Raw genomic sequence first — 335,319 nt, 5'->3', positions numbered from 1 at the left:
AATAGCGTTTTGGACCCACCTGATCCCATGCCGAACTCAGTAGTGAAACGAAACAGCGCCGATGATAGTGTAGCATTTGTTATGTGAAAGTAGGTCATCGCCAGGCTCCAAATAAGAGAAACCCGTTGCAGCAATGCAGCGGGTTTTTTGTTGTCTGAAATAAAATGAATTAGTTCGCGAGTTAGCGAGCGTAAAGCGTAGGGCTTAACGTGTTGCGCGCTGTCAAAGCTATTGTAGAAGGAGGCTTCAGCCCCGATTTAAAGCTAGAAGCTCTCAAATTTTATCTACAAATGGCATCAACTGATCCCAAATATCATGTTAGAATTTTGTTTTTATCAACATAGAGAGTGAGAACAATATTGGCTAACTCTGATTACCAACAAGTGTTAAATGAGATTGCGGCAGAAGTGCAGCCATTACTTTCTCAAGGTAAGGTGGCTGATTACATTCCTGCACTGGCAGAAGTTGATGCAGACCAATTTTCAATTGCGATATATACCACTGATGGTCAGACTTTCTGTGCGGGCGATTGCTCTAAGCGCTTTACGATACAATCTGTATCTAAAGTAATGACACTAACACTTGCACTACAACGTTATGGTGATGAGCTGTGGCATCGTGTAGGTAAAGAGCCATCAGGTACTGCTTTTAACTCTCTTACGCAGCTTGAGTTTGAAAAAGGCTTACCACGTAACCCATTTATAAATGCGGGCGCTATTGTTACTTGTGATGCTTTATATAGCCGTTTATCAGCACCTATGCATTCTATGCTTGAAACTTTTCGTGCTTTGTCAGGAAATGAAACTATTGTTATTGATAAGAAAGTTGCTAATTCAGAATATGAGTTTCGCCACCGCAATGCTGCTATGGCACATTTAATGAAATCGTTTGGTAATTTTCATAATGAAGTGGACGATGTGTTATGGGCTTATTTTAATTTCTGTGCGATTGAACTTAACTGTGTGGAACTTGCAAAAGCTTATAACTTTCTTGCAAATAAAGGAGTTGATAATATCTCAGGCAAGGAAGTACTTTCTAGTCTGCAAAATAAACAGTTGAATTCGCTGCTTTTCACCAGTGGTTTATATGATGCAGCGGGTGATTTTGGTTATCGGGTTGGTATGCCGGGCAAGTCGGGCGTATCAGGCACAATTTTAGCCGTTTTACCAAATAAGTTTACTGTTGCGGTTTGGTCGCCTGGGTTAAATTCATTTGGTAACTCAGTGGCAGGAATAGCAGCTCTGGAGCTGCTATCTAAAAAGCTCGATATTTCTATTTTTTAGCAAGTTTACTGTTCCCAATAAACTTGCTCAAGGCAATCTTCTCGCTCAGGCAAGCCGCGTGACAAGCGAGGAGAGTGCTGTACTAATACTTCATAGCTTGCACGGTTAGCATATTTGCTAATTTGCGCCAGTGATGAATAGGTCATCGCGGGTTGTTGGTGTTTAGCTGAGTTACCCACATTAAGCTTATGATAAACATTTGCTGATAAGTCGTGAAGCACGGCAGCAAGCGCGCAATCACCCGCACCATTGGTATTTTTAATGCTATCAGGACCACCCATAAATGGGGCTGTGTGGCTATAAGCTCGAATCGGATTTTCGCAATCAACTTTACGCATGGCACGGGAGAATTCATAACGATTAAAGTCTGCTATTGCACCTGGCAGTAATGGATATTCAGTTTGTCTTTTAAACTTGTCATCAACGTGGCCAGCCATAAAGAGGCCTTTTTCACCTGCGGTACAAATAACCAGATCTACCCAATCAAGGGCTTTATCGGCGGCAAGAAGAGGATCTTCAAAGCCAGTGATTGCAAAGCCTTCTTCTTCGTTCATTGCAAGAATATCAACGTGCTCTGCAACAAAATTAGCCCACCAGGTCGGATCTTGTTCAATTAAGAATTTTGTTCCAAGTGTTAGCACCACCGGTACACCAGCATCATTCGCGTATTTTACCGCTTGCATGGTTGCTTCCGTCATTGTTTCATCACCTTGTGTGCGCATTAGGTAGGCACTTATAACAAGGGCTGACGAGTTTTCGATTAAATTTTTATCGATTGATTCCGGTCGCAGGTGATTCATTAAGCCGGCACTGATAGCAAATGTACGCTCGCCGCTGTCATCAATTAAGGTGAAACAGCGACCGATAGGCCCGTCAACAGGTTGTAGGTAATCTAGATCAACGCGGCTAGAGGTGTTGCATAGAAAACGATAGGCGTAGCTGCCTATTTTAATGTTTTCGCTCATTACCCCTAATAATACTGAACGATCGTCAGCGAGCACAGAGTAATTGTGCATCGTGTTACCGATTGTTCCACCGGCAAACTCATAATCGATCATGTCGTTGAGCTTCAAGCGATCATAAAGTGCGTTAGTGATATCATTATCTATTACTTGCGACATTCCTCGGCGCAGATGAAACTCGTCGAGGAAAGCCTGATCAACCTTTGCTTCGATATCAACTACAATTTGATCGATACCTGTGATGTAGCTGCGCTGCAACTTATCACTGGCGTTGAGTTGATTCGTTAGTGGATCTTTGGCTTCCACCGGAAAATAATGTTTATGCCTGCGGCGTCCAGGAAATTTCATTTGCTACCCGTGTGTTGTGAGCTAAATAAAAAAAGCGGGAGATTATAGCGCAAATCATACTCGCTGAGCCATGGTAAAGCGGTTTTAATTTGTTTTATTTTTGTCATTAATCAACTTGATAGTCATATTTATGTTCTAAGTAAGTATAATAAAACAATAATTAGTGAAAGATTGAATAAAATGAACGAGCAATTTAATGATCAATATTGGATGGAAAAAGCGTTAGAGTACGCGAAAGAGGCTGAGAAGCTCAATGAAATTCCCGTGGGAGCTGTGCTTGTAAAAGGTAATGAGCTTATTGCTGCGGGATATAACCGTTCAATTACTGATAATGATCCCTCCGCGCATGCTGAAATGATCGCAATACGTGAAGCGGGTAAAGCGCTACAGAACTATCGCTTAATAGATTGCACTTTGTATGTAACCTTAGAGCCTTGCTCTATGTGTGCAGGGCTTTTGGTGCATAGTCGTATAAAGCGATTAGTGTTTGGTGCTTTTGATGCAAAAACAGGTTCGGCAGGCTCAATTATGAACTTATTACAAGAGCCAAAATTAAATCATCAGGTAGAAATTACTGCGGCAGTATTAGCTGATAAATGTGGAGAAAATATCTCCGCGTTTTTTAAACGTCGTCGCCAAGAAATAAAAGCTTTAAAGCAAGCTAAGCGTGAACAACAACCTTAGTTTGTTGGTGTTGAATCGCTCAGCTCAGACATTTGCTGCATTGCAAACATGCGGCGGCGCCAAATCACTTTTTTATGCAGGTTACGCAACATAATACGACGGCGAGTCGCGGTTGAAAAAATAACGTTACGTTTAAATGAATGTGTACGTCTGCGTTTAAGCATGGTTTCTCCTAAATAGGTGAGAGTGAGAAATAGTTAATTTAGATAACGTGTTGATAGCACACATTAGTGATCAATTGATGACAAGTAAATAGATATTTTACCTGTTTTAGAGTTGCGGCTCGCTCGTTTTATTCTGTGCCTCTGTTTTATCGATTAAATTAGTGTCAGGGCTTATTAATGGTTGCTGAGCTTTTTTTGCCGACGATTCTATCTCGTTACTTGTTTTAGGTAATTCTTTGTCATTGCTCATTTTGACTGGTTGTTCTTCGTTATTAGCTTTGGCAGGCTCTTTTACGTTATCTGTTTTAGGTTGTTCAGGCTCACTAACCGCATTATTTTCATCTAGCCATACTAGTGCATCATAGTAACGACGAATGTTATCGACGTATTTCACAGCGACATCTCCGCGAGAATAGCCATATTTAGTTTTCCGGTAATAACGTTTTTTGATTAACAGCGGTAATCTTTTTTTCACATCAGCCCATTTATCAGGGCTGGCACCTTGTTGCTCTGTAATAATTCGGGCATCGTTAACATGACCCCAACCAATGTTGTAAGAGGCTAGTGCAAGCCAAGTTCTATCTGGTTGCGGAATACGTTCAGGGATACGCTTAACCAGCTTTTCCAAATACTCAGCCCCCCCTTTTATATTCTGCTCTGGTTCTAGGCGGTTAGTTACCCCAACTTGTTTTGCAGTAGCACGGGTAAGCATCATAATACCGCGTACTCCTGTAGGCGATTTTGCTCTAGGGTTCCACATAGATTCTTGGTAACTTAATGCCGCGAGTAAGCGCCAGTCTAAGCTACCGGCATACTGCTCAAACCAAGGTTGATAGGTAGGTAGGGTATCTTTAATTGCTTCTATGTAAGCAAGGGTGTTCACATAATTGAATTGACGAACGTGGCCGAAGTATTTCTCTTCAAGTACATAAAGTTGATTATTTTGTTTAACTTCGCCAAAAAAAGGCACCATGAGAGCGTAAAGAGAATCGTCATTATCTTTTCGCATTAGCCAAGCGATGGGGTCGTTGCGTGTGACCGAAAAACCAATACTTAAATTTGGGTGGTAGCGACGAAATAGCGACAGTGTATGGGAGTCTGCGAGCGTATAATCTATTTCACCATCTATGACGGCTTGTAATAGTTCTTCTTCATCAAGATCTTCGGTTTCTTGCCAAGTTAGGTTTGGATGTGTTTGCTTTATTTGTTGTAATGCCAGTGAGTGGCTGCTTTTAGATAGAACCGTTAAATTACCTGTTAAATCATCAAAGTCTCGTGGTCGTACGCGGCCTTGTTTGTAAACAAGTTTTTGGCTGATAGTGCGATAAGTTGGTCCGAATCGGTAGCTTTGAGCACGGACTTTGTCATAAGTTAAGCCTGAAGCAATTAAGTCTAGATCACCGTTATCTAGGCGAGAAAACATATCGGATAAATTAAAAAATGGCACCATTTCAAGTTCAACGCCAAGGTGATCGGCAAACTCTTGTGCTAACTCATATTCAAAGCCTTGCTCACCTTGTACGGCTTGATAGTAGTTACTTGCCCCAGCTAAGGTTCCGACTCTTATTTTATTATGTGTTTTTATTTGGCTAAGTTGAGATTCTTGCTGTTGCATATCACAGGCACACAAAAGCATTACTAACGTAATGATTGTTATTAGCTTTTGTTTAATCATAATGCGCCCCTTATATCCAATAGTACTCTTATAACAAAACTTTAACCGGTCGTCACTTGGCGATTAGTTTTATTGTGTTTATTCATGTTCATAGATACAAGAAAAGATAATTTTACGAAAAGCGTAATTTTGAGTTAAATCTAAGCGCTATTTGCACTATAATAGCCACCTAAAATATCGTTCAATCCCTAACCCCGGATGAAAATACCTATGTTGATCCTTCGTGGTGCACCAGCACTTTCCGATTTTAGAGTTCAGAAAATTTTAGCCCGTTGCCAACAGGCGCAACTTCCAGTCACCAACGTGTACGCCGAGTATGCGCACTTTGCCGATTTAACAGCAGAGCTTTCAAGTGACGAGAAAATTAAGCTTGAGAAGTTACTTACTTACGGCCCAACGATTGCAGAACATACACCAGCAGGCACTTTAGTGTTAGTAACGCCACGCCCTGGTACTATCTCGCCATGGGCTTCAAAAGCAACGGATATTGCACACAACTGTGGTTTAACTCAAGTTCACCGCGTAGAGCGTGGTATCGCTTACTATGTTGAAGGTGAGTTGAACGCTGAGCAAATCAGTCAGGTTGCCGCGTTATTACACGACCGTATGACAGAGGCGACGCATAACTCGCTTGATGCTGCGGCTCAATTATTCCGCACCGATGCCCCTAGTGAAATGTCATCTGTTGACATTTTAGGTGGCGGCCGCGAGGCCCTTGCAAAGGCTAACGTTGAGCAAGGTTTTGCATTAGCTGATGACGAAATTGACTACTTGGTAGAAAACTTCCAAAAGTTAGGGCGTAACCCGAACGACATCGAATTATTTATGTTTGCACAAGCAAACTCTGAGCATTGTCGTCATAAAATATTTAATGCTGATTGGACAATTGATGGCGTAGAACAGCCTAAGTCATTGTTTAAAATGATTAAAAATACCTACGAGAAAAACCCTGAAAACGTACTGTCTGCTTACAAAGATAACGCAGCTGTAATGACGGGCTCAAAAGCAGGGCGTTTCTTCCCCAATGCTGAAGGTGAATACGCTTACCATCAAGAAAACATTGAAATTCTGATGAAGGTTGAAACCCATAACCACCCAACTGCAATTGCGCCATTCTCTGGTGCAGCAACAGGCTCTGGTGGTGAAATTCGTGATGAAGGTGCTACAGGTCGTGGTTCTAAGCCAAAGGCCGGTTTAGTTGGTTTTACCGTATCTAACTTACGTATTCCTGGGTATGAACAACCATGGGAAACTGATTTTGGTAAGCCAGCTCGTATTGTTAATGCCCTTGATATTATGACTGAAGGCCCATTAGGTGGTGCTGCATTTAATAACGAATTTGGTCGTCCAAACTTGGTTGGTTATTTCCGTACTTATGAAGAGCAAGTCACCAGCCATAATGGTTTTGAAGTACGTGGTTACCACAAGCCAATTATGCTTGCCGGTGGTTTAGGTAATATTCGTACCGACCATGTGCAAAAAGGGGATATTCCAGTAGGTGCTAAGTTAATCGCTTTAGGTGGCCCTGCAATGAACATTGGGTTAGGTGGCGGTGCTGCTTCATCAATGGCATCAGGTCAATCAAACGAAGATTTAGACTTTGCATCAGTACAACGTGAAAACCCAGAAATGGAACGTCGTTGTCAGGAAGTAATCGATAAATGTTGGCAGTTAGGGGATGCAAATCCAATCGCCTTCATCCACGATGTGGGCGCAGGTGGTTTATCTAACGCCTTCCCTGAGCTTGTTGATGATGGTGGTCGTGGCGGTAAATTCCAGCTACGTGATATTCCTAATGATGAACCAGGTATGGCACCACATGAAATTTGGTGTAATGAATCACAAGAGCGTTATGTGCTTGCTGTAGCTGTTGAAGATTTTGACCGTTTTGAAGCGATTTGTAAGCGTGAACGTGCCCAGTACGCTGTAATCGGTGAAGCGACAGAAGAGCGTCACTTAACGGTTGCTGATAGCCACTTTGATAACAACCCGGTTGATTTACCGCTAGATGTATTATTAGGTAAAGCGCCAAAAATGCACCGTGAAGCGCAATCGCTCAAAGCGAGTAGTGCTGCACTTGATACGGCAAAAATTGATATCGCTGAAGCAGCTACTCGTTTATTACGTTTACCAACAATCGCAGAAAAAACCTTCTTGATTACCATTGGTGACCGCTCGGTAACCGGCCTTGTTGCCCGCGACCAAATGGTTGGCCCTTGGCAGGTACCCGTTGCTAACTGTGCAGTTACAGCAGCAACTTACGATACTTACCACGGTGAAGCAATGTCTCTCGGTGAGCGTACACCTGCAGCGCTTCTAAACTATGGTGCATCGGCACGTTTGGCTGTGGCTGAGTCATTAACTAATATTGCATGTGCAAATATTGGTGGTCTTGAGAATATTAAGTTATCTGCAAACTGGATGGCTGCAGCAGGTCACCCAGGTGAAGATGCCGGCCTTTATGAAGCAGTTAAAGCTGTTGGTGAAGAGCTTTGTCCTGCGTTGGGCTTAACGATTCCAGTGGGTAAAGACTCAATGTCGATGAAAACTCAGTGGGATGAAAATGGCGAGCAAAAATCAGTCACTGCGCCGTTATCATTAATCATCACTGCATTTGGTCGTGTTGATGATGTACGTAAAACTGTGACTCCACAATTACGTACAGACAAAGGTGAAACATCACTTATCTTAGTTGACTTAGGTGCTGGTAAAAACCGCATGGGCGCATCAAGCTTAGCGCAAGTTTATAAGCAACTTGGTGATGTAACCCCAGATGTTGACAGCCCTGAGTTATTAAAAGGCTTCTACAATGCAATGCAAGCACTTGTCGCTGACAATAAGCTACTTGCTTATCATGACCGATCAGACGGTGGTTTATTTACCACAGTAGCTGAAATGGCATTTGCGGGTCATACCGGTGTAACTGTTGATCTTGATGGTTTAACAGGTTCAGACATCGAAGCACTTTACAACGAAGAGCTCGGTGCTGTTATCCAAGTTGCTAATAGCGATTTAGAGGCTGTGAATGCGGTATTTGCTGAGCACGGTATTGCTGCTATTAGCCATGCAATTGGTACATTAAACAGCGATGATGCGGTGGTATTTAATCGCGCAGGTAACACAGTGCTGAGTAATACACGCACTGAGCTTCGTACTATTTGGGCGGAAACTACATATCAAATGCAAGCGCGTCGTGATAACCCAGACTGTGCTAAGCAAGAGTTTGATGCCAAATTTGATGCAAAAGATCCTGGTCTGAACGTTAAACTAAACTTTGACTTAAACGAAGATGTAGCTGCACCATACATTGCCACAGGCGCTAAGCCTAAAATGGCTATCTTGCGTGAGCAAGGTGTTAACTCGCACCTAGAAATGGCTGCGGCGTTTAACCGTGCAGGTTTTGCAGCGGTTGATGTACACATGAGCGATATTCTTGAAGGGCGCTTAAGCCTTGAGGAATTTAAAGGCTTAGTAGCATGTGGTGGCTTCTCTTACGGTGACGTATTAGGTGCAGGTGAAGGCTGGGCTAAGTCAATCTTGTTCAATGATATGGCTCGTGACCAATTCCAAAGCTTCTTTGAACGTCAAGATTCATTTAGTTTAGGTGTATGTAATGGTTGTCAGATGTTATCAACATTGAAAGAGTTGATCCCTGGTACTGAGCATTGGCCACGTTTTGTGACCAATAAATCAGAGCGCTTTGAAGCACGCTTTAGCTTAGTTGAAGTACAAGAGAGTCCATCTGTATTCTTCAAAGGCATGGCGGGTTCTCGTATGCCTATCGCGGTTTCTCACGGTGAAGGCCATGCAGAGTTTGCCAATGATGCAGCTGTTAAAGCAGCGCTTGATTCAGGCACTGTGGCGGTTAAGTTTGTAGATAACCACGGTAACCCAACAACGCAATACCCTAATAACCCGAATGGCTCGCCTGAAGGTATTACCGGTATTACATCAGCAGATGGTCGTGCAACAGTTATGATGCCACACCCTGAGCGTGTATTCCGTGCTGTTGCTAACTCTTGGCACCCAGATGAGTGGAAAGAGGATAGCCCATGGATGCGTATGTTCCGTAACGCACGAAAAAATGTAGGTTAATATACACATTAGATTCAGAATCTAGTTGTAAAATAAAAGGCTGCATTGTGCAGCCTTTTTTGTCTACACTGTTCAAGGTTCAAGGTTCAAGGTTCAAGGTTCAAGGTTCAAGGTTCAAGGTTCAAGGTTCAAGGTTCAAGGTTCAAGGTTCAAGTTAAGGATAGTATGATCAAACGCATCGCATGGGGAATCGTGTTTTTATTGCTGAGTGTTTTAACACTGGGTTATGTATTTCGTATGCCTATCACTCAATGGGCTATAGCCCCGTCTTTGAGCCAATCAGGCGCTGAATTACATTGTTTAGATTGGTCACTAAATTCAAATATTAGCTTAGATGTAAGCCGATTATGTCTGACTTATCAAGGTCATCAAATTGAGCTTGGCGGCATAGTAGCTGATACCCAAAAAATAACTGTAGGCCGCGCTAATCTTCGCTTAAATGATAGCGAGAGTGACTCATCAAGTAATGACCCCTTCAAAAAGCTGGCACTTAACTTACCCAAGCAGCGCCCGAAAATTGAGATCAAAAGGCTGCTAATTACCCACCCGCAACTTCATGATGAACTGGCGGTTAGCATTGTTGAAGAAAAGCTAAATACATTGGTGATTTCAGGTGATGTTACAGCCAAGGTAGCAGTCAAAAATCATAAAGTTACAGGCCGTTTTAATCTAGCTGATGGGTTACTAAAAAAGATAAAGCCGATACCCGCGCTTACACTAAGCAGTGAGCATGAGTTCACCTTTGACGGATTATCCGTTGATATAAAGTCAAATATAGACGCTAAGTTTACTCAACAATTAAGTCAATGCTTTGTGACGGTAAATGCTTTCGGTGATGTAAATACTTACTACCATTTAAACGATAGAAAAGCGTCGTTAAATGCGCAGCAATTAACGAGTTTGGTAATGTTTGACAGTGACTGTTTGGCGCTAGTAAATAATCCAGCACAGCGTGAATTTATAGCTAAGCAACTGCCTTTAAAGTGGCAACTGGTGCTGAGCGATACGCTAGAGTTTGAAAACGAAAAACTCGTTATGCCGTCAATGTTATTAAACGCTAAAAATAGTGAAACGAAGCTCAGCCTGACTAACCTAGCAATCAATATTCAGCAGCCATTAGAGCAAGTCAAAGGTGATATTAAGCTGTTGTTTATCAGTGAAGACATTGAACATATAGCAGTAAATGCAGCTTTAAATAATTTGGCTATGAATGGGGATTACCAATTAATCTTTGATGAACTGCCTGATTTTTTACCCGCATCAGCTCAAAAGTTAACAAGCACGGGTCAATTTAAAATAGCGAATGTTTTACAACTTCAGCAAAATGCGAATATAACCAGCGAGATTGCTTTTGCTGAGCTTAAGTTTGATAAATTAACTGTAAAGGATTACAAGGCACAGTTCACGACTGAACTTGATGATAAACAAAATATAAACGCAAGTTTAAATAGCCAATTACGCTCAGTTACTTATGATCAATATCAAGTGCTTGGGGTAAACAATCAATTATCAGCATCTTCTAGTTTGGCTGTTGGCGAATTATTTGTGGATTTAAACAGTGAAACTAAACTTACTCAATTTAACAGTGATTTTTTAAACCTGAGTAATATTCGCATAAGCTCAAAAGGGCTGCAAAGCCGGGCGTTGCAAGCCTCACATCATGTATTTATTGATGGTATCGAATTGGTAGCTAGTCACAATGTATCTGCTGTGGAGCATCCATTTGAGATAACAATTGCAGAGCAAGCGGTGACTAAACTTAACCCTGTTTTACAGCAGTTTGAGCCACTAGCAACGCTGACCGACGGTAGCTTTAATGGCGTTGTTCGCGGAGATGTGAATTTACAGCAGGCAGACTTTACATTACAAGTAGAGCAGCTAAGTGGCTTATATAACGATTATTTAGCGAAGCATTTTAGCAGCCACCTAACCGGTAGTTATGATTCAGGTCAGCTTAATGTGGCTCCCACTACATTTGAACTAAATGAGTTACGTGCAGGTGCTGTTGTGAGTAACATGACAGGTAATTTAAGCGTTGATAACTCTGTTGCACGCATTTATCAATTAACCGGTGATGTGTTAGGTGGTCGCTTCGCTTTGGATAGCTACAAAGTGACCAAAGAGGCTCAGCAGTCTCTGGTCACATTTGAAAACATTGATGCCAGTAAATTAATTACCTTAGATGATAAATCAGGAATCACATTAACTGGTCGAGTGAATGGCCGTTTGCCTGTTTACTTTGATCAACAAGGTGTTTCAGTAAAGTCGGGTGAGTTATCAAACCAAGGAACAGGTAAACTAATTATTGCTGATAATGCTGCTTTTGATGCAGTTAAAGCACAGCAACAAGAGCTGAGCCCTATTTTAAGCTTATTGGAAGACTTAGACATTCAAGGTTTAAAAAGTAGTGTCGATTTAAAGCCAGATGGTTGGCTATATTTAGGTGTTAACCTAGAAGGTTACAATGAGGCGCAAGCGCAGCAAGTTAATTTTAATTACAACCATGAAGAAAATGTGTTTACATTATTGAGAGCGCTGCGGTTAAGTGACGAAATCACTCAAAAAGTTGAACAAGAGTATTCAACAAAAGGAACTGAAAATGACTAAATGGCTGGTAATACTTACAGCGCTGGGTTTACTTAGTGCATGTACGCACCGTGTTGAAGTGGCGGCGAAAGAGCCGATCACTATTAACCTGAATGTTAAAGTTGATCATGAAATTCGTGTAAAAGTTGATAAAGAACTTGATGATTTATTTGGCGATGACAGTGAATTATTCTAAGGAGCAATGATGAGTTTATTTAATAATAAAAAGTTAAACGTGATCACGTTTTTAACCGTACTGTGTTTTTCTTTTTCTGCGTGGGCAATCACGTTAGATGATGCTAAAAAACAAGGACTTGTTGGTGAAGATAGTTCAGGTTATTTAGGTTTAGTGGTACAAAATGCAGACGCTAAATCCATTGTTGATAAAATAAACGCTAAACGTAAAGCGCAGTATTTAAAATTGGCGAAAAAGAACAATTTGTCGCTTGCTCAAGTAGAGGCATTGGCAGCAGCAAAAACCATTGAAAAAACCCAAGCTGGGCACTTTGTTGAAGTAAATGGTGAGTGGGTTAAAAAATAGACTCAGTGTATTACTTAAGGACATTAAAAACCGAGCTTACATGCTCGGTTTTTTACAGTTCTCTAATAAGGCTTGCCAGAAATCGATGCCTTTACGGCGCGCTAAATTGATATTGTGTTCAGGGATTGACTCTGGCTCATTATATTCATCTAACGCTGCGCTCATACTGGCTTCACGTATTAAATGCAAAGTGGGGAAAGGCGACCTATTTGTGTAATTTGCCGCATCGCTTTCATCGCTATCAGCAAATACATAATCAGGATGAAAGTTCGCTATTTGGTACTTTCCTTCAAACCCCTGTGCGACTAGCAGTGCATTTGCTAAATCAACTAAATCTAAAAACTCCTCAAAATCAATAAAGCCTTGCTCAAACATGATAAGTGTTGTTTCGCGCTCAGCTAAGGAATTAAGTTGATTACACTGTTCAAGCATTTCCATCACCGCATCATCGATGCTGACACTTTGGCTGGTATAGTAATGAATACAATTGTTTTCAACTTCTTTTCGTGCAAATGGGCAAAAGTTATATTTTACTATCACATTTGACACCCATTGACGAGTTTGTAACTCAGCTACTGAGACGGTTTGATTATTCATAATTTAATATACTGATTAATGATAGAAATTGTTCGCGCAATAGCGCCTTGGTTGTGGAGTAGGCATTTATTGGCTTGTATGCCTAGTGCTTTACATAATTCTGGTTCGTTTTCATATAGGCAAAGTTGTTTGTAGAGTTCGTCGCTATTTTTAACTTGCTTACAGCCCCCAAGCGCTACTAGTTCTGGGTAAACATGATTAAAATTATAGGTGTGCGGACCGGTTAATGCCCCTACAGAAAATGCAGCTGCTTCGAGTGGGTTATGACCACCACGTTCAATTAAACTGCCTCCGATATAACTCACATTAGCCATACCATAGAGGCACTGTAATTCTCCTAGGGTATCAGCTAACAATACTTGCTCAGTAGTATAATTATCTTCGCTCCTGCGGCTAAATGTTAGAGCTGAATCAGTGAGTAGGTCGGCAACGTTATTAAATTGTTCTGGGTGGCGGGGAGCTATAACAAGTAATGCATCCGGCACTTTTTTCAGTAAACGTTGGTGAACATTTAAAATAAGTTCATGTTCAATAGGGTGTGTAGACCCCGCGACCCAAATAAAGCGCTGCTGATTATATTGAGTCTTCAACCTGCTCACTTTATCTTGCTGGGCTGTATTGGGTTGAATATCAAATTTAATCGATCCCGTCACATTTACTTTTTCAGTTGCAAGCCCTAGCTCAATAAAACGTTGGGCATCTTGTTGGTTGTGGCTGGCAAGGCTGGTAATTGAACTCATAATGACATTCGTTAAAGGTTTTACTTTGTTATACCCTTGTTGTGATTTAGCTGATAAACGCGCATTTAATACAAGTACAGGAATGTTTCTGTTATGGCACTGTGCCATTAAGTTTGGCCAAAGTTCAGTTTCTAAAATACACAGTGCTTGTGGTTTTATACGCTTTAAAAAGCGGGCCGTTGCCAATGGAAAATCGAGCGGCAAGTAAAGTGCTTGCACCGAATTCTTAAAGTTATTGATAATTTGTTCGCGACCTGTTGGCGTGTTGCAAGTGACAGTAATTGCTAAATTTGGATGCTTTAATTGTAGTTGTTTTATTAATGGCGTAGCAGCAAGTACCTCACCCACTGAGGCGCAATGTATAAGTAATGGAGAGATCCCTTGCGTTGCCACTAAGCCAAAACGCTCAGCAAAGTGATGACGATACGCAGGATTTTTTTTACCCCTTATTCCATACAGGTAAAAAACAATCAGTGGGCTTAATAAATAAAGAATAAGCGAATAACAAAAACGTGCCATTTTTAAGCCTCAATTAATAAAGGGTAATAATAACGTGGATATCTAATAAGCTAAATATGAAATTGTTAAAAAGCGTTATTAGAGAGAGTTTTCAGTGTTTAGTTTGCCCTTATTTGGTAATATTTGGCCACTTATTAGAAAACTTGTGATGTTATGGAATTCAAATTTATAAAAGCAGCGCTAGTAGCCAGTTTTTTAACGGGCACATTTCCCGCTCTTGCAAGCCCCACCGCATATTTACCAATAGGCATGGATGCACAACTTGATCACCAACTTGATACCTTATTTGCGCTTACATCGGGTACGCCGATGGCAAAGCCTTACCGTCTCACTGAGGTAAATGCGGCACTTAATCAGTTACAAAGTACCGAGCCTGCTCTAGTAAGTGCAATACGTGCAAAAATAAAACCTTACCAAGGCACTGATAATATCACCCGCGTTGGTGTTAAGTTACGGGTTGATGGTGATAAAAGTGTAAAGCTTGCCAATCAACGTGGAGTTAGCTCTGATGAATGGGGGCAGGTGTTTTTTGAAGGTATTTGGCGACCGAACGATTATATGTTGATGCAAGTTGGCGCTGATTACCGCGCTAATCAAAATAAATTTACCAACTATAATAGTTTTATTAGTTTTGCCGGTGACGACCTACAGCTAAATATTGGCTATAAAGAACATTGGTTTTCGCCTTTTAAGCAATCAGCACAAATTATTTCAACAAATGCGCGTACCTCGCCATCTATTTCGTTAGGTATGGTGGCACCAGCACATAACTGGTGGAACTTTGATTTTGAGCTTTATTACTCTGAGCTTGAACATGTAGAAAAAGGCATTTTATATCAAGATGAATTGCATGATGGAACGCCAAAACTCGCAGGAACACATATTAGTATCGAGCCAGTAACAGGCTGGAAAATTGGCTTAAACCGTATGATGCAGTTTGGTGGTGGCCCCCGTGAAGTTGACTTTTCTGATGTTGTTAAAGCGTTTTTTGATCCTGCAGGCAACGATAACGCAGCCATGGTTGAAGGTGGTAGGGATAATGAGTTAGGTGATCAATATGTCACTATCACAAATAGCATAAACTTTAATTGGGGGATGCCTGCGGAGTTTTACTTCGAGTATGGCGGAGAAGATACTAAAAATCATAAGAATTATCAGTTTGGGAATACGGTCGCGAATGTAGGCTTATTTTTACCTCAATTGACCAAAGCATTATCATTTAGGTATGAATATACCAATATGCATAGCCTTTGGTATGTAAATGCAGTTTACCCTGTTTACGGGAATACTAAAGATGGGTTTAGTACGGGTCATTTTGCCGCTGATCAACGTTATTTGGAACAGCATGCTGACAGTGTTTCGAGTGTGTATGCAGATGCGCCTCCTACACAAGTACACTCTGTTGAACTTGTGTATAATGATAATTACAGTTCTCTTTGGCGCGCAAAAATAACCAGCATTGAAAATGAAAGTAATTATTTAAATGAACTTGGTCAAACGACGGCGAATTATGAAAAAGCCATAGAGCTACAAATTAGTAATAACCGCCAATGGCAAGATTACAATATTGAAACCACACTGACTTACGGTAAAGATGTATTCGGTGATGATTATACTTGGTTATCCGTAGCACTTTTTTGGTAATTAATGGTCTTAAATATCTTTAAGTAATTAAAATACCGTAACAAATTTGAGAGAAACAATTATGTCTAACACTGACTCAGTAGCAGATAGCTACCTTGAAAGCTTAACACGTCATCAAGCTTTGTTTGAAGCAATGGAAACGTATCACCCACAAGTGATGCAGTTACTTGAAGTGTGTCATAGCGTATTGCAAGCCGGTGGTAAAGTCGTGTGGTTTGGTAATGGGGGAAGTGCAGCTGATGCTCAGCATTTAGCTGCAGAGTTTGTTGTGCGTTATAAATTAGAGCGTGGCCCTTTGGCATCCATTGCACTGACAACAGACACTTCGATTTTGACGGCGCATAGCAATGACTATCATTTTGATACTGTGTTTGAGCGTCAAGTGCAGGCGTTATGTAAACCAGAAGATTTAGTGATTGGCTTAACGACATCAGGTACCAGCGCTAATATTAACTTGGCATTGGCAGCTGCAAATGAAATAGGTGCTTACACTGTTGCTTTAACAGGTCGTGATGGTGGTAAAGTAAAAGATATTGCGAAATTACCCATTATTATTAAAGATAATGAAACTGCACGTATCCAAGAGGCGCACATGTTTATTGGCCATTGGTTATGCGAAGCCATTGATATGGTTGTAGCGGAGCAAGAATAATGGATCTAGGGCTACTTAAAAATCTATCTAACGCGAAGATACTCGTTGTTGGCGATGTTATGCTGGATAGGTACTGGCATGGCGATTCAGGGCGTATATCGCCAGAAGCGCCGGTGCCAATTGTGAAAGTGAGCAAATTTGAAGACAAAGCCGGTGGCGCTGCAAATGTAGCTAAAAATATAGCCCGATTAGATGGTAAGGTTGGTCTACTGGGTTTAATTGGTGAAGATGAAAGCGGGCAAATTCTCGAAAATATCTTAAATGATGAGAGTATAGATTCACAGCTTGTTAGTGTGTGTGACTTACCTACGATTTCAAAAATGCGTGTTATTAGTCGACACCAGCAAGTTGTGCGATTAGATTTAGAAGAAAAGTTTACATCGCAACATAGTCAGCTGCTATTAAACCGCTTAGAGCTTGTATTAGAGCAATATGATTTTGTGTTGTTTTCTGATTATGATAAAGGCTCGTTGAGCCTGATTCAAAAAATGATACAAGTCGTAAAAGCTGCGGGCAAGACGGTACTAATTGACCCTAAATCATCAGATTTAAGTCAGTATCGTGGTGCTGATTATATTACCCCTAACTTAAACGAGTTTAAACTTGCTGGTGGTCAAACCGATTCAGAGCAAAGTCTAACGGATAGTGCTAGACAACTAATTAAAGATGCGGGTATAGCGGCAATGCTATTGACTCGCTCTGAGCAAGGTATGTCTTTGATAAGTGTCGATGAAAAATATGACTACTCTGCACAGCAACTTGAAGTAAGCGATGTCACAGGCGCGGGCGATACTGTTATTGCAACGTTAGCAGTAATGCTTGGAGCCGGTATGCAGCCAAAAGATGCGGTAGAAATTGCAAATCTTGCTGCTGGCATTGCGGTTAGTAAGCTTGGCGCTGCAACCGTGTCACCAGAAGAATTAAGTCGTAAGTTGGGTCAATATTTACAAAAAAATGGCGAGCATTATCAAACACCATTTGATGATGTATTGCAGCATATAGAGTTTGCAAAACAAAATGGTGAAACAATTGTATTCACTAATGGTTGTTTTGATATTTTACATGCTGGTCATGTCCGTTACTTAGCGCAAGCAAAAGCTCGGGGCGACCGTTTAGTTGTTGGTTTAAATAATGACGAGTCTATTGCGCGTTTGAAAGGTCCAGAAAGACCTATTAACCCACTTGATGAGCGTGCAATGGTATTGAGTGCATTAGCTTCTGTCGATTGGGTTATTCCGTTTGGCAGCATTGATGAAAATGACACGCCGGCAAAATTAATTGAAAAGATCAGCCCTGATATTTTGGTTAAAGGCGGGGATTACACCGTTGAGCAAATCGCGGGTGCTGAACACGTATTACGCCACGGTGGTAAGGTCGAAGTGCTGGAGTTTTTAGACGGTTGTTCAACTTCTAAAGTGATCAGCAAAATTAAAGCTTAACTATACCTTTAGAGCTGACTGGTAAGTTGCGTGTAGCTGCTGCCAGTCACTTTTCTGCCAATGCATTACTGGGTTGCGATCAAGCTCTTTTTCAAATGAGCGTAGTAAGCGCGATATATTCGCTTGCTGCCATTGCTCTTGAACGGGTTTTATTTCACCTCTATCGAAATCAATAATATACACAGCGCCTGTGCTGTCGAATAATATGTTATTTATATTCAAATCTGCATGATAAACACCACTGCTGTGGAACTGCGCTATAGTGTTACCTATTTTTATTAACTCATCAGCTGTTAAAGCGCGTTTTTTCAGTACATCAAGTAAACTTTGTGCACCCTCTATTGCTTGAGTGATAATATCTCCGCGGTAGATTAAACCGTGTTTTGTCACCTTTGCGGTTATAGGTTTGGGCACGTTTAGACCCATTTCACAAAGCTGCATCATTAAAGCAAACTCTTGGAAAACGCGAGTTTTTTCAAGGCCAATGTATAAGTACTGATCGCTTAAAAATTTACCTACTAAGCCGCCACGCCAATAATGTCTGAGCACTGCCGTTAACTCGTTATGACAAAAAAACCATGCGGTAGCTCGGCCTTTTTTACTACCGACTATTTTTTTTTGCTGTTGCCAATATTCAGCATCAAACCAATTTAAGCTAATTTGAGCACTGTACTCTGGGTGGCTCAATATGATGTGTTGATTGATTGTTTGTTGATTAAACATGGCTTATTTACTTTATTGCAAGTGATATCGCTATCTTAACGTGTTTTAAAGGTAAGCATAAGTACTTGCAATAGTGGGAGGTTGATTTAAGATCACACTAACTAGTTAATAAAGTGAATAATGCCTGTGAGCCAGACTGCAAACTATTCAGATATCTGTATTTTACGACTTTCAGCAATTGGAGATGTATGTCATGCAGTTTCCGCGGTACAAGCAATTCAAAAAGCACAACCAAACGCTAAGATTACATGGGTTATAGGAAAGGTAGAGGCTATGTTGCTTGCTGACCTGCCAGGTGTAGAGCTGGTTGTTTTTGATAAAAAGCAGGGCAAGCAAGCATTTGAACAACTAAAACAACAATTTAAAGGTCGCAAGTTTGATGTGCTCTTACACATGCAAGTCGCTTTACGCGCGAATCTTGTGGCACGCTGTATTCCAGCAAAGGTTAAAGTCGGGTTTGATTGGGCGCGCGCTAAAGAATTTCACAGCCTATTTATCAATAAGCGCATCGCGGCACAGACGCAAGCACATGTGCTTGAAGGTTTTAAAGGGTTTGCAAAAGCGATAGGTGTACCTGACTATGAACCTAGTTGGGCTATGCCGGTGACAGAACAAGATCAAACCGTAGCTGATGAGTTACTCGGGGCTGAACGTCTTGCCAGTCCTATTTTTGTGATATCGCCAGCTGCGAGTAAAAAAGAGCGCAATTGGTTACCTGAGCGATATGCTGCCCTTGCAGAACATGCTCATAGCCAAGGATTTCGAGTTGTGATTACTGGTGGTCCAACTGAACTTGAAATTGAGCTGAGTGAGCAAATTATTAGCTACGCTAACGCACCTATCTTAAACTTAGTTGGAAAAACAAAACTTAAAGAATTGTTGTGCGTTCTTAATCGGGCTTCATTGGTTTTAGCACCTGATACGGGACCTGCTCATATGGCGGTAACCGTTGGCACACCGGTTTTAGGTTTATATGCTCATTCAAACCCAAAACGCACAGGGCCTTACTTGTATCAAGATTATGTGGTTGAGGTTTATCACCAAAACTTACTCAAGCAAACCGGAAAAACAGCAGAGCAAGTAGCTTGGGGGACACGGATTAAGGGGGGGGATTTAATGAGTCAAATAACGGTTACAGACGTCACTTTAATGTTTGATTTGGTTGTTAAAAAAGAGCAACTGCTGACAGGTAAGGTTAGTTAATGTCAAATAAAGCGCTGTTTTTAGACCGTGATGGTGTTGTTAATGTTGATCATGGTTATGTCTATGAACCTGAGAAGTTTGAATTTGTCGACGGCGTATTTTCTGCCTGTAAGGCGTTTGTCGATGCGGGCTATAAACTCATTATTGTGACAAACCAATCTGGCATTGGGCGAGGTTATTACACTGAGGCTGATTTTCATGCACTTACAGATTGGCTTATAGGGCAGTTTGACAAGCGTGATGTTACCGTCAGTGGGGTTTACTTTTGCCCTCACCACCCGAAAAAAGCATTACCTAGATATTTAAAAGAGTGCGATTGTCGTAAACCTGCCCCCGGAATGCTGCTACAAGGTATTTATGAGCACCATATAGATGCTTCGCAAAGCATTATGGTGGGAGATAAGCTCAGTGATATGCAAGCTGCGAGTAACGCGAATATTGCAACTAAAGTGCTTGTACGCTCAGGACAAGCGTTTGATAGCCAAGCTATCGATGCGGCAGATCATATTTGTGACTCGTTAGCGGCTTTACCCGCCATACTTTTATAACTAGGATAATGTGTAAATAGGCAACATAAGTTGTCACCCCCAATATGTGCGATGAACTACAAACAGTGCATTTAGTTGGCTAAACTTTTACAATAGTCCCAATATGTGATCAGCGATAAAACTAACGCTTGATTACCCGTTCAATTATTTGGAGATTTCAGATGAGAGCATCTGCGTTTTTTAGCCAGCTTCAGCAGCAAATTGATGAAGTAAAAGCCGAAGGCCTATATAAAAGTGAGCGAGTGATCACCTCGCAACAACAAGCACAAATTCAAGTTGCCTCTGGTGACAAAGTTATTAACTTTTGTGCCAATAACTACTTAGGCTTAGCTAACAGCCCTGAGCTAATTGCTGCCGCACAACATGGTCTTGATGAGCATGGTTTTGGAGTTGCATCAGTACGTTTTATCTGTGGTACGCAAGACATTCATAAAACACTTGAACAAAAAATTAGTGAGTTTCTTGAAACCGAAGACACGATTTTATATTCATCTTGTTTTGATGCCAATGCAGGCTTATTTGAAACTATCTTAGGCCCAGAAGACGCTATCATCTCAGATTCTTTAAACCATGCTTCAATCATTGATGGTGTGCGTTTATGTAAAGCCAAACGTTTCCGTTATGCTAACAACGATATGGCAGATCTTGAAAAGCAATTAATTGCAGCGGATGAGGCGGGTGTTAAAACTAAGCTCATCGCAACAGATGGCGTGTTCTCAATGGATGGAGTCATTTGTAATTTAGAAGCGCTTTGTGATTTAGCAGATAAATATGATGCATTAGTGATGGTTGATGACTCGCACGCTGTGGGTTTTGTCGGCGAAAACGGCAAAGGCACACCAGAGTACTGCGGTGTGTTAGATCGCGTTGATATAATTACAGGTACTTTAGGTAAAGCATTGGGTGGTGCATCCGGTGGTTATACTTCAGGTAAAAAAGAAATTGTTGAATGGTTACGTCAACGCTCGCGTCCTTATTTATTCTCAAATTCACTTGCTCCTTCAATTGTTACAGCCTCAATTAAAGTGCTTGAAATGCTAGCTGATGGCAGTGAGCTGCGTGCTAAATTGTGGTCAAATGCTAAGTATTTCCGTGAGCAAATGGAAGCCGTTGGTTTTACCTGTGCAGGTAAAGACCACGCGATCATCCCTGTTATGCTAGGAGACGCAAAAGTTGCCTCAGCTATGGCTGACAAACTCCTTGCTGAAGGTATTTATGTCACGGGGTTCTCTTTTCCGGTTGTACCAAAAGGCCAAGCTCGTATCCGTACACAAATCTCAGCGGCGCATAGTATTGAACAACTAGATACTGCAATTGCTGCCTTTACCCGCATTGGTAAAGAAATGGGTGTTATCTAATTAATTATTTTAAAGCCGTGATGTTATCGCGGTTTTTATTGAGTGTGTGATCATGAAAGCATTATCAAAATTAAAAGCAGAACCGGGCATTTGGATGACAGATGCACCTAAGCCTGAAGTAGGCCATAACGATTTATTAATCAAAATTCGTAAAACGGCTATTTGTGGTACCGACGTACATATTTATAAATGGGATGAGTGGGCAAAAAACACTATCCCAACCCCTATGGTTGTGGGTCATGAGTATGTCGGCGAAGTAGTCGATATGGGCCAAGAAGTACGCGGCTTTAATGTCGGTGATCGCGTTTCTGGTGAGGGTCATATTACCTGTGGTCATTGTCGTAACTGTCGAGCTGGACGTGTACATTTATGCCGTAATACCACAGGTGTCGGTGTAAATAGAGAAGGCGCATTCGCTGAGTATTTAGTGATCCCTGCTTTTAATGCATTTAAAATTCCTGATAATATTAGCGACGAGTTGGCATCAATTTTCGACCCGTTTGGTAACGCTGTTCATACTGCGTTGTCGTTCGATTTAGTGGGTGAAGACGTGCTAATCACTGGTGCAGGTCCAATTGGTATCATGGCTGCAGCAGTTGCTAAGCACGTAGGTGCTCGCCACGTAGTAATCACTGATGTAAATGAGTATCGCTTGGAGTTAGCCCGCAAAATGGGTGCTACTCGCGCTGTAAATGTTGCCAACGAAAAGCTAGAAGATGTAATGACCGACCTTGGTATGACCGAAGGGTTTGATATTGGTCTTGAAATGTCAGGCGTGCCATCGGCATTTAATGCCATGCTAAATAATATGAACCATGGTGGTAAAATTGCCATGCTCGGTATTCCACCATCAGATATGGCGGTTGATTGGAACCAAGTTATTTTTAAAGGTTTAGTGATCAAAGGTATTTACGGTCGTGAAATGTTTGAGACCTGGTATAAAATGGCCAGTCTTATTCAATCAGGGTTAGATTTAGACCCAATCATTACTCATCAGTATTCAGTGGATGACTTCCAAGCAGGCTTTGATATGATGATTTCAGGCCAATCAGGTAAAGTTATCCTTAATTGGGACTAACTTTTCTAATATGGAAGAAGGCGGCCTTATAGCCGCCTTTTTTATCAGTTAAAAAGTATTATTTTAAGAGGCAGCAATGGCATTTAAACATATTTCAATCGCCCAAACTCAAGAGTTACTTAATAAAGAAGACGTGGTGATTGCAGATATTCGTGATCCTAATTCATATCAAGCAGGCCACATTCCCGGCTCTGAGCACTTGTCGAATACGAATATTGGCGAATTTATGATGAATAAAGAGTTTGATCAGCCAATCATTATTGTTTGCTATCACGGAATGAGCTCCCAAGGTGCTGCTAACTACTTATCAGAGCAGGGGTTTGAAGACGTGTATAGCATGGATGGTGGTTTTACACAGTGGGAAGTGCAATTACCGGAGCTAGTTGAAAAATGATAGAGCTTGGCAGTATTAATAATCCACGTGCGGCGCAAGGTTTTATCGACTACATAAAAAGCCAAGGGCTAAGTGGTGAGTTACGCTCAAGTGACGGTCAAAATGTGATTATTTGTATTGCCCCTGAGCATTTTCACCAAGCTCAACCTTTGTGGCAAGCGTTTGTTGAAAACCCCAATCATGCACGCTATCAAGATGCATCATGGCAAGTTGGTAACACGCAATCTGCTCTTAGTTACCAAGGTCAGTCACTTAATTTAAAAGAGCGATTTAAGGCTCTCAGCTGGCTCAATCAAACCGTCACCTTATTATGTATAGGAATTTATGTTGCCTTTTTACTCGGTGGTTTTGAGTCAATTTATGGTGTATTACAATTTAATCCTAATCAACCCCTCACGTGGTTGACGCCTGCGATAGTGCACTTTAGTGCGATTCATTTAATTTTTAATATTATCTGGTGGATTTCGTTAGGTGATGGTATTGAAAAGCTTGCTGGTAAAAGCACTTTAATTGGGTTGTTTATAGTAACGGCTTTGTTTAGTAATTGGGGTGAGTATTTAATGATAGGCCCTAATTTTGGTGGTTTGAGTGGCGTAGTTTATGGTTTGCTGGGTTACTGTTGGATTTACAGAGCGCTCAATCCGCAACAGCCTGCTTTGGTGAGTAACGCAGTCATTGGTTTTATGCTTATTTGGGTTATATTAGGGTTTGCCAATATGCTACCTGTGAATATGGCTAATTGGGCGCATCTAGGTGGTTTACTTAGCGGCATGGCTTATGCCTATACCGCGCAGCTTTTTAAAACTAGTGATAAAGGTATTTAGTAAATAATACTTCGCGAATGATTTCTTGCCCTGTTTCTTGTTTAAGCAGGGTTTTTAATCGCTCTGCACAGCGTTTACGAATTTCTTCTCGACCTGTTAGTGACTTGATATTTTCTTCAGGCTCTTTTGATAAAATTTCTACTAAGGCATCGCGTAATAGCGGAGTGTGGTGCTCTACTACGGCAATATTAGCCATATCGGTAAGCATTAAATCTACAGTCACGCGAACATATCCTAATTTCTTATTATTCTGCGCGATGTAATTTGCAATGATGTCAGGCTCAAAGCCAAAGTAACCCACGGTAGATTCTGCACGGCTGGTAAAGCTGGCTAGTAAGCTAAATGATAATGTAATTATTAAAATGCCTGAGTAAAGCGTTTTTTTCATATTGAGTAGAGTAATTCATATTTCATGCTACCAGTTTATACGTAATACTGATTAATATACAGGCTGAAAGGGCTATTTGTTATTGAATATCTTCAATTACTTTTTCCATAGCTTAGGCAGTGTTATCATTTGCACGGTTTTTATTAAATAGAGCTATTGTGATTACATTTCCTCTCTCCCTGACAGCTAGCTGGCAACGTGGTAACACAGTTACAACACTTTCACAGCAAGAGCAAAATTGGTTGCTTGAACCAAACTCTCTTACGGCTAAGTTAAAGCGCCATGGTCGTGATTTCTCAGTTCAAGTATTGAGTGAAAAGCGTTTCAATTTAAGCCCACAGCAGCAGCAATTACTTGATTGCCATTTATCGGAAGGTATTAACCGTGAAGTGTTACTTTGGTGTAATGGTGAACCTATGGTTTATGCGCAAAGCTGGTTACCGGTAACGCAAAACATGCAACAGCAGAAGTTGCTTGAACTCGGTGATAAACCATTAGGAGATGTGATTTTTCAGCACCCTGAATTAAAGCGTACAGAGATAGAAATTGCGCGTTTTGACTGTCATCATGCAGTGCAACAGCTAATTGAGCAACCTGCACAAAGTATTAAACCTTTATGGGCTCGCCGTAGTGTGTTTTCATTAGCACACAGCCGTTTTCTAGTATGTGAAGTATTTTTACCTAAGGCATTTATATACCAATGAGATTAGCCGCGTTAAAGACTGTCAACATCCCATATTACAAACAATTAATGCGTACCGATAAACCAATTGGCACGCTTCTCTTGTTATGGCCAACATATTGGGCTCTATGGCTGGCCAGTGACGGCATACCAAGCTTATTAAACTTTATTGTGTTTAGTTTGGGTGTGTTTGTTATGCGCAGTGCAGGCTGTGTGATCAATGACTACGCTGATCGTAACATCGACGGCTCTGTAAAACGAACAGCGCAGCGCCCATTGGCTGCTGGGCTTGTCAGCAGTGGCGAAGCGCTTAGCTTGTTTGTACTATTAATAGCCATAGCATTTATATTGGTATTGTTACTCAGCGGGCAAACAATATTACTCTCTGTTGGCGCGTTAATACTTGCGTTTAGTTATCCGTTTATGAAGCGCTATACAAATTTACCGCAAGTAGTTTTAGGTGCTGCATTTAGCTGGGCTATTCCAATGGCGTTCATGGCGGCAAGCGGCCAGGTGCCTTTAACTGCTTGGTTATTGTTTACGGCAAATGTTATTTGGACAGTCGCATACGATACAATGTATGCCATGGTAGATAGGGATGATGATTTAAAAATAGGCGTAAAATCGACGGCAATTTTGTTTGGTCGCGCAGATAGAGCAATCATATTGTGTTTAAATAGCTGTTTTATAGCATTGCTTTGCTATATTGGCCTAAGTGAACAACTTGATACACCGTATTGGCTTAGCATAGTGGTCGCATCTGGGTTTTTAGCTTATCAGCAGGTTTTGATTCATTCTCGTGAACGTGCTAGATGCTTTAAGGCATTTTTAAATAACCATTACGTTGGTTTAGTCATTTTCGTTGGTTTAGTGGCGTCCTTACCCCTAAACTTGTAAATTTCATCGCTTGTGTTTAGTTTACTAGCGCGGCGGATCAATTACGCCGCTAATAGAGGCATTCATCCTGAACCATCCGGCTATGGAGTAGCGCTCATCACCTGCAGGTAATACTTCATGCATAAAGCGCTCGCTTTCAAACATAACCAAAGTGCCAGCCTGTGGCTTTATGCATACTTCGACTTGCTTTGTTTTTGGCTTATAGATGACTAATTCGCCACCAGCTTGCGGAGTGTTTAAATAAAGCACAGTAGTAAAAACGCGATTAGAGCGACCTTTAAATGCATCATAGTGCTTTTTGTAAAAGTCACCTGTAAGGTACTTTGCATAGTGGCATTCATAATCAAATAATCCTAAAAAGAAATTACGATTAAGTACCACCCTCATTTCTGCCATTAATGCTAAATAATCCAGTTGGGCTTGGCTACTACCATCAAACCAGTATGTTTTATCTTTACGGATATTTTTATTAACCTGCAAATCGTTTTTGCGGCCAATACCTGCGATGCTAAACTCGGGATTAATGCGGTAGCAATCAAGCATTAAGCTTGCGATTAAACTTTTAGTAATTGCATTATGAATAATTGTGTAGCCACGGCTTTCAATATCATCTAAATAGATTTCAGAAATGAAATGAGCGTTCATTTTATATACTAAATACGAGAAGGTGCGCCAGTTTAGCGTAAAAGAAGATTAAAGCGAGTTTTTTATAGTTTAATGTAAAAAAAGCCTGAATGAATCAGGCTTCTAAATATACTATTCGCTAGCAGAGGACAGCGCTGTCTTTTCTATTAGTGATAGAAGTTGATTAATGTGCTCACCAGGAGAGATCTGCTGGCTGGTTTTCACAACTAATTGCTCGTGAGCCAAGTCTTTATTTGTTTTCAACTGGACTAATTCTGGGTGCTCTGCCACTGAGTTGGCATGTTCAATACTTGCAATCGCAAAGTGGTTAGATTTACATAGACCGTCCATTACTTGCTCGATACTGCCGACTTTGATGCTTGATGCTTTACTTAGACTGTCTATGGCTTCATTGAGCATGGTTTGAACTTGTTTGGATTGAGAAAAACAACCATACATAGGGTAATCGATAAGGTCTTGCTTACTGATATCACTTTTTTCAGCTAATGGGTGATGTTTAGATACAAACAGAATGAGCTGATCAGGTAAGTGGATATCCGTACCTATACTGTTTACAGCTTGCGAGCAAACACTTATATCAATTTCACCCAACTGTAGTTTACGAACGAGTTCACTTTGCTCTTGTAGTTGCATTTCTATCTTAACATGTGGGTATTGTGCTAAAAACTGACCACACGATACAGGAACAATAGCACTTGCTTTAGTCGTATACCCAATTATTAACTTCTCACTTGAGCAGCCATTGAATGATTGAAATAAGCTTTTTTTGGTCGTTTCTAAAGCCGTTAGGGTATTTTGTGCATAGTCTAAAAATAGCTCCCCTTCGGCAGTGAGCTTAACTGAGCGTGTTGAGCGTTTAACTAGCTCATAACCAACTTCATCTTCAAGGGTTTGAATGCTTCGTGTTAACGCAGAGGTACTAATTTTAGTGGTTTCAGCAGCCTGACGAAAGTGCCTTAGCTGACCTAATGCAACAAACTGTTCTAATTGTTCAAATCTCACTTTTATAGTCCTTTGTATAAGTAAGCCGCTCGATGGCGAACATAATCATTGAATTAATTTTAACAGATAGTAATGCATTGTACCTAATTTGAAAAGTCTATTTTTACACTAATGTTACAACTTTTAGTCAGGGTAGCGTTTATTTATCTCCAGAAAAAGTGCTAAGTTATTGATGAATATATCAACAAGTTGAGGGTCGAACTGTTTACCTCGTTGCTCTTTTATCAATGCTAGTACGTCTTCAATAGGCCAAGCCTTTTTATAACAACGATCACTGCCCAGCGCATCAAACACATCTGCAAGGGCTGTAATGCGTCCAACAATATGAATATCTTCTCCTGCGAGTTTATTGGGGTAACCGGTGCCGTCCCACTTCTCATGATGTAAATGAGCAATCATAGCGCCACATTTGAGTATTTCGTTGTTAGAATTTTTTAGGATCTCATAACCTATTTGTGCATGTGTTTGCATTATCTCCCATTCTTGGGCATCGAGCTTTCCGGGCTTATTTAAAATTTGATCAGGAATGCTGATTTTGCCTATATCATGAAGTGGGGAAGCGAGTTTGATAATCTCGCATTCAAAGCTTTTTAAACCCGAAAGTTTAGCGAGTAATTCACTATATAGCGCGACCCTTTTTACATGGGAGCCGGTTTCTTTTGAGCGTTTTTCAACAGCCTCACCCAATATATAAGACAGCTCTTTTTGCGACTCTTTTACAATTTCTCTTAATTTTAAATTATCGTAAGCAAGGGCTATGTGGTTGGCAAAAAATTCTAATAGTTGATGTTCAGTAGGTTCAAGCTGTGAACCCTTTCGAACGTAGAGCATGGTTTCTAAGCCAGCTTGAGTTGGAAAGTAACCAATATAGTCATGTTTAGTTTTACGAGACACCTTTTGGTTGTGGGTGTCGACAAGTAAGCTGTGTACATCATCGGGTAGTATATGGTTACTTGGCTCGGGTTCAACACCCGATGCGGCGAGCAACTTAAAGTCAGAGGCTGGAGAGGATTGATTATTTACCGCTGCAACACAATAAATTTCAGTCCCATCTAAGCCTGTAACATTGGAAACTTGAGATAAAATCGACGAGGCAAATTCTTGTATACTTTCGCACATCAAAAATGAGCTTGAAGCATTAATAATTTTTTCTAGGCCTTTTTTGTGGCGTTCAATAATTTGAATATCTCGATGGGCGCGAAGAGCTGAATACAACAAGGTTTTCATTTTTATTGCGGTAAGTTCTGTCTTGTTTTTATAGTCATTAATGTCGTAATCACGAATTACTGCTTCTTCAGGGGCCTCGCCCGGTTGCCCAGTCCTTAAAATTAAACGAATGTCATGATTGTTTAATTCATCTCGAATAAATTTAATAAGATCAAGACCTGCATGATTAGTTTCCATGACTACATCAATTAAACCAACAGAAAACGTAGTATTTTGTTGGAGCAGTGCTTTGGCTTCTTGTGCAGAATAGGCGTGATGAAAACGCAGGGGTCTATCTTCAAACTTAAAACCCGATAACACAAGTTTTGTTACCTGGTGGATATCCTCTTCATCATCAACAACAAGTATATCCCAAAATGATTGTTTTGATTGCGGTTGTGATTCGTTTGTGGTGTCACCTGAAAATAAAAAATCTGTCACATATAGCCCCTTAATTTAATACTTCATTTAAAGAGTATAGTGGCTGTTAATTAGTCTGTGTTGTCACTTAATGGTTTTTTTTCAATATTTTTTAGCTCTATTTCAATTGCATCACACGAAATATGTATTTCATAAAGTGATGTTAACAGTGACAAAGCTAAGCAGCCTAAGCTGATGCCAAATAAAATGATACCGGTGGTTTTAAACTCAATAAAAACCGCAAACATTGAAATTGTGCACAGTAAAAAGGATGCTACGCCATAAACTTGCATGGTTCTGATGAGTTTTATGCGTTTTCTTAAATTTGCGATTTGTGCAACTACGAGAGGTCGAATGGTTTCACCTTCTCGCGCATTTAATTCTCGTATTAATTGTGCTAATACTAAAAATCGATTGGTATAGGCTAACAGTAGTAATGATATGGCGGGGAAAAGTAAGCCTGGCGTGGTAAGTGTCATGATTATTCCTAAAAACAAATGCTTCTCTTAGAGTAGCTTAGGGGAATTTAGTAACAAAGTAAAAGCACCCGTAAAGATAAATAATATAAGCAGGAATTAATCTTATGAACAATGAACCATTTCGCTGGGTAACAGTATATAGCGCGGCAGATGCAGTTGAGGCGAATATTGTAAAAGGCTTGCTGTTAGGAAACGAGATAGATTGTCAGTTACTTGGGGAGTCATTGCAAAGTGCTGTAGGTGAAATTCCCTTTGCTCAAACTGAGGTGCGAGTACAGGTTTATGCGATAAAAGAGCGCCATGCGCGAGAATTATTGGTAAACTATAGTCAAGAACAGCAATCAGCTCTAGATTGGGTATGTCCCAACTGTAATGAGCATAATGGGTCAACATTTGAAATTTGTTGGTCCTGTAGGACTCCTAGGAATGACTAAAGCGAATAATTTTCAGCGAATTCGAGAGCTTAATTATTTACAACAAGCTGTATTAGCGGCTGCATTGATTGAGCGTATGCTACCTAATTATGGCTTGTTTAGTGAAGCTACAGGGTTTGGTGATGAAACAACGCTTCGCAGTGCACTGAATGTATGCTGGGAAAAAATCTTGCTCCCTAAAAGTAAAATTGATTTAGAGAAGCAAATTGAAAAAATTGAGCCTAATGTGCCTGAATTAGCCGACTTTGATATGTTTGGTACGTACCCTGCGATTGATGCAGCAACGGCTTTACTTGGTTTAATGCACGGCTTAATTACACAAGATGAAAGTGAATTTGTCAGTATTAGTAAGATATCACAAGCTACGGTTGCTCGTTTTATCGAATATCAATTAACTGTTGAAGGTGAAATTGCAGACAATAAAACGGTTCGTGAGCATCCGTTAATGCAATATGAAATTGAAGTACTCAGTGAAATGATTGATTTTGTTGAGCAAATGGGACGTGTAACGTCACAGAGCGTAAAAGCGCTGAAACAACATGCTATAGCCGACGGGCAAACCAACATCGGTTTAGCCTTGTAACACTTTTTCGTAGGAGAAAACAGCAGTGCGAATTTTAGGCATTGAGTCATCGTGTGATGAAACCGGTATTGCAATCTATGACGATGAGAAAGGGTTGTTAGCACATCAATTGTATAGCCAAGTAAAAGTGCATGCTGATTACGGCGGTGTAGTTCCTGAATTAGCCTCACGAGACCATGTACGTAAAACCTTGCCTTTGATTGATGCAGCGTTTGCCCAAGCAGGTTGTACTGCTGAGGATATTGATGGTATTGCATATACGGCAGGGCCAGGGCTTGTCGGAGCGCTGTTGGTAGGCACATCAATAGGACGCTCGTTAGCCTATGGCTGGAATATCCCCGCCGTTGCTGTGCATCATATGGAAGGGCATTTATTGGCACCTATGCTTGAAGATGATGTGCCTGAGTTTCCGTTTATTGCTTTGTTAGTATCAGGCGGCCATACCATGATGGTGAAGGTTGAAGGTATTGGCCAATATGAAGTGCTAGGCGAGTCGGTAGATGATGCAGCAGGTGAGGCGTTTGATAAAACAGCCAAGTTACTTGGCCTTGATTATCCAGGCGGTCCTCGTTTAGCTAAACTTGCCGAGCAAGGCGAGGCAAAGCGTTTTATTTTTCCTCGTCCTATGACAGATAAACCGGGGCTTGATTTTAGCTTTAGCGGCTTGAAAACGGCTGCAGCAATCACAATTCGTGATAACAATGATGATGAGCAAACCAAGGCCGATATTGCTCATGCATTTCAAACGGCAGTGATTGATACCTTAGTTATAAAGTGTAAGCGGGCATTAAAACAAACCGGAATTAAGCGCCTTGTAATAGCTGGTGGCGTAAGTGCAAATGTACAGTTGCGAGCGCAACTTGAACGAGTAATGCAGGGTATGAAGGGACAGGTCTACTATCCGCGTACTGAATTTTGTACAGATAATGGTGCTATGATTGCTTATGCGGGTATGCAGCGTTTAAAAGCAGGGCAATTTGCCAGCCTTGATATGAAAACGAAGCCACGCTGGCCAATTGATAGTTTAGAAGCTATTTAGGCTGCTCTTTGGTTGGTGGCTTTTTTTTGTCACCAACTTTAGGTTCTTCGCCGCTAAAAAGACGTTTTATATTACCATGGTGACGAATAATAATGAGCACAGTTAAAAATGTAACGGGCAAAGTGTAAAGCGGTTTAATCCACCAAGTATATATGGGAGCTAACGCTACGGCAGTGAGTGCCCCTAAAGATGAGTAGCGGGTGATAGCAACAACGGCAACCCAAGTCGATATTAACAACCCACCTAAAGTAAGACCAATAGGTAATAATGTACCAAATGCTGTGGCGACAGCTTTACCGCCTTTAAAGCGGAAAAATATTGGAAACATATGGCCTAAGCAAGCTGCCACTCCTATTAAGCCAAGCATCAGTGGATCAAGCTTTAAAAAGTAAGCTCCCCAGACTGGGATTGTGCCCTTAAGAATGTCAAATACCAAAACTAAACAAGCAGGAAAGCTACCACCTAAGCGATAAACATTTGTAGCACCAGGGTTATTTGAACCGTGAGAGCGAGGATCGGGTAGTTTGAATAGCCGCGACACTAGGATAGCCGATGAAATCGACCCTAGTAAGTAGGCTAAAACTAACATTAAAACGGCTATCACACGCTTCCTTATTTTTTAATCGCGCTTTTTCAGCTATCATTGGCCACAACTCAGGCCTAACATAAGCCGCAAAATAACATTGCATATATGTATGTTCAACAATGCAGCAATTATTTGCTGTACCCCTATGCCATTGTATGGGTAATTTTTACATAATAAAACACAGTTAAAGTATTAAAATGTTATAAACATTAATTATAGCGTGTGAAAACTCGGTAATTGAGTTTAAATTTTTCAATTGGAGCAGTTATGGATAAAGTTTTTATATCGCAACTACATGTTGACACTATCATAGGCGTGTATGATTTTGAAAAAGAAAGTAAACAGAGTTTATATTTCGATATAGAGATGCTTTGCGATATAAAACCAGCAGCCGAAACTGACGATATCAATTTGGCGTTAGATTACGCAAAAGTTAGTGAACGGATCATTGAACACAGCACAGCACAGCCTGTTGAACTACTAGAAACTTTAGTTGAACAGCTCGCGGTAATTATCCTAAATGAGTTTAATACTCAACAGGTTACCATAAAGGTGAGTAAGCCCGCAGCCGTTGCTCAAGCACAAACTGTTGGCGTACAAATTACGCGAATGAAGGCCACTAACTAGCTATGGCGAAAATTTATATCAGCCTTGGATCGAATGTGAACAAAGCGTACTATATTCGTCAAGCATTAGTAACGTTGAAAAAATATTTTGCCAGCCTTGAGCACTCAAGTGTGTTTGAAAGTGAAGCTGTTGGTTTCTCTGGCAACAATTTTTATAACTCAGTAGTAGGTGCAGATACGGATATTCCACTTGAGCAGTTATGCATGCTATTAAAAAATATTGAACGAGATAATGGCCGTACAGCAAGCGATAAAAAATTTAGCCCGCGGACACTCGATTTAGATTTACTGTTTTATGATGACCTTATTTGCGACACGCCCGCGCAATTACCACGAGATGAAATAACAAAAAATGCATTTGTGTTGCAACCATTGGCACAAATAGCCCCCGATTTTTATCACCCAGTTGCCAAGCAAACGATTGCCCAGCTATGGCGTGATTACAATAACCCGAATCAGAAACTATGGAAGGTGGAGTTTACTAACCCATGAGTATTATAGAAATTATCGTTTTAGCCCTGATCCAAGGATTGACTGAGTTTTTACCTATTTCAAGCTCAGCTCATTTGATTCTACCTTCACAACTTTTAGGCTGGCAAGATCAAGGCTTAGCATTTGATGTCGCAGTACATGTTGGTACATTAATCGCTGTTGTCATTTATTTTAGAAAAGAAGTTGTGGATATACTTGGTGCGTGGTTTAAATCGTTTGGCGCACAAGGTGCAACAGATGACAGTAAACTAGGCTGGTGGATTATTTTAGGTACTATTCCAGCAGCTGTACTTGGATTAATTTTTAAAGATTTGATTGAGCTTTATTTACGCAGTGCATGGGTCATTGCTGTAACAACAATTCTTTTTGGCCTTTTGCTTTGGTATGCCGATGTAAAAGGTAAACAAACTAAAACTATCTATCAATTAAACTGGAAATCAGCATTAATGATTGGCATGGCACAGGCAATGGCAATGATCCCTGGTACATCGCGCTCTGGTATCACCATGACGGCAGGTTTAATGCTGGGTATGAATAAGCAAAGCGCCGCACGTTTTTCATTTTTACTGGCCATTCCTGTTATTTCTATGATGGGTCTTTATTACACTATTGAACTTGCATTGGGCGATCATATTGTTGATTGGACTACGTTAATTCTAGGTGCAGGTTTATCTTTTATTTCGGCTTATGCCTGTATCTTCTTCTTCTTGAAAATCATTGAACGTATGGGCATGATGCCATTCGTTATTTATCGTTTATTACTAGGTATTGGTTTAATTGTATTTTTAATGATTTAGGCAGTTATGCAATACAAATAAAAACGCCTTAGCTTACTGAACTAAGGCGTTTTTTTGTTATTAGCTAACTACAAATTTAGAAAGTGTATTTAGCGCATAACGATAAGAGGCGGCCTTTTAGAACAAAAACTGACCTTCATTGTAAGAATGGATACTTGGTAGCTTATTGTTGCATGTGTTATGAATAACAGCTTGACGCGAGAACACCATTATAAAATAGTTTTTATCTATTAAATCAACTATAAAAGTTAATGTCGTTTATTTGAGTGGGCGTTAATTTTATACAAAAAACGATGCTAGTTTTTTATCATCAAAACAAATGCGCTGGAACTTTTTGCAATTAGTAACTTAATTAGCTGCTTTTTAGCAAAACTGTAATGCGATATGGCAATGGTAACTAGGGGCTAATTTTGGCATTATGGCGGGTAATAAAAACAATGCTGCTTTTAACTCACGCAGCAAAGGAATAAACATGCATATTCATATTTTGGGTATTTGCGGTACCTTTATGGGAGGGATTGCCGCAATAGCTAAATCATTAGGTCACACCGTTACAGGATCTGATCAACACGTATACCCACCAATGAGTACCCAACTTGAAGAGCTTGGTATCACACTTACTCAAGGTTATGAGGTTTCTCAACTAGAGCCTGCGCCAGATATGGTGGTCATTGGGAATGCAATGAGCAGAGGAAACCCGTGTGTAGAGTATGTATTAGATAAAGGTTTGCCTTATACCTCTGGCCCTGAATGGTTAAAGCATAACTTACTACAGGATTCTTGGGTGCTAGCTGTTGCGGGCACTCATGGTAAAACCACCACTGCAAGTATGCTTGCTTGGATACTTGAATACGCAGGTCTAAAACCAGGATTTTTAATTGGTGGTATTGTACAAAACTTTGGTTTATCCGCCCGTGTAGGGGAAACCCCTTTTTTTGTTATTGAGGCCGATGAATACGACACTGCTTTTTTTGATAAACGCAGTAAGTTTGTTCATTACCTCCCGCGTACGTTAATTTTAAATAACTTAGAATTTGATCACGCAGATATTTTTGACGATTTAAATGCGATAAAAAAACAATTTCATCATTTGATGCGTACACTGCCAAGTACTGGCAAAGTAATATGGCCATCAGATGAGAAGGCATTAAATGAGGTCATTGAACAAGGCTGTTGGAGTGAAAGCGAAACACTAGGCGGTGATTGGGGTTATAACTTACTTAAGCCTGACGGCAGTGAATTTAGTGTTTTGCTTAATGGCGAGTCGATAGGTACGGTTCAGTGGCAAGCAATTGGTGTACATAATGTTAAAAATGCGCTTATGGCAATTGCTGCAGCGCGTCACGTGGGTATTGCTATAGAGCATAGTATTGCTGCATTGGCTGAGTTTATCAGCCCAAAAAGACGAATGGAGCTTAAAGCTGATATTGCCAATATTAAGGTGTATGATGATTTTGCTCACCACCCCACGGCTATTAAAACAACCCTTGCTGGCTTGCGCGCGAAAGTAGGGAATGAAAAAATTATCGCCATTTTAGAGCCTCGTTCTAATACCATGAAAATGGGAGTTCATCAGCATACCTTACTCGCTTCATTAGCCGATGCAGATGAAGTCTATTTATTTGAACCTGCAAACTTAAGTTGGTCTTTGCGCGAGCAAGCCCAGCAAGCGGGCATGAATTGTTTAACCAGTACTGACGAAATACTGACTAAAGTAATAAATCAAGTTCAGCCGCAACAACATATTTTAATTATGAGTAATGGCGGCTTTAATGGGTTACATGAACAATTAATTAGCGCATTAAGTAACAAATTTCATTAATTTAAAAGTGAGAGCGCACGTGCAATATAAAGATACTATCACCCTCGCATTTAGCGGGGCGTCCGGTGCACCCTATGGCTTACGATTGTTAGAAGTACTGCTAGCACAGCAGTTTAAAGTATTTGTGTTAATTTCTAGCGCAGCCAGAGTCGTGCTTGATACTGAATCAAACATTAAACTCTCCGCGAATGAAGATAAAGCCACCGAGCAGCTATGTGGGCTTTTTAATGCCTCACCTGAGCAGCTTCAAGTTTTTGGTAAAGATAACTGGTTTAGTCCGGTTGCGTCAGGCTCAGCGGCGCCGAAAAAAATGATTGTTTGCCCATGTAGCGCAGGCTCTGTTTCTGCAATTGCTGTGGGTGCGTCTGATAACCTATTAGAGCGAGCAGCTGACGTCGTTATTAAAGAGCGCGGGCAGCTTATTTTAGTACCTCGAGAAACACCATTTAGCGAAATTCATCTTGAGAATATGCTAAAGCTAGCCCGCCTTGGTGTCACTATTATGCCAGCCGCACCAGGGTTTTATCATCAGCCAGAGTCTATTCGTGATTTAGTCGACTTTATGGTGGCCCGCATTTTAGATCATTTAAACATTGAGCATACCCTCACTAAACGCTGGGGCTATGGGGAAGGTAAACAGTGAGCGAACAAACAATAGCTTTAGATATCAAAGGCCTGAAAAAGGTTTATAAAAATGGCGTTGAAGCCGTTAAAAATATTGATTTACAAGTACAAAAAGGTGATTTCTTTGCCTTACTTGGGCCTAATGGGGCTGGTAAATCAACAACAATAGGGGTGATTTCTTCACTCGTAAATAAAACAGCAGGTCAGGTAGAGGTATTTGGCCATAATATTGATACCCATTTAGAAGCGGCTAAATCTGAGCTTGGCTTAGTTCCGCAAGAGTTTAACTTTAGCCAATTTGAAACTTTGACTCAGATACTAGTAAATCAAGCCGGTTATTATGGCGTACCTCGTAAATTAGCTCATCAGCGTGCTGATAAGTACCTGACTCAGCTTGGCTTACTTGAGAAAAAAGATAAACAAGCACGTACTTTATCGGGTGGTATGAAGCGTCGTTTGATGATCGCCCGCGCATTGATGCATGAACCTAAATTACTTATTTTAGATGAACCCACAGCAGGAGTTGATATTGAACTTCGTCGTTCAATGTGGGAGTTTTTAAGGCAAATAAACAATCAAGGTGTGACGATTATTCTCACCACTCACTACCTTGAAGAGGCCGAGTTACTGTGTAAAAACATCGCGATTATTGATTCGGGTATTATCGTTGAAAACACCACAATAAAAGCTTTATTGGCAAAGCTTGATAAAGAAACTTTTATTCTAGATTTAAAACAGCCAGTGCAACCGGTAACGCTTGAAGGTTATCAATTTTCAATGGTGGATGATCATACCATTGAGGTTGAAGTCGCTAAAGCGCAAGGGTTGAATGCAGTATTTACAGCACTCACAGAACAAGGTAATACAGTTTTGAGTATGCGTAATAAGGCTAACCGTTTAGAAGAGTTATTTGTAGGTTTACTAGAGCAAGGGCGGGACAAGTAGATGTTTAAATACGGCGTAGCCTTAAAAAGTTTATGGATAAAAGAATGTATTCGTTTTTTACGTATTTGGGTGCAAACCTTAGTACCGCCGGCGATAACAATGAGTTTGTATTTCGTTATTTTTGGTAATTTAATCGGTTCCCGCATTGGAGAAATGGGGGGCTTTAGTTATATGGAGTTCATAGTTCCAGGTTTGATTATGATGTCGGTTATAACTAATTCATATTCCAATGTGGCATCAAGCTTTTACTCTACAAAATTCCAAAAGAGTATTGAAGAGCTCCTCGTTGCGCCTGTACCAAACTATATTATTGTACTTGGCTACATGGGTGGCGGGATGACGCGCGGCATGATGGTTGGTTTAATTGTGACGTGCGTATCCTTGTTATTTGTTGATATTCAAATTCATAATATTTTTGTTATTATCGCCACCGTTATTTTAACCTCAGCAGTATTTGCGCTAGGTGGCTTAATAAACGCAATTTATGCCAATAGCTTTGATGATATAAGTATTATCCCTACGTTTGTTTTAACGCCACTAACATATTTAGGTGGGGTGTTTTACTCAATCACCTTGTTGCCTGATTTTTGGCAAGGAGTGTCGCAGGTTAATCCAATTATTTATATGGTTAATGCGTTTAGGTATGGCTTTTTAGGTGTGTCAGATGTCGATTTATCCGTTGCATTTGGTGTGTTGTTTTTATTTATTACGGCTTTGTTTACATTAGCACTGACGCTAATTAAAAAAGGTGTGGGGCTTAGACACTGATGAGTGATGCAAATTCACGTAGTATTGTATCAAACCAAACTGGTTTACATGAAAAGCTGGATGAAATAGTTGGTAAGCATTTAACTGCTGAGTTTAAAAAGCCGATTGCAGCACATACGCAAACAGCTTTCGATCAAGTTAACGAAAAAGTACAGGCCTTTAACGGGCCGCTTATTCTTGATTCATGTTGTGGTGTAGGCGAAAGTACCGCTAACTTAGCTAAGCGCTACCCTGATGCACTTGTGATTGGCATCGATAAGTCATCGCATCGCTTGGATAAACATGACGTTGAGTACAAACAAACAGATTTGGGTCAGTATATGTTGGTGCAGGCCGATTTAAATGACTTTTGGCGTTTAGCTGTGGCGGCTAACTGGCAGCCAACACACCATTATTTACTTTACCCCAACCCTTGGCCTAAAGCTAAGCATATTCAACGGCGTTGGCATGGTGCAGCGATATTCCCTTTTATTGTTAAATTAGGGGGGCGCTTAGAGGTACGCAGTAATTGGGATATTTATGTAAAGGAGTTTGCCCAAGCATTGCAATTAGCTGGGCATACAACGGAGGTTCAATTGTTTGAAAGCGATGAAGCGATTACTCCGTTCGAACGTAAATATTGGGCAAGTGGTCAACAGAGTCACCGACTAGTGATTGACTTGCTTTAAGAAGTTGCTGGTGAGTTGATACGTGAGGAGCTGCACTGGCAAAGTAGTTGCCTTGCATTAAACTCACCTTTGCTTTTATAAGTGCGTTCACGACAGGTTTACTTTCAACGCATTCTGCAATTACCTGCAAATTTAATTGTTTAGCAAAACTAGCGATATGTTCAATATAAAGATATATATCTTTATCATTAATTACTTGGCGTATTAGTGAGCCATCTAATTTAATACCATCGACATCTAATTTTAAGACATTAGAGATATTCGAGTAACCAGTACCAAAATCATCAATAAACACCTTGACGCCACGTTGCTTAACCATATTAATAAATGTTTTTACTTCGGAGAAGTTAGCAATAGCTTCAGTTTCTAAAAGCTCTAGGGTAATGTTACTCGGTTGCGGATAACGTTTTAGTTCGTCGGCTAAAAACTCTGTTAAGCTAGGATCAAGCATGTCCTGTGCTGTGATATTGATACTCCAACAGGTGCTGGTTTTTCTAAATCGTGCAAAGCATTGGCTCAGCATTGCTCTTGTTAACATACCATCCATGCGAGAACGGTTCACGACATTAATAAAGGCATCAGGTAGAAGTATTTCACCTTGCGCTGTGATCATCCGCGCTAAGCACTCATATTGAGTGATAGTGTTGCTACTGTAGTCATAAACTGGCTGAAAGTACGGAACTATACGATTATTTTCAAATGCTTCGCGAACATCTTTGGCCATTTCAACATTGTATTGGTATTGGTTTTTAACATCATGTAGTGCCACAGAGTAGTTTACAACATTAAAGCGCCCTTGCTTTGCTTGCAATGCCGCGATATGGGCGTTCTCAAGTAACACCGCTTTATTACCATTTGCTATACCTGCGCAGAGTGTTATGTAGATAAAAGGGTCTGTGAGTAGGGGAGTACTGCAATTGTAGTTTTGAATAAGCTCACTAAAGCCGGTATGTTCTTCTTCGAAGGGGCCGATCAAGACTATTTTATTGGTTGCTAAGCGAAAAACATCACTGGCAACTGGGCGACGTGAAGCAAAGTGTTCAAGCAGGCTTTTCATCACTTTATCGCCTACTTCAGTGCCGTAGAAACTGTTAATGTCTTCAATTTCATTAACCCAAACCACGGCAACTTGCATATAGTAGGTTGATGCTTTTTTTATGTAATAATCAAGAGCTATATGATTAGCATAACCGCTACTACTATCAGTCGATAAAGCGCGTTTAAGTAAATAGATATAAATGCCTGCTACTAGCAATGCAATAAAAAAGAAAAAGCTCGCTAGCACCGCTGCTTTAGATACGCTTTCGTTAAGTTGCTGATTTAAATCGTAGATGGTGATATCAGCACCGGTTAAATAAGTATTGCCGTTTTTATCTATATAAGGCACAAATATACTTTTGAAGTGTCCCCATTGATCTTTTGATATTTCAAATACTGGTTCGGTAGAGTAAAAGGCACTGACATTAGCTTTAGTCGCTTCAGGATATAAATCAAGAAATTGGGTCACTTTACCGGTGTTTTGGTCATCTTGAGTATAGCTAGATGAACTAAAGTGGACGCTACCTTCTTTTAGCACCATTGAATACACATAAGCAATATTCAGTGCATTGGCAAATTCAGATAATTGGCGACTTTTTTGTTGATAGGTCGTGCGCGTTACAGAGACTCCCGCATTGATTTTATCGTGATAGTCATTGCCCAAAATGTGTTTAACACCCACTGCGGCATTGAGTAAGCGGGCATCGACCTGATGCATAATATCTGCGCGAGTACTGTGATATGTGTAATAAACGTAGCTAGATAAACTAATTAGGAATACCAAAAAACCTGTAATTATCCAGTTTGTCCTTAAACGTGCACTTATCATTTTAGTCCCTTATATATTAACATCGATATTATACAAAAAAACTTGGCAACCACTATAAATATTTAATATGTATGTAAGGTAAAAAATTAATCAATTTATCATTAATTTGTCATGCAATTGTTGGCTTTTATGGCTTAATACGAGACATTTATACTATATTGCAGTAAAGTTAGCGCATTTCGTAGCAACACTGCAGTTTGCTTTATTGATCGAAAGCTATTTTATTTAGGTGTTTGATTGTGAAAAGCTGCATTTACTGGGTATTAAGATGGATCAAAAGCGTTGTGCCGTCGCCTCTAAAGAAACTCTGATGCGTATATTTACTGTGCCAGAAGCACCTGACTCAACCTTGAGTAAAATAGAACTTGAGATTTCGAGTAATTTGGCAGGTTTTTTAAATGAGAATATAGCGGCAATTGAAAAGCCACTGCATGAAATTGAAAAAGACTTTCAATCAGCGGTGATCCCAGAAGATCCAACGTTTGTATCTGCTTATGCGCAAGATATTATGGAGCAATTAGTTGCTCATTCAGTACATACGGCTGCACCGAGTTTTATTGGTCACATGACGTCGGCTTTACCACACTTTGTTTTGCCTTTATCAAAGTTGATGGTGGGGCTTAATCAAAACCTCGTTAAAATTGAAACTTCAAAAGCTTTTACTCCATTAGAACGTCAAGTGCTGGGTATGATGCATCATTTAGCTTATGGCCAAAATGATGCGTTTTATAGTAAGTGGATGCACAGTGCAAAAACGTCTTTAGGTGCATTTTGCTCTGGTGGCACTGTGGCTAATATTACCGCTTTGTGGATAGCTCGAAACCGATTACTAAAAGCTGACGGTGAGTTTAAAGGTATTGGTGCGCAAGGTTTAATAAGTGCCATGCTTCATTATGGATATAAAGGCCTTGCTGTACTGGTTTCTGAGCGTGGCCATTATTCGTTAGGTAAATCAGCCGATTTATTGGGGATTGGTCGTGACAATTTTATTGCTATTAAAACAGCCAATAATAATAAAGTTGATATTGCAGCAATGCGCGACAAAGCTAATGAGCTTGAAGCACAAGGCATTAAAGTGATGGCAATTGTAGGGGTCGCTGGTACCACCGAGACTGGCAGTATTGATCCCCTTGATGAAATGGCTGACTTAAGCCAAGAGCTGGGTTGTCATTTTCATGTCGATGCTGCATGGGGCGGAGCCACCTTATTATCAGATACATACCGTGCATTACTTAAAGGTATTGAGCGTGCAGATTCAATCACCATCGATGCCCATAAACAAATGTATGTACCAATGGGGGCGGGGTTGGTGTTATTTAAAGACCCTGCGGCTACGGATGCAATTGAACATCATGCAGAATACATTTTGCGAAAAGGATCAAAAGACTTAGGCAGTCATACGCTTGAGGGAAGCCGTCCTGGTATGGCTATGTTAGTGCATGCTTGCTTACGGGTAATTGGCCGTAAAGGTTATGAAATTTTAATTGATAAAGGGATTGAAAAAGCTCGCTTCTTTGCTGAGCTAATTAAAGCCGATGAAGATTTTGAGCTGATCACTGAGCCTGAGCTATGTTTACTGACATACCGTTATGTACCTAAACAAATCCAGCAAAAAATAGCACAAGCAGACGAACAAACCCGCTTAGATATATACGCATCATTAAACCGTTTCACCGCGAGTATGCAAAAACGGCAACGTGAAGCTGGGCGCTCTTTTGTATCACGTACTCGTCTTACACCGGCAAAGTATGATCACCAACCAACGGTTGTATTTCGAGTGGTACTTGCAAACCCATTGACCTCAGAAGCGATTTTAAAAGATATTTTGGCTGAACAAAGAGAGCTTGCGAAAACGGATCCGCTATTTAAAAAGTTTCTTTCTAAATATATGGGTTAGAGTGGGGCTAGCAGTGCTGGCTCCCACTTTCGTTTTTTAATTAAAACAGCTCGTTTTAATCATTTCACTAATGATTTTTTGTGACGGTTTAATTTTCTCCATTGCTAAAAACTCATCTGGCTGGTGGGCTTGATTAATTGAGCCCGGTCCCATTACGATCGTTTCACAGCCTAGCTGTTGAATAAATGGTGCTTCAGTACAATAATTTACTGCCACCGCCTGCTCCCCTGAAATTTTTTCGGCTAACTTTACTAATGCAGAATCCGTGCTGCCAGTAAATGCTGGGATAGGTTCATGCATGTCTACAACACTGACGGCATCAGGATACTGATTGTTTATATCAGCGGCTATGGCTAACAACATGGCTTGTAGCTCTTGCACACTTAAACCGGGTAGCGGGCGCATATCGATATGCATTTCGCAGCACCCACAAATGCGATTGGCATTGTCGCCACCATGGATATGTCCAAGGTTAAGGGTAGGGTAAGGGATAACAAAATGCTCAACTGAATATTTATTCTTTAATTCTTGCTTTAATACTAAGAGCCTTGAAGTGACTTTGTGCATGACCTCAATAGCGTTTAAACCACGCTCAGGATCAGAGCTGTGGCCTGAACGACCTATTACTCTAATGGCTGTACTCATATGTCCTTTATGAGTAAATACCGGGGTCATATCCGTAGGTTCACCAATAATACAGCGCGCAGGCTTTAAGTTTGGGTGTTGGCAAATTTGTTGTGCCCCGGCCATGGTTGTTTCTTCATCAGCGGTCGCTAAAATTAATATAGGTTGGTTTTGCTCACTATCATCCAGCTCGCTAATCGCTTGCAAAACGAAGGCAAAAAAACCTTTCATATCAATACTACCTAAACCAAAAAGTTTATTGTCATGTTCGCTTAACTTAAACGGATCATAATTCCAACGGCTATCATCAAAAGGGACCGTATCTGTGTGGCCGGCAAGCATTAAACCGCCATCGCCTTTGCCACGCTTTGCTAATAAGTTAAAGCGACCTTTTGGTCCTGAAAGTTCGGTTATTTCACAGTCAAACCCAAGCTCTTTGCACCAATTAGCAAGCAAGTCGATAACGCCCTTATTACTCATAGATAGCGACTCGTCCATGGCACTGATAGAAGGCGCAGCAATTAATTGCTGGTACATAGATAAAAAAGACGGTAAAGGCATAAAAAAATCCAAAATAATTATTCATTCTAATTGCATAACAATATAAAAGTATTTATGATGAATATCAATTCACTTTTTAAGCATAAATATATTTAAGTAGAGCTATGTTCATTATACGACGATAACTAAATTTCATTCCTAAATATAGTGCTCCTGCTGGCACTTAAAACCTATATGTATAACAGTATTAATGATTAAAAGAGTATCGAATGAAAGTAGTAATTATTGGCGCAAGTGGTTATAGCGGTGCTGAGTTAGCCAGCTTAATAGTTAAGCACCCAGAATTAACTTTAACGGGTTGTTATATCTCTGAGCAAAGCTTAGATAAAGGTAAATTGTTAAGTGAGTTATACCCAGAGCATTTAGGGCTTCTAGATACTCCTTTATTACCTCTTAGTGAAAGTGCTTATAAAGATATTGGCAACAGTGCTGACTTTGTTTGTTTATGTACAGATCACAAGGTCAGTGTTGACTTAGCGCCGCGCTTTTTAGCTATGGGCAAAAAGGTATTTGATTTATCCGGTGGTTACCGTTTAAGTAGTAATGAAGATTACCAAACCTATTATGGCTTCGAACACCAGCACACAGACTTATTAGCCCAAGCAGCTTATGGCTTAGCTGAATGGAATGGCGAAGCAATTAAAGCGGCGCAACTTGTTGCGGTTGCGGGTTGTTACCCCACGGCAGCATTGAATGCATTAAAGCCATTACAGCAAGCCAATCTATTAGCAGAGCAACCCGTCATTATAAATGCTGTATCAGGTGTAACAGGCGCTGGGCGTAAAGCAAGTGTCGGCACGCATTTTTGTGAGGTATCGCTAGCTCCTTATGGCTTATTTACTCACAGGCACAGCCCCGAAATAGAACAGCATTTAGGCCATAAAGTATTATTTACACCGCACTTGGGCAATTTTCCCCGCGGTATTTTAGAAACTATCTATGTGCAGTTAAAAGTAGGTGTAACACCAGAACAAGTAACTCAAGCTTACCAGGTACTTGCTGATGAGCCCCTGATTCGGTTACTAGGCAATAAAATTCCGTCTATCAAAGGCGTTGCTAAGCAGCCGTATGTTGATATTGCATGGCAACAACAAGGTGAGCAACTGATAGTTATGGCTGCTATTGATAACTTATTAAAAGGTGCTGCTGGTCAAGCGTTGCAATGTATTAATTTAGTTATGGGGTTACCTCATAGCACTGGTTTAAAAGGGTAGTTGAGTAATGCAAACATGGGTTATTAAGTTAGGTGGTGCGGTACTTAATACTGAAGATGCCGCAAAAGCGTTGTTTGCTGCGCTTGCATCACAAACTCAAGCGCAATACGTGATTGTGCACGGTGGTGGTGCACTAGTAGATAGTTGGTTAAAAGAAGCTGGTTTTGCCAGTGCTAAACACCAAGGGTTGCGTATTAGCCCGAAAGAACAAATGCCGTATATTGTCGGTGCACTCGCCGGTTGTGCTAATAAACAGTTAATGAGTCAAGCAATTGTTGCAGGGCATAAGCCTGTGGGCCTTAGTTTATATGAAGCCGGTATTATTTCTTCTCAGAAATTAAAAGCATTGGGTCAAGTTGGCCAATGTGAAAGTGGTGTGCCAAGCGTTTTACCTGAGTTACTAAAATTGGGCCGTTTACCACTTGTCAGTTCGATTGGATTTGGCGAAGACGGCCTTTGGTATAACGTAAATGCAGATGAAGCGGCTGCTGCAATAGCAAAAGAGCTTGATGCTGAAATTATTTTTATGACTGATGTTGAAGCGGTGCTTGATGCAAATAAGCAACCGTTACATCAACTTGACACAAATCAGATCAATACTTTAATTACAGAAGGAGTCATTGTGGGCGGGATGGAGGTCAAAGTTAAGACCAGTCTTCACGCTGCCCAACATTTACGACGAGGTGTGTATATTTCGAGCTGGCAAAAGCCAGATAATTTAATTGCTTTACTTAACGGTGAGCACGTCGGAACAAAAATTACACCATAGGTATACTATGTTTAATCATTTTTTATCGGGTCTTGAATTAGACCAAAAAGGCGCACTTAAGTTACTTAATTTAGCGCAAAAAATTAAAGCAAACCCTGCTGATTTTAGCCAAGCGCTCGCAGGGAAATCCGTTGTTACATTATTTGAAAAGCCTAGCTTACGAACGCGTTTATCGTTCGATATTGGCATTAACAAGCTAGGTGGTCACGCGGTTTATCTTGATTCACAAAATGGGGCCATGGGCGCCCGTGAATCAGTAAAAGACTTTGCTTTAAATATTGCCAGCTGGGCGGATGGAATTGTGGCTCGTGTTTATCAGCACAAAACTCTAACAACACTGGCTGAATTTTCCAGTGTACCAGTGGTCAACAGCTTGTGTGATTTATATCACCCATGCCAAGCCTTGGCTGACTTTTTAACCTTACAAGAAGTGTATGGTGATGTTAGTCAATTAAAATTAGCGTATTTAGGTGAAGGTAACAATGTTACACATTCACTCATGTTGCTTGCAGCAACATTGGGTACTGACTTTGTTGCGGTTTGTCCGAAAGGAAGTTCACCTGACTCTCAAATATTAAAGCAAGCAGAGCAAATTGCTGCTATGAATGGTGCTTCTGTGATGGTCAGTGACCGTGTTGAAGCTGCTGTGGGTGCGAATGTTGTTTATGCCGATACCTGGGTATCAATGGGCGATGACACTCCGCTTGAACAAGTTAAAGAAAAGTATATGCCGTATCAGTTAAATGCCGCATTACTGGAGCAAACAGGAGCAGATACTGTATTGCACTGTCAGCCTGCGCACCGTGAGTTTGAAATTACCTCAGAGGTAATGGATGGCCCAGCATCAAAAATTATACAGCAAGCAGAAAACCGTATGCATGCGCAAAACGCACTGCTTGTTACATTATTAAATCCAAATTTTGTTTAAGGAATACCTGTGAGTTCAATTAAAAAAGTCGTATTAGCTTATTCTGGTGGTTTAGATACATCGGCTATCGTGCCATGGTTAAAAGAAAACTACGGTTGTGAAGTTATCGCGTTCGTGGCTGATGTAGGTCAAGGCGCTGAGGAACTTGAAGGCGTAGAAGAAAAAGCTATCGCATCAGGCGCATCAGAGTGTTATGTGGTTGACTTAAAAGATGAGATGGTAAGTGATTACATTTACCCGACGCTGAAAACCGGTTCAATCTACGAAGGCACTTATTTACTCGGTACTTCAATGGCACGTCCGATTATCGCTAAAGCACAGGTTGAAATTGCCCGTAAAGTAGGTGCTGATGCATTGTCTCATGGTTGTACAGGTAAAGGTAATGACCAAGTTCGTTTTGAGTCGTGCTTTGCAGCCCTTGCACCTGATTTAAAAGTCATAGCGCCTTGGCGTGAATGGGACTTATCAAGCCGTGAATCGCTATTAGATTACTTAGCTGAGCGTGATATCCCATGCTCAGCATCAGCAACTAAAATTTACAGTCGTGATGCAAACGCATGGCATATTTCTCATGAAGGTGGTGAGCTTGAAGATCCATGGTGTCAACCAAGTGATCAAGTTTGGACCTGGACTAATTCGCCTGAGCAAGCACCGAATGAGCCAGAGTTAGTGACGTTAAATGTTGTTGAAGGTGAAGTTGTTTCGGTTAATGGCGAGCAACTAAAACCTTACGACTGTTTAGTTAAATTAAATGATATTGCTGCACCACACGGTGTTGGGCGGGTTGATATTGTTGAAAATCGTTTAGTAGGTATGAAGTCACGTGGCTGTTATGAAACACCAGGTGGCACCGTGATCATGGCTGCACTACAAGCAATTGATGAGTTAGTGCTTGATAAATCAAGCCGTAAATGGAAAGAAGTTCTGGGCGGTGAGTTTTCACACCTAGTTTATGATGGTCGTTGGTTCACACCGCTTAAAGACTCAATCTTAGCGGGCGCCGAAGCGTTATCAACACTGGCTACGGGTGAAGTTGTTCTTAAGCTTTATAAAGGGCAAGTCACTGCGGTTCAGAAGAAGTCACCAAATAGTTTATATAGCGAAGACTTCGCAACCTTTGGTGAAGATGATGTGTATGACCAATCGCATGCTGAAGGGTTTATTCGTTTGTTCTCGCTTTCAAGCAGAATTTCGGCATTAGCGAAGAAGTAATTTAATACGCCCCGTTACCGCGGGGCAGTTTCAGGGTTTGGAGATATTTCATGGCATTATGGGGCGGACGTTTTTCTACGGGTCCAGATGAAGCGTTTAAACAATTTAACGATTCACTTCCCTTCGATTATCAATTAGCAGAGCAAGACATTATTGGCTCTGTGGCGTGGGCTGGTGCCCTTAAGCAAGTTGATGTACTAACGAGTAGCGAGTATGAATCGCTTGTTGCAGCATTATATGAATTACTCGATGAAGTAAAAGCGGACCCACAAGCTGTGGCGACGTCGGGCGCTGAAGATATTCATTCACATGTTGAAGCAGCACTGATTGAAAAAGTCGGTGATTTAGCTAAAAAACTACATACAGGACGTAGCCGTAACGACCAAGTAGCGACTGACTTTAGATTATGGTGCCGTGATACTGCCGATCACTTACTTGAAGCATTAGGGCAACTTAAAGCTGAGTTTATTGCTCTAGCAGAGCGTGAACTAGGTACTATTTTACCTGGTTACACACATTTGCAGCGTGCTCAACCCCTGTTATTTAGCCATTGGTGTATGGCGTATGTGGAAATGCTGGAACGTGATGAGAGTCGTTTAAGTGACGCTAAAGCACGAATGAATTTTTGTCCATTAGGCAGTGGTGCACTTGCAGGGACTGCGTACCCAATAGATAGGCAAGCCCTTGCCGCGGGGTTAGGTTTTACCGCTGCGACTAAAAATAGCTTAGATTCGGTATCGGATCGCGATTTTGTTGTAGAGCTATTAAGTTGCGCTTCGATTTCAATGATTCACTTATCGCGTATGGCAGAAGACTTGATCTTTTATAACTCAGGTGAAGCTGGGTTTATTGAGTTGGCTGACAACGTGACATCTGGCTCATCTTTAATGCCACAAAAGAAAAACCCTGATGCACTTGAGCTTATTCGTGGTAAAACTGGCCGTGTGTTTGGCTCGTTCAGTGCAATGATGATGACCCTTAAAGCCTTGCCACTTGCTTATAATAAAGATATGCAAGAAGACAAAGAAGGCTTGTTTGATGCAATGCCTACTTGGCTTGCCTGCATTCATATGGCACAAGCATGTATTAAAGGTGTGAAGGTCAATGCTGAGCGCACATTAGCAGCAGCTAAAGGCGGACACTCAAATGCGACTGAATTAGCCGATTACTTAGTTGCCAAAGGTATCCCATTTAGAGAAGGTCACCACATTGTGGGTGTGCTAGTACAAATGGCTATTGCACAAGGTAATAACTTAGAAGATTTAAGTTTAGAACAATTTAAGTCTGTGCATAGTATTTTTGAACAAGATGTATATCCTGTATTAGAAATAGACGCATGTCTCAAAGCGCGTCAAGCACTCGGCGGTACATCTTTAGAGCAAGTGACTAACGCTGTTAAAGATGCGAAAAAAAAACAGCAAATAACAGTACGTGATGCAAATTTAGATGATGTTGAGTCTATTGCTAAGCTTATTCAGCACTGGGCAACCGTAGGTGAAAACTTACCGCGTGCAAAAAGTGATATGGTGCACTCAATTAATGAGTTCGCAGTAACAGAAGTCAACTCTACTGTTGCAGGCTGCGCCTCTTTGTATATTTATGACACCGGCCTAGCTGAAATACGCTCTTTGGGTATCGACCCTGAAACGGGCGTTACAGGGCAAGGTCGACAGTTAGTTGAGCACTTGCTCGCAAAAGCCAAAAAATTGGCGCTCAATCGCATCATTGTATTGACGCGTGTACCAGATTTTTTTGAAAAACAAGGTTTTACATTCTGTACTAAAGAAAGCTTACCGGAAAAGGTAATGAAAGACTGTGAACTTTGTTTACGCAAAGACAATTGTGACGAAGTCGCAATGGAATTTATTTTGAAGCCAAGTCGGAATACGGAGATCCCGTGTAAAAACGTAGCTTAAAATCCCTGGATGTAAAAGACGTACGGTTACCCCTGTGCGTTTTTTTATGGTCTTTTCAACTGGTATGACCTCAACCTTAATTACCTGTAGGAAATAAATAATAGCTCACAAAAGATCGGTGTTTGTTAAAAGTTGGATCATTAATTGCTTTATATTTAACAGATAACTCAGTAAGAGTTTATCTTTGTAATACGCCAAAAAAATATCATAGCGTTATGCAATAAGCACTTAAATAGCTTAAGTAAAATTCAACAATTAATGAAAGGAACACTCTCATGCAAGTTACAGGTAACAGCCAACTGCAAATGCAAGCATACAACTCTATGCAACAATCAAAGCCAGCTTTAGAACAAAGCACTAGCAATAAAACACTACAATCTGATACAGTGTCTATATCTAATGAGGCCTTATTAGCAGCAAGTGGTGAAGCAGAGATTCAGCGTGGTGGCGGTGGCTTATCTACCGATCCTGATCGCCGTAAACCTGCATAAACTGCTAAGTAAGGCTTAGCAAAACGAGATGGTGTATGTATTTTGATTTAACGTCTTTAGGAATCCACTTTGATACGATTATCATATGGGGTTTTCTAATGGCTTGCTTGTACAATTTGTTGCTCAAGTTTACAGTAGAAGACAGAAGTAGTTCACCTCTCGTTATATCTATAATAATGCTGCTCTCTTATGGCTTGAGCTATGAGTTTGTTGATCTAAATGCGGGCATGTATGTTTACCTCATTTGGGTTAAATATGACGTTATTACAATAATTACTCTTCTTGCATCACATAAACTTCTAAAGTTACAATTTACCGCTACCTTAAAATATATATTAGTAGGTTTAACAATAAATACTCTTATATTTTTTGGGATACATGTTGATATTGTTTATCTTAGTAACGCTGAATATTGGTGGTTTTGGAGTTTTTATTCAGTTGGAATAAATGCCGTTGACTTCTTCATGGTCGTGACTCTTATTTTTGGAAAAGATTGGTTGCGAATTGGTAAGTTGTTTTCTAAAAGGAATGAGAAAAAACAAATCAGTAGCTTGAAAAACTGTTAAAGCAGTTTCTGATCTGAATGCAATTCTTCCAAGAGTTTTCTGCAATGTATTTAGCTTCACTGGTTATGTGGAGCTTTCTAATGGCATTTCTTTATAACCTAGTAAAAAAATCGGCGACACCAAATGGTGATAAAACCTTAATGTGGATTTCGCTAACAATCTTTTTTTCCTACTTTTGTTCTGATCCTCTAATGATATTAAGCCTTGGGCTTGATCTCGTTCATAGTCAGGTTACCTATTTGCTTTGGTTTTTCTTTGATTTAATTTGTTTATTGACAATTTTACTTATTTCTAACCGAGCGAGTGTATCTGAGGTACCGGCGAAGCTCTACGTTATGATTGGTTTAACAGTAAATATGCTGTTATTTCTGGGCATGCATATCGACCTCAATTACTTACATCATTATGAACAGTGGTGGTTCTGGAGCTTTTACTCTGTGACTGTCAATTTAATGGATGTGATGATGGTTTTAGCTTTGCTTACTAATAAAGATTTTTTAGGGTTATTGCGAGGCTATGAACATTATACAAGATCAAACAAGCAGTCTAACCTTGTATAATACGATGCTAATAAACGCTAGAAGCGGTATTCCCAGCTGGTTTTAACCGCCGTGTTTGTATCTGAGTCAGTATTTAACTCATCTTTAAACACTGAGCCACTTACCTTCCAAAGTCCGCTAAATATCGCTTGTTGATAGCCAGCCTCAAGTTGTACTCGTTTAAACGAGCCGATTTCTGTTGCCGGAGCTGTAATAAGTGAGTCGCCCTCTAACCAACGTATTTTAGCAAAGCCTGCGTAACCATTCATTGTGTGGTATTGCGCGCCTATAACTGCAGATTTACTGTTATAAGGTGTTGAGCTGCCTATTAAACGGTCTTTATGAGTGTAGCCTGCGCTAAGACTGGTTAGCGTATCGTTGCCGTATGTGCAATCGATAGCTGTAACGCACTCTTGCTGAGTATTGGTATACTCAAAATAGGTTTTAAGTAAACGCTTTTGGTCGCCAAAAAAGCTTTCAATGCCCACAGTATAAAATGGGTCACTCGGGGTAAAGCCGCTGTCATTACGGCCCATTACCTCAGCATAAAACCCAACGGGCTGCCCTGCTATTTGCGTAGAATATTTGGCATCTAGGCTAGTCAGTTGCTGCTTTTTAGTCTCAGTTTCTAGGGTCGTAGGCTCAACAAATGAACTAGTTAAGAAATCTGACCCCGATGTACTGAACGCAATCTCAAATCCAGGTAATGGTGTGCTGGCAAAACGCATTGCCCAATAATCACCTTCATCATTAGTGGTAAGAGTCGGTTTTTGTTTCGCGTAAATACCGGTAAGTTGCCAGTTACCAATAAATGAAAAAAAGCTCGGTCCATCGTATTGCGTATTAGCACGGTTAACTCTCACACCTTTCATTGGTGCAGCGTTATTTGATAGCAGTAGGGCATTATCATTACTTGGTCCCCACCAATGGCTTATTTGCTCTGCGCTAATTGACCAATCGGCAAGCAGTACCGCTAAGTAACTGCCCTGATAATTTGTGTATTTACCATCTAGGGCTTCATCCGCATAGTTAACGCTGACTTTAGCACTGACTCTATTGCCAGTGATCGAGCCATAGCTGTTTACTCCGCTTTTTTGTTGGTCACGGCTGCCAAAACTCTGTTGCAAGCTTGTATCACTATTGTAGTTTACTCTCATGCCAGAGCTGGTCGTTTGTTTGGCATTTGCCAAAGCATGTTTTACATGTTGATAAGCGAATTGACTTTGGCTAGATAACTTAGTTGCATCTAGGTTATTAAGATCGCGAGCTATTCCTTGCCACATCAAGGGGTAGCTATTAATTGGCTGCTTAATAATGCCTTGATTGAAGAGCATTTCAATTGAAGCACGTAAAAGCGGATCATCACTATCAATCCAAGGACCTGCTATGCCGGGGGCAGAAAGCGAGAGTAATGCGGCAAAGCTCGCAAGCTTAGTTAACTTCATCCGTGTAATTTATCCTCTAAAGCTTTAACAACAATTGGGCTGACAAATTCGCTGACATCACCTTTGTGGCGGGCTACTTCCTTAACTAAAGTTGAGGAAATAAATGAATTTTTTTCCGCTGGTGTTAAAAATACACTCTCTAAATCGGGATTTAAACGTCGGTTCATATTAGCCAATTGAAACTCATAATCAAAATCAGAGACCGCACGAATACCTCGAATTAATACATTGGCTTTATGCTCACGAGCTAGATCCGCAAGTAAGCCAGAAAAACCTATAACACTGACATTTTCTATATGATTTAATAGCTTATTTGCAATATCTACACGTTCACCTAAGCTAAAACAAGGCTTTTTACTCGGGTTATGGGCAATAGCGACGATTACCGTATCAAACATTTTCGCTGCACGCTGGATCAGATCTGTGTGCCCGTTAGTGAGTGGATCAAAGGTGCCCGGATAGATTGCTGTAACTTTCATATGCTTTAGCTTCGTGTTATTTTTGCCGCTATATTATCAGTGTTTGCCTTACAGATCAGCCTTCTTAAAGTAATCACTTGTTATTGTTTAACGTTAGTATTATTCAAGGTCGACATTGAATCACTGAGATTTAAGATAGAAATTTTCAAGGTGGTATTTTATTAGATTGGATTTGTATATACTCGGCGGCTAATATAATTTGCATAAACTTTGAGCATTTACTTTAATAACAACCTAGAGTAGCTGAATATATGAGTACCAAGGATAAAATAATTAAGACCAGCATTGAGCTGTTTAACCAGCACGGGGAACGTGCGATCACGACTAACCATATTGCTTCTCATATGGGGATCAGCCCTGGCAACCTGTATTATCACTTTAAAAATAAAGAAGACATAATTCGCCATATATTTGCACTTTATAGTGAGCATTTACATACGCAGTTTACTCCTGTCAGTGGGCATAGTGATGGCTTTGTTCAACTCAGTGGTTATCTTGATGCGTTGTTTGAATTGATGTGGCGTTTTCACTTTTTTTACGACAACTTAGGTGATATTTTATCTCGAGATGAAGTGCTAAAAAAAGACTATATAGAGTTTCAATCAGCCTTACTCACGCAAGTGAGGGGGATTATTATCAGTTTACGTGACAGTGGCTTAATGGAACTTGATGACGATGATGCAACAGAGCTGGCGCACATGTTAAAGCTGACGGTTAGTTTTTGGACTCCTTATATAAAAGCGCGGCGTTTAAGCGGTGAGCTATTACAGCAAGATATTTATAAAGGAATTTTAAAAGTGTTGGCTTTATTTAAAGCTTATGCTGCAGAGCAAAGTCTATCTAAACTCGCCGAGTTAAAAGAAAAGTACACACAATTATCGCTACAGGTTGAGCCCGCTTAAACGGTAATAGATTTTAGCTAAATTTGTTTATTTCCTAGACGTTAGATTTTTTGCTATAATCGCGCGCCCACCGTATGTGGGCGCGTGAATTCTTAAACTGTCAAATGAGTAAACTATGCTTAAATTTATCGTCAAACTTCACCCTGAAATAGCTATTAAAAGCCGTTCAGTACGTAAACGTTTTACTAAAGTGTTAGAAAATAACATTAAAATTGTACTGCGTAAGCTAGACGAAAAAGTACAAGTTAAAAATAATTGGGATAATATCTCGGTTGTTACACTTAGTGATGATCCGCAAGTACGACTCGATTTTATTGATGGTCTGCAGCGTATTCCTGGCATTGTACAATTCATTGAAGTAACAGAAACCAACTATGAAAACCTTCACGACATTTATGAAATCGCTTTAGATCTTATTGGTCACACCATTGCGGGTAAAACGTTTTGTGTGCGTTGTAAACGCCAAGGTAAGCATGATTTTACCTCGACAGATGTAGAGCGTTATGTTGGTGGCGGCTTGAATCAGCATATTGAAGGGGCTCGGGTACAGCTTAGTCGCCCTGAAGTTACTATTCGTATCGAAATTAAAGATGATAAGGCCTATATCGTTACGCAGACTCACCTAGGTATGGCAGGCTTCCCGTTACCAACTCAAGAAGATGTTCTCTCGTTAATGTCAGGTGGCTTTGACTCAGGCGTTGCCAGCTATCAAATGATCCGTAAAGGTGCGCGTACTCACTTTTTATTCTTTAATCTTGGGGGCGCTGCGCACGAGATCGGTGTCAAGCAAGCCAGCTATTATATTTGGAAGCAATTTAGTTCCACCCATAAAGTTAAGTTTATTAGTGTTGATTTCGAACCTGTTGTTGCTGAAATACTAGAAAATGTAGAAAACAGCCAAATGGGCGTGGTGCTTAAACGCATGATGATGCGAGCAGGCAGTCAAATAGCTGAAAAAATGGGGGTTCAAGCTCTCGTTACCGGTGAAAGTATTGGGCAAGTATCAAGCCAGACGCTGGCTAACTTAAGCGTGATCGACCGTGTAACCGAAACCTTAATATTGCGCCCATTAATTCAACACGATAAACAAGAAATTATTAATATCGCTCGTAAAATTGGCACTGCAGAAATGGCTGAGACTATGCCCGAATACTGTGGTGTGATATCTAAAAAGCCAACCGTAAAGGCTAAAATCCAAGTAATAGAAGCTGAAGAGCAAAAGTTCGATTTTGATGTGCTTAATACAGTCGTTTCGAATGCCCGTATGATGGACATTCGCGATATTGACGTAGAAGCAAAACAAGAGCTAAAAGAGGCGGAAGCAGTTACAGACTTACCTGCTGGTGCCGTAGTTGTTGATATTCGCTCTCCAGAAGAAGAAGATGCCAACCCATTAGATATTGCCGATGTTGAGGTTGTACATTTACCTTTCTTCCGCTTAGCGACTAAATTTGGTGATTTACCACAGGATAAAGATTACTACTTGTATTGTGCAAAAGGCGTTATGAGTCAATTACAGGCATTGATACTTCATGAAAATGGTTTTGCCAATGTGAAAGTGTATCGCCCATAACGGTCTAGTAAAGAGCAAGAAAGCGCGATTAATTCGCGCTTTTTTTATCTGTGAGCCTATCTAGGGACAATTGATTGTAAGGTGTCTTAATACCCAGCTTCGCTGCCTGTTGGCAAATATAACCGCACATAGCATCGATTTCTGTGGGGCGCGTGTGAGTGATATCTTGTTGCATCGAAGAATAGTTTTGTGCTGTCGCCGTCATGACCTGGTATGCCCTTGCTAAGGCATCGCAAAGCTTAATATTAATCCCTTGCGCATTAGCCACCATACAAGCTTCAGTTAGTAAGTTTAAAACCTCACTACTGTATTTAGGAGCTGCGAGCTCACCATTCTTAATATTATAGTGGGCGGTTAAAGGGTTTATAGCGATATTAATTAATAACTTTTTCCAGCGTATCAGGTTAATTTGCCCTGTGTAGCTAATCTGCGGTATTGCTGATAACTGTTGCAGCAGTGTGTCAGCTTTTTTTTCCGCGGTGTTATTGCAGCTACCTAAAATACTTTGGCCATTACCAGTATGAATCACTGTCGTTGATGCTATTTTGAATCCAGCTAGCTGAGTAATTAAAAAGAATAGTGCTTGTTGGCTGTGTAACTTACTTAAAATAGGCTGTAAATCACTCATACCATTGTGAGACAGAATAAGCTTACACGATGAACTTAAATAAGGTATTAACTGAGCTACAGCATCGTTAACTTGGTAGGCTTTTACGGCAAATATGACAGTTTCTATTGCCGTTAATTGGTCTAAGTTAGCGCTGTTTAAAACCTCCACGTTGATCGCCTGCTTTAGCTCACCCCTTTGATAATAATATTGGGTTTTAGGCTTGGCGTTACGCGTAATTAAAGTGACTTGATTATCTGTACTTAAAAGCTGGCTATACAGTAAACCAATGGCGCCATCACCAACAATTGCAATATTACTCATGGCTTGATTTTTTACCTAAATGGAAAGCCAGCTTGATGACGAAGTAACTGACAGCACCTGCAAAGTCAGCAATAAAGTCACCTATTGAGGCTTGGCGGTATGGGAGCATATCCTGCATTACCTCTATTGCTGCGCCGTAACCTGCCAGCATTAAAATTTGCACCCATAGTGGGATTTTAAATGCTTTGTCCATGACCACCGCAAGAATAAAAAATATACCGAAATGGGCAACCTTATCAATATGGGGAAATAGGTTAGCAGCGCCTTTAACTTCCTTGGCAAATAAAACTGTGAAAGCCACTATGCTAACTAAAAAAAGAGCTTGGTATACGCGCCGGGTCACGATAAATCCTAAATCGTCTAAAAATAGACCCGTAGTATATCAAACAAATTTCTTATCGCACCTGAACGAAACGCAGAAAAATGTAAAGATTTATAAAATAGGCGTTATAATCACCCCATATTTATTTAAAAAATCTTGCTAGGAGAGACTAATGCCTTCTTTCGATATCGTATCTGAAGTAGAAATGAATGAAGCACAAAATGCGGTTGATAATGCCAAACGTGAACTAGAAACGCGTTTTGACTTTAGAGGCGTTGATGCATCAATTGAGCTAAACGATAAAACCATAAAACTTAAAGCAGAAGCTGACGCCCAAGTCATGCAATTGTTTGATATCTTAGCAAATAAAATATCAAAGCGTGGCATGGATGTATCTAGCCTTGAGTTGCAAGATATCTCTCGCGCCGGAAAAAACGTATTTAGAAATGTTGCGCTTAAACAAGGTATTGAAAAAGACGTTGCTAAAAAGCTAGTTAAAGCAATTAAAGATTCAAAAGTAAAAGTACAAGCAGCGATTCAAGGTGAAGAAGTGCGTGTAACGGGCAAAAAGCGTGATGATTTACAAGAAGCAATGCAAATAGTGCGTACTGCTGAATTAGGTCAGCCATTCCAATTTAAAAACTTTAGAGATTAATCTTAAGCCTGTTTTGATAGGCCTTTGCTAAAGAAAAAAGCCCAGCTAAGTATTTGCTGGGCTTTTTAATGGTTTTTTAACGCTCTTATACTTTAAATTCATCGACTGATAAGCGTAACTCTTCTGCAAGCTTAGCAACCTCTGAGCTTGAAATATTGGTTTGGTTCGCGCCCTCAGCCGTTTGTTCTGCAATGGCTACAATAGACTCTAGGCGTTCACTTATCTCTTGTGATACTTGCTGTTGCTCTTGTGCTGCGGTTGAAATCTCTTCACTCACATCATGCGCTTGTGCGACAGCTGCGGTAATCGAGTCAAGTGCAGTATTAGCTAGATCTGATTGCTCAACGCATGACTCTGCTTGTTGCTTGCCTTTTGACATAGCAGATACAGCAGCTTCTGCACCACTTTGTAGTGATTCAATCATAGCTTGAATTTCTTGGGTTGACTCTTGGGTTTTGCTGGCAAGCGAACGTACTTCATCTGCTACAACGGCAAAACCACGACCTTGCTCACCGGCACGGGCTGCTTCAATAGCGGCGTTTAGAGCAAGTAAGTTGGTTTGATCAGCGATACCACGAATAACATCAAGGATACTGCCTATAGAAGCACTGTCTTGATGTAGCTTGTTGATCACTTGCGATGCATCATCAACTTCGCGAGCGAGTTGTTCTATGGTTGCTTTATTTTGGCTTGAGATTCCTTTAACACGATCGGCTTCTTTATCAGCATTCTTTATTTCTTTCAATGCTTGTTGTGCACTGTTACTTACTGTTTGCGATGTGCTGCTCATTTCTGTGGTTGCTGTAGCGGCTTGTTCCACCTGAGCTTGTTGGTTACGAATGGCTTGGCTAGATTCACCAGTGATAGCTGATGTTTGCTCGGAAGCGGCCGCAAGTTGTGTCGAGCGTGAAATAATCCCTTGAATTAGGCTTCTTAAGCTGTCTATTAGAGTATTACAACTACGAGATAGTTCACCAAACTCATCTTTAGCTGAGTCATCTAAGCGTTGTGTCATATCACCGCTGGCTACGATATCTAAAATGCGGTTAACTTCAGCAAGTGGTGTGGTAATGCGGTTAACAGTAATAAAGGCAACAACAATAGCTAGTAAAGTCGCAGTAATCATACCAATCCATGTCCATAAATTGGCCGAGTTTACATCATTACTCACACCTTTTTGCAGTTCAAAAGCCACATTACTTGCTTGGTCAACGAGTTCATTAAGTTGTTTTAATGCGGTTGTCGTGGCCGCATCAGCTTGAGCAAGCTCTGACTTTGTCATTGCAATTACATCAATTAGACGCTTTTTATTAGCAGATAGACTATTGGCGCCTTGGATATTATCGCGAATAACGACTAAATAATTATTTAAATCGGCAAATAAATCAGGATTATCCGCTTCAACAGCTGGCTTTAATAAGTTAACGCTACGCTCTACTTCTTCTAAATAATATAGTTGTTCATTTTTTACGATATCTAGGGTATTTTGAGTGCGCACCGTTAGCATATCGGTACTGTTGGTCACTAAAGACAAAAAGTTATTTTCAAGCATATTAGCAGCTTGGTAGGCGCGCGCATCGTTTTCTTCAAGGCCATCTATATCGATAATATCTAATACCACTGAATTGGCGTCTTCAGCAGCAAGCTCAATATTCTCTAATTGGTTACGTAGCTTTTTGTTAAGTTCAAGTTCAGTCGCTTTATCGCTTAATAGGCTATCAACAGCTTTAATAAAACTATCGTATGTTTGCTGAACCTCTTGGCTGCTTTGATTTAGCTGTGGGTGGTCGCCAACAATGCTTTGTAATTGTGTTTTTGATTTGGCAAAGGCTTGTTTGCGTTGCTCAATAGCTGTTTTTACCGGCGCAAGTTCTGCAGCTGACGTGGTGTAAAAACTTGCCTGCGCGGCTTTACTCATTAATATGAACTCAACTTGAAGATCTGAACTTTCCTCTAATGCAGGTAGTGATAGTTGATTAACCTGTTGCGAAGAATTGTTTATATTTGCAATTCTGAACAGTGAGTTACCCCCAATTAAAAGAAGCAATAAGGTGATACAAATGAATCCACCCCAAATACGCTGGCTAACAGTTAAGTTCATATGAATTTCCATAAAAGAGTAGTAATTAGACTTTATCGGCATAGTTGCAGATAAGTTAAGTAATTAAATTTCATTACTTTTAACAATTATTATACTAAATCTAACAGAAGAACGCTTTTTTTTCAGTTAAATTAGTTAGAATGCCTCGAAATAACACTAAAGCATTGCTTATTGTTTAGTTCCATTAAAGTCATCGCACCGCCCCACACACAGCCTGTATCAAGGGCGTGAATATTTGTGTGGTTTGTTTTCCCTTCTAAAGCAGCCCAATGACCAAATACGATATGTTTTTTAAAATCCTCAAAGCGCGGATGTGAAAACCAAGGGATTATTGTATTTGAGTCAGCAATCGCTCCCTTACATTTAAGGTCTAACTGGCCATCGACAGTTAGGTATCGCATTCGGGTAAAGTAATTAATAATATAGCGAAACTGCTCATAGTCAGTTAATTGCTCATGCCAAAGAGTCGGGTGCTGATCATACATGCGCTGGAAAAATACCGTAGCCTGATCACCTTGATAACATTTTTGTGCAAATTGAGCGTGTTCGAGTGCTTTGTTTATTGACCAATCTGGGTTTAGCCCTGCATGAGACATAAACACATTTTCGTGTTCAAGCCATAAGGCTAAAGGTTGTTTTAATAATAAGTCGATATAAGCGGGGAGTGCAGCTGAGGCAAAGACCTCGTGTAGTTTATCTTTGGGGTTTATTGGTTTATGCAACAGGTAACAAGCAATCAGGTGTAGGTCATGATTACCCAGTGTCACTGTGATGCTATCTTGGTTTTGATATAGATACTCTAAACATGCAAGCGAGTTTGGACCTCGCGCCACAATATCGCCTACCAAGTATAGGTGATCTTTACTCGGATTAAAGTCAACCTGTTGTAACAGGGCTTGAAACTCATCAAAACAGCCCTGTAAATCACCTATCGCATAGTTAGCCATAGTAAATTAATGCAAAATGTTTGGCTGAGCTAATCTAAACACATTAATAGGGGCATCAAACTCAGTGCCAAACTCATTTTTTAACGTGTAGTAACCTTGCATAGTGCCTACTGGTGTATCGAGTACGGCACCGCTGGTGTATTTGTAGCTCTCACCAGGACCAATAGTTGGCTTTTCACCCACTACGCCTTCGCCTTGTACTTCTACTTCTTTACCATTTGCATCCGTTATCAACCAGTAGCGGCTAACCAACTTTGCACTACATAAACTGTGGTTTTTAATGGTAATAGAATACGCAAAAACGTATTTATCAAGTTCAGGTTGCGACTGACCTTCTACATAAAACGTTTCAACCGATACTTTAATGGGCGAGCCCAAATTACTGCTTGTTGTCATAAATCCAATTAGCTATATCTATAAATTGTTGTAATGAAAGGCTCTCAGCACGAAGTGTAATATCAATACCAATACTTGTCAGTTCATCTGCTGTTAGTAGGTTACCTAGGCTATTGCGCAGTGTTTTACGGCGCTGGTTAAAGGCTTCTAAGCATACCGTGTTTAATATTTTTACGCTTTTAGCTGTGCGTTGCTCTGGCTTTTTCGGAATTAAACGAATAACCGCAGAGTCAACTTTAGGGGCTGGCTTAAAGCACTCAGGTGGAACTTCTACCACTGGCATTGCATGACAGTAATATTGAGTCATCACGCTTAAACGGCCAAATGTTTTGCTGCCTGGGCCTGCAACCATGCGCTTTACAACTTCTTTTTGTAGCATGAAATGCATGTGTTCAACATTATCTGCAAATTCAAAAAGGTGGAACAACAGTGGTGTTGAAATGTTGTATGGCAAGTTACCAAACACTTTTAATTTTTTGTCATCGCGTACTAAGCTGGCAAAATCAAACTTCATTGCATCACCTTGATGCACGGTCAGTTTTGGGCCTAAAAATGGGTGTTCTGTTAAGCGCTGGGCAAGATCTTTATCTAGTTCAACAACGGTTAAATGACCGCTTAATTCAGTTACAGGCTCAGTGATAGCACCAAGACCAGGGCCAATTTCTACTAGGTTATCTTCAGGTTTTGGGTCGATAGCGGTAACGATTTTATCGATGATCGATTCATCGAATAAAAAGTTCTGGCCAAAACGTTTACGGGCGCGGTGTCCTAAATGTACTTTATCTGTCATTGATTCTGTGCTTTTTCATGGGCGAGCTTAATTGCTTCGCGGATCGCTAGTTCAAAACTACCCACTTCAGCATGGCCAGTACCAGCTAAATCTAATGCTGTACCATGGTCAACTGAGGTGCGAATAAAAGGTAAACCTAAAGTGATGTTCACTGACTTACCAAATCCTTTGTATTTTAGCACAGGTAAACCTTGATCGTGATACATTGCAAGTACAGCGTCTGCTTGTGCAAGGTATTTATCTTGAAACAATGTATCAGCAGGCAATGGACCAATGAGATTCATTCCCTGATTATTTAATAGCTCAAGAGTAGGCGTAATAGTTTCAATTTCTTCACGGCCTAGATGACCATCTTCACCAGCGTGCGGATTTAAGCCACACACTAGGATCCGTGGCTTTTCAATACCAAACTTAGTTTGTAAATCGTGATTTAAAATGCCCGCTACTTTCGATAAGCGCTCAACGGTAATAGCTCGAGATACATATGCCAGAGGAATGTGTGTTGTCACTAGGGCGACACGTAAGCCTTCGGTCGCTAACATCATTACTACGTCAGCGGTATTCGACTGCTGAGCAAAGTATTCAGTATGGCCACTGAACGAAATGCCGGCTTTATTTATGATGCCCTTATGTACAGGACCAGTTACCACTGCATCAAAAGTACCATCCATGTTTTTCTCTGATGCAATCCTAAGCGTATCAAGTACATATTGACCATTAGCATCATCAAGTACACCTAATTGTACTTGTGCGCCTAAATCTACTTGATGCAGGTATACGCTGCCAGCAGGGCTCGTGGCTGCAGGAGCTGACTCATCAAAGGGAATTAATGTAATGTCTAAGCCAAGTTGTTCAGCACGCTGTTTTAATAATTGACCATCGGCTATCACCACAAGTTGGGCAGGCCAGTCATGCTGGGCTAACTTAAGTAATAAATCTGGGCCAATCCCGGCGGGTTCGCCGGGCGTTATTGCAATACGTAACGTCATTAGTTACTCATCAATTGGGAAAATTTCAACATGGGCTTGTTCACGCATTTCTTGCTGCCAGTTAAAACTTTCTTCTTTAAACTTACGGTTAAACAACATGCCATGTGCACGGTTTCGTTTAGCTATTTCTGTTTTATCTGCAACTCGTTTATCAAGTAGTTGCACAATATGCCAGCCAAAAGTTGTTCTAAACGGATCGCTTATTTCGTTTTTATCAAGCGATAATAAAGTATCTCTAAAGGCAGGAACGTAAGTTGTAGGGTCTGTCCAATCGTACTCCCCCCCTTTAAGCGCTGAACCAGGGTCTTCAGAGTACTCTTTGGCTAACTCGCCAAAATCGGCAGTACCGGCGCGTAATTCTTTAGCGAAACCATTTAGCATGGTACGGGCTTTTTCTTCACTTAAAATAATCGATGGCTTAATTAAAATATGACGCGAACGCACTTCAGTTGTTTCAACAACTTGGCGACCACGAATATCTTGTACTTTTACAATATGAAAACCAGCGCCAGAACGAAGAGGGCCGATAATAGCCTCTTTTTTTGCGCCTTTTACGGCTTCTGCAAATAAAGAGGGCATTTCATTAATACTCATCCAGCCAAGCTGACCACCTTCAAGGGCCTTTGAACCACTTGAAGACGAAATTGCGATACGTTTAAATTCTTTGCCGTCTTGCAAAAACTCAATTACTTTATCAGCACGGGTTTTAGCACTGGCTATTTCATCAGCAGTGGCATTGTTTGGAATGTCTATTAGGATATGACCAATATCGTACTCTTCGGTGTTTTGTCCTTGGCTTTCCATAATCTTGAGTAAGTTATCAACCTCTTGAGGACTGATATAAATACGACGATCAACATTTGCACGCATTACTTGCTGCGTGGTGATCTCTTTACGAATTTCTTCGCGGTAAGATTGAAAGCTCTCGCCTGATGCTTCGATAGTACGGCGTAAGTCAGCAATAGTACCGCCTTGCTCTTTTGCCATGCCGACTAGAGTTTGATCAAGTTGACTATCTGAGATTTCAAGGCCCATACGTTCAGCCAATTGCATCATCAGGGTCTGGTTAACCAAGCGTTCCATTGCTTGAATGCGCAAGGTTTCATCAGATGGTAACTCTTGACCTTGCTCTTTTGCTTGTGCTTTAACACGGTTAACTATGGTGTCTACTTCACTTTGTAAAATTACACCCTGGTTAACGATGCCTACCACTTTGTCTATTTCTACTGGGGCTGCGAAAACACTTTGACATAAGCCAAAGCTTAATAAAGCTGATGCTAATAATTTTTTTAAATTCATACTTTTTCTAATACTCTTGCTAATAGTACGGTAATACTAGTTATTAAGAAAATACGGTCTACGATAGCCAAAAATACCTTGTTGTAATAATTTTTGTGCATCATAACGGCTTTTACTACCTAATCCTTTCAAGACAATATTAAAGCCTATACTTGAATCAAATGTAGCTTGTTCTTGGCCTATAGCCTGGTTTAAATCGGTTTCAATTTGGCGACTAGCTGTTAATTGGAACGCCCAACAGCATGATTCATATTGCAATCCAGTAAACATTTCTATGCTACGTCCAGTTTCTAAATCTCGGTGGTAGCTGTTTACGAACTGCCATTGTTCACTAATCGGAAAACTAGTAAAAAAACCAACTTGTTCGATTGTATTGCCTGAGACATCATTTGCATAGCGATGGTTCAATTGCACAAGCTGATTATTGTCACCTTTATAGTCTAACGTAACGTTAGATTGGATAACTTGTTTACCATCGGTGTCATATTGGATACCTCCAGATAAATACCAACGACGGTGCCAATGTATCATGCTTTGTGCTGCAAACAAGGCATTATAGTTGGTGTCGGAGTTCAAACCTTGCTCCGTTGGTTTAGCTGAGTCAGTTAAATAAAAGATTTGCCCGGCACTAAAGTTAAATAATTCTTCACTATTATCATTAAATAGCCGGGTTGTGGCACCGAGTGTAAATTGATTGGCCGTTGCAATACGGTCAATACTTGAAAATCGGCTATCGCGAAACAAACCAAAAAAGTCATCTTGTAGTTTGGTGGTATCGTATAAACCTATATCAGACTGATCTTCATCAGGTGTGTAAAGGTATTGCACTTGAGGCTCAAGTGTTTGAATACCGTTCTCGACCAATTTAGTATCACGCTCAAAATTTAGCTGGCTGTATAAACGAACTTTAGGCAGGGTTCGAGATACTGTATCAGAGAAGCCGCTGCCCGCTAAATCACCTTCTTGCTTGTATCTTGTGTGAAGTACACTAAATTCAGATAAAAACGACCATGCATATTCTTGATAGCCATAACTAGCCTTTGGTTCAAGGTGTAACCGTGTGGCTCTGTCAATAACAGCTGAACTATTAGTAAAATGGCTTAACTCACCGTCTAACGTTAAATCAATATCACTAAAGCGAAAAGGTGCGGTTTGAGAGAAGCTAATTTGCGGCCAAGCAGCATAGGATTCAACGTGATTACCCAATACCTCAAAGTTTTGCACTTTTATATCGGTGCGCCAGCGTTCGCCAAGGTACGATAGAGCCCCTGTACGGTAAAGTTGAGTATCTGTTCTGGTGGCATAATCCGAACCTAAATCAGTCAGGTAGTTATCGTCACTGACATTGGTTATATCTATGCTGGCACGCCAATTATCACCAAAGTAACTTTGTTGCTGCCAGTGAAAAAGGTAGCGTTCATCTAGCTCAGGCTCTGAATCATCTTTATTTAAATATTCTAAGCCTAATAAACCTTCACTGCTTTCACTCAAATAACGAAACTCGGTAATTAATTGCAGTCCTTTTTTAGACATATACCTGGGTGTTATCGTAGCATCGTAATTGGGCGCAATGTTCCAGTAATAAGGAGTAACTGACTCGATACCATAACGATCGGAAGCTGAAAAGTTCGGTGTTAGTAGGCCAGACTTTCGACGGTCATCAATGGGAAATGTAAAATAAGGTAAGTACAACACGGGGGTATCCATGATGCGCAACACCATATCATGCGTTTCACCCCAGCCCTCTTCACGAGATAAATCAATTTCATCCGCTTCAATCGCCCACAAAGGAACATCCCCAGGGCAAGTAGTAAAGCTTGCGTTCAGCAGGTTTAAGCCAGACTCGTTCACTGTGAGCTTTTCAGCCCCACCGTGACCTTGTTGCTCTGTTAATTTGTAATCAGCACCAAGTAAACTTATTTGTGAATTATTTAAATCAGCGTTTAATCCGGCGCTGTTTATTTCACTCACAGCGTCACGGTAAGTAATTGGGCCTGTGGCATTAAGTAACCCACGCTGTTTGTCAATTAGTGCACTTTGTGCGGACAAAGTCATAGTAAGGGTGTTAATATCAACGTTGCCGGTAAATTCTGCGCTTTGGGTACCAAGCAGTTCAATATCATCTGAACGGATATCGACCATGCCCAAGTCAAGGCCAGCAAGCGGTTGCCAAGCTCTGGTTTGCATTGAATTGCCACAAAAGTTGTGTGTCAGCTCAGTTTCGGCAAGCGATGGTGCGCTAATTACGCTTAGCATCATTATGCCCCAGGTTTTGCTCATTTATTAACCTTAATATGCTGTCATTGAATATAGGCCTGACATAATAAAGGAAAACAATGGCAAATACAGTATTTGACTTAGTGAAAAATAGATATCGAGTGTAATGAATCGTTTTAAAAGTTTACAACAGTTTTTAACCCCGCACTTTAATGATGACGAATATCAGTTAGCTGCGATCACGGGAGATGCCAGTTTTCGTCGCTATTTTCGCTTAAATAGAGGCCAAGATAGCTATATTGTAATGGATTCCGATCCGCAAGTTCTCGATAACACTCCGTATATCGAACTTAATAAAGTATTTTCAGAGCATGGTTTTACCCTACCTAAAATTCTCCACGCTGACGAAAAACAAGGTTTTTTCTTATTAAGTGATCTGGGTAACACTCACCTTGCTGACTTACTCGGTGATAAAGAGCGCACTAATCATTACAAACATCTCATCAATCTAAGTGCGCAGTGGGCAAAGATGCCGCCAGTCGAGCATATGAAAGATTTTGACCGCAACTTTTTAGAATTTGAATTGAGTATATTCTTAGAGTGGCTAGTAGAAGGTTTTTTAGCTTTAGAATTAAACGATGCAACAAAAGCTACTTGGCAAAGTAGCTGCGAAGTATTGATAGAAAATATTTTGGCACAACCGACGGTGACTGTTCACCGTGATTTCCATAGCCGGAATATTATGCGTAGCAATCAACAATGGGCCATTATTGATTATCAAGACGCCGTACAAGGTCCTGTGTGTTATGACTTGGTGTCGCTACTGCGTGATTGCTATTTTAAATTACCCCATGATGAGCTTGAATACTTGCTTAAGCATGCATTTGCAGAGTTTAAGCAGCAAGGCCTGATCAAAGATGTGGACTTCTCCGAATTTACCCAATGGTTTGATTTAACCGGTGTCCAACGCCATTTAAAGGCGGCAGGTATATTTTGCCGATTAAACTTGCGTGATGGCAAGCTGGGCTATATGAATAACGTATTACCCACCCTTCGTTATATTGTTGATGTTTCAAAAGAGCATAGAGCTTTAGCTGAGCTAGGTAGTTGGATAGAGCAAGAGATTATTCCTGCTACACAGATTGCTATAATTGAGCGGGTAGGTAGTTAGTATGAAAGCAATCATTTTAGCGGCTGGACGCGGTAAACGTATGATGCCTTTGACTGCGTCAATGCCAAAACCTATGTTAAAAATACTGGCTAAACCATTGATTGAATATCATATTGAGCGACTAAAAACGGCGGGAATTACGGATATCGTTATAAATCTTGCTTGGCAGGGAGATAAAATTACAGAGTACTTTGCTGATGGTCAGTCTTTCGGTGTTAATATTCAATATAGCCAAGAGCCCGAACACGGCCTGGAAACGGCCGGTGGGATAGTTCGTGCGTTACCACTTTTAGGTGATGATTTTATTGTTATTAATGGTGATGTATTTACCGATTATGATGTGAGTACTTTAAAAGAGCTGCATTTAGATGATGGTGAAGGGCATATTGTTTTAGTTGAAAACCCGCCACATAATCCAATGGGGGATTTCTCTTTGCGCCATCTAGGGCCACAAAGCCAAAAGTATACGTTTTCTGGTATTAGCCGGTTTAAAGCGTCTTTTTTTCAAGGTATACCAGATGGTGTATTACCGTTGGGACCGCTATTACGCGAGCGGTTAGCTTCAGCTGATGTATCAACAGAGCTTTATATTGGCATCTGGAATGATATTGGAACGCCTGAGCGTTTAACACAGTTAAATGGGCAATTAACCGAAACACTAAAAGGAGTGCCTCATGTGGGGTAAGATTTTAGGGGCCTGTTTTGGCTTTATGTTTGGCCGCATAATAGGTTTATTCATCGGCCTTTATTTAGGTCATATGTTTGATAAAAGCCTCAAGCAAAATTTTGATAAAGCAGGTGGCTTTTCAAGTTTGTTTAATGGTGATGATGATATTGATCAGCGCCAAGCATTATTTTTTACCAGCTGTTTTGCGGTAATGGGGCATATTGCGAAATCAAATGGCCGTGTGAGTGAAACGCATATCCGTGCTGCTAGTTTGTTTATGGATGAGATGGGGTTAACGGGTGAAAACCGTAAAGAAGCCCAAGATGCTTTTAAAGCAGGTAAAGAAGCCGATTTTTCTCTAAAAGAAACGGTGTACGATTTTAAAGAGCGGTTTGCACGTCGTCATGATTTGATTCAACTATTTTTAGAGATTCAAATTCAAATGGCGTTTTCAGACGGGGTCTTAGCCGCTCAAGAAAAAGAGCTATTGCAAGAAGTGAGTAAGCAGTTAGGGATTTCTAAAACCCACTTTGCATTTGTATTAAAACGTTATCAGGCAGAATTTAATTTTCGTCAGCAACAACAACGTTACCACCAACAACAACAGCGCCAACAAGGACAAAGTAGTAGCTATCGAGAAGGGTCAGGCCATCATGTTCCCCCTAATAATAATGGCATGAATCGTACTCAAGCACTGGCATTATTAGGACTTAATAACGAAGCCAGCGCACGGGATATTAAAGTGGCGTACCGCAAGCTTATGGCCCAGCATCACCCGGATAAACTGGTTTCTCAAGGTTTGCCAAAGCACATGATGGAGCTGGCAGTTAAAAAGAGCCAAGATATTCAATCTGCCTATGAATTTCTAAAAAAGACGGCGTAAAAAACCGTCAATTTCTTTGCTTAAACGCTCATGTTGCTGAGGCTCTGAGCGTAGGCCAAATAATTCGCGCTGGCGGTAATCATATTTACTGTGGCGCTTAACCCAACGTTTTCTATCTGCCACACTAAGTAACAAATCAGGATTATCATTACTGTAAAAAACATCTAATAGCGGCGGGCTAATGGTCGAGACTAAGGTGTTTAATTGCTGGTTGCGTTCATGGTTTGGTAAATAACTACTCAAGCTAATAAAGGCATCGATATTAGTGTTTGGAAAGCTGGCGTAGTGTTCCAGTAGTACGCCTGCACTGGCTCCTTGAGCAATAACCACAATTTTACCACCTTCATCCAGGGCACTTTGGTAAAGGGCTTCAAAGCGGGCAATTAAGCTTTCTTTATAGTTATCAATTACATCATTATTAATATATGCAAGCGCATCAACGTGCTTTGGCGTAACTATGTTTTCGCTAGCATCAGTTTGTTTATCAGTTTCAGAATTTGAATCGGTGGCTACCTCTTTTTTCTCAACTGTAGCCTCTTCAGTGTTATTACCGTCTTCAGCTGTGCTTTGTTCTGCACTTGCCTGCCAATTGATATCAGGCACTGTCATCGCGATAGTTGTGTAACCAAAATCAGTTAAATGAGTGCGTAAAAAGTTAATTCCAGCGTTATTCGTTGGTAAATGTTGCCAATCTGGAATAATTAAAACTACGCCACGCTGCTCGGCGCTCATATACTCGCGGTATAGGCTAATAAACTCATCTTCACCGACTTGCAGCGGTTTTATTTCTCCATGGGGGATTAGACGAGATATGTCGCTACTTGTAATTGTTGACCAAGGAGTCGGTGCTATATGCTCAGCCGCACGCGCTTGCTGGCTAATGAGTAAAACAGCCAATAAGCTGATTGATAAAGCTAAGCGTGTTCGTTGCTTAATTAAAGCAGCTGAAACCATAAACAATAACACCGATAAAAACTAATAATTAGTTATCGGCGATATGAGCTAAAAGTTTAATGTATTTTGCAGGGCCTAAAAATCTGGCTCTGCTTCAAAGGTCATTGATTGCTCGCTGCTAGGGTGTGTCAGCTTTAGCATTTGTGCATGCAGTTGTAAGCGAGGTGCTGCGGCTAACGCCTCTGGGTGAGCATAAAGGCGGTCGCCCAATATTGGGTGGCCTAACGACAACATATGCACTCTTAACTGATGAGAGCGCCCTGTAATCGGTGTCAGCTCTACACGAGTGGCGTGTTGTTCATGTTCAAGCACTTGAAAATGGGTCAAAGAAGGCTTGCCGTTTTCGTGATCCACCATTTGCTTTGGTCTATTCGGCCAATCACAAATTAGCGGTAAATCAACAGACCCTGTTGTTTGTGCTAATTTGCCATAAACGCGGGCAATGTAGCGTTTTGCAGTTTGACGCTCCTGAAACTGCATACTCAAATGACGGTGTGCGGCTTTATTCATGGCTAAGCAAATAATTCCCGAGGTTGCCATATCTAAACGGTGAACAATTTTAGCGGTTGGGAATACACGGTTCACACGTGCAATTAAACAATCTGCATGTTTAGGGTCTTTGCCAGGAACGGTTAATAATTCACTGGGCTTATTTACAATCAGTAAATCGTCATCTTGATATAAAATAGTCAAATACGGATCGAGCGGGGGATTGTAATTAATTAACACGGTTAGCCTCAGCAATTGGTAAGGGGTTATTTTAAAGAAGTCATTGGCATTACACAATCACCAAACTTGATCCCTTATTTGCTATATTTTATGTTGAACGATAATAAGTAAAAATAGAGAACTGCGATGTTACAGCCAATACAGAGTGAGCCGTGCCCACGTTGCGGTTTAGAGGTTAATGTTCGCCAATCCTATTGCCATCACTGCAAAGAGGTCTCTAACTTAGAATCTGTGTTTTTAAGAAGAAATTATAAAAGACAAATTTATAAATTAAATAGAAGGTTAAGGCGAATATTTATGATATTGACGCTGTTAGTTGGGGCAATTGTTGTTTGGCTATTTATAAGATAAAAAGCGCGGTGTTTATACCGCGCTTTTTGAAATGGTGTTTTTTAATAATATCTAACTAACGGCTGAAAGCTACACCCCTAGTGTGATACCACAATCAAGCGAATCGCATCGAGTTTTAACTGGGCTTTTTCAATATGCGTGGTTAATTCACTACGTTGCTTATCGTAAAAAGTGAGCTCTTCTTCACGAATATTAGGGTTAATTTGCTTCAAGGCTGCTAAGCGGGCTTGCTCTTGTGCTAACGACTGTTGCATTTGCTCAAGGACTTCGGTGCGAATAACTTCTAATTTAGCCTGCGCCATCTCTTGTGCTGATTTAATCATTGGGTGAATCGCGCTTTGCAGTGCACCCGCAAGTTTGCTCGCTGTTTGACGACCGACTGCGGACAACTGCTGATTAAAGCCATCAAAGCCGACATTATCACCTAGGTTATTGCTCGCTTTATCAAGCAAGATGCGGATCGGGGTAGGAGGCAAGAAACGGCCAATCTGTAAAGATTTAGGCGCCATCGCTTCAGCTACGAAAATAAGCTCAACAAAGAAAGTACCTGCAGGTAGTTTTTTGTTTTTCAACAGTGCCACAGAGGCGGTACCAAAGTCATCATCGCAAATCATATCGAGCGTGCCTTGCACCATTGGGTGATCCCAGCTGATAAAGTGCACGTCTTCTTGTGAAAGTGCGGTGTCACGGTCAAAAGTAACGGTGATGCCATCATCTTTTAAACTTGGGAACGATGGGTTTAGCATGTGCTCTGTAGGCTTTAAGATAATAGTGTTTTCACCTTTATCTTCTTGGCTTACACCGAATGTATCGAATACGTTGATCATGTAGCTTGGTAATTCGAACTGGTTGTCGAGCTTTTCAATATCAGTGACTAACGAATCTGCAGCCCCTTGGCCTGATGAGTGTAGTTCTAATAGGCGGTCACGACCGTTTTCCATTTGCTTACGCAATGTAGCATTTTGACTGGCAACTTGCTCAAGCAGTGGATCTAGCTCATCTTCATCACAGTTATGAGCGGCAATAAATTCAAGCAAGTCTTCACTGAACTCTTTATACAGTAATTGACCTGTGGTTGAGGTGGTTTCAAACGCATCTAAGCCTTCATTGTACCAACGCAGTAGCACTTCTTGTGCTGTGTCTTCAAAGTATGGCACATGAATGTTCACATCTTGAGTTTGGCCAATGCGGTCTAAGCGTCCAATACGTTGCTCTAATAAGTCAGGGTTAAGTGGTAAATCAAATAATACTAAGTGGTGAGCAAACTGGAAGTTACGGCCTTCTGAGCCAATTTCAGAGCAAAGTAGAATTTGAGCGTTGTCATATTCGTCGGCAAAGAATGCAGCTGCGCGGTCGCGTTCAATAATTGACATGCCTTCGTGGAATACAGAGGCTTTAATCGCTTCACGCTCGCGCAGGATTTGCTCAAGACTAATCGCAGTTTCTGCTTTAGCACAGATTAATAGTACTTTTTCATGTTTAAGCGTTTTAAGTGTTTCAATTAGCCAATCAACACGCGGGTCAAACGCGCCCCAGCTGGCACTTTCGCCTTCGAACTCTTGGAATATTTTTTCTGGGAATAAAGCGCGTTGTGCGCTTAATTCAGCACTTTGAATCCCGCTCATATTACCCAGTACCGAGATTGCCGTTTTATATTGTTTTGGCATAGTCATCGGGTAGGCGTGTAATTTTCTACTTGGGTAACCATCTATGCCGCTGCGGCTATTTCTAAATAAAATACGCCCCGTACCATGACGATCAAGCAGCATAGACAAAATTTCTTTGCGGGCAGCGTCATCACCATTTTGAGCTTGCTCAAGCACAGTGGTGATATCTGTTTCTTTTAGTAACTCAATAAGGGTTGCTTTGGCACTGTCATCAAGTGCTTGATGTTGCAATAACTGGTTAGCAGCTTCAGCCACCTGTTTATAATTACTTTCTTCTTCAACAAATGCATCGTAATCATAAAAACGATCAGGGTCGAGTAATTGTAAGCGAGCAAAATGGCTACGATGACCGAGTTGATCTGGCGTTGCTGTTAATAAAATAAGCCCTGGAATATCTTGGCTAAGCTCAGCCATACGTTGGTATTCAGTACTTGGTTTACCATTATTGATACTTAAATGGTGCGCTTCATCTACGATTAATAAGTCCCAATCGGCAAGTGTTGCTTGTTCAAACCAGCGTTTTTTCTTGGTAATAAACTCAAGACTGGTCAGCACTAACTGCTCTGTTTCAAATACGTTTGGTGAGTCTGCAAAGGCTTCGTCACAACGCTCTTCATCAAAAATAGAAAAATGTAAATTAAAGCGGCGTAGCATTTCAACTAACCACTGATGTTGCAGGTTTTCAGGCACAACAATTAAAACACGGCTGGCACGGCCGCTGATAATTTGTTGGTGCAAGATCATACCCGCTTCGATGGTTTTACCTAAGCCAACCTCATCAGAAAGCAAAACGCGAGGGGCAAAACGTTTACCCACTTCTTGAGCTATGTATAACTGATGAGGAATAAGGCTAGCACGTTGACCAATTAAGCCTTTAATAGGTGATTGTTGGCGTTCAAACTGATGTTGCCACGTTTGGTAACGTAATGTGTACCGATCAAAACGGTCAACTTGACCAGCAAAAAGGCGGTCTTGTGGTTTATTAAACTTGATAAAGTGATCAAGAAAGGTTTCTTTTAATTGTGCTTGTTCACCGTTATCAACACGGGTGCCGTGATAACACAGTAATTCACCTTGTACTTCAATAGATTCGACTTCAAGTTCCCATTCTTCAACGCTTTTGATCACATCGCCAGGATTAAATGCCACGCGAGTAACCGGCGCTTCAGTCATTGAGTAAACGCGGTTTTCGCCACTGGCGGGAAATAATATGCTGACCTGACGGCCTTCAAGGGCAACGACTGTGCCTAATCCTAAATCTGACTCTGTATCACTGATCCAACGCTGACCTAAGGAAAAATTCATGTATGTCTCGTCTATGAAGAAAAAGGCGGCTATGTTACCTGTAACCTAACACCACTGCAAGGCGCTAACTAGCTCACTTTTAATTAATTTTATAACTGTGAATTATTCTTATTAAAGGCTGTGCTTTACAGACTAATTCAAAACAAAAAAAGGTTTGTCATAAAACAGACTTTTACGACATCTAAGCTAAACTTAGATTATACCTTAACAATCAAATTTTACAGGGTGAGTGATCAGCCCGTTTTATTTGATTAGTTTGGTATAGCATAAAAATCATAAAACGTAAGGAAAGTGCTATGGAAAAAGCTTCGAACCTTGATAGTAAAATGTATGTGCTAGATACCAATGTATTACTCCACGAGCCCCTCGCTTATTTATCTTTTCAAGAACATGACGTTGTTATCCCAATGACGGTGTTAGAAGAATTAGACCATATTAAAGACCGTAAACACGACGTTAGCCGTGATGCACGAGTTGCTATACGTGGATTAGATGAGGTACTAAAAGACGCAACCCCAGAGCAAATGTTACAAGGAGTCGCGTTACCGAGTAATAAAAAAGCCAAGGCATCTTCGACAGGTACGTTAATTATTGTAAATGATCATTTATTTGCCGATTCCATCTCTGGTTTACCAGGTAATGAAAATGACCACCGGATCATCAACTGCGCCGTACATTTACAAAAGCAGCATAGTGAAGCCAAAGTCGTTTTGGTGACCAAAGATATCAACATGCGCTTAAAAGCAAAGGGCGCGGGTCTTAAGTTTGTTGAAGACTATCGGACTGACCAACTAATCGATGATATCGCTTTACTGAGTAGCGGTTATAAAAAAATCGAAGGGGATTTTTGGCAACATGTCGGTGAATGTGAAACACAGCAGCAAGGCCGAGATACGTTTCACAAAGTAGCAAAGAGCTTAATACCAGATGTATTTTGTAATGAGTACCTGCTAGATGGTAGTGGTCATTTTGCTGCACGTGTTAAATCTTATGATGATGATAACATTATGCTAAAAGACATGGGGGTTGAACGCTTAATGCATCAATCTGCTTGGGGAGTAAAACCCAAGAATATTTATCAAGGCATGGCGCTTGACGCATTACTTGACCCAAGTATCGAGCTAGTTATTTTAACAGGCCCAGCTGGGTGCGGTAAAACTTTACTTGCACTGGCCAGTGCTCTTGAAATGATCATAGAAAAAGGCATTTACGATAAGGTCATAGTGACCCGTAATACACCTGAAATAGCCGAATCCATAGGTTTTCTTCCTGGCACTGAAGAAGAAAAAATGGCGCCATGGCTTGCTGCAATAACGGATACATTAGAAGTCTTACACAAAGGTGATGAAAACCCAGTATCTAGCCGTAATTATATTATGGAAAAGGCCAATGTGCAGTTTAAGTCAGTTAACTTTATGCGAGGCCGAAGCATTCAAAATGCGGTGGTCATTCTCGATGAAAGCCAGAACTTAACAGCGTCACAGTTAAAAACCATCATCACCCGTTGCGGTGAAGGCACTAAACTTATTTGCTCAGGTAACTTGGCGCAAATAGACAGTAACTACTTAACTCCTGTGACTTCAGGTTTAACCTATATTGTTGAGCGTTTTAAAGATTTTGAAGGCAGTGCAACAGTAAACTTAAACGGCGTGGTGCGCAGTCGTTTAGCCTCCTTTGCCGAGGAAAATTTATAACTTGCGTCAATTTACATGGCTCGATAGTCTAACCCTAGATTATTGAGCCATACAACGGAACATAGGTTGGACTTTTTACCTTTAAAGCATTATTACCGCTCCCTAACGGTTGCACTGATAGTTCCCTTATTAGTTGCTTTTGTGCTTTGCTTGCACCTGTATAATATTAAACTAGAGCGCACAATTACCAAGCATCATGCTGATTTTGATAATCTAGCCGCACAACTGAGTTTTCGAATGGAGGCTGCTGAAAGCTTAGTAAAAACGCTGTTAGCACAGTACGAACAACCTTTGTATTATCACTTTGACCAACAATGGCTGAAGGATGTTAATCAATTTAATGACTATTACTATCGTAAAATCCCTCAGCAAGGGGGGGAGATAGTAGGACAGGGGCGATTTTCTTCTACTCCACAAGCTATTGCTCAATGGCAGCAAGTCATTGCATTAGGGCCTGCTTTTAATACTGCGCTTTCGTTAATCAAATCGCTATCAGCGGTCGCTTACGTTAATGAGCAAGGTTTTGCTTATGTTAAACGCCGCGATGAGACCGCAAGCTTGTTTCTTACGCAAATTTTGGATAATCGGTTCGAACCTAAATTTAGAGGCGACATGCTTGCTTCTAGTAACGTAGTGAAGCTCGAAGGAAAAGATTATTTAGCTCTCGGTCAGCGTCGAAGTGTTACCAGTCGAGATTATGTGATTTTGATTTATGATTTGCAGGCGGTGTCTGCTTGGTTAGAAAAAATATCTTTAGATAGTGGAGAGTATATTTTTGTCACCGATTCACAGCAAGTCATTGCCAGCTCTTCTAGAGCGATTAAAAAATATGCTCAACTCGAACAATACTGGCCCATGTCTATCACAGGTAATACGGGCTTGGATGATGATAGCTTAGTGATTTTTCAATCCCCTGAACGTCAACCTGTGTATGCCGGTTTTTATGAGCCTCAGCAACAGTTGGTATCTCCCATTCGCTATGAAGCTTTTATTGAATTTATTTTTTTAAGCGTATTTTTAATTATGATGTTTAGCGGCGTTTTTTGGTTAAGCCGCCGCATTTTTGTCAAACCTATCACTCACTTAATGGCGTACCTAGAACAGAACGATGAGCAATACTCAGACTCTTTTGATTATCGGATCCCCGTTAATTGGCAGCCTTGGTTTAGTAAAATAAAAAAAGTTTTCAATAAAAATAAAGAGCTAGTAGATTCATTACAGCAGTCTAATCTAGCATTAGATAACCAAGTTAAAGCTAAAACGCGAGAATTAGCACGAAGCTACGAAGCGAAAGAGCGTCATTTAGCTTTGTTAAATACCATGCTAAACAGTGTGCCTGATTTAATATATTTTAAAAATATTGATGGTTCATTTTTAGGTTGTAATCGCGCATTCGAGCAATATATCGGGGTTGAACAAGGTCAATTAGTTGGCTTGCAGTTATGTGATATTAGTGAGGATAGCAGCCATATTGCTGAACTTGAGCGTCAAGTATTGAAAACTCGGACAAAAACTGAGTTGCGAGTAGAAAGGCATGAAAAAATATACCGTCTGACAATTGCGCCATTTTATAATGAGCAAAATCACCTACTCGGTACTATGGGGGTCGGTCGTGATATTACTGTACAGCAAGGTGCTTTAACGGCGTTAAAAGCATCCGAGTCAAAGTTTCGTAGCGCAATAGAATATGCTGCAAACGCAGTTGTACTATTATCGTTAGAGCACACTATTTTGCAGTTAAACAAAGCTGCACGGCATTTGTTCAATATTAATAAGCATGATCACTCGCAGTTATTGAGTTCGTTTTTTTCTATCGCGCAATGGCAAGAAATAGAGTCACTACTTAGCCTATTACTAACAGAAAAAAAGAAGGTATATCATTTAACCTTAGCTCAGCACGAAGCAAGTCGCTGGTGGCAGTTAAGTGTGTCGTTAGTATGGGATGAGCAACAAGCGCCCTATTACTATGTTTTCCACATTCAAGATGTAAGTGCGCTAACTCAAGCTAAACAAAATGCTGAGCGGGCAACACAAGCAAAAAGTCGTTTTATCGCTAACTTAAGCCATGAAATTCGCACACCACTTAACGCGGTAACAGGCTTAATAGATATGATAGCGCAGCAAGGCTTGTCGCCTCAGCAAACGCTTCATGCAGCTCAAGCGAAAGATTCAGCGCAAAATTTATTAACCATGCTTAATCGAATGCTGGATTTTGCTCGTGTAGAGAATAATCAAGTTCAGCTTGAGCTTGTTGACTTTAATATAGTGGAATTGGTTGATAGTTGCGAAAGTCTCTTACTTGGCTTATGCCAACCAAAGGGATTGGCGTTTAATATAGAGGTTGAACCTACAATTTCTTCCTATCTTGTTGGCGACTATATCCGTTTACAGCAGGTGATTGGCAACTTGCTAACTAATGCAGTGAAGTTTACAGAGCGAGGAAGCGTGACACTTAAGCTTGAAAAAGCTTTGCTTGATGACAACGCCTTTCAAACCATTACTTTTCGTATCAAAGATACTGGTGTTGGTATCGAGAAGGCACAGCAGAAACGGTTATTTGACGCTTTCACTCAAGGTGATGAATCATTGACCCGTAAACACCAAGGTGTCGGGTTAGGCTTAGCCATTGTTAAGCATGAACTAAGCTTAATGGGATCTGAAATAAAGCTTAACAGTGGTAAAAATATAGGCAGTGAGTTTTATTTTGATATCACATTTAATACAGCTAGTTACGAAAAAAGAAATGATTTCAGCTGGCAAAATACGCTGGTTGTAACCACTGCGACTGAACAAACACAGCTTATCGACACGATACTTATGGCTGTAGAAAGCCCGCAATTTAAGAGCTTGACCCAGTTAAGTGAGTGCATAGAGAAAGTCGCTGGCTATAATTTAATTGTTAATTATGCTGAACTTGAACAGCTGCTTGCAAGTCAAACCAACAAAGAAGTTTTAGTAAAGCAGCAAACTAAACTTTTTGTTATTAAGGATCGCGATGTCACAGTGACTGAGCACTGCCGTGATTTAAATATTACCTATTTAAAAACGTTTGCTTTGGCGCAGCGGCTATTGAATGAAACAAGCGCTACCAATAAGCAGAACCAGATTATCGACACTCAGCAACCAGCAACCGATTTGAATGGCCTGTTAGTATTAGTCGTTGATGATAATCAGCTTAATTTAGATATTATGACTAATGTGCTAACTCAAGCAGGCATTAACGTGTTAGTTGCTAATGATGCTTTAGCAGGCATAAACTTAGTTGAAAAAATAAAGCCTGACTTGATATTAATGGATATTCAAATGCCAGAAGTTGATGGCCTGCAAGCGGCTCGAATGTTGAGGGAGAAATACACTTCACAACAACTGCCCATTTTTGCTTTAACCGCCCATTGTGAAAAAGAAGATGAGGATCGTTCGTTCGCAGCGGGAATGAATAAGCACCTGACCAAGCCAATTGTTGCGCATATATTATTGCAAGCAATAAGCGAAGCTGAAATTGATGGTTCGGCTTTCTTTGATCAAACTTTTGCATTATCTCAGTTTGCAGGTGATAATGATTTACTGCTAGGTATGCTAAATAAGTTTACTGAAGTATGCGAAACACAGCTTAAACAATTGCAACAAGAGCAACGGCCAGAAAATTTGGAACGCTTAGTGCATAGTATAAAAGGTGTGTCAGGAAACCTTGGTTTTATTAGGCTATCCTTAATTGCACAGCAACTTGAAACTATTTTGCGCAGTTCAGAAAATATAGAGCAGCAACTATTTAACCAGCTTATAATTGAATTAGAGCAAGTCATGGCTTTTATTCAAATACAAGGAACAGCAGATGTTGAAAAAAGCAAAAGTACTGATAGTCGATGATGATCCATTGAATCGACTGGTACTTGAAAAAACGCTAGCCGATGAGCATGACGTTTTTTTAGTCGAAAACGGTGAAAAAGCACTCACGTTTTTAAAAACAACAACCGTTGATTTAATCATCCTTGATATAGTTATGCCTGGCATAAATGGTTACGAAGTATTAGTGCAACTGAAAGAAAACCCAGTAACGCAAACGATCCCAGTTATTTTTATTTCGGCAAACACCAGTCACGATGACGAAGCCAAAGGGTTTGAATTAGGCGCGATGGATTACATCGCTAAGCCATTTAGCACTGTTATTGTAAGAGCTCGGGTTCGCAATCAACTACTAATTAAGCAAAAGAATGATTTGCTTGAAATGCTTGCTTCAATTGATGGCTTGACCGAAATACCGAATAGACGCTACCTTGACGAAAACCTGTCTAGAGAGTGGCGTCGAAGCCGCCGCAGTGGGACTCCATTATCCGTTATTTTAATGGATATAGACCATTTTAAGCGTTACAACGATTGCTATGGCCATCGAGCTGGCGATGACTGTTTAAAACGCGTGGCTCATGCCCTAGTTGGCGCCTGCCAGCGGGGTTGCGATTTTGTTGCCCGTTATGGTGGAGAAGAGTTTGCTGCTGTACTACCTGGTATGGATAAGCAAGAAGCATTGGTGTTTGCCAATAAGCTGCGTGATGCCGTCAACGCGTTAAATATCCCTCATAAAGCGTCACTTAATGCTGAACATGTCACTATTAGCTTAGGTATCGCCACTAGTGAAACCGGTCAAGTATATGCTGAGCAAGTTCTGCTTGAAGAAGCTGATTTAGGTTTGTATCAAGCTAAAGATTCAGGGCGAGATCAAATCGTCGCCCGGACTGTATCTGTATCAAGGTAATTGACTTTATTCACCACTAAGTGATTGATAAATAGTATCGCCAACACCAATTAATTTATCATTTTCAAACACTAAAGGGGTGCATTCATCCTTGGTCATCTTACCATCTGAATGAATACTGTGAGTCGCGTAAAATAGGACTTGGTATACATTGCCATCTTTTTTCAATAACTCGGTGAAATTGGGTGTATGTAGGCGATTTAAAACCATTTGATAGTTGCTATCTAATGCTAAATTAGCAATTATTTCGCGATTGTTTTTATGTTGTTTTTGCCAACTAGTTGATGAATCTCCTGCCCAATGAGTTTCGGCTTCACCATCTGACACTGCAATAACACAACCAGTAAGTAGAGGGGCGCTAAGTGCTGCTACCAACATCAATTTTTTCATTTTATTATTCCTAAGTTCTAATTAATTGTGAAATTATTAGCTTAGTAATAGCAAATAGTTGGCCAGTTTTTTAAATGATTTATAATCAATTGGTTATAAACTATTGAAGTTTTTTGGTTATTAATTTCACTCTGGTTTTAGTGTTAATAACCAAAAAGTTGCAAATTAAACCAACCTGTTACGGCTCTCACCTTGAGCAAACGCTTTTATATTTAAACTTACTTGGCTAACTAAACGGTTGATCGATTCTGCACTCGCCCAGGCTATATGGGGAGTTAAAATTAAGTTATCACCGGAGTAATTCACCAGGGGGTTATCTTCAGCTGCCGGTTCTTTTGTTAATACATCAAACCCAGCACCAGCAATTTGACTTTGGCTTAGCGCGTAAGCTAATTCGGTTTCGTTAACAATCCCGCCACGGGCTGTATTTATTAACACTGCATTTGGTTTCATCAGCAAAAGCTCTGGGGCACTAATTAGATCGCGGCTTTCATCGGTAAGTGGGCAGTGAATACTTATAATGTCTGCTTGTTTAATTGCTTGTGTAAATTCAGTTCTGCCTTCTCGAGGGCTATGACCTTTACGCTCACTAATTACCACATTTGCACCAAATGCTTTGGCTACATCTGCAACAGCTTTACCTAGTGAGCCATAGCCAATTATGACAAATGTTTTACCTGCAATTTCGTTAATTGGGTAATCTAGCCTGCAAAACATCGCGCTTTTTTGCCACATACCTTGTTGACTGTCAATAATGTAGCGGTGGCTGTTGCCTAGCAAATTGGTTATTAAGGCAAAAGTATGTTGTACCACCGACGCCGTCGAGTAGTCGGCTACATTTGTGACAGCAATACCTTGCTCTTTAGCTGCATCGAGGTCGATATTGTTTGTGCCTGTAGCGGCCACGCAGATAAGTTTTAACTGAGGTAGTTGCGCCAGCGTACTTCGATTTAGAATGACTTTATTTGTAATTAACACATGCGCATTTTCGCTATGACAAACAACTTGCTCTGCACTTGTGTGTGTGTAGTGCTTAAAATGACCTAGTTTTTCAAAAGGAGCTAATGAAGTCTTTGCCAGTGTGGCTGAGTCGAGTAGGGTAATGTTCATATACTTCCTTAAATAAAAATTTAAATGCTTGACCTTAGTGTGTACTCTAAGGTTTATACTGGGCATCAGTTAAAAATACACTCATCGGAGAGGATGATGAAAATAGGTGAATTTGCCGCTCAGCTAGGTGTATCTACAGATACCCTAAGGTACTATGAAAAGCATGCTTTGTTAACGCCTTCTCGACGAACGCAGGCGGGGTATCGTGACTACAGTGACGCTGATTTTAAGCAGATGCAGTTTATTTTACGGGCCAAAGGTGTTGGCTTTAGTTTAACTGAAATTAAAGAGTTACTAACTATTAAACTTTATAAGCACCAGCATTCATGCCAAGAGGTGAAAAGTTTAACGATTCAAAAGCGTGATCTGGTCGCTGAGCGCATTGCAGAGCTTATGCGCTTTCACCAATCATTATCAGTATTAGCGGATAAATGTTGTGGCGGTGAAGAGCTTGCTGACAACTGTTCGATTTTAACAACGTTGGAGGATATAGATGGACTTACTGACTAATTTTTGGCAATTATTTTTACTGTCTGCTCCATGGTTAATGCTTGGTTTATTAATAGCTGGGGTTTTGAACGTTTATTTGCCGGCTAACTTCTTAAATAAACACTTAGGTAAAGAAGGCTTTTGGACGACAGTCAAAGCGGCATTAATAGGTGCGCCTATGCCACTGTGTTCATGTGGTGTTATTCCTGCTGCGATAGGGCTGCGCCGCGCGGGTGCATCTAAAAGCGCGACTACAGCGTTTTTAGTATCAACCCCCGAAACTGGCGTTGATTCAGTTTCAGTATCTTATGTTTTGCTTGGCCCATTTATGGCCATTATCAGGCCAATAGCGGCTATTTGTAGCGCCATTGTTGCGGGTGTTTTAGTTGGGCGCGATGCCGTTAAAGGTGGAAAAAAACAAAATGCTGATCAACATACGCCAGCAAGTTGTTGTACAAAAAGTGAAACGTCTCATGTGTCAACATCAGGTTGTGCGAGTAAACAGCCACAACAGATAAGTACATCAAGTTGTTGTGCAACTGATGATGACAAGCAGCAAGAGCCTAAAATTACGTGTTGTGCTAAAACCAATACAGAAACAGTAACTTCAGCATCTTGCTGTGAAAGTGAGCTGCAGGAAAAGCCAACGCAGTGGCAAAAAATACAACAAGCGATTACCTTCAGTTGTAATAAGTTACTGTCTGATACTATGATCTGGCTGGTGATCGGCTTATTTTTTGCGGCCTTAGTGCAAACTTATGTACCAGAGTCGTTTTTAACGCAGTGGGGGAGCGGTATTTTGGCAATGACTGTGGTTATTTTAATTAGCATCCCTATGTATATATGTGCCACAGCATCTACACCAATAGCCGCGGGGTTACTATTAAGTGGTGTTGCGCCAGGTGCAGTACTTGTATTTATGTTAGCTGGACCTGCCACTAATGTAGCTACTTTAGGAGTGGTAGCGAATGAACTTGGCAGGCGGGCAGTGGTGGCCTACTTAACAGGAGTTATTGGTGTTGCCATAGCATTTGGCTTCTTAACAGATTTCTTAGTGGCTGAATTTGGCTTTGTGGTGAGCCCATTATTAGGTGAAGAGCATGAGATACTTCCTTATTGGTTTAGCATGATTTGTGGGCTAGTGCTAATACTGTTAATGCTGCGTTTGCTGCTCATTGATGTTCGGGCAAGGTTTACTGCAACTGGTAAGAGCATTGCATAATGCTCTGTTATTAATTGCTTTTTCTATTATATGACAAACCAAGTTTAATACTCGTCAGTGCGACTTAGTTCGCATTTTAGTTTGCCTGAGTTATAATCGGCAATAGATTATAAACGGTACGTACTTTGCGTGCCGTTTTTTTAACTTTATAGATGCAGTAATGAGTGAATTAGTGGATAAGTACGCCGATATAAGACCTTATAATGACGATGAAGTAGCCGATTCGGTTACGCGCTTAATTAATGACAATGCATTTATTGATGTGTTAGCGAAATATAATTTACCGCGATTTGTTTCCGCTATTCCTTTTTTCTCGCGCTTTTTAGTCAGACGGCAGTTACAAAAAAAATGGGGCGATATAAGCTCAGTTGAACAGGTACAACAAGTCGTAGCTAAATACCTTGGCTTATTAGTTAAACGTACAACTTCAGAAGTAACTTTTTCTGGGCTTGATCAGCTTGACCCTAAGCAGGCATATTTATTTATTTCAAATCATCGCGATATTGTACTTGATCCTGCATTAGTGAATTGGGGTTTGTTTAGCCACAATATGAAAACGGTTCGGATTGCCATTGGTGATAATTTACTGCAAATTCCGTATATCACAGAGTTAATGCGATTAAATAAAAGTTTTATTGTAAAGCGTTCGGCAAAAGCACCGAAAGAAATGCTTAAAGCGCTTTCACAGTTGTCTGCTTACATTTATGACTCACTAACCGAAGGCAATTCAATCTGGATTGCGCAAAAAGAAGGGCGTGCTAAAGATGGTTTCGATCAAACCGACCCCGCTTTATTGAAAATGCTTCAGTTACAAGGGCGCAAGCAGAAGAAAGAATTCGCAGACTATGTTAGAGAGTTAAAAATTGTACCTGTATCTATTTCTTACCAATACGAGCCATGTGCTATAGCGAAAGCGAAAGAGTTGTATCATAAACAGCAGCATGGGCAGTATGTAAAATCGGCAGGTGAAGATATTGCTAGTATTGTTGAAGGCTTCAGTGCTGCTAAAGGGCATGTACATTTAGCCTTTGGTCAACCTATTGAATCAGGCTGTGATTCGCCAGAGCAATTAGCGAAAACAATCGATCAGCAAATAGTTGATTCATTCTTTTTGCATCCAGGAAATTATATTGCTGGTGGTTGTCAGCAAGCGGTTATTGATAAAGCCGATGCTAAAGCGTTCGAACAGCGCATGGCCAATGTGCCACAAGAGCTTAAACCTCTTGTGATGGCTATGTATGCCAAGCCATTTCATCGTAAAGCAGAAATAAACAGCAGTGAGAGTTGTGATTAAAACGTAGCTCAGAGAATTAAGCCGCATTGATAGCGGCTTTTTTTTTGTCTAAAAAACGGGCTATACTCTTTGTATATTGAATCTACCGCGTATTGTTAATGCAACAAATTGAAATATTTGAAATTCCTAGCCCCTGCAAAAGTATTTGCGAAGTAAATAACCGGGGGTATTGCAAAGGTTGCTATCGCAGCCGTGAAGAGCGCTTTGCATGGAATTCATTTACAAACGCGGAAAAAAAGAAGGTGCTTAACCTTTGCCAACAACGCTATAAGCGCTACTTACAAAAGCAACGAACGACCGCTGATAAACCCCAAAACCCAGAGCAAGGCGGATTTGATTTTTAATCAAGTTGGTATTTAGCTCTTAAAAATTGCACAGTACCATTTTCGTTCAGCCTGCGTAATTCAGCTTCTAATTTAGGTATCAATGCTTTATGCCGGGTATGCAAAAAATGAAAGCTTTGGATTGGTGTAAATACTTCTGTTTGAAATTGTGACATGTCAAAACTGGGGTGTTTTGTGTGTAGTATAAAGTCTAATAATATTAAACCGCTGACTTTTTTTTGCGTGAGTAAATTCAACTGTGCTGTCACGCTTTTAACCCGTACTACATTACCAATAAAGGGATTGTTATCTAAATAATCTTGTGCTGCTGGGTAACCTGCTTGTATTGCAATACTGTTTAATTGCTCAAAGCTACAGTGAAGACAATTTTTTAATAAGATTAAATTAAATTCAAACAGCGGAAAGTCTATAAGGTGTAAGTTTTTATACTGCTCAGAAATTGAACTGATACGGCCTAGTTGACCATCTAAAGTGCCATTATTAGCGGCAGCTAATGCGCTTTGGTGATTAAAGTCGATAATATGCATTTTGTAGCCAAGTTTATCATAAGCTATTGACATTAAATCAATAACATACCTTGCTTGAGATGAATCTGCTGGGCGGTTAAACAGTAAATGTTTACTCTTCGCTTCGCCAAAAATGGGAAATAGCAGGGGAACTAGGTAGATTAAAATAAGCAGCTTTTTTAACAAGGTGTTTCCAAAATGGGACGAAAAATCGCCACTAATTTACTGTTAAATTTTATTTAGTGCAAGGGCCGTAGCAGAGTCTTTTACTTACAATAACAAAATGTTTGATATACTTAGAACTAACGTATTGTTCTATAAATAGTTGGAAGTTATGTCATACAACTTATGTTCATTGCCTCGTGAACAAAAATATCAAATTCAACTCGATTATGAAGCGTCATTTTGGGCATACCAAATTAAACGCGGTAAAAATACGCGTGAGAACGTGTACAGCACTATTAATAGTCGCCCAGTTGCGGAGCAAACATTTTTGAAACAACAGTTTGAGCAATATCTTGCCTTAATGCAGGGCTAATGTGTGATCCGTGTAGTTCGTTTAGATCCTATTAAAACGCCATTAGTAAATAAGTTTTACGATAAGCATGGAGCAAGAGGGCGGGCAACTAAACAAGATGATGTTTGGGTTGTTTATTCTGCTGCTGAGATTATTGCGGCGTGTCGCATTCAGAACCGTGATGAGCATTTGTTTTTATCGACTTTATTTGTCGATTCTAATTGGCGGGCTCAGGGGATTGCAAAAAGGTTATTGCTAGCCTTGATAGCTGAGCAGCAAAAGGTGATTTTTACTTTTGCATACCAAAGTTTAATTGATTTTTATCGCTCAATTGGGTTTAACTTTGTGTTAACATTACCACCACCTATATCGACACTACTTAAAGTGTATCAGCAGCGTAATGTCGTCGCTTTACAGTGTCAGCCTAAATAACATGTAATAAGAATTGGGATAATAAATGGGTACCTGGTTAAGAATTTTAATTTTTACGGTGATCGCCAGCTGCATTGTTATAACTGATCAGGCAATTGCTAAGGTTAAACGTTTATCTCCCAGTGAAGGGCTCTCTCAAAGCTACGTAAGCAAAATGCTCATTGATAATAATGGCTATCTTTGGCTAGCTACGGAAGGCGGTTTAAATCGTTATGATGGTTACCAAGTACTGCATATTGCAGGTCCTAATGGCGAACTCGATGAAGTTATCATTGATCGAATATATCAAGATCCTGAAGGTTACATTTGGATAGCCTCTTTATTAGCGGGTTTGTTTCGCTATGATCCGGTAACCGATAGCTATCAACAATATTTATCAAAACCCCTCAGTGAAGAACAAATATTAAGCCAATCAGTGTTCAGTATGATTGCCGCTGACGATAAAACATTATGGATTGGCAGAGGCTGGGATTTTGCTCGCCTTGATTTAGCCACTGGCACAATCGAAACTATATTTGAACTACCAGAGCGAACTCGAAGTACAGTTATTAGAGATTTGTTTTATCATCAAGGTTATATTTTTATCGCCACGAGTAGCGGCGCCTACGTTTATCATATTAGCACAGGGCAATATCGCCCGCTTGAACACCTTAGCAGTGAGCCTGAGCACATCTATCAAAACTATATAAAGTCATTTGCTTTAGGTGAAAATAATAAACTTTTAGTCGGCGCTGTACGCGGTTTATACGAGGTTGATATTAGTGATTTACCGAGTATGTTTGAACGACCTGATACCCCTTTTAAAAATACGACATTATTGCCTGATCTTAATATTTGGAAAATTATTAACGAACAAGGAATATATGACTTAGGCACAGATAAAGGGCTGTTTAAATATAATGCAAAGACCGGCGAGTTGATCAAAAACACACGAATTCAGCAAAGTGAGTATACCCTTTCAGATACGAGTATTATTGATATTGTTAAAGATAAAAATGGCGCAATGTGGACTGCCACTAAAAGTGATGGCGCTTTTTACTTACCGCTAGATAATTATCATTTTGAGAATCTTGATGAGAGTAAAATTAAAGGCGATGGACTATCTCACCCGTCAATTTGGAGTATCACTGAATTTGAGGGGCGTGTATGGTTAGCAACGCATAATGGTTTAACCGCTGTTGATTTAACAACACTAGAAAGTGAGGTCTTTTTAAAAGACTATCAGGTCGATTTATTTACTACTGAATTTAGTATCTACAAAGTAACACCTTATAAAGATAAGTTGTGGTTACATACAAACCGAGGTGTTTTTAGTTTTGACCCACATAGTTATGAAATATTGCCTGCTAAAACGCAAGATTCAAGTCAACAGCATTTAATTGATGGCTGGGTACATGGCTCGGTGTTAATGCCCAATGGACAGCTGTTTTATGTTCATCCTGAACATGGCATGTTTATTTATAATATCGATACACAAACGATTACTCCCTTAGTTGGTGAGTTTGAAAACTTTGAACCTTTTTTAGCGTATGGCTTTTTGCCTCCTATTTCGACTCGGCCAAAATCCCCACTATTTTATAATGCGGGAGTACTTTATCATGTTGATCCAGATACTTACGCATTATCAAAAATTTACACTGTTCCCGAACAGCACGAAAATGTAGCCGTTAATGTTATGTCTTATATTGTTGATAAAAACAATGTGTTATGGATTTCATTATCTAATTTTGGATTAATCGGACTCGATGCTACAAACTATAAACTGCTACACACGATTGACTTAGATAAAAATAAATTAGGTACGCTACTGTATGATATGGTGCTTGATGAGTTTGGGATGATTTGGATGAGTAGCCACAAAGGTATCTGGCGCTTAAATCCTGAGAATAAACATTTTCAACAATTTACTACCTCCGAAGGCGTGGTGTCGACTGAGTTTAATAGTGGTGCTTTTACCCGCTTAAAAACAGGGCAAATTGTATACGGAACACTTAAAGGGCTGACATACTTTTATCCCAAAGATAATACGCCTGAGCATGCGCTCATTGAACACGTGAACGTTACCAGTGTTGATGTTATGTCTCGGGAGTTAGCCGTTGATTTAAAGCAACCCATAAAAAAAGTGGTATTAGAGCATGATGATATTGGGCTTGAAGTTGCTTTCTCAGCAATGGCTTTTAATTATCAAGAGCGAATTATCTATGAATACCAGTTATCTGACGGACAAAAATCATATACCCGAAATAACAACCGAGTATTATTTCCTAAGCTCAACCCAGGTGAATATCAATTAAAAATTTGGGCTAAAGATCCACTCACGGGAGATTATACCCACCCTGCAACATTGGACATCGAGGTGAAATATCCATTATGGCGTTCGCCTATGTTTATAGCACTTTATGCCGTGCTGTTGGTTGTAATTGTGACTGCATGGGTTATGCGCCGCAATCGAATTCAGCAAATTCTCATGCTTGCGCACAGAGAAAGCCAAGAAAGTGAAGCGAGGTTAAAGTTAGCGCTTGAAGGGAGTCAGTCAGGCGTGTGGGATTGGCAGTCATCAAGCCCTATTATCTATCAGCCACGCTTAAAAGATGAATTAGGCTACAATGTTGACGCGGTAAATTTAGATGATTACTTGATGAAAATCCATCCACAAGATAAACAAAAATTTCGTCTTGAATGGTTAGAGTTTTTATCAACAGATAAAGGGTATTTTAATTGCACTTATCGTTTACGCCATAAAGCAGGTAATTGGCGTTGGTATAAAGACTTTGGCAAGGTCGTCGCTTGGCAGGGAAGTACGCCAGATAAAGTTGCGGGTACTTACACAAATATGACTCGCGAACTGGTTTTTGAAGAGCACGCCCGTTTGTTTGGTGCCGCATTTGAGCAAACACGTGATTGGGTGTTTATACTGGATAAAAATTTACGGATTTTAGCGACCAATCAATCACTGCAAACGGCGTTTAACTTTTCTGCAGAGTTTCACTCAAGTCGTTCATTGAAGCTTGGTATGAGCCGTACTGCTCGAATCAACTACTTACGGATAATGAGAGAACAACAAGTGGGCGAGCATTATAGTGCAGAAGATAGTGTGCGTTTAGCAAATGGTGAACTACGCCATGTACTTATTAAAATAAGTGCTGTAGCGGGCAATGATAACCGCCTTGAGAGTTATGTCGTTATTTTAACTGATATTCATGCACAAAAAATGGCTGAAAACGAACTGTTTTTATTAGCCAACTATGATGGTCTTACCGGGCTACCTAATAGAACTTTATTTAATGACCGTGTACTTCACGCCCTAGAGCAAGCAAAGTCACACCATAGTAAGGTTGCCCTGTTAAATATCAATATAAAGCGGTTTAAGCACTTTAATGACTCACTCGGTCATGAAGCGGCAGATATTATTATTAAGATGGTAGCCAAGCGTATTAAGTCACGGTTACGCAGTAATGACAGTATTGCCCGGTTTAATGGTGACGAATTTATGTTACTTGTTGAAGATGTAGAACAGATTGAAGAAGTTGTACTGCTATGTGCAAAAATAATGAATAGTGTTGCTGAAGGTATTGTTTTAACAGAGCAAACAGTTAGTGTGAACCTAAGTATAGGTGTAGCCATGTACCCTTATGATGCACAGACAAGTAAGAATTTACTTAAAGCCGCCGATGTGGCTTTGTATCATGCTAAAAAAAGTGCAGAAGGGTGTTACCAGTTTTATAAGCAAGAGATGAATTTACATGTGCAAAGAGCTTTGCACCTAGAGTCTCAAATAACGAAAGCATATAAAGAACATAAGTTTTGTAATCATTATCAGCCGATTGTTAATGCTGACCAGCAGAAAGTTGAGGGATTTGAAGTGTTATTACGCTGGCCTGACAACACAGAAAATAGCACACAAGAGTTTTCTCTTGTGGCTGAAAGCATGGGATTGATCACTAAAATTATGCTACAAACCTTGTCTCGCGCATTAATTGAGTTGAAACAATGGCAATTAATCAACCCTAACTTGTATGTATCAATCAACCTATCAGCATTAGATTTTGAATACCAAGGTTTAGTGGAAGAAATAAATACGGCGTTACGTAGTGCCAATGTGAGTCCTGATACTGTGGTGTTTGAGATCACGGAATCTATGCTTATGAATGAGTCCGAGTACGCGCTAAAAAGCATGCAGAGATTAAAGCAACTAGGTTGTCGATTATACATGGACGATTTTGGCACTGGTTATGCGTCATTAACTTACTTAAAACGTTTTCCAATTGATGTTTTAAAAATAGATCGCAGCTTTGTCAACGATATTGGTATAGATAGTGGTGATGAAGCTATTATTGAATCAACGATGGCACTTGCCAACAGCTTAGGTAAGGCGTGTGTTGCTGAAGGTGTTGAAACCATAGCGCAATTGAGGTTTTTGCGTGAGCTGGGTTGTAATATGTTCCAAGGTTATCTGTTTAGTAAACCAGTCCCTGGGGATGACGTAACGGCGTTATTGGATCAGGATTGGAGCACAGTTTTAAAAATAGATTAGCTTATCAATGTAAGATTAACGCTATAGTAAAATTTTTATAGCGTTAACAACGATTTATTATGTACCTATAACCTAGTCTTGTCTTGCACCACAGTGGCGGCAATACATGTACTGAGTGCGAGCATTTAACTGTTCTTTGATTATTTTATTCGCTTCTTGTTTGTTTAATCCCAGTTTAATGCGCAGTGTTTCTAGGTGTTCAATTTGTTCATTATCTAATTTTCCGTTATGGAGCCTTTCATGGACCGCATCATTAAAATGAAGGCGGCGTTTACGTAATTGCTCTGAAAAACTAGAGGCTAATAGGCCGGTAGGAATGGCCACCATACCCATGCTCAATAAGGTAATTACTCCACCAAAAAAGCGTCCCAGAGGCGTGACAGGCACCACATCACCATAACCTACGGTTGTTAGTGTTGCCATGGCCCACCACATCGCAGCGGGAATAGAGCCAAACTTATCAGGCTGAATATCATGCTCAATTAGGTAAATACCGCAAGAAGCTAAAATAAGTACCACGGCCATGATAAAAAAGGCGGCCATTAGAGAGCTGCTTTCATCACGAAACGACTGTAATAACAGCTGCATTGCGCGGGAGTAACGGGTCAACTTGAATACGCGTAGCAACCTGAATACTCTTAAGAAGCGTAAATCGAATGCGATAAAGAACATTAATAGGGTTGGTAAAATCGCAAGTAAATCTATTAGGGCTAACGGCGAAAATATAAATTTAATTCGCCGTTTAAAGTTACTTGTTGCCATGCTTTTATATTCAGTACGGTCAACACAAGACCAAAGCCGAAGTCCATATTCAATAGCAAAGATACTTACTGAGACAATTTCTAGCATGAGAAATTCATAGGTGTATGTTTGTGCTAGGTTTACTATGGACTCAAGGACAATTGCAATTACATTAATCATAATTAATGTAATTAAAAAAATGTCTAGTATGTGTCCGGCTTTGGTGTATTCGCCATTACCCTCAAGCAAAAGGGCTGTGCGTTTTCTTAAAGTGTTCAAATTTGTATCCGTATTTAATCTATTTAGTTAATGCTATGTAGTTAATTCCAGCAGCATATTGATGCTACCTTCTTCAAAATCGCGGCTAATTTTAAAGCCTAGCTTGCGAGCAAGCTCGATCATACCGGTATTTTCAGGTAAGGTGATCCCTTCAATAAATTGCACCCCTTGGCTTTGGCAGTATTCAATAGCAGCACGCATTAGCATACTACCGAGTCCTAACCCTTGGCAGTTAGAACGTACAACTATTGCAAATTCAGCGCGAGTTTTATCAGGATCCATCAGTACTCTTGATACGCCTAAAGTAAGTTGCTGTTCGTTTTGCTGTTGCGTCACTATAAAAGCCATTTCACGGTCATAATCAATTTGCGTCATTTTTGCGAGTTGATCATGATTAAATTGCGGTAGCTCGCCAAAAAAACGTTTATAGCGATCTTCTTTGGTTAGTGACTGATCAAATGCTTGATGGGCTTGTTCATCTTCAGGTTTTATAGGCCGTAAAATTGCGTGGCTAGCATCTTTTAACGTTACGCTTTTTACCAGTTCGATAGGGTAAGGGCGTATCGATAAACGTTTGCGGTGACTTTGTATTTGGTAGCGATTTAAAGTCATGGTTGCATCTAGCACTAAAAATTGCCCATTGCTCGCTAGAATAGGGTTTAGCTCTACAGAAGTAATATCAGGTTGATCAATCACAAGTTGTGATACGCGAGTTAGCAAAGCGCATAATCGATATTTATCTACTTTTTCTGGCAGGATACGATCTTTTAGTACCCCTTTGTCGTGCGCTGCGGCAATTAAGTATTTTGCTAAGTTCATATTTAGCGGTGGTAAAGCGACGGCGGCTTGGCCAAACTCTAATCCAGTTCCTGCTTCACCAATTAAAATCACTGGGCCAAAGTTAGGCTCAGTTTTAATTGCGATACGCAGTTCATTTGCCCCCGCACGCGGTGCCATTTTTTGTAACGAGAAGCCTTCAATAATCGCATCAGGGTAAGTGTTCTTAATTCGTAGCAGCATGGCGAATGCTGTTTGTTCAACCTCTTGAGCATCATTAAGATTTAATACAACCCCCCCGACTTCTGATTTAGATGGAATGCTTGGGCTTATTAATTTTAGCGCTACAGGAAACCCAAGTTCAATAGCTTGCTCTTTTGCTTCGGTAGGAGTGAAAGCAACCTCAGTTTGAATACACTCAATGCCATAATGAGTAAGTACTTGGCTGGCTTGATGAGTTGAAAGGTAGCTTTGTTCATCGTTTAAAAACTCATTAACGAGAGTTTTAGCGGCTTGTTTATTGATTTGAGCATCATCAGTATTGGATTCAGGTGTTTGGGTCAGGTGCTTTTGGTTGCGTCGATAAATAACTAAATGCATAAAAGCTCTGACCGCTCCTTCAGGTGTGCGGTAAGTTGGAATTGCAAAGTTGCTGCAGAGTTTTCTGGCTGCGTAGGCTGCATCTTCCCCCATAAAATTAGTGATCACATAAGGACGAGCCATTTTGGGCAGCTTATTTAATGTCTGCGCAATAATTTGCGCATACTCTTCACTGGGTGCTATCGCTGAAGGAGTGTGAATAATTAATAAGTTTTTTACTTCTTTAGCATGCAGCAATATTTCCAGTGCTTGTTTATAACGGGCTGGGGATGAATCGCCAAAGATATCAACCGGATTAGAAGTCATATCGGATTGCGGAATAACTTTATTGAGTGCGATACGCGTTTCTTCACTAAGCTGCGCTAACTTTCCCGAGCTTTGCAATAAGCTATCGACAGCCATTACACCAGGGCCGCCTCCATTCGTTAAGATAGTAAGTTGCTCAACTTGTAATAACTTTGGGTGCATCGCTAATGTTTGCGTCGCGGCAAAGAGCTCTGTTAAGTCGCTTACTCTTAGCATACCGGCGCGTTGGAATAGGGCATCGTAAACGGCATCTGAACTTTGTTTTCCACCGGTATGAATTTCTGCGGCAAGTGCCCCAGCAGTGGTTTTGCCGGTTTTTATTGCAATAACTGGTTTACTAAATGCGGCAGCACGAGCTGCTGAGATAAAGCTGCGAATGTTTTCTATATTGTCTATATACAATAAAATGGCTTTGGTTTTTGCGTCTCTGCCTAAAAAATCTAACAATTCAGCAAAATCGATATCTAAACAATCACCGACTGAAACAAAATATGAAAAGCCAATTTCTTTGTTTTTTGCCCAATCTAATATAGTTGAACATACTGCAGCAGATTGAGAGACAAAGGCTATTTTACCGGGAGTTGTAACTGTGTGTGAAAAGCTCGCATTTAAGCCAATATGAGGAATTAATAACCCGAGGCAATTTGGTCCAAGTAATGAGACGTTGGCATTTTTAGCAGCCTCTTGCAATGCTTGCTTTTGCTCTATACTCAATCCCGCCGCGATGACTACCGCATTTTTACAACCAAACTCACCAAGCTCTTTAATAATTGCTGTCACGGTATGTTTATTGGTACAAATAACAGCTAAATCCGGTACTTTAGGTAATGCTGCAATAGAAGCGTAAGCTAATACACCGTGGACCGCTTTGTGATTCGGACTGACTGGCATAATAGGGCCCTTGAAACCACCCTGAAGTAAATTTCGCATAACGATAAAACCCGCACGAGACGCATTATTCGATGCGCCTATAACGGCAACCGAGGTGGGGTTAAAAAATTGGCTGATGCGCTTTACACTCATAGCTTTTCCTTCGCTGTAAAGGGGCGGTTAAGGTTAATCACTTAAACTCTATCATTTAAAATTCAATGTAACACTGTTTAGTGCTATTTTTCGAGTACTTATAGTCGAACGATATCAAGGATTAGAAATGACAAACACGAATGGTTCCCAGATAGTAATTGCAGCGGTTATCTTTGTTATTGGTCTACTCGGACTCGGTCTTATCCTTAAAAGCACAGCCATTGAAGTAAAAAATATGGAACGCACAGTAACAGTGAAGGGGCTTGCTGAAAGAGAAGTGCTAGCTGACACCGCTATTTGGCCACTGCAGTTTAGTGACGCAGACAATAATCTGGAAAAGCTGGTTGAGCGGGTTGAGCACAAGAGTGATGCCGTTATCGCCTTTTTGAAGCTGCATGGTTTTGATGATGATGAAATTAGCCGTGGTGCGCAATCAATCATTGATAAACAAGCACGAGAGTACTCCAGCGAAAATCAACAGTACCGTTATATTGCGCGCGCTAATATTACTGTATATACAACTCAACCGAGTAAGGTGCAAAATGCGTTAGCTCAGGTCGGGCAGCTGGCAAAGCAAGGTATTGCAATTGTACAAGATAGCTACGAAACCCGAATTGAATATTTATTTACAGGGCTCAATGATGTAAAACCCGCAATGGTTCAGCAGGCCACTGAAAAAGCGCGTGAAGTAGCAATTAAATTTGCCAAAGACTCACAATCAAAATTAGGTAAAATTAAAACCGCTCGACAAGGGCAGTTCAGTATCACTGATCGCGATTCAAATACGCCACAGCTTAAAAAAGTGCGTGTAGTAACCAGTATTGAGTATTACTTATCGGACTAAGTAACCAAACTTCAAGTTAAGTAGTTTTCTATTTGCTCCGTTTTACAACCTAAATACGCACTCGCAAGCAAGATGGTATATTCATTGATGGTTTTGTCAGCCAATGTACTCTGTAATGTGAGTAAAGCTTTTAAAAATGCGGCGGTATTGATCGTTTTATTTTGTTTTAGCTCAGCCTCCATTAAAGCTAACAGTGCTGAAAATTCATGTTTTGGCAGACTTTGCTGATATTGATTACAGGTTATATAGCTTGCAACGGGTGTGAGGCCCTGATTATTCTGTTGAGTTAATGCTAACAATAGGTTTTCGTTACTTTCAAATAGCATTAAAGAACGAACGTAGTTAAATGGCAGTTTAGCTATATTACAGTGGCTAAATAACGTATGAATTACATTATTGTTTGCTTCATCAAGTAAGGCAAAGCCATTATTGAATTTAAGCCCTGGAGTAAAAAAGCTCAATATATCAGTATCGTTAAACTGCTTTATTAACAGCTGTGGTAGCGGTTGATGTGTTAAAATACGAGTGGCAACGTTTTGCAGGTAACTATATTTTACATCCATACGCTGCGCGCTTTGATACAGATGGAGTAACTGCAAAGTTTGCTGTTGTGATGTTAATTTGGCAAAGTCATCGACAACAGATTGCAGCTGGTGTTGCTGTAATTGCTGTGAGAGTCGAGTTATGCAAGCATCCATTATTGTTCCTCCATTATCTATTTGTTCTATCCTAACGGAAATTACTTATAGGTCAATTCTTTGCATTAGGCCAATTGATTGTAAAAAGGCCGCAAATGCGGCCTTTTTAGGTTTTAAAGTAAACGAGTCTTTAAACTGATTTACTTGCTACCCATTGATCAACAAAGCTTTCAAGTACGTTAAGTGGCACTGCGCCATTTTTTAGTACTACGTCGTGGAATTCACGAATATCAAACTTATCACCAAGTTTAACTTTTGCCGCTTCCCGTAGTTCTAAAATCTTTAACATACCCACTTTATAGGCTGTTGCTTGTGAAGGCATGACAATGTGACGCTCAACCATTTTAACACCGTCAGAGGTGGCGTTTGGTGTGTTATTTACGTAGTAGTCAATACCTTGTTGGCGAGTCCATTTCATTTCGTGGATACCGGTATCTACAACTAAACGACATGCACGCCATAGTTCCATCGCGAGACGACCGAAGTCAGAGTAAGGGTCTTCGTAAAGGCCCATTTCTTTTGGTACAAGCTCTGAATATAAACCCCAGCCTTCGATATACGCTGTGTAGCCACCGAATTTACGAAACTTAGGCACGCCTTCAAGCTCTTGCGAAATAGCAATTTGCATATGGTGACCCGGAATACCTTCATGGTACGCCAAAGCTTCCATTTGATACGTTGGCATTGCTTCCATGTCGTAAAGGTTAGCGTAGTAAATACCTGGGCGAGAACCATCTGGTGCAGGTTGTTGATAGAATGCTTTACCCGCCGCTTTTTCACGGAATGCCTCAACAGCTTTTACTTTAAGGCCAGCTTTTGGCTTAACGATGAATAACTCGTCTAAACGGGTCTTCATGTTATCAATAAGTGCAGTTGCTTCATCTAGGTAGCGTTGTTTACCCTCAGCAGTATTTGGGTAATAAAATTGTTTGTCAGTTTTCATAAACTGCATAAAGGCGTTTAAGTCGCCTTCAAAGCCAACTTTATTTTTGATTTCACGCATTTCATCATGAATGCGTGATACTTCCGCTAAACCTATGGTGTGAATTTCTTTCGCCGTTAGGTCTGTGGTTGTAGTACGGGCTAACGCATTGTTGTAAAACGCTTCGCCATCAGGGAATTTCCATGCGCCATCACGATCATCGGCACGCTTTTCAAGCTGCGCCAGGTAATTGATAAGCTTAGAGTAAGAAGGTTTTATAGCCGCTTTTAATGCTTGTTCAGCATCGCTAATTAAGGCGTCTTTTTCTGCTTGTTCTATTTCTAATGCTGTTACTTTACGTTTAAAGTCAGCGAGTAATGTTGAGTCTTCGCCTTTTTCAAATGGTGCACCAATAATAATATTTTTACTTGAATCAATGACATGAGGGAATACAAATTTAGGCGCAATAATGCCTTTGTCAGCACGAACCTCTAAATCTTTGATAAGTTGGTCAATAACTGTAGTCACGCCGTTCAAACGCGAGATATATGCTTTTGCGTCAGCAACATCGGTGATCTGGTGTTGGTTGATTAAAAATGCTGGGATCATTGAATGAACACCAAACATTTGGTTTACCGGGTAGTTATGGTAACGCCATTTAAAATCAGCAATCGTGTTTTCAAGATCTTGCTTTTTAAGGTCATAACTCACTTTAGTATTTTCATCAAGTAAGTCACGATTAATCGCATTTAATGCAACTAAGTCGTCCTTAGCTTGTTGTAAATCTTCAAGTGCGCGCTCTTCGCTGCCATCATCCCACTTGTCGTAATCTTTTTTGATACCCATGTATGTTTGATAAACAGGACTGCTCATTACATCACGGTTAAAAGTATCTTCAAAAAAGGCATTGGCTTTGTCGATTTCACTCTGTACAGGTTGTGCTTGTACACTCGGTGTGTTTTGTTGCTCAGGCGTTTGCTGGCAGCCACCTAGCAGTGCAATACTCACTGCGGCAGCGATAAAGGTAAGTTTACGCATGTTTTCCCTTTTGTTGTTAGAAACCAATAAAGGTTATAAATTAATTATTATTAATATGAAGTTGTAACCGCCTAAGCACTTACAACTATACAAACAATTCTAGCAGGTCATTTAAAAAACGGTGACCTTTTTGGCTTACCTGCCAATGGCTATCCATATCGATTAGTAAGCCTGTATTTATCGCTTTGTTCAAGGCCTCAGACTGGCTCTGTAGTGATAAATTTGTAAGTTCGTGTAAATCACTTTTTGGACAGGCTTCAAATAGGCGAAAACGATTCATAAAAAACTCAAAGGGTAAATCGTCTTGCTCAACTGGCCATTGCTTAAATAAATAAGGTTTAGCTAAGTCCATATACCCACGCGGATGTTTCACTTTCATAGTGCGGGTTATTTGACCTGTGTTTGCATCAGTTACTTTACCATGAGCGCCGCAGCCAATGCCTAAATAGTCGCCAAAGCGCCAATAATTTAAGTTATGTTGACATTGAAAGCCGGGTTTTGCATAACCGGATATTTCATATTGTTGGTAACCTGCTTGAGCGAGTAATAGTTGGCCTTGCTCTTGGATATCCCACAACGTGTCATCGGGAGGCAAAGTCGGGGGCTTTGATGCAAATTGCGTATTGGCTTCAATGGTGAGTTGATACCAAGAAATATGGGGCGGATTTAGCGCAATGATTTTTTTCAAATCACTGAGGGCATCATCTACAGATTGCCCTGGAAGACCATGCATTAGGTCGAGGTTAAAGCTGTTTAAACCGGCTTCGTGAGCTTGTTGTGCTGCGTAAGTGGCTTCATCAGCACCATGAATACGGCCGAGGGCTTTTAGCTTGTCATTTTGCATGCTTTGCACGCCAATTGATATTCGATTAATCCCCGCGGCGACATACTCTTTAAAGCGCCCAGTTTCTACCGTACCCGGGTTAGCTTCTAGCGTGATTTCACAGTTATCACTAAGGCCTATCAGTGAATCAACGGCGTTTAATAAGCTGACATAGGCGTCACCAGTTAATAAACTTGGGGTGCCACCGCCGATAAAGATCGAATGAATTTTTCGCCCTTGCACAAGGTGTAAGTCAGTTTTTAAATCATCAATTAAATGTTGTACATATTCTTTTTCTGGAATATCGCCTTTTTGGCCATGACTATTAAAGTCACAATAAGGGCACTTTTGCACACACCAAGGTATGTGCACATATAAGCTTAACGGTGGTAAATTCACAGGCCGCCTTTAAGCTTAAGCTCTGCTAGTAAGGTTTGTAATGCTTGACCTCGGTGGCTAATGGCATTTTTTTGTTCTTTACTAAGCTGTGCACTGGTGCAGCCAAGCTCTGGTACATAAAATATAGGGTCATAACCAAAGCCGCCTTGGCCATCTTGGCTTTGGGTTATTTGCCCTTCCCAACTGGCACTACAAATTAGTGGGGTAGGGTCATTGGCGTGGCGCATTAGTACTAATACACACCAAAAGCGTGCGTTACGAGTTGGGTTATCGCCCAGCTCAGCGAGTAATTTGTCTATATTGGCTTGGTCGTTGGCATTTTCCCCTGCAAAGCGGGCGGAATATACACCGGGTGCACCATTTAGCCCGTCGACTTCTAATCCCGAGTCGTCAGCAATAGCAGGGAATCCTGTTAGCTTGGCAGCATGGCGAGCTTTGATGATGGCGTTTTCAACGAATGTAGTGCCGGTTTCTGGCACGTCAGGGACGTTAAAGTCGCTTTGTGGTAACACTTCTATCTCGAGAGAGCTTAGCATCTGTGCTAATTCTGTTACCTTCCCTTGGTTACCAGTGGCTAAAACTAAGGTTTTTTTCATGATTTAATCTACGTAAAATTTTTGTTGAAACTGCAATTTTTGAAATTGATTGTTTTGTTTGATTTCGATATCAAACCGTAAAATTTCTTCGTTGGTAAATTTTACTTGAGCGAGGTAGTAAATAGAATCGCCTTCAACCACTTCTTTAAATTCTAAAACTTGTTTATTACCTAATAAGTTTTTTGCAGTTCCTGAAAGTGATGCTGTTTGCGCTGTATTATCGGCATCATTTTTTAAAATCGAAATATTAACTATGCCTTTATAGTTACTGCGCTCAAGGCCGTAAGCTTGCGCTATTTTTGGCTGAACAAAGGTGGAAGGAAAGGCGATATAGTGAACTTGCCAAGGGCCAAGTTCTTTATATTGCGCGCCTTGAATTTGTTCACTGTGGGCAGTAAAGGTGATACCTGCCAGTGCGAAAAATAATATACTTGCTAGCTTTTTCATAAATGACTCTTAAAGAAAGAGGCCTATTTAGGCCTCTGGTAGTGAGATGGTTTAACCGATAAAATCCATAAATAGAATTTGTGCAAACTGTAATGCGATTATCAATACTAAAATTGATAAATCAAAGCCACCTAAAGGCGGTAAAACTTTTCGGATAGGTTTAAGCATTGGCTCAGTGAGCTGGTGGAAAACGGCTTCAATAGGATTGTAACCTTGGCTTACCCAGCTTAACAAAGCGCGGATTATTAATACCCAAAATAATAAGTTTAAACCCTCTTTGATAACAGTAATCAAGGCTGATACAAATACGGTTTGCGCATCCCAACCACCATAAAACATGAGCAATAGGGTAGAAATTTTTGCTACTGCAACAATGAATGCCAATAACAGTGAGGCTAAGTCTAACCCACCAAAACCGGGAATAATTTTACGTAGTGGGTTTACAGCAAATGAGGTTGCTTTAACCACAAACTGGCTTAATGGGTTGTAAAAATCGGCTTTGGCTGCTTGCAGCCAAAAGCGCAGTAATACCACCATTAAAAATAGATCAAATACAATCCCGACTAAAAATTGCATGGCATTCATAATTTACCTCGAAAAATAAGCATTATCGCTTAGTTAAAGTTCTTGTTCCATTTGTTCGGCACGGGCAATACATGCATCCATTGCATCAGCAACAGTAGCTGTTAAACCTTGTGCTTTTAAATGTTCGACCGCAGCATGAGTTGTACCACCCTTAGATGTTACATTGGCACGTAATTGAGAAATACTTATATCAGGCTGTGAGAGTGCCATTTCTGCAGCGCCTAATGCGGTTTGTTGGACTAAGCGGCGGGCATCTTCATCATTAAAACCTAGGGCTTTGGCTTTCTCTTCGATGGCTTCCATAAATAAGAAGAAATAAGCGGGTGATGAACCCGTAACAGCAATCACGTCATTGATTTGAGACTCTTGCTCAACCCATACCGCAATACCAGTTGATTCAAATACTTGTTGTACAAAGGTATGTTCATCAGCGGTCTCACCGTCGCCAAATAAACCCGATACACCACGACCAAGCAATGATGGGGTGTTCGGCATACAACGGACCATTTTTACGTTTTGGCCGAGCATTTCACGAAGGCGGCTAACGGTTAGGCCTGCAGCCACAGAAATAAATAGCTTATCACTAAAATCGATGCCTGAATCTTGGAATGATTGACATAAATCACCCATCATTTGCGGTTTAACAGATAACACAATCACATCGGCATCACGCAGTGCTGCGTTATTGTTTGAGGTGGTATTGACCCCGAAATCCGCTGCTACCTTAGCAAGTTTTTCTTGATTGCGGTTAGTGGCAATAATATTTGATGCCTTAAACCCATTTTTTACCATGCCACCAATGATGGCGTAGCTCATATTACCTGTGCCTATGAATGCAATTGTTTTATCTGACATATCTTAGTTATCACCTTAGCTTCGTTGGCCAAAAATATCCGTGCCGATGCGTACCATGGTGGAGCCTGCAGCAATGGCTGCTTCTACATCACCACTCATCCCCATCGACAGGGTGTCTATTTGAGGATATTGGGACTTAAGTCTATCAAAGCAAGCGCGTAATTGCTCAAAATATTGCATTTGTTGCTGCGTATCGTCGGTTTTTTCTGGAATAGTCATCAGCCCACGCAAAACCAAGTTAGGGCAATCATCGACAAACTTCGCTAAGGCAGGGAGTGCATCCGGGTGGCAGCCTGACTTAGCTTCTTCTAGACTAATATTAACTTGAATTAATACATTCAGTGGTGCTCTAGCGTCCGGCCTTTGGTCATTTAAACGTTTGGCTATTTTTTCTCGGTCGATACTTTGCACCCAGTCAAAATGCGTGGCAACTAAAGCGGTTTTATTTGATTGAATTGGGCCAATAAAATGCCAAACAATATCGCTATAATCTGCCAGTTGGGTTACTTTATCTACAGCTTCTTGAACATAAGATTCACCAAACTCTCGGTGGCCTTGCTGATAAGCCGCTAAAATAAAGTCAGCAGGTTTCGTTTTAGAGACTGCGAGTAAGCAAACATCTTGCTCGTTGCGGTTATTTTTTTTTGCCGCTAATGCAATTCTAGCGTAGGCGGATTTAAGTCGTTCTGCTATTGTAACCATATAATTATCAGTTAGTTGTGGAGTCATAAATGGATATTACCGAATTATTAGCCTTTAGTGTGCAGCATAAAGCATCCGATTTACACTTATCATCAGGGGTTGCTCCGATGATTCGAGTTGATGGCGATGTGCGTCGAATTAATATTCCAGCACTGGAAGACAAAGATGTAAACAGCTTAGTCTACGATATTATGAACGATAATCAACGCAAGGACTACGAGCAAAACCTAGAAGTGGATTTTTCCTTTGAAGTTCCTAATCTTGCTCGTTTTCGTGTGAATGCATTTAACTCTAACCGTGGTCCTGCAGCGGTGTTTCGTACTATCCCAAGTGAAGTGCTGACGCTGGATGATTTAGGGGCACCTGATATTTTCAAAACGATTTCTGATAATCCGCGCGGCTTAGTGTTAGTGACTGGGCCGACAGGCTCGGGTAAATCAACAACTTTGGCGGCGATGGTCGATTATATTAACCAAAATAAACATCATCATATTTTAACCATCGAAGATCCTATTGAATTTGTTCATGACAATAAACTGTCACTCATTAACCAGCGTGAAGTTCATCGCGATACCCACAGTTTCTCCAACGCATTACGTAGTGCATTACGTGAAGACCCCGATGTCATTTTGGTCGGTGAGCTTCGTGATTTGGAGACCATTCGTCTTGCCATGACTGCCGCTGAAACAGGCCACTTAGTTTTTGGTACACTGCATACTACCTCAGCCCCTAAAACTATTGACCGTATTATTGATGTGTTCCCCGGTGAAGAAAAAGACATGGTACGCTCAATGCTCTCTGAATCACTGCGTGCAGTTATTTCGCAAACATTGTTGAAAAAAGTTGGCGGTGGGCGAGTTGCAGCCCACGAAATTATGATTGGTGTCCCGGCTATTCGTAATCTAATTCGTGAAGATAAAATTGCGCAAATGTATTCATCTATTCAAACGGGTTCATCTCATGGCATGCAAACGATGGATCAATGTTTGATTAATTTAGTGAATCACGGTGTGGTTTCTAACGTAGAAGCGCGTGCTAAAGCGCAAGATAAAACTAATTTTGGCGGCTAGGCCAAAGGATAAGGAATATGATGACTCATTCTCTTAACTATTTTTTACAACTGATGATAGACAAGCAAGGCTCTGATTTGTTTGTTTCGAGTCAGTTACCGGTCAGCGCGAAAATTAATGGTGAATTAATCGCATTGGGAGACGACAAAGTTTCTGATGAGGAATCATTAGCGTTAGTTGAATCAGCAATGAGTGAAAAGCAAAAAGCTGAATTTCATGATTCTAAAGAGTGTAACTTTGCCATTGCGACGGATGAAGGGCGCTTCAGGGTCTCAGCATTTTGGCAACGAGATTGTGCAGGTATGGTTATTCGTCGCATTGTGACTACCATACCTGATGTAAATGAGCTGGGGTTACCTTCAACGCTAACCGACGTCATTATGGCAAAGCGTGGCTTGGTGTTGTTTGTGGGGGGAACGGGTACCGGTAAGTCTACATCATTGGCTGCACTTTTGGGTTATCGCAATCGTAATCAGCGAGGCCATATTTTAACGATTGAAGATCCGATTGAATTTGTTCATGAGCACCGTAAAAGTATTATAACTCAGCGTGAAGTCGGGCTTGATACCGAAAGCTTTGAGTCAGCTTTGAAAAGCTCTTTACGTCAAGCTCCTGATGTTATCTTGATCGGTGAAATACGTTCGCAAGAAACCATGGAATACGCGCTTAGTTTTGCTGAAACAGGGCATTTGTGTGTTGCTACTTTGCACGCGAACAACGCTAACCAAGCAATCGACCGTATCATGCATTTAGTACCAAAAGAAAAGCACGACAAGCTTAAATATGACCTATCATTAAATCTGCGGGCAATTATCGCGCAACAATTAGTACCAACAGCGGATGGAAATAGCCGGGTCGCTGCGATTGAAATATTACTGAACTCCCCCATCGTTGGTGAACTTATTAAAAAAGGTGATATTGGCGGTATTAAAGAGGCGATGGCAAAATCTAAAGATATGGGCATGCAAACCTTTGATCAGGCATTATTTGAGCTCTATAAACAGCAACGTATCAATTACGCCGATGCTCTGCATCATGCTGATTCACCTAACGATTTACGTTTGATGATTAAGTTAAGAAACAATGAACAGCAAGGTGCAGGCTTCTTACAGGGTGTAACGATAGATGGTTTAGATCAAAAAGGTTCATAAAATGCAACATAGCTTAAAATGGTGTTTAACATTGCTACTTACTCATTGTTTAATGACCCCGTTTTTTGCTATTAGCCAAGGCGATGCGATCACCATTTATTTACGCGATGATGTATATCATGATTATTCGCGCTTTTTAGCGGGTAAAACCCCCGATCAAATAAACGATTTTAGCGGTAAGTTTATTCGTCGTGATGTGGTTGATATGATCATCGCGCAACAAGCTATGCACTTAGGTGGGTTTAACAAGCGCTTTGATTACCAAGTTGGCAAGGTAAACTTTAGAAATACCAAGTTATTAGAGCAAGGTGAATTACTGATCAGCTTTGATACGTATTGGTATCAAGATGCAAAATTGCTATCAGAAGAAGTATTGATCAGTGATCCGGTGATCCGTAAAGGTGAATACTTTGCTGGTATTTATGCCGCTGAAGAAAATCACGCTGTTTTTAAATTACAGCATTTATCTGATTTTAATGAACTTACCAGTGTTTCAACGCCACGCTGGCGTACCGATTGGCGTACGCTCGCACAATTACCGTTAAAAAAACTTATTCGTGAAGATGAATGGTTAAGTCAAGTTAGAATGGTTTCTATGCAGTGGGTTGATTTTATGCTGATGCCCTTAATGCCAGCGATTAATAATCATTATGAGCTTGAAAATATCACCTTAAAAGCAATTCCTAAGGTTTTAATGTTATTAGATGATAGTCGCCACTTTGTGGTATCAAAACTTCACCCAGAAGGCTACAGGGCGTTTGCTGCGCTACAAAAAGGCTTGAAAATAATGCGCGAACAAGGGGCAATTGAAAGAGCGTATCGGCAAGCTGGGTTTATTCCTGAGCTAACCGATCAGCTGATTATTAACTTACCTCTTACCCGTAAGCTTGTTCAAAATAGCTCTCTAAAATAATCACCGCAGACATATTATCAACATTACCTTTGCCTAAGCTTTTGTAACCGCCGTGTGCAAATAACCTGGCTTTAGCATCTGCTGTTGTTAAACGTTCGTCTTGGGTCTCTACTGGTAGGCCAAAATTATTATGTAAGCGGTTGGCAAACTTTTTCGCTTTAAATGTGACTTCTTGATTTGTTCCATCCATATTAAGAGGCAGACCGACCACTAAGAGGTCGGGTTGCCACTCATCAACGTGCTTTTTGATAAAGTCCCAGTTTGGAATGCCATCTTTGGCTTTTACAGCGCTGAGACTTGAGGCTGATCCAGTCAGCTCTTGGCCAATTGCAATACCAATGCTGGTGGTACCAAAATCAAAGCCCATCACGGTACGTTCACCTTTGGGCTTAAGTTGTTTTTTGCTCATTGCTTCTTTCTATTTAAAGTGAGTTGCGTTTAGGCATGGCCTGCTTCAGCGCTTAATTGGCTAATATCAAAACCTAACGTTTCAACGGCTTTTTCCCAGCGTTGCTCCACTGGGGTGTTAAATATAATGTCAGGATCCGCTTTAATGATAAGCCATGAATTTTCAAGTAGCTCTTGTTCAAGTTGGCCTTGCTCCCAACCGGCATAACCTAAAGTAATTATAAATTGCTCAGGTGCTTGCGTAGTTGTTAGGCTTGCTAATACATCTTTGGAGGTGGTGATCATAATATCACTGCTTAGTTCTTGGCTGGCAGCGTAACCAGGTTTAGGTGAGTGTAAAACAAACCCGCGGTCTGTTTTTACCGGCCCACCAGCAAAAACGGCGACTTGTGATGCTTGATTCGTTTTATCGTTATCGATTTCAATTTTATCAAGTAAGTCACCCACAGTGATATTGATAGGCTGGTTAATTACCAGCCCCATAGCCCCGTCTTCATTGTGCTCACAAATATACGTTACAGCACGCTTAAAAAAAGGGTCTTGCATTGATGGCATTGCGATTAAAAAGTGATTTTCTAATGATTGCATAACGTTACCCCTTTATTATGTTGAAAATTAAGTATGGCTCAGTTTTCTCTCTATCGCATCAAATAAGATACCTGTGATTGAAATATCGTAGGCAGCTTCAATCTCTTTGACGCAAGTTGGTGCCGTGACGTTTATTTCTGTTAGTTTATCGCCAATTATGTCTAGCCCAACAAAAATCAAGCCTTTTGCTTTTAATGTTGGTGCAACTGCTTGGGCTATTTTTAGATCCGAATCACTGATCGGGCGAGCTTCACCACGACCGCCAGCGGCTAGGTTGCCCCGGGTTTCACCATTTTGTGGAATACGCGCTAAACAATATGGAATAACCTCGCCATCAACCACTAATACGCGCTTATCGCCCTGTTTGATCTCTGGGATATAGTTTTGCGCCATGGCAAAACGGCTGCCATGTTCAGTAAGCGTTTCACAAATAACACCTATGTTGGCATCGTTTTGCGTTACCCTAAAAATAGATGCGCCACCCATACCATCTAATGGTTTGAGAATAATATCTTGGTGCTGGGCAAGAAACGCTTTTATTTGGTTTTTATCTCGGGTCACCAAGGTATCTGGTGTATGTTCACTAAACCACGCAGTAAAGAGCTTTTCGTTAGCATCACGCAAGCTTTGTGGTTTATTGACGATTAATGTGCCTTCCAGCTCGGCACGTTCTAAAATATAAGTGGCGTAGATATATTCAGTGTCAAACGGAGGATCTTTACGCATTAAAATGACGTCTAAATCAGCAAGTGCAATGGTGGTTTTTTGTTCAAGTTCGTACCAGTGGCTTTCATCATCAAAAACGCGTGCTTTAGCAGCAGTTGCAAAGGCTTTGCCTTTACGTAGCGATAAATCATCCATTTCCATGTAATAAATTTCATAGCCACGACTTTGAGCTTGCATCATCATTGCAAAGCCTGTGTCTTTTTTGATGTTAAATCCGCTGATAGGATCTGAAATTATACCTAACTTAATTGCCATGTCGTTGCCTTACTTAATATGTTGCAATAGATATGAGGGTGCTTTTAGTAATTTCAATTAGCTAAATCACCAAATTGCAGTTGTAATGCACTTAAGACCGTTAAAGCTGCGGTTTCAGTTCGCAGTACACGTGGCCCGATGCGAATATCAGTAAAATTTTGTTGTTTAGTTTGTGCAATCTCTTCGTCGGTAAAACCCCCTTCAGGTCCAACTAAAAAGCGTACACCACTGTGTGGTACGGTAATCGTTTTAATTGAGTGCTCAGCACGAGGGTGTAGGGTGAGCTTAATTTCATCACTGTGTTGCTCTAGCCACTCTTTTATATCAATAGGAGGGTGGATGGTGGTAATACGATTACGGCCTGATTGTTCTGCTGCAGAAATGGCTATTTTTTGCCATTGCTGGTGTTTCTTTGCTAAACGCTCAGCACTGAGCTTTACACCACAACGTTTACTGAAAATAGGGGTGATTTCGGTGATCCCTAACTCGACAGACTTTTGAATGGTAAAGTCCATTTTATCGCCGCGCGATATACCTTGCCCTAAATGAATACTTAGAGGAGATTCAACATCTATGTTGTTAAACTCAAGGGGCATAGCGACAACGGATTTTTTACCAACTTCAATAAGCTCACATAAGTATTCGCCACCTTGGCCATTAAATAATGAAATTTGCTCACCGACCTTCATACGTAAAACCCGGCCAATGTGCCCGGCAGCGTCATCGTCTAAGCTGACAGGGGTGGAAAGTACGATATCACTTGCTTGATAAATATGAGGAATGCGCATGGTGGCCTTAATATAGATAGCTAATAGCGCTATCTTAAGTAAGGCGCTGCTTGGGTGCAAATATTATTAGCAGAACTGAGCTTTAACTATTTAGTTTTTCGTTTAATGCTTCTAGGTTTTGTGGTGTTTCAGCGATATCGGTTTGGCATGATAGGTGGTTATTTTGTGCTTGTTCAGTAACCGGCTCAAAGTGATAGCCGCCATCAACTTCACTTACTAAAAAGCGCACACTGTGCAGGGAATTAAAAATAAAGCGTTGTTTGTCATCTGCTAATAGATAATCAGTCTGGTTAAATAATACACCGGCAATATCGTGATGTTCGTGTAAATAACTCGCTAACTCAGAGACACTAATTTCGTTATTAAAGTCACAATAACAATAATCTTTTATCAGTTCATCGAACATCAATTTGACAAGCTGGCGCGTATTAATGCCAGCAATAACTAAAGTGCTGGGGTTTTCGGTATCAGCTTGACCGAAGTAGTGTTCAGTGAATTGTCGGCTGAACTCACTGTCATTATCGATCAATAGATAGTTGTTTACTTTAAACGGCATGCGGCCCCACGTTTTTGGTATTTTCAATATCTAAATTGAAAACATACTAATAAGTAAATAGCCTATAACACAAAAAACAGCAAATTCGATACAGGCAATACCAATGTTATCTTGATGGTCAATTTCAAGTGCTGTATCTATATTGGGTAGTGAAATGTACTTGATAATGGTCGTTAATATATACAGTAATAACCACATCGTGCCGCAATGTAAAGCTAATGTGAATAAATTTTCGACCATTTTACCATTATGAAAAATAGCACTGGCCAGCCCTGCATAAATAGCTAACGCTAAACCTATTGATTTACCTGCGTAGCGAATCCCTATAGAGGTATTTTCTAAGTTAAAATTACTCTGTAGTGAAGCTCCTTGATTGGCTCTAGCAAAGCGGTATTCACGCAATTTACTGTCTAAAGCAAAGATACCTTGTAATAAAAAGAAACTAACAAACGCAATGAGCAAGCTGCTGAATCCTTGGGTATGGGACCAGTTATATAGACCTAAACTAATGATACAGTTTGCAATCAACATGCCCGAATCGACCAAGGCTGCACAGACATTTTGCTTTAAGATGGCGGCCTCTTCATTAAACCTATGTAAAATCCATTTACGGTGGATTAAATGGCCTACCTTAATAAAGCTAAACAATAAGACAATTAAAGTGATGACTTTTAATGGATTAGATTGAGCTGCACTAATGCTTATTTCATCAAATAAAAAAGCAATGGTTGCCACCACCACACTTATCTCAGATGCAAAGCTGATCCCCATGGCAAAATTGTCATGTTGGGCTAGCTCTTCTTTCAAAGCTTGTTTAGCCTTGAAATGATTTAGTCCTCGTAAGCCTATTACAGTTAAGCAAATAACCGCAAAACAGATGGCAATCGCGACTAAACTAGTGTTAGATAAAGACAAATATGACATGTTGAACCTAGATAATAATTAATAATTTTATTCTAGTATGATTACTGCTGATATAAAAGAGAGTATTTAATGAGCCAGCTCCAACAACTCCCCTCCCAAATACATGCCCTTGGTATGGAACGCTTTAATGAATTATTTCCTGAGCGCTCTGTTAATGAGCAAATTATAAAATTACTTGGCTTGAGTGAATTTGCATGGCGTTGTTTGGAGTCGCAACCTGAGCTCATTGAAGTATTAATATCAGAGTCTGAAATGTTACAACGTGATTGCCCTTGTCCGTTTGTTGGTTACGACCTTGCTAATGTCGATGAGGCAGAGGGCTATCAAATACTGCGCCAATACAGAGAACGCTATTGGCTTAAGGTCGCTTTTTTAGACTTATGTTGTAACAACGAAATAGCGGATAGCATCAACTATATTTCTCTGTTGGCAGACAAACTTATTGACGCTGCAAACCGCTGGGCGTTTGCACAGGTGGCTAAAGTGAATGGGGAGCCAATTGATGAGCATGGCAATGTAATGCAGATGCTAGTATTGGGTATGGGCAAGCTTGGTGGCAAAGAACTTAATTATTCTTCTGATATCGATTTAATATTTGCCTATCCGCAAAGTGTAAAAACCCAAGGTGGCAGACGCTCACTCGAAGCACAAGTATTTTATACTAAAGTTGCGCAAAAATTGATTGCTTCACTGAACCAAAACACCGCAGATGGGCAAGTGTTTAGGGTGGATATGCGGCTTCGACCTTTTGGTGAAAGTGGCCCTTTAGTGATGAGCTTTACCGCAATAGAAGATTATTACCAAGAGCAAGGTCGAGAGTGGGAGCGTTATGCTATGCTCAAAGGCCGCTTAATTGGCGAGCAAACCCAATATAGTGAAGAGTTTTACCAATTGTTAAAACCCTTTGTGTATCGCCGCTATATTGACTTTTCAGTGATAGAATCGCTGCGTAAAATGAAGCAGATGATCGCCCAAGAAGTAAGACGTAAACGCTTAACCAATAATATTAAGCTCGGCGCAGGTGGCATCCGAGAAGTGGAGTTTGTTGTGCAGGCATTACAAATGGTGCGTGGCGGACGTGAAGCTAATTTGCAAACGCAGTCATTGCTTAAAGCTCTTGCACAGCTTAGTGCCACTAATGTAATCGCTTCAGAGGAAGCGCAACTACTACAAAGTAATTATTTGTTTCTGCGTAAAGTAGAGCAGTACCTACAAATTTTTGATGATCAACAAACACAAACATTGCCTGATGACGAGCTAAACCAACAGCGTTTAAATTTTCTGTTAGCGCAAACTGATTTTGCCCAGACCTTAAGTGAAATTAATACGGTAATGGCATCTGTTCACAGCGAGTTTGAGTTAGTGATAGGCTATGAAAATGAGCCCGAGGATCCGTGCGAAAGTGCGTTTGTCAGTGCTTGGGAGCATAATGATGTTAGTTTATTAACTGACCCGAATGATGACTGGCAGCAGCCTTTAAGTGATTTTAAAGCGCACTTGGCGAAAGCTAAAATCGGCTTACGTGGTCGCGATATTCTTGATAAATTGATGCCGTTACTACTCAAACAGCTCTCACAATGTAATGCCTCAGGTGCCGTTTTTACAATGATAAGTCAGGTGCTGAATAAAATTATCTCGCGCACAGCGTACTTAGAGCTGTTGTATGAAAACCCTGGAGCACTAAAACAATTAGTGACCTTGTGTTGTCACAGTAAGTGGATTGGCGAGCATATCTCTCGTTATCCAATTTTACTCGATGAGCTTATTGACCCTGCAGTACTTTATAAGCCAACCTTATTAACTGCCTATAAAGATGAAATAAGGCAGTACTTCTTACGTATAGATAATGAAGATTTAGAGCAGCAAATGGAAGCGCTGCGCCAGTTTAAACAAACTCATCAGTTACGTATCGCTGCCGCAGATGCAACAGGTGTGTTGGATGTAATGAAAGTTAGCGATCACTTAACTGCACTTGCTGAAGCTATTGTCGATCAAGCAGTAAACATCGCTTGGCAGCAGATGGTGTCGCGATTTGGTAGTCCCCCAAATACTGATGACGAAAATAAGGGATTTGGTGTTATTGCCTACGGTAAAACCGGTGGCTTTGAAGTGGGTTATGATTCTGATCTAGATTTAGTGTTTGTTCATAACCATGACGGCACCAGCCAAACCAATGGTGAAAAAAGCATATCTTCTAGACAGTTTTATTTAAAATTAGCACAGCGGCTGATGCATTTATTTAATACCCGCACAGCATCGGGCATTTTATATGAACTTGATACAAGGTTAAGGCCTGAAGGTGCCTCTGGGCTGATGGCCATCAACTTAGAAAGCTTTCATCATTACCAACTAACACAAGCATGGACATGGGAGCATCAGGCACTCGTACGCTCTCGTATGATTTTAGGCCAAGTGGAGTTACAACAGCGCTTTGCTGAAATTAGATTAGAAATTCTATCTATGCAACGTGATTACGCGGTTCTAAAAGAGGATGTTATCAAGATGCGCGAAAAAATGCGTAATCATTTGGCTAAGGGTAACGAGGCGCAATTTGATTTAAAGCAAGATGCTGGCGGTATGGCCGACATTGAATTTATTACGCAGTATCTTGTTCTTAAAAATGCCCATACCTTTTCTCAATTAACTACCTATTCAGACAATGTAAGGATCTTGACTGATGCGGCTAGGTTAGGTTGCATTAATAAACAAGTGAAGCAAGATATGATTGCAGCTTATATAGAATATCGCTCACGCTATCATGTGTTGAGTTTAAATCAGCAAGGACGCTGCGTTAGTCGCGAAGAGCTGGAACAGCATATTCGCTTGGTGATTGCTGCTTGGCAGGATATTTTTGCATTAACAAGTTAACTTTTTAAACGACGGCAGTTTTCGCGTACATATTCAGAGGGCAGTTCGGTTATCACCGCTGCTCTTTGTTTAAAGCAAAAAAAGGTATAGACCTCATTCTCAAAGTCATCATTGATAGCACGGCCGACTTGGTACAAAGTTGAGTTAAAGTTGCTATCAACCCGAAAATGGTCTTTTACTACGTAATCTTTACTTAAATACCAATACAGTACAATGTCTTCATTGTGGGCGTATTCAGACATGGTTTTTTTCAGGGTTGAGCCATTTTTAAAGCGCCGTGGTATAAATTCACCGGTCCAGTTTGGCGATGAGGGTTCAACCACCCGAGCTCGCTCAATTAAAGCAGCATCAATATTTAGTTCAGGTTTTGGTAGTTTTAAAACATATTTATCCCGCTCATTACTTTTGTTTACCTGATTACGCAATGCCGAATAAAAACGTGATAACCCTTGTGCAGCTGCATTTTTTGTTTCTTTCATATCCATAATTGGACCACGGCCAAATAAAAAATAGATGGCGGCGACTATTAATATAACGGCTAGTGATAAGTGCTTAACCCAAAACCACATGACTCATACTCTTGTTTGATGTTTGTTTATAAAATCATATTAAATAACGAAAGTCACCCACTACTTGTAGTAAGACGGTGCATTTTCGTCAGGGCGTGTTTTAAAACGCCTATGTAACCACATGTATTGCTCAGGCGCTATTTTTACTGCTTGTTCCATCCGCTGATTTACACGTGTTACATCTAGTTTATCATTGCCACTAGGAAAATCCTCTAACATAGGGAATACCTCTAGGTGGTATTTACCGTCTTTGTCCCTGTGACTGGCGAAACTGACTACTTCGCAGTTTTTACTGGCTGCAAATAATAAGGTTCCTGTTGTTGTCGCTGCTTGCTCTACCGCAAAGAAAGGCACGAATTCACAACGTTTGCGGCCATAATCTTGATCTGGTAGATAGTAGCAAACTTTTTTATTTTTTAACGCTTGCAATAACCCTTTGATATCGCGTTTAGCAATTAAGTACTCATTAGAGCGTAATCGGCCATTGGTGGTAAAGTACTCCATTAATGGATTATTGTGCGGACGATAAAAACCAATACCTTGGTGTTTTATCCCCATCACCCGACTTGCCATTTCGAGGTGTAAAATATGGGGGGCTAACAGTAGCACTCCTTTCCCCGACTGCTGAATTTGCTCTAAATGTTCTAACCCTTTTATAGAGCCGAATACTTTGTTTACCCGCCATTGCGGCCACCACCAGGCCATGCCCGTTTCCATCATAGCTATGCCGGTATTTTCCATATTCTCCAACACCAGTTGCTGCTGCTCTTGTTTAGGCATGTCAGGAAAGCAGAGTTTAATATTCACTTCGGCAATATGGCGACGCTTTTTCATAAAGCGATGCACTAATCGGCCTAAGTATTTGCCCATGGTTAACTGGAGCTTGTGAGGGAGCCATGAGATCACATACAAAAAAAACACACCAACCCAGGTTAGCCAATAACGAGGGCCTAAAAAAGACAGCTTGAAAGGAGAGGAGTTAACCACAAAAAACATCTCAACAAATAAAAGAAGTAGTTTAACTGTATGTGTTTAAAAACACAAAAAAGCCAGCACGAGGCTGGCTTTTAAAAGGATGATAACAAAGCTTAAATAGCTTTTAAACCTTGATTAATTGCAATCAAATCTTCACTTGTTAAGGTACCAGCAGCTTGTTTTAAGCGTAATGTTGAAACCACATAGCGGTAACGTACATTGGCTAAATTACTTTTGGCGTTATAAAGATTTTGGGTGCTGATCAGCACATCAACGATGGTACGAGTACCAACTTCAAACCCAGCTTCAGTAGCTTTTAATGCACTTTCTGCCGAAACAACCGCTTGCTCTAAAGCTTTAAAAGTCGCAATATCAGATACCACTTGGTTGTAAGAAATGATTACTGAGCGAGTCACGCCACGAAGTGATGATTCTAAATCTTCACTGGCTGCAACATAAAATGCGCGAGCTTGATCAGTCGCTGCGGTAGTTGCGCCACCGGTGTAAATAGGCACACTGAAATCAAGACCAACAGTTGCACTATCGCCACGAGGCTTCATTGTGTTGCTATTATAATCCGTTAATGAATCGCCATAAGTTGCATTTAACGTGAGGGTTGGATAGTGCCCTGATTGCGCTAGATCAATCTGATCTTTAGCAATATCAACTGTGACTTTAGCAACTTGTAAGTTTAAGTTATTTTGCTCTGCAAGCTTCACATAATCGGTTGATTGTTTACTTGGCTTTACTGTAGAAAACGTTTGCGTGTCTAGCGTATCTAGCTTAGCGTGATATTTACCGGTGATTTCACGAAGCTGTTCGCGGGCGGTTTCAACGCCATTTTTAGCCACGATTTCTTGGGCTACAGAGTTATCGTATTGTGCCTGTGCTTCGTGTACATCAGTAATTGCAGTCAGGCCCACGGCATATCGTTGTTTTGTTTGCTCTAATTGACGCTCAATTGCGCGTTTTTCTGATTGCACAAACTCAAGATTATCAATAGCGCTTAACACGTTGAAGTAGCCTTCAGCAACTCGGACAATTAGATCTTGTTGAGCAAAATCATACTGTGCTTTTGCTTGTAAAGCTTGTTTATCAGCAATATCTAAAGAGTTCCACGCACCTAAATCAAAAAGAGTCTGGCTTAAGCTTAGACCACGGCTAAATGTATCCGTGTCACCATCTATTTTTGCATAGCCCAGCGGGTCTGTGCCTTCATAGGTCGTGCTATCAGTTTTATCGTAACCCATTGAAAAGCCAATTTGTGGCAGTAGGGCGCTTAATGCACGGTCACTGTTGTAAGCTTGTGCGTCAGCTTGTGCTTTTGCTTTTAAAACCGTTGGATCATTGGCAGTGGCTATTTCGTATACTTGTAATAAATCTTCAGCATTTGAAGCTGTAGCAGTTAATGCGCATGATAAGCCAATCAGCGCAGCAAGAATGTTCTTTTTCATTAGATGTTCAGTCCTTAGACAGTTTGCGTACTAAAAGCATGGTAACCTGTTTTGTCAAATAACAAAAAAAATTTTGTGTAAAACAGCGCAAACAAGTGTAACAGAATATAATAAACCGCAAACCTTTTGAGTTAAGTAACCAATTAGGAAAATAAATGACTAACAAAGTAATTGCTCAATTTAGTAACGATGATGTTGACGTTGCACCGATTGAAAATTTATACAGTGGCTTTTTTAAAATCAACCTATATCAATTTGAACATGCTTTGTTTGCTGGCGGAAAGTCGCAGACCATCAAACGTGAAATTTTAGAGCGTGGTGATGCGGTTGCGGTATTACCGTATGACCCTATTACTGATCAAGTATTACTCATTGAGCAAATACGTATAGGGGCCATGCGCAGTAAACAGTCTCCTTGGTTGCTAGAATGTATTGCTGGCATGACCGATGGTAGCACTGATTATGAAGCTGTTGTTAGGCGTGAAGCGTTTGAAGAGGCGGGACTTGAATTACAGCAACTTGAGTATATGTTATCGTATTTATCAAGTCCTGGCGGCACCACTGAACGACTGTATCTTTATTTAGCAAAAACAGATTTAAGTAAACATACGAGTGGGATATTTGGTCTTGAAACAGAAGGGGAAGATATTAAAACACACGTCATCGATGTTGCTGATGCTTTAGAGCGCTTAAACAGTGGAGAAATAGATAATGCAGCAACTGTGATTTCATTACAGTGGTTAGCATTGAATCGTGATCGTATAATAAAAAAGTGAAGCCCTAGCATTCATCGACTACCTTTAACCCTTAACCTTATGGCGGTAACTTGACAGCAATAGCAGTGAAACAACGGTATATTCAAAGCCTACCTAAGTACCTTACTTTGTGTGAGCATAATTATGTGCGCGCAATAAAGCTTTTACCGAGCAATAAATCGGTTGATCAAAAACGGCACGTACAACTAGGTAATCATCAATTTGAAATTAACATTGATGGCTGTGCAAAATACACTACGGATATTTCGATCACGCAGTTATCAGGCGTGATTAAAGGAATGACCCCATTGTTTTTAACTGTACGTTTGTATCATGATGCAAACGTCGCTGAAATTGTTCACCATGATTACCACCAAAGAATAAAACCTTCCTATGGTTACCCAAATCCTTTAATGCATCAAAAAGATGAAAAGTATCAGCTGAATGCTTTTTTATATGATTGGTTAGTCGCCTGTGTGGAAAATGGCCGTGCTGTGCTTAATTGGGATGTTAATAATGGCTTGGTTTAAGCAAAGTGTTGAGTTTGATAGTGATACTTTAAAATTGGCCCATGTCACGGATTGCCACTTATTTGCAAAGCGCGATGGTGAATATTTTGGGGTTAACACAGCAGAACATTTTTTAGCCTGCTTATCCGATATTGCGGTAAAAAACCTCGATGCCGTTATTTTTGGTGGTGATTTAACGCAGGATCACAGTACACAATCGTATGCCTTGTTTGCCCAATTGATTGCGGAATCGTCTTTGACCTGTCCGGTGTTTTGGACGCCTGGGAATCACGACGATATAGCGTTACTCACCGAGCTTGGTAATGGGCAAATTTCAAATGCAAAGCGTTTGCACACGGCAAATTTTGAGGTGGTTTTATTAAACTCAAAAGGGGCCACTCCGGCAGGTTGGGTGAGTGAGCAGCATTTAATTGAGATAAGCCAATGCCTAGCAGAAACTCAGCGGCCTACAGTGGCTTTTTGTCATCATAACCCATTACCAATTAATGGCTATTTAGATAAACACATGTTAGAAAATGGCCCGCAGCTGCTCAATACACTTAATAATAGTCATTGTGTTAGTTGGTTGTTTCATGGCCATGTACATAATGCTTACGAACATAACTATCGAAACATCCAAGTTATTGCAACACCAGCAAGTTCAGTTCAATTTACAAAGCATACTCCTGATTGGCAACAACAAAATTTAGGCCCTGCGTATCGATTAATTACTTTATCGCAAAGGGCGGCGACAAATATGCTTGAGTGTGAAACGGAACTAGTATGGCTAAGCGAGTAATTTATATTCATGGTTTTAATAGTAGCGAAAAATCATATAAAGCTGTGCGCTTTGGTGAGTATATGGCAAACTATGACGTTGAATATTTGGTGCCGCGTTTAAATCATGAGCCTTTACATGCAATTATTCAGTTAGAGCAGCTATTAACGCCTGATACTGTGTTAGTTGGTAGCTCGCTAGGTGGCTTTTATGCCACGTATTTATCGCAAAAATATCAGCTTCGTGCAGTGGTGATTAACCCTGCAGTGAAGCCTTTTTTATTATTGAATTCATTTTTAGGCCCTAATTATAACCCTTATCAGGATAGCCACTACGAGCTAAATGAAAGTCATATTAGTGCGTTAAAATCGCTGTTTATAACAGAGTTAACTTGTCCTTCTTTACTGTATTTGTTACAGCAAACAGCAGATGAAGTTCTCGGCTTTGAACAGGCAGTTAAATATTATTCACAGTGCAAACAGCATATTGAGTTTGGTGGCGATCACAGCTTTAAAAACGTAGAAAGCACCTTTGCAAACATTGTGGATTTTCTTAAAATCACGTAAAACTTAGCTAAGCGCATAAAAAAGATAAAAACTATGAGTCAGCAAAATTATAACGCCGAAGCCATTGAAGTCTTAAATGGTTTAGAACCAGTAAAACGCCGCCCAGGTATGTACACTGATACTACGCGGCCAAATCATTTAGGCCAAGAAGTTATCGATAATAGTGTCGATGAGGCTATGGCCGGACATGCTAGTAAAATTGACGTCATACTCCATGAAGATAACTCGCTAGAAGTAAGCGATGACGGTCGTGGCATGCCAATTGATATCCACCCAGAAGAAGGCATTCCAGGGGTGGAGTTGATTTTTACAAAGTTACATGCCGGTGGTAAGTTTTCAAATAAAAACTATCAATTCTCAGGTGGCCTTCATGGTGTGGGTATTTCAGTTGTAAATGCATTATCAACCCGGGTGGAAGTATTGGTACGCCGAGATGCCCAGCAATTTATGATGGCGTTTGAAAATGGCGATAAAGTTGAAGACTTAAATGTTATTGGTACTGTTGGCAAACGTAATACCGGCACCACGGTACGTTTTTGGCCAGATGCTAGCTATTTTGATTCCGCTAATTTCTCACTGACTAAGTTGCATCATCTATTAAAAGCCAAAGCGGTATTGTGCCCTGGTTTACGCATTAAGTTTATCAATAAACAAACTAAAGAAACGCAAGAGTGGTACTACGAAACTGGCTTACGTGACTATTTAAATGAAGCCGTTAAAGGTTATGAAGTACTGCCCAAAGAACCCTTTACAGGGGAGTTTTCAAGCTCGACTGAAGGCGCTGATTGGGCTGTTGTTTGGTTACCAGAAGGCGGTGAATCTATAGCTGAAAGCTACGTTAACTTAATACCAACAGCGCAAGGTGGTACCCATGTAAATGGTTTACGCCAAGGCTTATTAGAAGCAATGCGCGAATTTTGTGAATTTAGAAACCTACTACCACGAGGCGTAAAATTAACCCCTGATGATATTTGGGAGCGTTGTAGCTACGTGTTATCAGTAAAAATGCAAGACCCCCAATTCGCAGGACAAACGAAAGAGAAACTTTCCTCTCGCTCTTGCTCTGCTTTTGTCTCGGGGGTGGTAAAAGATGCGTTTAGTTTATGGTTAAATGAGCACACTGAAATTGCAGAGCTTTTATCTGAACTGTGTATTTCTAACGCGCAGCGTCGTCTTCGAGCTGCTAAAAAAGTTGTACGTAAAAGAGTAACTGCAGGGCCTGCATTACCAGGTAAATTAACAGATTGTAGCGCCGCTGATAATGATCGTACCGAGCTGTTTTTAGTGGAAGGTGATTCTGCTGGGGGCTCTGCTAAGCAAGCCCGTGATAGAGATTTTCAGGCTATCATGCCACTGCGCGGTAAAATCTTAAATACATGGGAAGTTGAGTCAGGGCAAATACTCGCTTCTCAAGAAGTGCATGATATTTCTGTTGCGTTGGGAATAGACCCTGACTCTAATGATTTATCCGGTCTTCGCTATAATAAAATTTGTATTTTAGCGGATGCTGACTCGGATGGTTTACACATTGCTACCTTATTATGTGCCTTGTTTGTTCGCCACTTTCCTACCTTGGTAAAAGAAGGGCATGTTTATGTGGCTATGCCACCGTTATTTAGAATCGATATTGGTAAAGACGTTTACTACGCACTTGATGAAGATGAAAAGTCAGGTATTTTGGCTCGCATAGAGGCTGAGAAAAAACGCGGTAAAGTAAACGTACAACGATTCAAAGGGTTGGGTGAAATGAATCCGTTGCAGTTGCGTGAAACGACGATGGATCCTAATACCCGTCGCTTAGTGCAATTAACATTAGATGAGGAGCAGCACACCATTGAAATGATGGATATGTTGCTTGCTAAAAAGCGTTCTTCTGATCGCCGTCAGTGGTTAGAAGATCACGGGAACCGCGCTCAAGTATAACTACAAAGGAAGTAACTTATGCACCCTCAACTTGGTAGGCTTTGTTAATGGCTTTTCTAAACCGCTATTTTTTTAGCTTCGTATTAGCAGTGTTTTTTAGCGCAGCTAATGCGAATACTTCAGTTGAGCAGCAATGGTTAGAGAAAAGGCTGGCAATTGCCGAAGAGAAAAGCATTGAGAGCCCAACTCTTGCTGTTACATATCTTAATAAAATACTAAAGGATAACTCATTAACGTTAACTGAGGTTCAACGTATTAAGTTACAAGTCATGCTTGCTGAAAACTATCTACTTAATAGTGATATGAATAAAGCGCTTGTATTAGTTAAACAAATACAAGAGCACCATGAGTTACTTGATGAGACTTCAGCAGTTAGCTATTTTATTGTAAAATCAGATATATATTTGCTGCAAGGGGAGTATAAGTTAGCTTTAGCTGAATTAGAAAAAGCTAAAGAAAAAATACCGCTGTTAGATGATAAGACGAAAGGTAATCTATACGCTGCTTTTGCTAACTACCATGTTAGTAATCACAACGAGAGTAAAGCGAAAAATTATTATTATAAAGCCTACAAAGTATTTCTTCAAAGTGGCGATGACCTTCAGCTTGCTTATATCGAATCTACAATGTCACAATCTTATGAAGCTTTATATGATTTTGATAAAGCAATTGAACTGCAAAAAAAAGCACTGTCTTATTTTAGTAGTAAAAACTTATCGTTTGATATGATGGTTTCTTATTATCATCTAGCTAAAATTTATTTAAAACTTTCACGTAATTCAGACGTTATTTTTAATGCTGAGCAAATTTTAAAGATTAATGCAAAGTCAGATTCATCCAGCCCAAAATTTAACTATTATGCATATATCACTCTCACACAAGCGTATTTACAATTAGGTAATATTGAACAAAGTGTTAAGTTTTTAAATTTAAGTAATCAGTTTGTGGCCGGTATTGAAGATGTCTATAAGAAGATAGACCATTTATTAATTCAAGCTGAGATTGAATTAACGCAATTAAAACTTGAACAAGCCAGCCAAACAGTTGCGAAAATCAATAAGATTTTGAGTAATGTCCCAGCTGAAAATACGGTCACTTTGTTACTACGGTTAAAAAAATTAAAAGCGAAAATATCTATAAAAAAAAGCGATTTTGAACGAGCCACTCAGGAATATCAATCATATATTACGCTTAATGAGCAACATTATAATTATATACGAGAGCTGTTTCGGTCTCAGAGTAAAGCCCAGTTTGATGTTAAAAAATTGGAGTTAGAGAAGCAGTTGCTAGAAAAAGATAAAGAACTTAATGAGTTTGCTTTGCTAGAAATAAAGCAAGAACAAGCGTTACACCATAGCCTGATATTTAGCGTATTAATGTTAGCGTTGGTGTTACTTATTTTTGCATGGCGACAGTATCGATTGAAACGGAAGTTTACTGTACTCGCTAACACTGATTATTTAACAGGCGTGGCAAATAGACGAAAAGTGATGGATTTTGCTGAGCAACAATGGTTAGAACTAAAACCAGGTTGTAATCGATTTGCACTAATCAGTTTTGACTTAGACCACTTTAAAAAAGTGAATGACAATTACGGACACCCTGCAGGTGATCTCGTGCTAAAAACCATTGTTACCGTGGCCCAGCAGGCTATTCGTGAACATGATTTCTTAGGGCGTATTGGTGGTGAAGAGTTTCTAGTTGTATTGGTTGATACGGATCAAGTTGAGGCGACAGAAATAGCTTATCGAATTAAAAGTGCGATTGAAAAAGCGCAAATAAACAGTGAACAACATATCATTAAAGTCACAGCTAGTTTAGGGGTGACGCAAAAAAGTACACAAACGAACACATTTAAAGATTTACTAAAGCAAGCAGACAAAGCCTTATATACTGCTAAAGAAAATGGCCGAAATAGAGTAGAAATTTATGAATAAATTACTAGTATCGATTCTTACGCTCGGATTGCTAAGCACACCGGCTTTTGCCAATGAGATACTCAAACAGCTGAGTGTTGTGGAAGGCTTTAAGGTAAGTGTTTTTGCTGATAATGTTGAAAATGCGCGGCAACTTGCGGTGTCTAAAAAAGGCATTGTTTATGTAGGCTCGCGTAAAGCTGGCAATGTTTATGCGTTAATTGATCATAATAGTGATGGCGTTGCTGACAAACAAATTTTGGTTGCCAGTGGCTTAACTATGCCCTCAGGTCTTGCGATTAAAGATAATGACTTATACGTTGGTGAAGTGCACCGTATTATTCGCTTTAGAGACATAGATAAACATCTCAAAGCACCAAAATACGAGGTTGTGTATGATGCATTACCAACAGAGCGTCACCATGGTTGGAAGTTTTTGCGTTTTGCTCCAACAGGAGAGCTAATTATTCCGGTTGGTGTTCCTTGTAATATCTGCGGCGAAGATGAACGTTTTGGTCGAATCTTTGCCCTTGATGTGAAAACTAAACAGCTCACCACACTTGCCAAAGGTGTTCGCAATTCAGTTGGCTTTGATTTTCACCCAAGCACAGAAACAATGTGGTTTAGTGATAATGGTCGCGATATGATGGGGGATGATATACCACCGGATGAGTTAAACCGTTTAACCCGTGAGGGTGAGCATTTTGGTTTTCCTTATGTTCATGCTGGCGCTATTTTAGACCCTGAGTTTGGTAAGGGGAAAAGCACCGCAGATTACAGCGCACCGGCATTAGCGTTAGGCGCTCACGTCGCTCCATTGGGTATTCATTTTTATAACGGTAAGCAATTTCCTGCAAACTATAAACAGCAACTGTTTGTTGCTGAGCATGGATCATGGAATCGTAGTAAAAAGTCAGGATATAAAGTGGCTGTCGCCACTATTGAGCAAGGACGTGTGATAAAGTACACGCCGTTTATAACGGGCTTTATGAAAAACGAAGAAACATTGGGTCGGCCGGTTGCGTTTGCAGAACTTGCCGATGGCAGCTTATTGATCTCTGATGATTACGCCAATGTGATCTACCGTGTAAGCTATAAAAAAAATTAGGTAGGCTTTGATGAGTGATACAGATACCTTGCTGATGCAAGGAATTGAGCAACAAACAATGGGGCGTTTTACTGAAGACGCCTATTTGAATTATTCCATGTATGTAATCATGGATAGGGCATTACCCCATATTGGTGATGGCTTAAAGCCCGTACAGCGTCGTATTATTTACGCGATGAGCGAACTTGGGCTCTCAGCTGCGGCTAAATACAAAAAGTCTGCCCGTACCGTGGGTGATGTGCTAGGTAAATACCACCCACATGGTGATAGCGCATGTTATGAAGCCATGGTGCTAATGGCACAACCTTTCTCTTATCGTTACCCTTTAGTGGATGGTCAAGGTAACTGGGGCGCGGCGGATGATCCTAAGTCATTTGCTGCAATGCGTTATACTGAAGCTCGTTTATCTAAATTCTCTGAAGTTCTGCTGAAAGAACTTGGTCAAGGTACGGTTGATTGGACGCCTAACTTTGATGGCACCATGGATGAACCACAAGTCTTGCCGGCCCGATTACCCCACATTTTATTAAATGGCATCACGGGTATTGCCGTTGGTATGGCAACCGACATTCCGCCGCATAATGTCCGTGAAGTTGCCAGTGCGTGTTGTTTATTGCTTGATAAACCAAAAACAGAACTGGGTGAGTTGCTTGAGCTTGTGCATGCGCCAGATTACCCAACTGACGCTGAAATAATTACCCCTAAAGCTGATATCCAGAAAATTTATCAGACTGGTCGCGGTTCTATAAAAATGCGCGCTGTTTATACACAAGAGCAAGGCGATATCGTTATTACCGCTTTACCGCATCAATGTTCAGGTAGCAAAGTATTAGAGCAAATTGCAGCGCAAATGAATGCTAAAAAGCTGCCAATGGTTGCGGACTTACGTGATGAATCTGATCACGAAAACCCAACACGCATTGTCATTATTCCGCGCTCTAATCGCATTAAAGTCGAGCCTTTAATGGCGCATTTATTTGCCACCACCGATCTGGAAAAAAACTACCGTGTAAACTTAAATATGCTTGGCCTAGATGGTCGTCCGCAAGTTAAAGATTTACGCAGTATATTAACTGAGTGGTTGATGTTTCGTCGTGAAACGGTACGCCGTCGCCTACAGTATCGTTTAGATAAAGTGCTCGCACGCTTACATATTTTAGAAGGTTTATTAGCTGCCTTTTTAAATATAGATGAAGTCATCGAAATCATTCGTACTGAAGATAAACCAAAGCCGGTGTTAATGGAGCGCTTTGGTATTACAGATATTCAAGCTGAAGCTATTTTAGAGCTTAAGTTACGCCACCTAGCAAAACTTGAAGAGTTTAAAATCCGTGGCGAGCAAGATGAATTAGCAAAAGAACGTGACAAGCTTGAGCAAACTCTTGGCTCAGAGCGTCGTATGTCGACGTTATTGAAAAAAGAAATTCAAGAAGCCGCTGAACTGTACGGTGATGATCGCCGCTCACCTGTAGTTGAGCGCATAGAAGCAAAAGCATTAAGTGAAAAAGACCTAATACCATCAGAATCAGTTACTGTTGTACTTTCAGAAAAAGGCTGGGCGCGAGTTGGTAAAGGCCATGATCTAGACGTTGAAGGTTTAAATTATAGAGCCGGTGATGAATATAAAGCGTCAGCCCGAGGGCGAAGTAACCAACCTGCTGTATTCTTAGACTCAACAGGTCGAGCGTTTGCCACTGACGCGCATGGTTTACCTTCAGCTAGAAGCCAAGGTGAGCCAATGACGGGGCGTTTTAATCTTAGCGCGGGCGCGAATTTTGAACATGTTGTTATGGCAGAAGACAAGCAAGTTCTTCTGATGGCATCAGATGCAGGTTATGGTTTTATCACTGATTTTGTTGATTTGGTTAGTAAAAACAAAAATGGTAAAGCGTTAGTAAGTGTACCTAAAGGCGGGCAGTTAATTGCACCTGTGCGAGTAAATGATGTAGCGACAGATTACTGCATGGCTATTTCAAATGAAGGGCGTATGTTGCTTTTCCCACTACGAGACTTACCTAAACTTAGTAAAGGTAAAGGGAATAAGATTATTTCGATTCCTAGCGCAAAAGTGCAAGCTCGTGAGGAGTTTGTAAAAGTACTGGCGGTTGTTCCGCAAGGCTCAAGTGTCACTTTGCATGCAGGGAAACGTAAGCTAACTCTCAAACCGAGTGACTTAGAGCATTATCATGGTGAACGTGGACGCCGCGGTAATAAGTTACCTCGTGGCTTACAGCGTGTTGATGAGGCTGAAGTTGAACTCACCCCGAGTGATGATATAAGTGATTCAATACAGCCTGAGGAATAACTTAAACGCGTTTTAAAACGAAAATTAACGGCCTGCTAAATGCAGGCCGTTTGTTTTTAAAGGATAAATAAATTTAAGCTTACATGTGTGCGCTAAACTCTCGTTTAGCAGCTAAAATAACGCTATAATGCCCGCGCTTTAATTATTGGAGAGTCTTTTTGCTAGCTTTTATTCGTATCTTAATCATGGCTTTGTTTATTTTGCTGAGCTGTTTATGCGGTTTAATTTTATGTTTAATAAAACCATTTCATAAAAATAATGTACATATCATTGCCAGCTGGTTTGGCTCTGTAGCTAAAATGCTCGGAGTTAAACTTGTCATTACACGCCACAGTGATGTGAGTAATGCTGGCCCAGCCGTTTATTTAGCAAATCATCAAAATAATTATGACCTTTTTACATTACCAGCGGCTGTGCCCGAAAACTGCGTTAGTTTGGGTAAAAAAAGCCTAAAGTGGATCCCGTTCTTTGGCCAGCTTTATTGGTTATCAGGCAATATTCTCATTGATAGGACTAATCGTTCAAAAGCTGCGGGCACTATTTCAAAAGCGGCTGAGAAAATTAAGCAAAATGGTTTATCTGTGTGGATGTTTCCAGAAGGTACACGCAGCTACGGGCGTGGTTTATTGCCATTTAAAACAGGAGCTTTTCACACAGCGCTAAATGCACAAGTCCCTGTAATACCTGTATGTATGAGCACCACAGAGAAAACCATTAAGCTAAACCGTTGGGACAATGGTACAATATACATTGACATGTTAGCACCACAGCACCTAGATAAAGAACTAAGTGCACGTGAGCACGCAAGCCGTATTCACGCTATAATGGCAGCTAGAATATCCGAATTAGATGCGCAAGTGAGAGAAAAGTAATGGAAAATTGGCGTGAAATTAGTGAAGACATCGTAACTTCTTTATTAGAAGATGGCTCTGATCCTGAGATCCTTTACGAAGTAGAGCATCATTTTGTTTGTGAGGACTTTGTGAAGCTTGAGCAAGCAGCACTTGCAGCGTTCAAGTTAGGCTATGATGTTGAAGAGCCTGCTGAGTTAGAGCTAGAAGATGGCGCCAAAATCTGGGGTTTTGATATTGTTGTTGAAGCTGAGTTAGACGTAGACGTCATTATGGAAGACGTTGATAAGCTTGCCCAACTAGCTGCAGATACTGGTGTTGAGTACGACGGCTGGGGTACTTATTTTCAAGAATAAGCTTTAGTGGCGAGGGGGAGTTAGCGAGGGTAAAGCTTGCGAGAGTAAAGTTAGCGAGTAAGCGTTTGACCCTTGTGTTGGTTGGTTTTTAATCTTGAAAACTCGCCAACTCGTGCTCCCCATAAGTAAATGCCAACTCGTGCCCTATGTGTAAATGTCAACTTGCGTTATCCGTAGGTAAAAACCAGCTCGCATTACCCACAAATAAACGCAAACTCAGACTATCTACAAGTAATCATAAATTTACCTCATACTTATTTCCTGTTCCTGCTATTAGTTATAGACATTTATGCTGGATCGTTGATAATAAAAAGCCATTATTAATATAAGTAACTTTTCTATTTATGCTCATTAACCTTCCTATTTCCGAGCTTGTGCCAGGTATGTTTGTTGACAGTGTTAGCAAGCAGTATGAGGGCGTTGACAGTATAAAAATTAAAACTCGTGGTTTAGTCCGCGATAAATCGATTATTCAACGCCTTGTCTCTGAAGGTGTGCAAGAGTTACTGATAGACTTTACCCAAAGTGACGTGGGGGTTCCTGCTAAGTACCAGGAAAAACCTGACACCACCGCAGAAAAAGCGCAACCAGATAAAACAAAGAAAAAAGTTAAAAAAGCCATTTCAGTTGAACAAGAATTTGCCAAAGCTAGCGTTAGTTATGAGCAGCACAACCGCAAGTTACAAGGGTTATATGGCGATGTTACTTCTGGTCTAAAAATGAATATTGCACTTTTAGACGATATTGCGAAAGATATTGTTGCTTCTGTATTTCGTAACCACAATGCCATGACTATTCTGACTCGGCTCAAAGATAAGAATATGTATAACTGGCGTCATATGACCAATTGCGCGATTTTAGTAACCGTTTTTGCTAAATACTTAGGTTATAAAGAAAAAACAGTGCAAGAGCTAGCTATGGGTGCATTATTGCATGATTTAGGACAAGCTAAGTTGCCGCAGGGGATATTTTCTAAGCCTGAGGACGTGAATGACCTAGAAATGCAGGCAATAAAAAAACATGTCGCGCAAAGCTTAGGCCTAGTTAAAGGTGAAAAGGGGATCACCCCATTAATGCTTGATATGATAGTCAACCATCATGAACGTTTAGATGGCAGCGGTTATCCGCGAGGAGTAGTCGGTGAGAAACTAAGTCGCCCAGCTAGGATTATGGCTATTGTTGATGTGTATGATGCTATGTGCTCTGATAGACCGCATCAATTAGGTGATGAGCCAATTAATGTTTTACGCTATTTACTCGAAAGTAAGCATTTATTTGATAGTGAATTAGTACAGCGGTTTATAAAATGTTTAGGCGTACACCCGGTTGGGACTATTGTTAAGCTAACTAATGAACGTTTAGCTTTGGTCACTGAGGGTAACCATCAAAACCCAATTAAGCCGAAAATTAAAATATTTTACAATGCAAAGCATAACCATCATATAACACCAAAAGACGTTGATTTAACTTCAGAGGATCATGATTTAAAAATTACAGCCAGCATCAAACCTCTAGACTATCAGCTTAATTTGGCTCGTTTGTTAAAAGAGCATCTGCTGGTTTAGCAGCTTTTGTAATTGACTTATCACAGCGCTTTTTAGCTGAGTGTCTTGCAGATAATAATGCACCACTAAAACAACTTACCATTAAAACTAACCACAATAATGTGCCTTTTTCTGAGTGCAGCGCTGCACAGCAGCATAACAAGGCAATAAAAGCTGAAACTATTGCCCCTAACCAATAATGGTTAACGGGGTTATCGCACTCACCAGCTTTTGTGCATGCGCAAAAGTTTGCTTTACAAAAACAGAATACACTGGCTCCACAAAAAATGAGAGCGGTAATAATTAACGCTATTTCCACAGCTATCCCCTTAACTGGTGTTTGCAAATAGTCTAATTGTGCAGATTAATCAAGTCAATGTAAATGATAATTAATTACAATTAGAGCTTTGACTCTAATATCACATTTCTCATCCGATGAGTTTTAAAAAATTGTTAAAAGGTAGTTAAAAACCCTGTTTTTTGCCGTTTTTTACCATTTTCATGAAGTTTTTTACAAAAAATTAAGGTAGTGTAGCGAAGTTTTGAAAATAATAACTTGCTCTTAAACAACCTGTGCGCAGGTTAAGAACAACTAAATGGGTATCCAAACATTGCTTTGGTTAAGGAAACACAATGAAATTTACTAAAACTCTAATCGCAGCATCACTAGCTGTGTTATCTACTGATAGCTTTGCTGCTGCATTTCAATTAGCAGAGCATAGTGCTTCTGGTCTAGGGCGTGCATACGCAGGTGAAGCAGCTGTAGCTGATGATGCTTCTGTTGTTGCGCGTAACCCTGCACTTATGACTTTATTTAAAGATAAGCAAATTTCTGTGGCTGGTATTGCAGTAATTCCAGATGTGAGCCTAAAAGGTGAGAGCACAGCGTATGGCTCAGACCCAAGTACATTAGATGATGATAGCATTGCGCCAAGTGCGTTTGTACCAGCAGGGTATTTTACTATGCCTGTACATGAGCGCGTATCAATTGGTTTTGGTGCTTTTTCGAACTTTGGTTTAGCGACTGAGTTTGACCAAGCTTATGAAGCAGGCTCAGTGGCTGGTGAAACAGAAATCGTGACTGTGAATATGAATGCCAGTGTGGCGTACAAAATTTCTGAGCAAGTCAGTTTAGGTTTTGGTTTAAACTATATTTATGCTGATGCAAAAGTGATTCGTAATGCAGGTGAAAACCCGTACGGACTTCCGGCACAAACGCAAACTGCTCACCTTGAAGGCGATGATTATGCCTTTGGCTGGAATGTGGGGGCTATGTATCAATTAGATGAAAATAGTCGCTTTGGTTTTAACTACCGTAGTGAATCTACAATCGATTTTTCAGGTGAATATTCTAACCAATTACCTGCTCAAGTGGGTGGATTGAATGGCATGACTGTACCGGGTCAATTAGAACTTACTTTACCTGCCATTGCTGAATTTTCTGGCTCACATCAGTTAGATGACAAAACTGGAGTTCATTATAGTGTGTTATGGACTGGATGGAATAGCTTTGAAAAACTAGAAGCCTATACGCCAAGTCAGGAAGCACCTGTTTTTTCTAAAAAAGAGAACTTCTCTAACTCATTACGCTACTCTATCGGTGGTGATTACCAGTACACTGATGCTTTACTTCTTCGTGCAGGTTTAGCTTACGATGAGTCGCCAGCAGATAAAAATCACATGTCGATTTCTATTCCAGATACAGATCGTTTTTGGTTTTCGTTTGGTGCGAACTATGCCTTTAGTGATAACTCAAATGTTGATTTAGGTGCGAGTATTTTACGTGGTAAAACACAGAACTTTACTGAAAAAGACAGCTTAGGGGAAGCACTAGGCCAAGACGTTTCTTGGGGCTTTGAATCTAAAGGGCATGCAGTGTTAATTGGTGCACAGTATAACTACACGTTTTAATATTTGACTAGAAACTAGAAACTAGAAACTAGAAACTAGAAACTAGAAACTAGAAACTAGAAACTAGAAACTAGAAAAGCCGCGTTACTTTGCAGTAACGCGGCTTTTTATATGCTTTGTATAAATATTATAAACTTTCAATTTTCGCTTTTTGCTCAAGCAGTTTAGCTTTAGCATCTGAAAATTCAGCTAGTTTTTCATGCTCTTTAGCAAGTACAGCTTCTGGGGCATTGTTTACAAACTTTTCGTTCGCAAGTTTATTTTGCACTTGAGCTAGGCCTTTTTCAGCTTTCTCAAGCTGTTTAGCTATACGAGCAAGTTCTGCATCAACATCAATGAGACCTGCCATTGGGATCATGATCTCAAGATTGCCAACGTACGATGTGGCACAAGCTGGTGCATCATCTTTATTATCAAGTAATGTGAATGCTTCAATCTTAGCAAGTGACGCTAAGAAGCTTTCATTCTCAGTTATACGGCGCTTGTCTTCATCTGATGCATTAGCAAGTAGCACTGAAAGTGGCTTGCTTGGGCTGATATCCATTTCACCACGAATATTACGAATAGCGACAATGAATTGTTTAACCCATTCTAAATCTTCCATCGCTTTAGCATCAACACTTGCTGCATTATAAACAGGGAAGGCTTGAACCATTATACTGGTGTTTTCTGTTTCAAGGCCTGCAAGTGGCGCAACACGCTGCCAAATTGTTTCCGTGATATATGGCATCATTGGGTGCATTAAGCGCAGTAAGCTCTCAAGCACAGTAATAAGCGTATGTCGTGTACCACGTTGCTGTGCGTCATTACCTTTAAATAATACAGGCTTTGTGAGTTCTAAGTACCAATCGCAAAACTGGTTCCAAGTAAATTCATAAAGCGTGTTAGCGGCAAGGTCAAAACGGTAGTTATCTAAGTGCTCAGTGTAGGTTTTAACTGTTGACTCAAATTGACCTAAGATCCAACGATCAGCAAGTGAATATTCTTTAGCGGCATCATTGGCAAAGCCACAGTCTTGCTCTTCGGTGTTCATAAGTACGTAACGGCTAGCATTCCATAGTTTGTTACAGAAGTTACGGTAACCTTCTAGGCGGCTCATATCCCAGTTGATATCACGACCTGTTGACGCCATTGCGGCTAAAGTAAAGCGCAGGGCATCAGTACCGTGTGCTTCGATGCCGTTATCAAATGTTTTACGGGTGTTCTTTTCAATTTTTTTCGCAAGCTGTGGCTGCATCATATTGCCAGTACGCTTGGTTACTAGGCTCTCAAGATCGATACCGTCAATCATGTCGATTGGATCAAGTACGTTACCTTTTGATTTTGACATCTTATCGCCATTTTCATCGCGAATTAGACCAGTAACATAGACTGTTTTAAATGGCACTTGTGGCTTACCGTTTTCATCTTTAATGAAGTGCATGGTCATCATGATCATACGCGCCACCCAGAAGAAAATAATATCAAAACCGGTTACCAACACGTCAGACGGGTGGAAAGTTTTTAAATCATCAGTATTCTCAGGCCAACCTTGGGTTGAGAAAGTCCATAATGCAGATGAGAACCAAGTATCAAGTACGTCTTCGTCTTGGCTTAGCGCAACATCATCGGCGATGTTGTTTTCACGGCGCACTTCGGCTTCATCACGGCCAACAAATACATTACCTTCGTTGTCGTACCAGGCAGGAATACGGTGACCCCACCAAAGCTGGCGTGAAATACACCAATCTTGTACATCGTTCATCCACGAGAAATACATGTTTTCATACTGCTGCGGCACAAATTGGATGTCGCCATTTTTAACCGCGTCTTTTGCCGGCTCTGCAAGCGGGGCAACACGTACATACCATTGGTCGGTAAGTAGCGGCTCAATCACCACACCTGAACGGTCGCCGTAAGGTACTGTTAACGCATGGTCTTCGATTTTTTCAAGTAAACCAAGTTCTTCAAACTCAGCGATAATCGCTTTACGCGCATCAAAGCGGTCAAGACCGTGTAAGCGCTCAGGAATTGGCGCATCAAACTCAAGCTCTTTACCATCAAAGGTGTAAGTTTCACCTTGGCTTAAGACAGCTGCATCTTTATCGAAGATGTTGATCATTGGCATTTGGTGACGCTTACCAACTTCATTATCGTTGAAGTCATGGGCTGGGGTGATTTTTACACAGCCCGTGCCTTTGTCTTTATCGGCATGTTCATCGGCAACAATCTTGATACGACGATTAACAATGGGCAGTAAAATATCTTTACCAATTAAATCTTGGTAGCGTTCGTCATCAGGGTTTACTGCAACACCTGAGTCACCTAGCATGGTTTCTGGGCGAGTTGTTGCAACGACAATGTAATCTTTACCGTCTTGGGTTTTAACGCCGTCTGCTAGCGGGTAGCGTAGGTTCCACATGTGGCCTTGTTTGTCTTTGTTTTCAACTTCAAGGTCTGAAATGGCTGTGTGTAATTTAGGATCCCAGTTTACCAGACGTTTACCACGGTAAATTAAATCTTCTTTATGTAGACGTACAAATACTTCTTTAACCGCTTCAGACAAGCCGTCATCCATAGTGAAGCGTTCACGTTCCCAATCCACTGATGCGCCAAGGCGACGAAGTTGTTTGGTAATAGTACCGCCTGACTGGTTTTTCCATTCCCAGATTTTATCAATGAAAGCTTCACGGCCTAAGTCATGGCGTGTTTTACCTTCTTCAGCAGACAGCTTTCGCTCTACCAGCATTTGTGTTGCGATACCTGCGTGGTCAGTACCTACTTGCCATAGCGTATTATTGCCTTGCATACGCTTAAAACGCGTTAAGGTATCCATAATGGTATCTTGAAAGGCGTGGCCCATGTGTAAGCTACCCGTGACATTTGGTGGTGGGATCATAATTGAATATGCATCGCCTTTACCAGATGGTTTAAAGTAGCCTTTCTCTTCCCAGTCTTGGTATAACGACTGTTCAATATCTTGCGGATTGTAGGTTTTATCCATTACACAGAACCTTAAATAAGTACTTAAATGAGTTGACTAGCTAGTTTAACAAAGGGTGGCTAGCTATTAATATCTTGCGTGGTGATATTGGCACCGAGTTGGCGGAGCTTTTTAAAACGCTCGCGGGCAGCTTGTTTCGCGACTGCTTCTACTGGTACAAAATCAAAAACTTGGTTAAAGCGACGAATAAAATCCGGGAGCTGAGCGGCCAAGTTTATTAAAACTTTACGATTACCGACTGGAGGTGTCATGCCTATTTCAATAGGTGCACCACCTTTTGGGCCTTCACCTTGGAGGTTATGGGGCACAAAACTGTCTGGGTCAAATGACCAAATCGTTTCATCAATGGCGTGGGCTGTATCTGTGTTATCTACAAAAACGAAAACACGGTGACCAAGACGATACTGATCTGCAGCAATTTGTGCCGCTAAGGCAAAGTGATCATCGGCTTTCGCATTTGATTCATCTTGTTGCTTTAGAACAAAAAATTGGGCATTTATGCTCATTGTATCGGGGCTTCCCATAGCATTGCATATGTGACTTTTTAGCACACATAAATTAGAGCAAGGATTTTGCCATAAAACAGGGTTTGCTTCAATGAATACGCGAATCTACACACTAAATAATAAGCAATAAAAAAGGCGCTAATTAAGCGCCTTTAAGGTGACTATAAATCTGAATACTTAATCGTGTGTTGTATCACTCACACCCGCTCGATTAAGTAGGTATTGGGTTAACATTGGTACAGGGCGTCCGGTTGCGCCTTTGTTTTTACCACTACGCCAAGCAGTTCCTGCAACATCTAAGTGGGCCCAGTTATATTTTTTAGTAAACTTAGATAAAAAACAGGCTGCGGTAATGGTACCGGCTGCACGTCCGCCTAAGTTAGTAAAATCAGCAAAAGGGCTCTCTAGTTGATCTTGGTAGTCATCCCACAGTGGCAGTTGCCAAGCGCGGTCACCACTTTGCTCAGATGCTTTAAGTAAGTCATGGGCAAGTGGATTGTGGTTTGATAGCAAACCAGTAGCGTGAGCACCTAATGCAACAATACATGCACCGGTTAAGGTGGCAACGTCAATCACGGTTTCAGGCTCAAAGCGCTCAACATAAGTTAGCGCGTCACATAATACTAAGCGGCCTTCTGCGTCAGTATTAAGTACTTCAACCGTTTGGCCTGACATCGTTGTTAAAATATCACCAGGGCGGTAAGCGTTTGAGCTCGGCATGTTTTCACAACCCGCTAATACGCCAATTACGTTTATAGGTAGTTGCATTTGTGCCAATGCACGCATTGCACCAATTACACCCGCAGCACCACCCATATCGTATTTCATTTCATCCATGGCTTCGCCTGGTTTAATTGAAATACCGCCTGAGTCAAAAGTTAAACCCTTACCAACTAATACGATAGGGGCTTGATCTTTTGCGCCACCTTGATAGTTGATCACTGACATAACCGATTCGTTGTCACTACCACGGCCTACAGCTAAGTATGAATTCATACCAAGCTCAGCCATTTTCTCTTCACCAATAATATCAACACTCACGTTTTCAAAATTGGTGGCAAGTTCTTGTGCTTGCTCGCCTAAATACGCAGGATTACAAATGTTAGGTGGCATATTGGCGACGTCTTTACATAGTTTGCTACCAGCTGCTATAGCTAAGCCATGTTCAATGGCGCTTTCACCAATCGTTAATTCGCGACGTGTTGGCACGTTAAATACAATTTTGCGAAGTGGTCGGCGGGGATCACTCTTTTTGCTTTTTAACTGGTTAAACGTGTATAAACAGTCTTGTGTTGTTTCAACTGCTTGGCGTACTTTCCAATAGGTATCGCGGCTTTTTACGTGTTGTTCAGTTAAAAAGCAAACAGCTTCCATTGACCCTGTTTCGTTTAGGGTATTAATAGTTTTTGAAATGATTTGTTTATACTGTTTATCGTCCAGTTCACGCTCTTTACCACAGCCAACTAACAAAATGCGTTCACTTAACACATTCGGTACATGATGTAATAAAAGTACTTGTCCCGGCTTACCTTCAAGATCACCACGACGCAGTAAATTAGAGATATAACCATCGCTGATTTTATCGAGTTGCTCACCAATGGGGGATAAACGACGTGGCTCATAAACGCCAACTACTATACATGCGCTACGCTGCTTTTCAGGACTACCACTTTTTACGCTAAATTCCATTGTCACTCCTAATTTTGAGTCATAGAACCCTTAAATATGGGTAATTAAATATATTTCTAGTGCTAAGTTATTTAATATCATTAATCTTAGTCTAAAAATCATAACTCATTATGTGTTTTTGAACTTTATACCTTTGTATCGATTAATACCACTAATGCGACAATATAATATAAACTTGTTTGGTATAATGCTGATGGCATATAATAAACTGAGTAAAACGCTAAGTTTACTTATATTTTCCCGCTATTGCAGTAAAACAAGATGTTTAACAGGGGCATGCATTGCTAATTTTCCGTTATTTGACCACTGAAGTGCTAAAGTCTCAGGTCGCCGTTTTCTTAACCTTGATGACCATATTTTTATCACAAAAATTTGTTGTTATCTTAGGTGATGCGTCCGAAGGTGGTATTCCCGCTAAGCTAGTGCTCTCTATGATTGCACTGAAACTACCACAATTGGCCTCTTTAATTTTACCGCTAAGTATCTTCTTAGGGATTATCCTAGCTTATAGCCGAATTTACGCCGACAGTGAAATGACCGTACTTAAAGCATGCGGTGTTAGTGAATGGTATGTAGTTAGAGTAACCCTAATCTCCAGTGTTGGACTTGCAATACTTGCCGGCTTTTTGACTTTATATGTTGCCCCTTGGGCGAGTGAACTTGAATACCAACTAAAAGAGCAAGCCAAAGCTGATGCTGGTTTATCTGCGTTAAGAGCTGGACGGTTCCAGCAAACCGGCAATGAAAAAGCGGTGGTGTTTATTCATAATATAGAAAATGGTGGTAAAGAGTTAAACAAAGTATTTGTTGCGCAACTACCTGACACTGAAAAAGATAACTTAGCTCGCTTGGTTTATGCCGAGCGTGGTGTTGTTGTAGAACAAGATAACGGCGAGCAACAACTGGTGCTCAACGATGGTAAACGTTATGAGACTGATGGCTCAACACCTGCACTTAATTTAACGGAATTTGATGGCTATAGCGTACAAATTCGCGAGCAAGAGATCGAACATCAACGCCGAAAACTCGAAGCTGTGCCAACCATGGATTTAATGGCGATGAACTCCTCTGAAGCGATAGCCCAATGGCAATGGCGCTTAGCAATACCCTTATCAATCCCATTACTGACATTACTTGCTGTGCCATTGAGCGTGGTTAACCCAAGACAAGGTAAGTTTGCTAAGTTAGTCCCCGCTATCAGCCTATATTTAGGTTACTTTATCTTGCTAAATGCCGCTAAATTTGCCGTGGAAGACGGTAAAATCCCGCCTTCAATAGGGTTATGGTGGATTCACTTTACCGCCCTGTTTATTGGTGGTTTTTTGATTATAAAAGGGCGGCCAGTTGGCGCTTGGTTTAAAGCGGTTATTAGCAAACGGGAGTTAAGCGCATGATGAAAACACTCGATTGGTATTTAGGCCGCAGCATTATACAAACCACAGGCTTTGCTCTGATGGTGCTGGTTGGGATCAGTACATTAATCAAGTTTATAGAGCAACTGAAATCAGTTGGCCGTGGCACTTATGACATTGCTACCGCACTATTATACACCCTCTATAGCATGCCTGGAGATTTGGTTATTTTTTTCCCGATGGCTGCACTCATTGGTGGCTTAACAGGTCTTGGGGCACTTGCTTCGAATAGTGAGTTAGTGGTTATGCAAGCGGCGGGAATGTCGCGCTTGCAAATTATTATATCTGTGATGAAAACTGCAATTTTTATGGCTGTTTGCATGATGGCTCTTGGCGAGTGGGGAGCTCCAGAAGCGCAACAAAAAGCGAAAGAGATGCGCAACCAAGCGATTTATGGCGGTGACGTATTCAATGCCCAACAAGGTGTATGGGCAAAAGATGGCAGTAACTTTATAAACATTGAAGATGTCGATCAAGATGGTGTTCTGCATGGCGTTAATATGTATCATTTTGATAAGTCATTACAATTAACACAAATAACAAAAGCGCGTGAAGCGGTAAGTAGAAACGAAGGTTGGTTACTTCGCGATGTTAGTAAAGTGCAGTTAAGCGAAGAGCAAATTAGCACACAAACGCAAGACGAAGAACTCTACGAGTCACAACTTACAGCTGAAAAACTAGGAGTGGTTTCGGTAAAACCCGAAGCTTTATCTTTTACCGGGTTATGGTCTTATTTAGGTTACCTTAAGCAAAACGAACAAGACACCAGTACATATGAATTGGCATTGTGGCGTAAAATTATGCAGCCTGTATCTATAGCCGTTATGCTGCTGGTGGCGCTGTCATTTATATTTGGCCCATTGCGTACAGTGACCATGGGAGCTCGTATCGTGATGGGGGTGGTAACTGGGATCGTATTTCACTTAACTAATGAGATATTTGGCCCTGTGGTGATGGTGTATCAAATACCTGCTGTTGTCGGGGCGACCGTGCCGAGTATTTTATTTATAGGCTTTGCGACCTACTTACTTAACAAACGAATATAGTCGATAGTGAATAGCGCTTGGAACTAACAAGGCTCCTAGCGCTACTTTGAAAGTTAATCTAATGAGCGATAGATTCGTTTGTTTTCTTCTTTTGTCAATGCAACAACCTCGGTGCGTGAGAGGTAATCTTGCAATGCACGTTTGTTCTTAAAATCAACTAATACGATTAAGTTACCTATGCCAAGTAACGCAGTGACACTGCGAATAATTGCTTGCGGCCAAGTTATCAATTTTCCATCCAGTGTTTGTACTTTTAAACGCCATGCTCGCATGCCAATTGTTTGTCCGCTCTTAGTCCAAAAATAAGCAAAAAACACAATGTTTACGCCTACAAATAGGGCACTACGAAGGCCGTATAATAACGTCGAGCCATCAATAAAAGCCGCAGGATCTAGTTCTTTGGGTTGTACAAGCAGGCCAATTGCAACTAACCCTTGAATGATTGCAAAATATAAAATGGCTGTTAGCATTGATAATGAAATCACGACTAAAGAGTCGTAAATTAATGAAGCAAAGCGACGCCAAAAGCCCGCACGTGGAAACTCACCAGACATAAATACACTCACAAAGTTAATATGCGCGCTAGTTTAGCAAATAGAGTGACAAATACTAGGTTCGTAAAATCAGTCAATGTTAATGGTTGCTCAATTGTTAAGCTGTTGATCATTAAATTGTAAAAAACAGCTTGCCGCCCCCCTTATTGTTTGTATAATGCTTGGCATAGAGACGAAGACAGTTTGATAAGTCCTAGCTCTAAAGTGGTTTTTCTTTATCTTCTCGTGTTTAGAAGGTTAAAGAAAAATGATGCCAGCGTGATGAAATTGGTATACATGGGGGATTCAAAATCCCCTGCCGAAAGGCGTGCCGGTTCGAGTCCGGCCGCTGGTACCACTTTTGATAACCCCAACCAAATTGGTTGGGGTTTTTTTATGCCTGTAGAAACTTTGTACACAATAAGCTTGTAAAAGACTAACTTTAGCAGCTGTGGTAATGCATATTATTATGGTGCCGAGTATTGCTATATTCCACAATATTAAATGCTATTTGTATTTGAGCTTTGTAAAGTAGTTATTTGAATAGAAAAATAGCCTTAATACGGTTCAGTTGTATGAATTTTATCAAGTCATTAATTACTTACAATCGCTGCTTTTTTGGCTAGAACAAACAAGGTATAATGCCGATAATTCTATTTTATATTTACAACGCCTTAAAATGACCTTATCCGGTTGTTTTAGCTGTACGTTGTTCTTACTTAAAGCGGCTTACATGTCTAATTTATCTAGCGAAATTAATAAACGACGCACCTTTGCGATCATCTCTCACCCAGATGCGGGTAAAACCACTATTACTGAGAAAGTACTTTTATTCGGACAGGCAATTCAAAAAGCCGGTACCGTAAAAGGTCGTGGCTCAAATCAACATGCTAAATCTGACTGGATGGACATGGAGAAAGAGCGTGGTATCTCAGTAACGACCTCAGTGATGCAGTTTCCGTATAATGAGCGTTTAGTTAACTTGCTGGATACTCCAGGGCACGAAGATTTCTCTGAAGATACTTATCGTACACTAACCGCGGTAGATTCATGTTTAATGGTTATTGATGCTGCAAAAGGTGTCGAAGATCGTACCCGTAAATTAATGGAAGTAACGCGATTACGTACAACGCCAATTGTTACTTTTATGAACAAGTGTGACCGTGATATACGCGACCCAATGGAGTTGTTAGACGAAGTTGAAACTGAGTTAAACATTGCCTGTGCCCCAATTACTTGGCCTATCGGCTGTGGTAAAGAGTTTAAAGGTGTTTATCACATACACCGTGAAGAAACGATTTTATATAAAACCGGTCAAGGCCATACTATTCAAGAAGTACGTAGTATCAAAGGGCTTGATAACCCAGAACTAGATGAAGCGATTGGCAGCGAGCTGGCCGAACAATTACGCGAAGAACTTGAGCTTGTAATTGGCGCATCACACGAATTTGATTTAGAGCTATTTTTAGCCGGTGAGTTATCGCCTGTATACTTTGGTACGGCATTGGGTAACTTTGGTGTTGATCATGTACTTGATGGCCTTACTGAATGGGCGCCGACTCCGTTGCCTCGTGAAACCGAAGACCGTCAAGTTATAGCAACAGAAGACAACTTCACAGGGTTTGTATTTAAGATTCAAGCAAATATGGATCCTAAGCACCGTGACCGAATTGCATTTATGCGTATTGTATCAGGCAAATATAGCCAAGGTATGAAAATGAACCATGTACGTATTGGTAAGCAAGTCAGTATTTCTGATGCGGTGACCTTTATGGCGGGTGATCGTGAACGTGCTGCTGATGCTTTTGCGGGTGATATTATTGGTTTACACAATCATGGCACCATTCAAATTGGTGATACCTTTACCCAAGGTGAAAAACTGAAGTTTAGTGGTATTCCAAACTTTGCTCCGGAATTATTCCGTCGTATCCGTTTAAAAGATCCCCTTAAGCAAAAGCAACTACTAAAAGGGTTAGTCCAGTTATCTGAAGAAGGGGCTGTACAGGTATTTAGGCCACTTATTAACAATGACCTGATTGTTGGCGCGGTTGGTGTACTGCAATTTGACGTGGTTGTTGCTCGCTTAAAAGCTGAGTACAACGTAGATGCGATTTATGAAGGTGTAAACGTTAATACCGCACGTTGGGTAAGTTCAACTGACGTGAAGAAGTTTGAAGACTTTAAACGTAAGTGCGAAAGCAATTTAGCCTTAGATGGCGGAGATAACTTAACGTATATTGCACCGAGCCGTGTAAATCTTAATTTATCAATTGAGCGCTATCCTGAAGTGACGTTTAACCACACACGTGAAAATTAGACAAAAATTAAATTAAAGCCTGCAATTGCAGGCTGATAAAGGTAACAAATTACATGAACATTCGTACGTTATTAATTGATAAAGCGATCGCAGCGATGACTGCGGCAGGCTTACCGGCAGATACTAACCCAGCAGTAACCCAAAGCACTCGCCCACAATTTGGTGACTATCAAATTAATGGAGCAATGGGTGCTGCGAAAAAAATGAAAAGCAACCCTCGTGAGCTTGCACAAAAAATTATTGATAATCTAGATGTAAGCGACATTGCAGATAAAACCGAAATAGCTGGCCCAGGCTTTATTAATATTCATTTAAAGCCTGAGTTTCTTGCACAAAGTGTTGTATCGGCAAATCAAGATACAAAACTAGCGGTTGCTGAACATGCAAATCCACAAACGGTGGTAGTTGATTACTCTTCACCTAATCTTGCCAAAGAAATGCACGTGGGCCACTTACGCTCAACTATTATTGGCGATGCTGTTGTACGTGCGCTTGAGTTTCGTGGCGACAAGGTTATTCGCCAAAACCATATGGGTGATTGGGGCACGCAATTTGGTATGTTGATTGCCCACCTTGAAGACCAAATTAATCAAGGTGTTGACTTAGACACAGTGGCACTGGCTGATTTAGAAACCTTTTATCGCGATGCAAAAAAACGTTTTGATGATGAAGACGGGTTTGCTGATAAAGCACGTGATTATGTTGTTAAATTACAAGGTGGTGATGCACACTGCGAAAAACTTTGGAAGCTGTTTATTGCAACTTCAGTTAACCATTCTGAAGAAGTTTACAAGCGCTTAAATGTCACCCTAACAGCTGATGACATCATGGCTGAAAGTGCCTATAACGCAGAGCTAAACGATATTATTGCCCTGTTGAAAAATAAAGAAATTGCTGTTGAGTCACAAGGTGCACAAGTTGTATTTTTAGATGAGCTGGCAAATAAAGATGGTGAGCCATCAGCGTTCATTGTACAAAAGTCAGGTGGCGGTTTCTTGTATGCAACAACTGACTTAGCTGCATGTGACTACCGCTCAAATAAATTAGGCGCTGAGCGTATCCTAATTTTTGTTGATGCGCGTCAAAGCCTGCACTTTAACCAAGTAGAATTAACAGCTCGTAAAGCTGGTCTTCTTCGTGATGAAACCAGCTACGAGTTTTGCCCATTTGGCACCATGATGGGTGAAGATGGTAAACCATTTAAAACCCGTACTGGTGGTACGGTAAAACTTGCCGATTTACTTGAAGAGTCGATTGCTCGTGCCAGTGCAAAATTAGCAGAACGCACCTCTGATTTAAGTGAGCAAGAGCGCAACGAAATTGCTCGTAAAGTAGGGATTGGCGCAGTTAAATACGCTGATTTATCAAAAAACCGCACCAGTGATTACATTTTCAACTGGGATACCATGCTCAGTTTTGAAGGCGCAACCGCTCCTTACTTACAGTATGCCTACACTCGTGTACGCAGTATTTTCCGTAAATCAGGCGTTGATGCAGCAAGCTTAAGTGCCGCTGTCGCAATCGTTGAACCACAAGAAAAAGCGCTTGCACTTAAATTGCTACAATTAGAAGAAGTGCTTGATCAAATGATCAACGAAGCAACTCCACACGTATTATGTAGTTACTTATATGAACTAGCGAGTTTATACATGACCTTCTATGAAGCTTGCCCAGTGCTAAAAGAAGGTGTAGAGCCAAGTGTTCGTGATAGCCGTTTAGTGCTGTGTAATTTAGTGGCTGATACATTGCGTACAGGGTTAGACCTGTTAGGCATCGAAGTCATGGAGCAAATGTAACCTGCTGCGTGTAATTCGCTTTGACTGCGTTGTCGTGCTTTTTTAGCCTAAGTCACATACAAAATACGTATGCTCCTTGGCATAAAAAAGCACTCCTACACTTGCAGGTGCGGAGTTTAGCACTGAGTTACTTACCCTAATCACATACAACAACGTATGCTCATAGGGATAAGTCGGTTTTCCGCCTTGTCTTAGGCTAAACTACTTAGGTGGGCTCTGTTGTAGGTTGGGTTGAGTGCAACGAAACCCAAAATGCTAAGTCACATACAAAATACGTATGCTCCTTGGCATAAAAAAGCACTTGGCCTTGTCAGCACTCCTTCACTTGCAGATAATTTTAGGTGCTAGGCGCTTGACACTGAGTTTTTACTCATGAACTTTGTAGCTGATAGCTGATAGCTGATAGCTGATAGCTGATAGCTGATAGCTGATAGCTGATAGCTGATAGCTGATAGCTGATAGCTTTTTAGAGAGAATTTTATGAAACTCGAAGATATTCGTCGTGAATACCTGCAAGCTGGTTTAAGTGAAGATAATTTACTTAATGATCCGTTTAAACAGTTTGAGACGTGGCTTGAAAATGCTGTGGCAACACAAATGCCTGATCCTACGGCGATGGTGGTGGCGACTGTTGATGAAACTGGGCAGCCTTCACAACGTATTGTGCTATTAAAACACCTTGATGAAAACGGTTTTGTATTTTTTACTAATACTGGCTCGCGCAAAGCACAGGAACTCAAAGCTAATAATAAAATATCGCTGCATTTCCCGTGGCATCATATGGAACGTCAAGTAATCGTGTATGGTGAGGCGCAGCCATTACCAACATCAGCGGTAGCTAAGTACTTTCTATCTCGACCAAAAGAAAGCCAGTTAGCAGCTTGGGCATCAGCGCAAAGCCGTCCTGTGTCGTCACGTAAGGTATTGATGGAAACCTTTACAAACATGAAAAACAAGTTTGCTAATGGCGAGATCCCGTTACCTGATTTTTGGGGCGGGTATTGTGTTGTACCTTCTAAAGTTGAGTTTTGGCAAGGGGGAGCACATCGTCTGCATGACCGTTTTATGTATCAACGCCAAGCAGATAATAGCTGGCAAGTTACGCGGCTCAACCCTTAACTACGATGGCATTTATAGATTCCCACTGCCATTTAGATTTTGCTGAATTTGACGCTTGCCGTGAGCCGTTAATTGCGCAATGTCAGCAGCAGGGGGTCAATCAATTTATTGTGCCGGGGATCACCTTGGCACAATCTCACTCCCTTATTTCATTTCAGCAACAGTATCGTGCAATTCATATCGGCGTTGGTTTACATCCTTATTTTATGAGTGAATATGTTGCTGAACATTTAAATCAGTTGTCTGAGCTAGCTCATCGATATCGTTCGCAGCTTATTGCTATTGGTGAATGTGGAATAGATCGAAGTATTGCTAATATTGCCTTACAAATTGAGATTTTTGAACATCATATTGAGCTTGCCAACCAGCTTGAGCTGCCTTTAATTGTGCATCACCGGCAAAGTCATGATTTAATTGCTCAGTCGTTTAAACGTTGCCAACCTAAGTTTGGTGGAGTTATACATGCATTTTCAGGCTCGTTACAACAAGCACAGTATTATATAAAGCAAGGCTTTAAGTTAGGTGTGGGCGGGGTGATAACCTATCAACGTGCGCAAAAAACTCGTCAAGTGATTGCTCAACTAGATGCAGCGCATTTATTATTAGAGACAGACTCGCCATCCATGCCACTAGCGGGTTTTCAAGGGCAAATTAATACACCGCTACAATTACCCCTAGTCTTTGAGCAGCTATGCCAATTAAAGCAGCTGAATGGGCGTGATAAACAGCTATTTAAACAGCAGCTTTACGATTCGTGCTCGGCACTTTTTTGTATATAACGACTGACCTGCCAGCGTTTTAAACCACGGCCTAATTGCCAAGTAAAAATACAGGTAATAACTAACATCAGTAATACTTGCCTGCCTAAATCATGAAAGTGATTATGGCTTTGTGAAATGGCTGAGCGAGTTAAGTAAGTGATGGAAACAAAGCCAATCGGGCGATCATTAGCATTAATCACAGGTTCTACAAAAGGGGTTTTTAACTTACTGATCCCCGGTGTTGAGTGAGGAAGTTTGCCAAGTAAATGGTGTTGTTGCCAATTATCGCTACTGGCGATTAAAACGCCTTGCTGATCATAAATCGTGGCAGCAAGAACAAACTCATCTTTACTAATATTATTACAAAGCCTATTTAACGCGGGTTTGTTTTTTTCTTGTAATGGTGTTTGCGCATTAAGCGCCATTAAACGGGTTAAGCTTTTTGCTGTGCTGTCAGCATTGTCGTAAAGCAGTTGGTGACTCTGAAAGCTACTATTTACTGCAACCCAAGTTAATAATAAAAAACAGGCGGCAGCAAGACTTAAACGCACGAGTCGCTGCCTTAAAGATGCTGAAATTGGGTTTTTAATATGGTTATTTTTCATAGTCATTGCTTACGCTGCTGACAGCTTTTGATTTTGATGTTACAACTAAGCTAACTATAACCTTAAATCCCTACTGATGGCGAATTTAGCGCAAAATTAGTGGGGAGACATTAGTCTCATTTTGGAGTCATCATGACAATGGAACGCCTTGCGGCAATGACAACAGCGCAAATATCGTCGCAATTATTATTAGGCACATGGTATAAGTATAGTGAGGCTGAACTTGAAAAAGCAAACTTACCCGTAACCCCAAAAGGGACTTTTACAATTGCTTTTGGTATCGACTTTGACGGTGAACAAGTAGCAGCCGTGAGTGAATTTTTACACACTAACAACATTTTGGTGAGTGCCTTAAGCCGGTATCAGCCTGCTCCTGAGTTAACCCCTGCAATTTGTTTTTATAGTGATGACACGACCGAATCACTCAACCCATTAAGCTTAAATGAGTTTGCACATGCAAGAGGCTTTCAGTTAGTTCAATTACAGTCTCCGCCAAGTTTAGATAAGCCTGGTTTACTGGTTATGGATATGGACTCAACAGCCATAACCATTGAGTGTATTGATGAGATTGCCCGTTTAGCGGATGTGTATGATGAAGTGGCTGCGGTCACAGCGCAAGCGATGGCAGGCAAACTTGATTTTAGTGAAAGCTTACATCAACGAGTGGCTAAGCTTGAGGGAATAGAGCAAAGCTTAATCGAGCAATTGAAAAGTACTTTACCTTTAATGCCTGGTATTGAGCCATTATGCCAAGTACTTAAGCAGCATAACTGGTATTTAGCTATCGCATCTGGCGGCTTCGTGCCATTTGCTGAGCAAGTACAGAAATTACTTCATTTAGATGAAGTGCACGCTAATGTCCTTGAATTCAAAGATCAGAAACTGACTGGTAAAGTGCTTGGTACGATTGTTGATGCGAATCAAAAAGCGCAAGTGTTAGGGAGTTTAAGGGAAAAATTAAATTTACCTTTACAGCAAACTGTTGCAATCGGGGATGGGGCAAACGATTTAACCATGATGGCTAAAGCTGGCTTAGGTGTCGCTGTACACGGTAAGCCTAAGGTGGTTGAACAAGCACAGGCGGCAATATGTCAAGGCTCACTGCTACAATTACTTTATCTGCTTACGCTTCCTAAATAACCTGTACTGATTTTATAATGTCAGTACATTAGTGCATCTCTTAACCAGAGTTGATCAGTTTAAGTAGTTAATAGAAAACCTATAATAACTAAGTTAAGGTAATTATTGCCTTAACTTAACCTGTTTAACCAGGTTTTTTTACGCGCAGCCATTTGTTCAAGCAGCTCTGGTTTAAAATCAAGGTGGCTAAGCGTTTCTTCTGTTACATCTACCATATCACCTACACCCGCGACCGACCATAATGCTTCTTCTAAATCTTTGGCTTTGTGCATTGCATATTGGCTGACATATTTAAGTTCATTAGATAGGTAATCTGTATCAGGGCGTCCAGTTCGCGAAATATATAAACGCATTACAAACACCATTTCATTTCTGAGGCCTTTTTTCAAAAATAAATAATGCGGAGAAAAATCATCAACTGCAGTGCATTGGGTTGTCACCGCATCATCGATTGTTGCTTTTTTAGGGTTAAAGCGAATAAACAACGTAAATGGTAGTGGCGGGTCTTGTCGACTGCGGTCTTTGATCAATGGAGTAATCGTTTCGGTGATCTGTTGTGTCGATAAAAATGCCTCTAAGCTCGTTTTATCGTTTAAAAGTCCAAAGCTTTGTAAAATAAGATGGATTGCATTCGGGTATAAGCCTTGGCCAATGGCACCTGTGGCAAAGTGAGCAGCTTCTTTATGAAGGTAGAAAGGTAACTGACACACGGTTTTAGTAACCATATTTCGTAGTGCTGTGGACAGTCCAGGTACTTTCGGTGCTTCTTCTGACACTTTTAATTTATCTTTATTATTTTCAATTAACTGAGTAAAAAACTGCACCCCCATATGTGGCGTATCAGCAATCCGTGAAGCTTTTAAGTTAATAGTCGTAAGTGATTTACTCACAGCCATTACTTCATATTTTAGCTTGGACAGCTTATGTTTTTTGGTGATTTTTTGTAGCTCAGGTAAAGTTAATTCAACAATGTCACCAGTTTTTAAGTCAGTCGGTTTATCGCATTCAATTTGTAAACCCATAACAGAAAAGTCACGGCTATGCGCATTAATAACTTGCTCAGGGCTTACATTAACAACCACATCTGTTTTATATAAATAACGTTTATGGGCACGAAGGTTAACGTACTCTAAATCAACCATTTCAAGTTTGGGTGGTATTTTGTGCTTACCATGGCCAAACTTCCTAAGTTGGTTAATCAAACTTTTTTCATATTTAAAACTTTGGTAATGATTTTGTTCTGCTTTCGTTCCTACTGATGTTATTACAACTAAATATTTTACGTCCTTAATCATTCCCTGCACCCGAGGAGATGGCGGTTTATTAAGTTTTTCAATACCTTTGCCAGCGGTGTTTGGTAAACTTAATGGAATAAATGAATCTTCCGGGTGGCTTGGCATCAACTGTACTTTAAAACACTGCCAGCTGTCTTTTTGGCTACCAAAGCCAAAAAATAAATTGCTTAATTCAGGCTCTTTAGCTAGTTCGCTGCGGGTTGCAGAATAATAATACACTTTGCCTGCAACAACGTGAGTAAACGTATATAGGTACTCTTCTTTTACTTGGGAAGGACTGTTTAATAGCGCAGTTAATCGTTGTTGGTTTAAAATTGTGTATAAGCAAGATAACTTTCGCTCGTCACAAAAATACCGTTGAATAAAAATATTATTTTCAGTGGTTAATACTAGGCTTGGGTAAAGCTTATCATCATGTAAACTAAAAAAGGTATACAGAGAAGTGACTCGTGGAATGTAATACTGCTCATAACCTTTTGAAACAACAGCATCTAATGTATTGTCTAAGTTAACCTTGTAACGGCGTTTATTGCCATGAATAAAGCTTTCGAGAAATTCGTCAAATTTGACATTGTTCTCGACGAAAGTACGCTTTAAGCGAACATGATTAAATTCAGCGGATACTTTTTCAACGGCAACCACTTCATATTGAATACCATTTTTTAGACCAAGCTCAAAGTCTTGCTCAAGACCGACAAGCCTCAAACCGAGTAACTGCCCGCGGGCGACTTTATAGCGTGGTGCGAGCTTTATTTTTGCGCCACTCAGAGAAATATCTGATGTGGTCGCGGCTACTTTACTGCCCTCTTTTAGTTCGACGGTAATTTTAATCGAGTAGTTCATTCGCTCTTCGCGACGACTTTCGTAAGAGGCAAATTTTATGACTTGGCAATCAAGGGATTGTTGTTGTGATAACTCGGGTTGGTTTGCAAGCTGGGCCGCTTTTTTTTGCATAACCCTGTGGTTATTATCGGTATTCATGACCGCTTCATAGACCGCTAAGGTATAACCGCCATGGCGTTGGATTGCTTCTTCAAACACAGCAATGGCCGTCTCATCCATAAAATGCTGTTTACCATTATACTCGTAAGGTTTTACTTGGCCTGTGACTTGCCCTCGTAAATCAATAAACCGAGCGATGGGTTGAGACAGACGCGACATTTCCATCTTAAGTAAAAACTGCTCAGGTTTAGTTAAGCCTGCTGTTTTTGCCTTAAAGATCCCATCAAATTTGGCGTTACCTAAATACGATTTTAACTCTTCCACGAGATCTTCGTATTTAAGAAGTATGTCTTCACTCATCTATAAAACCATCACCGTCTATTTTAAAAGTAGGTATACTTACACCAGTATTAGATAATACATTATTTTATACACTGTGCGTATTACGCATAAATAAGTATACGAGGCGTTACTCGATAGCTACTTTTAGCTTTTATTATTATAAGTTGCCAAATAAATGGCTCATTACTTTAAACCATATCTAAAGTGAAAATAAAGCAAAAAGTGTGCCTTGTAACAAAATCTAATAGCGATAGTTAGATTGTGGCGCTGCTTTAGTTAGTTAGCAAGGCAGTGTTGCATTATAAAAGCGTAAACTGGCAGAATAACAGTGTAAATCTGTGAAAAATTAAATTATGAGAATATAGGTAAGGTTATAAATGGCGAAAGCGGCAAAAGTAGAGTTTGTTTGTACCGAATGTGGTATGAACTATCAACGTTGGCAAGGGCAATGCCGCTGCGGCGCATGGAATACATTGGCCGAATTTAAGCCTTCAGCTGGGCAAAACAAAAAAAGTGCAGCCCGAGCAAGTGTTGCCGGTTATGCCGGTGCTATGAGCGGTGGTTCAAAAAAAATTAATGATGTTGCTACCACTGAAGCTGAAAAACAACTTACCGAAATTGGTGAGTTAGACCGGGTTTTAAGCGGTGGTGTAACCACAGGTTCGGTCAATATTATTTCCGGCGACCCTGGAGCTGGTAAAACCACATTACTTTCAGATTTAGTGGCAAGAATGTCTAAGCGTATGCCTTCGCTTTATTGTACAGCTGAAGAGTCTTTATCGCAGTTTAAAAACCGCGTGAATCGTTTAAAGCTCGACTACAACGCAGATGAACTGTATTTATTATCTGAAACCAGTGTTGAAGCCATTATTGAAGAGCTTGAAAGCAATAAAATAAAGTTTGCTGTCATTGATTCGATTCAAGCTGTTGTAACTGATACAGCCAATGGTAGCCCTGGATCCCCGTCACAAGTTAAAAGTGCGGCACAAGCACTGACCCAATATTGTAAGCAAAATGACGTTACTATGTTCATCATTGCCCATGTAAACAAAAATAATGAAATTGCAGGGCCGCAAACTCTAGTGCACATAGTCGATGCACTGCTACATATTGATACTAATGATGGTCAAGTACGCACATTGAGAGCTAATAAAAACCGTTTCGGTGATATAGACACTGTGGGCATATTTAGAATGTGTGAACGAGGGATGCTCAGTGTTGATAACCCCAGTGAAATATTTTTATCGGGATCAAGCACTGAGTCCCCCGGTTCCGCTATCACCTGTATTCGTAAAGGGAATCGAAATTTATTACTTGAAATTCAATGCCTAACCACCGAAACCGAAGCTGAATTTCCACAGCGAGTCTGCGTTGGCTTAAATATGAATCGTATTAAAATGTTGACTGGTATTTTACGAAAGCACACTAAAACTAAAATTTTCCACGATACTTTTTTTAATATTGTTGGAGGCCTCAGGATCGATGAAACCGAAACCTGTATTGATTTAGCATTAGTCACCGCATTGCTCAGTAGTCTCAATGAATTTGTCGTGCCACGCACTACCTGTATCATGGGAGAATTGAGTTTAAACGGCGATGTACGTCCAATCGACAGTGGTGTACCGCGGGTGAAAGAAGCTGCACAGCACGGCTTTACAGAGATATTTATTCCGTTTCGTAATTACCATAAATCCATGGAAGGTTTAGGCGCTAAAATCACTCCGGTTAAAACGGTACATGAGCTGTTAAGTTTAATTAATTAGCCGCTAATAAATAGGGCACATTGGTGCCCCGAATCAACGCAAGCCCTTACTAAAGGGATTGTTGAGTGATAGGCTTAGGTAAATTTTTAGTATGAAGCCGTTAAAGACGTTACACATAACAACGGCGATAAAGAATAGAATAAGGAAATAAAATGAAAAAACTGGCTATTATTGCAGGCGTTGTGATTGTTGCTATCGGTGGTGTTAGTTACGCCAATCACGCCTTAACCCAAGAAGTCAAAGTGGAAGTGGATCGCCAACTTGCGATGCTGAGCCAGCAAACAGGCTCAACAGTAAGTTATGACGATTTATCGGCTAGTGTATTTTCAAAAAGCGTTGAGCTTTCTAGTGTCAATATTACAGGTTTTGATAATAAAGAAATCGCCCGCATTAACAGTATTTTAGTGGCCGGTTATGACGCAGAAAAAATAGCCCCGCGAACTGAAGTCGCTGTTAATGGGTTTAAATTCAGTGATGATTTTATAGCTCAATTACCTGCTGACGCTAATAATCAGTTAGCAAGTGCACGTTATGACTTACACACCTTAATGAATTACGATGCTGATTCAGGCGACAGTGATATTGCTTTAAACATTGATGCCAATGACATTGTTGCCTTTAATTTTGATTTAGGTCTAGCCAAATCAACAGCGTTAATGGAAGCGTCATTAGCGGTTAGTCAATTACAGCAAGCAAGCGGTTCTCAACAGTTAACATTAGAGCAGCAGTTACAGCAACAAACCTTGATGATGCAAGCACTTGCTGAACTTGAGCCACGTACAATTAAAATAAACTTAAACAACCAAGGTGAGTTTAAAGCACTTGTTGAACAAGTACTTGAGAAGCAAGGTATGACCCTTGATCAGATGCAGCAAATGGTTGATGTACAATTACAGCAAGCCCCAGTGAGCGACGAGTTGGCAGCAGCAATTAAAAACTTCACTCAAGGTTTAGGCTCATTAACAGTATCGGCAAGCCTACCAGAGGGGCAAACCATGGACGAAATTAATCAACAGATTATCACCCTGATGGGTAAACCCAATGAGCTTGCTGAGTTTATAAACCTTAAAGCGAAAGGGGAATAGCTCGAAGAGCTATAAGTCGTAAGTCTTAAGCGGTAAGTTTAAGACAAAATACAGTTTTGAGTTATTTGAAAGCGCGAGTTAATCTCGCGCTTTTTTTGTTTGAGGGACTAGGATTTAGGCGCTAGGGGAAAAACAGGCACGAAATACTTTTGGGTCTAAAATCTGTATTACTCTAAAGCGCAGCGCCTCTTAATCTCTTTGTGAATAATTCACTAAAATTTTTTGCACAAAGAGAAAAGAATGAGAAGTAAATGAGGATAACTTGGAGACTAATTAGCATGCGTAAAACACGATACATTAAGAATTAGGCTGCTCCCCCTAAAATAAGCCAATCAAACACCCGCCAAAACATCAACATACGACAAACACAATACGCAGTATTTTCTTATTGCGCTCTCATTGTAGTATGGTTTTTAGGGACGTAGCGATTAAAGGTTTTAATTGAACAGAGTCTAAACAGCGCTTTGCAAAAAAGCATTTATCTCACTCAAAATAAAAGCCGTGCTTGACTTAACAAGCACGGCTTTTATTATTTCTGACCGCTGACCGCTGACCGCTGACCGCTGACCGCTGACCGCTGACCGCTGACCGCTGACCGCTGACCGCTGACCGCTGACCGCTGACCGCTGACCGCTGACCGCTGTTAGTGCAAAATACGCGCTCTGATAGTGCCTTCTACTGCACTGAGTTCTTTCAATGCCACTTCTGACTGATCGGTGTCTACGTCGATGACCACATAACCAATCGCTTCGTCTGTTTGCAAGTACTGTGCGGCGATATTAATACCGTGTTGGGCAAATGCTTGGTTAATTTGAGTTAGTACGCCAGGACGGTTGTGGTGTACGTGTAATAAACGGCTGCGATTAGCAAGTTCTGGTAATGATACTTCAGGGAAGTTAACCGCCGTAATAGTTGAGCCATTGTCTGAATATTTAGCCAGTTTACCCGCGACTTCTATACCAATGTTCTCTTGTGCTTCTTGCGTTGAGCCGCCGATGTGTGGTGTTAAAATCACATTATCGAACTCACGCAGTGGTGATATAAATTCGTCATCGTTTGATTTTGGCTCCACTGGGAACACATCAATTGCTGCGCCGCTGAGTTTTTTATCGCGAAGCGCTTCAGCAAGGGCGTCTATATCAACCACCGTGCCGCGAGAGGCGTTGATCAAAATAGCGCCTTGTTTCATTACTGAGATTTCAGCACTACCGATTAGGTTTTTAGTTTGCGGTGTTTCAGGTACATGTAAACTAATTACATCGGCGCGTTGCAACAGCTGAGTTAAATTGTGTACTTGTGTTGCATTACCTAAGGTTAGCTTGTCTTCAATATCGTAAAACTCAACGTTCATACCGATGTTTTCAGCCATGATACTAAGTTGCGTACCAATGTGACCGTAACCGATAATACCTAGGGTTTTACCACGAGCTTCAAATGAACCGTTGGCTGTTTTTAACCAGCCACCGCGATGAGCGATAGCATTACGCTCAGGGATACCACGAAATAACAGTAAAATCTCGCCAAGTACCAGCTCTGCCACTGAACGAGTATTAGAAAACGGTGCGTTAAACACTGCAATACCGCGTTGGCGTGCTGCCTCTAAATTAACTTGGTTGGTACCGATACAAAAGCAACCAATTGCCACTAGCTTTTCAGCGGCTTCAAGTACTGCTTCAGTAATATGAGTACGAGAACGAAGGCCTACAAAGTGCACGTCTTTAATGCGCTCTAGTAGTTCGTCCTCAGGTAACGACGTTTTAACGTAATCAATGTTGCTGTATCCATTACGCTTTAGTGTTTCAACCGCACTTTGGTGCACACCTTCAAGCAAGAGAATTTTAATTTTGTCTTTTGCTAACGATACCTTACTCATAATCCTCATTCCTATTTTATTTGCGGCCCATTTTTGGTGCCTATGATGACTTTATCTGCGCCACGCTCGGCAAATAAGCCGTTGGTGACTACACCGACAATTTGGTTAATTGTCTGCTCTAATTGTTTGGCGTCAGTAATAGCTAAATTATGAACGTCTAAAATGACGTTGCCATTATCAGTAACAACCCCTTGACGGTAAACTGGGTCGCCGCCAAGTTTTAATAATTCACGCGCTACATAGCTACGTGCCATTGGGATAACTTCAACGGGAAGTGGAAAATCACCCAAGGTATCAACAAGTTTTGTGTCATCAACAATGCACACAAACTGTTTTGCAACCGCTGCAACTATTTTCTCACGTGTGAGTGCTGCGCCGCCGCCTTTAATCATTTCATTATTGGCGTTAATTTCATCAGCGCCATCTACGTAGACGTCTAAATTGGCTACGTCATTTAACTCAAATACTTCAATACCCAGTGCTTTAAGCTTTTCGGTTGATGCATCGGAGCTTGAAACCGCACCTGTTATGGTGTCTTTTATTGAACCTAAAGCATCAATAAAGTGGTTAACGGTAGAGCCCGTGCCAACGCCAACAATGGTATTTTCTTCTACAAATTCTAGGGCAGCCCAAGCTGCTGCTTTTTTAAGTTCATCTTGTGTCATGGTATTTGCTCAATAGGTGGAGTTACTTACCTTTAGTATACAAATTTATTGCTTACCAATGGTAGATTTTCTGTGGTGTGATGATGAAATTTAATGGCACATCCCACGATTCAACAGGTAAACTTTCAACGTGTTGGCATTGATGTGCAAGGCCTATAAGTTGAGGTTTTTGCCAGTTTTCGTTGTGATAGCGCGCCAAGGTTTTATCATAAAAACCACCTCCCATACCTAATCGATTACCTAAACTATCAAATGCCACTAATGGCATTAATAAGTAATCTAACTCCTGTAATGGGCATATCTGACTACAATTTAACTTGGGCTCCAAGATACCATAGCGATTTGGTCTCATGGGTGAATTTTCTTCATAGCGTTGAAAGTATAAAGTAGTGCCGTTAAATGGGTGAATTACAGGCAGGTATAGAGTGTGATTTTTTGACCATAGTTCTTTTATTAACAATGAGGTATCGAGTTCTGCGTCATTGCTAAAATAAACCCCTATATGATGGGTTTTAGTGCTTTTTTCTTGTTTTAGGTGTTGAGTAAAATTCATTTTTAGCAGTTTTGCTGCTTCTTTTTGCTCAATTTTTGACAAAGAATTACGTCGTCTTCGAATTTCTTGGCGTATTTGTGCTCTTTTATTGTTCATTGTGAATCGTTAATTTTGTTGTTATGCGTCTAAAAAAGAGAATAAATCAGGAAAAGCGAATGATAACCCCAGTACGACAAGTAATATTACAACCATGGCAATGAGAGAATAAAGTAACGTATTGCTGCGTTTTTTTATGCTTGTATCTAGCTCTTCATCAAGCAGTAAATCATCGTTTTGCCACGCGTCTTCATCGGTTGCTGAAACTTGCTCAGTGCTTGCTGGTAATCGTTGCTCTAGGTCGTCTAGCTTTTCTTCAATTCGAATTAAGCTACTGGTGATGTAATCAAGGGCATTAAAAATATGTTCATCACGCTGTTGTGAAGCTGTATCAGCTAGGCTAGCGGGTTGGTCAATTTTGACTGGTTGTAATTTTGTTTTTATACCAACACTTGCCAATAATTTTGCTTGTTTTAGGGCTTTGTCTTTTGCACATGGAGCAAATAATGGCTTGTTTTGAAAAAATGCAGTCACTTTGCTATGAGGTGCTTTTATCTTTGCTGCAAGCTTTGTTTGGGCATCGTCTGCTTGGGTATCTTGTGCTAGTCCTGCGAACATTACGCGATAGTTTTCTGACATCTTTGTTTTCCAAAAATGTTAAATCAATGAATTGAGTATATACCCAAACCACCTCAAGATACGAGTTTCAGTTGGAATTAAAAGCGCTTTAGGCAAGGCATTGATTGCAAGTAATAGTGGTTCTATTGTTTAAATCAATAACGCAGTATAAATCGCTTTTAAACCAACCCCTTGGGCGTTTCACAGGAGCTTACTCTCGGTGTTGTTACTTTTTAAAAGGGATTGCCATTCTTGCAAAGTAACGCCTTGATATTAAGCCCCTGTGAAACGCTGAATTCTGCATATTGAGGTAGTTTGGGTATAAAAAGAACAGCCCGTGTAAACGGGCTGAGTAAATATAGTCTAAATATCAGCAATTAATACTTCGCTGCTTCACCTTCTTTTGGTAATGAGTTCTCAATAAACTCACGTAAATCATTGTTTGAGCTTTCTAAGTCTGCGTGACGAAGATACATCATATGACCACTTCTATAGCCTTTAAAGCTTAAACGGTCGCGCATTTTACCGCTTGGGTCTAATTGCCACATTGTATATTTAGCATCAAAGTAATTAGTTGCACCGTCATAATAGCCTGCTTGTACGAGTACGTTTAAGTATGGGTTTTGTGCCATGGCTAAACGTAAGTTTTCACCCGTTTTGTTTTTACTGCGATCCCAAGGGTGCACGTTGCCAAATAAATTATATTTCACATCGGTTTTATAATTTAATTCATTACGTAAGTAATGGTTAATTGCTGGGGTAAATGAGTGTAGCCATGAGGTAAGCTCTGCCCAATAATCTGGTGATTCACCGGCATCACGTTTGTCCATACCTAAATAACGAGAGTCTAAACGGCCTAATGTTTGGCCGCGCTCACGTAATAACTCTTTCCAGAAAAAATTAGTTGGAATGTCTAAGTTATTTTGCGCAACAAACTTTTCAGACACGCCAGCGTAAAGTGCCATTTGCTTTATGATAGCGCGTTTTTCTTCATCGCCAATAAAGCCGCCTTTAGCAATTGCTGGGATCAGCTTATTTATAGTAAAGTCTTCAACTTCAGGAAGTAGCTCGTCTAAATCTTTTGCTTGTAGAGCAGGGCTTAGAGCTTTGTGATACCAAGCCGTAGCAGCAAAATAAGGTAAGCGGTTTGCAGCTTTTACTGGGCCATCACGTTTAATGCCTATATCTGTAGGAGATACCAAAACAACACCGTTAATATACATCCATTGGCGATTTTGTAGTTCATGGGCAAGGCCTGAAACACGGGTCGTGCCGTAACTTTCACCAATTAAAAACTTAGGTGAGCGCCAGCGCTCAGTGCGGTTTACAAAGGTATTTAACCACTCGGCTAAATATTTAATATCGGCATTTACACCAAAAAACATTTTTTGCTGTGCGTCTTTACTTGGTAATTCACCCTTTTCGTTTTCTAAAACGCGTGAATAACCGGTATTTACTGGGTTTACATAAACAATGTCTGCTACATCAAGTACTGAATATGGGTTATCTTTTACGCCATAAGGCTGAATCGGGTAGCCTTCGTCATCAATTTTTAATACCCGTGGGCCAGTATATGCTAAGTGCATCCAAACAGATGCCGAGCCGGGCCCGCCGTTAAAAGAAATAAGTAAAGGGCGTTTAGTTCTGTCATCAACCTTGTCACGTTCATAATAGGTGTACTGTAATGTTGCTACGGCATCGCCTTTATCATCCCATACAGGTTGGGTGCCCGTAGTGGCTGTATATGAAAAACGTTCGCCGTTAATGCGTGCTTTATGCTCAGTGACAACTGTGCTATCAACATCTATACGGCGCTGATTTTCAGCGGCAAAGCTCGCATGCGGCACCGTTACAGTTAGCGCTGCGAGTGAAATACTAATGATACTTACAAGTTTCATGAGGGATCCTTTTTATAATCTTTTAGCCATTAAAGATAATTTTTAGACAAATAACAAAGTTATTGAGACTAGAGCCCAATATTAGTCGGTAAGAGGCATAAGTTAATCTTAGTCAAAATAAAATAAGTTATTCTTTTTGATTAAATTAACGTTAATAGATTTTGATTAGGCTAACAATAAAGTATATTTGGTGGGTTACGTTAATTTACCCGCATTTTGTTATTACGTTAGCTGATTTTAGTTTTGCGCTAGTACATGGATGGTCTTAGGCAAGCAACTCCATCTAAGTTATTGAGAAGGTTATGCAAAGAGTTTTATTCGTCGAAGATAGTAAAGTTGTTCAACAAGTTCTGCGCCATTTATCAGCTCATTATTTAAATGTCGCTGTTGATTTTGCATGGTCATTAGCTCAGGCGAAAGAGTTCGTTGCTAAGCATGAATACAGCTTGGCATTAGTAGATTTAACACTACCCGATGCACCCAATGGGGAAGTCGTAAAATATACCTTAGAACAAAATGTACCCACCGTGGTTTTAACCTCTAAAATTGATGAATATAAACGTCAGCAAATGCTAGAGCTTGGGGTGGTTGATTATGTTATTAAAGATAACCGAGACTCTTATCATTATGCCGTTAAGTTGGTTGCGCAATTACTTCGTAACCAAGGGTGTAAAGCACTGATTGCTGATGACTCTATGTTGAGCCGCTCGTTGATGAAACAAATGCTTGAAAAGCAGCTATTCGACGTGCAAGACGCCTACGATGGTGAGCAAGCATTAAAAATGCTCAAAGCCGACCCTGAAATAAAATTATTAATGACAGATTATGCCATGCCGACGATGGATGGCTTTGAGCTTGTTAAGGCCGTGCGTAACTTTAGGGGGCGCGATGATTTAGCGATCATTGGCTTATCAGGAGCGGGCAAGCATGGTTTATCAGCACGATTTATAAAATATGGGGCAAACGATTTTTTAACCAAGCCGTTTATGAACGAAGAGTTTCACTGTCGTGTTTTGCAAACCATGGAGCAGCTATCCTTGATAGCGGATATCAAAGAAAGTGCTTACAGGGATGATTTAACCGGTTTGTATAATCGTCGCTATTTTTATCAGTTTGCAGAAAAACTGTTAAAAGAAACTGCTCGCAAAAATTGCTTAGCATTATTAGATATTGATTTCTTTAAAATGATCAACGACAAATTCGGCCATGAAGCGGGTGATCAGGCACTTAAACAAGTTGCCTCTTTACTGCGCAGTTCATTTAAAGACTTTACAGTTTCCCGTGTCGGGGGCGAAGAATTCGCCATTGTTTTAACTGATGTAAATATCGAGCAAGCTTACTCATTGATGGATGCCTTTAGAGCCCGTATCTCCGATTACGACTTTGTCATTAATGGGCAGTCATTCACAATAACGGTCAGTGTTGGTCTGACTAACTTCCAAAATGTGACCCTTACCAACGCTATGCGCATTGCTGATAAAGCGCTTTATCAAGCAAAAGAACAAAATAGAGATTGTGTGATTAAACAAAACTAATAATTGCACCAGCGCAGTAAGAATGTAAAAAAAACGCACCTAAATGGTGCGTTTTTTATTTCTTAATTTTAACTTTTAGTTTTAAGTTGTTGTTTATAAATATTTTTAAATAGTGGCACAAAGGTTGGATTATCTAAGGAAACAGGATAACAATAAGCGTCCGAAGGGGGCCACTATGAAAATGATTAGTGCAATAATAAAGCCATTCAAACTAGATGATGTGCGTGAAGCACTGGCTGATTTAGGCATTGAGGGGATGACAGTTGTTGACGTCAAAGGTTTTGGCCGTCAGCGTGGACATACGGAACTATACCGTGGTGCAGAATACCAAGTCGATTTTATTCCAAAGATAAAAATCGAAATTGCTACTCGTACTGAGAATTGTGAGCGTGTCGTTGAGACCATCACTAAGATTGCTTCAACAGGCAAAATTGGTGACGGTAAGATATTCGTTTACGACTTAGATCAAATTGTTCGTATTCGTACGGGCGAATTAGATGAAGAAGCAATTTAAGGGGCCACATTATGGAAAACACAATTGTAGAACTGAAGTTTTCGTTAGATACATTTTATTTTTTAATCTCAGGTATTTTAGTAATGTGGATGGCAGCGGGTTTTGCCATGCTTGAAGCGGGTTTAGTTCGCTCAAAAAATACCACTGAAATTTTGACTAAAAACGTTGCGCTATATGCAATCGCATGTACGATGTTTTTACTCGTTGGCTACAACATTATGTATGTAGACAATGCCGAAGGCGGTTTAGTGCCATCACTCGGTGCTTTGATTGGTACGCAAGCTGCTGATGCCGATCACTCGTTAGAGTCTGACTTTTTCTTCCAAGTAGTGTTTGTTGCAACGGCTATGTCGATTGTATCAGGTGCTGTTGCTGAACGAATGAAACTATGGGCATTCCTTGCTTTTGCTGTTGTACTAACTGGCTTTATCTACCCAATTGAAGGTTATTGGACATGGGGTGGCGGTTTCTTATCTGAAATGGGCTTTGTTGATTTTGCGGGCTCTGCCATTGTACATGGAACGGGCGCAGCTGCAGCACTTGCTGGTGTATTAATGCTAGGTGCTCGTAAAGGTAAATACGGTAAAAATGGTGAAATCTACCCAATTCCAGGTTCTAACTTACCACTTGCAACTCTAGGTACATTTATCCTATGGATGGGTTGGTTTGGTTTTAACGGTGGTTCACAGTTATTAATTTCTGATGCTGAAAATGCAACGGCTGTAGGCCAAATCTTACTGAATACTAACGCTGCCGCTGCAACGGGTGCAATAGCTGCACTGTTTGTATGTAAAGTGTTATGGGGTAAAGCAGATTTAACTATGGTATTAAATGGCGCGCTGGCTGGTTTAGTTGTTATCACTGCTGATCCACTATCTCCGTCTCCGTTAATGGCGTGTTTACTGGGTATTCTAGGTGGTTCGCTGGTTGTATTTAGCATTGTAGCGCTAGATAAAATGAAAATTGATGACCCAGTTGGCGCAATCTCAGTGCATGGCGTATGTGGCATGTTAGGTATTATCTTAGTACCAGTATCAAATGCTGATGCAAGTTTTGTTAATCAAATTATCGGCTTAGTATGTATCCTTGGTTTTGTATTTATCGCATCATTAATTGTATGGGTAATTCTACAAAAGACTATTGGTATTCGTGTAACAGAAGAAGAAGAACTAAACGGTATGGACCAGCACGATTGTGGTGTTGATGCTTACCCTGAGTTTGTTTCTGTACGCAGCAACTAATAAGCTAATAGTGTAAAATTCATTGTGTGTTCAAAGCAAAGCCCTAATGTAGATTAGGGCTTTTTTTATATTTAATTTATTTATTAAATTCAGAATGTTCAGCTGGAAAAGCGTTATTTAATGACTATTCTTTAGTAGACATTAATTACCATTAAAAGGCCCATCATGGATAACAAGCTTGTTCTGATTATATTATCGTTATTTTTACCGCCAGTAGCTGTGTTTTTAAAAGCGGGAGTAGGTAAAGATTTAATTATCAATATTGTGTTGTGTTTTATCTTTTTTATTCCTGCAGTGATCCACGCACTTTGGTTATGCACACGCTAGTCACATAATTGGTGGCGTTTCAGTTACTGTTAACTTTACAGGTGTTAGTGTATCCTAAGCTCGCACCTGTAAATTAACCTCTGGATAGTAATAACAACGTCAATGGCTGATAAAAAAGAACCTCGCTCATCTAAAACCACGACAAAGCGCCCGGCTAAAAAAGCCGCAACTAAAACGGCTACAACTGCAAAAAAAACAGCTAGAAAAAAAAGCCCTCAAAGTGCTAAAAAGCGTAGTTTTGGTCGAAAGCTTTTTTCAATTTTTTTAAAATTAAGCTTGGCAGCTGTTGTTGCTATGGGGCTTTATTTAATTTACCTTGATGCCAAAATCACCCGCCAATTTGAAGGTAATAAGTGGCAGTTACCGGCTCAAGTTTACGCACGGGCAATGAGTTTTTATCCCGGACAGTTTTTATCAAGCCAAGAAGTATTGTGGGAGCTCGAGCGGTTAAATTACTCCTCAGTAAATAAGCTTTCTCGTACCGGCCAGTATATTAAAGCTGGCGATAGTATTAAGGTTTTCCGCCGTGAGTTTGAGTTTTTTGATGGTTTAGAAAGCGCCCAAGTTATTGAGCTACGCTTTGCAGGGCAAAAGCTGGCAACGATTAAAGATAAGTTTGGTCGGCGCTTAAACAGCGCGCGGCTAGAGCCAGTACAAATTGCTCGCATTGGTAATGATTCAAAACAAGATCGTGAGTTTGTACCGCTGGATAAATTTCCACAAATGTTAAAAGACACTTTGCTGGTGGTCGAAGATCAAAAGTTTTACGAACATCATGGGGTGTCTGTTTGGTCTATCATGCGCGCTTTATACAGCAATATTAAAGCAGGCCGTACTGTTCAAGGTGGCAGTACCTTGACCCAGCAGCTTGCTAAAAATATATATTTAACCCGTGACCGAACCTTAATTCGTAAGTTTAATGAAGCACTTATCGCATTGATTTTGGATTACCGTTACTCTAAAGATCAAATTTTAGAAGCCTACTTAAATGAAGTTTACCTTGGTCAATCCTATAACCAAGGTGTGCATGGCATGGGCTTAGCCTCTGAGTTTTATTTCTCAAAACCAGTTGATGAACTTGAGTTTGATCAAATCGCGTTACTAGTGGCCATGGTAAAAGGGCCATCATATTATAACCCGCGTAGATACAGCGAGCGAACGATGGAGCGTCGCGATTTAGTTTTACGGCTTATGGTTGATAATAAGCTCATTGACACGCGTGAATACCGTGCCGCACTAAAACGCCCAATTGATGTGGCGCCAATGAAAGATAGCTTGCCTAAATCTTATCCAGGTTACTTAGAGCTAGTGGACCGTGAATTGAAACGTCTGCTTCCAGATCAAGATGTGTTGGATGCCGGTGTGAGAGTTTTTACCTATTTTGATTTACAAAAACAAGCGGCGATGGAAGACGCCATCACGAAAAGTCTACCCTACCTTGAAAGGCGTGCGACAACGGAGCAGCTAGAAGCAGCCATGGTGTCTGTTAATGTTGATAAAGGCGGCGTGACAGCCTTAGTTGCAGGGCGAGATCCTAGGTTCTTAGGCTTTAACCGCGTACTTGATACCAAGCGCAATATCGGTTCATTAGTAAAGCCTGCGGTATATTTAACGGCGCTGGAGTCAGCAAATTATAATTTAGCGACTTTATTAGATGATTCACCCGTTCAAGTAACTAACGAGCAGGGGAAAGTATGGCAACCAGAAAACTTTGATCACCAATATCGTGGCATGATGCCGCTGTATAAAGCGTTTAGTAACAGTATTAATATTCCAGCGGTCAATTTAGGATTAGATATTGGTGTGGATAAAGTGGCATCGACATTAACAAAGCTCGGTGCCAAGGGACGTATTGAGCAATATCCATCACTGTTATTAGGCGCTGTTGAAATGTCGAGTCTTGAGGTAGCGCAACTTTATACAACATTGGCAGCCGATGGTGAATATAGGGAACTAACATCAATTTCAGCGCTTACTGATTCAGTGGGTAAAGTGCTTTATCAACATCAAGTTAAATCAGAACCTCGATTTGATAAAGCCGCCGCTTATATGACTAAATATGCCATGAAGCGAGTGACTAAAGATGGTACAGCGAAGCGTTTAAATGCGCATTTCCCATCTATTCAGTTAGCAGGCAAAACAGGCACTAGTAATGACCTACGTGATAGTTGGTTCGCTGGGTTTGATCAAAGTACAGTAACCGTAGCTTGGCTTGGCCGCGATGATAATAAAAGCATGGGACTAACAGGCAGTGTTGGTGCGTTAGAGGCTTATATACGTTACTTAAAACCTTTAAACCCTGAATCAATAGCTGATACTCGTCCGCCCACAATTCGTTGGGCATTTGTTAATGAGCAAACAGGGATGCAAGCACCACCTGGGTGTGGCAAGGTAATCCAATTGCCACTGCGCGCAACAGAGTTTGAACCTAGGCCAAGTTGTCAGCGCTAAAATAATTTAAGACTTAACTTTTACTGTTAAGTCTTAAATTTATTCATTAAACAAAAAAAGCCCTAACGGCTTTTTTCGACAGAGCGTTAAACAATGCACTAAAGCTTAGCAAATGCTCGTTCAGCGGCTGCAATGGTATCGGCAATTTCTTGCTCTGAGTGCTCGGAGCAAACAAAGCCAGCTTCAAATGCCGAAGGTGCTAAGTAGACACCTTCTTCAAGCATTAAGTGGAAGAACTTTTTAAAACGTTCTAAGTCACACTGTGTTGCTTGTTGGTAAGTGGTTACTTTCTCTTGCTCAGTGAAGAAAAAGCCATACATACCACCGGCGTAGTTAGTTGTCAGCGGTATACCTGCTTTTTTCGCTGCCGCTTCAAAGCCTTTGCAAAGTGCTTTACTTTTTGCTTCAAGCGCATCATGAAGACCATCAACCTCAAGTAGCTCAAGCGCTTTTAAGCCCGCGGCCATCGCAATAGGGTTACCAGAAAGCGTGCCTGCTTGATATACAGGGCCTACAGGTGCAATGTAATCCATGATTTCATTTTTACCACCAAACGCGCCGACTGGCATGCCACCGCCAATCACTTTGCCTAAACAGGTTAAGTCTGGCTTGATGTTGTAATACGCTTGTGCGCAACCAAGAGCTACACGAAAACCAGTCATTACTTCATCAAAAATAAGCACTGATTTGTATTCATCACAGATTGCTCGTAAGCCTTCTAAAAAGCCTGCAACCGGAGGAATACAGTTCATGTTGCCTGCGACTGGCTCAACAATAATACACGCGATTTCATCGGCGTATTTTGCAAAAATAGCTTTCACTTCGTCTAGGTTATTAAACGAAACTGTTAATGTATGTTTTGCGAAATCTTCAGGGATACCAGGGGAATTAGGTACGCCCATAGTCAGTGCGCCAGATCCCGCTTTAACTAATAAAGAGTCGGCGTGGCCATGGTAGCAACCTTCGAATTTAAGGATTTTGTCACGGCCAGTATAACCACGCGCTAAGCGAATGGCGCTCATGGTGGCTTCTGTGCCTGAGCTAACCATGCGTACTTTTTCAATTGATGGCACAAGCTGTTTTACTTTTTCAGCCATGAAAATTTCAGTTTCGGTAGGGGCACCATAGCTTAAACCATTTTCAACAGCCTCAAGTACTGCTTGCTTAATGGCTGGGTGGTTATGACCCATGATCATCGGCCCCCATGAACCAACGTAGTCAATATAGCGATTGCCATCAGCATCAAAGGTAAATGGACCTTGTGCTTTAGTGATAAAAAGTGGTGTGCCACCCACGCCGTTAAAAGCGCGAACGGGTGAATTTACGCCACCTGGAATTGAAGCTTGGGCGCGGGCAAATAAATCTTGGCTAATTGTCATGAATATTCCTATTGAGTTTCATGGTTATACTGAAGTCGTTGCTTAGTCGTTGCGTTTACGGCTAAACCACGGTACCTCAACTTCATAGTTCTCTACTTTGTCTGCAACATCTAACGTTAATGCAAATAACGCCATACGAATTAACACGCCATTTTGTACCTGACGAAAAATGGCTAGGTTGTCATTACTATTAAGGTCATTATCTAACTCATTCGCTTCTAAGCGGCTATCACGTGGTAACGGGTGCATGAGCACTGAGTTAGGTTTACAGTGAGCGTTATAAATTGACTGACTGATGCGGAAACCTCCGCGGTATTTATTGGCTTCTTCTTGTGACGGGAAGCGTTCTTCTTGAATACGAGTCTGGTAGACAATGTCGGCAGCTAAGTTGCCTTCCATTTTATCGACAATTTCGATTTTATGACCGGCATTATCAACTGCGTCTAAAATATAGCTCGGCATTTGTAAACCATCAGGAGCGACCATTGAAAATTTCACATCTTTATAATGGCACAGTAATTTAGACAGTGAATGAACAGTACGGCCGTATTTTAAATCACCCACTAAGGCGATGTGCATGCCATCAATGCCTTGTTTAAAGCGGTTAAGCTCACGTTCGATAGTTAATAAATCAAGTAGTGCTTGAGTTGGGTGTTCGTTCGGGCCGTCACCGCCGTTAATAACAGGCACTGAGCAACCGGTCGCAAATTCTGCCACTGAGCCTGCATCAGGGTGACGCATTGCTACAGCATCAGCATAAGCTGAAATTACACGAGCAGTATCGTAAAGCGACTCACCCTTTGCTAAAGCCGAGCTTTGCATACCGGTTGTTTCACGTACTAACCCGCCTAATAAATTAAAGGCTGTACCAAAACTAACTCGGGTACGGGTACTTGGTTCAAAGAATAGGTTTGCTAAGATTGCGCCTTCTAACACATTGGTTCGCTTTTGCTTTTTAGCGTAAGGTTCCATTTTTTTGGCTACTGAAAAAATACGTTCAATACAGTCTCGGTTGAGCTGATTAACAGAAAGAATATTTTCACCTTCGAAACTTAACATTGGGGTTATTCCTATTACATTGAAAAGGGGCGCGATCAACCATTCATCATGGGCACGCAATCGCGCGGTATTATAGCAAATTTTACAAGCTTGGTTTAGTTATGGCTAAAAACACGATAGCAAGTAGCACTAATACAGGGAGTTCATTGAAAATACGATAAAAGCGATCACTGCGCTTATTACGGTCATGTTTAAAATCAGCTAATAACTTAAAGCAATATGCATGATAAAGGTACAAAATAATCACTAAAACCAGTTTATAGTGTAGCCACATGCTGTACTTAAACCATTCTCGCCCGTATTCCACAATCATCAAAATGCCAAAAACCGCTGTTAATAGAGCAAACGGAGTAACAAACAGGAGTAACCGGCGTTCCATTATTTTTAGCATTGAGCTGCATGATTTCTCTTCGTTCATGGCATGATAGACAAACAGCCGAGGTAAATAAAAAATGCCAGCAAACCAGGCTATCATAAAAAATACATGCAGGGCTTTATAGACAAGTAAGGCACTCATAATCTTCTCTTTAGTTATTACAGTAAGCTATTACGTATTGTAAGGATGTGGCGGATCTGATCCCAGCGCATAATTCCCATAATTTGTTGGTTATCGAGTAAGTTGTAAATATACACTGCGCCTGTGCGTTTATCTTTTAATATATCAAACGCATCAGCAAGCGTGGCTTGGCTGCTGATCCCTTGCAGGCTGATATAGTTTATAGCGATGTTTTGATCTGACATTAAACTCAAATCATACTCAGCTAAACGGTAGCCATTTTCTTCATCATACACAATCAGTGGCGTTTGGCTGTTTACTGCATCAAGACTGGCTTTTATTTGTTCTTTATCATCAGAGTAAAGTAGCTTAAAGTTCTCATCCATTTCATCCATCACCCCAACCTTTTGTAAGGCTTCAGTGGCGGGGGATACATGGTAGTTAAGCCCTTGAAAATCTAATTGTTGTAAGAAAATAGAACGATTACCAAAAAATTGTAGTGCAGTGACATAAGCCGTCGAAATTACTAACATTGCCGGCACGATTATTTCTGGGCTAGATGTTAGCTCCATAACGGTTGTAAGGGCTGCAAGCGGTGCGTGTAGTGTCGCGGCAAGTAACCCTGCCATGCCCAAGACACTGTAAGTACCTGATATATCCATACCCGGGCTAATAAACTGAGCAAAAAATGCCATTAATGTGCCCATCAAAACGCCTAACCCAATAACTGGCCCTATAATACCACCGGGAATGCCCAAGCCGATAGCAAATAAAGTGGCAAACAACTTAGCAATTAAAATCGTGGTGAGCAGCTGTACATCATCTGGAGATTCAACAGCAATGGTGATTGCACTCATGCCTGAGCCCATAGAATGGGGAACCATATAGGCAATTAAGCCTGCAATTAATCCCGCTAGAAGCAGACGTGGAAACATGCTTAGGGGTTTAAATGTGCGAATAATTAGCATTAGATTTTGATTAAAAGCAAATGCGACTGCGCCTAACGCCATACCGAATAAAATTAGAAACGGATAATGCCAGCCACTCAATGCCGTGACGGTGATTAGCTCAAGCTCAGAGGCGTCACCAAAAACAAATTGAGTCGCCAAGGCGCCAGTTGTAGCTGCAAGCATTATTGGTACAAAAATATGAACTTTATATTCACGCAATACCACTTCCATAACAAATATTACTGCGGCTAAGGGGGTATTAAAAGATGCAGCAATACCTGCTGCAACACCACATCCACTGAGTGTTCGCATTGCATTGTGAGGTAAGTGAAGCTTATCAGCTAATAGGCTTGCTCCCGTTGCCCCCATATGAACAGAAGGGCCTTCTCTACCCACTGAAAAGCCACTTATTAAAGCCAGTGCGCCACCGACAAATTGGTTTACCGTATTATAAAGCGGCATTTGACCGTAGTAATGTTTGATTCGGTGAATTACAAAAGGAATACCTAGGCGGTAGTGTTTAAAACCTGTGAATGCGGCAAATAATGCTATCAAAAAAGCGGCGCCAACCGGCATTAGTAAACGTTCTAGGGGGGGCAGAGTGCTAAAGTCATCAGGCGTTTCGAGAAATAATCCCTGAAAAAATAAAATGGTTAAGCGAAATAGAATGATTAAAAACGCGGCAATTAACCCTGCGCTTACGCCTAGTAAGCACAATTGCACCGATGTTTTTGGCTTTGCCAAGCGACGCCGAAGCGTTTCAAGCCACATACATTCTTCCTCGCCATTTATTTAGCGAGAGTTTATCAAAAGTGTAGGATTAAGTCGTTGGGATTTTTAAAAATGTTTTAATATTCTAAAATTTATTAGGGCATAAGTTGTATTATTTGGCTTTATAGGGCTAATTAATATAATCACTGTCATTTTGTGATTTAGTTCTTTTATGGGTGTACATCTTCGCATCAGCTTTTGTTAGTAGCTGATCCAAATCACTCGCTTCATCTGGGAATAAGGCATAGCCAATACTTGCGCTAATTAAAAAATCGCCTTGCTCTGTAATGATAGGTTGTTCTATTGCGTGTATGAATCTATCAAGCGTATTTTCAATTTGCGTTTGCGATATACGGGTTTGTATATACATAACGACGAATTCATCTCCCCCCATCCGCGCAACACAGTCTTTCTCTCTTGCGGTTGCTTTTAAGCGATTTGCTATTTCTACTAACACTTTATCACCAATATAATGTCCATAGGTGTCATTAATTGGTTTAAAATTATCTAAATCAAAATATAAACAGCCAATTTGGTAACCCTTCAGCTTGGCATTTTTAAATTCGCTTTTGGCAAACTTCACTAATGAACTGCGGTTGGCTAAACCTGTTAAGTAATCAGTTTGGGCGAGTTCTAATATTTTATTTTTGGCGATAACACGGTCTGAAATATCGAAATTAATACCTATTAATTTATCTCCATAAATTCGACCGTCGGCATTGAGATAACGTACCTCACCATTAGGTAAGATCACTCTAAACTCTGCATGAAAATCTTCTTGGCACATTATAGCCCGAGTAAGGTTTGTTGAAATAGCTTCATAATCACCTGGATGAATAACTTTAGACCAAGATGAATAGTTCCCAGAAAAGTCTTCTTTATTAATGCCATATAATTTGAACATCCAGTCATCCCAAATTAATTGATTACTTTTAAAATTCCACTCCCATACTCCCATATGAGCAGCGTTAGCAGCCATAGACATACGCTGATGTAAGTTTTCAAGCTCAACTTTTGCAGCCCTTAGCTCAGTGATATCTTCGGATACTGCAAGTAAGAACTTCGCTTCATTATTATTATCTTTTATAGCTATTTTTCTGGTGCGCAGGTAATGGGTTTTTCCGTTTATAGTGATGGGTTCATCATTAATAGTTACGCATTGATCTGAGCTTAATGCGGCTCTATCAGCTTCACTAAAAAGTGTTGCTTCTTTGCTGACAAACAACTCAGCATCTTTTAAACCAATTAATGCTTCTTTATTTTTACCAAGTAGGGTTTCTGCGGCTTTATTGACATGCGTAATCGACAGCTCTTGAGCTTCTTTAACAATAAGTATATTAGGTAAAGTATCAAAGATGGTTTGGGTAAATGCTTCTTGGTTTTGAATATCAGTTAAGTCTTTGATCGTTGCAACAAAAGCGCCATTAACATTATTATCTATCGGGCTGAGTGAAAGCGTAATTGGGAAATTGCTGCCATTTTTTTTACAGCCTTGTAATAATCGGCTTTTACCGAGTAGCTCGGTTTGTTTTATTTTAATTTGCTTATGACTGAACAGGCTATGAAATTCACGGTGTGTTTTTGGTATCAAAAGTGTAATGTTTTTACCAATAAGTTCTTCAAGTGTATATCCAAACATTGCGACTGTTGCTGGGTTTGCAAACTCAATATTTCCTTGGTGGTCAAAGCTAATTACTGCATCTTGCACGGTATTTAATACCGCTTTCAATTTAGCTGATAATAAGCTTCGAGCTCTTAACTCCATAATACCTACTAGCAGTAAGCTCAAAACTATTAATACTAATATAATTACTTGTGCTAACTCTGGGTTACTATTTGCGGGGATATACACAGTTTGATTTGATTCGAACACATACATTGAAATCATACCAATATAGTGCATACCAGAAATCGCGCACCCCATTACCAAGGCTGATAATAAATTTGCATGAAGTGATATTGCAGTTCTGGTTTGGCGTAAATCATTAATTTTTAAAGCCAGCCCTGACAGCACTGCAGCCACTAATATGGATAATGAGAATAACCAAGGCTCATAGGTCATATGAGCGGGCATGATCATCGCCATCATGCCATAAAAGTGCATGCTACCGATACCAGCTGCCATTAATAGGCTACGTAGTAATAAGCTTTTTGCGCGGCCCAAGTCGGTAGAAATAACAATGTAACTGGCAAATACACTGGGCAGAATTGAATATAAAGTAATGGTTAAATCGTAATTAACCTCAACAGGTAATTTATAGGCTAGCATACCAACAAAATGCATCGCCCAAATACCCACCCCTAAAAAGCATGAGGATAAAAAAGTCCAAATCACAGCTTCATTTTTTAGCTGTGAACTTTTTATGCGAGCAGATAAAAGAAATGAAATATAGGATGCAAAAATAGCAATGAGAATAGACGTGAATACTAATAAATAGTCATACTGTGCAGTAATTTGCTCTGTGGTAAATGTACTTGGTGATACAAAGTGTAATTTAAGATGATGTATCAAAATGTTCCCTCATTATACCTTTTTGCGTAATCTACTAAGGCATTAACTAGTGTAGCTTAATTATTGCAGTTAGCCATTGAATTTCAATTTATATTTCGCTTAAGTTATTGAGTTGTATTGGTTTTGGTTACTTAGTACCACAAAGTTGGGTGCTGATTTAACAAACTGTCACACGGCTATACTTGATTAAAACACTAGGGTAATAGATAATCGCGCAATTAGAGGAATTGAGGGGTTTGGTATGTCAGAAGAGTTACCGATTAAATTTAGCGATGCTGCGGCTATTCGTGTTAAACAATTAATTGATGAAGAAGAAAATCCTGAGCTAAAGCTACGTGTCTATGTGACCGGTGGTGGTTGTTCTGGTTTTCAGTATGGTTTTACTTTTGACGAAAAAGCTAACCCAGGCGATTTAGAAATCGTAAAAAACGGGGTCACTTTAGTCGTTGACCCTATGAGTATTCAGTATTTGGTCGATGGCGAAGTTGATTATACTGAGGGCTTAGAAGGTGCTCGATTCTTTGTATCTAATCCTAATGCGACCACAACTTGTGGGTGTGGCGCTAGTTTTAGCGTATAACACATTATGTAAAGGCCGCTGTAAAGCGGCTTTTTTGTACCTGTACTATAAATGTTGCCCTAAGACTACTCCTTACCTATTATTACAACATACTTATGCACCGATACCAGATGCCTAATAAGGAAACATTGCGTTGAAAAAGCTCGTCCAACAATTAGAACAAAAGCCCTATATTCTTGCCTTAACCATTGTTTTATTGCTTTTGATTTGGATGAGCTCCGGCAGCTCGCAAGCGAGTGATGAAACAGCACCAACAGCCGCAGAAAAGGTTGCAAAAGTGCAAGTTGTTAAACTTGTGGCGCAAGACCTGAAAAAAACATTGTCGTTTTACGGTAAATCTCAGCCTGATAAGTTAGCTAAAGTGAGCGCTCGACAAGCTGGCGAAGTTGAAAAAATTTATGTCGAAGAAGGTCAATTTGTTAAACAAGGTGAACTAATATTAGAGCTTGATAAATCAGACTTAGATGCACAAATAGGCTCTGCAACTGCCTTATTAAAACAATACACTGCCGAATACGAAGGGGCGTTGTCTTTACGTGATCAAGGGTTACAAGACAGAGTACAAACCATGCGGAGTGAAGCCGTGCTTGCACAAGGGAAAGCGCGTTTAGCTGGCCTTGAGCTGCAACTTCAGCGTACAGAAATTCGCGCCCCATTTAGCGGCATCATTAATAAACGCATAGTACAAATTGGTGATTATGTTGGCGTTGGCGATGCTATTTTAGAGTTAGCGGATTTAGACCCTCTGGTAGTACGTGCAGATGCAACACAAAAAGAAATAGTGGGCTTAGCCGTTGGGCAAAGTGTGCACGCTCATGTACTCAATGATAAAACGTACCCTGGTAAAATTCGTTATATCGCTTCAGTCGCTGATGAAAATACCAATACTTTTAGAATTGAAGCTGCATTTTCAAACCCAAGTATGGCGTTTAAAGCCGGCTTTTCAACACAGCTTGATATTGAACTGCAATCGGCACCTGCAATGCTACTAAGTCCTGCTTATATGGCGCTCGATGATGAGGGAAATATTGGCGTCAAAATTATAGATGAAAATAACCGCGTTGTTTTTAAACGGGTGGAGCTGGCTAAGTCATCTGCGCAGGGAGTGTGGTTGTGGGGACTTGGTGACACTGCCAATGTTATTACGCTTGGTCAAGGCTTTGTGCGCGAGGGTGATATTGTTGAACCTGTGTATATTGATGCTGCAGATAAAACCGGCGAGTAACCGATGAAAAATTTAATTGAAGCGTCGCTTAACCATACACGTACAGTACTGTCTATATTCATTTTACTGCTTATTTCGGGGTGGGTGACCTATCAAAATATTCCCAAAGAGGCCAACCCTGATGTAACGATTCCATTTATTTATGTGTCGATTATTCATGATGGCATCTCCCCTGAAGATGCAGAGCGCTTACTGGTAAGGCCGATGGAAATTGAATTGCGCTCTATTGAAGGGGTCAAAGAAATGACTGCGGTGGCTAGTGAAGGCCATGCATCGGTGACACTTGAATTTATGGCGGGGATGGACCCTAAAGAGGCCTTAGCGGATGTACGTGATAAAGTCAGTTTAGCGAAAGCGAAGCTACCTTCTGAATCAGAAGAGCCTGAGGTTCATGAAATCCTAATGGAAGATGAGCAACCTACAATTACACTTACACTCTCTGGTGACTCACCTGAGCGAGGCTTATTAACTCTAGCGCGTAATTTAAAGGATGAGCTTGAAAGCATCAATAGTGTTTTAGAAGTTGATGTGGGAGGGGATCGTGAAGACATGGTCGAAATTGAGGTTGATCCATTAGCGATGATTTCATATGGCCTAGAACCTAACGATATTATTCAATTGTTATCTAATAATAACCGCTTGGTTGCCGCTGGAACTTTAGATACAGGTAAAGGGCGGTTTGCAGTAAAAATTCCATCTGTATTTGAAACTATTCAAGATGTTATGGAGCAACCGGTTAAAGTTGTGGGTGATAGGGTTGTACGCTTTATGGATGTGGCAAAAATTCGTCGCGCATATAAAGATCCTAGCTCTATAGCGCGTATTAATGGTCGCCAAGCAGTATCTTTAGAAGTTAAAAAACGTGCCGGTGAGAATATTATAGACACCGTAGCCCACGTTAAAGAGACTGTTAATCAAGCAAAAAAAATGTGGCCTGAGCACATAAAGGTAGATTACACCGGTGATATGTCTAAAGACGTGAAGGTGATGCTCTCAGATTTGCAAAATAATGTGCTCTCAGCAGTGTTGCTGGTGGTTATTGTTATCGTTGCAGTACTTGGCGCTCGCACTGCATTTTTAGTTGGTATTGCAATACCTGGCTCATTCCTAACTGGCATATTAGTGATCTCACTGTTTGGCTTAACCGTTAATATTGTGGTGTTATTTGCTTTAATTATGGCGGTGGGCATGTTGGTAGACGGCGCGATAGTAGTGACCGAGTTTGCTGATAGAGCCATGAGTGAAGGCAAGTCACGTAAGCAGGCTTACAAGATTGCTGCAGAGCGTATGGCATGGCCTATCATTGCCTCTACCGCGACAACACTTGCTGCATTTGCGCCATTAATATTCTGGCCGGGTATGATGGGCGAGTTTATGAAGTATCTGCCTATTACCTTAATTGCCACCCTAACGGCGTCATTATTAATGGCACTTGTTTTTGTACCAACGATTGGTGGTTTAATTGGTAAAACACGGCCTTTAACTACACAGCAAAAAAGTGATTTGATGCTTGCTGAGTCAGGTGACTTAACACAGTTATCAGGTTTTTCTGGACGTTATGTTCGTTTATTAAACCATGCAATTGACAAGCCTTGGTGGACCTTGCTCGTAGCGATTGTTTTTTCTGTTGCGGTATTTTTTGGCTATGGTGTATCAAAATTAGGTGTTGAGTTTTTTCCCGATGTAGAACCAAATGGAGTCAATATAAAGGTGCGCTCCTACAGTGATCTGTCTATTTATGAAAAAGACGTGATCATGAAAGAAATTGAAACCCGTATATTAGCGGTGCCAGGAATTAAAACTCTTTATGCACGCACCGGTGGTACGGATCAAATTGGCAGCTTTAGAATGAACCTGAAGGATTGGGATGAGCGCGCTCCGGCTGAAGATATCATAAGCCAGGTTAATGAAATTACAGCAAGCTTTGCCGGCGTAGAAATTGAGCTGCGAAAGGATGAGAATGGTCCCGGCGGCGGTAAAGCACTTAGTATCGAACTAAGCTCAAAATTTCCTGAAGTGTTAAATCAACAAGCTAATATTATTCGCCGAGCTATTGAAGAAGATGGGGCTTTTCGCAATGTAGACGATACAGCTTCAAAGCCCGGTATTGAATGGCAATTAAAACTAAACCGTGCAGATGCTGCGCGATTTGGTGCTGATGCTGCCATGCTTGGTGCAAATGTGCAGCTAATAACCAACGGCTTAAAGCTTGGTGAGTATCGCCCTGATGATGTTGATGATGAAATCGATATCCGTGTTCGCTTTCCTCATGATAAACGCGACTTAGGGCGTTTAGAAACATTACGTATCAAAACCATGCATGGACAAATACCCATCACGCATTTTGTTGAGCGTCATGCCGCGCCAAAAGTTGACACTATACGCCGAGTAGATGCTCATCGGGTTGTGACCATTAATGCTGATATGAAGGTAGGTGAGCAACTTGCAAAAGCCCTACCCCGATTACAGGCGCAATTAAAAGAGCAAGGTTTATTAGACCTTAGAGTTAAAATTAAGGTGCGTGGTGAAACTGAAGATCAAGATGAATCAGAAGCCTTTTTGAAAAACGCTTTTTTAGTGGCGTTATTTGTAATGGGTATAATTTTGGTCACGCAATTTAACAGCTTTTATCAGGCATTTTTAATACTCAGTGCAGTGTTATTTTCAACTGTGGGCGTGTTTCTAGGTTTACTGGTATTGCAGCAGCCATTTGGGGTTGTTATGTCAGGCATTGGCGTGATTTCGTTAGCCGGTATTGTTGTTAATAATAATATAGTATTGATCGATACCTACAATGTTTTACGACGTCAGGGACTAGCAGCGAAAGATGCCATTTTAAGAACAGGAGCGCAGCGTTTAAGGCCTGTGCTATTAACGACAGTGACGACGATTTTAGGCTTGATGCCGATGGTGCTACAAATCAATATTGACTTATTTAACCGTACTATTGATTTCGGCGCGCCTTCAACACAATGGTGGGTGCAATTAGCGACCGCTGTAGCTGGCGGACTCACATTTGCAACTGTGCTCACCTTAGTTTTGACCCCATGTTTACTGATGTTACGTGAGCGAAAAAGCAGCCAATAGTTTAAATCAAGTCACTCACTATTGGTGGGTGACTTGAATCATTAGAACAAAAAAGCCTAACACTAGGGCTGAAAAGCTTAAAATGTATATAAAGCCTTTTTTACCTTGTTTAATGGGTACGCCATTTTTCTTAAGAAAAAAGTACCAAACCAAGCAAAGTGCAATGGGTAATAAAAAAAGTAATCGGAACATAATAGCCTCTACTGCTTATATTTTACACTGTTTATATCTTAACTCATTAATATATAAGTTAAAAATAATTTATCTCAAAATAGGTTCAATTACATACATTATTTGATACATTAAAGATTGACGCATTATCGAGTATTTACTCTTTATTGTGCGTTACGCAATAGCTGTGTGTCATTTCACTTTGTACTAAAAATGGACCTAGACTAAGTTTTTTATGTCACAAGATTTGTTATAGCATATAATATACCCAAGAGTGAGACGGGCAAATTTCACTCTTGTATTAATTGAATTTTAAATCATCTAGTAGGAGATGTTTTTTATGATGGGTAAAACAGTTTCTTCGGAAGAAAACTCAAAATTGACAAAATGGCTTAAAGTAAAACGCCATGAAAAAGGTCACACAATGCGCAGCCTTGCACAAGTACTTGGCACGCCTCACTCTTTTGTTGGTAAAATTGAAAATCAAGAGCGTCGTTTAGATGTGATTGAATTTTTACGCTATTGCGATGCATTAGAAGTTGACCCGTATGAAGGGTTAGGATTATTAAAAGAAGATTAATAATTAATCTCTTTAATTAATTTTTATGTCAGTGCAAGGAAGCGCTTTCACAAATAAAACAACTAGTTACTTTGCATTTTTATGGTAGTTGTTCTCAAGTTCATAAAGCCTTTTCCTAATTAAGTATAAAAACACCAGCGACGGCAATACCATTAATGCTGTTAAAATAAAGAATAACGACCAGTTCCCACCCAGCCAATCATCAATAACCACTCCACTGTAGCTTGAAAGTAATGTTCTGCCTAAATTACCTAAAGACGCTAATAGCGCATAATGGGTCGCACTAAATGCCCTATCGCAAAGCATAGATATAAATGCCACCATAGCCACAAGTGACCAAGCTTGAGTAAAACCGTCAACAACAATAGCCATAGCATATAAATGCTCTTGTGGGCCTGCTACGGCAATCCATGAGAACATTAAGTTAGAGGCAGCCATAGCCACCCCACTTATAAATAAGCCCTTAACTATGCCGTATTTATGGTTAAAAATGCTGCCTAAAAAAGCAAATACAATAGTAATTAATCCTGTGCCTAGCTTTGAGTAATTCGCTATTTGGGTATTGCTAAAACCGACCTCTTTATAAAATACAATTGACATACGCGCTAAAAATGCTTCGCCAATTTTAAATAAGAATATAAAGGCAAGTAGGGCAAGCGCGGTCTTAACTCCGTTACGGGCAAAGAAGGTTCTAAATGGGTCTATTACTGTGACCGCTAGCCAGGCTACGACTTTAGCTGAATGTGAGTCTTGATGATTAGCAGCAAGCTTAGCTTGATAAATGCGCTCCAGTTCAGCATGGACTGCTTCGCGATTTGACTCAGGCTCTTTTGCCCAAAACACGCAGCTCATAAGTAAGAGCATTAAAGCAGCTAAAAAATAATAGACTTGTGGCCAATCAATAGTTGGAATATCAGCCATATAAAAAGGGATGGCACCCAGTAGGGCGTAACCGCTCCACCAACCAGAAGTTGCCATTGCCGCAGCAGCGGTGGCTTTATGGCTTTCACTTTCATCTAAAGTGTCAATCCGAAAGGCATCAATAGCGATATCTTGCGTTGCAGAGGCTACAGCGATAAGTAAACATAAAGCGGCGGCTATTGCGAGGTGTTGTGTGATATTTAGTCCTGCAAGCAGTACCACACCAAGTAAAATAAAGCTTTGGCACAACAAAATCCAGCTGCGGCGTTGACCAAGCCAGTTGTAAAGCAGGGGCAATTTAATGCGATCAACCAAAGGCGACCATAAAAAGTTAATGCTATAGGCACCAAATACAATACCAAACAGGCCAATCATGCTGCGGCTCAGGCCTTCGTCTTTTAGCCAAGCAGACATAACCGAGCCGATCAGTACCCATGGAAAACCGCTACTCATACCAAATATGAAAACGTTGATTAACCGTTTGTCTTTAAAATAAGAAAAATATTCAGTGATTGATAAGCTGCTTTTCATAACGCCTTCATTGGCAAAGAGGGAAAGATTAGGGCTTATTAAAACTAAGCCCCAATTAAAATTACAAAGGTGTAGGCTCTAACACGGCCATATTTAATATAACCACAGGGGTTTTAGGTACAAAGTCGTAACCAATTTTTTCATTAAAGCCGGTTTCAACTTGCATGATTTTATCTAGTGTTTCATAGCCGTCCATCACAGTACCAAATACCGCAAAGCCCCATTCACGGCCTGGATTTAAGTGGTCGTTATCATCCATATTAAAAAAGAACTGGCGAGTCCCTGAATGAGGTTGTCTATCTTGGTAAGCCATTGCGATACTATACATATCGTTTTTAGAGCCGTTACCGCTCTCGTTAAAGATTGGGTCGCCTTCATAAACACCCTCATAGTCTTTGTCATAACCACCGCCTTGAATCACAAAGTCGCGGTCGTTTTCCATATCACGTTCTACTCGATGAAATACGGTCCCTTTATAGCTGCCATCCATCACATAGGTCAAAAAGTTATTAACTGTAATAGGGGCTTTAGAACGGTCCATCTCAATGACGATTTTGCCCATAGTGGTAGTAATTTCAACGCGGGGGAACATGTTATTTTTTTGCACAAAGCGGCCTTCTGTAGCGGCCAGTAAGCTTTGGCTAATCATTAATAATGCACAAAATATAAAAAAACGTTTCATGTTTAACCTTCTAAAAATGCTAATAATTCAGGGTCTGATACCATGCGGGTAATTAACTGTTCAGTCAACTTATTAAGCTGACCTTCTATTTTAGCTCTATCGTGGCTAAGCGGGCCTTCAAGGTTTGCATTACCTCGGTAAATTTTTCTGAAGTTACTTGAACTTCGAATTACACGCACACCTAACTCTATTTTTGCACTACTTGAGTGAGTAACCATGGTTTCTGTAACCACCGCTTGCAGCGTATGTATATCTACTTCAAAGCGCGTTGTTGCTAAGTTTGAAATACTGGCACCATTTCGGCTCAAAGCACTATCTAAAATACTTTTAATGGATTCAGTTAAACCTTGGCTGGCAATAGTTTGTGTTTTATCTGATTTAATTAATTTAAGTGTTGCAGGGTCGCCACGTAAATCAATAACACTGGTACTAAGGCTTTGGCTAATTGAACTAACTTTACCACTTTGGTAAACCGGATTTAAGATCAATTGATTTGGTTGGCTACTGCTGCAGCCTCCTAGGGCTAACAAAACACAGCACGGTAAAATGTAGTTTTTCATTGCTATAGCATTCCATTATTTTTAGTTGCACTTAAAACGACAAACTTTTTATTTGAGCCAAGTAATTTGCAATTGCCAAACATGCGTTTTAGTTTGTCATGATAGTCCAGATGACGATTGCCAATGATACGTAATTCGCCACCATTTTTTAAGGTATCTTTTGCTTGTTTAAACATTTGCCAAGCAATGTGATCCGTCACAGCTTGAGCTTGGTGAAAAGGCGGATTACACAAAACGATATCAGCACTTTCACGTTCAAACCCGGTTAAACAGTCGTTTTCGATAAATGAACACTGTTCAAATTTATCTTCCATATTGAGTTCTACATTTAATCGTGCAGACTCCACTGCCATATAAGACTCGTCAACAAAGGTGACTTGGGCATTAGGGCAATGTGACAATGTCATTAAACCAATAACGCCATTGCCGCAGCCTAGATCAATAATATGCTTTGCTTTACTGCTTTGTGGTAAATAATTAAAAAAGAACCGCGCACCTATATCTAACGAGTCACGAGAAAACACATTTGCATGATTACTGATGGTAAAATCAGTGCCTTCCAGCGGCCAATTAACAGGAAAATCAGCCGCTTTATAGCCGCCTTTCGCTTGGCTGATAATTAAACGTGATTTTTTAACCGCTAAGCTGGTTTTAGTTTCACCAATATAGTGCTCAAACGCTTTAATGGTCGAATTGTGAATATCTTTAGTTTTACCTGCGCCAATCACGGGTGTACCTGGCGTTAACACTTCGCTGAGCTCTGATAGTTGGTATTGCATAAACCCGAGCGTACGTGGCACCTTCATAAGTACTAAATCAACGTTTTCAGGTAGCGCTGATAAACTGTCCAGTTGACTAAAATTCGCTGTGACAATTTTGTTCTCAGCTAAGTTATAAGCTGCGGCTTGATGACTAATATAAGAATCATTGACTGAACAAACTGTTAACCCTTGTTTACTAAAATAACAAGATAAAGCCCCAAAGCTGTCATTAAAAATCAGCAATGAGCGACAATCAGGGTAATGTTCAGTAACATAGTCAACGAGGTACTGATCAGCAGAATCCCATGCTTGTAGGCTGCGGTTTTTTTGATCTAGCGGAAAACGTTCAAGAGTAAAGGATGTATCGCCGAGCTGTGCTTGCGTGGTCATAATAGTTTAGTGATCAGTAATCAAATGATAGGTAAATTCTAACATGCAACGGCCAAACGCCAACCCCCAACAGTTACCAAATGGCTTTTCTTATCAAAGAAGGGCGCTTAGTGCGCAAAAAAGCCTCGATTTATTTTATCATTTACAGCAAAACTTACCTTGGCAACAACCCACCACCACAGTGTATGGCCGAACAGGGCCTATTCCACGGTTGCAATGCTTTATCAGTGATAATGACATTGAGTATGGTTATTCGCAGAGTAAATTAATAGTTGAACCATGGCCTTCGGTATTATTGGCTATGCGTCAACGCTTGGAACACCATTTACAGCAGCCTTTTAATTCTTTATTAGTCAATTACTACCGTGATGGCAACGATACCATGGGGTGGCATAGCGATGACGAAATTGAGCTGGGTGCAGAGCCCACAATAGTGTGTATTTCACTCGGTGCAGAGCGAGCACTTAAGTTAAAACATAAAGCTAGTAATAAGGTCAGTGAAATTAAGTTACACAGTGGTAGTTGTTTAGTGATGCATGGTCATAGCCAACGAGATTTTCAGCATGCAATAGCAAAACAAACCACCTTGGCTCACCCGCGTATTAGTTTGACGTTTAGGTATATAAAGCAAACTCACTAATTTTGTTAGCCAAGGCGCTTTGCAACTTGTTATAGTAATACAATGAATTAGTTATGAATCGGCCCTTTTATGTCAATGCAGCAACAAATACAAAGTAAAATTGCAGAAGCGATTGCTTGTAAACACCTTAACGTCGTTAACGAAAGCCACATGCACAGCCGTGGTGAAGATTCACATTTTAAAGTTATTGTCGTTAGTGAAGAATTTAGCGGCAAACGCTTATTGCAACGTCATCGTCAAATTAATGAAGTATTAAAAGATGAGTTGGCGAATCATATTCATGCGTTGGCCATTCATACTTTTACCCCCGAGGAGTTTAGTGAGCAAGAAGGCAATGTTGCCGATTCGCCAACCTGTTTGGGCGGTTCTAAATTAGATTAACGGCCAGGTCTGAGAGTTATAAATACTGATCAGACCTGTATTTTTACAATTAGCCTTTAAACTAGCGCTAATTTTTATTGAGATAGATATAGGATGATCAATGGTCATTAAGCCTAAAATTCGCGGATTTATTTGTACTAACGCCCACCCAGTAGGCTGTGCAGAGCACGTGCAAGAACAAATTAACTATGTAAAACAGCAAGGTGAACTTAAAGATGCGCCTAAAAATGTACTAGTTATTGGTGCGTCTACAGGCTATGGCCTTGCATCGCGTATTACTGCTGCATTTGGTGGTGGTGCTAAAACCTTAGGTATTTTCTTTGAAAAAGAAGGCACTGAACGTAAAACAGGTTCTGCGGGTTGGTATAACACGGCTGCATTTCAAAATGCCGCTGATGAAGCTGGCCTTTGGTCTAAAAATATCAATGGCGATGCGTTTTCAAACGAAATCAAGCAAAAAGCAATTGATACGATTAAAGCTGACTTAGGCAAAGTTGATTTAATTATTTATAGCCTTGCATCTCCTCGTCGCACTGATCCAAATACTGGTGAAACATATTCTTCTACACTTAAGCCAATTGGCGATGCGGTGACGACTAAAAACCTTAATACGTCAAAGCGTGAAATTGATGAAATAACAGTAGAAGCTGCAAACCAAGACGATATCGACAATACTATTAAAGTAATGGGCGGTGAAGATTGGGAAATGTGGATTGACGCCCTTAAAGAAGCTGACGTATTGGCTGATAACTTCAAAACCACGGCTTATACTTACATTGGTAAAGAGCTAACATGGCCAATTTACGGTCATGCAACGATTGGTAAAGCAAAAGAAGACTTAGACCGTGCCACCGTAGCCATTAAAGAGTCAACAAAAGCACTTAACGGTGAAGCGTATGTATCGTCACTTAATGCGGTTGTTACGCAAGCAAGTTCAGCCATTCCTATTATGCCACTTTACATTTCAGCATTATTTAAAGTAATGAAAGCCGATGGTACTTATGAAGGTACTATTGAGCAAATTCATAGTTTATTTACTGAGAATCTATATGGTGATTCACCACGTTTTGATGACGGCGGCCATTTATTCCAAAACTACAAAGAGTTGGAAGATGATGTTCAAGCGCGTATTCAAACTGTGTGGGATAGCGTAACCACAGAAACAATTGATGAACTCACTGATTATGTAGGCTATCACAATGAGTTTTTACGTTTGTTTGGTTTTGGTATCGACAGCGTAGATTACGAACAAGATGTAGAACCTGTTGCAGACATTGCAAACATGATTGACTAATTCTGTTTGTTAATTGAAAAAGTCGCTACGGCGACTTTTTTATTGCCTGTCATTTATTGTTAGGCTTATTTTCTGTTTAATTTTCATCCTTACTCGCGGGCAATTACACTTTGGTCTATATTGAATTTTATTCAAATGTGCCTATTGAGCTAAATTACTGCTCCTGTCGTATAAATTTCATATTTACACTCGCATAGTGACCCTGATTGGTGTTAAAATTCGGGCAATATATGTGAGGAGTTTTACTGCGTTGCTTGTTTTGTGTCTTAAACAGGCAGTTCTTTGATATCTTGAATTTGCTTGAATAGTCAAAAAGCGACGTGGTTGGTACGATTTTTCAGTTTCTTTCCGTTAATGTAGTGCAAGTGCGTATGATCAACATAAAAAAAGGTCTGGACTTACCCATAGAGGGCGCACCTCAGCAAGTTATTCATGATGGCTCAGCCGTCAAACGTGTAGCTGTGTTAGGTGAAGAGTTTATTGGTATGCGTCCAACCATGCATGTTCGTGTGGATGACCAAGTTAAAAAAGGCCAGGTACTTTTTGAAGACAAAAAGAACCCAGGTGTATTATTTACTGCCCCAGCTGCTGGTACAGTAAAAGAAATTAATCGTGGTGCAAAACGTGTGCTGCAATCTGTCGTTATTGAAGTAAATGGCAGTGAGCAAATCACCTTTGACTCTTTCAAGGCCGATGAGCTTTCAAGCTTAGACCGTGAAAAAGCCAAAGAAGTACTAATTCAGTCAGGCCAATGGACAGCACTTCGTGTTCGCCCATTCAGCAAGGTAGCGGCTGTGGATGCAAATCCTAGCTCTATTTTTGTGACGGCTATCGACACTAACCCATTAGCTGCAGATCCTGCGGTTATTATTGCCGAAAATGTGCAAGCATTCGAAGCGGGTTTAGCTGTGGTATCTCGTTTAACTGACGGTAAAGTATTTGTTTGTAAACAAGCAGGTAGCCAAGTACCTAGCTCATCAATCCCTCAAGTAGAAGTACATGAGTTTGGTGGCGTACATCCGGCTGGCCTTGTTGGCACACATATCCATCACTTAGACCCAGTATCTGCAAGTAAGCAAGTTTGGCATATTGGTTACCAAGACGTTATTGCGTTTGGTCACTTATTCCTTACTGGTGAAATCAACACAGATCGTGTTATTTCTCTTGCCGGTCCACGTGTTAAAAACCCTCGTTTAGTGAAAACTCAACTAGGTGCTGCACTGGATGATTTAGTTGCGGGCGAATTAGAAGACGGTGATAACCGTGTAATTTCTGGTTCTGTTCTAGCGGGTGCTATTTCTGCAGGTCCTCAAGCATTCTTAGGTCGTTACCATGTTCAAGTATCAGTTTTACTTGAAGGTCGCGAAAAAGAGTTGTTTGGTTGGATCCGTCCAGGTAGTGATAAATTCTCAGTGACACGTACTTTCTTATCTCACCTTGCACCAAGTCGTTTATTTAAAATGACAACGTCAACAGGTGGTTCAAAACGTGCCATGGTGCCAATTGGTAACTATGAGCGTGTAATGCCGTTAGATATCTTACCAACGCTTTTATTACGTGACTTAATCGCACGTGATTTAGATGGTGCTATCTCATTGGGCGCACTTGAACTTGATGAAGAAGATTTAGCGTTATGTACCTTCGTTTGTCCAGGTAAATACGAGTATGGTTCAATCCTACGCGATTGCTTGACTACGATCGAGAAGGAAGGCTAGAGAGATGGGTTTAAAGAAATTTCTAGAAGATATCGAGCCGCATTTTGAAGCCGGTGGTAAACATGAAAAGTGGTATGCACTGTATGAAGCAGCAGCAACGATTTTTTATACTCCGGGCTATGTAAATAAAGGCGCGACACACGTTCGTGACAACATCGACCTAAAACGTATGATGATTTTAGTGTGGATGGCGACGTTCCCTGCCATGTTTTTTGGTATGTTCAATATCGGTCATCAGGCCGCGGGTGCTCTAGCACAAGGTTTTGAACTAGCAAACTCTTGGCAAGTTGGTTTGTTCCAGTTATTTGGTGGTGAGTTAACCGCTAACTCAGGCTGGGGCGCTAAAATGTTTTACGGGGCATGCTTCTTCTTACCAATCTACGCAGTAACCTTTGCTGTGGGTGGTTTTTGGGAAGTATTATTTGCTTCGGTGCGTAAGCATGAAGTTAACGAAGGTTTCTTCGTAACGTCAGTGTTATTTGCGTTGATCCTTCCAGCAACGATTCCTTTATGGCAAGTAGCGTTAGGTATCACGTTTGGTGTAGTAATCGCGAAAGAAATCTTTGGTGGTACTGGCCGTAACTTCTTAAACCCTGCATTAGCGGGCCGTGCGTTCTTATTCTTCGCATACCCTGCACAAATTTCAGGTGACACAGTATGGACAGCAGTAGATTCATTCTCTGGTGCAACTATGCTAGGTCAAGCGTTTGTTGGTTCATTAGATTACAGCAACATGGCTCTTTGGTGGGATGCGTTTTACGGTTTCATTCAAGGTTCAGTTGGTGAAACTTCTACGCTTGCTATCCTAATCGGTGGTTTATTCTTAATCTACGTGCGAATTGCCTCTTGGCGTATCGTGCTAGGTGTGTTCTTGGGTATGGTTGCTACTGCATTCTTATTAAATGCAATTGGCTCTGACACTAACCCAGTATTTGCAATGCCTTGGCATTGGCACTTAGTTCTTGGTGGTTTTGCTTTTGGTATGTTCTTTATGGCGACAGACCCTGTGTCTGCAGCATTTACAGATAAAGCAAAATTCGCATACGGCGCACTAATTGGTGTGATGGTAGTAATGATCCGTGTAGTCAACCCTGCATTCCCTGAGGGTATGATGCTAGCAATCTTATTTGCTAACTTATTTGCACCATTATTCGATCACTTTGTAGTGCAGGCTAATATCAAGCGGAGGTTGGCACGTAATGTCTAGTAATAACGAATCAATCGGCAAAACGCTAACCGTTGTTGTAGCACTATGTTTAGTGTGTGCAATCATCGTATCGTTTGCTTCAGTTCAGCTTCGCCCATTACAGCAAGCTAACAAAACGCAAGATATTCAAAAAAATATCTTAGCAGCGGCAGGTATTGACGCAGTTGAAAATATCTCTGATACGTTTAACGCAAAAATCGAAGCACGTGTTGTTGACATGAGCACAGGTGAGTTTGTTGAAACTGACCCTAATAGCTTTGACTTTGAGAAAAGTAAATTCGACCAAAAAATTAGTGTTGCACTGAAAGAACAGGGTATCAAAGATATCGCCGGCATTCAGCGTATGACTAAAGAGTCGCCAGTTTACATTTCTAAAAAAGCAGACGGTTCTACAGATGCTATCATTTTACCAATCCAAGGTTACGGCCTTTGGGGTGTAATGTATGGTTTCTTAGCGCTTGAAAGCGATGGCGAAACGGTTAAAGATATTAACTTTTATAAGCACAATGAAACACCAGGCTTGGGTGGCGAAATTCAAAACCCACAGTGGACTGCAAGTTGGAGTGGTAAAGAGTTACCAATCAACATTGTAAAAAGTGGCGCTAAGAATGAGCATCAAATCGATGGCTTATCAGGTGCAACTTTAACGTCTAACGGTGTTGATCATGCAGTTGATTTTTGGACTGGCGAAAACGGCTTTGGTCCTTTCCTTGCGAGAGTACGTGAAGGAGCGTTGAAATAATGGCTGATACTAAAGAAATGAAGTCGGTTCTATTTGGACCGGTATTCGCAAATAACCCAATCGCGCTACAAGTACTAGGTGTTTGTTCTGCGCTTGCGGTAACGTCTAGCTTAAAAAATGCGTTAATCATGTCAATCGCATTGACATTGGTAACGGCGTTTTCAAGCTTATTTATCTCTATGATCCGTAACCAGATCCCGTCATCTGTTCGTATCATCGTGCAAATGACTATTATTGCATCATTGGTAATCGTTGTTGACCAAGTACTACAAGCTTTCTCTTATGCTACGGCAAAAGAGTTATCGGTATTTGTTGGTCTAATTATTACTAACTGTATCGTAATGGGTCGTGCAGAAGCATACGCAATGAAATCACCACCTATCATGTCATTCCTTGATGGCATCGGTAATGGTCTTGGTTACTCTGTAGTGTTACTGACTGTTGGCTTTATTCGTGAGCTATTTGGTAAAGGTACTTTGTTTGGCGCTGACATTATCCCTCTCGTACAAGATGGTGGTTGGTACCAACCTATGGGTCTATTGATTTTACCACCTAGTGCTTTCTTCATCATTGGTTTATTCATTTGGGTACTTCGTACTTATAAGAAAGACCAAGTAGAAGCGAAAGGGTAAGGGGCAGACAATGGAACATTATATTAGTTTATTCGTAAAAGCGGTTTTCATTGAAAACTTAGCGCTAGCCTTCTTCCTAGGTATGTGTACTTTCCTTGCAGTATCAAAGAAAGTAACAACGTCTATCGGCCTAGGTGTGGCAGTTATTGTGGTATTGGGTATCTCAGTACCAGTTAACAACTTGGTTTATCATGCGGTTCTTGCACCGGGTGCACTTGAGTGGCTTGGCTACCCTGAAGCAGACCTTAGCTTCTTACGTTTCTTGACTTTCATCGGTGTTATTGCAGCACTAGTACAAATTCTTGAAATGGCATTAGATAAGTTCTTCCCTGCACTATATAACGCGTTAGGTATCTTCCTACCATTGATCACAGTTAACTGTGCAATCTTTGGTGCGGTATCTTTCATGGTAGAGCGTAACTATAACTTCGGCGAGTCTGTTGTTTATGGTATCGGTTCTGGTGTAGGTTGGGCGCTAGCAATTACATTACTTGCTGGTATTCGTGAAAAAATGAAATATTCAGACGTGCCAGACGGCCTGCGTGGTTTAGGTATTACCTTCATCACTGTTGGTTTAATGGGTCTTGGCTTTATGTCATTCTCTGGTATTTCACTTTAATAGGTAGCGAGGATAAATCATGAGTTATGAGATTTTCTTAGGCGTTGGTGTTTTCATCGCTATCGTTGTACTACTAGTTTTAGTCATCATTGGTGCTAAATCTAAGTTAGTTGCAAGCGGTGACATCATCATCGGCGTAAATGGCGATCCAGATAAAGCCATTAAAACATCAGCAGGTAGTAAGCTATTAGGTGCACTATCTGAGTCAGGTATTTTCGTATCATCTGCATGTGGTGGCGGTGGCTCTTGTGGTCAGTGTCGTGTACACATCAAAGAAGGTGGCGGCGATATCTTACCAACAGAGCTTGATCACATCTCTAAAGGTGAAGCCCGTGAAGGCTGCCGTTTAGCGTGTCAGGTAAATGTTAAAAATGACATGGAAATTGAACTTGAAGAGTCAATTTTCGGTGTTAAGAAGTGGGATTGTGAAGTTATCTCTAACGATAACAAAGCAACCTTCATCAAAGAGCTTAAGCTACAAATCCCTGATGGCGAATCAGTACCGTTCCGTGCCGGTGGTTACATTCAAATTGAAGCCCCTGCGCACCACGTTAAATACGCTGATTTCGATGTACCTGAAGAGTACCGTGGCGATTGGAACCATTTTGGTTTCTTCGACCTAGAGTCAAAAGTAGACGAAGAAACAATTCGTGCTTACTCAATGGCTAACTACCCGGAAGAAGAAGGCATCATCATGCTTAACGTGCGTATCGCTACGCCGCCGCCAAGAGATTTAAGCTTACCTTGTGGTAAAATGTCATCGTACATTTGGTCACTTAAAGAAGGTGATAAAGTGACTATCTCTGGTCCATTCGGTGAGTTCTTCGCAAAAGAAACTGATGCTGAAATGGTATTCGTAGGTGGTGGTGCTGGTATGGCGCCAATGCGTTCACATATCTTTGACCAACTTAAACGTTTGAACTCTAAGCGTAAGATGAGCTTCTGGTATGGTGCACGTTCTAAACGTGAAATGTTCTACGTAGAAGATTTTGACGGCTTAGCGGCTGAAAACTCAAACTTCGTATGGCATACAGCACTTTCAGATCCACAACCTGAAGATAACTGGGAAGGCTACACTGGCTTTATCCATAACGTGTTATTTGAGAACTATCTTAAAGATCACGAAGCGCCGGAAGATTGTGAGTTCTACATGTGTGGTCCTCCAATGATGAACGCTGCTGTTATCACAATGTTGAAAGACTTAGGTGTTGAAGACGAAAATATCTTACTAGATGATTTCGGTGGCTAACACTGATACCAAAACAGTTTAGTTTTGGTTAGAATATCAGCCTCGTAGCAATGCTTGTTACGAGGCTTTTTTATATCAAATTTAAAGTAGGCTGCCATGAATAGAGTTTTTCACCCGCAGGCATTAATTGCCTTATTTATTCTTACCTTCACTTTACTCATAACGGGCTGTGGTCAAAGTGATGAACCGCAAGAGCTTTATCTTGAAGGTAAAACCATGGGTACGACTTATCACATCAAAGTATTTGCCCAGCAAGAAAAACTCGACACACTTAATTTACTGCCAGAAATCACAGAGCTGTTAAAAGGCATTAACTTATCAATGTCGACTTATATTAAAGAGTCTGAGATTAATCAATTTAACCGCTTAGCTGCTGGTGAAGTCATGCCAATTAGTAGTGACTTTAGAGCGGTGGTGAGCGAATCAATTCGCCTAGGGGAGTCAACTAAAACCCTTGATGTGACAATGGGACCTTTGATTGATTTATGGGGTTTTGGTCCTGATAAAAAACCAACTAAGCGTCCATCCGATGACGCATTAGCTAATATGATTGCTAAAATTGGTGTTGATAAATTAAAACTGACAGAGCAAGGCTTAGCAAAAACGGTTGACGGCTTAGAGCTTTCGTTTTCTGCCACTGCAAAAGGCTATGGTATAGATAAAGTTGCAGAGCTATTAGAAAGCCACGGTTTAACAAATTATATGGTCGAGATCGGCGGTGAGCTACGTATCTCAGGTAAAAAGCCTAACGAACAGGATTGGCGCATAGCGATTGAGCAACCTGATGCAGAGCCAGGCACACGCAAAGTACACCATATTTTAGCGCCTGGTAACAATGGCATGGCAACATCGGGTGATTACCGTATATTTTATGAAATGGATGGTGTGACTTACAGCCATTTGATTGATCCAGTCACCGGTATGCCGAGTCGCCATGATCTAGTATCAGTAACCGTATTACACCCGTCAGCCATGACCGCAGATGGCCTTGCTACTGCTTTGACTGTAATGGGTATGGAAAAAGCTCAAGCCTATGCAGAAAAAAATGACTTAGCGGTCTATCTAATAGCTAAATCGAAGGATGGTTTAGTGACTTATTCGAGCCCAGCATTTAAACCCTATTTGTAGCAGAGCACAAAGCGGTTTATAATACACACAGCTTGATGGTTAGCATCAAGCACTTTTTAATTGCTGAACAATAGGGGCTAAGCAATGTCACTTTTTCTTCTTACTTTTGGTTTACTTATTTTAATTGTCGCAGCAATGGCCATTGGCATTATTATGCAGAAAAAATCTATGGCGAGCAGCTGTGGTGGCCTAGGCTCAGTAGGTATTGATAAAGCTTGTGATTGTGACGACCCATGTGACAAGCGTAAAAAGCGCATGGAAAAAGAGCAAGTTTGGAAAGAAAACCAAATTTTATAATCTCGATAAACTAGAGTAAAAAGCGCCCTTCCCATTGGCGCTTTTTTTGTATCTTTTAAGAGCCAGGGTTAATGAAACCATTTACAACTAAGATTTATCTATTGCGCCATGGCGAGCTGGAACAAAAAAATGTTCTGGCTGGGCAGAGTGATTTTTTATTAACTAAACAAGGCTATCAACAGCTACAAGATACTGTGTCTCAGCTTGGTGATATTACAGCGATAACTAGCTCTCCTTTAATGCGTTGCCAGCATTTTGCTCAAGCACTTGCAAAAACTCGACAGTTACCACTTAGTATTGAAGCAGCGATTGCAGAGTATGATTTTGGCGATTGGGATGGGCAAAGCTATGAAGCACTTTGGCAACAAACTTGCTCACCAACGATTGGTGATTTCTGGCAAACTCCTTGGCAATCAACGCCACCCAATGGTGAGTCAATGAGTGAATTTTATTCTCGAGTTGAAAATTGGTGGCGGCAATTGTTAGCGACAATAACGACACAAAATGCAGGTGCGCATTTAGTCATAACCCATGCTGGCGTTATTAAACAAATATTAGCATTTGTTTGTCAGCTCCCGCGTGAATCAACTATTAGCCATAATGTGTTTTCAATCCCTTACGCTGGCTATGTATGCATTGAGTTGTATATTGATGAAAAGGGTGAACCCTGGCCGAAAATTGCTTTCTGATATAATTTAGCCATCTAGAAAGATATTAATTGAAATATAAACTCACCTGCTCATAATAGAGGGGTATTTAGGAATGAGGTGCAAGTCCTCAACTGTTCCCGCAACTGTAAGTCACTTCAGTGATAAGTCAGATACTAAATACGTTACAATCAACTTAAATAACTGAGCGGGTTAACTCACTTTTACGCAAGCATAATGTTTGTGCTGACTGCATGGGGTTTCGCTTACAAGCAGAGATAAACATTGCAGACATCAATACCACTTCTCACAGTCAACGATTTATCATGGGCTGTTGCTAATACATCAATTCTTAAAAAAATAAATATCAGCATTGAGCAGGGGCAATTTGTCGGTTTGCTAGGGCCTAATGGGGCAGGTAAGTCGAGTTTACTGCGTTGTCTTTATCGTTTTTATAAGCCAAGCCAAGGCCAAATTAGACTTGCAAGCCAAGATATCTGGCAATTGAGCGCTGATGATTTTGCTAAGCAAGTTGCCGTGGTCTTGCAAGAAACCCCCTCGCAATTTAATCTATCTCTGTATGATGTTGTCAGTCTAGGGCTCACTCCTCATAAGCGGTTATTTAGTGCGACTACAAATGGAGATAAGCAACTTATTCTGCAAGCAATTAAGCAAGTCGGGCTAACAGAGCACACTAACCAAGCATTTGACTCGCTCTCCGGTGGTGAAAAACAGCGTGCTCTAATAGCTCGTGCCATAGTGCAAAAGCCGCAACTTTTAATTATGGATGAGCCAACAAGCCACCTTGATGTTAAGTATCAAATTCAATTGATGGAATTAGCTAAGTCGCTCGGTGTGACAGTACTGGCATCGTTTCACGATTTGAATTTAGCTGCGAGCTTATGTGACGAATTATTAGTAATCGGTCACGGCGAAATAGTTGCATCTGGCAAGCCGCAGCAGGTGATAACCGAGAAAATGCTGAGTGATGTATTTGGTGTGTGTGCACAAGTATCAACTCACCCGCAAAGTAAAGCGCAACCCATTCCACATGTAACGTATTTTTATGGTTATCAATCAGGAGAGCTCCATGCCACTGAAAAATAACCTGTTACTTCCACTAAGTATTGTATTAAGCGTACTCAGCATTTTTGCTGCATTGAGTTTTGGTGCGGCCCCGACAAAATTTATTGATGTTTATAACAGCGTAATAGGCCACTTGTTTATGCAGGGTAATGATTCGTTTGTTGAACGGCTCATTTGGCAGTTACGTTTGCCACGAACTTTACTGGCATTTTTAGCCGGCTCTGGGTTAGCAATTGCAGGCCTCATTTTACAAACCGTCACCCGTAATCCATTAGCCGATCCGTATTTATTTGGTATTTCATCTGGGGCTTCATTCGGTGTGGTGTGTTTTATTACCTTTACGGGTATTAGTGCTGGGTTTTCAATGTCGTTAGCGGCTTTTGTTGGCAGCATGATGACCATGCTGGTTCTCATGTTTATTGCTGGGCGTAAACGCTCGAGTCAGGTTGAAACCATGTTGTTGGCAGGTGTTGCACTATCATTTTTATTCAGTGCATTGACCAGCTTACTTTTGTATTTTAGCGATCCGCAAGCTATTACGGCGATTTTGTTTTGGACGTTAGGTAGTTTTGCTCGAGCGCAGTGGCAAGCATTAATGTTGCCCGCTTTAATCATTCTTTGTTGCATGGCGTTGTTAATGAGCTTTCGGCGTCAGCTCAATGCCATGCTACTCGGTGATGAAAGTGCAACAACGCTTGGCATTCCAGTGCAGCGCTTTCGCTTATTAATGTTGCTGTTAAGTTCGTTAATTACAGCGCTCTTGGTGGCGTTATGTGGCGGGATTGGTTTTGTGGGTTTGATGATACCCCATATAGTGCGTTTTTTCGTATCCCAAGGAACCTTAACAGGCCTTGCGATGACTGCACTGGTTGGTGGAGCATTTATGGTCTGGGTAGATGTACTGTCACGTATTGTGATGAGTAATCAAGAGCTACCAATCGGGGTGATCACCTCGGCGATTGGCAGCGTGTTCTTTTTATCGTTATTGTGTTTTCGCAAAAAGGTGTATTAATAATGTTTGCAATAAAACCATTAAACCCGCAATTTGATGCGCTTATCAGCGATAAAATAAAGCAAAAGACCAAGCCACTTGGCGCACTCGGTTTACTTGAGCCTTTGGCACAACACTTAGTGAAAATCCTGAGTCAGCAGATTGAAAATGAAGACGAGTTTTTAGGTTTTCAGCCAATGATAAATCAACCTACATTGATAGTATTTGCTGGTGATCATGGTGTAGCTGCACAAGGCGTATCTATCGCGCCTAGTGAAGTAACAGCGCAAATGCTCGCTAATTTTGTTGCTGGCGGTGCGGCCATTAATGTATTTTGTAACCAGCTAGGTTGGCAGCTTGAAATAGCTGATTGCGGTACTTTAACTAAAGTACGCAACGCGGGTATTCGTGATTGCCGTTTAGGGGATATCACCGAGCCGCTTAATCAACATAGGGCTATGAGTACTGAGCAGGTACAGCAAGGGTTTAGTAATGCTAAACAACTTGTATTAGAGCTTAAAAGTAGTGGCTGTAATACCCTGGCCTTGGGTGAGATGGGCATAGGCAACACCACCAGTGCAGCCGCTATTATGGCGGCTATGCTTGAACTCCCTGCCAGTGAATGCGTGGGTAAAGGCACCGGTGTGAGTGATGAGGTGGTTGCTCGTAAAGTAAAGGTTGTGGAGCAAGCGCTGCTTTTACACAAAGCTCAGCTAGATAACCCAGTCACATTACTTGCCGCACTTGGAGGCTTTGAAGTAGTGCATATTGTGGGTGCTATGCTCAGTGCTGCTGAACAGCAAATGGTGGTGCTTGTTGATGGTTTTATTTGTACTGCGGCAGCTTTAGTTGCGATTGCAATTAACCCTGATGTAAAAGCCTATTTAATTTTTGCACACAGCTCAAACGAGCAAGGCCACTGTAAAATGCTAGCCCATTTGGAAGTTAGAGCCTTATTGCAACTAGAGCTACGCTTAGGTGAAGGCACCGGCGCAGCATTAAGTTTACCTTTGTTGCAAAGTGCACTCGGCTTTTATAATAAGATGGCAAGCTTTGCAGATGCCGCTGTAGATGACGTGGTGTAACCGTTGAGCTTTCAAACCCAAACAGGTATCACGCAGTGGCAGCTGTTACAACTAGCAGTCAGTTTTTTAACCCGCATCCCGATAGCCCTTCGCTTTGAGGTAACTGGGGAGCACTTAAATCAAGCCAGCCGTTATTTTGCACTGGTCGGCTTAGGTTTAGGTGTCGTAATGGCTTTGACCTTTTACTGCCTACAATTGATATTGCCTAATTCAATATCCGTGCTGTTAATTATGGCGCTGAGTTTACTCATGACCGGTGCATTTCATGAAGACGGTTGGGCCGATGTATGGGATGGGTTTGGTGGTGGCTGGCAGGTATCACAAAAGTTAAACATCATGAAAGACAGTCGTTTAGGCACTTATGGTGCAGCGGCGCTTATTATTATGATATTGCTTAAATATCAAAGCTTACTGATTTTAGCTGATGAAATGAATTTGTTGGTATTTGCTATTGTTGCTGGGCAGTGTTTAAGCCGTGTTGTTGCGACCAGTATTATTTTAAGCATGGATTATGTCAGCGAAGATGCAACTGCAAAAGTGAAACCGTTAGCGATGCATTTATCTACAACAAGCTTCATTATTTTATTATTAACTGGCGCACTTTTATGTGCTTTTGCAGTGTTTTTACAGTTGCTTAATTGGCAAGGGTTATTACTCATTATTGTTAGTTTACTGCTAGTGCGCTTTACCATGATAGCATGGTTTAAGCACCAGCTAGGTGGTTACACTGGAGATTGCTTAGGGGCGGCGCAACAGCTAAGCGAGTTGAGTATTTATATCGTGTTAGTAGCCGTAATGACGAGTACAGCATTATGAAACCTAAGCACACCTTAATACTTGGCGGAGCTCGCAGCGGTAAAAGTCGCTTTGCAGAGCAGTTAGCAAGTAAAACCGAAAAGACGGTTATTTATCTTGCAACAGCACAAGGGCGTGATGATGAAATGCAGGCGCGTATTCATCATCATCAGCAGCAGCGCCCGCAACATTGGTTAGTGATAGAAGAGCCTATTGAATTAGCAGAGGCTTTACTTACTCACAGTAAAGCTGGCAACTGTATTTTAGTTGATTGCCTTACCCTGTGGCTTACAAACTGCCTATGCGGCGATAATAACTGCTGGGCGCAACAAAAGCAGGCATTACTTGATGTGCTAAATGTACTACCAGGCCAGGTTATTTTTGTTAGTAATGAAGTGGGGCACGGCATTGTACCACTTGGGCAATTAAGCCGTGACTTTGTTGATGAGTCAGGCAGGTTACATCAGGCAATAGCAGCACAAGTTGCTCGGGTTGAATTTATAATGGCAGGCTTGCCGCTCACCTTAAAAAGTAGCAAATGATGAAAACAATTATGATCCAAGGCACCACATCCGATGCTGGTAAAAGTACCCTTGTTGCGGCTTTGTGTCGGGTGTTTGCCGAGCAAGGTGTTCATGTTGCGCCTTTTAAGCCACAAAACATGGCACTTAATAGCGCAGTAACCGAAGATGGCGGCGAGATAGGCCGTGCTCAAGCGTTACAAGCAATCGCGGCAAAGGTTGCGCCAAGAATCGATTTTAATCCGGTACTACTTAAACCCAATAGCGATACTGGCGCCCAAGTGATCATTCATGGCAAAGCGATTAGCAACATGGAAGCGGGTGCTTATCACGATTATAAAAAAGTCGCGATGGATGCTGTGCTTACCTCACAACACAGATTAAGTGAAGAGTTTGAGCTGCTGGTTGTTGAAGGAGCGGGGAGCCCTGCTGAAATCAACCTGCGCGCCGGTGATATTGCCAATATGGGTTATGCCGAAGCGGTGGATTGCCCTGTAATTATTATTGCCGATATTGATAAAGGCGGCGTGTTTGCCCACTTAGTGGGTACTTTGGCCTTGCTGAGCGAGTCAGAGCAAGCGCGAGTACAAGGTTTTGTTATCAATCGTTTTCGCGGCGATATTGCACTGCTACAAGGTGGCCTTGATTGGCTTGAAAAGTACACTGGCAAACCTGTACTTGGCGTTTTACCTTATTTGCATGATCTGGCCTTAGATGCGGAAGACGCCGTTGCTATTGATAACACAGTCACGCAAGCGAAAGTCAAAATTGCGGTGTTATTGTTGCCACACATTAGTAATCATACCGACTTTGATGCGCTGCGGTTAAACTCACAAATAGATATAAACTACGTACGCCACACACAGTCTATTCCTAATGTTGATCTGATTATTATCCCTGGCAGTAAAAATGTCATTAGTGATTTAGCCTTTCTAAAAAATGAAGGCTGGGAGGAGCAAATTAAGCGCCACCTTCGCTATGGCGGTAAAGTGCTCGGTATTTGCGGTGGCTTACAAATGTTAGGCACCGATATTTACGACCCTGCGGGAGTTGAATCAAACACCCAGCAGTGTAAAGGGCTAGCACTTGCTGATTTCACAACTCAATTAGGCGTTGAAAAAGTATTGACGCAAGCATCAGCTATTATGCATTTAAGTGGCAGTGAAGCCCAAGTAACGGGGTATGAAATTCACGCGGGACAAAGCTGTGGTCCTGCACTTGAACAGCCATTGTTAAGATTTACCTTACACCCACAAAATGTGGCTCATGATGGTTTTATATCGGATGACAATAATATAGCGGGTACTTACTTACATGGCCTATTTGATAACGCTTCAGCCTGCCAATTAATACTAAATTGGGTGAAACCGAATAGTGATATTGAACAGCATATAGATATAAATACACATCGAGAGCAGCAATTAACGCGCTTAGCTGATATGTGCAAACAACATTTAGACATTCCACAAATTATTAAAATTTACCAAAACTGGAAAGGAGCGAGCAGATGAGCGACACAAATAACGACAAGCACCAACAACGGCAACAAAAAGTAAAAGACAAAGTGGACGAACGCATCGCTGCGGCGCAAACAGAAAAGGGCGTTTTTCAGGTTATTACCGGTAATGGTAAAGGTAAATCAACTTCAGGTTTTGGTACGGTAACACGCTGTGTCGGCCATGGTATGAAAGCAGCCGTGTGCCAATTTATAAAAGGTACATGGCCTTGTGGTGAACGCAATATATTACAGGGGGCAGGTGTTGAGTTTGTTATAATGAATACCGGTTTTACTTGGGAAACGCAAAATAAAGAGTCAGACACCGCCGCCGCGCAAGCGACTTGGCAAGAAGCTAAACGCATGCTTGCTGATGAATCAATTAACCTCGTATTGCTTGATGAAATTACGTATATGATCACCTATGGCTACATTGATTTAGAAGAGGCGTTAAAGGTGATTGCCAATCGTCCTCCGATGCAATCTCTAATCATAACTGGGCGCGGCGCACATCGTAAATTAACGGAGTTAGCCGATACAGTAAGCGAAGTACGTAACGTTAAACATGCTTTTGATGCCGGTGTAAAAGCGCAAATTGGCTTTGATTACTAATGCGGGTGTTAAGACTCGCATTATTTGTTTGTTTTGCCTTGGCCAGTGTTAATCTACTGGCTGACACTAATAAGCAACAATTGAGAATTGTGGCCCTTGCGCCCCACATTGTGGAAAATTTATATGCGATCGGTGCTGGCGCACAAATTGTCGGCACGGTCGAATATGCCGATTTTCCAGAGGCGGCAAATACGATCCCGCGTTTAGGTGGTCATCAAGGTATTCAAATAGAAAAGCTTTTAGCGCTTAAGCCTGATTTAGTCTTGGCATGGAAAACAGGCAGTAAAATTGACGATTTAGCTTTGATAGAACGTATGGGTGTCGAAATTTCATACAGTGAAGCTAATGAAGTTGAGAAAGTAGCCGATGAGTTATTAAGGTTAGGCAAGATCACCGGCCGTGAAGAATCTGCAAAACACGCTGCAAATCAGTTCCAGCAAAAGCTCAGAGCTATAAAAGCAAAGCAACAAGCAAAGTCGAGTGTTGCTATATTTTATCAGCTATGGCCTGAGCCGATGATGACGGTCAGTAAAAATACCTGGATCAATCAACTTATTGAAATTTGTCATGGCAGCAATGTATTTGCTAATAACCAAACAGATTACCCACTTATAAGTATTGAAAACGTGATCGTTGCAAAACCAGAGGTGATTATTCTTCCTGAAGAAAAGTCAAAAATCAAACAACCAGTTATTGATTGGCAGCAGTGGCCTGAAGTCCCCGCGGTTAAGCTTAATCAGTTTATTCAAGTTAACGCCGACTTACTACACCGATTCACCACCCGTATGCTTGATGGGCTAGATGATATGTGTAATAAAATAGATCAATCTAGAGCGGTTATAGAGGATGCAAAATGAGTCAGTGGCAAACATTTTTACAAAGCGAATGTGCTAAACCTTATATGCAAGATACCCTTGCTTATGTTGCCCAAAGGCGCAGTGAAGGCGTTGCGGTTTACCCACCTGAGCATCAAGTGTTTAGTGCTTTTGAGGCCACGGAGCTTAGCAATATAAAGGTGGTTATTTTAGGGCAAGACCCATACCACGGCGAAGGACAGGCTCATGGCCTATGTTTTTCTGTACAACCTGAGGTGATTAAATTACCACCATCGCTGAAAAATATTTATAAAGAGCTTGTTGCTGATATACCCGGTTTTGTAGTACCACATCATGGTTACTTGCAAAGCTGGGCTGAGCAGGGCGTATTTTTATTAAATACCGTACTGACTGTGGAACAAGGTCAAGCGCACTCTCATAAACATTTAGGGTGGGAGCAATTTACCGATAAGGTGATCACCCATATTAACGATAATACGACCGGTGTGGTGTTTATTTTATGGGGCGCTCATGCGCAAAAGAAAGGTAAGGGGATTGATGTAACCAAACACTTTGTGCTGAATGGCCCACACCCATCACCGCTTTCAGCGCACCGAGGCTTTTTTGGCTGTCAGCACTTTTCTAAAGCGAATAAGCTACTTGAGCAGCAAGGCAAGGCCGCTATAAATTGGCAGCTGTAAGTAACCTGAGGTTAAAAATTAAAAAGGCCGTTAGCTGTTAAGCATGCGGCCATTTAATTTATTACTTGTTAAGTTAAAAATCTAACTCATCAATCGCAATGTTGTCTGCAAAATAGTCTAACTCCTGTAGTTCTTTGCGTAAGCGTTGCTTATCTTTCAAAGCTTCGATTTCGCGCCATTTTCTCTTTTTATTCTTCTGAGAGGTCTTTTTTGTTGTACTAGGACCTTCTAATATTTCTAAAATATCGTCTAGGCTATCCATGAACTTCTCCTATTGAATTTTGAACCTCGGAAATACCTATATCACAGGCCAAACTAAAATAGAATAAAAAAGTGACACTAATGTTACGTAAATGTGATGGCTGGATTAAATCTTTAACGTTAAAAAATAAAAAACGCCACAAATGTGGCGTTTTTTAAAGTAAGTGTTTATTCACTTATTATTTTAGTGGTTACATTGCCATAAAGCGTGCTTCTAATTGCTCTTGCGCGTCAGCAAATGAGCGAATACCTTCAGCTAGTTTTTCTGTCGCCATAGCATCTTGGTTATGTAACCAACGGAACTGAGACTCTGTAAGTGGCTCAGGTTTTGGCTCTTTAGGAATATCACTTTCAAGTAAGTATTCTTGAGCGCCTTCAAGCGTGCCTAAGTCTTCTAACAGGTTAGGGCTAATAGTTAGCTTGTCACAACCCGTTAGCGCGATAATTTCGCCGGTGTTACGGAAGCTTGCGCCCATAACCACGGTTTTATAATCATGGCGTTTGTAAAACTCAAAAATGCTACGAACCGATTGCACACCAGGGTCTTGTAGTGGGTCGGTTGGTTTTTCCATACCATTTGCAACGTGCCAATCTAAAATACGGCCGACAAACGGTGAGATTAAAAATACGTTTGCGTCGGCACAGGCGCGTGCTTGGGCGTCGCTAAACAATAAAGTAAGGTTACACTTAGTGCCTTCTTTTTCTAGTTGCTCTGCGGCTTTAATGCCTTCCCACGTAGAAGCGATTTTAATTAATATCTTATCTTTGCTCACGCCTTCTTTTTCATAAAGGCTTAGTAAAGTATGGGCTTTATCGATAGTTGCTTGGGTGTCAAATGATAAACGCGCATCGACCTCGGTAGAGATATAACCCGGTACAATCTCGCTGATTTCTTTACCTAGTAATACGGCAAAGTAATCGCAAGCTAGTTCAAGTTGTTTGGCGGCATCTTGCTCGGTTTCTTTAGCATAGCTAAATGCTTTATCTAAATAAGGCTTATACGCTTCGATCTCGCTGGCTTTAAGAAGTAAAGATGGGTTTGTCGTCGCATCTTCTGGTTGGTGTTTTTTAATCGCTTCAATATCGCCGGTGTCGGCTACGATAGAAGAATGTTGTTTGAGCCTTTGTAGAGCTGAAGTCATTTGCTTTTCCTCATTCCAAGCAAGTTAAAAGAAAATCTACTGTAACTACCTTATACTGCAACACTGTGACAGCGCTTGATAGGTCATATGTCCGTATCAGTAAAGAACGAAGGCGCAATGCAAATTTTGCCGCGCAAAAGTAAGGTAGGACTAAACAAAACGTGCATTTCGTTTCATTTAATGTTGAAATTGACATTAAATAATTTACAAGTCAATAGCTAACTATGATCACTGTTATTTCACCTGCAAAAAATTTAGATTTTGAAAGCCAACCTACTACAGATAAATTCAGTCACCCTGAGCTGCTAGAGCACAGTGAAGAGCTGATGAGTGTTTGTCGTGAGCTTACACCTGCACAAATTAGTAGCTTAATGAAAATCAGCGATAAGCTAGCAGGGCTTAATGCTGCTCGTTTTAGTGAATGGTCACAGCCGTTTACTACAGAAAATGCAAAACAAGCCGTGCTCGCTTTTAACGGTGATGTATACGGTGGTTTAGCCGCCGATACACTCACAGCTGAGCAGCTTGATTACGCGCAAAGCCATTTGCGTATTTTGTCTGGTTTATATGGGTTACTGAAGCCGCTTGATTTAATGCAAGCGTACCGCCTTGAAATGGGCACCAAGCTTCATAACAGCCGCGGCAAGAACTTGTATGAATTTTGGGGCAGTATTATTGCTAATAAGCTCAATACAGTTGTTGCTGAGCAAGACAGCCAATACTTAGTGAACCTCGCCTCAAACGAGTACTTTAAAGCGGTTGATAAAAAAACCTTATCTGCGCAAATTATTACGCCACATTTTAAAGACTGTAAAAATGGTCAATATAAAATTATTAGCTTTTACGCTAAAAAGGCGCGTGGCTTAATGGCTCGTTATATTATCGAAAATAAAGTAACTCAATTGAGTCAACTAAAACAGTTTACAGTGGATGGTTACTATTTTAGTGAAGAAGCGACAAGTAAAGAACTTGAGCCTGTATTTTTACGCGACGAGCAAAATTAAGCGACATTTAAGCTTTAAATAAACCACGCAAATGCGTGGTTTTTTATTTTTGGCGTTTATTTTGCAATAACCTGATTATTAAATAATAGTTTTCAGGATCAATCATGCTAAATATCCCTTCAATTAGTGAAGCCGAAAAGCTTATCGAAGAAAAGCTCGGAGGCTGGTTTGATATTGTTATAAGCCATATACCTAACTTTATCGTCGCAGTACTGATTGCCATTGTATTTTCAATTCTCGCGCGCTTTTTAGGCTCCATGGTGCGTAAGGTTTTACGTAGATCGTTAGACTCCAAGCAAATAGCCGATTTAATGGCGTCCATCTTCAAGATGGTCGTCTTATGTGTTGGGGTCTTTATTGCTCTGGATTTTATGGGGTTAAAAGGCACGGTTACTTCATTGCTTGCAGGTGCCGGTATTGTTGGTTTAGCAATTGGTTTTGCGTTTCAAGATATGACCGAAAACCTCATCGCAGGCATCGCCATGGGTATTCGAAAACCCTTTAAAACTGGCGATGTCATTAAAACCGATGATGCTTTTGGTACGGTTAAATCAATTAATTTACGTAATACCCTGATTGAAAACTTTTATGGTCAATTAATTCTAGTGCCAAATAAAATCCTATTTCGTAATGTATTACGTAACTACAGCACCTTAGGTGTTCGCCGCATTGAAGTGCCTGTGGGGATTTCATACGGTGATGATCCAGAACAAGCTGCTGAGGTGATAGTTAAAAAAATCAATGAGTTTGATTTTGTTATAAAGCAAGACGAAACCGCAGTTTATGCAGAAGGGTTTGGCGATAGCAGCGTTAATTTATTAGTTTGGTTTTGGATAAAATACCCCGGTGAAGCGGATTTTATGACCGTAAGGCACAAAGCGGTTGTTGCCGTTAAACAAGCATTAGCAGAAGCTGACATTAGTATTCCATTCCCAATTCGCACGCTCGATTTTGGAATTAAAGGGGGTGAAAAGCTTGATGCGATGATTAGTCAAAAACAGGATAGCCAAGATTAAACTCGCTTAATAGATACAAAGCGTATGCCGGAATGCGCTTTGTATAATGTACTTTTTACTTAACCTTAATACTAATTTACACGCATTGATGCAGAGGATTTAACTGACACACAACTAAATTCAAACTAAAGTTAGGTAAACTTGATCTTGAATAGTGGGGGGTTAGTTTGTGTGACAACAATGAGCTTTATCCGAAAAATCCCTGCATTAGATGTTGCTGCTTAGATAGTAGAGATATTTGTATTGGCTGTTTTCGCAGCCTTGAGGAAATACTTGAATGGCATAGCGCTTCAATCAGTCGAAAAGAACAAATACTTGCAACATGCCAAGGGCGTAAAGCTGTAGCAAAAAAATAACGACTTTAACGGTGCTAAGGATCAGCCAATCAACATACTTTTAGAGCACATTCTTTTGTCCTCGATATGAATTTTTCATAAATATAATTCCAGTATTTATCTAACCTGTTGTAAATAAGCTCTATTTTTTATTTTAAGCCGCCGTAAAAGTCGTTTTTGAGTAACTTTTACGCAAAATGATAGCGCTGTCATTTTTGTTGGTGTATGATTAATTTTATGTAATAAAAATGGTTTTAGTATTGCTATACCTCGGGTTTACCAAGCTTTTATGGTGTACGGCTAAAATAATTAATTAAAATAAACTGTTGAGATAAAACTATGGAAGCAACCGTCGAGTTAGAAGCAAATACTAAGCACAGTATTTGGCTGCCAATGACATTGGCAGGATCAATGTTCTTTATTTTAGGGTGTATAACCTGGCTGAATGGTGCAATTACTCCATTTTTACAACAAATGCTGGTGTTATCACCATTACAAGCTTCGTTTATTATCTCTTCATTTTACATTGCCGTAACGGTTGCCGGTATTCCATCGGCCATGCTAATTAAGCGGGTTGGTTATAAAAATGGTATGGCGATCGGCTGTGCTATTATGGCGGCCTCTGCATTAATGTATATCCCTGCTGCAAAGCTGCAAATGATTGAAATATTCTTATTTGCTCAATTAATGATTGGTGTGGGGCAAACAATCTTGCAAACAGCGATTAACCCTTATGTGGTAAAAATGGGCTCTGAGAAATCAGCTGCAGTACGTGTTTGTATTATGGGCTTATTAAATAAGTTTGCAGGTGTAATTGTACCGGTGATTTTTGCTGCCGTAGTAGTAAGTGGTGTCGTTGCCGACGGAGAGCAATTATCGCAAGCGCAAAAAGATGCGATGGCAAATAGTTTAATTTTACCTTATTTAGCTATTGCAGGCTTTATTCTATTGTTTGCACTCTTTGCTAAATTTGCACCATTACCTGATTTAGTCTTCGAAGAGTCTGAAGGGAGTGGCAAAGGAGAAGTAAAAGAAGCCTTACAACATCCTCACCTAGTATTTGGTGTAATTGGCATAGCTCTGTACGTGGCTGTGGAAGTAATTGCCGCTGATACTATTGGTTCTTACGCGTTACAAATAGGTGTCGCCGACTACTCTGTAATGACCTCATACACTATGGCGTGTATGTTAATTGGTTACGCCATTGGTATAGCACTTATTCCACGTTTTATGTCACAACAAAGTGCTCTCGTTATGTCGGGCGTTGCAGGCATAGTGACTGTGCTTGCAGTTATTATGGGGAGCAATGATTCGTTTATTATTGCTAACCTGTTGTTAGTCCCATTTGGTGGCCCTGAACTTCCAGACCCATTGTTATGCATTGCATTACTCGGTTTTGCTAATGCTATGGTGTGGCCTGCTATTTGGCCTTTAGCGTTAGCTGGGTTAGGGCGTTTAACAGGCACGGCTTCAGGCTTATTAATTATGGGTATTGCTGGTGGCGCTTTAGGCCCATTATTGATTGGTCTAGGAAATGTCGTTGGCCTTGGCCCGCAAGGTGCTTACGTTGTGATGATCCCAAGTTATTTATTCATTTTATTCTATGCGCTTAAAGGCCATAAAATGAAAAGTTGGAAGTAGAATAAAGTTAGTCAGTTAGCGAGAGTAAAGTTAGCGAGTTAGGAAAGTTTGTAAGTGAGCAAAGGCGCGGTTAATACCGCGCTTTTTTTATTAGACTTTGAACCAATAACAACGTTGGCCTGTTAACTTAAACGTAGGCTGATAAATTCAGCGAGTTTAGCTACCGCATGTTCAGGGTGTTCTACACGGTTTATTAAGCTAATACCAATGCGGCCAAGTTCGGGTAAATCTTTAGTGTGTAACTGATAATTTAACTCATGTGGCACGGTACTTTTGGCAAGTACGGTAATGCCTAAGCCTTCTTTGAGCGCTGCGGTGAGGCCGGTTAAATCGGCGTTGCTATAACTTATGCGGTATTTTATTCCGGCCATTTGCAGCGCCTCTATAGCACGGCGGCGGTAAATACAACCTTCTGGCGCAGTAACTAAAGTAACCACTTCGTTTTGCGCCAATGATAAGTCACCCACCCAAACAAGTTGGTCTTGCATAAATACCGGGAATTTCTCAGAGTTTAAATCTTCATTTAACGCCAATACTAAATCAAATTGATCTTCACGTGACACTGAAAGTAAATGCTTACTTAAACGTGATTTAACCTCTAGCGATACATCAGGGTATAGCGCGATAAAATCGCCAATGATAGAGGGCAATATACGCGCGGCAAATTCGCTGGGAATACCTAACCTTACTTTGCCGGTAACGTTTTCTTTAGTAAACAACTGTAAGATACTGTCGTTTTGCAACAGCATGTGTTTTGCCATCGGCAATAATAATTCACCATACTGATTAAGCACTTGGCGCTGACCTTGTTTTTTAAATAGTTTATGGCCGAGCATATCTTCAAGGCGCTTAATTTGTAAGCTCACAGCAGGTTGCGATAAACCTAACAATTCTCCGGCTTTGGCGAATCCACCTACCTCAACCACGGTAATTAAGGTGCGTAATCCATCTGTTGAAATATTCTTCATATAAAAAAATTCAATTTATAAGGTTAAATACATAATTATTATTTATCAATTGATAAGAAATTACAATTTGTTGTTGCACGCCACCCGCAATATACTTTTGTGACTATAGATTGATAGGTGTCAATGATGACTTTTACTCCAATAATGTTCGCTCGTCACAGCCAGCTAGATGCGCCGCAAAGCAATATGCTACAGGCCGATAATAATAGTGTGGTCATTGATTTTAGTGGCACTGAGGCAATCCCATTTTTAACGGCTATTTTAGGGTTAGATTTAAATAAACTAACCGCCAGTGGCTTAGGCTTAAAAGGCACGTTAGACGGCGACTTAAATAGCACCTATAGTTTTGCTTTATATTATTTTAGCGAGACCGCATTTAGATTTGTTTTACATAGTGATGCCAGCGCCCAATTACAGTCACTGATTTGTGAGCAGCAACTGCGTTACGATATTGAGTTTGTTGTGCGTAGCGACTTAGCTGTTTTAACGTTAGGTGGTGAGCAAGCGTTTGATACTTTGATTGACGCTTTTAAGCTAACACCGGGCTTGCGCTTATCTAACGCAACAAGCTGTTACGGCGCACAAAGTGGCGAAGTATTTATTACCGCCATCGATAAACAATCTCAGCAGTATTTTCAGCTGGTGGCTAAGGCCCCAGAGCTTGCAAAGTGGCAGGCAACATTACAGCAGCATGGGTTTGATTTAACCTTGGCAGAGGTTGCTTAACCAGATTTTAAAATTCGGTTTTTAAACCGAGTTTATAGTAACAAATTCGCAATTTGGGTGTCAGTGCAGTACAACTTATGTATAATCGCCGCCCATGTTATTCCCCCTCATTAAATTGAGGCCACGCCCAAAATTGGGTTAATTATAAAGTGAAGGAATATTATGACTTCTAAAACAGTTTTACATGCAAAGCACCTTGAAGCTAACGCTAAAATGGTTGATTTTCACGGCTGGGAAATGCCAATCAACTATGGTTCGCAAATCGAAGAGCACAACGCAGTGCGTACCGATGCTGGCATGTTTGACGTATCGCACATGACGATTGTGGATGTTAAAGGCGAGCAAGCACAAGCATTCTTACGCAAATTAGTTGCTAACGACGTGGCTAAATTAACTGTTCCAGGTAAAGCCTTATACACAGGTATGCTTAACGAACAAGGCGGCGTAATCGACGACCTTATCATCTACTTTTTCTCTGAAACGGATTACCGTTTAGTGGTTAACTCAGCAACTCGCGAAAAAGATTTAGCGCATATGGCTAAAGTATCAGCCGATTTTGCCGTTGCAGTAACGGAGCGCCCAGAGTTTGCCATGATTGCAGTACAAGGCCCTAACGCTAAAGCAAAAACAGCGACACTTTTAACCGCTGAGCAACAAGCAGCCGTTGAAGGTATGAAGCCGTTTTTTGGTGTTCAAGTTGGTGATTTATTTATTGCGACAACAGGCTATACTGGCGAAGACGGTTACGAAATTGTAGTACCGAACGAGCAAGCTGCTGATCTTTGGCAACAACTGCTAGATGCAGGTGTTAAACCAGCAGGCCTTGGCGCACGTGACACACTGCGTTTAGAAGCAGGTATGAACCTTTACGGCCTAGATATGGACGAAAGCGTTTCACCACTTGCAGCAAACATGGCGTGGACCATTGCGTGGGAGCCTGAAGATCGTGACTTTATCGGTCGTGATGTATTAGTTAAGCAACGCGCAGAAAAAAGCACAGACAAATTAGTTGGCCTAGTGCTTGAAGAAAAAGGCGTATTGCGTAGCGGTTCAAAAGTAATCGTTGAAGGTGGCGAAGGGGTTATTACCTCTGGTACTTTCTCACCTACACTTGGTTTTAGTGTTGCTCTTGCACGTGTACCACGTTCAACAGGCGAGACAGCCCAAGTAGAAATGCGTAAAAAATTAGTTAACGTAAAAGTAGTAAAACCAAGCTTTGTACGTAACGGTAAGTCTGTACTTTAAAGTATTAATTAAAATTTGGTGTTATCACCCAATAATACCAATCATGTTGAGTTATTAACCACTTATAGCGACAGATAAATAGAGTGATAACAAAGCATTAATTTTGATATGTAGTTGTTCTACCTGATAAATTAATAACGCAGTCAGCGCTTTATTTAGACCGCTAGAATGGTTAAATATTTAAGTTGATTGGTATCAAAACCAAAGGAACAAAAAATGAGCAATATCCCTAGCGATTTAAAGTATGCCTCTTCACACGAGTGGGTTCGCAACGAAGGTGACGGTACTTTCACTGTAGGTATCTCTGAGCATGCACAAGAGCTTCTTGGCGACATGGTTTTTGTAGAATTACCAGAAGTTGGTGACGAAGTAGACGCTGGCGAAGATTGTGCAGTTGCAGAGTCTGTTAAAGCAGCATCAGATATCTACGCACCAATCGGTGGCGAAATCATTGCAATCAATGAAGAGCTTGAAGATGCACCAGAAACTGTAAACAACGACGCTTACGGCGACGGTTGGTTATTCCGCATTAAAGCATCTGATGAGTCTGAGCTGGAAAATCTGCTTGACGCTGAAGGCTATGCAAACACCATCGACGAAGACTAATTATTAGTTATTGTTGAGACTAAAAGCCCCACAAACTTGGGGCTTTTATGATTTTACCGCTTACCTTTCCATACATTGTAAGTCATTAAATCAAAAGCTTTTAAGTTATTGCTGGTCACCCATTAGCGATAACCATTTATTTTTTGGATCATAGGAATCTGGACAAATGTCAAACGCCAAATCTCTTGAACAATTAGAGCAAACGCAAGATTTTATTCGCCGCCATATTGGGCCAAGCCCAGCACAAGTAAGCGATATGCTAAGTGCTCTTGGAGTATCGAGTGTTGAAGAGCTGATCGGTCAAACTGTACCTGCAAGCATCCGCTTAGAGCAAGGCCTTACAGTGGGCGAAAGCCGCACTGAAGTTGAAACACTAAGCTACTTAAAATCAGTAGCCAATAAAAATAAAGTGTTCAAATCTTATATTGGTCAAGGCTACCACCCAACTCACGTACCACACGTAATTTTACGTAACGTACTTGAGAACCCAGGCTGGTACACAGCGTACACTCCATACCAACCAGAGATTGCTCAAGGGCGTTTAGAGTCATTATTAAACTTCCAAACTATGACCTTAGACCTTACCGGTCTTGATTTAGCAAGTGCATCATTACTTGATGAATCAACCGCAGCTGCAGAGGCAATGGGCCTTGCAAAGCGTGTTTCTAAAGCTAAAAAAGCCAACATCTTCTTTATTGCTGATGACGTACACACACAAACAATCGACGTAGTTGCAACGCGTGCCGACCAGTTTGGTTTTGAAGTGGTAGTTGGTCCTGCGGCTGATGCCGTAAATCACGAAATTTTTGGTGCGTTATTCCAATACCCATCAACATCAGGTGAAGTGGTAGACATCACTGATTTAATCGCTGGCGTACAAAGCAAAAAAGCGATTGCCTGTGTTGCAGCCGACATCATGAGCTTATTACTATTAAAAGCACCGGGTAAACTGGGTGCAGACGTAGTACTTGGTTCTGCACAGCGCTTTGGTGTGCCAATGGGTTACGGCGGTCCTCACGCGGCATTCTTTGCCACGCGTGATTCGTACAAACGCTCATTACCAGGTCGTATTATTGGTGTATCTAAAGACCGTTTAGGTAACGATGCACTACGTATGGCAATGCAAACGCGCGAGCAACACATTCGCCGCGACAAAGCCAACTCAAACATTTGTACAGCGCAAGTATTACTTGCCAACATGGCAGCGTTTTACGCGGTGTACCATGGTCCACAAGGCTTAAAAACAATCGCACAGCGTATTCATCGCTTTGCTGATATTTTAGCCGCTGGCCTACAAGCTAAAGGCGTAAACCTGAAGCACAACACATGGTTTGATACCCTAACTGTTGTTAGCGATGACAAAGACGACGTAGTAGCTCGTGCAGTTGCTAATGGCGTTAACTTTGCAACTAACCATGATGGCGAGTACTCAATTGCAGTATCAGAAACCACAACCCGTGCTGACGTAGCCGAGTTATTCGACATCATCCTAGGTGAAGGCCATGGTTTAAGTGTTGATGCAATTGCTGCTGACATTGAAGCAAACGGTAGCGAGTCAATTCCGGCAAGCCTAGTACGTGATGACGAAGTGCTAACGCACCCGAACTTCAATTCGTACCACAGCGAAACTGAAATGCTGCGTTACATTAAGCGTCTTGAAAACAAAGATTTAGCGCTTAACCACTCAATGATCTCGTTAGGTTCATGCACTATGAAACTAAACGCGACAGCTGAGATGATCCCAATCACGTGGCCTGAGTTTGCTAACCTTCACCCATTCTGCCCGCTAGACCAAGCAGAAGGTTACCAAATCATGATTAACGAACTACATGATTGGTTGGTTAACATTACCGGTTACGATGCCGTATCACTACAGCCTAACTCTGGCGCACAAGGTGAATACGCAGGCTTAATCGCGATTCGTAAATACCATGAGTCGCGTGGTGATGCACACCGTAATGTATGTTTGATCCCAAGTTCAGCGCACGGTACAAACCCTGCATCTGCACAAATGGCGAGCATGAAAATCGTGGTTGTTGATTGCGACAAAAACGGTAACGTTGATATGGCTGATCTTAAAGCGAAAGCTGAAGAAGTATCAGAAAACCTATCATGTATCATGATCACATACCCGTCTACGCACGGCGTATACGAAGAAACAATCCGTGAAATTTGCGACATCGTGCACCAGCACGGCGGCCAAGTTTACATGGATGGCGCAAACATGAACGCCCAAGTAGGTGTTACTAGCCCAGGTTCTATCGGCTCTGACGTATCGCACTTAAACTTGCATAAAACGTTCTGTATTCCACACGGTGGCGGTGGCCCAGGTGTTGGCCCAATCGGTGTTAAATCACACCTTGCGCCATTTATGCCAAACCACAGCGTAATTAACGTACCTGGCACTAACGTAGGCAACGGCGCGGTATCAGCAGCACCATACGGCTCTGCGGCTATTTTACCTATTTCATGGGCTTACATCACCATGATGGGTAGCGAAGGCCTTAAACAAGCCACTGAAATGGCGATTGTGAATGCTAACTACTTAACTCACGAGTTAAGCCAGCACTTCCCAATTTTATACCGTGGTCGCAACAACCGTGTTGCTCACGAATGTATTGTTGACTTACGCCCATTAAAAGATGCATCAGGCATCACTGAAATGGACGTGGCTAAGCGCCTACAAGATTACGGTTTCCATTCACCAACTATGTCGTTCCCAGTAGCGGGCACGCTGATGATTGAGCCGACTGAATCTGAGTCTAAAGTTGAGATTGACCGTTTCATCGAAGCGATGGTGTCAATCAAAGGCGAAATCGACAAAGTGATCTCTGGCGAATGGTCTATCGAAAACAACCCGCTAGTTTTTGCACCGCATACACAAGGCGACGTACTTGGTAATGAGTGGGACAGAGCATATGACCGCTTCTACGCTGCATTCCCAGTACCAGCTGTTGCAAAAAACAAATTCTGGCCAACAGTAACGCGTATCGATGACGTATACGGCGACCGTAACCTAGTATGTTCATGCCCAGCGGTAGAGACATACAGAGACTAAATTTTAAAAAATTCCAATTAAAGATTGGGAATTGATAAAATTTTAAAAGCCGTTGCAGCAATGCAACGGTTTTTTTGTGTGCGTTTAAACATTGTAGACGCACAGCTTGCTGGCGTGTTGGGCGAAGCCCAAATAAGTATTTGAATAGGTGTTTGAGGTTATTATCATCGATAACGCGAATTTATCTGTTTTTTAGAGAATAGAAACCTTATTCAAGGTTTTGTCGCGCTGGCGACGGCAGTCAAAGAGGGGCTGCCGCTGACCCCTCTCTGGACACTCTGTAGGAGCTGACTTTAGCCGCGAATATTTTCCACCCGAGCATCACGCTATTTCCTTCAAATAATTAATTGATGTGAACGTAAACGCCATGAAAGCACATCCATGTGCAAGCATGGCTTTCATTTCATCCATGAAATGAATTACTCATCAATTGCTTATTTTCAGGGTGTGATGACGGGGGAAGGGTGTTCAACGTGAGATTGGCATTTTATGAAATTTACAAGTGCAATAAGTATCCAGTTAAGGTACTTTGATTGCGTTAATGTTACTTTTATATGATGGGATATATGAATTTAAGGATTGTTTTTCTATTAATGCTGGTGTTGGCTTTTAATTTAAGTGCCGATGAGCATAAGTACCAGCAATACTCAAAAAAAAAGTCATTCCATAAAACGGTTGATAATTTAAGTATAGCCGTATTAGATATAGAACCTAATAATGGTGCTATATTATCTGAAATAGCTGTTTTTGGCGAAACAGGGGCTCCCATTGCAGTAATTTGTGAGGGGAATGATATTGCACATATAAATGGTGGTTGTGAGATTATATCTAATGAGGCTGTTAATGTTTTTTTTGATTTTCCTGAATATAGTCAGCATACAATTTATTATCGACCCAACGTAATTGTTGATGGTTATAAGCTTATACAAGCCGTTGTAATCGAGAATAAAGTGCAAAAACTTGTTTTTCAAGATTCATTTTCTCTAGAAATGTTTTTTGTATCCAACAATGAACAACTTAGAAATATAATTAATAATAAAATTAAAATAAGGGAATTTAAGCCTAATAATGATCAATTAGAAGGTGATGCATTAGATCCAGTTTAGGCTACCGTGAGTTATATAAGAGTTTACGCAAAGAAGGTTTTAAAATAACGCGCTATAAAGACAAGTAATTCAATGGCGAAGCTCAATTTAGTGGTTAAAAAATGAGTAGTTTAGAACCAAGTGGGTCACCCATTAGAAAGTTCCGGTCAAGCAGGCAGCTTTGTTTTTTTGACCTTTTCATTCAAAAAATTAAGTGTTGTTATTTATCCTTGCATGTTAGTTTTAGCTATGCTTATATGTACCTAAATAACAGCTATTTCCTGTGTTTTTGAACTCTTTAACCTTTTTGTTAAAGTCGAAAGGTTGAGTCATGTGTCACTTGTGTATTTTAATTATACTGAAGTGACACATGGCTCTAAAAACGACCTTTTAAACTGTTAGTTTGGGCCAATAGAATAGCCTTTAGCGTAACTTAAATTTCGTAACGAGTTGTGCAAGTTGCTCAGCCTGGTTATTTAAAGTATTAGCTGAGTGGGCTGCAATTTGGGTATCGCGAAGTGAGCCTTGACTAGATTGTTCAATATCTGACACATCTTTAGCCATTTCGCAGGCAACAACAGACTGCTCCTCTGTTGCAGTAGCAATTGACTGAATCATAGTTGCAATCTCACTGGCTCCTAACACTATGCTCTCTAATTGTTCACCAGCCTCTTCAGCTAAAGTAACACTCACATTTACTTGCTCAACGCTACTTTGCATTGAGTTAACTGCAATTTGAGTTTGGTTTTGAATAGATTGTACGGTGTTCGCAACTTCCTCAGTTGCTTTACTTGTACGTTCAGCTAACGTTCTTACTTCATCTGCAACGACAGCAAACCCGCGACCTTGTTCACCCGCTCGTGCAGCTTCAATTGCAGCGTTTAATGCCAGTAAGTTAGTTTGCTCTGCAATTCCACCAATAACGCTTATCACATTACCTATTTGCGCACTTAACTCACCAAGCTCTGTTACAGTAACTGCAGTAGATTGCACTCGGTTCGAAGCACTTTTAATTTCATACACTGTACTCTTTACAGATAAACCACCATTGCTCGCTAGTGTTCTTGCATTTTCGGCTTGATTTGAGGCTTGCTGGCTTTGACGTGCAACTTCAGATACCGTAGAGCTCATTTCTTCGATCGCTGTGGCAACATGAGTTGATTGATCCGCTGACTCTTGGCTTCTGGTTGCAATTTGGTTGTTTGTGTCGGCTATATCTGTGCTAGAGGTTCTCACCTCTGATACCACTGTGCTAATTGATTCTAATAAACTATTCAGTGATACTGACATTCTATTAGTCGCGTCAGCTAAAGCATCTATTTCATCTTTCCCTTTATGTACAATTGCTGCTTTTGAAATATCACCATCGCTGATGCTATTTGCGGTCTCAAGTACTAGAGACAGGCGAGTTAATATTGAACGACTTATTAAATATGCAACAGTAAATCCAACAAAGGTAGCAACTAGCGTAATTGAAATTATAATTGTAAGCGATACATTAAGGCCGCTCACTAAATACGCTAATGTAGATATTGCATCATCGCGCTCTTCGGTTGCAGAGGTTTGCAGTATTTTTGTTAACTCATCGACTATACTCATTTCCAAACGCTGTACTTCATGCTTCGCTAAAGTATGTTGCTGTGGTGTGTAATCATTAAATATTTCATTGACATTATTTTTTAATTTATTAAAGAGTATATTTATTCTTTTAATATCAGAAAGTTCTTCAGGCTTATGCTCAAGTGCATTTAATAAATTCAAATATTTGTTGAAAGTTGCGGTGTTTTCTTCAAAATTTTTACCTGCATTTAAATTGCCATCTAAATGAGCTGATAAAGACGACAACATATCACTGGCTTCATCAACAAGCTCTAAATAATAACGTACGCTAGGTAAGTTGTTGGTTAGTGTTTCATTGATATCGGTTTCTTGGAGGGCATCAGCAAGCTCTTTATTTTTCAATTTTTCTAATAATGCTTCAAGTTCTTTGCCTGTTGTATTGGCTAAGGCAACAGCACGTGTTTGTGCTTTCTTAAAAGTTTTAGGGTTGTATCGCGCAAAAATATTTGTAGTAACTTTCTGATGAAAATTGTCAATAAGGTGATGTATGCGGATCATTTTCTCACGATCTCGTTGATTCGCAGATTCGTATTTTTCTAACTCATTTAGGGTTTGTTTAAAAAGGTCATACTGCTTACTAAACTCAATTGCCTTATTCACATCGCCAGCAAGATATTCGAGTACATTATTTTGCATTTGATAGAGCTCACTTAACTGGGTCATATATAGGATAAGCCCCGGCAGATCATCACTTTTAATCTCTAAAGCTCTATTTGTTTCTGTTGAAACTTTGAACCATACAACAGTACTAGAAATTAGCATTAAAGCTATAATGCATGAAAATGCACAATACAATTTGATATTTAGTTTCATATTACTCAACCCTTATCTGTGAAGTGGGCGAATTTTAATCGCATTACCGTATTTAGGTAATAAGCGGATTGCCTTATTTATCATTAATTTTTTATTAAAGTTATAAAACTATATCGTTTGGTATTTTCTAGGGCAGAGAGAATTTTCATTTACAAATTTTTTTATCTAGACTTATTGATAAGTATGGGAATTTTTAATGGTTATAAGTTGGAAATAAATATTAAACCTTTATATTGACTGTGCCTTTTAATTAATATTATTACATTTATGCTAATTTTTTGAAGCATATTAATAAGTTTAATACCCTTTTAGGCTTACCTAATAGGTATTAATTATTAGGGGCTTTAAACGTATGATAAGGCTTTGGATTATTGGGTGAATAATTTTGAAGAATAAAGTGTCATTCAAGTATTTTGGTTCTGCATTACGATATACAACTCTACAATTATGAACCAAATTGATTGGAGTAAGCAGCCTTAATTGGGCTAATTAGATTATACGTGCGTTCCCAAAATGGTGTTTATGAAGAGCTGCCTACGCCCGTTTGAAATACTCGCACGCTATTTCCTACAAGCTACAATTGATACAGGATGGGTATTAATCGTTAGATTACTGGTTGGGTTAGTAAGGAGAAGCTTTACCTAGGTTGTGCGATTCATTTTTTTAATGTTTCTACTACTTCTAAACTTATTGAGTCATTAAGGGCGATAAACAAGGTGTCGATTGGTTTGAGTTGGTATGGTTGTTTCCTTTATAGGTGCTATTCTTATGTGGCTCCACTATAAAGTGAGTTTCTACTCAACGTGTATGTTAGCTTCAACAATAGTGTTTATATAGGTGAGCTCCTCACTAAAAATACCGTTAAAAAATGCACTTTGTTCAATTACTGCGTTCTCATTAGGTTGAGCTTGGTATTCTTGTTGGCACCTTACAAGTTCACAGGTTAACCACTGGCACACGTCGGTCGCAGTATTAATTGCTGTATTTAAAAAGTACGGCCATTTTATTTTTTGTAAATTAAACCGGTAAAGGGTCACCGCGATATGACTATAAGCTTGTTGTTCGGTTGAGCTCGAGCAACTAGTGAGGCTGTTATTGCTTAGCAGCTTGTTGGTGACAAGTGCCTCTTGCAGTGCAGTTTGTTGCGGTTTACTTAAAAAAGTCGTTGTCATAAGGTGTTGGCTATCTCTACTAATTGGAAAATAAGGTTACGCAATTTGCTTTAAGGCTCACGTGACCTTGTTAATGCAGCAACAGTGATAGCAATGTCGGGCTGACTCTTTACTGAATTATTCAAATACAATTGTAATTGAGCTGTTGGCTTGGTCGTTACCACTTGGATTTATACCGCTCAGTTATAGCGATATGTGAAAAGAGATCGACACTGGCCATAAACCAGTACAACATAGCTAGGCGGTAAACTATTTTGTAAAGGAGTTTTCATTGGATTCGCTGACACAGGTTGTACTTGGTGGCACAGTTGCTTATTCAGTACTTGGCAATAAACTAGGCCGAAAATCGTTATTGATCGGAGCGGTATTAGGTACCTTGCCTGACTTAGATGTGTTGATAAATTTTGGTTCTGAGATTGAGAACTTTGTTTATCATCGCAGTTTTAGTCATTCTTTAATTATACAGTTATTGCTCAGTCCCTTATTTGCTTGGCTATTGCTAAAAATGAGCTGGGCTAAAGGTGTGTCACAACGGCGTTGGACAGTCGCTATTTTTTTAATTTTAAGTACCCATGTACTACTAGATAGTTTTACAGTGTATGGCACACAGTTACTGTGGCCGCTTTTGACATACCCGTTTGGTATTTCGAGTATCTTTATTATTGATCCTGCGTACACTGTGCCGTTGTTAATCTCGTTTATCGCACTTTGTTTTGTACGTTTTAAGCCATATGCTCAACATATCAATATTTGTGCCCTTATCGTAAGTTCGCTTTATTTAAGCTGGAGTTTATTAGCTAAATGGCATATCAATGACAAGGTTCATCAGGCACTACAGAATCAAAATATTGCATTTACGCACTTTGAAAGTACGCCCACAGCGCTAAATACGCTACTTTGGCGAGCTGTCGCTATAACTGAGCAAGGTCATTATGAGATTTATGCGTCAGTGTTTGATGTAATAGAAAATATTGATATAGATTTTTACCCGACAACAAACGCATTATTAACTCAGTTTGAAACAGAAAAGCCCATCACATTATTGCAAAACTTCACCAAAGGCCTTTACGGTGTGTATCAACAAGATGAAAAGTTAATAATGAGTGACTTAAGAATGGGTCAAGAAAGTTATTATGTATTCTCGTTTGTGGTTGCACAGCAACGTAATCAGCAGTGGGTTACTGGGGGTTACCAAAAGCTGAATAATAGGCTTCCACTAGATAAGCTCGAACTCATTTTTTCGCGCATTACAGATCCTAGCGTTGATTTATCAGCTAAAGCCACTGATTAATAAAGTGGCTTTTGATTGGACGTTAATCAGAAAAGTCTCCCTTTTAAATAGAGGGTAGCATGTCTATAAGTTAACTATCGCTGGGAACCAGTTGGCTAACACGACCCCAAATAAACCCACTAAAAATACAATGGCTATCAATACCATTAAGCTTGCAGTGATAAGTGTAATAACTTTATTCGTGGTATTTTCTGCATATCGTACCAGCTCAGCAATAAGCAAAGGGAGCACATATGAGCAAATACTTATAGCTAACACCGTTGGGCCGGTAAACGTGGTGGTATCAACTCCTAAAGTACCAAATATTAAGAACCAAGCAAAAATCATCAAGCGAAAAAATAATACCCCATTTGCTGCGAGATATAAGCGTATTGCCCATATTTTATGAAGAGCAATATTACGTTTTCTGGCTGCTGTTACAGCTAACAGACTTGATAAGATGACCACGCCGCCGCCAAAGATAGTTAACCCATGCATCAAGGTATTGCCAACGGTTCCTCTGGCGAGTATCAGGTAAATACCTGCCATTGAAATGGTGCAGGCTAATAGCACAAAAATACGGCCGTTATAACGGTGAAAGCGAGGATGCTTTGTTCGTATAGCGGGGATTAATTGTAAGCTGCCGCCTATAATCATCACAATCGCTAATAATACATGTGCCGCATACATGAAGTTTCCTGCTGCATCATTAGCAACATAAGCTGTGCTATTTAGCCGATTCCAATCAGACATTCCGCTAGTGGCGCCCGTAAGCCCGTACCCCAAAGTGAGGTATGTCACAAAGCAGAACTGCGCCATGAGAAGGCACGTAAACCATATTTTTTTACTGTTATTAAGCAGTGAATTTGGGTTAAGTTTGATTTTATACATGTGTTTTTTCTTTTTCTACATTAAACGAATAACGCAAATATAAAGGGCTTGAAGGGCGGTTTCTTATCAAATTTGAAATTTGAGCAATGATATAAGGGTAATTTTGAGAATTAATTAACTTCTACAGACACATTCCCTAACAAAGTCTTTTTGCTAACTGAAAAGTTACTTTGTACTATGTTAACTAGGTAAGTTTATACGTCAGGTTAAAAGCGCACTGTTATGCAAAATACGTCTCCTTATTTTCTGCTGGTTTTCATTTGTATGAGTTTGATGCTTGTAAATGCGCTTAAAAAAGATAAGCAGCTGGTTCATTATTTATTTGTCGTATTTTGTGGCTCGCTGTGTATGGTGGGGGCGCAAAAACTCAGTGCACCGAGCGTGGGTGAATATCAGTATTTTATTGGCTTGTTTACTTGCGCAACGTGTAATGTTTCGTGGTTAATTTCACGGGCCTTATTTCGCGAACACAATCCTATTTCACGCAGACATGTGGCCGTTGCTGCAACTATCGCGCTTTTGATCATGTTTAATCAAACATGGCACTATTTGGTTAGCCTTGACCCGCAACCACTTTCTAGCAGTCAAATAATGTGGCGATTAAAACAAGGCATGAATGAAATAACAGGTTTACTTTCGTCGTGCATTTTAGTGCTTTCTTTTTGGGAATCGCTGAGAGGTTTCAATAGCAAAACACACGCTCAAAAAGTGCAGTCGGTGATTTTTGCTAGTGCGTACTTTTTAGCGGTTGTTAATGCCAGTATATTACCTGTATTTATATTTAGCCCAGAGGAGATTGCGCTCTATAATCCGCTAATTATCACCTCTTCTGCGCTGTTAATTGTATTTGCAATGCACACGGTCATGACTCTTCAAGTAAGTAACTCAAACAAGCAAACGCGAGATCAAACTGATAAGAATGAGGTTGGTTTTGATAGTGATGAAGTAAAGCATTCCAGTGATAGTAATCATCAAGAGCAAATACCACCCGAGTTGGTGGCAGGCATTTCTAAACTTATGAACGAGCAGCAGTTATTCTTACAAACAAATCTTAAAATTTCAGACTTTGCACAAGCACTTCAGGTGCCTGAATACAAAATTAGCCGCGCTATTCGATATCATTATAAGGTGGCTAACTTTAATCTGTTTATTAACCAATACCGTGTAAATTATGCGAAAGGGTTATTAGCAAGTGAGCAAGCTAAAGAATGGAGTATATTGAGCATTGCACTTGAGAGCGGCTTTTCTTCCCTTGCAACGTTTAATCGTGTGTTTAAAAGTATTGTGGGCGGTATTCCTAATGAGTATCGAAAACAAAACGGTTACAGCCAGAGCGAAAGCATGATAGTAGTGGTTGAGTAGCTACTTTAGTAGAAACTGAAATGTAGGAACATTCTTGAATTACTTAGCTCACCTTTATTTAGCAAAGCCTACGGCCGATTCACACTTTGGAAATTTACTCGGTGATTTTGGTGGTCGTAAGCATATAGAGCGGTTACCTATGACGGTGGAAAATGGGTTAGACAACCACTACTTGGTTGACAGGTTTACCGATGCTCACCCCTTAGTAAAAGAAGCTAAGCAGTACTTTTCATCTAAACGTAAGCGCTTTGCTGGGGTGGCGATTGATGTGCTATTTGATCATTTTTTAATTCAACATTGGCATGCTTTTAACACGCAATCATTGTGTGACTTTAAGCAAATGAGTTATGGCTTTTTACAACAGCGTATTTCTGTTATGCCGGGTAAAATGCAGCGAGTAGTCATCAGTTTGACCGAAAACGATTGGTTTAAAGAATACGAAACCCTCGACGGTGTGGGGCTAGCACTTGATAATATTGCAAAACGCATTCGCTTTACTAATCAGTTTACTGGTGCGGTGGAGGATATCGATCGTAATTACCGTGAGTTAGATGCGCTATTTTTAGCGTTTTTTCCAGAACTTATTGAGCATGTGAAGCAGCAGGGGATTGAAAAGGTCTAAGTTTTCAGTAGTTACAAGAGTAGAGGAACGAGCCGAAAATTCCGAAGCTCGTAACCTGTTTCTCGTTGCTTAATAAATTAATCATCAGGCCCTTTAAGGGTGAACACTAAATGCTTGCGCATATCTTTTAAAATAACCCCTTTTTTAAGCATTGCACCACTTAAGCGTTTTTGCCATTTTAAAAGCTCTGGTTCTGCTGCAGCTAACGCTTGCTCATTCTCAAACTGAAAGCACATGAGTAAGGAGCCTGGGAATAAGTGATACTCCACATCAAACCAGCATTGCAGCATACCTGGGAGTTCATTGCGGCCTTGTTCTTCTATTGTGTCGGCAACATTCAGTACAAGTGCTTGTTGCTTGATTTGCACGGCAGAGAGTTTTTTCATTGTGTAATCCAAGTTAGAAGGCTGAAAATAAAGCCTGAAAAAGTGATTATACCTGAGCTTGTTGGCAGCCAGCAATGTGGCGGTAAGGTTTTTATATAATGAGGTTTAGTTTGACGATAAACTATTTTTAATATTGGCGCTAAAGCTCGGTAATTATTGCAAAATAAACATTGATGGTAAGTGTTTTTACCCTATGCTTTAATAATAAAAAAGTAAGGGGGCGTTATGAGTAGGGATAAATCTGTAGTTAATAAATATGTAGCTGTAATGGCCGTATCAGGAGTATTAATTTCACCAGTATCTGTTTTGGCCAAAGAGACGAAGCAATTAGTTAAACAGTTATGCAGTAGTTGCCATAGCCTTAAGAATCTCGATCGCAGTGCGGGTTATAGTCAAGAACATTGGAAAACGCTTATTAGCTATATGGTTGATACTGGCTCAGACACGCAATTAACTCAAGACATAAGTGCTTATTTAGCAGAACATTATCCAGTTAACGCTAAGCGTGACTCAAAGGTAATTGATGGAGATCTCAAGTTAAACTTTAAATATTGGCAAATGCCAACACTTGGCCAACGTGCGCGGGATCCAGTACAGGGTAAAGACGGAATTATTTGGTGGGTTGGCCAATGGGGGAATATCCTTGGTCGGTTAGACCCGCAAACAGGAAAGATGAAAGAGTATACTTTGCCAAGTGGAACGTTTGCTCATAGTGTGTCCCTTGATAAAAACCTGACGCCTTGGTTTTTAGGCAATAAAAATGGCACTGTAGGGTATTTAGGTTTGGCAACTGAGCAGTTTAAAGTTTATGAAATGCCAGATAAAAAAGCCCGTGATCCGCATACAGGTGTATTTGATGATGCCGGTACATTTTGGTTTACTCTGCAACATAGCAATATGATTGGTAAATTAGACCCTAAAAATGGCGATATACAACTGGCAACTTTACCCACTAAAGGTTCTCGCCCCTATGGTATAAAACTTGACTCAAGCGGGACTCCTTGGGTGTCGTGTAATGGTAGCAACTGCTTGGTTAAGGTTGATAGAAATTCTATGAAACTGACTGAAATTGAGCTACCCGGTGCGAGTACGCATACCCGTAGACTAGCAATTACCCCTGATGATATGATTTTTTATGTGAACTCAGGCATGGGTAAGCTGGGGCGTTACAACTCTAAAACAGGCAAAATTACTCAGTGGGATAACCCCAGTGGCGAAGATAGTCACCCGTATGCCATTGAATATGCTGATGATGCTATTTGGTTTAACGAGTCAGCAAAACGACCTGAAACCCTTGTTAGGTTCGATCTTAAGAGTGAAACAATGCAAAGCTGGCAAATACCCAGTAAAGAGGGCGTTTATTCTGGCTTAATAAGGCATATGCGAATGGGCAATAATGGGCTTATTATCCATCAAACAGCAACCAATCAACTAGCCGAAATTACATGGACTAAGTAATCTATTTCACTTGAGCCTAGGCTGAAGTTAGCAAATAAAACCAGCTAAACTCATGTTCAAGTGTAACTTAAAACCACAGTGTTCATACTACGGACAGCAGAGTTTAAAAACTCTGGCTTTAACCTTCGCGCAGTAGCAGCTTTATTGTAAGAAAATGACCTTTCTGTTAAGGATGTAACTTTGTCTATTAGTTTGTAAATTTGCCCTACTTTTTGTGCGATTTTTAATAAAAAACGAGCAGCGAATATTTAATATACTTCCTTTAAGTTTAACAATTCTTATAAATCAATGTCTTAAAATTATTTGTTGAGCGGCGGTCAGTCATGCTAGCAGCTTGGTATGGACATTGAACCTCTTTGTAAAATAGTCGCTAAATCTAGCGTTATTGATTTATTAACTTGATACAAACGAGGAGATTATGATGAAAAACTTGCGGTTTAATTCAATGATGAAAAAAAGTATGACACGTATTTTAAAACCTGCTTGTGCCGTATTATTTACCAGTATATGTCTACAAAATAGCGCCTTGGCGAATATTGACGTTGAAATGTATCAGGCAACCAAGGCCGGGCAGGGGCAATCATTAGGCATCATCACGCTGTCAGAAAATGAACACGGTGTTACTTTTACCCCCGATTTAAAAGGCTTAACTCCTGGGCAGCACGGTTTTCATATTCATCAATTTGCTAGTTGTGAGCCTAAGGAAAAAGAGGGGAAAGTTGTTCCTGCAGGGGCTGCTGGTGGGCACTTTGATCCAAACAGCGCTGAACACCATGATGAGCCATGGAGTAACGGTCACTTAGGCGATTTACCTGCGTTATTTGTTAATGAGCGTGGCGAAGCTAAATCGCCTGTTTTAGCGCCAAGGCTCAAGCTTGAGCAGCTTAAGCAACATGCAGTGATGATCCACCAAGGAAGCGACAATTATGCCGATGAGCCTAAGCCATTAGGTGGCGGCGGTAAACGTGTTGCTTGTGGCGTAATTAAGTAATAGGGAGTTTATTTATGCCTTTTCAAAATACAAGCGAGTTACCTGAGTCGGTAAAAAGTAACTTACCTAAACATGCTCAAGAGATATATCAAGAGGCTTTTAATAGCGCTTGGGATACTTACGAGGATCCCAGTGATAGAGAAAACGATGACGACCGTGAAACAACTGCACATAAAGTTGCTTGGTCTGCGGTTAAAAACAGCTATCATAAAAATGAGCGGGGTAATTGGGTGAAGTCGAGTGATTAAATTCAGCATTGATCGAGCAATTGTAAAAGCGCCGCAATTTTAAGCGGCGCTTTTTATTGTATTACTTAGCTATTTTTTAAACGTTTTTTATAAAATGCAAAACCAACTACAACCGACACTAAAATAACAGACATTATGCTAGTGAATACCCAAGGCCCAAAGTTGGCAATTGCAGGAAGGGCTAGGGCTGTGACAATACCGCCACCCACAACAGGCTCGTAAAGCGGTTGTTTATAGCTAAAGGGTCGGATGTGCTCACTTGGGCTTGCTGTGGCTTGTTTTAACATTAATAGCCCTACGGCTGTTGTGCCCATTGATTGGCCTAACTCCCCAATACCTCTAACTTTCCAATCTTTTTGGAAAAACCAAGAGCCGAAGAAAAAATAAATGGCTGAACTATACGCAACCCCAACAGCACCTAAAATTAATATGCTTTGCCAGTATTTCGCTAGAACCGATAGATTAAGTGCGCCAAGAGCCGCAATAATTAGTAAATCCAGTGCGAGGTTAGAAATTTGGTTTATTTGGTAGTGGCTAATTAAATTTCCCATTCCTGATTTATTAAGCGCTATTTGCACAACTAGACCAACCATCATAGCAATGGGGAATAAAGGCATATACTCAAGTATTTTTACTGATGAATCGGCAAAGAGGCTTTTTTCTGCCACTTGTAAACCGCTTAAAGTCAGCCAAGCAAGTATAATAACAGAGCCTAAAATAGCAAAGTGTAAGCCAAAGGGACGGTCTTTGACTTGGACTTTTTCATCGTGGCTTATCTCTAGTTCTTGATTACCGCCACTTGTACGGTTAGACATAAGTGTGCCTAAAACAATCGCGCTTATCAGGCCTATTGTTGCAATCCCAAGCCCTAAATCCATGCCTTTAGCAAAATCGATATTTTCAAATGTAGACTGCAAGCCTGCGACTGTGCCGTGCCCGCCTTGAAAGCCTACTGCAATTAACGCCCCTGCTACAGCGTCGGTATCAAATAAAGGCGCTAAGACTAATAAAGCTGTGATCATACCCACAACATATTGCCCTATAGCAATACTATAACCAAAGCTCAAGTTGGGTAAGCTCTGATTTAAAGATTGCTTAATGGTAGGGATTTCTTTGCCTAAGAATAAACCTGCAAAAACCACCACAATCAAATAGCCGGGTAGTTCTTTCCACACAGCTGTGACAGTTTTATCTATCCATAAATTAGTGTCTTGCAGCGAAAGGTTTATATACTGCCCTAATAGCTGTGGACCTAAGACTAAAGCTAACACCCCGGCAATCAATGAGGACGGAATAATAAAACCCTTTAATAATGTGTACTTTATGAGGTTACCTAGGGTTAAAAACAGTGCTAGTAATAGTAGTGATTTGAAAAATAGTGCTATATCCATAACTTAAATAACCTATATCTAAGCTCTTTTAACTGCCGGTTAATAAAAGAACCTTATGTTTTTAAAAACGATATATGATTTTAAGCAAAATATATTCCATTGCTTTTCGTTTGTAGGTTATTGATATTTAAATGCTAATTCATCTTCTTTTATTGAGGTTGATAGACTTTACAAAGTGTTTGAATAATTTTCAAACTAAACTTGTTAGTGCTAATAAGCTGCTCAGAAGATAAAGCTTTAAATCAAATGTACAAATCGGTAGGGATTGATATAAGTGCTCTGCTGTGTGATGGGGAGTGATCTCTTGTCCTTCGTAGTTGCTTTGCGATATTCCTCACTTTTTACAACATATGCTGTTCAACAAAACCTTTATAGTTATAAATTCGTGATGCGAAAAGGTAAAGATTACATTGAGCGTGTAATCTTTTTATATTTCAAACTATTCTCTACCCTAATTTGTTTTTATTTATTGATTTTAAATAACTTTTTCTCTGGTCTTTATTTTGCTTACTCCTATCTGCTGTTAACAAGCGCTGTTTTATATCGCTACTTGAAAAATCTATTTAGGAAGGAAAATCATGGCAGAGTCATTTAAATATTCAAACAAGCAAGGGCACGGCGGTGAGCTGCATCAAAGTGCTGATAACAATCACCCTACGCTGACGACAGCGCAGGGCTGTCCTGTAAGTGATAATCAAAATTCATTAAAAGCAGGGCAACGCGGGCCAGGGTTATTGGAAGATCATGTACTTAGGGAAAAGCTGTTTCATTTTGATCATGAGCGTATTCCAGAGCGGGTTGTTCATGCGCGAGGTTATGGCGCTCATGGTTACTTTGAAACTTATGATGCTTTAGATGATTTAACTTCTGCGGATATTTTTCAACGTAAAGGCGAAAAAACCCCAGTATTTGCACGTTTCTCCACTGTTGCAGGTAATAAAGGTTCACCAGATTTAGCACGAGATGTGCGCGGCTTTGCTGTTAAATTTTATACCCAAGAAGGAAACTGGGATTTAGTAGGTAATAATATTCCGGTATTTTTTATTCAGGATGCAATGAAGTTTCCTGATCTGATCCATAGTGCCAAAGCAGAGCCAGATCGTGGTTTTCCACAAGCGCAAACTGCTCACGATACTTTTTGGGATTTTATCAGTCTATCACCAGAATCAATGCATATGGTGATGTGGGCAATGTCGGATAGAGCAATTCCTCGCTCGCTAAGATTTATGGAAGGCTTTGGTGTACATACGTTTAAATTTATAAATAGCAAAGGCGAAGAGAAATTTGTTAAGTTTCATTGGAAGCCAAAAGGTGGCATGCAATCAGTTGTGTGGAATGAAGCGCTTAAATTAAATGGTGCAGACCCTGACTTTCATCGTCGTGATATGTGGGAGTCAATTAACCAAGGTGATTACCCTGAGTGGGAGTTAGGTGTACAAGTGTTTGATCAGCAATTTGCCGATGAATTTGAGTTTGATGTTTTTGACGCTACTAAATTGATCCCTGAAGAGCAAGTGCCAGTAAAAATCATTGGTAAGATGGTGTTAAATAAAGTAGTTGATAACTTTTTTGCCGAAACAGAGCAAGTGGCTTTTTGTACGCAAAATATAGTTCCTGGTCTTGATTTTACTCCTGATCCTTTATTGCAAGGTCGTAATTTTTCATACTTAGATACACAAACTAAACGGTTAGGCGGCCCTAACTTCACACAAATTCCTGTCAATGCGCCAAAATGCCCAATGCGGCACTTTTTGCAAGATGGCCACATGGCAATGCAAAATCCTAAAGGCCGAGTAAATTATGAACCGAATTCGTTCAGTGGCGATGAGCATAACCCTAGAGAATGCCCAGAACATGGCTTTAAAAGCTCTGATGGGCAAACTGAAGGGGGTAAATTACGTTACCGCTCTGACACGTTCAGCGACCATTACAGCCAAGCACGTCAATTCTACCTGAGCCAAACCGAGGTTGAGCAAACCCATATTCAAGATGCATTGGTATTTGAGCTGTCAAAAGTAGAAATCTTGTCGATCAGAGAGCGACTGGTATCTCATTTACTAAATATTGATGTGCACCTAGCCCAGCAAGTAGCGCAAGGGTTAGGGTTAGAGCATATGCCAGAGCCTGCAGAAGCTGCCCGTGAAACTCGCCAAGATTTACCATTATCGGATGCACTTAGTATTTTAAAAAATGCACCTAATACGTTTAAGGGAAGAAAGCTGGGTATATTAGTGAGTGAAGGATTCGATGCCAAGATTTTTGCTGATTTAACGAAAAGTCTTGCCAGTGAAGGGGCGAACTATGAAGTGATAGCACCTCAAGTTGGCGGCACTAAAAATAGTGATGGAGATCATATTACAGCAGATCAGGTGATTAATGGCGGACCGTCAGTACTTTATGATGCAGTGATGTTATTAACCACTGCAGAAGGAGCAAAGCAATTAGCTGAAATACCCGAAGCGAAGGATTTTATCTCTGACGCACATGCCCATATGAAGTACATAGGTTTCACTGACGAAGCAACAGCGTTAATTGAAGCTGCCGGTCTAAAAGAACAAAGCGATGATGGTTGGTTGAACTTAGCTAAAATTCCATCTGCTGAATTTATTAACACTCTTGGTAATCTAAGATACTGGAAAAGGTAGTTTTATGCATTGAAAGGCCAGTTTTACTGGCCTTTACTTTATTATAACGCCTCTAAGCTGCGCTCTAACATAGCTTGGATTTGCTTCACTATCTTTGCTTCAGTTTTTGGCTCAAATTGCGCAATGCGTGGGGTGTGAATATGCCCTGTTGGGATATCTGAATTAAGCTCATCACGCAGACGAATACTGCGATAAGAAATTTCGTTAGACAAATAACCACCGCCGCCACCTTTTACGGCTATGGCGCCATCAAGTTCTGTTAATGTTTTAGGTTCAAACGCTTTTTCTAGTGTGATCACTTTATGGTTATCATTTACTTTAAATGGCCCTTTGGCTTGCAGCATTTGCTTTACTGGTAAGCTGAACTCAACAAACTCATTACCAGGTAAGGGACGATCGTTTAAGCGCGATATTTTAGGGTCTGTGGCCGTTCCACCATAAACAATATTGGCGTTATCTGGCGCTGTAACACTGCGACGTTTACCTGGAAAACGCTCTAAATCGAACTCTTTACCACCCATGCTTACGGTGACAATCATGTCGACGTTATTTAATGCGTAATAGGGTGCGAGTAATTGCTCAATAATACCTTGATCAAAGTCTTCATAACGTACAGGTACCATCACGGTATTTACTTCAGCAGTTATTCCTTTGTAGCTAATAACTTGGCCATCAAGTAATAATGCCGCAACACCGGATGGGTTACTCTGATTGATATTTCTATCAAGTAAAAATGGGTCAAAGCCAGTGAGTAAGATTTTTTTGTCGGTGTTTTTTGTATAAGCAAGCTCAGTTCTGCCGCGGCTGCCATCTTCTAACATAGTTAAAAGAGCCGTTAGCTCAGCATCTGTGATAGCAAAATTAGGTTTATGAGAGCGAATAACTTTACTTGATTGCAAGCGTGCCCAGTACAGTTCACGGTCGTCGAAGTTATTGGTTTTGCTAATGCGGTGTTTAGCAGTACGCCAAAGTTGTTTTGAGTAATCATGGATTAGGTCAGTGGCATTTTTATAGCTTTCTAGGCTTTTCCAGCTTTGCTCAAATTGATTGATATCATCTGAAAATGCACTCAATACTTGAGGGATCGCCGTGTTTGCTTTTTTTATACGTAGCTCTTCTACAGTTAAAGAGGCACTAATTGTTGAAAAAGACATTAAAAGTAAACTTGAGCTTAAAACTAGTTTGATCATGTGTGTCCTAAAATTATCTGCTAATGAGTCGACTTATGCCTACTATCCTACTGATCTAATATGAGTGCAAATTAAAACGATAGTTAGCTAACCTCTAGAGGCGATGCTAGCAAACTGATATTCTACCTATATTGAAATAGTAATTGAGCAAGTAGCATGATTAACAATAATGATGTAATTAACACCCTTGAAGAGCTTGAAGCATTTTTAATTTTAGTCGAAGGCGGTGGTCTTGGTCTTAAAAATGTAGCTGGTTTGGCATTAGCAACTAGTAACACCGATGGTCGCCCATTTATCGCAGTACTGGATGATGATCATAAGCTACTAATGGGCCGGTGGGTTACTCAAGAAGTGTTTGAAAATGGCAAAGAACTGGTTCGCCGAGGGCCTAAAAAGCCCCATTAGTTGACCACAACAATTAGCATTAAAAGGTGAGTAACATACTTACCTTTGTTTTTCTTTAAATAACTCACCTTGATCAGGCTGAGAAAAATCAGCCTCTACGTTTTCATCTGACTCGCCATAGTTTGTGTCTTCATCAATATCATCGACTACCAGCATTTGGTCATGGGCAGTGGTTTCTTCAATCCGTGGGTCCATAGTTGCTGCAAGTGGCGAATTGGTTACATCTGAAGTGCCGACGACATAATCACGGGTATCAGGCTGCTCAACTTTTTGTTTAGAGTTGATGTAGGTAAGTAATAAATACATCACTATAGTCAGCAGAGAAATTGATGCATATAAAGCTTGATGGCCAAAATAAGTCATAATTTGCGCATTACCTGTTGAGCCCAGTACAGCTCCTGCACCAAAGACCACTAACAGTGCTGATGATACGCCAACGCGCTCTTCATCTGCTACTCGAGAATTAGCCAACGCCGATGATAGTGGGTATAAAGTAAATGCAAATAAGCCAAATAAAAACGTCAATACATAGGCTGATGTTTGCGTTACTGGTAATAAAAATAACACCAGACTAATAACACCAATGGCAACAGCATTGCTACGTATGAGTACGCTTCGTCTGATCCTGTCAGACAACATTCCCATCGGCCACTGGGCGAGTAACCCCGCCAAAATAGTAGCCGACATAAATAAGGCGATTTGTGCTGAGTCGAACCCAGATGCTTTAGCAAAGGTGGGGGCAAGGCCATAAAAGCTACCGTTTATTATACCTGCAAAGTGAATGGCGGTTAATGATTGTGGTACTTTTTTAAAGTAATCAAACAAGCTTACTTTAATCGGCTTTAATGGTTTTGGGTGAATTCTTCGGGTGATAGATATGGGAATAATGCCAATTGCTAGTGCCATGCAAACTAAAAAGAGCGGGGCATAACCAAGCTCAGGGAATTGCGCCAATGCGAGTTGCCCTAAAATCATTCCTAAATAAGAGGTGATCATATAAAACGAGAACACACGACCGCGAGAGTCTGGAGCGGCTTGTTCATTCAACCAGCTTTCGAGCACCATAAAATTGCACATCATACCCAGGCCCACGAATAGCCTAAGGCCAAGCCAAATATAAATATTATCGCTAACGCCATGAGCGGCAACACAAGCTAATACGGCCGCAGTGCTGGCGGCAAAAGTACGAATATGACCCACTGATTTGATTAAGTGATAACCTAACTTGGCGCCGAGTAATAAACCAAGGTAGTAGCATGAAGTCATTAAGCCTATCCAAAAAGTGGAGGTACCATGTTGCCCTAAGTAAAGGGCTAGGTAAGTGGTTAATAAACCTGTGCCACTAATTAGAAAAAGGTTAGCAAAATAAAGAGAAGGAAATGATTTCATTTAAATACAAATAGTAAGGCCTGACTTTTAGATACTAGAGTAACTACAGCCGTTTTCCAAGCGCTTAACAGCGAATGTCTGCAAATAGACAAATAAACCTTCAGCGATTACCATACCCATTTAGTTAAAAATGTGAGTGTCATTATGTCGTTACCTGCTTGCCCGAAATGTCAATCTGACTACGTATATCAAGATCAAAGCTTGTTTATTTGCCCCGAATGTTCTCACGAGTGGGATCCTACAGATAATAATGACGAAGATGCAATTACAGTGAAAGATGCTAACGGCACCCTCTTGGCTGAAGGCGATAAAGTCACAGTGGTTAAAGATTTAAAAATTAAAGGTAGCTCGCAAGTAATTAAAATTGGTACTAAAGCAGTGATCCGCTGGATCAAAGATAGCAAAGACCACCAATTAGACTGCAAAGTTGATGGCGTGGGTGAAATGATGGTAACCGCTAAATTTGTTAAAAAAGCTTAATTAATTGGCTTTAACTATTATTTGAACGACTGCTCAAGTTGTGTTTTAATCAATATTCAACTATTGAGGAGCTCAGCATGATTAAGTTTTATTTTCACCATACACCTAACCCAATGAAGGTTGCACTTTTTTTGGAAGAGAGCGGATTATCTTATGAAGTTGTTCCACTGGATACGTTAAAGGGCGAACAACATACGCCAGAATTTAAAGCAATAAATCCCAATGCGAAAGCTCCAGCAATTGTTGATGAACAAACACGAGTATTTGATTCAAACGCTATTCTAATGTACTTATCAGAAAAATATGGAAAACTAGCGGGCAAGCCAGAAGAACGCGGAGAAATGTTGTCGTGGTTAATGTTTATAGCCTCTGGACTTGGACCATATTCGGGTCAGTCGGTACATTTTAGACATGCAGCCCCAGAAAAACTAGATTATGCAATCAATCGTTATCTACGTGAAGCACAGCGCCATTATGAAGTGCTAGATACACACCTTGAAGGGCGTGACTTTATAGTTGGTGATGAATTTACTATTGCTGATGTATCTGCTTGGGGTTGGATTGATAAGGCGACGGTTGTTTTAGGCGAAGAAGGACTAGCACCGTACCCAAATATAGCGCGCTGGTTTGCCAGTATTGATAGCCGCCCTGCAGTTACGCGAGCGCGTAAAGTAGGCACTGATATCGATTTTAAAAAAGAGTTTGATGATCAAGCTCGGCGTGCTTTTTTCCCATCAAATTACCCTAAAGTTTAGTCGTTAAATGAGGGAAAAGTCAGTTAATCTGACTTTTCTTTTTGTATGTTTGTCAAATTAAGCTTTAACTTGCGCTGGCTCGAGCATCTTGCGTCATTTTTACCAGTGCTTTACGTACTGCCAATGGGCTGTCGCATGGCTCATCAAATGCAATGTAGTAGTTACGTTTTAGGCTTTGTAGGTAAAAGCCTTGCGGTAATAAACCGCTCATAATTGGTGATGCGTCAGCAAGGTTATAGTATTGTTTTAAAATCAAGCTCATGGCATCTTGGTGATCAGCATTCATGTGCTCAATCATGCTTTGCTCTTGTTCATCGTCCCACTGTTTACTTGATTGGAGCCATTCGTTTTGCTCTAGCCAGAATATCTTACCAAAGCCGCCTATATAACGAACGCGAATTGCATCTAACTGCCACAGGTTAAAATCATGAGCATTGCGATAGCTTTGTGCCTCTGGGTATAAGGTAACGTACTTATTAATTAGGCTATCGGCATGCTCTTGGCTAACTAAGCTACCATCACCGACAATAGTGACTCGGCCATGTTCGTTTTGATCGCCTTGTTCAGCTGCATCAAAAACCGTTAAACTCATACGCATATCGTGGTTTAAGTTTTTAGTGTGTTGCGCTATGTCACTAATAAAAAAGTAAATACGTCCTTGTTCGTCACACATATAAGGGGCAACAGAGCCAAACGGGTAGCCTCTTAAATTATGAGAAAGGGTAGACATAACACCGCTACTTTTTTGAAACACTAATTGTTTGGCCTCATAAAGGGCTTGTTGCCGCATACATACTCCAGTTGTTTAATGGCTTTTTATTGGCCACTATTTTGCTGCTAAAGTCACTGTTTTGCAAATGATTCTTGTTTGCTTTATAAGGTTTGCATTATAGTAGCCACATTCTGGCAAACCGGTGAGTTGCCTGTTACTCATAGGCTGTAATTTTAATATCGAGTTGTTAATGTTTGACCCAGTAAATAGTGTGCAATTAGCTCTTTGAACTTAAGTAAAAAATACCTAACAGTTTTGGAAATGCAATCACTAGTTGTCAATATTGTGGTTTAGTCGCTAAGTTCCAGCTGAGAGCCCTAAAGAGTATCGTGAGACGTAGTAAGAGAGTTTCGTGCTATGTGGTATTGGCGTATCCACCATCGTAAGCTTAACTGTGCTCCCTGCTTTGTTGTTGATGGTTTATAAACCCAAGGTTTAAGTATATAAAGAAGCTAGATATTTACCCAGCTTCTTTATGCTTATTAGTGCTTTAGAACATACTAAATAGCACCGAGAGCACTAATAGCAGGGCCATGAAAACGTTAAAAATACGTAGGCGAATTGGTTTTGCTAATACTCTTTGTAGCTTTTGACCAAGTAGGATCCACAAGCTTACACAGGGCAGATTTATTAAACCAAATATTAGTGCAACTAACAGCACAGATAAAAGAGTTTTACTCGGGGCATAAAGGCTAATTGCACTGAGCGCCATACTCCATGCTTTGGGGTTTACCCACTGAAATAATGCAGCTTGAGTAAAGCTAAACGGTTTATTGTTTACTTGCGCTTCACCTATGGGTGAAGTATTAGTGGCAATTTTGAACGCTAAATAAAATAAGTAGCCAATACAGAGTACTTGCAAAATAGTATAGCTGATTGGTAGCAGGTCAAATAGTTGCGACACGCCTAAACCTACGAGTATCAACATAATAGCAAACCCTAGCGATACGCCAAATAAATGAGGGAGGGTTTGCTTAAAGCCAAAGTTAGCCCCTGAGCTCATTAACATAAGGTTATTTGGACCTGGCGTGGCAGAAGATACAAAGGCAAATAAAGCCAACGCAGAAACTAACTCTAAATTCATAACTTGCTCCTTATTAAATGACTATGCAATTATAAGTAGTAACTAGCGCAACTTTCGCGCTTTATTAATTGTTTTGAATTCTAATTTGGCAATAAAAATGAAAAAAGACAGAATTAACGACAGAATATTGCAAGAGCTAAGGCGCAATGGTCGTATTGCGAATGCTGAGTTGGCTGAAATAGTCGGGCTCTCGGCGTCGGCTTGTTTACGTCGCGTACAGGAACTTGAAAACTCAGGAGTGATCAAAGGATACCGAGCGGTTATTGATAACCTAACGCTGGGACTTGGATTTGTGGCTTACGTTGGAGTAGGCTTAAGCGAGCACTCGACGTCTTCTCAACGAGCATTTGAGCAAGCATTAGAGTTTGTGCCAGAGGTTAAAGAGTGCCATAACGTTACCGGCGCATTTGAGTATTTACTGAGAATAGAAACAGCTGATATAAAATCTTACAAAGCGTTTCATGCTGATGTGCTTGGCTCAATTGCACAAGTTCGAACCATAACATCACACATAGTAATGGACTCGCCTAAAGATGAGCGCGCTTAGTAACTAAAAAAGCCTAAGTAATTTAATTACTTAGGCTTCTAGAGGATTTAGCTTTGTAATTCACCAGTTGATGATTCAATATGAGCACGTACAAACCACTGAAATTGCTCAAGATCAGCAAGTTGCGCGATGATCATATCTTCTGAGACAGGGTCAAGCTCTGATAGTTTTTCAAGGGCTTTACGGTGATCGCCATTTACACCATTGTATACTTTATCAAGGGCAACAAGGTGATCTTTCACTAACCCTTTACCAATCGAATAATCTTCCCAAGAGCGACGATCAACAATCGACTTAGGTGTGCCTACAGGAACACCACCTAATGTGGCAATACGTTCAGCGATAGTGTCGGTCATTTCTTGTACTGCGGCCACTTGCGGGTCGAGCATTTCGTGTACACCAATAAAGCTAGGGCCGACTACATTCCAGTGAATGTGTTTTAAGGTAAGTTGTAAATCAATTAGCGCTACCATGCGGTTATCGAGTTGGGCAATTGTCTGCTCAGCAGATTCACTATTCATGCCTGGGGCGGTAAATTCAGCGACTTTACTATTACTCATACTTCCTCCTAAATTAAAAACTAAGTGCTTAGAGATAAATATCGCTAAGCGAGCATATCTTTGATAAAGCAATGGCCATGCCGTAATTAGATTGTTTAAATATCTTTTTAAATCATGGTTTTATTGTTTTTTAGAGGTTGCTAGCTGGTTGTTAATATGAAAAAGCTGCATGGCTTTGTAAATAATTCACGGCCTAGATTATGACATTTCTATGAATTTGCATGCTGGCCCCATTTTTGTTGCTGATTTTAATTTATGATGTTGGCAAATTTTATCAGTAGTTATACATAGAGCAGACATGATTAACAGAAGGCAGTTTTTATTTAGTGCAGGCACACTTGCGTTTGTAGGGTTATCTCGTAGTGCATTTGGTAAAGTCCCTGTCACTGATTTAGGCAGTAATTTACCTGCATATGGGCCGTTGATTGCAGATAGTAATAAGCTTTTAGATTTACCTGCAGGGTTTAGTTACAAGGTGATCTCTGAGCTTGGTGAGAAAATGGATGACGGCCAATTTGTGCCAGATAAAGCCGATAGCATGGGATGTTTTGCGCTAGATGATGATAGGGTTGCCTTGGTTCGAAACCATGAGCTAAAACCGACAGATTTGGCTAAAGCAGATACTGTCGCGCAAGCACATAAAACACCGTTAGCTTATGATAGTAATGAACATGGTGTGGCTTTGCCTGGTGGCACAAGCCATATTATCTATAACCTTAAAACAGGTCAAAAAGAGCAAGAGTACTTATCTCTAATTGGCACTATTCGAAATTGTTCTGGTGGTATTACGCCGTGGGGAACTTGGCTTACCTGTGAAGAAACAACGTTAACTAAAGCCGATGGTTTTGGCCAAGATCACGGTTATATTTTTGAAATCCCAGCAAATGCTAAAGGCTTAGTGAAACCTGAGCCATTAAAAGCGATGGGACGCTTTAACCATGAAGCTGCCGCGATAGATCCGAAAACAGGTATTGTTTACCTTACTGAAGATAAAGGCGACAGCTTATTTTATCGCTTCATTCCTAATGAGTACGGTAAATTACACAAAGGCGGCCAACTTCAAGCAATGGTGATAAAAACTACGCCACAATTTGATACCCGAAATTGGGCTGGCGCTAATATGGCATTACACCAGAGCATGGATGTTGAGTGGGTTGATTTAGATAACCCTGAAAGTCCGAAAGATGATTTACGTTTACGTGGATACCAGCAAGGAGCGGCATTATTTGCTCGCGGTGAGGGCATTCATTGGGGCGATAATGAACTGTACTTTTGTTGTACCAATGGCGGTAAAAAGCAACTTGGCCAAGTCATGAAGTATGTGCCATCGCAGTTTGAAGGCACGAGTAAAGAACAAACGGCTCCAGGGCAAATTCAACTGTTTGTAGAAAGCACCGATGGTTCACTTTATAACTTTGGTGATAACTTAACAGTGGCACCAAACGGCCATTTAATCGTCTGTGAAGATCAATACACGGATATCGTCGATAACCATTTACGTGGTGTAACACCTAAAGGTGAAGTGTATAACTTTGCGCGCCTTAATACTCAAACTGAGTTAGCCGGGGCGTGTTTTTCACCAGATGGTAACACTTTGTTTGTTAATGTGTTTACGCCAACACGAACACTTGCAATTACCGGCCCATGGGATAGCTTTAAACTTTAATGATTGTGAAGTGTGGGTAAGTTTAATTGAGTACGCACGAAATTGAGAAATTATAGAATCTCGTTAAGTTATCAATTTTAATCTATTCGGTTACGTACATAAACTAGGCCCAAATTCTGGGCCTTTTTTGATTTGGCTACAAAAAAGCTATTCATAACCACGTAATTTTTTAGTTTTGATCACCGCAATATAGCCATGCCAGCTGGCGTAACTAAGTAGCGGCATAATGACAATAAAGCCTGTTGCGCCAGTGACAAAACCGATAGCGACTAATATAAAAATACAACCAGACCATACAACCATAGCACTGAAGTTAGTTTTAACAGCATTCATCGATGACATCACAGCGGTCATGATATCAACCCGTCTTTCCATCATAATTTGCGGCGTAAATGCTGAAATCGCAAATACACTAACCAATAAAACTCCGCCAATGATGCTGCCTAAGGTTAAAAATGCTGAGAGTTCTTCAAACGTAGGGTTGGCATGACTGGGGTATAGTGCATGCACTAAAGCTGCAAGACGCATCCAAATGATCATGATCACCATAAGTAGTACGGCAAACCCCCATTCACCAACTGGGTTTCTGAACATTGATTTTAATGAATGCAATAATGTAGGGGAGTGACCTTTTTCAAGCTCCCATGCAACATCATATAAACCCACTGCAAATGCAGGGCCTATTAGGGCAAACGCGACTGTTGCAGGCAATATAACAATATAGGTGCCGGCATAGACGGCACTATAAACAATGGCCAGTGGGATAATTGTAAAAATTAACCCATAAATTAAGCTAAGTATTGGCGCCTGCATCATGTCTTTAAAAGCAAGAGCGAGCCAATGAAACGCTGCAAAAGTACTTACTTTATTGCACTCTAAACAACGTGCAAACTCTGTGTGTTTATCAAGTGTGTTCGATGACGGCATAAAAGTACTCCTTAATTAAAGCGACTATTTAGGTTTAGAACAAAATTGCTCTGTTTACAATTTATGCGCAGTATATTCAAGGTTAGTTTAATTTTTACTGGATTTTTCCCGTTATAAAAATACTTTTGCTAGATTAAACGGCTAACCAACGTTTTTTCCTTCATTCTGGGCTGAGTTTTATTGGTTAAACTATGTAGGAAAAGTCACAACTCATAGTTGTAGAAGGTTAAGTTTGAAAAAGGCGAAGCTCTGATTTATGTGCTTATTTTTATTATACACAGCTTTTTTAGCTGCATGAGTGCGCTTTTCTGCCTGCCCGATTAAGAACACCAAAACTGTGTGCATACTCAGCACTTAGAAGATTATCTCGATAGTCAAAACAATTACTATGACCAGCCAGAGCATGAAATGCATGTGTATTTGAGCTGTCATAGCGGTTATAGTTGTAGTTACTGCCTTTTCTTGCTTCCAAGACAAAGTAACTACACCACATAATACCTTTATTAATTTAGAGCATACCCCACCGGTTTCATCACCAAACACTGTATTACGCAGCCAGTATTTATTCGACCTGAGTCTTTTCGTTGGGTAGGCGCTAATGCATTGGATTCCTGTGATAGCAATGGAGGCTAGCGCATACCTTGGTTAAACATGGTAGAAAAAATGGGTTTCACGCTTATGCCTAAATTTACAATAGTAGAATGCAAAGGTATTTATAAATATAAGTATAAATAATTATTTTTATTTTAATGTATAGTTAAAAAGTAGAAATAAAAAATTATTTCAATACAATGATACCCTAATTGTATATAACTACTCTGGAGTACTGTTAGGTGAAGTTAAAAGGGGTAAAGTCAACTTTTTTGAGCCTTGGTGGCGTTGCGTGTTTACTTGCTTTATTAATTTACTTTCAGGCGCAATGGCAAGGGCAACTTCCCCTGATTAGTTACCTTGTCTACCCGCTACTTGTGATCACCGCCGTATTTTCTGCTCAGTTTAATAGAAGCCGAGTAGCAATTTTATGCGCGTTTTGGGTGATTTTTTTGACTGCAAAGAGTTATCCAGAATTTAGTTCAAATTCATTAATGGATGATGCACAGTGGTTGCTCCTTTGTGGGGCGAGTTTATTAATGTTATTAGCTATTATAAAAGATCGTGATTTACTTTCGGTGCACAGCATTAGTCGGCTTATCTTTATTATTTTATGTGGTGTAATGACCTTTGCCTGGTTGAAGTTAAGCCAAAATTTTGAGTTTCTATTACCCCAGACCGATTTTTGGTTGAAGTTGCTACCCTACATTGCAGTCACTATACCTCTAGTTTTCATTGGCCTTTTATTAACATGGAGAAGTTTAAGCCAAAATAACCTTACGCTTACAGCATTATTGATTACACTTATTGTTTGGTGTCTTAACCAATTAAATATAGTTGCTCTACCGTGGTCAGTAATTGCTGTGGTGTTGTCATCTTTTTATTTATTTGCCGTGAGTACAGATTCATACTATTTGGCTTATCGAGATGATTTAACTAGCCTACCGACACGCAGAGCGCTAAACCAGTTAGCGTTATCGTTAGGCCGAAGGTATACCGTGGCGATGCTCGATATTGATCATTTTAAAAAGTTTAATGATACCTATGGTCACGATATTGGCGATCAAGTGTTGAAGCTAGTTGCTGCAAAAATGACTGGGGTTAGTGGTGGCGGTAAAATTTACCGTTATGGTGGAGAAGAGTTTACGATTGTGTTTCCAAGGAAAACAGTCGAACAAGCGATACCAGAACTGGATAACTTACGTCAAAGCATTGCTAATTATGATATGGTCATCCGTAACCCAAAACGAACAGATAAATCTGCTAGAAATACGAAGAAGAACAATGACTATAAAACAGTTAATGTCACTGTTTCAATCGGTGTGGCTCAACGAACATCAAAGCAAAGTTTTGACCAGGCTTTAAAAAGTGCTGATTTAGCTTTATATCGAGCTAAAAAGAAAGGTCGCAATAACGTTAGTCAGTAACCTGCTTCCATCTTAGTTAAATGTTACTCAGATTGGATTAATAGCAATAGCTCAGCAGTTGCAGTTGCATCGGCCAGTGCACGGTGATGATTGGTCAGAGATAGCTCAAAATGTGCGGATAAATTTCCCAGTGAATATGATTTTAGGCCAGGGAAGGCTTTGCGCGATTCCACCACAGTACACAGCTTGGGCATTTTAAAACTAATGCCCGCCATTTCACACTCTTTACGAATAAAGCCGTAATCAAAATTGACATTATGAGCGACAAAAATACTGCCTTGTAACTTATTCACTAAGGTATCGGCAATTTGCTTAAAGCTAGGTGCAGAGGCTACCATGGCATCGGTAATACCGGTCAAGGAGACAATAAATTTAGGAATACGCATTTGCGGGTTAATCAATGTTGACCAGGTTTCGATAACCTTGCCATTCTGCATTTTAACTAGGCCAATTTCAGTGATCCTGTTGCCGCCTTTTAAGCTTCCTGTGGTTTCAATATCGACCACGCTGTAGATACGGTTTGGATCATTAACCCAATTTACCGCTGCAATGTGTACATCGAATCCTGATTTTTTTAGGGTGTCGATGGTGGTTAGCTGATTACGTCTGAGTTTATCACCCGGTGCTTTTACCTCTTCAAAATGAGCTGTGTTATTTTTTAAAACCATTAAATCAGGGTAACCGTCTTTAAGTTCTAAAAAGCGCATTGTCATATTTTTCAAATGATTTTTTAGTGATGTTAAAGAGGTATTCAAAATCAGTACTTCTAGTGGTTTTAACAGCTCGCTATGCCAACGAAATAGGCCATTTGCTTGATCAAAATAGCGCGCTGCGTTTTTGCATACATGCTTTAGTAAATCATCAGTTGTGTGCCACTGCGCCAGTAGTGCATCAATCTGCCCGTGTTGCGTGTGATAAAAGCTGTTAGTGCGTAAAACGTGTGGAAATAAATCAAACTCGTTACACGGTGGGTGAGGAGTTTCAACGTAAAGTTCGTACCAGAATACGAGGCCAAACAGGCTCTGCCATAGGGTGTTTTCTGTATAAAATACGCGCAGTCCTTGCTTTGTGTAATGCTCGGCAACGCCTTGCTCTACATCACCGCGGTAAACTTCATCTATTTCGATTACACACTGTGTATCCGCAAGCATTGCACTTAAGCGAGAGCGGGTTTGTTTATTAAACTTACGCATCAGAAAATCATCAGCAAAATAGAGTAGATCATCGGTCAGTGGATCTTCGATGATCTCTTCAAGTTTGGCTTTTACCCAGTCTTTATTACCTTGACGATACTGTTCACGTAATTGTATTTCTGTGGCTTCAGGGCTGTTTTCACAGGCGTTTAATATATTAAAACTGAATATTTCATCTGTTTTTTTTAGTTGCTGATAGAGCCTGAGCAATAGCTTGTTTTTAAGGTTTATTGCCAGTGTGCCTTGTGCTTGTTGTGCAATTACGTTGTGAGCTAAATCGTGATAGTCGTCATCAGTTTGTGCTCTTTTAAATGCTAAGCGAAAGCGGTTTAACGCATAGTTTGATTTGGCTTCATCGAAAGTGTCGAAACGCGCTAAGCTTTGGTTATGGCTTTGTCTGGTTGCTCTAACACCTAAATCACGTAGGACAAAACTATTTTGGTGATTGATATCACCACTGCTTAACCGGCCGATGTATAAAAATTCAAAGTATTCATATATATCGGCTCTATTATTAATAATAAATTGATTATATACAGGGGTTAAATACTCAAGTTTATTGGCAAAAAAATCGCAGGCTTGTGCTACTAATTGTGCTTTTGTGGCGCTTTTTTTTATACTTAGCTGCGCGTCAAAAGGAGCTAGTAGCGCAAGTAGGGCAGGCTTGGTTAAATGAGCAAGTACCTGTTGGTAGTGACGTGCATTGGGGTGACTTGTAAGCTCAGTCTCTATTAATTCGTCGAGTGCTTGTACAGGGTTGGCTATTTCATCGTAGTTAAGACTCGCTATCGTTACTAATTCAGGTTTACGTGAAAATATACGCGCGAGCATACACTGCCCTTGTTCACTCAAAAGGTTCACTTTGTAAATAAATTCAATGTGGTGCTGTTCTAATAGGTGTCTACATTGAGACTCGATAAAAGTTATTAGCTCTTTAAAGTGGGCTAAATAATACTTTGCAGGCAGCTCTTTTTTCAAAACTTTTACCACTTGTAATTGCTGTATAAAAAAACAGTATCCAGTATTTTTAAATAACTTTCAATAAGGTCATTGATTATCAATGCTAGCTATAAACTGATTCGTTTATTTTCGTTATTATCAATCTATAGCTGAGTAATTACACTATTGCCCTATATTTTAGACTCATATTTTTTAGGGTAGTTATGGCTCACAATTCACAGCAACCACAATTTCAAACCTTAAATAAAGGATATAACAGTGTATTTAAGTTGGGCTCCTTGAGTGTGGGTTTAGTTGTGCCAATTGAAAGTTACCCAACGCAGAATAGTCCATCCATGAGGCATCACCTTGAGCGCGTTAAACTAGCAGAAAAACTTGGTTTTTCTGCTGTGTGGCTAAGGGATGTGCCATTTAATGTTCCTTCATTTGGCGATGCTGGACAATTATTTGACCCCTTTACTTATCTGGGGTTTTTAGCGGCTCAAACAAGCGAAATTGCGTTAGGAGTGGCGAGTATTGTATTACCACTGCGTCATCCTGCTCATGTTGCCAAGTCGGCGGCGAGCGTTGATGTGCTTTCACAAGGTAGGCTGTTGCTCGGAGTTGCATCTGGAGATAGACCACAAGAGTATCCAGCAATGCAGTTACAGTATGAAAATCGCGGCGAGCGCTTTGCGCAAAGTGTTGACTATATCCGCCAGATGCAGACGTCAAACCCGGTGTTTAAAAGCGACTATGGTCAGTTTAATGGGGAAATCGATATGCTGCCAAAAGCGACATCTGGCAAAATACCCTTACTTATCACAGGGCAAAGCCAGCAAAGTGATGAGTGGATTGCACAGCATGCTGATGGCCGTATGTTATACCCTCATAAGGTTGAGCTACAGCGGCAGTTAATTGGTACTTGGCAGCAACAATTGGCAGCGCTTGGCCGCGGTCCACAACCTGTGATGCAGCCGCTATATTTCGATTTAGCTGGTGATAATGAAGCACCTTCACCTTCACCTTTGCATTTAGGGTTTAGAGCTTCAACCGAGTACCTCGTTAACTATTTAATGCAATTGGAGCAAGCCGGAGTTAATCACGTGGCGTTGAATTTACGCTTTAATCAAGCCGATATAACCGATACCCTGCACTTATTAGCAGAAAATGTTTTACCTCACTTTAGGAACAATCATTATGAATAAAACTATCTTAATTACAGGGGCAACAGATGGCATTGGCTTAGCCTGTGCAAAATCACTGGTTTTACAAGGCTATACAGTATTATTACATGGTCGAAGTGAGGAAAAATTAGCCGCGGCGAAAGCGCAGTTATTAACTTTGATGCCGGATGCGACGGTAGACACATTTCTAGCTGATCTATCACTACTGCAAAATGTGGCAACCTTAGCCGATAACATCATCGCTAAATACAAATCGTTAGATGTTTTAATTAATAATGCTGGTGTTTATGTTATGCCAAATACGGTTCCAATGAAACATTGGATATTCGTTTTGTGGTTAATACTATTGCACCATATTTGCTGACAAAACGTTTGCTCACTATTCTAACGTCACATAGCCGCGTGGTTAACTTATCGTCAGCAGCGCAAAGTTCGTTATTAGCACAAGAGCTCAGTCAGCCTAGCACGCTTTCTGATACAACCGTTTACGCTAAAAGTAAGTTAGCATTAACTATGTGGTCACGAGATATGGCGCTTAGCCTCGAAGGTAAAGGGCCGATGGTTGTAGCGGTCAACCCTAAATCATTTTTAGGCAGTAAAATGGTAAAACAAGCGTATGGGGTCGCGGGCTCAGATGTGCAAATAGGGGCCGATGTATTAATGAAAGCTGCGCTTTCAGAGGAGTTCGCAAGTGCGAATGGCTTATATTATGACAACGATATAGGTCAGTTTGCTAAGCCACACAGTGATGCATTAAAGCCTGAGTTAACCGCTAAGCTAGTGGCCACATTAGAGCAAATATTAGCAACCAAAGCGCTTAGTTAATATTAGCGATCAGTTTTGCTTTCCCAATACGGGGTTTGGCCATAATACTCGCTGAAGTAATCAATAAATGCTCTTACTTTTGGCGCAAGTAGCCTTGCGCTAGGGTAGACTGCCCAAATAGCAGTGTGAGAAATCAGCGGATGATCTTCTAATATCTGCACCAGCTCGCCGGATTTTAGTTTTTCGTATGCGCACCACGTTGACATAAGTGTAATACCAATGCCTTGTGCGCATGCATCTCTCACTGCTTCACCATTATCTGCAAATAAAACTGTATTGGTTTTTATACTTTGCGGTTTATTATCCACTGTAAATTGCCAGGTATCTAAACCATGTAAGTTTACGCATTTATGTTGGCTTAATTGCTCGGGGGTCTGAGGCTGTGAATACTTTTTTAAATAAGCAGGCGAAGCACAAATAATGCGTTTATCACGGGCTAACTTTTTCGCAATAAGACTTGAATCAGCCAGAGCCGCATCTCTGATAGCAATATCAAATCCACCTTCAACCATGTCTACTATACTATCGTTGAGCCGTAAATCTAATGTGAGATCGGGATAGCGAGTTAAAAAATCATTTAATGCTGGGATTATATGCATTCGGCCAAACGATGCTGGCGCGGTCACTCTTAACTTCCCTTGCGGGATTAAACTTCCTGAGCCAACTGAGGCACGGGCTAAAGCAACGTTTGCCAATACTTCTTCTGCATGAGGCAAAAATGCTTGACCTTCTTCACTTAAAGAGACTTTTCGGGTGGTTCTGTGCACCAGCTTTACGCCCAAAGATTCTTCTAATTTATTAATATAAGTGCTTGAAACCGCAGCTGATAGGCCAAGCTCTTTGCCAGCCATACTAATATTATGGGTGGTGGCTAAACGTACAAATAAGGCAAGGTGATCTATGTTCATTATCAATGAAATCTAAAAACTGATTGTTATAAAAACTATATTATCAAAGTAATCATATGTAAATATACTTTTAAGCACTGACAATAAAGAGGTGTTCAACATGAAAGCAATGATAATTAATGAATTTGGTAACAGTGATGTTTTTACTGCTGCAGAGATTGCAAACCCACAAGTTAAAGCCGGTCACGTTGTGATTGAAGTAGCCGCTACCAGTGTAAATACGGTTGATATGATGATCCGTGAAATGGGTGAAGCACTTGCACCATTATCTCCGGCATTACCGGGTGTACTGGGAATGGACTTTGCTGGCACAATTACCGAAGTAGGCGAAGGTGTTACTAAGTTTGCTGTAGGTGACGAAGTCTACGGTTGTGCTGGTGGATTAGCGGATTTACAAGGCGCGCTTGCGCAACATATGCTTGCCGATGAAAGATTAATTGCTCATAAACCTAAAACTCTCTCTATGCGTGAAGCTGCTGCAATCCCATTGGTAGGAATTACCGCCTATGAAGGTTTAGTTCGTGCTGGTGTAAGTAAAGGTCAAAACGTTCTTGTTCATGGTGGTGCTGGCGGCGTTGGGCATATTGCTTTACAACTAGCTAAACACTTTGGTGCTAACGTATTTACTACGGTCGGCGCTGACTCGCAATTTAAATTAATGGAAAAGCTAGGCGCAACGGCTATTAATTACCGAACTGAACAAGTTGCAGATTATGTTGCCAAGCACACTCAAGGCAATGGTTTTGACGTTGTATTTGATTCAGTCGGTGGCGCTAATATCAGCAACTCTTTTGAAGCTGCTGCGCTAAATGGGCAAATTGCTACCACAGTTGCCATGCTTGATTTAGATTTGACGCCTGCACACTTTAAAGGGCTGTCATTACATGTTGTGTTCATGCTGATTCCGATGTTGCATAACTTTAAGCGTCAACAACATGGTGATATTTTAACTGAACTTGCCAAAATTGTTGATGCAGGTGAATTGACTCCGATTGTTGATGCTAACGAATTCAGCCTAGAATTAGTGGGTAAAGCACACGATCACCTAGCCAGTGGTAAAGCGCTAGGCAAAGTTGTTATTGATGTTTAATGATTTTTAGCTACAACACATTTTAGGGGATAGACTGGTTCCTTAAAATAGCCCTTATAGCGATGGTTTTAGTAAATTTAAAACCATCGTTTCGTTGATTATTTCGTTTTTTCCCGCCAATTTATCGATTAATTTAATATTTTTTACAACTTTTTTCGACTCCACTTTATAAAAGCCAATACAACCACTTAGCGTATATTTTGCAAGCCTAGGTTTAACTGTTCACAGTTTGTCAACCTTGAATTATCAGTTCACTTACTCTAACCTTTATTTTTATTGAACGTTCAATTAATAAAAATTATGCCGAAAGTTGGAATGGAACCTGTCCGTCGTCAGCAGCTAATTGACGCCACGATTGAGTCGGTTGCTGAGCTTGGCTTACAAGGCACAACCATTAACATTATTAGTAAAAAAGCTGGTTTGTCGTCAGGCATTATTAGTCATTATTTTGGTGGTAAGCAGGGGTTGATAGAAGCCACTGTGCGCTATTTATTAACCAACTTAAAGCGTGAACTAATTCAACGTGTAACAACGACTACAACGCCTGAGCAACGGTTAATGTTTATCGTTGAGGCAAACTTTGCACGCTTACAATTGCAAAGCGATACCACTAAAACGTGGTTAAGTTTTTGGGCGCAATCAATGCATGATGCGCAATTGCATCGTTTGCAAAATGTTAATAGCCGTCGCCTTTTTAGTAATTTAATGAGTTCGTTTAAACAACTCATGAGTGAAGCAGACGCTAAACTTGCTGCAGAACTATGCGCTGCCATGATCGATGGACTATGGTTAAGGGCGGTATTGAGTAAGTCTGACGAAGATCAATTTGAACATTGCGAGCAATTAGCCAAAGGCTATGTAAATTCACTTATCAAACAGTATGGAGCTTAATGTGACAACGCCTGTTTATCAAAATTTTATCAACGGTCATTTTTTAAAGAATCAAAGCGGCGACACTTTCGCTGTTAAAAATCCTGCCACAGATGAAGTAATTTACCATGTAGAAATCGCTGATGCATTTGTACAAAATGCAGCCATTGAAAGTGCAAAACAAGGTTTTGCAACTTGGTCAGCAATGACACCTATCGAGCGTAGCCGTATTTTATTAAAAGCCGTTGAATTACTACGCGCACGCAACGATGAATTAGCAAAAATTGAAGTACTCGATACAGGTAAACCTTGGCAAGAAGCTGAGTGCGTTGATGTACAAACCGGCGCTGATGTTATTGAATATTTTGCAGGTCTTGCCCCTGCGCAAGTTGGCCAACAACAAATGGTTGGTGAAGACTTTTACTACACGCGTAAAGAGCCATTAGGGATTTGTGCGGGAATTGGCGCATGGAACTACCCACTGCAAATAGCGTGTTGGAAATCAGGGCCTGCACTGGCTGCCGGTAACGCACTTATTTTTAAACCTTCAGAAGAAACGCCACTTGGCGCAATTAAACTTGCTGAAATTTTTATTGAAGCGGGCGTACCTGCGGGCGTGTTTAATGTTGTACAAGGCGCGGCTGAGGTAGGCCAATGGTTAACACAAAGCCCTGATATCGAAAAAGTATCGTTTACTGGTGAAGTCGGCACAGGTAAAAAAGTGGTGGCTAGTGCCGCAGGCTCGCTAAAAGATGTGACCATGGAGTTGGGTGGCAAGTCGCCATTATTAGTATTTGATGATGCTGATATTTCGCAAGCGGTGAGTGCGGCAATGCTGGGTAATTTTTATACTCAAGGCGAAATTTGCACTAACTGCACACGTATTTATGTACATAAGAACGTGTATCAGCAATTTATTGATGAACTTAAAACGCGCACTGAACAAAACATTATTGCTGGCGATCCGATGGATCCAAACGTGAACTTAGGCGCGCTAATTTCAAAGAACCATCAACAGTTAGTAATGGGTTACATTGATAAAGGGGTTTCTGAGGGCGCAACACTGCTCACGGGTGGTAAAGCACTGCAGCCGGATTCTGCACCTAATGGTTATTTTGTTGCGCCTACGGTTTTCACAGACTGCACTGACGACATGACTATCGTTAAAGAAGAGATTTTTGGCCCTGTAATGAGCGTGCTGGTGTTTGATGATGAAGACGATGCAATTCGTCGTGCTAACGATACCCACCTTGGTTTAGCAGCGGGTGTATTTACCAAAGACATTAAACGTGCGCACCGTGTTATTCATCAATTACAAGCGGGTATTTGCTGGATAAATAGCTATGGCAATTCACCTGCAGAAATGCCTGTAGGCGGTTATAAGCAATCGGGTATAGGCCGTGAAAACGGTATCGAAACACTTGATCACTACACTCAAACTAAATCAATTTATGTTGGTATGACTGATATAGAGAGCCCATTCTAATGACTGCACAAACATATGATTACATCATAGTTGGTGCAGGCTCAGCAGGGTGTGTACTGGCGAATCGATTATCAGAAGATAGCAGCAACCGCGTGTTGCTATTAGAAACTGGCGGCAGTGATAAAAGCATTTTTATTAAAATGCCTACAGCGCTTTCAATTCCGATGAATACGGATAAATACGCATGGCAGTTTCATACTCAAGCGGAACCTTATTTAGATAACCGCGAAATGCATTGTCCTCGGGGTAAAGTGTTAGGTGGCTCGTCGTCAATTAACGGCATGGTTTACGTACGTGGCCATGCAAAAGATTTTGACGAATGGCAACAACATGGTGCACAGGGTTGGGATTACCAGTCATGCTTGCCGTATTTCCAAAAAGCGGAAACCTTTTATTTAGGTAAAAATGATTACCGAGGCGATAACGGCCCCTTGGGTGTCAATAACGGCAATGAAATGGCCAACCCGCTGTATAAAGCCTTTATAAATGCCGGCCAGCAAGCAGGTTACGCAGCTACTGACGACTACAATGCAGGGCAACAAGAAGGTTTTGGCCCGATGCATATGACCGTTAAAGACGGTGTGCGCAGCTCGGCAAGCCGTGAGTATTTAGACCCAGTAAAATCACGTAGTAACTTAACTATTGTGACTGGCGCATTAGCCGAAAAAGTATTGCTTGAAGGTAAAAAAGCCACCGGTGTTGAATACAGTATCAATGGTCAAAAGCAGCAGGCCTATGCTGATAAAGAAGTTGTATTGAGTGCAGGGCCTATCGGCTCACCACACTTGTTACAACTTTCAGGAATTGGCGACAGCGAAACGCTGGCTACAGCAGGCATTGAAGTTAAGCACCATCTACCAGGTGTTGGTCAGAACTTGCAAGATCATTTGGAGTTTTATTTTCAATACAAGTGTAAGCAACCCATTACTTTAAACGGCAAGCTTGGGCTTATTTCAAAAGGTCTGATTGGTGCTCGTTGGTTATTAAACCGAAGCGGCCTTGGTGCGACTAATCACTTTGAATCGTGTGCGTTTATTCGTTCAAAAGCTGGCGTTGAATGGCCTGATATTCAATACCACTTTTTACCGGCCGCTATTCGCTATGATGGCAAAAGCGCGTTTGCAGGCCACGGTTTCCAAGTGCATGTGGGTCATAACAAGCCGAAAAGTCGCGGCAGTGTAATTATACAATCGGCAGATCCCAAAGTTGCACCGAAAATTCAATTTAACTACTTACAGCATCAAGATGATATTGAAGGGTTTAGAGCGTGCGTACGCTTAACTCGTGAAATCATTGAGCAAAGCGCGTTTGATGATTACCGCGATGATGAAATTCAGCCAGGTAAAGACGTGCAAACTGATGGGCAAATAGATGCCTTTGTGCGCCAAGCGGTAGAAAGTGCTTATCACCCGTCATGTTCATGCAAAATGGGAGAAGATGAACTAGCTGTGGTTAATTCAAACACGCAAGTTCATGGTATGGAAGGGCTACGTGTAGTTGATTCGTCAATCTTCCCAACGATACCAAACGGTAATTTAAATGCGCCAACCATTATGGTGGCAGAAAAAGCGGCTGACTTAATTTTAGGTAAGCCACCACTTAGTAAATCGCATGCAGCGGTTGCCATCGATTCACAATGGCAAACAAAGCAGCGTAGTTCGGAGATTTAATAATGCCACCTGCAGCATATTCTGTGCTGTGGGGCTTGCAGTGGCGCGCACTATAAGTTGTTTGTAGTGCGTTAATGCGAGGCTAAAACACACGGAGAAAAAATGACGTATTATCATTTATTTTGGGGAGGAAATTATGACCTTATGGCTTAGTGCTGGCATTATTTTTACCCTACTAGCAATTATCGCAATATTAGTAAAATGGGGAAATGTTCAATGTGTAGGCGTTACACCTGTTAGAACATTTACCTTTATTGCTATTTTATTTACATCAGGCTTAGACGTTGGCTTGATTATGTTTCCACTGACTGAGTTTGCAGGTTATGCAGACATAAAAGCAAGCCCAGAGTATGCGTTTGCCAATCCTTTAGCCATAGAGTTTGGATATTGGGGCTTTCTGATCTGGGGATTTTATTTCCTTACGTGCTTTTATTTCTGTGTAATAGAACCCAAAGTGAAGTTTTTCGAAATTCCGTGGGTTAAATTAATCAATAATGTTGTAATTATTGGTACTTGTGCATTTACTGCTTTTTTATTGCTGTCTAACTTACCTTGGTATTTACCGGGTTTAGGTGATGGCGAGTCGATTATTCCTTCGTTTTATCTGATTGTTTTTGCCGCAATTTGCTTTGCTGTGTATTCAAGCACAGATATTAAGTACGTGCGCTTTTTAAGTATTTCAACTACTTGGTTGTTTATTGCTCTAATTGCTTTTATGTGGTTTGGCGCATTCATGGGTGAAAACGGGCAGGTTTCTGACTTTACAAATAATATTGCCTTAATCGGAAATTATTTTGGCAACATCAATGAGTTTGTTTTACCGCTTAATGATTATCATGAGTTTTACTTATTTTGGTGGTTTGCTTGGAGCATCATGATTGGCCAGTTTACCTCACGTTTTGTCGGTGGATTAAAGACCTATCAAGTGCTTGGCGCGATGTTAATTTTCCCTTCAATCCCAATAGCCATTTGGTTTAGCGTGCTTTATCAATATCACGAAGCAGGTATACCGACTGAGGGAATTAAAAATATTGCCATGGTGTTTGTCGGGGTTGTATTTGTCATCAACTCGCTGGATTCACTCATTCGTTTGTACACTGACAACCTAAATATGACTGTTAAGCGCTTAGGTAAATTTAACTATATTGCACTTAATGTTGTAGCGCTTTCGTTGTTAACTCTGCTATTTAAACTAAACTTTTTACAAATACAATGGGTTGGGGCGCTGGTAATTGGCTTGTTCTTTGGTTGCGCTGCATTTATTGCTTATAGCAAATTTAAAACAGTGAGCAACATTGATAGTTCGCCAAAAGATAACAAAATTGACTACACCAAAATTGAATCAGTAAGCTAAGGAATTAACATGACAACACAAAAAACACTACTTGCAATTGCACTACCATTTGCCCTTTTTTCAACTTCTGCATTAGCTGACTGGTCAACGACCATCACGGGCGTATCGGATTATACCTTTAATGGTGTGAGCCAAACGCAAAACGACCCAGCCATTCAAGGTAGTCTAGATTATTCTTTTGGTGACTCAGGTATGTACGCAGGTACATGGGCATCAAACGTGGATTTTGGTGACGATACTAACATTGAGTGGGATGCTTACTTTGGCCGTTATGCGCAGCTAAATGATGCACTCAGCGTTGATTATGGTTTAGCGTATTACAGTTATCATGGCCAGAGCAATTCAAGTGATGGTAATTATTTTGAAGCTTACACTAAGTTTGGTTATACCAGCGATTTAGGCCAAACAGAACTTAATTTTTGGTACAGCTGGGATTACTTTGGCACAGGGGCAGGGCATGTGATTTCTATGGTTGCGCATACCATTGAGCTTGCACCTAACCACGCACTGCGGGCTAGCTTTGATATTTCAAACTCTTTGGATGGTGACAAGTACGCATGGGATGGAACCGATGGTAAATCATATAACCACTATCGCTTAGCTTATCAAACAAGCCTCGCTGGTTTCGATATTGAAGTAGCGGGTGAAAATACCAGTTTAGATTGGGATACAGCCGATGAGCGTATAGTGCTTTCAGTCGGACGTACTTTTTCGCTCTAAAGCCTTTTAACATTTTTGTTTAAGCAGCAAAGCGGCCATGACGACATGGCCGCTTTTTTATTAACCTACGTTATCGATTTAGTCGATCATGTAAGCCCTTAGTACTGATTGATCTGTGCTGTTGTTTTTAGCATCCGTCACAATCACACGTAAATGTACAAATTGACCTGCCTCGGCGGTATTTGGAATGGTTGCGTACCACTGACCATCAATCTTCTCAACTTGCGCAACTTCTGCAATATCTTCAGGTAGTACGCGGTCATTAAGGGTTGGATAGCTTTGACTTTCGTCTTGGCGACATCTGCCATAGCCATACATTCTGCATTCACGACCGTAGCGGTAGCTAACTTGTACATTAGTTAAATCAACAACGCCATCAGCTTCTGATATTGCGCCAATTTTGACTTTTACTGGTGTATTAGCAGCTGCAGTATTTTGCAAGTCTAAAGGTACATCAATAGAAGGTATTAACATTGATTGTGGCCCTTGGCTGTCAGCACTGGTGGTAAATTTGTGAGTGACAAACAGTTCAGCACCTAGCTGTTCATTAGCTTGGTGAGATGCTCCTATTGCACGTTTAGAGGTGTTGATCGAATAGTCGACTATAGCCGGTTCATCAGGTAGCTCTAAGTAACCATTATTTAAATAAACTTGTTCACCGTTGAGTGTTAAGCCATACGATGAACTTATGCTGTAACCTACACCACCATCATGACCACTGCTATCACCATATGCAGCATTCGCAATATGCAATAGATTTGTATCGCGATAAGCGCGCGAGCGGCCACTGGTTAGTAAAGCGGCACCCCAAGGGGCTTTATCCCAACTTGTTGCTGTGTGGCTACCAATTACATGTTCACGAGCACCGTCAAATAAGCCCCCATCGGTGTTAAAGTTAATACTTGGCATAACTTGATTAGTCCAAGCGATCCTTGGTAATACCTTATCTTTACCTTTTAGTGGCTCAGCAGTTTTAGTCGCCGTAAAGTACTCAGTACGTACGGTTGGCGTGGCAATTAGCTGTGGGCTACCTGTGGCATAAAACTCCCCCGTACTTGGTAGGTTTGCATAAATATCAGAATATTTAATGCGGGCTTCACCTTGTGTGTAGTGGGTTGTTTCAATGGCTGATAAATCTTTGTTTTTAACTTTAATGCTGCCTGTCATGATTTTACCATCATTCAAGTGCGCTAAGTTATAAACATAAGGCGAGTGCTCATGCGCAATACCAGACCAATTGATCTTCAGAGATTCATTATTTTCAAGCTCAGCGTAAATTTTTTCCATTTCACTTTGCGCAATTGCTGCCACTGGAATATCGTAGCGGCCAGATATGTTTGGTTTATAGCGACCAGTGCGATTATTAACAGAGCCAATCACACCAACAGCACCATGTTCTAGCGCGTTTTTGACTTGGACACCGGTAATATAAAAGTCTGCATCGATAAGGGCAATTTTACCTGCTACATCAAATTGACTCCAATCAGTTGAGTAACCTCCATCGCCAACCGCAACAACTTCAGCGCTGCCTTGTCCATTAAATGACTTTGCAGCACTTGCTAAAATGTACTCAAGTTGAGTGCCGTTTTCAGTGGTGATAACGGGTTTTGGCGTAAAAGCACGGGTGGTTAAAAAGCTTCTAAAACGCTCATCATAGCCAGTTGATTTTGTATAAAAACCAGTTACATAGTCAGGTGCAAGTTCCATTGCAGCGAGCTTCAGTGTGTCTTTTTCGCTTAACGCATAAGTGAAACCAAATGAGAAACCTTGCATTTGTGACGGTTTATCCGTTTTAAAGCTCACCGGCTCAGCGGTGCTTGCATCAAAACTAATACTGGTATCTACGTCTAAATCTACACCTAATTCGGCCATCATGGTTGCTGATTCTACCAAACCACCGTATGGAGTTGGGTTATCATAGGTCATGATATGGCTGACGATGCTATATTCACCTTTTGGTAATTCAACAGTCGCTGTACCATTGGTAAATTGGCCTGATTGACCCCAAGTATCTTCACCACTCATGATATAAAACTTTGATGGACTTGCTGCCGGAAGGCCTAAGCGGTCAGTGGCATTCAGTGTTAAGTTCATTGTCGGTGGCTCAACCCAAAATGATACTGGCACAGTGATCTTTTGTAAGTCGTCAAACTTACCATTTTTATAATGGCCTTTCTTTTTACCGTGGTGAGATTTCACCTCGGTGCCTTTAATGCGACCTGTTATCGTGCCGTATGCTGCGTTTTCTAATGCTACAGTTGGGTTTATCCATACAGGTACTTCAGCGGTTCCATTAGCAGGAATCGTGATGCGTTTAGCATCAAGACCAGCAAGGTTGTAGGCTGATAATGGCTTGTCGTCTTCACCAACAAAAGTCACCTCTAAATCAAATGTCACATCTTCATCACTGATATTTTCTAAAGTAACACTGCTTTGGTGGCTTTCAACCGGGTTTTCTGAATCAAAGAAACCTAATTCAAGGTTTGGTTGTGCAATTACAGATTGCACCATCGCTTGGTTAACATCCATTGGACCAGCACCTTGATCAAGCACATGTGCGCGAGTTTCGGTTACTGATGACGTTAAAACCGCTTTTAGTTGTTGTGGCGTAAGTTCAGGACGAGCTTGTAATACTAAAGCAGCGCCACCAGCAACATGGGGTGCTGACATTGAGGTACCTGAGTTAGCACGGTATGCATATTCTCCTTTACCACCCGATGCTGCAGCAATGACATTGACACCCTGTGAGGTAATATCAGGTTTTGCAGAATGGCCATCAGGAGAAGGGCCCCGGCTTGAAAATTCAGCGGTTACATTTTCACGATCAGCAGCGCCCACTGTTAACGCATAAGGTGAACAACCAGGAGAGCCAATAGTTTCACGAATAAAGTTATTACCTGCAGAGATGACGAATAATGCTTCATCTTTTAATGCTTCAACCATTTCAACCATAGGGCCATCACAGGCAGTGACTGAGCCGCCTAATGACATATTAACGATATCAGCTCCGTTATCCACAGCCCATTGCATACCTGCAAGGATGCCCGATGTTGAGCCTGAACCATTGTCGGCAAGTACTTTAGCGATTAGCAGATCAGCCCCTGGCGCCATGCCAACATATTTACCGTTACTTTCAACACCTGACCCAGCAACGGTTGAGGCGGTATGCGTACCATGGCCATTTAAGTCATCAATATTGGGCGCGTTGTAACTACTAAAGTCTTGGTACATAAATACGTTTGTTTGTAGATCTGGATGATCAGTATCAAAGCCGGTATCCAAAACGGCTACTTTGATCCCTGTACCATCGTAATCCTCAGCATATGGACCGTAAGCCCCAGTTAATGGCACAGTCGGTGATGTTGCATCTGATTCTATTTTATTTTTCCACCAGTGATCTTTGTCTTTTTTACCTTTGCCCTTATTGTGACCAGGGTTGTTTTTAGCAGGCTGTTTATGCGCGAAAACCATGCCATCAAGCCAAACACCTTCAACGGCAGTATTCACTGAAAGTCCTTCTAGTACACCTTCAAGGTTATCTTTATCGACCTCCATTACCACGCTATCGATTACTTTAAATTGCGCTTTTACCTTGGCACCAGGCATCGCCATTGAGAATGGCTTTTCATCAAAGCTATTATCACGGTACTCAACAATGATTTGTAGGGAGTCAGAGTTGGCATCATCAAAGCCGGCTTGATAGAGCTTATCAATATTGAAAAGCTCCATATCTAATGCACCTGAGTTTACTTTTTCTTGTACAGATGCCGGGATCACATAGCTTTCACCGCCACGTTTAAAAAGACTAGTAATGGTTTCTTGGCCGTCTTCTGCAAGTAAGCGAATGCCACCAATAGTGCCATCTTGGTTTAGACGCGCCGATACTTTATCACCCGTGATTAATGTAAAGCTTAAGTTTCTTTCCGAGCTGTTGATTTCGGTTTGTTTGTCATTGGCGATAGCTTGTGGAGTTAATGTAGACATTAATCCAACATATAAGGCACTTTTCAATGCGAGTGCTACTTTAGCTATTTTTAGTTTTTTATTCATTTTATATTCCCTGGTAAGGTAGTGTTTAATGATGAGTAGGGGATGAGCTTGACCTACTAGTGATGATTAATTTTTTCATCTAAATTGATTTTTTCGATGGTTAAATTTTTTGTGATTTCAGCCCAAGTTTGTACTAACTCTGACTTTTTTAATTCTATGTACTGTGTACGGATTTTTTCATAGGTAATAGCGCTAGCATTTGTTATTAAATTGGCTTGGCTAAAAGGCGATTTGTATTTGATTAATATTGGATAAAGACTACTGCTAGCGTCATCTAGCTCATAATTAACGAGCTTATTTATATTGAAAAATTCTTGATCTAAGATGTTTAAATTAATCAATGGTTGTGCTTTTAAGGGGATGAGATAAAGCTGTCCATTTATACTGAGACTTTTATGTTGTACTAGCTTGGAACTGCCTTTTTCATAGACACGAAAGGTTGATGTGCTATTTTTTTCATAGCTAACAGTATCCCCAGTGATCAAGGTGATTTTTAAATTTGATGGCGACTGCATGGTTGGCACTATGTTGCTTCTTTCAAAGTCATTGGCATAAAGAACACAGCAAAATGTAGAAATTAAAATAAAGACTATCTTTGATATCAGTTGCATATGACTCGTTAAAGTTAACTATTTTGGTTTAATGTTAAAATATGGTTAACTTTTTAGGCTTGAATTCCAACTGTTTCTATGTAGCATTTTGTACGGAGCTTTTTTGGGGTCGTGTTCAGCAGGCGTAAGTTGCCTTACTGAGCGGTATTTATAACTGTTCAGAGCGAGGCGGTGTGGCAGCTCGGGTACTTAGTCGCTATTTGGCTAGCTGATAATCACCTTTCTGCAATCCTTCAAAGTAGGCTTGGTATCGGCCATCTTGTTTAAATTGCAGTAAATAGTGGTTAAATGTTGTTAGTAGTTGTTCACTTTGCTCTGTATTTTTTGGGAATAAAACAAAGCTTTCATTAGTTAAAAATGCTGTGGGATGGTGGGTTATGGTATCTGCAAGTTCAGGATGTTGATTATTAAGGGTGTAGTAACCAACGTTTTTCTCTTCAGCGAAAATATCTATTCGGCCTACTGATAACCGACGGAAGTTTTGCTCAGTACTACTGACTCGTGAAAGCTCAAAAGTGTTTTTTTCAATAGCTTGGTCAAATACAGGGCCATAGCTATAGTTCAACCCTCCACCAATTATTAGCCCTCGTAAATCATTAAGATCACGCCAATCAAAGTCGTTCTTTTTCAAGTGAAAAAAGACGAATTGTTCACTTAAAACAGCATTACTAAATAGGTAAGCATTGGTTCTATCTTTGCTGTGCATCCATACTGCTGTCGCATCGTACTTACCATTATTAGTATCGTGATATGCACGGCCCCAAGGTAAAAAAGTAAAGTGAACTTGTATACCTGCTTGGGCGAAAATGTCTCTGATAAGGTGCGCTACAACACCTTGATAGGGAAGGGACTCTCCTAGAAAAGGCGGCCATTCTCCGGCACTTATATTTATGGTTTTTAAATTGGGGTTAACCACAGCTGGTACGGCAACTAATTTATTTGCAAAACAAAGTAGTAGGCAAAAGAAAACAGTTTTTTTAATGGTAAACATGCCAAGCTCCTTTGTTAAACCATTGAAAACGTATGATGATTATTTAAACTAATTTGATACTACCTGAGTAAATGGGCAAAAGCGAATATAACGTGGCAATAGCGAGAATAATGCACGCGCATGAATTGTGCTAAATACATGCGCGCCATATACTTAAGTCAATACTGACTAAAAGCAGTTTTGTAATCTCTGTTATTTTACTAAGTTAGTAAGTTTTGATTGAGTTTGTGTGGTTTTTGCTTGGCTTGCTTGCATTGTCCCATCGATAGTACTGATGGTTATAAAGCCTTTATTAATGAGTATGCCTTCACTCAATTGGTTATTATCGTCCACTAACCCTTGATTAAATGCTGCTGACACACCTGGTTTATCTTTATACTGCGATTCTGCTATCTTAGTGGCTTGCGCCATATCTGTTGCGTAGCCTTTAGCAATCATCCCTTGCGCCACAAAACCCATAGCAAGTTTATCTTGTGACATATCTGATGTGAATTTAAATTCAAGGCCACCTGCATTCCAACCAACTTGAGAAAATTTATATCCTTTATGGTCGACCATGTTTTTTGGTGTGTTGATATTTAAACCCGTAAATTTAGGAAGGATTGCTTGATTTGGCTGTTGTTTTTTTACCAGTTCAGCAACTATTTCAGTAACAGCCTTAGCAACTAAACCTGCTGAATTTTTATCCATTTCATGGTGGGCACTGACCGCAATTGCTGGTACTCCTCGAGCAATTGCTGCGTTTGCGGCACCAAGAGTACCTGAGTTATTGGTTACATAACCTAGGTTATTTCCTTCATTAGGGCCTGAGATAAGAAGGTCTGGGGCTTTACTCCATTTTTCCTGAGCAAGCACATCAATCCCATATAAAGCAGCCATGACTGGAGTGCCTTCGACAAATTTATCGTGGGCGATACTTTCATCAGTGTCGCCCACGCACACTTGGTTTTGTTTAACTTTCGAACGGTCAATATTTACTGCTTTCAAGAAGTGGATAGCGCCGCCTTTACCACTTTGGCCTGTGCAAGGAGTTGACATAACAACATTATGCCCTGCTTTGGTTAACGCCGTGAACATGGTTTGAATATTGTGGGTATTCCAACTGTCATCATTGGTAAGCACAATATTTAGTGCGCTGGCTGGCATGGAGAATGTAGCAGCTGAAATTGCAGCAGCTAAAAAAGTGTAAATTTTCATAGTTATTCCTGAAGATTTGTTTAGTGTAGCTACCTTAGGAAGTTTGATTTACACTTTTATGAAATAGATATCTCTGTCACTTTAGAGATATCTTTATTTTATAATTGCATGTATTACAAAGTTATTTTTTTATCTTGGCTGTTTAGACGGTATTTGTAGCGTGCAGTTTTTATATCTCGCTCGCTTATAAATAGGTAGTTTTCTGCCAATTTACCAATCGCTTTTTGCAGCTCTGCTTTAATTTTATTACGGTTCTGGTCTAGAGTTTTACCTTTTAAGCCTTCTTCTTGTAAGTCTCTAATCGCTTTTTGGTGACCTTTGTATTCAATCATTAATTGCGCTAATTGTTCACCGTTTTGCGTATCAGGTTTATTTGTTGGTGGGTTTATATAGGGGGGAAGTTGATTAACTTCACGTTGCGCATACCAATAATAATAAAATAAAGGCGTTTTCGCTAAGCGAATAGCTAAACCATGAATGTACACTTGCTGATTGGCTAGATCGAAGCTGATTGAATCGCTCGTTGTTGCAACATTTATTGCAGCCTCAATATCTAGTTTATTATTGATAGCGGCTATCAGCCATTGTAACTGCGTTGCACAAAGCTGTTTAACTACTTCGTTTTCACAAAGGGTGTCTATTTCGTTAGCACTTAACTCGGTTTGGTTATTTAGTAGTTCATATAAAGGTGAGTATTCGGGCTCAGTTGCAGGATTGGCTGATATTGCTTTTTTTTCTGCAAAAAAACGCTGAGCCTTGTAAATAACTGTATTTAAAAGGTTCTCTAGTAAAACAGTGATAAGTGTGAGTATTAAAGTTAACACCATAAGATTGAACAATTTAAATCTAGGCTTAGTGCTCAATGTTAATGCAATTGCATACTCGCCAAATACCCAGCTTAAATCAGCTTGGTCGTTATCTGCAGTGCCATGTTTTGCTAGTGCAAGCTCTGTTACTTCAAGTTTATCAAGTAAAGCTAAGGGAGAAGAGGAAACAACATCCACTAGTTTTAGCTTTGCGAGTAAGTGGCTACTCATTCTAGACAACTCTGTTCTGTCGTCTACTGAGTTTTTTAGCGATGCAACCGTGAGTGCAGGGAGCGTTTTCTCTAATGTTGTTGTTAACGATTTAGATGCGCTATACCAAGCGTGCAGACTTAAGCAACAGCCGATCAGAATATAGAGTAAGGTATATCTTATCTTCATTGTGGTGTTGACTCAGGTTGTCGAACCGTCGGCTGTATAATTTCACTAAACAGCTGCTTTTGATATTTTGTTATCGATTTTTTAATCTTAGGTAATACAGCTTGTTCAGTGTTTTTACTAACTAGCCAGCCAACTTGGGAATACGGCTCAGTCAGTAAATGTTTTTTATTTTTTGGCCAGTTTATTAAATCTACGTGATGATCAGGACTGGGAATTAAATCTAGTTTTTCCTTTAGAAAATCATCAATCAGCGCTTCTCGATTTGGGTATAAATGTATTTGTTGTGCGGGCAAGTTAATACCCGCTTGGCTCATTTCACTCAGCGGAGATAAATAGCCCGTGGCACTCTTTTTATCGGCTAATAAGCCGACATGTTTGTGAGCAAAAAACTCAGGTGTTATGGCAATATTATCTTGGTGAGAAAACCAATAGAGTTGGTAGTTAGGTAAATCGAGAGCATGTTGATAGAAGTCTTGCCAATTTGGCAATAAGCCTGTTAATGCGTGCTCCCTATAGAGCATAACATTAAATGTCTGCTTCATTATCAATTCACTGCTAAAGGTGTCGCGCGGTTGCCATGAAATCATAACTTTATTATAAACACTGCCTTTAAGGGTGTTGCGACAGAGCTCATCAGCAAGAGAAAAGACATGCCAATTAGAAGGGATATAAAGATTAAAGTCCAGCTCTCCTTGCGAAGCTGCGACCTTGCATTCATAGGTGTTTAGCTGCCCAAGCTCAAGATTTTCGACTTGTTGTGATGAAATCAGCCACACTATAAAGGATAAAATAATACCGATAAGCAAGAATTTAGCGCTGTGTAGTAAGAGTCGGTATTGCATAGTGTCTGTAACAGGATGAAATTGGTAACAAATTTATATCATTAACATGTCATTTTCATGACAATCATGAGCGCCACTAACCCTGCTGCAGTTCAGTAAAGCTTATACAGGCTATTATTTTTTAGTGTGTTTATATTGTTGATGATGACAGCTGTATTTTACGTTTTGTAAAGTTGAAATGTGATTTAAATAAGCCTGTTTGTCGTTTATAAATATCTATAAAATGCCAGTTGAATTACTTAACTATATGAAATTTAGTTATATTTGTTTTGGGGATATCTCTATTACAGATTCGTAAATTACTGTAACTCAGTTGCAATAATTGTTGCCCATCATGTCCGTCATCAAAAACATGGTGCAAACATAATTATCAACTGGAGTACATTTTTAATGACTAAGTTTAGCAGAACTCAATTGGCTACCTGCGTGCTTGTAGCACTTGCCTCAACTGCCGTTCAAGCCCAACAAGATACTGCAGGGTTTGATGAAATTGAAGAAGTAGTTGCGATTGCTTCACCTATAAAAGATAGCCAAAAAGCAGCGATAGCAGCTAAACAAGCAGCGTCTAATTTTGCTGATATAGTAGCCGCTGACACGATAGGCCGTTTCCCTGATCAAAATTTAGCTGATTCATTAGGACGTATTCCTGGCTTAGCAATTGAGCGTGACCAAGGGCAAGCACGGTATATTAACTTCCGTGGCGCACCATTTCGTTATACAACTATCGCGATAGACGGCATCACCATCCCAGGTGCTGAAAACGGCCGTATACCTCGTTTTGATAGTTTCCCTTCGGTTATTACCAGTCGTATTGAGGCGAACAAAGCGATTATGCCTAATATGCCAGGTGAATCTATTGCTGGTTTTATTAATATTGAAACGTTTAACCCATTTGATGTTGATGGCTTTTCTTTATCTACAGACATTGGTTTAGGTAATCAAGAGTTAGGGGACGGAGATATTACTAAATTCTCAGTTCGCACATCGTGGTCAGGTGAAAATTATGGTGTGAGTTTATTCGCATCACAAAATAGCCGTGAGCAAATAACTGATAACCGTGAGTTTGATTTAGCACAACAAGATGGCGAGCTATTAGTTAATGAGATTGATATTCGTAACTATAAGGTAAAACGTGAAGATGAAGCGTATGGTGGCCGTTTTGAGTATCGCCCTTCAAACTCGATGGATCGCTTTTTCTTCAGTACGCTATACAGCAAGTTCCAAGATCACGAAGAACGTAATCAATTTGTATTTGATTTTGCCGGTGGTGCCGAGGCGATGGGCTCAAGCGTACAACCTGGTGAAACAGGTAGTGGCTTGGCGATTATGACCCGTGCTCTTGAGTACGGCTTATATGAAAACTCAACGTGGACAAATACGTTAGGTGCGGATTTACAGTTAGATGATTGGCTAGTCGAAGGCCGTGTTAACTACACCAAAACAGAAAATGAAATGTTATTACCATTACCATATAGTTTAGGTGGGACCACATTTGCAGATTATGATTTAACTAATATTGAAGACCCACTTGTTAACTTAACACAAGGCGGCTCAATCAATGATATTGAATACCCAGTAAACATGCTCATTATGTATGGTAGTTCACTCGCCATTGATAGTGTGCAATTTAAACTCGATGCAGAAACAGACTTCACACTATCAGGCCTAAGTAACACACTAAGAATAGGCGCAGGCTACGACCAACGTGAAGCCGAAGGTTTCGGCACCAGTGGTGGAACAGGCTCACTGTATGACCTAAATCCAAGTGATTACGTAACATCACAGCCTTGGGATACCGATTTTACCAATAGCATAGGTGGTACTTATTACGATAATCAGCAATTACGCGCTGATTTAGACGCTGCATCTGGCGGGTTAGGAGTAACACCTACTGATGATACTAAAATCAATATAAATGAGGACATTGCTGTTGCTTATGCAATGGTAACGACTCAGTTTAGCTGGGGCTCGCTTGTTTCTGGTGTGAGAGTTGAAAGCACTGATTACTCAAGTACAGGCCCTGAAGGTGAACATTCAGATAGCTTTACAGATGTACTACCTAGCTTAAATTTGAATGTTGATTTAGCTGACGACTTAATGTTTCGCGCTGCAATTTCAACAGGCCTTAGCCGCCCGACTTATAACGAGTGGCGTGCATCAGCAAACATAGACACCACTGAACAAACAATTTCAGGTGGTAACCCCTATCTTGAAGCTGAATCATCATACGGAAGTGATATATCACTTGAATGGTATGCAGGTGATGCAAGTTTAATCGCTGTTGGTGCATTTTATCGTCACATTGATAATGTTATCTACTCAGATAGCACTTTAGTTGATGCGGGCAATTATGTTCCTGAGTTTGCTGGTGAGCAGTGGCAATATACGGGCTTTGTAAATGGTGATGAAGGCCACTTCCAAGGTATTGAAGTTAACTTTATAGGCCAAGCATCTGATTTTATTTCAGAAGATTTAGAAGGCTTTGGCCTATCAGCAAATATCACCTTACTTGATAGTGAGTTCACTACAAACTCTGGTACAAGCTTTAGCCTACCGGGTACCTCAGACATGATTTTCAATACATCAGTATATTATGAGAATGAGTTGTTTTCTGCTCGCTTAAACTACCAATACCGTGATGACTGGTTATCAACCACTGAAAACGACAGTATGGGTGAATACTGGGCTGCCCAGCAGCGTTTGGATTTCTCACTAAGCTACACCCTAGCAGATCCTGTATACGGTGCTGACGTCAGTTTTTATGCAAACATCAATAACCTCACAGATGAAATTGATACTCGTTATGTAGGGACAGAAGCAACGCCTAATCAAATAGAGCGTTATGGTCGTCGTTATATGGGCGGCGTTCGTATCAACTTTTAATTTTTATCGGGGCTGTATTAAGCCCCACATAATGAGATAGTTACAATGAAAACAACATTAAAATATTTAGCACTTTGTGGTTTATTATCAACGAGTGTCGCTGCACAGAGTGGCGAATCAATTACTCAGGCACAGGCGCAATATGAAAAGCAAGCTTACCAATTAACTTGGTCGCAATCGGTAACGTCCCCGGTTGATATTTTGGTATCAGGTTCTTCATCTGTTATGGATGCTAAAGTGATCGCTGAAGATGTCAGTGCAAGTAACTTTCAGTGGCAGCCGGATAATAGTGAACAGCGGTATTACTTTTTTATTAAACCAGAAAATGGACAACCGGTTATGACGACAACGCGTTTAGTGCCGCTTGAAGGAGGTCGTAATTTTAGGGATATTGGTGGTTATCAAACCACAACAGGTAAAACAGTTAAATGGGGTAAAATCTATCGCTCAGGTGCTTTATCTAATTTAACAGCGGATGATTATACCATAATCAACGAGCTTGATATTGGTACAGTTGTTGATTTTCGAACAACGACAGAGCGTAGTTCAGAAGTCACTAAGTGGGCAGCTAAACAACCAGAAATGATCTCGCAAGATTATGAAATGGACTTTGATATGGCAGAGTTGGGTAAAGTATTAAAAGACCCTAATTTAAGTCGTGAAATGCTTGAAAGTATGATGACAAAAATGTACCCAAGTATTTTAGACGACCAAACTGAGAATTACACCGCGATGTTTGATAGTTTAGTTGAAAAAGACAGCAGCTTGTTATTTCATTGCACTGCAGGTAAAGACCGTACTGGTATTAGTGCTGCACTAGTATTAGCTGCTCTTGGGGTAGATAAACAGACTATTATTGACGATTACATGGCGACTAACCAATATCTTGATCCGCGTTCTTTACTTCCTAAAGAAGATGAGCATATGGATCCAAAATATGCTGCCATGATGAAATTTTTTGCTAGTCTACCTGAAGACATAGCTCAGCCTTTATTAGGTGTTACAGAGCCATTGATTAAGTCGGCAATTAGCGCAATGGAAGCTAAACATGGTTCAATGCTTGAGTATGTAAAACAAGAGTTTGATGTATCTGATAAAGACATTCTTACTTTACGTAGCAAGTATCTACAATAAAAATTATTTTGTTAAAGCCCTGGACACTCCACAGGGCTTTTTTAATTATATATATCTGACAGTGACTCGATTTAACCCCGCCATGAATAAAGCATAAGCAGCTATTAAAACGAGTTTAACTACGCTGTCGCCATGATCAAACATGTAGTTTGCTAAGGCCATACTTAAGCCAAAAGAAAGGCATAAAAACAGACTGAGTAAATTAATATTCTTGCATACATTCCCAATAGTAAAACTGAGTAATAACCCCGCGGAGCAAGCCAATGAGTAACTTAATATATTAAATATTAAAAATGTTGAGTTAGCTAAGCTGAGCGCTGAAGCCGTCAAAAAACATAGGCCCATAACGAGTACAGCCAGCTTTAGAACGCTGTTACTAAGGGCTATTTTTGCGCTGTGGCTACTATTATAAATGGGCAGCGTAAATAACAGCTCCCATGAGTTTTGTTTTTGTACTTTGCTCCATAAACTGAGTGTAACAATTGCGAATAAAGTCAGTGTTAACACAAAAATGACATGTTCAGTGATGTTGTGAAATAAGTTTATTGCAACACCGATAATACATAAAAGTGTAAGCAAAATAAGATACTGAGAAAGCCCTGAGCCAACAAAGTAACTAAGAGGGAATAACCCTTTATTAATAGGGCTGCCGTAATTTGATAAAAAGCCACTGGGAATAGGAGACCAACCTGATTGCAAACCATTACGATAATTTATTAATGCGTCAGGGCGCCATACATAGGCAGATGAAAAGTTATTATGTAATAACGCAATAGAAATAAAAGCAATGATGTTAACGGGGATCAGCCAAACAGGAATTTGCTCGATAAGTACACATATTAAGGTCGCAATAAAAAAGCTAAAATAGCATACTGGGGTAAATAAGTGGCTGAATGACCGATTTAAAAACCAGATACTAATGCCAACAAGATTGGCAACTGTGAGGGTTGCTAATAGATTAATATTGCCAGCAATTATGATACTCAACAGAGCAATTAAGTTACTCAATATTATGAATACCTTACCTTGGAACATCACATGTTTACGATAACCAACAACTAAACTTTGCCATTCAGTAGCTTGCATACGAATACTTTGCCAGGCTATCGCGCTGTACATACAGATAATTGAAAACATGATCGTTAACGTAATCAGCTCTTCAATACCAGTAGCTATGAGGCACAGCAAAGACGTGATAATTGCCCCGATAAAATAGCTGGCAGAACCCACATCTTTTAACCAAAAGTTGACCGCTCCTTGATACCAAGGGCGTTTACTGACTTGCATCATCCATGTAGCTCCACAAACAACTGTTCTAGAGATAGCGTATTGATTGCTAAAGCATCTGGAATAACTTCACCCGTATAACCATAAATGATGGCACTATTTTGCTGTTTGTTCAGTATCTTGTATGCACTAAGGTCTATCGTCGATGCTTTAAAGTTGATTTTTCTAACGGTGTCGCGAATGACATCTAGTTCGTCGAGTAATAATAATTCACCGTGTTTTATCAGTGCAATGTGGCTAGCGACGCGCTCTATGTCTGAGGTGATATGGGATGAAAATAAAATGCCTGAGCCCGAATCTAACGCTAAATCGAACAGATCACTCATAAATTCGCGCCGAGCAATAGGGTCTAAACTTGCTACCGGCTCATCCAAAATAAGCAACTGAGGTCTATAAGCCATGGCCATAATAAGGGCGAGGGTCTGACGCTGACCTATCGAGAGATCATTAACCGCACTGCTCCTATTTAATTCGAAGCGCGCGAGCCATTTTTCTTCTAATTGCAGATCCCAATTAGGGTAAAAACTACGGTGTAATGCTAACGCATCAGCAATTTTAAAACCTTCATAACCAAATGTTTGCTGTGCGACATAACCAATTTTTTCTTTATTGCTGGCACTTAATTGATGGCTTAATTCACCTAATACTTCTACCTCACCTTGGTCTGGCTTTATTAAACCCAGTGCACTGCGCAATAAGGTTGTTTTGCCTGCGCCATTTTTACCTAATAAACCAATCACCATGCCAGGCTCAACGCTTAGGTTTATGTTGTTTAATATTAGGCGCTGGTTGTAATGTTTAGAGACACTTTTATAGCTAAGAAGTGGTTGTGTCATTGTTATAATTCCCACCGTTTTTTTATTAGTTCGGATAATATTGCTTGGGGTACATCAAGCTGTTTTGCTTGCTGAATAAGTTGATCAATAGCTTTGAAAAGTAAGGTTTCTTGCTGATCAGTTTGCTGTACTGTTTTTTGTGCCACTTTCGTTGCTTGACCGCGACGGCGTTCAAGCCAACCTTGGTCGACTAACTGGCCTATCGCTCTTGAAACAGTCATTGGGTTAACAGCAAAATGATCGGCTATTTTTCGTACCGACGGAAGTTCATCTCCTGCCGACAATTGCCCACCCACAATCAAGCGCACAACTTGCTCGTGCAACTGTTTGTAAATTGGATCACCACTATTAGGGTTGACATTAATAAATTCTAGCATTACTCTTTCTCTACTGTATTAATACGTTAATACACCGATACACTAAGTAATAAGTTATCACATTAGGTGTTAAATGCAAATAAGGGAAAGCGCAATGATAAGTACAATCAAATATCGTAATAGGCTGATAAAATTAGCTATTTTACCTTTTTTAATCGCAAATTCAGCAATTTTACAGGGACAAGAAAATGATAATAATCCTGTAAAATTAACGCCATGTTACATGGAAGGCCTATCAGATAGATTAATGTGTGGCAGTATTGCTCAGCCTTTATCAGATAACCCTGCCGATGGTGAAATTGATATTCACTTTGCCGTTATACCAGCAATAAAACCTAGTAACCCAGATGAAGCTGTGTTGGGTTTTGCTGGTGGACCTGGTCAAGGAGCGATAGATTTAGCTAGAGTATTTGATCATAACTTACGGTTTGCCCGGGAAACACGAGATATTGTACTTGTCGATCAGCGCGGTACAGGTTATTCAAATCAGCTGCAATGTGACAGCGATGATTTAAAAACACAGTTTGCATTTAATGATGCCATCACTGATTTACAAACCATGAGTAAGCAAGACACCGAGCAATGTAAAGTGAAGCTCAACGTTGATTTAAGCCACTTTACTACCTCTGCTGCGGCAAAAGATTTTGAAGCTGTGCGTGTTGCTCTGGGCTATAAAGGCTTTCATTTATATGGAGTGTCATACGGAACACGTATAGCGCAAGAATACACCCGCCAATTTCCTGCTTCGGTTATAACGAGCACCTTAGATGGTGTGGTTCCCATGCAGCAAAGCTTAGCCGCAATCGGCGAGGCAATAGACGCATCATTGCAGGCTTTGTTTGAACGTTGTGAGAGTGATGCCGCCTGTAATGAGCAGTTTCCCTCTTTGCAAATACGTTTTAATGAGTTCCTAGCTAGACTTGAGCAGCAACCCATAGAGGCGCAAGTCAGGCACCCTCGCACTTATGAACTAATCCCTTTTACTGTTACTAAAATGAAGTTTTACAGTGCCATTCGTTTAGCGCTTTATAGTCACACAACCCGCTCAATAGTGCCTTTAGTGATTACCAAAGCGGCTCAAGGTGATTTTTCCCCATTGGCAGGCTTAATGGCAAACGCTGACTTAACTCAATCGCTGGCAATGGGCATGCATAATGCCATTGTGTGCTCAGAAGATTGGCCCCAATTGACGCCTCAACTGCGCACTAAATACAGTGATACATACATGGGTAAAATCATGATTGAAGGCCTTGATATTGTCTGCCCAATTTTAGCAGTAAAACCCGCTGAAAAAGCATTTTATAAACCATTACAAAGTGATTCACCAACCTTATTGTTATCCGGCGCACGCGACCCGGCAACACCACCAAGCTGGGCAGAACTTGCAATGGTAAATATGACCGATGCAACACATCTTGTTGCTCCAACCGCCACTCATGGCATTGGTTCACAAACGTGTGCACCAAAGATTGTCGCCCAGTTTATTGAGCAAAAAACCATGCAAGGTATTAACACCGATTGCATTAATGAAGCAAATGATAAGCAATTTTTTATGAATATTAATGGGGTTGCAAACACTCATTCAACAGCAACAGCAACAGCAACAGCGAACAAGGAGTAAGTCATGATTAATGTATCTAATTTGAGCAAAAAGATTGGTGATGTTAACGCATTAAACGGATTAAGTTTTAGTGCAGAGAATGGCAAAATTACTGGCTTGCTAGGCCCTAATGGTGCCGGTAAAACCACCTGTTTACGCACTGTTTTTGGCTTATTAAAAGCAGACAGCGGGTTTGCTGAAATTGACGGTATTGATGTTGCAAAACAGCCCATGCAAGCAAAACAGAACTTGGGATTATTTCCTGATCCATGTGGTTTATATGAGCGACTTACGCCGCGGGAATATATCAGCTTTTTTGCTCAGCTCAGTGGCCTTAGTGCTTCGCAAGCAAAGGAAGCGACTACGCAAGTAATTGATAAATTAAGTATGAATGATATTGCCGATCGCCGTTGCCAAGGTTTTTCGCAAGGCCAACGAATGAAAACGGCATTAGCACAAGCCGTTGTTCATAATCCAACAAACGTTATTTTGGATGAGCCAACGCGTGGTCTCGATGTAATGAGTACACGTATTTTAAGAGAGCTGCTATTGCTACTTAAAGCACAAGGGCATTGCGTTTTATTTTCATCCCATGTGATGCAAGAAGTCGCGGCTTTGTGCGACCACGTTGTCATTATGGCAAATGGGCAGGTGATTGCTCAAGGGTCTATAGCGCAGCTGTGTGAGCAAGCAGGTAAAGACACATTAGAAGAAGCATTTATTGCGTTAATCGGTAGCGATGAGGGGATTGCAGCATGATCAATATATTAAAAGTACTGTTTAAAAAAGAAGTCATGGATGCAAGTCGTGATAAACGCTCTGTTATGGCTGGACTGTATTACGCAATTGGTGCGCCGATTGGTATATGTCTGCTGATGAGTGTACTACTGCAGCAATTCGCTTCTCCTGATGCGCTTAAAATTACCATTGAAAACCCCAGTAATGCACCGGGTTTAGTTGCTCATTTAGCCAGTAGTGATATTAAAATAGCGGATGATAAAAATGATCCTCTACTTAAACCGATTACGCTGTCTATTAGTGATGATTATAAGCAAAATTTGAGTGAAGGTCGCCCAGCGACAGTGACACTTATTGCGGATAAGTCAGATGATAAACTGGCTAAGCATATTAATCGCGTTGAAAAAGCGATGGCTGTTTATAGCTCAGAGATTGCCAGTTTACGTTTGGTATCTCGCGGTATAGACCCAAATCTAATGCGTGCACTCGCGATTGAAGTTAATGATCAAGCAACGCCAGATTCTAAAGGCGGGATGATCTTAGGGTTGGCAACATTCACTATTATTCTAACGTTATTTTATGCGGCAATGAGCTTAGCCATTGATACCAGTGCGGGCGAGCGAGAGCGTAATTCTTTGAGTTTATTACTAAGCCATCCTTTAAGTAGTTTGCATATAGTACTAGCTAAAGTGGGCGCAATTACGGCGTTTTCAATGTTAGGTTTGGTTATTATTTTGATTGTATCTAAAGTGGTTTATCCTATGGTTGCGTGGGAGCAATTAGGGTTTAGCATAACGATTACGCCAGAGTTTATGCTGTTTTGTATTGCGATATGTTTCCCAATTGCTTTGATGTCGTCAAGCTTGCAAGTGTTTGTCTCTTTTATGGCAAAATCTTTTAAAGAAGCGCAATCTTACGTCACCATGGTGTTATTTATTCCAATGGCATTAAGTATGATCACAACTTATGACATTGCGACAGATGTTGTGCAATGGCTGCCTATAGCCGCGCAGCAATTTGCATTAATGGAATTTATAAAAGGTAATCCTATTCCTGTTCCGCAGTTACTGCTATCAACACTCATTACACTGGTATTATGTGCACTGTTTAGTTTTTTAAGTGCAAGAATGCTGAAAAGTGAAAAGGTGGTATTTGGTTTATAAAAAGTAGTGATTAAAAAAGCGGCCAGTTGGCCGCTTTTTAGTATGTCGTTTTTAATCGCTTTACTTAGAAGTAAGCGGTCACACCAAACCAGAAGTTACGACCTTTATCTTTAACGTTGTAGTCATCAGTAAAGCTCACTTCACTCACTGCACCACGACCAGAAGCATACTCGTATTGACCGTCACCATTTAAGTCGGTGTAGCTGGTGCTATACGAGGTAAAGTCTTCGTCTAATAAATTATTGATACGGGCATTAATTTGTACATATTCATTAACGTAGAACTGTGCACCTAGGTTAAATAGGTTGTAGTTCTTATAGTAAAGCGCTTGGTCGTGCACGTTATCCCAACCACGGTAACGATCTGAACGATAGACACCTTGGAGGTATATTTCCATGAAGTCAGTGGCTTCCCAGTTCAGGGTTATGTTGGCCATGTGCTCAGCGCTGTTTGTTAGTGGTTGTCCTTCTTCTGGACCACTTTGTTGCTCGCTATCAGTCCACGTGTAGTTACCATTTAATGAAACTGTCTCAGTGATTGTATATTGACCCGCAATTTCAATACCTTGTAAATCAACTTCATCAATATTGATTTTTTGACTATAGCTTTGATAACCAAGTTGATCATATTGGCCTAAATTAACACAAGGGCGAACATCGTTGGTTTGCTCGCAGCTGAAAATCGTATCACCACGGGCAATTTTATCTTCAAACTTGGTGTTGTAATAGGTGATGTTAAAGTTATGCGCACCTTCTAATGAATTCCAATATAAAGCTATTTCTGAGTTCACACTGGTTTCTGGCTCAAGTTCAGGGTTACCTGCAAATGGGCTGGTACCTTGACCGCCAAAGCCTGTGATGCCATCGTATAAATCAGTTGTTTGTGGCGTTTTATAACCCGTGCTGATGCCACCTTTAACAGTCCAGCTGTTATTTACGTTATACACACCGTATAAGCGTGGTGACACTTGGCTACCAAACACGTCGTGATCATCAAAACGAGCACCGGCTGTAAGTGTAAAGTTGTCAGTCATCATCCAGTTATCTTCAGCAAAAATAGAGTACATGTTTTGTTCTTGTACTTTACCGGCTTCATTGCTTTCTAAGCCAAACACGCCATCTTTTAACTCGCCATCAATTAATTGACCACCCAACACAAAGTTGTGATCGCCTAATGCGCCAGTAATAGGTATATCAAAGCGAAGGTCATAAGTATATTGGCTGCTTTCAAGTGGGCGTACAGGGCGTGGTAAGAATGTTTCTTCAGCAAGGTCTTTACGCGCTTGCTCATCCATATTGGCATATTCGCCAGTACCATCATACATTTCTTGTAACTGCAGGCGCTCTGCTACACTTAGCGGTAAGGTTCGGCCATTATTTTGTGTATCCACATAAGACACGGACGCTTTCATTGTTGCCCAGCTAAGATCGCCATCGTAGCTAAGTGACCACCATTGACGGTCAAATTTTTGGTCTGCAGCATAACCGGCTCGTGGGTTTACTTTGCCGCCACGGCTTGCCCAGATAGACTCAATATTATCCTTTGTGCCTAGTGGGTATGTGATAGTCCCAGATGCGATATTATAACTAGGTGTATTGTCATACACTTGGCTAGAATTATCGTAATCAAAACTTAAGTGATGATTTTCAAAAGGCGAATAGTTGATAGTAAAACCAAATTGTTCATTGGTGTTATCAACAGTACGGCCACCGCTACCAAAACCAAGTGAACGTAGATGTACATCACCATTAGGATCTGTTGCAGGCTCAAAAGTGGGTGATGAAGCTTGTTGTTCATAAATACTGCCTCGTACACCTAGACTTAATACATTTTCAATTAGTGGGCCTGATACATTGAAATCGGTTGTAATATCGTCACCGAAGCTATCGTCTTGCTGCAATGAGCGACTAAATGAAACAGCACCACTCCAACCAGCCATGTGCTTTTTGGTGATGATATTGATAACGCCACCGAGTGCATCTGCGCCATAAAGGGTCGATGCCGGGCCACGTATCACTTCGACACGTTCAATAGCATCAACAGGAGGGACGTGATTAAAGGCGTTGCCGCCAAAGTTATTAGGGTAAATATCACCATGGTTATTTTGACGTTTGCCATCAATGAGCAATAAAGTGTATTCGCCAGTTAGGCCACGCATGCTAACACTGCCTTGACCGGTTTTATCGCGAGTTGTACCTACATCAATACCTTCTAGGTATTGCACAGCATCTAATACGGATGTGAAAGCATGAGACTTAATGTCTTCATTAGTAATGATAGAGATACTCGCAGGTGCTTCAGTGACTTTTTGTTCAAAGCCCGTAGCGGTTACAACCATACGTTCCATGTTTTTTTCGGGGATTTTTTCATCAGCTACAGCAGAAAAGTTAGCGGCCACAGCAACAGCGATTATGCTTGGCTTTAATAGGTTTGACATTGATTTCATTCCTTTATTAATTGCAATAATTAGGTACAACGGCGCACATAATACACGAAAAAGGAACTCAATCAATAATTGTTTGCATTTGCATTGGGTTGAATGCTGGTTTATAAGCGTATTATAAAATACAAAAGTCAGGAAAAGGCAGGCAAGGAAAGTGATAAAGCGGCCATTGTGGCCGCTTTAAAGTTTTTACAGTGATGATATTGCTTGATCGCCGTCAAATAATTCGAAAATAGCTTTCTTCGAGGAAGGCTTAGAGGCAATATGCGCCAGTGAATTTGCAACATTTTCTCGGCTAATTTTTGCGTCACTTCTGTCGCTGGGGCGCTCAGTGCTTATCTTCATGGATGCACTTTCGTCAGTAAGCGCGCCAGGTCTTACTATCGTGTAATTTAAGCCGCTTTGCTTTAAATGCTCATCAGCCCTATGCTTTGCAACTAAATAGGGTTTTAACTCACTTTCAATAGCATCTGGATCATCTGCTCCAATCGAACTAACCATAATAAAGTTTTTTATATCATGGTCTTTTGCATAGTTTGCCGCTTTAGTAGCGGCCCATAAATCGATTAAAATCGTTTTATCAGCGCCAGTATTTCCACCAGAGCCAGCTGCAAATATAACTTGATCGCAGCCTGTAAAGGCTTGGCTAAAATCACCTTCAAGATCTTGTTCAACAATAGTAAGAAAAGAGTCACTTAAATCACTTAACTTACTTTTATCTCGAACAAGCGCAACTACCTGCTGTTGTTGAGATTGTAATAACTTAGCGGTCATTTTTCCTATTTGACCACTGGCGCCGATTATTAAAGTTTTGCTCATAATTAACTCCTTCTGATTAAATTTATCACCTACAAGAGACCTTGGGGGTTAAATTGCTTTTTAAAGTCTTTAATGTAAATTAATTACGCTTTTATCTTTTTTGATAAAGAGTTCACGACCCAATAATACCGCGGAGATAAAACCGGCCAGCAACATGTATGAGATAAAGGTAGTGCTAGTCTCACTATTTAAAAACTCGAGAAATGACGTTAAAAACTGTCCAGAAAAAACAGCCATAGTAAAATAAGATAAATTACGACCTCTGACTGAAGCTGGGCTTTTTTGTACTGTTAGGAAATTGAGTAACGGAATACTGAAGCCAAAGCCAATACCCATTAAAATAGCGCCTGCGACTAAAAGCGGTAACCCCGTTGCGTAGCTAAAAGCAAAATATGCAAGGGCATAACTAATAAACGCCAGAGCAAGTAATTTGATTTCGCCGATCCGCTGCTCAATTTTAGGTATTGAATGGGCAGTGATGACTGCTATTAAAGATATAAAGGCTAACACATACCCGATTACTTTTTCATTGTACCCTTGGACAGCCATACTTTTTGGTAACAAAATAAATGCAGAGAAGAATGTAACCATTGCGAGTAAAGTAACTAGGTACACGCCAAATAATGATAAACCGTTGCGAGATACTTGAGCCGGTGTATCTATCTCAATAGACTCAGTTGACTTTGGCGGTTGTCTTGGAACCCACAATAGCAACATAGCTAAAAACACCCATGCGAACAAATAAAGGGTTAGCGGTAACCCCCAGTATGATGCTGCAAATTGACCACCAAGAAACAAAAATAATACGCCGCCAAGCTCAATAGCCATCCCTTGTTTAGCAATCATCGCCAAGCGTTGTTTTTCTTGATACCACTGTGAAATTAATACCGTGCCACTGGCCATAACAACGGCTGTGGTGGCACCAAGGAAAATTCGGTTTATAAAGACCAGTTCTGGTCCATAAAGCCAAAATACAGCAGCACCGACGCCACCATATAAAATTAAGCCAATGACTAAACTTGGGTATGCGCCATACTTATCAATCAACTTACCGGCAAAGGGCGCAAATAATATGGCTCCTAGTGAGGGGAGGGTTATCAACCATGATGAATGCTCAGCTACGCCTAGAGCATGGGCAATATTTAATAAGCCAGGGGCAACGACCGAGCCGACCATAATCGTTAAGCTGGCGATACAAAGTAGGCTGAATCCGCCAAGGCTAGAAAGTTTATTCATTATAACTCCTGTTGTTTAGGTGCAAAGTAATTAAACGTTAAGGCAAGTAATACAAAGCCAATACTTAAGCAGGCAACACCTGGCCATGCATAATATTGATATGCTTTAACACCAGCCAGTGAGCCGAGTGCACCACCTAGGTAGTAGCCGAGCATATAGACTCCGTTTATCCGGCTTTGCGCGTTTGGGTCTATTGAAAAAACTCGTACTTGATTGGCTACTTGTGCACTAAATACACCAAAATCAATTAAGATAATTCCTATGATCAGCGCGGTTAGACTATTTGCATACACCCCAGTTATTATGAAACCAATTGCAATGATAAATAATGCAATTTTTACCAATGATTTAGAGCCTAATTTGTTCACCCATTTACCGGATGATTTTGCGCCCATGACGCCAGCTAAAGCAATAACACCGAATAACCCCGCTTGTTGCGCATTATAATTAAATGGCGCATGACTAACATGAATTGCAAGCGTTGCCCAAAGTGCGTTAAAAGCAGCAAACCAACTGGCGCCTGCAAAGGTAAATATTTGTAATGACCTGTGTTTTTTAAAAAGGACGAATGTGCTTTTAAGCAGCTGGGTGTATTTTAAGTTTGTATGAGCTGTATTGTGAGGCAGTGCTTTATAAAGCAATAAGCCAAATATGGTAGCTAATAAGGCAGACATCACAAATACAGCGCGCCAGCCGAAGTATTCAGCAACTGAGCCGCTAAGGGTTCTTGATAATAAAATACCCACAGTAAGGCCCATCATTAGGGTGCCTAGCGTTGCCCCTTTTTCTTTTGGTGTAACTAAAGATGCTGCAAATGGGATAAGCTGCTGGGTAATATTAGCGCTTAAACCTATAAAGAACACGCCTATGAGTAAGACTGTTAAGTTTGGTGCTGTCACAGCGAGTAAAGAAGATAAAACAAGTAAAATAGAGAGTATAGCAATAAGGCGTTTTCTCGGGACTGAGTCACCTAATGGCGATATAAATAATAACGCCGCGGCATAGCCAAATTGAGTTAATGCGATAACACTGCCGGTCTTTGTATTTGTTAAACCAAACTCTTGCGCTATTAATGGCAATATGGGTTGGCTGTAATATAAGTTAGCTGCTGTGGCCGCAATAGCGGCGGTCATCAAAAATAACAATAGTTTGCTGATAGTGGGCGTCGTATTCATCTTGCTCTTATCTTTAGTAAGTGTAGTACTAGGATAAAATGTATTAGCCTATAATAAAAATGATGTTATTTTATAGAATCTATAACAAATTCGTATGGGTGATGTGTGGATCTAAAAATACTAAGAAGTTTTGTCAGTGTGGCAACTCATAAGAGTTTCTCTGCAGCTGCCCGTGAACTACATACAGTTCAGCCTGCAATTAGTCGCCATATTGGAATGCTTGAGGCTGATTTACACGTTACATTGTTTGTTCGTAACTCTAGGGAAGTAAATATAACAAGTGCTGGGGAACAGTTATTAAAAGATGCAAAACATATTTTGGCATTAACTGAGCAAGCTAAAAGCCAAGTAAAACAAGCGCAAAATGGACAAGTTGGCACGTTAAGAATCGGCTATTTAAGCTCGGCATGCTTAAGTTTTATGGCAAGTTTAGTTAGAGAATACAAGCATCAGTACCCAAATGTGCATGTGAGTTTATTTGAGATGACCGCTTCAGATCAAGTTTCAGCATTTAAAGATGATTTAATTGATATTGGTTTTTCTAGGCCGTTACCTCAAGAAGTCGTTGAGGGGTTTACAAGTCATGAAATTTATACTGATCGGCTGGTGGCTGTGGTGCCTAAGTATCATCCTCTTTGGCAAAATGAAGAAGCCCACCTACAGCAATTAAGCAATGATAAGTTCATTTTATTTAATAGAGAAGAAGCAGTTGGCTTATTCGATGATGTAATTAGTTTGTGTAAAAGAGCTGAGTTTTCGCCAAACATTGTCAGTCAACCAAGGCACATGCAAACCTTATTAACAGAAGTTTCTGCAGGGCTTGGTATCGCAATAGCCCCATATTGTATTCGCAAGTTATTTCATGAAGGGTGCTATTTTTTACAGTTATCAGGTATAGAAAAAGCCATTCCAACTCAGTTACAGTTTAAAAATACACAGCTAAGTGCAACGGTTGCTGCTTTTGTCGAAATCGTTTTATCGAATAAGCAATCGATTAAGGCAAGTATGGAATAAAAACAGTAAAACTGAATTTTCTTAGTGCTTTTAATCAGCACGAGCCTATACTTTTGTTAAAGCAAATAACAGAGGTATGCTTATGTTAGAGAATGAATATACCCTTAGCCGTGAATGCTTTGCAGATCACTCGTTATATAAGCGAGTAAGTTTACCGCCGCAATTTATTATTGAATTAACATATGCTCATAAACGAATAGATATACTTCAGGTGGTTGCCCGGTGGTTGCCGCATATGTTTAACTGGGACAGAGCCAGTATCGCTTTTGGACTACAGTCAGGGTACTTAAGCTTAGTATCGGTGATAGGGAATAAAGCAATTCCTGCAAAAATTCCTTTACCCGTGGACTTCACTTTAGTCGGCAGGGTTTTTAAATCTCAAACCTTAATTGCTTGCCACCAACTTAGTTTAAGTGAAGAGCATGATTGTAGAATGTTAGTTGAAGGGGGGATTGTAACCTGTATGGATGCACCTATCCTCTATAACGAACATTGCTTTGGTACTATCAATGTTGGTCGTAGTGCAGGGCAGTTCACTCAAGAAGAAGCGGTACAGCTATTTTGCATTGCAAGCATGTTAGGCTTAGCATTTAGTTCATTGAAAGATAGTTGAGCTGCTGAATAACCTGACTTTCTATGGTTTTCAGCTATGCTTAAACGTACATTTTATTGTGGAGAGTGACATGGCTGTTTCAGCAATACCAAAAGGTTATCATGCGATTACACCTTACTTAATTATCGATGGGGCTGCTAAAGCAATCGATTTTTATTGTAAAGCATTAGGGGCAGAGTTGATTATGCAGATGCCTTTACCTGATGGCGGTGTTGCCCACGCCGAGATTAAAATTGGCGACTCTCATATTATGCTGTCAGATATGTGCCCTGAAGCACACTTTAAAAGCCCTCATGAGTTAGGTGGCACACCGGTAAGCTTAATGTTGTATGTTGAAGACGTTGATGCAGTATTCAGTAATGCTATATCTTTAGGTGCAACAGAAGTACGCCCGATACATGATCAGTTTTACGGTGATAGGGCGGGTACTTTACAAGACCCATTTGGTCATGTTTGGACTATTGGCACACATAAAGAAGACTTGACCGATGCAGAAATCAATCAACGAATGGCTGACTTGATGAGTAAAGAGCAAGATGCCTAGCCATTGTTGTATGTTAAGTTATATGAGGTAACTTTTTAAGGTTTGCTATTTAGCTTTTTTGACTTCTTGGTGCACCAAGTAAGATAGCTAGATGGCAAACACATACAGAGATAAAAGCACTTAATCCTAATGCCCCGCCATAGCTTTGTACTAAAGGTACAAAATAATAATAAAGTATAGAAAATATTATACTGGCTGAAAATAGAGTATAGAGCCCAAAACGTTTTGGCGCGCTCATGCCAATGAAAGTGCCACCAAAAAACAAGGTCGTGTACAGCTCTGAATTAAACCCTGCGATAGCAAAGGTAATATATGCACTAATCGATAAAATAGCCGATGCCCTTATGGCGCCAACTTTATCATGTTTGGCTAAAAAGTAGGTTAAAAATGCCCCCAGCAGAGAGATTAGTATCGTTACTAAACTCATACTATTACGCCTTTTGCTAGCATATACAGAGCAACACTGACAAAGGCAATACTACCAAGCTTACCACCAAAGCCTGTGAATACTTTTGTTGTTACTGCATATAAAATTGCACCAATTAGCGATATGCCTGCTAATTCCCAATAGCTGTTGATTAATCCGTCAGAACACATGCCAGCAAAGCTACCAGCATATATAGCAGCGTGAGGGTGTTGTCCATAGGTTTTAGGCATGGGTATAAAGCTGCCAACCAGACCAACTAAACAAGAAGCAACAACGGCTGGTATGTTAAATTGCGTATGCAAAATAAAGCACGCAGCACAGCCGCTAAAAAAAGCGATATATTTTAAAACAAAGAATTTACTCATGTGGGGTAGAGTAAATGACAGCGTGCAAATTAGCTATAGCATGGTCTTTTTTAATAGAGTTTAAATGGGCCAGTAGCAACATATTAAATGTTTGTGGGATTATTATAAGGCAGAAAATAACAACGTTCGCTATGAGTTAGTAGGGTGTTATTTCTGCCATATATGAAGTAGTTATAATTAGCTAAGCTGCTCGTTAAAAAAGGCTAATGTACGTTGCCAAGCAAGTTCTGCGTTAGCTTTATCATAGCGGCTGGTTGAATCGTTGTGAAAACCATGATGTGCGTCTTCGTACATATGCATTTGATAGGGTACGTCATTTGCTTTTAAATCGGCTTCATACTCAGGCCAAGTAGCATTAACGCGCTTATCTAGCTCGCCAAGTTGGATAACTAATGGGGCTTTTATATTTTTTCGTAATTCTTTACTGGCGGGTGTGCCATAAAATGGCACGCCGGCACTTAATAAAGTCGAGTCAACGGCGGCAAGGTAATTTACGATATAGCCACCAAAGCAAAAGCCGACCGCACCTAGTTTGCCATTACTGCGAGGGTGCGATTTTAAAAACTGCGCGGCGGCGACAAAGTCATTTTGAATTTTTTCTTTGTCCATAGTCCGTTGCATTGCTCTACCTTCATCATCATTACCAGGGTAACCACCTAGCACAAACAAGGCATCGGGTGCAAAAGCAATAAACCCGGCTTTTGCTAAGCGTCTCGCCACATCTTTAATATAAGGGTTTAAACCGCGGTTTTCATGGATAACTAAAACCACAGGGCGCTGACCTTCTACATTAGTTGGTTCGACTAAATAACCTTGTCCTGTAGTATGACCGTTTGGTGAATCAAATGTTTGGTATGTTGCTTTGATATCATCATCATTAAAAGACACTTGCTCTGCGAGGGCGTAATTTGGCAATAAAGCTGAAGTCAGTACGGCCATTGAATAGCCAAGCACCGCTAGGCCGCCAAGTTTCTTCATAAAGGTTCGTCTATCCATCATGCCATGGGCATACTCGTCATACCAATCAAAGGCTTCTTGAGGGATATGGTTAGGCTGTGGCTTATTCATGTTCACTCCTTAAAAATTATTTAGCACAGCACATAACATAGCTGAGCCGTTATAAAAAGTATATTAATCTATTGTGAACAAGGAAATAATCGCTGCCAGTATTAATGAGTCACATACATTTAATTAACTTCAGTACCTTGATGCTTAGCTGCTAAGTCATCAAGTTCAGAGCATGTATAATCAAACCCCGTGCCATCAAATTGATAGCCTACTTTTACATCCAAACCACCGTTGAGTAGGGTTGTTTTTACTTTCGCAACATGCCAATCTTTAAGTTCATTTAAAAAGCGATTAGCGACTTGTCCTGACTGAAAACGATAACGTATTTCTGAATTCATATTAACGCTCGACGTTGAAATATTTTTACCACGCAGTTTGTGCATTTAGCTTAATTAGTCAAGTTTTTTATAATTTTATCAATAGAGCATTTCATCTATACGCTAAGTGCGGTATAAGAGCGGTATGAAAACACCTAAACAAATTTTACCGTTAATAGAAGACGGTATCGTTGATGAAGTCATCAGCCAACTAATGAGTGGTAAAGAAGCCTCGGTCTATGTAGTGCGTTGCGGGGAGGCTATTCGCTGCGCCAAAGTTTATAAAGACGTGCAACATAGAAGCTTTAAACAAGCAGCTAAATATCAAGAAGGCCGCAAGGTTCGCAATAGCCGTCGTGGGCGAGCGATGGAAAAAGGTTCGAAATTTGGCCGTAAAGAACAAGAAAGTGTTTGGCAAAATGCGGAAGTTGATGCCTTATTTACGCTGTCTAAAGCGGGGGTAAAAGTCCCCCAACCTTATGGCTGCTACGACGGTGTGTTGATCATGGATTTAGTCACAGATGATGAGGGTGACGTCGCTCCGCGCTTAAATGATGTAAGTATGAGTAAAGAGCAAGCAATTGAAGATCATGCCACTATGGTGCATTACATTCGGTTGATGTTATGTGCTGGTATTGTTCATGGTGACTTATCTGAGTTTAATGTGCTGGTGGACAGCTATGGCCCAGTGATCATTGATTTACCTCAGGCCGTTAATGCTGCTGCAAATAATAATGCCCAAGAAATGTTTTTGCGCGATGTGCGTAATATGCGCCAATATTATGGCCAGTATGCGCCTGAAATTTTAGCGACGCGCTTTGGCGAAGAAATGTGGGCGTTATACCAAGCGGGTGAATTAACACCAGAGACAACCTTGTATGGCGATCTTGAAGAAGACAACTGCGCGGCAGATGTTGATTCTGTGCTTGATGAAATCAAAGCCGCGTTTGAACAAATGCAAGAAAATCAAGAGCGCATAAAAGCGGCTCAAGCACCAGATGAATAAATTAGTTATATTTAAATAAGTCGTCCCATTGTTTATCAAGTTGAACTTTCGCTTGCGGCAAAGGGATCGCTGTAAATTGCTCATCTTGTTTGTTAACTAATTGCATTTTAGTTAATTTTTGCAGTGCATCGCTAATTTCGAAATCGAGTACACAATCATGTTGCTGCTTGAACCACGTTTCTATTTCATCGTCCAACTGGGATGCACTTAACCCTTGCGGTGAGTTGAGTAAAAAGGTGTAAGCAAGTAGAGCTTCTTTCACATCTTCTTCTTGTGCAGCATCGACTAAGGTGTGTAAAACACCCGCATTATTATCTAGATTCTTAAAATACAAATTATCAGACAGTGCTTTCATAAAGCGAATTTTGCGGTTTTTAAATTTGCTCCACTCTTTAAAGATAAAGCTGCCGAATACACCCATACCAATAGCAAAAGTAATAAAGTGCTGTTGGCTCATAGTGACAGCTTCGCTGCGCCAACCAAGCCAAAATGACAGTAATGCAGCTAATAGTAGAATTGATGCACCTAGTTTAGTCACTAACACGACTGCTCCACCCACAAGCGCAGAAGAGGCAATAACGACTTTATCGATAGGGCGCATTTTGACTTCACTATTTGGGAACAGCATCTCTAAATCGGCTTTTGGTACATTCTGAAATAGCTTAACAATGGTTGAGCTGGGCTCAAAAGCAAGAGAAGAGGTTTTTTTTCTAGCAAAATACTCTGCATCCTTGAATCGAATAAAAACAGCTACGCGGTCATAGTTGGTAAATTGGAGTTGCTTTTTTCTTAGTCCCCACCATGAGGTTAAAGTCTCGGTTTTTTGTGATTCGCCGCGACGATAAAACACCACTTCCGCAAAGTCGTCAAACTCGACTGCTAAGCGGACTTTAAATAAAGATTCTTCATTTAACGCGTCTTGTAGATCTTCAGCGGTAATTCTTTCATAGTTAGCCGCATTGAGTATTAACGCAAACTCTTTCGCAAATTCGCGTTGATGTAATGCTTTTTGTTGTGTTGTTAAGTGTCGAATAGGCCGTGTATCGCTGTTAGGATCAAAAGGCGTGTAGTGATATTTTAATGATTCAAGATGAGCATGATATTGATGGTGAATTAAGCTCGATAGCAGGTGACTAAACTGTTTGAATGACTCTGGTTCGGGTCGCAGCTTGGCACATAAGTTAACAATATCGTATTTGGAAAAAGGAATAAATCTATCGTATGCCATTTTATGCGCTATTACATGCTTGTTTATATGACGATAGTAAAAAATATCATTAAATAATGCGAGATAAAATTAATTGTTTACCTGTTAAATTGATGCCGTGTGATTGTGGTATATTTCTTCTCAAAAAGTATACCTAGATGTACAGTAATTTCAGACTATAACTAAGGCCATAAAACCTTTTTATAGGTCTAGGTAAGTAATCATTTTACAAAATGTTGAATTTTATGTGTCTAAAATCCTTAAAAAGGGTGTTTACTCTATTTTTTATTGCGATGATTTCCATCGTGATAACTGGTTATTTGTTGGCTTATAACCAATACGATACTGAGATCCATCCAAATGGTGTGTTTTCAGATGGGATTAATTTAAGCATTGTTATCATTCTATTTTCAATGGTTCAATGTTCGCAATTAGCTAAAAAAACATATTTTTATTTAAGTTTAGGTTTGTGGTGTTGGAGCACTGGGCTTGTTTTTGATTTACTTGACGAAATATTTTTTCAGCCTAGGTGGATTGGTATTTATGCTGAAGATCTGTTTCGTACTTCAGGAATGTTAATTACAGGCTACGGTTTGTATTTAGCATTACAAAATTTGAGCCAAGCACATCATCAACTGTCAAAAGACCTAGTTACAGATGATTTAACACAAGTTGCAAATAGGCGTTATTTTTATCAATGGGCGAGAGAAAACTATGCCCAAAATTATAGTGTTTTTATCATTGATATCGATCACTTTAAATTAATCAATGATGACTTTGGCCATGATGAAGGTGATCGAGTATTAAAGGAGTTTGCAGCAAAGTTTGAGCAAGCATTTAGCACTGAAGGGGTATTTGCACGCATCGGTGGTGAGGAGTTTGCGGTTTTTTACCCGACAACAGAACATTATGAGATAAATAAAGTTGCAAGTGAGTTACTTGTACTTGCAAACACAGTCTTAGTTGCTAAGACTCGTAATTTAAGTGTAAGTATTGGTATTGCAACTAAAGATGATTCGGATAATTTAGATCAAATAATGAAACGTGCAGATCAAGCTCTTTATAAAGCGAAAAATGGCGGTCGAAATCGTTATGAAATAGTTTAACCTATTTACTTAAGGAGTAAGAATGTCTTTTGGCAGTAATGTTAAACAGAAAACACGCCACTTTATAGATTCCAAGCATATGCTTAGTGGCATTACGGTGGCGTCGTTTTTGGAGTCAACCATAGTGCCAATTCCTCTTGAAGCTGTGATGGTGCCACTCATGCAGGCGCGAAGAGAGAAATTGTGGCTTATAGCATTAATGGCCACTCTTGGCTGCATAATTGGCGCCTTATTTGGTTATGCTTTGGGGTATTACTTGTTTGATTTAATTGGTGACTGGGTGATCAATACTTTCTCTAACCCTGAGCAATTTGAAAGCGTAAAACAAAAAATGCAAGCCCAAGGTTTTTGGTTTGTTATGACTTTAGGTATTGTTCCTATCCCATTTCAAATAGCGATGTTGGCTGCTGGAGCAACAAAATACTCCTTGGCTTTATTTTTATTGGCGACAACGCTAGCGCGAGCTATTCGCTATTTTGGCTTAGCTTTAGTGGTTTACTATGCTGGTGATCAAGCAGAGAAGGTAATTAAAAAGCATAAAACCAAAGTCTTAATTGCCCTGACCATACTTGTCTTAGCCGCTTGGTGGTTAAGCACTTTATAAATTTATTGTAAGTTTGTTTGCTGTGTTTTACCGGTTAACAATATTGGGGTAAATGAACGTTGCCATATTGCAGTAAAGGTTTTTTTGAACAAGTATAAAAATAACAATGGCATTAACAGTAATTTGAGTACAAGCAATGATAGTAAATTTAAAAAGTCATTAAATAAGTCTTCAATATTGTCGAGCATGGTTGTCATTCCTTGGCTTACAGCTGCAATGACCTGACTAATTTGACCTTTATTATCACCTGTGAGCTGTTGATTTAACGACTTTAACTCATCTTCAAGGGAGTATTTTTGTTGGTTGAGTTTATCTTGTTTTTGTTTCAGTTGGCTAATTTTATTTTCTTTTAAGTTGATCTGCTGTCGTAAAGGTTGCGCCTGTTCAAGTTCAGTAAAAGTCAGTTTTTCTGTGAAGCTGCGTTGCTGTTGAATGCTCTCTATTTGTTGTTCAAGCTGAGAAAGCTGCAATTTAAGCGTTGTTATTTGTTGATGAATTTGCACTTGCTGTGTGTGCAATAAGGTCAGCTTATCAAGTGTTGTCTGCTTGCGGCTTTGCAGCTGTGCTTTAAACTCATTTGATAACTCAGAGGTGGCATTAGCGGTATTACTAATGGTTGTTGCTTTATCACTGACTTGCATGTTTTGCTGATCAATTTGCGCATCTAAAAATAATTGGCTCATTAGCCCGGTACTTAAAACGATCGCCGGCACTAAAAAGCGAATTAAGATCAATGTATATATAATTTTATCTCGTACCACAGGTAAATAACCACGCCATACACAAATAAAATAACCCGCTAAAACGAAGGTAAATAAAGCGCTAAAAATCACGCCTGATGAGATGGTATAAAGCACGCGCTGAATAAACAATGAGCCAATAGCTAAACGCATTGCATCAGACGTGTATTCAGCTAAATCATTGATAGGATCCAGTAATTGTGCCGGTTGGATGCTTGCAACCCCGATGCCTACTTCGGCCGATTGTAACAATGAGATGGCCGCATTGATAGAACGAGCTGAGGCATACACTATGCCTGATTGTATTAAGGCTTGGTCGATGAAATCGAGAATAAAGTGTTGAAACTGAGGTAACCAAGCTAGTAAAACTAAGCTACTTAGCAATATATACTTAACGACTTGGTGTGAAGAAAAAGGCAAGCGAACCTCTAAATAAATAGCAAGGTGTTATTCACTATAAAGAGAACAACACCCATTGCCAATTATTTATTAATAATTAGCTGTTGTGGAATATCCCAGCTTTGCTGTAATAATTCATTTTGCCATGTTTGTATCGTTACCCAAAGCTTATCATCTTGGCTAATTGTTTCAGGTGCAATCGCATGAGCATGTTGACCGTGATCAGTGCCATGCATTATGCCTTCATCACCTTTAGCAAAAGCAGTCAGTGGCAATGGAGCGGGTCCAATATTTAAGTATGCTTGACGAATAGCGTTAATATCACCTTGATTAAACGCTAAATAAAAATCTTTAACGTATTCGCTGTGGTGTGAATAGGGTTGCTCCATATTTAGGGGCATAGGGGCTATTTTAAATTCGCCAACAGTTTGCTCTTGCCATAAATCAGGAAAGGTCGGATTTAAAGCTTGGTAAATAAACACACAAGGTAAAATCAAAATCAGTGCGTTAAGTACGTATTTTTTTTGTTGCCACCAGGTACTTTGTAAACGAGCCATTAACTTGCCTCCGCTGAATTACTTATAGTTGCTGAACTTGGCTTCTCCGCTTTAACCAGTTTTTTTGAATACATCATAAACCCGGTAATTGACATGCCACTTAAAATAACACCAAAAATAAACCAAATTATCTTGGTCCAGATACCGCCAATTGTGCCGTAATGCAGAGGATCTGCTATGTGTGATAATGTTTGTAACGTGGTCATTGTTTCAGGGCTTTTACTCGCTGCAATTGTGCCAGTCCACGGGTTTACCGAAGTAGAGTATGAGTAATTATCATAAAAAATAGTATCGCCAGCGCCCATGATGTTATACATACCGCGATTATGCTCGGGCAGCATGATATAAGTCGGCTTAAAATCAGCAAATTTATTTTTAGTCAACGCAATCGCACTGTCCAAATCAATTGCTTGGGCATTTGCAGAGCTAGGTAGTTGAGCCTCACTTACTAAAGGCGCATGCTCTTCTATATCAATTTCGTTATGCCACATAATTGATTGAACCAAGTACCAAAGCCCCGTTAAACTCATGATAGCCATAAACCAAATAGACCACACACCACTCACTGTGTGTAAATCTTTTAATAATGTTTTACGGCCCTGGTTGAAGCGAATTTTCGGTTGGCTAAAGGCCCGCCAAAAGTTTTTGTATATGATGAGGCCTGTAATTAATGCTCCGAGGATAACCAATGCCATGGTGCTGACTAGGTAATAACCCACGCTGTAGCCTTCTTGCCATGGAAAGTACAACCAACCATGTAAAGTACGCATAAACTCAATAAACGAGGTGGTTTGGTTTATCGCTTGTACTTCACCTGTGTATTGGTTTACATAGGCTGTTGCGTAAGGTTTATCTGTATCAGTAAAAATGAGTGCGTTGACTAAGTATGGTTCATAACTTACTACACTCATGACATCAGCCGTAGGGTGTTGAGCTTTTAAGCTTGCAATCAATGTTTGCTTAGATTTTTCAGGCAAATTATTAGGATTGGTTGCGCGTGCCTCTGAGTTGGTAAGCCATGTTAACTCATGGCTTATTACCGAAATTGTGCCGGTAATACAAATAAAACAAAATAAAACCCAAATTGGCAGTGAAAACCAGCCATGCAACTGAAACCAAAACCGCTGGCTTACTTTTGCCATGTTAACCCCTGATGTAAATAGTAAGAATTCTCAATGTATTTTGCGATTGTACTATTAAAGATATAAGGAACTCAATTAAGTTTGGTAAATGTTCCTTATACAGGGGGAATTGTATATTAAAAAGCTACTCTTTATTAAGGGTCACTACACGCTGAGGGAATGGTATTTCAATGTCAGCTCCTTGAATTGCATTGTAAACACCACCGTTCACTGCGAGCTTGGTTTCAATAATTTTGGTTGTTGGAACCCAATAGCGATAGCTAATAGTAACGCCACTATCAGCAAAACGTTCAATACCGACTTGTGAGTGGGGGTCATCAGCGACAAGTTCATGTTCTTTTAATACGCTTTCTATTAACTCAATTGCATGCTCAGCACTGGCGTTATAAGCGATGTCTATTTCTCCTTTTACCAACGAATAATTAAAGGAGTTGTGTAGTATTTCACCAACAATATGTTTGTTGGGAATAGTTATTTCGACTTTTTCTTCATTGATAAGTACTGTATGCCCCAGTTCAATAGTTTTTACTTGGCCACTGACATTTTTAACTTCAATTGTGTCGCCAACAATAAATGGGCGTGTTGCTATAATAGCCAGTCCCGCCCCATAATTTGATAGCATACCTTGCAATGCCAAACCTGCACCGAGGGAGGCTGCACCGATTGCCGCAACGAATGGGGTGACGCTGATGCCAATTTTCCCCAATGCGATAATTACCACCATGATGATCAACAAGACTTTGACCACATTACTGACAAAATTAGTGAGCGTAACGTCGATATTGTTGCGGGTCATAATACCGGCAACCATTTTTGATAGTTTTTGTGCTAGCCAAAGACCAAAAATTAAAATGAGTAATGCGCCGACGAGCTGCATACTGTATTTGACCAAGTATTCGCTGATCATTGTGTAGTATTTTTCGACTTGTTCTATTTCTGACTTGATCATCTAAAATCCATGAAGTGATTAATTAAAATGCAATGTAATTAAATTAGTGAATATCATAGCAGAGCTTGCTGTAAAAATGGATAAAGCCAAGGCACGATTAATGCGGTTAACAATGCACTTAAGGCCATTGCAACCGATGCAAACGCACCTATTTTGGGATTTTCACGCAATGCAGCTGCAGTGCCAATTGCGTGACAAGTTGTGCCAATGGCTACGCCCTGAGCTTGGTCATTACCTATGCCCAAAAGCCGAAAAATTATAAAACCAAAGACAGCGCCTAATACTCCAATAAAAATAACCATTGCTGCTGCAAGTGAAGCGATGCCGCCTAATGAGTCCGTTACTAATAGAGTGATTGGTGTGGTCACTGATAAAGCTGCCACCGACGCGGCTAGCTCCGATGGTGCGCAAAAGAATAGACCTAAAAGAGCGCCGACAAAAGTTGCGTTTATAATGCCTGCGGCGCAACTAAGTAAAATCAACAGCGCATTTTTACGAATATGCACAAACTGCTGATATAACGGAATGGCAAGGGCAACAATTGCGGGCTCTAATAAAACACTGAGCACCTGAGTATGCTCAAAGAAAGGTTTATAGGGCAGATCTAAACTCACTAATAATACAGCAATAATAGTTATAGCGAGGAAAACAGGGTTTGTGAGAGATTTTATAATTGGCTTCTCACTATAACCATTCAACCATTTTAGTATTAGAAATAGACCCACGACTGCAAAGGAGCTTAACCACCAATAGTTAATCATGCTGGTCCTTGCTTTTGTAATGGCTAATTATATGGCTAATCAATAATAGACTCGTTAAAGGAATGAGTAACAGTGCCGTCATAAGGAATTGCCAATATTGCTGTATCAATTCTAAATGTTCGATAAATCCTACTCCCGCGGGAATAAAAAATAGTGGCATAAAATTTAACAAAGGAGATGCAAAAGGGGTTACCTGAGCCTCTTTGATAATGCCTGTTAACAATAATGTGACTAATAGCAGCATTCCAAGTAATGGAGCAGGAAAACTGCCGCCCGTTGTATGCATAATTAACTTAGCTATGAATAAGTTGGCTAAAATAATTGCACAACTTAACAGAAACTGGATGCTAGATTTTAATCGTTTTTTTAGTTGAGTCATCGCTTGCTCAGTGATCATATCTGTTACTAAACTTAATCATGTTCTATGGCTTTTCACTATGCGACATATTGCTAAATAATCACCAGCGTTTTTGCTTTGAATACTGGGTGCTTTCGTCGCCTTTTGCTTTCGCTATTGCTTTTTTTGTATTTTTATTGAGGAGTAACCGTATTTGGCTAAACGTTTCTTTGGCAAGGATCTTACGTCTAGGCGTTGTATAGCTTTGTTGAGTAACGCGTTTAATTGCTGCTAAGGTGTCTGGGGAGCGTGTAAGTAAAGTATCTATCATGGCTAAACACGTTTGTAATGGGTCATCACTTAGCTCGGTCACTAAGCCTATTCGTAAAGCATGTTTTGCATCAATTGTAGATGCATGGCTGGCTAACCAAAGAGCTTGGTCGCTTGATATTAAGTTTGGTAATACAACGTTTGCTCCCATATCTGGGCATAATCCCCAACGGGCTTCCATGACTGCGAGTTTCGCATCGTTATGAACGATTCTATAATCTGCCCCAAGAGCTATCTGCATGCCTCCACCAAAGCAATTACCTTGAATAACAGCAAAAACAGGAATACTTAAAGACTGCCAACCTAACACAACTTGTTGTGCCAAATTACAATTGCCCGGTAACCATTTAAACAGCAAGCTAATAATATTCATTGGGCTTTTCATTACCGATGCGACATCAAGGCCTGCACAAAAGTGCGCACCTTGCCCTTTAATAACGACGGCACGCAGGGTGCTACCTTTTTTTATCTGTTTAATTACGTCAGCGAGCTGTTTAAACATGATGAAATTGAGCGCGTTTTGTTTTTCTTCCCTAGCGAAAGTAACAAATGCAATTTGTTGTTGTTTTTCTAATTTAATCATGTCAACTCCTCGGACCTATTTTAGTTTAGCTTACGAATTAAAAGGAGCTATGTAAAGTGATGCTTTTTAACTAAAAAATATACGGCTAATTGTAAGTCCAGCCTACAAAAGATTACAAAGTGGTGTATATTTTTAATGGAACTAATTGTTATCTTAACGCTCAATATTAGCCCCATACATATCAGGCGTTCAGCGCTAACTTAAAATAATCATAAAAGGTAGTGTTAAAAACATTATCGAGGAGAAAAACCATGCTTAAAAGGTTCACGCCAAGCATTATAAGAACTTATATGTCTTTAGTTGCTAAAGGCGTCTTGGGCACAACATTTATTGTCTCATTAGCTGGTTGCTCTGATGATAACGCGACTAAACAGGTTGCTCCTGCACCTGCAGTATCGGTATTTAAAGTTATTTCGCAGCAAGTGGGAGATTATCGCGAATTTGTTGCGCGAACTGAAGCGCATCAAGAAGTTGCTATTCGGGCACGTGTTGAAGGTGAGCTTATTGAGCGTCATTTTGATGAAGGCTCTTATGTTGAGAAAGGTCAGTTACTGCTACGCATTGACCCGTCAGAATACCAATCCTCAGTGGCTGAAATAGAAGCTGATATAAAAAGTAAAATTGCAGGGGCGAATGGCGCTGAGCGTGATTTGAAACGGGGTAGAGAAGTCGCTGAGCAAGGCTTTATCTCGCAATCTGATCTCGACAAATTGATAACCAATTATGACCAAGCTACAGCTGCAGTGAATTCAGCCCAAGCCAGTTTAGAAAAGGCTAAATTAAATTTAAGTTACACTGAAATTCGTGCGCCTTTTGCTGGTCGTATCGGTAAAGTAAATTTTGATGTGGGTAATATTGTTGGGCCATCGTCTAATGAATTAGCAGTGTTAACAGATGTTGATCCTATTTATGTTAACTTTCAAGTGGAGGAAGCTGACTACATTAGCTATCGCCAAAAGCATCAAGACACTAGCAATAACCCTCAAAATGTACCTATCGAGTTAGCATTACGTTTACCAAACAATACTAACTTTGAGTCAAAAGGTCAGCTTGATTTCGCTGACACAAAAATCGACCGCAGTACTGGTACAGTTGAGCTGCGTGCCACATTTGCGAATGAGAAAAGTATTGTGATGCCAGGGTTGTTTGTCACTTTAATCGTTGAGAGTAAAGATAAACAAGAGCAGGCCTTAATCCCACAAGCAGCGGTGCAAGAAAACCAACAAGGCAAATTTGTATTGGTGGTGGGAGATGACAACAAAGTAGCAACACGTATTGTGACACTTGGACGTCGTATTAATGCGATGTGGGTCGTTGAATCTGGTTTACAAAACGGTGAAATGGTCATTGTTGAAGGTTTACAAAAAGTACGTCAGGGTGTTGAAGTTAAACCTGTTGAGAAAAGGGTTGATCATACAACGGGTACTATTTCCAATAAAACAGACTCAGCGAGCTAATAGGAGCGTTCATGATAAGTAAAACGTTTATCGCGCGGCCTAAATTTGCCTTAGTGATCTCAATAGTCATTACCTTAGCGGGTCTGATTTCCATGGGCTTACTACCAGTAAACATGTATCCAGAAATAACACCGCCACAAGTACAAATAACCGCTGTCTACCCTGGTGCAAGTGCGCAAATAGTTGAAGAGTCAGTGATCCGACCCATTGAAGAGCAAGTCAATGGTGTGGAAGACATGATGTATATAGAGTCTAGCTCGACTAATAATGGTACTGCGAACATTACAGTTTATTTTAAAGTGGGCACAGATACCGATATTGCCCAAGTTAATGTGCAAAATAGGGTGGCGTTAGCAGAACCCGGCCTGCCAAATGAAGTAACGCGTCAAGGTGTCTCTGTTAAGAAAAAATCGAGTTCAATGCTGTTGGGGATTAACCTTTACTCTAATCAAGAAAACATTGACGCTATCTTTCTTAGTAACTATGCCACAAATTATTTAACTGAGCCGTTAGGACGAATTGAAGGGGTTGCATCTGCTGAAGTAATGGGGGAGCAGACATATTCAATGCGATTATGGCTGCGTCCAGATAAAATGGCATCTCTTGGCTTAACTGTGACTGAGGTTCAAGCCGCATTACAAGAACAAAATACCATAGTCGCGGCTGGTAAATTAGGTGCGGCGCCATCCTTGCCGAGCCAGCAGTTCGAGTATTCAATACAAGCAAAAGGACGGTTAAAAACCCCGGCTGAATTTGGGCAAACTATTATTCGCGCTAATCAAGACGGCAATTTTGTGCGTTTAAATGATATTGCGCGAATTGAGCTTGGCTCTGCAGATTACAGCACCACGGCTGAATTAAACCAGCAAGATACGGCGTTTGTGGTGATTTATCAGCTAACAGATGCGAACGCTACGCAAGTTGCCAATGATGTAAAAGCAACCATGGCAGAGCTTGCAAAGCAACTCCCTGACGGTGTTGAGTATTCAATTCCTTATGATACTACCGAGTTTATTAATCGCTCTATTGAAGAAGTGGTCGTTACCCTGTTTCAAGCTGTAGGGTTAGTAGTATTAGTGGTGTTTTTATTCCTACAAAACTGGCGCGCAACGCTAATTCCTACTATCGCAATTCCGGTTTCTTTAGTCGGTACCTTTGCTTTTATGATGGCTATGGATTATTCAATTAACTTGATTACTCTGTTTGGCTTGGTATTAGCGATAGGTATAGTGGTTGATGATGCCATTATCGTGATTGAAAATGTGGAGCGAATTTTAAAAGAAGAAAAGCTACCAATCAAAGAAGCAGTAACCAAAGCAATGGAGCAAGTCACAGGGCCTATTATTGCAACGACACTGGTACTATTAGCTGTATTTGTTCCTGTCGGTTTTATGCCGGGGATCACAGGTGAGCTGTATAAACAGTTTTCGGTGACGATTTCATTTGCGGTGCTTATTTCGTCGGTTAATGCTTTAACATTAAGTCCAGCTCTTTGTGCTTTACTATTAAACGAAAAAGCAATGAAACCGATTAAATGGCTCGCCCCCGTTGAGCGTGGTATTACTAGTTCCACTTCCGTTTATAGCAAAGTTATTCATTTTATTCTTAAGCGTGCAGGGAGAATGAGTTTATTTGCGGTCATCTTATTTGTTGCTGCAGCATGGCTTGCGAAAAGTGTTCCGACAGGGTTTGTACCTGCTGAAGATCAGGGCTTTGTATTTGTTGATGTGCAATTACCAGATGCCGCAGCTTCAGGACGCACGCAAAATGTGATGAAAAAAATCGGTGATATAGTTAAAAACGAACCCTCAGCAACTGATTTTATTGCTGTGTCTGGCTTTTCTTTAATTGGTGGAGCAGGGTCAAATAACGCGTTAGGTATTGTTATTTTAAAGGACTGGGAAGAGCGCACAACAGCTGAATTAGGGCTAAAAGCCACGATAGGCCGCCTTATGGGACAGATGTGGGCAATGCCTGATGCCCAAATTATGGTGTTTAACCCGCCGCCAATTCCAGGGCTTGGCACAAGTTCGGGGTTTGAATTTAGGTTACAAGACAGTGAAGGACGTGATCCGACTGAATTGGCACAAGTGCTTAATGGGTTAGTCTATGAAGCTAATCAGCATTCGACGCTCAGCAATGTATATAGTACCTTTCGTGCCAACGTACCACAGTATTTTTTAGAAATAGACCGTAATAAGGCAAAGGCGCAAGGCGTTGCTCTTAGCGATATCTTTATCACCCTGCAAGCACAGTTAGGCTCTTTGTATATTAATGACTTTAATCAATTTAGTCGTACATACAAGGTTATTATGCAGGCTGAAAGTGAGTTCCGCAAAGACCCTGCTGACTTACAACATTATTTTGTCCGCAATGATCAAAGCGATATGGTTCCATTAACAACATTAGCTAAGCTTGAGCCGATACTTGGTCCAACAACTTTGAATCACTTTAATTTGTATCGTAGTGCTAGTATCAGTGGTCAAGCCGCAGCAGGTTTTTCAAGCGGTGATGCGATAGCTGCAATGCAGGAACTCGCGGGACAATTGCCTAGTGGATATACGTTTGAATGGGCAGGCCAATCAAAACAAGAGATTGAAGCAGGTAACATGGCGCCAATCCTCTTTGGCTTAGCGGTTATTTTTGTCTACTTATTTTTAGTTGCACAGTATGAAAGCTGGACGATTCCTTTTTCTGTTATTGCGGCTATACCGCTGGCGATGTTTGGCGCCATGCTAGCGTTATATGTAATTGGTTTAGAGAACAACATATATGCTCAAGTCGGTTTAGTGTTACTGATAGGTATGTCTACTAAAACGGCGATTCTGATCGTTGAGTTTGCCATGGAAGAACGGTTTGCAGGGAAAAGCATTTTTGAAGCCGCACTTAGTGCCGCTAAAATGCGTTTTCGGGCTGTGCTGATGACCGCATTTTCATTTGTATTAGGTGTACTTCCTTTAGTGTTTGCCAGTGGTGCAGGGGCTGCGAGTCGGGTATCGCTAGGTATCACAGTGCTGGCAGGTATGTTAGCGGCAACAATTTTTGGTACTTTGTTAGTGCCACTATTTTATAGTTTAGTACAAACGATGCGTGAAAAAGTAAAAGGGACAGCAAGTCCTGAGTCGTAAAAAGATAGAATGCAGAAAAAAGTCAGGGAAACCTGGCTTTTTTTTGTCAAAAATCTGCTGAGGTTTGATACTATACGGGGATTATCATGTTGAAGGGTTGATGGCAATGACAGGACCACGTTTATACAGCGAAGAAGAAGTGACGCACCAAGCGTACGATATTTTTTTAGAGTTAGCGCCAGATAACTTAACCGAGCAGGATATTGAAGATTTTAATATGCATCGCGAAAACCTTGGCTTTATTGAAGAAGGTGAACCTGATGAGCAATGGCAAGACTTTGTTGCATTAGAAATAGAACCAGAGCACTTTTTACAAGTGCTAGTGGGGCTCGAGTTTGAGAATCAAGATATACTATTTGCTAAAATCCTAATAAGCCGCGATAAAGACGCACCGTTTTGTCATATTCTATGGAAAGATAGCGAATAAAATAATGCAGTGTTTAGGGTTCCTTACTAACATTATTTACCATCAACCAGAGAACCAACAGTGAAGCGTTTTTTACTGTTTTTGTGCTTGTTTATAAGCTACAAAAGTTGGTCGGTTGACCCGTTTGAAGACTTTCATGAGTATGGTCAGCTTTCCGAAGAAGAAATCCATAAAATTCACCAAGGTGAAATGCTCTATGGTGACACCGAGTTTGGTTTTATCGTTAGCCGTGGTAATACAACCTCAACGAGTTTTAAGCTTAGAGGGAACTTATATCAAGATTTAGAAAGTTGGCGAAACCAATTTAAAATCGATACGCTTTATAAACGTGATCGCAATGACACAACAGGCGATGATGAAGTCTCTGCTAACCGTATATTTATATCAGCACAGGGAAACTATAAAGTGGGTGTTAAGAATGCCTCCTTCTTTGTCTATGGTGATTATGAAAATGATGAATTTAGCGGCCTAGCGTTTAAAAGTACACTTGCCACAGGTTATGGTAATCGCTTGTATCAAGGTGTAAAAAATCAAGTGGATTTTGATATAGGACCAGGCTTATACCGCTCAGTTGCGGATGATGATACTGTGCTAGAAATGGATGAAGATGCCACTAAAACGGGTTATTTATTGCGAGTTGCTTTACAGTGGGAGCGTACCGTGTCAAAGCGTACACGGTTTAATCAAGATGTCAGTATAGAACAATCATTATCAGGATTAAATTCGCGGCTAAAGTCAGAAACATCGTTGATCAGCCAAGTTATGGGGGCTGTATCATTAAAGTTTGCCTACCTATATCGATATAATTCAAAGCCAGAAGACGACAAGCTGAAGTATGACTCTGAGCTGAGCGCGACTTTTGTATATAGTTTTTAACCTCTGTAGAGATTTTTATGTATCAACATAAGCAGTACGCTTTATTTATTTTTGTGATCTTGGCTTGGATTGGCAGTTTTGTCGGCCTTGCATGGTATTTAATTGGCGCAGATATGCCATTAATGGTATTTGCTGGGATACTTGTTTTAGTGGGTTTTATTTTCCACGGTTTAACCATTAAAGTTGATAATGAGACTATTGGTTGGGGCTTTGGTCCGGGTTTATTTGGCCAAACGTTAATGCTTGCAGATATTGTAGAAGCAAAACCTGTTGAGAATTCTTTTCGCCATGGTATTGGCTTACGTATCACTCATGATGGCTGGGTTTATACTGTGTCTGGGTTTAGTGCGGTGCAGCTAACGATGAAAGATGGTAGCCAGTATCGCTTAGGTACTAATGATCAAGCGGGGTTACTTAGCGCGCTCGATGGTAAAATTTGTCCGTCAGCAGCAGTTGAGACTGCTTAGAGTTAGCCATAAAAAAAGCGCCGAGGCGCTTTTTTTATATGTTAATCACAATGATTAATGCTCGTGACCGCAGCCACCTTCACCATGGACATGGCCGTGGGCTAATTCATCAGCTGTTGCGTCACGTACTTCAAGAACCTCTACGTCAAATTTTAGCGTAATGCCTGCAAGTGGGTTATTACCGTCGACGATAACTTCTTCATCTTGGATATCGATGATCATAACTGACTGGTCGCCGTCATCAGTGGTTGCTCGAAATTGCATACCTACTTCAATTTCCATACCTTCAAACATCGATTTAGGCACAGCTTGCATTAATTCATCGTGACGTTCGCCATAACCGTTTTCAGGTTCAACAGTAACACTTAGCGTGTCACCAGCTTGCTTACCTTGTAGTGCATCTTCTAGGCCTGGTATTAAATAACCTGTACCAACAATAAAAATGAGTGGCTCGCCATCAAATGAATTATCAATTGAGTTGTTGTCACTATCCGTTACAGAATAATGCATTTTTACCACTTTGTTTGGTGCAATGATCATAGTCATTCCTATTTATTCGTCTTCTAGAGAGTAGGGTAGAGGTTGAATTGCGAGCTCTACCTGCGGTTCATGTTTTACACGTAGTGATTGACTAGGTTCACTGTCGTTTGGCAACACAACAAGGCCATAAAAAGTCTTCGATTGTTTATTGTAGGCTTGGCTAATTAATTTTCCAGCGCGGCGCCAGTTGTCACCCACTTGAGTTTCTAAATCAAGCTCATCAAAGGGACCTTCGCTTGGACCTGAGACAATAAACATAGCACGCTTATTTTTACCTAGATATTTCATGCGAGCGACGGTTTCTTGTCCTGTATAGCAGCCTTTGCGAAAGCTAATACCGCCAATGGCGTGCAAATTGACCATTTGCGGCACGTACTCACCAATTGCGGCTTGGTTAAGTGCTGGCTCACCGGCTAAAATTGCATGCTGTTGCCAAAGGGCATCATCGTCTAAGCAAGTAATACTTTCAGGTAAAGAGAAATCGCTATCGACCATTAATAAAATACGATCTTTAGCTAATTTTAGTGCTTTACCACCGCTAAAGTCACAGGCTGTTGCTGGTTCTACAAATTTAATTCCTAGCTTGTTTTGTACTGTTGTTAGGTCGTCGCCTAATATGCCGACTAACTGTAAAGGTGATTGCTGGATCTCGACTTTAGAAAAGACTGCATACTTTTTTAATTCAGCTAAAGATTGCTCTACTTCATGTGCTGTGGCCGCAAGATAGTAACTATCTTGATGAGAAAATAACTTAGCGACACTCCAAAGCTTTCCTTTCGCATTACAGTGACCTGCCCACAAAAAGTTGTCGTGTTTGAGCAGATTTAAATCCTGTGTAATTTGGCCATGAAGGTAAGCGAGTTTATCAACACCACTTATACTGATCAGCTTATGTGATAAAGGACATGCATATACAGTTGACATAAAAACCTTCTTTGCGAGAAATTGAGATGCTTATGATAACGTAGTTGATGCTATGGGTATAGATGCAAGCAAATGATATGTCGGCACCTTGAAAATAATTTAATACGCTATTTATAGCTGTTTATTCACAGGCAATTTGGTAAACTCAACGGCAACTTAGTACGAGGTAGAAAATGACTGAAATTCATAGTAAAGCACGTATTCGTTGGGCATGTCGTCGTGGTATGTTAGAGCTTGATGTATTGTTTATGCCATTTGTTGAAGAAGCGTTTGACTCATTATCAGCACAACAACAAGCAGTCTTTCAGCGTTTATTAGAAGCAGATGACCCTGACTTGTTTGCGTGGTTTATGGGCCATCAAGAGTGCCAAGACCCTGAGCTTAGGCAAATGGTTAAGCTAATTTTAGACCGAGTTCGTGTATAGATTTAGGCTAACGGATAACAAAGCAGATCACACTCCTTTAGTGGTCTGTTTTAGCTTGTTTGTAGTTTGCTTTACCCCCTTCCTTAGCACTTCCTTTATGCAGTTTCTTTGTATCCTCTTTACAGGTATGACTGGCTATTTGTGCTGGCGCTGGTTTAGGCGCGCACACCCACTACAAGGCACATTTGTGCTTGACGGCACAAACTGTCACTTTATTAATGCTGAGCAGGAAATAAATGGGATGATAAGTAGTCGCAGCCGAGCTTATCAACACTGTATTTGGTTAAACCTTATAGGTTTTAGCCAAGCCCAGTGGCTTATAATAAATGCCAATGGGCTTGATGAAGAAAGCTTTATTAGGTTAAAGCGGGCAGTATTGGCAAGCGCTAAGCGTTAGTAGGGGTTAGTATAGTTGGCTTAGGGTTGTCATTTTGCGCTGGGTAATCAATGGTGTAATGCAGGCCTCGGCTTTCTTTTCGCTCCATCGCGCTACGTATGATTAACTCCGCAACTTGTACTAAATTACGTAACTCGAGTAAATTATTCGTCACTCTAAAGTTGGCATAATAATCGTGAATCTCTTGTTGTAATAATTCAACACGATGTAATGCTCGCTCTAAACGCTTTGTTGAGCGAACAATCCCTACATAATCCCACATAAATAAGCGTAATTCATGCCAGTTATGCGTTATAACAACTTCTTCATCTGAGTTAGTGACACGGCTTTCATCCCACTGGGGTAAAATTTGTTGTGGCGGGCTACTAGCAAGTTTTGCAAGAATATCTTTTGCTGCTGCGTGAGCAAATACAATACACTCAAGCAATGAGTTACTCGCCATTCGGTTTGCGCCATGTAAACCTGTGTAAGCAACTTCACCTACCGCGTATAGATTGTCTAAATCGGTTTTTCCATTAAAGTCGGTCATTACCCCGCCACAAGTATAGTGAGCGGCAGGCACGACAGGTATTGGCTCTTTAGTAATGTCTAAACCAACACTTAAACACTTTGCGTAAATGGTCGGGAAATGCTCAATGATAAAATCTTTATCTTTATGGCTTATATCTAAATAAACACAGTTTGCACCGAGGCGTTTCATTTCAAAGTCGATTGCGCGGGCTACTATATCGCGGGGTGCAAGTTCTTCGCGCTCATCAAAGTCTTTCATAAAGCGGGTGCCGTCAGGGCGTTTTAAATAGGCACCTTCGCCACGCATGGCTTCTGTGATCAGAAAGTTCTGCAATTCCGGATGGTATAAGCTGGTTGGGTGAAACTGGTTAAACTCCATGTTCGCAACTTTACAGCCGGCACGCCACGCCATGGCTATGCCATCGCCACTGGAAACATCGGGATTTGACGTGTAAAGGTATACTTTACTCGCGCCACCAGTCGCTAAAGCAACAAATTTAGCAGCAATGGTTTCAACCCGTTTTTCTCGGCGGTTCCACATATAGATGCCATGGATATGAGATCCAGATTTACCTAGTTTTTTATCCCCAATTAAGTCAATAGCATTGTATTGCTCAAGTAAAGTGATGTCAGGGTGAGCTTGTACTTGGCTGATCAAGGTTGTTTGCACAGCACGCCCGGTTGCATCTGCTGCATGCAAAATACGGCGGTGGCTATGTCCGCCTTCACGGGTTAAATGAAAGCGCTCTTTACCTTTGCTATCAAACTCCATATCAAATGGCACGCCTTGTTCAATAAGCCAATTTAAACACTCGGGCGCATTGCTTGCAGTATAATGCACGACTTCACGGTCGCATAAACCACCACCGGCATCTAGGGTATCCTGCACATGGGATTCAATGCTGTCATTCTTTTTGTCGAACACGGCTGCAATGCCGCCTTGCGCATAAAGAGTGGAACCTTCTTTTAATTCACCTTTACTAATTACAGTAACTTTACAATGATTAGCTAATGAAAGTGCCAAAGAAAGTCCAGCAGCGCCGCTACCAATTATAGCAACATCTGTGGTGTGGTGTTTATTTTGGTTCATGTCCGTGGTCTTTGCGGTTACAATGCTCTAGGATACTAATTAAAGTAATTGGTACGAGCAATCAATATTATTGTGATAAGCGTATATGTATCATATTTTTACACTACACTATTAGTGATTTTCAACTTTTAGATATTTATTTACACGCTTTTTTATAAAAAAATAATATTAAATGAACTTTTCATTCATGCCTCAGTCAGAGTATTTGTAAACAATGGCTAAGATATGAATAACAAGTAATAACTAGATATAGGAGTACCGGCTCGAATGAGCGAGCAGGATTTAGATTTAGCGCTAGTAAAAAGGGTTCAGCAAGGTGATAAAAATGCCTTCAATCTATTAGTAAAGAAGTATCAGAATAAAATAGCCGGTTTGATTTCTCGTTACGTATCAAACCAAGGTGATATTGCTGATGTTGCGCAAGAGGCTTTTATTAAAGCATATCGTGCACTTCCTAACTTTCGTGGAGATAGCGCCTTTTATACTTGGTTATACCGTATCGCTGTTAATTGTGCTAAAAATTACTTAGTGGCTCAGGGCCGCAAACCGCCAGCAAATGATGTAGACGCTGATGAGGCTGAGTTTTATGACGGCGCGGATGCTATGCGTTCTAATGCATCCCCTGAGAATTTATTATTAAGCGACGAAGTTCGCGCTGTAATTTTTAACACGATTGATAGTTTGCCTGAAGATCTTAAAACCGCGATAACCTTACGAGAAATCGAAGGGATGAGCTATGAAGAAATAGCCGTGGTAATGGATTGCCCAGTCGGGACGGTACGTTCGCGTATTTTCCGTGCCCGTGAAGCAATTGATAACAAATTAAACCCATTAATAGGCGAGTCTTAATATGACAAAAGCACACGTTAACAAGTTGGATAATCAAGACCTATCCGCATTACTTGACGGCGAACAACCTTTAAGTAATGAGGAAATTGCTTTACAGGATACGGCAACCTTAGGGCGCTATGCACTGATAGGCGATGTAATGCGTGCTGAGTCAGAGGACGCCTTTGTACTTGATATAAGTGATAGCGTAGCTAAAGCATTAGAAAGTGAACCGGTATATGCTGACTTTAGTCAAAAGCAAGATGCGCAAGTCGCAGCGACTGGTACAGATAATGTGGTTGCCTTTAACTGGCGTAAGCCAGTAGCGCAGTTAGCTATTGCGGCAAGTGTGGCAATGTTTGCAATCGTTGGGGTACAAACGCTACCACAAGGTGAAGACTCTCCTGCGAATGAAATTCCAATTTTACAAAGCACACCTTTAACTGGGGTTGCATCTCCTGTGAGCTATTCATCAGAACCTGCTTTGGAAAATGCTGAACAAGGCTTACGCGAATTACAGCAACAACGCATTGGCGCATTGGTTTTAGAGCATCAACGTCAAGCACGCATTGCATATTCTCTTGAAAAGGCTCACACTAAGGCGCAAGCCGAAGAGGAAAAAAACTAATTAAATGAAAGTAATTACTTTTATCTTGTCGTTGGTAATATTAGCACCCGCCTATGCTAGCGACGAAACCCCTGCAAAAGAGCTATTGCTCAATATGGCTGAGGCCGTCCACAACCGTAACTTTGATGCGTCTTTTGTTGTTGTTAAAGGTAAATCGATGGAGCCCTACCGTTGGTTGCATGCAAAGCAAGGTGATACAGAGCTTGAGCATCTAAGTTTACTCAATGGTGCTGGTCTTGAAATGGTTAGGGTTGATGATCAAGTCACCTATTTTGAACCGCAATCAGCCCCGTATTCTATAGCGACTGACTCAATCGCTGGGCCAATCCCTGAAGTGCTTTTTAAAGATATAGAACGTTTAAGCAGCGAATATGATTTTGTCCTTGGTGGCAAAGGGCGCATAGCAGGGCGTGCAGCACAACTAGTACGTATTGAATCAAAAGATGAATTTAAGTTTAATTATTGGCTCTGGATTGATGCTGAGTCGTCATTACTTTTAAAGTCAGCGTATGTAAATCACGATGGTGAAATGCTTGAGCAACTACAGCTAACACATATCAGCGTGACTGAAGAGCCTGCACCACTGTTACTTGAAATGTTAAACCGTGATTTTCCAACACCATTACCCCGTGATGCAGTTGCAACAGAGCAGACTAACGCTGCTAGCAATAACTGGCAGATTGGCTGGTTGCCCGACGGCTTTAGCTTATTAAAATCAGACAGGCATAAACTTGATTTAAATAATGAATTAACCGATTACTATTTATATTCGGATGGTTTTGTTGAAGTGTCAGTATTTGTGCAGCGCCCGTTACCAGGACGCAGACCAAGTGGATCCTTATCTTCAGGAGCAACCACTATTTATGTGCATAATGCGGGTAGCTTTGACGTGTCAGTAGTCGGGAATATTCCAGCTATGACCGCAAAAGCGATTGCAGAATCAGTCGCACGGCCCCTTTAAAACCTCATGATTGAACAAACTCTTACAGTGGTGTCTATCTCAGGCGCCACTGCTCATTTAGAAGCACAACAAAAAAAAGCCTGTGAAGGCTGCAACGGTCGTTGTGGTTCACAAGTTTTTGGTAAACTGTTTGGTACTGCAAAGAAAACGTTTCCATATCAATTTGAAACTCCCGTCGAAGTTGGTCAAAAAGTAACATTGGCATTAGACGATAGCCATATGGTTAAACATGCTTTTGCTGTGTATATGTTACCTTTGTTTTTAAGTATGATATTTGCTTTAATTGCGAGTGAATTATTTAAAGCTGCTGAGTGGGTACAGATAATTGCCGCTGTAGGTGGTGGTATTACAGGCTTTGGTATTGCTAAAAGTCAGGTAAAAAGCCTTAAGCACGATATAAAAGTAATAAAAATTCACCCAATTAGCCTCCCTTTAACTCAAATAGATGGTGATTAAAGCCAATTAAATGTAAAATTGCGGCTTTATACACTTAGTCCATTAAAATAGAAGTTTAGAATCCAGTTTATGAAGCATATCCGTAATTTTTCGATCATCGCCCATATTGACCACGGTAAATCGACCCTTTCTGATCGTTTGATCCAAGTTTGTGGTGGCCTAACCGACCGTGAAATGCAAAAACAAGTATTGGATTCTATGGACATTGAGCGCGAGCGTGGGATCACCATTAAAGCGCAAAGTGTAACCCTTAATTATAAAGCCAATGATGGTGAAACTTACCAGCTAAACTTTATCGATACGCCAGGACACGTTGACTTCACTTATGAAGTGTCGCGTTCACTTGCCGCTTGTGAAGGTGCATTATTAGTTGTTGATGCAGGGCAAGGTGTAGAAGCGCAAACGTTAGCAAATTGCTACACTGCGATAGAGATGGACTTAGAAGTTATTCCGGTTCTCAATAAAATTGATTTACCGCAAGCTGATCCACTACGTGTAGCTGAAGAAATTGAAGATATTATTGGTATTGATGCCTTAGATGCTGTGCAATGCAGTGCTAAAACAGGTGTTGGTATTGCTGAAGTATTGGAAATGATTGTAAAGGATGTACCACCACCAGAAGGTGATAAAGACGCTCCATTACAAGCATTGATCATCGATTCATGGTTTGACCCATACCAAGGTGTTGTATCACTGGTTCGTATTAAACATGGTGAGTTACGCGCCGGCGACAAAATAAAGATTATGTCGAATGAGCAAGTACATATTGCTGATCACGTAGGTATATTTACACCAAAGCAAACAAATACCGGTGTATTAAAAACCGGTGAAGTTGGTTTTGTCATTGCAGGTATCAAAGAAATTCACGGTGCTCCAGTTGGTGATACCATCACTCATCAAAAAAATGCTGCACCTGCGCGTTTGCCTGGTTTCCAGAAAATTAAACCGCAAGTTTATGCGGGTATGTTCCCAATTGCATCTGATGAATATGAGTCGTTCCGTGATGCGCTTAACAAGTTAAGCTTGAACGATGCTTCACTTTTCTTCGAACCAGAGAACTCAACTGCGCTTGGTTTTGGTTTTCGTTGTGGCTTCTTAGGGATGCTACACATGGAAATTATTCAAGAGCGTTTAGAGCGTGAATACGACATTGACCTTATCACTACGGCACCAACAGTAATTTATGAAGTAGTAACCAAAGAAGGTACTAAGCAGATAGACAATCCGTCTGACTTACCACCAGTAAATGATATTCTAGAAATCCGTGAGCCTGTTGTTGAAGCAAATATTCTTGTACCGCAAGAGTATTTAGGTAGTGTGATCACCTTATGTGTCGAAAAACGTGGTATGCAAACAAAAATGAGCTATCACGGTAAGCAAGTTGCGGTCACCTACGAGCTACCAATGGCTGAAGTGGTGATGGACTTTTTTGATAAATTAAAATCAACTAGCCGTGGTTTTGCCTCTCTTGATTATAACTTTAAACACTTCCAAGTGTCTGACATGGTGCGTGTAGATATCTTAATCAATGGTGACAGAGTAGATGCCCTTGCTATTATTGTACACAGAGAAAGTGCGCAATCACGTGGTCGCCAATTAGCAGATGCATTGAAAGAGCTGATCCCTCGCCAAATGTTTGATATTGCAATTCAAGCTGCAATTGGTCAGCATGTTATTGCCCGTACGACGGTTAAGCAGTTACGCAAAAATGTAATCGCAAAATGTTATGGTGGTGACGTGAGCCGTAAGAAGAAACTTCTTCAAAAACAAAAAGACGGTAAAAAGCGAATGAAGCAACTAGGTAATGTTGAAGTGCCACAAGATGCGTTCTTAGCTATTCTTAAAGTTGGTAAATAAGTTTCGAACCCAGTTTAGAAAGATAAAGGAATGAATGCATGGCAGGTTATTTTTCAATATTTTTAGTGTTATTAACTTTAGGGTCAGGCTTAATCTGGTTAATTGATCATTTTATGTTTGCACCAAAAAGACAAGAACGCTTAGCCTTGGCAACAAGTTCAGCCGGTGGCGAATTAGATGAAGAAACTGCTTCTTTAATTGCACCTGAGCCTACAATTACTGAAACGGCGAAGTCTATCTTTCCGATGATTGCTGCAATTACGATTTTTAGATCGTTTTTGTTTGAACCGTTCCAGATCCCGTCAGGTTCGATGATGCCAACTTTGTTGGTGGGTGACTTTATCTTAGTGCAAAAGTATTCGTACGGAGTAAAAGACCCTGTATGGCGCACGCAAATGCTAGATGTAGCAGAACCTGAACGCGGTGATATTGTGGTGTTTAAATATCCGCTCGATGAGCGAGTAGATTATATTAAACGAGCAATTGGTCTGCCAGGTGATAAAATTGTATATCGTAATAAGCGCTTATACATCCAACCTAATTGTGAACAAGGACAAACGCAACAAGGTGATTTATTGTGTAATGAGTTTAACAAGATTGATATGGAAATCATCAATCGTGACGAATTTAAGCAAGGCTCTATGGATTTAGTGCGTTTAAATGAAAATTTAACAACATTGAACCATGATATTTTAATTAACCCAGAAGCGCTGGAAATGAAAGGGCGCTACTATCAACAACCGGGTACACGTTCTGATGAATGGGTAGTACCGGCTGATCATTATTTTATGATGGGTGATAACCGCGACAATAGCCAAGATAGTCGTGTGTGGGGCTTTGTACCAAAAGAGAACTTGGTGGGTAAAGCCGTCTTTATATGGATGAGTTTTGAATTTGATAATGGCCCAGATGACATTTTACCAGGCTGGGTTCCAACTGGAGTTCGTTTTGAACGCCTAGGTAATATTCAGTAACAATGAAAAAAAATGTAACAGAGTTATATAACAAAATAGGGTATACATTTACTGATCAAGGTTTACTTGAGCAGGCAATGACCCATCGTAGCCATAAAGGGCAGCATAATGAGCGCTTAGAGTTTTTAGGAGACTCAATTCTTAGCTTCGTCATTGCCAATGCACTTTATAGCAAGTTTCCAAAAGCCCGTGAAGGTGACTTAAGCCGTATGCGCTCTACTTTAGTGCGTGGTCAAACTTTGGCTGAGTTTGGCCTTGAATTTGGTTTAGGTGACTATTTACGTTTAGGTCCAGGCGAACTGAAAAGTGGTGGCTTTAGACGCGAGTCTACGCTTGCAGATGCAGTAGAAGCAATTATCGGTGCTGTCTTCTTAGACTCTGGTATTGATGTATGTGGTGAGCTGATCTTACAATGGTACGAAGCACGCCTTGATGCAATTTCACCAGGCCTCAATCAAAAAGATCCTAAGACCTTACTGCAAGAGTACCTACAAGCCCGTAAATTATCGCTGCCAGGTTATACCGTGGTTGATACGAAAGGCCAAGCACACAATCAAACATTCACGGTTGAATGTATTGTTGAAGGTATGGATAGCATTATCTCAGTAGGTAGCTCACGTCGTAAAGCCGAGCAAAAAGCCGCTGAAAAAGCATTGAAGATACTCAAAAATGAATCTTGATACACTGATCCAACCTCATGAAGGTGAGCTAGATACCTTTTGTGGCATGATAGCCATTGTTGGTCGTCCTAACGTTGGTAAATCAACTTTACTTAATGAAATCATTGAGCAAAAAGTTAGTATTACCTCGCGTAAACCACAAACAACACGTCACCGTATTATGGGTATTCATACACAAGGGCAGCATCAAGCTGTCTACGTTGATACTCCAGGGTTACACGTTGAAGAAAAGCGCGCTATTAATCGTTTAATGAACCGTGCGGCGTCAAGTTCTATTGGTGATGTAGAGCTCATTATTTTTGTTGTTGAAGGCACTCATTGGAATGCCGATGATGAAATGGTACTCAACAAAGTAAGCCAAAGTGGCAAACCCGTATTATTAGTCATTAATAAAATTGACCAAGTGAAAGACCGAGACTTAGTGCTTCCGCATATGAAGTGGTTAGGCGACAAATTTGATTTTGTCGGTATTATGCCAGTGTCAGCGACACAGGGTAAAAATATTAACTTGATCAAAGATGAAGTAACGAAACGCCTTCCACCGTGTGAGTTTTACTTTCCTGATGACTATGTAACAGACCGCTCTATGCGCTTTATGGCAGCTGAAGTTATTCGTGAAAAGCTGATGCGCTTTATGGGTGAAGAGCTACCGTACTCAGTGACTGTTGAAATCGAGCAGTTTAAATGGCAAGACAACGGTGTTTGGCATATCAATGGTTTGATCTTGGTTGAGCGTGAAACTCAAAAACGCATGGTTATAGGTAACAAAGGCGAAAAGCTCAAAGTTATTGGCCGTGAAGCACGTAAAGATCTTGAAGAAATGCTGGATAACAAAGTGTTCTTAGAGCTTTGGGTAAAAGTAAAATCTGGTTGGGCTGACGATGAACGAGCTCTGCGTAGTTTAGGCTATGGTGAAGATTAACTTTTGTCGATAATAGCCCATGGATAGCGACTTCTATACAGCATATTTATTACACCGACGTCCTTATAGTGACTCACAAGTAATGCTAGATATGCTGGTAGAAGGCGTTGGTCAGTTACGCATGTTAGCCCGTATTAGTGGCCGACAAGCAACAAAACATAAAGCACAATTACAACCCTTCCAAACTTTACTAGTTAACTATACTGGTAAGCACGATTTAAAATATATTCAACGTTTTGAATTGCACGGTACACAATCTCCGCTTGTGGGTGATCAGCTTTACTGTGGCTTTTATTTAAATGAACTCACTAACCGAATTGTGCCAATTAATGAGCCAATTGATCATGCTTATCAGCTATATAAAACTCACCTTAGGCAACTAAACCAGCATCCGAACTTACAAGCCGTACTACGCTCTTATGAGTTTCAGTTACTAGAGTTGCTGGGCTATGGTGTTGATTTTACTTTTGATGCGGCGGGCGATCCAATTGATGCGGCGCACACGTATAGTTATTTTGCTGAATATGGCTTTGTGATTCAGGATTTAAAAGGCAGTGGATTTACTGGTGCACAACTAAATGCAATTGCAGATCATGACTTTAGTGCGCCTGATGTGCTATATATGGCAAAACAGTTGAGCCGACACTTAATGAAGCCACTGCTTGGTAAAAAACCATTAAAAAGCCGCGAGCTTTTTATTAAATAATTAATATAGGTAAAAAATGAAAGACATTCTTTTAGGTATTAACGTTGATCATATAGCAACTTTACGCCAAGCACGCGGAACAAATTACCCTGATCCTGCTCATGCAGCCAGTGTTGCAGAACATGCTGGCGCTGATGGTATTACAATCCACCTGCGTGAAGATCGTCGTCATATTCAAGATCGCGATGTTTATGTTATGGCCAAAACAATTCAAACACGCATGAATTTAGAAATTGCCGTGACAGATGAAATGCTTGATATCGCATTGGACGTTAAACCTGAATATGTATGTTTAGTGCCAGAAAAGCGTGAAGAGCTTACCACTGAAGGCGGCTTAGACGTGGTCGGCAATCTTGAAAAAATTAAAGCAGCTACAGCAAAACTATCCGCGGCAGGTATTAAAGTTTCATTATTTATTGATGCAGATAAAGCCCAGCTAGATGCAGCGAAAGCATGTAATGCCCCTTATGTTGAAATTCATACCGGCGCATATGCAGATGCCGAAAATGACACTGACATGGAAAAAGAGCTTGAGCATATTCGTCAAGGTGTTGAATACGCGGCAGGCTTAGGATTGACGGTAAACGCAGGACATGGCCTGCATTATCATAACGTTAAGCCTATTGCTGCGATGAAAGAGATTTATGAGCTCAATATTGGCCATGCGGTAATCGCCCGTGCAGCCATTGATGGCCTTGATAAAGCCGTTCGCGATATGAAACGCTTAATGCTTGAAGCAAGAGCTTAAGCTGTGAATTAAAAAAACGACTCAGTTGAGTCGTTTTTTATTCACTATTAATTATGGATTAACAGTTAGTTTCTTCAGCGTTTACGCCTTCTTTAACTTCTTCACAGGCGTCTTCAACACCATTTTGTACGTCTGTTACAGCTTCATCAATGCGCTCACCAGCCTCTTCTGCGTGATTGTCTTCACAACCCATAATAAAAAAACTAGCAAATAGTGCGATAACGGCTGTTTTAACTGTTGTAGATTTCATAATGTAATTCCTTGTAAATAATAAATAAATTAGTATGTTTGTGTTTCGACTAAGGTGTTTTGCCTCGTAGCGCACCTGAAACTAGTGAAATAACTAATAATACTAAAAAGATAAAAAATATAATTTTGGCAATTCCTGCTGCGGCACCTGCGATACCACCAAAACCTAACACTGCAGCAATAAGTGCAATAACTAAAAATGTAATTGTCCAGCGTAACATTGTCGTCTCCTTGGTTTGTTAAATTGTACAAAAAAGATAATGCTAGTTGCATGCCATGATTTTTAATTATTAATTTTCAGGAGCTTACGGTTTTTTTTGACTCTTAAGATTAGGTGTTTCAAGTAATATTTACTTTGTTGCGTGTAACTTATTCTTGTTCTTAGAAATTAACTCTTTAAATTCATAGGTTCTTGGTCAGACCAATTTAACTTGTGGCTTGTTTTATCTCCTGTTTATGAAGTGATTAGTGAAAAAAGGTACTTGATCTATGATTTTCTATCTAGATAGTTATAACTTTTAACTATATTCATTATTTTTATTGTCTATATCCCGGAAAATAATAACAAAATGTAGAGTGTTAAGTTTGATGTGGGTATGTTAGTTTATTATTAATTGGTTTTACCAATTTACAAAGTGTTGGACTTGGTCTGGTTCTTTGATATGATTGGTGAATAATTATTTATATAAAGTGATTTTCTACCTGTTTTTTGGTGGCGAATTAACACAATACTTTAATAATCAAGGGGAGCAGCATGGACATAGGCCAATTACTTGCTACAGCAGCAAATTTAATGATCACTGGAATGGTGGGCGTTTTCGTATTCTTATCGCTGTTAATTTCAGCAATTATTTTTATGTCTAAAATAATGGGCCGCTTTGAAGAGCCTGTGGTTCAAGCCGCTCGTACACCATCTATTAAAGCCCAAGGTGTGCCAGCTGCACACGTTGCTGCTATCAGTGCTGCAATCGCTCAGTACAAAAACAAACAAAAATCATAAGGGGTGACTCATGGCTAAATTAAAATTAACTGAGCTAGTACTCAGAGACGCACATCAATCTTTATTAGCAACACGCATGCGTTTAGACGATATGCTACCCATTGCAGAAAAACTGGATAATGCAGGTTATTGGTCAATTGAATCTTGGGGTGGAGCCACCTTTGATTCGTGTATTCGTTATCTAGGCGAAGATCCATGGGAGCGTATACGTGCGCTTAAAAAAGCCATGCCTAATACGAAGCAACAAATGTTACTTCGTGGTCAAAACTTATTAGGTTATCGTCATTATGCGGATGACGTTGTTGAAAAGTTTGTTGAGCGCGCACATAAAAATGGTGTTGATGTTTTTCGTATTTTTGATGCTATGAATGATGTTCGCAACCTTGAGACCGCTATTAAAGCTGCGGTAAAGGTCGGTGCACATGCACAAGGAACTATTTCATATACTGTGAGCCCAGTTCATACACTTGATATGTGGTTGACGCTGGCTAAGCAATTAGAAGATTTAGGCTGTCACTCAATCTGTATTAAGGATATGGCTGGTTTGCTTAAACCTTATGATTGTGAGCAATTGATCAAAGGGCTAAAAGAAACCGTTTCTATTCCTATCGCAATGCAATGTCACGCAACAACTGGTTTAAGCACTGCAACCTACCAAAAAGCCATTGATGCGGGTATTGATATGCTTGATACCGCTATTTCGTCTATGAGTATGACCTATGGTCATAGTGCGACTGAGACTATCGTTTCTATTGTTGAAGGCACTGAGCGTGATACCGAGCTTGATTTAAATCAGCTGGAAGAGATTGCAGCTTACTTCCGTGATGTTCGTAAAAAGTATGCGGCATTTGAAGGAAGTTTAAAAGGGGTTGATGGCCGTATATTGTTAGCCCAGGTGCCAGGTGGCATGCTAACCAATATGGAAAATCAACTAAAAGAGCAAGGCGCTGCTGATAAATTGGACCAGGTTTTACTTGAGATCCCAAGAGTACGTGAAGATTTGGGCTATTTACCTCTCGTTACACCAACGTCACAAATTGTTGGTACTCAAGCAGTATTGAATGTACTGACCGGCGAACGTTATAAAACCATCACTAAAGAGACTGCGGGTGTACTTAAAGGTGAGTACGGTTCAACGCCAGCACCAATGAATAAAGAGCTGCAGGAACGTGTACTTGATGGTAGTGAAGCAATTACGTGCCGCCCAGCAGATGTATTACAACCAGAGCTTGAAAGCTTACAAGCTGACTTATTAAAAGAAGCACAAGAACAAGGTTTAGACCTTGCCGATGAGCAAATTGATGATGTGTTAACTTACGCTCTGTTCCCACAGATTGGCTTAAAGTTTATTAAAAATCGTAATAACCCAGATGCATTTGAAGCAGTTCCGAGTGCTGAGTCTAATAAGCAAGAGAAACCGAGCACCAGTAAACCTGATAGCAAGACAGTTAAAGCTGAGCAATACAGTGTAAAAGTTGATGGCAAGGTATATGACGTTGTTGTTGCTCAAGGTGGAGAGTTAAAAGAAGTTACACTCAAAGACAGTGAGTTAATTCCACAGTCTGCCTCTGTTGCATCTGGTGAAACATTGAATGCGCCACTTGCAGGTAACATTTTCAAAATCAAAGTGAAAGCAGGTCAAACCGTGAATGCGGGTGATGTCGTGATGATCATGGAAGCGATGAAAATGGAAACCGAAATTCGCGCTACAAACAGCGGCACAATTGCTGAAATCTTAGTTGCTGAGGGCGATTCTGTTGCCACTGGCGATGCAATGATTGCTATGGCTTAGGAGTAAAGAGGATGGAAGCGGTATTGAACCTCTGGCAAGCGACAGGCATAGCAAACTTCACCTTTCCTGGATTGATCATGATCGCAGTAGGGTGTTTATTGTTGTATCTCGCAATTTCAAGAAACTTTGAGCCATTATTATTATTGCCAATAGGCTTTGGCGCTATTTTAACGAATATCCCTGTAGCGGGCTTATCAGACCCTGGTGGTTTGCTGTACTACGTTTATCATATTGGTATTGATACCGGTGTATTTCCGTTATTAATCTTTATGGGTGTGGGGGCACTGACAGACTTTAGTGCATTAATTGCAAACCCACGAATGATGTTACTTGGTGCAGCTGCTCAGTTTGGTATTTTTGCTACTTTATTCGGTGCAATTTTACTTAACTATGTGCCTGGCTTTGAGTTTACTCTGCAGGATGCATCAGCGATTGCAATTATTGGTGGTGCCGATGGCCCAACAGCTATCTTTTTAGCATCAAAGTTAGCGCCAGATTTATTAGGTGCAATTGCAGTGGCTGCTTATTCGTATATGGCCTTAGTGCCAATTATTCAGCCACCTATTATGCGTGCCTTAACAACACCAGAAGAACGTAAAATTCAAATGCCACAGTTGCGCACTGTATCGAAAAAGGAAAAGATTATTTTTCCTCTTATGGTATTGGGTTTAACTATGCTGTTTTTACCTGCGGCAACACCATTAGTCGGTATGTTTTGTTTAGGTAACTTAATGCGAGAATCAGGTGTGGTTGATCGTTTAAGTAACAGTGCACAAAATGAGATTATCAATATCACCACGATTTTCTTAGGTTTAGCTGTAGGGTCTAAATTAGCCGCGGATAAGTTTTTAACTGTAGAAACACTGGGTATTTTAGCGTTAGGAGCACTCGCGTTCTCTATTGGTACAGCATCAGGTGTGTTTATGGCTAAAGGCTTAAATAAGTTCTCCAAGTCACCTATAAACCCATTAGTTGGTGCAGCAGGTGTTTCTGCTGTACCAATGGCAGCTCGAGTTGTTAATAAAGTAGGTCTTGAAAATAACCCGCATAACTTCTTATTAATGCATGCAATGGGACCAAACGTAGCAGGCGTACTTGGCAGTGCTGTCGCTGCGGGTATCTTGTTAGCACTTGTAGGTTAAAACACAACTCAGGTACTCATTCATTTTGAGTACTGCTGAAGTAAACTTTTACTTCCAACCGACTGGCGCAGTTTATACTGCGCTTTTTTTTGCCTGCTTTTTAGGTATACTCGAATTTTGTTACTAATAACCTGATTTTAAAAGGAGTGGTATGAATATCTTTGTGATTTTAATCTCTTTGTTTGTCGCACTTGTCATTCTTGTGCCACTACTTGAAAAGTACCAATCAAAAATGGGCTTAGAGGGCGCAACTAAATATGCGAAATATATTTGGCCATTAGTCATGATTTCATTGGTTGTGCAGTTGATTTATATGTTGGTACGGTAGAGTGCAGCCGTCAGCCGTCAGCCGTCAGCCGTCAGGGGAGCTGGGAGCGCTAAGCTGTAAGTTTTAAGCTGCTCGGCGTTAAACTTGGCTACATGAGCTGCATTGAGTACAGCGAAACCCAACGAAAAAATCCCCCCTCACAACAAAAAACCGTTGCTACTTACGTAACAACGGTTTTTATAATTTCTTACAGCTTACAGCTTACAGCTTACAGCTTACAGCTTACAGCTTACAGCTTACAGCTATTATTTAAGCGCTAACTGTAGCTCTCTGTTGCGCTCTAGCTGCGCTAAGAATGTGTCTGCAATTGGTTTAAACTTAGCAAGCTCTGCGCGTGGTAGAGGCTCAGATTTTGGAAGTTTAACAGTCTTAGGGTTACGGTGAACGCCGTTAACTAAAAACTCATAGTGTAAATGCGCGCCGGTTACGCGGCCTGTTGCACCGACAGTACCAATTTTTTGGCCTTGCTTAACTTTCTGTCCAGTTTTTACTGCGCGTTTGTTTAAGTGTAAGTACTTAGTCACGTATTGTGTGCCATGACTAATAAATACATAGTTACCATTGTATTTGCTGTAACCTGATTTAATTACTTTACCGTTACCTGACGCAACAACTGGTGTACCAGTACGTGCTGCGTAATCGATACCGCGGTGCGCTTTCACTTGCCCAGTAACAGGGTGTAAGCGGCGCGGGTTAAAACTTGAGCTAATATATTTAAAGTTAACCGGTGCACGTAAAAATGCTTTTTTCATGCTACGGCCTTCAGGGGTATAAAAATTACCATCGCTGTGGCGAATAGCGGCATAACGCTCACCCTGATTTATAAATTCAGCGGCAATAATTTTACCTGTACCAATAAACTCGCCATCAACATAATGTGATTCATAAATTAAGCCAAACTGATCACCTTTACGAATGTCGTTAGCAAAATCCACGTCCCAACCAAAGATATCAGCAAAGTTCATAATTTGGCGTTCGCTTAAACCTGCAGCTATACCTGAGGTCCAAAAGCTGTTACTGATTTCTCCACCAGTGGATTTAGTTAAAGTTTCAATTTCTTTGCTGTCGATTGAGGTATCGTAATTACCTTCCTCGTTTAAAGTTACAAACAAAGTATCTGTCTTTGAAATAACATAACGTAATTGTGCTAAAGAGCCGTCTTCGGCGGTGGCAAAACTAAGGATTTCACCAGGGTGAATTTTAGTTAGCTTACGAGTTTCTGCATTGGTGTTCAGTAATTTATGGACGGTCTGCGCGTTAAAGCCCGCTCGCTTAAAGATAAGTGCTAAATTGTCACCGTTCTTTACTTCAAAATCGACTAGGTCATATTCTGGTAATTTTGCTGCGTCTTCTTGCGAATTTAATTCAGTTAATTGCTCAGCATCATCAACTTTAATTTGTAACTCGTAGCGCTTGCCAATTTCCAGCGCATCTGCACTGTTGTCTTTAGAGGCGGTTGCTTTTTCAGAAGGAATAAGAGTCAGGGCAGCAATAGCAGAAACCAAACCTAGAATAAGCAATTTGTGTTTTTTTGGGAGTTTGTGCACAACGTGAACCATAACGTGCCTTTTTCTGCTGTCAAGATAATTAATCACTAATATTGCAGGATATACCTAATAAAGCGTTAATACCAGTGTTTTGTGGATTTAAACTGTCGCTAATTTACGCTAGAATCCCTAGGTTGACTGAATTTTTTGGAGTAATACACAGTGGATTTACAAACCGCTCTAGCAGAGATTAAACGCGGTGCAGAAGAAATATTAATTGAAGACGAATTAGTCGAGAAGCTAAAGTCTGGTAAAAAGCTGAAGATCAAGGCGGGTTTTGATCCAACCGCACCTGACTTACACTTAGGCCACACAGTGTTAATTAATAAAATGAAAACCTTCCAAGACTTAGGTCACGAGGTGATTTTCTTAATTGGTGATTTCACCGGTATGATTGGTGATCCAACAGGCAAAAATGTAACACGTAAGCCGCTAACTCGAGATGACGTATTAGCAAATGCTGAAACGTATAAAGAGCAAGTGTTTAAAATTTTAGATCCAGCTAAGACCACGGTTGCGTTTAATTCATCTTGGATGGAAAACTTAGGCGCAGCGGGTATGATCAAATTAGCAGCACGTCAAACTGTGGCTCGTATGCTTGAGCGTGATGACTTTAAAAAGCGCTATGCAAGTGGCCAGTCAATTGCTATTCATGAATTTTTATATCCATTAGTACAAGGTTGGGATTCAGTTGCGCTAGAAGCAGATGTTGAATTAGGTGGTACTGATCAGCGTTTTAATCTGCTTATGGGCCGAGAGCTGCAAAAAGATGAAGGTCAAAAGCCGCAAACGGTACTAATGATGCCTTTATTAGAGGGTACCGATGGCGTACAAAAAATGTCTAAGTCGTTAGGCAACTATATTGGTATTACAGATGCGCCGAATGACATGTTTGGTAAAGTGATGTCAATTAGTGATGAATTAATGTGGCGTTACTACGATTTACTAAGTAGCTTATCAATTGAAGAAATTGCCGCGTTAAAAGAAAAAGTAGCACAGGGCACAAATCCTCGTGATATTAAAATTGATTTAGCAAAAGAACTGATCGCTCGTTTTCATAGTGATGACGCTGCGCAAGGCGCACATGAAGATTTCATCAAGCGTTTTCAAAAGAATGCATTACCTGATGATATCCCAGATGTAACAGTAACCATTGATGAAGACACTGTGTTTGTAACGAATATGCTTAAAGAAGCGGGATTAGTTGCTAGTACGTCTGAAGCGATGCGTATGATCAAACAAGGCGCAGTTAAAATTAACGGTGAAGAAAAAGTAACAGACTCAAAATTAGAGATTGCTAAAGGCAGTACGGCTATTTACCAAGTAGGTAAACGTAAATTTGCCAATATTACCGTTGCTTAATTAGAATCTTTAGCTAAGAATGAAAATTCAGTAATAATATAGCCAAATCATCTAGGTGGTTTGGCTATCCACAAACCGGCTTCGGCTGGTTTTTTTATATCGTTTTTAGAATTTCAATAGCAATAATCACTAATAACCAAAATCCTCTAGCTTGATTAAAGCGACTGACAAGTACCGCTAAATCATCCGCTTTTGGTAACCTATCTATGCCAATGCGCATTTTGTTGAAACGTTGACTTTGATAGATTGCAGGCCCACCTAACTGTACAGCAAGGGATGCTGAGCATGCGCTGAGTAACCAACCTGAATTACTTTGATAAAAGTGACGACCATAATGTTTGATATAGTGAATACTTTGCTTCGTGGCCTTACTGCTAGCTATGGTTAAGGTAAGTAAGCGTAAAGGTAGCCACTCAATTAAAAATAATAGGGCTGAAATTGTTTTTAAAAAGCGATTGTTTGGTGTTAAGTCAGTACGCCATGCTTGATGCATTAAGCTTAATAAGTGATAACTTAATGTGGCCATAGCACCAAATACTAAATAGATAAAAATAACCGTAAAATAATGGCGAGCAACTCTTAATGCAAATGTTTCCATCGCAGCTTTACATATTCCTGCACTAGAGAGCTTACTCACATCTCTTGCTACAAGTGGGCTAAGTAGTTCTCGTGCAGTGGCTTTTTGATTTTGTTTAACTAAGCGAGCAATACGTAACACTTTTTTTTGCGGGCTTTGCCATTGTAGACAAATGTATAAAATTAAACCTGCGAGTAACTCAGGATAATAAGCAAATTCTAGCAGCAGTACTGTAATAGTCATGATTACAAGAATCACTAAGCTGAAACATAATGTTGATGATAAGTAGTGATAGCTTTTAGGTTCTTTTGCACGATAAATACGTTTACCTAAAGCGCGAAAAGCCACACTTAAAAAGGTATTTGGATGATACCAGCTGCTCAAAGGCAAAAAGCGCTCAACCAGGAGCGCTATCATAAATACAATAAAGTCCAAATGTTGTTGAACTAGATTGGGTAACACCTTATAAACTAACCGTTGTTAGCTTTTCAAGAAGGGCAACAACCATTTTAGATGAGTTGATTGATGCTGTTTCTAAGTATTCTTCAAACGATTGCGGCGATTCTTTACCTGCAATGTCAGACATAGAGCGAATAACCACAAAAGGGGTTGCTAAGCTATGACATACTTGAGCAATCGCAGCACCTTCCATTTCTACAGCTAGCATAGTTGGGAAATCAGCACGCACTTTATCAATACGTACAGGGTCACACATAAATGAATCGCCAGTACAAATTAAACCGATTAACGTCTTAACGTCACTGATTTGAGCTATACTTTGCTCTGCTGCTTCAATCAATTTAGGGTGTGCAGCAAAACCAGCTGGCATTTGCGGAACTTGGCCAATTTCATAACCAAACGCAGTTACATCCACATCATGGTGGCGTACTTGTGACGAAATAACCACATCGCCAACGCTAAGTGATGGATCAAAACCACCGGCAGAGCCTGTGTTGATCACGCAATCGGGGTTAAAGTTATCAATCAATAATGTTGTTGCTATAGCGGATGCTACTTTACCAATACCTGATTGAACCAAAGTAACAGTGTTGCCAGCTAATTCACCCGTATAAAAAGTAAAGCCTGCTTTAGTTAAGATTTGCGGGTTTTGCATTGCCTCACGCAAAATTTTAACTTCTGGCTCCATTGCTCCAATAATACCAACATTCATAATTTTTGATTCCTCGAATTGAATAGATAAGATTATACGTGAAGTTAGTAATAAAAAACAAAAATGCGAGCCTAAACTCGCATTTTTAAATATGATTTATTTACTGCTGTTATATTTCTGCTAATGCCGTTGAATGTGCTTTTGCTTGTGAAGGGGATAGTACAGCAGGCTTGGTTGCTCTATTGCGAGTAGGACGCGCAGCTTGAACCGCGGGTTTACCAAGTTTAAACATAATAGCATCACGCACTTCACTAGGGCGATAGCCCGATTTAACTTTCATACGAATATGAGGAATGCCAGCGGCTTCTAGCGCGCCATTAACAAACCAATCGCGCTGTGCTTTGTGGCCATCTTTGTTGGCATTATTGACCAAATCAACAGCGGCAACAATGGTTAGCTTTTCTTTGTCTATCAACACAAAATCAAGCTGTTTGTTTTTAGCTTTGGCAATGGCTGCGCGCTTGGCTTTTACTGATAAACCTTTTTTACAATCGATAATATCAATTAGTTTTACACGACTAACAATTTTATATTGATCACCAACAGCACGCTCCAGTAAGTTTAAAAATGCACTTTCTACTTGCGTGAACACACTTTCTTTACGAGTAAAGGGATAAGGATTGCCGCCATCATCGGTAAACTTCGATGCAACAAAAGATGCCCCAACAACTAACACTAAAATTGATAATAAAGCGAATTCCATACGGTAACTCCACAACAACAAATTGACACTCTAAGCTTATTTAGCAATTAATGTGCCTAGTTGCTGTGGAGTTACATGTTTTTTATGGTTGGTAACCGCCAGCAACGCCTTTTACAGCAATGGCTACAGCATCATGGGCATGCAAAGACTCATAATGGTTTATTTGTAACCAATAATCCGCATATTCTTTCTGTTCGAGTACTGCTTTTATTTTGCGTGCTGCGTCTTCACAAAACATTAAGTTTTGCCCATTCAAACGAGCAAACTCTTGCTCATCTTCACGCTTAACTGCCGCTTGTACAGGGGTTTTCAGCTCTCCCTCAAGGGTATCTATCAAGCTTAAAATATCAAACTCAGTGATCGTGTGATCTAATTTTATTTTTACATTAGCGATTGAACGCTGGGAGTGCGGGGTGGCAACAATGCCATCCGTGCTGCCTAACCAAGCCAGTATCTCTTCATGGTTTAGTGCTTGTTGTTCAAATTTCTCAACAAAAGCATTTTGTATCAATTGGCGTGCTAAAGCAGCAGAGCATGGGCATGTTGAAGAATACGTAACATCTAAGCTTAACTCAAAGCTTAGTTGCCCGCGGTCAATTTTTGCCTCTAATAATATAGGGTAACTCTTCCAGCCAGCTTTACCGCTAAGTAATGACTTTCTACGTAGTGGCAGTTCAAATTTAAACTCTATTTTAGCTTGATTCGCTAAACCTTCATGGCTTGATATAAACGTATCGAGTGCTTGAGCAATTGTTTGCGGGTTTACTTGTTGCTCAGTTGAAAGTGTATCTAGCGCTAAAAATAAGCGCGACATATGGATACCTTTGGCGTCTTCTTTATGTAAGTTCACAAAAGCGCGTGCCTTAGCATTCACATTAACAGGAGCGAGGCCACGAGATTCAAAAATAAATGGCAGCTCAATATCGGCCATACCAACCCAGTCTAATTTACCAGTTTGTAAGGCGGGAGCCGTATCTGCTATATCGGGCATATTGCTTTGCATGAAAAATCTCGTTATTGGCAATTGTAAAGCGCGGTATTTTACACGAAATAATTAAAAAGTACGTAGTAGATGAAAATTTTATGTTTTCGTCGCGGAACATGAAAATTGCTAATGTAAAAATGCTAAAATAGCTATACAAATGAATATACCAAGTCCCTTTTTTAACATTTTGAAAATGTTGAATATTAAGTTATGGGCACGTTTACCGTACTTAAATCAGTTTATCTGACATTGTTCGCTTGTAGAAATAGCATTTAGGATTTGGCTATATTTATTTACAGCTGTAGAGTCAGTTTAATTTTTATATAATTACATCAATTAAATAAACGTTATTTATCTATTGGTGGTATAACCCAAAGTCATGAGACAAGTTTATATATGATCGATTCTTCTTTGAGCCCTTGGGCTCGAATGCTTTCAAGTTTAATCACTCGTTTTGGTGAATTTAAAACAGCAGCCATTTGTTACGTCTTGCTGTTAGTTGTTTCGTTGATTTTAGCCTGTATGTTTTATTATGTTGCAGTCGGTCACGTAGTCATTGTTGATGTACTCGCTATGTTATTTTTTACCGCGGTTGTTTCACCGATCATGATTAGTGTAATTATTAACTCAATCCGTCAGCTCGATGCCTCTTACGCCTACCTTGATAGCGCGACCAAGCAAGAAAAGTTATTAAACCAAACATTAAAAGATAATATCACTCGACTTAATGTCGAGATTGATGAGCGTAAAATGGCATTTCATGCCAAGCACCGTGCAATTGAGGAGCTTAGACGCGAAATTGCTGAACGTAAGAAAACTCAGCAAGAGCTTGCTCAACAAGGCATGTTATTGCGCTCTATTGTTGATTCATCGCCCGATCTATTTTACTACCGTGATAATAATGGTGTATTTGCTGGTTGTAATAAAATGTTCGAGAAAGTCATTGGCAAACCAGCTACCGAACTGATTGGCAAAACAGCGGAACAAATATACCCAAAATCTTATTTACCAGAGGTATTAAGAACAGATAACAAGGTTGAAGAGACACATCAAGCCCTCACCTTAGATGTGGAGTACCCAGTAGACAAAGAAAATCGCTGGTTTGAAATGCGTAAGTTACCTTTCATCAACGATGAAGGCGAATACATCGGTTTACTGGCGTTTGGCCGAGATATTACAAGTCGTAAAGAAGCTGCTCAAGCGTTAGAAACAGCTTATAAAGACAAAGGTAAATTTATTGCGACTTTAAGTCACGAACTAAGAACTCCACTTAATGGGATAGTGGGTCTCACTCGTATGCTGCTAGATACTGAGCTTGATAAGCAGCAGCGCAGCTGGTGTAACACGGTTTTTTCGAGTGCTGAAACCTTAGGTAATATTTTTAATGATATTATTGATTTGGACAAAATAGACCGAGAGCAGCTAGATATAGTTACTGCGCCGATTAATGTTTCTGACTTTATTAATGATGTTGTGAATTTTGCTGGCCTCATTGCAGAGCAAAAAGGACTTGAATTTGAGATAGAACGTAAAGGCATTTTAGATATTTATGCTTCGCTTGATCCTACCCGTTTGCGCCAAGTTGTTTGGAATTTAATTAATAATGCCGTTAAGTTTACGCAGCAAGGGCGAGTAGAATTATCTTGTATTAGAGAGAACCGCGCTGACGGTACGTGGTTAGTGATGAAAGTCACCGATACTGGACAAGGGATACCGCAAGAACAATTACAACGCATTTTTGACATGTACTATAAAGCACCAGATGTAAATGGTACGAATGCTATCGGCTCAGGAATTGGCTTGGCAGTTACTAAAGCACTTGTTACTGCGATGAATGGCCAAATTCGGGTTAACAGTACAGAAGGAGAGGGAAGCTGCTTTGCCGTTGAAGTGCCACTGGCTTTATGTGTAGCTCCCACAGAGCAAAGTTATGCCGGTCGTAGCCTTAATATATTATTAGTCGAAGATGTGCCGCTCAATGCAGAAATTGCTACTAACTTGCTTGAACAACGCGGTCATGAAGTCATTTGGGCTGAAACAGGTGAAGATGCATTATCGTTTGTTGAAACTGAGGATGATCTCGATTTAGTCCTATTAGATATGCAATTACCAGATATAAATGGTGATGAGGTTGCTAGACAAATTCGCTCTGATAGTTACTTTGATAAACTTCCTATCGTCGCTTTAACTGCAAATGTGCGCAGCGCAGAAGAGGAGTTAGAGGGCATCTCAATTCAAGGTGCACTTGCAAAGCCAATCAACACCACTAAATTGGATAAAATGCTTGCTGAGCTGTTTGATATTAAACAAGCACAACAATGCGATGAAACCCGTTTAACTGTATCAGCAGCGGATTATGCTCAGATAAATGTCGATTTATTAGATATTGAAACTATAGAAGACTTTGTTAATTCAATGGGCATTGAGGTATTCAAGCGTAGTAGTAACTTATTTGCCAAGTTAAACCCTCAATACCAGCAGGAGTTGGCAAATACATTAGCGCAAGGTGATAGAGAAGAGTATAAGTCGGTTGCGCATAAGCTTAAAGGTGCAGCTGGTTCCGTGGGGCTTAATGATGTTCAGCTACATGCTAAAATGATGGAGCATGGTGCGCTTGAGCAAAGTGATGAAGTTTTACAAGATTGGTTAACACAGCTTACAGAAAAAATAAATGAAGGACAGCAAGCCCTTCATTTATTCTTACAGCAGTTAGATAAGTAACTGCTGTAGGTTAAACAACAACTTTTTAGCTGTCGATTTTACCGATGAAGCGATAACCTTCACCGTGAATAGTACTGATCAATTCAGAGGTGCTGTTGTCACTTTCAAAGTGCTTACGAATACGACGAATAGTAACATCTACTGTACGGTCATTAGCACGTAATTCACGGCCAGTCATATGCTTAATTAGCTGTTCACGGCTAAAAATACGACCTGGAGAATCTAGCATTAAACGTAGTGCTCTATATTCGCCTTTAGGAAGACGTTTAGCATCGCCATTTGGAGATGTTAAACAACGGCTATTTTCGTCAAGCTCCCAGCCATTGAACGTGATAACACCATTCGTTTCGATATTAGTTTCTTCACCGCCAAGAGCAGTACGAGAAATTAAGTTACGAGCACGAATAGTAAGTTCACGCGGATTAAACGGCTTAGTAATATAGTCGTCAGCACCAATTTCAAGGCCTAAAATACGGTCTACATCATTATCACGACCAGTTAGGAAAATGAGTCCAACGTTACGCTTTTGACGTAACTCACGCGCTAATATAAGCCCGTTTTTACCTGGTAGGTTGATATCCATAACTACAAGATTCACATCATCATTATTTGTAAGCTTGTCATGCATGTCATCGCCATCTATGGCTTCAATAACTTTATAACCTTCAGCTTCAAATAAACTAACGAGGTTTAGTCGAGTTACGTCTTCATCCTCTACAATCAGAATGACTGGCGTTTGCATTATTAATTAACCTTTTCGGAATATTTTATTTACAATTAATTCGGCATTGTATTATAAAACCGAATACAGAGATTATAGGAGTATATCCATTTGTTAACAAGTAAATCAATTTGGATAAAACTTCGAAACAGCTAATAACCGAGATTGCACTTTAAAACTACTACGCAATAACTGCTGTTTATTGATATACAGTCGGATTTTATTCCCTTCTTGGATCAAAGCAGCAATGCCACCCTTTTCTAAAAAATTGATACTCTCACCAACTGTTAAGGTGTCTGACGAAATGGTATCGATCCAAAGTGGAATTATATCATCTTCTTCTGTTTCATCAATGTATGTGATATCACAAAAGCGAGAAAGTTCAGAAATTTGCTGTTTTTTATCTATTAAAACTACCTTGATGGGCTTATTGTTAATTTTTAATGAAGGTGTGTTCTTTAAAACGGCGCCTAAACCTTGTTTGATGTCATAAAAGCAAAAGCTCATTGCTTGGTTTTCGTCAGCTTTGGTGAATTCAACAAACTTACTTATTTGGTATAAAAAAGCGGATTTCACCTGCTCAGGAGACTTTGCAAAAATGCTAAATGGAGCACATAACACAATGCTCAGTAACGCCAGCCTTAAACTCATTTTATACCAGCCTGCTTGTGAGGCAGCGTTATAATAAAGCGGGTGCCTGTTTTTTCTTGCTCATCGTAGTAAACATTACCGCCTAGGGCTTGGGTTACTAGGTTATAAACCAAATGCATACCTAAACCACTGCCACCTTCACCACGTTTAGTTGTGACAAAGGGATCAAAAATACGTTTTTTAATGGTTTTATCAACGCCAATCCCATTATCATGGTAGTGAATAATCAGGCTGCTTTCAGTGCGCTCTATAGTGAATTCAATTTCATTGCCTATATCATCCTTAAAACCATGAATGATTGAATTACTGATCAACTGTTGTAGCACTTGTTGCAACGGGCCTACTTTCGTTTCGAATATTAACTCGGACGGGCAATGAACAGTCACCTCAGGGTCTTTTTCTTGGATTTCTGTACGCATCGATAATAAGACATCACTGATGAGCTCTTTAACGTTAACAATGGCATTCAATTCGCCATCTTGGTTTACTGCCACCTTTTTAAAGCTCGATACCAGTTCTGCAGCTCGGTTTAAGTTACGATAAATTAAATCTAGGTTTTCTATTCCATCATCAATAAAGCGTTTTAACTGACTCGAGGTTAAGGTTTTGTTTTCAAACCCTGAGTTTATCTCGGCAAGTTTGTCACGTAATAGCGTTGAGCCAGTAATACCTAAACCAATAGGAGTATTAACTTCATGGGCAACACCTGCCACCATTTGTCCAAGTGAAGCCATTTTTTCACTCTCTACAATTTGGTTTTGATATTGGTGCATGCGCTCTAGTGTATTGAGGAGTTCTTGATTTGCTTCTCGTAGGGCAATTGTTCGCTGGTTAACTTTTTCTTCTAAACTTTGGTTAAGTTGCTTAATTTCTTGCTTATCATTTTTGTGACGCTCAATCTGGTTTTGCGTACGGGTAAGCATGATATTCAAACTATTAGCGAGGGTATTTATTTCTGTTATGTTGGTTCTTGGAGCACGGGCATTGTAGTTGTGGTTTTTAGAAACATCTTGTAATAACACACTTAATTCATCAATAGGGTTGGCGATACGTTTTTGAATGTGCTTAGCAACAAAATATACTAACACTAAAACAAATAAGGTTAATAAAATGTCGATGAGTATTTTTTTGTTTATATAGTTATTGAGGCGCTCTAAACCACCACGAATATATACATACCCTTTTATTTCCCCTTCATAGAGTATTGGTTTTATGAGCTCAACTTGATCACCAGTCACCTTAGCTTCTTTTAACTGGTCAATATTATCAACCCGAAGAGGTACCGGCGCGGTTTTCTTGGCATTAAAGCTGGTAAAAAACACCGCTTTATTTGACACTTCATCAATAGCGTAAATATGTATGTTTTTAACTAGAGGAATAGTTTCAAATGACTTTAAACGTTGCTCTTCAGTTTTTATGTCATCAAATAAAACAGTGATTTGTGCATTAAATGCGACGATTTCAGCAAGGATATTTAGCTTATTAATTATTAATTGCTTTTGCTCTTTAACATCAAGATAGGTCGAGATTGAAATAGACAGCGATAAACAAAGAGCAGTAACAAACATGACTGCACTGATCAGCGCTTTTCGAATACTCGTTTGTGGTAAAGATTTAGGCATTTTTTTGTTATAGCCAGATATTTATCATGGTGACTTCATTTTCTAAGTCTAGCAAAAGCAACGAAAAGTGACGAAGAAATATCAAAGAATTGTCACTTTTTGTTGTTAAACATTAAAAAAGGCGGTTACCTAAGCTAAATTACAGATTTATCTAGCTACTATAAACCGCAAACTTATTGTTTTTATGAACTGTTTGGTATTCGCCGAATTGAGATTCTAAAATAGGTGGGTATTTTAAAAAACAGTTGGCAACGATAGTCAGTTTACCTGATTTGGTTAAATGTTGCTTTGCATTACTTAAAAATTGCTCAGCAATCGTGTAATCCGTAGCGATCCCCGTATGAAATGGTGGGTTAGAAATTATTAAATCAAATTTACCACTAATACTCGCAAGTCCGTCGCTAAGTATAGCCTGCCCATTAATGTTATTGAGCGCTAGCGTTTGTGTAGTAGCATAAGCTGCAAGCGCACTCACATCAGAGCAAACAAAGGATAGGGCCACATTTTTAAGGCCTAAAAATGTGGCTATTAAACCTGCGCCGCAACCAAAATCGAGCACTTGACCATTTTTAACCGTTGGCGCGTTTTCTAATAGCATTTTAGTCCCGGCATCAAGTTCACCGTGATTAAATACTCCGGGGATACTAATTGCGTTAAACTGCGTTCCCGCTACTTCAACAGTGAATTGCTTGTGATACCGGCTAATATTGAACTCTGCTAGTTGTGCAATACCAGAGAATAAATAGAGTGCGCAGTGGCGTGCACTATCAATTTTACGACCAAACTCACAGTGTCCAGCGAATTGCTTTTCGATTGATTTGACACCGCTTTTATTTTCACCAACAACCAGTACGTCTGCATCCGCATTGATCACGGCACGAATATTATCGAGCGTCATTAATGCTTCGGGCTTTGATTTTGGATAATAATAAATCACCAAATCAAATTGTTGCTCAGCTATTTCATGACTTATACAAACATCTATGTCATTGAGGCTTTTAGCAAACTGGCCATTTGCATGGTTGTAGCTAAAAGCTGTAATTTTACTGTTTGGGTTTAAACTTTTAAGTTGAGATAAAAAGCCATCTTGCACAAAATTGACTACCAAAATAGACTCAGCATTGAGTGATTCGCTATTTCGCAGTAATAATGAACTTGGGTTAGTTAATGCGCTCATAAATGGCTTTACCTTAAGTGTTGTTTAATTTTAGCTGATGCGTTCGAACATTAAGTCCCAAACACCATGACCTAAGCGATGACCACGTTGCTCAAACTTTGTTAATGGGCGAAAATCAGGGCGCGGCACATAATCATTTGTTTGTGATTGATTTTTATAGTGCTCAGCAGCTTGCATTACTTCAAGCATATGCTCGGCGTAGTTTTCCCAGTCTGTGGCCATGTGAAAAACACCACCAATTTTTAACTTACTGCGCAAGCTCTCTACAAATGCAGGCTGCACTATGCGGCGCTTGTGGTGACGCTTTTTATGCCATGGATCAGGGAAAAACAATTGTAATTTACTTAAACTTTCATCAGCAATGCAATCGGCAAGGACCTCAACAGCATCGTGTTCAAAAACGCGTAAATTCGTCACACCAGCTTCATCTGCATCCATTAAGCAGGCACCAACACCAGGGCGATGCACTTCGATACCAATAAAGTTTAAATGCGGTGCGTTTTTAGCCATTTCAACTAAAGATTTGCCCATACCAAAGCCAATCTCTAAAACAACATCGTTATCATTGCCAAATACTTGGGCTAAATCAAGCATACCATTTTGGTGCTCAAGCCCCATTGTTGGCCAGCATTTTTCAATTGCTGCTGCTTGTCCTTTGGTTAAACGACCTTCACGTTTAACAAAGCTACGAATTGTACGAATATATTTACCTTCTTGCTTTGCTTGCTCAAGGTTATCGTTACTTGAATCACTCATATATTTTGGCCTGATGAAAACAACATGTTTTAAAATGGTGGCGTATTATCCCTGACCGTGGGCTTGATCACAAGGCTTTATCCTTTGCGGATGTTTAGAACTTGATATTTTAGCTCACTGCAATAGACTGCCCGCTATCAAAGGGCGAGTTATACAAAGTAGTTATTTTGAAGTTAGACGATAATGATGCAAGTTGGTTTTCACAGCAGGTAGTTGATTGGTATCAACTACATGGGCGTAAAACTTTACCATGGCAGTTAAATAAAACACCTTATAAAGTCTGGGTGTCTGAGGTAATGCTACAACAGACTCAAGTTGTGACAGTCATTCCTTATTTTGAAAAATTTATGGCAAGCTTTCCTGATATTATAGCTTTGGCGAATGCTGATGAAGATGTTGTATTACATCATTGGACTGGACTTGGCTATTACGCAAGAGCACGTAATTTACATAAAACTGCCAAAATTGTACGTGACCAATATCAAGGCATTTTTCCAACAAGTTTAGAGCAAGTGGTTGCATTACCTGGCATAGGCCGCTCTACCGCTGGGGCTGTTTTATCACTATCCCTTGGTCAACACCATCCTATTTTAGATGGAAATGTAAAGCGTGTTTTAGCCCGTTACTTTATGGTAGAAGGCTGGTATGGGGTGAAGAAGGTTGAAAACCAGTTATGGCAGCTAACAGAGCAGCTTACACCTAAAGAAAATGTGACCGAGTTCAATCAAGCTATGATGGATTTAGGTGCAAGTTTATGTTCGCGTAGTAAATTTTCGTGCGAACTTTGCCCATTGCAAGCTCGATGTAAGGCACATAATGCTGGCGTAGTAAAACAGTTTCCACATTCAAAGCCTAAAAAAGCAGTGCCTAAAAAAGAATGCTACCAATTAATTATTCAATGTGACGACCAAGTGTTAATGGAAAAAAGGCCTAACTCAGGTATTTGGGGTGGCTTATTTAGCTTTTTTGAGTTTGCACAAAAAGCTCAACTCGAGGCCTTTTTAGTCCAGCAGGGACTGGCATTAAATACACTTGAAATTGAGCCGTTTACTCATGTGTTCTCGCATTTTGAGTTAACCATTAAGCCCTATGTGCTTAAGCTTCATAACATGCCGGATGTTGTTAATGAACGGCAATTAGTTTGGTACCCTCTAGATCAATCAATTGAGGTCGGTTTAGCCGCACCAACTAAAAAGCTGGTTAAACAAATCAGCACAATGGTTTACACTAGTGTTAAGTCTTAAACGAATATTAAGAAGAGAGCAATTATGGCACGTACAGTATTTTGTCAAAAGTTACAAAAAGAAGCCGAAGGCCTTGGTTTTCAACTATACCCAGGTGAGCTTGGAGAAAAGATTTTCAACAATATTTCTAAAGAAGCATGGGGTCAATGGCAGCATAAGCAAACTATGCTAATTAACGAAAAGCATTTAAATATGATGGACCCTGAGCACCGTACGTTTTTAGAAGAACAAATGGTAGGGTTCTTGTTTGAAGATAAAGAGGTCGAAATCGAAGGTTATCGTCCCCCTGAAAAGTAATTTTATATTAGCTCGAGCGTTAAAAGGGCCTAAGCCCTTTTAACGCAGAGTTTTAAATATTACTTTGTTCTTGCTCGTCTGCTTGTTTAACTTGCTCTTTTAAAAATTGAGCAACGCGTGAATATTCAATTTCTAACGTATCCCTTTGCTCAATTAGTTCATCACTTGATAAGTTTTCTAAATGGCAATGCTCTTCAAAGTCTGCAGCTAGTTTACTAACTTGTTCTGCACCAATGGTTTTAGAAATAGACTTTAATTGATGACAAGCTTGTGCAATGCTTTGATAGTCTGAAACCATAACCGCACTGTTAATTTCTTTGGTCAAATTATTACTTTGTTCTAAGTACATTTTAAAGAAACGGATTTGTTTTGCTTCATCGTTATTGACGTACTTAGCGAGCATTTCTAAATTTACAGGGGCAGCCGGTTTTTCGCTGACATCACTGACAGAAACAGTGCCCTGCTTACTTTTTTGTGTCCAAGTCTCTAAAATTGCTTCTAAGGCATTTAGTTCTACAGGTTTAGTGATAAAGTCATTAATACCTGCATTCAAGCATCGCTCTTTTTCACCTTTTAACGCATTTGCAGTGATAGCAATTACGTAGGGTTGTGCGTTTATATCAGCCAGCTTTGATGCTTCTTCTCTGATTATTTCAACCATGTCATAACCAGACATCTTAGGCATATGTAAATCAGTAAGAATTAAAGAGTAGCGCTCTTCTCGCCATTTTTGCAGACCTTGCTCGCCGTTTTCAGCCACTTCAACGCCATAGCCTAATAGGTGGAGTTGATCGGTTAAAACTTGCTGATTAAGAAGATTATCTTCTACTAGTAATATAAGTTTATTTTCTTCTCTGGCTTGCTCTACGTTTAAGTAGTTATTAAAGGTTTTAACCGGTTTTACCTGTTTAGGTGTGTGCAACCCAGCAGCAACAAGTAGAGACATCATAAAGTTTGATTTACACAGTGGTGTTGCATTTAGATAAAATATATTTTTATGATTTATCGCTGCTTCATCTAATTTACTTAACACAACAATTTGCTGTTTGTGATCTTCAAGCGTGTACATAAGACGGCGCAATAACGAATTAGTTTTCTCGATGGAGTCAACACCGTCAAGTACCCAAACAATGCCAAAGCTTTCTTGATGCCGCTCTATTTCAGATAACGTATCTGCTTGGCTTGTTTTTGCCCCCATAAATGATAAATAACGAGCCAGTGTTTGCTTTCTCGCGTTGTTATCGCTTATTAAAACCACATGTTGGTCTTTTAATGTATTTTTATGAGCGTATTTAATAGTCCCTTCAGTGCTAAATGGGAGTTCGACAACAAACTCACTGCCAATACCTAAATCGCTAGTCACATTTATTGTGCCAAGCATTAGCTCGGTTAAACTTTTACAAATAGATAAACCGAGACCTGTACCACCATATTCACGTGTTATAGAGTTTTCGGCCTGAATAAATGGATTAAAAATTTCGCGCAACTGTGACTGGCTCATTCCTTTCCCATTATCGCTAACAATAAAACGTAGGGTGAAATGATCGGTGGTGTTTTGCGCAACTTCAACGGCAATGCGAACATGGCCGCGGCGGTTTTCATCGGTACTGGTAAATTTAATCGCGTTACTACATAGGTTATATAGTACTTGGCGAACCCGAATAGTATCGCCAATTAAGTTGGTAGGGATATCAGGCGCTATAGCTAGTTCAAGATCTAACTGACGTTTTTTTGCCACAGACGACAATACACGGGCAACTTCCTCGATAGTGTCAGCCACTGAAAAAGGGGTTGGGTCTATATTTAATCTGCCTGCTTCAATTTTAGAAAAATCTAAAATATCATCTAAAATTCCTAACAATGAAAAAGCCGATTCACGAATGATGGTACTAAGTCTATGCTGTGCACCATTAAGCTCTGTTTGTCTTAGTAAATCAATTGTGCCTATTACACCATTCATTGGCGTGCGTATTTCATGGCTCATTGTTGCTAAAAACGTTGTCTTCGAATCACTAGCTTGCTCTGCTCTTAAAGTCGCCTTTTCAAGTTCCATAGTTCGCTTTTGAACTTCTGTTTCTAAATCACTTTGTAGGCTTATTAAATCGGATTGCGCGGCATTATTATTTGTTATCGCATCTTGTACTTGATCGAGTAGTTTGTTGATATTGCTAGCAACAGCACTAAGCCCTAAATCTAACTGCTGTTGTACATGTGAATCATAGCTTGCTGACTCTGTAATAACTTGCAACTGAGAGGCTAGAGAATCACTACTTTTTCTGATCCGTTTATTTAAATATGCATTAATGTAGAAGGTTAAAATGATTAGGCTAAGTAAAGCTAAACCGACAAGAACATAAGTAAGCCCTGCAGAATGACTTGGTATTTGAGTGTTAGCCACTTTTTTGATTATCAATTCGCCAACCGGCTGATCGTTAAGGCTTAACTGCTGATAAATAGTATTATCATCTTTACTGTATTGATTGAGCTTTGAAGGTTCAATCGCAGGCTTTTTACTCGCATAGACAAGCTCCGATTGTTTTGTTGCTGTATACCTATATAAGTAGTACTCAAATTGATTATTAAGTTCAGCGCTTAAATTAAGTAACTGAGATGCTCTGTTTTGTCCAGGCTCTGTTAAAGCTGTTATTAGTGGTTTTGTTAATTGGTCCGTGAGCTCATTTAAAGTAATAGAACCTGTGGCCTTTGGCCCATTAGCTTGTTCAACAGGATAAAAAGAATAGGCAGCTAACGCAAGCGCTGTGACAACAAGGTTTATGACTATAACCAGTGGCTGCAAGCCTTTAACTGGAGAAGAAAATTTACTCTGCATTTATTTTCCAAGATTATCGTATGTAATCGCAAGCTAAACAGCTGCTTGTGTATTTTAAATCCATCCTAACATTTACCAGAAATAATTCACTACGTTAATGTCTATTAAATGTAATAAATACTAATTTTTATAAAAAAACAGGTTGTAGCTACGAAAAGCTCATATAAGTGCATTAAAAAACAACGTTTATAATGTTTATTAACCACTTTGCTGCAAAACTGTGCAAACGATGGGGTTAGACAAAAAAAAAGTTGACTTGCCGGGGTAAAACCAGTTTAATACGCCGCACGCCCAGATAGCTCAGTCAGTAGAGTGCTTGGGAAGAGTATTAAAAATCCTATGTGGTTTTTAGTTAAATCTGACTTTCTTCGGCAGTTCAGTCAGTAGAACTCGCGGGAATGTGTTGAAAATCCTATAAGTTTTATAGGTAGAACTGAATTTGCCTCGATAGCTCAGTCGGTAGAGCAGAGGATTGAAAATCCTCGTGTCCGTGGTTCGATTCCGCGTCGAGGCACCATTATTATAGTAATAATGTTTAAGCTTTAATTTTAAACCTTATTACGCGTGCCAAAGCACACAGTTTAGTGTGCCGACTTAGCTCAGCTGGTAGAGCAACTGACTTGTAATCAGTAGGTCAACCGTTCGACTCGGTTAGTCGGCACCATTTATTTGATAATTTGAATAGAGCAACTGACTTGTAATCAGTAATTCATTTAAGTTATCCGTTCGACTTGATTAGTCGGCACCATTTATTTAGATTAAATGTTTTAAACATTTAATTAGCACTATTAAGTGCCTCGATAGCTCAGTCGGTAGAGCAGAGGATTGAAAATCCTCGTGTCCGTGGTTCGATTCCGCGTCGAGGCACCATTTATTAGATAAGGCTTCGCAATAGCGAGGCTTTTTTAATTTAGTGGTTTTAAGTTAATCAATCTTTAAAATTGATATGTGCCATAGCACACAGTTTAGTGTGCCGACTTAGCTCAGCTGGTAGAGCAACTGACTTGTAATCAGTAGGTCAACCGTTCGACTCGGTTAGTCGGCACCATTTATTTGATAATTTGAACAGAGCAACTGACTTGTAATCAGTAATTCATTTAAGTTATCCGTTCGACTTGATTAGTCGGCACCATTTATTTAAATTAAATGTTTTAAACATTTAATTAGCACTATTAAGTGCCTCGATAGCTCAGTCGGTAGAGCAGAGGATTGAAAATCCTCGTGTCCGTGGTTCGATTCCGCGTCGAGGCACCATTTATTAAAGTTAATCAATCTTTAAAATTGATACGTGCCTAGCACACAGTTTAGTGTGCCGACTTAGCTCAGCTGGTAGAGCAACTGACTTGTAATCAGTAGGTCAACCGTTCGACTCGGTTAGTCGGCACCATTTATTTAGATTTATTGTTAAGTTAACAGTGAATCAGCACAATTGTTGTGCCTCGATAGCTCAGTCGGTAGAGCAGAGGATTGAAAATCCTCGTGTCCGTGGTTCGATTCCGCGTCGAGGCACCATTTATACTAAAGCCCTGCACTCGCAGGGCTTTTTTGTTTTTGAAATAAGTTGTTATTTAGATAATAAAGTTTGCCTTCTACTTGGCAGTGATTTTTAATTCTAGCACCTAGCACCTAGCACCTAGCACCTTTCACTTTTAACCTTTCATCTTACTAATCCAGCACTTTAACGTATTGTATGCTAAGAATTTGTAATGTTATGTAAAGTCAGTTGAGCTATTCGTGCATGAGTGCTTGAATTACACTCAGTAATAGATGTATTCAGGGTTAAACATGAACTGGCAATTAAAGCCGAGTATTGTTGCATTATCTGTGTTGTTTATCGGAGCATGTACAACACAACCTACTCAACAAGAGCGGGTGCAGCAGCTCGAAACGCTGCCAACTAATTGGCAGCAAAATTCTAACGAAAACATAGTTGATGCAGTTGCTAATGATTGGTTACAACAATTAGACAATCCACAAGTATTTGCATTAGTAGAGCAGGCGCTTGCGCATAATCAGGCAATTTTACAGCAGGGCTATGATGTCGCAATAAAACAACAGCAGTTACTCGCAACGGGGGCAGCGCTTTGGCCAAGCCTAGATTTATCAGCAAGTACAAATCGTAGTAAAGATAATCGCCCTGTTAGTTATAACAATGCAAGCTCGGCTAATATTTCACTAAGTTATGAAGTGGATTTGTGGGGTAAGTTATCGGCGGCTGAACGCCAAGCAAATTTGGAGTATTTAGCACAAAAGGCCAGCTATGAGCAGTCACGCCAACAGCTCGTTGCGGATGTAGTTAGTGGCTGGTTTAATGTTATCACTGCGCAGCAATTGCTCGATCTTTATAAACAAAGAGAAAAAATTGCTCTACAGAACCTCTCGATTATTGAGTCTGGTTACCGCCAAGGCTTAAATGAAGCATTAGACGTATATTTGACCCGCAATGAATTAAATACTGAGCGCTCAAATATTGCCGAACAACAAGCAACATTAACTGAAGCAATTCGCACTCTTGAACGTTTAACAGGCGAATATCCTAAAGGTGCCTTGAGTATAGATGCGGACTTACCATTATTAGACCAACCAATTCCTATGGGGTTGCCATCGGAACTTATTACACGTAAGCCAAGCTTAATGGCGAGTTGGTACCAGTTACTCAGTACTGACGCAGGTTTAGCATATGCTCACAAGCAACGTTTTCCTAGCTTAAATTTATCAGCGTCAATTGGTGATAGTACTGACCGGATGAGTGATCTATTTTCACCTTCTAGTTTAGCGTGGTCATTAGTGGGTAGTATAGCAATGCCAATTTTTGACGGAGGACGTTTAAAGGCTAATGAAGAACAAGCTCGTTTAACCGTAAAGCGTCAAGAGCAAGTATATCTTGAGTCATTGTATGATGCGTTTAACGATGTTGAAAATGCGATTACGCAAGAGCAGTCATTACAGCAGCGATATACGAAAACACTCGAAGCACAAACCAACGCGATTGCTGCCGAACAGCTATCATTTGAGCAATATCAAAGTGGGTTAGTCGACTATACCACTGTACTTGATGCACAAGATCGCTCCTTCACTGCTCAAAACTCAGTGATAAACATTAAAAATCAACTCATCCTTAATAGAATAAAGCTACATATTGCCCTTGGTGGCGATTTTTCCGAGCCTAACCAAGAGCCAGAAGAGCAATAATTATGAACAGTAAACTTCGTAAATTTTTAATCCCAACTATTATTATCGCAG

304 protein-coding genes, 8 tRNA genes, 1 rRNA gene, 1 pseudogene and 1 riboswitch (1 of these 315 only partly in view) are annotated in these 335,319 nt (G+C 40.4%); of the genes and pseudogenes, 186 read left to right on the top strand and 128 right to left on the bottom strand.

Annotation, left to right across the window (positions count from 1 at the left end; genetic code table 11):
• Positions 1–106: ribosomal RNA gene (gene rrf / locus NQT69_RS09515) — 5S ribosomal RNA — on the top strand; the annotation flags it as partial.
• Between the two features lie 253 nt (positions 107–359).
• Positions 360–1,283 (top strand): glutaminase B, encoded by a 924-nt coding sequence (glsB, locus tag NQT69_RS09510; protein WP_256827417.1) that lies wholly within the window; start codon positions 360–362, stop codon positions 1,281–1,283.
• Between the two features lie 5 nt (positions 1,284–1,288).
• On the opposite strand, the gene NQT69_RS09505 is transcribed toward glsB, so the two are convergent.
• Positions 1,289–2,593: an inosine/guanosine kinase gene (locus tag NQT69_RS09505; RefSeq protein ID WP_256827416.1), complete on the bottom strand. Its 1,305-nt coding sequence runs from the start codon at positions 2,591–2,593 to the stop codon at positions 1,289–1,291.
• A gap of 180 nt (positions 2,594–2,773) precedes the next feature.
• Here NQT69_RS09505 and tadA point away from each other — a divergent pair, with 180 nt between their 5' ends.
• Positions 2,774–3,277 (top strand): tRNA adenosine(34) deaminase TadA, encoded by a 504-nt coding sequence (tadA, locus tag NQT69_RS09500; RefSeq protein WP_256827415.1) that lies wholly within the window; start codon positions 2,774–2,776, stop codon positions 3,275–3,277.
• Here the strand turns inward: tadA and NQT69_RS09495 are convergent.
• Both NQT69_RS09495 and mltF read right to left on the bottom strand, forming a co-directional pair.
• Positions 3,274–3,441 (bottom strand): hypothetical protein, encoded by a 168-nt coding sequence (locus tag NQT69_RS09495; RefSeq protein ID WP_256827414.1) that lies wholly within the window; start codon positions 3,439–3,441, stop codon positions 3,274–3,276. The two genes, tadA and NQT69_RS09495, sit on opposite strands and share 4 nt — an antisense overlap.
• 106 nt (positions 3,442–3,547) lie before the next feature.
• A complete protein-coding gene (gene mltF, locus NQT69_RS09490; protein ID WP_256827413.1) occupies positions 3,548–5,116 on the bottom strand; it encodes a membrane-bound lytic murein transglycosylase MltF in 1,569 nt (522 codons plus the stop codon).
• 210 nt (positions 5,117–5,326) lie between these two features.
• Between mltF and purL the strand changes: the two genes are divergently transcribed.
• The 4 genes from purL (at position 5,327) to NQT69_RS09470 (ending at position 12,338) form a co-directional block, all read left to right on the top strand.
• Positions 5,327–9,211: a phosphoribosylformylglycinamidine synthase gene (gene purL, locus NQT69_RS09485; protein WP_256827412.1), complete on the top strand. Its 3,885-nt coding sequence runs from the start codon at positions 5,327–5,329 to the stop codon at positions 9,209–9,211.
• 165 nt (positions 9,212–9,376) lie between these two features.
• A complete protein-coding gene (locus tag NQT69_RS09480) occupies positions 9,377–11,818 on the top strand; it encodes a YdbH domain-containing protein (protein WP_256827411.1) in 2,442 nt (813 codons plus the stop codon).
• The gene (locus NQT69_RS09475) at positions 11,811–11,993 is read left to right on the top strand and encodes a YnbE family lipoprotein (RefSeq protein WP_087533459.1); all 183 of its coding nucleotides are present in this window, start codon (positions 11,811–11,813) and stop codon (positions 11,991–11,993) included. Before NQT69_RS09480 ends, NQT69_RS09475 begins: the two co-directional genes overlap by 8 nt.
• 9 nt (positions 11,994–12,002) lie before the next feature.
• A complete protein-coding gene (locus NQT69_RS09470; RefSeq protein ID WP_256827410.1) occupies positions 12,003–12,338 on the top strand; it encodes a YdbL family protein in 336 nt (111 codons plus the stop codon).
• A gap of 36 nt (positions 12,339–12,374) precedes the next feature.
• Here the strand turns inward: NQT69_RS09470 and NQT69_RS09465 are convergent, their stop codons facing one another.
• Entirely contained in the window at positions 12,375–12,935 is a 561-nt protein-coding gene (locus tag NQT69_RS09465; RefSeq protein ID WP_256827409.1) for a DUF1415 domain-containing protein, read from the bottom strand.
• Positions 12,932–14,194 carry a lipid IV(A) 3-deoxy-D-manno-octulosonic acid transferase gene (waaA, locus tag NQT69_RS09460; RefSeq protein ID WP_256827408.1) on the bottom strand — a complete coding sequence of 421 codons (1,263 nt, stop codon included), beginning with the start codon at positions 14,192–14,194 and terminating at the stop codon, positions 12,932–12,934. Before waaA ends, NQT69_RS09465 begins: the two co-directional genes overlap by 4 nt.
• Before the next feature lie 153 nt (positions 14,195–14,347).
• Here waaA and NQT69_RS09455 point away from each other — a divergent pair, with 153 nt between their 5' ends.
• From NQT69_RS09455 to hldE, 3 genes are all read left to right on the top strand, one after another.
• Entirely contained in the window at positions 14,348–15,838 is a 1,491-nt protein-coding gene (locus tag NQT69_RS09455; protein WP_256827407.1) for a capsule assembly Wzi family protein, read from the top strand.
• A 61-nt stretch (positions 15,839–15,899) separates the two neighbouring features.
• Positions 15,900–16,490, top strand: coding sequence for an SIS domain-containing protein (locus NQT69_RS09450; RefSeq protein WP_256827406.1), 591 nt, complete (start codon positions 15,900–15,902; stop codon positions 16,488–16,490).
• Positions 16,490–17,929, top strand: coding sequence for a bifunctional D-glycero-beta-D-manno-heptose-7-phosphate kinase/D-glycero-beta-D-manno-heptose 1-phosphate adenylyltransferase HldE (gene hldE / locus NQT69_RS09445; protein ID WP_256827405.1), 1,440 nt, complete (start codon positions 16,490–16,492; stop codon positions 17,927–17,929). Before NQT69_RS09450 ends, hldE begins: the two co-directional genes overlap by 1 nt.
• On the opposite strand, the gene NQT69_RS09440 is transcribed toward hldE, so the two are convergent.
• Entirely contained in the window at positions 17,930–18,652 is a 723-nt protein-coding gene (locus tag NQT69_RS09440; protein WP_256827404.1) for a 3-deoxy-D-manno-octulosonic acid kinase, read from the bottom strand.
• Positions 18,653–18,778: 126 nt separating this feature from the next.
• On the opposite strand from NQT69_RS09440, the gene NQT69_RS09435 reads away from it, so the two are divergent.
• From NQT69_RS09435 to glpG, 6 genes are all read left to right on the top strand, one after another.
• Entirely contained in the window at positions 18,779–19,855 is a 1,077-nt protein-coding gene (locus NQT69_RS09435; protein ID WP_256827444.1) for a glycosyltransferase family 9 protein, read from the top strand.
• Positions 19,855–20,403 (top strand): D-glycero-beta-D-manno-heptose 1,7-bisphosphate 7-phosphatase, encoded by a 549-nt coding sequence (gmhB, locus tag NQT69_RS09430; RefSeq protein ID WP_256827403.1) that lies wholly within the window; start codon positions 19,855–19,857, stop codon positions 20,401–20,403. The genes NQT69_RS09435 and gmhB overlap by 1 nt, the downstream gene beginning before the upstream one ends.
• A gap of 161 nt (positions 20,404–20,564) precedes the next feature.
• Positions 20,565–21,761 (top strand): glycine C-acetyltransferase, encoded by a 1,197-nt coding sequence (locus NQT69_RS09425; protein ID WP_256827402.1) that lies wholly within the window; start codon positions 20,565–20,567, stop codon positions 21,759–21,761.
• A gap of 52 nt (positions 21,762–21,813) precedes the next feature.
• The gene (gene tdh / locus NQT69_RS09420; RefSeq protein ID WP_256827401.1) at positions 21,814–22,839 is read left to right on the top strand and encodes an L-threonine 3-dehydrogenase; all 1,026 of its coding nucleotides are present in this window, start codon (positions 21,814–21,816) and stop codon (positions 22,837–22,839) included.
• A gap of 76 nt (positions 22,840–22,915) precedes the next feature.
• Positions 22,916–23,233 (top strand): thiosulfate sulfurtransferase GlpE, encoded by a 318-nt coding sequence (gene glpE / locus NQT69_RS09415; RefSeq protein ID WP_099295066.1) that lies wholly within the window; start codon positions 22,916–22,918, stop codon positions 23,231–23,233.
• Positions 23,230–24,057, top strand: a complete 828-nt coding sequence (gene glpG / locus NQT69_RS09410; protein WP_256827400.1) for a rhomboid family intramembrane serine protease GlpG — start codon at positions 23,230–23,232, stop codon at positions 24,055–24,057. Before glpE ends, glpG begins: the two co-directional genes overlap by 4 nt.
• Here glpG and NQT69_RS09405 read toward each other — a convergent pair.
• Positions 24,038–24,445: a flagellar basal body-associated protein FliL gene (locus tag NQT69_RS09405; protein ID WP_256827399.1), complete on the bottom strand. Its 408-nt coding sequence runs from the start codon at positions 24,443–24,445 to the stop codon at positions 24,038–24,040. The two genes, glpG and NQT69_RS09405, sit on opposite strands and share 20 nt — an antisense overlap.
• A gap of 158 nt (positions 24,446–24,603) precedes the next feature.
• Between NQT69_RS09405 and NQT69_RS09400 the strand changes: the two genes are divergently transcribed.
• Positions 24,604–25,149 (top strand): chorismate--pyruvate lyase family protein, encoded by a 546-nt coding sequence (locus NQT69_RS09400; protein ID WP_256827398.1) that lies wholly within the window; start codon positions 24,604–24,606, stop codon positions 25,147–25,149.
• Positions 25,146–26,024, top strand: coding sequence for a 4-hydroxybenzoate octaprenyltransferase (gene ubiA, locus NQT69_RS09395; RefSeq protein ID WP_256827397.1), 879 nt, complete (start codon positions 25,146–25,148; stop codon positions 26,022–26,024). The genes NQT69_RS09400 and ubiA overlap by 4 nt, the downstream gene beginning before the upstream one ends.
• 24 nt (positions 26,025–26,048) lie before the next feature.
• Here ubiA and NQT69_RS09390 read toward each other — a convergent pair whose 3' ends face one another.
• The 4 genes from NQT69_RS09390 to NQT69_RS09375 all read right to left on the bottom strand — a co-directional run bounded on the left by NQT69_RS09390 (position 26,049) and on the right by NQT69_RS09375 (position 29,776).
• Positions 26,049–26,669, bottom strand: a complete 621-nt coding sequence (locus tag NQT69_RS09390; RefSeq protein ID WP_256827396.1) for a 2OG-Fe(II) oxygenase — start codon at positions 26,667–26,669, stop codon at positions 26,049–26,051.
• A 111-nt stretch (positions 26,670–26,780) separates the two neighbouring features.
• Positions 26,781–27,671: a LysR family transcriptional regulator gene (locus NQT69_RS09385; protein ID WP_256827395.1), complete on the bottom strand. Its 891-nt coding sequence runs from the start codon at positions 27,669–27,671 to the stop codon at positions 26,781–26,783.
• A 123-nt stretch (positions 27,672–27,794) separates the two neighbouring features.
• The gene (locus NQT69_RS09380) at positions 27,795–29,318 is read right to left on the bottom strand and encodes a DUF3369 domain-containing protein (RefSeq protein WP_256827394.1); all 1,524 of its coding nucleotides are present in this window, start codon (positions 29,316–29,318) and stop codon (positions 27,795–27,797) included.
• 50 nt (positions 29,319–29,368) lie between these two features.
• Positions 29,369–29,776, bottom strand: coding sequence for a DUF2721 domain-containing protein (locus NQT69_RS09375; protein WP_256827393.1), 408 nt, complete (start codon positions 29,774–29,776; stop codon positions 29,369–29,371).
• Between the two features lie 104 nt (positions 29,777–29,880).
• Between NQT69_RS09375 and NQT69_RS09370 the strand changes: the two genes are divergently transcribed.
• From NQT69_RS09370 to tsaD, 3 genes are read left to right on the top strand one after another with little or no spacing between them, the layout of a single operon-like run.
• A complete protein-coding gene (locus NQT69_RS09370; RefSeq protein WP_256827392.1) occupies positions 29,881–30,210 on the top strand; it encodes a putative signal transducing protein in 330 nt (109 codons plus the stop codon).
• A complete protein-coding gene (locus tag NQT69_RS09365; protein WP_256827391.1) occupies positions 30,203–30,793 on the top strand; it encodes a YjaG family protein in 591 nt (196 codons plus the stop codon). The genes NQT69_RS09370 and NQT69_RS09365 overlap by 8 nt, the downstream gene beginning before the upstream one ends.
• A 25-nt stretch (positions 30,794–30,818) precedes the next feature.
• Positions 30,819–31,832 (top strand): tRNA (adenosine(37)-N6)-threonylcarbamoyltransferase complex transferase subunit TsaD, encoded by a 1,014-nt coding sequence (gene tsaD / locus NQT69_RS09360; RefSeq protein WP_256827390.1) that lies wholly within the window; start codon positions 30,819–30,821, stop codon positions 31,830–31,832.
• Here tsaD and plsY read toward each other — a convergent pair.
• On the bottom strand, positions 31,825–32,436 hold the full coding sequence (plsY, locus tag NQT69_RS09355) for a glycerol-3-phosphate 1-O-acyltransferase PlsY (RefSeq protein ID WP_256827389.1): 612 nt from the start codon (positions 32,434–32,436) through the stop codon (positions 31,825–31,827). The genes tsaD and plsY overlap by 8 nt on opposite strands.
• Before the next feature lie 249 nt (positions 32,437–32,685).
• Here plsY and folB point away from each other — a divergent pair, with 249 nt between their 5' ends.
• From folB to trmB (NQT69_RS09315), 8 genes are all read left to right on the top strand, one after another.
• Positions 32,686–33,045 carry a dihydroneopterin aldolase gene (folB, locus tag NQT69_RS09350; RefSeq protein ID WP_256827388.1) on the top strand — a complete coding sequence of 120 codons (360 nt, stop codon included), beginning with the start codon at positions 32,686–32,688 and terminating at the stop codon, positions 33,043–33,045.
• 2 nt (positions 33,046–33,047) lie between these two features.
• On the top strand, positions 33,048–33,536 hold the full coding sequence (folK, locus tag NQT69_RS09345; RefSeq protein WP_256827387.1) for a 2-amino-4-hydroxy-6-hydroxymethyldihydropteridine diphosphokinase: 489 nt from the start codon (positions 33,048–33,050) through the stop codon (positions 33,534–33,536).
• Entirely contained in the window at positions 33,533–34,333 is an 801-nt protein-coding gene (locus tag NQT69_RS09340) for an undecaprenyl-diphosphate phosphatase (RefSeq protein WP_256827386.1), read from the top strand. The genes folK and NQT69_RS09340 overlap by 4 nt, the downstream gene beginning before the upstream one ends.
• A 472-nt stretch (positions 34,334–34,805) precedes the next feature.
• The gene (gene mpl / locus NQT69_RS09335) at positions 34,806–36,155 is read left to right on the top strand and encodes a UDP-N-acetylmuramate:L-alanyl-gamma-D-glutamyl-meso-diaminopimelate ligase (protein ID WP_256827385.1); all 1,350 of its coding nucleotides are present in this window, start codon (positions 34,806–34,808) and stop codon (positions 36,153–36,155) included.
• Between the two features lie 19 nt (positions 36,156–36,174).
• Complete coding sequence (locus NQT69_RS09330; RefSeq protein ID WP_256827384.1) at positions 36,175–36,798, top strand: flavin prenyltransferase UbiX; 624 nt, start codon at positions 36,175–36,177, stop codon at positions 36,796–36,798.
• Entirely contained in the window at positions 36,795–37,724 is a 930-nt protein-coding gene (locus NQT69_RS09325) for an ABC transporter ATP-binding protein (protein WP_256827383.1), read from the top strand. Before NQT69_RS09330 ends, NQT69_RS09325 begins: the two co-directional genes overlap by 4 nt.
• Positions 37,725–38,492 carry an ABC transporter permease gene (locus NQT69_RS09320; protein ID WP_256827382.1) on the top strand — a complete coding sequence of 256 codons (768 nt, stop codon included), beginning with the start codon at positions 37,725–37,727 and terminating at the stop codon, positions 38,490–38,492.
• The gene (gene trmB, locus NQT69_RS09315; RefSeq protein ID WP_256827381.1) at positions 38,492–39,160 is read left to right on the top strand and encodes a tRNA (guanine(46)-N(7))-methyltransferase TrmB; all 669 of its coding nucleotides are present in this window, start codon (positions 38,492–38,494) and stop codon (positions 39,158–39,160) included. Before NQT69_RS09320 ends, trmB (NQT69_RS09315) begins: the two co-directional genes overlap by 1 nt.
• Here the strand turns inward: trmB (NQT69_RS09315) and NQT69_RS09310 are convergent.
• Positions 39,090–41,027 (bottom strand): bifunctional diguanylate cyclase/phosphodiesterase, encoded by a 1,938-nt coding sequence (locus NQT69_RS09310; RefSeq protein ID WP_256827380.1) that lies wholly within the window; start codon positions 41,025–41,027, stop codon positions 39,090–39,092. The genes trmB (NQT69_RS09315) and NQT69_RS09310 overlap by 71 nt on opposite strands.
• A 268-nt stretch (positions 41,028–41,295) precedes the next feature.
• Here NQT69_RS09310 and panP point away from each other — a divergent pair, with 268 nt between their 5' ends.
• The gene (gene panP / locus NQT69_RS09305; protein ID WP_256827379.1) at positions 41,296–42,924 is read left to right on the top strand and encodes a pyridoxal-dependent aspartate 1-decarboxylase PanP; all 1,629 of its coding nucleotides are present in this window, start codon (positions 41,296–41,298) and stop codon (positions 42,922–42,924) included.
• Between the two features lie 36 nt (positions 42,925–42,960).
• Here panP and argE read toward each other — a convergent pair whose 3' ends face one another.
• On the bottom strand, positions 42,961–44,109 hold the full coding sequence (argE, locus tag NQT69_RS09300; RefSeq protein WP_256827378.1) for an acetylornithine deacetylase: 1,149 nt from the start codon (positions 44,107–44,109) through the stop codon (positions 42,961–42,963).
• A 209-nt stretch (positions 44,110–44,318) separates the two neighbouring features.
• Between argE and argC the strand changes: the two genes are divergently transcribed.
• The 8 genes from argC to NQT69_RS09260 all read left to right on the top strand — a co-directional run bounded on the left by argC (position 44,319) and on the right by NQT69_RS09260 (position 51,765).
• On the top strand, positions 44,319–45,323 hold the full coding sequence (argC, locus tag NQT69_RS09295) for an N-acetyl-gamma-glutamyl-phosphate reductase (protein ID WP_256827377.1): 1,005 nt from the start codon (positions 44,319–44,321) through the stop codon (positions 45,321–45,323).
• Positions 45,324–45,330: 7 nt separating this feature from the next.
• On the top strand, positions 45,331–46,092 hold the full coding sequence (gene argB, locus NQT69_RS09290) for an acetylglutamate kinase (protein ID WP_256827376.1): 762 nt from the start codon (positions 45,331–45,333) through the stop codon (positions 46,090–46,092).
• Between the two features lie 7 nt (positions 46,093–46,099).
• Positions 46,100–47,020, top strand: a complete 921-nt coding sequence (locus NQT69_RS09285; RefSeq protein ID WP_256827375.1) for an ornithine carbamoyltransferase — start codon at positions 46,100–46,102, stop codon at positions 47,018–47,020.
• Positions 47,021–47,029: 9 nt separating this feature from the next.
• Positions 47,030–48,232, top strand: a complete 1,203-nt coding sequence (locus tag NQT69_RS09280) for an argininosuccinate synthase (protein ID WP_256827374.1) — start codon at positions 47,030–47,032, stop codon at positions 48,230–48,232.
• 50 nt (positions 48,233–48,282) lie between these two features.
• Positions 48,283–50,148, top strand: a complete 1,866-nt coding sequence (argH, locus tag NQT69_RS09275; RefSeq protein ID WP_256827373.1) for an argininosuccinate lyase — start codon at positions 48,283–48,285, stop codon at positions 50,146–50,148.
• Between the two features lie 275 nt (positions 50,149–50,423).
• Entirely contained in the window at positions 50,424–50,639 is a 216-nt protein-coding gene (locus NQT69_RS09270) for a hypothetical protein (RefSeq protein ID WP_256827372.1), read from the top strand.
• A 35-nt stretch (positions 50,640–50,674) separates the two neighbouring features.
• Positions 50,675–51,205 carry a hypothetical protein gene (locus tag NQT69_RS09265; RefSeq protein WP_256827371.1) on the top strand — a complete coding sequence of 177 codons (531 nt, stop codon included), beginning with the start codon at positions 50,675–50,677 and terminating at the stop codon, positions 51,203–51,205.
• An 80-nt stretch (positions 51,206–51,285) separates the two neighbouring features.
• Positions 51,286–51,765, top strand: coding sequence for a hypothetical protein (locus NQT69_RS09260; RefSeq protein WP_256827370.1), 480 nt, complete (start codon positions 51,286–51,288; stop codon positions 51,763–51,765).
• Positions 51,766–51,782: 17 nt separating this feature from the next.
• Here the strand turns inward: NQT69_RS09260 and NQT69_RS09255 are convergent, their stop codons facing one another.
• A complete protein-coding gene (locus NQT69_RS09255; protein WP_256827369.1) occupies positions 51,783–53,189 on the bottom strand; it encodes a capsule assembly Wzi family protein in 1,407 nt (468 codons plus the stop codon).
• Positions 53,186–53,668 (bottom strand): pantetheine-phosphate adenylyltransferase, encoded by a 483-nt coding sequence (gene coaD, locus NQT69_RS09250; RefSeq protein WP_256827368.1) that lies wholly within the window; start codon positions 53,666–53,668, stop codon positions 53,186–53,188. Before coaD ends, NQT69_RS09255 begins: the two co-directional genes overlap by 4 nt.
• Before the next feature lie 251 nt (positions 53,669–53,919).
• Here coaD and NQT69_RS09245 point away from each other — a divergent pair, with 251 nt between their 5' ends.
• Both NQT69_RS09245 and thiI read left to right on the top strand, forming a co-directional pair.
• A complete protein-coding gene (locus NQT69_RS09245; protein ID WP_256827367.1) occupies positions 53,920–54,570 on the top strand; it encodes a TetR/AcrR family transcriptional regulator in 651 nt (216 codons plus the stop codon).
• Positions 54,571–54,685: 115 nt separating this feature from the next.
• Positions 54,686–56,143 (top strand): tRNA uracil 4-sulfurtransferase ThiI, encoded by a 1,458-nt coding sequence (thiI, locus tag NQT69_RS09240; RefSeq protein WP_256827366.1) that lies wholly within the window; start codon positions 54,686–54,688, stop codon positions 56,141–56,143.
• Between the two features lie 28 nt (positions 56,144–56,171).
• Here thiI and NQT69_RS09235 read toward each other — a convergent pair whose 3' ends face one another.
• Both NQT69_RS09235 and NQT69_RS09230 read right to left on the bottom strand, forming a co-directional pair.
• On the bottom strand, positions 56,172–57,074 hold the full coding sequence (locus tag NQT69_RS09235) for a ketopantoate reductase family protein (protein ID WP_256827365.1): 903 nt from the start codon (positions 57,072–57,074) through the stop codon (positions 56,172–56,174).
• Entirely contained in the window at positions 57,067–57,417 is a 351-nt protein-coding gene (locus NQT69_RS09230; RefSeq protein WP_256827364.1) for a VanZ family protein, read from the bottom strand. Before NQT69_RS09230 ends, NQT69_RS09235 begins: the two co-directional genes overlap by 8 nt.
• A gap of 151 nt (positions 57,418–57,568) precedes the next feature.
• Here NQT69_RS09230 and NQT69_RS09225 point away from each other — a divergent pair, with 151 nt between their 5' ends.
• Complete coding sequence (locus NQT69_RS09225) at positions 57,569–58,051, top strand: YajQ family cyclic di-GMP-binding protein (RefSeq protein ID WP_256827363.1); 483 nt, start codon at positions 57,569–57,571, stop codon at positions 58,049–58,051.
• Positions 58,052–58,136: 85 nt separating this feature from the next.
• Here the strand turns inward: NQT69_RS09225 and NQT69_RS09220 are convergent, their stop codons facing one another.
• The 7 genes from NQT69_RS09220 to lptD all read right to left on the bottom strand — a co-directional run bounded on the left by NQT69_RS09220 (position 58,137) and on the right by lptD (position 66,853).
• Positions 58,137–60,152 carry a methyl-accepting chemotaxis protein gene (locus NQT69_RS09220; protein WP_256827362.1) on the bottom strand — a complete coding sequence of 672 codons (2,016 nt, stop codon included), beginning with the start codon at positions 60,150–60,152 and terminating at the stop codon, positions 58,137–58,139.
• A gap of 131 nt (positions 60,153–60,283) precedes the next feature.
• Positions 60,284–61,099, bottom strand: coding sequence for a symmetrical bis(5'-nucleosyl)-tetraphosphatase (locus NQT69_RS09215; RefSeq protein ID WP_256827361.1), 816 nt, complete (start codon positions 61,097–61,099; stop codon positions 60,284–60,286).
• Between the two features lie 6 nt (positions 61,100–61,105).
• Entirely contained in the window at positions 61,106–61,495 is a 390-nt protein-coding gene (apaG, locus tag NQT69_RS09210) for a Co2+/Mg2+ efflux protein ApaG (protein ID WP_087533512.1), read from the bottom strand.
• Positions 61,479–62,285, bottom strand: coding sequence for a 16S rRNA (adenine(1518)-N(6)/adenine(1519)-N(6))-dimethyltransferase RsmA (gene rsmA, locus NQT69_RS09205; protein WP_256827360.1), 807 nt, complete (start codon positions 62,283–62,285; stop codon positions 61,479–61,481). The genes apaG and rsmA overlap by 17 nt, the downstream gene beginning before the upstream one ends.
• Positions 62,282–63,274: a 4-hydroxythreonine-4-phosphate dehydrogenase PdxA gene (gene pdxA, locus NQT69_RS09200; protein ID WP_256827359.1), complete on the bottom strand. Its 993-nt coding sequence runs from the start codon at positions 63,272–63,274 to the stop codon at positions 62,282–62,284. The genes rsmA and pdxA overlap by 4 nt, the downstream gene beginning before the upstream one ends.
• 3 nt (positions 63,275–63,277) lie before the next feature.
• A complete protein-coding gene (gene surA / locus NQT69_RS09195; RefSeq protein ID WP_256827443.1) occupies positions 63,278–64,585 on the bottom strand; it encodes a peptidylprolyl isomerase SurA in 1,308 nt (435 codons plus the stop codon).
• Positions 64,586–64,609: 24 nt separating this feature from the next.
• Positions 64,610–66,853, bottom strand: coding sequence for an LPS assembly protein LptD (gene lptD / locus NQT69_RS09190; protein ID WP_256827358.1), 2,244 nt, complete (start codon positions 66,851–66,853; stop codon positions 64,610–64,612).
• 103 nt (positions 66,854–66,956) lie between these two features.
• On the opposite strand from lptD, the gene NQT69_RS09185 reads away from it, so the two are divergent.
• From NQT69_RS09185 to djlA, 3 genes are read left to right on the top strand one after another with little or no spacing between them, the layout of a single operon-like run.
• The gene (locus NQT69_RS09185) at positions 66,957–67,961 is read left to right on the top strand and encodes an aminoglycoside phosphotransferase family protein (RefSeq protein WP_256827357.1); all 1,005 of its coding nucleotides are present in this window, start codon (positions 66,957–66,959) and stop codon (positions 67,959–67,961) included.
• A 1-nt stretch (position 67,962) separates the two neighbouring features.
• Complete coding sequence (gene murU / locus NQT69_RS09180) at positions 67,963–68,646, top strand: N-acetylmuramate alpha-1-phosphate uridylyltransferase MurU (RefSeq protein WP_256827356.1); 684 nt, start codon at positions 67,963–67,965, stop codon at positions 68,644–68,646.
• Complete coding sequence (djlA, locus tag NQT69_RS09175; RefSeq protein WP_256827355.1) at positions 68,636–69,511, top strand: co-chaperone DjlA; 876 nt, start codon at positions 68,636–68,638, stop codon at positions 69,509–69,511. Before murU ends, djlA begins: the two co-directional genes overlap by 11 nt.
• On the opposite strand, the gene NQT69_RS09170 is transcribed toward djlA, so the two are convergent.
• The 3 genes from NQT69_RS09170 to rapA form a co-directional block, all read right to left on the bottom strand.
• Positions 69,494–70,465, bottom strand: coding sequence for a DUF3530 family protein (locus NQT69_RS09170; protein ID WP_256827354.1), 972 nt, complete (start codon positions 70,463–70,465; stop codon positions 69,494–69,496). The two genes, djlA and NQT69_RS09170, sit on opposite strands and share 18 nt — an antisense overlap.
• Before the next feature lie 75 nt (positions 70,466–70,540).
• Positions 70,541–71,194 carry a bifunctional tRNA pseudouridine(32) synthase/23S rRNA pseudouridine(746) synthase RluA gene (gene rluA / locus NQT69_RS09165; protein ID WP_256827353.1) on the bottom strand — a complete coding sequence of 218 codons (654 nt, stop codon included), beginning with the start codon at positions 71,192–71,194 and terminating at the stop codon, positions 70,541–70,543.
• A gap of 428 nt (positions 71,195–71,622) precedes the next feature.
• Positions 71,623–74,517, bottom strand: coding sequence for an RNA polymerase-associated protein RapA (gene rapA, locus NQT69_RS09160; protein WP_256827352.1), 2,895 nt, complete (start codon positions 74,515–74,517; stop codon positions 71,623–71,625).
• A 296-nt stretch (positions 74,518–74,813) separates the two neighbouring features.
• On the opposite strand from rapA, the gene NQT69_RS09155 reads away from it, so the two are divergent.
• The 3 genes from NQT69_RS09155 (at position 74,814) to NQT69_RS09145 (ending at position 80,961) form a co-directional block, all read left to right on the top strand.
• A complete protein-coding gene (locus NQT69_RS09155; protein ID WP_256827351.1) occupies positions 74,814–76,211 on the top strand; it encodes a PhoH family protein in 1,398 nt (465 codons plus the stop codon).
• A 66-nt stretch (positions 76,212–76,277) separates the two neighbouring features.
• On the top strand, positions 76,278–80,078 hold the full coding sequence (locus NQT69_RS09150) for a hybrid sensor histidine kinase/response regulator (protein WP_256827350.1): 3,801 nt from the start codon (positions 76,278–76,280) through the stop codon (positions 80,076–80,078).
• Positions 80,044–80,961 (top strand): diguanylate cyclase, encoded by a 918-nt coding sequence (locus NQT69_RS09145; protein ID WP_256827349.1) that lies wholly within the window; start codon positions 80,044–80,046, stop codon positions 80,959–80,961. Before NQT69_RS09150 ends, NQT69_RS09145 begins: the two co-directional genes overlap by 35 nt.
• A 6-nt stretch (positions 80,962–80,967) precedes the next feature.
• Here the strand turns inward: NQT69_RS09145 and NQT69_RS09140 are convergent, their stop codons facing one another.
• Both NQT69_RS09140 and NQT69_RS09135 read right to left on the bottom strand, forming a co-directional pair.
• The gene (locus tag NQT69_RS09140; protein WP_256827348.1) at positions 80,968–81,351 is read right to left on the bottom strand and encodes a DUF3192 domain-containing protein; all 384 of its coding nucleotides are present in this window, start codon (positions 81,349–81,351) and stop codon (positions 80,968–80,970) included.
• A 165-nt stretch (positions 81,352–81,516) separates the two neighbouring features.
• Positions 81,517–82,461 (bottom strand): D-2-hydroxyacid dehydrogenase, encoded by a 945-nt coding sequence (locus NQT69_RS09135; RefSeq protein WP_256827347.1) that lies wholly within the window; start codon positions 82,459–82,461, stop codon positions 81,517–81,519.
• A gap of 96 nt (positions 82,462–82,557) precedes the next feature.
• Here NQT69_RS09135 and zntR point away from each other — a divergent pair, with 96 nt between their 5' ends.
• The 4 genes from zntR (at position 82,558) to NQT69_RS09115 (ending at position 85,810) form a co-directional block, all read left to right on the top strand.
• Positions 82,558–82,971, top strand: a complete 414-nt coding sequence (gene zntR / locus NQT69_RS09130) for a Zn(2+)-responsive transcriptional regulator (RefSeq protein WP_256827442.1) — start codon at positions 82,558–82,560, stop codon at positions 82,969–82,971.
• A complete protein-coding gene (locus tag NQT69_RS09125; protein WP_256827346.1) occupies positions 82,955–84,172 on the top strand; it encodes an SO_0444 family Cu/Zn efflux transporter in 1,218 nt (405 codons plus the stop codon). The genes zntR and NQT69_RS09125 overlap by 17 nt, the downstream gene beginning before the upstream one ends.
• Before the next feature lie 160 nt (positions 84,173–84,332).
• Positions 84,333–85,466, top strand: a complete 1,134-nt coding sequence (locus tag NQT69_RS09120) for a lysophospholipid acyltransferase family protein (RefSeq protein ID WP_256827345.1) — start codon at positions 84,333–84,335, stop codon at positions 85,464–85,466.
• Positions 85,467–85,564: 98 nt separating this feature from the next.
• Positions 85,565–85,810 (top strand): DUF1289 domain-containing protein, encoded by a 246-nt coding sequence (locus tag NQT69_RS09115; protein ID WP_256827344.1) that lies wholly within the window; start codon positions 85,565–85,567, stop codon positions 85,808–85,810.
• Here NQT69_RS09115 and NQT69_RS09110 read toward each other — a convergent pair.
• Positions 85,807–86,502 carry a transporter substrate-binding domain-containing protein gene (locus tag NQT69_RS09110; protein WP_256827343.1) on the bottom strand — a complete coding sequence of 232 codons (696 nt, stop codon included), beginning with the start codon at positions 86,500–86,502 and terminating at the stop codon, positions 85,807–85,809. The two genes, NQT69_RS09115 and NQT69_RS09110, sit on opposite strands and share 4 nt — an antisense overlap.
• 148 nt (positions 86,503–86,650) lie before the next feature.
• Here NQT69_RS09110 and NQT69_RS09105 point away from each other — a divergent pair, with 148 nt between their 5' ends.
• Genes NQT69_RS09105 through NQT69_RS09095 form a run of 3 tightly spaced genes read left to right on the top strand, consistent with a single transcriptional unit; the run spans position 86,651 to position 91,799 of the window.
• Complete coding sequence (locus tag NQT69_RS09105; RefSeq protein WP_256827342.1) at positions 86,651–86,854, top strand: DUF3283 family protein; 204 nt, start codon at positions 86,651–86,653, stop codon at positions 86,852–86,854.
• A gap of 3 nt (positions 86,855–86,857) precedes the next feature.
• Positions 86,858–87,265 carry a GNAT family N-acetyltransferase gene (locus NQT69_RS09100; protein WP_256827341.1) on the top strand — a complete coding sequence of 136 codons (408 nt, stop codon included), beginning with the start codon at positions 86,858–86,860 and terminating at the stop codon, positions 87,263–87,265.
• 25 nt (positions 87,266–87,290) lie between these two features.
• Complete coding sequence (locus tag NQT69_RS09095) at positions 87,291–91,799, top strand: EAL domain-containing protein (protein WP_256827340.1); 4,509 nt, start codon at positions 87,291–87,293, stop codon at positions 91,797–91,799.
• Positions 91,800–91,871: 72 nt separating this feature from the next.
• Here NQT69_RS09095 and NQT69_RS09090 read toward each other — a convergent pair whose 3' ends face one another.
• Complete coding sequence (locus NQT69_RS09090; RefSeq protein WP_256827339.1) at positions 91,872–92,819, bottom strand: ion transporter; 948 nt, start codon at positions 92,817–92,819, stop codon at positions 91,872–91,874.
• A 33-nt stretch (positions 92,820–92,852) separates the two neighbouring features.
• A complete protein-coding gene (locus NQT69_RS09085; RefSeq protein ID WP_256827338.1) occupies positions 92,853–95,525 on the bottom strand; it encodes a bifunctional acetate--CoA ligase family protein/GNAT family N-acetyltransferase in 2,673 nt (890 codons plus the stop codon).
• Between the two features lie 127 nt (positions 95,526–95,652).
• Here NQT69_RS09085 and NQT69_RS09080 point away from each other — a divergent pair, with 127 nt between their 5' ends.
• Positions 95,653–96,369 (top strand): SIMPL domain-containing protein, encoded by a 717-nt coding sequence (locus NQT69_RS09080; protein WP_256827337.1) that lies wholly within the window; start codon positions 95,653–95,655, stop codon positions 96,367–96,369.
• Positions 96,370–96,380: 11 nt separating this feature from the next.
• Here NQT69_RS09080 and NQT69_RS09075 read toward each other — a convergent pair whose 3' ends face one another.
• The 8 genes from NQT69_RS09075 to NQT69_RS09040 form a co-directional block, all read right to left on the bottom strand.
• Positions 96,381–97,067, bottom strand: coding sequence for a hypothetical protein (locus NQT69_RS09075; RefSeq protein WP_256827336.1), 687 nt, complete (start codon positions 97,065–97,067; stop codon positions 96,381–96,383).
• Positions 97,068–97,197: 130 nt separating this feature from the next.
• Positions 97,198–99,027, bottom strand: coding sequence for a DUF885 domain-containing protein (locus NQT69_RS09070; protein WP_256827335.1), 1,830 nt, complete (start codon positions 99,025–99,027; stop codon positions 97,198–97,200).
• Positions 99,028–99,112: 85 nt separating this feature from the next.
• Positions 99,113–100,249, bottom strand: coding sequence for a radical SAM family heme chaperone HemW (gene hemW, locus NQT69_RS09065; RefSeq protein WP_256827334.1), 1,137 nt, complete (start codon positions 100,247–100,249; stop codon positions 99,113–99,115).
• A complete protein-coding gene (locus tag NQT69_RS09060; protein ID WP_256827333.1) occupies positions 100,246–100,845 on the bottom strand; it encodes an XTP/dITP diphosphatase in 600 nt (199 codons plus the stop codon). The genes hemW and NQT69_RS09060 overlap by 4 nt, the downstream gene beginning before the upstream one ends.
• A gap of 3 nt (positions 100,846–100,848) precedes the next feature.
• Positions 100,849–101,292, bottom strand: coding sequence for a DUF4426 domain-containing protein (locus NQT69_RS09055; protein ID WP_256827332.1), 444 nt, complete (start codon positions 101,290–101,292; stop codon positions 100,849–100,851).
• A 51-nt stretch (positions 101,293–101,343) separates the two neighbouring features.
• Positions 101,344–101,877, bottom strand: a complete 534-nt coding sequence (locus tag NQT69_RS09050; RefSeq protein WP_256827331.1) for a YggT family protein — start codon at positions 101,875–101,877, stop codon at positions 101,344–101,346.
• Positions 101,878–101,910: 33 nt separating this feature from the next.
• Positions 101,911–102,732 (bottom strand): pyrroline-5-carboxylate reductase, encoded by an 822-nt coding sequence (gene proC / locus NQT69_RS09045; RefSeq protein ID WP_256827330.1) that lies wholly within the window; start codon positions 102,730–102,732, stop codon positions 101,911–101,913.
• A 15-nt stretch (positions 102,733–102,747) separates the two neighbouring features.
• Positions 102,748–103,461, bottom strand: coding sequence for a YggS family pyridoxal phosphate-dependent enzyme (locus NQT69_RS09040; RefSeq protein WP_306174004.1), 714 nt, complete (start codon positions 103,459–103,461; stop codon positions 102,748–102,750).
• 2 nt (positions 103,462–103,463) lie between these two features.
• Between NQT69_RS09040 and NQT69_RS09035 the strand changes: the two genes are divergently transcribed.
• The 3 genes from NQT69_RS09035 to NQT69_RS09025 are packed head-to-tail and all read left to right on the top strand — an operon-like array spanning position 103,464 to position 106,568.
• Complete coding sequence (locus tag NQT69_RS09035; protein ID WP_256827329.1) at positions 103,464–104,504, top strand: type IV pilus twitching motility protein PilT; 1,041 nt, start codon at positions 103,464–103,466, stop codon at positions 104,502–104,504.
• A 20-nt stretch (positions 104,505–104,524) separates the two neighbouring features.
• Positions 104,525–105,655 (top strand): PilT/PilU family type 4a pilus ATPase, encoded by a 1,131-nt coding sequence (locus NQT69_RS09030; RefSeq protein WP_256827440.1) that lies wholly within the window; start codon positions 104,525–104,527, stop codon positions 105,653–105,655.
• Between the two features lies 1 nt (position 105,656).
• On the top strand, positions 105,657–106,568 hold the full coding sequence (locus NQT69_RS09025; RefSeq protein WP_256827328.1) for a hypothetical protein: 912 nt from the start codon (positions 105,657–105,659) through the stop codon (positions 106,566–106,568).
• On the opposite strand, the gene ruvX is transcribed toward NQT69_RS09025, so the two are convergent.
• From ruvX to NQT69_RS08995, 6 genes are all read right to left on the bottom strand, one after another.
• On the bottom strand, positions 106,531–106,977 hold the full coding sequence (gene ruvX / locus NQT69_RS09020; protein WP_256827327.1) for a Holliday junction resolvase RuvX: 447 nt from the start codon (positions 106,975–106,977) through the stop codon (positions 106,531–106,533). The genes NQT69_RS09025 and ruvX overlap by 38 nt on opposite strands.
• 29 nt (positions 106,978–107,006) lie before the next feature.
• A complete protein-coding gene (locus NQT69_RS09015) occupies positions 107,007–107,564 on the bottom strand; it encodes a YqgE/AlgH family protein (RefSeq protein ID WP_256827326.1) in 558 nt (185 codons plus the stop codon).
• A 27-nt stretch (positions 107,565–107,591) separates the two neighbouring features.
• A complete protein-coding gene (gene gshB, locus NQT69_RS09010) occupies positions 107,592–108,545 on the bottom strand; it encodes a glutathione synthase (RefSeq protein WP_256827325.1) in 954 nt (317 codons plus the stop codon).
• A gap of 53 nt (positions 108,546–108,598) precedes the next feature.
• Positions 108,599–109,333 carry a 16S rRNA (uracil(1498)-N(3))-methyltransferase gene (rsmE, locus tag NQT69_RS09005; protein WP_256827324.1) on the bottom strand — a complete coding sequence of 245 codons (735 nt, stop codon included), beginning with the start codon at positions 109,331–109,333 and terminating at the stop codon, positions 108,599–108,601.
• Between the two features lie 82 nt (positions 109,334–109,415).
• Positions 109,416–109,889, bottom strand: a complete 474-nt coding sequence (locus tag NQT69_RS09000) for a hypothetical protein (protein ID WP_256827323.1) — start codon at positions 109,887–109,889, stop codon at positions 109,416–109,418.
• Positions 109,890–109,919: 30 nt separating this feature from the next.
• Entirely contained in the window at positions 109,920–110,813 is an 894-nt protein-coding gene (locus NQT69_RS08995; protein WP_256827322.1) for a DUF350 domain-containing protein, read from the bottom strand.
• Positions 110,814–110,882: 69 nt separating this feature from the next.
• On the opposite strand from NQT69_RS08995, the gene glnE reads away from it, so the two are divergent.
• Positions 110,883–113,681, top strand: a complete 2,799-nt coding sequence (gene glnE, locus NQT69_RS08990) for a bifunctional [glutamate--ammonia ligase]-adenylyl-L-tyrosine phosphorylase/[glutamate--ammonia-ligase] adenylyltransferase (RefSeq protein WP_256827321.1) — start codon at positions 110,883–110,885, stop codon at positions 113,679–113,681.
• Here the strand turns inward: glnE and NQT69_RS08985 are convergent.
• The 3 genes from NQT69_RS08985 to tolC all read right to left on the bottom strand — a co-directional run bounded on the left by NQT69_RS08985 (position 113,678) and on the right by tolC (position 116,679).
• Positions 113,678–114,250 (bottom strand): TcpQ domain-containing protein, encoded by a 573-nt coding sequence (locus NQT69_RS08985; RefSeq protein WP_256827320.1) that lies wholly within the window; start codon positions 114,248–114,250, stop codon positions 113,678–113,680. The genes glnE and NQT69_RS08985 overlap by 4 nt on opposite strands.
• 60 nt (positions 114,251–114,310) lie before the next feature.
• Complete coding sequence (gene lpxL / locus NQT69_RS08980) at positions 114,311–115,237, bottom strand: LpxL/LpxP family Kdo(2)-lipid IV(A) lauroyl/palmitoleoyl acyltransferase (protein WP_256827319.1); 927 nt, start codon at positions 115,235–115,237, stop codon at positions 114,311–114,313.
• A 101-nt stretch (positions 115,238–115,338) separates the two neighbouring features.
• Positions 115,339–116,679, bottom strand: a complete 1,341-nt coding sequence (gene tolC, locus NQT69_RS08975; RefSeq protein WP_256827318.1) for an outer membrane channel protein TolC — start codon at positions 116,677–116,679, stop codon at positions 115,339–115,341.
• Positions 116,680–116,834: 155 nt separating this feature from the next.
• Here tolC and NQT69_RS08970 point away from each other — a divergent pair, with 155 nt between their 5' ends.
• The 11 genes from NQT69_RS08970 to NQT69_RS08920 all read left to right on the top strand — a co-directional run bounded on the left by NQT69_RS08970 (position 116,835) and on the right by NQT69_RS08920 (position 129,311).
• A complete protein-coding gene (locus tag NQT69_RS08970; RefSeq protein ID WP_256827317.1) occupies positions 116,835–117,455 on the top strand; it encodes an NUDIX domain-containing protein in 621 nt (206 codons plus the stop codon).
• A 50-nt stretch (positions 117,456–117,505) separates the two neighbouring features.
• Complete coding sequence (locus NQT69_RS08965; RefSeq protein ID WP_256827316.1) at positions 117,506–117,964, top strand: DUF1249 domain-containing protein; 459 nt, start codon at positions 117,506–117,508, stop codon at positions 117,962–117,964.
• On the top strand, positions 117,951–118,742 hold the full coding sequence (locus NQT69_RS08960; RefSeq protein WP_256827315.1) for a metallophosphoesterase: 792 nt from the start codon (positions 117,951–117,953) through the stop codon (positions 118,740–118,742). Before NQT69_RS08965 ends, NQT69_RS08960 begins: the two co-directional genes overlap by 14 nt.
• The gene (locus NQT69_RS08955; protein ID WP_256827314.1) at positions 118,727–119,287 is read left to right on the top strand and encodes a YqiA/YcfP family alpha/beta fold hydrolase; all 561 of its coding nucleotides are present in this window, start codon (positions 118,727–118,729) and stop codon (positions 119,285–119,287) included. The genes NQT69_RS08960 and NQT69_RS08955 overlap by 16 nt, the downstream gene beginning before the upstream one ends.
• Before the next feature lie 33 nt (positions 119,288–119,320).
• A complete protein-coding gene (gene parE, locus NQT69_RS08950; RefSeq protein ID WP_256827313.1) occupies positions 119,321–121,210 on the top strand; it encodes a DNA topoisomerase IV subunit B in 1,890 nt (629 codons plus the stop codon).
• Positions 121,211–121,257: 47 nt separating this feature from the next.
• Positions 121,258–123,147, top strand: a complete 1,890-nt coding sequence (locus NQT69_RS08945; protein ID WP_256827312.1) for a tetratricopeptide repeat-containing diguanylate cyclase — start codon at positions 121,258–121,260, stop codon at positions 123,145–123,147.
• On the top strand, positions 123,140–124,234 hold the full coding sequence (locus NQT69_RS08940; RefSeq protein ID WP_256827311.1) for a PQQ-dependent sugar dehydrogenase: 1,095 nt from the start codon (positions 123,140–123,142) through the stop codon (positions 124,232–124,234). The genes NQT69_RS08945 and NQT69_RS08940 overlap by 8 nt, the downstream gene beginning before the upstream one ends.
• A gap of 10 nt (positions 124,235–124,244) precedes the next feature.
• The gene (gene parC / locus NQT69_RS08935) at positions 124,245–126,539 is read left to right on the top strand and encodes a DNA topoisomerase IV subunit A (RefSeq protein ID WP_256827310.1); all 2,295 of its coding nucleotides are present in this window, start codon (positions 124,245–124,247) and stop codon (positions 126,537–126,539) included.
• Between the two features lie 158 nt (positions 126,540–126,697).
• The gene (locus NQT69_RS08930; protein WP_256827309.1) at positions 126,698–127,411 is read left to right on the top strand and encodes a 1-acylglycerol-3-phosphate O-acyltransferase; all 714 of its coding nucleotides are present in this window, start codon (positions 126,698–126,700) and stop codon (positions 127,409–127,411) included.
• Positions 127,411–127,746, top strand: coding sequence for a ribonuclease E inhibitor RraB (rraB, locus tag NQT69_RS08925; RefSeq protein WP_256827308.1), 336 nt, complete (start codon positions 127,411–127,413; stop codon positions 127,744–127,746). Before NQT69_RS08930 ends, rraB begins: the two co-directional genes overlap by 1 nt.
• A 344-nt stretch (positions 127,747–128,090) precedes the next feature.
• On the top strand, positions 128,091–129,311 hold the full coding sequence (locus NQT69_RS08920; protein WP_256827307.1) for an HD-GYP domain-containing protein: 1,221 nt from the start codon (positions 128,091–128,093) through the stop codon (positions 129,309–129,311).
• Here the strand turns inward: NQT69_RS08920 and NQT69_RS08915 are convergent.
• Entirely contained in the window at positions 129,271–129,609 is a 339-nt protein-coding gene (locus NQT69_RS08915) for a hypothetical protein (RefSeq protein WP_256827306.1), read from the bottom strand. The genes NQT69_RS08920 and NQT69_RS08915 overlap by 41 nt on opposite strands.
• Before the next feature lie 314 nt (positions 129,610–129,923).
• Between NQT69_RS08915 and NQT69_RS08910 the strand changes: the two genes are divergently transcribed.
• The gene (locus NQT69_RS08910; protein ID WP_256827305.1) at positions 129,924–131,201 is read left to right on the top strand and encodes an outer membrane protein transport protein; all 1,278 of its coding nucleotides are present in this window, start codon (positions 129,924–129,926) and stop codon (positions 131,199–131,201) included.
• A gap of 127 nt (positions 131,202–131,328) precedes the next feature.
• Here the strand turns inward: NQT69_RS08910 and NQT69_RS08905 are convergent, their stop codons facing one another.
• From NQT69_RS08905 to pepA, 3 genes are all read right to left on the bottom strand, one after another.
• A complete protein-coding gene (locus NQT69_RS08905) occupies positions 131,329–134,184 on the bottom strand; it encodes a valine--tRNA ligase (RefSeq protein WP_256827304.1) in 2,856 nt (951 codons plus the stop codon).
• Positions 134,185–134,243: 59 nt separating this feature from the next.
• Entirely contained in the window at positions 134,244–134,690 is a 447-nt protein-coding gene (locus tag NQT69_RS08900) for a DNA polymerase III subunit chi (RefSeq protein WP_256827303.1), read from the bottom strand.
• A 177-nt stretch (positions 134,691–134,867) separates the two neighbouring features.
• Positions 134,868–136,379: a leucyl aminopeptidase gene (gene pepA, locus NQT69_RS08895; RefSeq protein WP_256827302.1), complete on the bottom strand. Its 1,512-nt coding sequence runs from the start codon at positions 136,377–136,379 to the stop codon at positions 134,868–134,870.
• 281 nt (positions 136,380–136,660) lie between these two features.
• On the opposite strand from pepA, the gene lptF reads away from it, so the two are divergent.
• Both lptF and lptG read left to right on the top strand, forming a co-directional pair.
• Complete coding sequence (lptF, locus tag NQT69_RS08890) at positions 136,661–137,773, top strand: LPS export ABC transporter permease LptF (RefSeq protein WP_256827301.1); 1,113 nt, start codon at positions 136,661–136,663, stop codon at positions 137,771–137,773.
• Positions 137,770–138,837, top strand: a complete 1,068-nt coding sequence (gene lptG, locus NQT69_RS08885; RefSeq protein ID WP_256827300.1) for an LPS export ABC transporter permease LptG — start codon at positions 137,770–137,772, stop codon at positions 138,835–138,837. Before lptF ends, lptG begins: the two co-directional genes overlap by 4 nt.
• A 53-nt stretch (positions 138,838–138,890) precedes the next feature.
• On the opposite strand, the gene NQT69_RS08880 is transcribed toward lptG, so the two are convergent.
• The gene (locus tag NQT69_RS08880; RefSeq protein ID WP_256827299.1) at positions 138,891–139,391 is read right to left on the bottom strand and encodes an RDD family protein; all 501 of its coding nucleotides are present in this window, start codon (positions 139,389–139,391) and stop codon (positions 138,891–138,893) included.
• A 252-nt stretch (positions 139,392–139,643) separates the two neighbouring features.
• Between NQT69_RS08880 and NQT69_RS08875 the strand changes: the two genes are divergently transcribed.
• From NQT69_RS08875 to NQT69_RS08855, 5 genes are all read left to right on the top strand, one after another.
• Positions 139,644–139,728 (top strand) — tRNA-Leu (locus NQT69_RS08875).
• 375 nt (positions 139,729–140,103) lie between these two features.
• Positions 140,104–141,687: a peptide chain release factor 3 gene (gene prfC / locus NQT69_RS08870; RefSeq protein ID WP_256827298.1), complete on the top strand. Its 1,584-nt coding sequence runs from the start codon at positions 140,104–140,106 to the stop codon at positions 141,685–141,687.
• A gap of 53 nt (positions 141,688–141,740) precedes the next feature.
• Positions 141,741–143,483, top strand: a complete 1,743-nt coding sequence (argS, locus tag NQT69_RS08865; RefSeq protein ID WP_256827297.1) for an arginine--tRNA ligase — start codon at positions 141,741–141,743, stop codon at positions 143,481–143,483.
• 480 nt (positions 143,484–143,963) lie between these two features.
• Positions 143,964–144,602, top strand: a complete 639-nt coding sequence (gene pdxH, locus NQT69_RS08860; RefSeq protein WP_256827296.1) for a pyridoxamine 5'-phosphate oxidase — start codon at positions 143,964–143,966, stop codon at positions 144,600–144,602.
• Positions 144,603–144,607: 5 nt separating this feature from the next.
• Positions 144,608–145,381: a TatD family hydrolase gene (locus NQT69_RS08855; protein WP_256827295.1), complete on the top strand. Its 774-nt coding sequence runs from the start codon at positions 144,608–144,610 to the stop codon at positions 145,379–145,381.
• Here the strand turns inward: NQT69_RS08855 and NQT69_RS08850 are convergent.
• The gene (locus tag NQT69_RS08850; protein ID WP_256827294.1) at positions 145,348–145,968 is read right to left on the bottom strand and encodes an AhpA/YtjB family protein; all 621 of its coding nucleotides are present in this window, start codon (positions 145,966–145,968) and stop codon (positions 145,348–145,350) included. The genes NQT69_RS08855 and NQT69_RS08850 overlap by 34 nt on opposite strands.
• A gap of 132 nt (positions 145,969–146,100) precedes the next feature.
• On the opposite strand from NQT69_RS08850, the gene serB reads away from it, so the two are divergent.
• Positions 146,101–147,108, top strand: coding sequence for a phosphoserine phosphatase SerB (gene serB / locus NQT69_RS08845; protein ID WP_256827293.1), 1,008 nt, complete (start codon positions 146,101–146,103; stop codon positions 147,106–147,108).
• Between the two features lie 110 nt (positions 147,109–147,218).
• Here the strand turns inward: serB and NQT69_RS08840 are convergent, their stop codons facing one another.
• The gene (locus NQT69_RS08840) at positions 147,219–149,705 is read right to left on the bottom strand and encodes a PilZ domain-containing protein (RefSeq protein WP_256827292.1); all 2,487 of its coding nucleotides are present in this window, start codon (positions 149,703–149,705) and stop codon (positions 147,219–147,221) included.
• Positions 149,706–150,064: 359 nt separating this feature from the next.
• On the opposite strand from NQT69_RS08840, the gene radA reads away from it, so the two are divergent.
• Both radA and NQT69_RS08830 read left to right on the top strand, forming a co-directional pair.
• Positions 150,065–151,450, top strand: a complete 1,386-nt coding sequence (radA, locus tag NQT69_RS08835) for a DNA repair protein RadA (protein WP_256827291.1) — start codon at positions 150,065–150,067, stop codon at positions 151,448–151,450.
• Positions 151,451–151,602: 152 nt separating this feature from the next.
• Complete coding sequence (locus tag NQT69_RS08830) at positions 151,603–152,535, top strand: hypothetical protein (RefSeq protein WP_256827290.1); 933 nt, start codon at positions 151,603–151,605, stop codon at positions 152,533–152,535.
• Positions 152,536–153,178: 643 nt separating this feature from the next.
• Here the strand turns inward: NQT69_RS08830 and serA are convergent.
• From serA to NQT69_RS08805, 5 genes are all read right to left on the bottom strand, one after another.
• Positions 153,179–154,408: a phosphoglycerate dehydrogenase gene (gene serA / locus NQT69_RS08825; RefSeq protein ID WP_256827289.1), complete on the bottom strand. Its 1,230-nt coding sequence runs from the start codon at positions 154,406–154,408 to the stop codon at positions 153,179–153,181.
• Positions 154,409–154,419: 11 nt separating this feature from the next.
• The gene (gene rpiA / locus NQT69_RS08820) at positions 154,420–155,073 is read right to left on the bottom strand and encodes a ribose-5-phosphate isomerase RpiA (protein WP_256827288.1); all 654 of its coding nucleotides are present in this window, start codon (positions 155,071–155,073) and stop codon (positions 154,420–154,422) included.
• Positions 155,074–155,125: 52 nt separating this feature from the next.
• Entirely contained in the window at positions 155,126–155,722 is a 597-nt protein-coding gene (locus NQT69_RS08815) for a 5-formyltetrahydrofolate cyclo-ligase (protein ID WP_256827287.1), read from the bottom strand.
• A 21-nt stretch (positions 155,723–155,743) separates the two neighbouring features.
• Positions 155,744–156,301, bottom strand: coding sequence for a hypothetical protein (locus NQT69_RS08810; RefSeq protein WP_256827286.1), 558 nt, complete (start codon positions 156,299–156,301; stop codon positions 155,744–155,746).
• Positions 156,302–156,657: 356 nt separating this feature from the next.
• The gene (locus NQT69_RS08805) at positions 156,658–158,178 is read right to left on the bottom strand and encodes a S10 family peptidase (RefSeq protein WP_256827285.1); all 1,521 of its coding nucleotides are present in this window, start codon (positions 158,176–158,178) and stop codon (positions 156,658–156,660) included.
• A gap of 302 nt (positions 158,179–158,480) precedes the next feature.
• Between NQT69_RS08805 and NQT69_RS08800 the strand changes: the two genes are divergently transcribed.
• From NQT69_RS08800 to mrcB, 5 genes are all read left to right on the top strand, one after another.
• Positions 158,481–159,713 carry a GGDEF domain-containing response regulator gene (locus NQT69_RS08800; protein WP_256827284.1) on the top strand — a complete coding sequence of 411 codons (1,233 nt, stop codon included), beginning with the start codon at positions 158,481–158,483 and terminating at the stop codon, positions 159,711–159,713.
• 175 nt (positions 159,714–159,888) lie between these two features.
• Positions 159,889–160,227 (top strand): P-II family nitrogen regulator, encoded by a 339-nt coding sequence (locus NQT69_RS08795; protein ID WP_256827283.1) that lies wholly within the window; start codon positions 159,889–159,891, stop codon positions 160,225–160,227.
• An 11-nt stretch (positions 160,228–160,238) separates the two neighbouring features.
• Positions 160,239–161,468 carry an ammonium transporter gene (locus NQT69_RS08790; RefSeq protein WP_256827282.1) on the top strand — a complete coding sequence of 410 codons (1,230 nt, stop codon included), beginning with the start codon at positions 160,239–160,241 and terminating at the stop codon, positions 161,466–161,468.
• A gap of 165 nt (positions 161,469–161,633) precedes the next feature.
• Positions 161,634–161,795, top strand: a complete 162-nt coding sequence (locus NQT69_RS08785) for a YqaE/Pmp3 family membrane protein (protein WP_256827281.1) — start codon at positions 161,634–161,636, stop codon at positions 161,793–161,795.
• Between the two features lie 102 nt (positions 161,796–161,897).
• Positions 161,898–164,246 (top strand): penicillin-binding protein 1B, encoded by a 2,349-nt coding sequence (gene mrcB / locus NQT69_RS08780; RefSeq protein WP_256827280.1) that lies wholly within the window; start codon positions 161,898–161,900, stop codon positions 164,244–164,246.
• A 98-nt stretch (positions 164,247–164,344) separates the two neighbouring features.
• On the opposite strand, the gene hemL is transcribed toward mrcB, so the two are convergent.
• From hemL to NQT69_RS08755, 5 genes are all read right to left on the bottom strand, one after another.
• Positions 164,345–165,625: a glutamate-1-semialdehyde 2,1-aminomutase gene (hemL, locus tag NQT69_RS08775; RefSeq protein WP_256827279.1), complete on the bottom strand. Its 1,281-nt coding sequence runs from the start codon at positions 165,623–165,625 to the stop codon at positions 164,345–164,347.
• Between the two features lie 42 nt (positions 165,626–165,667).
• Positions 165,668–166,684 carry an aspartate carbamoyltransferase gene (locus tag NQT69_RS08770; protein WP_256827278.1) on the bottom strand — a complete coding sequence of 339 codons (1,017 nt, stop codon included), beginning with the start codon at positions 166,682–166,684 and terminating at the stop codon, positions 165,668–165,670.
• 82 nt (positions 166,685–166,766) lie between these two features.
• The gene (locus NQT69_RS08765) at positions 166,767–167,201 is read right to left on the bottom strand and encodes a CopD family protein (RefSeq protein WP_256827277.1); all 435 of its coding nucleotides are present in this window, start codon (positions 167,199–167,201) and stop codon (positions 166,767–166,769) included.
• Between the two features lie 17 nt (positions 167,202–167,218).
• Positions 167,219–168,901 carry a chloride channel protein gene (locus NQT69_RS08760; protein WP_256827276.1) on the bottom strand — a complete coding sequence of 561 codons (1,683 nt, stop codon included), beginning with the start codon at positions 168,899–168,901 and terminating at the stop codon, positions 167,219–167,221.
• Between the two features lie 130 nt (positions 168,902–169,031).
• A complete protein-coding gene (locus tag NQT69_RS08755) occupies positions 169,032–171,413 on the bottom strand; it encodes a diguanylate cyclase (protein WP_256827274.1) in 2,382 nt (793 codons plus the stop codon).
• 241 nt (positions 171,414–171,654) lie between these two features.
• Between NQT69_RS08755 and erpA the strand changes: the two genes are divergently transcribed.
• The 4 genes from erpA to NQT69_RS08735 all read left to right on the top strand — a co-directional run bounded on the left by erpA (position 171,655) and on the right by NQT69_RS08735 (position 177,056).
• Positions 171,655–171,993, top strand: coding sequence for an iron-sulfur cluster insertion protein ErpA (erpA, locus tag NQT69_RS08750; RefSeq protein WP_099294890.1), 339 nt, complete (start codon positions 171,655–171,657; stop codon positions 171,991–171,993).
• Between the two features lie 133 nt (positions 171,994–172,126).
• On the top strand, positions 172,127–173,218 hold the full coding sequence (locus NQT69_RS08745; RefSeq protein WP_256827272.1) for an efflux RND transporter periplasmic adaptor subunit: 1,092 nt from the start codon (positions 172,127–172,129) through the stop codon (positions 173,216–173,218).
• A gap of 3 nt (positions 173,219–173,221) precedes the next feature.
• Positions 173,222–176,305, top strand: coding sequence for an efflux RND transporter permease subunit (locus NQT69_RS08740; RefSeq protein ID WP_256827270.1), 3,084 nt, complete (start codon positions 173,222–173,224; stop codon positions 176,303–176,305).
• A 511-nt stretch (positions 176,306–176,816) separates the two neighbouring features.
• Positions 176,817–177,056 (top strand): helix-turn-helix domain-containing protein, encoded by a 240-nt coding sequence (locus tag NQT69_RS08735; protein WP_256827268.1) that lies wholly within the window; start codon positions 176,817–176,819, stop codon positions 177,054–177,056.
• Positions 177,057–177,122: 66 nt separating this feature from the next.
• Here NQT69_RS08735 and NQT69_RS08730 read toward each other — a convergent pair whose 3' ends face one another.
• The 4 genes from NQT69_RS08730 to NQT69_RS08715 form a co-directional block, all read right to left on the bottom strand.
• Entirely contained in the window at positions 177,123–178,508 is a 1,386-nt protein-coding gene (locus tag NQT69_RS08730; RefSeq protein ID WP_256827266.1) for an AmpG family muropeptide MFS transporter, read from the bottom strand.
• Between the two features lie 61 nt (positions 178,509–178,569).
• Positions 178,570–179,190, bottom strand: a complete 621-nt coding sequence (locus NQT69_RS08725; protein ID WP_256827264.1) for a peptidylprolyl isomerase — start codon at positions 179,188–179,190, stop codon at positions 178,570–178,572.
• 2 nt (positions 179,191–179,192) lie between these two features.
• Complete coding sequence (locus tag NQT69_RS08720; RefSeq protein WP_256827262.1) at positions 179,193–179,750, bottom strand: YajG family lipoprotein; 558 nt, start codon at positions 179,748–179,750, stop codon at positions 179,193–179,195.
• 2 nt (positions 179,751–179,752) lie between these two features.
• Positions 179,753–180,901: a methyltransferase gene (locus NQT69_RS08715; protein WP_256827261.1), complete on the bottom strand. Its 1,149-nt coding sequence runs from the start codon at positions 180,899–180,901 to the stop codon at positions 179,753–179,755.
• A 43-nt stretch (positions 180,902–180,944) separates the two neighbouring features.
• Here NQT69_RS08715 and NQT69_RS08710 point away from each other — a divergent pair, with 43 nt between their 5' ends.
• The 21 genes from NQT69_RS08710 (at position 180,945) to ung (ending at position 199,553) form a co-directional block, all read left to right on the top strand.
• On the top strand, positions 180,945–181,541 hold the full coding sequence (locus tag NQT69_RS08710) for an alpha-ketoglutarate-dependent dioxygenase AlkB family protein (protein ID WP_256827260.1): 597 nt from the start codon (positions 180,945–180,947) through the stop codon (positions 181,539–181,541).
• A gap of 69 nt (positions 181,542–181,610) precedes the next feature.
• On the top strand, positions 181,611–181,922 hold the full coding sequence (locus NQT69_RS08705; RefSeq protein WP_256827259.1) for a BolA family protein: 312 nt from the start codon (positions 181,611–181,613) through the stop codon (positions 181,920–181,922).
• A 100-nt stretch (positions 181,923–182,022) separates the two neighbouring features.
• Complete coding sequence (fabV, locus tag NQT69_RS08700) at positions 182,023–183,216, top strand: enoyl-ACP reductase FabV (RefSeq protein ID WP_256827258.1); 1,194 nt, start codon at positions 182,023–182,025, stop codon at positions 183,214–183,216.
• Between the two features lie 371 nt (positions 183,217–183,587).
• Positions 183,588–184,931, top strand: a complete 1,344-nt coding sequence (locus tag NQT69_RS08695; RefSeq protein ID WP_256827257.1) for a Na(+)-translocating NADH-quinone reductase subunit A — start codon at positions 183,588–183,590, stop codon at positions 184,929–184,931.
• Between the two features lie 4 nt (positions 184,932–184,935).
• Positions 184,936–186,138 carry an NADH:ubiquinone reductase (Na(+)-transporting) subunit B gene (locus NQT69_RS08690; RefSeq protein ID WP_256827256.1) on the top strand — a complete coding sequence of 401 codons (1,203 nt, stop codon included), beginning with the start codon at positions 184,936–184,938 and terminating at the stop codon, positions 186,136–186,138.
• Positions 186,131–186,880, top strand: a complete 750-nt coding sequence (locus tag NQT69_RS08685) for a Na(+)-translocating NADH-quinone reductase subunit C (protein WP_256827255.1) — start codon at positions 186,131–186,133, stop codon at positions 186,878–186,880. Before NQT69_RS08690 ends, NQT69_RS08685 begins: the two co-directional genes overlap by 8 nt.
• Positions 186,880–187,512 carry an NADH:ubiquinone reductase (Na(+)-transporting) subunit D gene (locus NQT69_RS08680; protein WP_099294880.1) on the top strand — a complete coding sequence of 211 codons (633 nt, stop codon included), beginning with the start codon at positions 186,880–186,882 and terminating at the stop codon, positions 187,510–187,512. The genes NQT69_RS08685 and NQT69_RS08680 overlap by 1 nt, the downstream gene beginning before the upstream one ends.
• Positions 187,513–187,522: 10 nt before the next feature.
• Entirely contained in the window at positions 187,523–188,131 is a 609-nt protein-coding gene (gene nqrE / locus NQT69_RS08675; RefSeq protein ID WP_016708692.1) for an NADH:ubiquinone reductase (Na(+)-transporting) subunit E, read from the top strand.
• Between the two features lie 19 nt (positions 188,132–188,150).
• Positions 188,151–189,380: an NADH:ubiquinone reductase (Na(+)-transporting) subunit F gene (gene nqrF, locus NQT69_RS08670; protein WP_256827252.1), complete on the top strand. Its 1,230-nt coding sequence runs from the start codon at positions 188,151–188,153 to the stop codon at positions 189,378–189,380.
• 96 nt (positions 189,381–189,476) lie between these two features.
• The gene (locus NQT69_RS08665; RefSeq protein ID WP_256827251.1) at positions 189,477–190,508 is read left to right on the top strand and encodes an FAD:protein FMN transferase; all 1,032 of its coding nucleotides are present in this window, start codon (positions 189,477–189,479) and stop codon (positions 190,506–190,508) included.
• A gap of 84 nt (positions 190,509–190,592) precedes the next feature.
• Positions 190,593–190,805: a (Na+)-NQR maturation NqrM gene (nqrM, locus tag NQT69_RS08660; RefSeq protein ID WP_256827249.1), complete on the top strand. Its 213-nt coding sequence runs from the start codon at positions 190,593–190,595 to the stop codon at positions 190,803–190,805.
• Positions 190,806–190,876: 71 nt separating this feature from the next.
• On the top strand, positions 190,877–191,494 hold the full coding sequence (locus NQT69_RS08655) for a histidine phosphatase family protein (protein ID WP_256827248.1): 618 nt from the start codon (positions 190,877–190,879) through the stop codon (positions 191,492–191,494).
• A 20-nt stretch (positions 191,495–191,514) separates the two neighbouring features.
• Positions 191,515–191,651: riboswitch (cobalamin riboswitch) on the top strand.
• A gap of 86 nt (positions 191,652–191,737) precedes the next feature.
• Positions 191,738–192,559 carry an ABC transporter ATP-binding protein gene (locus tag NQT69_RS08650; RefSeq protein ID WP_256827246.1) on the top strand — a complete coding sequence of 274 codons (822 nt, stop codon included), beginning with the start codon at positions 191,738–191,740 and terminating at the stop codon, positions 192,557–192,559.
• On the top strand, positions 192,543–193,550 hold the full coding sequence (locus NQT69_RS08645; protein WP_256827245.1) for a FecCD family ABC transporter permease: 1,008 nt from the start codon (positions 192,543–192,545) through the stop codon (positions 193,548–193,550). The genes NQT69_RS08650 and NQT69_RS08645 overlap by 17 nt, the downstream gene beginning before the upstream one ends.
• A 2-nt stretch (positions 193,551–193,552) precedes the next feature.
• A complete protein-coding gene (cobT, locus tag NQT69_RS08640; protein ID WP_256827243.1) occupies positions 193,553–194,614 on the top strand; it encodes a nicotinate-nucleotide--dimethylbenzimidazole phosphoribosyltransferase in 1,062 nt (353 codons plus the stop codon).
• Between the two features lie 3 nt (positions 194,615–194,617).
• On the top strand, positions 194,618–195,430 hold the full coding sequence (locus NQT69_RS08635; RefSeq protein WP_256827242.1) for an adenosylcobinamide-GDP ribazoletransferase: 813 nt from the start codon (positions 194,618–194,620) through the stop codon (positions 195,428–195,430).
• Entirely contained in the window at positions 195,427–195,951 is a 525-nt protein-coding gene (gene cobU / locus NQT69_RS08630) for a bifunctional adenosylcobinamide kinase/adenosylcobinamide-phosphate guanylyltransferase (RefSeq protein ID WP_256827241.1), read from the top strand. The genes NQT69_RS08635 and cobU overlap by 4 nt, the downstream gene beginning before the upstream one ends.
• On the top strand, positions 195,951–197,441 hold the full coding sequence (locus tag NQT69_RS08625) for a cobyric acid synthase (RefSeq protein ID WP_256827439.1): 1,491 nt from the start codon (positions 195,951–195,953) through the stop codon (positions 197,439–197,441). Before cobU ends, NQT69_RS08625 begins: the two co-directional genes overlap by 1 nt.
• Entirely contained in the window at positions 197,438–198,037 is a 600-nt protein-coding gene (cobO, locus tag NQT69_RS08620) for a cob(I)yrinic acid a,c-diamide adenosyltransferase (protein ID WP_256827240.1), read from the top strand. Before NQT69_RS08625 ends, cobO begins: the two co-directional genes overlap by 4 nt.
• The gene (locus NQT69_RS08615) at positions 198,037–198,894 is read left to right on the top strand and encodes a cobalamin-binding protein (RefSeq protein ID WP_256827238.1); all 858 of its coding nucleotides are present in this window, start codon (positions 198,037–198,039) and stop codon (positions 198,892–198,894) included. Before cobO ends, NQT69_RS08615 begins: the two co-directional genes overlap by 1 nt.
• Positions 198,891–199,553, top strand: a complete 663-nt coding sequence (gene ung / locus NQT69_RS08610; RefSeq protein ID WP_256827237.1) for a uracil-DNA glycosylase — start codon at positions 198,891–198,893, stop codon at positions 199,551–199,553. The genes NQT69_RS08615 and ung overlap by 4 nt, the downstream gene beginning before the upstream one ends.
• 73 nt (positions 199,554–199,626) lie before the next feature.
• Here ung and NQT69_RS08605 read toward each other — a convergent pair whose 3' ends face one another.
• Both NQT69_RS08605 and tal read right to left on the bottom strand, forming a co-directional pair.
• On the bottom strand, positions 199,627–199,815 hold the full coding sequence (locus NQT69_RS08605) for a DUF3545 family protein (protein ID WP_087530970.1): 189 nt from the start codon (positions 199,813–199,815) through the stop codon (positions 199,627–199,629).
• 190 nt (positions 199,816–200,005) lie between these two features.
• Positions 200,006–200,956 carry a transaldolase gene (gene tal, locus NQT69_RS08600; RefSeq protein ID WP_256827236.1) on the bottom strand — a complete coding sequence of 317 codons (951 nt, stop codon included), beginning with the start codon at positions 200,954–200,956 and terminating at the stop codon, positions 200,006–200,008.
• Between the two features lie 224 nt (positions 200,957–201,180).
• On the opposite strand from tal, the gene yaaA reads away from it, so the two are divergent.
• The 4 genes from yaaA (at position 201,181) to nagP (ending at position 204,952) form a co-directional block, all read left to right on the top strand.
• Complete coding sequence (gene yaaA / locus NQT69_RS08595) at positions 201,181–201,960, top strand: peroxide stress protein YaaA (protein ID WP_256827235.1); 780 nt, start codon at positions 201,181–201,183, stop codon at positions 201,958–201,960.
• 104 nt (positions 201,961–202,064) lie between these two features.
• A complete protein-coding gene (locus NQT69_RS08590; protein ID WP_256827234.1) occupies positions 202,065–202,976 on the top strand; it encodes a mechanosensitive ion channel family protein in 912 nt (303 codons plus the stop codon).
• A gap of 167 nt (positions 202,977–203,143) precedes the next feature.
• Positions 203,144–203,332, top strand: a complete 189-nt coding sequence (locus NQT69_RS08585; protein WP_256827233.1) for a DUF1289 domain-containing protein — start codon at positions 203,144–203,146, stop codon at positions 203,330–203,332.
• A 318-nt stretch (positions 203,333–203,650) separates the two neighbouring features.
• Positions 203,651–204,952, top strand: a complete 1,302-nt coding sequence (nagP, locus tag NQT69_RS08580) for an N-acetylglucosamine MFS transporter NagP (protein ID WP_256827232.1) — start codon at positions 203,651–203,653, stop codon at positions 204,950–204,952.
• A gap of 122 nt (positions 204,953–205,074) precedes the next feature.
• On the opposite strand, the gene NQT69_RS08575 is transcribed toward nagP, so the two are convergent.
• Complete coding sequence (locus NQT69_RS08575) at positions 205,075–205,920, bottom strand: LysR family transcriptional regulator (protein ID WP_256827231.1); 846 nt, start codon at positions 205,918–205,920, stop codon at positions 205,075–205,077.
• Between the two features lie 126 nt (positions 205,921–206,046).
• Here NQT69_RS08575 and NQT69_RS08570 point away from each other — a divergent pair, with 126 nt between their 5' ends.
• The 5 genes from NQT69_RS08570 to NQT69_RS08550 all read left to right on the top strand — a co-directional run bounded on the left by NQT69_RS08570 (position 206,047) and on the right by NQT69_RS08550 (position 212,661).
• Positions 206,047–206,646: a hypothetical protein gene (locus NQT69_RS08570; RefSeq protein WP_256827438.1), complete on the top strand. Its 600-nt coding sequence runs from the start codon at positions 206,047–206,049 to the stop codon at positions 206,644–206,646.
• Between the two features lie 162 nt (positions 206,647–206,808).
• Positions 206,809–207,891, top strand: coding sequence for a glycine cleavage system aminomethyltransferase GcvT (gene gcvT, locus NQT69_RS08565; protein WP_256827230.1), 1,083 nt, complete (start codon positions 206,809–206,811; stop codon positions 207,889–207,891).
• A gap of 216 nt (positions 207,892–208,107) precedes the next feature.
• Entirely contained in the window at positions 208,108–208,497 is a 390-nt protein-coding gene (gene gcvH, locus NQT69_RS08560; protein ID WP_256827229.1) for a glycine cleavage system protein GcvH, read from the top strand.
• Between the two features lie 166 nt (positions 208,498–208,663).
• Positions 208,664–211,555: an aminomethyl-transferring glycine dehydrogenase gene (gene gcvP, locus NQT69_RS08555; RefSeq protein ID WP_256827228.1), complete on the top strand. Its 2,892-nt coding sequence runs from the start codon at positions 208,664–208,666 to the stop codon at positions 211,553–211,555.
• Positions 211,556–212,121: 566 nt separating this feature from the next.
• Entirely contained in the window at positions 212,122–212,661 is a 540-nt protein-coding gene (locus NQT69_RS08550; protein ID WP_256827227.1) for a hypothetical protein, read from the top strand.
• A gap of 402 nt (positions 212,662–213,063) precedes the next feature.
• Here the strand turns inward: NQT69_RS08550 and NQT69_RS08545 are convergent, their stop codons facing one another.
• Positions 213,064–214,923: a methyl-accepting chemotaxis protein gene (locus NQT69_RS08545; RefSeq protein ID WP_256827226.1), complete on the bottom strand. Its 1,860-nt coding sequence runs from the start codon at positions 214,921–214,923 to the stop codon at positions 213,064–213,066.
• 944 nt (positions 214,924–215,867) lie between these two features.
• Positions 215,868–216,245 carry a hypothetical protein gene (locus tag NQT69_RS08540; protein WP_256827225.1) on the bottom strand — a complete coding sequence of 126 codons (378 nt, stop codon included), beginning with the start codon at positions 216,243–216,245 and terminating at the stop codon, positions 215,868–215,870.
• A gap of 271 nt (positions 216,246–216,516) precedes the next feature.
• Here NQT69_RS08540 and NQT69_RS08535 point away from each other — a divergent pair, with 271 nt between their 5' ends.
• Positions 216,517–217,536, top strand: coding sequence for a metal-dependent hydrolase (locus NQT69_RS08535; protein ID WP_256827224.1), 1,020 nt, complete (start codon positions 216,517–216,519; stop codon positions 217,534–217,536).
• Between the two features lie 63 nt (positions 217,537–217,599).
• On the opposite strand, the gene NQT69_RS08530 is transcribed toward NQT69_RS08535, so the two are convergent.
• Positions 217,600–218,268: a DUF2306 domain-containing protein gene (locus NQT69_RS08530; protein WP_256827223.1), complete on the bottom strand. Its 669-nt coding sequence runs from the start codon at positions 218,266–218,268 to the stop codon at positions 217,600–217,602.
• Positions 218,269–218,670: 402 nt separating this feature from the next.
• Here NQT69_RS08530 and NQT69_RS08525 point away from each other — a divergent pair, with 402 nt between their 5' ends.
• A complete protein-coding gene (locus NQT69_RS08525; protein ID WP_256827222.1) occupies positions 218,671–219,768 on the top strand; it encodes a helix-turn-helix domain-containing protein in 1,098 nt (365 codons plus the stop codon).
• Between the two features lie 34 nt (positions 219,769–219,802).
• Positions 219,803–220,390 carry an acyl carrier protein phosphodiesterase gene (locus NQT69_RS08520; protein WP_256827221.1) on the top strand — a complete coding sequence of 196 codons (588 nt, stop codon included), beginning with the start codon at positions 219,803–219,805 and terminating at the stop codon, positions 220,388–220,390.
• 77 nt (positions 220,391–220,467) lie between these two features.
• Here NQT69_RS08520 and NQT69_RS08515 read toward each other — a convergent pair whose 3' ends face one another.
• Positions 220,468–220,776 (bottom strand): hypothetical protein, encoded by a 309-nt coding sequence (locus tag NQT69_RS08515; RefSeq protein ID WP_256827220.1) that lies wholly within the window; start codon positions 220,774–220,776, stop codon positions 220,468–220,470.
• A 225-nt stretch (positions 220,777–221,001) separates the two neighbouring features.
• Between NQT69_RS08515 and NQT69_RS08510 the strand changes: the two genes are divergently transcribed.
• The 3 genes from NQT69_RS08510 (at position 221,002) to NQT69_RS08500 (ending at position 223,473) form a co-directional block, all read left to right on the top strand.
• Complete coding sequence (locus NQT69_RS08510) at positions 221,002–222,234, top strand: Vgb family protein (protein ID WP_256827219.1); 1,233 nt, start codon at positions 221,002–221,004, stop codon at positions 222,232–222,234.
• A gap of 421 nt (positions 222,235–222,655) precedes the next feature.
• A complete protein-coding gene (gene sodC, locus NQT69_RS08505; protein ID WP_306174015.1) occupies positions 222,656–223,225 on the top strand; it encodes a superoxide dismutase [Cu-Zn] SodC in 570 nt (189 codons plus the stop codon).
• Between the two features lie 14 nt (positions 223,226–223,239).
• The gene (locus NQT69_RS08500) at positions 223,240–223,473 is read left to right on the top strand and encodes a ChaB family protein (RefSeq protein ID WP_256827218.1); all 234 of its coding nucleotides are present in this window, start codon (positions 223,240–223,242) and stop codon (positions 223,471–223,473) included.
• A 65-nt stretch (positions 223,474–223,538) separates the two neighbouring features.
• Here NQT69_RS08500 and NQT69_RS08495 read toward each other — a convergent pair whose 3' ends face one another.
• A complete protein-coding gene (locus NQT69_RS08495) occupies positions 223,539–224,864 on the bottom strand; it encodes a sodium/glutamate symporter (protein WP_256827217.1) in 1,326 nt (441 codons plus the stop codon).
• A 578-nt stretch (positions 224,865–225,442) separates the two neighbouring features.
• Here NQT69_RS08495 and NQT69_RS08490 point away from each other — a divergent pair.
• Complete coding sequence (locus NQT69_RS08490; RefSeq protein ID WP_256827216.1) at positions 225,443–227,509, top strand: catalase; 2,067 nt, start codon at positions 225,443–225,445, stop codon at positions 227,507–227,509.
• A gap of 41 nt (positions 227,510–227,550) precedes the next feature.
• Here NQT69_RS08490 and NQT69_RS08485 read toward each other — a convergent pair whose 3' ends face one another.
• Positions 227,551–228,699: a hypothetical protein gene (locus NQT69_RS08485; protein WP_256827215.1), complete on the bottom strand. Its 1,149-nt coding sequence runs from the start codon at positions 228,697–228,699 to the stop codon at positions 227,551–227,553.
• Positions 228,700–228,855: 156 nt separating this feature from the next.
• Here NQT69_RS08485 and NQT69_RS08480 point away from each other — a divergent pair, with 156 nt between their 5' ends.
• Positions 228,856–229,104 carry a hypothetical protein gene (locus NQT69_RS08480; RefSeq protein ID WP_256827213.1) on the top strand — a complete coding sequence of 83 codons (249 nt, stop codon included), beginning with the start codon at positions 228,856–228,858 and terminating at the stop codon, positions 229,102–229,104.
• 39 nt (positions 229,105–229,143) lie between these two features.
• On the opposite strand, the gene NQT69_RS08475 is transcribed toward NQT69_RS08480, so the two are convergent.
• On the bottom strand, positions 229,144–230,493 hold the full coding sequence (locus NQT69_RS08475; protein WP_256827212.1) for an MFS transporter: 1,350 nt from the start codon (positions 230,491–230,493) through the stop codon (positions 229,144–229,146).
• Between the two features lie 144 nt (positions 230,494–230,637).
• On the opposite strand from NQT69_RS08475, the gene NQT69_RS08470 reads away from it, so the two are divergent.
• Both NQT69_RS08470 and NQT69_RS08465 read left to right on the top strand, forming a co-directional pair.
• On the top strand, positions 230,638–230,973 hold the full coding sequence (locus NQT69_RS08470; RefSeq protein ID WP_256827211.1) for a zinc ribbon domain-containing protein YjdM: 336 nt from the start codon (positions 230,638–230,640) through the stop codon (positions 230,971–230,973).
• A 77-nt stretch (positions 230,974–231,050) separates the two neighbouring features.
• The gene (locus NQT69_RS08465; protein WP_256827210.1) at positions 231,051–231,728 is read left to right on the top strand and encodes a glutathione S-transferase family protein; all 678 of its coding nucleotides are present in this window, start codon (positions 231,051–231,053) and stop codon (positions 231,726–231,728) included.
• A 64-nt stretch (positions 231,729–231,792) separates the two neighbouring features.
• Here NQT69_RS08465 and NQT69_RS08460 read toward each other — a convergent pair whose 3' ends face one another.
• Positions 231,793–232,518 (bottom strand): HugZ family pyridoxamine 5'-phosphate oxidase, encoded by a 726-nt coding sequence (locus tag NQT69_RS08460; RefSeq protein ID WP_256827209.1) that lies wholly within the window; start codon positions 232,516–232,518, stop codon positions 231,793–231,795.
• 472 nt (positions 232,519–232,990) lie between these two features.
• On the bottom strand, positions 232,991–233,584 hold the full coding sequence (locus NQT69_RS08455) for a LysE family translocator (protein ID WP_256827208.1): 594 nt from the start codon (positions 233,582–233,584) through the stop codon (positions 232,991–232,993).
• Positions 233,585–233,681: 97 nt separating this feature from the next.
• Here NQT69_RS08455 and NQT69_RS08450 point away from each other — a divergent pair, with 97 nt between their 5' ends.
• Positions 233,682–234,131: an Lrp/AsnC family transcriptional regulator gene (locus tag NQT69_RS08450; RefSeq protein ID WP_256827207.1), complete on the top strand. Its 450-nt coding sequence runs from the start codon at positions 233,682–233,684 to the stop codon at positions 234,129–234,131.
• Between the two features lie 47 nt (positions 234,132–234,178).
• Here the strand turns inward: NQT69_RS08450 and dps are convergent, their stop codons facing one another.
• Entirely contained in the window at positions 234,179–234,691 is a 513-nt protein-coding gene (gene dps / locus NQT69_RS08445) for a DNA starvation/stationary phase protection protein Dps (protein WP_192542686.1), read from the bottom strand.
• A 298-nt stretch (positions 234,692–234,989) separates the two neighbouring features.
• Between dps and NQT69_RS08440 the strand changes: the two genes are divergently transcribed.
• Positions 234,990–236,357: an alkaline phosphatase PhoX gene (locus NQT69_RS08440; RefSeq protein WP_256827205.1), complete on the top strand. Its 1,368-nt coding sequence runs from the start codon at positions 234,990–234,992 to the stop codon at positions 236,355–236,357.
• A 147-nt stretch (positions 236,358–236,504) separates the two neighbouring features.
• On the opposite strand, the gene NQT69_RS08435 is transcribed toward NQT69_RS08440, so the two are convergent.
• On the bottom strand, positions 236,505–237,284 hold the full coding sequence (locus tag NQT69_RS08435; RefSeq protein WP_256827204.1) for a DUF2189 domain-containing protein: 780 nt from the start codon (positions 237,282–237,284) through the stop codon (positions 236,505–236,507).
• 833 nt (positions 237,285–238,117) lie between these two features.
• On the opposite strand from NQT69_RS08435, the gene NQT69_RS08430 reads away from it, so the two are divergent.
• On the top strand, positions 238,118–239,302 hold the full coding sequence (locus NQT69_RS08430; RefSeq protein WP_256827203.1) for a GGDEF domain-containing protein: 1,185 nt from the start codon (positions 238,118–238,120) through the stop codon (positions 239,300–239,302).
• Between the two features lie 23 nt (positions 239,303–239,325).
• On the opposite strand, the gene NQT69_RS08425 is transcribed toward NQT69_RS08430, so the two are convergent.
• Complete coding sequence (locus NQT69_RS08425; RefSeq protein ID WP_256827202.1) at positions 239,326–241,473, bottom strand: exonuclease domain-containing protein; 2,148 nt, start codon at positions 241,471–241,473, stop codon at positions 239,326–239,328.
• Positions 241,474–241,658: 185 nt separating this feature from the next.
• Between NQT69_RS08425 and NQT69_RS08420 the strand changes: the two genes are divergently transcribed.
• Entirely contained in the window at positions 241,659–242,642 is a 984-nt protein-coding gene (locus tag NQT69_RS08420; protein WP_256827200.1) for an LLM class oxidoreductase, read from the top strand.
• Positions 242,635–243,446 (top strand): annotated as a pseudogene (locus tag NQT69_RS08415) (SDR family NAD(P)-dependent oxidoreductase). Before NQT69_RS08420 ends, NQT69_RS08415 begins: the two are co-directional and overlap by 8 nt.
• Before the next feature lie 2 nt (positions 243,447–243,448).
• Here the strand turns inward: NQT69_RS08415 and NQT69_RS08410 are convergent.
• Positions 243,449–244,354: a LysR family transcriptional regulator gene (locus NQT69_RS08410; protein ID WP_256827199.1), complete on the bottom strand. Its 906-nt coding sequence runs from the start codon at positions 244,352–244,354 to the stop codon at positions 243,449–243,451.
• A 100-nt stretch (positions 244,355–244,454) separates the two neighbouring features.
• Here NQT69_RS08410 and NQT69_RS08405 point away from each other — a divergent pair, with 100 nt between their 5' ends.
• From NQT69_RS08405 to NQT69_RS08380, 6 genes are all read left to right on the top strand, one after another.
• On the top strand, positions 244,455–245,444 hold the full coding sequence (locus NQT69_RS08405; RefSeq protein ID WP_256827198.1) for a zinc-dependent alcohol dehydrogenase family protein: 990 nt from the start codon (positions 244,455–244,457) through the stop codon (positions 245,442–245,444).
• A gap of 300 nt (positions 245,445–245,744) precedes the next feature.
• Entirely contained in the window at positions 245,745–246,335 is a 591-nt protein-coding gene (gene betI / locus NQT69_RS08400) for a transcriptional regulator BetI (RefSeq protein ID WP_256827197.1), read from the top strand.
• 1 nt (position 246,336) lies between these two features.
• Positions 246,337–247,800: a betaine-aldehyde dehydrogenase gene (betB, locus tag NQT69_RS08395; RefSeq protein ID WP_256827196.1), complete on the top strand. Its 1,464-nt coding sequence runs from the start codon at positions 246,337–246,339 to the stop codon at positions 247,798–247,800.
• Positions 247,800–249,470 carry a choline dehydrogenase gene (gene betA / locus NQT69_RS08390; RefSeq protein ID WP_256827194.1) on the top strand — a complete coding sequence of 557 codons (1,671 nt, stop codon included), beginning with the start codon at positions 247,800–247,802 and terminating at the stop codon, positions 249,468–249,470. The genes betB and betA overlap by 1 nt, the downstream gene beginning before the upstream one ends.
• A gap of 136 nt (positions 249,471–249,606) precedes the next feature.
• On the top strand, positions 249,607–250,824 hold the full coding sequence (locus NQT69_RS08385) for a BCCT family transporter (protein ID WP_256827193.1): 1,218 nt from the start codon (positions 249,607–249,609) through the stop codon (positions 250,822–250,824).
• Between the two features lie 9 nt (positions 250,825–250,833).
• On the top strand, positions 250,834–251,544 hold the full coding sequence (locus NQT69_RS08380; RefSeq protein ID WP_256827192.1) for a TorF family putative porin: 711 nt from the start codon (positions 250,834–250,836) through the stop codon (positions 251,542–251,544).
• A gap of 78 nt (positions 251,545–251,622) precedes the next feature.
• Here NQT69_RS08380 and NQT69_RS08375 read toward each other — a convergent pair whose 3' ends face one another.
• The 6 genes from NQT69_RS08375 to NQT69_RS08350 form a co-directional block, all read right to left on the bottom strand.
• A complete protein-coding gene (locus tag NQT69_RS08375; RefSeq protein WP_256827191.1) occupies positions 251,623–255,594 on the bottom strand; it encodes a S8 family serine peptidase in 3,972 nt (1,323 codons plus the stop codon).
• A gap of 56 nt (positions 255,595–255,650) precedes the next feature.
• Entirely contained in the window at positions 255,651–256,205 is a 555-nt protein-coding gene (locus tag NQT69_RS08370; RefSeq protein ID WP_256827190.1) for a hypothetical protein, read from the bottom strand.
• Between the two features lie 196 nt (positions 256,206–256,401).
• Positions 256,402–257,196, bottom strand: a complete 795-nt coding sequence (locus NQT69_RS08365) for a substrate-binding periplasmic protein (RefSeq protein WP_256827189.1) — start codon at positions 257,194–257,196, stop codon at positions 256,402–256,404.
• 192 nt (positions 257,197–257,388) lie between these two features.
• On the bottom strand, positions 257,389–258,393 hold the full coding sequence (locus tag NQT69_RS08360) for a 5'/3'-nucleotidase SurE (RefSeq protein ID WP_256827188.1): 1,005 nt from the start codon (positions 258,391–258,393) through the stop codon (positions 257,389–257,391).
• A gap of 113 nt (positions 258,394–258,506) precedes the next feature.
• Entirely contained in the window at positions 258,507–259,598 is a 1,092-nt protein-coding gene (locus NQT69_RS08355; protein WP_256827187.1) for a hypothetical protein, read from the bottom strand.
• The gene (locus NQT69_RS08350; protein WP_256827186.1) at positions 259,595–260,440 is read right to left on the bottom strand and encodes a hypothetical protein; all 846 of its coding nucleotides are present in this window, start codon (positions 260,438–260,440) and stop codon (positions 259,595–259,597) included. The genes NQT69_RS08355 and NQT69_RS08350 overlap by 4 nt, the downstream gene beginning before the upstream one ends.
• A gap of 390 nt (positions 260,441–260,830) precedes the next feature.
• Here NQT69_RS08350 and NQT69_RS08345 point away from each other — a divergent pair, with 390 nt between their 5' ends.
• Entirely contained in the window at positions 260,831–263,323 is a 2,493-nt protein-coding gene (locus tag NQT69_RS08345) for a TonB-dependent receptor (RefSeq protein ID WP_256827185.1), read from the top strand.
• Between the two features lie 45 nt (positions 263,324–263,368).
• Positions 263,369–264,457, top strand: coding sequence for a tyrosine-protein phosphatase (locus NQT69_RS08340; protein WP_256827184.1), 1,089 nt, complete (start codon positions 263,369–263,371; stop codon positions 264,455–264,457).
• A 45-nt stretch (positions 264,458–264,502) separates the two neighbouring features.
• On the opposite strand, the gene NQT69_RS08335 is transcribed toward NQT69_RS08340, so the two are convergent.
• Genes NQT69_RS08335 through NQT69_RS08325 form a run of 3 tightly spaced genes read right to left on the bottom strand, consistent with a single transcriptional unit; the run spans position 264,503 to position 266,957 of the window.
• Positions 264,503–265,747 (bottom strand): hypothetical protein, encoded by a 1,245-nt coding sequence (locus NQT69_RS08335; protein WP_256827183.1) that lies wholly within the window; start codon positions 265,745–265,747, stop codon positions 264,503–264,505.
• Positions 265,744–266,580 (bottom strand): ABC transporter ATP-binding protein, encoded by an 837-nt coding sequence (locus NQT69_RS08330; RefSeq protein WP_256827182.1) that lies wholly within the window; start codon positions 266,578–266,580, stop codon positions 265,744–265,746. The genes NQT69_RS08335 and NQT69_RS08330 overlap by 4 nt, the downstream gene beginning before the upstream one ends.
• A 2-nt stretch (positions 266,581–266,582) precedes the next feature.
• Positions 266,583–266,957 (bottom strand): GntR family transcriptional regulator, encoded by a 375-nt coding sequence (locus NQT69_RS08325; protein ID WP_256827181.1) that lies wholly within the window; start codon positions 266,955–266,957, stop codon positions 266,583–266,585.
• A gap of 94 nt (positions 266,958–267,051) precedes the next feature.
• Between NQT69_RS08325 and NQT69_RS08320 the strand changes: the two genes are divergently transcribed.
• From NQT69_RS08320 to NQT69_RS08310, 3 genes are read left to right on the top strand one after another with little or no spacing between them, the layout of a single operon-like run.
• Positions 267,052–268,578: an alpha/beta fold hydrolase gene (locus tag NQT69_RS08320; protein ID WP_256827180.1), complete on the top strand. Its 1,527-nt coding sequence runs from the start codon at positions 267,052–267,054 to the stop codon at positions 268,576–268,578.
• Positions 268,579–268,581: 3 nt separating this feature from the next.
• On the top strand, positions 268,582–269,316 hold the full coding sequence (locus NQT69_RS08315; RefSeq protein WP_256827179.1) for an ABC transporter ATP-binding protein: 735 nt from the start codon (positions 268,582–268,584) through the stop codon (positions 269,314–269,316).
• Positions 269,313–270,458 (top strand): ABC transporter permease, encoded by a 1,146-nt coding sequence (locus NQT69_RS08310; RefSeq protein WP_256827178.1) that lies wholly within the window; start codon positions 269,313–269,315, stop codon positions 270,456–270,458. Before NQT69_RS08315 ends, NQT69_RS08310 begins: the two co-directional genes overlap by 4 nt.
• Before the next feature lie 64 nt (positions 270,459–270,522).
• On the opposite strand, the gene NQT69_RS08305 is transcribed toward NQT69_RS08310, so the two are convergent.
• The 4 genes from NQT69_RS08305 to NQT69_RS08290 form a co-directional block, all read right to left on the bottom strand.
• On the bottom strand, positions 270,523–272,895 hold the full coding sequence (locus tag NQT69_RS08305; RefSeq protein WP_256827177.1) for a TonB-dependent receptor domain-containing protein: 2,373 nt from the start codon (positions 272,893–272,895) through the stop codon (positions 270,523–270,525).
• Between the two features lie 195 nt (positions 272,896–273,090).
• Entirely contained in the window at positions 273,091–273,720 is a 630-nt protein-coding gene (locus NQT69_RS08300) for an SDR family oxidoreductase (protein ID WP_256827176.1), read from the bottom strand.
• Positions 273,721–273,789: 69 nt separating this feature from the next.
• Positions 273,790–274,956 (bottom strand): MFS transporter, encoded by a 1,167-nt coding sequence (locus tag NQT69_RS08295; protein ID WP_256827175.1) that lies wholly within the window; start codon positions 274,954–274,956, stop codon positions 273,790–273,792.
• Positions 274,956–276,131, bottom strand: a complete 1,176-nt coding sequence (locus NQT69_RS08290) for an MFS transporter (protein WP_256827174.1) — start codon at positions 276,129–276,131, stop codon at positions 274,956–274,958. Before NQT69_RS08290 ends, NQT69_RS08295 begins: the two co-directional genes overlap by 1 nt.
• 105 nt (positions 276,132–276,236) lie before the next feature.
• On the opposite strand from NQT69_RS08290, the gene NQT69_RS08285 reads away from it, so the two are divergent.
• From NQT69_RS08285 to NQT69_RS08275, 3 genes are all read left to right on the top strand, one after another.
• Positions 276,237–277,145, top strand: a complete 909-nt coding sequence (locus NQT69_RS08285) for a LysR family transcriptional regulator (RefSeq protein WP_256827173.1) — start codon at positions 276,237–276,239, stop codon at positions 277,143–277,145.
• 82 nt (positions 277,146–277,227) lie between these two features.
• Entirely contained in the window at positions 277,228–277,758 is a 531-nt protein-coding gene (locus NQT69_RS08280; protein ID WP_256827172.1) for a GAF domain-containing protein, read from the top strand.
• 70 nt (positions 277,759–277,828) lie between these two features.
• Positions 277,829–278,302, top strand: coding sequence for a VOC family protein (locus NQT69_RS08275; protein ID WP_256827171.1), 474 nt, complete (start codon positions 277,829–277,831; stop codon positions 278,300–278,302).
• Between the two features lie 49 nt (positions 278,303–278,351).
• Here the strand turns inward: NQT69_RS08275 and NQT69_RS08270 are convergent, their stop codons facing one another.
• From NQT69_RS08270 to NQT69_RS08255, 4 genes are all read right to left on the bottom strand, one after another.
• A complete protein-coding gene (locus tag NQT69_RS08270) occupies positions 278,352–278,729 on the bottom strand; it encodes a hypothetical protein (RefSeq protein WP_256827170.1) in 378 nt (125 codons plus the stop codon).
• Entirely contained in the window at positions 278,726–279,094 is a 369-nt protein-coding gene (locus tag NQT69_RS08265; protein ID WP_256827169.1) for a hypothetical protein, read from the bottom strand. The genes NQT69_RS08270 and NQT69_RS08265 overlap by 4 nt, the downstream gene beginning before the upstream one ends.
• Positions 279,095–279,271: 177 nt before the next feature.
• Positions 279,272–280,162, bottom strand: coding sequence for a dienelactone hydrolase family protein (locus NQT69_RS08260; RefSeq protein ID WP_256827168.1), 891 nt, complete (start codon positions 280,160–280,162; stop codon positions 279,272–279,274).
• Positions 280,163–280,281: 119 nt separating this feature from the next.
• Entirely contained in the window at positions 280,282–280,500 is a 219-nt protein-coding gene (locus NQT69_RS08255; RefSeq protein WP_256827167.1) for a hypothetical protein, read from the bottom strand.
• A gap of 124 nt (positions 280,501–280,624) precedes the next feature.
• On the opposite strand from NQT69_RS08255, the gene NQT69_RS08250 reads away from it, so the two are divergent.
• Entirely contained in the window at positions 280,625–281,485 is an 861-nt protein-coding gene (locus tag NQT69_RS08250; RefSeq protein ID WP_256827165.1) for a PA4780 family RIO1-like protein kinase, read from the top strand.
• 1 nt (position 281,486) lies between these two features.
• Here NQT69_RS08250 and NQT69_RS08245 read toward each other — a convergent pair whose 3' ends face one another.
• Positions 281,487–282,713 carry a TMEM143 family protein gene (locus NQT69_RS08245; protein ID WP_256827164.1) on the bottom strand — a complete coding sequence of 409 codons (1,227 nt, stop codon included), beginning with the start codon at positions 282,711–282,713 and terminating at the stop codon, positions 281,487–281,489.
• Positions 282,714–282,997: 284 nt separating this feature from the next.
• Between NQT69_RS08245 and NQT69_RS08240 the strand changes: the two genes are divergently transcribed.
• Positions 282,998–283,798 (top strand): GGDEF domain-containing protein, encoded by an 801-nt coding sequence (locus NQT69_RS08240; RefSeq protein WP_256827163.1) that lies wholly within the window; start codon positions 282,998–283,000, stop codon positions 283,796–283,798.
• Between the two features lie 22 nt (positions 283,799–283,820).
• Positions 283,821–284,402 (top strand): YqaA family protein, encoded by a 582-nt coding sequence (locus tag NQT69_RS08235; RefSeq protein ID WP_256827162.1) that lies wholly within the window; start codon positions 283,821–283,823, stop codon positions 284,400–284,402.
• Between the two features lie 2 nt (positions 284,403–284,404).
• Here NQT69_RS08235 and NQT69_RS08230 read toward each other — a convergent pair whose 3' ends face one another.
• From NQT69_RS08230 to NQT69_RS08200, 7 genes are all read right to left on the bottom strand, one after another.
• The gene (locus NQT69_RS08230) at positions 284,405–285,562 is read right to left on the bottom strand and encodes a hypothetical protein (protein WP_256827161.1); all 1,158 of its coding nucleotides are present in this window, start codon (positions 285,560–285,562) and stop codon (positions 284,405–284,407) included.
• A 62-nt stretch (positions 285,563–285,624) separates the two neighbouring features.
• On the bottom strand, positions 285,625–286,098 hold the full coding sequence (locus NQT69_RS08225; RefSeq protein ID WP_256827160.1) for a hypothetical protein: 474 nt from the start codon (positions 286,096–286,098) through the stop codon (positions 285,625–285,627).
• Complete coding sequence (locus NQT69_RS08220; protein WP_256827159.1) at positions 286,098–287,240, bottom strand: PepSY-associated TM helix domain-containing protein; 1,143 nt, start codon at positions 287,238–287,240, stop codon at positions 286,098–286,100. The genes NQT69_RS08225 and NQT69_RS08220 overlap by 1 nt, the downstream gene beginning before the upstream one ends.
• Positions 287,241–287,364: 124 nt before the next feature.
• Entirely contained in the window at positions 287,365–288,189 is an 825-nt protein-coding gene (locus NQT69_RS08215; RefSeq protein ID WP_256827158.1) for a mechanosensitive ion channel family protein, read from the bottom strand.
• Between the two features lie 53 nt (positions 288,190–288,242).
• Positions 288,243–288,950, bottom strand: a complete 708-nt coding sequence (locus NQT69_RS08210; RefSeq protein ID WP_256827157.1) for an LrgB family protein — start codon at positions 288,948–288,950, stop codon at positions 288,243–288,245.
• Entirely contained in the window at positions 288,943–289,296 is a 354-nt protein-coding gene (locus NQT69_RS08205) for a CidA/LrgA family protein (RefSeq protein ID WP_256827436.1), read from the bottom strand. The genes NQT69_RS08210 and NQT69_RS08205 overlap by 8 nt, the downstream gene beginning before the upstream one ends.
• A 112-nt stretch (positions 289,297–289,408) precedes the next feature.
• Positions 289,409–290,200, bottom strand: coding sequence for a crotonase/enoyl-CoA hydratase family protein (locus tag NQT69_RS08200; RefSeq protein WP_256827156.1), 792 nt, complete (start codon positions 290,198–290,200; stop codon positions 289,409–289,411).
• Between the two features lie 290 nt (positions 290,201–290,490).
• Here NQT69_RS08200 and NQT69_RS08195 point away from each other — a divergent pair, with 290 nt between their 5' ends.
• From NQT69_RS08195 to NQT69_RS08175, 5 genes are all read left to right on the top strand, one after another.
• Entirely contained in the window at positions 290,491–291,657 is a 1,167-nt protein-coding gene (locus NQT69_RS08195) for an efflux RND transporter periplasmic adaptor subunit (RefSeq protein WP_256827155.1), read from the top strand.
• An 11-nt stretch (positions 291,658–291,668) separates the two neighbouring features.
• Positions 291,669–294,785: an efflux RND transporter permease subunit gene (locus NQT69_RS08190; protein WP_256827154.1), complete on the top strand. Its 3,117-nt coding sequence runs from the start codon at positions 291,669–291,671 to the stop codon at positions 294,783–294,785.
• Positions 294,786–294,891: 106 nt separating this feature from the next.
• A complete protein-coding gene (locus NQT69_RS08185) occupies positions 294,892–295,212 on the top strand; it encodes an HI1450 family dsDNA-mimic protein (RefSeq protein ID WP_256827153.1) in 321 nt (106 codons plus the stop codon).
• 60 nt (positions 295,213–295,272) lie between these two features.
• A complete protein-coding gene (locus tag NQT69_RS08180) occupies positions 295,273–296,088 on the top strand; it encodes a DUF481 domain-containing protein (protein ID WP_256827152.1) in 816 nt (271 codons plus the stop codon).
• Positions 296,089–296,105: 17 nt separating this feature from the next.
• Positions 296,106–296,555, top strand: coding sequence for a hypothetical protein (locus NQT69_RS08175; RefSeq protein WP_256827151.1), 450 nt, complete (start codon positions 296,106–296,108; stop codon positions 296,553–296,555).
• 54 nt (positions 296,556–296,609) lie between these two features.
• On the opposite strand, the gene NQT69_RS08170 is transcribed toward NQT69_RS08175, so the two are convergent.
• Both NQT69_RS08170 and ygfZ read right to left on the bottom strand, forming a co-directional pair.
• A complete protein-coding gene (locus NQT69_RS08170) occupies positions 296,610–297,095 on the bottom strand; it encodes an FKBP-type peptidyl-prolyl cis-trans isomerase (RefSeq protein ID WP_256827150.1) in 486 nt (161 codons plus the stop codon).
• Positions 297,096–297,107: 12 nt separating this feature from the next.
• Positions 297,108–298,019, bottom strand: coding sequence for a CAF17-like 4Fe-4S cluster assembly/insertion protein YgfZ (ygfZ, locus tag NQT69_RS08165; RefSeq protein WP_256827149.1), 912 nt, complete (start codon positions 298,017–298,019; stop codon positions 297,108–297,110).
• Positions 298,020–298,192: 173 nt separating this feature from the next.
• On the opposite strand from ygfZ, the gene NQT69_RS08160 reads away from it, so the two are divergent.
• Both NQT69_RS08160 and NQT69_RS08155 read left to right on the top strand, forming a co-directional pair.
• Complete coding sequence (locus NQT69_RS08160; protein ID WP_256827148.1) at positions 298,193–298,444, top strand: FAD assembly factor SdhE; 252 nt, start codon at positions 298,193–298,195, stop codon at positions 298,442–298,444.
• Between the two features lie 97 nt (positions 298,445–298,541).
• On the top strand, positions 298,542–298,841 hold the full coding sequence (locus tag NQT69_RS08155) for a hypothetical protein (protein ID WP_256827147.1): 300 nt from the start codon (positions 298,542–298,544) through the stop codon (positions 298,839–298,841).
• Here NQT69_RS08155 and nadB read toward each other — a convergent pair.
• Positions 298,831–300,441, bottom strand: a complete 1,611-nt coding sequence (nadB, locus tag NQT69_RS08150; protein WP_256827146.1) for an L-aspartate oxidase — start codon at positions 300,439–300,441, stop codon at positions 298,831–298,833. The genes NQT69_RS08155 and nadB overlap by 11 nt on opposite strands.
• 267 nt (positions 300,442–300,708) lie before the next feature.
• Here nadB and rpoE point away from each other — a divergent pair, with 267 nt between their 5' ends.
• From rpoE to pdxJ, 10 genes are all read left to right on the top strand, one after another.
• Complete coding sequence (gene rpoE / locus NQT69_RS08145; RefSeq protein WP_087531983.1) at positions 300,709–301,290, top strand: RNA polymerase sigma factor RpoE; 582 nt, start codon at positions 300,709–300,711, stop codon at positions 301,288–301,290.
• Between the two features lies 1 nt (position 301,291).
• Positions 301,292–301,897: a sigma-E factor negative regulatory protein gene (locus NQT69_RS08140; protein ID WP_256827145.1), complete on the top strand. Its 606-nt coding sequence runs from the start codon at positions 301,292–301,294 to the stop codon at positions 301,895–301,897.
• Positions 301,898–301,901: 4 nt separating this feature from the next.
• Positions 301,902–302,858 (top strand): MucB/RseB C-terminal domain-containing protein, encoded by a 957-nt coding sequence (locus tag NQT69_RS08135; RefSeq protein WP_256827144.1) that lies wholly within the window; start codon positions 301,902–301,904, stop codon positions 302,856–302,858.
• A 6-nt stretch (positions 302,859–302,864) separates the two neighbouring features.
• Positions 302,865–303,314, top strand: coding sequence for a SoxR reducing system RseC family protein (locus NQT69_RS08130; RefSeq protein WP_256827143.1), 450 nt, complete (start codon positions 302,865–302,867; stop codon positions 303,312–303,314).
• Between the two features lie 69 nt (positions 303,315–303,383).
• The gene (gene lepA, locus NQT69_RS08125) at positions 303,384–305,171 is read left to right on the top strand and encodes a translation elongation factor 4 (protein WP_256827142.1); all 1,788 of its coding nucleotides are present in this window, start codon (positions 303,384–303,386) and stop codon (positions 305,169–305,171) included.
• Between the two features lie 38 nt (positions 305,172–305,209).
• Entirely contained in the window at positions 305,210–306,145 is a 936-nt protein-coding gene (gene lepB, locus NQT69_RS08120) for a signal peptidase I (protein ID WP_256827141.1), read from the top strand.
• A gap of 2 nt (positions 306,146–306,147) precedes the next feature.
• A complete protein-coding gene (gene rnc, locus NQT69_RS08115; RefSeq protein WP_256827140.1) occupies positions 306,148–306,825 on the top strand; it encodes a ribonuclease III in 678 nt (225 codons plus the stop codon).
• Complete coding sequence (gene era / locus NQT69_RS08110; protein ID WP_256827139.1) at positions 306,815–307,747, top strand: GTPase Era; 933 nt, start codon at positions 306,815–306,817, stop codon at positions 307,745–307,747. The genes rnc and era overlap by 11 nt, the downstream gene beginning before the upstream one ends.
• A gap of 19 nt (positions 307,748–307,766) precedes the next feature.
• Entirely contained in the window at positions 307,767–308,453 is a 687-nt protein-coding gene (recO, locus tag NQT69_RS08105; protein ID WP_256827138.1) for a DNA repair protein RecO, read from the top strand.
• Positions 308,454–308,469: 16 nt separating this feature from the next.
• Positions 308,470–309,201, top strand: a complete 732-nt coding sequence (gene pdxJ / locus NQT69_RS08100; RefSeq protein WP_256827137.1) for a pyridoxine 5'-phosphate synthase — start codon at positions 308,470–308,472, stop codon at positions 309,199–309,201.
• A 58-nt stretch (positions 309,202–309,259) separates the two neighbouring features.
• Here pdxJ and NQT69_RS08095 read toward each other — a convergent pair whose 3' ends face one another.
• A complete protein-coding gene (locus NQT69_RS08095) occupies positions 309,260–309,451 on the bottom strand; it encodes a hypothetical protein (RefSeq protein WP_087531994.1) in 192 nt (63 codons plus the stop codon).
• A gap of 49 nt (positions 309,452–309,500) precedes the next feature.
• The gene (locus NQT69_RS08090; RefSeq protein WP_087531995.1) at positions 309,501–309,671 is read right to left on the bottom strand and encodes a DUF1328 domain-containing protein; all 171 of its coding nucleotides are present in this window, start codon (positions 309,669–309,671) and stop codon (positions 309,501–309,503) included.
• Positions 309,672–310,204: 533 nt separating this feature from the next.
• Between NQT69_RS08090 and NQT69_RS08085 the strand changes: the two genes are divergently transcribed.
• From NQT69_RS08085 to NQT69_RS08070, 4 genes are all read left to right on the top strand, one after another.
• Positions 310,205–310,450 (top strand): OadG family protein, encoded by a 246-nt coding sequence (locus NQT69_RS08085; RefSeq protein WP_256827136.1) that lies wholly within the window; start codon positions 310,205–310,207, stop codon positions 310,448–310,450.
• Between the two features lie 10 nt (positions 310,451–310,460).
• Positions 310,461–312,242 carry a sodium-extruding oxaloacetate decarboxylase subunit alpha gene (gene oadA / locus NQT69_RS08080; RefSeq protein WP_256827135.1) on the top strand — a complete coding sequence of 594 codons (1,782 nt, stop codon included), beginning with the start codon at positions 310,461–310,463 and terminating at the stop codon, positions 312,240–312,242.
• 11 nt (positions 312,243–312,253) lie between these two features.
• A complete protein-coding gene (locus tag NQT69_RS08075) occupies positions 312,254–313,384 on the top strand; it encodes a sodium ion-translocating decarboxylase subunit beta (RefSeq protein ID WP_256827134.1) in 1,131 nt (376 codons plus the stop codon).
• A gap of 151 nt (positions 313,385–313,535) precedes the next feature.
• The gene (locus NQT69_RS08070; RefSeq protein ID WP_176372521.1) at positions 313,536–313,712 is read left to right on the top strand and encodes a hypothetical protein; all 177 of its coding nucleotides are present in this window, start codon (positions 313,536–313,538) and stop codon (positions 313,710–313,712) included.
• Positions 313,713–313,957: 245 nt separating this feature from the next.
• Here NQT69_RS08070 and NQT69_RS08065 read toward each other — a convergent pair whose 3' ends face one another.
• Entirely contained in the window at positions 313,958–315,271 is a 1,314-nt protein-coding gene (locus NQT69_RS08065; RefSeq protein WP_256827133.1) for a peptidoglycan DD-metalloendopeptidase family protein, read from the bottom strand.
• A gap of 150 nt (positions 315,272–315,421) precedes the next feature.
• On the opposite strand from NQT69_RS08065, the gene tyrS reads away from it, so the two are divergent.
• Positions 315,422–316,621: a tyrosine--tRNA ligase gene (tyrS, locus tag NQT69_RS08060; RefSeq protein WP_256827132.1), complete on the top strand. Its 1,200-nt coding sequence runs from the start codon at positions 315,422–315,424 to the stop codon at positions 316,619–316,621.
• Positions 316,622–316,715: 94 nt separating this feature from the next.
• Here tyrS and NQT69_RS08055 read toward each other — a convergent pair whose 3' ends face one another.
• The 4 genes from NQT69_RS08055 to folE2 form a co-directional block, all read right to left on the bottom strand.
• Positions 316,716–317,660, bottom strand: a complete 945-nt coding sequence (locus NQT69_RS08055; RefSeq protein ID WP_256827131.1) for a cobalamin biosynthesis protein CobD/CbiB — start codon at positions 317,658–317,660, stop codon at positions 316,716–316,718.
• Position 317,661: 1 nt separating this feature from the next.
• Positions 317,662–318,369 (bottom strand): 5'-methylthioadenosine/S-adenosylhomocysteine nucleosidase, encoded by a 708-nt coding sequence (gene mtnN, locus NQT69_RS08050; RefSeq protein WP_256827130.1) that lies wholly within the window; start codon positions 318,367–318,369, stop codon positions 317,662–317,664.
• Positions 318,370–318,478: 109 nt separating this feature from the next.
• The gene (locus NQT69_RS08045; RefSeq protein WP_256827129.1) at positions 318,479–319,072 is read right to left on the bottom strand and encodes a DUF2726 domain-containing protein; all 594 of its coding nucleotides are present in this window, start codon (positions 319,070–319,072) and stop codon (positions 318,479–318,481) included.
• Between the two features lie 82 nt (positions 319,073–319,154).
• Positions 319,155–320,075 carry a GTP cyclohydrolase FolE2 gene (gene folE2, locus NQT69_RS08040; protein WP_256827128.1) on the bottom strand — a complete coding sequence of 307 codons (921 nt, stop codon included), beginning with the start codon at positions 320,073–320,075 and terminating at the stop codon, positions 319,155–319,157.
• A 378-nt stretch (positions 320,076–320,453) separates the two neighbouring features.
• Here folE2 and arcB point away from each other — a divergent pair, with 378 nt between their 5' ends.
• Positions 320,454–322,778 carry an aerobic respiration two-component sensor histidine kinase ArcB gene (gene arcB, locus NQT69_RS08035; RefSeq protein ID WP_256827127.1) on the top strand — a complete coding sequence of 775 codons (2,325 nt, stop codon included), beginning with the start codon at positions 320,454–320,456 and terminating at the stop codon, positions 322,776–322,778.
• Positions 322,779–322,803: 25 nt separating this feature from the next.
• Here the strand turns inward: arcB and arcA are convergent, their stop codons facing one another.
• From arcA to trmB (NQT69_RS08010), 5 genes are all read right to left on the bottom strand, one after another.
• On the bottom strand, positions 322,804–323,520 hold the full coding sequence (gene arcA, locus NQT69_RS08030) for a two-component system response regulator ArcA (protein WP_256827126.1): 717 nt from the start codon (positions 323,518–323,520) through the stop codon (positions 322,804–322,806).
• A gap of 105 nt (positions 323,521–323,625) precedes the next feature.
• A complete protein-coding gene (locus NQT69_RS08025; protein WP_256827124.1) occupies positions 323,626–324,150 on the bottom strand; it encodes a YfiR family protein in 525 nt (174 codons plus the stop codon).
• The gene (locus tag NQT69_RS08020) at positions 324,147–325,772 is read right to left on the bottom strand and encodes an ATP-binding protein (RefSeq protein WP_256827123.1); all 1,626 of its coding nucleotides are present in this window, start codon (positions 325,770–325,772) and stop codon (positions 324,147–324,149) included. The genes NQT69_RS08025 and NQT69_RS08020 overlap by 4 nt, the downstream gene beginning before the upstream one ends.
• Before the next feature lie 151 nt (positions 325,773–325,923).
• Entirely contained in the window at positions 325,924–326,949 is a 1,026-nt protein-coding gene (rsmC, locus tag NQT69_RS08015) for a 16S rRNA (guanine(1207)-N(2))-methyltransferase RsmC (protein WP_256827122.1), read from the bottom strand.
• Between the two features lie 30 nt (positions 326,950–326,979).
• Positions 326,980–327,705 (bottom strand): tRNA (guanosine(46)-N7)-methyltransferase TrmB, encoded by a 726-nt coding sequence (gene trmB / locus NQT69_RS08010; protein ID WP_256827121.1) that lies wholly within the window; start codon positions 327,703–327,705, stop codon positions 326,980–326,982.
• A gap of 167 nt (positions 327,706–327,872) precedes the next feature.
• On the opposite strand from trmB (NQT69_RS08010), the gene mutY reads away from it, so the two are divergent.
• Together mutY and NQT69_RS08000 are read left to right on the top strand one after the other, a co-directional pair.
• Complete coding sequence (gene mutY, locus NQT69_RS08005; protein ID WP_306173997.1) at positions 327,873–328,949, top strand: A/G-specific adenine glycosylase; 1,077 nt, start codon at positions 327,873–327,875, stop codon at positions 328,947–328,949.
• A 24-nt stretch (positions 328,950–328,973) separates the two neighbouring features.
• Positions 328,974–329,246, top strand: a complete 273-nt coding sequence (locus NQT69_RS08000) for an oxidative damage protection protein (RefSeq protein ID WP_256827120.1) — start codon at positions 328,974–328,976, stop codon at positions 329,244–329,246.
• A gap of 52 nt (positions 329,247–329,298) precedes the next feature.
• On the opposite strand, the gene NQT69_RS07995 is transcribed toward NQT69_RS08000, so the two are convergent.
• Positions 329,299–332,076, bottom strand: coding sequence for a hybrid sensor histidine kinase/response regulator (locus tag NQT69_RS07995; RefSeq protein WP_256827119.1), 2,778 nt, complete (start codon positions 332,074–332,076; stop codon positions 329,299–329,301).
• 441 nt (positions 332,077–332,517) lie between these two features.
• On the opposite strand from NQT69_RS07995, the gene NQT69_RS07990 reads away from it, so the two are divergent.
• The 9 genes from NQT69_RS07990 to NQT69_RS07950 form a co-directional block, all read left to right on the top strand.
• Positions 332,518–332,593, top strand: a tRNA-Phe gene (locus NQT69_RS07990).
• Positions 332,594–332,664: 71 nt separating this feature from the next.
• Positions 332,665–332,740 (top strand) — tRNA-Thr (locus NQT69_RS07985).
• Positions 332,741–332,870: 130 nt separating this feature from the next.
• A tRNA-Phe gene (locus NQT69_RS07980) sits at positions 332,871–332,946 on the top strand.
• A 102-nt stretch (positions 332,947–333,048) separates the two neighbouring features.
• Positions 333,049–333,124, top strand: a tRNA-Thr gene (locus NQT69_RS07975).
• A gap of 130 nt (positions 333,125–333,254) precedes the next feature.
• Positions 333,255–333,330, top strand: a tRNA-Phe gene (locus NQT69_RS07970).
• Positions 333,331–333,387: 57 nt separating this feature from the next.
• Positions 333,388–333,463: transfer RNA gene (locus NQT69_RS07965), tRNA-Thr, on the top strand.
• A gap of 49 nt (positions 333,464–333,512) precedes the next feature.
• Positions 333,513–333,588 (top strand) — tRNA-Phe (locus NQT69_RS07960).
• Positions 333,589–333,861: 273 nt separating this feature from the next.
• Positions 333,862–335,268 carry an efflux transporter outer membrane subunit gene (locus NQT69_RS07955; protein WP_256827118.1) on the top strand — a complete coding sequence of 469 codons (1,407 nt, stop codon included), beginning with the start codon at positions 333,862–333,864 and terminating at the stop codon, positions 335,266–335,268.
• A 2-nt stretch (positions 335,269–335,270) separates the two neighbouring features.
• Positions 335,271–335,319, top strand: partial view of an efflux RND transporter periplasmic adaptor subunit gene (locus NQT69_RS07950; protein ID WP_256827116.1) — the 5' portion only. The gene runs 1,265 nt beyond the window's last position; 49 of the gene's 1,314 nt are visible here — the first part of the coding sequence; it begins with the start codon at positions 335,271–335,273; its stop codon lies beyond the right edge, outside the window.

It is taken from the genome of Pseudoalteromonas shioyasakiensis, assembly GCF_024518675.1.
Taxonomy (GTDB): domain Bacteria; phylum Pseudomonadota; class Gammaproteobacteria; order Enterobacterales; family Alteromonadaceae; genus Pseudoalteromonas; species Pseudoalteromonas shioyasakiensis_B.
This window is presented reverse-complemented; position numbering and strand designations above follow the sequence as displayed.

Excerpts from the sequence above, each read along its gene's own strand:
- argH (WP_256827373.1), top strand. The coding sequence starts at position 48,283 with ATGGCATTATGGGGCGGACGTTTTTCTACGGGTCCAGATGAAGCGTTT.
- NQT69_RS09140 (WP_256827348.1), bottom strand. The coding sequence starts at position 81,351 with ATGAAAAAATTGATGTTGGTAGCAGCACTTAGCGCCCCTCTACTTACT.
- NQT69_RS07995 (WP_256827119.1), bottom strand. The coding sequence starts at position 332,076 with ATGCAGAGTAAATTTTCTTCTCCAGTTAAAGGCTTGCAGCCACTGGTT.
- NQT69_RS09080 (WP_256827337.1), top strand. The coding sequence starts at position 95,653 with ATGACAAACACGAATGGTTCCCAGATAGTAATTGCAGCGGTTATCTTT.
- yaaA (WP_256827235.1), top strand. The coding sequence starts at position 201,181 with ATGATCACTGTTATTTCACCTGCAAAAAATTTAGATTTTGAAAGCCAA.
- NQT69_RS08850 (WP_256827294.1), bottom strand. The coding sequence starts at position 145,968 with ATGAAAAATAACCATATTAAAAACCCAATTTCAGCATCTTTAAGGCAG.
- rraB (WP_256827308.1), top strand. The coding sequence starts at position 127,411 with ATGGAAAATTGGCGTGAAATTAGTGAAGACATCGTAACTTCTTTATTA.
- NQT69_RS09285 (WP_256827375.1), top strand. The coding sequence starts at position 46,100 with ATGTTTAATCATTTTTTATCGGGTCTTGAATTAGACCAAAAAGGCGCA.
- gcvH (WP_256827229.1), top strand. The coding sequence starts at position 208,108 with ATGAGCAATATCCCTAGCGATTTAAAGTATGCCTCTTCACACGAGTGG.
- NQT69_RS08140 (WP_256827145.1), top strand. The coding sequence starts at position 301,292 with ATGACAAAAGCACACGTTAACAAGTTGGATAATCAAGACCTATCCGCA.
- NQT69_RS08810 (WP_256827286.1), bottom strand. The coding sequence starts at position 156,301 with ATGTCAGAAAACTATCGCGTAATGTTCGCAGGACTAGCACAAGATACC.
- NQT69_RS08020 (WP_256827123.1), bottom strand. The coding sequence starts at position 325,772 with ATGCCTAAATCTTTACCACAAACGAGTATTCGAAAAGCGCTGATCAGT.
- mpl (WP_256827385.1), top strand. The coding sequence starts at position 34,806 with ATGCATATTCATATTTTGGGTATTTGCGGTACCTTTATGGGAGGGATT.
- NQT69_RS08985 (WP_256827320.1), bottom strand. The coding sequence starts at position 114,250 with ATGTGGTTTTGGGTTAAGCACTTATCACTAGCCGTTATATTAATAGTC.
- NQT69_RS08905 (WP_256827304.1), bottom strand. The coding sequence starts at position 134,184 with ATGGATAAAACCTACAATCCGCAAGATATTGAACAGTCGTTATACCAA.
- betI (WP_256827197.1), top strand. The coding sequence starts at position 245,745 with ATGCCGAAAGTTGGAATGGAACCTGTCCGTCGTCAGCAGCTAATTGAC.
- NQT69_RS09145 (WP_256827349.1), top strand. The coding sequence starts at position 80,044 with ATGTTGAAAAAAGCAAAAGTACTGATAGTCGATGATGATCCATTGAAT.
- tadA (WP_256827415.1), top strand. The coding sequence starts at position 2,774 with ATGAACGAGCAATTTAATGATCAATATTGGATGGAAAAAGCGTTAGAG.
- NQT69_RS09185 (WP_256827357.1), top strand. The coding sequence starts at position 66,957 with ATGAATCGTTTTAAAAGTTTACAACAGTTTTTAACCCCGCACTTTAAT.
- nqrF (WP_256827252.1), top strand. The coding sequence starts at position 188,151 with ATGAGTTATGAGATTTTCTTAGGCGTTGGTGTTTTCATCGCTATCGTT.
- NQT69_RS09225 (WP_256827363.1), top strand. The coding sequence starts at position 57,569 with ATGCCTTCTTTCGATATCGTATCTGAAGTAGAAATGAATGAAGCACAA.
- NQT69_RS08605 (WP_087530970.1), bottom strand. The coding sequence starts at position 199,815 with ATGGATAGCCTAGACGATATTTTAGAAATATTAGAAGGTCCTAGTACA.
- NQT69_RS09310 (WP_256827380.1), bottom strand. The coding sequence starts at position 41,027 with ATGATAAGTGCACGTTTAAGGACAAACTGGATAATTACAGGTTTTTTG.
- NQT69_RS08245 (WP_256827164.1), bottom strand. The coding sequence starts at position 282,713 with ATGGCATACGATAGATTTATTCCTTTTTCCAAATACGATATTGTTAAC.
- NQT69_RS08450 (WP_256827207.1), top strand. The coding sequence starts at position 233,682 with ATGAAAAAAGACAGAATTAACGACAGAATATTGCAAGAGCTAAGGCGC.
- betA (WP_256827194.1), top strand. The coding sequence starts at position 247,800 with ATGACTGCACAAACATATGATTACATCATAGTTGGTGCAGGCTCAGCA.
- radA (WP_256827291.1), top strand. The coding sequence starts at position 150,065 with ATGGCGAAAGCGGCAAAAGTAGAGTTTGTTTGTACCGAATGTGGTATG.
- NQT69_RS09255 (WP_256827369.1), bottom strand. The coding sequence starts at position 53,189 with ATGAAGTTAACTAAGCTTGCGAGCTTTGCCGCATTACTCTCGCTTTCT.
- NQT69_RS08190 (WP_256827154.1), top strand. The coding sequence starts at position 291,669 with ATGATAAGTAAAACGTTTATCGCGCGGCCTAAATTTGCCTTAGTGATC.
- NQT69_RS08235 (WP_256827162.1), top strand. The coding sequence starts at position 283,821 with ATGTCTTTTGGCAGTAATGTTAAACAGAAAACACGCCACTTTATAGAT.
- NQT69_RS08530 (WP_256827223.1), bottom strand. The coding sequence starts at position 218,268 with ATGTCTGATTGGAATCGGCTAAATAGCACAGCTTATGTTGCTAATGAT.
- NQT69_RS09370 (WP_256827392.1), top strand. The coding sequence starts at position 29,881 with ATGAACAATGAACCATTTCGCTGGGTAACAGTATATAGCGCGGCAGAT.
- NQT69_RS09015 (WP_256827326.1), bottom strand. The coding sequence starts at position 107,564 with ATGCAATCATTAGAAAATCACTTTTTAATCGCAATGCCATCAATGCAA.
- NQT69_RS09405 (WP_256827399.1), bottom strand. The coding sequence starts at position 24,445 with ATGAAAAAAACGCTTTACTCAGGCATTTTAATAATTACATTATCATTT.
- argE (WP_256827378.1), bottom strand. The coding sequence starts at position 44,109 with ATGCCTTTACCGTCTTTTTTATCTATGTACCAGCAATTAATTGCTGCG.
- NQT69_RS09070 (WP_256827335.1), bottom strand. The coding sequence starts at position 99,027 with ATGCGTAAACTTACCTTTATCGCTGCCGCAGTGAGTATTGCACTGCTA.
- NQT69_RS08380 (WP_256827192.1), top strand. The coding sequence starts at position 250,834 with ATGACAACACAAAAAACACTACTTGCAATTGCACTACCATTTGCCCTT.
- apaG (WP_087533512.1), bottom strand. The coding sequence starts at position 61,495 with ATGACAACAAGCAGTAATTTGGGCTCGCCCATTAAAGTATCGGTTGAA.
- NQT69_RS08645 (WP_256827245.1), top strand. The coding sequence starts at position 192,543 with ATGCCACTGAAAAATAACCTGTTACTTCCACTAAGTATTGTATTAAGC.
- NQT69_RS08340 (WP_256827184.1), top strand. The coding sequence starts at position 263,369 with ATGAAAACAACATTAAAATATTTAGCACTTTGTGGTTTATTATCAACG.
- lptD (WP_256827358.1), bottom strand. The coding sequence starts at position 66,853 with ATGAGCAAAACCTGGGGCATAATGATGCTAAGCGTAATTAGCGCACCA.
- NQT69_RS08695 (WP_256827257.1), top strand. The coding sequence starts at position 183,588 with ATGATCAACATAAAAAAAGGTCTGGACTTACCCATAGAGGGCGCACCT.
- folK (WP_256827387.1), top strand. The coding sequence starts at position 33,048 with ATGGCGAAAATTTATATCAGCCTTGGATCGAATGTGAACAAAGCGTAC.
- NQT69_RS08500 (WP_256827218.1), top strand. The coding sequence starts at position 223,240 with ATGCCTTTTCAAAATACAAGCGAGTTACCTGAGTCGGTAAAAAGTAAC.
- ruvX (WP_256827327.1), bottom strand. The coding sequence starts at position 106,977 with ATGAGCAAAAAACAACTTAAGCCCAAAGGTGAACGTACCGTGATGGGC.
- NQT69_RS08785 (WP_256827281.1), top strand. The coding sequence starts at position 161,634 with ATGGATAACAAGCTTGTTCTGATTATATTATCGTTATTTTTACCGCCA.
- NQT69_RS08095 (WP_087531994.1), bottom strand. The coding sequence starts at position 309,451 with ATGAAATCTACAACAGTTAAAACAGCCGTTATCGCACTATTTGCTAGT.
- NQT69_RS08310 (WP_256827178.1), top strand. The coding sequence starts at position 269,313 with ATGATCAATATATTAAAAGTACTGTTTAAAAAAGAAGTCATGGATGCA.
- NQT69_RS08335 (WP_256827183.1), bottom strand. The coding sequence starts at position 265,747 with ATGATGCAAGTCAGTAAACGCCCTTGGTATCAAGGAGCGGTCAACTTT.
- NQT69_RS08420 (WP_256827200.1), top strand. The coding sequence starts at position 241,659 with ATGGCTCACAATTCACAGCAACCACAATTTCAAACCTTAAATAAAGGA.
- trmB (WP_256827381.1), top strand. The coding sequence starts at position 38,492 with ATGAGTGATGCAAATTCACGTAGTATTGTATCAAACCAAACTGGTTTA.
- NQT69_RS08195 (WP_256827155.1), top strand. The coding sequence starts at position 290,491 with ATGTCTTTAGTTGCTAAAGGCGTCTTGGGCACAACATTTATTGTCTCA.
- gcvT (WP_256827230.1), top strand. The coding sequence starts at position 206,809 with ATGACTTCTAAAACAGTTTTACATGCAAAGCACCTTGAAGCTAACGCT.
- NQT69_RS08680 (WP_099294880.1), top strand. The coding sequence starts at position 186,880 with ATGGCTGATACTAAAGAAATGAAGTCGGTTCTATTTGGACCGGTATTC.
- nadB (WP_256827146.1), bottom strand. The coding sequence starts at position 300,441 with ATGAACCAAAATAAACACCACACCACAGATGTTGCTATAATTGGTAGC.
- NQT69_RS08855 (WP_256827295.1), top strand. The coding sequence starts at position 144,608 with ATGGCATTTATAGATTCCCACTGCCATTTAGATTTTGCTGAATTTGAC.
- NQT69_RS09260 (WP_256827370.1), top strand. The coding sequence starts at position 51,286 with ATGGCATTTCTTTATAACCTAGTAAAAAAATCGGCGACACCAAATGGT.
- NQT69_RS08065 (WP_256827133.1), bottom strand. The coding sequence starts at position 315,271 with ATGGTTCACGTTGTGCACAAACTCCCAAAAAAACACAAATTGCTTATT.
- NQT69_RS08375 (WP_256827191.1), bottom strand. The coding sequence starts at position 255,594 with ATGAATAAAAAACTAAAAATAGCTAAAGTAGCACTCGCATTGAAAAGT.
- djlA (WP_256827355.1), top strand. The coding sequence starts at position 68,636 with ATGTGGGGTAAGATTTTAGGGGCCTGTTTTGGCTTTATGTTTGGCCGC.
- mltF (WP_256827413.1), bottom strand. The coding sequence starts at position 5,116 with ATGATTAAACAAAAGCTAATAACAATCATTACGTTAGTAATGCTTTTG.
- NQT69_RS08625 (WP_256827439.1), top strand. The coding sequence starts at position 195,951 with ATGAAAACAATTATGATCCAAGGCACCACATCCGATGCTGGTAAAAGT.
- mtnN (WP_256827130.1), bottom strand. The coding sequence starts at position 318,369 with ATGAATGTTGGTATTATTGGAGCAATGGAGCCAGAAGTTAAAATTTTG.
- thiI (WP_256827366.1), top strand. The coding sequence starts at position 54,686 with ATGCTTAAATTTATCGTCAAACTTCACCCTGAAATAGCTATTAAAAGC.
- argC (WP_256827377.1), top strand. The coding sequence starts at position 44,319 with ATGAAAGTAGTAATTATTGGCGCAAGTGGTTATAGCGGTGCTGAGTTA.
- NQT69_RS08290 (WP_256827174.1), bottom strand. The coding sequence starts at position 276,131 with ATGAATACGACGCCCACTATCAGCAAACTATTGTTATTTTTGATGACC.
- NQT69_RS09000 (WP_256827323.1), bottom strand. The coding sequence starts at position 109,889 with ATGCCGTTTAAAGTAAACAACTATCTATTGATCGATAATGACAGTGAG.
- NQT69_RS08800 (WP_256827284.1), top strand. The coding sequence starts at position 158,481 with ATGCAAAGAGTTTTATTCGTCGAAGATAGTAAAGTTGTTCAACAAGTT.
- NQT69_RS09035 (WP_256827329.1), top strand. The coding sequence starts at position 103,464 with ATGGATATTACCGAATTATTAGCCTTTAGTGTGCAGCATAAAGCATCC.
- NQT69_RS08130 (WP_256827143.1), top strand. The coding sequence starts at position 302,865 with ATGATTGAACAAACTCTTACAGTGGTGTCTATCTCAGGCGCCACTGCT.
- NQT69_RS08330 (WP_256827182.1), bottom strand. The coding sequence starts at position 266,580 with ATGACACAACCACTTCTTAGCTATAAAAGTGTCTCTAAACATTACAAC.
- NQT69_RS09465 (WP_256827409.1), bottom strand. The coding sequence starts at position 12,935 with ATGAATAATCAAACCGTCTCAGTAGCTGAGTTACAAACTCGTCAATGG.
- oadA (WP_256827135.1), top strand. The coding sequence starts at position 310,461 with ATGGCTAAATTAAAATTAACTGAGCTAGTACTCAGAGACGCACATCAA.
- NQT69_RS08840 (WP_256827292.1), bottom strand. The coding sequence starts at position 149,705 with ATGAGTGAAGACATACTTCTTAAATACGAAGATCTCGTGGAAGAGTTA.
- NQT69_RS08475 (WP_256827212.1), bottom strand. The coding sequence starts at position 230,493 with ATGAAATCATTTCCTTCTCTTTATTTTGCTAACCTTTTTCTAATTAGT.
- waaA (WP_256827408.1), bottom strand. The coding sequence starts at position 14,194 with ATGGCACGTTTTTGTTATTCGCTTATTCTTTATTTATTAAGCCCACTG.
- purL (WP_256827412.1), top strand. The coding sequence starts at position 5,327 with ATGTTGATCCTTCGTGGTGCACCAGCACTTTCCGATTTTAGAGTTCAG.
- rsmA (WP_256827360.1), bottom strand. The coding sequence starts at position 62,285 with ATGACAGATAAAGTACATTTAGGACACCGCGCCCGTAAACGTTTTGGC.
- NQT69_RS08770 (WP_256827278.1), bottom strand. The coding sequence starts at position 166,684 with ATGTTAAGTTTCGAAGGTGAAAATATTCTTTCTGTTAATCAGCTCAAC.
- NQT69_RS08570 (WP_256827438.1), top strand. The coding sequence starts at position 206,047 with ATGACTTTTACTCCAATAATGTTCGCTCGTCACAGCCAGCTAGATGCG.
- NQT69_RS09040 (WP_306174004.1), bottom strand. The coding sequence starts at position 103,461 with ATGACTCCACAACTAACTGATAATTATATGGTTACAATAGCAGAACGA.
- NQT69_RS09270 (WP_256827372.1), top strand. The coding sequence starts at position 50,424 with ATGCAAGTTACAGGTAACAGCCAACTGCAAATGCAAGCATACAACTCT.
- NQT69_RS09440 (WP_256827404.1), bottom strand. The coding sequence starts at position 18,652 with ATGTTTAATCAACAAACAATCAATCAACACATCATATTGAGCCACCCA.
- NQT69_RS09215 (WP_256827361.1), bottom strand. The coding sequence starts at position 61,099 with ATGGCTAACTATGCGATAGGTGATTTACAGGGCTGTTTTGATGAGTTT.
- prfC (WP_256827298.1), top strand. The coding sequence starts at position 140,104 with ATGTCTAATTTATCTAGCGAAATTAATAAACGACGCACCTTTGCGATC.
- NQT69_RS08515 (WP_256827220.1), bottom strand. The coding sequence starts at position 220,776 with ATGAAAAAACTCTCTGCCGTGCAAATCAAGCAACAAGCACTTGTACTG.
- nqrM (WP_256827249.1), top strand. The coding sequence starts at position 190,593 with ATGTCACTTTTTCTTCTTACTTTTGGTTTACTTATTTTAATTGTCGCA.
- NQT69_RS09265 (WP_256827371.1), top strand. The coding sequence starts at position 50,675 with ATGTATTTTGATTTAACGTCTTTAGGAATCCACTTTGATACGATTATC.
- NQT69_RS09505 (WP_256827416.1), bottom strand. The coding sequence starts at position 2,593 with ATGAAATTTCCTGGACGCCGCAGGCATAAACATTATTTTCCGGTGGAA.
- NQT69_RS08880 (WP_256827299.1), bottom strand. The coding sequence starts at position 139,391 with ATGTCTGGTGAGTTTCCACGTGCGGGCTTTTGGCGTCGCTTTGCTTCA.
- glnE (WP_256827321.1), top strand. The coding sequence starts at position 110,883 with ATGAGCCAGCTCCAACAACTCCCCTCCCAAATACATGCCCTTGGTATG.
- NQT69_RS08720 (WP_256827262.1), bottom strand. The coding sequence starts at position 179,750 with ATGAAAAACTACATTTTACCGTGCTGTGTTTTGTTAGCCCTAGGAGGC.
- folB (WP_256827388.1), top strand. The coding sequence starts at position 32,686 with ATGGATAAAGTTTTTATATCGCAACTACATGTTGACACTATCATAGGC.
- panP (WP_256827379.1), top strand. The coding sequence starts at position 41,296 with ATGGATCAAAAGCGTTGTGCCGTCGCCTCTAAAGAAACTCTGATGCGT.
- trmB (WP_256827121.1), bottom strand. The coding sequence starts at position 327,705 with ATGAGTGATTCAAGTAACGATAACCTTGAGCAAGCAAAGCAAGAAGGT.
- NQT69_RS08760 (WP_256827276.1), bottom strand. The coding sequence starts at position 168,901 with ATGTGGCTTGAAACGCTTCGGCGTCGCTTGGCAAAGCCAAAAACATCG.
- ygfZ (WP_256827149.1), bottom strand. The coding sequence starts at position 298,019 with ATGTCAACTGTATATGCATGTCCTTTATCACATAAGCTGATCAGTATA.
- NQT69_RS08615 (WP_256827238.1), top strand. The coding sequence starts at position 198,037 with ATGCGGGTGTTAAGACTCGCATTATTTGTTTGTTTTGCCTTGGCCAGT.
- NQT69_RS08815 (WP_256827287.1), bottom strand. The coding sequence starts at position 155,722 with ATGAACAATAAAAGAGCACAAATACGCCAAGAAATTCGAAGACGACGT.
- NQT69_RS08090 (WP_087531995.1), bottom strand. The coding sequence starts at position 309,671 with ATGTTACGCTGGACAATTACATTTTTAGTTATTGCACTTATTGCTGCA.
- NQT69_RS09025 (WP_256827328.1), top strand. The coding sequence starts at position 105,657 with ATGCAACATAGCTTAAAATGGTGTTTAACATTGCTACTTACTCATTGT.
- NQT69_RS09320 (WP_256827382.1), top strand. The coding sequence starts at position 37,725 with ATGTTTAAATACGGCGTAGCCTTAAAAAGTTTATGGATAAAAGAATGT.
- NQT69_RS08575 (WP_256827231.1), bottom strand. The coding sequence starts at position 205,920 with ATGAAGAATATTTCAACAGATGGATTACGCACCTTAATTACCGTGGTT.
- NQT69_RS08945 (WP_256827312.1), top strand. The coding sequence starts at position 121,258 with ATGGCTTTTCTAAACCGCTATTTTTTTAGCTTCGTATTAGCAGTGTTT.
- NQT69_RS08690 (WP_256827256.1), top strand. The coding sequence starts at position 184,936 with ATGGGTTTAAAGAAATTTCTAGAAGATATCGAGCCGCATTTTGAAGCC.
- NQT69_RS08370 (WP_256827190.1), bottom strand. The coding sequence starts at position 256,205 with ATGCAACTGATATCAAAGATAGTCTTTATTTTAATTTCTACATTTTGC.
- fabV (WP_256827258.1), top strand. The coding sequence starts at position 182,023 with ATGGTCATTAAGCCTAAAATTCGCGGATTTATTTGTACTAACGCCCAC.
- rsmC (WP_256827122.1), bottom strand. The coding sequence starts at position 326,949 with ATGAGCGCATTAACTAACCCAAGTTCATTATTACTGCGAAATAGCGAA.
- NQT69_RS08900 (WP_256827303.1), bottom strand. The coding sequence starts at position 134,690 with ATGAGCATAAATGCCCAATTTTTTGTTCTAAAGCAACAAGATGAATCA.
- NQT69_RS09135 (WP_256827347.1), bottom strand. The coding sequence starts at position 82,461 with ATGAACATTACCCTACTCGACTCAGCCACACTGGCAAAGACTTCATTA.
- NQT69_RS08590 (WP_256827234.1), top strand. The coding sequence starts at position 202,065 with ATGCTAAATATCCCTTCAATTAGTGAAGCCGAAAAGCTTATCGAAGAA.
- NQT69_RS08215 (WP_256827158.1), bottom strand. The coding sequence starts at position 288,189 with ATGATCAAGTCAGAAATAGAACAAGTCGAAAAATACTACACAATGATC.
- NQT69_RS09125 (WP_256827346.1), top strand. The coding sequence starts at position 82,955 with ATGGACTTACTGACTAATTTTTGGCAATTATTTTTACTGTCTGCTCCA.
- NQT69_RS09425 (WP_256827402.1), top strand. The coding sequence starts at position 20,565 with ATGAGAGCATCTGCGTTTTTTAGCCAGCTTCAGCAGCAAATTGATGAA.
- NQT69_RS08305 (WP_256827177.1), bottom strand. The coding sequence starts at position 272,895 with ATGTCAAACCTATTAAAGCCAAGCATAATCGCTGTTGCTGTGGCCGCT.
- NQT69_RS09050 (WP_256827331.1), bottom strand. The coding sequence starts at position 101,877 with ATGAATGCCATGCAATTTTTAGTCGGGATTGTATTTGATCTATTTTTA.
- NQT69_RS08255 (WP_256827167.1), bottom strand. The coding sequence starts at position 280,500 with ATGAATTCAGAAATACGTTATCGTTTTCAGTCAGGACAAGTCGCTAAT.
- NQT69_RS09220 (WP_256827362.1), bottom strand. The coding sequence starts at position 60,152 with ATGAACTTAACTGTTAGCCAGCGTATTTGGGGTGGATTCATTTGTATC.
- argS (WP_256827297.1), top strand. The coding sequence starts at position 141,741 with ATGAACATTCGTACGTTATTAATTGATAAAGCGATCGCAGCGATGACT.
- NQT69_RS08315 (WP_256827179.1), top strand. The coding sequence starts at position 268,582 with ATGATTAATGTATCTAATTTGAGCAAAAAGATTGGTGATGTTAACGCA.
- zntR (WP_256827442.1), top strand. The coding sequence starts at position 82,558 with ATGAAAATAGGTGAATTTGCCGCTCAGCTAGGTGTATCTACAGATACC.
- NQT69_RS08175 (WP_256827151.1), top strand. The coding sequence starts at position 296,106 with ATGTATCAACATAAGCAGTACGCTTTATTTATTTTTGTGATCTTGGCT.
- proC (WP_256827330.1), bottom strand. The coding sequence starts at position 102,732 with ATGTCAGATAAAACAATTGCATTCATAGGCACAGGTAATATGAGCTAC.
- NQT69_RS08550 (WP_256827227.1), top strand. The coding sequence starts at position 212,122 with ATGAATTTAAGGATTGTTTTTCTATTAATGCTGGTGTTGGCTTTTAAT.
- rpiA (WP_256827288.1), bottom strand. The coding sequence starts at position 155,073 with ATGACACAAGATGAACTTAAAAAAGCAGCAGCTTGGGCTGCCCTAGAA.
- NQT69_RS08435 (WP_256827204.1), bottom strand. The coding sequence starts at position 237,284 with ATGCCGTCATCGAACACACTTGATAAACACACAGAGTTTGCACGTTGT.
- arcB (WP_256827127.1), top strand. The coding sequence starts at position 320,454 with ATGATCGATTCTTCTTTGAGCCCTTGGGCTCGAATGCTTTCAAGTTTA.
- NQT69_RS09480 (WP_256827411.1), top strand. The coding sequence starts at position 9,377 with ATGATCAAACGCATCGCATGGGGAATCGTGTTTTTATTGCTGAGTGTT.
- NQT69_RS08045 (WP_256827129.1), bottom strand. The coding sequence starts at position 319,072 with ATGGAATTCGCTTTATTATCAATTTTAGTGTTAGTTGTTGGGGCATCT.
- NQT69_RS08970 (WP_256827317.1), top strand. The coding sequence starts at position 116,835 with ATGACTAACAAAGTAATTGCTCAATTTAGTAACGATGATGTTGACGTT.
- rpoE (WP_087531983.1), top strand. The coding sequence starts at position 300,709 with ATGAGCGAGCAGGATTTAGATTTAGCGCTAGTAAAAAGGGTTCAGCAA.
- NQT69_RS09470 (WP_256827410.1), top strand. The coding sequence starts at position 12,003 with ATGAGTTTATTTAATAATAAAAAGTTAAACGTGATCACGTTTTTAACC.
- NQT69_RS09115 (WP_256827344.1), top strand. The coding sequence starts at position 85,565 with ATGCAACAAATTGAAATATTTGAAATTCCTAGCCCCTGCAAAAGTATT.
- NQT69_RS08765 (WP_256827277.1), bottom strand. The coding sequence starts at position 167,201 with ATGAGTGCCTTACTTGTCTATAAAGCCCTGCATGTATTTTTTATGATA.
- dps (WP_192542686.1), bottom strand. The coding sequence starts at position 234,691 with ATGAGTAATAGTAAAGTCGCTGAATTTACCGCCCCAGGCATGAATAGT.
- nqrE (WP_016708692.1), top strand. The coding sequence starts at position 187,523 with ATGGAACATTATATTAGTTTATTCGTAAAAGCGGTTTTCATTGAAAAC.
- arcA (WP_256827126.1), bottom strand. The coding sequence starts at position 323,520 with ATGCAAACGCCAGTCATTCTGATTGTAGAGGATGAAGACGTAACTCGA.
- NQT69_RS09375 (WP_256827393.1), bottom strand. The coding sequence starts at position 29,776 with ATGACACTTACCACGCCAGGCTTACTTTTCCCCGCCATATCATTACTA.
- cobT (WP_256827243.1), top strand. The coding sequence starts at position 193,553 with ATGTTTGCAATAAAACCATTAAACCCGCAATTTGATGCGCTTATCAGC.
- glpE (WP_099295066.1), top strand. The coding sequence starts at position 22,916 with ATGGCATTTAAACATATTTCAATCGCCCAAACTCAAGAGTTACTTAAT.
- NQT69_RS08385 (WP_256827193.1), top strand. The coding sequence starts at position 249,607 with ATGACCTTATGGCTTAGTGCTGGCATTATTTTTACCCTACTAGCAATT.
- NQT69_RS09120 (WP_256827345.1), top strand. The coding sequence starts at position 84,333 with ATGAGTGAATTAGTGGATAAGTACGCCGATATAAGACCTTATAATGAC.
- rsmE (WP_256827324.1), bottom strand. The coding sequence starts at position 109,333 with ATGCGCATTCCTCATATTTATCAAGCAAGTGATATCGTACTTTCCACC.
- folE2 (WP_256827128.1), bottom strand. The coding sequence starts at position 320,075 with ATGCAAAGCAATATGCCCGATATAGCAGATACGGCTCCCGCCTTACAA.
- NQT69_RS08350 (WP_256827186.1), bottom strand. The coding sequence starts at position 260,440 with ATGCAATACCGACTCTTACTACACAGCGCTAAATTCTTGCTTATCGGT.
- NQT69_RS08705 (WP_256827259.1), top strand. The coding sequence starts at position 181,611 with ATGTCAATGCAGCAACAAATACAAAGTAAAATTGCAGAAGCGATTGCT.
- NQT69_RS08940 (WP_256827311.1), top strand. The coding sequence starts at position 123,140 with ATGAATAAATTACTAGTATCGATTCTTACGCTCGGATTGCTAAGCACA.
- NQT69_RS09170 (WP_256827354.1), bottom strand. The coding sequence starts at position 70,465 with ATGGTTTCAGCTGCTTTAATTAAGCAACGAACACGCTTAGCTTTATCA.
- recO (WP_256827138.1), top strand. The coding sequence starts at position 307,767 with ATGGATAGCGACTTCTATACAGCATATTTATTACACCGACGTCCTTAT.
- NQT69_RS08710 (WP_256827260.1), top strand. The coding sequence starts at position 180,945 with ATGCAACGGCCAAACGCCAACCCCCAACAGTTACCAAATGGCTTTTCT.
- hldE (WP_256827405.1), top strand. The coding sequence starts at position 16,490 with ATGGATCTAGGGCTACTTAAAAATCTATCTAACGCGAAGATACTCGTT.
- NQT69_RS08465 (WP_256827210.1), top strand. The coding sequence starts at position 231,051 with ATGATTAAGTTTTATTTTCACCATACACCTAACCCAATGAAGGTTGCA.
- NQT69_RS08365 (WP_256827189.1), bottom strand. The coding sequence starts at position 257,196 with ATGTTTACCATTAAAAAAACTGTTTTCTTTTGCCTACTACTTTGTTTT.
- NQT69_RS08185 (WP_256827153.1), top strand. The coding sequence starts at position 294,892 with ATGACAGGACCACGTTTATACAGCGAAGAAGAAGTGACGCACCAAGCG.
- NQT69_RS08715 (WP_256827261.1), bottom strand. The coding sequence starts at position 180,901 with ATGACCACGCAAGCACAGCTCGGCGATACATCCTTTACTCTTGAACGT.
- tolC (WP_256827318.1), bottom strand. The coding sequence starts at position 116,679 with ATGAAAAAGAACATTCTTGCTGCGCTGATTGGCTTATCATGCGCATTA.
- NQT69_RS08210 (WP_256827157.1), bottom strand. The coding sequence starts at position 288,950 with ATGATTAACTATTGGTGGTTAAGCTCCTTTGCAGTCGTGGGTCTATTT.
- serB (WP_256827293.1), top strand. The coding sequence starts at position 146,101 with ATGACAATGGAACGCCTTGCGGCAATGACAACAGCGCAAATATCGTCG.
- NQT69_RS08910 (WP_256827305.1), top strand. The coding sequence starts at position 129,924 with ATGAAATTTACTAAAACTCTAATCGCAGCATCACTAGCTGTGTTATCT.
- NQT69_RS08730 (WP_256827266.1), bottom strand. The coding sequence starts at position 178,508 with ATGAAAAGCAGCTTATCAATCACTGAATATTTTTCTTATTTTAAAGAC.
- hemL (WP_256827279.1), bottom strand. The coding sequence starts at position 165,625 with ATGACAATTAGCCAAGATTTATTTGCCCGCGCCCAAGCTTCAATTCCA.
- NQT69_RS09055 (WP_256827332.1), bottom strand. The coding sequence starts at position 101,292 with ATGAAAAAGCTAGCAAGTATATTATTTTTCGCACTGGCAGGTATCACC.
- NQT69_RS09060 (WP_256827333.1), bottom strand. The coding sequence starts at position 100,845 with ATGAAAAAAACCTTAGTTTTAGCCACTGGTAACCAAGGGAAGGTAACA.
- NQT69_RS08325 (WP_256827181.1), bottom strand. The coding sequence starts at position 266,957 with ATGCTAGAATTTATTAATGTCAACCCTAATAGTGGTGATCCAATTTAC.
- parC (WP_256827310.1), top strand. The coding sequence starts at position 124,245 with ATGAGTGATACAGATACCTTGCTGATGCAAGGAATTGAGCAACAAACA.
- NQT69_RS08275 (WP_256827171.1), top strand. The coding sequence starts at position 277,829 with ATGGCTGTTTCAGCAATACCAAAAGGTTATCATGCGATTACACCTTAC.
- NQT69_RS08955 (WP_256827314.1), top strand. The coding sequence starts at position 118,727 with ATGGCTAAGCGAGTAATTTATATTCATGGTTTTAATAGTAGCGAAAAA.
- NQT69_RS08345 (WP_256827185.1), top strand. The coding sequence starts at position 260,831 with ATGACTAAGTTTAGCAGAACTCAATTGGCTACCTGCGTGCTTGTAGCA.
- NQT69_RS08295 (WP_256827175.1), bottom strand. The coding sequence starts at position 274,956 with ATGAATAAACTTTCTAGCCTTGGCGGATTCAGCCTACTTTGTATCGCC.
- NQT69_RS08685 (WP_256827255.1), top strand. The coding sequence starts at position 186,131 with ATGTCTAGTAATAACGAATCAATCGGCAAAACGCTAACCGTTGTTGTA.
- NQT69_RS08320 (WP_256827180.1), top strand. The coding sequence starts at position 267,052 with ATGATAAGTACAATCAAATATCGTAATAGGCTGATAAAATTAGCTATT.
- ung (WP_256827237.1), top strand. The coding sequence starts at position 198,891 with ATGAGTCAGTGGCAAACATTTTTACAAAGCGAATGTGCTAAACCTTAT.
- NQT69_RS08135 (WP_256827144.1), top strand. The coding sequence starts at position 301,902 with ATGAAAGTAATTACTTTTATCTTGTCGTTGGTAATATTAGCACCCGCC.
- cobO (WP_256827240.1), top strand. The coding sequence starts at position 197,438 with ATGAGCGACACAAATAACGACAAGCACCAACAACGGCAACAAAAAGTA.
- NQT69_RS09075 (WP_256827336.1), bottom strand. The coding sequence starts at position 97,067 with ATGGATGCTTGCATAACTCGACTCTCACAGCAATTACAGCAACACCAG.
- NQT69_RS08250 (WP_256827165.1), top strand. The coding sequence starts at position 280,625 with ATGAAAACACCTAAACAAATTTTACCGTTAATAGAAGACGGTATCGTT.
- pepA (WP_256827302.1), bottom strand. The coding sequence starts at position 136,379 with ATGGAATTTAGCGTAAAAAGTGGTAGTCCTGAAAAGCAGCGTAGCGCA.
- rnc (WP_256827140.1), top strand. The coding sequence starts at position 306,148 with ATGAAAAAAAATGTAACAGAGTTATATAACAAAATAGGGTATACATTT.
- pdxJ (WP_256827137.1), top strand. The coding sequence starts at position 308,470 with ATGAAAGACATTCTTTTAGGTATTAACGTTGATCATATAGCAACTTTA.
- NQT69_RS09105 (WP_256827342.1), top strand. The coding sequence starts at position 86,651 with ATGTCATACAACTTATGTTCATTGCCTCGTGAACAAAAATATCAAATT.
- NQT69_RS08270 (WP_256827170.1), bottom strand. The coding sequence starts at position 278,729 with ATGAGTTTAGTAACGATACTAATCTCTCTGCTGGGGGCATTTTTAACC.
- NQT69_RS08000 (WP_256827120.1), top strand. The coding sequence starts at position 328,974 with ATGGCACGTACAGTATTTTGTCAAAAGTTACAAAAAGAAGCCGAAGGC.
- NQT69_RS09495 (WP_256827414.1), bottom strand. The coding sequence starts at position 3,441 with ATGCTTAAACGCAGACGTACACATTCATTTAAACGTAACGTTATTTTT.
- NQT69_RS08665 (WP_256827251.1), top strand. The coding sequence starts at position 189,477 with ATGAATAGAGTTTTTCACCCGCAGGCATTAATTGCCTTATTTATTCTT.
- pdxH (WP_256827296.1), top strand. The coding sequence starts at position 143,964 with ATGAAACTCGAAGATATTCGTCGTGAATACCTGCAAGCTGGTTTAAGT.
- NQT69_RS08495 (WP_256827217.1), bottom strand. The coding sequence starts at position 224,864 with ATGGATATAGCACTATTTTTCAAATCACTACTATTACTAGCACTGTTT.
- gcvP (WP_256827228.1), top strand. The coding sequence starts at position 208,664 with ATGTCAAACGCCAAATCTCTTGAACAATTAGAGCAAACGCAAGATTTT.
- NQT69_RS08485 (WP_256827215.1), bottom strand. The coding sequence starts at position 228,699 with ATGATCAAACTAGTTTTAAGCTCAAGTTTACTTTTAATGTCTTTTTCA.
- NQT69_RS08440 (WP_256827205.1), top strand. The coding sequence starts at position 234,990 with ATGATTAACAGAAGGCAGTTTTTATTTAGTGCAGGCACACTTGCGTTT.
- NQT69_RS09390 (WP_256827396.1), bottom strand. The coding sequence starts at position 26,669 with ATGAACGCTCATTTCATTTCTGAAATCTATTTAGATGATATTGAAAGC.
- NQT69_RS09340 (WP_256827386.1), top strand. The coding sequence starts at position 33,533 with ATGAGTATTATAGAAATTATCGTTTTAGCCCTGATCCAAGGATTGACT.
- sodC (WP_306174015.1), top strand. The coding sequence starts at position 222,656 with ATGAAAAACTTGCGGTTTAATTCAATGATGAAAAAAAGTATGACACGT.
- NQT69_RS08200 (WP_256827156.1), bottom strand. The coding sequence starts at position 290,200 with ATGATTAAATTAGAAAAACAACAACAAATTGCATTTGTTACTTTCGCT.
- mrcB (WP_256827280.1), top strand. The coding sequence starts at position 161,898 with ATGGCTGATAAAAAAGAACCTCGCTCATCTAAAACCACGACAAAGCGC.
- nagP (WP_256827232.1), top strand. The coding sequence starts at position 203,651 with ATGGAAGCAACCGTCGAGTTAGAAGCAAATACTAAGCACAGTATTTGG.
- parE (WP_256827313.1), top strand. The coding sequence starts at position 119,321 with ATGAGTCAGCAAAATTATAACGCCGAAGCCATTGAAGTCTTAAATGGT.
- NQT69_RS08490 (WP_256827216.1), top strand. The coding sequence starts at position 225,443 with ATGGCAGAGTCATTTAAATATTCAAACAAGCAAGGGCACGGCGGTGAG.
- murU (WP_256827356.1), top strand. The coding sequence starts at position 67,963 with ATGAAAGCAATCATTTTAGCGGCTGGACGCGGTAAACGTATGATGCCT.
- coaD (WP_256827368.1), bottom strand. The coding sequence starts at position 53,668 with ATGAAAGTTACAGCAATCTATCCGGGCACCTTTGATCCACTCACTAAC.
- NQT69_RS09245 (WP_256827367.1), top strand. The coding sequence starts at position 53,920 with ATGAGTACCAAGGATAAAATAATTAAGACCAGCATTGAGCTGTTTAAC.
- NQT69_RS09030 (WP_256827440.1), top strand. The coding sequence starts at position 104,525 with ATGACTCATTCTCTTAACTATTTTTTACAACTGATGATAGACAAGCAA.
- NQT69_RS08740 (WP_256827270.1), top strand. The coding sequence starts at position 173,222 with ATGAAAAATTTAATTGAAGCGTCGCTTAACCATACACGTACAGTACTG.
- NQT69_RS08480 (WP_256827213.1), top strand. The coding sequence starts at position 228,856 with ATGATTAACAATAATGATGTAATTAACACCCTTGAAGAGCTTGAAGCA.
- NQT69_RS09475 (WP_087533459.1), top strand. The coding sequence starts at position 11,811 with ATGACTAAATGGCTGGTAATACTTACAGCGCTGGGTTTACTTAGTGCA.
- NQT69_RS08260 (WP_256827168.1), bottom strand. The coding sequence starts at position 280,162 with ATGAATAAGCCACAGCCTAACCATATCCCTCAAGAAGCCTTTGATTGG.
- NQT69_RS08655 (WP_256827248.1), top strand. The coding sequence starts at position 190,877 with ATGAAACCATTTACAACTAAGATTTATCTATTGCGCCATGGCGAGCTG.
- NQT69_RS08025 (WP_256827124.1), bottom strand. The coding sequence starts at position 324,150 with ATGAGTTTAAGGCTGGCGTTACTGAGCATTGTGTTATGTGCTCCATTT.
- NQT69_RS08220 (WP_256827159.1), bottom strand. The coding sequence starts at position 287,240 with ATGGCAAAAGTAAGCCAGCGGTTTTGGTTTCAGTTGCATGGCTGGTTT.
- NQT69_RS08360 (WP_256827188.1), bottom strand. The coding sequence starts at position 258,393 with ATGAAAATTTACACTTTTTTAGCTGCTGCAATTTCAGCTGCTACATTC.
- NQT69_RS08300 (WP_256827176.1), bottom strand. The coding sequence starts at position 273,720 with ATGAGCAAAACTTTAATAATCGGCGCCAGTGGTCAAATAGGAAAAATG.
- NQT69_RS09365 (WP_256827391.1), top strand. The coding sequence starts at position 30,203 with ATGACTAAAGCGAATAATTTTCAGCGAATTCGAGAGCTTAATTATTTA.
- NQT69_RS08795 (WP_256827283.1), top strand. The coding sequence starts at position 159,889 with ATGAAAATGATTAGTGCAATAATAAAGCCATTCAAACTAGATGATGTG.
- NQT69_RS09235 (WP_256827365.1), bottom strand. The coding sequence starts at position 57,074 with ATGAGTAATATTGCAATTGTTGGTGATGGCGCCATTGGTTTACTGTAT.
- NQT69_RS08545 (WP_256827226.1), bottom strand. The coding sequence starts at position 214,923 with ATGACCCAGTTAAGTGAGCTCTATCAAATGCAAAATAATGTACTCGAA.
- tdh (WP_256827401.1), top strand. The coding sequence starts at position 21,814 with ATGAAAGCATTATCAAAATTAAAAGCAGAACCGGGCATTTGGATGACA.
- erpA (WP_099294890.1), top strand. The coding sequence starts at position 171,655 with ATGTCAGAAGAGTTACCGATTAAATTTAGCGATGCTGCGGCTATTCGT.
- rapA (WP_256827352.1), bottom strand. The coding sequence starts at position 74,517 with ATGAATTTTTCCTTAGGTCAGCGTTGGATCAGTGATACAGAGTCAGAT.
- NQT69_RS08525 (WP_256827222.1), top strand. The coding sequence starts at position 218,671 with ATGAGTTTGATGCTTGTAAATGCGCTTAAAAAAGATAAGCAGCTGGTT.
- era (WP_256827139.1), top strand. The coding sequence starts at position 306,815 with ATGAATCTTGATACACTGATCCAACCTCATGAAGGTGAGCTAGATACC.
- NQT69_RS08460 (WP_256827209.1), bottom strand. The coding sequence starts at position 232,518 with ATGCGGCAACAAGCCCTTTATGAGGCCAAACAATTAGTGTTTCAAAAA.
- NQT69_RS08075 (WP_256827134.1), top strand. The coding sequence starts at position 312,254 with ATGGAAGCGGTATTGAACCTCTGGCAAGCGACAGGCATAGCAAACTTC.
- NQT69_RS08725 (WP_256827264.1), bottom strand. The coding sequence starts at position 179,190 with ATGAAACGTTTTTTTATATTTTGTGCATTATTAATGATTAGCCAAAGC.
- NQT69_RS08155 (WP_256827147.1), top strand. The coding sequence starts at position 298,542 with ATGCAGTTTCTTTGTATCCTCTTTACAGGTATGACTGGCTATTTGTGC.
- NQT69_RS08280 (WP_256827172.1), top strand. The coding sequence starts at position 277,228 with ATGTTAGAGAATGAATATACCCTTAGCCGTGAATGCTTTGCAGATCAC.
- NQT69_RS08960 (WP_256827315.1), top strand. The coding sequence starts at position 117,951 with ATGGCTTGGTTTAAGCAAAGTGTTGAGTTTGATAGTGATACTTTAAAA.
- NQT69_RS08735 (WP_256827268.1), top strand. The coding sequence starts at position 176,817 with ATGATGGGTAAAACAGTTTCTTCGGAAGAAAACTCAAAATTGACAAAA.
- NQT69_RS08470 (WP_256827211.1), top strand. The coding sequence starts at position 230,638 with ATGTCGTTACCTGCTTGCCCGAAATGTCAATCTGACTACGTATATCAA.
- argB (WP_256827376.1), top strand. The coding sequence starts at position 45,331 with ATGCAAACATGGGTTATTAAGTTAGGTGGTGCGGTACTTAATACTGAA.
- NQT69_RS09085 (WP_256827338.1), bottom strand. The coding sequence starts at position 95,525 with ATGAGTGTAAAGCGCATCAGCCAATTTTTTAACCCCACCTCGGTTGCC.
- tal (WP_256827236.1), bottom strand. The coding sequence starts at position 200,956 with ATGACTTCAGCTCTACAAAGGCTCAAACAACATTCTTCTATCGTAGCC.
- NQT69_RS08790 (WP_256827282.1), top strand. The coding sequence starts at position 160,239 with ATGGAAAACACAATTGTAGAACTGAAGTTTTCGTTAGATACATTTTAT.
- NQT69_RS08455 (WP_256827208.1), bottom strand. The coding sequence starts at position 233,584 with ATGAATTTAGAGTTAGTTTCTGCGTTGGCTTTATTTGCCTTTGTATCT.
- lptG (WP_256827300.1), top strand. The coding sequence starts at position 137,770 with ATGATGAAAACACTCGATTGGTATTTAGGCCGCAGCATTATACAAACC.
- NQT69_RS09155 (WP_256827351.1), top strand. The coding sequence starts at position 74,814 with ATGGAAAAAGCTTCGAACCTTGATAGTAAAATGTATGTGCTAGATACC.
- ubiA (WP_256827397.1), top strand. The coding sequence starts at position 25,146 with ATGAGATTAGCCGCGTTAAAGACTGTCAACATCCCATATTACAAACAA.
- NQT69_RS09095 (WP_256827340.1), top strand. The coding sequence starts at position 87,291 with ATGGGTACCTGGTTAAGAATTTTAATTTTTACGGTGATCGCCAGCTGC.
- NQT69_RS08355 (WP_256827187.1), bottom strand. The coding sequence starts at position 259,598 with ATGAAGATAAGATATACCTTACTCTATATTCTGATCGGCTGTTGCTTA.
- NQT69_RS08540 (WP_256827225.1), bottom strand. The coding sequence starts at position 216,245 with ATGACAACGACTTTTTTAAGTAAACCGCAACAAACTGCACTGCAAGAG.
- NQT69_RS08405 (WP_256827198.1), top strand. The coding sequence starts at position 244,455 with ATGAAAGCAATGATAATTAATGAATTTGGTAACAGTGATGTTTTTACT.
- NQT69_RS08830 (WP_256827290.1), top strand. The coding sequence starts at position 151,603 with ATGAAAAAACTGGCTATTATTGCAGGCGTTGTGATTGTTGCTATCGGT.
- NQT69_RS08085 (WP_256827136.1), top strand. The coding sequence starts at position 310,205 with ATGGACATAGGCCAATTACTTGCTACAGCAGCAAATTTAATGATCACT.
- glpG (WP_256827400.1), top strand. The coding sequence starts at position 23,230 with ATGATAGAGCTTGGCAGTATTAATAATCCACGTGCGGCGCAAGGTTTT.
- NQT69_RS09450 (WP_256827406.1), top strand. The coding sequence starts at position 15,900 with ATGTCTAACACTGACTCAGTAGCAGATAGCTACCTTGAAAGCTTAACA.
- NQT69_RS09455 (WP_256827407.1), top strand. The coding sequence starts at position 14,348 with ATGGAATTCAAATTTATAAAAGCAGCGCTAGTAGCCAGTTTTTTAACG.
- gshB (WP_256827325.1), bottom strand. The coding sequence starts at position 108,545 with ATGGCAATTAAGTTAGGTATAATTTCAGATCCTATCAGCGGATTTAAC.
- lepB (WP_256827141.1), top strand. The coding sequence starts at position 305,210 with ATGGCAGGTTATTTTTCAATATTTTTAGTGTTATTAACTTTAGGGTCA.
- NQT69_RS07955 (WP_256827118.1), top strand. The coding sequence starts at position 333,862 with ATGAACTGGCAATTAAAGCCGAGTATTGTTGCATTATCTGTGTTGTTT.
- NQT69_RS08410 (WP_256827199.1), bottom strand. The coding sequence starts at position 244,354 with ATGAACATAGATCACCTTGCCTTATTTGTACGTTTAGCCACCACCCAT.
- NQT69_RS08070 (WP_176372521.1), top strand. The coding sequence starts at position 313,536 with ATGAATATCTTTGTGATTTTAATCTCTTTGTTTGTCGCACTTGTCATT.
- gmhB (WP_256827403.1), top strand. The coding sequence starts at position 19,855 with ATGTCAAATAAAGCGCTGTTTTTAGACCGTGATGGTGTTGTTAATGTT.
- lepA (WP_256827142.1), top strand. The coding sequence starts at position 303,384 with ATGAAGCATATCCGTAATTTTTCGATCATCGCCCATATTGACCACGGT.
- NQT69_RS08995 (WP_256827322.1), bottom strand. The coding sequence starts at position 110,813 with ATGTCATATTTGTCTTTATCTAACACTAGTTTAGTCGCGATTGCCATC.
- NQT69_RS08225 (WP_256827160.1), bottom strand. The coding sequence starts at position 286,098 with ATGGCTCGTTTACAAAGTACCTGGTGGCAACAAAAAAAATACGTACTT.
- NQT69_RS08805 (WP_256827285.1), bottom strand. The coding sequence starts at position 158,178 with ATGAAACTTGTAAGTATCATTAGTATTTCACTCGCAGCGCTAACTGTA.
- NQT69_RS08510 (WP_256827219.1), top strand. The coding sequence starts at position 221,002 with ATGAGTAGGGATAAATCTGTAGTTAATAAATATGTAGCTGTAATGGCC.
- NQT69_RS08160 (WP_256827148.1), top strand. The coding sequence starts at position 298,193 with ATGACTGAAATTCATAGTAAAGCACGTATTCGTTGGGCATGTCGTCGT.
- cobU (WP_256827241.1), top strand. The coding sequence starts at position 195,427 with ATGAAACCTAAGCACACCTTAATACTTGGCGGAGCTCGCAGCGGTAAA.
- pdxA (WP_256827359.1), bottom strand. The coding sequence starts at position 63,274 with ATGACGTTACGTATTGCAATAACGCCCGGCGAACCCGCCGGGATTGGC.
- NQT69_RS08170 (WP_256827150.1), bottom strand. The coding sequence starts at position 297,095 with ATGATCATTGCACCAAACAAAGTGGTAAAAATGCATTATTCTGTAACG.
- NQT69_RS08920 (WP_256827307.1), top strand. The coding sequence starts at position 128,091 with ATGCTCATTAACCTTCCTATTTCCGAGCTTGTGCCAGGTATGTTTGTT.
- NQT69_RS08265 (WP_256827169.1), bottom strand. The coding sequence starts at position 279,094 with ATGAGTAAATTCTTTGTTTTAAAATATATCGCTTTTTTTAGCGGCTGT.
- serA (WP_256827289.1), bottom strand. The coding sequence starts at position 154,408 with ATGAGTAAGGTATCGTTAGCAAAAGACAAAATTAAAATTCTCTTGCTT.